Annotated in this window: 454 protein-coding genes, 7 tRNA genes, 1 other RNA gene and 1 pseudogene (2 of these 463 running past the window's edge); 229 read left to right on the top strand and 234 right to left on the bottom strand. The window is 29.2% G+C overall.

The window, feature by feature from the left end:
- The 4 genes in view from ACULEV_RS09505 to ACULEV_RS09490 are tightly spaced (at most 12 nt apart) and all read right to left on the bottom strand, a layout consistent with a single transcriptional unit that may run on beyond the window.
- Positions 1–431, bottom strand: the beginning of a protein-coding gene (locus ACULEV_RS09505; RefSeq protein WP_445458437.1) for a hypothetical protein. 478 nt of this gene lie to the left of the window's left edge; only the first 431 of its 909 coding nucleotides appear in the window; the start codon lies at positions 429–431; the stop codon falls past the left edge of the window.
- Between the two features lies 1 nt (position 432).
- Positions 433–738 carry a hypothetical protein gene (locus tag ACULEV_RS09500; protein ID WP_445458436.1) on the bottom strand — a complete coding sequence of 102 codons (306 nt, stop codon included), beginning with the start codon at positions 736–738 and terminating at the stop codon, positions 433–435.
- Positions 739–750: 12 nt separating this feature from the next.
- Entirely contained in the window at positions 751–1,779 is a 1,029-nt protein-coding gene (locus tag ACULEV_RS09495; protein ID WP_445458435.1) for a DUF6712 family protein, read from the bottom strand.
- Complete coding sequence (locus ACULEV_RS09490) at positions 1,779–3,143, bottom strand: hypothetical protein (RefSeq protein ID WP_445458434.1); 1,365 nt, start codon at positions 3,141–3,143, stop codon at positions 1,779–1,781. Before ACULEV_RS09490 ends, ACULEV_RS09495 begins: the two co-directional genes overlap by 1 nt.
- A 715-nt stretch (positions 3,144–3,858) precedes the next feature.
- Here ACULEV_RS09490 and ACULEV_RS09485 point away from each other — a divergent pair.
- The 3 genes from ACULEV_RS09485 (at position 3,859) to ACULEV_RS09475 (ending at position 4,764) form a co-directional block, all read left to right on the top strand.
- Positions 3,859–4,290: a hypothetical protein gene (locus ACULEV_RS09485; RefSeq protein WP_445458433.1), complete on the top strand. Its 432-nt coding sequence runs from the start codon at positions 3,859–3,861 to the stop codon at positions 4,288–4,290.
- Positions 4,291–4,358: 68 nt separating this feature from the next.
- Positions 4,359–4,586, top strand: a complete 228-nt coding sequence (locus tag ACULEV_RS09480) for a hypothetical protein (protein ID WP_445458571.1) — start codon at positions 4,359–4,361, stop codon at positions 4,584–4,586.
- Positions 4,561–4,764 carry a SymE family type I addiction module toxin gene (locus ACULEV_RS09475; RefSeq protein ID WP_445458432.1) on the top strand — a complete coding sequence of 68 codons (204 nt, stop codon included), beginning with the start codon at positions 4,561–4,563 and terminating at the stop codon, positions 4,762–4,764. Before ACULEV_RS09480 ends, ACULEV_RS09475 begins: the two co-directional genes overlap by 26 nt.
- 112 nt (positions 4,765–4,876) lie before the next feature.
- On the opposite strand, the gene ACULEV_RS09470 is transcribed toward ACULEV_RS09475, so the two are convergent.
- The 40 genes from ACULEV_RS09470 to ACULEV_RS09275 all read right to left on the bottom strand — a co-directional run bounded on the left by ACULEV_RS09470 (position 4,877) and on the right by ACULEV_RS09275 (position 32,075).
- A complete protein-coding gene (locus tag ACULEV_RS09470; RefSeq protein WP_445458431.1) occupies positions 4,877–5,146 on the bottom strand; it encodes a hypothetical protein in 270 nt (89 codons plus the stop codon).
- 20 nt (positions 5,147–5,166) lie between these two features.
- The gene (locus tag ACULEV_RS09465) at positions 5,167–6,879 is read right to left on the bottom strand and encodes a hypothetical protein (protein ID WP_445458430.1); all 1,713 of its coding nucleotides are present in this window, start codon (positions 6,877–6,879) and stop codon (positions 5,167–5,169) included.
- Complete coding sequence (locus ACULEV_RS09460; protein ID WP_445458429.1) at positions 6,851–7,486, bottom strand: hypothetical protein; 636 nt, start codon at positions 7,484–7,486, stop codon at positions 6,851–6,853. The genes ACULEV_RS09465 and ACULEV_RS09460 overlap by 29 nt, the downstream gene beginning before the upstream one ends.
- A complete protein-coding gene (locus tag ACULEV_RS09455) occupies positions 7,479–7,805 on the bottom strand; it encodes a hypothetical protein (protein WP_445458428.1) in 327 nt (108 codons plus the stop codon). The genes ACULEV_RS09460 and ACULEV_RS09455 overlap by 8 nt, the downstream gene beginning before the upstream one ends.
- 499 nt (positions 7,806–8,304) lie before the next feature.
- Complete coding sequence (locus ACULEV_RS09450) at positions 8,305–8,901, bottom strand: hypothetical protein (protein WP_445458427.1); 597 nt, start codon at positions 8,899–8,901, stop codon at positions 8,305–8,307.
- On the bottom strand, positions 8,888–9,919 hold the full coding sequence (locus ACULEV_RS09445; protein ID WP_445458426.1) for a hypothetical protein: 1,032 nt from the start codon (positions 9,917–9,919) through the stop codon (positions 8,888–8,890). The genes ACULEV_RS09450 and ACULEV_RS09445 overlap by 14 nt, the downstream gene beginning before the upstream one ends.
- Positions 9,920–10,054: 135 nt before the next feature.
- Complete coding sequence (locus ACULEV_RS09440; protein ID WP_445458425.1) at positions 10,055–10,870, bottom strand: hypothetical protein; 816 nt, start codon at positions 10,868–10,870, stop codon at positions 10,055–10,057.
- A gap of 10 nt (positions 10,871–10,880) precedes the next feature.
- Positions 10,881–13,052 carry a hypothetical protein gene (locus ACULEV_RS09435; RefSeq protein WP_445458424.1) on the bottom strand — a complete coding sequence of 724 codons (2,172 nt, stop codon included), beginning with the start codon at positions 13,050–13,052 and terminating at the stop codon, positions 10,881–10,883.
- Between the two features lie 24 nt (positions 13,053–13,076).
- Positions 13,077–13,967 (bottom strand): hypothetical protein, encoded by an 891-nt coding sequence (locus tag ACULEV_RS09430; RefSeq protein WP_445458423.1) that lies wholly within the window; start codon positions 13,965–13,967, stop codon positions 13,077–13,079.
- Between the two features lie 4 nt (positions 13,968–13,971).
- The gene (locus ACULEV_RS09425; protein ID WP_445458422.1) at positions 13,972–14,529 is read right to left on the bottom strand and encodes a hypothetical protein; all 558 of its coding nucleotides are present in this window, start codon (positions 14,527–14,529) and stop codon (positions 13,972–13,974) included.
- 1 nt (position 14,530) lies between these two features.
- Positions 14,531–15,073 (bottom strand): peptidoglycan recognition protein family protein, encoded by a 543-nt coding sequence (locus ACULEV_RS09420; protein WP_445458421.1) that lies wholly within the window; start codon positions 15,071–15,073, stop codon positions 14,531–14,533.
- Entirely contained in the window at positions 15,066–15,236 is a 171-nt protein-coding gene (locus ACULEV_RS09415; protein WP_445458420.1) for a hypothetical protein, read from the bottom strand. Before ACULEV_RS09415 ends, ACULEV_RS09420 begins: the two co-directional genes overlap by 8 nt.
- Entirely contained in the window at positions 15,226–15,453 is a 228-nt protein-coding gene (locus ACULEV_RS09410) for a hypothetical protein (protein WP_445458419.1), read from the bottom strand. Before ACULEV_RS09410 ends, ACULEV_RS09415 begins: the two co-directional genes overlap by 11 nt.
- Positions 15,454–15,516: 63 nt before the next feature.
- Positions 15,517–16,056: a hypothetical protein gene (locus ACULEV_RS09405; protein ID WP_445458418.1), complete on the bottom strand. Its 540-nt coding sequence runs from the start codon at positions 16,054–16,056 to the stop codon at positions 15,517–15,519.
- A 1-nt stretch (position 16,057) separates the two neighbouring features.
- A complete protein-coding gene (locus ACULEV_RS09400; RefSeq protein ID WP_445458417.1) occupies positions 16,058–16,474 on the bottom strand; it encodes a hypothetical protein in 417 nt (138 codons plus the stop codon).
- 112 nt (positions 16,475–16,586) lie between these two features.
- Positions 16,587–17,081, bottom strand: a complete 495-nt coding sequence (locus ACULEV_RS09395) for a hypothetical protein (protein WP_445458416.1) — start codon at positions 17,079–17,081, stop codon at positions 16,587–16,589.
- A complete protein-coding gene (locus tag ACULEV_RS09390) occupies positions 17,078–18,331 on the bottom strand; it encodes a hypothetical protein (RefSeq protein WP_445458415.1) in 1,254 nt (417 codons plus the stop codon). The genes ACULEV_RS09395 and ACULEV_RS09390 overlap by 4 nt, the downstream gene beginning before the upstream one ends.
- Position 18,332: 1 nt before the next feature.
- Entirely contained in the window at positions 18,333–18,830 is a 498-nt protein-coding gene (locus tag ACULEV_RS09385) for a hypothetical protein (RefSeq protein WP_445458414.1), read from the bottom strand.
- Positions 18,831–19,375: 545 nt separating this feature from the next.
- On the bottom strand, positions 19,376–19,543 hold the full coding sequence (locus ACULEV_RS09380; RefSeq protein ID WP_445458413.1) for a hypothetical protein: 168 nt from the start codon (positions 19,541–19,543) through the stop codon (positions 19,376–19,378).
- Complete coding sequence (locus ACULEV_RS09375; RefSeq protein WP_445458412.1) at positions 19,530–19,826, bottom strand: hypothetical protein; 297 nt, start codon at positions 19,824–19,826, stop codon at positions 19,530–19,532. Before ACULEV_RS09375 ends, ACULEV_RS09380 begins: the two co-directional genes overlap by 14 nt.
- A gap of 33 nt (positions 19,827–19,859) precedes the next feature.
- The gene (locus ACULEV_RS09370) at positions 19,860–20,141 is read right to left on the bottom strand and encodes a hypothetical protein (RefSeq protein ID WP_445458411.1); all 282 of its coding nucleotides are present in this window, start codon (positions 20,139–20,141) and stop codon (positions 19,860–19,862) included.
- Positions 20,142–20,161: 20 nt separating this feature from the next.
- Positions 20,162–20,419: a hypothetical protein gene (locus ACULEV_RS09365; protein ID WP_445458410.1), complete on the bottom strand. Its 258-nt coding sequence runs from the start codon at positions 20,417–20,419 to the stop codon at positions 20,162–20,164.
- 108 nt (positions 20,420–20,527) lie between these two features.
- Positions 20,528–20,929 carry a hypothetical protein gene (locus ACULEV_RS09360; RefSeq protein ID WP_445458409.1) on the bottom strand — a complete coding sequence of 134 codons (402 nt, stop codon included), beginning with the start codon at positions 20,927–20,929 and terminating at the stop codon, positions 20,528–20,530.
- Positions 20,930–20,946: 17 nt separating this feature from the next.
- Positions 20,947–21,192 (bottom strand): hypothetical protein, encoded by a 246-nt coding sequence (locus tag ACULEV_RS09355; RefSeq protein ID WP_445458408.1) that lies wholly within the window; start codon positions 21,190–21,192, stop codon positions 20,947–20,949.
- Positions 21,185–21,817: an HNH endonuclease signature motif containing protein gene (locus tag ACULEV_RS09350; RefSeq protein ID WP_445458407.1), complete on the bottom strand. Its 633-nt coding sequence runs from the start codon at positions 21,815–21,817 to the stop codon at positions 21,185–21,187. The genes ACULEV_RS09355 and ACULEV_RS09350 overlap by 8 nt, the downstream gene beginning before the upstream one ends.
- Entirely contained in the window at positions 21,810–22,457 is a 648-nt protein-coding gene (locus tag ACULEV_RS09345) for a hypothetical protein (protein ID WP_445458406.1), read from the bottom strand. The genes ACULEV_RS09350 and ACULEV_RS09345 overlap by 8 nt, the downstream gene beginning before the upstream one ends.
- A gap of 8 nt (positions 22,458–22,465) precedes the next feature.
- Complete coding sequence (locus ACULEV_RS09340) at positions 22,466–22,717, bottom strand: hypothetical protein (protein ID WP_445458405.1); 252 nt, start codon at positions 22,715–22,717, stop codon at positions 22,466–22,468.
- A gap of 11 nt (positions 22,718–22,728) precedes the next feature.
- Positions 22,729–23,067: a hypothetical protein gene (locus ACULEV_RS09335; RefSeq protein WP_445458404.1), complete on the bottom strand. Its 339-nt coding sequence runs from the start codon at positions 23,065–23,067 to the stop codon at positions 22,729–22,731.
- A 13-nt stretch (positions 23,068–23,080) separates the two neighbouring features.
- The gene (locus tag ACULEV_RS09330) at positions 23,081–23,344 is read right to left on the bottom strand and encodes a hypothetical protein (RefSeq protein WP_445458403.1); all 264 of its coding nucleotides are present in this window, start codon (positions 23,342–23,344) and stop codon (positions 23,081–23,083) included.
- 11 nt (positions 23,345–23,355) lie between these two features.
- Entirely contained in the window at positions 23,356–23,796 is a 441-nt protein-coding gene (locus tag ACULEV_RS09325) for a hypothetical protein (RefSeq protein WP_445458402.1), read from the bottom strand.
- Between the two features lie 2 nt (positions 23,797–23,798).
- Complete coding sequence (locus ACULEV_RS09320; protein ID WP_445458401.1) at positions 23,799–24,131, bottom strand: hypothetical protein; 333 nt, start codon at positions 24,129–24,131, stop codon at positions 23,799–23,801.
- 12 nt (positions 24,132–24,143) lie between these two features.
- Positions 24,144–24,689, bottom strand: coding sequence for a hypothetical protein (locus tag ACULEV_RS09315; protein ID WP_445458400.1), 546 nt, complete (start codon positions 24,687–24,689; stop codon positions 24,144–24,146).
- Position 24,690: 1 nt separating this feature from the next.
- Positions 24,691–25,158, bottom strand: coding sequence for a hypothetical protein (locus tag ACULEV_RS09310; RefSeq protein WP_445458399.1), 468 nt, complete (start codon positions 25,156–25,158; stop codon positions 24,691–24,693).
- Positions 25,159–25,434: 276 nt separating this feature from the next.
- Entirely contained in the window at positions 25,435–26,244 is an 810-nt protein-coding gene (locus ACULEV_RS09305) for a phosphoadenosine phosphosulfate reductase domain-containing protein (RefSeq protein WP_445458398.1), read from the bottom strand.
- A gap of 11 nt (positions 26,245–26,255) precedes the next feature.
- Positions 26,256–29,537, bottom strand: a complete 3,282-nt coding sequence (gene dnaG / locus ACULEV_RS09300; protein ID WP_445458397.1) for a DNA primase — start codon at positions 29,535–29,537, stop codon at positions 26,256–26,258.
- Between the two features lie 3 nt (positions 29,538–29,540).
- On the bottom strand, positions 29,541–29,726 hold the full coding sequence (locus tag ACULEV_RS09295; protein ID WP_445458396.1) for a hypothetical protein: 186 nt from the start codon (positions 29,724–29,726) through the stop codon (positions 29,541–29,543).
- Between the two features lie 46 nt (positions 29,727–29,772).
- Entirely contained in the window at positions 29,773–30,690 is a 918-nt protein-coding gene (locus ACULEV_RS09290) for a tyrosine-type recombinase/integrase (RefSeq protein ID WP_445458395.1), read from the bottom strand.
- On the bottom strand, positions 30,687–31,178 hold the full coding sequence (locus ACULEV_RS09285) for a hypothetical protein (RefSeq protein ID WP_445458394.1): 492 nt from the start codon (positions 31,176–31,178) through the stop codon (positions 30,687–30,689). Before ACULEV_RS09285 ends, ACULEV_RS09290 begins: the two co-directional genes overlap by 4 nt.
- Before the next feature lie 85 nt (positions 31,179–31,263).
- The gene (locus ACULEV_RS09280; RefSeq protein ID WP_445458393.1) at positions 31,264–31,824 is read right to left on the bottom strand and encodes a helix-turn-helix transcriptional regulator; all 561 of its coding nucleotides are present in this window, start codon (positions 31,822–31,824) and stop codon (positions 31,264–31,266) included.
- 8 nt (positions 31,825–31,832) lie between these two features.
- On the bottom strand, positions 31,833–32,075 hold the full coding sequence (locus ACULEV_RS09275) for a hypothetical protein (RefSeq protein ID WP_445458392.1): 243 nt from the start codon (positions 32,073–32,075) through the stop codon (positions 31,833–31,835).
- A gap of 136 nt (positions 32,076–32,211) precedes the next feature.
- Between ACULEV_RS09275 and ACULEV_RS09270 the strand changes: the two genes are divergently transcribed.
- The 6 genes from ACULEV_RS09270 (at position 32,212) to ACULEV_RS09245 (ending at position 36,326) form a co-directional block, all read left to right on the top strand.
- The gene (locus ACULEV_RS09270) at positions 32,212–32,526 is read left to right on the top strand and encodes a hypothetical protein (RefSeq protein WP_445458391.1); all 315 of its coding nucleotides are present in this window, start codon (positions 32,212–32,214) and stop codon (positions 32,524–32,526) included.
- Positions 32,527–33,056: 530 nt separating this feature from the next.
- A complete protein-coding gene (locus ACULEV_RS09265) occupies positions 33,057–33,590 on the top strand; it encodes a lipid-binding SYLF domain-containing protein (RefSeq protein ID WP_445458390.1) in 534 nt (177 codons plus the stop codon).
- Between the two features lie 389 nt (positions 33,591–33,979).
- On the top strand, positions 33,980–34,219 hold the full coding sequence (locus ACULEV_RS09260; RefSeq protein ID WP_445458389.1) for a Rho termination factor N-terminal domain-containing protein: 240 nt from the start codon (positions 33,980–33,982) through the stop codon (positions 34,217–34,219).
- A 38-nt stretch (positions 34,220–34,257) separates the two neighbouring features.
- On the top strand, positions 34,258–35,277 hold the full coding sequence (locus ACULEV_RS09255) for an AI-2E family transporter (RefSeq protein WP_445458388.1): 1,020 nt from the start codon (positions 34,258–34,260) through the stop codon (positions 35,275–35,277).
- Positions 35,278–35,450: 173 nt separating this feature from the next.
- Complete coding sequence (locus ACULEV_RS09250) at positions 35,451–35,801, top strand: hypothetical protein (protein WP_445458387.1); 351 nt, start codon at positions 35,451–35,453, stop codon at positions 35,799–35,801.
- Positions 35,802–35,972: 171 nt separating this feature from the next.
- Positions 35,973–36,326 carry a four-helix bundle copper-binding protein gene (locus ACULEV_RS09245; protein ID WP_445458386.1) on the top strand — a complete coding sequence of 118 codons (354 nt, stop codon included), beginning with the start codon at positions 35,973–35,975 and terminating at the stop codon, positions 36,324–36,326.
- A gap of 17 nt (positions 36,327–36,343) precedes the next feature.
- On the opposite strand, the gene ACULEV_RS09240 is transcribed toward ACULEV_RS09245, so the two are convergent.
- The 3 genes from ACULEV_RS09240 to ACULEV_RS09230 all read right to left on the bottom strand — a co-directional run bounded on the left by ACULEV_RS09240 (position 36,344) and on the right by ACULEV_RS09230 (position 38,401).
- Complete coding sequence (locus ACULEV_RS09240) at positions 36,344–36,796, bottom strand: response regulator (RefSeq protein WP_445458385.1); 453 nt, start codon at positions 36,794–36,796, stop codon at positions 36,344–36,346.
- Positions 36,797–37,166: 370 nt separating this feature from the next.
- Positions 37,167–37,337 carry a lmo0937 family membrane protein gene (locus ACULEV_RS09235; RefSeq protein WP_445458384.1) on the bottom strand — a complete coding sequence of 57 codons (171 nt, stop codon included), beginning with the start codon at positions 37,335–37,337 and terminating at the stop codon, positions 37,167–37,169.
- A gap of 176 nt (positions 37,338–37,513) precedes the next feature.
- A complete protein-coding gene (locus tag ACULEV_RS09230; RefSeq protein WP_445458383.1) occupies positions 37,514–38,401 on the bottom strand; it encodes a YihY/virulence factor BrkB family protein in 888 nt (295 codons plus the stop codon).
- Positions 38,402–38,884: 483 nt separating this feature from the next.
- Here ACULEV_RS09230 and ACULEV_RS09225 point away from each other — a divergent pair, with 483 nt between their 5' ends.
- From ACULEV_RS09225 to ACULEV_RS09205, 5 genes are all read left to right on the top strand, one after another.
- Complete coding sequence (locus ACULEV_RS09225; protein ID WP_445458382.1) at positions 38,885–39,901, top strand: helix-turn-helix domain-containing protein; 1,017 nt, start codon at positions 38,885–38,887, stop codon at positions 39,899–39,901.
- Positions 39,902–40,016: 115 nt separating this feature from the next.
- Positions 40,017–40,466, top strand: a complete 450-nt coding sequence (locus tag ACULEV_RS09220) for a ferritin-like domain-containing protein (protein WP_445458381.1) — start codon at positions 40,017–40,019, stop codon at positions 40,464–40,466.
- A gap of 122 nt (positions 40,467–40,588) precedes the next feature.
- Positions 40,589–42,424 (top strand): FAD/NAD(P)-binding protein, encoded by a 1,836-nt coding sequence (locus tag ACULEV_RS09215; RefSeq protein ID WP_445458380.1) that lies wholly within the window; start codon positions 40,589–40,591, stop codon positions 42,422–42,424.
- Between the two features lie 104 nt (positions 42,425–42,528).
- Positions 42,529–43,014 (top strand): YciE/YciF ferroxidase family protein, encoded by a 486-nt coding sequence (locus ACULEV_RS09210; protein WP_445458379.1) that lies wholly within the window; start codon positions 42,529–42,531, stop codon positions 43,012–43,014.
- A 393-nt stretch (positions 43,015–43,407) separates the two neighbouring features.
- Entirely contained in the window at positions 43,408–44,628 is a 1,221-nt protein-coding gene (locus ACULEV_RS09205; protein WP_445458378.1) for a glycoside hydrolase family 130 protein, read from the top strand.
- 37 nt (positions 44,629–44,665) lie between these two features.
- Here the strand turns inward: ACULEV_RS09205 and ACULEV_RS09200 are convergent, their stop codons facing one another.
- Complete coding sequence (locus ACULEV_RS09200; RefSeq protein ID WP_445458377.1) at positions 44,666–46,990, bottom strand: glycosyltransferase; 2,325 nt, start codon at positions 46,988–46,990, stop codon at positions 44,666–44,668.
- A gap of 269 nt (positions 46,991–47,259) precedes the next feature.
- Here ACULEV_RS09200 and ACULEV_RS09195 point away from each other — a divergent pair, with 269 nt between their 5' ends.
- The 13 genes from ACULEV_RS09195 to arsB all read left to right on the top strand — a co-directional run bounded on the left by ACULEV_RS09195 (position 47,260) and on the right by arsB (position 55,653).
- Complete coding sequence (locus tag ACULEV_RS09195) at positions 47,260–48,108, top strand: SDR family oxidoreductase (RefSeq protein ID WP_445458376.1); 849 nt, start codon at positions 47,260–47,262, stop codon at positions 48,106–48,108.
- Positions 48,109–48,383: 275 nt separating this feature from the next.
- Complete coding sequence (locus ACULEV_RS09190) at positions 48,384–48,686, top strand: ArsR/SmtB family transcription factor (protein ID WP_445458375.1); 303 nt, start codon at positions 48,384–48,386, stop codon at positions 48,684–48,686.
- A gap of 101 nt (positions 48,687–48,787) precedes the next feature.
- A complete protein-coding gene (locus ACULEV_RS09185; RefSeq protein ID WP_445458374.1) occupies positions 48,788–49,024 on the top strand; it encodes a thioredoxin family protein in 237 nt (78 codons plus the stop codon).
- A gap of 6 nt (positions 49,025–49,030) precedes the next feature.
- A complete protein-coding gene (locus tag ACULEV_RS09180) occupies positions 49,031–49,417 on the top strand; it encodes a rhodanese-like domain-containing protein (RefSeq protein WP_445458373.1) in 387 nt (128 codons plus the stop codon).
- A 65-nt stretch (positions 49,418–49,482) separates the two neighbouring features.
- Complete coding sequence (locus tag ACULEV_RS09175) at positions 49,483–50,457, top strand: permease (protein WP_445458372.1); 975 nt, start codon at positions 49,483–49,485, stop codon at positions 50,455–50,457.
- 2 nt (positions 50,458–50,459) lie between these two features.
- Positions 50,460–50,915, top strand: coding sequence for a DinB family protein (locus ACULEV_RS09170; RefSeq protein WP_445458371.1), 456 nt, complete (start codon positions 50,460–50,462; stop codon positions 50,913–50,915).
- A 42-nt stretch (positions 50,916–50,957) separates the two neighbouring features.
- Positions 50,958–51,371: a nitrophenyl compound nitroreductase subunit ArsF family protein gene (locus tag ACULEV_RS09165; protein ID WP_445458370.1), complete on the top strand. Its 414-nt coding sequence runs from the start codon at positions 50,958–50,960 to the stop codon at positions 51,369–51,371.
- A 68-nt stretch (positions 51,372–51,439) separates the two neighbouring features.
- Positions 51,440–52,141: an aromatic aminobenezylarsenical efflux permease ArsG family transporter gene (locus ACULEV_RS09160; RefSeq protein WP_445458369.1), complete on the top strand. Its 702-nt coding sequence runs from the start codon at positions 51,440–51,442 to the stop codon at positions 52,139–52,141.
- Positions 52,142–52,364: 223 nt separating this feature from the next.
- Positions 52,365–52,697: an ArsR/SmtB family transcription factor gene (locus ACULEV_RS09155; protein ID WP_445458368.1), complete on the top strand. Its 333-nt coding sequence runs from the start codon at positions 52,365–52,367 to the stop codon at positions 52,695–52,697.
- Between the two features lie 18 nt (positions 52,698–52,715).
- On the top strand, positions 52,716–53,186 hold the full coding sequence (locus ACULEV_RS09150) for a DUF6428 family protein (protein ID WP_445458367.1): 471 nt from the start codon (positions 52,716–52,718) through the stop codon (positions 53,184–53,186).
- 82 nt (positions 53,187–53,268) lie between these two features.
- Positions 53,269–53,886: a class I SAM-dependent methyltransferase gene (locus ACULEV_RS09145; RefSeq protein WP_445458366.1), complete on the top strand. Its 618-nt coding sequence runs from the start codon at positions 53,269–53,271 to the stop codon at positions 53,884–53,886.
- A gap of 70 nt (positions 53,887–53,956) precedes the next feature.
- Positions 53,957–54,568, top strand: coding sequence for an arsenate-mycothiol transferase ArsC (locus ACULEV_RS09140; RefSeq protein WP_445458365.1), 612 nt, complete (start codon positions 53,957–53,959; stop codon positions 54,566–54,568).
- 2 nt (positions 54,569–54,570) lie between these two features.
- On the top strand, positions 54,571–55,653 hold the full coding sequence (gene arsB / locus ACULEV_RS09135) for an ACR3 family arsenite efflux transporter (protein WP_445458364.1): 1,083 nt from the start codon (positions 54,571–54,573) through the stop codon (positions 55,651–55,653).
- Between the two features lie 240 nt (positions 55,654–55,893).
- Here arsB and ACULEV_RS09130 read toward each other — a convergent pair whose 3' ends face one another.
- From ACULEV_RS09130 to tsaD, 8 genes are all read right to left on the bottom strand, one after another.
- On the bottom strand, positions 55,894–56,463 hold the full coding sequence (locus ACULEV_RS09130; RefSeq protein WP_445458363.1) for a hypothetical protein: 570 nt from the start codon (positions 56,461–56,463) through the stop codon (positions 55,894–55,896).
- A 4-nt stretch (positions 56,464–56,467) separates the two neighbouring features.
- Positions 56,468–57,646 (bottom strand): THUMP-like domain-containing protein, encoded by a 1,179-nt coding sequence (locus tag ACULEV_RS09125; protein WP_445458362.1) that lies wholly within the window; start codon positions 57,644–57,646, stop codon positions 56,468–56,470.
- Positions 57,646–58,734 carry an AI-2E family transporter gene (locus tag ACULEV_RS09120; RefSeq protein ID WP_445458361.1) on the bottom strand — a complete coding sequence of 363 codons (1,089 nt, stop codon included), beginning with the start codon at positions 58,732–58,734 and terminating at the stop codon, positions 57,646–57,648. Before ACULEV_RS09120 ends, ACULEV_RS09125 begins: the two co-directional genes overlap by 1 nt.
- A gap of 70 nt (positions 58,735–58,804) precedes the next feature.
- Complete coding sequence (locus ACULEV_RS09115) at positions 58,805–59,755, bottom strand: zinc metalloprotease (protein ID WP_445458360.1); 951 nt, start codon at positions 59,753–59,755, stop codon at positions 58,805–58,807.
- A 321-nt stretch (positions 59,756–60,076) separates the two neighbouring features.
- Positions 60,077–61,036: a zinc metalloprotease gene (locus ACULEV_RS09110; protein ID WP_445458359.1), complete on the bottom strand. Its 960-nt coding sequence runs from the start codon at positions 61,034–61,036 to the stop codon at positions 60,077–60,079.
- A 180-nt stretch (positions 61,037–61,216) separates the two neighbouring features.
- On the bottom strand, positions 61,217–61,855 hold the full coding sequence (locus ACULEV_RS09105; RefSeq protein WP_445458358.1) for a DUF4159 domain-containing protein: 639 nt from the start codon (positions 61,853–61,855) through the stop codon (positions 61,217–61,219).
- 2 nt (positions 61,856–61,857) lie between these two features.
- On the bottom strand, positions 61,858–62,562 hold the full coding sequence (locus tag ACULEV_RS09100; protein ID WP_445458357.1) for a 16S rRNA (uracil(1498)-N(3))-methyltransferase: 705 nt from the start codon (positions 62,560–62,562) through the stop codon (positions 61,858–61,860).
- A 1-nt stretch (position 62,563) separates the two neighbouring features.
- Positions 62,564–63,583 carry a tRNA (adenosine(37)-N6)-threonylcarbamoyltransferase complex transferase subunit TsaD gene (gene tsaD, locus ACULEV_RS09095; RefSeq protein WP_445458356.1) on the bottom strand — a complete coding sequence of 340 codons (1,020 nt, stop codon included), beginning with the start codon at positions 63,581–63,583 and terminating at the stop codon, positions 62,564–62,566.
- Positions 63,584–63,759: 176 nt separating this feature from the next.
- Between tsaD and ACULEV_RS09090 the strand changes: the two genes are divergently transcribed.
- The 5 genes from ACULEV_RS09090 to ACULEV_RS09070 all read left to right on the top strand — a co-directional run bounded on the left by ACULEV_RS09090 (position 63,760) and on the right by ACULEV_RS09070 (position 71,783).
- On the top strand, positions 63,760–68,193 hold the full coding sequence (locus ACULEV_RS09090; protein WP_445458355.1) for a translocation/assembly module TamB domain-containing protein: 4,434 nt from the start codon (positions 63,760–63,762) through the stop codon (positions 68,191–68,193).
- 133 nt (positions 68,194–68,326) lie between these two features.
- Positions 68,327–69,313 (top strand): 6-phosphofructokinase, encoded by a 987-nt coding sequence (gene pfkA / locus ACULEV_RS09085; RefSeq protein WP_445458354.1) that lies wholly within the window; start codon positions 68,327–68,329, stop codon positions 69,311–69,313.
- Between the two features lie 55 nt (positions 69,314–69,368).
- A complete protein-coding gene (gene gap / locus ACULEV_RS09080) occupies positions 69,369–70,373 on the top strand; it encodes a type I glyceraldehyde-3-phosphate dehydrogenase (RefSeq protein ID WP_445458353.1) in 1,005 nt (334 codons plus the stop codon).
- Positions 70,374–70,497: 124 nt separating this feature from the next.
- Positions 70,498–71,349 (top strand): BadF/BadG/BcrA/BcrD ATPase family protein, encoded by an 852-nt coding sequence (locus ACULEV_RS09075; protein WP_445458352.1) that lies wholly within the window; start codon positions 70,498–70,500, stop codon positions 71,347–71,349.
- Positions 71,350–71,390: 41 nt separating this feature from the next.
- Entirely contained in the window at positions 71,391–71,783 is a 393-nt protein-coding gene (locus ACULEV_RS09070) for a methylglyoxal synthase (RefSeq protein WP_445458351.1), read from the top strand.
- A gap of 61 nt (positions 71,784–71,844) precedes the next feature.
- Here the strand turns inward: ACULEV_RS09070 and ACULEV_RS09065 are convergent, their stop codons facing one another.
- From ACULEV_RS09065 to ACULEV_RS09045, 5 genes are all read right to left on the bottom strand, one after another.
- Positions 71,845–74,112 carry a prolyl oligopeptidase family serine peptidase gene (locus ACULEV_RS09065; RefSeq protein WP_445458350.1) on the bottom strand — a complete coding sequence of 756 codons (2,268 nt, stop codon included), beginning with the start codon at positions 74,110–74,112 and terminating at the stop codon, positions 71,845–71,847.
- A 315-nt stretch (positions 74,113–74,427) separates the two neighbouring features.
- A complete protein-coding gene (gene purL / locus ACULEV_RS09060) occupies positions 74,428–78,099 on the bottom strand; it encodes a phosphoribosylformylglycinamidine synthase (protein ID WP_445458349.1) in 3,672 nt (1,223 codons plus the stop codon).
- 152 nt (positions 78,100–78,251) lie between these two features.
- Positions 78,252–79,811 carry an endonuclease gene (locus ACULEV_RS09055; RefSeq protein ID WP_445458348.1) on the bottom strand — a complete coding sequence of 520 codons (1,560 nt, stop codon included), beginning with the start codon at positions 79,809–79,811 and terminating at the stop codon, positions 78,252–78,254.
- 136 nt (positions 79,812–79,947) lie between these two features.
- Positions 79,948–80,589 (bottom strand): DUF1579 domain-containing protein, encoded by a 642-nt coding sequence (locus ACULEV_RS09050; protein ID WP_445458347.1) that lies wholly within the window; start codon positions 80,587–80,589, stop codon positions 79,948–79,950.
- Positions 80,590–80,612: 23 nt separating this feature from the next.
- Complete coding sequence (locus tag ACULEV_RS09045) at positions 80,613–82,172, bottom strand: hypothetical protein (RefSeq protein WP_445458346.1); 1,560 nt, start codon at positions 82,170–82,172, stop codon at positions 80,613–80,615.
- A gap of 126 nt (positions 82,173–82,298) precedes the next feature.
- Between ACULEV_RS09045 and ACULEV_RS09040 the strand changes: the two genes are divergently transcribed.
- The 4 genes from ACULEV_RS09040 (at position 82,299) to ACULEV_RS09025 (ending at position 84,716) form a co-directional block, all read left to right on the top strand.
- Positions 82,299–82,724, top strand: coding sequence for a PaaI family thioesterase (locus ACULEV_RS09040; protein WP_445458345.1), 426 nt, complete (start codon positions 82,299–82,301; stop codon positions 82,722–82,724).
- Positions 82,724–83,755 carry a chorismate-binding protein gene (locus ACULEV_RS09035; RefSeq protein ID WP_445458344.1) on the top strand — a complete coding sequence of 344 codons (1,032 nt, stop codon included), beginning with the start codon at positions 82,724–82,726 and terminating at the stop codon, positions 83,753–83,755. Before ACULEV_RS09040 ends, ACULEV_RS09035 begins: the two co-directional genes overlap by 1 nt.
- Positions 83,756–83,848: 93 nt before the next feature.
- On the top strand, positions 83,849–84,565 hold the full coding sequence (bshB1, locus tag ACULEV_RS09030) for a bacillithiol biosynthesis deacetylase BshB1 (protein ID WP_445458343.1): 717 nt from the start codon (positions 83,849–83,851) through the stop codon (positions 84,563–84,565).
- Between the two features lie 75 nt (positions 84,566–84,640).
- Positions 84,641–84,716 (top strand) — tRNA-His (locus ACULEV_RS09025).
- A 37-nt stretch (positions 84,717–84,753) separates the two neighbouring features.
- Here the strand turns inward: ACULEV_RS09025 and ACULEV_RS09020 are convergent.
- The 3 genes from ACULEV_RS09020 to pyrE all read right to left on the bottom strand — a co-directional run bounded on the left by ACULEV_RS09020 (position 84,754) and on the right by pyrE (position 86,624).
- On the bottom strand, positions 84,754–85,488 hold the full coding sequence (locus tag ACULEV_RS09020; RefSeq protein ID WP_445458342.1) for a sulfite exporter TauE/SafE family protein: 735 nt from the start codon (positions 85,486–85,488) through the stop codon (positions 84,754–84,756).
- A gap of 79 nt (positions 85,489–85,567) precedes the next feature.
- Positions 85,568–85,960 carry an SRPBCC family protein gene (locus tag ACULEV_RS09015; protein ID WP_445458341.1) on the bottom strand — a complete coding sequence of 131 codons (393 nt, stop codon included), beginning with the start codon at positions 85,958–85,960 and terminating at the stop codon, positions 85,568–85,570.
- Positions 85,961–85,976: 16 nt separating this feature from the next.
- Positions 85,977–86,624: an orotate phosphoribosyltransferase gene (gene pyrE, locus ACULEV_RS09010; protein ID WP_445458340.1), complete on the bottom strand. Its 648-nt coding sequence runs from the start codon at positions 86,622–86,624 to the stop codon at positions 85,977–85,979.
- A 7-nt stretch (positions 86,625–86,631) separates the two neighbouring features.
- Between pyrE and ACULEV_RS09005 the strand changes: the two genes are divergently transcribed.
- Together ACULEV_RS09005 and ACULEV_RS09000 are read left to right on the top strand one after the other, a co-directional pair.
- Positions 86,632–87,219 carry an NUDIX hydrolase gene (locus ACULEV_RS09005; protein ID WP_445458339.1) on the top strand — a complete coding sequence of 196 codons (588 nt, stop codon included), beginning with the start codon at positions 86,632–86,634 and terminating at the stop codon, positions 87,217–87,219.
- Positions 87,220–87,352: 133 nt separating this feature from the next.
- Positions 87,353–87,799, top strand: coding sequence for a ferritin-like domain-containing protein (locus ACULEV_RS09000; RefSeq protein WP_445458338.1), 447 nt, complete (start codon positions 87,353–87,355; stop codon positions 87,797–87,799).
- Positions 87,800–87,844: 45 nt separating this feature from the next.
- Here the strand turns inward: ACULEV_RS09000 and ACULEV_RS08995 are convergent, their stop codons facing one another.
- A complete protein-coding gene (locus ACULEV_RS08995; protein ID WP_445458337.1) occupies positions 87,845–89,557 on the bottom strand; it encodes a M14 family metallopeptidase in 1,713 nt (570 codons plus the stop codon).
- 236 nt (positions 89,558–89,793) lie between these two features.
- Between ACULEV_RS08995 and ACULEV_RS08990 the strand changes: the two genes are divergently transcribed.
- Both ACULEV_RS08990 and ACULEV_RS08985 read left to right on the top strand, forming a co-directional pair.
- Positions 89,794–91,191 carry a DEAD/DEAH box helicase gene (locus ACULEV_RS08990; protein ID WP_445458534.1) on the top strand — a complete coding sequence of 466 codons (1,398 nt, stop codon included), beginning with the start codon at positions 89,794–89,796 and terminating at the stop codon, positions 91,189–91,191.
- Positions 91,192–91,232: 41 nt separating this feature from the next.
- Positions 91,233–91,868 (top strand): class I SAM-dependent methyltransferase, encoded by a 636-nt coding sequence (locus ACULEV_RS08985; RefSeq protein ID WP_445458336.1) that lies wholly within the window; start codon positions 91,233–91,235, stop codon positions 91,866–91,868.
- A gap of 86 nt (positions 91,869–91,954) precedes the next feature.
- On the opposite strand, the gene ACULEV_RS08980 is transcribed toward ACULEV_RS08985, so the two are convergent.
- Positions 91,955–93,127 carry a metallophosphoesterase gene (locus tag ACULEV_RS08980; RefSeq protein ID WP_445458335.1) on the bottom strand — a complete coding sequence of 391 codons (1,173 nt, stop codon included), beginning with the start codon at positions 93,125–93,127 and terminating at the stop codon, positions 91,955–91,957.
- A gap of 212 nt (positions 93,128–93,339) precedes the next feature.
- On the opposite strand from ACULEV_RS08980, the gene ACULEV_RS08975 reads away from it, so the two are divergent.
- Positions 93,340–94,158 (top strand): sensor histidine kinase, encoded by an 819-nt coding sequence (locus ACULEV_RS08975; RefSeq protein WP_445458334.1) that lies wholly within the window; start codon positions 93,340–93,342, stop codon positions 94,156–94,158.
- Complete coding sequence (locus ACULEV_RS08970) at positions 94,155–94,850, top strand: LytR/AlgR family response regulator transcription factor (protein ID WP_445458333.1); 696 nt, start codon at positions 94,155–94,157, stop codon at positions 94,848–94,850. Before ACULEV_RS08975 ends, ACULEV_RS08970 begins: the two co-directional genes overlap by 4 nt.
- Before the next feature lie 17 nt (positions 94,851–94,867).
- Here ACULEV_RS08970 and ACULEV_RS08965 read toward each other — a convergent pair whose 3' ends face one another.
- Positions 94,868–95,125 (bottom strand): hypothetical protein, encoded by a 258-nt coding sequence (locus ACULEV_RS08965; protein WP_445458332.1) that lies wholly within the window; start codon positions 95,123–95,125, stop codon positions 94,868–94,870.
- 213 nt (positions 95,126–95,338) lie between these two features.
- Here ACULEV_RS08965 and ACULEV_RS08960 point away from each other — a divergent pair, with 213 nt between their 5' ends.
- Positions 95,339–97,765, top strand: coding sequence for a hypothetical protein (locus ACULEV_RS08960; RefSeq protein ID WP_445458331.1), 2,427 nt, complete (start codon positions 95,339–95,341; stop codon positions 97,763–97,765).
- A gap of 220 nt (positions 97,766–97,985) precedes the next feature.
- Here the strand turns inward: ACULEV_RS08960 and ACULEV_RS08955 are convergent, their stop codons facing one another.
- From ACULEV_RS08955 to ACULEV_RS08930, 6 genes are all read right to left on the bottom strand, one after another.
- Positions 97,986–99,521, bottom strand: a complete 1,536-nt coding sequence (locus tag ACULEV_RS08955; RefSeq protein ID WP_445458330.1) for a SulP family inorganic anion transporter — start codon at positions 99,519–99,521, stop codon at positions 97,986–97,988.
- 308 nt (positions 99,522–99,829) lie between these two features.
- Positions 99,830–100,294 carry a pantetheine-phosphate adenylyltransferase gene (gene coaD, locus ACULEV_RS08950; RefSeq protein WP_445458329.1) on the bottom strand — a complete coding sequence of 155 codons (465 nt, stop codon included), beginning with the start codon at positions 100,292–100,294 and terminating at the stop codon, positions 99,830–99,832.
- A 5-nt stretch (positions 100,295–100,299) separates the two neighbouring features.
- Positions 100,300–100,764, bottom strand: a complete 465-nt coding sequence (locus tag ACULEV_RS08945) for a hypothetical protein (protein ID WP_445458328.1) — start codon at positions 100,762–100,764, stop codon at positions 100,300–100,302.
- The gene (locus ACULEV_RS08940) at positions 100,761–101,222 is read right to left on the bottom strand and encodes a hypothetical protein (RefSeq protein ID WP_445458327.1); all 462 of its coding nucleotides are present in this window, start codon (positions 101,220–101,222) and stop codon (positions 100,761–100,763) included. The genes ACULEV_RS08945 and ACULEV_RS08940 overlap by 4 nt, the downstream gene beginning before the upstream one ends.
- Positions 101,222–101,839 (bottom strand): zinc-ribbon domain-containing protein, encoded by a 618-nt coding sequence (locus tag ACULEV_RS08935; RefSeq protein ID WP_445458326.1) that lies wholly within the window; start codon positions 101,837–101,839, stop codon positions 101,222–101,224. Before ACULEV_RS08935 ends, ACULEV_RS08940 begins: the two co-directional genes overlap by 1 nt.
- 24 nt (positions 101,840–101,863) lie before the next feature.
- Positions 101,864–102,835, bottom strand: coding sequence for a D-alanine--D-alanine ligase (locus ACULEV_RS08930; RefSeq protein ID WP_445458325.1), 972 nt, complete (start codon positions 102,833–102,835; stop codon positions 101,864–101,866).
- A gap of 90 nt (positions 102,836–102,925) precedes the next feature.
- On the opposite strand from ACULEV_RS08930, the gene ACULEV_RS08925 reads away from it, so the two are divergent.
- Both ACULEV_RS08925 and ACULEV_RS08920 read left to right on the top strand, forming a co-directional pair.
- Complete coding sequence (locus ACULEV_RS08925) at positions 102,926–103,549, top strand: PASTA domain-containing protein (protein WP_445458324.1); 624 nt, start codon at positions 102,926–102,928, stop codon at positions 103,547–103,549.
- 1 nt (position 103,550) lies between these two features.
- Positions 103,551–104,591 (top strand): RluA family pseudouridine synthase, encoded by a 1,041-nt coding sequence (locus ACULEV_RS08920; protein WP_445458323.1) that lies wholly within the window; start codon positions 103,551–103,553, stop codon positions 104,589–104,591.
- Positions 104,592–104,682: 91 nt separating this feature from the next.
- On the opposite strand, the gene ACULEV_RS08915 is transcribed toward ACULEV_RS08920, so the two are convergent.
- Positions 104,683–105,255: a hypothetical protein gene (locus tag ACULEV_RS08915; protein WP_445458322.1), complete on the bottom strand. Its 573-nt coding sequence runs from the start codon at positions 105,253–105,255 to the stop codon at positions 104,683–104,685.
- Positions 105,256–105,411: 156 nt separating this feature from the next.
- On the opposite strand from ACULEV_RS08915, the gene yaaA reads away from it, so the two are divergent.
- A complete protein-coding gene (yaaA, locus tag ACULEV_RS08910) occupies positions 105,412–106,170 on the top strand; it encodes a peroxide stress protein YaaA (RefSeq protein ID WP_445458321.1) in 759 nt (252 codons plus the stop codon).
- A gap of 23 nt (positions 106,171–106,193) precedes the next feature.
- Here yaaA and ACULEV_RS08905 read toward each other — a convergent pair whose 3' ends face one another.
- From ACULEV_RS08905 to ACULEV_RS08840, 14 genes are all read right to left on the bottom strand, one after another.
- Entirely contained in the window at positions 106,194–107,141 is a 948-nt protein-coding gene (locus ACULEV_RS08905; protein ID WP_445458320.1) for a tRNA dihydrouridine synthase, read from the bottom strand.
- A 113-nt stretch (positions 107,142–107,254) separates the two neighbouring features.
- Positions 107,255–108,784, bottom strand: a complete 1,530-nt coding sequence (locus ACULEV_RS08900) for a flotillin family protein (protein ID WP_445458319.1) — start codon at positions 108,782–108,784, stop codon at positions 107,255–107,257.
- Between the two features lie 20 nt (positions 108,785–108,804).
- Positions 108,805–109,365: an NfeD family protein gene (locus ACULEV_RS08895; protein WP_445458318.1), complete on the bottom strand. Its 561-nt coding sequence runs from the start codon at positions 109,363–109,365 to the stop codon at positions 108,805–108,807.
- Positions 109,366–109,411: 46 nt separating this feature from the next.
- Entirely contained in the window at positions 109,412–109,798 is a 387-nt protein-coding gene (locus ACULEV_RS08890) for a ribosomal maturation YjgA family protein (protein WP_445458317.1), read from the bottom strand.
- 22 nt (positions 109,799–109,820) lie between these two features.
- Positions 109,821–110,585, bottom strand: coding sequence for a tryptophan synthase subunit alpha (trpA, locus tag ACULEV_RS08885; RefSeq protein WP_445458316.1), 765 nt, complete (start codon positions 110,583–110,585; stop codon positions 109,821–109,823).
- 36 nt (positions 110,586–110,621) lie between these two features.
- Entirely contained in the window at positions 110,622–111,815 is a 1,194-nt protein-coding gene (trpB, locus tag ACULEV_RS08880; protein WP_445458315.1) for a tryptophan synthase subunit beta, read from the bottom strand.
- Positions 111,799–112,410, bottom strand: a complete 612-nt coding sequence (locus tag ACULEV_RS08875) for a phosphoribosylanthranilate isomerase (protein ID WP_445458314.1) — start codon at positions 112,408–112,410, stop codon at positions 111,799–111,801. The genes trpB and ACULEV_RS08875 overlap by 17 nt, the downstream gene beginning before the upstream one ends.
- Positions 112,411–112,433: 23 nt before the next feature.
- Positions 112,434–113,222: an indole-3-glycerol phosphate synthase TrpC gene (trpC, locus tag ACULEV_RS08870; RefSeq protein WP_445458313.1), complete on the bottom strand. Its 789-nt coding sequence runs from the start codon at positions 113,220–113,222 to the stop codon at positions 112,434–112,436.
- Between the two features lie 32 nt (positions 113,223–113,254).
- Positions 113,255–114,247 carry an anthranilate phosphoribosyltransferase gene (gene trpD / locus ACULEV_RS08865; protein WP_445458312.1) on the bottom strand — a complete coding sequence of 331 codons (993 nt, stop codon included), beginning with the start codon at positions 114,245–114,247 and terminating at the stop codon, positions 113,255–113,257.
- A 44-nt stretch (positions 114,248–114,291) separates the two neighbouring features.
- A complete protein-coding gene (locus ACULEV_RS08860; protein WP_445458311.1) occupies positions 114,292–114,855 on the bottom strand; it encodes an anthranilate synthase component II in 564 nt (187 codons plus the stop codon).
- A 105-nt stretch (positions 114,856–114,960) separates the two neighbouring features.
- Entirely contained in the window at positions 114,961–116,361 is a 1,401-nt protein-coding gene (locus tag ACULEV_RS08855) for an anthranilate synthase component I family protein (protein WP_445458310.1), read from the bottom strand.
- 410 nt (positions 116,362–116,771) lie between these two features.
- Positions 116,772–117,335 carry a YceI family protein gene (locus ACULEV_RS08850; RefSeq protein ID WP_445458309.1) on the bottom strand — a complete coding sequence of 188 codons (564 nt, stop codon included), beginning with the start codon at positions 117,333–117,335 and terminating at the stop codon, positions 116,772–116,774.
- A 24-nt stretch (positions 117,336–117,359) separates the two neighbouring features.
- Positions 117,360–117,992 (bottom strand): NAD(P)H-dependent oxidoreductase, encoded by a 633-nt coding sequence (locus ACULEV_RS08845; protein ID WP_445458308.1) that lies wholly within the window; start codon positions 117,990–117,992, stop codon positions 117,360–117,362.
- 1 nt (position 117,993) lies between these two features.
- Entirely contained in the window at positions 117,994–118,449 is a 456-nt protein-coding gene (locus tag ACULEV_RS08840) for a MarR family winged helix-turn-helix transcriptional regulator (protein WP_445458307.1), read from the bottom strand.
- 122 nt (positions 118,450–118,571) lie between these two features.
- Between ACULEV_RS08840 and ACULEV_RS08835 the strand changes: the two genes are divergently transcribed.
- From ACULEV_RS08835 to ACULEV_RS08825, 3 genes are read left to right on the top strand one after another with little or no spacing between them, the layout of a single operon-like run.
- Positions 118,572–119,090, top strand: coding sequence for a TlpA family protein disulfide reductase (locus tag ACULEV_RS08835; protein WP_445458306.1), 519 nt, complete (start codon positions 118,572–118,574; stop codon positions 119,088–119,090).
- Positions 119,091–119,095: 5 nt separating this feature from the next.
- Positions 119,096–119,710 (top strand): thioredoxin family protein, encoded by a 615-nt coding sequence (locus tag ACULEV_RS08830; RefSeq protein WP_445458305.1) that lies wholly within the window; start codon positions 119,096–119,098, stop codon positions 119,708–119,710.
- Between the two features lie 24 nt (positions 119,711–119,734).
- On the top strand, positions 119,735–120,046 hold the full coding sequence (locus tag ACULEV_RS08825) for a rhodanese-like domain-containing protein (protein ID WP_445458304.1): 312 nt from the start codon (positions 119,735–119,737) through the stop codon (positions 120,044–120,046).
- 57 nt (positions 120,047–120,103) lie between these two features.
- On the opposite strand, the gene ACULEV_RS08820 is transcribed toward ACULEV_RS08825, so the two are convergent.
- A complete protein-coding gene (locus ACULEV_RS08820; protein ID WP_445458303.1) occupies positions 120,104–121,222 on the bottom strand; it encodes a GTP cyclohydrolase in 1,119 nt (372 codons plus the stop codon).
- A 1-nt stretch (position 121,223) separates the two neighbouring features.
- Positions 121,224–122,192 (bottom strand): transporter, encoded by a 969-nt coding sequence (locus ACULEV_RS08815; protein WP_445458302.1) that lies wholly within the window; start codon positions 122,190–122,192, stop codon positions 121,224–121,226.
- Positions 122,193–122,299: 107 nt separating this feature from the next.
- Between ACULEV_RS08815 and ACULEV_RS08810 the strand changes: the two genes are divergently transcribed.
- The 4 genes from ACULEV_RS08810 to ACULEV_RS08795 all read left to right on the top strand — a co-directional run bounded on the left by ACULEV_RS08810 (position 122,300) and on the right by ACULEV_RS08795 (position 127,855).
- Complete coding sequence (locus tag ACULEV_RS08810) at positions 122,300–122,578, top strand: DUF4834 family protein (protein ID WP_445458301.1); 279 nt, start codon at positions 122,300–122,302, stop codon at positions 122,576–122,578.
- Positions 122,579–122,675: 97 nt separating this feature from the next.
- Positions 122,676–125,090 carry a YfhO family protein gene (locus ACULEV_RS08805; RefSeq protein WP_445458300.1) on the top strand — a complete coding sequence of 805 codons (2,415 nt, stop codon included), beginning with the start codon at positions 122,676–122,678 and terminating at the stop codon, positions 125,088–125,090.
- Positions 125,065–126,378 (top strand): glycosyltransferase family 4 protein, encoded by a 1,314-nt coding sequence (locus tag ACULEV_RS08800; protein WP_445458299.1) that lies wholly within the window; start codon positions 125,065–125,067, stop codon positions 126,376–126,378. The genes ACULEV_RS08805 and ACULEV_RS08800 overlap by 26 nt, the downstream gene beginning before the upstream one ends.
- Positions 126,379–126,394: 16 nt before the next feature.
- Positions 126,395–127,855, top strand: coding sequence for a lipopolysaccharide biosynthesis protein (locus ACULEV_RS08795; RefSeq protein ID WP_445458298.1), 1,461 nt, complete (start codon positions 126,395–126,397; stop codon positions 127,853–127,855).
- 84 nt (positions 127,856–127,939) lie between these two features.
- Here the strand turns inward: ACULEV_RS08795 and ACULEV_RS08790 are convergent, their stop codons facing one another.
- The 3 genes from ACULEV_RS08790 to ACULEV_RS08780 form a co-directional block, all read right to left on the bottom strand.
- The gene (locus tag ACULEV_RS08790; protein ID WP_445458297.1) at positions 127,940–128,623 is read right to left on the bottom strand and encodes a hypothetical protein; all 684 of its coding nucleotides are present in this window, start codon (positions 128,621–128,623) and stop codon (positions 127,940–127,942) included.
- 198 nt (positions 128,624–128,821) lie between these two features.
- Entirely contained in the window at positions 128,822–129,154 is a 333-nt protein-coding gene (locus ACULEV_RS08785; protein ID WP_445458296.1) for a CCC motif membrane protein, read from the bottom strand.
- Positions 129,155–129,174: 20 nt separating this feature from the next.
- Complete coding sequence (locus tag ACULEV_RS08780; RefSeq protein ID WP_445458295.1) at positions 129,175–129,450, bottom strand: DUF2752 domain-containing protein; 276 nt, start codon at positions 129,448–129,450, stop codon at positions 129,175–129,177.
- A 96-nt stretch (positions 129,451–129,546) separates the two neighbouring features.
- Here ACULEV_RS08780 and ACULEV_RS08775 point away from each other — a divergent pair, with 96 nt between their 5' ends.
- A complete protein-coding gene (locus tag ACULEV_RS08775; protein WP_445458294.1) occupies positions 129,547–129,735 on the top strand; it encodes a hypothetical protein in 189 nt (62 codons plus the stop codon).
- Positions 129,725–130,282 (top strand): Smr/MutS family protein, encoded by a 558-nt coding sequence (locus tag ACULEV_RS08770; RefSeq protein ID WP_445458533.1) that lies wholly within the window; start codon positions 129,725–129,727, stop codon positions 130,280–130,282. Before ACULEV_RS08775 ends, ACULEV_RS08770 begins: the two co-directional genes overlap by 11 nt.
- Here ACULEV_RS08770 and ACULEV_RS08765 read toward each other — a convergent pair.
- Positions 130,279–130,794 carry a hypothetical protein gene (locus ACULEV_RS08765; protein ID WP_445458293.1) on the bottom strand — a complete coding sequence of 172 codons (516 nt, stop codon included), beginning with the start codon at positions 130,792–130,794 and terminating at the stop codon, positions 130,279–130,281. The genes ACULEV_RS08770 and ACULEV_RS08765 overlap by 4 nt on opposite strands.
- Positions 130,795–131,224: 430 nt before the next feature.
- Here ACULEV_RS08765 and ACULEV_RS08760 point away from each other — a divergent pair, with 430 nt between their 5' ends.
- Positions 131,225–132,976 carry an MFS transporter gene (locus tag ACULEV_RS08760; protein ID WP_445458292.1) on the top strand — a complete coding sequence of 584 codons (1,752 nt, stop codon included), beginning with the start codon at positions 131,225–131,227 and terminating at the stop codon, positions 132,974–132,976.
- Positions 132,977–133,056: 80 nt separating this feature from the next.
- Here ACULEV_RS08760 and ACULEV_RS08755 read toward each other — a convergent pair whose 3' ends face one another.
- The 5 genes from ACULEV_RS08755 to truA all read right to left on the bottom strand — a co-directional run bounded on the left by ACULEV_RS08755 (position 133,057) and on the right by truA (position 141,001).
- The gene (locus tag ACULEV_RS08755; protein WP_445458291.1) at positions 133,057–135,054 is read right to left on the bottom strand and encodes an OmpA family protein; all 1,998 of its coding nucleotides are present in this window, start codon (positions 135,052–135,054) and stop codon (positions 133,057–133,059) included.
- Positions 135,055–135,090: 36 nt separating this feature from the next.
- Positions 135,091–136,851, bottom strand: coding sequence for an Ig-like domain-containing protein (locus ACULEV_RS08750; RefSeq protein ID WP_445458290.1), 1,761 nt, complete (start codon positions 136,849–136,851; stop codon positions 135,091–135,093).
- Positions 136,852–137,019: 168 nt separating this feature from the next.
- Positions 137,020–138,408 carry a dihydrolipoyl dehydrogenase gene (gene lpdA / locus ACULEV_RS08745; RefSeq protein ID WP_445458289.1) on the bottom strand — a complete coding sequence of 463 codons (1,389 nt, stop codon included), beginning with the start codon at positions 138,406–138,408 and terminating at the stop codon, positions 137,020–137,022.
- A 76-nt stretch (positions 138,409–138,484) separates the two neighbouring features.
- Positions 138,485–140,233, bottom strand: a complete 1,749-nt coding sequence (locus tag ACULEV_RS08740; RefSeq protein WP_445458288.1) for an ABC transporter ATP-binding protein — start codon at positions 140,231–140,233, stop codon at positions 138,485–138,487.
- 21 nt (positions 140,234–140,254) lie between these two features.
- Complete coding sequence (truA, locus tag ACULEV_RS08735; RefSeq protein WP_445458287.1) at positions 140,255–141,001, bottom strand: tRNA pseudouridine(38-40) synthase TruA; 747 nt, start codon at positions 140,999–141,001, stop codon at positions 140,255–140,257.
- Between the two features lie 134 nt (positions 141,002–141,135).
- Here truA and ACULEV_RS08730 point away from each other — a divergent pair, with 134 nt between their 5' ends.
- Positions 141,136–141,630, top strand: coding sequence for a metallophosphoesterase family protein (locus ACULEV_RS08730; RefSeq protein ID WP_445458286.1), 495 nt, complete (start codon positions 141,136–141,138; stop codon positions 141,628–141,630).
- A 338-nt stretch (positions 141,631–141,968) separates the two neighbouring features.
- On the opposite strand, the gene ACULEV_RS08725 is transcribed toward ACULEV_RS08730, so the two are convergent.
- Positions 141,969–142,382 carry a DUF4293 domain-containing protein gene (locus ACULEV_RS08725; protein ID WP_445458285.1) on the bottom strand — a complete coding sequence of 138 codons (414 nt, stop codon included), beginning with the start codon at positions 142,380–142,382 and terminating at the stop codon, positions 141,969–141,971.
- A gap of 185 nt (positions 142,383–142,567) precedes the next feature.
- Between ACULEV_RS08725 and rho the strand changes: the two genes are divergently transcribed.
- Positions 142,568–144,307 carry a transcription termination factor Rho gene (rho, locus tag ACULEV_RS08720; protein WP_445458284.1) on the top strand — a complete coding sequence of 580 codons (1,740 nt, stop codon included), beginning with the start codon at positions 142,568–142,570 and terminating at the stop codon, positions 144,305–144,307.
- 73 nt (positions 144,308–144,380) lie between these two features.
- Here rho and ACULEV_RS08715 read toward each other — a convergent pair whose 3' ends face one another.
- The 6 genes from ACULEV_RS08715 to ACULEV_RS08690 form a co-directional block, all read right to left on the bottom strand.
- A complete protein-coding gene (locus tag ACULEV_RS08715; RefSeq protein WP_445458283.1) occupies positions 144,381–145,142 on the bottom strand; it encodes a hypothetical protein in 762 nt (253 codons plus the stop codon).
- 193 nt (positions 145,143–145,335) lie between these two features.
- The gene (locus ACULEV_RS08710; protein ID WP_445458282.1) at positions 145,336–146,706 is read right to left on the bottom strand and encodes a hypothetical protein; all 1,371 of its coding nucleotides are present in this window, start codon (positions 146,704–146,706) and stop codon (positions 145,336–145,338) included.
- A gap of 6 nt (positions 146,707–146,712) precedes the next feature.
- On the bottom strand, positions 146,713–147,204 hold the full coding sequence (locus ACULEV_RS08705) for a T9SS type A sorting domain-containing protein (protein WP_445458281.1): 492 nt from the start codon (positions 147,202–147,204) through the stop codon (positions 146,713–146,715).
- A gap of 373 nt (positions 147,205–147,577) precedes the next feature.
- Complete coding sequence (locus tag ACULEV_RS08700) at positions 147,578–148,078, bottom strand: SRPBCC family protein (protein ID WP_445458280.1); 501 nt, start codon at positions 148,076–148,078, stop codon at positions 147,578–147,580.
- 1 nt (position 148,079) lies between these two features.
- A complete protein-coding gene (locus tag ACULEV_RS08695; protein WP_445458279.1) occupies positions 148,080–148,523 on the bottom strand; it encodes an SRPBCC family protein in 444 nt (147 codons plus the stop codon).
- The gene (locus ACULEV_RS08690; RefSeq protein WP_445458278.1) at positions 148,520–148,846 is read right to left on the bottom strand and encodes an ArsR/SmtB family transcription factor; all 327 of its coding nucleotides are present in this window, start codon (positions 148,844–148,846) and stop codon (positions 148,520–148,522) included. Before ACULEV_RS08690 ends, ACULEV_RS08695 begins: the two co-directional genes overlap by 4 nt.
- Before the next feature lie 331 nt (positions 148,847–149,177).
- Between ACULEV_RS08690 and ACULEV_RS08685 the strand changes: the two genes are divergently transcribed.
- On the top strand, positions 149,178–149,492 hold the full coding sequence (locus tag ACULEV_RS08685; protein WP_445458277.1) for an HPF/RaiA family ribosome-associated protein: 315 nt from the start codon (positions 149,178–149,180) through the stop codon (positions 149,490–149,492).
- A gap of 298 nt (positions 149,493–149,790) precedes the next feature.
- Here the strand turns inward: ACULEV_RS08685 and clpB are convergent, their stop codons facing one another.
- A complete protein-coding gene (gene clpB, locus ACULEV_RS08680; RefSeq protein WP_445458276.1) occupies positions 149,791–152,379 on the bottom strand; it encodes an ATP-dependent chaperone ClpB in 2,589 nt (862 codons plus the stop codon).
- A gap of 177 nt (positions 152,380–152,556) precedes the next feature.
- Here clpB and ACULEV_RS08675 point away from each other — a divergent pair, with 177 nt between their 5' ends.
- The 3 genes from ACULEV_RS08675 (at position 152,557) to ACULEV_RS08665 (ending at position 155,126) form a co-directional block, all read left to right on the top strand.
- Complete coding sequence (locus tag ACULEV_RS08675) at positions 152,557–153,480, top strand: archaemetzincin (protein ID WP_445458275.1); 924 nt, start codon at positions 152,557–152,559, stop codon at positions 153,478–153,480.
- Positions 153,481–153,573: 93 nt separating this feature from the next.
- Positions 153,574–153,972 carry a bacillithiol system redox-active protein YtxJ gene (gene ytxJ / locus ACULEV_RS08670; RefSeq protein WP_445458274.1) on the top strand — a complete coding sequence of 133 codons (399 nt, stop codon included), beginning with the start codon at positions 153,574–153,576 and terminating at the stop codon, positions 153,970–153,972.
- Positions 153,972–155,126: a lactonase family protein gene (locus ACULEV_RS08665; RefSeq protein WP_445458273.1), complete on the top strand. Its 1,155-nt coding sequence runs from the start codon at positions 153,972–153,974 to the stop codon at positions 155,124–155,126. The genes ytxJ and ACULEV_RS08665 overlap by 1 nt, the downstream gene beginning before the upstream one ends.
- Positions 155,127–155,233: 107 nt before the next feature.
- Here ACULEV_RS08665 and ACULEV_RS08660 read toward each other — a convergent pair whose 3' ends face one another.
- Entirely contained in the window at positions 155,234–156,415 is a 1,182-nt protein-coding gene (locus ACULEV_RS08660) for a hypothetical protein (protein WP_445458272.1), read from the bottom strand.
- A 165-nt stretch (positions 156,416–156,580) separates the two neighbouring features.
- A complete protein-coding gene (gene fahA / locus ACULEV_RS08655; protein ID WP_445458271.1) occupies positions 156,581–157,864 on the bottom strand; it encodes a fumarylacetoacetase in 1,284 nt (427 codons plus the stop codon).
- A 110-nt stretch (positions 157,865–157,974) separates the two neighbouring features.
- Between fahA and glyA the strand changes: the two genes are divergently transcribed.
- Positions 157,975–159,249: a serine hydroxymethyltransferase gene (gene glyA / locus ACULEV_RS08650; RefSeq protein WP_445458270.1), complete on the top strand. Its 1,275-nt coding sequence runs from the start codon at positions 157,975–157,977 to the stop codon at positions 159,247–159,249.
- Between the two features lie 103 nt (positions 159,250–159,352).
- Here the strand turns inward: glyA and ACULEV_RS08645 are convergent, their stop codons facing one another.
- The 6 genes from ACULEV_RS08645 to ACULEV_RS08620 all read right to left on the bottom strand — a co-directional run bounded on the left by ACULEV_RS08645 (position 159,353) and on the right by ACULEV_RS08620 (position 163,726).
- Complete coding sequence (locus ACULEV_RS08645; protein ID WP_445458269.1) at positions 159,353–159,991, bottom strand: hypothetical protein; 639 nt, start codon at positions 159,989–159,991, stop codon at positions 159,353–159,355.
- A gap of 206 nt (positions 159,992–160,197) precedes the next feature.
- Positions 160,198–160,773 carry a chalcone isomerase family protein gene (locus ACULEV_RS08640; RefSeq protein WP_445458268.1) on the bottom strand — a complete coding sequence of 192 codons (576 nt, stop codon included), beginning with the start codon at positions 160,771–160,773 and terminating at the stop codon, positions 160,198–160,200.
- A 177-nt stretch (positions 160,774–160,950) separates the two neighbouring features.
- The gene (locus ACULEV_RS08635) at positions 160,951–161,787 is read right to left on the bottom strand and encodes an OmpA family protein (protein ID WP_445458267.1); all 837 of its coding nucleotides are present in this window, start codon (positions 161,785–161,787) and stop codon (positions 160,951–160,953) included.
- 69 nt (positions 161,788–161,856) lie between these two features.
- Positions 161,857–162,852, bottom strand: a complete 996-nt coding sequence (locus ACULEV_RS08630; protein ID WP_445458266.1) for a glycosyltransferase family 2 protein — start codon at positions 162,850–162,852, stop codon at positions 161,857–161,859.
- The gene (locus tag ACULEV_RS08625; protein ID WP_445458265.1) at positions 162,853–163,275 is read right to left on the bottom strand and encodes a hypothetical protein; all 423 of its coding nucleotides are present in this window, start codon (positions 163,273–163,275) and stop codon (positions 162,853–162,855) included.
- Positions 163,276–163,282: 7 nt separating this feature from the next.
- Positions 163,283–163,726 (bottom strand): type I restriction enzyme HsdR N-terminal domain-containing protein, encoded by a 444-nt coding sequence (locus ACULEV_RS08620; RefSeq protein WP_445458264.1) that lies wholly within the window; start codon positions 163,724–163,726, stop codon positions 163,283–163,285.
- Between the two features lie 53 nt (positions 163,727–163,779).
- Between ACULEV_RS08620 and holA the strand changes: the two genes are divergently transcribed.
- Positions 163,780–164,784: a DNA polymerase III subunit delta gene (gene holA / locus ACULEV_RS08615; RefSeq protein WP_445458263.1), complete on the top strand. Its 1,005-nt coding sequence runs from the start codon at positions 163,780–163,782 to the stop codon at positions 164,782–164,784.
- A 162-nt stretch (positions 164,785–164,946) separates the two neighbouring features.
- Here holA and ACULEV_RS08610 read toward each other — a convergent pair whose 3' ends face one another.
- The 6 genes from ACULEV_RS08610 to ACULEV_RS08585 form a co-directional block, all read right to left on the bottom strand.
- On the bottom strand, positions 164,947–165,069 hold the full coding sequence (locus ACULEV_RS08610) for a hypothetical protein (RefSeq protein WP_445458262.1): 123 nt from the start codon (positions 165,067–165,069) through the stop codon (positions 164,947–164,949).
- A 146-nt stretch (positions 165,070–165,215) separates the two neighbouring features.
- On the bottom strand, positions 165,216–166,256 hold the full coding sequence (gwsS, locus tag ACULEV_RS08605) for a grasp-with-spasm system SPASM domain peptide maturase (protein ID WP_445458261.1): 1,041 nt from the start codon (positions 166,254–166,256) through the stop codon (positions 165,216–165,218).
- Positions 166,253–166,432 carry a hypothetical protein gene (locus ACULEV_RS08600; protein ID WP_445458260.1) on the bottom strand — a complete coding sequence of 60 codons (180 nt, stop codon included), beginning with the start codon at positions 166,430–166,432 and terminating at the stop codon, positions 166,253–166,255. Before ACULEV_RS08600 ends, gwsS begins: the two co-directional genes overlap by 4 nt.
- The gene (gene gwsG, locus ACULEV_RS08595; protein ID WP_445458259.1) at positions 166,416–167,375 is read right to left on the bottom strand and encodes a grasp-with-spasm system ATP-grasp peptide maturase; all 960 of its coding nucleotides are present in this window, start codon (positions 167,373–167,375) and stop codon (positions 166,416–166,418) included. The genes ACULEV_RS08600 and gwsG overlap by 17 nt, the downstream gene beginning before the upstream one ends.
- The gene (locus tag ACULEV_RS08590) at positions 167,372–168,979 is read right to left on the bottom strand and encodes a hypothetical protein (protein WP_445458258.1); all 1,608 of its coding nucleotides are present in this window, start codon (positions 168,977–168,979) and stop codon (positions 167,372–167,374) included. The genes gwsG and ACULEV_RS08590 overlap by 4 nt, the downstream gene beginning before the upstream one ends.
- A 63-nt stretch (positions 168,980–169,042) precedes the next feature.
- Positions 169,043–169,210, bottom strand: a complete 168-nt coding sequence (locus tag ACULEV_RS08585; protein ID WP_445458257.1) for a bacteriocin — start codon at positions 169,208–169,210, stop codon at positions 169,043–169,045.
- 158 nt (positions 169,211–169,368) lie between these two features.
- Here ACULEV_RS08585 and ACULEV_RS08580 point away from each other — a divergent pair, with 158 nt between their 5' ends.
- A complete protein-coding gene (locus ACULEV_RS08580) occupies positions 169,369–169,704 on the top strand; it encodes a helix-turn-helix domain-containing protein (protein ID WP_445458256.1) in 336 nt (111 codons plus the stop codon).
- Between the two features lie 125 nt (positions 169,705–169,829).
- Positions 169,830–170,174, top strand: coding sequence for a helix-turn-helix domain-containing protein (locus ACULEV_RS08575; RefSeq protein ID WP_445458255.1), 345 nt, complete (start codon positions 169,830–169,832; stop codon positions 170,172–170,174).
- Between the two features lie 205 nt (positions 170,175–170,379).
- On the opposite strand, the gene ACULEV_RS08570 is transcribed toward ACULEV_RS08575, so the two are convergent.
- The gene (locus ACULEV_RS08570) at positions 170,380–170,532 is read right to left on the bottom strand and encodes a hypothetical protein (protein ID WP_445458254.1); all 153 of its coding nucleotides are present in this window, start codon (positions 170,530–170,532) and stop codon (positions 170,380–170,382) included.
- 76 nt (positions 170,533–170,608) lie between these two features.
- On the opposite strand from ACULEV_RS08570, the gene ACULEV_RS08565 reads away from it, so the two are divergent.
- The 4 genes from ACULEV_RS08565 (at position 170,609) to ACULEV_RS08550 (ending at position 176,738) form a co-directional block, all read left to right on the top strand.
- Complete coding sequence (locus tag ACULEV_RS08565) at positions 170,609–170,791, top strand: CAL67264 family membrane protein (protein ID WP_008258152.1); 183 nt, start codon at positions 170,609–170,611, stop codon at positions 170,789–170,791.
- A gap of 228 nt (positions 170,792–171,019) precedes the next feature.
- On the top strand, positions 171,020–172,210 hold the full coding sequence (locus tag ACULEV_RS08560; protein ID WP_445458253.1) for a T9SS type A sorting domain-containing protein: 1,191 nt from the start codon (positions 171,020–171,022) through the stop codon (positions 172,208–172,210).
- Positions 172,211–172,492: 282 nt separating this feature from the next.
- The gene (gene ettA / locus ACULEV_RS08555; protein ID WP_445458252.1) at positions 172,493–174,187 is read left to right on the top strand and encodes an energy-dependent translational throttle protein EttA; all 1,695 of its coding nucleotides are present in this window, start codon (positions 172,493–172,495) and stop codon (positions 174,185–174,187) included.
- A gap of 337 nt (positions 174,188–174,524) precedes the next feature.
- Positions 174,525–176,738, top strand: a complete 2,214-nt coding sequence (locus ACULEV_RS08550; RefSeq protein ID WP_445458251.1) for a response regulator — start codon at positions 174,525–174,527, stop codon at positions 176,736–176,738.
- A gap of 12 nt (positions 176,739–176,750) precedes the next feature.
- Here the strand turns inward: ACULEV_RS08550 and ACULEV_RS08545 are convergent, their stop codons facing one another.
- On the bottom strand, positions 176,751–178,007 hold the full coding sequence (locus tag ACULEV_RS08545; RefSeq protein WP_445458250.1) for a DEAD/DEAH box helicase: 1,257 nt from the start codon (positions 178,005–178,007) through the stop codon (positions 176,751–176,753).
- A gap of 75 nt (positions 178,008–178,082) precedes the next feature.
- Complete coding sequence (locus tag ACULEV_RS08540) at positions 178,083–179,114, bottom strand: formimidoylglutamase (RefSeq protein WP_445458249.1); 1,032 nt, start codon at positions 179,112–179,114, stop codon at positions 178,083–178,085.
- Between the two features lie 118 nt (positions 179,115–179,232).
- On the opposite strand from ACULEV_RS08540, the gene ACULEV_RS08535 reads away from it, so the two are divergent.
- A complete protein-coding gene (locus ACULEV_RS08535) occupies positions 179,233–180,114 on the top strand; it encodes a hypothetical protein (protein ID WP_445458248.1) in 882 nt (293 codons plus the stop codon).
- An 81-nt stretch (positions 180,115–180,195) separates the two neighbouring features.
- Here the strand turns inward: ACULEV_RS08535 and ACULEV_RS08530 are convergent, their stop codons facing one another.
- Positions 180,196–181,218 carry a helix-turn-helix transcriptional regulator gene (locus tag ACULEV_RS08530; protein ID WP_445458247.1) on the bottom strand — a complete coding sequence of 341 codons (1,023 nt, stop codon included), beginning with the start codon at positions 181,216–181,218 and terminating at the stop codon, positions 180,196–180,198.
- Positions 181,219–181,249: 31 nt separating this feature from the next.
- Positions 181,250–181,861: an HD domain-containing protein gene (locus ACULEV_RS08525; RefSeq protein WP_445458246.1), complete on the bottom strand. Its 612-nt coding sequence runs from the start codon at positions 181,859–181,861 to the stop codon at positions 181,250–181,252.
- Positions 181,862–181,974: 113 nt separating this feature from the next.
- On the opposite strand from ACULEV_RS08525, the gene ACULEV_RS08520 reads away from it, so the two are divergent.
- The 4 genes from ACULEV_RS08520 (at position 181,975) to ACULEV_RS08505 (ending at position 185,408) form a co-directional block, all read left to right on the top strand.
- The gene (locus ACULEV_RS08520) at positions 181,975–183,492 is read left to right on the top strand and encodes a TROVE domain-containing protein (RefSeq protein ID WP_445458245.1); all 1,518 of its coding nucleotides are present in this window, start codon (positions 181,975–181,977) and stop codon (positions 183,490–183,492) included.
- Positions 183,493–183,593: 101 nt separating this feature from the next.
- Positions 183,594–184,163, top strand: a complete 570-nt coding sequence (locus ACULEV_RS08515; RefSeq protein ID WP_445458244.1) for a hypothetical protein — start codon at positions 183,594–183,596, stop codon at positions 184,161–184,163.
- Positions 184,164–184,314: 151 nt separating this feature from the next.
- On the top strand, positions 184,315–184,728 hold the full coding sequence (locus ACULEV_RS08510; RefSeq protein WP_445458243.1) for a hypothetical protein: 414 nt from the start codon (positions 184,315–184,317) through the stop codon (positions 184,726–184,728).
- A 461-nt stretch (positions 184,729–185,189) separates the two neighbouring features.
- The gene (locus ACULEV_RS08505; RefSeq protein WP_445458242.1) at positions 185,190–185,408 is read left to right on the top strand and encodes a phosphate ABC transporter substrate-binding protein; all 219 of its coding nucleotides are present in this window, start codon (positions 185,190–185,192) and stop codon (positions 185,406–185,408) included.
- Positions 185,409–186,133: 725 nt separating this feature from the next.
- Here ACULEV_RS08505 and ACULEV_RS08500 read toward each other — a convergent pair.
- A complete protein-coding gene (locus tag ACULEV_RS08500) occupies positions 186,134–187,159 on the bottom strand; it encodes an alkaline phosphatase D family protein (RefSeq protein WP_445458241.1) in 1,026 nt (341 codons plus the stop codon).
- Between the two features lie 170 nt (positions 187,160–187,329).
- On the opposite strand from ACULEV_RS08500, the gene ACULEV_RS08495 reads away from it, so the two are divergent.
- From ACULEV_RS08495 to ACULEV_RS08465, 7 genes are all read left to right on the top strand, one after another.
- Entirely contained in the window at positions 187,330–187,935 is a 606-nt protein-coding gene (locus ACULEV_RS08495) for a hypothetical protein (protein ID WP_445458240.1), read from the top strand.
- A gap of 289 nt (positions 187,936–188,224) precedes the next feature.
- Positions 188,225–189,127: a phosphatase domain-containing protein gene (locus ACULEV_RS08490; RefSeq protein ID WP_445458239.1), complete on the top strand. Its 903-nt coding sequence runs from the start codon at positions 188,225–188,227 to the stop codon at positions 189,125–189,127.
- Positions 189,128–189,290: 163 nt separating this feature from the next.
- Positions 189,291–190,310: an RNA ligase gene (locus tag ACULEV_RS08485; RefSeq protein WP_445458238.1), complete on the top strand. Its 1,020-nt coding sequence runs from the start codon at positions 189,291–189,293 to the stop codon at positions 190,308–190,310.
- Between the two features lie 120 nt (positions 190,311–190,430).
- Positions 190,431–191,138, top strand: a complete 708-nt coding sequence (locus ACULEV_RS08480; RefSeq protein WP_445458237.1) for a DUF434 domain-containing protein — start codon at positions 190,431–190,433, stop codon at positions 191,136–191,138.
- Positions 191,139–191,145: 7 nt separating this feature from the next.
- Positions 191,146–191,823, top strand: a complete 678-nt coding sequence (locus ACULEV_RS08475; protein ID WP_445458236.1) for a hypothetical protein — start codon at positions 191,146–191,148, stop codon at positions 191,821–191,823.
- Between the two features lie 61 nt (positions 191,824–191,884).
- The gene (locus tag ACULEV_RS08470) at positions 191,885–192,244 is read left to right on the top strand and encodes a hypothetical protein (RefSeq protein ID WP_445458235.1); all 360 of its coding nucleotides are present in this window, start codon (positions 191,885–191,887) and stop codon (positions 192,242–192,244) included.
- Entirely contained in the window at positions 192,241–193,041 is an 801-nt protein-coding gene (locus ACULEV_RS08465) for a TatD family hydrolase (RefSeq protein ID WP_445458234.1), read from the top strand. Before ACULEV_RS08470 ends, ACULEV_RS08465 begins: the two co-directional genes overlap by 4 nt.
- Here the strand turns inward: ACULEV_RS08465 and ACULEV_RS08460 are convergent.
- From ACULEV_RS08460 to ACULEV_RS08445, 4 genes are read right to left on the bottom strand one after another with little or no spacing between them, the layout of a single operon-like run.
- Positions 193,038–193,832: a sensor histidine kinase gene (locus tag ACULEV_RS08460; protein WP_445458233.1), complete on the bottom strand. Its 795-nt coding sequence runs from the start codon at positions 193,830–193,832 to the stop codon at positions 193,038–193,040. The two genes, ACULEV_RS08465 and ACULEV_RS08460, sit on opposite strands and share 4 nt — an antisense overlap.
- Positions 193,829–194,476, bottom strand: a complete 648-nt coding sequence (locus ACULEV_RS08455) for a hypothetical protein (protein ID WP_445458232.1) — start codon at positions 194,474–194,476, stop codon at positions 193,829–193,831. The genes ACULEV_RS08460 and ACULEV_RS08455 overlap by 4 nt, the downstream gene beginning before the upstream one ends.
- Positions 194,477–194,479: 3 nt before the next feature.
- Positions 194,480–195,184, bottom strand: coding sequence for a hypothetical protein (locus ACULEV_RS08450; RefSeq protein WP_445458231.1), 705 nt, complete (start codon positions 195,182–195,184; stop codon positions 194,480–194,482).
- Between the two features lie 5 nt (positions 195,185–195,189).
- The gene (locus ACULEV_RS08445; protein ID WP_445458230.1) at positions 195,190–195,819 is read right to left on the bottom strand and encodes a response regulator transcription factor; all 630 of its coding nucleotides are present in this window, start codon (positions 195,817–195,819) and stop codon (positions 195,190–195,192) included.
- Positions 195,820–196,213: 394 nt separating this feature from the next.
- On the opposite strand from ACULEV_RS08445, the gene ACULEV_RS08440 reads away from it, so the two are divergent.
- From ACULEV_RS08440 to ACULEV_RS08365, 16 genes are all read left to right on the top strand, one after another.
- Positions 196,214–197,176 (top strand): hypothetical protein, encoded by a 963-nt coding sequence (locus ACULEV_RS08440; RefSeq protein ID WP_445458229.1) that lies wholly within the window; start codon positions 196,214–196,216, stop codon positions 197,174–197,176.
- Between the two features lie 629 nt (positions 197,177–197,805).
- Positions 197,806–198,552, top strand: a complete 747-nt coding sequence (locus tag ACULEV_RS08435) for a hypothetical protein (RefSeq protein WP_445458228.1) — start codon at positions 197,806–197,808, stop codon at positions 198,550–198,552.
- 19 nt (positions 198,553–198,571) lie between these two features.
- Entirely contained in the window at positions 198,572–199,837 is a 1,266-nt protein-coding gene (locus ACULEV_RS08430; protein WP_445458227.1) for a hypothetical protein, read from the top strand.
- Positions 199,838–199,985: 148 nt separating this feature from the next.
- Complete coding sequence (locus ACULEV_RS08425) at positions 199,986–200,279, top strand: hypothetical protein (protein ID WP_445458226.1); 294 nt, start codon at positions 199,986–199,988, stop codon at positions 200,277–200,279.
- Between the two features lie 229 nt (positions 200,280–200,508).
- The gene (locus ACULEV_RS08420; protein ID WP_445458225.1) at positions 200,509–201,225 is read left to right on the top strand and encodes a hypothetical protein; all 717 of its coding nucleotides are present in this window, start codon (positions 200,509–200,511) and stop codon (positions 201,223–201,225) included.
- A gap of 396 nt (positions 201,226–201,621) precedes the next feature.
- Complete coding sequence (locus ACULEV_RS08415; protein WP_445458224.1) at positions 201,622–202,374, top strand: nucleotidyltransferase domain-containing protein; 753 nt, start codon at positions 201,622–201,624, stop codon at positions 202,372–202,374.
- A gap of 3 nt (positions 202,375–202,377) precedes the next feature.
- Positions 202,378–204,225: an ATP-dependent nuclease gene (locus tag ACULEV_RS08410; RefSeq protein ID WP_445458223.1), complete on the top strand. Its 1,848-nt coding sequence runs from the start codon at positions 202,378–202,380 to the stop codon at positions 204,223–204,225.
- Positions 204,215–206,233 (top strand): UvrD-helicase domain-containing protein, encoded by a 2,019-nt coding sequence (locus tag ACULEV_RS08405; protein WP_445458222.1) that lies wholly within the window; start codon positions 204,215–204,217, stop codon positions 206,231–206,233. Before ACULEV_RS08410 ends, ACULEV_RS08405 begins: the two co-directional genes overlap by 11 nt.
- 4 nt (positions 206,234–206,237) lie before the next feature.
- Positions 206,238–206,693 (top strand): hypothetical protein, encoded by a 456-nt coding sequence (locus tag ACULEV_RS08400; RefSeq protein ID WP_445458221.1) that lies wholly within the window; start codon positions 206,238–206,240, stop codon positions 206,691–206,693.
- Positions 206,686–207,504, top strand: coding sequence for a hypothetical protein (locus ACULEV_RS08395; RefSeq protein ID WP_445458220.1), 819 nt, complete (start codon positions 206,686–206,688; stop codon positions 207,502–207,504). The genes ACULEV_RS08400 and ACULEV_RS08395 overlap by 8 nt, the downstream gene beginning before the upstream one ends.
- A gap of 24 nt (positions 207,505–207,528) precedes the next feature.
- Complete coding sequence (locus ACULEV_RS08390) at positions 207,529–207,690, top strand: hypothetical protein (protein WP_445458219.1); 162 nt, start codon at positions 207,529–207,531, stop codon at positions 207,688–207,690.
- Positions 207,691–208,859: 1,169 nt separating this feature from the next.
- On the top strand, positions 208,860–210,533 hold the full coding sequence (locus ACULEV_RS08385; protein ID WP_445458218.1) for a hypothetical protein: 1,674 nt from the start codon (positions 208,860–208,862) through the stop codon (positions 210,531–210,533).
- Between the two features lie 24 nt (positions 210,534–210,557).
- Complete coding sequence (locus ACULEV_RS08380) at positions 210,558–211,076, top strand: hypothetical protein (protein WP_445458217.1); 519 nt, start codon at positions 210,558–210,560, stop codon at positions 211,074–211,076.
- Between the two features lie 377 nt (positions 211,077–211,453).
- Positions 211,454–211,945 (top strand): hypothetical protein, encoded by a 492-nt coding sequence (locus ACULEV_RS08375; RefSeq protein WP_445458216.1) that lies wholly within the window; start codon positions 211,454–211,456, stop codon positions 211,943–211,945.
- A 197-nt stretch (positions 211,946–212,142) separates the two neighbouring features.
- Positions 212,143–213,063 carry a hypothetical protein gene (locus ACULEV_RS08370; protein ID WP_445458215.1) on the top strand — a complete coding sequence of 307 codons (921 nt, stop codon included), beginning with the start codon at positions 212,143–212,145 and terminating at the stop codon, positions 213,061–213,063.
- 195 nt (positions 213,064–213,258) lie between these two features.
- Complete coding sequence (locus ACULEV_RS08365; RefSeq protein WP_445458214.1) at positions 213,259–214,248, top strand: glycosyltransferase family protein; 990 nt, start codon at positions 213,259–213,261, stop codon at positions 214,246–214,248.
- Between the two features lie 97 nt (positions 214,249–214,345).
- On the opposite strand, the gene ACULEV_RS08360 is transcribed toward ACULEV_RS08365, so the two are convergent.
- Positions 214,346–216,238: a peptidase U32 family protein gene (locus ACULEV_RS08360; RefSeq protein WP_445458213.1), complete on the bottom strand. Its 1,893-nt coding sequence runs from the start codon at positions 216,236–216,238 to the stop codon at positions 214,346–214,348.
- Positions 216,239–216,528: 290 nt separating this feature from the next.
- Here ACULEV_RS08360 and ACULEV_RS08355 point away from each other — a divergent pair, with 290 nt between their 5' ends.
- Complete coding sequence (locus ACULEV_RS08355; RefSeq protein WP_445458212.1) at positions 216,529–216,963, top strand: AAA family ATPase; 435 nt, start codon at positions 216,529–216,531, stop codon at positions 216,961–216,963.
- On the top strand, positions 216,953–217,729 hold the full coding sequence (locus ACULEV_RS08350) for a tRNA(His) guanylyltransferase Thg1 family protein (protein WP_445458211.1): 777 nt from the start codon (positions 216,953–216,955) through the stop codon (positions 217,727–217,729). Before ACULEV_RS08355 ends, ACULEV_RS08350 begins: the two co-directional genes overlap by 11 nt.
- On the opposite strand, the gene ACULEV_RS08345 is transcribed toward ACULEV_RS08350, so the two are convergent.
- A complete protein-coding gene (locus ACULEV_RS08345) occupies positions 217,726–221,478 on the bottom strand; it encodes a PAS domain S-box protein (protein WP_445458210.1) in 3,753 nt (1,250 codons plus the stop codon). The genes ACULEV_RS08350 and ACULEV_RS08345 overlap by 4 nt on opposite strands.
- Positions 221,479–221,773: 295 nt before the next feature.
- Here ACULEV_RS08345 and ACULEV_RS08340 point away from each other — a divergent pair, with 295 nt between their 5' ends.
- The 19 genes from ACULEV_RS08340 (at position 221,774) to ACULEV_RS08250 (ending at position 245,720) form a co-directional block, all read left to right on the top strand.
- Positions 221,774–222,832, top strand: coding sequence for a nucleotidyltransferase domain-containing protein (locus tag ACULEV_RS08340; RefSeq protein WP_445458209.1), 1,059 nt, complete (start codon positions 221,774–221,776; stop codon positions 222,830–222,832).
- Between the two features lie 111 nt (positions 222,833–222,943).
- The gene (locus tag ACULEV_RS08335; protein ID WP_445458208.1) at positions 222,944–226,879 is read left to right on the top strand and encodes a hybrid sensor histidine kinase/response regulator transcription factor; all 3,936 of its coding nucleotides are present in this window, start codon (positions 222,944–222,946) and stop codon (positions 226,877–226,879) included.
- A 200-nt stretch (positions 226,880–227,079) separates the two neighbouring features.
- Positions 227,080–228,495, top strand: coding sequence for a peptide-N-glycosidase F-related protein (locus tag ACULEV_RS08330; protein ID WP_445458207.1), 1,416 nt, complete (start codon positions 227,080–227,082; stop codon positions 228,493–228,495).
- 759 nt (positions 228,496–229,254) lie between these two features.
- Positions 229,255–229,689 carry a hypothetical protein gene (locus ACULEV_RS08325; protein ID WP_445458206.1) on the top strand — a complete coding sequence of 145 codons (435 nt, stop codon included), beginning with the start codon at positions 229,255–229,257 and terminating at the stop codon, positions 229,687–229,689.
- Between the two features lie 51 nt (positions 229,690–229,740).
- Complete coding sequence (locus ACULEV_RS08320; RefSeq protein ID WP_445458205.1) at positions 229,741–234,819, top strand: DUF4132 domain-containing protein; 5,079 nt, start codon at positions 229,741–229,743, stop codon at positions 234,817–234,819.
- An 888-nt stretch (positions 234,820–235,707) separates the two neighbouring features.
- Positions 235,708–235,992, top strand: a complete 285-nt coding sequence (locus ACULEV_RS08315) for a hypothetical protein (protein ID WP_445458204.1) — start codon at positions 235,708–235,710, stop codon at positions 235,990–235,992.
- 166 nt (positions 235,993–236,158) lie between these two features.
- Entirely contained in the window at positions 236,159–238,543 is a 2,385-nt protein-coding gene (locus ACULEV_RS08310) for a DUF5686 family protein (RefSeq protein WP_445458203.1), read from the top strand.
- A gap of 780 nt (positions 238,544–239,323) precedes the next feature.
- Complete coding sequence (locus tag ACULEV_RS08305) at positions 239,324–239,458, top strand: hypothetical protein (RefSeq protein WP_445458202.1); 135 nt, start codon at positions 239,324–239,326, stop codon at positions 239,456–239,458.
- Positions 239,459–239,526: 68 nt separating this feature from the next.
- Positions 239,527–239,613: transfer RNA gene (locus tag ACULEV_RS08300), tRNA-Ser, on the top strand.
- Between the two features lie 175 nt (positions 239,614–239,788).
- Positions 239,789–239,862, top strand: a tRNA-Arg gene (locus tag ACULEV_RS08295).
- A 205-nt stretch (positions 239,863–240,067) separates the two neighbouring features.
- Positions 240,068–240,140, top strand: a tRNA-Pro gene (locus ACULEV_RS08290).
- A gap of 37 nt (positions 240,141–240,177) precedes the next feature.
- Positions 240,178–240,251, top strand: a tRNA-Leu gene (locus tag ACULEV_RS08285).
- A gap of 55 nt (positions 240,252–240,306) precedes the next feature.
- Positions 240,307–240,378: transfer RNA gene (locus ACULEV_RS08280), tRNA-Thr, on the top strand.
- Between the two features lie 161 nt (positions 240,379–240,539).
- Positions 240,540–241,550 carry an RNA ligase family protein gene (locus tag ACULEV_RS08275; protein ID WP_445458201.1) on the top strand — a complete coding sequence of 337 codons (1,011 nt, stop codon included), beginning with the start codon at positions 240,540–240,542 and terminating at the stop codon, positions 241,548–241,550.
- A 40-nt stretch (positions 241,551–241,590) separates the two neighbouring features.
- Complete coding sequence (locus ACULEV_RS08270; RefSeq protein WP_445458200.1) at positions 241,591–241,908, top strand: hypothetical protein; 318 nt, start codon at positions 241,591–241,593, stop codon at positions 241,906–241,908.
- A 1,277-nt stretch (positions 241,909–243,185) separates the two neighbouring features.
- Entirely contained in the window at positions 243,186–244,283 is a 1,098-nt protein-coding gene (locus ACULEV_RS08265) for a slipin family protein (protein WP_445458199.1), read from the top strand.
- A gap of 188 nt (positions 244,284–244,471) precedes the next feature.
- Positions 244,472–245,020, top strand: coding sequence for an exonuclease domain-containing protein (locus tag ACULEV_RS08260; RefSeq protein WP_445458198.1), 549 nt, complete (start codon positions 244,472–244,474; stop codon positions 245,018–245,020).
- Between the two features lie 197 nt (positions 245,021–245,217).
- On the top strand, positions 245,218–245,388 hold the full coding sequence (locus ACULEV_RS08255) for a hypothetical protein (RefSeq protein ID WP_445458197.1): 171 nt from the start codon (positions 245,218–245,220) through the stop codon (positions 245,386–245,388).
- Complete coding sequence (locus ACULEV_RS08250) at positions 245,373–245,720, top strand: hypothetical protein (RefSeq protein WP_445458196.1); 348 nt, start codon at positions 245,373–245,375, stop codon at positions 245,718–245,720. The genes ACULEV_RS08255 and ACULEV_RS08250 overlap by 16 nt, the downstream gene beginning before the upstream one ends.
- Before the next feature lie 192 nt (positions 245,721–245,912).
- On the opposite strand, the gene ACULEV_RS08245 is transcribed toward ACULEV_RS08250, so the two are convergent.
- Together ACULEV_RS08245 and ACULEV_RS08240 are read right to left on the bottom strand one after the other, a co-directional pair.
- On the bottom strand, positions 245,913–246,791 hold the full coding sequence (locus tag ACULEV_RS08245) for a T9SS type A sorting domain-containing protein (RefSeq protein WP_445458195.1): 879 nt from the start codon (positions 246,789–246,791) through the stop codon (positions 245,913–245,915).
- Between the two features lie 167 nt (positions 246,792–246,958).
- A complete protein-coding gene (locus ACULEV_RS08240; RefSeq protein ID WP_445458194.1) occupies positions 246,959–248,479 on the bottom strand; it encodes a tetratricopeptide repeat protein in 1,521 nt (506 codons plus the stop codon).
- A gap of 445 nt (positions 248,480–248,924) precedes the next feature.
- Between ACULEV_RS08240 and ACULEV_RS08235 the strand changes: the two genes are divergently transcribed.
- Positions 248,925–251,339 carry a hypothetical protein gene (locus tag ACULEV_RS08235; protein ID WP_445458193.1) on the top strand — a complete coding sequence of 805 codons (2,415 nt, stop codon included), beginning with the start codon at positions 248,925–248,927 and terminating at the stop codon, positions 251,337–251,339.
- A gap of 185 nt (positions 251,340–251,524) precedes the next feature.
- On the opposite strand, the gene ACULEV_RS08230 is transcribed toward ACULEV_RS08235, so the two are convergent.
- From ACULEV_RS08230 to ACULEV_RS08200, 7 genes are read right to left on the bottom strand one after another with little or no spacing between them, the layout of a single operon-like run.
- Positions 251,525–251,893 (bottom strand): DoxX family protein, encoded by a 369-nt coding sequence (locus ACULEV_RS08230; RefSeq protein WP_445458192.1) that lies wholly within the window; start codon positions 251,891–251,893, stop codon positions 251,525–251,527.
- 8 nt (positions 251,894–251,901) lie between these two features.
- The gene (locus ACULEV_RS08225) at positions 251,902–252,039 is read right to left on the bottom strand and encodes a DUF4287 domain-containing protein (protein ID WP_445458191.1); all 138 of its coding nucleotides are present in this window, start codon (positions 252,037–252,039) and stop codon (positions 251,902–251,904) included.
- On the bottom strand, positions 252,003–252,140 hold the full coding sequence (locus ACULEV_RS08220) for a DUF4287 domain-containing protein (protein WP_445458190.1): 138 nt from the start codon (positions 252,138–252,140) through the stop codon (positions 252,003–252,005). The genes ACULEV_RS08225 and ACULEV_RS08220 overlap by 37 nt, the downstream gene beginning before the upstream one ends.
- A 21-nt stretch (positions 252,141–252,161) precedes the next feature.
- Positions 252,162–252,491 carry an MmcQ/YjbR family DNA-binding protein gene (locus ACULEV_RS08215; protein ID WP_445458189.1) on the bottom strand — a complete coding sequence of 110 codons (330 nt, stop codon included), beginning with the start codon at positions 252,489–252,491 and terminating at the stop codon, positions 252,162–252,164.
- A gap of 6 nt (positions 252,492–252,497) precedes the next feature.
- Positions 252,498–253,337: an SRPBCC domain-containing protein gene (locus ACULEV_RS08210; RefSeq protein ID WP_445458188.1), complete on the bottom strand. Its 840-nt coding sequence runs from the start codon at positions 253,335–253,337 to the stop codon at positions 252,498–252,500.
- A 7-nt stretch (positions 253,338–253,344) separates the two neighbouring features.
- A complete protein-coding gene (locus ACULEV_RS08205) occupies positions 253,345–254,199 on the bottom strand; it encodes a VOC family protein (protein ID WP_445458187.1) in 855 nt (284 codons plus the stop codon).
- A gap of 7 nt (positions 254,200–254,206) precedes the next feature.
- Positions 254,207–254,614 carry a hypothetical protein gene (locus ACULEV_RS08200; RefSeq protein ID WP_445458186.1) on the bottom strand — a complete coding sequence of 136 codons (408 nt, stop codon included), beginning with the start codon at positions 254,612–254,614 and terminating at the stop codon, positions 254,207–254,209.
- Positions 254,615–254,741: 127 nt separating this feature from the next.
- On the opposite strand from ACULEV_RS08200, the gene ACULEV_RS08195 reads away from it, so the two are divergent.
- Together ACULEV_RS08195 and ACULEV_RS08190 are read left to right on the top strand one after the other, a co-directional pair.
- Positions 254,742–255,710, top strand: a complete 969-nt coding sequence (locus tag ACULEV_RS08195; protein ID WP_445458185.1) for a GlxA family transcriptional regulator — start codon at positions 254,742–254,744, stop codon at positions 255,708–255,710.
- The gene (locus ACULEV_RS08190) at positions 255,707–256,360 is read left to right on the top strand and encodes a matrixin family metalloprotease (protein WP_445458184.1); all 654 of its coding nucleotides are present in this window, start codon (positions 255,707–255,709) and stop codon (positions 256,358–256,360) included. Before ACULEV_RS08195 ends, ACULEV_RS08190 begins: the two co-directional genes overlap by 4 nt.
- A gap of 157 nt (positions 256,361–256,517) precedes the next feature.
- Here the strand turns inward: ACULEV_RS08190 and ACULEV_RS08185 are convergent, their stop codons facing one another.
- The 8 genes from ACULEV_RS08185 to ACULEV_RS08150 all read right to left on the bottom strand — a co-directional run bounded on the left by ACULEV_RS08185 (position 256,518) and on the right by ACULEV_RS08150 (position 265,729).
- Positions 256,518–257,264 carry a maleate cis-trans isomerase family protein gene (locus tag ACULEV_RS08185; protein ID WP_445458183.1) on the bottom strand — a complete coding sequence of 249 codons (747 nt, stop codon included), beginning with the start codon at positions 257,262–257,264 and terminating at the stop codon, positions 256,518–256,520.
- A 69-nt stretch (positions 257,265–257,333) separates the two neighbouring features.
- Positions 257,334–258,242 (bottom strand): fumarylacetoacetate hydrolase family protein, encoded by a 909-nt coding sequence (locus tag ACULEV_RS08180; protein WP_445458182.1) that lies wholly within the window; start codon positions 258,240–258,242, stop codon positions 257,334–257,336.
- A gap of 106 nt (positions 258,243–258,348) precedes the next feature.
- Positions 258,349–259,458: a cupin domain-containing protein gene (locus tag ACULEV_RS08175; protein WP_445458181.1), complete on the bottom strand. Its 1,110-nt coding sequence runs from the start codon at positions 259,456–259,458 to the stop codon at positions 258,349–258,351.
- 52 nt (positions 259,459–259,510) lie between these two features.
- A complete protein-coding gene (locus tag ACULEV_RS08170) occupies positions 259,511–260,491 on the bottom strand; it encodes a carbon-nitrogen hydrolase family protein (protein ID WP_445458180.1) in 981 nt (326 codons plus the stop codon).
- A 91-nt stretch (positions 260,492–260,582) separates the two neighbouring features.
- Positions 260,583–261,002, bottom strand: coding sequence for an acyl-CoA thioesterase (locus ACULEV_RS08165; protein WP_445458179.1), 420 nt, complete (start codon positions 261,000–261,002; stop codon positions 260,583–260,585).
- A 49-nt stretch (positions 261,003–261,051) separates the two neighbouring features.
- Entirely contained in the window at positions 261,052–262,638 is a 1,587-nt protein-coding gene (locus ACULEV_RS08160; RefSeq protein ID WP_445458178.1) for an AMP-binding protein, read from the bottom strand.
- A 64-nt stretch (positions 262,639–262,702) separates the two neighbouring features.
- Positions 262,703–265,009, bottom strand: coding sequence for an oxidoreductase (locus tag ACULEV_RS08155; protein WP_445458177.1), 2,307 nt, complete (start codon positions 265,007–265,009; stop codon positions 262,703–262,705).
- Positions 265,010–265,123: 114 nt separating this feature from the next.
- Positions 265,124–265,729 (bottom strand): flavin reductase family protein, encoded by a 606-nt coding sequence (locus ACULEV_RS08150; RefSeq protein WP_445458176.1) that lies wholly within the window; start codon positions 265,727–265,729, stop codon positions 265,124–265,126.
- A 333-nt stretch (positions 265,730–266,062) separates the two neighbouring features.
- On the opposite strand from ACULEV_RS08150, the gene ACULEV_RS08145 reads away from it, so the two are divergent.
- From ACULEV_RS08145 to ACULEV_RS08135, 3 genes are all read left to right on the top strand, one after another.
- Positions 266,063–266,482, top strand: coding sequence for a hypothetical protein (locus ACULEV_RS08145; RefSeq protein ID WP_445458175.1), 420 nt, complete (start codon positions 266,063–266,065; stop codon positions 266,480–266,482).
- A gap of 177 nt (positions 266,483–266,659) precedes the next feature.
- Positions 266,660–267,076: a DM13 domain-containing protein gene (locus ACULEV_RS08140; RefSeq protein ID WP_445458174.1), complete on the top strand. Its 417-nt coding sequence runs from the start codon at positions 266,660–266,662 to the stop codon at positions 267,074–267,076.
- Positions 267,077–267,088: 12 nt separating this feature from the next.
- Positions 267,089–267,988, top strand: coding sequence for a hypothetical protein (locus tag ACULEV_RS08135; RefSeq protein ID WP_445458173.1), 900 nt, complete (start codon positions 267,089–267,091; stop codon positions 267,986–267,988).
- Between the two features lie 84 nt (positions 267,989–268,072).
- Here the strand turns inward: ACULEV_RS08135 and ACULEV_RS08130 are convergent, their stop codons facing one another.
- The 4 genes from ACULEV_RS08130 to ACULEV_RS08115 all read right to left on the bottom strand — a co-directional run bounded on the left by ACULEV_RS08130 (position 268,073) and on the right by ACULEV_RS08115 (position 272,764).
- Positions 268,073–268,363 (bottom strand): chaperone modulator CbpM, encoded by a 291-nt coding sequence (locus ACULEV_RS08130; RefSeq protein WP_445458172.1) that lies wholly within the window; start codon positions 268,361–268,363, stop codon positions 268,073–268,075.
- Between the two features lie 6 nt (positions 268,364–268,369).
- Positions 268,370–269,266 carry a DnaJ C-terminal domain-containing protein gene (locus ACULEV_RS08125; protein ID WP_445458171.1) on the bottom strand — a complete coding sequence of 299 codons (897 nt, stop codon included), beginning with the start codon at positions 269,264–269,266 and terminating at the stop codon, positions 268,370–268,372.
- A gap of 458 nt (positions 269,267–269,724) precedes the next feature.
- The gene (locus ACULEV_RS08120) at positions 269,725–272,418 is read right to left on the bottom strand and encodes a T9SS type A sorting domain-containing protein (protein WP_445458170.1); all 2,694 of its coding nucleotides are present in this window, start codon (positions 272,416–272,418) and stop codon (positions 269,725–269,727) included.
- Between the two features lie 115 nt (positions 272,419–272,533).
- Positions 272,534–272,764: a hypothetical protein gene (locus tag ACULEV_RS08115; RefSeq protein ID WP_445458169.1), complete on the bottom strand. Its 231-nt coding sequence runs from the start codon at positions 272,762–272,764 to the stop codon at positions 272,534–272,536.
- 410 nt (positions 272,765–273,174) lie between these two features.
- On the opposite strand from ACULEV_RS08115, the gene ACULEV_RS08110 reads away from it, so the two are divergent.
- Positions 273,175–273,684, top strand: a complete 510-nt coding sequence (locus ACULEV_RS08110; protein ID WP_445458168.1) for a hypothetical protein — start codon at positions 273,175–273,177, stop codon at positions 273,682–273,684.
- Between the two features lie 276 nt (positions 273,685–273,960).
- Entirely contained in the window at positions 273,961–274,428 is a 468-nt protein-coding gene (locus ACULEV_RS08105) for a hypothetical protein (RefSeq protein ID WP_445458167.1), read from the top strand.
- Positions 274,429–274,540: 112 nt separating this feature from the next.
- Here ACULEV_RS08105 and ACULEV_RS08100 read toward each other — a convergent pair whose 3' ends face one another.
- The 4 genes from ACULEV_RS08100 to ACULEV_RS08085 all read right to left on the bottom strand — a co-directional run bounded on the left by ACULEV_RS08100 (position 274,541) and on the right by ACULEV_RS08085 (position 278,936).
- The gene (locus tag ACULEV_RS08100; RefSeq protein ID WP_445458166.1) at positions 274,541–275,302 is read right to left on the bottom strand and encodes a phospholipase D-like domain-containing protein; all 762 of its coding nucleotides are present in this window, start codon (positions 275,300–275,302) and stop codon (positions 274,541–274,543) included.
- A gap of 530 nt (positions 275,303–275,832) precedes the next feature.
- Positions 275,833–277,413 carry an FMN-binding glutamate synthase family protein gene (locus tag ACULEV_RS08095; protein WP_445458165.1) on the bottom strand — a complete coding sequence of 527 codons (1,581 nt, stop codon included), beginning with the start codon at positions 277,411–277,413 and terminating at the stop codon, positions 275,833–275,835.
- Positions 277,414–277,577: 164 nt separating this feature from the next.
- Positions 277,578–278,372: a hypothetical protein gene (locus ACULEV_RS08090; protein ID WP_445458164.1), complete on the bottom strand. Its 795-nt coding sequence runs from the start codon at positions 278,370–278,372 to the stop codon at positions 277,578–277,580.
- A 3-nt stretch (positions 278,373–278,375) separates the two neighbouring features.
- Positions 278,376–278,936: an RNA polymerase sigma factor gene (locus ACULEV_RS08085; protein ID WP_445458163.1), complete on the bottom strand. Its 561-nt coding sequence runs from the start codon at positions 278,934–278,936 to the stop codon at positions 278,376–278,378.
- A 320-nt stretch (positions 278,937–279,256) separates the two neighbouring features.
- Between ACULEV_RS08085 and ACULEV_RS08080 the strand changes: the two genes are divergently transcribed.
- The 21 genes from ACULEV_RS08080 to ACULEV_RS07980 all read left to right on the top strand — a co-directional run bounded on the left by ACULEV_RS08080 (position 279,257) and on the right by ACULEV_RS07980 (position 304,499).
- Positions 279,257–280,570: a S8 family peptidase gene (locus ACULEV_RS08080; protein ID WP_445458162.1), complete on the top strand. Its 1,314-nt coding sequence runs from the start codon at positions 279,257–279,259 to the stop codon at positions 280,568–280,570.
- 117 nt (positions 280,571–280,687) lie between these two features.
- Complete coding sequence (locus tag ACULEV_RS08075) at positions 280,688–283,444, top strand: CHAT domain-containing protein (protein ID WP_445458161.1); 2,757 nt, start codon at positions 280,688–280,690, stop codon at positions 283,442–283,444.
- A 179-nt stretch (positions 283,445–283,623) separates the two neighbouring features.
- Positions 283,624–284,607 carry a hypothetical protein gene (locus tag ACULEV_RS08070; RefSeq protein WP_445458160.1) on the top strand — a complete coding sequence of 328 codons (984 nt, stop codon included), beginning with the start codon at positions 283,624–283,626 and terminating at the stop codon, positions 284,605–284,607.
- A 5-nt stretch (positions 284,608–284,612) separates the two neighbouring features.
- A complete protein-coding gene (locus tag ACULEV_RS08065; RefSeq protein WP_445458159.1) occupies positions 284,613–286,382 on the top strand; it encodes a T9SS type A sorting domain-containing protein in 1,770 nt (589 codons plus the stop codon).
- A gap of 501 nt (positions 286,383–286,883) precedes the next feature.
- Positions 286,884–287,303, top strand: a complete 420-nt coding sequence (locus ACULEV_RS08060; RefSeq protein ID WP_445458158.1) for an IS1/IS1595 family N-terminal zinc-binding domain-containing protein — start codon at positions 286,884–286,886, stop codon at positions 287,301–287,303.
- Positions 287,304–287,404: 101 nt separating this feature from the next.
- Positions 287,405–288,640: a hypothetical protein gene (locus tag ACULEV_RS08055; protein WP_445458157.1), complete on the top strand. Its 1,236-nt coding sequence runs from the start codon at positions 287,405–287,407 to the stop codon at positions 288,638–288,640.
- An 18-nt stretch (positions 288,641–288,658) separates the two neighbouring features.
- On the top strand, positions 288,659–288,919 hold the full coding sequence (locus ACULEV_RS08050) for a DUF4212 domain-containing protein (protein WP_445458156.1): 261 nt from the start codon (positions 288,659–288,661) through the stop codon (positions 288,917–288,919).
- A 27-nt stretch (positions 288,920–288,946) separates the two neighbouring features.
- Positions 288,947–290,704 (top strand): sodium:solute symporter family protein, encoded by a 1,758-nt coding sequence (locus ACULEV_RS08045; RefSeq protein ID WP_445458155.1) that lies wholly within the window; start codon positions 288,947–288,949, stop codon positions 290,702–290,704.
- A 289-nt stretch (positions 290,705–290,993) separates the two neighbouring features.
- The gene (locus tag ACULEV_RS08040; RefSeq protein ID WP_445458154.1) at positions 290,994–293,681 is read left to right on the top strand and encodes an ATP-binding protein; all 2,688 of its coding nucleotides are present in this window, start codon (positions 290,994–290,996) and stop codon (positions 293,679–293,681) included.
- A 25-nt stretch (positions 293,682–293,706) separates the two neighbouring features.
- On the top strand, positions 293,707–294,069 hold the full coding sequence (locus ACULEV_RS08035; protein ID WP_445458153.1) for a response regulator transcription factor: 363 nt from the start codon (positions 293,707–293,709) through the stop codon (positions 294,067–294,069).
- A gap of 105 nt (positions 294,070–294,174) precedes the next feature.
- Positions 294,175–296,082 (top strand): acetate--CoA ligase, encoded by a 1,908-nt coding sequence (gene acs / locus ACULEV_RS08030; protein ID WP_445458152.1) that lies wholly within the window; start codon positions 294,175–294,177, stop codon positions 296,080–296,082.
- 108 nt (positions 296,083–296,190) lie between these two features.
- A complete protein-coding gene (locus tag ACULEV_RS08025; protein ID WP_445458151.1) occupies positions 296,191–296,739 on the top strand; it encodes a DUF2867 domain-containing protein in 549 nt (182 codons plus the stop codon).
- Between the two features lie 22 nt (positions 296,740–296,761).
- Positions 296,762–297,193 (top strand): GNAT family N-acetyltransferase, encoded by a 432-nt coding sequence (locus ACULEV_RS08020; RefSeq protein WP_445458150.1) that lies wholly within the window; start codon positions 296,762–296,764, stop codon positions 297,191–297,193.
- Between the two features lie 55 nt (positions 297,194–297,248).
- The gene (locus ACULEV_RS08015; RefSeq protein WP_445458149.1) at positions 297,249–298,367 is read left to right on the top strand and encodes an NAD(P)/FAD-dependent oxidoreductase; all 1,119 of its coding nucleotides are present in this window, start codon (positions 297,249–297,251) and stop codon (positions 298,365–298,367) included.
- A gap of 63 nt (positions 298,368–298,430) precedes the next feature.
- Positions 298,431–299,093: a methyltransferase domain-containing protein gene (locus ACULEV_RS08010; RefSeq protein WP_445458532.1), complete on the top strand. Its 663-nt coding sequence runs from the start codon at positions 298,431–298,433 to the stop codon at positions 299,091–299,093.
- Positions 299,094–299,152: 59 nt separating this feature from the next.
- Positions 299,153–300,205, top strand: a complete 1,053-nt coding sequence (locus ACULEV_RS08005) for a type III polyketide synthase (RefSeq protein ID WP_445458148.1) — start codon at positions 299,153–299,155, stop codon at positions 300,203–300,205.
- A gap of 3 nt (positions 300,206–300,208) precedes the next feature.
- Positions 300,209–300,631, top strand: coding sequence for a 3-hydroxyacyl-ACP dehydratase FabZ family protein (locus ACULEV_RS08000; protein ID WP_445458147.1), 423 nt, complete (start codon positions 300,209–300,211; stop codon positions 300,629–300,631).
- A 70-nt stretch (positions 300,632–300,701) separates the two neighbouring features.
- On the top strand, positions 300,702–301,970 hold the full coding sequence (locus ACULEV_RS07995; RefSeq protein WP_445458146.1) for a beta-ketoacyl-[acyl-carrier-protein] synthase family protein: 1,269 nt from the start codon (positions 300,702–300,704) through the stop codon (positions 301,968–301,970).
- A gap of 32 nt (positions 301,971–302,002) precedes the next feature.
- Positions 302,003–302,257, top strand: a complete 255-nt coding sequence (locus tag ACULEV_RS07990; protein ID WP_445458145.1) for an acyl carrier protein — start codon at positions 302,003–302,005, stop codon at positions 302,255–302,257.
- Entirely contained in the window at positions 302,254–302,748 is a 495-nt protein-coding gene (locus tag ACULEV_RS07985; protein WP_445458144.1) for a 4'-phosphopantetheinyl transferase family protein, read from the top strand. Before ACULEV_RS07990 ends, ACULEV_RS07985 begins: the two co-directional genes overlap by 4 nt.
- A 20-nt stretch (positions 302,749–302,768) precedes the next feature.
- Complete coding sequence (locus ACULEV_RS07980) at positions 302,769–304,499, top strand: APC family permease (RefSeq protein WP_445458143.1); 1,731 nt, start codon at positions 302,769–302,771, stop codon at positions 304,497–304,499.
- Positions 304,500–304,501: 2 nt separating this feature from the next.
- On the opposite strand, the gene ACULEV_RS07975 is transcribed toward ACULEV_RS07980, so the two are convergent.
- Both ACULEV_RS07975 and ACULEV_RS07970 read right to left on the bottom strand, forming a co-directional pair.
- Positions 304,502–305,104: a 3'-5' exonuclease gene (locus tag ACULEV_RS07975; RefSeq protein WP_445458142.1), complete on the bottom strand. Its 603-nt coding sequence runs from the start codon at positions 305,102–305,104 to the stop codon at positions 304,502–304,504.
- 2 nt (positions 305,105–305,106) lie between these two features.
- Positions 305,107–307,026 carry a DUF294 nucleotidyltransferase-like domain-containing protein gene (locus ACULEV_RS07970; RefSeq protein WP_445458141.1) on the bottom strand — a complete coding sequence of 640 codons (1,920 nt, stop codon included), beginning with the start codon at positions 307,024–307,026 and terminating at the stop codon, positions 305,107–305,109.
- Between the two features lie 310 nt (positions 307,027–307,336).
- Here ACULEV_RS07970 and kduI point away from each other — a divergent pair, with 310 nt between their 5' ends.
- From kduI to ACULEV_RS07920, 10 genes are read left to right on the top strand one after another with little or no spacing between them, the layout of a single operon-like run.
- The gene (kduI, locus tag ACULEV_RS07965) at positions 307,337–308,173 is read left to right on the top strand and encodes a 5-dehydro-4-deoxy-D-glucuronate isomerase (protein WP_445458140.1); all 837 of its coding nucleotides are present in this window, start codon (positions 307,337–307,339) and stop codon (positions 308,171–308,173) included.
- Position 308,174: 1 nt separating this feature from the next.
- Positions 308,175–308,960, top strand: a complete 786-nt coding sequence (locus ACULEV_RS07960) for a gluconate 5-dehydrogenase (protein ID WP_445458139.1) — start codon at positions 308,175–308,177, stop codon at positions 308,958–308,960.
- 12 nt (positions 308,961–308,972) lie between these two features.
- Entirely contained in the window at positions 308,973–310,373 is a 1,401-nt protein-coding gene (uxaC, locus tag ACULEV_RS07955; protein WP_445458138.1) for a glucuronate isomerase, read from the top strand.
- 4 nt (positions 310,374–310,377) lie between these two features.
- On the top strand, positions 310,378–310,716 hold the full coding sequence (locus tag ACULEV_RS07950; protein ID WP_445458137.1) for a cupin domain-containing protein: 339 nt from the start codon (positions 310,378–310,380) through the stop codon (positions 310,714–310,716).
- Between the two features lie 12 nt (positions 310,717–310,728).
- Positions 310,729–311,751, top strand: a complete 1,023-nt coding sequence (locus ACULEV_RS07945) for a PfkB family carbohydrate kinase (RefSeq protein WP_445458136.1) — start codon at positions 310,729–310,731, stop codon at positions 311,749–311,751.
- 22 nt (positions 311,752–311,773) lie between these two features.
- Positions 311,774–312,289 (top strand): LacI family DNA-binding transcriptional regulator, encoded by a 516-nt coding sequence (locus tag ACULEV_RS07940; protein WP_445458135.1) that lies wholly within the window; start codon positions 311,774–311,776, stop codon positions 312,287–312,289.
- A gap of 2 nt (positions 312,290–312,291) precedes the next feature.
- Positions 312,292–312,960 carry a bifunctional 4-hydroxy-2-oxoglutarate aldolase/2-dehydro-3-deoxy-phosphogluconate aldolase gene (locus tag ACULEV_RS07935; protein ID WP_445458134.1) on the top strand — a complete coding sequence of 223 codons (669 nt, stop codon included), beginning with the start codon at positions 312,292–312,294 and terminating at the stop codon, positions 312,958–312,960.
- Between the two features lie 39 nt (positions 312,961–312,999).
- Complete coding sequence (locus tag ACULEV_RS07930) at positions 313,000–314,448, top strand: MFS transporter (protein ID WP_445458133.1); 1,449 nt, start codon at positions 313,000–313,002, stop codon at positions 314,446–314,448.
- 44 nt (positions 314,449–314,492) lie between these two features.
- Positions 314,493–315,956 carry a tagaturonate reductase gene (locus ACULEV_RS07925; RefSeq protein WP_445458132.1) on the top strand — a complete coding sequence of 488 codons (1,464 nt, stop codon included), beginning with the start codon at positions 314,493–314,495 and terminating at the stop codon, positions 315,954–315,956.
- 10 nt (positions 315,957–315,966) lie between these two features.
- Positions 315,967–317,577: a UxaA family hydrolase gene (locus ACULEV_RS07920; protein ID WP_445458131.1), complete on the top strand. Its 1,611-nt coding sequence runs from the start codon at positions 315,967–315,969 to the stop codon at positions 317,575–317,577.
- Between the two features lie 54 nt (positions 317,578–317,631).
- On the opposite strand, the gene ACULEV_RS07915 is transcribed toward ACULEV_RS07920, so the two are convergent.
- The gene (locus ACULEV_RS07915; RefSeq protein WP_445458130.1) at positions 317,632–318,642 is read right to left on the bottom strand and encodes a LacI family DNA-binding transcriptional regulator; all 1,011 of its coding nucleotides are present in this window, start codon (positions 318,640–318,642) and stop codon (positions 317,632–317,634) included.
- A gap of 245 nt (positions 318,643–318,887) precedes the next feature.
- Between ACULEV_RS07915 and ACULEV_RS07910 the strand changes: the two genes are divergently transcribed.
- The 7 genes from ACULEV_RS07910 (at position 318,888) to ACULEV_RS07880 (ending at position 333,287) form a co-directional block, all read left to right on the top strand.
- Positions 318,888–320,366 carry a glycoside hydrolase family 28 protein gene (locus ACULEV_RS07910; RefSeq protein WP_445458129.1) on the top strand — a complete coding sequence of 493 codons (1,479 nt, stop codon included), beginning with the start codon at positions 318,888–318,890 and terminating at the stop codon, positions 320,364–320,366.
- 19 nt (positions 320,367–320,385) lie between these two features.
- Complete coding sequence (locus tag ACULEV_RS07905) at positions 320,386–323,601, top strand: SusC/RagA family TonB-linked outer membrane protein (protein WP_445458128.1); 3,216 nt, start codon at positions 320,386–320,388, stop codon at positions 323,599–323,601.
- 18 nt (positions 323,602–323,619) lie between these two features.
- Entirely contained in the window at positions 323,620–325,404 is a 1,785-nt protein-coding gene (locus ACULEV_RS07900; protein ID WP_445458127.1) for a RagB/SusD family nutrient uptake outer membrane protein, read from the top strand.
- A 143-nt stretch (positions 325,405–325,547) separates the two neighbouring features.
- Positions 325,548–328,778 carry a pectinesterase family protein gene (locus ACULEV_RS07895; protein ID WP_445458126.1) on the top strand — a complete coding sequence of 1,077 codons (3,231 nt, stop codon included), beginning with the start codon at positions 325,548–325,550 and terminating at the stop codon, positions 328,776–328,778.
- Positions 328,779–328,815: 37 nt separating this feature from the next.
- Complete coding sequence (locus ACULEV_RS07890) at positions 328,816–330,156, top strand: pectate lyase family protein (RefSeq protein ID WP_445458125.1); 1,341 nt, start codon at positions 328,816–328,818, stop codon at positions 330,154–330,156.
- A 121-nt stretch (positions 330,157–330,277) separates the two neighbouring features.
- Positions 330,278–331,072, top strand: coding sequence for a T9SS type A sorting domain-containing protein (locus tag ACULEV_RS07885; RefSeq protein WP_445458124.1), 795 nt, complete (start codon positions 330,278–330,280; stop codon positions 331,070–331,072).
- Between the two features lie 274 nt (positions 331,073–331,346).
- Positions 331,347–333,287, top strand: coding sequence for a GDSL-type esterase/lipase family protein (locus ACULEV_RS07880; protein ID WP_445458123.1), 1,941 nt, complete (start codon positions 331,347–331,349; stop codon positions 333,285–333,287).
- Between the two features lie 364 nt (positions 333,288–333,651).
- Here ACULEV_RS07880 and ACULEV_RS07875 read toward each other — a convergent pair whose 3' ends face one another.
- Positions 333,652–336,138 carry a pectate lyase family protein gene (locus tag ACULEV_RS07875; RefSeq protein WP_445458122.1) on the bottom strand — a complete coding sequence of 829 codons (2,487 nt, stop codon included), beginning with the start codon at positions 336,136–336,138 and terminating at the stop codon, positions 333,652–333,654.
- A 424-nt stretch (positions 336,139–336,562) separates the two neighbouring features.
- Between ACULEV_RS07875 and ACULEV_RS07870 the strand changes: the two genes are divergently transcribed.
- The 10 genes from ACULEV_RS07870 to ACULEV_RS07825 all read left to right on the top strand — a co-directional run bounded on the left by ACULEV_RS07870 (position 336,563) and on the right by ACULEV_RS07825 (position 349,743).
- Positions 336,563–337,465, top strand: coding sequence for an alpha/beta fold hydrolase (locus tag ACULEV_RS07870; protein WP_445458121.1), 903 nt, complete (start codon positions 336,563–336,565; stop codon positions 337,463–337,465).
- Between the two features lies 1 nt (position 337,466).
- A complete protein-coding gene (locus ACULEV_RS07865; protein ID WP_445458120.1) occupies positions 337,467–338,465 on the top strand; it encodes a DUF4861 family protein in 999 nt (332 codons plus the stop codon).
- A gap of 2 nt (positions 338,466–338,467) precedes the next feature.
- Complete coding sequence (locus ACULEV_RS07860; RefSeq protein ID WP_445458119.1) at positions 338,468–339,700, top strand: glycoside hydrolase family 88/105 protein; 1,233 nt, start codon at positions 338,468–338,470, stop codon at positions 339,698–339,700.
- Between the two features lie 3 nt (positions 339,701–339,703).
- Positions 339,704–340,753 (top strand): Gfo/Idh/MocA family oxidoreductase, encoded by a 1,050-nt coding sequence (locus ACULEV_RS07855; protein ID WP_445458118.1) that lies wholly within the window; start codon positions 339,704–339,706, stop codon positions 340,751–340,753.
- Positions 340,750–342,363: a glycoside hydrolase family 43 protein gene (locus ACULEV_RS07850; RefSeq protein ID WP_445458117.1), complete on the top strand. Its 1,614-nt coding sequence runs from the start codon at positions 340,750–340,752 to the stop codon at positions 342,361–342,363. Before ACULEV_RS07855 ends, ACULEV_RS07850 begins: the two co-directional genes overlap by 4 nt.
- 11 nt (positions 342,364–342,374) lie before the next feature.
- Complete coding sequence (gene pelA, locus ACULEV_RS07845; RefSeq protein ID WP_445458116.1) at positions 342,375–344,369, top strand: pectate lyase; 1,995 nt, start codon at positions 342,375–342,377, stop codon at positions 344,367–344,369.
- Positions 344,356–345,120 (top strand): rhamnogalacturonan acetylesterase, encoded by a 765-nt coding sequence (locus ACULEV_RS07840; protein ID WP_445458115.1) that lies wholly within the window; start codon positions 344,356–344,358, stop codon positions 345,118–345,120. The genes pelA and ACULEV_RS07840 overlap by 14 nt, the downstream gene beginning before the upstream one ends.
- Positions 345,121–345,156: 36 nt before the next feature.
- The gene (locus tag ACULEV_RS07835; RefSeq protein WP_445458114.1) at positions 345,157–346,044 is read left to right on the top strand and encodes an alpha/beta hydrolase; all 888 of its coding nucleotides are present in this window, start codon (positions 345,157–345,159) and stop codon (positions 346,042–346,044) included.
- A gap of 293 nt (positions 346,045–346,337) precedes the next feature.
- Complete coding sequence (locus ACULEV_RS07830; protein WP_445458113.1) at positions 346,338–348,485, top strand: T9SS type A sorting domain-containing protein; 2,148 nt, start codon at positions 346,338–346,340, stop codon at positions 348,483–348,485.
- Positions 348,486–349,539: 1,054 nt separating this feature from the next.
- Entirely contained in the window at positions 349,540–349,743 is a 204-nt protein-coding gene (locus ACULEV_RS07825) for a hypothetical protein (protein ID WP_445458112.1), read from the top strand.
- Between the two features lie 19 nt (positions 349,744–349,762).
- On the opposite strand, the gene ACULEV_RS07820 is transcribed toward ACULEV_RS07825, so the two are convergent.
- From ACULEV_RS07820 to ACULEV_RS07805, 4 genes are all read right to left on the bottom strand, one after another.
- Positions 349,763–350,050 (bottom strand): hypothetical protein, encoded by a 288-nt coding sequence (locus ACULEV_RS07820; protein ID WP_445458111.1) that lies wholly within the window; start codon positions 350,048–350,050, stop codon positions 349,763–349,765.
- 1 nt (position 350,051) lies between these two features.
- On the bottom strand, positions 350,052–350,465 hold the full coding sequence (locus tag ACULEV_RS07815) for a hypothetical protein (protein WP_445458110.1): 414 nt from the start codon (positions 350,463–350,465) through the stop codon (positions 350,052–350,054).
- A gap of 4 nt (positions 350,466–350,469) precedes the next feature.
- Positions 350,470–350,703, bottom strand: a complete 234-nt coding sequence (locus ACULEV_RS07810; protein WP_445458109.1) for a hypothetical protein — start codon at positions 350,701–350,703, stop codon at positions 350,470–350,472.
- A 158-nt stretch (positions 350,704–350,861) separates the two neighbouring features.
- The gene (locus tag ACULEV_RS07805) at positions 350,862–351,422 is read right to left on the bottom strand and encodes a lysozyme (RefSeq protein WP_445458108.1); all 561 of its coding nucleotides are present in this window, start codon (positions 351,420–351,422) and stop codon (positions 350,862–350,864) included.
- A gap of 101 nt (positions 351,423–351,523) precedes the next feature.
- Here ACULEV_RS07805 and ACULEV_RS07800 point away from each other — a divergent pair, with 101 nt between their 5' ends.
- Entirely contained in the window at positions 351,524–352,033 is a 510-nt protein-coding gene (locus ACULEV_RS07800) for a hypothetical protein (RefSeq protein WP_445458107.1), read from the top strand.
- 1 nt (position 352,034) lies between these two features.
- Here ACULEV_RS07800 and ACULEV_RS07795 read toward each other — a convergent pair whose 3' ends face one another.
- The 14 genes from ACULEV_RS07795 to ACULEV_RS07730 form a co-directional block, all read right to left on the bottom strand.
- Positions 352,035–352,448 carry a hypothetical protein gene (locus ACULEV_RS07795; protein ID WP_445458106.1) on the bottom strand — a complete coding sequence of 138 codons (414 nt, stop codon included), beginning with the start codon at positions 352,446–352,448 and terminating at the stop codon, positions 352,035–352,037.
- A 29-nt stretch (positions 352,449–352,477) separates the two neighbouring features.
- Positions 352,478–352,711, bottom strand: a complete 234-nt coding sequence (locus ACULEV_RS07790; protein WP_445458105.1) for a hypothetical protein — start codon at positions 352,709–352,711, stop codon at positions 352,478–352,480.
- A gap of 5 nt (positions 352,712–352,716) precedes the next feature.
- On the bottom strand, positions 352,717–353,007 hold the full coding sequence (locus ACULEV_RS07785; protein ID WP_445458104.1) for a hypothetical protein: 291 nt from the start codon (positions 353,005–353,007) through the stop codon (positions 352,717–352,719).
- Between the two features lie 16 nt (positions 353,008–353,023).
- Positions 353,024–353,827 (bottom strand): hypothetical protein, encoded by an 804-nt coding sequence (locus tag ACULEV_RS07780; protein WP_445458103.1) that lies wholly within the window; start codon positions 353,825–353,827, stop codon positions 353,024–353,026.
- A 12-nt stretch (positions 353,828–353,839) separates the two neighbouring features.
- Entirely contained in the window at positions 353,840–354,682 is an 843-nt protein-coding gene (locus tag ACULEV_RS07775; protein WP_445458102.1) for a hypothetical protein, read from the bottom strand.
- A 26-nt stretch (positions 354,683–354,708) separates the two neighbouring features.
- A complete protein-coding gene (locus ACULEV_RS07770) occupies positions 354,709–354,870 on the bottom strand; it encodes a hypothetical protein (RefSeq protein ID WP_445458101.1) in 162 nt (53 codons plus the stop codon).
- Positions 354,871–354,959: 89 nt separating this feature from the next.
- On the bottom strand, positions 354,960–356,960 hold the full coding sequence (locus ACULEV_RS07765; protein WP_445458100.1) for a hypothetical protein: 2,001 nt from the start codon (positions 356,958–356,960) through the stop codon (positions 354,960–354,962).
- The gene (locus ACULEV_RS07760) at positions 356,960–357,160 is read right to left on the bottom strand and encodes a hypothetical protein (RefSeq protein ID WP_445458099.1); all 201 of its coding nucleotides are present in this window, start codon (positions 357,158–357,160) and stop codon (positions 356,960–356,962) included. Before ACULEV_RS07760 ends, ACULEV_RS07765 begins: the two co-directional genes overlap by 1 nt.
- On the bottom strand, positions 357,147–357,332 hold the full coding sequence (locus ACULEV_RS07755) for a hypothetical protein (RefSeq protein ID WP_445458098.1): 186 nt from the start codon (positions 357,330–357,332) through the stop codon (positions 357,147–357,149). Before ACULEV_RS07755 ends, ACULEV_RS07760 begins: the two co-directional genes overlap by 14 nt.
- Positions 357,333–357,334: 2 nt before the next feature.
- Positions 357,335–357,529, bottom strand: coding sequence for a hypothetical protein (locus ACULEV_RS07750; protein WP_445458097.1), 195 nt, complete (start codon positions 357,527–357,529; stop codon positions 357,335–357,337).
- The gene (locus ACULEV_RS07745) at positions 357,529–357,774 is read right to left on the bottom strand and encodes a hypothetical protein (protein WP_445458096.1); all 246 of its coding nucleotides are present in this window, start codon (positions 357,772–357,774) and stop codon (positions 357,529–357,531) included. The genes ACULEV_RS07750 and ACULEV_RS07745 overlap by 1 nt, the downstream gene beginning before the upstream one ends.
- Positions 357,761–357,994 (bottom strand): hypothetical protein, encoded by a 234-nt coding sequence (locus ACULEV_RS07740; protein ID WP_445458095.1) that lies wholly within the window; start codon positions 357,992–357,994, stop codon positions 357,761–357,763. Before ACULEV_RS07740 ends, ACULEV_RS07745 begins: the two co-directional genes overlap by 14 nt.
- Entirely contained in the window at positions 357,981–358,343 is a 363-nt protein-coding gene (locus tag ACULEV_RS07735; RefSeq protein WP_445458094.1) for a hypothetical protein, read from the bottom strand. The genes ACULEV_RS07740 and ACULEV_RS07735 overlap by 14 nt, the downstream gene beginning before the upstream one ends.
- Before the next feature lie 119 nt (positions 358,344–358,462).
- The gene (locus ACULEV_RS07730) at positions 358,463–359,410 is read right to left on the bottom strand and encodes a T9SS type A sorting domain-containing protein (protein WP_445458093.1); all 948 of its coding nucleotides are present in this window, start codon (positions 359,408–359,410) and stop codon (positions 358,463–358,465) included.
- Positions 359,411–359,600: 190 nt separating this feature from the next.
- Between ACULEV_RS07730 and ACULEV_RS07725 the strand changes: the two genes are divergently transcribed.
- The 4 genes from ACULEV_RS07725 (at position 359,601) to ACULEV_RS07710 (ending at position 362,202) form a co-directional block, all read left to right on the top strand.
- The gene (locus ACULEV_RS07725) at positions 359,601–359,966 is read left to right on the top strand and encodes a hypothetical protein (protein WP_445458092.1); all 366 of its coding nucleotides are present in this window, start codon (positions 359,601–359,603) and stop codon (positions 359,964–359,966) included.
- A gap of 113 nt (positions 359,967–360,079) precedes the next feature.
- Complete coding sequence (locus ACULEV_RS07720; RefSeq protein ID WP_445458091.1) at positions 360,080–360,688, top strand: YqaA family protein; 609 nt, start codon at positions 360,080–360,082, stop codon at positions 360,686–360,688.
- On the top strand, positions 360,685–360,954 hold the full coding sequence (locus ACULEV_RS07715) for a DUF3817 domain-containing protein (RefSeq protein ID WP_445458090.1): 270 nt from the start codon (positions 360,685–360,687) through the stop codon (positions 360,952–360,954). Before ACULEV_RS07720 ends, ACULEV_RS07715 begins: the two co-directional genes overlap by 4 nt.
- 9 nt (positions 360,955–360,963) lie before the next feature.
- Entirely contained in the window at positions 360,964–362,202 is a 1,239-nt protein-coding gene (locus ACULEV_RS07710; protein ID WP_445458089.1) for a mechanosensitive ion channel family protein, read from the top strand.
- Here the strand turns inward: ACULEV_RS07710 and ACULEV_RS07705 are convergent.
- Positions 362,199–362,594 carry an acyl-CoA thioesterase gene (locus ACULEV_RS07705; protein WP_445458531.1) on the bottom strand — a complete coding sequence of 132 codons (396 nt, stop codon included), beginning with the start codon at positions 362,592–362,594 and terminating at the stop codon, positions 362,199–362,201. The two genes, ACULEV_RS07710 and ACULEV_RS07705, sit on opposite strands and share 4 nt — an antisense overlap.
- A 135-nt stretch (positions 362,595–362,729) precedes the next feature.
- On the opposite strand from ACULEV_RS07705, the gene ACULEV_RS07700 reads away from it, so the two are divergent.
- From ACULEV_RS07700 to ACULEV_RS07690, 3 genes are all read left to right on the top strand, one after another.
- Positions 362,730–363,989: an OmpA family protein gene (locus ACULEV_RS07700; RefSeq protein ID WP_445458088.1), complete on the top strand. Its 1,260-nt coding sequence runs from the start codon at positions 362,730–362,732 to the stop codon at positions 363,987–363,989.
- A gap of 89 nt (positions 363,990–364,078) precedes the next feature.
- Complete coding sequence (locus ACULEV_RS07695) at positions 364,079–364,471, top strand: glyoxalase (protein ID WP_445458087.1); 393 nt, start codon at positions 364,079–364,081, stop codon at positions 364,469–364,471.
- Between the two features lie 12 nt (positions 364,472–364,483).
- The gene (locus ACULEV_RS07690; protein ID WP_445458086.1) at positions 364,484–364,978 is read left to right on the top strand and encodes a MepB family protein; all 495 of its coding nucleotides are present in this window, start codon (positions 364,484–364,486) and stop codon (positions 364,976–364,978) included.
- Here the strand turns inward: ACULEV_RS07690 and ACULEV_RS07685 are convergent.
- Positions 364,971–365,642 (bottom strand): DUF2461 domain-containing protein, encoded by a 672-nt coding sequence (locus ACULEV_RS07685; protein WP_445458085.1) that lies wholly within the window; start codon positions 365,640–365,642, stop codon positions 364,971–364,973. The two genes, ACULEV_RS07690 and ACULEV_RS07685, sit on opposite strands and share 8 nt — an antisense overlap.
- A 110-nt stretch (positions 365,643–365,752) precedes the next feature.
- Here ACULEV_RS07685 and ACULEV_RS07680 point away from each other — a divergent pair, with 110 nt between their 5' ends.
- On the top strand, positions 365,753–366,775 hold the full coding sequence (locus ACULEV_RS07680; RefSeq protein ID WP_445458084.1) for a T9SS type A sorting domain-containing protein: 1,023 nt from the start codon (positions 365,753–365,755) through the stop codon (positions 366,773–366,775).
- Between the two features lie 51 nt (positions 366,776–366,826).
- Here the strand turns inward: ACULEV_RS07680 and hisIE are convergent, their stop codons facing one another.
- The 20 genes from hisIE to ACULEV_RS07580 all read right to left on the bottom strand — a co-directional run bounded on the left by hisIE (position 366,827) and on the right by ACULEV_RS07580 (position 387,687).
- Positions 366,827–367,426, bottom strand: coding sequence for a bifunctional phosphoribosyl-AMP cyclohydrolase/phosphoribosyl-ATP diphosphatase HisIE (gene hisIE / locus ACULEV_RS07675; protein WP_445458083.1), 600 nt, complete (start codon positions 367,424–367,426; stop codon positions 366,827–366,829).
- Between the two features lie 67 nt (positions 367,427–367,493).
- Entirely contained in the window at positions 367,494–368,249 is a 756-nt protein-coding gene (gene hisF / locus ACULEV_RS07670) for an imidazole glycerol phosphate synthase subunit HisF (protein WP_445458082.1), read from the bottom strand.
- Positions 368,250–368,320: 71 nt separating this feature from the next.
- The gene (gene hisA / locus ACULEV_RS07665) at positions 368,321–369,043 is read right to left on the bottom strand and encodes a 1-(5-phosphoribosyl)-5-[(5-phosphoribosylamino)methylideneamino]imidazole-4-carboxamide isomerase (protein WP_445458081.1); all 723 of its coding nucleotides are present in this window, start codon (positions 369,041–369,043) and stop codon (positions 368,321–368,323) included.
- Between the two features lie 16 nt (positions 369,044–369,059).
- On the bottom strand, positions 369,060–369,647 hold the full coding sequence (gene hisH / locus ACULEV_RS07660) for an imidazole glycerol phosphate synthase subunit HisH (protein ID WP_445458080.1): 588 nt from the start codon (positions 369,645–369,647) through the stop codon (positions 369,060–369,062).
- A 95-nt stretch (positions 369,648–369,742) separates the two neighbouring features.
- Positions 369,743–370,879 (bottom strand): bifunctional histidinol-phosphatase/imidazoleglycerol-phosphate dehydratase HisB, encoded by a 1,137-nt coding sequence (hisB, locus tag ACULEV_RS07655; protein ID WP_445458079.1) that lies wholly within the window; start codon positions 370,877–370,879, stop codon positions 369,743–369,745.
- Positions 370,872–371,936, bottom strand: a complete 1,065-nt coding sequence (gene hisC / locus ACULEV_RS07650) for a histidinol-phosphate transaminase (protein WP_445458078.1) — start codon at positions 371,934–371,936, stop codon at positions 370,872–370,874. Before hisC ends, hisB begins: the two co-directional genes overlap by 8 nt.
- A gap of 41 nt (positions 371,937–371,977) precedes the next feature.
- On the bottom strand, positions 371,978–373,261 hold the full coding sequence (gene hisD, locus ACULEV_RS07645) for a histidinol dehydrogenase (protein ID WP_445458077.1): 1,284 nt from the start codon (positions 373,259–373,261) through the stop codon (positions 371,978–371,980).
- A gap of 21 nt (positions 373,262–373,282) precedes the next feature.
- Positions 373,283–374,140: an ATP phosphoribosyltransferase gene (gene hisG, locus ACULEV_RS07640; RefSeq protein ID WP_445458076.1), complete on the bottom strand. Its 858-nt coding sequence runs from the start codon at positions 374,138–374,140 to the stop codon at positions 373,283–373,285.
- A 264-nt stretch (positions 374,141–374,404) separates the two neighbouring features.
- Positions 374,405–375,112 carry a VIT1/CCC1 transporter family protein gene (locus ACULEV_RS07635; protein WP_445458075.1) on the bottom strand — a complete coding sequence of 236 codons (708 nt, stop codon included), beginning with the start codon at positions 375,110–375,112 and terminating at the stop codon, positions 374,405–374,407.
- Positions 375,113–375,123: 11 nt separating this feature from the next.
- Positions 375,124–375,609 carry a hypothetical protein gene (locus ACULEV_RS07630; RefSeq protein WP_445458074.1) on the bottom strand — a complete coding sequence of 162 codons (486 nt, stop codon included), beginning with the start codon at positions 375,607–375,609 and terminating at the stop codon, positions 375,124–375,126.
- A 5-nt stretch (positions 375,610–375,614) separates the two neighbouring features.
- On the bottom strand, positions 375,615–376,733 hold the full coding sequence (locus ACULEV_RS07625) for an efflux RND transporter periplasmic adaptor subunit (RefSeq protein ID WP_445458073.1): 1,119 nt from the start codon (positions 376,731–376,733) through the stop codon (positions 375,615–375,617).
- A 35-nt stretch (positions 376,734–376,768) separates the two neighbouring features.
- On the bottom strand, positions 376,769–381,106 hold the full coding sequence (locus ACULEV_RS07620) for a CusA/CzcA family heavy metal efflux RND transporter (protein ID WP_445458072.1): 4,338 nt from the start codon (positions 381,104–381,106) through the stop codon (positions 376,769–376,771).
- Positions 381,107–381,206: 100 nt separating this feature from the next.
- Positions 381,207–381,584: a hypothetical protein gene (locus ACULEV_RS07615; RefSeq protein WP_445458071.1), complete on the bottom strand. Its 378-nt coding sequence runs from the start codon at positions 381,582–381,584 to the stop codon at positions 381,207–381,209.
- Positions 381,585–381,654: 70 nt separating this feature from the next.
- A complete protein-coding gene (locus ACULEV_RS07610) occupies positions 381,655–383,046 on the bottom strand; it encodes a sensor histidine kinase (RefSeq protein WP_445458070.1) in 1,392 nt (463 codons plus the stop codon).
- 8 nt (positions 383,047–383,054) lie between these two features.
- On the bottom strand, positions 383,055–383,936 hold the full coding sequence (locus ACULEV_RS07605; RefSeq protein ID WP_445458069.1) for a cation diffusion facilitator family transporter: 882 nt from the start codon (positions 383,934–383,936) through the stop codon (positions 383,055–383,057).
- 2 nt (positions 383,937–383,938) lie between these two features.
- A complete protein-coding gene (locus ACULEV_RS07600; protein ID WP_445458068.1) occupies positions 383,939–384,604 on the bottom strand; it encodes a response regulator transcription factor in 666 nt (221 codons plus the stop codon).
- A gap of 9 nt (positions 384,605–384,613) precedes the next feature.
- Positions 384,614–386,047: a DUF3570 domain-containing protein gene (locus ACULEV_RS07595; protein ID WP_445458067.1), complete on the bottom strand. Its 1,434-nt coding sequence runs from the start codon at positions 386,045–386,047 to the stop codon at positions 384,614–384,616.
- A gap of 11 nt (positions 386,048–386,058) precedes the next feature.
- Complete coding sequence (locus ACULEV_RS07590; protein ID WP_445458066.1) at positions 386,059–386,268, bottom strand: DUF4266 domain-containing protein; 210 nt, start codon at positions 386,266–386,268, stop codon at positions 386,059–386,061.
- A 4-nt stretch (positions 386,269–386,272) separates the two neighbouring features.
- Positions 386,273–387,253 (bottom strand): FAD:protein FMN transferase, encoded by a 981-nt coding sequence (locus ACULEV_RS07585; protein WP_445458065.1) that lies wholly within the window; start codon positions 387,251–387,253, stop codon positions 386,273–386,275.
- Positions 387,250–387,687, bottom strand: a complete 438-nt coding sequence (locus tag ACULEV_RS07580) for a thioredoxin family protein (RefSeq protein ID WP_445458064.1) — start codon at positions 387,685–387,687, stop codon at positions 387,250–387,252. Before ACULEV_RS07580 ends, ACULEV_RS07585 begins: the two co-directional genes overlap by 4 nt.
- A gap of 148 nt (positions 387,688–387,835) precedes the next feature.
- Between ACULEV_RS07580 and ACULEV_RS07575 the strand changes: the two genes are divergently transcribed.
- Positions 387,836–389,926 (top strand): LTA synthase family protein, encoded by a 2,091-nt coding sequence (locus ACULEV_RS07575; protein ID WP_445458063.1) that lies wholly within the window; start codon positions 387,836–387,838, stop codon positions 389,924–389,926.
- Here the strand turns inward: ACULEV_RS07575 and ACULEV_RS07570 are convergent.
- Together ACULEV_RS07570 and fabG are read right to left on the bottom strand one after the other, a co-directional pair.
- A complete protein-coding gene (locus ACULEV_RS07570) occupies positions 389,921–391,948 on the bottom strand; it encodes a hypothetical protein (protein ID WP_445458062.1) in 2,028 nt (675 codons plus the stop codon). The two genes, ACULEV_RS07575 and ACULEV_RS07570, sit on opposite strands and share 6 nt — an antisense overlap.
- A gap of 76 nt (positions 391,949–392,024) precedes the next feature.
- A complete protein-coding gene (fabG, locus tag ACULEV_RS07565; RefSeq protein WP_445458061.1) occupies positions 392,025–392,771 on the bottom strand; it encodes a 3-oxoacyl-[acyl-carrier-protein] reductase in 747 nt (248 codons plus the stop codon).
- 259 nt (positions 392,772–393,030) lie between these two features.
- Here fabG and ACULEV_RS07560 point away from each other — a divergent pair, with 259 nt between their 5' ends.
- Positions 393,031–394,218, top strand: a complete 1,188-nt coding sequence (locus tag ACULEV_RS07560) for a cytochrome-c peroxidase (RefSeq protein WP_445458060.1) — start codon at positions 393,031–393,033, stop codon at positions 394,216–394,218.
- Positions 394,219–394,293: 75 nt separating this feature from the next.
- Here the strand turns inward: ACULEV_RS07560 and sucD are convergent, their stop codons facing one another.
- The 8 genes from sucD to ACULEV_RS07520 form a co-directional block, all read right to left on the bottom strand.
- Positions 394,294–395,166, bottom strand: a complete 873-nt coding sequence (gene sucD, locus ACULEV_RS07555) for a succinate--CoA ligase subunit alpha (protein ID WP_445458059.1) — start codon at positions 395,164–395,166, stop codon at positions 394,294–394,296.
- A 92-nt stretch (positions 395,167–395,258) separates the two neighbouring features.
- Positions 395,259–395,621 (bottom strand): nuclear transport factor 2 family protein, encoded by a 363-nt coding sequence (locus ACULEV_RS07550; RefSeq protein ID WP_445458058.1) that lies wholly within the window; start codon positions 395,619–395,621, stop codon positions 395,259–395,261.
- A complete protein-coding gene (locus tag ACULEV_RS07545) occupies positions 395,611–396,552 on the bottom strand; it encodes a UDP-3-O-(3-hydroxymyristoyl)glucosamine N-acyltransferase (RefSeq protein ID WP_445458057.1) in 942 nt (313 codons plus the stop codon). The genes ACULEV_RS07550 and ACULEV_RS07545 overlap by 11 nt, the downstream gene beginning before the upstream one ends.
- A 76-nt stretch (positions 396,553–396,628) precedes the next feature.
- Positions 396,629–397,189 carry an elongation factor P gene (efp, locus tag ACULEV_RS07540; RefSeq protein ID WP_445458056.1) on the bottom strand — a complete coding sequence of 187 codons (561 nt, stop codon included), beginning with the start codon at positions 397,187–397,189 and terminating at the stop codon, positions 396,629–396,631.
- Between the two features lie 30 nt (positions 397,190–397,219).
- Positions 397,220–398,008: an acyl-ACP--UDP-N-acetylglucosamine O-acyltransferase gene (gene lpxA / locus ACULEV_RS07535; RefSeq protein ID WP_445458055.1), complete on the bottom strand. Its 789-nt coding sequence runs from the start codon at positions 398,006–398,008 to the stop codon at positions 397,220–397,222.
- A 55-nt stretch (positions 398,009–398,063) separates the two neighbouring features.
- Entirely contained in the window at positions 398,064–399,452 is a 1,389-nt protein-coding gene (locus ACULEV_RS07530; protein ID WP_445458054.1) for a bifunctional UDP-3-O-[3-hydroxymyristoyl] N-acetylglucosamine deacetylase/3-hydroxyacyl-ACP dehydratase, read from the bottom strand.
- Between the two features lie 10 nt (positions 399,453–399,462).
- Positions 399,463–400,479 (bottom strand): UDP-3-O-(3-hydroxymyristoyl)glucosamine N-acyltransferase, encoded by a 1,017-nt coding sequence (lpxD, locus tag ACULEV_RS07525; RefSeq protein WP_445458053.1) that lies wholly within the window; start codon positions 400,477–400,479, stop codon positions 399,463–399,465.
- Positions 400,480–400,584: 105 nt separating this feature from the next.
- Entirely contained in the window at positions 400,585–401,820 is a 1,236-nt protein-coding gene (locus ACULEV_RS07520; RefSeq protein WP_445458052.1) for an HD domain-containing protein, read from the bottom strand.
- Positions 401,821–402,239: 419 nt separating this feature from the next.
- Between ACULEV_RS07520 and porX the strand changes: the two genes are divergently transcribed.
- The 19 genes and pseudogenes from porX (at position 402,240) to ACULEV_RS07425 (ending at position 423,286) form a co-directional block, all read left to right on the top strand.
- Positions 402,240–403,793: a T9SS response regulator signal transducer PorX gene (gene porX, locus ACULEV_RS07515; protein WP_445458051.1), complete on the top strand. Its 1,554-nt coding sequence runs from the start codon at positions 402,240–402,242 to the stop codon at positions 403,791–403,793.
- A gap of 132 nt (positions 403,794–403,925) precedes the next feature.
- Complete coding sequence (tsaE, locus tag ACULEV_RS07510) at positions 403,926–404,339, top strand: tRNA (adenosine(37)-N6)-threonylcarbamoyltransferase complex ATPase subunit type 1 TsaE (RefSeq protein WP_445458050.1); 414 nt, start codon at positions 403,926–403,928, stop codon at positions 404,337–404,339.
- Positions 404,340–404,456: 117 nt separating this feature from the next.
- Positions 404,457–405,653 (top strand): alanine dehydrogenase, encoded by a 1,197-nt coding sequence (locus ACULEV_RS07505; protein WP_445458049.1) that lies wholly within the window; start codon positions 404,457–404,459, stop codon positions 405,651–405,653.
- A gap of 120 nt (positions 405,654–405,773) precedes the next feature.
- The gene (locus tag ACULEV_RS07500; RefSeq protein ID WP_445458048.1) at positions 405,774–406,160 is read left to right on the top strand and encodes a DUF4258 domain-containing protein; all 387 of its coding nucleotides are present in this window, start codon (positions 405,774–405,776) and stop codon (positions 406,158–406,160) included.
- 84 nt (positions 406,161–406,244) lie between these two features.
- Positions 406,245–406,319, top strand: a tRNA-Val gene (locus ACULEV_RS07495).
- Between the two features lie 425 nt (positions 406,320–406,744).
- Positions 406,745–407,605, top strand: coding sequence for a choice-of-anchor J domain-containing protein (locus ACULEV_RS07490; protein ID WP_445458047.1), 861 nt, complete (start codon positions 406,745–406,747; stop codon positions 407,603–407,605).
- 249 nt (positions 407,606–407,854) lie between these two features.
- Positions 407,855–408,283, top strand: a complete 429-nt coding sequence (locus ACULEV_RS07485) for a hypothetical protein (RefSeq protein ID WP_445458046.1) — start codon at positions 407,855–407,857, stop codon at positions 408,281–408,283.
- 152 nt (positions 408,284–408,435) lie between these two features.
- Positions 408,436–408,690, top strand: a pseudogene (locus ACULEV_RS07480) (c-type cytochrome); the annotation flags it as partial.
- Between the two features lie 27 nt (positions 408,691–408,717).
- The gene (locus tag ACULEV_RS07475) at positions 408,718–409,116 is read left to right on the top strand and encodes a hypothetical protein (protein ID WP_445458045.1); all 399 of its coding nucleotides are present in this window, start codon (positions 408,718–408,720) and stop codon (positions 409,114–409,116) included.
- 97 nt (positions 409,117–409,213) lie between these two features.
- Positions 409,214–411,493, top strand: a complete 2,280-nt coding sequence (locus ACULEV_RS07470) for a GH92 family glycosyl hydrolase (RefSeq protein ID WP_445458044.1) — start codon at positions 409,214–409,216, stop codon at positions 411,491–411,493.
- A gap of 3 nt (positions 411,494–411,496) precedes the next feature.
- On the top strand, positions 411,497–413,782 hold the full coding sequence (locus tag ACULEV_RS07465; RefSeq protein WP_445458043.1) for a GH92 family glycosyl hydrolase: 2,286 nt from the start codon (positions 411,497–411,499) through the stop codon (positions 413,780–413,782).
- A 309-nt stretch (positions 413,783–414,091) separates the two neighbouring features.
- Entirely contained in the window at positions 414,092–416,239 is a 2,148-nt protein-coding gene (locus ACULEV_RS07460) for a cation:proton antiporter domain-containing protein (RefSeq protein ID WP_445458042.1), read from the top strand.
- A gap of 309 nt (positions 416,240–416,548) precedes the next feature.
- A complete protein-coding gene (locus ACULEV_RS07455; protein WP_445458041.1) occupies positions 416,549–417,571 on the top strand; it encodes a BT4734/BF3469 family protein in 1,023 nt (340 codons plus the stop codon).
- A 137-nt stretch (positions 417,572–417,708) separates the two neighbouring features.
- The gene (locus tag ACULEV_RS07450) at positions 417,709–419,511 is read left to right on the top strand and encodes a reverse transcriptase domain-containing protein (protein ID WP_445458040.1); all 1,803 of its coding nucleotides are present in this window, start codon (positions 417,709–417,711) and stop codon (positions 419,509–419,511) included.
- A 329-nt stretch (positions 419,512–419,840) separates the two neighbouring features.
- Positions 419,841–420,059, top strand: a complete 219-nt coding sequence (locus ACULEV_RS07445) for a hypothetical protein (protein WP_445458039.1) — start codon at positions 419,841–419,843, stop codon at positions 420,057–420,059.
- Between the two features lie 197 nt (positions 420,060–420,256).
- Positions 420,257–420,550 (top strand): hypothetical protein, encoded by a 294-nt coding sequence (locus tag ACULEV_RS07440; protein WP_445458038.1) that lies wholly within the window; start codon positions 420,257–420,259, stop codon positions 420,548–420,550.
- Between the two features lie 554 nt (positions 420,551–421,104).
- Positions 421,105–421,755 (top strand): hypothetical protein, encoded by a 651-nt coding sequence (locus ACULEV_RS07435; RefSeq protein WP_445458037.1) that lies wholly within the window; start codon positions 421,105–421,107, stop codon positions 421,753–421,755.
- Positions 421,756–421,810: 55 nt separating this feature from the next.
- Complete coding sequence (locus tag ACULEV_RS07430) at positions 421,811–422,662, top strand: hypothetical protein (RefSeq protein ID WP_445458036.1); 852 nt, start codon at positions 421,811–421,813, stop codon at positions 422,660–422,662.
- A 159-nt stretch (positions 422,663–422,821) separates the two neighbouring features.
- Positions 422,822–423,286, top strand: a complete 465-nt coding sequence (locus ACULEV_RS07425; RefSeq protein ID WP_445458035.1) for a DMP19 family protein — start codon at positions 422,822–422,824, stop codon at positions 423,284–423,286.
- Between the two features lie 53 nt (positions 423,287–423,339).
- Here the strand turns inward: ACULEV_RS07425 and ACULEV_RS07420 are convergent, their stop codons facing one another.
- On the bottom strand, positions 423,340–424,506 hold the full coding sequence (locus ACULEV_RS07420) for a proline dehydrogenase family protein (protein WP_445458034.1): 1,167 nt from the start codon (positions 424,504–424,506) through the stop codon (positions 423,340–423,342).
- 94 nt (positions 424,507–424,600) lie between these two features.
- Between ACULEV_RS07420 and aroB the strand changes: the two genes are divergently transcribed.
- From aroB to ACULEV_RS07395, 5 genes are all read left to right on the top strand, one after another.
- Positions 424,601–425,668, top strand: coding sequence for a 3-dehydroquinate synthase (gene aroB / locus ACULEV_RS07415; protein WP_445458033.1), 1,068 nt, complete (start codon positions 424,601–424,603; stop codon positions 425,666–425,668).
- Between the two features lie 56 nt (positions 425,669–425,724).
- Positions 425,725–425,898: a hypothetical protein gene (locus ACULEV_RS07410; RefSeq protein ID WP_445458032.1), complete on the top strand. Its 174-nt coding sequence runs from the start codon at positions 425,725–425,727 to the stop codon at positions 425,896–425,898.
- A 61-nt stretch (positions 425,899–425,959) separates the two neighbouring features.
- The gene (locus ACULEV_RS07405) at positions 425,960–427,360 is read left to right on the top strand and encodes an arginine decarboxylase (protein ID WP_445458031.1); all 1,401 of its coding nucleotides are present in this window, start codon (positions 425,960–425,962) and stop codon (positions 427,358–427,360) included.
- 7 nt (positions 427,361–427,367) lie between these two features.
- Positions 427,368–428,342: a deoxyhypusine synthase family protein gene (locus ACULEV_RS07400; protein WP_445458030.1), complete on the top strand. Its 975-nt coding sequence runs from the start codon at positions 427,368–427,370 to the stop codon at positions 428,340–428,342.
- An 87-nt stretch (positions 428,343–428,429) separates the two neighbouring features.
- Entirely contained in the window at positions 428,430–428,792 is a 363-nt protein-coding gene (locus tag ACULEV_RS07395) for a DNA primase (protein WP_445458029.1), read from the top strand.
- A gap of 31 nt (positions 428,793–428,823) precedes the next feature.
- Here ACULEV_RS07395 and ACULEV_RS07390 read toward each other — a convergent pair whose 3' ends face one another.
- From ACULEV_RS07390 to ACULEV_RS07380, 3 genes are read right to left on the bottom strand one after another with little or no spacing between them, the layout of a single operon-like run.
- On the bottom strand, positions 428,824–429,336 hold the full coding sequence (locus ACULEV_RS07390) for a DinB family protein (RefSeq protein WP_445458028.1): 513 nt from the start codon (positions 429,334–429,336) through the stop codon (positions 428,824–428,826).
- Positions 429,337–429,373: 37 nt separating this feature from the next.
- Positions 429,374–429,853 (bottom strand): Lrp/AsnC family transcriptional regulator, encoded by a 480-nt coding sequence (locus ACULEV_RS07385; RefSeq protein WP_130733730.1) that lies wholly within the window; start codon positions 429,851–429,853, stop codon positions 429,374–429,376.
- A gap of 41 nt (positions 429,854–429,894) precedes the next feature.
- Positions 429,895–431,049, bottom strand: coding sequence for a M14 family metallopeptidase (locus ACULEV_RS07380; RefSeq protein ID WP_445458027.1), 1,155 nt, complete (start codon positions 431,047–431,049; stop codon positions 429,895–429,897).
- A 312-nt stretch (positions 431,050–431,361) separates the two neighbouring features.
- Between ACULEV_RS07380 and ACULEV_RS07375 the strand changes: the two genes are divergently transcribed.
- Positions 431,362–431,838 carry a helix-turn-helix domain-containing protein gene (locus ACULEV_RS07375; protein WP_445458026.1) on the top strand — a complete coding sequence of 159 codons (477 nt, stop codon included), beginning with the start codon at positions 431,362–431,364 and terminating at the stop codon, positions 431,836–431,838.
- 288 nt (positions 431,839–432,126) lie between these two features.
- Here ACULEV_RS07375 and ACULEV_RS07370 read toward each other — a convergent pair whose 3' ends face one another.
- Positions 432,127–432,681, bottom strand: a complete 555-nt coding sequence (locus ACULEV_RS07370) for a 1-acyl-sn-glycerol-3-phosphate acyltransferase (RefSeq protein WP_445458025.1) — start codon at positions 432,679–432,681, stop codon at positions 432,127–432,129.
- Between the two features lie 54 nt (positions 432,682–432,735).
- Between ACULEV_RS07370 and ACULEV_RS07365 the strand changes: the two genes are divergently transcribed.
- Entirely contained in the window at positions 432,736–433,401 is a 666-nt protein-coding gene (locus ACULEV_RS07365; RefSeq protein WP_445458024.1) for a spermidine synthase, read from the top strand.
- On the opposite strand, the gene ACULEV_RS07360 is transcribed toward ACULEV_RS07365, so the two are convergent.
- Genes ACULEV_RS07360 through ACULEV_RS07350 form a run of 3 tightly spaced genes read right to left on the bottom strand, consistent with a single transcriptional unit; the run spans position 433,398 to position 436,065 of the window.
- Entirely contained in the window at positions 433,398–433,850 is a 453-nt protein-coding gene (locus ACULEV_RS07360; RefSeq protein ID WP_445458023.1) for a hypothetical protein, read from the bottom strand. The genes ACULEV_RS07365 and ACULEV_RS07360 overlap by 4 nt on opposite strands.
- Before the next feature lies 1 nt (position 433,851).
- Complete coding sequence (kdsB, locus tag ACULEV_RS07355; RefSeq protein ID WP_445458022.1) at positions 433,852–434,589, bottom strand: 3-deoxy-manno-octulosonate cytidylyltransferase; 738 nt, start codon at positions 434,587–434,589, stop codon at positions 433,852–433,854.
- A gap of 51 nt (positions 434,590–434,640) precedes the next feature.
- Positions 434,641–436,065 carry an ATP-dependent DNA helicase gene (locus tag ACULEV_RS07350; RefSeq protein WP_445458530.1) on the bottom strand — a complete coding sequence of 475 codons (1,425 nt, stop codon included), beginning with the start codon at positions 436,063–436,065 and terminating at the stop codon, positions 434,641–434,643.
- Between the two features lie 121 nt (positions 436,066–436,186).
- On the opposite strand from ACULEV_RS07350, the gene ACULEV_RS07345 reads away from it, so the two are divergent.
- From ACULEV_RS07345 to ACULEV_RS07335, 3 genes are read left to right on the top strand one after another with little or no spacing between them, the layout of a single operon-like run.
- Entirely contained in the window at positions 436,187–436,945 is a 759-nt protein-coding gene (locus ACULEV_RS07345) for a hypothetical protein (protein ID WP_445458021.1), read from the top strand.
- The gene (locus tag ACULEV_RS07340; RefSeq protein ID WP_445458020.1) at positions 436,929–437,741 is read left to right on the top strand and encodes a DUF3822 family protein; all 813 of its coding nucleotides are present in this window, start codon (positions 436,929–436,931) and stop codon (positions 437,739–437,741) included. The genes ACULEV_RS07345 and ACULEV_RS07340 overlap by 17 nt, the downstream gene beginning before the upstream one ends.
- Complete coding sequence (locus tag ACULEV_RS07335) at positions 437,738–438,322, top strand: RsmD family RNA methyltransferase (protein ID WP_445458019.1); 585 nt, start codon at positions 437,738–437,740, stop codon at positions 438,320–438,322. Before ACULEV_RS07340 ends, ACULEV_RS07335 begins: the two co-directional genes overlap by 4 nt.
- Here ACULEV_RS07335 and ACULEV_RS07330 read toward each other — a convergent pair whose 3' ends face one another.
- Positions 438,323–438,517 carry a hypothetical protein gene (locus ACULEV_RS07330; protein WP_445458018.1) on the bottom strand — a complete coding sequence of 65 codons (195 nt, stop codon included), beginning with the start codon at positions 438,515–438,517 and terminating at the stop codon, positions 438,323–438,325.
- 175 nt (positions 438,518–438,692) lie between these two features.
- Positions 438,693–439,018: RNase P RNA component class A (rnpB, locus tag ACULEV_RS07325), an RNA gene on the bottom strand.
- A gap of 116 nt (positions 439,019–439,134) precedes the next feature.
- Here rnpB and ACULEV_RS07320 point away from each other — a divergent pair.
- Entirely contained in the window at positions 439,135–439,440 is a 306-nt protein-coding gene (locus ACULEV_RS07320) for a hypothetical protein (protein WP_445458017.1), read from the top strand.
- An 81-nt stretch (positions 439,441–439,521) separates the two neighbouring features.
- Here the strand turns inward: ACULEV_RS07320 and ACULEV_RS07315 are convergent, their stop codons facing one another.
- The 3 genes from ACULEV_RS07315 to ACULEV_RS07305 are packed head-to-tail and all read right to left on the bottom strand — an operon-like array spanning position 439,522 to position 442,449.
- The gene (locus ACULEV_RS07315) at positions 439,522–440,982 is read right to left on the bottom strand and encodes a tyrosinase family protein (RefSeq protein WP_445458016.1); all 1,461 of its coding nucleotides are present in this window, start codon (positions 440,980–440,982) and stop codon (positions 439,522–439,524) included.
- 41 nt (positions 440,983–441,023) lie between these two features.
- Positions 441,024–441,452 carry a hypothetical protein gene (locus ACULEV_RS07310; protein ID WP_445458015.1) on the bottom strand — a complete coding sequence of 143 codons (429 nt, stop codon included), beginning with the start codon at positions 441,450–441,452 and terminating at the stop codon, positions 441,024–441,026.
- Positions 441,453–441,483: 31 nt separating this feature from the next.
- Entirely contained in the window at positions 441,484–442,449 is a 966-nt protein-coding gene (locus ACULEV_RS07305; protein ID WP_445458014.1) for a multicopper oxidase domain-containing protein, read from the bottom strand.
- 517 nt (positions 442,450–442,966) lie between these two features.
- On the opposite strand from ACULEV_RS07305, the gene ACULEV_RS07300 reads away from it, so the two are divergent.
- The 11 genes from ACULEV_RS07300 to ACULEV_RS07250 all read left to right on the top strand — a co-directional run bounded on the left by ACULEV_RS07300 (position 442,967) and on the right by ACULEV_RS07250 (position 450,389).
- Positions 442,967–443,578 carry a tetratricopeptide repeat protein gene (locus ACULEV_RS07300; protein ID WP_445458013.1) on the top strand — a complete coding sequence of 204 codons (612 nt, stop codon included), beginning with the start codon at positions 442,967–442,969 and terminating at the stop codon, positions 443,576–443,578.
- A gap of 8 nt (positions 443,579–443,586) precedes the next feature.
- Positions 443,587–443,982, top strand: coding sequence for a hypothetical protein (locus ACULEV_RS07295; protein WP_445458012.1), 396 nt, complete (start codon positions 443,587–443,589; stop codon positions 443,980–443,982).
- A 132-nt stretch (positions 443,983–444,114) separates the two neighbouring features.
- Entirely contained in the window at positions 444,115–444,501 is a 387-nt protein-coding gene (locus ACULEV_RS07290; RefSeq protein WP_445458011.1) for a hypothetical protein, read from the top strand.
- A 178-nt stretch (positions 444,502–444,679) separates the two neighbouring features.
- Positions 444,680–445,180, top strand: coding sequence for a hypothetical protein (locus tag ACULEV_RS07285; RefSeq protein WP_445458010.1), 501 nt, complete (start codon positions 444,680–444,682; stop codon positions 445,178–445,180).
- Positions 445,181–445,744: 564 nt separating this feature from the next.
- Positions 445,745–446,830 carry a DNA polymerase III subunit gamma/tau gene (gene dnaX, locus ACULEV_RS07280; RefSeq protein ID WP_445458009.1) on the top strand — a complete coding sequence of 362 codons (1,086 nt, stop codon included), beginning with the start codon at positions 445,745–445,747 and terminating at the stop codon, positions 446,828–446,830.
- A gap of 191 nt (positions 446,831–447,021) precedes the next feature.
- Positions 447,022–447,459 carry a hypothetical protein gene (locus ACULEV_RS07275; protein ID WP_445458008.1) on the top strand — a complete coding sequence of 146 codons (438 nt, stop codon included), beginning with the start codon at positions 447,022–447,024 and terminating at the stop codon, positions 447,457–447,459.
- 59 nt (positions 447,460–447,518) lie between these two features.
- Positions 447,519–448,382 (top strand): hypothetical protein, encoded by an 864-nt coding sequence (locus ACULEV_RS07270; protein WP_445458007.1) that lies wholly within the window; start codon positions 447,519–447,521, stop codon positions 448,380–448,382.
- Between the two features lie 10 nt (positions 448,383–448,392).
- On the top strand, positions 448,393–448,905 hold the full coding sequence (locus tag ACULEV_RS07265; RefSeq protein ID WP_445458006.1) for an alpha-ketoglutarate-dependent dioxygenase AlkB: 513 nt from the start codon (positions 448,393–448,395) through the stop codon (positions 448,903–448,905).
- Positions 448,906–448,917: 12 nt separating this feature from the next.
- Complete coding sequence (locus ACULEV_RS07260) at positions 448,918–449,487, top strand: NIF family HAD-type phosphatase (protein WP_445458005.1); 570 nt, start codon at positions 448,918–448,920, stop codon at positions 449,485–449,487.
- 38 nt (positions 449,488–449,525) lie between these two features.
- A complete protein-coding gene (locus tag ACULEV_RS07255; RefSeq protein WP_445458004.1) occupies positions 449,526–449,933 on the top strand; it encodes a hypothetical protein in 408 nt (135 codons plus the stop codon).
- 24 nt (positions 449,934–449,957) lie between these two features.
- On the top strand, positions 449,958–450,389 hold the full coding sequence (locus ACULEV_RS07250) for a hypothetical protein (RefSeq protein ID WP_445458003.1): 432 nt from the start codon (positions 449,958–449,960) through the stop codon (positions 450,387–450,389).
- Between the two features lie 8 nt (positions 450,390–450,397).
- Here ACULEV_RS07250 and ACULEV_RS07245 read toward each other — a convergent pair whose 3' ends face one another.
- Genes ACULEV_RS07245 through ACULEV_RS07230 form a run of 4 tightly spaced genes read right to left on the bottom strand, consistent with a single transcriptional unit; the run spans position 450,398 to position 454,825 of the window.
- Complete coding sequence (locus tag ACULEV_RS07245) at positions 450,398–451,279, bottom strand: hypothetical protein (RefSeq protein WP_445458002.1); 882 nt, start codon at positions 451,277–451,279, stop codon at positions 450,398–450,400.
- Positions 451,280–451,282: 3 nt separating this feature from the next.
- A complete protein-coding gene (locus ACULEV_RS07240; RefSeq protein WP_445458001.1) occupies positions 451,283–452,173 on the bottom strand; it encodes a Ppx/GppA phosphatase family protein in 891 nt (296 codons plus the stop codon).
- Between the two features lie 41 nt (positions 452,174–452,214).
- On the bottom strand, positions 452,215–454,341 hold the full coding sequence (gene ppk1 / locus ACULEV_RS07235) for a polyphosphate kinase 1 (RefSeq protein ID WP_445458000.1): 2,127 nt from the start codon (positions 454,339–454,341) through the stop codon (positions 452,215–452,217).
- Positions 454,310–454,825, bottom strand: a complete 516-nt coding sequence (locus ACULEV_RS07230) for a SixA phosphatase family protein (protein WP_445457999.1) — start codon at positions 454,823–454,825, stop codon at positions 454,310–454,312. Before ACULEV_RS07230 ends, ppk1 begins: the two co-directional genes overlap by 32 nt.
- A gap of 272 nt (positions 454,826–455,097) precedes the next feature.
- Between ACULEV_RS07230 and ACULEV_RS07225 the strand changes: the two genes are divergently transcribed.
- Together ACULEV_RS07225 and ACULEV_RS07220 are read left to right on the top strand one after the other, a co-directional pair.
- Positions 455,098–456,006 carry a PorP/SprF family type IX secretion system membrane protein gene (locus ACULEV_RS07225; RefSeq protein WP_445457998.1) on the top strand — a complete coding sequence of 303 codons (909 nt, stop codon included), beginning with the start codon at positions 455,098–455,100 and terminating at the stop codon, positions 456,004–456,006.
- Positions 456,007–456,018: 12 nt separating this feature from the next.
- A complete protein-coding gene (locus ACULEV_RS07220; RefSeq protein ID WP_445457997.1) occupies positions 456,019–457,935 on the top strand; it encodes an OmpA family protein in 1,917 nt (638 codons plus the stop codon).
- Positions 457,936–458,226: 291 nt separating this feature from the next.
- Here ACULEV_RS07220 and pdxH read toward each other — a convergent pair whose 3' ends face one another.
- From pdxH to pyrR, 5 genes are all read right to left on the bottom strand, one after another.
- Positions 458,227–458,871 (bottom strand): pyridoxamine 5'-phosphate oxidase, encoded by a 645-nt coding sequence (gene pdxH, locus ACULEV_RS07215; protein WP_445457996.1) that lies wholly within the window; start codon positions 458,869–458,871, stop codon positions 458,227–458,229.
- Positions 458,872–459,034: 163 nt separating this feature from the next.
- Positions 459,035–459,940: a ribonuclease Z gene (locus tag ACULEV_RS07210; protein WP_445457995.1), complete on the bottom strand. Its 906-nt coding sequence runs from the start codon at positions 459,938–459,940 to the stop codon at positions 459,035–459,037.
- A 51-nt stretch (positions 459,941–459,991) separates the two neighbouring features.
- On the bottom strand, positions 459,992–460,324 hold the full coding sequence (locus tag ACULEV_RS07205) for a ribonuclease Z (protein ID WP_445457994.1): 333 nt from the start codon (positions 460,322–460,324) through the stop codon (positions 459,992–459,994).
- A gap of 86 nt (positions 460,325–460,410) precedes the next feature.
- On the bottom strand, positions 460,411–461,340 hold the full coding sequence (locus ACULEV_RS07200; protein WP_445457993.1) for an aspartate carbamoyltransferase catalytic subunit: 930 nt from the start codon (positions 461,338–461,340) through the stop codon (positions 460,411–460,413).
- Positions 461,341–461,367: 27 nt separating this feature from the next.
- On the bottom strand, positions 461,368–461,373 hold the final stretch of the coding sequence (gene pyrR / locus ACULEV_RS07195; RefSeq protein WP_445457992.1) for a bifunctional pyr operon transcriptional regulator/uracil phosphoribosyltransferase PyrR. It continues 537 nt past the right edge of the window; the window shows 6 of its 543 coding nt (coding positions 538–543); the start codon falls outside the window, past its right edge — the gene reads right to left on this strand; its stop codon occupies positions 461,368–461,370.

Genomic DNA, 461,373 nt, shown 5'->3' with positions numbered 1-461,373 from the left:
TGTGACTGATTGAATTGTAAGAACAAACGCAAAGCATCGGTGTATTCTCCAAATTTCATATTCTGATATCCATCTGAAGGACCGTAATAAGTTATCCAAAGTGGCTTAAACTTCTCAACTGGATTGTTAATGTAGTTTTGATTGATCTGTAAATCATAATTACCATCGTCTAACTCATTAATGCGGGTGAAAAAGGAATTTTCGATTAGTTCCTGAAGCAAAACTACGTTATGAATTTCTTCAGTAGATTTTGGTTTCATGTTTAAAAGTTTGTAAACCGCATGAGTTAGAAGATCTAGTTTAGAGATTTTTCCAAACTGATATTTAAAGACCAAATCGCAAATTGCGATATACTGAGTTGCATCGCACTCAGATAGATCTTCTGGAAGATATCGTTTTATTTTTGCTTCAGGAAATTCTATTAAATGCATTTTATATGAATTCTAAGTTATCTGTAATTTCAATACCTAGTACTTTCATTTTCAAACCAAATTCCGCTAATATCATTGTTTTTATTTTTATTTTAGTGGTATAACTCATAGGAATGTATTTCGAAACTCCTTTTTTGGTTTTTTTTGGAATTAATCGATGCGCTTCTTTAATCAAATGAATTTTTTCTAATTCCTTATTTAGAATTCCGGCTTTTATTTGTTGTTCGTAAGACTTTGCCTGTCTTATTTTTCTGAAATTCCAAAGTTTGAAGAAAATTGATTTAATGTAGATGATTGTTTTTTTCATATTTTGAGTTATTTATGTTGCAGAAAAGAATTTATCGTCACAGTTGATTATTGGAGTAGGTTCTGGAGCTGGTTCGACCACTTCCGGAACTGGAGCAACAAGATTTTCAATTTCAATAAGTGTTTGCTTTAAAGTTTCCGAAAAAGCTTGACGCGCCAATTCGTGTTCGTTTAGTAATGCTGGTTTTTTTGAAATTGTCGATTGACGGTCTGAAACTTGATATTGCAATATTCCTTCTGGGAATATTGAAACTGATAATCGGGGAATTGCCCAAGCTAATGAATAGCATGCACAAGCCATTTTTACGAGATTTAATAATTCGATATCAATTGCTTCAGTTGGTGTGTCCTTTAGAATGATGTATTTGTCTTTTCCAATTCTAGGAATTATTTCACGACGTTCACATTCAATTATACCAGGTGTAATTTTCATTAATAGTAAACGGCTTTCAATCTGGAAGAAGTTATTGAAATCGTCTACATTGTTTAACAGGCTATTTTTAACCGCCTTGTAAGAGGTTGAATTGATCCATTTGTAATAAACAGTAGCCTGTTGCTGTTCTTCAGTAAGACTTTCATAATCATCAGGCATAGAGTCATCTAATAAATCAATCAAATCGTCAAGCGCACGATAATATCTTTGTTCTTGAGCTTTATTGTCGTTATCTATTTGCCATTGCCAAGGCACTTTAGTATTTTCACCACCTCTCGTGGTACGACCGTCATTTGAATGTGATAAATCGTTCGTTGGTGCGAATAATCGATAAGCATTCACAGCAATAGGATAGCGAATAGAACGCACTATGTTTGAATCTACTGAATCGAAATTATTTGTATATACGCCCTCGACTAAACCAGTAGTATAGCTTTCAAAAGCATAATTGTAAACTTCAGTACTAATTAGTTTCTTTACATCTTTCGTAGCTGTAATGATATCAGGTAACAAGTTTTTGAAAGATATGTCCGCATCGACATAGCCTAATAATTCTTTCAGTTCATCTGAAGATATTTCCGGATCTGTTAGATTAAAGAGTATTTTCATTATTGATTATTTTTAGTTCTATCGGCTGGATTGGTGTTTTGCTGTAATTCTGGAACGTTATGGAAAAATCCAATTTTCAATCCGGAATTAGGGAAATTTGCTTTTAATGCATAATTAATTGGTTTGGTAATCACCATTTCTTGAATATCAACACCTGTATTCAGATAATTAAGTAAAGCGTAAATTTGTTCGCCTCCGCTATTTGCTTTTCCGCTATCTGTCATATTAGCGAGCACAGGATGAACATTTACTCCAGCAGCTATTGCCTTATCGGCTTTGTCCGATATCATTACTTGAGCTTCGACAAAGTCTTTTATTTTTTGGTCTAAAACCTTTATTTCCCAGCCTTCTTCTATGAGCTCGTGTCCCATGACTACCATTTTTCTATTAGTATGGAAATACTTTCCTGCATTATCAGAACCTGATAGCACTTCGCCTATTTGCTCCAGGAACTTACGCTCATAATCTTTCAGCATGCTCTCTGAATAGGTAGTATTTTCAATTCGGCATTTGTCTTTTAACTCATCTCTTTTTTTATCCCAAAATGAGGCTGGAGATATGATGTGATATTTTAAGTTGATTGAGTTTTTAGCGAAAGCTTTAAATATTAAAGGCACTGCAGTACTTCTATTAATCCATTCTAAAGAGCCATACAAATCAGGAACCGAATAGTAATCGGTACAAAAGGTGTACATATTGCTATAAATAACCGAATTATCGTAAGCAAATGGTTTGTTGTGATCAAACAAAGGATAAGCTTTAGTTTCAGTAATTGCATTAATATGGCGAAAGTTCCAGGTACCTATTAGCATGTGAGTTGGTATTTCTTCCTTAGCAGCTCTTAATCTAGCTAATCGAGCCTTATCAGATTGAATGTGATGTACTTTGTTTATGAATGGCTTACCTATGCGAGAGCCTTTGTTTAGCTCAAAGCGAGTGTTTACGCCTTGAATGTGCTGATAATCTACACAGCATTTTAACAGGTAATCTTCATATTTAAAGCTATCGAGCCACGCCTGTACAGTAGTGTCATTAACCCTAGTACGTATGTCCTTACCATCTACTATCTCATCTCTGTATAGTTTTGGTCCAGCTCCCCAAAGTAATTCTGTTTTACGTTTTAAGAATCCTGGCACGTTGTAGCTATTGTCGACTACCTCTTTAATTATGTTAGGCATATCGTTATTAGAACCATAGGGATAGATGATGTAGTCTCCTAGATAGTTCTGAACGTTGTTCCAATGAAGCGTACCTGAAGAGTTAGTACGTTTGTCAAAGTCTCTTGGCGTTTCTGCCACTTGATATGTGTATGCTACTTGTGGTGTGTCCACAATGACGCCACCTGATTCATAACTAATATTCATTATGGTTCTATTTTATTATTATTAATACTTAGTAGTAATGACATGCGGAAGAATCTAGGAGCATCATTATTATCTAGATCAGTGTAAGCAACTAACTGTTTAGCAAGGTTGCTTTGATCATTTCTTAGTCCTTGTCTAAGGACAGCTCTATTGACTACCCTAACACCATGAGTAGTACTCTTAGTCTCACTGTATGTTATATAGCTAAAGGAGAACGGTACACCTATCTCGGTGAGCTCTCTCATTAACTTAACAGCTTGGTGTGGTGATGGCATGGTAATTACTATTATTATAGCAAGTGTATGAAGATATTATATGATATAATGTAACGTGACAACTTATAAAAGGTTACCTACGGTGGCTTTATTGGTGCGCCCTGCAACTCCCCAGCTGGTGGGGTTTGTCATATTTCTACCTTTTCGCCATTGAATGTAATTACATATACTAAACATAGCGGGTCGGGGTTTTTATTTTGACAAACCCCAATTAACTATTTTTATTTATAGTTAATTGGTTGATTTTCAAAATATTATTATTTTTTTAAATTTTATAGAGAGCTATTTTATATCAAAAAAAGTACGATTTATTATTTATTTAGAACCTGTATAAATATGTTATTTTTGTTATAAAAATAGTGTTTTTTAACGCCTTTTATTTGGTGGTAATTACCCTTTTTTGTATCTTTAAGTATTGATAATCAAATAAATACAATTTTATGATCCAAAAAGAGCAAGTTAAAAAAGTGGAAAAAGAAGAGCAAAAAGCAACTTCTTTAAAAGTGGTAGAAACTCCAAAAACTACCGAAAAAATTAAAAATGAGGAAAATCTTATTTCCTCCAAAATGAACGCTAAAGAAGAGATTAGAAATATCTTTAGTAATTCGACAGAAGAGAAACTTTTGAAGTTAGAACACTTAACGGTATTAAGTCAAAAATTCAGAGCTTTAAAAGGCATGAGAGATGATTTAACAAAGTTTATTCTTTCTAGTGATGGAAGTAAGGAAAAAATAGAATTAAGCAATAGTAGCGGTTTTAAGTTTATCGTTTCTAACACTCAAACTATAGAAAAAGTTTTGGAACTGATTGAAAGCGAATTAAACCTTTTTATTTCTAAAGCAGATAAGGAAATACAGGAGTTTTCTATCTAGTTAATTAAAACAATGAATGCCACTAGTGGAATAGTGGCATTCTTTGATAACCAAATAATATACACGCCATGCAGACACGTACAAATTTGAACGACAAAAATAACGCTTTTAAATTAAGCATACAAGTCAAAAATATACTACACGAAAAAGGATATTCTTTCCTTTTTAATTTCAATGATTATAAATTTTTTAAAAAGCAAGTAAACCAGGCTTTTAATAAAGGTTTGGCAATTGCAGAAAAGTTTATAGAATACTACGGAGAAACTCAAAATGATTATTCAGATTATGTTTTTTAGTATGAGAAAAAGAAAAATTTCATACTTAATAGCCAAAGCACAATTTAAAAGAAGTATGAAACCGAAAATAACTATTTCGGGCGACTGGCTAACAACTGCAGGCTTTGAAATAGGCGCACAGGTAGACATTAAAGTTTTTAAAAATAAAATGATAATAACACCCATAAAAAACAAATAAAACTTCTTAAAACGGCTTATTTTAAGTCGTTTTTTTTATTCCAAAAAAATTGCCCCAAAGGGGCAGTGATTGTTTGTTTTCTTTCTTTTTTAGGAAAATATTGGCATATTTTTTACTCAAAGTGTTTACCCTCTACGATTTCAATTAATGCAGTAGAGAATAATAATTCAGATCCAGGCTTTTTATAAATTGAAAGCTCGCTTTTTATTTTTTGTATAGCATCAAACTCATTGATATCATTAGCTTTCATAACTTGAATTATAATATCTATAAACGGGGTTACCGTTTCAGTGTATTTTTCCTTCAGCTGAATTTTTACGGCTTCTCTGGTTTGTTGCAAAACCAATAAATTTCTAAACGTTTTATTTTCTTGAGCTTTCATATTTCAAATATAATCAATTTTTATATAATTGATGGATCTACACCTGTGTAAACACTATGAATGTTCACTTTGTCAAAGAAGTTACCGCGGCAAATCCAGTATTTAAAGGCATCTGAAAAGTTAGTAGAAAACATAGGTCTTGAGGCTAAAGGAAGTTTTTCAGAAGATTTGTCCTTATGAATGGTTCTAGTTCCTAAACGATCTGTTTTTACCATTATTTTAGTAAGCTTCAAAGAACTTGTCAAGCAAGGACATTTTAATTTATCAATTTTTAGAATGGGTAGTCCAGGTACCATATTTCCCATGATTGATTTTGCTAAATTGAATTCTTCTTCTTGATAAATATTGCCCTGACCTTCAGACATTAAATGTACCGTCCAACCAGTAGAAGTTCCATTAGGATAATGTTCAATTGCATTTTTTAGATAATTCGCTTTATCCGCTTTTATTTTGGCATTTTGATTACCTGAACGATCATAATAAAGATAAAGTACTTTATACTTGTGTTCCTTATAAAACTCTACATATTTGGCTCCTAAAATGGCTTCATCTTCAGGATGAAGTGTATAAAATTCTTTTAACGCATAAAGATAATTCCCTCGATATTGCCCAGAAACCATAGAGCTCATATCTCCAAAGTCTACACCCGCTTCCATAGGTGCATTAATATCGTAGTATTTATTATTTAAGGATTTGCAACCGTCTACGATTTTACCTCCTAAAATATCAAATTGATTAAAATAACTGATATCGGTTCCATCTTGGTAAAAATGTTGGTCACCAAGATAACTATAAAATTTTTCTCCTTTTGATACATTTATTTTAAATGATAAAATAGCACTTTTAAATTCTTCGGGTCCCAAAGTTTTTAAAGTAGCTTTGAAATAATTTTCGGTAAGATTATCTAAATTTACTAATGAAGAAATTGCGTAAAAAAAAGTACTGTCTTTTCTAATTCGTGTCCAGTATTCATTCCAAATTTTATATGATTTTTCTAATCTAGTTCTTTCCGAAAAATTACCTATTTGTTGATTGGCCAACATTTCCTTTTTTATATCGTTCAAAACAAGAGCTGCTTGTAAAGCCATTTCAATTTGTTCTTGATCCATTTCTTTTTCCATATTCATAATCCAGTCATCATCTGAAGTAAGAATATTAGGCATATCTGTAGTAAATGTATTGCCCATGTAGTAAGGAGAATGACCAAATCGAACAAATTCACCACGAAGAGCAGGCGAGGAGCGGTCTAGTTTCTTTTTTTTCAGCAAACGAGCTTCATCTCCAAATCGATGCTGATATGATGAACCTGCCAAGCCTGAAGGCTGGTCCAAACTTCCTAAATTGAAAAAGGTACCATTAAAAATGGAAATAGTATGTTTATAGTGTAATGGTGGTTTATAGGGTAATTTAAAATGTAATGGTGGTTTTTTGTCTGTTACAAAATGAATACCTTCTCGCCATCCTAAACGCTGCCATCCTTCAATAAGAGCAGGTAGCACATTTGTAAGCGCATTCATGTAAGTATCGGACACAAACATTTGATAACTGCCAGGCATATCATGAACAATTCTTTGAGAACGCTGCGCTATGATACCTGAAGTTTTAGCTAATGCTCTTCCTCCAACAAGATATAAGTCTTTTGGAGCTATTAGATCAACCAACATCTGAGCCTTATTGATCAATCTTCCTTCTACATTATCATCATCAAGTCTTACGCGGGTTCTCTTGGTCATTTTGGAAGGCTTTAAATGGAATTACATCGGCTTCTTGATATAATCTTTGTTTTTCTTTTTCGGTTAGATCTGGGACTTTTTTATCAATAAATTCTTTTATTGCATTTCGATTAGCTTTTGGTAACCCTAATTGTTCCGCATCGGTTGTATAAACGACGAATTGCTGTTGGAATAATTCTTCTGGCAATTCTTCAGCATCTACTTTATCTAAGTTTCTAAGATGAGAAAGTCTTTCAATCATCTTAGTAACTTTATCACCGTCAGAAACATCTTTAATTGATAACATCGATAAATTAATTACTTTCAACATTTTTTCCGCTAAAATATTTCTCCAGGCTTCTTTTGACACCTGAACATCTGCATAAAAAAATTCTCGAGATTCATTTATTATTTTTCTAGCTTTTACTTTGGATATTTTTTCAGTAATAACCAATGAGTTTGCTATAATATCATCGTTTGGATATTTGTCAAAACGTAATAGCATGCCTCTAGTTTTATCCAAAAGAGTAACATATTCAGCTATCCCTTCAGGAGCATTGTCGAGTGATCCATTTTGTAAAAAAATAGTGATATCCTCAAGCGATAAACTTTCGATTATTTTATTCATTTTCTCCAAAAAAGCAATGATTTTTTTTATTTTCAAATTCTATACGCTCACTTTCCTTTAGAAAGATTTGCGCTGCAGTAATATTTCCTCCTTCTGCAAGTTCTTTTTGTTTAGTCATTATGGCTAGAGTAGTGGATAGTTTTCCCGCCTCATAAGCCTGTCTTATATCTGAATCTAAATTATTATGAAATTTTAAGTACAAAGATTTTTTCACACCGAGCTGCAGCGCAATTTCTCCTGGAGAAAAATTACAAGCGGCCATATTCTGAATGGTAGTTAATGTTTGTTCGTCTAACTGTATGTTTGCTAGACTTTTCATTGTTTTTTATTCTTATATTTTTTTAAAATAAAATAGCATATTTGGAGAACAATTTTTAGCATCACAACCATAAATAAAATTTCAACAACAGTTCTCAGAAGAAAGTCATCAATAAAAGCAAATAATATTTCAGCTAATTTATACATCAAAATATTAAAAGCTATTGTTGATAATATATCTATTAATTTATTCAATCTTTTTGTGGTTCTTTTTTTCATAATGATGTCTTTAATTTTTTTTAAAATTTAATTGTTTTTTTTTGCTTTTTGAAGCTAAATAATAAGAAATCTTAAATGCCAATTCATGTATAATGAGAGTTATTAAACAGGCTAAAACAAATGGGAAATCTTTAATCTTAAAGAGAAATGTAAATTCGTTCTTAATATTATCCTCCAAAAGAGGGTGTAAAAATTTTAAAAATAAATAAATGAATAATGAAGAAACTATCCATTTAATTATGCTTAAAGCAATTGTTTTTTTTGTTCTTTTTTTCATAATACTAATATTTAATCATGTTAATTGTGGTAAAAAGTTGTAATCTAAAATCATATAAGCCTTTGCTATTTGCTAATACATATTGCTCATAATGTGCATTTTCTGCCCAATTTCCAGAACCTTCAATTATAAAATGAAAATCATGCGTCTTGAGTAAACAAATTTTAGCATGTGTCCAGGCATAAAGCACTTTGATGTTTGGCCTAGTAGAACACATTGCTTTTAAATTATCTATTGTAGTAGGATTTCGTTTAATCATACTTTCTGAAATAAGCAATGTAATTTGTTCTATCATGCCTTTATCGTGCATCTCTATCAAAGCATCAATCACTTTTCTACTAATGCTGTAAGTAGATGCGTATAATTCTTTGATTGGGTATATTTTACCAATAAAAGGAATAAACGTAAAAGCATTAAAAGCCTTATCGGTCTGAAGAAAGAAAAACTCGTCTGAAGTAGGAACTCTATTTAAATCATTTTCTAATGATTCAATTTTTTGAAAATGTTTGGCTACATATTTCGAAGTCCATAATTCATTGAGCTTTTCTTCTTTTTTAGGTTCTTTTTGTTTATTAAAGTCAAAGAATTTATTCTTTTGCATTTACCCCCATTTTTGCGTTTACTAGCGCTAATTTGAATTCTCTATCCGCTATTCGCTCATTAATAAGCTCTATTTTCGCTGGATCATTCATGTGTTTTACCAGCTCTTTTTTCTGAACGCTAAAATATTTTGAAGATGCATTTTTGAATTTAAACATATCTTCAGCAGACATTAAATCAACTTCATTTTTAATATTATCTTCCCTAAATAAAGGATGCTTTCCTAAAATTTCTCCAGTAGTTGCATAATGGTTTAATTCATTCCACAACGCTTGATTTTCATTGAAAGCAGCATCACAAATTTTTATTAATTCTAATTTTTCTTCTTCAGGAATTGTAACTTCTCCAGCTTCAATTGTTACTAGTTTTTGATGAAGCTCTTGATACGTTCTGTATGCCGAAATTCTTTTTCCTACAACTACAAAAAGTTTTTCTGGACAATTAGGATTATTTAAAAATGGAAACTCAGTACGTAATGCAATTGTTTCATTTTCGTATTTTGATTCATTTTTTAAAACTTTATCATTTTCTTGATCAATAATTCCTAAATTTTCACCATTCCCTTTATCATCTTTATTATCAATAAAACTTAAAGCTTCTAATTCTTCAGCAAGTATTTTTACAATTTCTTCAAAGCCTTGTTTTTCTGCTAATTCAATAACTTCTTTTATCCCATCTCCTGGAACAGTTACCTCTAATTTTGCCCAAGCTCTCAATTCTTCTTCAGACATATCTAAGATATAATCTGGAATAGCATTAATCTTTATTTCCTTTTCAGCTTCAACCTTTTTAACGGTCAGAACTTCTATATCTGAGATATCATAAACTTTCTTTACATCATATAACAGATTTTTTAGATTCTGATCAGAATAACCTCTTCTGTTGTAGGAAAGTTCCATAGCTCTTTGTTTTCGGTCACTTTTTCTGTAGAACTCAAACAGTTTATTAAACTGATCGGACGGATTTTCTGGCAGGTTTTGCAGAAAATTTAGTACTGTTTTTTTTAATTCATTAGACATTTTATTTTTTTTTAGTAATTACATTAGTCAAATTTGGTAATTACTTCTGTTTTTTAATGTAACGTGAAAACTTATATAAAAAAAACGCCTGACGAATCAGGCGTTTTCAAACAAATAAATAACAAACATGAAAAACTATTCTCTAGACAATTCTATTAAGTGAGTCGTTGCTCCAGCGATAAACACTTTTAAGTTAATAACACTCTTATTTAAGGCAGTCCAACTAGTACCGCCAACTAATAAGGTAGTCACATCTCCAGTAACTCCATTTGCCAAGGTTGCTGGATCAGCTCCACCAGAACCTATTAACGTAATGATCTTACCATGAGCTAATGTAATACCGTCAATTGCTATAGCAGCAGTAACTGCTAGAGCTGGCAATTTATAATGATATCCATTTGCTACCAATAATGGAACCGCTGCCACATCGGCAACTTCAAAAGGTTCTGCAAAGACAACAGCTCCTTCGTAAATCTTAGGTACATAACCCGATTTTGCGAAAGGTTCAAAATTCAAAGTCCACGCTCTACCATCATTATTATCTTGCTTAGCCGCTTTTAATTGCAATGGAGCACATGGAGTTCCCATTACTTCATAATGATTTTCACCACAAGCTTTATGCATTGCGATTACATTTCGACCGCTCCAATATTGTACAAATTCTTTAACCTCTTTCGAGTTACCTGGATGCATCAAGGTAAGTTTTGATTTGAAGCTATTCATGTCTTCATCACCTTCGCTTTCCATAGAAGCATCAGTCTTTGATTTCGTACTATAAATGGTGATCATCTTTTCTTCATCTGCTAAAACGAAATTACCTTCTAATAACACTCCATTTTCATCTGAAGGAGGAAATGTTACATATTCAGCTTCCATTAAAATAATTTCATTTTTTGGAGCTGCAGCACCTGGATTAGAATTGCCAGATGCTTTAGTTAAATTTACTTTCATACTTTTTAAATTAAGCGATTAAACGACTAGTTTCATACCAAACTCCATCAATTCGAGTTAATTTGATGTAGTCTGTAGCAGCTGCAAGAACAGCATCAGATGCAACTTCTACCAATCCTGTAACATCAGTTACAGTAAATTCAACATCTAACGTATCATTACCATAAATAGTAATTTGTTTTCCATCCACACCGTTTAAAATTGTTGCTAAAGTTGCATCAGCTACTCCAGAAAATCTGAAGATAGAAGCTCCTTTCACATCAATTGAAGTTCCAGTAAATGATTTATCTGTTTCTGCAGGAGCTGCAGGACCAGTTGTAGCACTTAATTTTTTCAACTTCAAATCATCCTGAACTACAAGCGTTAAAGTTCCTCCAGTATTAAGATGGAAATCGGCTCCTAATAATAGATTAGCATTATTAACCACTAATCTATCTGCAGCTAAAGTTGTAAGACCTGTAATAGTTACAATTTGTCCAGGAACTACACCTGTAATATTTTCAATATTTTGCCCATAATCATTTTGAACGACTTCTAAATGAGGGTAGAAATAAGGAAATTTAAAGGCAATAGTTGTAGAGACAGGATCAAACAAAGGAATTCTAGTTTCTGAAGAGAAAATAGGCACTGAGTTTGAATATAGCATTTGGAATTCAAATTCTTTTGGCTCACCTGCAGTATATTGTCTACCAACCTGTATGAAACGGATTCCTTCTTTGAAATCTGCAAACATATTAGTGTCTCGTTTGTCTCTAGTCACTGTAAATTCACCTCTTTCATTTTCACGATAGTATAATGTCTCCACATTTTTAGACTTTGTAATCCCTACAAATAAAGAATCAGTTTGGTCCACTAAAGGTTGAAATTTGAAGTTTGGATAATTCAAAGGTGAAATACCCATGTAGTTTGATTTCCCTTGATCAGTTGCATAATGTAAAGCGTAAAACTCACCAGCTCTTTCTTTATACCATAAAAGCATATCGGTAGACATTTGAATTTCCCAACCTTGCTGATTCCTTTTGTTTAAAGGAATACTTTCAATCATTTCTTTAACATAATCGACAATATTCTCTTTTGTTGGCTCGCCAATATCAAACGGTTTGTATTTTTTCTCAATTTCTCTATAATAATACCATAGAGCTCTTAATCCATTTTGAGAATTGACATTCTTACCAGTTAATGTTTTTGGAGTTTTTACAAAAATACCATTGATCATCGCAATACGCGAATCAAGAACAGCTTGTTTAAAATACTCACCTAGCAAAAAACCAACGAAAGTTGTTTTCCATGGATGAGAACCATCGTTCCCATTCATAAATGTTAACCAACTTTTTTCAATTTGCTTTAGCTTTTCTCCAGTTAAAGTGATATCTATTTTCTTATCGTAAACGCGACCTTCTTCAGTCTCAATTACTACTTCACCTTTAGGGTTCCAACCTCCATTATCACCTTGAGTGATTTCTGAAGGAGCAATTAGACCATTTACAACTCTATCAATTATCCCTGATTGAGTTGCCCAATCTGATGGTAAGCCCTCGAAATCATCAAAGATTGATTCGATAACTTTTGGATTATTCCTAACAAAATGCTCAATATCTCCCTGAAGCAAAGGAATGTCTACTGTATCATTAAAGTTTGATATTCCAGCAGTAATTAATCCAGCGGCTTTTTGATTCCATGCTCTTTTTTCAAAAGAATCCCATTCCATTCCGGATCCATACAAGTGTGTAGAAGAGTGTTGCATTTGTTTTTTATTATTAACGACCGTTTTACCTGTATCTCCAATGTCTTCGTTTAAAAGAGCTTTGAACTTCTCATCGTATTCTGATAATTTAGCATCAAACTTTTTACGTAATTCTGAAAGCTGTACGTTTACTGGCTTAGTTTCTCTTTCTTCAGAACCTGGCTTTTTTTCTTCAGCTTCTAAAGATAATTCAGCTCTCATAGCATCAAGTTCATCTTGAATTGCTTTTAAATCAAAGTTATGTTCTGCAAATTCTTTCATCTCCTTATTGATTGCATTACGAACATCTTCGTACTTTTCGCCCAGAGCTGTTTTTGCTAGAGCTTCTTGTTCAGGAGTTAACTCCATCTCTTTTTTTTCAGCATTTACGGGAAGCTCTGAAGTGCCAAATAAAGCAATTAAAGCTGCAACCGTTTTAGCCATGAATTTCCATTTCATAAATAAATTTTTTTAATTAATAAATTAGTTTATATAGTGATTTGTTTCACTCAAAATTTGAAGATACTCTATCGCTTCAGGAAGAGTACCTACTTTGCTGGCAAATCCAACTTCAATCGCCTGGTCTGAATAAAAAACTTTACCAGTCAATGCTCCTTCGTATGTTGCTTTAATGTTTTTTATTAAGCGAATCATATCTTTTTGAAAGCGTTGTGCTAATGGCGACAACATTTCTGTTTTAATTAGATCATATTTGCCTTCCAGTGCTAATCGTAATGGAAGATTTTTATCTTTAGATTCATCAGGATAAATTTGAACACGTTCTAGTCCTATTTGTTCTAACCATTTTTGATCATTTAAATAAGAAAGCATAACTCCTAATGAACCAGCGTTAGCTGATATGTTATTGGATGCCCAAACAAAATCAGGCTGTAAACCATAAGCTATATATAAGTGAGCTGAACAACATTGCTCATAGACAATTCCTAAAGGTTTTTTCTTATCTCTCTTTTCTCCAAATGTCATGAATGGAGGAATAGCCGAAACAGCTCCACCAGGACCATCCATGTAAATTAAAATTGCTTTGATATTTTGATTAGAATTTAAAAGTTCTAATTGATGTACAATTTCATCTGATCCATAGAACCACCAATCGCCATAAGTCATAATTGGTCCTATCATATTAAGAACCGCGACAGAACCTTCTGGAATTTGATAGAACCCTTCATTATTTCTAATGATAGGTTGCATTTCATCGTCATAGAAGTCTACCAGTTGTTTTGCTTTAAAATTGATATTTACTTCTTTACCTGCTACAATATCATTAGCTATTTTGAAAAAATATCCCGCACTATTTATATCAAAAGCCCATTGGCCTTTGTATAGATCTGTCATTAAGTTGCTTATTTTTGGCATGTTTTTAAGGAATTAAATTTTTAATTTTTGCGAGCCAATTGTATTTTTTAAACAGGTAAATAATTATTCTAATTACCACTAGTATTATTAGCAAAAACCACCAACTCCAAAAAACTACACCCTGTTTTTCTTTTTCAATGTTCAATGAAGAACTACTCTTTTTATCGTCTACACGCTTGGATAGATCTATTTTGGAATTGGCAATTTCTTCTGTAATTATTTCTTCTTTTTTATCTGAAGAAGTTGTTTTATTTTCTTGAGAAGTTTTCGCTTTTCCAGAACCTTTATATTTTTTAGACCCCAAAATATTGCCATTAGAATCATAATTTGTAATTTCTAATTCTTCCCCGTCTTTTAATTCAACTTCTGTAACTTCTGTTTTTGTTTCAGAATTTTCCTTTACTGCTGCAGTATTTTTTTTCACTACTGAAGAAGAATTTGTAGCAGAAGAATCTACCTTGGTAACTACTTCAGTTTTTATTTCTTCTTTCTGTTTTGTTTTTTTAGATGCGCCACACGACACAAGTAAAAAAAGTGCTATTATTAAAATTATTTTTTTCATTTTAGCGATTTTTTGGAAGCTTCAATAAATGATAATTCGGGTTAATAATATCATCGAAGAAAGCTTTGTATTCTTCGTAAGCATCAAAAGATGGGCACTCTTTAATTCTTTCCCAGGATTCAATTACTCCATTTTTATTTTTGTCATCTGAGAATTGATAATGACCTAAAATCATTACATTCTGTAAATCATTACCGTTATCTTTCAACCAGTTCAAAGCATCGAAAATGCATTTTAATAATGCATCTTTTTGTCTTTGTGTTCTTGTATCTTTTGCTTTCCAAATAGGTTTTTTAATTGTACCAATATTTTCAACTCCACCTCTATATGAGAAATGAATTGATTTTTGATTAAACCCAGAAACTCCATTTGTAATTTCTTCAAATGAAGCCAGTTCATGAACAGTGCCGTCAAAATCAACCCATCTAGAATAGCCTGGAGATTTCCATCCTTTACTTTTCCAAAAACTTTGCATTGATTCTAAAGTTCCATTACCTGCTTGGCAATGAATAACTATATATTCTATTTCGGAAGCTCTACTCATTTTTTTTATTTTTTTTTTCTAAATATCTTCTCCAGTAATAAGCGGCTGTCGTTGCTATGATCATAGATATAGTGGAAATGATAATCTTTGAAAATAGATCGTTAGTAAAAGTGGAAGCAAGAGCTGCTGTAGACAAAGAGATTACTTCTATCTTATGACTCATCGTTTTTTCCATATTTAGAATTAAAAAATTTTCTTAAACTGTCAATTATGAATAGAGGATTCACCGTCATTACTATTGCAACTAATGAAACGATAAGCTCTTCTATTTTAAGTTCTAAAGTATTAGTGTAATACTTTGAAAATTGCAACATTAATAATCCAATGCCTAGAATAAGCATGAACCAGTATGCAATAGTTCTACGTGTGTTTAAACTCATTGTTCTACGTTTTGATTATAGCAAAACTGAGTATTATTTTTTGTATTTTTTGGACCATGAAAATTAAAAAAAGCCTAAGACCTTATTAGAACTTCTTATTTGAACTCGACTAAGAAGAGACTTTTTTTTTTGCTTATAGTACATTTTTCTTATGGTTTCATTTTCAAAACCATATTCATCCAAATTGTATTTTTCGATAAAAGCAATAATTCCTTTAGCCATTGGTATTTTAGCATATTTCACACCATCAATAAAAGACACCATTGATATCCTGAAGATATCTTCTAGCAAATTATTTATTTCGCGTATCTTCTCGAGAGGAAGATAGAGCTCTTCTTTTACTCCTTTTTTGTCAATGTAAATTGTGCCTGAATAAATGAAAGAAGTCTTTTTTTCGATTGATAAATAGATTAAAAAATTATCATTTGGGAAATGATTGTTTTTCTTTTCATATCCTATTTGACTGTACAAATAATTGGCTAACGAAGAAGATGGCAGCAAACGGACCATTTTTACTTTTTGACCGTCATAACTAGCTGTCGTTCCTTCCATCTCCTGAAATAGAAAAGGGATTAAATGATCTCTTATTTTGACTGGAATCATATTATTGATTTGGATGATTTTCTGAGTAATATTTAAATTTATTTTGTTTAAAAACTTTTCCTTTACTTATTAAAATTAATAGCCAAATAGGAGTAGAGAGAACTAATAGAGAAACTCGGGACCAAGCGGTTAACCAAGTTATTCCAACTTTTCGCATATTCTTTCCATAGTTAGCATCGGCTTTTAATTTACCTCTTAAGTAAATGATAAAACCTTTATTTCTTAGCAATTGATATTCATAATCATGAACCATAGCCGGAGCATCAAGATCTTTAATTGTGTCTAAATCATATACAATTGTAGCACCATCAAATTTAAAAATCTGTGCATTTTTCCAAAACGCATCGTAAGCTTCTAACCATATTTCGATATCACCAGCTCTAATATCAAAATCATTTAATACATTAATTAGATGCATTTTCTTTTTGTAATGATCGACAGAACCTTCTCTAAAAAAATTACTTTTTGACCTAAAAAAAAGCCAAATTAGATAGAATAAAAACGCTATTGTGTAAATAATTATTTCCATATTAATCTTCGTAATTATTAATTATATAATCATTGATCAGTTGCATAGCTAAATTATAGTACGGTTCTACAAAAGGAGGATATGGAGTTACTTGAATAAGTTTATATCTTGCTGTTTTCCAATCTCCTGTAGCACTTATTTGGTCAAATGCTGGAGATAGGTTAGCTTCTATAAAAAATGCTTCCTCTTCTGTAATAAAACCTTTATATATGTCATTTACTATTTTAGCTCTAAAATCTTGATAAGCATTCCACCCATTAGCTCTATGAAATTCATATTTTGTTTTTATGCCTGTTAAAATATTTTTTTCTATTTTTTCCTCTATCTGTTCTGCTGTTCCTGTTTCGATAATATTTGTGCCATTAAAAAAGGGAACTGCAAAACTATCATCTAAAGTAAATCCAACATGGACTAATCCTGTATAAAATTCAACAGAAACCACTTGTCCATTTTCTAAATAATATATATTATCATTTGCCAGTATATAAGTTTTCATACTATTAAGATATCACAGGTTAGATTAAAATTTGTTGGATTAGAACCCCAAGAAGGAGTAACTGCTCTTAAAGTTAGTTCATCATCTTTATTTACAAGAAAATCAGAAGAAACATTTAAATTTACGAACCCCTGATTCCCAGTTACAATCAAACTATTAGTTATTAATAATGATGATACTTGAGTTATATTATCAAGATAAACTGTTAGATTATTTGGCGCACTTGCAGATAAACCTACAGAAAATTCAAGATGAATCTTTATAACTTTTCCAGTTAACATGCAACCTAATCGCCTATTTATATTACTTGTAGATGCGGATGCTAATGTTCCTAAATTACCTCCTGCAAAATAATAGGTTGTATTTGATGCTGGAGAAAAATTAGGGCTTAAAAATCGATGAATAAAACCAATAGAACTTGACCAACTTCTAAAAAGCTCTCTCAGTTCGATACCATCAAAAAACAACAACATTTTTTCTCCTGAAGGAAAAGAAACATCAGAAGAAAAATTAAAAGGTATTTCAGCTGCATCGGCATTTTTTAATGTAATTGCATTAGCAGTTTGATTCCAAAGAATAACTTTCTTCCCTATCCTTAAAGGTTCTGCATTAGGATTGCCAGTAATTAAGGAAATACCAAAACCACTAATTGAAGTAAGAGAACTATTTGTGACAGTATAATTTGCTGTTCCGTCAGGTCTAAATTCTAGAACCTGATCAGCACCAGTGACGGCATAAGCATATATAGTATCTTCAATTTTTTTAACGAATTCATTTAAGAATTCAATTCCTTCAGGTTCGCCATAACCATCTGAGTTAACAGGTATAGCCGTAATTCTAAGTTGAGTTAAATTATTATAGATCGGTTCTGAAGGAGAAGATGATATTTCTACTTCTGCACCAGGCAATCTTATAAGACCAGTTTGATTGGCTACAATTAGATCTATTCGATGATAGCCATCTGCAGCGAAAGGAACATTAATAATTGTATCTTCAGTAATAGCATAATCAACACCGTTTAATCGCCATCCGAATAGCGCATTGAAAATGTAATTTTCGTCTGAAGTAGTGAAGCCTGTGTTATTTGTTACACCAGAACCACCACCTACATTATTATATAACCAGTTTAAAGCATCTCTAATTTCATTTATTTGTTCCGCATCCAAATAAGATTTAATTCCATATTGCTGCAGCAATGCCAACAATTGAGGACTGTTTATTTTATCTTCCCATGTAAGAGGTAAGGCCATTTTATACTAAAGTTAAAGGGATTAATACTGGTAAACCAAATGAATTTTCAGAAGGAGAAAAGCCTGAAGGTGATATTGATTCGCTCTCAAAAGAAACCTCGCATAATTGCTCATTCATTTTAACCTTAATTTTTGGTTTTGCATTTTGATTGAAATCATTACGGCCTATAATTATATCAAGACCATTAGTTTGCTTGAGCTTTATGAATTTTACTTTTCTAAAAAACTCAATTCTTTCAGATTTGTTTGGATCTGAATTAGGAAATCTAAATGATACTTTACTTTTAAAAGATACTCCAGAAGGAGAATTGATACTTTCTTCATTATAATTAATGGAAGAAATAGAGGCATAAGCTTTATTAAATTCTGCATTTTCAAAAGTTGAGTTATAAAAAGGCTGCCAACCTTCTATATCTGAAGGTTTATATGTTCCATTTATTGCGACTGCTACACCACATAAATGAATATTAGATATCACTTTATCAAGTAGTTGCGACATTGTCTTTTTATTTCAAATATACTAAATAGTTTATTGATAAACTATAAAGTTTATTTGTTTTTTATTTTCGATAAAGTATGCGTTTAAAATCAATTTTGGTTCAACAGTTCAACATTTAAGATATAATATTGATTATCAATTAATTATATTGTTGAACCTAAAAAAAAATGATGTTGAACTGTTGAACCGCAAAAGCAAGGTTCAAGAAGTTCAACAAAAAAAATAAACAAAAGTATTGAAGTTTTACTTTAGTTCAACATATATAATATACTATATATTAAATATATAACTCTAATATATAGCTTAAATGTTGAACTGTTGAACCTTTTTTACACTTTCTTCAAATTTCTTTATAATTTTAGAATGAATGGGGTGCGGGGAAAGAAAAATATGAAAAACCCAGAAAGCTCTATAAAAAAAGGAAAAGCCCTAGCGGGCTTTAGTTTAGTTCATCATCGGCAGAGCCGATGACTTTGTGTAAGAAAAGGAAAAGCCCTGGCGGGCTTTAGTTTAATTCATCATCGGCAAAGCCGATGACTGTACAGTTAAAAATCTGATGGAGAAAAATACGCATCAGAATATCTATACGTTACTTTAGTGGTCGACTTGTCGAACTTAGCTGTTAGGGTTCTTTTAGTTTTTTTAATTATAACGCCTTCTCCTTTTATTCCATGATTAAATCTATGGCCAATTGGTACTTCAGATACTTTCATTTTCATATTTTTTTCTATAACTTTCTGTGATTCTTTCAATTCTTTCTTCATCAAATTCTAAATCATAAAATTCTTCTAAAGCATGTCCGACTTCGTGCATAATTGTTTCAACAAACATTTCTTTAAATGAAATATCTTTATGCTCTAAACTTGTTTCAAGGTTTGCTTCCAAATTAAATAGAACTATTCCAAAATCATTTTTTTTAATTGATGGAGAAGCGTATGCTCCAAACGCATCAATTTCATCGTTTTTTACAACTTGTATTTTAAAGTTATTTTTCATAATTATTATTTGTGTTTATACCTCATTAGATTTTTAATCACAATCTGTAGTTCCTAGAATTAAAAAATTAGTCCCTCTACCAATTTCAAATAAAGAATATTCTTTTACATTATAACCACTTTCTGGCAAATCTTCATTATACTCATTATTTCTAAGCATAATTGATTTGGCTTGTTCTAACGTTATTCTGGAAACTTTAGTTGTTCTTAAAAATTCTTCTCTACCATATTTCTTTTGATATTCATCAAATAAATGAGACCATCCTTTTGCCTGTGCAAATTCTTGTTTGTCTGGAAATGTTAATTTAAAAATCATATTCTATTTTTTTAAGTTTATTAATTTTTCGGTTTTTTTAAATATTGAGCAGAAAAATAACCGCTAAAATCTTCAATAAAAACAACTTCTTGTTTTCCTCGATCTAAAAAACTATCAGTTTGACAAATCCAAACTTTATCTTTATAAAATGCTGCTTCGTGACAAGTGTGCATTACAACTCTGTCACCTTTTTTAAATGTTTCTGTTTTATTTTCTTGAATATAAGTATCTGTTGTCATATCAATTAAAATTAAATTAGTTAAAAAAGCTTCTTGCATCTTTTACATTCTGTAATTTCATGGTTCATTGTTATCCAATTAACTTCACGATAATTTATAAACGAATGCTTTTTGTGGAATCCTAATATGCAAAGTATAGTGCTGATTTTAAAGATTTTCATAATTTTTATATTTTTTGTTAAATTCATGTTTACCAATTAAGCCAATAGCTTCAGCAATATTATTATAGCCTAGCTGTCTTGCAAATGATAGTTTCTCCTGGTACAAACTTTTTACTATTGATGGTTTATCTTCAGTTATTGTCGGTTCTGTTTTCAAATACCTGTATTTTCTCCTCAGTTTTCGAGGATCCTTTGGATTTGGATCTAAACGGTATGTTAAAAATTCTTCTATCGTTAACTGAATTACTTCGTAAAAAGAGCCTCTGAAAAGTGTTTTTGAGCGATAAATGTAAAGTGTCCAATAGTCAGAATTTGCTTCAGCTGATAACTTAAAAAGTGTGTTACAAGTTTCCTGACAAATTTTATGAAGTTGGTTTACTTTTTCCATTTTATTCGTGTAAATGCTTAATTATTTTCTTTCAATTTAAATTGGTCCGGTAAAGATTTGTTTCCTGGCAATTTTTCATAAGAAAATTGTGCGCCCTCAAGAGTAGTTTTTGCATTATCAATAATGTTTTTTGCAACGCTATTAATTGCTTTTGATCTCTCAATCTCTTTGTTTAATTCTTCTTGAGAAATGTCTTCTTCGCTTAATCTTTCTAATTGAGCAAATAGATGATTATTTAAATCTGATAATGTGTTCTTAGCCATTTTGTAAAGTTTTTAATTTATTTTCTAATTCTTTTAACAGTACCATTGACGGTATAATTTCTTCAGGAAAATTATGTATAGAATTTCTATACATATTTTCAGTCATTGTGATAAGTTCTAAATTTTCTAAAGTTGTATTTTCTGTATTTTTATCTTTAAATACAATTATATGATTTTCAGGAACCCTACCATATTCTTTCTCCCAGAGATATCTATGGTACAATTCCCATACACCTAGAGAAATCCTTATGTATTTATAAGATCTCCCATTTGAGTCTACTCTTGAAACTATTGCGCCATCTCCTTCAGGATTCGTATTAAAAGGTATGTTACCCTTTTTAAACCTAGTTTTTTTAGTTTTTTCAATAGCTTCTGGAGTCATGTATTCGGTTTGTTTTTTCCCCTTATTTGCTGGAATATCACCTTTTTTTCTTCTACTATCTTGAATTCTTTTTTCAATTAGTTCCCTTGGTAATTCTAAATTATTTTTTTTTAGAAAATTCATAATTCGATTATGACTAACAGACAATTCATCAGCTAGTCTTTTCACAGGTTTAATTAAATAATCGGATCTAATTAAATCTTCCTGTTCCTTAGTAAATGGTATCCAATGTCCTTTAGGCATCACAAAAATTTTTAGGTTTTTCACATCTTTCAAAATCTATAACCCAAACCCAAGGATTAGAGTTCCATGATTCTTTTCCGTTAATTTTTTTCCAAAGTGTTTCAAAAGAAGAATACGGATCTGTTTCTGCACCTTCAAACAAGTAATTTTTCCAGCCAAGGTCTTTTTTAATTCCTTCAGCAATTGCATCAGCTTGAGAAATATCATTTAACCTTTCAGCTCTTATATTTTTAATTTTCAGAAACAATCTGCATGCTTCCTTTGGCATGTGAATAGATGGTTCATATTTGAAAGTGTGATTATAAAAATCTGCTTTATAATAATAACTGAATTTCTGTTCTAATTCTTTCCACTTTTCAAATTTCACAAAAAACTCACGAACCCAAAGAATATCACCAATTTTGTAAGGAGATTTTATTGAACAATATTTTTCAATTGGTTTTTTATTATGATCAATAATTTCAAAAAAATGCTGATATTCAGTTCCTGTATCTCCTGATTCATCTAAGCCATCATATCTATATGAATTGGCATTTTTTGAAATAGTTTCTAATCCTTTAGTTCTACGCGTTTGCGTTTTTCTACCCTCTAAAATGGCTTGCACCATTTCTGTACTAAATAAAATAGGTTTTATTTTCATGAGAAGAATTATAAAATGATTAAGAGTAAAAGAGCTACTGCTATACCTATTACTAATCCTATAAGGATATAGATTGATTTTCTATTGGAATAGAAGTGCTGCAGTTCTGATTCGTCCAGGCGTTCTGAAAAGTAGAATTCGCAAAAACGATAGAGGTCATTTCCTTTTATTGTTTTTAATATAAGATGCTCAGGTTCTTTAATTTCTTCTTCAAAGAACTCATTGTATATTTTGCAAAATTTATTTTTTTTAGTTTTCATTTTTTGTCTGTTTAGTAATGTTCAGCACAAGTCAGTTTATCGAATTGTTCAGACAATTCATGTAAGTTCCCGAAATTAAAAGCTGTTATGTCAGTCAATATTTTTAACATATTCGAAGTCTTCTCCAGCTTTTTTATTTGCTCATCTTTACTTTTATAATCTTCTTTTTTACTGTAAAAGCGTACCTCATTATCGTTATAGATATAGGCACAAGAATAGGTAGCGTTTAAGTGTGTAAAATGTTCTCCATGACCAGGAGAATGCAATGCAACTGAAGCTGCTAAATCGTATTTTCTTAAAACTTCTTTAATTTCTTCAGCTGCTACTTTTAATTTTGTTTCTGTTGTCATATACATAATATTTTTATAAGGCATTAAACTCAGCAACTGCTATATCACGACCTTTTATTATTTCATTCTTTAAGAATTTTACTAATTCATCACTCAAATTCATTGGCAATGGCAGTTGTTCTCTACCATCACAATCAAATTCAATTATAATTCGGGGATTAGTAGAAATTGCCTTCGCATTTTCTTCAGGTTGCCACTCGAAACAATTTAATGCTTCTGAAAACTCTTTTATTTTTTTGTTTAGCTTATTCGCTTTTTCTAAAGTTGTAATATCCATATCGATTAAAATTAACGTTGTTTAAAATGATTTCCAGTTGCATAAATAGAATCTGGCCACTTTTCAATTTTCAGTTCCTTCATTTCTTCTAGAACAACTGTTCGAAATTCCTGAAGCGTTGGATGATTTTTTATATGTGCATCTATCCATAGATCGGTATTTCTTATCTGAACTAATGTTTGATCATAGCTTGACCAATTTGGAGAAGCTCGCTTTACTAAATCCCTGAAGCTTTCCATCATTGAAATAAAACTCTTTGTAAATTCTAATTCTTCCTTAGTGAAATTCATAAGTTCATTTACAGGAATTCTAGATCCATTACTGTCAGAATTGACTAGCTCATCAGAACACATTGAAGACTTTAAATAGTAACATTCTTGTCCAGATTTTTCTATACATTGGCTGCCATTTTTATCTGTGCAACCACACATTGTGCAAGTCCCGTAGCTCATAGTTAATTATTTTTAGAGTTATAATTAATTTCATTAAAATCTACAAGTCGAGATGGCAACAAAATGAAAGTTAATGCATCGATTGTTTTAACATATATCCTTTTATTTCCATGTCCTATTTGATTATAACTTACTGTTATACTTTTCATTCGAGGATACTTTTCATTAATTTTTTTTACTTCTTCCTCTAGTTTTTTCTTAAATGATTCGAGATTAGATTTTTCAATAAGTAAACCATCCATGCTTCTAAAAAGAGCATTAAGATCTTGTTGAAGTTTATTTTTCAATGCTAAAGAACGTTCTTGTTCTAAATAATAATGTGTTACTTTTTCCATGTGTATAAATATTTAGTTATCAATTATTTTAAAAGTGGGTTTGAAAATTCTCGTGTAATCATAGGTTTTATCAGTTTTATAAACTTCTCGATATATAGTATATCGGTCTTTCCAGTATAGCATGTAAAAGTCTCTGTCTTTTAAAGGCCTTACTTCTTCAGGCAGTTTAAACGCATAATACTTATTGTCATTAATTAAAATGGCTCCAGCATATTCATATTCTTTGGAGAATTTATCTACATGATTGGATCCAGTTGCTTTGCCAGAACCTATGCTTTTTACTTTTGTTCCTGGAATCAAATTGAAAAACTTATGATTTAAAAAACTAACTCCTTTTCCGGCTATGGCCAATGATCTGCTGAGATAGATTACTTCATAATTTTTGCATTCAATTTGGTACTGAATCTGATATTTAAACTTATCAATCAATAGATCTATATACGTTTGTGCTTTTTCATGAATTTCTTCGCCTTCAGGTAGATAAATTGTTTTTTTCACAGCCTTATAAAAAGGTCTCAATTTCTGAGTTAAATAATATTCGTTATTATACTTTTTCACTTTAGTCAGTCTTTAAATTAGTTTGTCTGTCTGCATAATCAATCACATACACTCTTTCATTATCTAGCCAGTATTTAATCTCATTTGCCGATAAACTCTGAACAATTGTAAAAGGACCTAGCATTTTATTCTTATCATAAATAAAATAGCTGAAGTTGTATTTCAATTGCGTTCTTGAGGCTTTCAAATCATCAGGTTTTGCTAATCGAAGCTTAACAGTGATTTTAAAAGAATCTTGTGATTCTTTAAAGTCCAGTACAAACAAGTTTTTTTTAGGATATAATAATTTTCTTAAGTACTCTATTTCAAAATACTCCTGGTCATAATATCCATCTTGAATACAATAAGGTCCTTGAAATTCATTTTTAGAAAATGAAAATTCAAAGGTGATTTTATTTGGAACCAGGTTACAATAATCTGAAAAGAGGTCTTTGTAAATCGCTGGTCGAATAATTACTTGAGTATCCATATCAAAACTTATTAATTCGATTAATTCGATTAAGAGATATGTATTGAATATTATAATTATATTGACCAAAGTTGTCAATTAGATCTCTCAAAATCCTGCAACAGTTCAATACTTCATGTATTGATTTGCAGTTTTCAAATATTTCGATTATTTCTTCTCTTGAGTACATGATTACAGCATGTTAAGAATTGAAAAAGATGCTTTTCCACAGTTTATCTTTCTCTTAATTAAAATTGTGTTTTTCATAAGTATATATATTTAGTTATCAATTAAATTTCACATTACCCAATCAGGTATGTTTTTAGGTTTATATCCGCTATCAATAGCTTCTTTTACTTGCTTTAGAGATAAATCTATTTTGAAAGTGTGTTTTATAATTTCTTCTACTTGTACATATTCACACAACAACTCGTAATTGTGGTAACCAGCGATTACCAAAGCATCAAAAGGAGAAAAAATACAAAAACAACAACTTAATCGTGGCATTCCTAAATCATAAGCAAAGTGATATGGAAGTTTGAAAAGCTTAATTACTTTCCAAACAAATTTCACACACCTTGTTAATATTGGGCAATAGTCCCAAACTGTTCTTTTTCTAGTCCCGTTTTTTAGTAATTGAGTTGATGCATTTTTGTTAAAAACTAAAGTTTCTTTTTTAGCTCTAGCTGGAGATTCTTCATGTCTAAATCCGAATACATATAAGACATTAGCGTTTTTAATATCCTTACATAGGTGAGTTAAAACCCTTCTTCCTGGTCCACGTTTAAAATCACTCGTACACCATCTCTGTTCACTACTAGGCCACATTCCTCTTCTTAAAACATACTCAAGAAGCGTTTCTTCTTTTCCATGTTTATCAATTCTTTTCGAATAAATAGTTCTAAATCCAAAGAAATCAGCTTGCTTTTTCACCAGTTCTTTAGTCCCTAACCATTCCATCCTTTCTAAATCTTGGTGTGAAACAATTATCCTACTGCTTGGATAGTTTTGTTGTCTTGCTTGTCTTGCTATATCCCATAAAGAAACTAAACTGTCTTTACCTGCAGATGAATTAATAACCACTATGTCATATTTATGTAGGTTCATCTGTATAATTTTTAAAATGGTAAATCATCACTTGCGCCTGCAGGAACAAAACTTTGAGCAGCTGTATCATGAGGGAATGCTTTTTCAGGATCCTTTATTTGTGAATTTTTAAAATCACGAACGATGTTTAATACTCCAGTCTTTTCCATCATCGTATAGTTGAAAGCGTAGCAGCTTCCTGAACCGTTCTCAAAATGAATAGCTTTCACAGCTCCTATATAATAAGGCTTACTTTTAAAATACCCTCGAAGCGTTGCTTCTCCAATAGGATCTTCATTTTTCCTTCTTGAAACCGCTTCAACATAATCCTGATGTACTTTTCCAAGCCTTAGAAATAGTATTTTATCATTTAACTTATTTTCAAAGTTTTTGGATTCATTTTTCTTTGGCCAAATGGTGAAGATTGGTTTTGTTTCTATAATGAAATCTTCATCTTGCTTAATTCGTTTATTGTCTACCAAGAACTCTAAAGTTCTCCAGAATACTGCTGTGCCTTCAGTATCATTAATCATGTCTGAAGCTGCTACAATTGTTTCTAAACTTAGCTTATAGAATTCTTCCATTTTGAATGGAAAAACAAACTTTTTGTATAAAATTTTAATGGGAGCCATGATACTTACAAAATTGTCCAACATCCTTTCCATGTATTCGCCTTTGATATCTTTGGACAATGATCTATTTAATTCTTCTATAGTTACCGATAATTGTAAATCGATAGTTGTTTGATATTGCAAGAGCTCTAATAACATCGAAGTCATTCCTTTTTTTTCTGAAGCTTTCAACCTGTTGAAAGTTGTCTTTTGTTCTGAAGTATAATTTTGCTCTAGAAAGTTCATAGTGATACTTCTTGATGTCAATGAATTATCATCCCTAACAGATAGATATTGAGAAAGAATTATACACGCAGAATTTACTTTGACCACCGCATTATCAGTTCCGGTTTTTTGTCCTTTCTCGCGGCTTCTATTATCATAACCAGCCTTTAAAGATTGAAATTTGACCTCGTGAATCTGATCTGTAAACTCTTCCATACCAATAACGATATCTCTAATTTTTGAAATACGATTGAAAAAACCAACCATTGTTCCGGTATTCAAATCATACGACTTTTGATTTGGCGTGAACAAATTTGTTATCGATTCTGAAAATTTTGTTTTTCCAGAGTTTCTTTGTCCTGTTAGAAATAAATAAGGGAAAGAACCAAACTGATTCACAATTGAAGACCTGAACAAAGCCGAAATTGCAAAGGCTATTCCGATCATCGCTTTTTCTGGACCATAAACTTTGTAGAAAAGCATCATCCACTGATTAAATGTGATATCAGATTCTTTATAAACAAAGTTTCTTACACTTTCGTAATCGTCATCATCTTCACGATTGCCAATATTAACCTTAGAAAATGCAGGTAAATAAAACATGTTTTTATAGGCTTTTACTCTTTCTTCTACATCTTCTTCAATTTCAACCTGAACAATTCCATATTCATCTACTGGCCAAAATTTCTTGTCAAATATTACTCCATCAGCCGTGGAGAAGAAACCTTCCTTTTGTTTTCCTAAAGTTCTTAATTCGTTTGCTACATCGAAATTGTATAGCATTCTATTTCTAAACTGGGTGAAATGGTAATTAGTGGTTTTACCATCAAAAGTGAAATTGTAACCGTCTAATATTTTTTCCTTGAATTGAGCATAGTTAGAGATCTCCTTATTGTTCATGGCAAAAACTGTTTTTTCTCCAACAGAATTTTCGAACTCAATTAAACGCTTTCCTTCATTTTTAGCAGAACGTATCACAAATAGGGGATTGCAAATAAAATTTGCTCCTTTAAAGAAATATTCTGTTTTTTCATTTTTCACAAAAAAGTAAATAGCTTTTTCTTCAGGAGCTAAAACATAGCCATCCTTTTTATATTGAGAAACATCACCATCTTCTGGAAAACCCTGGATAATTAATTCATATCGTTCATCTTCATGAATATCCTTCCTATTATTCTTTTTTTGCTTTTCTAAATTGGAAAGAGTGTCCAATTTATCCTGAAAATCTTTGATTGAAACGCCTATTTTCTTAGCGCAAATTTTAGCATATTCCTTCCTGCGAATTGAATCTTTAATTTGCATCAATGATTCGCACACATTCGTAACGGCAAAAGAAATATCGTCAGGATTTTTTGATTCGAGTTTTAGTTTAGTTGACTTCCAGGATAAAGCATCTTGCATATTTTTATCCAGCCAACTTTGTAAATTTTCTTTTTCTTTTCTTGAGATGCTGTCAGGATCTTCATCTGTAGGCATTGGAACAATCGAAACTCGCATACCTGAAGCCAACAATAAATCTATATCTCTGAATGCAGCTCTAAGGCCTGCACCATCACCATCACGAACAATTACAACATGTGAACATAGTTTTTTTAGTTTCTTAACATGCTCAGGCATTAGAGCCGTTCCGCAAGTAGCAACTGTATTAATTACTTCTTTATCGTGAAAAGCAATTACATCGGTATAGCCTTCAGTTAAATAAGCTTGATTGTATTTTACTATATTTTGCCTAGCCTGGAATAGCCCATACAAAACCATATCTTTTTTATAGTGGTTTGTTTCCGGACTATTTAAATATTTCGGCTTTTTATCCCCTTCAGCTCGGCCACCAAATCCAATCGTTCTACCTCTGTCATCTAAAACAGGAAAAATTAAACGATCATTAAAAAAATCAAACGTTCTTTTTTCTTTTTGCGCTACAATTCCTATGTCTATTCCATCCTGAAGATGTCCTTTTTCTTTGAGCGGAGCTGTTAGGTCATTTGAATTTGGAACCGCATAACCTATTTGAAATTGCTCGAGAGTTAAATCAGAATACTCACGAGCTGCAATATTCTGTTTTGCCCAATCATTATCTTTTAGCAGCTCAAAATATTTTCTAAAACGATTTTTAGCAGTCTCAAGAAGCAATCTTTGTTGCTCTATTTTTCCCTGTCTTTCTTTTTCTTCATCGTCTAATTCTTCATACTGCAGTATTGTGTTTGACAATTCTGCCACTTCTATAATGGCTTCAATCCAGGACTTATTTCTGAATTGCATTATGAAACTAACAGGACCTACACCACCTTTCCCTGAAGAAAAATCTTTCCAAACGTTTTTTGACTGAGAAAGCATGAAAGACGGTGACTTTTCATCTACAAAAGGAGATAAAGCTCTATAATTAGCACCTGTTTTTTTTAATGGATTTGGCAATACTTTTTGAAGTACTTCTAAAATATCGGCCTCTAAAACTCTTTCAATTGATTCTCTAGTAATCATAAATTATTTAACAATTTCAGGGTTAATTACTTCAATTTCATTGATCGCTTTTAATTGAAGAATTTCAAGCTCTTTTTCTGCAATTTTAACGAGTTTACTTTTTTCTTCTTCAGAAAATAAGTCACTCATTTTATACTGTTGAATGCGAGCTTCCGCTTGATTTATTTGTGATTGGATTGATATTTTCATATTAACGTGTTTTAAAATATTGTAAAAGTTTGGTTTTGATTTTTGATTACTTCAGGGATTTGAACATTTTCCCTATGGCCGTTTTCTTTTGAGCTAGATCAGGATGGGAATACAAATTTAAAGTCGTAGTAATATTTGAATGGCCAAGCATCACGCTTGTAGTTTTAATATCGACACCTGCGTTTATGCACCTCGTTGCAAATGTGTGGCGAAGCCCATGGAACTTCATTATAGGTAAATCTAATTTACGCATATAACTATGATAGTACGCTCTGTAAGTACGTGGTTCTGTAGGCTTTTCTTCGTTGGTTAAAATAAAATTTTCAGAAGAAACTATTTTCATTAGTGGCTTTATTAGAAATAATAAGTCGGGACTTAAAGGAATTTGCCTATTACTATTTGCTGTCTTAGGATCATCAATTATCAATTCTGTTTTTCTTTTACCTTCTTGAACTATGTATATTCTCTGAATTGTTTTATTGACAGTAACTATCCCTTTTTCTAAATCAAAATCCTTCCATTGTAAAGCACAAACTTCACCTATCCTTATGCCTGTACTTATACATAGAAGAATTCCTAAGTTTCTAAAAGTGAAATTTTTCTTCGTGTGATTTATTAGCAAATTAGTTTGCGCTATTGAAAGAGTTTCGAATCCACCCTTTTTTTGCTCCAAAGGATAGACAATATCCCCATAATCAATATTATTATATAGTTTTCGTTTGCTTCCAAATTTAAGAACCATCTTAAGAACTATCAGAGTATCGCTAATAGTCTTATTACTCAGGCCATTTTTTGACTTTTTCAAAACATAATCCTGAACTAAATCTTCCTCGAATTCTTCTAGTTCTCCAAAAAAAGGCAACACATGATTTTGTAACAAAAGAGAGTAGGCCGAAATCGTAGATCTTTTTACAAATGCAGATTTATATTCAATAAACGCTGGTATTATTTCTTTAAGTTTCATAATTGTGAGCTTCTAAATTTTATTGAAAATTTGTTTTTTATTTTTAATATTAATTCTTTAGATTCATCATCCCATTTGCTTCCAGTTCGTTCTTCAAGACCATTACTTATATCATCTACAATGCCCAATTCATCTTCTATTAGTTTTGAAAACAATTGTTTGATTGCCGTCGTAAACTCATTTCCCGGCAACGAAATGAATTGATTTACTTTCGACATCAAAGACAATATTTCAGCTTCGGTTAATTTTTCTAAAGGATCGTTTTCGATAATTCTATTTATTAGTTCATCAACATGCGATGGATATAAAATATCAGTCAGACAATCTGTTCTCTTAAGCTTTAAAAAGCACCCATTTAATTGATCCTCAAATTCAGGATTATTTTTAATTGCAGTTCTTAACTTTCTATCAGCAATAGCAATGTCTTCTAAAAAAACCGTCGCATAACCAGCATTAGACATAATTCTTTGATTATTTTTTAATTTCATGTTTTTATAGATTTTTAAAAACTCCCTCCGAAGAGGGAGAGTGAAATTATTGTGTGTAAGTACACACGTAAAGGGTAAGAACGTACTAGATAATATTCAGGTTGTAAGCCTTTTTAGTGAGCGCTTGTTTAGTTTGGATGGATCCAAACTTTTCGTATAGCTCACGTTTTAATTTATGGAACGTACCTAAAGGCAGATCCAAATAATCAGCGATCACTTCGTTTGTTTTATCTGTAGTTAATAGCTGAGTTAATTTTATTTCGATATTCGAAAGTTTATTTCCATTTACAGTAGGAGGTGAGCAAAGGATATTTTCTCCAGGACAATTGCCTCTTTTTGGGCAATTCCAAAATTCTCCTTCCTGAAGCTTTCCATCTAATAAATCTGGTGAATAATCTATTCCGCCAAAACGACAACTCACATACTTTTCTAATTGTTTAAATCCTGAGTTTGGAAACCAATCCATTAATATTGCTTTTCCTTCAGGATTATTATCGATGGCTTCCTGAAGTATTGATATTACATTAAAAGGAGCTTCATAAAAGCTTTTTACTTGACCATTATTCACGAATTTTATTTCGCTTTGATGGTTGAAAAATTCGTAAGAGTTAGAGTCTAATAGACCTGGGATAATTTTGTCTTGCATGGCGTTATTTAATTGTCTTTTGTGTTTTCCTTGAGTTGATTTAAATCGGCCTGATATTCTTTAGACACTTCCACTAGTGCATTTAGAACATTTATCCTAGTGTTAGGATATTTAGTAACTCGATTTTTTATGTTACGAATGATTCCTGAACTTAAGGTCTCATCTTTAATTTTAGCCATCACTTTATCGACATAGTTTGATGGAAGATTATTTTCAATAATCTCATATGCCTTATCGATATGCAAGTGCATATCATTTTTTTTGTTTTTAATTATTATATTTGTCATAAAGTTTATATTTCTGTCACAAAGTAAACTAAAAAGTTTATTATAGCCAAAAAAATAAACTAAATAGTTTATGAAATAAATTAATTTATAATCATTCTAAATGAATTTTAAGGATAAAATAGAGTTGATATTAAAATCCAAGGCTATTAGTCAAAAGGATTTTGCTGATATGATAGGTGTAAATCATATTGTTTTTAACAGAAATCTTCAAGCTAATAATTTGACTGGAGATTTAATCAAGGCAATTGGCCTAAATACAGATGTAGATCTGAATTGGTTAGTTAAGAATGAAAAAGTAGATTTTGTAAACGAACCTTCTACGAATTATGAGGTAGGACCAATTGCTAGAATTAATAAAGTAATGGAGATTTTAAACGAACTAAAAGAAGAAATTAAAAGCAAAAAAGACACGTAACAGACACGTGTATTATATAACTAAGTGAAAGTTAGCTTGTTAAAAAGGGTTAAATAATCCTGACTGGGTCACTTGACGGGACAAAGAGGAAAATCCTTTTTGTCCCGTTTTTATTTTCATATAATTCTCTGTTGATATGATAGATAGCTTCTATAATTTCATTAACTCTAGTGGTTCGAAATGAAGAATTTTTAAAAATGTGATTTTTAGGAAAAGCCAATCAACTATACCTTAATATTCTGCTCAGTCCTTTTTAAATGTATTTGTTTATTTTTAGTAGAATATTGATGAACAAAATTCAACGAGCTTTCTACATCTTCCAAATCATTATTTTTTGTGATTAGTTTTGTTTTTGATTTAAATTTGATTGAAAGGATTGTTATATGTATACTTTTCATTTCAAGAGAATTATCTATTTTTTAATTTTTTAATCTTGTCTATTTTTTGAGCTAATAATCAATGTGATAGAGTTACGTATGTAAAAAACATTTATATAGATTTGAATTATTAATTTAATAAAAATAATATTTATGAAAACTCTAAAAAAAATTATATTAGTTTGTTTACTCTTCATAACTGTTGGAGCAATTGCACAAACTGATAAAGACAAAAAAATAATGAAAGATGCAACCAAAGCGAAAAATACGCTAATTGTTAAAGATGCAGGATTGGAAAAATTCTTTAATAATGCTTCTGGGTATGCCATTTTTCCGAATGTTGGAAAAGGAGGATTAATTGTTGGAGGAGCAAGCGGGAATGGAGTTCTTTACGAAAACGGAAAACCTGTAGGAATGACAGCATTAAAAAAATTAAATATTGGACTTCAAGCGGGTGGACAAGCGGTTATAGAAGTTATCTTTTTTGAAACCGATGCTGCATTGGCTAAATTTAAGGAAGGAAATTATGAGTTTTCTGCTGAAGCTTCTGCTGTTATTGCTGATGAAGGAAAATCTGAAAATGTCAATTATAATGATGGTGTTGTGGTTTTTGCTCTGCCTAAAGCTGGACTTATGGCTGATGCTTCTATTGGTGGACAGAAGTTTGAATATCATCCTTTTGAATAATGAAAAAGGATTGGTATTTAAAAGTTGGCACATGTTGTCAACTTTTTTTATTTAACCTCTTTTCGAAATATTTAGTTAACTCAAATTCATATAAAAAATACCTCTAATCTTTAAAAATTAGAGGTATTCAATCAACTCACTTATAAAAATTATATAAGCTTTATAATGAATCAATTTTTCTTTTTAACTCAATTTTATTTTTCTTCTTAATTGTCGATTTAAAATTACTTATTAATAAATATTGTAATTAACTCAAAAGAATAGTTTTTTGATGCAATTAAAATGGTTTAGTATTCTAAGTTTTTTTGAAGTTAATATTTTATCTGATTAGATTAACTAGTCTTGTTTTATATATTAAAATTTGGGTATAACATAAATCTTAAAAAGAAATGGATATTCCAACTATAAAAAACGAAGACCAATATGTGGCACTCCGAGAAAAAGGTTACAGCAAACAAAATGCTGCACGAATAGCTAATTCACCCAATGCAGGTAAAAAAGGAGGTATGGCAAAACCTTATGAAAAGTGGACTAGAACCGAATTATATGACCAAGCCAAAAACGTAGGTATTAAAGGACGCTCCAAGATGAATAAAGCAGAACTTATACATAGCTTAAGAAACAACTAGAGATAATCCCAATTTTAAATAATACTAAAAATTTGATAATGAATATTATAAAGCCTAAAATCATACAACAAATCTTTATGCTTCTCTTGATTGTTTTAATTGGTGTTATAATCTTTAGAGAGATGATTCTATACTTGTCAGGTATATTGGGAGCTATAACTATTTATGTGCTTCTAAGAAATATTATGGCTAAACTTGTATATAAAGGGTGGCGACCTGAATTTGCGGCTGGATTTCTTATGTTCTTATCTTTTATCACCATTCTGGTTCCAGTAACTGGAGCTATACTAATGTTAAGTAATAAAGTAGAAAAAGCGTCTGATAATGCTAAAAAAGTCTTTGAAGTTATTAAAATACGACTTGAAGATTGGGAAAATTATTTTGGGTTTCATTTTGCTGATAATATTGATTCTTCAGACATCTCCAGTAAGTTAACTGAAAACATATCCATCATCGCTGGGAGTGCTTTTAATACGTTTATAGCTATTTCTATTATGTATTTTTTGCTATATTATATGTTTACCAATCGCAAACTATTTCGTGAGACTTTAATTGAATATATTCCTATTAGCAAAGAAAATCTAAAATTATTAGGTAATGAAGTTCAAGAAATGGTGCGTGCCAATGCATTAGGGATTCCTTTGGTTGCTATTGCCCAAGGCATTGTTGCTTTGATAGGATTTTTAATTTTTGGCATTGAAAGTCCGTTTTTTTGGGCTGTAGCTGTAACAATAGGATCTATGATTCCATTTGTAGGTAATTTTTTAGGTACCATTCCTGTTTTCATATTAACACTATCCAATGGAGATACAGTTCAAGCTTGGGGGATTTTAATATACGGTATTGTAATAGTAGGCATTACTGATAATATTATTCGTTTATACGTTTTACGACGATTAGATAATGTCCATCCATTAATTACTCTTATTGGAGTTATTATTGGCATCCCTTTATTTGGTTTTATAGGTTTAATTTTTGGACCTCTATTAATTAGTTTGTTCTTAATAATTGTTCGTATTTATAGAAAAGAATATGTTCAAGAAAACAATTTGGGATAGATTATATGTAGTTTCTGTTTTTCTATGAAACAATGAATTTCCTAAACTAACTAGCGATAGCGTTAAAATAGAATTTTTTCGGGTCATCCTTAATCATTATTTTATCTCAACTTTGTTAAACAGGCAACAAAATTTTTATTTTGTATGTTATTAAATGATAAAAAAATAAAGAAATGAAAAAAGAATTTGCAGAACACGAGATGGATAATATTAAAATTTATCAAGATAAAGGCTATACATGTAATTTTCATTTTGAAAAGGGTAAACTCATTAATAGTGAAACAAAAAATGAGTACTTTCCAAATGATATTTTCATTCTTGCTGAACACAGGTATGAAGGGATGAGTGATCCTTCTGATATGTCAATTTTGTATATTATTGAAACAAGTAAAGGTGAAAAAGGTACTTTCTTAATGGGTTATGGACCAAGTGCTGATTTGGAGGTTGCAGATTTCTTTAAGAAAATACCAGAAAAGAATGTTTCTAAGGAAGAAAACATAAATGAGAACGACTCATCTTCTTAAATGTTATTTAGTCATGATTCTTTTGGATTTACCCTGATTTATCTTCAAAATGAAAGTTTTAGATATTTTTTTAAACAATGTTGTTTGTTAATGATGAAAGAATGAAAATAGGATTGAAAAGATATTTAGCTATAAATTTTTGTTTCTGAAGTTTGAAATATTTAGTTAACGATGAAAGAAAGAGAAATAAACATAAAATTAGAAGATATGATACTTAATTATGAAAAATGTATAAAAGCATGTCAGCAATGCTTAATTGATTGTCAAAATTGTCTTATTCAAATGTTAGGTAAAGAAAGCATAAATGATTGTCCTAAATGTTGTTTATTATGTATAGATGCCTGTTCAATTTGTATTAAATTTATGATTGCCTATGGACCTTTAACCAAAGAGTATTGTTTATTATGTGCACAAATATGTGAATGGTGTGCTAAACAATGCGAGCAACATAATCATGAACATTGTAAAGTATGTGCTGCTTCGTGTCTTACTTGTGCTAAAGAATGTCGTGAAATGGCTGCTTAAAAAAACTTTATTATTAATTATATTCCAATTTTTTCTTCAGAAATTACAAAATCTTGAAAATTTACTCTACTTTTTTCATCATAGATGTATTCCAGGCTTTTAGTTAATAAATATTTTAACTTCTCAAAAGAGTTGGGTTTTACTAAGTATAGATTAGCCCCTTTTTTTTGTAATTCATTAGTGATAGATACATCGGCATAAGTAGAGTAAATAATTATGGGAATGTTAGAAAATTTTGGTTCGTTTCTAATATCAATTAAGCATTCTTCACCATTCATTAAAGGCATATTTAAATCTAAATAAATAACATTAGGTAATTTATCTGCCTTTAAAAGATTATCCATAAGCGTTACACCATTGTCAAAATCTTCAATGATAACGTTCTCTATCTCATCTAAGGCTTCTTTAAATAGCATACGATCTTCTTTATCATCATCTGCCAAAAAAATTAAGAGAGTTTGTAATAGCATAATTATATTCTTAAAAATGGTTTGTAAAGATTAATTTTTATTAAATAAAAACCCGTTGGGTGTAATTATTAAAAACGTCAGTTTGAGTGTTCTGATGATAATCGAGATGTGTCGAGAATTGTTTTTAATGAAACTTTTCTTGTTCACAATCCGATTTTCTATCAAAAATCACTCCAACTGACGAAAAATCATTCTCAAAAATTAATTACATTCAACGGGTTAAATAAGATATAATTTATAGCCATATTTTAGTAAGTTAATTAATTATATCGTAAAATTCGTTTTATTTTTAATACTTAAAATTTAATTATAACTGATTACTATATTTTTCAATAAAGGTGTATTTAATAAGCAAGCAGTTCGTTTTAAATTAATCTAGAGGTCTTCGCCCAGAAATTATATTATATAAAATAGCTATAATAGCAATTACTAAAAGTACATGTAGTAAACTGCCTGTAGCCATACCTTCTACTATCCCAAAAAATCCTAAAATCCAAATAATTATACATATAACTGCAATTAGCCAAAGAATACTTCTCATAATAATAAAGTTTAATTAGTTTTTAAATTTATGTACGGTATTTTAAACTAAAACACCTTTCGTACTATAAAGATAAAGGTTGTAAATAATTCCATTTAACTCAATTGCATTTAATTTTAACTCTATCTGTTTGTGTGCTGTAAATACTAAGAGTGATGACCTATTAAAAATATGTACTAATTATTTATCAAATATCTGTCAGAATAAATTTTTGTAAACTGTGCACCAAAAAAAAGAATCAAACTGGTATAAGAGGTCCAGAGCATTACAATAATTATAGATCCCGCAGCACCATAGGTGGATCCAGGTTCTGCTTTCCCAAAATAAAAGGCAAGAATATATTTACCTAAAATAAAGAAAAAGGTTGTTAATGCTGCACCAACTTTTACAGCTTTCCATTTTATAGAAGTACTTGGTAAATATTTAAACATGGCAGCAAACAAAAAATAGATAAAAACCATAGACAGTACTATATCTATAATGTATGCAAAATCTAAAATTTCACTTGAAAATAAATAAGATATTCTATTGGCAAATGTAGTAAGCAAAGCCGTTAACATAAAACTTATTAGAAGAAGAAATCCAAAAATCAAAATGAATCCAAAACTTTTTAGTCTACCTAATAGAGTGGTTATTATTTCGTTTGAAAACGTTTGTTTTTTTTCCCAAATATCATCTAATACATTTTGTAACTGATAGAAAACGCCTGTAGCTCCATACAATAAAATACTTATACCTAAAATCGTAGCGAATATAGATGTTGATTTATCACCTTTTTTATTAACCATTTTTAAAATTGATGTAGCAGTGTCAGTGCCTAAAGCAGTTGATATTTCTGAATATAGTTCACCTTTAACTAGATCTTCTCCCCAAATGGTGCCAACTAAGTTTAATATTATAATGAGCAACGCAGGTAGAGATAATATTGCGTAATAGGCAACAATAGCACCTAATTTAAAAGGATCTTTTTTCATCCAAGCCTTATACGTCTTAATTAATAAATTAGGCATATGTTTAAGCTTAAATGTATCTGGATTTTTTAAGTCTTTATCTTGATGGTTCATAAAATATTTTTTTTAAAATAAAATAATTTCTGTAATAATGTTTAATAGAATCAGAAAAATAATTAACGCTAATGATTTATCCTAGTCAGATAAATCTAAAAAGTGTTTTAGCGAAAAGGTTCTTTTGTTTAGAAAAAATCACCCACATTTTAACACCTTTGATGGTTATGATTCTACTCTTTTGAGAAAATTAAAAATCATTAAAATTATATAAAGTAATTAAAAAATAATGTAACAAAACATTTCACCTCTTAATGCATCTTTGTTAATACAATATTTAATGAATAAAAAGACAAGCTGAAGATTTAAATTTAAAGATAAAAGTTATTTATAAACGATATTCAAATTTTTAAAATTTTATTACGTAGTTACATATTCAAATATCAAATTTAGTTGGCGCTAATTAAATGCAGTAGTAATTTAATTTACTGATTTATAAAAACAAACAAACAAATCTTTTTTTAACAATTTAAAAAAATAAGCATGAAAACAGTATTAATAACTTCAAATTCTCTTTCTATTATTTTTAATCAAATTCAAGCAGAATTGGGTGGAAAAATTGAAATAAAATCTAAAGAATACAAATTAGAACTAAATAATGAAATTGGTAAAGGGTTTATTTCAGGAGTTTCTGTAGAAAATGCTATTATTTATATGGAATATGATATCATGTTTAATGTCGATGTGTCATTTTTGAATAAACTTAGTGACACCAGTTCAATTTATTTTGGATATTGTTCCAAAGGACATGTTAAGCAAAGTTTTAGAGGAAATGATAACGAAAACAGATTAGGCCAATTTCAAACGGGTATTTTTTCCAATTCTTCAGAAAACAATACTTTTTTCAATTTTGAAAAAAATAAAAAGATAGAATTCTCCATGGTTATTGTAGATGTTTTATCAGTTTCTGATAAAGAATTAAAAAATCAATTAAAAACCACATTCATTCTTGATGAGATGAATAGTGTTTTCTCATACATAGGTTCTTTCAATTTGAAAATTGTAGAAAAAATAAATCATCTTAAAGCTCTTAATCAAAAGGGATTGGTTAGAAATTTACTCATTAATAGTGTTGTTTATTTAATTCTCGCTCTAGAAATTGAACAACATAAAAATGATTTAAGTAAAGCCATGACTAATTGTTATTCGCTTACTCAAACAGATATGGAAGCAGTTAAAGAAATAACTGAACATATAAGAAGCGCTCCAGAAATTCAATATAGTTTAAAATATTTAAGTAGAAAATCTGGTTTATCACCTTTCAAATTACAAGAGGGTTTTAAAATAATGCATAACAGAACAGTTACAGATTTTATAAGAAATATAAGAATTGAAGTAGCCGAAAACTTAATAAGAACAACAGAATTAAATATTTCAGAAATTGTTTATACAGTAGGTCTCACAAGTAGAAGTTACTTTTCTAAAATTTTTAAAGAAAAATATAATTGTAGTCCTAAACATTATCAAAACCATCAAAATCTTTTAACTCTTAAAGCTTAAATAAGAATGTAATTTAAATGAGTTAATTTTTCATTTAAAAGAATCAATACCTAAAGAGTTTCATCTTTAAATTACATTCATAAATTTTTCATCATAAACTTAAAATTAAATTATTATGAATACTTGGACAGAAACAATGGGTAATAAATTAAATGATCTTTTAGAAAAAACCAATGATGCTGAAAAAGGTTTTAGGAAGGCAACAGAGAATACAAATCACACATATTTAAAAAAATATTTTCAAAATAAAGCTCAAGAGCGTAATGAGTTTGGAAATGAATTAAAATTAGAAATTACTTCTTTGGGTGAAGAGATTGAAAAAGAAGGGAGTTTTACTGGTGCTGCACATCGTGCGTGGATGGATATAAAAGCTCTTTTTTCATTGGATAGCGATGAATCAACGCTAAAAGAAGCTCTTAAAGGTGAAAAGGCAGCTTTGGAAGAGTATGATGAAATTCTTAATGAAACTTCATTACCTTACAGTACACAAAGCGTATTGCTTAAACAAAGAGAAGCAATTGCTAAAGACCTTAATACTATCAAAAGATTAGAAGATATCCGTTAATTTGATATGACATGTATTATTCTAAAAGAGGGAAGCGAAATACTTCTCTTTTTTACATTAATATATTTATCGGTTATATTCAAAACTCAGAGTTTAGTAAAAATAATTCTTGTTTCGTAAAAGTGAAGTTTATAATTAAACCCATAGCAATTAATATGAATGCTAAAAATCTTAAAACATTAGCCATTATAGGTAGTGGAGCTTCAGTAGTGTATTTGCTGAAACACATACAGGATAATTGTGTGCAGTTATCTTCAATATGGCAGGAGATTACTATTTTTGAGAAGGATTCTGTAGTAGGTATGGGTATGCCTTATAATTCCAAAACAACCGATACCTATAATTTATCCAATATTTCATCTGAGGAAATACCTGAATTAAAAATCAGTTTTGCAAATTGGCTAAAACAAGAAAAACCAGAAGTATTAAAAACGTGGGGAATAGTCCAAGAGGAAGTTAGTGATAAAAAAACATATAGTAGACTTGCATTGGGTAAATATTTAAATAATCAATTTGAAGAGATAGTATGCACTATTGAACAGAAAGGGATTAAAATTTCAATTCACACAAATACGCATGTAACAGATATAAAAGACATCCCAAAAGATAATAATGTACAACTTACAGCTCATACAGGAAATACTTTTATTTTTAATAAGGTGCTAATAGTGACTGGACATCACTCGCCCGAAAAGGATGACTTAGTAAACGCTTATTTTAAATCGCCATGGCCAATATTTAAAATTTTACCAAAATCAAAAACCTATTATAATTTTACCATAGGTATTTTAGGAGCGTCATTAAGTGCTGTTGATGTAGTTACTTCATTAGCACATAGGCATGGAACTTTTGTAAATAAAGGCAGTCAATTAAAATTCAACCTAGAAAAAGATGCTAATAATTTTAAAATTGTTATGCATGATGCTAATGGTTGGCTTCCTCATCTTCAATATGAGCAAAAGGAACCTTTCAGGAAAATTTATCGACATACTGATAGAAAAAGCATGCTTGATTTGATAGATAATGAGGGCTATTTACGATTAGAAACTTATTTTGATATCATTTGCAGACCTGTTTTAAAGAAAGCATTTTTAGCAAATGATCTTTCTGATTTAGCAAGTTTTTTATCTGACCCTAATTTTAAGTTAGGAGACTTTATCGAAAAAATGAGTGAACGTCATCATTATGATAATGCCTTTGAAGGGATGAGAAATGAAATACTGCCTGCCAAAAAATATTTACAAGAAGATACACCCATTTATTGGAAAGAAGCGTTAGACGACTTGATGTTTACTTTAAATTGGCATGCGGAACTTTTACCTGCTGAAGACCATCTTTATTTTCACACTAAAGTTTCACCCTTTTTAATGAATGTTATTTCAGCACTTCCTTTAGATTCTGCTAAAATACTTTTGGCTTTGTATGATGTTGGGGTTTTGGATTTAGTTGCTGGTAAAATTACTCAGATTACTTCAGAAAACGAAGAAACTAAAGTAACGGTAGAGCAAAAAGATACAACCGTTAGTTTATCCTATAAAATGTTTGTTGAATGTGCAGGTGACAAGATTATAAATATCGAAAATTATCCATTTCAAACACTGGTAAATCAAAATGTGGTTAGGGCGGCAAGAGCAAATTATGTTAATAAAAAAATTAGTTCAGAAGTTTTAAAATCAGATGCGGGAATCTTTAAAAAAAAGGAGGGATTTCTTCGTCAATTAGATGGAATAGATATTGATCCAAGTTTTAGGGTAATTAATGAAAATGGAAAAGCAAGCAACCGAATTTTTGATTTGACTTTTACCCATCTTTCTGGTTTACGACCTTATTCATACGGACTTCAAGCATGTAATGCAACGGCAGCTATTTTTATTAATGCCATGATAACATATGGAGATCAGATAAATTATGATGCTTTAAAAATTGAAGAGGTATCAAAATTATATACTTCCATTTAGATTTTTCAATTATATATCATATGGGGCAATAATTTTATTTTTAGGATTAGTCACTTGCAATTTTTCAAAATACCTTTAGAGAAATAATTATAAAAAAATAAAACATGAAAACATTAAAAGATTTATTCGAACATCAGTTAAAAGATTTATTTAGTGCAGAAAGCCAATTAATAGACGCACTTCCTAAAGTGGCAAATAAAGCAAGTGATAGTAAATTAAAGAAAGCTTTTGAAAATCACTTAGAAGAAACGAAAGAGCAAAAAAAACGACTTCAAGAAATTTGTGATGAGTTAGAAATATCACCAAAAGGAGAAACATGTAAGGCAATGAAAGGCTTAATTAGTGAAACGGAAAGCTTTATAGAAGAAGCTGGTAATAATGAAATTATGGATGCAGGTCTTATTGCAGAAGCGCAACGCATTGAACATTATGAAATTGCAGGATACGGTACAGCTGTTCGTTATGCCAAAGAATTAGGTTATGATAATATAGCAAGTAAGTTGCAGAAAACTTTGGATGAAGAATATGATGCAAATGGTAAGTTGAATAAATTAGCTGAAAACAAGCTTAATAAAAAAGCTGTTAGTTAAGCAACATAATTCAAATACTTTGCTGTCTATAAATTAATTGCGGTTTAAATAATCTCTAATTAATTTATAGGCAGTTTATGCTATTATTCAAGTTTTTAGTAACTGATTTTAAGACAAAAATTAAAAACAATTTAAAAATTAGACAAAATTATGTCAATTACAGTAGTTCGTAAAAATCTATATTTCAAGCCAGATTCAAGTAGGGTAGTAGCCCGGTTTTTTAATAATGGTGATGCTAGAACCATTAATTTAGTACACCGCATTATGAGTTTAAACGAAGTTCAGGTTAAACATGAACTTGAAATAACTCTTAAAGAGTTTTTGGGCAGGCACAGAAATATTTCAAATATTTTTTTAAAGCACTTTAATAACTACGAGAATCTAATAGAATCCATGGGGATTGATCATGAAAAATTTTCTTTAGAACGAAAACTTTTAATAGGCTCTTATAGTACATTGGAATATTCGGTAGAGGCCTCCGCTTTGTTTAACCCGTCTATTGTTGAAGATTTCGATCAGTCATTTTTGGCTGAAGGAGAAAAAAGGGTCATAATATCCTTTAGAGCTACTGGAGAAGGTCATTTGTCCTCTATAGTTTTTAGGAAAGGCATTTTGGATGCTTCCAATAATTTACAAATGCAGAATGTTCACAAACACATCGATCTTCCAAACATTACAAATAAAAAAACGTATAACAAAAAACGATTTATGAAAAAAATGGAGGAAATGAATATTCCAAAAAAATATTCTTCAACCATTATGAATTCATTATCAGACAGATTTGAATATTTTGCTTTGAAAGAAGCCGTTAGAGACGTATTAAAGCTGGATATTGATGAACAAAGGAGAAAAGCACTCAAGGAAATGACCTGGCTGGTTGATTCTTATTATGATATTGAATTTCATTCAGATTCCAATATTTCAGAACGCGCTATTTTTCCCATTTCATCCGCAGAAAGCAAAGGAATTGAAGATGCTAGATTTGTGCGTTTTACAGAAGATGATGGTACTGAAAAAATATATGCCACTTACACGGCTTATGACGGTTACACCATTCTTCCCAAACTATTGTCAACAAACGATTTTATAAATTTTAGAGTTATGCCCATGCATGGTCATGGAGCCCAAAACAAAAATTTCGCACTTTTTCCTCGTAAGGTAAAAGGAAAATATGCCATGTTGGCAAGAATTGATGGCGTTAATAATTATCTTTTTTATTCTGATAGAATCACCTTATGGAATAATCCCATAAAAATCCAGGAACCTAAATTCCCATGGGAGTTTACACAAATAGGAAATTGTGGCTCACCCATTTACACAGATCATGGTTGGTTGTTAATTACCCATGGTGTGGGAGCAATGAGACGTTATTGTATAGGTGTTTCATTATTAGATTTAGAAGATCCAACTAAAGAGATTGGTAGGTTAAAAGAACCTCTTCTTTCTCCTTTGGAAGAAGAAAGAGAAGGTTATGTACCAAATGTTGTGTATTCCTGTGGTAGCATCATACATAATAACCATTTAATCTTACCCTATGCTGTATCCGATTATTCATCTTCATACGTTACTGTTAATTTGGATGATCTATTAACAGCTCTTAAAACAAAAGATTAATTGGCATTTTTTAGATGTCATTGAGGAAGTGCCAAATTTAAGCTATTTCCTCAAAAGCTAATCGAGCTAGTAAATAACTAACAGTAGATTCTGCCCCTTGGTTCAAATTAACATTATGTGTTTCAAGACCATCATGACAGCCTCCTGTACAAGGATTGTAAATTATTTGTTTTAATTGGTTGTTACCAAGAAACCAGCTAAAAGCTATTTCCATCTGGGTATCGTAACCTTCTAAAGGGAAAATAAAATTAAATTGTTTTAAGGCTAATATGGTGTATGTTACATCAATGGGTTGTTCTCCTCCAATATAGGCTAATTTTTCATCAGATCCTTTTATTAACCAGTTTTGATTGCATATGACCTTAATTGAATCTTCGTTAAAAGTTTTAGAAAGTAAAAAATCAAAAGATTCTTTCGCTATGATCTTGAATTTTGTTTTCTCAGTAGCTTTCCAAGCAAATAATAATGCTTCGGGTAATACACCATTAGCATAAGTAAGATAAGGTTCATACCAATTCCAATTAGCTTCAGAATGAAATTCATATAAATCTACAAGCTTGTTAGCCATATTATCTATAGATGAGGTTATTTTCTTACTATTCAATTTCGTATTAAAGTAGTATAGACCTTTTATAATAAAGGCGATGGCTCTAGGGGATTTAAAATGTTGCATTGGTAATTGAAACTGATTGATTGCCCATTTCATATTTTGAAGGAGGGTTATATCTAAATCAATTGCTTCTTCCATTAATGAATAAGCATTGCCTAAAGACCAAATGGCTCTTCCATTAGCATCTTCTAAATTTTCTCCATCATTCTGCTTGGTGAATTTTTTATCTTTATCCACATAATTTAAAAATAAACCATTGGAACGTTGGCACTTTAAAATGAAATTGATGTAAGTCTTTATCAATTTTAAATCTGATGGATTTTGCGTTAATTTGTAATGTTCGCAAACAGCTATAAGCGCTCTGGCATTATCATCTACTGTGTACCCAGAGTTTAAATCTGGTGTATTGATAATTGAAAATTGGATGATACCAACATCTGTGGTCATTGCTTTTATATGATCCAGGTTGATTTGTGGTTTTTTATATTTCAATGTTAAAGGTTTTTTTATTTCCTTAGAAAAAACATGGGCATGAGCTATGGCTGCATTTTCCCAAGAGGTGGCAGATGAAGCATGCAATCCTTTCAATTTCATGTCATTTCTAAGATTTTTATTGTTTAATAATTTATTCACCTCCTTGGACAATTGTTGAGAGTTACCAAAATCAAAAAGAACACCATTTCCATTTTGTAAAACTTCATTGGCATGTGGAATAGGTGTAGATATGATAGGACAACCACAACTTACAGCATAAGAAAATGTACCACTTACTGCTTGGTTTGGATCTTTTGAAGTAAATATATAACAGTCAGATAGTTGCAAGTATTCAAGTAATTCTGAAAGAGGGACAAATTCATTAATAAATTTAACGTGGTCTTTTAATTTTAATGCTTCAACTTTTCTCTCTAAAGAATGCATATATGCACTACCTTCTTTATTAAAAAGAGTTGGATGTGTTTTTCCTATAACTAAGAAAATAATGTTAGAGTGTTCTTTTATAATGTCGGGTAAAGCATCCAAAGTAGTTTCTATGCTTTTTCCTGGACCCAAAAAACCAAAAGTTGATATCACTTTTCTTCCCAATAAATTATATTTTTCTTTCAGAATCGATTTTTTCTTGTGTTTTACTAAATGGGTTCCATGGGGGATAATCTCTATTTTTTTTGAATCTATCCCATAAGTGTTTACTAGTAATTCAAATGAAGATTTTGTCATAACCGTAATTACTTTGGCGATTGATGCTAAAGTTTTAACATATGTTTCTAATGCCATGTTAGGTTTTGGTAATACGGTATGAAATGCAAGTGTTATTGGTTTGTTGAGGCTTCTTAAAAAGTTTATAAATGCCTCTTCATTATTTTTAAATAAACCAAACTCGTGTTGAACCATAACAAGTTCTATGTCTTCATCAGCATTTATCTTATTGGAAATTGAAATAAATGATTCTAAATTGTCTGTATTTAATACCAAATCAACATCTTCTTTGTTGTAAGCATGGCTTTCCTCATTTGATTCTATGGCACATATCTTTGTTACAAAACAGTTTTCGTATGTGTTGTCAAGCGCATTTTTTAAATCATGAGTGTAAGTTGCTATACCACATTGTCTCGGAGAATATGTTGATAGCATTAAAATTTTAGGTAAGCGTTTAAGCTTATTATCATTATAACTAATTCTGTCTCTTAAACCTGCCTTTTTATCAATATAGGACTTATTGTTAGTTGGATTTTTAATATTTATATTACTTATCATAGTTTGAAGATTTGTTTTTGTTTATATCATGGCTACTATTTAATTCCTTATTAGAGTTCACCATTTAGCTAAGTTAAATTTTAAAAAAGGGTATCATTACTCTTAAAAAGTAATTTCTTAACCCAATCAGTTAAGTTATATATTTTTTGCATTTTGTAATATTTAAAAAACAAACTATTTTATTGGATTAATTTTTAATTTAATAGCGTTTACGATTTACATATTATAGTTTTTAATTTGTTAATCTATCTAATGAAAATTATTTTATTATGAAAAAGCCAAACGAGTTTCCTGCACAAATGCAATCTCAGCCAGGAAAAGAACATAAAATGAATCCCAAACCAGAACTAATACGTGCAAACTATAAAGGTTCTGAAAAACTACAAGATAAAGTTGCTTTAGTAACAGGAGGTGATAGCGGAATTGGTGGTAGTGCTGTCTTACATTTTGCCAAAGAAGGAGCAGACATTGCACTCGTTTATTTAGAAGAGATCAAGGATGCCAAAAATATAAAAAAGCAAGTGGAAAAAATAGGAAGAAAATGTCTTCTTATTAAAACGGATATAAAAGAAGAGGCTAATTGTAATGCTTGTATTGAAGCTTGTATTAAGGAATATGGGCAATTAAATATTTTAGTAAACAATGCCGCAATGCAGTTTCCACAAGACTCTATTTCTCACATAAATAAACGACAGTTGCATAAAACTTTTGAGACCAACATATATCCTTTTTTCTATTTGACCAAAGCCGCATTAAAATATTTTAAGGAAGATGATGTTGTAATAAATACGAGTTCGGTTACTGCTTATAGAGGAAGCGAACATCTTGTTGATTATGCTAGCACAAAAGGAGCTATTGTAAGTTTTACTAGATCCTTATCTGCTCAATTAGCAAAAAAGAGAATCCGTGTTAATGGTGTTGCACCAGGACCTATTTGGACACCACTCATTCCAGCTAGTTTTGAGGATGTGACCGACTTTGGTCAAGATACTCCAATGGGCAGAGCGGGACAACCCAGTGAGGTTGGACCTGCTTATGTTTTTTTAGCCTGTGAAGATAGTAGTTATATTACTGGACAGTTTATTCACATCAATGGTGGTGAAATTATTGGAGGTTGAAAATAGAACTTAAAGCTTTTATTTTTGAGAAACTGTGTTTTGTTAAAATATATTGGGAAAATATTATACGAAATGATTGGTATGATGATTTGTTGCCTACTAAACTACTTGAGTAGTTATAGTGTTGTAAAATTGTGAAACTTTTCTCATTATATTTTTTTCCTAAATAATAGATTGAGTTGACTTATCGTAAAAAAGAAAAAGTAAAAATAATCTAATTTCCTTTTTTATTAAAAAAACCATTCGTGATTTTACGAACTGAATTAAAATTGATAATGAAAACGACCAAAGAAAATTATTTTACCACAAGTCAAGTTGATACAGCTCGTTTTGCTAAAGCATTGAGTCATCCAGTTAGAGTAGCTATTTTAGAATTACTCAACTCACAGTCTTGTTGTTATCATGGAGATATGGCAGAAGAGTTACCTATTGCTAAATCAACATTGTCACAGCATTTAAACGAACTGAAAGATACAGGACTTATTCAAGGTACAATTACACCACCAACGGTGAAATACTGTATAAATAGAGAAAATTGGGCATTAGCAAAATATTTGCTAAGTAATCTTTTAAAATAAAAAAATTTGAAAATAATATTCGTTAAACTACGAATTACGAACATCTAAAAAACAAAATGTAATTGTAAGGTTTACAGTTTCCAAAGTTAAAATATTAAATTATGAGTAAAACAATTAAAGTATTAGGACCAGGTTGTCCAAAGTGTAAAACAACCTTTCACAATGTAGAAGAAGCAGTAAAACAATTAGGAATTGAAGTTGAAATCACAAAAGTTGAAGACATCGAAGAAATGATGAAATATAATGTTTTAACAACTCCAGTATTAGTTATTGATGAGGAAATCAAAATTAAAGGCAGAATTGCACAAATAGATGAAATAAAAGAACTTTTAAAATAAAGCATCATGGGAAATCAGACTTTAGTAAAGGAAATTTGTCCAACTACAACTCAAGAATGGATAAAAGAAGAAGCATTATTAGTAGATGTAAGAGAAAACGATGAAGTAGCTGAGTTGGCTTACGATGTGCCTAATTTATTGCATATTCCTTTAACCGAATTTGAAGAACGTTTTCAAGAAATTCCAAAAGATCGAAACGTAGTAATGGTTTGCAAAAGCGGTGGTCGTAGTTTAAGAGCAGCTGGATTTTTAGTAAATCACGGGTATGAAAATGTAGTAAACATGCAACACGGTATTATTCGTTGGGTACAAAAAGGTTTTCCAACTAAAGGCGATACTTCTTTTGTTTTGGGTAACGATGGCGGTTGCTGTTCTTCATCTAGTTGTTGTTAAATAATTACAAATTTGTAAATCTTAATTGATTTAAATGATAATTCGTAATTCTAAATTAAAATGCTATGTTTGATTGGTTACAAAATTTAGCCGATTGGTTAATTTACACCGTATTTCAAATTGCACAAGGAAGTAAATTGGGCGATGCACTTAATTTCTTCTTTTATGATACAGTTAAAATTTTAATCTTATTGTTTTTGATTACAATGATAATGGGAATTGTCAATTCTTACTTCCCTGTAGATAAGATTAGAAATTTTTTATCCCGTAACAAACTATATGGTTTAGAATATGTATTTGCTTCAACATTTGGAGCCATTACACCTTTTTGTTCCTGTAGTTCTGTTCCTTTATTTATTGGTTTTGTAAAAGGTGGAATTCCATTAGGTGTAACATTTGCTTTTTTAATTACTTCACCTTTAGTAAATGAAGTAGCCATTGCCATGTTTATTGGAATGTTTGGACTAAAAACTACTTTAATTTATGTTTCAAGTGGGATAATTTTAGGAATGATTGGAGGTTTTGTATTAGGAAAATTAAAGCTGGAAAAATACTTATCTCCTTGGGTGCAAGGTTTATTAGCCAATGCTGAAAGAGAAGGAAATTTAGAGGAAGAAAATCAAACGTTTATAGAACGATTGCCTTTAATCTTTTCAGAAGCTGTAGGTATCATAAAAGGGGTGTTTTGGTATATTATTGTTGGTATTGGTATTGGAGCTTTAATGCATGGTTTTATCCCAACAGGTTTTTTTGAAACTTATATAAGTAAAGATAATCCTTTAGCAGTTCCTTTGGCCGTAATTTTTGGTGTGCCAATGTATAGCAATGCAGCAGGAGTATTACCCATTATTCAAGTATTTGTACAAAAAGGAATTCCAATTGGTACAGCTATTGCTTTTATGATGGCTGTGGTTGGATTATCTATTCCTGAAGCAACTTTGCTAAAAAAAGTAATGACTTGGAAACTAATAGCAATATTTTTTACAGTTGTTACTATTTGTATTATTATTTCGGGTTATCTATTTAATATAATATTATAAACATGAAAACAAAAACACAACTTTTTTTAGAACTATGGATAGAAGCACGCACACGTTTTTCTAACCAATTAGAAAATATTACAGCAAGCGATTTAACCAAGAAGTTAACACCTTCAGTAAATAGTGTTGGCTTTCTCATTCGTCATATTGGTGATGTAGAATTACTTTTTGCTAAAAATATATTTGGAGCTTCAGATGTAAAAGTAATTGCCAAAACCGTTATTGATCAAAAAGACACAGGAGAATGGACAGATTTAGATAATTTAAAAGAATACGTTGCTCTGTCATTTGAAAAATTAAAAGAAATTGTAGCAATACAAACTGATGAAGATTGGGAAAATACCATAGCCACTAAAGAATTTGGTACAAAAACAAAAGCTGAAGCTTTCGGCAGAATTGTTTCACATACAGCTTATCACGCAGGGCAACTTGCAATCATAAAAAAATATGGACAATAAAAATAAATCAACTCATATACAAAATAAAAAGGAGCGTAGATTATGAAAAAAAATATCTTAACATCAGTAATAATAACAGTCTTATTGTTATTTGTTTCTTGCGACGGAAACTCACAAACTAAAAAAACTACTGCTAAAACTACTACAGCAAAAACAACTATCGAAATCATTCAATTTCATTCAGATCATCGTTGCATGACATGTAATAAAATAGAAAAATTAACTCGATTAACATTAAAAGATTTCCCAACGATTCCATTTTCGTTAGTAAATGTTGATGAAACTAAAAACGAAAAAAAAGCTGAACAATTTGAAGCAACGGGAACAGCATTATTTCTTTACAACCCAAAAACAGGTAAGAAAAAAGACTTAACCGATTTTGCTTTTATGACAGCTGGTGATGAAGCTAAATTTCAAAAAGAACTAAAAAAGGAAATTGAAAAGTTTATTAATTAGTCAATTGATATATACTTATTTTGATGAATTGACACATTAAAGCATTGGCACATAGTCACATTTAAATTATGGAATGGTTAAATGAATTAGCGCAAAATAGAGAAGCACCCTTGTTAGCTGCTTTTGCATTAGGATTATTAACTGCTATTGCTCCTTGTCCTTTAGCAACCAACATTACAGCAACCGCTTTTATTGCAAAAACGATTGACAGTAAAAAGAAAGTCATTTTAAGTGGATTGCTTTATACATTAGGCAGAATGTTGTCCTGTACTTTGGTAGCAACAATCATTTATTTTGGAGCTAGTAAATTTCAAATAGCCAAAGTATTTCAAAGTAATGGTGAAAAATATATCGGTTTTATTTTAGTTCTATTAGGATTAATTATGTTAGATGTTATTAAATTCAACTTCATAAAAGGTGGAAATTTAACTGATAAATTATCTGATAAATTTAAAACAAAAGGATTGTTAGGTTCATTCTTATTAGGAGCATTATTTGCCTTGGCATTTTGTCCTTATAGTGGTGCTTTGTATTTTGGTATGTTAATTCCTATGACCATAAAATCTGGATTATTACTTCCACTTGCTTTTTCTTTTGGAACAGGATTACCAGTAATACTTTTTGCATTTATAATTGCATTTAGCATTCAAAAATTAGGACTTTATTTCAATGCTATAACCAAGTTTGAAAAGGTTATGCGTATCATTTCTGGAATTGTGTTTATTTTAACTGGATTGTACTACATCAATATTTTTTTTAAAATAATATAAATTATAACGAAATGATAAAAGGTATTTACAAAACTAAATTCTTTTTCTTTTATATTAAATTTTGCTTTTTATTTGATGCAAATATAAAGCACTATTACTTTTAACTATTCTTCTTTTCTAAATATCAAGTAAAATTTAAGATTCATTCTTAACAATAAAATAATATTAAACAATAGGATTATTCATCGTTATATTATTATATTGCAATATAAATATATGAATCATGGGAGCAACTAAAACAGATAGTTTTACAGACGAGCAAAACGAGTTAGCAACACTTGCCAAAGCATTAGGGCATCCTGCTCGTATTGCTATTATGGAGTATTTATTAAAAGTAGATACTTGCATTTGTGGTGATATTGTAAACGAATTGCCTTTGGCACAACCCACGGTATCACAACATTTAAAGGAACTTAAAAATGCGGGTTTAATAAAAGGAAGCTTTGAAGGAACTTCAATATGTTATTGCATTAATGAAAAAGGTTTTGAAAAGATAGAGGGCTTTTTTCAACACATCACCAATCATTTAGAGAAAAAGAAAAATCAATGTTGTTAGATAAATAAAATTATAAAAATGAAACTATCTCAAATTAAAAGCATATTAGCTACAACAGAAGCAGTAAACTTCAAACTTCCTAATGGTTCATTCGTGCCAGAACATTTCCATGTAACAGAAGTGGGATTAATTACTAAAAATTTTATCGATTGTGGTGGAACTGTTCGCAATGAAACAGTTGTAAACTTTCAGTTGTGGAATGCTAACGATTTTGAACACCGCTTAAAACCACAAAAATTAATAAACATAATTGAATTATCTGAAAAAGTATTAGATATTCAAGATTACGAAATTGAAGTAGAATATCAAGATGCGACTATTGGTAAGTACGATTTAGATTTTAACGGAAGTGATTTTATTTTAGTTAATAAACAAACAGCTTGCTTAGCTCAAGATCAATGCGGTATTCCTCAAGAAAAACAAAAAGTAAGATTGTCTGACATGAATAACGAAACTAGTTGTTGTACTCCAAATAGTGGATGTTGCTAGAATTTTAATAAAGAGGTGTTTAAATTTCAACACAACAAGTATTAAAAAATTTACAGAATATATAATTTTTTTAAAAATCAGAATGTCAATATCTAAAAAGGAACATTGGGAAAAAGTGTTTGCTACAAAGCAAGAAAATGAAGTTAGTTGGTTTCAAAAATATCCTAAAACTTCAGTAAATTTTTTTATTGAAAATGCAATACCTAAACAGACAAATATAATTGATGTTGGAGGAGGAGATAGTTATCTAATAGATGCTCTTTTAGATTTGGGGTATACAAACCTTACTTTGTTAGATATATCTGAAAATGCAATCAATAAAACAAAGCTAAGATTAGGAGAAAAAGGAAAAAATGTAACCTTTATTGTTTCTGATATAGTTGATTTCGTAACAAATAAAAAATTTGATGTTTGGCACGATAGAGCTAGCTTTCATTTTTTAACAGGTGAAAATGAAATTGCAAACTATCAAAAATTGATAACCAATTCTATTTCAAAAAATGGTTATTTATTTATAGGAACTTTTTCAGAGGATGGACCAATAAAATGTAGTGGACTAGAAATTAAGCAATATTCTGAATCTGCATTTGAGAATATATTTGGTGTTAATTTTAATAAAATAAACTGCTTTACTGAAAATCATAAAACACCCTTTGAAACTTCGCAGAATTTTATTTTTTGTACATATAAAAAATTATAAGAAAAAGCTTTTATAATTATAGCAAAATTAATATTGGGTTATTCATTTAATTTAAACATCGTATAGTAATATGTATTTAGAATTATCAATAAAAATAAAAGAAATTCAGCAACTATCAGTTTCAAATGAACGTAAAGAAGTGTTACAACCACTGGTAGATTACATTCAAAACAAAGTTGAGAATCAAAAGCAAATTAGAATTAATTTCATTTGCACACACAATTCAAGAAGAAGTCATTTATCACAAATTTGGGCACAAACGGCTGCTGCTTTTTTTCAAATTGACAATGTATTTTGTTATTCAGGAGGTACAGAAGCTACGGCTTTATTTCCTATGGTAGCTAAAACGTTAGCTAATTCAGGATTTAATGTACTTACAGCTATGAGTGGTGAAAATCCAGTATATGCTATTAAATACGCTCCAAATGAGCATCCTGTAATTGGTTTTTCAAAAAAATATGATGACCAATTTAACCCAGAAAGTGAATTTGCAGCTATTATGACTTGTTCACAAGCTGATGGTGGTTGTCCATTCATTCCAGGTGCCGAAAAAAGGATTCCTATCACTTTTGATGATCCTAAAGAATTTGATAATACACCTTTACAAGAAGAAAAATACCAAGAAAAAAGTTTACAAATTGCAACTGAAATGTTTTTCGTTTTCTCACAAATTAAAAAATAAATATGTCAGCAAATAATTGTGCTCCAGTAGTAGAAAGAAAAAAACTAAGTTTTCTAGATCGGTTTTTAACCCTTTGGATATTTTTAGCTATGGTAATTGGTGTAGCAATTGGTTTTTTTATTCCTTCAAGTAGTAATTTCATTAATTCATTTTCAAGTGGAACAACTAACATTCCATTAGCAATAGGTTTAATTTTAATGATGTATCCACCATTGGCTAAAGTAAATTATTCAAAAATGGGGGAAGTTTTTAAAAACACCAAAGTATTAGGAGCTTCATTATTATTAAATTGGATTATTGGTCCAGTTTTAATGTTTGTTTTAGCTTTATTTTTTCTAAATGGTTATCCCGAATATATGATTGGAGTAATTCTAATTGGCTTGGCTCGATGTATTGCAATGGTAGTAGTTTGGAACGATTTAGCAGAAGGAAATCGTGAATATGGAGCAGGTTTAATTGCTTTAAATAGTATTTTCCAAGTCTTATTATACAGTGTCTATGCTTACTTTTTTATTGCCATTTTACCACCTTATTTTGGTTATGAAGGTTTTGAAGTGAACATCAGTATTGGTCAAATTGCTGAAAGTGTTGGGATTTATTTAGGTATTCCTTTTGCTTTAGGAATTATCAGCCGTTATGCATTAATTAGTCTAAAAGGAGAAGAATGGTTTCAAAACAAATATGCACCTATTATTTCACCAATAACATTAATTGCTTTATTATTTACCATTGTATTAATGTTTAGTTTAAAAGGCGAATTAATAGTACAAATTCCTATGGATGTTGTTCGTATTGCTATTCCTTTGGTGGTTTATTTTGTAATAATGTTTGTCATTAGTTTCTTTATTGGTAAATATTTTGGTGCCGATTATTCTAAATCAACGGCCATAGCATTTACCGCAACAGGAAACAACTTTGAGTTAGCTATTGCTGTGGCTATTGGAGTATTTGGTATCAATAGTGGTCAAGCTTTTGCAGGAGTTATTGGTCCTTTAGTGGAAGTTCCAGCATTAATCGCATTAGTAAATTTAGCTTTTTGGTTCAGAAAAAAATATTATACTAACGAAATTTCAATAAAGAATTAATTAGCAAATAAAATTGCATTGGCAACATTACAAAAGGCTTCGCACTAGTGAAGTTTTTTTGTTTGTATTATTGTGTTATATATTTTTTTGAAGTAATCACACTTATAGTTACTAACAGTTTGCTTGTTTAATTTCTTTAAGAATAGAATAACTATTTCTGTAAATCTCTCTTTTCATCTTAAAATTACTGCTAAGAAAATGAATGTTGTTAAATATAAGTTGTTTTAAAAACAAGCCTTTTTAGTCTATACATTCTAAGTAATCTATAAAATACGAACTAGGTTTAAATGACTGATTTAAAATTTCTGATTGTACCAAATCTCCTATGATATAATCTTTTGATTCACCCGAAAATTGAACACGCATAACTGTAATACGAGATCTTTTTAATTCTTCGTAATTCATTTTGGTAAACAAAAAATAGCCTGTAAGCAATCTAATATTACTTTTTTCTTCTGCAATGTAAGATAAGGAAGAGCATACTTCATCTGTCGCGCTAATTAAACTGAAAATTTTGCCGTTTTCTAATTGAAGAATGATTTTTGACTTTCTATCAAAACATTTTACAGGAATAAAATCTTGACTTTTTTGAATTTGTTGAAAACTCAAAGTAGGTACACCATTATTATTGATTAGGTTAAATTGAATAAACTCTTTTGAATTTCCAAATACTTTTTCATATATCAATTTATCAGATAAAGCTTTCATGTAAGTGGAATCTGTTTTTTCTTCAAAGTCATATTTGCAATCTTTTTTTTGACTAAAAGTTAAAATAGGAATTAAGAAAAAGAATATAATTATTTGTTTCATGAAATTAAATTTTTGAGCAAAGCAAAACTATTTTATTATTTTGAATATCTGTAGTAAAAAACGCAAAAATTGTTCCACCATCTTTAATTTTATATTTTTTTCTGATTTCATCTACCTTAATAGGAAAATTTCTAGTGGTAATATTCATTTTGGTGTTTTGCAAATGTGTTTTAATTTCTTTCTTTTGAAATGGAATTATAGTATCAATTTTAAAACTTCTTCCAGGAAAATCGATTTTTTCTTCTGAAGTATATAAATGTGAATGTTGATGCAATTTGTCAATTTTATACAGTTGTGAAATAGCATTAAAATTCCCTGATTTTAAGATGGAAGTATTGGGTTCATATAAATATTTTTTTGGTACCGAAAAAGATGCCATATAATCTTCACTCAAAGAAGTAGTAACAATTTGGGTAGCTTCTTTTTCTATATTTATTGAAGTAATTGTAATGTCATCTTTGTAATGGTTTTCAATTTCCCAAAGTAATTCTTTTACTTCATTTTCAATTGCTATAATATGAATTCTCTTTACAAATTGTAATTCTAATAAACCTGATTGAATGTCTAATAAAGGAGCCGTTTTTATTAAAATCGAATTAGAATAATTAAAATAAAAAGGTAAAAGTTCAGGGACATTTGGTTCACAATCTTTTAATAAGAATACTTTTCCTTTTATATCATTTCTTCGAGATGGATCAATATAAATCCAACTAAATTTTTGATTCAAATTTTTTAATGTTTTTGAGCTTTCTCCTAAAATACATTCAATGTTTTTTTTGCCTAACTGTTCAAAATTATGTTTTACAATAAAGGATAATTCTGGATTTATTTCACAATGAACTACTTTTTGAAAAACAGTTGAAAAATAGTAATCGTCTATACCAAAACCTCCTGATAAATCAATTAATTTTTCTCCTGAAATTAGGGAAGCTTTATATTTGGCTGCCTTTTCAGATGAAGTTTGCTCAACGGAAACTTTTGAGGGATATAAAATATTGGGTGTTTTAAACCATGTAGGTAATTTTTTCTTAGCCTTTTGTTTGGAAACAATTTGATTAATAATTGAAATATAATCTGTTGAAAAATCATTTTTATGAAGAGCTAATTTACTAACATCATTTTCTATATTAGTATTTATAAATTCTTGTATTTCAGTTTCTAACAATAACTTTAGGCTATTCATTAAATATCTTTTGTTAGAGCTTTTATAATTTTATTATCTGGAAGAAATTCTTTACCAATGACTTTTAATGCTGTATAACTTGGAACAGCTATAATCATTCCAGTAATGCCAAATAGTATTCCTGCACAAATAATCACCAAAAAGATTTCTAAAGGATGTGATTTAGTGCTTTTTGAAAAAATAATAGGTTGACTTATGTTGTTATCAATTAATTGCACAGCAAACATACCACAAATAACATATAAAGTATTTGGTAATGTGATATGTATAAAATCATCTCCGATTCCGCTAATCATTATCAATAAAGAGGCAACTATCATGCCTAAAAGTGGACCTAAATAAGGAATTATATTTAAAACAGCACAGAGTAAGGCTATAATAAAAGCATTATCAATACCAAAAATTAAAAAAACTATTAAGTATAATATCAGTATAATAAATAGTTGCAATAAAAGACCTATAAAATATCTTGAAAGTAAATGTTGTATTTTTTCCATAGAAGTTAAAATCTTAGTTTTATGATTTCTAGGAAGTACAAATTTGAATATTCGAAAAGCTTGATCTTTTTCTTTTAATAGAAAAAAGGAGATGAAAAGAACTGAAGCTAATCCCATTCCAAAATTTCCTACAATATTAATGATGCCATTAAAAATATCGGGAATAAAATTAAAATTAATCTTTGATGAAATATTAGAACTTTCAAAAACCTGATTAAAATTTATATGGTGAGATTCTAAATAAATATTAATGTTATTTATCATATCATTAAAACTACCTTCTAAGGTATTAATGTCTAAAAGTGAAAGATTTTCACCTTGCGAAATAATTAAAGGTACAAAAAGCAAGATAAAACTAATAATAAATAGAAGAGATAGGAGTAAAGTTGTAATTACAGCTAATGTATTTTTAAATTTTAATTTATTTTTTAAAAATTGAACAAGAGGATTTGTAATTAAAGAGAAAACAACTGCTATTATTAAATAAACAATAACTGTAAATATTTTATATATTAATAGTAAAACAAGGCTTATTCCAGTTACAATAAGCAATGTTCTTAATAAACCATTTGAAAGTTCTTTTGATGTCATGAACCAAAAATAAAAAAAAACTCGCTAATTAATAGCGAGTTTTATGTAATTGTTTAGCTTCGTTTTTTATTTATCTGAATGAAGCTCTTGAACCTCCTACATTAAATATAGTTAACATTCTATTTTTCTGATCATTAGAGAACATATACATTCCTCTATCATCTGTATAATCCATATAGTTCATATACATTTCTAAAGGAGTTCCTGAACAAGTTGATCTATGTCCAACAGGAGGAACACCATAATTTGCTGTATTGTGAGTAGGTGTATCAGAGACTAAGTCAGATCCACACGTTGTATCACCCCAAATATGACGAAGATTCATCCAATGTCCTACTTCATGAGTAGCAGTTCTTCCTAAGTTAAAAGGATAAGTTGCTGTACCAGTTGTACCAGTATATCTAGAATCTAATACAACTCCATCAGTTGATGAAGATCCACCTGGGAATTGAGCATAACCTAATATACCACCGCCAATAGTACAAACCCAAATATTTAATTTTGTTGTAGGAGAAGTTGGATTTAAACCACCTCTATTTGTTTTCTTCATTGCATCTCTGGTTCCCCAAGATGACTTATTTGTTGATTTTCTATTTACAGCGTCTAAGACAAAACGAATACCAACATTAGCTCTTACACTACTATAAGGATTATTTGCTGTGTTGTAATCTGAATTTTGCGCATTAAAATCTTTGTTTAATACATCGATTTGAGATTGTAATTGCGCAAGTGAGATGTTTTCAGCAGATGTTCTATACAATACATTGAATACTACTGGAATTTCTAAAACTCCATTTACAATTCTACCTTGACTAATCATTTGAGAAGTTGCTACTTCAATGTCCTGCATTCTTTTTGCTAATCCAGGATCTTCTTTTAATTGTCTTTGTAAAACTTCATCTGATGCACAACCTCTATGTGCACTAACAGCTGCTTCAGGTGTTTCTGAAATTGAATTGTCTTCATTATTACAAGAAAACATAATCATTACTGCTGAAACTGTTAAAAAAATTTTTTTCATAATGTAAATTTGTTTGGTTGTTAATATATTTACATTGCAATTATATAACATAAAAAGATAATATTGTTATTTTTTTATTTATTTTTTTTACATATTTATTGTATTTTTTGTTAAAATTAACAAATTAAAACCATTAAACTCTTATATTTAAAGGGTTTTTTGAATAATTGAAAATTTTAAAAAAATAGTCATGAAAAGTTTTTTAAGGGGTAAGGATAATGTTGAATTGATATTCACTTTATTTATTTACAGTTTTTTTAAAATAAGAGAGCCATCAGTATAATATACTGATGGCTCTTTATATAGTAAATTTTGTAATTATTATCTAAAAGAAGCTCTTGAACCTCCTACATTAAATATAGCCAACATTCTACTTTTTTGACCATTTGAGAACATATACATTCCTCTATCATCTGTATAATCCATATAATTCATATACATTTCTAAAGGAGTTCCTGAGCAAGTTGATCTGTGACCAACAGCAGGAACACCGTAGTTTGCTGTGTTATGAGTAGGTGTATCAGAAACTATATCAGATCCACAAGTTGCGTCTCCCCAGATGTGACGTAAATTCATCCAATGTCCAACTTCATGAGTTGCAGTTCTTCCTAAATTAAATGGATAAGTTGCTGTGCCAGTTGTACCAGTGTATCTTGAATCGATAGCTACACCATCTGTAGCAGATGATCCACCTGGAAACTGAGCATATCCTAAAATTCCACCACCAATGGTACAAACCCAATAGTTAAGTTTAGTTGTTGGTGAAGTAGGAGCAATACCACCAGTGCTTGTTTTTTTCATAGCGTTATTTGTGCCCCATGATGTTTTAGTAGTACTCTTTCTGATAACTTGATCTAATACAAAACGTATTCCTACATTAGCTCTTACACTGCTATAAGGATTGTTGGCAGTATTATAATCTGAATTTTGTGCATTAAAATCTTTGTTTAATACATCAATTTGTGATTGTAATTGAGCTAATGAAATGTTTTCAGCAGATGTTCTATATAGTACATTGAATACTACTGGAATTTCTAATACTCCATTAACTATTCTTCCTTCAGAAATAGCTTTTGCAGTTTGTACTTCAATGTCTTGCATTCTTTTTGCTAATCCTGGATCTTCTTTTAGTTGTCTTTGTAAGACTTCATCTGAAGCACATCCTCTATGGGTAGCTGCGGTAAGTTCTTTAGAATTAGTTTCTCCTTCAATAGCCTTGTCTTCATTTTGACAAGAAAAACCTAAAATTAGCATAGATGCTAATACCATAATTTTTTTCATAATAAATCTGTTTGTTTGGTGTTAATTTTTAGTTAATTTTTAACACCACAATATTATGTCAAAAAAAGATTTGTTTTTCAAAAAAAAGTAATCTAGAGATATTGTTTTTTAAAAAATATTTCTATATAATTGCAAAAAACCTAATAAAATTATTAAAAGATTGGTTATATGGTAGGTTTTTTAGTTTTTGAATGCGTAATTTATAATGTTAGCTCCCATTTTTAAAGCCTTTTCCCTTATTTCTAAAGGGTCGTTGTGAATTTCTGCATTTTCCCAACCATCACCTAAATCACTTTCGTAAGTGTAAAGTAATGCTAAACGATTTTCAATGAAAATTCCAAAAGCTTGAGGTTTTTTATTATCATGTTCATGGATTTTTGGTAAACCATTAGGGAAATTATACGGACCTTTAAAAATTTCGTGAGTTATGGGTATTTCTTCAAGGTTGTTCTGTGGAAATAATTTAGTAATTTCCTTTCTAATATATTCATCCATACCATAATTATCATCTATATGCAGAAAGCCTCCTGAGCTAAGATAGTTTTTTAAATTTTGTGATTCATTAGCGGAAAAAACTACATTTCCATGCCCTGTCATGTGAATATAAGGATAGGAAAAAATATCCGAACTGCTAACTTCAACAGTAGCAATTTTAGTAGCAATTTTAGTATTAATATTTTGGTTACAAAATTGAATCAAATTTGGTAAAGATGTTGGGTTTGAATACCAATCTCCACCACCAGAATATTTCAAGATAGCTACTTCTTGAGCAAAAGTTAGATTTGTTGTAAGTAATAGTAAAAGAAGTAATCGACTCATAATTATTCATTTATTAATGCTATAGTGTGGCAAGCTACTATTGCTGCAGTTTCTGTTCTTAATCTTGTTTTTCCTAAAGTTACAGGAACAAAGTTGTTTTTTAAAGCTAATTCAATTTCATTTAATGAAAAATCTCCTTCAGGACCAATTAATATTAATATATTTTCATTTGTTTTTATGCAATCTTTAAATGATTTTTTATTTTGCTCTTCACAATGCGCAATATATTTTGATTCATCATGATTCTTTTTAATGAAATCTGAAAATGGTATTGGAGAATTAATTTTTGGTAAATAATATTGCAAAGATTGTTTCATAGCAGATTGCACAATTTTTTCTGCTCGATCTGTTTTAAAAACTTTTCTTTCTGAATGGTCACAAATGATAGGAGTTATTTCATCAATTCCTATTTCTGTAGCCTTTTCTAAAAACCATTCATATCGATCATTCATTTTAGTTGGAGCTACTGCTAAATGTACCTTATACTTTTTCGAATCAATAAACTGTGAATCTACAATTTTTACTTGACATTTTTTATCTGATGCAATAGTAATTTCACAAGTAAAAAGTGAACCATTTCCATTAGATAATAAAATTAAATCACTTTCTTTTTTTCTAAGGACTTTTACAATATGGTTACTCTCTTCTTTATCAAAAGTAAAAGTAGTGTCTTCTTTTTTTATGTTGGAGTTATAAAATAATTGCATGTTAAAATTCAATTCGCGCTTTAGAAATTGTAGTGTTTGTATTAAAATTGTTTTCAAGATAATTATAATATCCAACAATTCCTATCATTGCAGCATTGTCTGTAGTATATTCAAATTTTGGTATGTATGTTTTCCAGCCCAATTTACTCTCACTTTCTTTTAGTGTTTTTCTAATACCACTATTTGCAGAAACTCCACCACCTATAGCAATTTGTTTAATTCCTGTTTCTCTAACAGCTATTTTTAATTTATCCATTAAAATATTAATTATTGTATGCTGAATAGAAGCGCAAATATCATTTCTGTTTTCTTCAATGAAATTTGGGTTAAGGACTACATTTTTCTGAATAAAATAGAGAATTTGTGTTTTTAAACCACTAAAACTAAAATTTAGCCCATCCACTTTTGGTTTTGTAAAAGTAAAAGCTTTTGGGTTTCCTTCTTGTGCATATTTATCAATTAACGGACCACCAGGATATGGTAAGCCTAATATTTTTGCAGATTTGTCAAAGGCTTCTCCTACAGCATCATCAGTGGTTTCTCCAATAATTTTTAAATCAAAAAAACTATCCACTTGTACAATTTGGGTATGACCACCACTAATTGTTAATGCAAGAAAAGGGAATGTGGGCTTTTCAAAATTATCTTCATCAATAAAGTGGGCTAATATATGTGCTTTCATATGATTAACTGCAATTAAAGGAATACCTAAAGCCATACTCATTGACTTAGCAAAAGAACCACCGACTAATAATGACCCCATTAATCCTGGTCCTTGTGTAAAAGCGATACAGTCGATATCTTCTTTTGTTATGTTAGCTTTTTTTATTGCCACATCTACTACAGGAACAATATTTTGCTGATGCGCTCTTGAGGCTAATTCAGGTACAACGCCTCCATATTCTTCATGAATTGATTGTCTGGCTACAATATTTGACAATACTTTGTCATTGCATAGTATGGCAGCTGAGGTGTCATCACAGGAGCTTTCTATAGCTAAAGTATAAATGTTTTTTTTCATTTTAAAAAAGGCATGAAATTTGCTAATAGTCAATTGTAATTATCTTACAGAAATGATTATTTTTGTTGATAAATCAATAGATTCTCTTTTTTTGACAAATTTAAACATTTTATAGTATCAAAAAATTTAAAAAGATATTCCTTAGAACAATATTAGTCCTACTAGTTTTCATATTAGTGTCAGGAATACTTTTGTCTTTACCTATAGTGCAAACTTCTTTAGGAAAATATGCAACCAAGCAATTAAATAAAGAGTTTGGGACTGATATAAATATTGAAAAAGTAGCTATAACAGCCTTTGGTTCTGTAAAGTTAAAAGGGATTTTAGTAAAAGATCATCATAAAGATACTTTGTTTTTTATCAAAAGGTTAAATACTTCTATTTTAAGTGTAAATGAGTTGTATAAGAATGGAAATCCTTATTTAGGAAAAGTAATTTTGGATGGACTTGATTTTAATCTTAAACAATATAAAGACGAAGATTTTACAAATATTGATAAGTTCATAGAATCTTTTGATGACGGAACTCCTTCTTCAGGTAAATTTAGAATGAAGTCTAGTGCTATGACTTTATACAATAGTAGGTTTACCTACATTAATGAAAATTTAGAAAATCAGAAGATATTAGATTTACAAGATTTAAATGGAACTGTAGAAGATTTTTATATTAAAGGTCCAAATGTAACTACTAACCTTAAAAAACTAACGTTCAAAGACCATAGAGGACTTTTAGTAGAAAATTTAACTTCAAATTTCACATACACTAAAAAAAATATATTACTTGAAAATTTATATCTTAAAACAACTGAATCTTTATTAAAGGGTAAAGTTGAATTAAGATATAAAAGAACAGATTTCTCTGATTTTAATAATAAGGTCATCTTTGATGTGCAGATGGACGAAGCTTCTATTGCTTCTAATGATTTAAATTATTTTTATAATGAATTTGGTAAAGACAATATATTTGATGTTGATACTCATTTAATAGGAACGTTAAATAATTTTACTACAGAAAATTTACATTTAAAAGATTTAAAAGGTTCAAAAATTATTGGTACAATTCAATTTAAGAATTTATTTAAGAAAGAGGAATCTTTTTATATTAAAGGGAAATTTGAAAAGATTAATTCAAATTATAATGATTTAACAGCAATTCTTCCTACTATTTTAGGAAATAGTTTACCTTCTTCATTGGCTAAATTAGGAAATGTCACTCTTGTAGGTGATGTTGAGTTAACGAATGATTTTATTAATTCTGATGTAGCAATTATTTCTGTTTTAGGAAATGTAAAAACAAATTTGTCTATTCAGGATTTGTCTAATATTGACAATGCAGCTTATCAAGGTAATGTAATGTTGGAGGATTTTAATTTAGGTGAGTTTTTAAATCAACCTGATATTGGAAAAGTAGCTTTAAATCTTGACGTTAAAGGGCAAGGATTTACTCAAAAATATTTAAATACTAATATAAAAGGTAAGATTGATAAATTTTACTTTAATAAATATGAATACAGAAATATTACGGTAGATGGTAATATGAAAATGCCTTATTTTAAAGGATATTTTAACAGTAATGATCCAAATTTAAGAATGGATTTTGATGGATTAGTTGATTTGAGTTCTAGAGTTAAAAACTATAATTTCAAAGCCAATATTGACTATGCAGATTTATATGCAATACAATTTTCTAAAATAGATACAACTTCAATTTTTAAAGGTAAGATTTCCTTTTTAGCAAAAGGGAATACATTAGACGATTTGGATGGTGTCTTACAAGTAGAAAATGTTTCTTATCAAAATGATAGAGATAGTTATTATTTTGAAGATTTTCAATTAAATTCAAGTTTTGATGGACAAAATGTAAGAACTATAACTATTAATTCTAAAGATATTATTAGTGGAAAAGTAGTTGGTAAATTTAAAATCGATCAAGTAAGAAAAATTCTTGAAAACGCAGTTGGAAGTTTATATGCTAATTATTCTCCTAATAAATTACAAAAAGGGCAATTTTTAGACTTTAATTTTACTCTTTACAACAAAATTGTAGACATTTTTGTGCCTCAGGTTTCTATTTCAGAGAATACTAAGATAAAAGGTAAAATTAATGCTGATTTAGGTAAGTTTGAATTTGATTTTACTTCCCCAAATGTGGTTGCATTTGATAATTATTTTAAGAATATTAAAATCGATATCGATAATAAAAATCCATTATACAATACTTATATAGAAATGGATACAATTCGAACCAAAAATTATAAAATTTCTGATTTTAATTTAATTAATTTAACCATGAACGATACATTGTTTGTACGTTCAGAATTTAAAGGAGGTAATAAACAAGATGATGATTTTTCTTTGAATATTTATCATACAATTGACGAAAATAAACAATCCGTTATAGGTTTTAAAAAATCTGAAGTAAATTTTAAGGATTATTTATGGTTTATAAATGAAGGTGAAAATAATGATAATAAAATAATTTTCGACAAGACTTTTAAAAACTTCAAATTTCAAAAACTAAGGCTATCACACAATAATCAGAATATGGATTTTTATGGAGAAATGAAAGATTCTACCTATAAAGATTTTAACTTGACTTTTAATGATGTTGATTTAGATAAAGTAACACCTTCATTAGATAGTATAACCTTAGATGGTAAAGTCAATGGGTTTGTAAAGTTTAAACAAGATAATACTTATTACAAACCATTATCTAATATTCATATTGATAGTTTAAAAATTAATAAGTTTCCTGTGGGAGATATGTACTTATTGGTTGAAGGCAATGATGCTTTTAACGAGTTTGATATAGATTCTTATATTGTTCAAAAAGGGTCTGAACGTTTTAATTTAAATGGAACGTTAAAATATAGGAATAACCAATCAACATTAAATATGGACGCGGTTTTTAATAATTTCGATTTAGCTCCATTTGGTTCTTTGATAGGTGATGTTATAACAGATGTAAGAGGTGATGCAACTGGAAGTGCTAATATTAGAGGTTTAGTAACAGATCCTGAAATTGATGGACGATTGTATTTGAATGAAGCAGGCTTAAAAGCTCCTTATCTAAATGTAGATTATAATTTTGAAAAAAATGCAATTGTTGACATTACAGAAAATGAGTTCTTATTTAGGAATATAGTCATAACAGATACAGAATATAATACTAATGGAGTTTTAAGAGGTTCTGTTAAGCATGAAATGTTTTCAGACTGGGAGTTAGATTTAGAAGTAAAAACGAATAATCTCTTGGCTTTAAATACTAAAGATTCAGAAGACTCCTATTATTATGGAACTGCATTTATAAATGGTAGTGCAAAAATTAGTGGAAGAATAGAATCTTTATTGGTAACAGTAGTAGGTGAGTCAGAAAAAGGAACTTCTATAAAAATACCTGTTAGAGATGCTGAAGATGTTGGACGAAAACCTTACTATACATTTATCAAAGAAGAAGATTTACTTGCAAATAAAACAAATAAGTTAGCAAAGAATAAGTATAATGGTTTAGAATTAAGTTTAGACTTTGATATAGATACAGATGCTGAAATTGAAGTAATATTAGACAGAGAATCTGGTCATGCTATGAGAGGTAATGGTTATGGTTCTATGCGAATGGAAATAAACACATTAGGCAAGTTTTTAATGTATGGTGATTTTCAGGTTCAAGAAGGTGTTTATAACTTTAAGAAAGCAGGTTTAATTGATAAAAAATTCCTTGTAAAAAAAGGAAGTACCATTCGATGGGAAGGAGATCCACTTGGAGCCATTTTAAATCTGGAAGCTATTTATAAAACACAAGCAAATCCATCTGTTTTAATTGAAAGTTCATCATTTAATACTAATAGAAAGTTGCCTACAGAAGTATCTATTGTAATCAATGGCAGTTTGAGCAATCCTGAACCCGATTTTAATATAAATTTCCCAACGGTTAGTAGTGTTTTTAAAAGTGAAATAGATTATCGATTACAAAATAAAGACGTGCGTCAAAATCAAGCGTTTGCATTATTGGCTTTTGGTTCATTCACTACTCCTGAAAATGCAGGAAGTGTGGCTTATGGTTCTTTATTTGAAAAAGCAAGTTCTTTATTTAATGATATTATTTCAGATGAAGATTCAAAATTACAAGTAGGTGTAAATTATGATCAAGCAGATAGAATTAATCAAATTTCTGGTAGGGTAGGACTAACATTAAGTACACAAATTAATGATAAAATATCTATTAATGGTAAAGTTGGAGTTCCTGTAGGAGGAGTTACTGAGTCTGTATTAGTAGGAGATGTTGAAGTGCAATTGCAATTAAATGAAGACGGTTCTTTACGAGCACGTGTTTTTAATAGAGAAAATGATATTAACTACAATATAGGTGAAGGTATAGGTTATACACAAGGTTTAGGGCTTAGTTATTCCCTTGATTTTGATTCTTTTGGAGAAATGATTCGTAAAATATTTACGAAAAATAAAGATAAAAACAATAGTTCTTCCTCTAATGAAGATATTCCAGATTCAGAAGAATTATGGGATAAAAAATACTACATTAGAAAAAATAAAGAAATAGAGGAAGAAAAAGATAAAAAGAAAGAACTTGAAAAAGTTCCTGAAATAGAGTAATTCTTCAATTTTTATATTAAAAAACAAAAAGTTATTAACGAAAACGATTGAATTTTAATATAAAATTTAATATTTGATAAAAATATCCAAATATTCCATTTTCCTTTTTTAAATTTACGATAAATAATAATAAATGTTACCAAAGATTAATAAAATTGGTGTACTTACCTCTGGAGGAGATTCACCTGGAATGAATGCAGCTATACGTTCTGTTGTAAGAACATGTGCTTTTCATAGTATAGAATGTATAGGTATCTATAGAGGATATCAAGGAATGATAGAAGGCGATTTTAAAGAAATGGGACCACGTTCTGTTAATAATATAGTAAACAAAGGTGGTACAATTTTAAAGTCTGCTCGATCAAAAGAATTTATGACAGTTGAAGGTAGAAAAAAAGCTTATGATAACTTAAAAAAAGCTGGAGTGAATGCTTTAGTTGTTATTGGAGGCGATGGTTCTTTTACTGGTGCAGAGGTTTTCAATAAAGAATATGGTTTTCCAATAATGGGAATTCCAGGAACTATCGATAATGATATTTTTGGAACTAGTCATACATTAGGTTATGATACGGCATTAAATACAGTTGTGGAAGTAATAGATAAAATTAGAGATACGGCTATTTCTCATAACAGACTTTTCTTTGTTGAGGTTATGGGTAGAGATGCTGGTCATATAGCTTTAAATACAGGAATTGGTGCTGGTGCTGAAGAAATATTAATACCAGAAGAAGATTTAGGTTTAGACCGATTATTAGAGTCATTAAAAAGAAGTAAAGAATCGGGTAAATCTTCTAGTATTGTTGTTGTTGCAGAAGGGGATAAAATTGGCAAAACCGTTTTTGAATTGAAAGACTATGTGGAAGAAAATATGCCAGAATATGATGTAAGAGTATCTGTTTTAGGACACATGCAAAGAGGTGGTTCTCCTTCTTGTTTTGATAGAGTTTTGGCTTCAAGATTAGGAGTTAAAGCAGTTGAATCTATCCTTGAAGGGAAATCTAATTTTATGGTTGGTCTATTAAATGATAAAGTAGCTTTAACACCTTTAGAGCAAGCTATAAAAGGACATACAGAAATTGATAAAGAATTACTTCGAGTTTCAGATATTATGTCAACTTAAAAATCTGTTTTCAGAATAATCCTCAATAATAAATTAAACCAAAATAAAGATTAAAATGTCAAAAGTAAAATTAGGAATTAATGGATTCGGAAGAATCGGAAGAATTGTATTTAGAGAATCATTTAATAGAGATAATATAGAAGTAGTAGCAATTAACGATTTATTAGATGTAGATCATTTGGCTTACTTATTAAAATATGACTCAGTTCACGGTCGTTTCAACGGAAAAGTTGAGGTTAAAGAGGGACAATTATACGTTAACGATAAATTTATTCGTGTAACTGCTGAAAAGGATCCAACACAATTAAAATGGGATGAGGTAAAAGTTGATGTAGTTGCAGAATGTACTGGAATTTTTACAACTCTAGCTACAGCTGAATCTCATATTAAAGGTGGTGCAAAAAAAGTAGTAATTTCTGCTCCTTCTGCAGATGCTCCAATGTTTGTAATGGGTGTTAACCATAATAAAGTTACAATAACTGATACAATTGTATCAAATGCTTCTTGTACAACAAACTGTTTAGCTCCTTTAGCAAAAGTAATTAATGATAATTTTGGGATTGTTGAAGCTTTAATGACAACTGTTCATGCTACAACTGCTACACAATTAACAGTTGATGGACCTTCTCGTAAAGATTTCCGTGGTGGAAGAGCTGCACTATTAAATATTATTCCAGCTTCAACAGGTGCAGCAAAAGCTGTTGGAAAAGTAATTCCAGAATTAAATGGTAAATTAACAGGTATGTCTATGCGTGTTCCTACTGCAGATGTGTCTTGTGTTGATTTAACTGTTAAAGTGGCTAAAGAAACATCTTATGATGAAATTATGGCTGTTTTCAAGAAAGCTTCTGAAAATGAATTAAAAGGAATTTTAGGATACACTGAAGATTTAGTAGTTTCACAAGATTTTATTTCAGATTCAAGAACTTCAATTGTAGATGCTCATGCTGGAATAGGATTAAATTCTACTTTCTTTAAAATTGTATCTTGGTATGATAATGAATATGGATATTCGTCAAAATTAATAGATTTAGCTGTGCATATTATGTCAGTAAAATAAGTAAGGTAAAAAATCCTGTTGCTATTGTCATTTAGAGCAGGATTTTTACATTTCTATATTTAGCTACTATTAATCGTTAAATAATTACTATTTGGTTTTTACCAACCAACCAAACTGAAACAAAATGAAATTACTTGTAGATAGTGGCTCCACCAAAGCCGATTGGATTGCTATAGATGATAACGGAAAAGTTATTTTTACAACTCAATCATTGGGATTAAATCCTGAAGTATTAAGTAAAGAAGAAATTATTAATCGATTAGAGGATAAATTTGATATTTCGCACAACAAATCAAAAGCTACTAATTTATATTTTTATGGAGCTGGATGCGGAACAGATAGAATGAAAAATTTTCTAGCATCTGTTTTTGAAGATTATTTTAACAATGCAAAAGTTACGGTTCATGAAGATACTTTTGCAGCAGTTTATGCAACTACACCAAAAAATGAAAAGGCAATTGTTTGTATTTTAGGTACAGGTTCAAATTGTAGCTATTTTGATGGGAAAGTACTACATCAAAAAGTACAATCATTAGGATATATAGCAATGGATGATTGTAGTGGAAATCGTTTTGGAAGGCATTTAATAAGAGGATATTATTTTAATAAAATGCCTTTAGAAATGGCTAAAGATTTTGAAAAAAACTTTAATGTTGATCCAGATTTTATCAAAAATAAACTATATAAAGAACCTAACCCAAATGCATACTTAGCAACATTTGCCAAGTTTTTAATTAAACATAAAGATTCAGATTTTTGTAAAAAATATATTCAAGAAGAATTGGAATCATTTATTGAAAATTACATAATGCAGTTTGAAAATTACAAAGAAGTACCAGTACATTTTGTAGGTTCTATTGCATTTTATTTAAAAGATGAACTAAATGAAATCTTGAAAAAATATGAAATAAATATTGGTAATATATTAAGAAGGCCAATAGATGGCTTAATAGCTTATCATATTTTAAATAAATAAATTTAATCCCGAATAGTCGGGATTTTTTTATATTTGTTGATATGAAAAAGAAATTTGAAATTGCAATTATTGCACATGATGGAAAAAAAGCTGATATGGTTCAGTTTGTAAATAAAAATAAGTCGATTTTAAAAGCAGAAAATATTGCTATAATTGCTACAGGAACAACAGGAGGAAAGGTTGAAACTATTGGTATAAAAGTAAAAAAACTCTTATCTGGACCACTTGGAGGTGATGCACAAATAGCGGCTCGTGTAGCTGAAGGGAAAACAAAAATGGTTCTTTTTTTTAAAGATCCAAATTCAAGTCATCCACATGAACCGGATATTTCCATGCTAATTCGCATTTGTGATGTCCATAATGTTCCGTTAGCAACTAATGAGGCAACTGCTCAGTTGTTATTGCTTGGATTAGACGAAATAAACAATATATAGCTATGAAAAAAGGCAATTTCAATTAAGAAATTGCCCTTTTTGTATTGGAATAGTTAATTTTCTATTTCTTTAGATTTTTAGCTAAAAACCCTAAAGTAGCTTCATACATGTCAATTGAATTTTCTTCTTTGTGAAAACCATGTCCTTCATCATATTTTACCATGTAAGGAACTTCAAATCCTTTTGCTCTTAAACCAGTTACAATTTGATCTGATTCAGCTATATTTACACGAGGGTCATTTGCTCCTTGAATCACAAAAAGAGGTTTTTTAATTTTATTAATTTGGAATACTGGTGATACTTCTTTTGCTATTGCAGCTTCTTCTGGATTATCCAAATCATACCAAATTTCCTTTACAATTTCTTTATATGGTTTCCAATATTCAGGAAATGAATCAAAGAAAGTAAAAATATTTGAAACACCTACATAATTCACTCCACAAGCATATAAATCTGGTGTTTTAACTAAGCCCATTAAAGTAGCATAACCACCATGACTTCCTCCATAAATTGCTATTTTGTCTTTGTCAGCCCAACCTTGTTCAATTGCATAAGCAACTCCATCTTCTACATCATCCATTAATTTTCTACCAATTTGCTTGAAACCAGCACGTAAAAATTCTTTTCCATAACCTCCAGAAATTCTAAAATTCACTTGTAAAGTAGCATAACCACGACTTGCAAATAGTTGGGTTTCTGGATTAAAACCCCAAGAATCTCTTACACCTTGTGGACCACCATGTGGATTTACTATAAGGGGAACTTTTTTACCTTGTAAAGCTTCTTTAGGTAAAGTGATGTAGCCATAAATTGTTTTACCATCTCTACTAGTAAATTTTATAGGTCTCATTTCGGCCATATCAGTTTCTTTTAACTGCGGCATTAAGTCATATAATAACTTAAATTTCTTAGTTTTCGCATCATATTGGTAATAAGTACCATATAATTTATCACTTTGTACAATGATTAAGAATTGATTTTCATTATCGTCTTTATCAACAATATAAGCTTCTTTATTTGGAAATTCTTTTTCCATTAGTCCGTAAATTTCTTTGTATAATTTACTTACAGGTATAATTTCATTTTTTTCTCCTTCATAAGAAAAATTATCAATTTCATAGTTTCTCTTTCTTGAAAGATTTAATCCACTTACATCAAATGTTGGATTTGAAAACACTTCTTTGATTATTTTTTTGGTTGCCAAATCATACAATACAATACGTGTTTTATCACTATCTAAATTAGTTAATACATAAGCTTCATCCTTATTTTTTGAAGCGTAATTAAAACTTATAATACCAACAACATCATCCCAATTTGTTGTTGTATGTAATTTAAATTCACCCGTTTTATCATCCTTATAGTAAAATTGATTTTGAACTCCATTAACTAATTTGCTATAGCCTCTAAGATTTCCGTCTTTATCAAATTCGTATCCTTGAATAGGATTAGCAATATCTTCGTTTTTGTAAAGTTGAACTAAATCTCCAGTTACAATATTCAGTTTAAAAGGTTCAAAAACCTGCTTATTATTTTTATTCATCAAAATGATGATGTAATCTTTTTGTTCCTTTAAAATATTCTGAATGCTGGCTTGTACACCATCAAAAGGAGTAAGATCTTTTAGATTACTTCCGTCAAGATTTACGGCATAAATGTGATAGTTTTCATCACCGCCTTTATCCATAGCAAAAAATAAGCGTTCATCATTAATCCATCCATATCCACGAACTAGTTCCTCTTTTTCCTCAATAGCTCTTTTTATTTTGCCTGTTGCCAATTCTTTTACATAAATATGACGTTTGCTATTTTCATCTTTTTCACGATAGGACATGTATTTACCATTAGGAGAAAGCTGAAAACTAGATGCTTTAGGCTTTGCGAAATAATCAGAAACTGAATATTTGTAATTGCCTTTATCATATGCTTTTAATTTTTCAAGTTCTTCTTTGGAAGAGGGAAGAGCAGGATTTCCTGGTAATTTATTTTCAAATGAAGAAAGAGTAAGTGGAAGATTCATTCCAGCTTGAAGAAATTCTCCAACAATCTGTTTGTTTTTATATTCACCATTAAATTGAATGCCTAGTGCAGCAGCTTTTAAAGTAATAGCATCATTATTTACTTCCGTTTTATCTATTGACAGTCCAGAAGCTCCTTGCATGGGAACATCCATAGTTGTTGTATAAACGTTGTCTTTTTGTGCTATATGAAAAATGACCTCTAGTTTCATTCCTTGCACGTCTAGTTCTCCTTTCCAGTCACCAACAAATTGTTGGGCTTGTGTGGTAATACTCATAAGTAATAAAATAATTAGATTTTTTGTTTTCATGTGTCTGTTTTTTTTAAGTTTAGTTGTAAAACTTTAAAGTTGATTGATGATTGAAACAAGAAAAGATTAGTACTCTAGATCTACTAAGCGCTTTTATTGTTTATAAGACAGACTTTAATGAGAAATGTTACAGATAGAAGAGAAATTTGTATTATATATTAATTTTTGATACGTTTTTTGCAAAAGAAACCTAAAAAGAGAAATGTGATTATTTGATGAAGTTTACTCATTAAATAAATATAAAACATTTCTAAAAGAATACAGCCTCAATTTTAGAAACTGAGGCTGTTCTTTTATATGTATTTTAGAAAAATATTATTTCTTTTCAATCCATTCTCTTGCGTTTACAAAAGCTTCAATCCAAGGGGAAACTTTGTCGTTTCTGTCTTTTGGATAGTGTGCCCAATTCCAAGGAAAAGTAGAGCGTTCTATATGTGGCATCATTACTAAATGTCTTCCAGTAGCATCACACATCATAGCTGTATTAAAATCAGAACCATTTGGATTAGCTGGGTAATTTTCGTAACCATATTTAGCCACAATATTGTATTTGTCTTCACTGTAAGGTAAGTTGAATTTTCCTTCTCCATGTGAAATCCAAACGCCTAGTGTGCTTCCAGCTAAGGTTTTCAACATCACCGAATTGTTCTCTTGTATTGTTACTGAAGTAAAACCACTTTCGTGTTTATGAGATTCATTGTGCTTTAATTTTCCATGTACTTCATGCTCTGGATTAATCAATTCTAATTCCATCATTAATTGACAACCATTGCAAATTCCAACAGATAAAGTATCTTCACGTTTAAAGAAGTTTTTCAATGCAGTATTGGCTTTTTCGTTGTACAAAAATGCTCCAGCCCAACCTTTAGCACTTCCTAATACATCCGAATTAGAAAAACCACCAACAGCTCCAATAAACTGAATGTTTTCTAAAGTTTCACGACCCGAAATTAAATCGGTCATGTGAACATCTTTTACATCAAAACCAGCTAAATACATTGCATTTGCCATTTCACGTTCGGAGTTACTTCCTTTTTCACGAATAATAGCCGCTTTTGGTCTATTTTCTTTTGGAAATGAAGCAATTTCTCCTGTAAAGTGACTTGGGAAAGTATAATTCAACGGTTGGTTAGCAAAGTTTTCAAAACGTTCTAAAGATTTTCCGTTTTTGGTTTGTTTTTGGTCGAGTAGGAAAGAGGTTTCAAACCACATTTCTCGTAATTGTGAAATGTTGTAGGTTGTAAGTTGTAGGTTGTGCGTAATGTTCAATTCATTGCTTGCAACAACTTTTCCTAATTTGAATACTTCAATTCCTTCAAATGCTTTTTCGAAAGTTACATCGTCTTTCGCTTGTAAAACAATTCCAATGTTTTCTGAGAAAAGTATTTTTACTAAGTCTTTTTCGGTAAACGAACTAAAATCTAATGTAGCTCCAAGGTTTACATCTGCAAAACACATTTCTAATAAAGTAGTTATTAAACCACCACTTCCTATATCATGTCCTGCTACAATCAAATCTGCTTTTATCGCTTCTTGAATGGTATTAAAAGCCTTTTTAAAGAAAATACTATCTTTTATAGTTGGTGTTTCAGTACCAATTTTATTTTGTGTTTGAGCGAATGAACTTCCGCCCAATTTAAAATTTTCTTGAGATAAATTGATGTAGTAAACAGCACCTTTGTCTTTTTGGAAAACAGGCTCGACTACTTTAGTTATATCATTACAATTTCCTGCGGCAGAAATAATTACCGTTCCTGGAGCAATTACTTCCTCATTTGGATATTTTTGCTTCATAGAAAGCGAATCTTTACCTGTTGGAATATTAATTCCTAATTCGATTGCAAATTCCGAACAAGCTTCAACAGCTTCGTACAAACGTGCATCTTCTCCTTCGTTTTTACAAGGCCACATCCAGTTGGCAGACAAGGAAACGCTTTTTAAATTGTCTTTTAAAGGAGCAAAAACTAGATTTGATAACGCTTCAGCAATTGCATTTCTACTTCCTGCTTTTGGATCAATTAATGCGGAAATAGGTGAGTGCCCAATTGAAGTAGCAATTCCTTCTCTTCCGTTATAATCCAAAGCCATTACACCTACATTGTTTAAAGGTAATTGTAATGGTCCAGCACATTGTTGTTTAGCTACTTTTCCACCTACACAACGATCTACTTTATTAGTCAACCAATCTTTACAGGCAACAGCTTCTAGTTTTAGAATTTCTTCTAAATAGGTAGGTATATTTTCTTGTGAATAACTTAATTCTGAATAATTTCTAGCAATAGTTTTATCAGTCATGATCGTTTTTGGAGAACTTCCGAAGAAATCTTCTAAAGCATAATCCATTGGTTTTGCACCAGTAGTTTTACTTTCGAATGTAAAACGATGATCACCAGTAACATCACCCACTTGATACATAGGAGCACGTTCTCTATCAGAAATGCGTTGCAAAATGTCAATATCTTGTTTACCAATAACTAATCCCATTCTTTCTTGTGATTCGTTACCGATAATTTCTTTTGCAGATAATGTAGGGTCACCAACAGGTAATTTGTCTAAATCGATTAATCCACCCGTTTCTTCCACTAATTCTGATAAACAATTTAAATGACCACCAGCACCATGATCGTGAATAGAAACAATAGGATTATTGTCACTTTCCACTAAACCACGAATAGCATTTGCTGCACGTTTTTGCATTTCTGGATTGGAACGTTGGATAGCATTTAACTCAATTCCTGAGCTAAAAGCACCTGTATCTGCTGAAGAAACTGCAGCTCCACCCATTCCAATTCTATAATTTTCACCACCTAGAATAACAATTTTGTCACCTGTTTGTGGTTTCTTTTTAATCGCTTGGTCTAATTTTCCATAACCAATTCCACCTGCTTGCATGATTACTTTATCGTAACCTAATTTACGAGCCTGCTCTTCATGTTCGAATGTAAGAATAGAACCAGTAATTAAAGGTTGTCCAAATTTATTTCCAAAATCGGAAGCACCATTTGAAGCTTTTATTAAAATATCCATTGGAGTTTGGTATAACCATTTTCTTTCAGCCATACCATTTTCATAATTTCTATTATTCGTTAAACGAGAATAAGAAGTCATATAAACTGCAGTTCCAGCTAAAGGAAGCGAACCTTGTCCACCTGCTAAACGGTCACGAATTTCTCCTCCTGAACCTGTTGCAGCACCATTGAAAGGCTCTACGGTTGTAGGGAAATTATGAGTTTCAGCTTTTAAAGAAAGTACCGATTCAAACTCTTTTTTCTCGTAAAAATCAGGTTTGTCTGCCGATTTTGGGGCAAATTGTTCTACTCGTGGTCCTTTTACAAAAGCTACATTATCTTTATATGCAGAAACAATATCATTGGGATTTTTAGATGATGTTTTTTTTATTAATTTAAATAGTGAAGTTTCTTTTTCTTTTCCATCAATTACAAAAGTTCCGTTGAAAATTTTATGGCGACAGTGTTCTGAATTGGCTTGTGAAAAAGCAAATACTTCGGAATCGGTTAGTTTTCTGCCAATTTTTGTAGCCAAATTATTCAAATATTCAATCTCTTCTTCATTTAAAGCCAATCCTTCTGTTTGATTGTATTGGGCAATATCATCAATTTCTAAAATAGCTTCTGGTTGAATATCAATAGTATAAATTTCTTGATTTAATCCTTTATATTTTTGTGAAAGCATTGGGTCAAAATCAGAAAAATCTTCTGCCACTTTTTCAAATTCTTCAATTCTAACAATACCATCAATTCCCATATTTTGTGTAATTTCCACAGCATTGGTACTCCATGGTGTTATCATTGCAGCTCTTGGACCAACAAAAAAAGCATCAATTGATGCCTGAATATTATTTTGATTGTCTACAAGTAAAGAAGCGTTAAAAAGCCAATTCAATTTTGATATGGTTTCTGTCGAAAGTGCATTTTGCGTTTGAACTGCAAAAATAGTAGTACTTTCGTTTCCGAAGAAATGAATCATTGTGTTGTGTTGTTAGTTGTGTTTAAAATGCAAATTTATCTTAAAAAGTTTGAAGTTCAAAGTATAATTTTATCAATCTTAATAACATTTTAATAACAAAAAATCCTACCATTAACAAATGATAGGATTTGTTCATTTTTATATGTTAAAATTTATTCAACTATAATTCGAATCATTTTATTGAAATTTATATTTGAAATGGTTACATAATATATGCCCGTTGTTAAGTTGTTGATTTGTAATTTATTTTCTTTTTCAACAGATTTCTTAAATACTTTTTGACCTTGCATAGAAAATATTTCTACTAAATAGCCTGTTTCATTTTTGTTGAAATCAATAGTAAATATTCCTTTGTTAGGATTTGGATAGGCTTTTATTTCAACTTCATCATCATTATTATTGTTTTCTAGAGAAATTTTATTACCCAATCCGTTACAAGTGTTAGCTGAATAAGTGTCCCAGTCTGCGCTATTATAACTTGTCTTTGGAGCTGTAGCTGTTGATTTTCTTCTTAATGTTACATCTGCTGCAAAATTAGAAGAACCACCGTTGAAATTGCCAATAATATCAATTAAAATTCCATTTTTGAATAAGCCTACAGCATCATTTCCATTGAAAGTCATTACTGTTGAACTTGTTGAAAGATTTGCATTATTATAACAAGTTGAAGCTATTGAACTATTTACAATAACATATTTGCCATTATTTGCTAAAGTTCCAGAAAGTGTTAATGCACTACTCCAAGAACCAGCTCCATTAGTTTGTTTTTTTATGGAATAAATGGATAGACTTTTAGAAGAACCTGTTTCATTTTTAATTTCTAATGCTTTATTGTTGGATGAACCTTCTACATATTCTGATAAATATAAATCACTTTTTGAACCTGTTGATGTTCCTCCTCCAGAAGATGTTCCACCCCAAATTGTATTTACATAATTTGGATTATCTATGTAAGGATTTCTGTTTCCTTGTCTCGCATAAATAGCATTATTTCTTTCAATTTCTCTTGAACTTACAGGATCTTGTGCATGCCAAGCTAATAGCATGTTTAAGAAAGCAGTTGTGAAAACTTGATTGCTAGTATTGTTGAACATAGTATAAGAATAATTAGATACTGTATTTTCATACCTTGTTGCAAAATAAAAATACATTCTTGCAATATCACCTTTAAAAGCATCAACAGGTTCAAAAACAGTTCCTGAATAACCAGAAACAGCACTTGTGCCTAGTTTACTTCCATTTCTAGTAGTTTTTGATGCGGAAGCAACATTTCCATGAGGATAATTGGATCTAATTCCATTTACATATCCGTCTGTAGGTGTAATAAAATGAGCATCTGAAACCATTGGAGATGAAGAGTTAAAAACGGATTGAGGAATCATGTGCTCTCTATTATAGCAACTTCCTTCTCCTGAATAACTTCCACATTGGTTTGTACTGTATGTATAATTGTATGGATCTTTGCCGTTTTGAATCTCAGAGTATAAATCGAAAATAGTATTATCATTTTCATTTTGATGATCTCTATCAGAAGTACTATAGGTTGTCCAAAGACCACTATAACCTCTATCTGTATGATTCTTAATAATATTGTATAGTTGGGTTTTTAAAGTATAACCACTTCCAGTCGCTGAAGAGTAGTAGCCACTTGGAGCTTGGGCATAAGAACAGATTGCAAAAAATATTGCAAAAAATACGTTAATTTTTTTCATTGCTTGTTGTGTGTTAGTTACTTAGCAAATCTAACCACATTTTTCAAATCTAAAATTAACGTATTATTAATTTATTAACATACTTATTAGCAAATTGTTAATAATTTGTTAATATTGAAAACTTCTTAGTTTAAAATTATTTTCTTTTCAAAATAGCTTCCATACTTTTAAATTCTTTGCCATCATAATCAGTATCAAACATTTCCATTTTTTGAGTGTTCTCATCAATATATGTAAATATTTCTTTTACCTTTTTTTCTTTTCTGGTTAAAGGATCTATTGTTTTACCTTCAAAGTTTATCGATTTAGTATCACTATTGAATTTTCCTTTCATGACCATTATACCAGTACCCATATTATCGACCCATGTAGATATGTATTCTTGAGCTGTATTGTCATATGCTAAAGTGCTTTTTCCTTCAAATGGCATACCCATCATATCCCCTTTATGTGTTGCTTCTTGGTATCTTCCACCTAAAATCATTTTGTTTTCAACTCTAAAGGTTGCTTTAACAGGTTCACTTTTTCTACTGGACCACATTATAATCTCTTCTTCCCAAATTCCATTATCTTTTGCCATTATTTCATGTGTTTTGGAAGGAGTCATATGTTTTTCCCATGCTTTACTTACTGTAGCAGAATCAGGAGGAAGTTCATTTTGTACAATTACTTCAGGTATTTCTAAGTTATATTCACTGTCCGCCTTAGGATCAATGTCTTTACAAGAAATAAAATTAATCAAAACAATACACAACAGAGGGAGTAATAATTTTTTCATAATGTTAAAAATTTTAGTTTTGTTTACTCAAATATACTAAAATTATAAGCACCAATATCAGTTGGAAGATTATTTCTTTGATTTCCTAGAATATCACTTGTTCCAGAAGAGTAATTAAAGTCAGCTGTTCCTTTACCAGCTGAGTTTTGTCCTATAAGTAATTGATTTTTAGAAGGGTTTTTAAAATCGGGATTGTTTGTTGTTGAATTTGTCGCAATCAAACAGTTTACATATTTAGAACCTGAAAATTGATAAAGAGGATTGTTAGAAAATTGATTGTTAAAGTCATTAAATTTAATCAAACAATTATTAAATTGATAATTAAAATTGGGATCAGAACCTTCTTTTTCAAATGCAATTGAATAATTTGTTGAACCATAGAAAATACAATTATTAAAATCAGCTTTGGTTAACGCATATTCAATAGAACCATCATAATCATCAACAAATAGAGAAGTTTGATTAGGTGAAGGCCAATAATTTCCGAAAGTGCAATGAGTAAATTCATAACTACCACCAAAAGTACAAGCTATACCAGCTTCCCCACAATTATTAGTTACAACATTTAAGCCATATATAGAGCCTGTGCGAGCTAAAATACCTACATTACTACAATTATAGACTTGAATATTATTTAAGTCAAGTGTAGGATTGATTGTACCATCATTACCAGTAACAAGTAATCCTACAGTAGCATTTTTAATTGTCAAATTTGATAGACTATTATTTGTACTGCCAAGTGTAAACCATATTGTTCCCCATTGTCCAGGAATTTCAGAAAAATCAGGTTCTAAACGGTCTCCCTCAAAAATTACTTCATTTTCTAATTCTTCTGTTGTTGAAATAGTTCCGTTTACTTGTAAAGAAGCATTATCAGAAACAATTAAACCAGATTCGGCATGAAAATGAATTCGCGCACCTGCATCAACAATTAAAGTTTTTGAATTAGGCACTACAGCATAACCATATATTACATAAGGTTTGGTATTGTTCCAATGTAACTCATTTCCGTTAATCATATCATTTTCAGATAAAACACTTGCTTTAATGGTAATTGGATTTCCATTTTCATCTGTACCAAGACTTACGTTTTCATAAGTATAAGTATTATCTGGGTTTTGGACTCTTTCAGGGTAAATAAAATAGGCATCTTGAATTAAAGTAACCAATTCTACTTTTTGAAAATTACCATCAGTGCCAAATCGAATTTGATCTGTATACAAGAAATCTGAAGGATTTGCATCAGCCACATCAGCAGTAACTTCTACAAAAATAAATAAGCTATCATTGGCTAACATTTCAACATTTTCAAATACTTGTCCAGGAATACCATCAACCATTAATCGATATTTTGAAGCTAGTCCATTTCCTAATTGTATTTTTGGAATGGCAATGTTTTTATCACTATTATTATATACTTTTAATGTATATGTACTCGAGCCAATGTTAGTAAAAACAGTATCTAAATATACTGTATCTTTTGAAAATGATAAGTTTCCAACACTTGGTTCAAAATCGAAGTCATTTCTGCAAGAAAATAAAATAGTAAATACTATGACAATTATATAGGAGTAACTTTTCATTGAATTCTAAATTAGCAATTTTGATGTGTAAATGTACTATTTTTAAAATTATAACGAAATATATATCATTTTCTTATATAGATAAAAAGATGATTAATTTGTATTTTTGCATAAAATAACTAAGAAATGTTTAACAAAGAAGAAATGTTATCGGTTTGCAAAAGATTATCTCAAAACACATTGATGCAAACTTTAGAAATTGAATATATTGATGCAGGAGAAGATTTTTTGACAGCAAAAATGCCTGTAAATCCTAGAGTACATCAACCCATGGGTTTATTGCATGGTGGAGCAACAGTAGCTTTAGCAGAAAGTGTTGGAAGTGCAGCTTCACTTATGTTTGTTGACCCAGAAAAATTTGAGGTAAGAGGAATAGAAATAAGCGCTAATCATTTAAAAAGTAAGAGAGAAGGAGTAGTGTATGCAACAGCTAAGATTATTCATAAAGGTAGAAGTATTCATTTATGGGAAATAAGAATTGTTGATGAAGATGATGCTTTGATTTCGCTTTGTAAATTGACAAATATGGTTTTACCAAGAAGAAAAGCATAATGCAAAAAGTAATAGAGAAAGCAAGAATACATTACAGTAAAGAATTGCCTTTTGTTCTTTTTGCTAATCCAAATGAAGATAAATTACAAGCTTATTTTCAAAGAAATAATTCATTAATATCTTTCAAAGGACAAGATGGTTTTGTTTTTACTTCTTTTAATAAGGAACAAAGCTATAGCATTGAATCTTCAAATAGTGATTTTTTTGTAGAAAATATTCCTCATTGTATTGAAGAACCATTTTTGTTTGAAAAGCCTGAACTTAGTTTAGAACAAAAAAATAGTTTTGAAATTTTAGTAAAAAATGCAGTTGAGGCTATTGAAAATAATCAATTCCAAAAGGTAGTGGTTTCTAGAAAAGTTTCAATGCCCATTTCTATTGATTTTGAAGCTTCATTTTTAAAATTGCTTTCCAATTATAAGAAAGCTTTTCGCTATTTGTTTTATCATCCTAAGATAGGGATGTGGATGGGAGCTTCACCAGAACAATTGCTTTATATTGAAAATAATGATATCAATACAGTTGCTTTAGCTGGAACACAATTGTATAGCGAAAATATTATTTGGGAAACTAAAGAAAAAGAAGAGCAACAATTTGTAACTGATTTTATTATTAATCAAATTACTCCTTTTGTTGAAGAAATGGAAATTTCAATTCCTTACACAGAAAAAGCTGGAAATTTGGCTCATATAAAAACAAACATTAGTGCTAAATTGATTGCTTCTAACTCAGCATTAGAAATCGTAAATGTATTGCATCCTACACCAGCAATTTGCGGTTTACCCAAAGAACCAGCTTTAGATTTTATTTTAGCTAACGAAAAATACAATAGAAAATTTTATTCAGGTTATTTAGGAGAATGGAATGTGGTTAAGAAAAATCTATTTGTAAATTTAAGATGTATGGAAGTGGAAAAGGAAAATATTCATTTGTATGTAGGTTGTGGAATTACGAAGGATAGTAATTCGGAAAAAGAATTTTTTGAAACTGAAAATAAATTAGCAACAATAGCAAAAATAATAAAGATATGAAATCGCTTATGACGAAAGGGTTTGATTATACAAACTATAATAGATTAAAAACGATTATATATCATGACTGCTAAAAAATAAATTATACATAATATGAAATTAGATATAGTAGCATTTGGTGCACATCCAGATGATGTTGAATTAGGATGTTCAGGAACAATTGCAAAAGAAATTTCACTTGGAAGAAAAGTAGGGATTATAGATTTAACAAGGGGAGAACTAGGCACAAGAGGTACGGCTGAAACAAGAGATAAAGAAGCGCAAGTTGCCGCTAAAATATTAGGAGTAACTGTAAGAGAAAATCTAAGTTTTAGAGATGGGTTTTTTACAAATGATGAAAAGCATCAGCTAGAAGTTATTAAAATGGTTAGAAAATATCAACCAGAAATTGTTTTGTGTAATGCTATTGAAGACAGACATATCGATCATGAAAAAGGTAGCAATTTGGTAAGCGATGCCTGTTTTTTATCTGGATTAATAAAAATAGAAACCGAACTTGATGGTGTTTCTCAAAAAGCTTGGAGACCAAAAGTAGTCTATCATTACATTCAATGGAAAAATATTGAGCCAGATTTTGTTGTAGATATCTCTGGTTTTATAGATATAAAGATGGAAAGTGTGTTGGCTTATGGCACACAGTTTTATAATCCCAATTCAAATGAGCCTGTTACACCAATTACTTCAAAAAACTTCTTGGATTCAATAAAATATAGAGCGAAAGACTTAGGAAGACTTGTAGGAGTAGAATATGCAGAAGGATTCACTGTTGAAAGATATTTGGCAGTCAATAGTTTAGGGAATTTGATGTAAAAATTCAAAAAAAATATTCAAAAACTTTTGCAGAATTAATGAAATGTGCTATATTTGCACTCGTTAAAAACAAATGGTGATTGTAGCTCAGTTGGTTAGAGCATCGGTTTGTGGTACCGAGGGTCGTGGGTTCGAGCCCCATCATTCACCCTTAAATTATAAAGCATTGAAGAAATTCAATGCTTTTTTTATTTTATAAAGATTTGTATAAACATTACAATTCCTACTAGAAAAATTAATAGGAGTGAGATGGTCTTGAATTTCTCTTGTGGAATGAATTGTAGAATGTACTTACCGATATATGTTCCAACTAATCCAATTAAAAATAAAAAAGGCACATAGATTAAATCATGCTGGTGTATATAACCATTTTTAAAATAAACTATAGTTCGAGTAAAATCGATAGCAAAATCAATTGCAGCTGAGGTAGCTATAAAAACTGATTTTTCTAAGTTAAAAGCAGCCATCGTAATTCCTCTAATTGCTCCACCAGTTCCAAGTAAACCAGCCGTAAACCCTGAAAGTGAACCACCAATAATCGATTCTTTAGGTTCTGGTTTTATCACTAATTCTTTCTTGATTAAAAAAAGTAAGCTAAATCCAATTAAAAAAAGTGCTAGTATAATTTTTAATATTTCAGTATCTAAATAATTTGATAACAAACCACCCAATATTACAAATATAACTGATGGTAATCCTATATTTAGTAATAATTCTTTATCTAAACCTTTTCTAAAAAGTGCTATTTTACTAATATTACTCGATAAATGAAAAATTGCCGTTAAACCTAAAACAGTTTGGAAATCGAAAAAAAAGCTAGCTAAAGGAACAAAAAACACCGACGAACCAAAACCTCCAATTGTTCCAATGATTTCAGCAAGTACAGCAAAGAACAAAAAAAGGATACTAATTCTTTCAAACATTTTTTAATCTTTCCTCAAATATAAATAAAAAAACTCCTGAAAAGTCAGGAGTTCATTTATACTTATTTTGTTATGCAACTTATAATTTATGCATGTTTTGAACTAAAGTTTCAATAAATTTTCCAATTGGACCTTTTATCATCATAGCCATCATAGGGTTAAAATCACCATCAAAGAATAACTGTACTTCAGTTTTGTTAGCATCAAGAGCAACAATATTACCAGTTAGATTAAAAGGCAATTTACTTGAAGCGGCTCCTAAAATAATCTTAGAATTTGGAATGGCTTCTTTTTTTAATAATTTAATTTCTGGCATTCCTTTTAATCCAAATTCAAAACAATTTTCATCTATTACTTCAAATTTAGCAATATTTTCAGGCATTAATTTTTCGAAGTTTTTAACATCAGTTAAGGCATTAAAAATGTATTCGTCTGATTTCTCAACAACTACTTTTGTGCTTTCTAAATTCATTTTCAGGTATTTTTTTTTAAATTTCTATATTCCAGGTTGCTGGACTTTTTCTCCATTCTTGTAAGGTTGTCATCTCATCTTGATCAATATATCTTCTGTTAACAGCTTCTTTTAGAAGATTTTCATAATCACTTAATGTGAATAATGTTATATTTGCTTCTTTGAAACGAGCTACAGAAAGATCAAATCCATAAGTAAAAATAGCAGCCATTCCTTTAATGTTAGCTCCTTCATTTCTGAGAGCTTCAATAGCTAATAGACTACTTCCACCTGTACTTATTAAATCCTCAACAACAACAACATTTTGTCCTTTTTCAAGAAAACCTTCTACTTGGTTTTGTCTTCCATGTTTTTTTGCTTCAGGTCTTACATATACAAATGGTAGTCCCATTACCTCTGCAACAAGTATACCAATACCGATTGCACCAGTAGCAACACCAGCAATAACATCTGGTTTGCCAAATTTTTCTTCAATATTTTTAGCAAATTCATCTCTAATGAAATTTCTAATTACTGGAAATGAGAGGATTATTCTATTATCACAATAGATGGGAGACTTCCATCCAGAAGCCCATGTAAAAGGATTTTTAGAATTTAATTTAATTGCGTTTATTTGTAAAAGCAATTCGGCTGTTTTTTCGGCTGTGTTGGTATTAAAAATCATATTGCAAATGTATAAAGTTTTTGTAAACGATAAGGCACTTTTTTTAACAAATGAAGTACAAAAAGAGACTAATTTTAAAATTTTTCTCTTGGAAAGCATAGATATTAAAAAGCTGATTATAAAATTATTTCAAAATAAAATTGAAAATGCTTTTTTATATCATCCAGATGAAAAGTTGATTATGAAGACATTAAAAGCAAAAATTCCAGTCGTAAAGGCAGGAGGAGGTCTTGTTTATAATGAAGAAGGGAATGTTTTATTCATTTACAGAAACGGAAAATGGGATTTACCAAAAGGTGGAACAGAAAAAAATGAAACAATGGAAGAGACAGCTATGCGAGAAGTGGAGGAAGAAACTGGAGTGTCTGGTTTATCTGTTGTTAAGAAATTACAAAAGACATATCATGTTTTTAAACGAAATGGTAGGTACAAATTAAAGCAGACGTATTGGTACGAAATGAAGTCTACTTTTAAAGGCATACCAAAAGGACAAGAAGATGAAGGTATTGAAAAAGTTGAATGGATTCACCCAAATGACATTCCTAAATTACTAGAGAATTCTTACGAAAATATTAAATTATTATTTAAAAAATAGATAGAATAAAACGAGTTAAGTGTTTCTATTTATTTGCTTATATAATCATTATGTAACTATTTTTGAAAATTTTGTAACGAGTTTATGTATTGTTTTTTAGAAATTTGTATAAACATTAAAAAAACAATTTAACATGGAAACTACACAAAACATAGGAATATTAAACGGACTTATCTCAATATTAGAAGATGGTAGAGTAGGTTACACTAACGCTGCTGAGAATTGTGAAGATCCAATACTTAAAACAGAATTTTTGGGTATTGCAAGAGATAGATCATTAATGGTGATTCAATTGCAAGATGAAATTAATAAGCTAGGAAAGTCAACTGACGCTACTGATGGTCCTTTAGGAGCTATTCATAGAGCTTGGATTGATTTTAAATCACTTATAACAGGTCACGATAAAGACGCTATTATTGAAGCCTGTTTGACTGGTGAAGAAGCGGCTTTAAATACATTTAAAGAAGCTGTCAAGAGTGATTCTCTAAGTCCTCATCTATTTGCCATTATTTCATCTCAGTTGATGATGATTGAAAAAGCTATGGCAAAGATTAAGGCCTATAAGAATATTACGGTTTAAATTATAATAAAAAAGGACTTTCATTTGAAAGTCCTTTTCTCTTTTTTATTTTATTCTATAAATAGGATATTGTAAATGTGTTTTTTCATAATGAGGAGAATTTCTGTAAATATAATCCAATTGTGCTTCTGCACTTTCAGCAAATTCTTTATCGGTCATTTTTTTTGCATCAAATTCAGCTTTTAATTTAGCACTTTTATTTAATAATTCTTTAGCTAAATCTTCAAACACATAGGCAGAAAAGTATTCTTTTTGTTGTAAAATAGCATCAAAAAAGTTCCAATTAAAATAACTATCAACAGCTTCTGGTTCTAAAGTTTCTAATAAATATTTAACACCTTCTTGTTGCGTATTAATTAAAAAATCTCCCTTTTTAAATTCAATCTTTTCAGTAGATTTGTTTACAGCTGTATTATAATGACCATAATGTCCTTCGTATGGTCTTTTACTAGTTTCATAAGATGCGATTTTATAACTTTCTACATTTATAATTGTATCATTTGAAATCGATTTTAAAGCTATATTATTTAATTTTAGCAAATCAAGTATAGGCCATTGCGATTTTGGAACTACATAATAAGATGGAATGATTATTTCTTTTGTTGCTTTGTAATCATTGTAAAAAGGAATCTTCTTTGTAAAAGGCTGATTTCTGTCATAATATAATCTTTTTTTACCTGTTACATCACTTGGTTTGTAATCTCCTTTATAACCTTTAAATTCAATTTTAGAAACTTTAGAGGAATCTAATTCCCATTGTAAAGGATATTTCATTCCAACTTTATAGTTTTTTAAATTTTCAGATTTTAATTGTCTAATTTTTTGAAAATTTTTATCTACATAATTTAGGGTAGCTAACATGTATTCGTAAGTAACATTAACTCTGTCCTTGTAAGGCTTTAACATGTGTGTTTCTGGAACTGAACCAAGCGAGTTAAATAGTGAAGTATAACCTGTAGCATAACGAGGAGAATCCATAAATTGAGAAAATCCATTATCTGGTTTGTCACCATGAATATTAACATAAGGTGTGCTTTCAATTTTTTTCTTCAGTAACTCTTTCATGATTTCTGGATGCATTTCGTTCTTGTAAAATTCACCTAGTTTTCCACCTAATCGTTGATGTTGTGTGCTAATACATGTAAAAGTGTATTGATAATCGGCTCCATTTGAAACATGATTGTCAATGAACATATCTGGATTTACTTCATGAAAAATATCTTGGAAACTTCTAGAGTTTCTTGAATCTGATTTTATGAAATCTCTATTTAAGTCAAAATTGCGAGCATTTCCTCTAAAACCATAAGCTTCAGGACCATTCTGATTAACTCGTGAATGTGAATTTCGGTTTAAACTTCCACCAATGTTATAAACAGGAATTGCAACAATAATTGTATTTTTCGGTGTTTTTATTTTGCCTGTTGCTAAATCTCTAAAAAATAACATAGTTGCATCAATTCCATCTGGTTCGCCTGGATGAATTCCATTATTAATTAAGATAACTGCTTTGTTTTGTTTGTAGTCAAAAGTTTTATTTTCTGCAAAAACAACAACGTGTAAAGGTTCACCACAATCAGTTAACCCTTTTTCTTCTATTATAATAGTCTTAAATTGCTTGGCTAAATTTGTGTAAAAGGCAATACATTCTTCATAAGTAGTAGATTGATTTCCGTTTCCTTTCTCGAAAGGAGTTTTTAAATCTTGAGAAAAAGTTAACGATGCAGATGTAATTAACAAGAATAGTAGTAATTTTTTCATATAGGTTAGCTTTAAGAGTTCACTCAAATATAATTAAAAAATGAATCACTTAATTAATTGAATATCAAAAATATTCATGTATATTTTATCTATCTTCAAATAATTAGAAGTTATAATTTTAACTATTAGTAATTAAGAGTCATTGAGTTTAGTTTTTCACAATCTATTTAATGGTAATTTTTTACAAATGATTAAAGGTTATGTCAAAATCTAAAATCAAAGCCTATCTTTGCCACATGAATAGAAATCCACTCTCTAATAATGTGCTTTTGAATCTTGATATTCAAAGACTAAATGAAATGCAAGAAGTAGCACAAAATGCTATTTTAAATGATGCGAATGTTTTATTGTTATCGCCAACAGGTTCTGGGAAAACATTAGCTTTTTTATTGCCTATTTTCCAAATGTTGGAAGAAGATGTAAAAGGTGTACAAGCTGTCATTCTAGTTCCTTCTCGTGAATTAGGCTTACAAATTGAACAAGTTTGGAAAAAAATGGGAACACATTATAAAGTGAATATGTGTTATGGTGGTCATTCTATTGATACCGAAATTAATAATTTAAGTAATCCACCAGCTTTATTAATTGGAACGCCAGGAAGAATTGCCGATCATTTAGATAGAGGTAGTTTTGAAACGGAAAATGTTAAAACCTTAGTTTTAGACGAATTTGATAAATCGTTACAATTGGGTTTTCATGAAGAAATGTCTTATATTATTGGTAAACTAACTAAATTGAATAAACGAGTGTTAGTTTCAGCTACATCTGGAGTTGAAATACCGAAATATACGAAAGTAGTTAACCCAACTATCCTTGATTTTATTGAAGATGAGAAAAGTAATCAAAATCTAGATATTCGTATTGTTTTTTCGAAATCGAAAGATAAAATTGAATCGCTTTTTCAATTGATTTGTTCGTTAAATTCTGAATCAGCTATTATTTTTTGTAATCACAGAGAAGCAGTGGAACGTATTTATGATATGTTGACTGCAAAAGGTATTATTTCCACTTTTTATCATGGTGGTTTAGACCAAGACGAACGTGAACGTGCTTTAATTCAGTTTAGAAACGGAAGTGTTTCTTATTTAATCACTACCGATTTAGGTGCTCGTGGTCTAGATATTCCAGAAATGAAACATGTTATACATTATCATTTACCAGCTAAAGAAGACGAGTTCACACATCGTAATGGTCGTACTGCTCGTATGCTAGCTACTGGAACGGCTTATGTGATAATTCATGAAACAGAAAAAAAATCAGATTATTTTGATTATGGTAAACGAAGATTAGATGTATCCAATGCTAAATCGTTACCAAAAGCACCTGTTTTTCAAACACTTTATATTAGTGGTGGAAAAAAGAACAAATTGAATAAATTTGATATTGTAGGTTTTCTTTCTCAAAAAGGAGCATTAGAAAAAGACGATATTGGTTTAATTGAAGTAAAGGATTTTATATCGTTTGTAGCGGTTCGTTATACAAAAGTAAAAGATTTATTAGGTAAGATTAAGGATGAAAAAATGAAAGGAAAAAAGTATAAAATTGAAGTTGCTCGACAAGTGGTGAAAAAGGAAGAAGAAAAAGAGGAAACACATCCAAAATTCACTTCTCGAAGTGAAAATAGTAGGAGATAAGGATGATTTTTTCGTCCTTGTTTTATAATTTTTATTAAATAATGAAATCTTTTAATTGTTTATTATGTAATGAAAAGGCAACGGTTTTTTGCGAAAAGCCTTTTCATTTATTTTATAAATGTGACAATTGCCAAGGTATTTTTAGACCAAAACATACTTTTTTTGATGCGTCAACAGAAAAGAATCATTACGAACAACATAATAATGATGTTAATGATGTGGGTTACCAAAATTTTGTTGCTCCCATAATTCATGCTGTGTTAAATGATTTTTCTTCAAATAATAAAGGATTAGATTTTGGTTCGGGAACTGGACCAGTAATTTCTAAATTATTAAGAGAGAAAGAATATCAAATAGAAAATTATGATATTTTTTTTGAAAATGTACCTGAACGATTGATTCAAAAGTACAATTATATTTCCTGTTGCGAAGTAATGGAGCATTTTCACGAACCTTTGAAAGAATTTCAATTATTGCATTCTATGCTTTTACCTAAAGGGAAACTCTATTGTAAAACCGAACTTTTTAAAAACCAAGTGCCTTTTGAAAAATGGTATTATAAAAATGATTTAACTCACGTTTTTATTTACCAAGAAGCGACTTTGCATTGGATAAAGGAAAAACTAGAATTTAAAAAAGTAGAAGTAAAGGATAAAGTCATTGTTTTTGAACGTTAATCTACTATTTAACCATTGAATAAAATTAATGTCTAGTCTTAAATAATCAATATTGATTATTTAAGACTAGACATTTTAATCTTTAATTATATTTTTTCCTTTGTTCCATCATGTAATGTTCTATAATAAGTATCCATAACAATAAGTAACCCTTCTGATTTTTTAAAAGGAAAATGTTTTTGATAATCTTTTGGATGTTTTACATCAATTCCTATTACTTTTCCATTGTATTGTCGGTTAACTTTAGATTGAAGTGTGTGACCAACAATTACTGCTTTTGCATTAAATTTTGAAAGCCCGCTTTCTACCTGCTTTTGAGTTAAATTATCTTTAAAATAACCTCTATACCAAGCAATTCCAGTACGATTTGAATTTAGTAATTGTTCGTCAGTTTTTTCGGTCGAAGGATAATAGGTTTTGTAATACATCTTTCGAATGATTTGATTGATTTGATTTAAGCTTAATTTAGTAGTAGCTACATCAGGATGTATGCCTCCATGAACAAAAAGATTTCCGTTAATACGTTCCATTGTATTTTTACTAGCCATCCATCTTCCTAGAACTGAATTAGTATTATATAATTCGTGATGTTGTTTCTTTAAAATAGCAGCTACTGCATAATACTTTTCTGCGGAAGATTGATAATGACCTTGCATGTTTTTTAATTCGTGATTGCCAATGATAAAATGAACAACACCACCCTGTTTTGAAGCATCTTGCTCTAATTTATAGATGAACCAAAGCACTTGAGTTACAGACCATCCTCTATCTACAAAATCGCCTAACAAGACTAAATGACCTTTGCCAAATGTCCAATTTAATTTTTTGTCTATGACTTTATTATGTATGAGAAAATCTCGAAAAGTTTTGTAACCACCTTCAATATCTGAAATAGCCAAAATAGGCTCATTGTCGTTATAAGTAGTATTTGGAATTGTAATTTCGGGATTAATTTTAAAATCAAAATGACTAGAATCAATTTGAAAATAACAAGATGTTGTATTATTAGAATCAACAGAACTTTTTTTTGTATCTAAATAAAAGCCTTCATTTTTGTTACCTCTGATATGATTGATGCTTAAAGTACTATCATTTTCATAAAAAACATAAGGACCTTCTTTGTCTAAATGATACATTAATTCATGATCACCATAATGTAAACTAGCTCCATGATATAATCCAAACGGAATTACAATTGCTGCTAAAACTAGAATTGTAAAAAAAATATGCTTTAAGTATCTAACTATTTTTGTTTTCATTTTTATTGATTTTTTTGAATTGATTTGTGGCAAAACTATTTTCATATTCTAGATTACTAAACAAATTGTGATAAATGAATAATTACCCTATAAACAAAAACGGTAACTGTATTTGAACAGATTTTAAACCATTATAAATGCATTTCAACATCACTAATTGATTGTTGGTCAACTTTTTTTGTGTTTATTTTTTATAAGCCTATTTTTGCTTAATGATTTCAATATTAAAAAGAAATAAATGGGTATTAATTAAGAGTATTATAATCATATCTATAGCTATTCCAGTAGGAGTATTAGTTTATGAAGCTATATTTTTAGGAAAGCAAACAGTTGTGTTTCTTGAGGATTATCCAACAATCGTTAGTATATTCATTTTAGTATACTATTTATTGCTTCTAACTCTTGTTGCTTTACGAATAATTGCACAATTAAAATCGGTACTTAAGTTAAAAAGGGAAAATACTAAATCAGAATTATTACGCTTGCAAAGTCAAGTGAATCCTCATTTTTTTTTCAATATGCTTAATAACTTATATGGTTTAGTGGATAAAGATTCCGAAAAAGCTAAAAAACTTATTTTAAAACTTTCCGATTTAATGCGATATAGTATTTATGAAGGAGAAAAAACTTCGGTAACTTTAGAAGAAGAGATAGATTATTTGAAAAATTATATTGAATTACATCAAATGCGCTATCATAAAAAAATAGACGTTCAGTTTCATACAAACCTAATTGATGATACTATACAGATAAGACCTTTATTGTTTATTATTCTGGTTGAGAATGCTTTTAAACATGGTGTCGAAAATTTAAGAAAAGGTGCTTATGTTCACATCACTTTAAATTCATCTCAAAAAGAAATCAATTTTGTGATTGAAAATAATTTCGACCCAAGTCAAATTACAGAAGAAAAAGGAATTGGTATTAAAAATTTAAAACGTAGATTAGAATTAGGATATCCAAAAAAACATAAATTGGTTATTGAAAGGCAAAATACTATTTATAAAGCCCAATTATTATTGAAACAATGATAAAATATCTTATTATAGATGACGAACCTATAGCACATGATATCATTAAAGGTTATTGTGATATGTTACCCAATATGGAATTAACGAAGCAATGTTATGATGCTTTAGAAGCTTTAGATTATTTAAGAAATGCTTCTGTAGATATTATTTTTTTAGATATTAATATGCCAAAACTAAAAGGTTTCGATTTTCTAAAAACTTTACGTAATAAACCAAAGGTTATTGTAACAACAGCCTATAAAGAATATGCGATTGAAGGCTACGAATTAGAAATTACCGATTATTTATTAAAACCATTTAGTTTTGAACGTTTCCTAAAAGCAGTAACGAAAGCAACGGAAGACAAAAAAAAATCTGAAACTAGTATTCAAACTAAAGTTTCAAGTGATGAAGAGCGTATTTTCTTGCATACTAACAAAAAACATATTCAAGTTAAAATAAGCGAAATTTTGTATGTGCAAGCAGAAGGAAATTATGTCAAAGTTGTATTTGTGGATAAAAGTATAGTTATTAGAGAAAAACTTTCAGATGTATTGCAAGTACTTCCTACAGAAAAATTCATTCAAGTTCACAAGTCGTATTTAGTTGCTAAAAAACACATTGATAAAATAGAAGGAAATAGAATTACTATTGATAAGCATATAATTCCCATTGGTAAACTGTATAAAATGAATGTTAATGAGTTGTTGTGATTAGTATTCAGTCAGTTTTATAAAGTCACTAAGATTTTCTTTAATTCCATCTCAAAATCTTTCCAATGGATATAGGTTTTGTCAGGAATAGTGCTAAAATCAATTCCTTCTGTTACTTTACTAATTCCAAATTTATTATCGAAAAGTTGAATACAATAAAATTCATTATTTATCCAAATATCAACCATAAAAACACCAGAATCAAAAGAGTGAATTTCGTGCCGAATTTCTTTTGGTTTAAGTAATTTAGATATTTTATCAATATAGGATTTCATTTTGTGTTGTGTAATGTTTTGTGGCTTTGCAAAGTTTGGGAAATGATTATCCTAAAAGTATGAATTTAAGTTAAAGTTTACAAATACAAAATCAACATTAAATTAAACCTGTAAGTCCAAATTTTGCAAAACCACTATTTTGGATGTTATTTTTCGTATCAAATTAAATTAATTATATTATTTTAGCTTCAATATCAATTTTATAATTAGAGTATGAAAGACTGGGGTGAAGTTTCAGATATTTTTGCAGAAATACATAAAAAAGCTTTAGATAAAACTTTAGAAAATGAATCGGAAGCTCAGACAAGGTTTGATTTAATTGATAGAATTATTAAGGAAATTTTGCAATGGCAACACGGACAGATAAGTGTTGAACCACATACAGTTGGTGAGAAATCTGGATTCATTGATTATTTATTGACAGCTGGGGATTATAAAATAGTTGTTGAGGCAAAGAAAGTTGGTGCAGCCTTTCCAAGTCCTACAAGAAGAAAAAAATTAAAAGTTAATGGAACCATACTTGGAGTAGGTGAGATAAAGAGTGCATTGGAGCAAGCTGAAGCATATGCTAAAAACAAAAGCGCAGATGTTGTAATTGTAACTAATGGAACATGTTGGTGTTTTTATACTACTAATTATAATGATAGAGATAAATTACATGCCAATATACTTTTTCCTTTTGAAGATTTAAGTGATGCAGAAGAATTGTTTAATATTTTTGAAGTTCATAATGTTGAGCAAGGAAGTTTATTAAATATTTCATCTGAATTGGAAGCAGTATTAAACAACAAAATTATAAATACATTAGATAATTCTGATTATAGATTGGGTAGAAATAGTATTGCTGATCATATAATGAAAGGTATAGATAGTGCAATAATGTCTGAGGCTTTACTTAATGATGAGGAAGTACTTAAAGAATGTTATGTTGAAAGTGATAGTAGAACTAAATTTGATAAAACTTTACAAATACATTTGACACAATACAAACCAAGTATAATTGAACCAGCAAAGAAAATTAAAAGGGATCAGAAAGCAGATGCTATAGCTGATTTAATAAAAGTATCAGCTCCTAATGTTTCCTCTCCTGTTACTTTAATTATAGGTTCAGTGGGTTCTGGTAAATCGACTTATTTAAAACATTTTGAACTTATTAAATCAAAAGAGATTTTAGGAAAACAAAAAGCGCATTGGATTTATGTTGATTATGAAAAAATGGGCATAAATGGAAATCCAAGAGAGTTTTTGTATAAATCTTTAAATGAATATTTATTAGAAGATCATAAAGAAAATCCAACAGATTTTGATTCAGTAATAAAACCTGCATATGAAAAACAAATTGAAGCTTTAAAACGTGGACCATATGCCCTATTAAGTCAAAATAAAGAAAAATTTGATGAAAAGATTATTGAAATTATAGATAGAGATTTTCAAAACGTAGAACCTTATGTTGAAAAGGTTTATAATTATATTACATCTCAGCAATTATGTGTTGTTGTAATTGATAATGTCGATTTATATGAAGATGATGTATTAGAAACAAGTGTGTTTTCTGAAGCAATTTCGATTTCAAAAACATTAAAATGTCTCGTTTTTATTTCTTTAAGAGATTCAACATTCATTAAGCACAAAAATAGTTCAATTTTTAATGCCCATGAGTTGAAAAAGTTTTGGATTAATCCTCCTGCATTTAAAGATGTTTTGTCTAAAAGATTGAATTATGCTAGTAGGGAACTTAAGGATGAGAGTGCAATCATTGAACTTTATTCAGGAAGTAAACTAAATGTTAGTGATTTAGGATTGTTTTTTAAAATAGTGCAAAAAAGTGTACTAAATGAAACAAATTCCAAATTGATAGAATATTTAAGTGATAGAAATACAAGAAAAGGAATTACATTAATACAAAACTTTTTAATTTCAGGACATATTCAAGCTGATAAAGCTATTAGAGATTACATTGAAGGAGAATCTAAATTTTCGTTCCCATTCCATGAAGTTTTTAAGGGAAGTATTTTAGGACCATGGAAATATTATAAAGAAGAAAGATCTGAAGTTATCAATATTTTTGATTCAAAATTAGGATCAAAAAAACAGCAGTTAATTTTATTATACTTACTTAAATATTTGCAAATTAATGCAAGAGTTGACAATGCAGAAATGGAATATAGTGAAATAGTAAGTTTTGTTTCAAATTTTGGCACGAGTGAGGATCTGTGTAAAAAAATAGTTGAAAAATTATTTACTTTTAATTTGATACATACGAATGAAAGACATTTAGATAATCCTAAATATTTTATTACACTTTGTGGAGGTTATTACATTTCTAATTTATGTAAAATGTTTGTTTATATTGAAACCGTAATGTATGACACAAATATTTTAAATAATGAATTGTTTAATAAAATATGTGAAATTACTTATTTAATTGAAGATTCAAGGGATTGGCTTGAAAAAATGAATTTAAGAAAGATTAGGGTAGAATTATTTTTTAATTACTTGAAGGGTTTAGAAGAAGAATTATCAAAAGAGATCGAACTTAAAGAATATCTTATTATTGAGGATATAATAAAAACTGTTATTGAAGAGATTGAAAATGTTATAAAAAAAATGGGAAATAACCGTATCAAGTCAATTAGTTAATTTTTATTATAATATCCAAACTTATAAATAACTAACAACTATTTATAATCGTTTGCAATTAATCGTAAATATATAAAAACAAAAAATACAATTAATACGATTTTCCACATTGAGCAAAAAAAAGCTAAAAATCATACGTTGATTTTTAGCTTTTTTACTAAGTTTAATGGTTCTCAATATATTCCATTAAAAAAATGATACATTTGAACTAAAGAAAAAATTATTTCCCAGGAACTACCTTATAAGTAGGATCTTCCATAATATTTACATCGATAATGGCTTCTGCGTTTTTTAATAATTCTACGCAGTCATTGCTTAGGTGTTTTAGATGTACTTTTTTGCCAACAGCTGCATAACGTTCTGTAATTTTGTTTACGGCATCAATGGCACTCATATCTGTAATTCTACTTTCTGCAAAATCGATAATTACTTCACTTGGATCGTTTTGTACATCAAATTTTTCTGAAAAAGCGGTTGTCGAACCAAAGAATAATGGTCCAAATAACTCGTAATGTTTCACTCCATTTTCATCGATGTATTTTCTAGCACGAATGCGTTTTGCGCTTTCCCAAGCAAATACCAAAGCAGAAATTATTACTCCAATTAAAACGGCTAAAGCTAAATTGTGTAAAAAGATAGTAATTAATGTCACTACAAGCATTACGAAGATATCATGTTTCGGCATTTTGGTAAACGCTTTAAAACTAGCCCATTCAAAAGTTCCAATGGCAACCATAATCATAACGCCTGTTAAAGCAGCCATAGGTAATAATTCGATTACTGGTGCACCTACTAGGATAATTACTAAAATAGTTAAAGCAGCTATGATTCCAGATAATCGAGCTCTAGAGCCTGAAGATAAGTTGACTAAAGTTTGTGCAATCATAGGACAACCACCCATTCCAAAGAAAAAACCATTGGCAATATTTGCCGTTCCTTGTGCTAAGCATTCTCGGTTACTGTTTCCTTTTGTTCCTGTGATTTCATCTACTAAATTTAAGGTTAATAAACCTTCGGTTAAACCAACTGCCGCCATAATTAAACCATAAGGTAAAATAATTTTTAAGGTTTCAAATGTAAAGGGAATTTGAGGAATATGAAAAGGAGGTAAGTCACCACTAACAGAAGCAATATCTACTACTTGTTTGGTATCTATATTGAAAAGAAGTACAATTCCGAATACTACAATGATGGAAACTAAAGAAGCAGGAATAGCTTTTGTAATTTTTGGTAAAATAAGAATGATAGCAATTGTCAAAGCCACTAATCCAGCCATAATTAAAAAAGGTGAACCTGTTAGCCATTCGGTTTGTCCGTTAACAACTGTTTTAAATTGTTCTAATTGTGACATAAAAATAATAACCGCTAAACCATTTACAAAACCAAACATTACGGGTTGAGGTACTAAACGAATGAATTTTCCTAATTTAAGAAGTCCAACAGCAATTTGTATAATTCCAGCAATTGCAACAGCACCAAAAACATATTCTAATCCGTGAGAGTTCATTAAAGCAATTAAAACGATTACAGTTGCTCCAGCACCTCCTGAAATTAAACCTGGTCGACCACCAAAAATAGCGGTAATGATTCCCATGATGAATGCTCCGTATAAACCTACAAGAGGAGGAAAACCTGCTAAAATAGCAAAGGATAAAGATTCAGGAATCATAGTCATTGCAACGGTCAACCCAGCAAGAATTTCAATTTTATAATCTACTTTTTGTTTGAAATTGAAAAGGTTCAATACTTGTCTCATATATTTTTATAATAAAATGTTTCGAGAAATTACTGATTTATTTCCTTTTAGGTAAATCAACTAATTTTCTTAAAAATGTGTTTGATGAATTTGGGTTATACTAAAATTACTCTCAAAGTATAATTCAAGAGTTGAAGAAAAAATTTATTTAAAAATCAATGCGGGAAACCGATTGATTTTAATGGAGTAGTGTGTTTTTTCATAAGAAGTTGCAAAAATAAGCCATCTTATTAAGAATTCAAAGCAATGAAGTTAACAAAAGATTAATTTATTTCTTTGATATAAATGATGATTCTTTAATTGCAGTTTTATCTATTTATTTTTTTAAGAACAGATTCTGGAACCAATTGGGTAATATCACCACCATTTCTTAAAACATCTCTTACAATACTAGATGAAATAAATGATGTACGCGCAGCTGTTAATAAAAAGACAGTTTCTATTTTCGACATTAATCTGTTAGTGTGAGCAATAGCTTTTTCAAATTCGAAGTCGGCTGGATTTCGCAATCCTCTTAAAATGAATTCAGCTTTTTCTTTTTTGCATAAATCTATAGTTAAACCTTGATAAGTGATTACTCTTACTTTTGGTTCATCTTTAAATGTTTCTTCAATAAATTTTTTTCTATCTTCTAAAGAAAACATGTATTTTTTTTCGGCATTAACACCAATTGCGACTATGACTTCATCAAACAAAGAAACACCTCTTTTAATAATATCATAATGACCATTGGTTATTGGGTCGAAAGAACCCGGAAATATCGCTTTTTTCATGATTTCTACTTTAATGTTTCCGTAAGATTAAGAATATCTTTACTAGAATATTCTCCTATAATGTATTTATATTCTCCTTTTTTATTGATAATAAGTAGACCAATACAATTTCCTTTCTTATCGAAGAAGTTTTTTAAAAAATAATGACCTATATCGTCAAAATGCGTTTCATTATCTAATATAGGTTTTGCAGCTAACTTATCTGCATAAATAAATATATTTCGGTAGTTTGTCATGTCTACTTTACTATATACTTTATTGTTTAACCAATTATAAGTACTTTCTAACTCACTATAATTCTCATACGGACAATAGTCTTGTGGAAAACGATAATTGATTATTAAAAACTCTTCTTCTTCATTCCAATTGTACTCATAGCGAATGGATTTCATTTGGTCTTTAGGAATGTTTTTTTCTTGAGCAAAACTCATTTGTGAAATTAGAAATAGTATTATACCAATTTTTCTCATTTTATTTTTTCAATTAAATTAATTAAATCTTCTCGATAGTATTCACCTAATTTAGAGGCTATTTCACCTCTTTGATTTATAATTATTAAAGCATAACAGTCCCCTTTAGAACTAAAGTTATTTGTGAAAAAATTATCAAAATCTTCATAAAACTCTAAATTATCAATAACTTTCTTTGCTAGATTCCTGTCTGAATAAACATGAATAATCCTGTTTTTATTAATACTTTCGATATTATATACATTCTTTAAAAGCCAATCTTTACTTTCTTTAACGTTGAGATAATTATTATAATGACAATTTTTTCTAGGTTGATTAAAATTAATAATTAAGAATTGCTCTTCATTCCAATTGTATATCTTTTTAATAACACTTACTTTATCTATAGTAATTGTTGTTTTTTCTTGAGCAAAACTCATTTGAAAAACAAAAAAAAGTAATATTAAATATTTTTTCATCAGTCTCTTGTTATTTTAAAGAATACGCTTAAATCTTTGGTTAAATCTTTTAACTCTTCTTTTGAATAGGAAAATGGGTAAACATAATTTTTTTCATCTAAAATTTTATCCATATCTGATTTGGAACCTATTTCCATGTTGTTTTCCAAACCTAAAATACTGTCTTTGGTTATTTTAGTGATTTTTAATGTAGAGTAATGTCCTTTCATTTCTGGCAATTCAAAATAATATACATCTCCAATTTTAGGATTTTTTGCATAATCAAGTGAGTCATTTTCTTCCAATTTATCATAAAGTATTCCACCAACTATAATTAAAGCTATGATACCAATTCCACTAAAGTGTTTGAAAGGAGTTTTTGTAGGATTTCTGTCTTGTTCTATTTTAAATTTAGCATTAATTTTTTGGTCTAAATTTTTAATATCATATGTAGCTTTACAAGTATTGCATTCGGCAACATTTACCTTTCCATAAGGGAAGAAAGGAATCCAATAAAGATGAAAATATTTCCCAAAAACGGTATAATTCATAGAAACGTCATTGCTACAATTAGGGCATGTTATATTTCTAAGTTGTCCTTTTTTAATTTTGGAAGAATTTGTTCCGTAAAAAATCATATTTATAAAGTTATGGTTTATTTTTTATTTTAAAGCTTCTTCAATGGCATTTTCAAAAAGTTCTGGTAATGATATTCCTGCTTCACGAGCTTGTTGTGGTAAAATACTTTCATTGGTTAAACCAGGAACGGTATTTATTTCTAGCATAAAAGGTTCCTCATTAACGATAATAAATTCGCTACGAGAAAATCCTCTCATTTTTAATACTTCGTATGCTTTTTTAGCAACTAATTCTATTTTTTGTTTTATTTCTTCAGAAATTCTTGCAGGTGTAATTTCTTTAGACTTCCCTAAATATTTTGCTTCATAGTCAAAGAAATCATTTTCAGACACGATTTCAGTAATTGGTAAAACTTTAGTATTTCCTTTATAACTTATTACTCCAACTGAAACTTCTGTCCCATCTAGAAAACTTTCAATAATAATTTCATTATCTTCTTTATAAGCCATTTCAATTGCAGGAAGAAATTCCGCAACTGTTTTTACTTTGGATATACCAAAACTAGAACCTGATTTATTTGGTTTTACAAAACAAGGTAATCCAATGTTTTTCAAAATTTCATCGACATTGATTTCATCTCCTAAATTTAAATAATGTGAAGTTGCTGTCTTGATTCCATAAGGCTTTAAGACGGAAAGTGTATCACGTTTGTTAAATGTTAAAGCAGCTTGATAATAATCGCATGATGTTTGTTTTATGCCTAATAATTCAAAGTAAGCTTGCAGCAAACCATCTTCGCCTGGAGTTCCATGTATAGCATTAAAGACCACATCAAAAATTGTTTTTTTACCTTCAATATTTACAGAGAAATCACTTTTATCTATAGGGTATTCTGTATTGTCAGTAGAGACATAAACCCATTTGTCTTTTAAAATGTGAATTCTGTAACCTATATATTTAGAAGGGTCTAAATTTTGGTAAACAACATTTCCGCTAGAAAGAGAGATTTTATATTCGCTAGAATATCCACCCATTATGATGGCAACATTTTTCATATTTTTTCGTTAATAAGTAAACAAAATTACATTATTTATTTATAACTCTAAATCTTTTCTATTTTATATCTTTGTCAAAATTGAATATTTATGAGCATACAAAAATTCTTAACCAGTAAAACATTTTTTATACAACTAGCTATTGCTTTTGGTATCATTGTAGTTTTAGGTTTCGCATTGTTAAAATTTTTAAACATTAAGACTAATCATGGAGAAGAAATTCCTGTTCCAGATTTATCTAAAATGCAGGTTGTTATTGCAGATGAAAAGTTAAAAGAGTTAGGTTTAGAATTATTGTTGTTAGATACAGTAGATTTTAGAAAGGAAATGCCTCCTTATTCAATAGTGGAACAAAATCCTAAGTTTGGAACAACCGTTAAAGATGGTAGAAAAATATATGTAAAAATAAATTCGGGTGGTTATACAGATATTATTTTACCTGATTTTAAAGAAAAAACATATCGTCAAATAAGTGCTAACTTAAAATCGATGGGTTTAAAAGAGGGTAGGATAACTTACAAAAAAAATATGGCAAAAGATGTTGTTTTGAGTTTAACTCAAAATGGCAGAATATTGAAAGAAGGAGATAAAGTAAAGAAAAATTCTGTAGTGGATTTTGTTTTAGGTGATGGAAAAGAAGTTTTTGATGAATCAGAGATTAATTTAGAATCTGAAGAAAATCAACTTCCATCAGAATTTAGAGATGAGGAATAAAATGACAGATTATACAATTTCAAATGACGATTTAGATGATGATTTACACGAGCATCATCGTTTTGTAATAGCCAAAGGGCAACAAGCATTAAGGATTGATAAATTCTTAATGAATGCAATAGAAAATACTACAAGAAGCAAAATTCAAAAGGCAGCTGATTCAGGTTCTATTTTTGTAAATGATATTCCTGTAAAATCAAATTATAAAGTTAAGCCAGATGATGTAGTACGAGTAATGCTAGAACATCCACCTTATGAACATTTATTAAAAGGGGAAAATATTCCTCTAGATATTGTTTATGAAGATGATCAATTGATTGTGATTAATAAGCCAGTTGGAATGGTTGTTCATCCGGGTCATGGTAATTATTCTGGTACACTGGTTAATGCTTTGGCTTATCATTTTGATAATTTACCAATGAATAGTTCTGAACGACCAGGATTAGTACATCGTATTGATAAAGATACTTCAGGATTATTGGTCGTAGCCAAAACGGAATTAGCGATGGATTATTTAACCAAGCAATTTGCAGCTAAGACTTCTGAAAGGGAATATGTAGCTATAGTTTGGGGTGATGTAAAGGAAGATGAAGGAACGATTGAAGGAAATATTGACCGACATGTTTCTAATAGAATGCAAATGGCAGTTTACCCTGATGGAGAAAAAGGGAAACCAGCTGTAACTCATTATAAAGTATTAGAAAGACTAGGTTATGTGACTTTAATTTCGTGCCAATTGGAAACTGGAAGAACGCATCAAATTCGTGTGCACATGAAATATATTGGACATACTTTGTTTAACGATGAACGTTATGGAGGAAACGCCATTTTAAAAGGAACTACATTCACTAAATACAAACAATTTGTTGATAATTGTTTTAAAGTATTACCTAGACAAGCACTACATGCAAAAACTCTTGGTTTTGAACATCCAATAACTAAAGAATTCATGCGTTTTGATACAGAAATTCCTCAAGACATGGTTGATTGTATTGAAAAATGGAGAGTGTATAGTAAAGCACAAACATATACTGAGGATTAATAAAATTTAAAAAAAGCATCAGTTTTATTAATAAAATAGATGCTTTTTTTTTAAATATTGTCTGTTCTATTTTTAGATAATATTAATTTTTTTACATAGTATTCACTAACCAATCTTCAAATTCATTTTGGATTTTTAATTTTATGCTTAAATATTCTTCGGAAGTTATTTTTTTCTGTTGTTTTGAATGTCTTAAATCCGAAAGTTTTTTTAGTAATACATAAAAGTGCATTTGTGTAACTAAAGCATAATTTTCTTTATAATAATTATATATATGATTTAAACTTCTTTGAAGTTTCTCTTGACTTAAAAGTTTTTTAGTATTCTCAATGACTTCTTTTTGTATTCTTATTTCATTCCATTTTGATATATTTTGCAAATATATTTTTAATTCTTTATGAAAATCACCATAATTATAGATTCTATTTTGTAAAAATAAAGAGGCTTTTATATTATTTTCAAAAGTTTCTTCTTTTGAAATATTTTTTATTTGTTGTCTTATATTTTGACTTTTTTCAAATCCTACTCCGTAACCCACTAACCATTCTCCAGTATGTTTTGAATAATCGAAACTTCGAATGTGTTCCCATAAAATTAGATCAGAAGTCAGCCCAATTTTAAAACCTTCTATTTCTCCTTGAATAAGTGGTGCATATTCTCCCATAAATTATTTAAGTGTTATGATTTCTGTTTTCGAATTTCAAAAGTAATTATAACTGTATTATATATACTAGTAATTCATTCATAATTATTTTTGATACCAAATTGTAACCCAAAAATTACTCTTTTTCGTACATTTGAAAAATAGAAAGAATTATATATGAAAATTGTTATATCACCAGCAAAATCTTTAGATTTTGAAACTAAATTACCAACAGAAAAATTCACACAATCTGATTTTATTTCCAAATCAGAAACCATACATAAAACCTTAAAGAAACAAAAACCAAAGCAATTAATGGACTTAATGTCTATTTCTGAAAAGTTAGCGGATTTGAACTGGCAACGCAATCAAGAATGGCAAACTCCTTTTACTCCTGAAAATGCTCGACCAGCAGTTTTTGCTTTTAATGGTGATGTTTATACAGGTTTAGATGCTTATACGATTCCAACTGATAAGTTAAACGATTTGCAAGATAGATTACGTATTCTTTCGGGTTTGTATGGTGTTTTAAAACCTTTGGATTTAATCCAACCTTATCGTTTAGAAATGGGAATTTCTTTAAAAATTGGAACTAAAAAGAATTTATACGAGTTTTGGAAAAAAACAATTACAGATGCATTAAATAAAGAGCTTTCTAAGGATGAATTATTCTTAAATTTAGCCAGTAACGAATATTTTAGTGCAGTGGATACCAAAAAATTAAAAGTACCTGTTATTACTCCAGAATTTAAAGATTATAAAGACGGAAAATTGAAAATGATTAGTTTCTTTGCTAAAAAAGCAAGAGGTTTAATGGTGCGTTATATTATTGATACCAATGCAGAAACCATTGAAGATTTGAAAAAATTCAATTATGAAGGTTATGCTTTTGATGACGGTTTGAGTAAGGGAAATAAATTGGTTTTTACGAGGTAGTTATTCTCATATTATTATAAAACTTACTTCTCTCCGTTAAAAATTTCCTTCACAGTTTCTTGATAAGTTCTTGGATTTTGAGCTTTTTTAATTTTTTTAAAGGTTTTTTGTGGATTGGAGAATGAATTAGAAAAATAACCCCAAAAGCCTAACATTTTCATTTTTATAGGAGTTGGTCCAGAAAGGGCTTCATCATATTCTTGGTAAATGGTATCGTGGAATTCGTTAAAAATCTTCCATCGGTCTTTTGGGTATTCTGTTGTATTATTTTTTATCATGCTTGGCAAAAATGGATCAGCAATTAAGCCACGACCAATCATAAAATGATCAATGTTTGGAAAACGTTCTTGCATTTCTTTAAACTTGGCTACAGAAGTAATATCACCATTATAATACAATTTATGTTTGGTGTTTTCTGTACAACGTTGAAAAGCTTCTAAATTGACACCACCATTATATAATTGCTTACCAATTCGAGCATGAATAGCAATATTCTTAATAGGATATTTATCCAAAATAGGAAAAACATCCAAAATTTCTTCTGGATTTTCGTAACCCATTCGCATTTTCATAGAAACGATTACATCGGTTTCATTATGCACACGATTTAAAACATGGTCAATTTTTGTGGGTTCACAAATTAATCCTGAACCCATTCCTTTTCTAGTAACCATTGGATAAGGACAACCTAAATTCCAATTTAGTTCTTTGTAACCCAATTCTTGGATGTATTTTACCACAAATAAAAACTCATCAGCATCATTTGTCATTACTTGAGGAATTAACTCTAATGTAGTGTTGTTTTCAGGTTGTAAATCACGTTGGTATGAATTTTTAATTACTAATTTTCCATCCAAGCGAATGTAAGGAGCATAAAAAGTATCAATACCACCAAAATATTTATGCAAAGCATTTCTAAATCTAAAATCGGTAAAACCTTGTAAAGGTGATGAAAGTAGGGTAGGACTCATGTTTTAAATTGAATCGCAAAGATAGTAGAAAAGAAGTTGGTTATTTAATACCAAAATAAAAAATCCCAAATCCATAAAATACAGATTTGGGATTATTAAAATTTTAAATTTATTTATTTAATTTCTTCTGTTGAATTAATGTCAGACGAAGTATTTAATGGTTTTACAGCTTCAACTTTATCATCACCTTTTAAGTAAGTAGGTAAGTTTAATCCAGCCATATTGAATAAATCATTTAAAGGAGGAACAGTTTTCATCATACCTGAAACAAAGTTAGCAGTTGAACCGTTTCCTTCTTGGTTGTTACCAGAATCCCAAACTGTGATTTTATCAATTTTGATGTTTTTAACAGCTTCAACTTGTGTTTTAACTAATTCAGGTAGTTTTTCTATTAACAATAATTGGAATGCTTTTGTTGGATCACCACCAGCTGCGCTAACTACTTCACGATACCCTTCAGCTTGTTTGGTTAAAATTTCATATAAACCTTTTGCTTCAGCTTCCATTTTTGCAAAAATAGCATCAGCCTCTCCTTTTGCTTGAACTCTTGTTTTTTCAGCTTCAGCTTGTGCATCAATAATTGCTTTTTGCTTCGCAATTTCAGCAGGGATAACCACATTTGCATTTTGAGTAGAACGCTCTCTTTCTGCACGTGCTTCTTCTGCTTTTTGTTCAGCTACATATGATTCTTCTAGAGCTCTTGCACTTTGCACTTTTTCTGATGCTAAGGCAATACGTAATGCTTCAGCTTCACGTTCACGACGTGTTGCTTCTGACTTTGCAATTGCAATTTTAGCCTCATTTTCTCCTTGAATAGCTATAGCATTTGCTTCAGATGTTTTTACACGTGTATCTCTTTGTGCTTCAGCTTTACCAATACTTTCATCTTTAAAAGCTGCAGCAATACTTACTTCTCTATCTTTATTTGTAATTGCAATTTTTACATCACGATCTCTATGTGTTTCAGCAATTTGTACGTCTTTTTCACGATCGGCCATTGCTTTACCTGTTTCACCAATTTTTTCTTGTTCTGCAACAGAAATTTTGGCTTCGTTAATAGCTTTGGCTGCAGCCTCTTTTCCTAATGCTTCAATATAACCCGATTCGTCTTTGATATCGGTAACGTTAACATTGATTAATTTTAGCCCAATTTTCTTTAACTCTGAATCTACGTTTTTCGAAATATTATCTAAGAATTTATCTCTGTCAGAATTAATTTCTTCAATTGTCATGGTTGCAATAACTAAACGTAATTGCCCAAAAAGAATATCTTTTGCTAATTCTTGTATTTGTTCTGGTGAAAGTCCTAATAGACGTTCTGCAGCAGTATTCATACTATCTGTTTCTGTAGAAATAGCAATAGTAAAACGACAGGGTACATCTACACGAATATTTTGACGAGAAAGTGCATTTGTAAGATTAGCTTCAATTGAAATAGGTTTTAAATCTAAATATTGATAATCTTGAATTACTGGCCAAATAAAAGCTCCACCACCATGAACACATTTAGCCGATGTGCCACCTGTGCGACCATAGATAACTAAGATTTTATCGGAAGGACAACGTTTATAACGGGAAATTAAGGTCAAAAAAGTGACAAATAGCACAAAAGCGGCTACAACAATAATAATTAATTCAGACATAGGTTTATATATAATAAGGGTTAAATTTTTTCTACAATAAGAATATTGTTTTCTATTGCAACAACTTTTACAACAGCTCCAGATGGTATTTTCTCCATGTTCAATGTCATTGCATCTAATTCATGAAAAGCTCCATTGACACTAATTTGTACTTTTCCTTTTCCAGATTTATTTTCTGGAATGGATAAATATACATCTGCTGATTTATGTAGTGTATTTATAATTTTAAAACTATTATCCTCAGACAATTTTAAAATTTGTTTTATTAAAATAAAAAATACTCCAACAAAAGCAACTCCTACAACTATTGAAATAACTATTAAGATAGATTTATTTTCAAATTTGTTATAGAATGAAATTCCCGTCCAGCTAAAACCTAATAGGAAATTAACTAAATTTCGTAAAGTAAATAATTCAAAAGGCATATCTCCACCATCACCACTATCTGAATCTGCATCAGTCCCAGAATCTCCAAGTCCAATGAAAGTAGCAATAGTTTGTAAGCTAAAGAAAATACTCACAGGTAACGCGATGTACCAAAAAGCCTTAAGTAATGGCTCATAATTTTCTAAAAAATTCATAATAGCAAGTTAGTTATAATTATTATACGAGGACTTTTTACAAAAGTTACAAATTGAAATTATTTTTTTTTACTAATTGCTTTTCAATAAATAATACGATAAGTATTCCTATACAATAGCATAATAAATCTATCCAAGAAAAGGAAGTTCCAATAATTGTTTTTGCAATTTTTGAATGCTGTAAGCCAATTTTCTCAATAATATTTATAAACTGTAATCCTTCTATAACGAAAGAGAAGAGAAGAACAAATAATGCGGCAGAATTTACAGATAATTTAAAAAATGATTTTATAAAGCAATATATAAGAATTACAACTAATACATCGCCTAAATAAGGTCTTATGAATGGATCATTTATGTATAAAGCAATTATAAATTCAATGAAGAAAATTAAGATGAAAAGTATAAAATAGTTTTTGTGAAATGTTAGCATGAACTAAATTATTTATAAGTCTTTAATTTTTTATTGAAGTAATAAAATTTTTAATTGTGCTCAAAGGGTTTTTAGCTAAATATTTTATGAATGCACTCCCAATAATAGCACCTTTTTGATGATTTGTAGCTTGCTCAAATGTTTCTTTATCTTTGATGCCAAAACCAACAATCTGAGGATTTTTTAGGCTTAGATTTGCTATACGCTTGAAATAGTCTAATTGTTCATTTCCAAAACCATTTTGACTACCAGTAACAGCAGCCGAACTTACCATATAAATAAAACTATCTGAAATAGCATCAATTTGTGCAATGCGTTCATTTGAGGTTTGTGGTGTAATTAAGAATATATTTTTCAGTTTATATTTTTCGAAAATAGCTTTGTATTCATTTTCGTAAACATATAATGGTAAATCTGGAATTATTAATCCGTCAATTCCTATTGCTACACATTTTTGGCAAAAATTTTCCAACCCAAATTGCATCATAGGGTTAAAATACCCCATAATTATTAATGGAATTTTTACTGTTTTTCGAATGTCTTTTAATTGTTCAAATAGGAGAGAAGTGGTCATCCCATTTTTGATAGCTTGAGTTGAACTTTCTTGAATCGTTGGACCATCGGCTAAAGGATCAGAAAAGGGTAAACCAATTTCAATCATATCTACACCGTTTTGTTCCAATTCATGAATGATGGAAATAGTGTCATTTAATTGAGGATAACCAGCAGTGAAATATATTGAAAGCAGTTTTTTATCTTGTTCTAATGTTTTATTTATTCTGTTCATTTTTTTTGTTTAAAAGTTTTAGCTAATTACTTCCAACTAATCACTTAAATTAAAATACTCTATATATGTATTCAAATCTTTATCACCTCTTCCAGATAAATTAATTATAACAATATCAGTTGGGTTGAATTGTTTTTTATCCAATACTGAAAAAGCGTGAGCCGATTCAATAGCTGGAATAATACCTTCTGTTTTTGAAATTTCTAAACCAGATTGCATGGCTTCTTTATCTGTAATGGCTATAAATTCAGCACGATTAGAATCATGCAAATGAGCATGAAGTGGTCCAACACCAGGATAATCTAAACCAGCAGAAATAGAATAAGGTTCCGTGATTTGCCCGTCTTCTGTTTGCATTAATAGTGTTTTGCTTCCATGAATAATTCCTATTTTGCCTAAAACAGAAGTGGCAGCACTTTCACCAGAATCAATTCCATGTCCAGCTGCTTCGACGGCAATTAATTTTACAGTTTCATCTTCCAAAAATTCATAAAAAGCACCTGCTGCATTACTTCCGCCACCTACACAAGCAATTACATAATCAGGATTTTCTTTACCTTCTTGTTCTTGTAATTGAACTTTAATTTCTTTGGAAATCACACTTTGAAAGCGAGCTACCATATCTGGATATGGGTGTGGTCCAACAACAGATCCAATAATATAAAAAGTATTTACAGGATTGTTAATCCAATCTCGAATAGCTTCATTGGTTGCATCTTTCAAGGTTTTAGAACCAGATGTTGCTGGACGTACAGTTGCACCTAGCATTTTCATTCGGGCTACATTAGGAGCTTGACGTTTAATATCTACTTCACCCATGTAAACAATACATTCTAGACCCATCAAAGCACAAACGGTTGCTGTTGCCACTCCATGTTGACCTGCACCAGTTTCTGCAATGATTCTCGTTTTACCTAACCGTTTAGCCATTAAAATCTGCCCAATAGTATTATTGACTTTATGCGCACCAGTGTGACATAAATCTTCACGTTTTAGATATATTTTTGTATTGTATTTTTCAGATAAACGCTTCGCAAAATAAAGTGGAGTAGGTCTTCCTACATATTGTTTTAATAAATTATTGAATTCTTCTTGAAAAGAAGGTTCGGCCATTATTTTTAGGTAATTTTTTTTTAATTCTTCAACGTTTGGATACAACATTTCAGGTATAAAAGCACCTCCAAATTTTCCGTAAAATCCTTTTTCATCAACACTATATTTCGTCTTCATATAATAATCTTTTTAATCTTCTTAATTTTGAATAATTTTTAAAACCTACTTTTCTTTCAAATCTACTATTTACATCTATACCACAACAGTATTTAGCCATATCTGTATTTAGAAAGGATTTTATAGCATCAACACTTGTTAATCCTATTCCTCCACTTAAAAAAAAGGGTTTTGATAGATTATATTTTGATAATAAATTCCAGTTGAATGAGATTCCATTTCCTCCAGGTAATCTTCCTTTAGTATCAAAAAGAAAGTAATCTACAACATCTGCATATTCTGTAAGTTGGTCAAAATCAAATGTGTTGTCTATTGAAAATGATTTAATAACTTCTACATTAAGTGATTTAATTTCGTTACAAAAAATTGAAGATTCATTGCCGTGTAGTTGTATAGCATTGAATTTAAATTGATTAATTTTACTTTTAATAACAGTAATATCTTCATCAACAAATACACCTACTTTTTTTATATGTTTAGGAATTTCGACTATTTCATTATCATTAAATTTTCTTAATGATTTTTCCCAAAAAATGAACCCTAAATAGTCTGGTTCTAAAGTACTAATATCTTGAATGTTTTCAGGATATTTCATACCACATATTTTTAGTTTAATGTCTAACATACTATAGTTTTATTAATAAAATCACTTGCTTCTCTGCCAGGATTATCAGTTTTCATAAAATGTTCGCCTATTAAAAATCCTTGGTAACCATATTTTTGAAGTTCTTTAACTGCTTCTACCGAACTTATTCCGCTTTCTGAAACTTTTACAAAATCATTTGGTATTTGGTTAGCCAATTCTTTACTATAGTTTAAACTTACTTCAAAATTTTTTAAATTCCTATTGTTAACACCTATCATATCTAAACTTGGCATGATGGATTTTTCCAAATCTTCCTGATTATGAACTTCTAATAAAACTTCTAAAGCTAAACTTTGTGCAAATTCAGATAAATGTTTAATTTCTTCACGAGTTAAAACCGCAGCAATTAATAATATTGCATCTGCTCCATGAGCTTTTGCTTCTAATAATTGGTAATCATCTACAATAAACTCCTTTCTTAATAAAGGAATAGTAACTGAGGCTTTCGCTAATAGTAAATCGTCTAAGGAACCACCAAAATATTTACCATCAGTTAAAACTGAAATTCCACAAGCGCCTGAATTTTGGTAGCCTAAAACAACATCTTCAACAGAATGAATATTGTTAATGACTAATTTTGAAGGAGAACGACGTTTGTGTTCAGCAATGATTCCTGATAAACTGTTTCTTAGTAATTTACTCATGGAATTAGTGCGACCATTAAATAAAACAGAAGCTTCTAGTTGAGAAGTAGGAATAATACTTTTTTTAAGAGTGACTTCTCGTTTTTTATCGATTATAATTTTATTTAGTATGTCCATTATTAAAAGTAATTAGTGAAGAGTGATAGTAATTAGTTACTAATTTTAATTAAATAATTCAGTTTTTCTAATGCTTTTCCACTAGCTAAACTTTCTTGTGCTTTTGCTAAAGCATCTTCAAAACTATTTTTTTCAACAGTTTGAATTGCAATTGCTGCATTAACACAAACAACATTATTTTGTTCTTCTGAACCATTTCCAGAAATTACATTATAGAATATTTTAGCAGCTTCATCAATAGTATTTCCTCCTTTTATTTTTTCCAATTGGACGTGAGGTAGATGAAAATCTTTTGGTTTTAAAATGTTTTCAGATGTATTGGTGATGATTTTTACATCATCGGTTAGTGAAACTTCATCAAAACCACTTAGGCCATGTAAAATGCTATAATTTGTTGAAGTGTTTTGGTACAAATAAACATACATTCGAGCTAATTCTAAACTAAAAACACCTACCATTTGGTTTTTAGGAAATGAAGGATTTACCATTGGTCCTAACATATTGAAAAATGTTTTAACGCCTAATTCTTTTCGAATTGGACCTACATTTTTCATTGCTGGATGAAATAAAGGTGCGTGTAAGATTGCTATATTAGTTTCTTCAATGGATTTGGTTAAAAAATCAATATCATTGGTAAATTTTACACCCATTTTTTCCATTACGTTACTTGAACCAGAGATGGATGAAACTCCGTAATTACCATGTTTTGCCACTTTTATTCCAGCTCCAGCTACAATAAAAGAAGCTAAAGTTGAAATATTGAAAGTGTCTTTTCCATCACCACCAGTTCCACACAAATCTATTGTGTCGTAAGCTGAAAAATCAATAGGAATGCATAATTCCAACAAAGCTTCTCTAAAACCAGTAAGTTCTTCAATAGTAATACTTCTCATCATATAAACAGTTAGAAAAGCTGCTATTTGACTTTGATTGTAATTTCCTGATGATATGTTGACTAATACTTCTTTGGCTTCTGCTTTTGAAAGTATTTCGTGATTAATTAATCTGTTTAATATTGTTTTCATAGTTGTTTTTAGTAATTAGTGAAAAGGAATTAGTGTTTGATAAACTAATTTTTAAGCCAATTTTCTAATATTTTTTTACCATTTGGAGTTAAGACACTCTCTGGATGATATTGAACTCCTCTCACATCATAAACACTATGTTTCATAGACATAATTTGACCATTTTCATCAATGGAAGTTATTATTAATTCTTTAGGGAGATTTTCATTGGCAACCACCCAAGAATGATAACGACCCACTGTTGTTTCTTTAGGTAATTCGTTAAAAATGAAATCATCTTCAATTTGAATTACTTTTGTAGCAACACCATGATAGACTTTATCTAAATTAGTTAGTTTACTTCCGAAAACTTCTCCAATAGCTTGTAAACCTAGACAAACACCAAAAATACTTTTTGTAGGAGCATATTTTTTAATCACTGCTTTTAATAGACCTGCTTCATCTGGAATACCAGGACCAGGAGATAATAAAATTTTATCAAATTTTTCTAACTCTTCTAACTCGAATTCATCGTTGCGAAAAACGGTAACTTCTGCATTTAAATCTTCTAAATAATGCACTAAATTATAAGTAAAACTGTCGTAATTATCAATGACTACTATTTTCATGTTTTTTTTAAATTTCAATATCAAAATCAATATTAACTTTCTTTATTATTAAATGCAAATTTTAATTTCTCAAACCAATTTTCATGTTTATTGTAATTGGTATTTTTAAATTATTTCGGCTAAATCTAATGCTTTTTGTAGAGCACTTAATTTATTGTAAACTTCTTGTGTTTCATTCTCTTCTGAAGAATCGGATATAATTCCTGCACCAGCTTGAAAATGTAAAGTATGGTTTTTGCTTAGAAAACTTCTTATCATAATGGCATGGTTAAAATTACCTTCAAAATCCATAAACCCAATTGCTCCACCGTAAAAACTTCTGTTTGTTTTCTCTATAGATTCAATTAATTCCATGGCTTTGTATTTTGGTGCACCACATAAAGTTCCTGCGGGAAAGGTTTTGGCAACTAATTCCATAAAAGGATGATTGGCTTTTAATTTTCCAGTTACTTTTGAAACTAAATGGATAACGTGGGAGAAGAATTGTACTTCTTTGTATTTTTCGACCTTAACTTCGTTACAGCTTCTGCTTAAATCATTGCGAGCTAGATCTACTAACATAACGTGTTCGCTATTTTCTTTAATGTCTTCAGTTAATTTTTTGGCTAATTCTGCATCTTTTTCATCGTTTCCTGTTCGTCTAAATGTTCCAGCTATTGGATGGATTTCTGCATGATTGTTTTTGATAACTAATTGTGCTTCGGGTGAAGATCCAAATATTTTAAAATTTCCATAATCAAAATAGAATAGGTAAGGAGAAGGATTAACACTTCTTAAGGCACGATAAACGTTAAATTCATCTCCTTTAAATGCTTGAGAAAAGCGTCTGGATAAAACTAGTTGGAATACATCACCTCGTTGACAATGTTTTTTGGCTAAAGTGACATAGTTGCTAAAATCGGAATCAGTTAAATTTGAAATTACTTCTCCTGACTTTGTAAACGTAAAAGAAGCAAAATTTTTTGCTTGTAACAATTGTTCAATTTCAGCTGTATTGTTTCTGTCATCATAAGCATGACAAAAGATATAGGCTTCATTTTTGAAATGATTGATAGCAATAATATTTTGGTAAACCGCATAAAAAATTTCTGGTATTTTATTTTCAGAAGATTTCTGAGCAATTTTTATTGTATCGAAATAACGAATCGCATCATAAGCAATATATCCAAAAAGACCTTGAGTGATAAATTTAAAACTATTTTCATCTGTTTTAAATTGTTTTGAAAATTGTTCTATTTCATTAGTTACATTAACAGTAGTATCAATAGGAATAATTTCAGAATACCCATCAGGGAATAGAGTTTCAATTTTTTGATTTTCTACTTTTATGGAAGCAATTGGGTTAAAACATACATAAGAAAAACTGTTGTCATTGCCGTGATAATCACTACTTTCTAGTAAGATACTGTTTGGGAATTTATCTCTAATTTTTAAATAAACACTCACAGGAGTAATAGTATCTGCTAATATTTGTTTAAAATTTGTTTTTAGTTTGTAAGTTTTCATTGTTATGCTCTCAATTTAATAGATTTTTAAAATAAAAAAAGGCTTGTCGTGATTGACAAGCCTTTTCTATGTATTGTGATTTTTAAATTATACTATAGGAGGATTTGCTCACGACGATTGACGTAAGTTACTCCACCACCAAATATTATTTAAATATGTTTTCATAATTCTAATATTGGGACAAATGTATTAAAATATTTTTTTTAAATCCAAATAATTTTAGAAATAAAATTATTTATTAGCTAAATATTATAACATATTCATTTAAAAAAAATAATTTGACAATTCTAACTTTGTCATAATTTAATTTTAATTCGTAAAGTTACATAAATAAAATGTTTCTAAAAGGTCAAAAAAAAGCCCAAAAAATAATTTTGGGCTTTCTCTTTTTCATAGCAATTGATTTATTATTAGAAACTTAAAGTAACATCTAATTCAAATTCGTCATAAATTGTTTTGTCACCTAAGTTGTCGAAGAATGAGCCAGAACCATATTTAATATCATATTTTGCTCTATCTACGATTAATTTTGTAGTTGCAGTATCTTTGTTTACAGTAATATCAAAAACAATAGGATTTGTTTTTCCTTTAATTTCTAAATCTGCTGTTACTGTATATACATTATTACCTTTGTCTGCAATAGTTTTGAATACTAAAGTTGCTGTTGGGAATTTTTCAACTCCAAAAAAATCTTCAGATTTTAAATGACCATCTAATTTATCTTTATATTCTCCAGAAAGATCAGTTGTGTTGATTGAAGTCATATCAACTTTAAAGTTTCCTCCAGCTAATTTTTTTCCTTTGAAGACTAAAGCTCCTTCTTGTAAGTTGATTGTTCCGTTATGTTGACCAGTAACCTTTTTACCTAACCATTCAATTTTACTTTTTTCAACATTTACCTTTTTTGTTTGTGCATTCACAGAGAATGAAACTAAAGTAATTAATGCAACTGCAATCGTTTTTAAATTTTTCATCTTTTTGTTTTTAAAATTTTATAATTAAAGTGTAATAAATAATTCTTCGTTTGGTTTGCGAACCTTAGTATAATGTTGGGTAACATCTTCTTCATGACGATATCCAACAGCAGCTACTAAAGAGGCGTTTAATCCTAATGCATTTAATCCTAATATTTCGTTATATTTTGCAGGTTCAAAACCTTCCATAGGAGTTACATCAATTTTTAATTCAGCAGCAGCATTTAATAAATTGCCCAATGCCAAATAAGTTTGTTTTGATGACCAATTAGATTTTGAATCTAAAGGAAGGGTCATAATTTTTGATTTCATGAAATCACTATAAGGCTTTAAATTTTCAATATTTAATCTTCTTGTTTGAGCCATATTAGCTATATAATCATCTATTTGTTTTTCATTTAAATCTACAATATTTGCAAATACTAATAAATGAGAAGCATCAACAATTTGAGTTTGTCCCCAAGATGCAGGTTGTAATTGTGCTCTTAATTCTGGATTTTCAATAATAAAAACTTGATAAGGCTGTAATCCATAAGATGAGGCACTTAAGCTAATAGCTTTTTTTAAAGTTTCAAAATCATTATTTGATATTTTTTTTGTTGCATCAAATTTTTTTGTTGCATATCTCCAATTCTGGTTTTCAATAAAGGTATTCATATTAATTTTCTCTAATTTTCTCTAATAAATAATTTAATTGTTCTAATTCACTTTCTGAGAATTTTTTTGTTATTCCATCCTCATAATTTTCAATCAATGGATCTAATTCTCTAAGTATATCTAATCCTTTTTGTGTAATGTTTACTTCAATCTTTCTTCTATTATTTGGACAAATATTGCGCTCAACCATATCTTTTAGTAATAACTTATCTATTAATCTTGTAGTATTACTATTTTTGGTAATCATGCGATCTTGTATATCTTGCATGTTTATAGGTTTTCCTTTTTGACCTCTTAGTATGCGTAATACATTGTATTGCTCACCAGAGAGATCAAATGTTTTTAAAATTTCGTTAAATTTATCGCCTACATAGTTTTTTGTAAATGCTAAGTTTAGCACCACTTTTTTTGTAATGCTTAATTTAACAGTACTCTTTATTTCGTCTTCTATTCTCATTTGTATTTACAAAATTTGTATGTACAAATGTATTACTTTTTTTTATTTGTATATACAAGTGTTTGTTAAAATTTTATTAAATTTATGTTAGCTGTTTTTAGAATTATTACTTTTAGCTAGTTATGAAGAGATTAGTATTTATAGTTTTGGTGTTTGTGAGTTCGTTTACATTTGCTCAGCAAAAAAAAGAACCTATTAAAGTATATGAACAAGATGGAATTAGAGTTGAATCGTTCAATTATAATGGGTTTGAAACTTTTTTAAAACAAAAAGACGATACAATTTACATCATCAATTTTTGGGCGACTTGGTGTGCACCTTGTATAAAAGAATTACCTTATTTTGAAGAGATTGGTAAAAAATACAAAGATAAGAATGTAAAAGTACTATTAGTTAGTCTAGATTTTCCTAAAAAAGTGGAGTCAAGTTTACTTCCATTCATAAAGAGAAAAAAATTAGAATCAAATGTTATTCATCTAGATGATCCAGATGCCAATTCTTGGATAGAAAAAGTTAATAAGGAATGGAGTGGAGCAATTCCTGCAACCCTTATTTATAAGAATGAAGATTCTTTTTTCTATGAAAAATCATTTACTTATGATGAGCTCGAAGAAGTTTTAAAATTAATAATAAACAAATAAATAGTATGAAAGTTTTTAAAGTGGTTTTGAGTGTTTTAGTATTTGGACTAGTTAGTGCATTTACAGTTAATAAAGTTGTTACTTCTGGTTATGAAGTAGGAGATAAGGCAACAGATTTTAAATTAAAGAATGTGGATGATAAAATGGTTTCCTTAAGTGATTATAAAGATGTTAAAGGGTATATCGTTATTTTCACTTGTAACCATTGTCCGTATGCAGTTGCTTATGAAGACAGAATTATTGCTTTAGATAAAAAATATAAAAAATTAGGTTATCCAGTTATAGCAATTAATCCTAATAATCCTGAAGTTCAAGAAAAAGATAGTTTTGATTTAATGAAAGTAAGAGCGAAAGAAAAAGGGTTTACTTTTCCTTATTTGTTTGATGAAGGTCAGAAAATTTATCCTCAATATGGAGCTACAAAAACACCACATGTTTACGTATTGGAAAAAACTAAAAAAGACAATATTGTAAAATATATAGGAGCAATAGATGATAATCATTCTGATGAGAGTGCTGTAAAAGTAAAATATGTAGAAAATGCAGTTGATGCTCTATTGAAAAATAAAGAAGTTTCAGTAAAAGTCACAAAAGCTATTGGATGTTCCATTAAAGCATAGTATTTTTGAAGCAAATTATAGGATATGAATTTAGAGCAACAACAATGGTGGAGCCAATTTTTAACTGATGAAAAAGGAATGATTTTAGATGTTAGAACTGAAGATGAGTTTAACAGAGGTAAAATTCCTAATGCAATTAATATTGATATTTTTAAAGGACAAGGTTTTATTTACGCTTTAGAAGAATTGGACAAAACCAAAAATTATTACGTGTATTGTGCAGCAGGATCAAGAAGTGCTAATGCTTGCAACATTATGAAAGAATTAGATTTTGCTAACGCATATAATTTAATTGGTGGGATTTCTGAATGGGAAGGACCTATTGAAACTGAATAAGAATTAAATGGTATTTAAAAATCCGAGTTAAATTTAAATTTAACTCGGATTTTTTTATTATAATTTTTTGCTATAAGTTCTTCTTCTTTTGGTAATTTTTGTATTAAAATGCTTCCATAAATTATGAATAGCACTGTTCTCTTCTAATTCAGGAGTTCTTACACAAGTTTTTATTCCTTTAGCTTCACAAACTTTATAATATTCTTCAAATATAATACCTGTAACTCCTTTGCTTTGATATTCTGGTGTTACACCTATTAAATAGAAAACAGCTTCTTTAGAATGCTTTCTAGCTTGTAATAAGTGATAGAAACCAAATGGGAAAAGTTTACCTTTTGCTTTTTGAAGTGCTTCACTAAAACCAGGCATAACTATAGCAAAAGCTACCATTTTATTATCTTTATCTACAATGAATTTAATAAATTCTGGATTTATGAAACTAATATATTTTTTCTTAAAATACTCTTTCTGAATACTATTTATAGCAACAAAGGATTGTAGTTTAGAGTAAGTTTCGTTAAATAAATCAAACATTTCATCAACATAAGGCATAATGTCTTTAGTTTTTGTAAAGTTTAATGCTCTTAATTGATAACGCTGTTGAACCAATTTACTTATTTTATTAAAAGGAGTAGGATCTATATTTGTAAAAGAAAAAGAACTTTCTATATATTCTTTTTCTTTTACAAGACCTAATTTTTCAAAATGATCTTTATAATAGGGCATACTATACCAAGTTACCATATTTCCCATTTCTTCAAACCCTTCAACAAGTACACCAACTTTGTCTAAATTTGAAAAACCTATTGGCCCTTCAACCATTTCTAAGTTATGCTTGTTACCTAATTCATATACTTTATTTAGTAAAGCTTTGGTTACCTCAATATCATCGATTACATCAAACCAACCAAAACGAACTTTATTTTTATTTAATATGTTGACCTCATCCCAATTGATTATAGCTGCAATTTTGCCCACAATTTTATTGTTTTTGTAGGCTAAATAGAAATGTGCTTCAGCTGATTGAAACGCAGGGTTTTTAGTTTTATCAAAAGTTTCTAATTCTTCAGCAATTATGGGTGGAACCCAATATGGATTTCCTTTGTACAATTCAAAAGAGAATAAAATATAATCTTTAAGTTCCTTTTTAGTTTCAGCTTTTTTTATTGTTATCATTTTATTCTATTTCAACTTCGTCTTTACGTTTTCTCTTTTCCTTTTCAGCTTTTTTCTTCATTTTTTTATCCGTTTTACTGCCTTTATCCTTTTCTATTTTTACTTCTTTATAATTAGCATCAAAACGCCATGAAAAACCAGCTCCAGCAGTAAATAATGAAGGACTATCTTTAATATTTTTCCCTACAGAAGCATCTACTTGCATTCTATTATTAATTAAATAAGCAGCTCCTAGTCTAAAAACCCCATCTGAATAATAATCACCATTGTAACCTTGATTTTCGATAAAACCAGACCATTTTTCATTAAATCCTCGTGTTAATGTAATTACATAATTAATAGAAGAAAAATCGGAAGAAATTTTATCATACATTACATTGGTTACAAAAACCCAACGAGAACCAAAATGATTTTGAGCGATAAGCATTACTTTTGGATTAACTGTTGGTTCTTTAATTAATGGAGGTGCATAATTAAAAGGATTATCTGAAAAATTTAAATTGACACCAGCATAAACAGCTACAGCAGGAACAAATTGTCTCCAATTGAAACGATGATTGGCTTTCCAGCTATACAAATTAGGTTTAACTTCATAATTTTTAAAAGGGTCATAAATTAAATATTTAGCACCTATTAATGTTTTCTTTAAGGCAGAACGATTTTCACTTACTAAGCTAGAGTTATATTGGTCGTTTTGATATTGAAGCTCGGCTATAAACTCTAATTCTTCAAAGAATAAACCCCAACGTAAATCAAGTTCCGCAATAAGTCCGTTAGCATCATATTTTAATGCAGCATGATCTTCATTTTGAAAATTTAAACCAGTTTCAACTTGAATAATCGATTTACCAACTGAGAAAGCCATCATAGATTTTCCTGGACGATTAGAATTAATTTCGTCTGTAAATTGGGCATAATGAGCTTGGTATACAAAGAAAAATAATAAGAATAAACATTTAGTGTATTTCATCTTGCTAATATTTAGGTCAAAAATAGTATTTTTATAATAATTTTAAGAAACATTACTATGCTTTTATCTACTAATAAACGTAATTTTGAATTTTAAATTTGATTAGAATGGAAACAGCCTCTTTTACAGGTTTTATAAAAACGTTAGCTTATATAGTTTTATTTTGGTATTTATTGAAATTTTTGTTTCGAATTTTTGCTCCTGTTTTAATGAGAGGTGCTATGAATAAAATGCAACAAAAAATGCAGAATCAAATGAATAGTCAATTTGGACAACAAAATACTTATAAAGATCAAAATACAAATTCTCAAAAGTCAAATACTAAACAAATGCCTACAGAGAAAAAGAAAGTAGGAGAGTATGTAGATTTTGAAGAGATAGACTAAGGTTTTAAAAATAACTATAATAGTTGTTCTAAAGGATATTATTGCAATATCCTTTTTTTATTTACCTTAGCGTTTTATTTAGATATATATTTTACCAATGAAAAAAATACAGCCTTTCTTTCCTCATTTCCTTGCCATAATAGGATTTATTTTAGTAGCAATTATTTATTTTTATCCTGTTTTAGAAGGTAAAAAAATATATCAATCTGATATTGCTCAGTACACAGGAATGGCAAAAGAACAAAACGATTTTAGAAAGGAGAATGATGCTGAACCCTATTGGACAAATAGCGCTTTTGGAGGAATGCCTACCTATCAATTAGGAGCTTATTATCCACATAATTATGTAAAAAAATTGGATTCAGTTTTACGTTTTTTACCTAGACCAGCTGATTATTTGTTTTTATATTTTCTGGGTTTTTATATTTTATTAATGGTTTTAAAAATCGATCCTTTAAAAGCATTTTTTGGAGCTTTAGCTTTTGGTTTTTCAACATATTTAATTATAATTCTAGGAGTAGGTCATAATGCAAAAGCTCATGCAATTGCTTATATGCCTATGGTTTTAGCAGGAGTTTTGTTGGTTTTTCAACGAAAATATGTTCTGGGCGGAATTTTGACTATGATTGCAGCGGCTTTGGAAATTCAAGCCAATCACTTTCAAATGACTTACTACTTATTGATTTTATTAGTAATTGTAAGTGGTTTTTATTTGTATCAATTCATTAAAGAAAAAGCTTTTAAACATTTAGGAAAAGTTTTTGGAGTTTTTGCTATTGCAGGTTTGTTAGCTATTGGAGCAAATGCAACAAATTTATTAGCTACGTCTGAATATGCTAAATTTTCAACTCGAAATAAAAGTGAATTAACTTTTGACGAAAAAGGTTCACCTAAAACGGATACTAATGCTATGAGCTATGAATATATAACTGAGTATAGTTATGGCAAAGCAGAAAGTTTAAATTTAATTGCACCACGATTATTTGGAGGATCTAATCATGAAGATTTAGGAGTTGATTCGGAAATGTATAGCTTTATAACTCAAAAAGGTGTGCCTCCACATGAAGCAGTCGGAATTGTAAAACAAATGCCTACATATTGGGGTGATCAGCCTATAGTTGCAGCACCAGCTTATATTGGGATAGTTGTTTTTTTCTTTTTTGTATTGGCTTTATTTATTTCAGATAATAAAAAAATAAAATATGCTTTATTAACAGGTGCTATTGTTTCTTTATTCCTTTCTTGGGGTAAAAATCTTTCTTTTTTAACCGATTTTTTTATTGATTTTGTTCCAATGTACAACAAGTTTAGAGCAGTTTCCTCTATTCAAGTTATTTTGGAGTTATGTATTCCTGCTTTAGCGATTTTAGGGTTTTACCAATTTTTTAAAGTTGAAGATAAAAAAGTACAATGGAATTATCTTTGGAAAGCAGCCGTTATCGTTTTTGGATTTTTGGCAATTTTATTTGTATTCAAAGGAGCATTTGATTTTGTAGGAGGAAATGATAATTATTATGCTCAAAATTATGGACCTGAGTTTATTAGTGCTTTAAAGGAAGATAGAATGTCCTTGTATACCAAAGATATTTTGCGTTCTATGGGTTATGTGATAGCTGTTTTTGGTATTTTATTTTTATATAATAAAGGAACTCTTAAGACGACTAGAGCAGTTGTTTTAATTGGTTTATTAATGTGCGCAGATTTGGTTTCAATTGACAAAAATTATGTAAGTAAAGATGATTTTGTTTCAGCAAGAGAAATGGAAGAGCCTTTCCAAGCCACACAAGCTGATTTGATGATTCTTAAAGACACCACACATTTTAGAGTTTTTGAAGTGGATGGGCAAATGAGTAGTGCAAGAAGTTCTTATTTTCATAAGTCAATAGGAGGTTATCATGCTGCTAAACCAAGAAAAATGCAGCAATTATTTGATTACCAAATAGCAAAAAATAATGTCAATGTTTTAAATATGTTGAATGTAAAATACATTATTCAAACTGGAGAAGATGGAAGTCCTGTAGCCTTAGTAAATCCTGCTGCTAATGGAAATGCTTGGTTTGTAGAAGAAATAAAACTTGTCAATTCAGCAGATGAAGAAATGAAAGCTTTAGATAGTTTAGATACTAAAAATATAGCAGTAATTAATTCTCAAGTAAATGATGTAAAAGGTTCTATTTCTAAAGACTCAATGTCAACGATTGAATTAAAATCATATAAACCTAATTATTTGAAATATACTTCTAATAATACAAATGATGGTTTTTCAGTTTTTTCTGAAATGTATTATAAAAATGGTTGGAAAGCATTTATAGATGGAAAAGAAACTGAAATATATAATGTGAATTATGTTTTGCGTGGCTTACAAATTCCTGCTGGAAAGCACACAATAGAATTCAAATTTGAGCCAGAGGTTGTTAAAACTGGAGGCACAATAGCATTACTATGTTCAATTGGAATGTTATTTTTGATTATGGGTGGTATTTATTTTGAAAATAAAAGAAAACAAAATTAAATCTTCAAAGAAAATAGTAATTATTTCATACTATTGGCCACCTGCTGGTGGACCAGGAGTGCAACGTTGGTTAAAATTTGTAAAGTACTTACCCGATTTTGGAATTCAACCTCATGTTTATGTGCCAGAAAATCCAACCTATCCTTTAGTTGATCAAAAATTAGAAAAAGAAGTTTCTGATAAAGCCATTATTGTAAAAAAGAAAATTTTTGAGCCTTATGGTTTGGCTTCTATTTTTTCGAAAAAGAGAGCTAAAAAAATTAGTTCAGGAATAATTCCTAATCAAAAAAAGCAGACTTTTGTAGAAAAAATAATGCTTTGGATTAGAGGAAATGTTTTCATTCCAGATGCTAGGGTTTTTTGGGTAAAACCATCTGTAAAATTTTTAAAAAAATATCTTCAAGAAAATCAGATTGATACAGTAATTACTACTGGACCACCTCATAGTTTGCATCTTATTGGTTTACAACTCAAAAAGGAACTGACAATTCATTGGATAACTGATTTTCGTGATCCTTGGACCACTATTGGCTATCACAAACAATTAAAACTAAGTAATTGGGCTTCCAAAAGACATAAAAAGCTTGAAAAAGAAGTATTAAATAAGTGTGACAAGATTATTGTAACCTCTGAAAACACTAAAAAAGAATTTGAAGCTATTTCTACCCAACCTATTGAAGTAATTACAAATGGATATGATGTGGAAAAAATTACTAAAATGCCTATGGATTCTAAATTTACTTTGGCACATATTGGTTCCTTTTTATCAGAGCGAAATCCACAAATCTTATGGCAATCTTTATCAGAATTAATTGGAGAAAATCAAGTTTTTGCAGAAGTTTTTCAATTGAAGTTAATAGGAGCAGTGAGTAATGAAGTTTTAGAAAGTATGGCTAATTATGATTTGTCCCCATATGTAAATCATTTAGGATATATATCGCATGAAGAAGCTTTACAAGAACAAAGAAGCTCCCAAGTATTATTACTTGTTGAAATAGATTCTGAAGAAACAAAATGTATCATTCCAGGTAAATTGTTTGAATATATGGTTTCAGAAAGGCCTATTTTAGCTATTGGACCAAATTCAACTGATTTTGAAAAAATTATTAAAGAAACTAATTCAGGGTCATTTTTTAATTATCATGAAAAAGAAGCTTTAAAAGACCAAATTTTAAAGTATTTTAATTTGTATTTAGAGAATAATTTAAAAGCATTTCCTGTTGGTTTACAACAATATAGTAGAAAAAGTTTAACAGAGAAGTTAGCTATGCTAGTCACTAATCACTAATCACTATTTACTGAAAATGGGAGTTGTAATCAATCAATCTATAAAAAATACTATTATTACCTACATTGGTTTTGCCATTGGAGCTGTGAATACATTGTACATGTACGTGCATTTTTTAGGCGATACTTATTATGGATTGGTTGGTTTTATTCTTTCTTCAGCTAATATTTTAATGCCTCTTATGGCATTTGGAGTGCATAATACATTGGTAAAATATTTTAACGAATATAAAACAGAAAATGAAAAATCCGAATTTCTGACTTTTATATTATTTCTTCCCTTGTTATTAGTAATTCCGTTTTCTTTGATTGCTTATTTTGGTTATCATCAAATTGCCGATTTATTATCTCATGAAAATCCTATTGTTTATGATTATGTTTGGCAAATACCAGTAATTGGATTGTCTATGGGCTATTTTGAAATTTTTTATGCATGGGTCAAGGTGCATTTGCAATCGGTTTTAGGTAATTTTATTAAAGAAGTTTTATTACGAATTTTAATTAGCATTAGTTTGTTTGCTGTTTATTTTGATTGGATAACACCCATTCAATTTGTGTATACTTTAATGGGAATTTATTTGTTTGCCATGTTATTCATGAAATGGTTTGCTTTCAAAGTACGATTTCCTTCTTTTACATTCAAATTTCCGTCTAATGCCAAAGCTGTTGTTACTTATAGTTTGTTTATTATCCTAACAGGTGGAATAGCTAATTTGTTTTTAGAGATTGATAAATTTATGTTGAATAGCTATGTGAAAATTGAAAATATAGCTTATTATTCGGTTGCGATTTTTATTGCTACTGTTATTGCAGTTCCTAGTAGAGCCATGCATCAGATTACATATCCTATTACGGCAAAGTTAATGAGCGAAAATAAGCATGATGAATTGAATGAACTCTACAAGAAAACATCAATAACCTTACAAATCATTGGAGGTCTAATTTTTATAGGAATTTTGGCAAATATAAATCAGTTGTATTTATTGTTACCTAAAGAATATTCTGGAGGAATTTTTGTGGTTTTTGCAATTGGGTTATCTAAATATTTTGACTTGACATTAGGAAATAATAATGCTATCATTTTTAATTCACAATATTATAGGACAATACTTTTACTTGGTGTTTTATTAATTTTAGTTACCGTTGGATTAAATATGATTTTTATTCCTTTATATGGTTTGAAAGGAACTGCTTTTGCTACATTATTATCGATAACGCTATATAGTTTGTCAAAATTATTATTTGTAGTTTTAAAGATGAAATTATTTCCGTTTTCTATCAATACGATAAAGTCTTTTGGAATTTTAATTGTCACATTTTCAGTTTTTTACTTTTGGGATTTTGGGTTTAACCCAATAGTAAATATATTTCTAAAATCAATTTTGATTAGTGTTTTTTACATTGGTTTGTCCTATTTCTTTTCTCTTTCAACAGATATTAATGCAATTATAAATAAGCTATGGAAGAAAATAGCTTAAAAAAAATCCTGTTTCACATTGCTGTTCCACAGGACTTTTAACAAACTAAACCAACCAAAACTATTTACGAAATTTTTATACTAATTATTTTTTCTTATCTAATCCTTTTATGTCTTCACTAGACATTTTTGCTTTTGTACCATCTTGACGGTAGTAATAGTAATCTTCATCATTATCATTGCTGTTATAACTTGAGTTGTAATCATAGTTATCTGCTTGATAGTGGTTGTTATTTGATGTATAAGTGTAATTTCCACTATAACTATTAACAACTCCAATGATGTTTATAATTCGTCCTCTTCTGTCATAAATGATTCTTAAACCACCTACTTGAGTTAGTGCAAAACTGTTATAATTCATATAAACGGAACCCACTCTTTTAACTCTTCCTACAGCATCATAGTTTATAAAAACATTTCCCACTCTTCTTACTCTACCCATATAATCATGTTCAATTTTCGTGCCAGTTGTACCATGATATACATTAGAATTTCCTCTTGCGCCTGGAGCACCATATGTTCTATTAACACCATTTGATCTTCTATTAGGTGCAGTTGTTCTAACTGTATTAAAATCGAATTCACCATTTGGGAATATATAAAACTCGATTCCTCTTTCCATGAAAACTATCGGATCTGCATATCTATAATCTACAGGGGGATAATTTCTATTGCTAACATCATCAAAAACCTTTTTATCAGATGCTTTTGCAGTATGAAAGCCAAATGCTAAAACTGCAATAACTAATACTTGAGTAATTTTTTTCATAACACATCAATTTAAGGTTAAACTTTCAACTTCGTTTTTTTAATTTAAAACTTGTTGCTTGATTAACTATATCCAATTTGCGTGCCAAAAAAAGTTACTTACATGAATTTATTTGTAAATAATTGATTATTAATTGTTTATTTGAATAAAAAAATCCAGCTATAAGCTGGATTTTTGTTTGTTTTATTAAATATGAAATTATCTATCCATATATTCACGCATTTTTTGTTGAAGCAATTCTTGATCTTGCAATGTGTCTAGACCAAAAGTCATTATTATCCAAACGAAATAAATTATTGTTAGTATGCTCAAAGCAATACCTATTATACATAAAATTCTACCAATGTTAAGATTACTGTAGTTTGTATATACAGTTGGATTCTCTCTATAAAGCAATAAATCTTTTTTAGATATTGCAAGACCAATAATTCCAAGAATTAGACCTATAATTCCATAACAACAACAGGTTAGTATTGACAAAATTCCTAAGATTAGTACAGCAGTGGCATTTGGTAATTTTTGATTTTCCATGATTTAATTTATTTGGTTAGTTAATAAAAATGTTTAAAATAATAAGCAACTATCATTATAATAGCATTTAAAATGGCTGTAGTAATAACAATTTTAGTGTAATTTCTTGACTTGTCTATTAAATGAATGAAAAGAAATATAAAAAAAAGTAATGTAGTATAAATAGCTGGATACATTTTAAAGGCTCCTATAAAATCACCTTGAAATAATAAGAGAAGAGATCGTTGCGTGCCACAACCTAAACATTCTACTCCGAAAAGAGATTTACTGAAGCAAGGTAACATATATTCTTCCATGGTTGTAAAACTTTTTTTTACAAGTTTACAAAAATATTACTGTAAAAAAAATAGCATGTCAATTTTAGTTTTTTATATTTGGAAAAAGAAATTGAAATGAAGAATTTTATATATACAATTTTACTATTTGTCTTTGGAATTTATGCTATATATGAACAATCAAAACCTGAACCTAATAAGCTTGTTATGTTTGTTGCTTTTGCAATTTTCATGGTAGGATTGTATCGAATTATGAATAAAATACCAAGTAAACACGATAAAAAAGATACAGATGATGAGCAGTAATTTTGAAATAGGAGATAAAGTTTCAGTGCTTGATGATGCCATTGACGGTGTAGTTATCAAAGTAAATCATAATGAGGTAACAATTACTACAGATGATGATTTTGTGATGAAATTTATGGCAGAAGAGTTAGTTAAAATAAATAAAGGCTCATTAACTAATTTATTTTCATCAAAGAGTGTCTCTCAAGTTTTATCTGAAAAAGTTGAACCAGCAAAGCGTTCTTTTACAAAAGAGAAAAAATCTAAAAGAGAAGATTTTGTTTTAGAAGTAGATTTGCATATTGAAAAATTAGTTCCGTCTGTAAAAGGATTATCTAATTATGATATACTTAATATTCAAATGGATACTGCTAAAGGGCAACTTGATTTTGCTATAAGAAACAGAATGCAAAAACTAGTTTTTATTCATGGAGTAGGAGAAGGAGTTTTGAAATCGGAATTAGAATTTATGCTTGGGCGATATGAGCAAGTTAGTTTTCAAGAAGCCAGTTTTCAAAAATATGGTTTTGGGGCAACAGAAGTTTATATTAGACAGAATGTTCGTTAATTAGCATCAATTTCATAATCACCAAAAATATAACTCACAAAACTAAATGAATTATCAGTACTGGTAAAATTTACATTTAGAAATGTAATGTTATGAGAATATTTGTCTAGGACATTATTTGTATCGTATACTTCATTAGTTTCAATTGAAATTGTTCCTCCAGTTGCATTCCATTCTTTTACCACAGTTGGCGATGATACTGGAATAGTTGAACAAACTGTAAGATTAGAAACAGTACCAGTATATTTTCTATAAATAATTTTATTGCTTTCTCCAATGGTTACTGTTCTTGGTGTACCGTTTGTTGGTGCACCCTCAAAAGCAGTTGTAAAAACGCTTTCAGGTAAACTAATTAATAATAATTCATCATTTTTAGTCTTAAAAATTAAAGTGTTATCTGTGCATTCTTGAATTGTTTGACCTTCAAAATTAAAAGATTCAAGAGTAATATCTCCATCATCGCAAGAAGAAAAAGTAATTATAGTAAGTAATAGAATAAATATATTTTTCATAGAAAATGTCTAAAATAAAATACTAATTGTATATGGAAACAAAAATAAGTTTAATATTTAATTCTAAACTATAATTTTAACTAATTTTTAATTTGTTTTTTTATTTTGAGAAGTTATCATTAAAAGAATGATATTATTTAAAAGGTAGAAATTAGTAAGATTATTTAAATCAGTGAAAATTTTAAGAAAAGTATAATTAGTTAAGTTTTTAACAACCGAAATCGTTGTATTTTTTTATTGAAATGATAAAAAACACTTTAAGAAATCGTTTTCGTTAATAACTAATTTTAAAAAATGTACTAAGGAAAATCTTATAAATGTATATTTATGAAAATTTTCACTCTAATTTTATCATTAATATAATTAAAGCGAATAATAGTTATAAATGCTAAAATTAAGATAATAAATAAATCTAACCTTAAATTAAATTATGAGTACAAAACAAATTAAAACAAATTATCCAGCATTATATACATTGATAACTGTCTTTTTCTTTTGGGGATTTATAGCTGCAGGTAATAGTATTTTTATTCCTTTTTGTAAAAGTTATTTTTCATTAGATCAATTTCAATCTCAATTAGTAGATTTTGCTTTTTATACGGCCTATTATATAGGAGCATTATTGTTATTTGCATTAGGAAATAGCTCAGGTAAAGATATTGTTGGAAAGTGGGGTTATAAAAAGAGTATTATTTATGGTTTATTATTTTCAGCGCTTGGAGCAGGTGCTATGATAGTTGCAGTTGAAGCAAATTTATATGCAGGTATGCTTGTAGGTTTATTTATTGTTGCTTTAGGTTTTTCATTACAGCAAACTGCAGCAAATCCTTTTGCGATATTATTAGGAGATCCAAAAACGGGAGCGAGTCGTGTAAATCTAGGTGGTGGAATTAATTCTTTTGGAACTACTATTGGACCTATTGTTGTAGCTCTAGCTTTATTTGGAACAGCAGCTTCAGTTACTGATGAACAAATAAAATTGTTAGAATTAAATAAAGTAGTTATTTTATATGTTTGTGTTGGATTGCTTTTTGTTGCAGCAGCTGCATTATTTTATTTTTCAAAGAAGGTGCCGTCTGGAATTTCTGAGGAACCAATAGAAAAATCGAATAAAGCTTTAAAAACGCTTGTAGTAATGACTTTATTACTAGCTGTAGCGTTTACACCTGTTTTTCAAAGTTATAAAAGTGAGTCTGCATTAAAAATTGAAAAATTGCAAAATGAAATTAATGAAGTTAAAAATTTGAATACATTAACAGTTGATGCTAATTTTGACATATCTCAAAAAGAGGAGGAATTAGTTTCTTTAAAGTCAGATCTAGAGCATTATAGAATGTATTGGCTTTTTGGAGCTTTAGCAGTTATTTTAGGAGGAATTTTATTCTCTTATACATCTGCGAAAAAAAAATCAGATGGTTGGGGAGCAATGCAGTATCCTCAATTAGTTTTAGGTATGCTGGCAATCTTTACTTATGTAGGTGTAGAAGTTGCTATTGGAAGTAATTTAGGAGAATTATTAAAATTAAAAGACTTTGGAGGATTAGAATCATCTGATATAGCTCCATATATTTCTATGTATTGGGGAAGTTTAATGATTGGTCGTTGGGCTGGTGCTGTTAGTGTTTTTGAGTTAAAAGGAATGAAGAAAACCTTAGCTTTAATTATTGTTCCATTAATAGCATTTGGAATTATTTTAGTAGTTAATATTATATCTGGAAAAGATATGAAACCTTTATATTATTATATTTTTTGTGTTTTAATTCAAATAGGAGCTTTCTTTTTGAGTAAAGATAAACCAGCCAGAACATTAACTATTTTTGGTTCTTTTGGGATTCTAGCAATGTTAATTGGGTTATTTACCACAGGAACAGTAGCAATCTATGCCTTTTTAGCAGGAGGATTAGCATGCTCAATTATGTGGCCATCTATATTTAGTTTGTCAATTATTGGATTAGGAAAATACACTTCACAAGGCTCAGCTTTTTTAGTAATGATGATTTTAGGAGGAGGAATAATACCTCCAATACAAGGAAAATTATCAGATATTATAGGTATTCATCAATCTTATATTGTTGCCGTTGTATGTTTCGCATATTTAACATTATTTGCGATTCTAGTAAAAGGAATTTTGAAAAAACAAAATATTGATGTTGATGCAATAGAAGTAGAAGGAACTCATTAAGAACATCACTTTAGAAATATTTATTTACTAATTAAAAGCTAAAAAATCCGTTTAGTTTTTCTAAACGGATTTTTTTATTTTTACTTAACAATATCTATTATAACGGTTCTATTATAAAATCGTTCTTCAGGATATTTATTATCAAACGGGGCCAATTTTTCGTCTTCGCCTTCACCACGTACTTTAAATGTTACATCGGTTCTTCCAGCTGTAGCAAGACTCTTTTCTAAGATACTTCTCACATCATTTACTCTGGCTAATGATAAATTTTTATTGTAATCAATTTCTCCAATTATATCTGTATGCCCAGTTATAATAACGGTGGCGTTTTGAGGAATTTTTGGAGCAACAATTTCAGTTAAATACTTATCATAAATAGCGATTGATTTTGATTCGTTAAATTCATAAATAACACTAAATCGAATACTTTCCTGAACAACAGGCGCTACATAAGGAGTTAAATGCATGGTACTTTCTTGATTGATAATTTTTCCAGATTTTGTAGTTCCAGTCATTATTATTTTGTAATCATTCTCTGGTTGGTTACCCATAATTGTTTTTCTAGGAATATTTACTTGTTCCTCTGCATAAGGACCAAAATTTTGTACTTTTCCTTTCTCATCTATAATTTGTAAAGACCAAAATTTTAAGGCTTCTTCAGTACCTTTGACGTCAAAAACTACATCATTACTTGGGTTTTCATTACCTATTATGATTTCTATAGGCTTTAATGGTGCATTTTTACCACTTTGAAATTCTATCAATAATTCAGGTGAATTACTTTCAATAGTGACTCTTCTGTCTCCTTCTTTAAGTAATCCAAGTTCTTTTGTACCACCAATCTGTTCTGATGGAACAAGTGGTTTATCTCTTCCTTCAACAGCAATTCTATTTTCTTTAATTTCAAAAACAGTTGTTAAATAGTTTTTTATGTTTTGTGCCATAATTAATCCCTCTTGACGTCCATTTTCTGATGAACCAACCAATGTTACAGTGGTATTAGGATTTTTGACCATTCGGTCTCCCAAAATATTTAAAATATTATAATACACTAACATTTGACGTTCGGAACGGCCCGACATGTTTTTTGGGGTATTGAATTGTACTTGGTCTTCTTTGAAATCTTTTACTTCATTTTTATTTAATATAACATATCGGTTTGGAATTTCTGTTGAACCTTCATTAAAAAACACATAATTCCGGATAGGGAACACTTCTCTTACCACTTTTACATATTCAACATTAGTAGGAGGGTTAGCTGAAAAAGTAACTTCTCCATCTATTGGTAATTCAATTAATTGACCTTGACCAAATTTTAATACCATTCCAGCTCTTAAAGTAGTTATATTCCAAGTTTCAACACCTCTGGGATTTTGACTAAAATAGGGATGATAAGCAATGAATGGAGATAAAACAAATTGTGTTTTACTAGTTGTAGTATTCAAAGGAATGTCGTAACCTAATCCAATTTGCATTGAGATGATGGTTTTATTCACATCACTAAAGTCACCTTTTACATCTGGATTTTGCACTTGAAGAGGAAAGTCTGGATTTGTTCCTTGTTCGTAAGTAAACGATTTATCTTGAAGGAAAGCAAATCTTGGTCCACCGTATAAGTAGAGGTTAGATCTGAAAGGAGTAAATCGTAAACTTGGTTCAATGGTGATGTAACTTAATTTTGTTTTCAAATCAGCAGGACAATTACAAGGTGTTGTTACTTGATCAAAACTTCCTCGACGACTATCATAACCTGCTTGAAAAATGAATCCAAATCTTGAATCTGGTTTATGATATTCTATGGTAGGAGCAATGAATAAACCTACACCGTTTCCTTTATGAAAAGCTGTTGGAGGAGTAAAATTCTCATTTAACATAAAAGTAGAACCGCGATAGAAATTAAAGTTAGCTCCAGTTGCTACACCAAACATCCAAGAAGGTTTTGTGTATTCTTCTACTTGGGCATTTATTTTAGTAAAGCCCAATATAAGTATTGTAACTACAAATAAAATTTGCAATTGGAGCTGTGACATGAATCCCGCACTGGGAGATTCAATAGCTGTGGTATGATTTATTTTCATGATTTAAGTTTTATATCTCTTGTAAAGACATTTTTATTATTGAGGAACATTTATGGTAGTATTTACCATTGTTACAGATGAAATAAGTGATAATGCTCTACCGTTCAGTACCGTTTGTGCAGCATTACCAGCTGTTGAAAACGTAACACCTGAATTGGATATAATAGTTCCAACCATTGTTCCACCACCAGCTCCATTAATTGTTGCAGTACTTCCAACATACCAGAACACATTTTTAGGTAAAGCGTCATTAATTAAGATAACACTTTTTGCTCCAGTTGGGCCAGCAATGCCTACTGTTAAACCTGAATCTGTTTGAAAAACCCATACTGCATTTGGATCACCTTGCGCATCAAGCGTTAAGTCACCATTTGAAATATTGAAAGTTCCACTAGCAGATTTATAAACTCCAGGAGCTAATGTTAATCCGCCTAATTCTCCTGCTCCAGGATCTGTGCCTCCAGGCATTGATGCTGGTGAAATACTTAAGTAAGCAGCATTTGCATCTGATAACGCTTGAGTAGCAATTGCAAATGAAGTAGCTGTTCCTGGCATGGGTGGTGCCGTGAAAATAGCTCCTGTTACATTTCCTATGTTTAAAGGAGTTTCTGTATAGATTGCAGTAGCATCATGGAAACCAGTAATTAAAGTTGAAGGTGCAGTAGTTGCAATACTTCCGTTAATTACAGTATTTATTCCTTGATTCGTTACTCCTGCATTTCCGCCAAAAGCACCAAATGGTAATGCTGATCCTAAATCAGGTGCATTAGAATTATTAATAGTTGTGAATGTCCAAACATGATTATTAGAGAGGGAAACACCCGTTGAGTTTTTGGCTCCTGTTGTGATAGTAGCTGTGTATACCGCATTTTCTAAAAGTGGATTTGTAGAAGTAAAAGAAGCTATGTTTCCGCTATAGGTTACTGAACCTAAAATAATAGTTGATCCTTGTTTTAAAGTAAAAGTTGCATTACTAATTGTTAATGGATCCATTGCCATATCAAATGTCGCTGTAACTACTTTATTCATTGAAACTCCAGTTTCATTATTAAAAGGATCAGTTAGAATTACTCTTGGTGCTATAATAGTTCCTGTGGTAAAATTCCAAACATAGTCAGAAGATAAACCTACACTAGCCATATTCTCAGCTCCAGCTGTAATAGTCGCAGTATATACTGTATTGGCAGTTAGGTTAATATTTGGTGTGAAAAAGGCAGTATTTGCTGAATATGTTACAACACCAGTTATAGTATTAGTTCCTTCTTTCAACGTAAATGTAGTTGCATTTATAGTGGAAGGATTCATGGGCATATTAAATGTAGCGCTAACTACTTTGTTTAATACGACTCCTGTTTCATCAGAAGTAGGACTAGTTGAAATTACAACAGGTTGTAATGTAGCACCAGTACTAAATGTAAAGATGTAATCTTCTTGCAAAGCATTTCCTCTTAAATCTTTGGCCGCTGTGGTAATTTTCACTACATAAGTAGTATTAGGAGTTAAATTTACTGAAGGAGTAAAAGTAGCAGTTGCACCAGAATAAGTTAAAGTACCTGAAACTGCTGAGCTTCCTGTTACTATAAAAGAAGAAGAATTAATAGTTGAAGGGTTCATTTCCTCATTAAAAGTAACTGTGATTGCTTGATTAAGAGGAACATTGGTAGTCGAATTATCAGGATTTGTATCAATCACCATTGGACACAAGCCAGTAGTTTCTTGAAAATCATCTTCGGCACAACCGGTAATAAGAGTAGCTAAGACTATCGCAATAGTTACTAGAAAGTTTTTTTGTTTCATTATTAGTATAATTTATGAAACAAAGGTGAATCTAATTTAGTCTTATTGTGTTATACAAGATATGTTAAAAGTTATATAACTCCCATTTATAAAAAAATCCGATTTGAAACTTCAAATCGGATTTAGTATGTTTTATTTATTTCGTATTCAAAACTTTGTACCTTGTACTTACAAATGGATTACTTCACCATAAGCATCTGCTACAGCTTCCATTACCGCTTCACTCATGGTAGGATGAGGGTGAACAGCTTTTAAAATTTCATGACCTGTAGTTTCTAATTTGCGTGCTACAACTGCTTCAGCTATCATGTCTGTAACTCCAGCACCTATCATATGACAACCTAACCATTCTCCATATTTAGCATCAAAAATGACTTTTACAAAACCATCTGGTGTTCCAGCTGCTTTAGCTTTTCCAGAAGCTGAGAAAGGGAATTTACCAATTTTTAATTCGTAACCTTTTTCTTTAGCTTGTTTTTCTGTCATACCAACTGAAGCTATTTCTGGAGTAGCGTATGTACATCCAGGAATGTTACCATAATCTAAAGGTTCAACATGTAATCCAGCAATTTTTTCTACACATAATATTCCTTCAGCAGAAGCAACATGTGCTAAAGCTTGACCAGGAGTAACATCTCCAATAGCATAATAACCAGGAACATTTGTTTGATAAAAATCATTTACTAAAATTTTATCTCTATCAGTTGCAATACCAACTTCTTCTAAACCAATGTTTTCTATATTTGTTTTTATACCAACAGCAGAAAGTAAAATATCAGCTTCTAAAATTTCTTCACCTTTTGCAGTTTTTACAAATGCTTTTACTCCATTACCAGAAGTATCGATACGTTCTACTGATGAATTAGTCATAATAGAAATTCCTGCTTTTTTCATAGAACGTTCAAATTGCTTTGAGATATCCTCATCTTCTACAGGAACAACATTTGGCATAAATTCTACAATAGTAACTTCAGTTCCCATTGCATTATAGAAATGTGCAAACTCAACACCTATTGCTCCAGAACCTACAACAATCATTTTCTTTGGTTGTTCAGGTAATGTCATAGCTTGTCTGTAACCAATTACTTTTTTACCATCTTGAGGTAAATTGGGTAACTCACGTGAACGAGCACCTGTAGCTATAATGATATTATCTGCGGAGTATTCAGTTATTTTTCCATCTTTATCGGTAACATCTACTTTCTTTCCAGGTTTTAGTTTACCAAAACCATCAATTACATCAATTTTATTTTTCTTCATAAGGAATTGAACACCTTTGCTCATTCCTTCAGCAACATCTCTAGAACGTTTTACAACAGCGTTAAAATCTTTATCAAATTCCTTAACAGTTAAACCATAGTCAGAAGCATGTTTTAAATAATCAAATACTTGAGCAGATTTTAGTAAGGCCTTTGTAGGAATACAACCCCAATTTAAACAAATTCCTCCTAAATTTTCTTTCTCTATAACGGCTACTTTAAAACCTAATTGTGATGCTCTAATTGCTGTTACATATCCACCAGGACCACTTCCTAAAACAATGATGTCGTATTTCATTTTTTGATTTTTATATTTTAAAAAAAAGTAATTGTAATAATTATCGTTTGCGAATTTAAGGAATTATTTTAAAAGATTATACCTGAATTAAAAATTGAGAATCATATAGGTTTTTATAAAAACCATTTTCTAAAGTTAATAATTCAGAATGTGAGCCAGATTCAACAATTTCACCTTTATCCATAACAATGATTCTATCAGCTTTCATAATAGTTGCTAATCTATGGGCAATTACAATTGAAGTTCTACCTTTTGTAATTTTTTCAGTTGCATTTTGTATTAATTCTTCCGAATAACTGTCAATAGAAGAGGTAGCTTCATCTAAGATTAAAATACTTGGATTACTGACATAAGCTCTTAAAAAAGCAATTAACTGCCTTTGTCCTGAAGAGAGCATAACACCTCTTTCTTTTACATTATAATCATAACCATTAGGAAGATTCATAATGAATTCATGTACTCCAATTTTTTTTGCAGCTATTATTACATTTTCTCGACTAATTGATTCATCGTAAAGTGTAATATTATTGTAAATAGTATCTGCAAATAAAAAGACATCTTGTAAAACAACAGCGATTTGTTTTCGTAAACTCTCTATTGTGTAATCTTTAATATTTGTGTTATCTATTGTGATAGTTCCTGAATCTATTTCGTAAAAACGATTTAATAAATTAATTATAGTAGATTTTCCTGCTCCTGTACTCCCTACAATTGCAATAGTTGCTCCAGCTGGAATATTTACATCTATACCTTTTAAAATTTCTTCTCCTTTTAGATAACTAAATCGAACTTTATTAAATGAGATTGTTCCTTCAAATCGAGAAGCAATAGTGTTTCCTTTGTCTTGTATTTGACTATCAGTTTCTAATATTTCAAAAACACGTTCGGCTGCTACAATTCCCATTTGCATGACATTAAATTTATCTGCAATTTGTCTTAAAGGGTTAAATAGCATACTAATTAACATGGTATAAGTAAATAAATCACCAAATGTTGTACTCGTGCCTCCATCAAGTATTTGCATACCACCATACCATACAATTGCTCCTAATGTTAAAGAAGAGACAAAATCTGCAATAGGGAAGAATATAGAGTTATATAGAATATTTTTTAACCAAGCTTTATTGTGCTTGTGATTAATTTCTTTAAACTTTTCATATTCAATTTTTTCTCTATTAAAAAGTTGAACAATCTTCATTCCAGTTAATCTTTCTTGAACAAAAGTATTTAGATTGGAAATCTCGTTCCTAACTTCATTAAAAGCTACTTTCATTTTCTTTTGAAAAATGTTAGTGGCATAAATTAGTATTGGCATAGCCAAAAGCACAATTAAAGTAAGTTTCCAGTTCATATATATCATTATTCCTAAAATGACAATCATTTTTAGAATATCACTTACAATCATGAACAAACCCTGACTAAAAATACTTGCAATAGATTCTATATCGGAAACTGTTCTTGTGACTAGCTTACCAACTGGTTCATTGTCAAAATACTTCATTTTAAAAGAAGTAATGTGCTTAAATAGTTTGTCTCGTATGTCTTTTATAATGTCTTGACCTAACCAATTTGCCCAATAGGTGAAAAAGAATTGTGATATTACTTCTAAAAGTAAAACGACACCCATTATTATCACATAGATTAATAATCCTTCTTTATTGTGATTTTTTAAATAATCATCAACGGTTTGTTTTAATAAATAAGGACGTGCAGCTGCAAAAATGGAAAGTAAAATAGCCCAAGCTATTACCCAATTAAACCTTTTTTGATAAGGTTTAGCATATTGCATTACTTTTTTTAAGGATTTTGGTTTTATAGCACTCATCTATATTTTTTTATTACAACTTTAAAAATTAGCTTCAAAGTAAGGATAATTAACCTTTACCAAGTATAAACCATGTGCAGGAACAGAAAAACCAGCTTTACTTCTGTTTTTGCTTTCAATAATTTTTTCAAAATCATCAATTGAAATTTTACCTAAACCGATATTTATCATTGTTCCTACAATTGCTCGAACCATATTTCGTAAAAAACGATCTGCTTTTATTGTGAAAATTAATTGATTCTCTTTTTGAATCCAATAGGCTTTTGTTATTATACAATTGAATGTATGAACATCTGTGTTTACTTTCGAAAAACATTCAAAATCGATATGTTTAAAAAGTAAGTCACAAGCCTTATTCATTTTGTCTATATCTAACTCTTTTGAAAAATACCAACTTCCATCCTGATTAAAAACATCTTTATAAGAATGGATGTAATATTCATAAGTGCGACTGGTGGCATCAAAACGAGCGTGAGCTTCATCATCTACTTGGATAAAATCAAAAATAACGATATCATTAGGTAGGTAAGAGTTTAGTTTTTTAGTCCAATACTTAGAATCTATTTCTCCATCATAATCAAAATGAGCATACATTTCTTTTGCATGAACACCACTGTCTGTTCTACCAGCTCCAACAATTTCAATTTTTTGTTTTAATAATAAACTAAGTGCTTTATCAAGAGTTTCCTGAATAGAAATAGCATTGGGTTGTATTTGAAAACCAAAGTAATTTTTTCCGTTATAGGCAAATTTGATAAAATATCTCAAATCAAGTTTATTTTTGCAAAGTGGCAAAGTTACGAAATTCAAATTCCAATATTCAATTTCTAAATCCCAAACTTTGTTAATAATGAATAAAAAAAAACAGAATTCAATTTTATACTTTATATTACTTTTGCAATATGACAAAAATTCTATTACTTTCAGATACGCATAGTTATATCGATGATCAAATCATGAAGTATGTTCGTCAAGCTGATGAAATTTGGCATGCAGGAGATATTGGTGATTTAATTGTGACTGATACAATAAAAAAAGAAAAACCTTTGCGAGCTGTTTTTGGTAACATAGACAATCATGAAGCCAGAAAAGAATTTCCATTACACAATCGTTTTATGTGTGAAGGAGTAGATGTTTGGATTACACATATAGGAGGTTATCCTGGAAAATACAATGTAGAAGTAAGGGAAGAAATTAATAAAAACCCACCTAAAATTTTTATTTGTGGACATTCTCATATATTAAAAGTAATGCCAGACAAGAAATTAGGCTTAATACATATGAATCCTGGAGCTATTGGAAAACATGGCTTTCATCAAGTGCGAACCATGTTACGTTTTGAAATTGATGGTGATAAGATTCAAAATTTAGAAGTTATAGAAGTAGGGAAGAAGTAGTGAATATTATTATTTACTAAGATAGTATCTAAAGTCTGAGTTTAATACTTATTTTTAGAAGCATAACCAAGTCATTCAGTAGAAATTAAGTCCCGCTATTCGCTATATCTTTTCTTTTTAAAGGAAAAAAGAAAAGGATGTCGCTACTATCGGGGCTAAAATAGATTTTTATAATTATTTAGACACCATATTTCAATACTAATAGAAATTCAATTTTAAAACTTGTCTTTTTTAGTAAATGCTATAGAAATAGGTTGTCCTTGTTGATTTCCTAAAAATAAAAATCCGAACCATGAAGATTCGGATTTCTAACGCACTAATAAACTAAGATGTTAGGTTTATCGCAATCGATCCACAGATTTTACGAGATCTTCGTCCTTTTTAATTGCTCTATTGGCTAGAACAAGGAAAACGATAGAAATGGCAGGAAGAATCATCCCAATACCCTTCTCAGAAACTTCCGTTTCTCCGGATAAGCTTAGTGTTCGATACACAAAAAATCCTAGTAAAATAAAGTTAAATATTATTGACAATCTGTTTAAAACAAATTGTGTTTGTCTCTTTTTAAAACTAAAAATACTAATTAAGGTTAGTAATGATGTTAAACCAAATAAAATCATATAAGGAATAGAAGAAGTAAAATATACAGGTGTTTCATTTCCAATTTCTTTCCATAATGAAAAACTAAAAGGAAGTACAGCTGTTGCAATACAACTGATAACCATATATAAAGTTTGAATTCTTTGAATCATTTTTATCTAACTTTGTAGAGCAAAAATAGATTTTCTTTTTTAAAAAAACTATTGTTTTATTCAATTTTATTCGTATTATTGCAAGACATAATCGTAAGTACTTCATTCTACGATTTGTATAATCTCAAAAAAAATCTCACTTTTTTTGTTGACCTAAACCTTAAATAATTTATTCATTTATATCCATGTTTGATATTGAAGTATTAAAAGAGATGAAACTCTCTGAATTACAGGAAATTGCTAAAGTTGCTAAAGTTAAAAAATACAGAACATTAAAAAAAGAAGAATTAGTTTATCAAATTTTAGATGTTCAAGCCGCAAATCCTGAAACTATAAAGGTAGAAGAAACTCCTACTGCCAAAGTTGATGAAAACACTCCAAAAGCTAAACGTACAAGAGTAGTTACTTCTAAAATAGAAAAGAAAGCACCTAAGAAAGGTTTGTTTAAAGAAGATATGTTTGTTGATGAGGATAAAAACGAGGACAAAAAAGTTGAGGAAGTAAAACCTGTAAGTTCTGCATCAAAACCAAAAACTACTAGTACTTTAAAACCAAGGCAATCAAATGAAAAGACTAATGAAGTAAAAGATGTTCCTGTTGCTGAAAATGTAAAATCAGAATCTAAAGAGGTTTCTTCTGAAGAAGTGGCTGTAAAACAAGCTGTTCAGAATAAGAATCCAAACCCGAATCCAAACCACAAAGCCAATCAAAATAATCCAAATCATCCAGCTTATAAAAAAGTAAATGGTAATGGAAATCAAAATCAACCTCAAAATACAAAAAATAACTTTAGAGAGCCAGATTTTGAGTTTGATGGTATTATAGAAAGTGAAGGTGTGTTAGAAATGATGCCCGATGGTTATGGTTTTTTGCGTTCCTCTGATTATAACTATCTAGCTTCTCCCGATGATATTTATTTATCTACTTCTCAAATTAGATTATTTGGTCTAAAAACGGGAGATACAGTTAAAGGAGTAGTGAGACCTCCTAAAGAAGGAGAGAAATATTTTCCTTTAGTTAAAGTTTTAAAAATAAATGGTCACGATCCACAAGTTGTGAGAGATAGAGTTTCTTTTGAACATTTAACTCCAGTTTTCCCAAAAGAAAAATTTAAGCTTGCTGAAAAAGCTAGTACGATTTCAACTCGTATTATTGATTTGTTCTCTCCAATAGGAAAAGGACAACGTGGTATGATTGTTGCTCAACCAAAAACAGGTAAAACAATGTTATTAAAGGATGTAGCAAATGCTATTGCAGCTAATCATCCAGAAGTCTATATGATTGTATTACTTATTGATGAGCGCCCTGAAGAGGTAACAGATATGCAACGTAGTGTAAAAGGAGAAGTTGTTGCTTCAACTTTTGACCGTGAACCTCAAGAGCATGTAAAGATTGCTAATATTGTTTTAGAAAAAGCAAAAAGATTAGTTGAATGTGGTCATGATGTAGTAATCTTATTAGATTCTATAACACGTTTAGCGAGAGCTTATAATACAGTTCAGCCTGCATCAGGAAAAGTTTTAAGTGGTGGAGTAGATGCAAATGCTCTACAGAAACCAAAGCGTTTCTTTGGAGCGGCTCGAAATGTTGAAAATGGAGGTTCGTTAAGTATTATTGCTACTGCTTTAACAGAAACCGGTTCTAAAATGGATGAAGTTATCTTTGAAGAATTCAAAGGAACTGGTAATATGGAGTTACAATTAGACAGAAGAATTTCTAATAAACGTATTTTCCCAGCAATTGATTTAGTTTCGTCTAGTACTAGAAGAGATGATTTGTTATTAGACGACACAACAATTCATAGAATGTGGATTTTAAGAAAATACCTAGCAGATATGAATCCTGTAGAAGCTATGGAATTTTTAGAAAAAAGAATTAAAACTACTAGAAATAATGAAGAGTTTTTAATTTCTATGAATGAGTAAAGACTTTTAAATAAAAATATAAAAAAACCTCAAAAGCATATAACTTTTGAGGTTTTTTTATAAAAAAGTTTAATTATCTAAAAATAAGATTGGCCGCACCTGACATTGCTCCGCCTGTTACAACTCCACCAACTACTGCTCCAACAGGTCCACCAACTGTAAAACCTGCAACAGCACCACCTGCAGCACCAATTACATCAGCAGCAACTGTAAAAGTAGCTTTTAAGCAATTCTTTTTTCTAGCTATATTTGTATAAGTACTTAATTCAAAATCATTATACCAATAATATAAACTATGTCTTGCAACTGCACTACTTATTAATAATGGAACTACGATGTTTTGCTCATATTTGCTATTGGTTATCCTGTATTCCCATTCGTTTAAATGCTCAATTTTATCAATAAAAGAATCTTTAGTAACATTGAAATTTAATATAGTATCCAATATCCATATAAGTTCAGCTTTGATTATAGGGTTAATTTTTAAATCATTTAATAATTCAATTTTTACCACATTTGTATTTTTCATTTCTAATAGAAGAGATTCACTTTGGATATACATTTTTTCAATAAATGATTCATCTAATTTCTTAATGAATCCATTATCGTTACTTGCATAAAATTCTGCCGCAGAATTGATAAACTGTTTGATGTTAAATGTTTTTACTTTTTTAATAAGGTAATCCAAACATTTGTTGTGCATTTCACCAGCAAAATAATATGGATTATTTTTTCCTAGAATTAGAAAATCATAAGTTTCAATTTGTTTGTCTAATGTTGAAATTGCATTTTTGTAATTTTCAATTGTTAAATTGGTTTGTTCTACTGTGTCCATGTAATTAAGGTTTAAATTAATAATTTATTGATTCCTCAAAATTACAGTTAAGTGTATTTATAAAAGTTAGTTGATAAGCCTTGTTTTATACCTATTTTTCCCTTTTATCATTAGGTTGAATAACCTTTTAGTTATAAAAAAGCACCTAGTGTTTTATTCACTAAGTGCTTTAATAAAAATATTTTTATTTTAACTATTGACCGTCTGCATTATTTGATTTTTTAGTTTTTGCAGCAGCTTCTTGAATTAATTTTTGATTTCTAGCATAAGTTTCTGATTGTTCAGTACTTGCTCCGTATAATTCTGGGTGTAAGTAAGTGCCTTTAAATTCTTTTTCTTTTTCAGGAACAATTCTATTTTCTGTTGCATATTTATCAGCTCTTACGGCAGTAATTTGCCAGCTTACCTCAACATTTGGAGTACTAGTTTGAATTACAAATTTATTTCCTGATACTTTTTCTTTAATAATAGCCTGTGAGAAAGTTCCTATTGTGGTTAATTGGTATCTAAAATCTTTATTAGCTGCTTCAAAATATTTAGGTAAAGTAACTGTAACATATCCACTTGCATCGGTTTTTGCATTTCCTGAATAGATATTCATCATATCAGGCGATTCTACAAAACTGTGAACTAGATATTGATTTTTTGGATCTAATGGATGATCTATTTTGAAAGTACCGCCACCTTTTGCAATATTACCTGTTACATTTAAATCCCCTGTAATTGTAACATTTCCTGTAAAAGCGGCTGCTCCAGTGAAATCTGAATCACCATCTACTGATAATCTATTGATTGCATTTGAATTGTAACTTGTACCTATTCTTAATTGTCTTAGATTAGTAAAACCACTTCTGTTAAATCTTGCAATAGTATCTGGTGTAGGACAGCCACCCATTAAATAAAGATTGTTTAGGGCTCCGTTATGTTGGAATTTGATACCACATTCTGAACCACCAAAATTTGTGTCTTCTGCAAAATGTAATTCTCCCGAATTGATATTGTTGAATGCTCCTTGATTACCTATTGCTGCTTTCGGAGCTGTATTGTTTGTAACAAGAAAGTTTAAGTTAGAATTTGTTACATTGGGACCAACTACAACACTACCTGTATTTGTGTTATTTATATTATTACCATTTGTAGTCCATTCTGCACCAGCAATTCCACCTGAGGTTTTAGAAAACAAAGCATATGGAACACTCAATAATTGGCTTGAACCACTAATAGTATAAGCTGTTCCTCCTGTTGGGTCAACTTCTGTAGAAATATAATAGGATCCAGTTGACCAATCTATGGTTGTGAAATCTCCAGAAACAACAGTTCCATTTCCTACTTCAATACTAATAAGACCATTTGCATTTGTTGTAGGATTTTGAGTTTCTACATAAACAGCCGTTCCAGCAGGAGATCCTTCTAAGATACTAATTTGCATTCCTACTGAAGATGAAACTACTAATGCATCACTACCATCTCTTACAACGGCTTGATAACTCATTTTTTCTGGAGCTTGTGCAAAAATGCTTAAAGAAAAGATAGCCGTAGCTAATAATGTGTAAATTTTTTTCATATTGTTCTATTTTTTAATGATTTTGAATGTTTTAACTTCTTTACTTTGATTTGTTATTTTTAGGAAATAGATTGCTGAAGGAAAGGTTGAAACATTAATGTTAGTTTCATCTTGTATGTTTTGTTCTGCCTTTAGTACTTTTCCATTAATATCTACAATTTGATAATCTAATTGTAAATCATTTGTATTATACATATTTACTGTTAATACATCAGTTGAAGGGTTTGGAAAAATTTTTAAATCTTTAACTAGTTCTGAATAATCTATTGAAGATAAGATTTCGGAAATTTCATAAGGTTGTTGTACACCTTGTGCCACAGATCCAGTTGTTCCTGTGTTAGTCGTGTAAACTGCTTGACCAACTGAATAAGAAATGGAACCATTTGATCCAGTAAGTATATCACCTCCTGAAGCGTTAATTGAACTTTGCGCAAATACACTGGAAATACCAAGATATGACACAATTGTTAGAAAAAATAATAATTTGTTTGTTTTCATATAAATAGATTTTAATTAGTTAATAATTCATTTAAAATTTATGTTAAATTAACATAAAATATTTAATTGTACTAAAATATTTTATAATTTTTTAATTTATTCATAAAAATTTAAAAAAAATAAAAAGTATAATGCATCCATAAAGAATAGTTAATACAATTTCTAACCTATATTTTTCTAAAAATCGCATGGGTTAATATTTATTCAAAGCTATGTATTAATGTTTTATTATTTATAGGTAGAAATACCTGTTTTTCTTTTCATTTGGATAAAAAAAATCCTCAAGTTAGTCTTGAGGAAATTATTGAATTAGAAGATGAATATTATAAATAGCTATATTCTCACAATATAATTAATTCATTTCATTATTAATCTAAATTGTATCTTTAATATATTGATCTAGATTTTCTAGTGCCATAATAAATCCTTCTTTGAAGCCCATTTCAATAGTCATTTCTAAATCTGCTAATTTTTCATGTTTTATGGTTACGTAAACGGTTGTAACACCATTTGATTCTATAAAATCAACATTCCAATCTGAACGTGGAAAATCTGGATTTAATTTTCCTGAATTATCACAAAATGCATCTAAGTATTTAAAATTAGTTTTTGGTGAAATAGAATTATAATCAGCTAATGCCCAATGTTCTTCTCCATTTGGACCCACCATTGCATATAATCTTTGCCCACCTTCTTTAAAATCCATTGATTTTGTTTTTGATTTCCAAGGCTTCGGTGCCCACCATAAATCTAATAATTCAGGTTGTGTCCAAGCTGCCCACACAAAATCATTTGGTGCAGCAAATTGTCTAGTTACTTTTACTGTGTTGTTTTCTTTATCAACAGTAAAATCCATTAATAAATTGTTTTTCATATTATTTGTTTTTAAAGTTTGATTCTATAAATTCTTTTAATAAAGTGTTTATGATATGATTCCAACCAGCTTCAAAATTATGTAATGCAAAATCTGAATTTGAAATAGGGAAGGATTCAAGACCAGCATGAGTTAATTGTAATTTTGTTTTTTTGCCCATTTCAATTAACTCAAATGTTACATAAGAAATACCTTCATAACCTTCATATTTCCAACTATAAGTTAATTTTTTATGAAGAATAACTTCAGTAACCTCACATAAATGAGTATATTGAATTCCTTCTTTTGTACCACCAATAAACTGAAAAGTAAAACCAACCTCTGCTTTAAATTCTTTCAAGTCGAAATACCAAAGTTTCATTAGTTCTTTTTCTGTAAGAGCTCTCCATAAATTGTAACTGTCTGTCTCAAAGACTCTTTCTATATAAAAGGGTTTTGCTGTCATTTTTTATTGTTTTTTAAGTTTAATAATACGCTGTCAAGTGCATCAAAACGTTTTTCCCATAAATTTCTATATTGGGCTAACCATTGATCAATCTCTTGCATTTTTATGAGATTTAAATGATAATAAATTTCTCTGCCTGATTGTTTTTGAGAAACCAATTCACATTCCGTTAATATTTTTATGTGCTTTGAAACTGCTTGTCTGCTAGTTTCAAAATGTTCAGCCAAAGCATTAGGTGTCATGGCTTGTAAAGCAATTAACCCAATTATTGCCCTGCGAGTTGGGTCAGCTATGGCTTGAAAAACATCTCTTCTAGTTTCCATAATATTTATATCTGCTACTATATGGTTGCAAATATAAAAGCAATTATTTGGTTGCGCAATTTTTTTAAATTTTTTTAACAAAAGTGAAGAAATTAATATATTGATTGCTCTATTTAAGTTGTGTTTTTAAGATCTCAATTTTTATTCAAACAAGACCTTATTATTTGTTGTTTAACTAATCTCAATTTTAAGATGTGTACATACTTTTTAAGGTTTATATCATTTTTTTGTTTTAAAAAAAGTACTATTCTTCCTAAATTTTTATTAAAGTATTTTGAAACGGATTTAAAGTATAGTATATTTAAGGAAATAAATAAAAATTAAAAAGAATATGCAAATTCAAATTAACACAGACAAAAACATAGATGGAAACGAAAGATTGGTTTCGTTTTATACTTCAGAACTAGAAAAAGAATTAGCTCGTTTTGATGATAAAATTACGAGAGTTGAAGTTCATTTTGGAGACGAGAATAGTGAGAAGTTTAGTAAAAATGACAAACGTTGTTTAATTGAAGTTAGAATTGTAAAAAAGGAACCTTTAGCAGTTACAGAGTATGCTGATACTATTGAAAAAGCATTTTATGGTGCTATAACAAAAATTAAAAAGGTTTTGACTGTTGCAAATGAAAAAATGCACCAGCACTAGTTTATAATTTTTTTAATTAGCAAGCCCAATTAGCAAGAATCGTTAATTGGGTTTGTTTATTTATAAAACTGTTTAATTGTTAATTTTAAAGGTTAATATAAAAAATAGCCTAGATTAGTGAGTAATCAAGAACATAGAAATTGTAAAGCATAAAAGTAAAAACACCTCACATTTTTTACAAATGCAAGGTGTTTTCATCAATTAACCAACCTAACTAAACTATTATTTTTTAATTCTAAATGTCAATTTCAAAAAATAATTTTTATTAACTCAATCGAAACTTCAACAAAATACTAAACTATTGATTTCTAAAAACTAATTTTCCATCAAAACTATCTAGTAGAATAATACTATCGGTTGTAATTTCACCAGAAAGTATTTCTTTTGACAACTGATTCAAAACTTCTCTTTGTATTACTCTTTTTACTGGTCGTGCTCCAAATTCGGCATCATATCCTTTATTTGCCAAATAATCTATTGCTTCTGATGTTGCATCCATTGTTATGTTTTGATGTGCCAACATTTTGGAAACACTTTTTAATTGTAAGGTTACAATTTGACGAATGTTCTCTTGTGTTAATGGAGTAAACATTACAATTTCATCAATACGATTAATGAACTCTGGTCGAACAGTTTGTTTTAATAGTCCTAAAACTTCCACTTTTGCAGCTTCAGTTGCAGCTTCAACATTGCCTTTTAAATTATCAAATTTCTCTTGAATAATATAACTACCCATATTTGAAGTCATAATGATAATTGTGTTTTTAAAATCAGCTAAACGTCCTTTATTATCTGTAAGACGCCCTTCGTCTAGTACTTGTAATAAAATATTAAAAGTATCTGGATGTGCTTTTTCAATTTCATCTAGTAATACTACAGAATATGGTCTTCTACGCACAGCTTCTGTTAATTGTCCACCTTCGTCATAACCTACATATCCTGGAGGAGCACCTACTAAACGACTTACACTATGACGTTCTTGATATTCACTCATATCTATGCGAGTTATGGCATTTTCATCATCAAAAAGATATTCGGCTAAAGCTTTTGCTAATTCAGTTTTACCAACACCTGTTGTACCAAGGAATAAGAAGGAACCTAATGGTTTTTTCATATCTTGTAAGCCAGCACGACTTCTGCGAACGGCATCACTAATGGCTTCAATTGCTTCTTCTTGTCCTACCACACGTTTGTGTAATTCGTCTTCTAATTTTAATAATTTTTCTCTATCGCTTTGTAGCATTTTGGTAACTGGAATACCAGTCCATTTTGCTACAACTTCAGCAATATCTTCGCTAGTAACTTCTTCTTTAATTAAAGAAGTTCCCGATTGATTTTCATGTAACTGAACTTGTAAAACATCTAGTTTTTCTTGAGCATCTTTAATTTTTCCGTAACGAATCTCTGCTACTTTTCCATAATCACCATCACGTTCAGCACGTTCAGCTTCGCCTTTATAATCTTCAATCTCTTGTTTTATATTTTGAATAGAATCAACAACTTCTTTTTCAGATTTCCATTTAGCAAAAATTTCATTTCGCTCTTCTTTTAAATTTGCTAATTCTAAACCTAATCCTTTTAATTTTGTTTCGTCATTTTCTCTTTTAATTGCTTCGATTTCAATTTCCAATTGCATTATTTTTCGATCTAAAACGTCTAGTTCTTCTGGTTTTGAATTGATTTCCATTCGCAATTTAGAAGCTGCTTCATCCATTAAGTCAATCGCTTTGTCTGGAAGGAAACGATTGGTAATATAACGTTGCGATAATTCTACTGCAGCTATAATTGCATCATCTTTAATACGCACTTTGTGATGTGTTTCATATTTCTCTTTAATTCCTCTAAGAATAGAAATTGCACTTTCTGTATCGGGTTCGTCTATATTTACTTTTTGAAAACGACGTTCTAATGCTTTATCTTTTTCAAAATATTTTTGATATTCATCTAAAGTTGTTGCACCAATTGCTCTTAATTCTCCACGAGCTAAAGCTGGTTTTAAAATATTAGCTGCGTCCATTGCACCTTCACCACCACCAGCGCCAACCAGTGTATGAATTTCGTCAATAAAAAGAACAATATCACCTTCAGCTGAAGTTACTTCTTTTACTACTGATTTTAATCTTTCTTCAAATTCTCCTTTATATTTAGCACCAGCAATAAGTGCACCCATATCTAATGAGTAAACGATTTTGTCTTTTAAATTTTCTGGGACATCACCATCAACAATACGATGTGCTAAACCTTCTGCAATGGCTGTTTTACCAACACCAGGTTCACCAATTAACATGGGATTGTTTTTTGTTCTACGGGTTAATATTTGTAAAACTCTACGAATTTCTTCATCACGACCAATAACAGGATCTAATTTTCCGTTTCTTGCTAATTCACAAAGATTTTTTGCGTATTTATTCAGCGCATTATATGTTTCTTCAGCTGAAGCAGAAGTTACACGTTCACCTTTTCTAAGTTCAGTAATAGCACTTTCTAATCCTTTTTCAGTAACACCTTGATCTTTCAAAATTTGGGCAATTTTACTTTTAGATTTAAAAATAGCTACTATTAAATGCTCTATAGAAACAAATTCATCATTCATTTTTTTTGCAATAATTGATGCTTCATTTAGAGCACTATTTGCTTCTCGAGATAGTAAAATGTCTCCACCAGTTACTTTTGAAAAACTTTGTAAAGTATTATCTAATACTTTTTTAAATAAATCAACGTTTACATTTAGCTTTTTAAGTATAAAAGGGGTTACATTTTCATCTACTTCTAAAATACCTTTAAAAATGTGTTCGTTTTCTATTTGTTGATGACCAAAACTTTGTGCAATTTGTTGTGCATTTTGTATGGCTTCTTGCGATTTAATTGTGAAATTATTAAAATTCATGTTTTTTATATTAGTTATTTTTTATATCTATTTTTATTTGAATTAGTCAATTTATGTTCCAATACTTATTTTATGTCAAAATGACTTGTTTTTGTTCGTTTTTATCAATATAAGAAGAAATAATCGGTCAAATTGTCTTTTTTAGAGTATTTTGTAATAATTTTAATTATATATATTATGAAAAAAATATTGATTCTGATGTTGCTTTTTGCATTGTTTTCTTGTAAAGAAGAGTCAAAACAAACCAAAGTCATTGTTAACAAAGTAAAGTTAACAAAAGATGATTTTAAATTGCCAAATTATGAAGAATTAACTCTTTTAAATGAGCCTTTACCTGATCCAAAACCAGGAGATTGGCTGAGTGAGCATGATGAGAACGGACAATCATTTGATCAATATTTTAAAAATAAGAATCTTGTTTCTCCTTCAAAGAAGATTAATATTATTTATATTCAGCCGATAGGTACATTTACAGATTGGGAAAAAAAGATAATTGATTGGAACACCACTTATATACAATTGTTTTTTGGTTTGAAAACAGTTCAGTTAGACCCAATAACTGAGGAAAGTATACCAAATGATAAACAAAGAATACATAACGGAAATGAACAGTTGCATGCTGGTTATATCATTCATTCACTTTTGCCAAAAAAGAAGCCTAAAGATGGTATTGTTATTATGGCTTTAACTGCAAAAGATTTGTATCCAGATCCAAAATGGAATTTTGTTTTTGGTTTAGCAAGCTATGAAAAGCAAACAGGTGTTTCTTCTATTTTTAGATATTCTGATGAGAAATTAAATAAAGAGAATTATCATATTTGTTTAAGACGCATTATAAAAACATCAACTCATGAAATTAGCCATATGTTTTCGGTTTTGCATTGTATTGAAGCAATTTGTTTAATGAACGGAGTAAATAATCTTAAAGAAGGAGATTCAAGACCAAATGCTTTGTGTTCAGTATGTTTGTCTAAATTATCATGGAATCTTAATTTTAATGATTTGGAGCGAATGGATAATCTAATTGATTTTATGAATGAACATCATTTAGAAGAAGATGCAGCGATTTTAAGTAAGCAAAGAGCTATTATTGCAAAATAAGTTAAGCATAATGGAAACTTAACTACTTTTAAATATAAAATTGTTCATCAGTAACCATTACAATTTCAGTAACTTTGTAAAAAATAAATAACTATGAGTTTTTTAAATAAAATATTTGGTAGTTCTGAGAATGAAAAAAAGGAAGAGTTTAGTATAGAACCTAAGTTTTATACACTAACTAGTATGGAAGAACTCGAAACAATTGAGACTATTTCATATGAAAAACCAGTTGTTCTTTTTAAACATAGTACGAGATGTAGTATTAGTCGTTTTGCATTAAAACGTTTTGATACAGAATATGATTTTTCTGAAGAGCAAATAAATTGGTATTTATTAGATTTATTAAATTATAGAGATTTATCAAATGAAATTGCTAGACGTTATAATATAGAACATCAGTCTCCTCAAATTATTATAATTAGAAATGGTAAAGCTGTTTTTGATACATCGCATGATGCTATTGGTGTTTACGATTTAAAGCAATTTATATAATGAAGTATAGTTTTATAATTATTGGTCTTTTTACTTTGTCTATTTCATGTAAAAAAACGGAGGAGAAAAAAACTGAAAGTCTTAAAGAAGAAATTGGAATTACAGAGGAAAAATATTTGATAGGTACTTATACAGATTTGCTTTCACAAGGAATAAATTTAATTTCTTTTTTTCCAGATAGTCAAGAATTAAAGTTGAATCAAGTTATTGATAGTTTACAAAATCCATCTTTTGTTATTGTTAATAAAGAAAAGACAATTGTAGTTGCTGTTGGAGAGATTCAAGGAGAAAGAGGAGGTTTGTTAACTTCATTTTGGTATACCAAAGAAAATAATACTTTTCAAAAGATTAGTACTGTAAATACTTTGGGAAATGATCCTTGTACACTAGCTTTTAGTCCAAATGAAAATGCTATATTAGTTGGGAATTATTCAGGTGGTAATTTGAGTGTTTTTCCAATCAATGAAAAAGGAGTAATTGAAAATATGCCTCAATTGATTCAATATGAAGGTAATAGTATAACTAAAGAAAGACAAGAGAAGTCACATGTACATTGCATTGCTTTTCATCCGAAAGATTCAATGGTTTTTGTAACTGATTTAGGAAGAGATACAATTGAAATTATTCCATATACTGAAGAGAATGATTTGTTTAAACTTTTATCTGATAACACAACTTCTGTAAGAGTTCCTGATGGTTCTGGACCAAGACATATTGTTTTTAGTGCAAACGGAGATAAGGCTTATACTGTTTTTGAGCTTACTAACGAAGTTGGTGTTTTTGATTATAAAGATAATTCGTTAGTTTTAAAAGAAGTTTTAGCATTAACAAAAACAAAAGCAAAATTAGGTTCGGCTGCTGAATTAAAGCTAAGTGAAGACAATGCTTTTTTATATGTGAGTGTTAGGGGAGAAGATAATCAATTAGTTGTTTTTAAATTAAATAATGAAACGGCTATAGAAAAGATACAAACTATTGAAACAGGTTTAAAACCAAGAAATTTTATTCTATCTAATAAAGAAGATTTTCTTTTAGTTGCTAATCAAGAGTCTAATTCCATTTTAGTATTTGCTAGGGATAAAAATACAGGTTTGTTAACGCAAACTTCTATTGAAATTTCGATTAACAAACCTGTTTATTTTTGTAACTTTTAAACTTAAAAATTATTTTTTAATAAACTGTCAAATAAATATAGAAAACAAAAAACACATTACATACAATATGTAATGTGTTTTTGTTTTAAAGCGAGTAGATAAAATAGCTACCTCCTAAACTTATTATTGGTAATAATAGTTTTTATTTTTACTTTTAAATCTTCACCAGTATCATAGACCATTTGCTCATTACTAGGAAAGGCAACAGCTCTTCTATCAAAATATTGATAGTAATTTTGATCGCAAGCACGCTTGTCTCCATTATAATTTGCATAAATATAATCAAATACAAATTCACTAGTTACAGGAAAAGCATCAATCAATTGGTTATTTCTAAAATCGATATAATCAATTTTAGCTGTAACTTGGCAAGATTTAAATTGGGTAAATTCATAAATACTTACCGAAATAGTTTTAAAGTTATCTACTTTAATTGTATTTCCAAGACTGTCTTTTACAACATTTCCATTACTATCTAAGAGTGTCTTTGTGCCATCTTTAATTTGTTTTTCTTTAATGAACTGTTTTTCTTTCACTTGTTCAGGTGAAATAGCAATATTCCTAAAATTAACAATCATTCCATAATCATAATTGATGTTTTTCTGACGATTATTATGATATACTGTCCATTTATCATTAATTCCGTAAGTACTAAAATCTAACAAATCATCTTGTAAACGAGCAGGAATAACCATATTTGTTTCGTTTTTAGTATATACATGAACAAAATCAGTTCCTTTTAATTGTGCTTGATCCATTAAAGCTCTTACATCATTATAATTTGGATTTAACTGGTCTAAATAGCTCAAATCATCAAAAGCTTGACGAAAATCCATCTTATTTTTTGAAGTCATTAATTTTTTAGCATTAGTATATAAATAACCAGATAAATCATTTTTGCTACTAATAATTTCATCAGAATAATCTTCCATAGGGAAAATAGCATTTCTTCCTTCTTTAATTAATTGTAGAGGTAATAAAGGCTTAATTCTTTCCTGACGATTTCGTAATTGAGTATATAAACTATAAATTCTTTCGTAGTTGGCTGGATTATTTTCTTTAATTAATAAATTTAAGTTAGATTCATCTCTAGCTTTTGCTTTAGCAAAAGATTCTTCTAATAGATAAACATAATCCTGTTTTCCTTTTGCATTTTTGTTGTTTTTCAATGAATTGATAGCGTTCTCAATAGCACCATCATAATCACCATTACTTAGCATGGATTGGGTTTGTTTAACTCCACAACTAATAATTACAAGCGATAAAATAATAAAAGTAATTTTTCTCATAAATAAATCATTTAGGCAAAGATAAAATTTTTTAGATGCAGAAAGTTGCTGTAAGTCATATCTTTTTGTTTTTTTATTATCATACAAAAAGGATGCCATTTCAATTATAGCTAAAAAAAAACTCCAAAATTATTTTTTGGAGTTTTAAACATTTGTAAGATATAATTATTTTATAGAAATAGCTGGTAATAATTTGCTTGCACACTCACCAAAACCTATTCTTATTTCATCATTTTCACAATATCCTCTGATAATAACAGTATCATTATCATTAATAAATTTACGTTCAGTTCCATCATTAAGAATAACAGGATTTTTACCACTCCAAGTTAATTCTAACATTGATCCAAATGAATCTGGTGTTGGTCCTGATATTGTTCCACTTCCCATCATATCTCCAGAATTTACTCGACAACCGTTAATAGTATGGTGTGCTAATTGTTGAGACATAGACCAATACATGTATTTAAAATTAGAATTAGAAACAATTGTTTCTTCACTATTTTCAGGTTTAATAGCAACTTGAAGATTAATATCGAAAGCTTTTTTACCAGACTGTTGTAAATAGGGTAATGGAGTAGGTGACTGCTCTGGTCCTTTAACTCTAAAAGCTTCTAAGGCATCCATAGTTACAATCCATGGAGAGATTGAAGATGCAAAGTTTTTAGCTAAGAATGGACCAAGTGGAACATATTCCCATTTTTGAATGTCTCTTGCACTCCAGTCATTAAATAATACCATTCCGAAAATATACTCTTCAGCTTGATCAACTGGAATACGTTCACCCATTAAATTAGCATCAGTAGTTATAAAGGCAGTTTCTAATTCAAAATCTACTGATTTAGAAGGGCCAAAAACAGGCTCAGTTGCTCCAACTGGTAAAGTTTGTCCATTTGGACGTCTAACAGAAACACCGCTAGGAACAATTGTAGAACTTCTTCCATGATATCCTACTGGGATATGAAGCCAGTTTGGTAATAAAGCATTTTCTGGATCACGAAACATTTTACCTACATTTGTTGCGTGCTCTTTAGAACTATAAAAATCAGTATAATCGCCTATTTGAACAGGTAATAACATTTCGATATCTTTAACATCGAAAATGACTATATCTCTGTGTTTTTTATTGTCTCTTAGCTTTGGATTTTCAGCATCAAAAATTTCAACTAATCTGTTACGAACTAGTCTCCATGTTTTTTTGCCATCAGAAATAAAATCGTTTAAGGTGTCTTGCATAAACATATCATCTGTAAGATCTATTCCTTCAAAATATCCTAATTGTTGCAAAGCACCCATGTCAATTGCTGAATTTCCAATTCGTGTACCAATGGTAATTACATCTTCTTTTGTAATAAATACTCCAAAAGGTATATTTTGAATAGGGAAGTCACTTTTTTCGGGTACAGTTATCCAAGATTTTCTAGTAGGATCATTTGCTATATTTGGCATAATATTTTGTTAGTTTTTTGTTGAAAAATTATACACCAAATATAAACTTTACTGCTAATTTAACAAACCTTTTTTGTAATTTTGAATAAATTTTAACGAATTACTAAGAAATGCAACGCGACGAACAAATTTTTGATCTTATTCTGGATGAACAAGACAGACAAATTCATGGAATAGAACTAATTGCTTCTGAAAACTTTGTAAGTGATCAAGTGATGGAAGCTGCTGGTTCTGTGTTAACTAATAAATATGCAGAGGGTTATCCTGGAAAGCGTTATTATGGTGGCTGTGAGGTAGTAGATATTGTAGAACAAATAGCAATTGATAGAGCCAAAGAATTATTTGGAGCCGAATATGTAAATGTTCAGCCTCATTCTGGTTCACAAGCTAATACTGCTGTATTTTTTGCCTGTTTAAAGCCAGGTGATAAAATATTAGGCTTTGATCTATCACATGGAGGACATTTAACACATGGTTCACCAGTTAATTTTTCAGGTAGATTATATAATCCTTGTTTCTATGGAGTTGAGGAAGAAACAGGAAGATTAAATTATGATAAAATTCAAGAAATTGCTACAGCAGAAAAGCCAAAAATGATTATTGCAGGTGCTTCTGCCTATTCTCGTGATATGGATTTTGAGCGTTTTCGCAAAATTGCAGATAGCGTTGGAGCTCTTCTTTTAGCTGATATTTCTCATCCAGCAGGGTTAATTGCAAAAGGATTATTGAATGATCCAATTCCTCATTGTCATATTGTTACTACTACAACTCATAAGACTTTAAGGGGTCCAAGAGGAGGAATGATTATGATGGGTAAAGATTTTGAAAATCCATGGGGTTTAAAAACTCCTAAAGGAGACATTAGAATGATGTCACATATTTTAGATATGGCTGTGTTTCCTGGAAATCAAGGAGGCCCTTTAATGCATATAATTGCAGCTAAAGCAGTTGCTTTTGGTGAAGCTTTAACAGATGAATTCTTTAGATATACTATGCAAGTACAAAAGAATGCACAAGCTATGGCTACTGCTTTTGTAAAAAGAGGGTATCATTTAATTTCCGGAGGAACTGACAATCATATGATGTTGATTGATTTAAGAAACAAAAATATTACAGGTAAAGAAGCGGAAAATGCATTGGTAAAAGCAGAAATTACAGTAAACAAAAATATGGTTCCTTTTGATGATAAATCTCCATTTGTAACTTCTGGAATAAGAGTAGGAACTCCTGCAATTACTACTCGTGGTTTAATCGAAGAGGATATGGAAACTATAGTTGCTTTGATTGATAAAGTTATTACAAATCATACTGATGAAACTATTTTAGAACAAGTAGCTGAAGAGGTAAATGATTTAATGGGAGAAAGAGCTATGTTTGTTTTTTAAGACATAAATCTTACAAATTATAAAGAAGAAACCGTCTCAAAACAAAAAATGAGACGGTTTTTTATATTTTGAATATATCAAAATATTTTCTCTAAAGAACTGATTATAATTTTATAATCTGAAAATAGTCAGGATAAAGTGTATATAACTCTTTCGATTGAAAAGTCATTATTGTTATTTCTATATCGTTTACTTTTATTATTATTTGTTGAGGTGATAACTCACCAGAAATAATTTCAATTTCTTGTTGTGTGTTTTTGTCTTTAATGAGAAACTTGTCTTTATTGTATGAAATGTTGTTTGTAGTTCCTTTATTAAATTCACTTCCTAAAAATGTAATTGAAAAATCCGGAAATTGTAAGACTACGTTTTTAATTTTTGGTATATTTTTGTTAAAGTCAGGAAAAAGCAAAGTCTCAACATCATCGCTTAATTTTTTTTCTAAATCACTCTTAGTTGAATTGAACCCAGTTGATGGTGTTTTGATTTTCTTCTCATAAAGTTGTAGTATTTGAACTTGGTTATTACCGCTAAATATAAGGTCTATCTGTTCAGCTTCAGAACCAAAAGATTTCATCATATCGCCATCTGCAGGAATTTGTTCAATATCATCCATCAATCGATTTATAAATTTGTTATCTTCTATTTTAACAGATTTTTTAATTTTATGATCAGAAATACTGTTGTATTTAATAATTTCAAGAGATGTACATTTTCTATTTAATGACCAAGTTTTTTTCATAATTATTACATTATTGGATAGTTGTGGTGAAATTTGTGTTGGTTAAAAAATATATTTTTTATTTTCTAGAAGATTTATCTAAATCTAAAATTAGGCAAAAAAATAATGAGGTTGAAAAGCCTCATTATTTTTTATACTTACATAGTTTATGATATAATACAAACTGCTCATTAAATAACAAATAAACTTATTTATTTGAAGCACCATTATTTACCTAAAAGTCTTTTCTTTAATGTTCTATCTACAGCTCTTTCTTCTAACCAAATTCCAAATAAAGCTTTTCTAAAATCAACACCTTCAATTTCACCAGTTAGTTTATCATTAATGAGAACATAGGTTTTCTTATCATTTGCAGAATAGACAAACTCAACATAGCCTTTTTCTGTTACAGATTCGAAGAAGGACATAAAAAGGTTCAAACGATCTCTTAATGGTTCTAAATCACCTTTATATGATTTTTCCATTCCTTCTTCAATTGCTTTTATTAATTTTTCTCTAGTTACAAGAGAAGAAGTAACATATAATCTAGTTGCTATGGTTTCTGGAGAATTTAGAATTTCATCTGGATTAGATGATTTTTCAACAAGATATAATGCTTGTACATATAAGTTAATCCACATTTTATCTCTAATTCCATAACCATTAAGAATTAATTTGGTTTTTTTATCACCATCTTTTACTTTAATGTGTTTTTTAATCTTAATTCCATCAACATCTAAATCATCTTGAGAAAATGACATAAAACTTACTAGGAAAGCCAATAACAAAATAATTTTTTTCATAAATTTAAAATTTTGGGTTACAAAACTAATTATATATTACTAAAGGTACTATTTTTTTGTCAAAAAAAAAGTAATTTTTATCAATATATAAAATTAAATTGCAAAATTAATGCCAAAAATAAAAAGCATGATATTCAAAATATCATGCTTTTATAATGATGTTATAATTTACTTGAATTATTTAGCTTCTAAATTTTTCATTTCTTTTTCAATCATTTCATAAAATTGATCGATTTTTGGTAAAATGATAATTTTTGTTCTTCTATTTTTTGAACGATTCTCTGGAGTATCATTTTCCACTAAAGGAATATAATAACTTCTACCAGCAGGAATAAGTTGTTTAGGATCTACTCCTAATTCATTTTGCAATACTCTTACAATAGAAGTAGCTCTTTTAACGGATAAATCCCAGTTGTCTAGTAATACAGTATTTTTAATTGGCACATTATCAGTATGTCCTTCAACCATACATTCAAAATCTGGTTTACTGTTTATAACTTTAGCAACTTTTCCTAATACATTTTTTGCACCTGGACTTACTTCATAACTTCCAGATTTAAAAAGAAGATTATCTGCAATTGATATAAATACAACTCCTTTTTCAACATTTATATTAATATCTGGATCATTTAATCCTACTTCTTTTTTCAAACTTGTTACTAATGCTAAGGTTACACTATCTTTTTTAGATAAAGCATCCTGTAATCTTGATATTTTTAAATCTTTCTCTTTTAAACTCTCTAGAGATTTTTCTAAATTTTGAGCACCTTTAGTAGTTAAAACTGTTAGCTCTTTGGAACTATTAATTAAATCTGAATTATTTTTTTTGAGATATTCCAATTGGCTTGCAATTGAAGATTTTTCTGTTAAACAATTATTCAGTTTAATTGTTGCAGAATTTAGTAAATCCTGAATTTCTTTATTCTTGTTTTCTAATTCAGTGAATTTTTTCTTAGAAACACAAGAAGTTAATGACATTAATACTAATGTACTGACTAAAACGATTTTCTTCATAATTCAATTATTTTTTACAAAAATATATACAATTAAGCTCACTTTGAAATTAATATAGCTAAACTATTGTTAAAATAATTTACTATATACTTGTTGCTTTTTTATAAAAAAACGAATGATAATAGAAGATATTGTGTAATAATCCTCTCTGTTTGTTAAATTTCTCTTTTTATAATTTTTTGTAAAATTCTTATAAAAATTTAAATGTGCTTTTAATACAGACCAAGCATGTGAGATTTTACCTATACTTAAAAAGTGAATAGCAGCAAATCCATCTAATACCATTCTTAAAAAGAGAATTATAATTAATTTTCTTTTAGGTAAATTTTTAGTCAGCATAAATAGTGAATTCCGAAAATTTAGATATGTTTTTTTTGGATTCGAATTGTCTAAAGTGGCACCTCCTACATGATAGACAACTGATTTAGTACAATATTTTGTAATATAATTGTTATTATATGCTCTCCAACACAAATCTATTTCTTCTTGATGTGCAAAGAAATCTTCATCAAAACCATTTAAAGTTTTATAAACTTCATTTCTTATAAATAAACATGCACCAGAAGCCCAAAAAATAGGAATATCAGTATCATATTGACCTTGGTCTTTTTCAATACAGTCAAAAATACGACCTCTGCAATAGGGATAACCAAATTTATCAATAAAACCACCTGCTGCTCCAGCATATTCAAAATGAGTTTTATTTTTATAATCTAGGATTTTAGGTTGAATCATGGCTGTTTTGGACTCCTTATCAAAAAGATTTATTATAGGTTGTAACCAATTTTCAGTCACTTCAACATCACTATTTACTAAAGCTAAGTAATCTTCGGTTATCGATTTTAATCCTTCGTTATAGCCTTTAGCAAAACCAAAATTTCCTGTATTAGTAATAACTATTACTGTTGGAAATTCTTTTTTTAAAACTGTAATAGAATCATCTGTAGATGCATTATCAATTACATAAATAGTAGCTTCTTTTGAAAATTGTATCACAGAAGGTAAAAATTGTCTTAATAAATCAACTCCGTTCCAATTTAATATGACTACAGCAATTTTTTTCATTTAAAATAATTGAAAAATTATATATTTAACAGATGTAATAAAGCCTACAATAAATATTATTCCTACTAAAACAACAAATAGTAAACAGCCTACTAAAGCGATATCAATTCCCGACTCTTTTTTAGCTGAAACCGTCTTTTCTGTAGGTACTTTATTAACAATTTCAATACTTTCTATGTGAATTTCACCAAAAGTGATTGAGTTTGTTTCTTTCATGTGAAAAATGGAAGACTCTTCTTCAAAATCTTTTGGACAAGCAACTATGGTTTTTGCAATTTCATTTTTTAAAACTTCTAAACCTTCAGCATTAGCTTCAATATTAAAACCAACATGATGAGGATCATAAAGAAATTCTAAATATGGAACTTGTTTTACAGAAATTAATTCCTTTTCATTTCTAACAATTTTATCTATTTCTTCCAAATAATCATTAATTAAAGTGAGGTAATTCTTTTAAAAAAGTATATTTTTCATTTTCAAAATCCATTTGGCAAAAATAATGATTTAGACCATTGGTAACCATTAAATGTTCTGCTTTTAAGATTAAATTATATTGTGCGATTTGATCAAATGTTTGTTGGGAAATTGTAACTTCAGGAGCTTTGCATTCGATAAGAAGAAAAATAGAACCATTAGAATTAAAAACAACTATATCATATCTCTTATTTATGCCATTAACTTTTACCAGTTTTTCAACATTAATATATGATTTTGAATATTTTTTCTCATAAATTAAATAATGTAATGTGTTTTGACGAACCCATTCTTCTGGTGTTAGAATTATAAATTTTTTTCTAATTTCATCAAAAATATAGGTTTTATTTTCACTATTTTTGAACCGAAATGAATAAATTGGAAAATTTAATTGTTTCATTATGCAAAATTAGGCAATTATTACAAACAGCCAACAGATTACTAATAGCTATTATGGATGAAGTTTTACAAATTATTAAGGATATTAAATCTGGAAATTTTAAGCCTATTTATTTTTTAATGGGCGAAGAGCCTTATTATATTGATAAATTAACGGAATATATTGAAGATAATGTACTTACTGAAGAGGAGAAAGGATTTAATCAAGTAGTTTTGTATGGTAGAGATACATCGATAGAAGATATTGTTTCAAATGCCAAACGTTATCCCATGATGGCTGAAAGACAAGTGGTTATTGTAAAAGAAGCACAAGAATTGTCTAGAACGATAGATAAATTAGAGTCTTATGCTGAAAATCCTCAACCAACAACTGTTTTAGTTTTTGCTTATAAATATAAAACTTTAGATAAGAGAAAAAAAGTAACCAAAGTTTTAGCTAAAGCGGGAATTGTATTTGAAAGTAAAAAATTATATGAAAATCAAGTTGGTGATTGGATAAAAAGAGTATTAGCTGGGCAAAAATATAGTATAGAGCCAAAAGCTGCTGCTATGTTGGTAGAATTTTTAGGAACAGATCTTTCAAAGATTAGTAATGAATTAGACAAATTAAAAATTATACTACCTAAAGGTCATTCTATTACAGCTAAAGATATTGAAGATAATATAGGTATTAGTAAAGATTATAATAACTTTGAACTTAGAAAATCAATAGGGGAGAAAAATCAGTTAAAAGCTTATAAAATAATTACTTATTTTTCTCAAAATCCAAAAGATAATCCTATTGTTGTAACTACTGGTCTTGTATTTGGTTTTTTCTCCCAATTACTTCAATATCATGGACTAAAAGATAAATCGAAAGCTAATGTAGCAAAGGTTTTAAAAGTGAATCCCTATTTTTTATCTGATTATGATATTGCTATTAAAAATTATCCTATGAAGAAAGTTAGTGCTATTGTTTCTTCTTTAAGAGATATTGATGTTAAAAGTAAAGGAGTAGGAGCGAACTCCATTTCGCAACACGATTTATTAAAAGAAATGTTGATAAAAATATTTAATTAGCAAAAAAGCTGTTTCACGAGTTATGAAACAACTTCTTTTATTAAATTGAAATTCTGTTTGTTTTAAATAAAACATTCTTTCTTTTTAGTAAACCAAAGCTTTTTCTGTTTGTGCCAAGCTTTTATCTAAAAAGAATTATGTTTATTCTTGTTGTGCCAAAGCTTATTTCGATTGAGCCAAAGCTTTGTTTGATTGAGCCAATACCTTTTCTGATTGTGCCAAAGCCTTGTTTGATTGAGCCAAAGGCTTGTTTGATTGAGCCAAAGCTTTGTTCGGTTGAGCCATTGTCTTTTCTGATTTAGCCAAAGTCTTGTTTGTTTTTGCTGATGGTTCTTCTGAGATTGTTCAGATAGTTTTTATAAAGACTAGATAATTTTCATTTGAGGAATTTGACAACTTCAAAAAGCTGTCAAATCTTAACAAAAAATGAGTTACTTTTTACTGATTAAATCTTGCATGTCATAATATTTGATAGCTTTTTGTTTTAAAGGATTTGTGCTCCATTCTTCCCACTGGTTTGTGTATGGATTATAACCACATTTTAAAGGTTTTGAATAATGGTTTTCTGGCTCTTCTACATAAGCACGACAATCTGTACAAATATGACGAAACTCACAATCTTTGCAGACTTCTATTTGGTCTTTTGTAATATTCCAGAACTTGCTAAAATCCTTTTTTTGTAAGGCATCTTCAAGTGATATATCTTTTATATTACCAAAACTTTGTGGAATAGCAGGACAATTTTTAATATTTCCTTCTTTGTCTATGGAAAGTTTTTTGTTGAGACATGAGTTGTGGTTGACAGATTCTAAATAAGAATTAATATTAGCAACAAAATAACCACTAATAGCACCACAAAAATTGAAATCATCAATCTTTTTAGTTGTATAGGTAATATTATCTTTTTGTTTATCCTTTGGAGCTGAATGCAAAATAGCTCTAGTTAATCTTTGGTATTTTTTTCTAATTTTAAGAAAATCAAGTCTAGAATCATATTTAGTTAACAACTGAATTGACATCAATCTGCTATCATCAAACTCTTCTAAAAAACGTAATAATTCTTCATTTTTACTTTCATAAAAGATTAAAAAACAGTCTTGAATTCCTAAATTATCAAAACTTTCTTGTAGTTTATGTAAATTTAAAAAAGTAACTTCAGAATACTCAATAATTGCATTTGTTATTAAAAAAGGTTTTTCATAGGTAGTATTTATCCTAGAGAATCTTTCGTTTTCATCAATGGAACATTCGAATAAAAATTCATTTTCAATTAGAAAGTTTTTGTATTCATTTATAACTGTTGTATTATTAAATTCAATCTTTAGTTTTTCAAAATCTAAAATTTCATTTTGAAGTAAGATTTCATACAATGAATTGGGAATGTTTTTATAATTATTCCTTTGAATATCCATAATTATACTTTTCCCAAACCCTTTGACAGGAATACAGTTTGCAAAAAGTTTATAGGTCATAATTCGAATTTTACAATCGGGTTATAGTGTTGTATAACAACCATTTCAGTGTTGCCTATTTTTTTTGATCCTTTTGCAATATAGATTTCTACACTCGATTTCTTTTCTTCAAATTTTTCTCCTTTGGTTAAAAGTAGTGCTAATGGAGAAATTATATTTTTAAAAATTTTGTTCATATTCAATTAATTTTTCAAAAACTTTTTTTTCTAAATTATAATTACAAGGCTTTGATGTCATACCAAATTGACCAACAGGATTAACTTCTAAAAAATAGTATTTATCGTCTTTCCCTTTAATAATATCTATGGAACCAGTTTTTAAACCTAAATCATTCATTAAGCCTCTTATGCACTTTTCAATTTCTTCGGGTAATTTATAAGGAACATTTCTATTGGGTTTCTTATAGTTATATTGTCTAAAATCTACAGCTGTTTGTTTGTCACTTTGAGAAAAAATAGCCATACTATAACACTCACCATCTAAATAGAATGTTCGCACTTCATACCTTTTATCAATCTTTTTTTGAAATAAGGAAGGCAAAAATTTATGTTTTACTTTCTTGACAATTGTTGTATAGGTAGAGTAAAACATATCTCCATGTTTAAACCCTACAGTTTGAGATAATGGTTTAGTAATATAGTTACTGTTTATTTGAGTAAGAGAATTTGAAATAATAGTTTCAGGAATTGTTAATCCGTTTTTTTGTGCTAGTAGTAAAACGTCTATTTTATCTTCTTTTACAAAAGGATAATCAAACCAATAGGTGTTCTTGGACAAACTATTTACAAAAATTTTAAGAAAGGCTTCCCATTCTTTAAATACAAATTGGGAAAAGAGTCTTAGATTATCAAAATCAAATTTTTTATCTATAAATCGGTCAATATTTGTTCTTTTTGATATTCTCCTATTCCAAATTACTTTTTTTGCATCTAAATTAAGTTCAACATTATCAATCTTCATTGTTGTCGCATTTTCATTTAATTTATAATTAAATGAAAAAGAATCACTATCTTTTAAATTATCACAATTTATTCGTAAAAATTCCTTCTTATGAAATAAAAAATAATCTATAATTTCATCTGAAGTTCTTTCATAGCCTATAGTTAATAAAATAATCATACCCTTTTATTATTAACATCTTTAAAAATAATTTTATAAGGAATGTTTTCTGGTATGTATATTTCATAACCTTGCAAATCTTCTTTTTTGCACTTAAAAAAAGGAAAATATATTTCTTTATTAGAATAAATAGGAATAATTTCTACACTATAAAATTCTTTTTCTTTAGGTAACACTATTTTATGATTCATAAAAGCATTTGGTTTATAATACCACTCATAATACTTTTCATAATAAGGGCTAAGTATTCTAGCATCAAATTGTCCATCGTCTTCGTCATAAATAGTCGGTTGAGTTATACTTATTTCATTTTCATTTAAATTTGTTTTCAAAATTTTTGTTTGATCAACAGAGAAAAATTTCTTTTCAGGAAATAGCTCTTGTAATCTTATTCGCATAAACTTCCAGTCAAATCGTTCTTTTTTTTCTATGTGAGCATGACCACCAAAAACTACTACTTTTGCTTTTGAGTCTTGTTGATAAATTTTAGCAATATTTAATGCTTGAATACTATCTCTACAATTCGCATCAATGATCATTCCTTTTTCTCTATACTCTGCACATTGTTCTGCTTCTTCATAAGCCACGATTTTAAACCCTAGACTAATGGCATAGTTGGTCATTAAAGAACAAGTAGGTTCTTCCACATAATAACCCAATATATTTTCTGGTTTAGTAATTAAACTGTCTTTTTCTGTAGGTGCAGGTAATGTTTCAAGTGCTAAGTAATTATACCCTTTATCTCTAAGTGTTTTTAAAACATACATGAAATTGTATCGAGTATGTGGAAAAGTATGAAACTCGTTAAACATTACTGCATCTAAATCTTTTGGTAATTTATCAATATAAGCATATAATTCTCTTAATAGTGTGGTATCAATCTCTCTCTCTTTATATGGTCTTATAAAATGTTTGATATCATCGAATGAGCCATTATTGGTATGCAAAGTCATTAATACTACACCATATAAAGACTCTGTTTCATACACATTTTTATCAAAACTTCTTACGACATCTACTTGTGCATAGTAGTCTTTATAGAGAAATTTATCTAATATTTTTATAAATCGAGAAGGTTGTTCTTTATTAGTCATTAAAAAATGCTCAAAACCTACAAACAATCTATCTTCTATATTTTCAAATAAAGTGACATCATTAGTTACTAATCGTAAATATTCATTATTGTTTATTTCAAAAAAAAACTCGTTTATTTTATTTTTTTTATAGATATAGGAAACACTGTATTTTTTTATGGAATCTTCTTTTGTTTGATGATGATAAAATAGTTCTAAATTATTTTTTTTATAAAAATCTTCTTTTTTAAAATCGGCATTAGTAATAAAAAAATCGATATACTTTTTTTCTTTATTATTTACCTCACTAAATAGATACTTGTCTTTTATCTTGTTTTGATTCTTTAAATTTGGCTTTTTATTTGTAAAACTAGAATTTTCTATTCCTTTAAATAGAAAATCGTAAGGAGTAGTTGCTACAGCTGTTATTAATTTGCCATCGTAACTATACCTAAAATTTATTTTTTCAGCATTTTGAGCAACAGAATAGCTATTAATAAGAAGAAATAAAAATAAAATGCTTTTTTTCATAATACTACTAAATAATAAAAGAGGTTGTAATTTACAACCTCTTTAGATTGAAAACAATTTTAATTAGCAGTCGCTACAAATTTCATCTGTTCTGTGTTCTAACTTTGTCCAAGTTACAGTAACACCTGTACCGATTTCTTGAGACAAATTATCATTACCACCATTAATTTTGTTTAACTCATTGTTTTCTAATTTTCTGAATTTTTCAGATTTTAAGCTTTCTAGTTTCATGTTTTTAAAAATTTAAGATTATACATTAATTTTTCTTATAAGAATGATTCAAATGTATAAATAACCAAAGTTTTTTTTCTTACAACAAAATAAATTTCATAGGATTTATATTATGCGCATATTTTTAAATATATTTACGTAAAATATTTTTTCACATAATGAGTTTAAGAGCAATAAGAAAAGAAAAAGGGTTTACACAAAAAGATATGGCTTTAAAAATGGCAATGGAACAAACTACTTATTCTAGAAAAGAAAGAGGAAAATCGCCTATAACGGATGAAGAATGGGAACGTTTTGCTAATGTGCTAGAAACACCCGTTGAGGAATTAAAAGAAAAGAATGAGCCAATGGCTAAAAATGAAAATTGCACCTTCAATGATAATTCTATTGGTATTCAAATTGTGACTATGCCAAAAGAAACCTTAGATGTAATGATGAAATATACTGCAAAATTAGAAGAGGAAATTAACCAATTGAAAGGACAGTTAAAATAATTAGTAAATTTGTAGTGATTATTTAACTAAATGATGCAAGAACTTTTGCAGTGAGTAAATTAATTTTCAGAAGATATATAATATACATATATTTTTAAATATATTTACCTATAATTTTTTACATAATGAGTTTAAGAGCAATAAGAAAAGAAAAAGGGTTTACACAAAAAGATATGGCATTTAAAATGGCAATGGAACAAACTACTTATTCTAGAAAAGAAACAGGAAAATCGCCTATAACGGATGAAGAATGGGAACGTTTTGCTAATGTGTTAGAAACACCCGTTGAGGAATTAAAAAAAATGGATGATTATATGACGAAATTTGAAAATTGTACTTTCAATGAGCAATCTCAAGCTATAGGTATTCAAATTGTATCCATGCCAAAAGAAACCTTAGATGTAATGATGAAATATACTGCTAAATTAGAAGAAGAAATTAACAAATTGAAAGAAAAGCTTGGTAATTAATTTTAGGTTCCATTTTTAGTTATCAGTTGATTATATATCCTGGTTCAGCATCTACTTTATAAGAAATTTATGTTTTAGAAAACGGAACAATTATAATTTCTGGAAGTCATGAAGAATTAATGTTATCTGATAATTTTATATAGTGATTATTGGAAAAGTTTTTAGCTGTTTTTCTTTCTGTTAATTTTTTTAAAAATAGGGTTGTCTATGACTTTAGATTACCAGAATAAGTTTGAAACATTTCAGGCATTTCTTTCGTAAAGTAGTAAATATCATCATCTCCTTTTCCTATTAATCTATTTGATGAAAAATAACCATTATTTTCATTTTTATCAAATGTAAATGAGAAATCATCCATATTACTATACTATTTTAAATAATTACAATAATGATAGATTTTGTATATTTGCTTTACTCAAATCAAAATAATTAAAATGGGAATGAATAAAAACACTGTATTAGCTTGGGCTACATTCATAATGATATTAATGGGATTACTTTTAATAGGTTTAGGAATATATAGATATGCAGATGTAGCTGGTTGGGGTTTCTCAGCTGTAGGTGTAGGTTTCTTTGCTATAGCTTGGGTTTTTAATGCGTTAAAAGGAAGAGTATAATCTTTTGTGAAATGAATATGAAGCCAGTTATAAAATAACTGGTTTTTTTATTTCATATGGGTTAAGGAATGAGTTTTAAAAATGATTATTTGTTTAATTACGAGTATTTTATCTGTTTTTATTGGGTAATGAATTTTAGAATCGAACACTTATTAGTAGATCGATCTAAATGGAGTATCCTGAAAAGCCAGTATAAAAATAGAGTAGGGTAAACAAACAAATAATAAAATGAAGAAATTATCAACATTTTTAATCTTGTTCCTTTTTGCGCAACAAGTAGGTTTCTCACAGTGTGCAAATGGAGATTGTAGCACTGCAAATATGGATTTTGAACCCAATTCTTACTTCGTAAGTAATGCCGATTGGCAAGCATCACATGGAACACCATCTGTGAGTCCAAACAATGCATGGATGTGGTCAGCAAACGGAATTGGAGAAGGTATCAATTATCATTCCTATAATTTCGTTGCTGGTCGTCAATACTGCATAACGTTAGTAGCAACAACAGTTGTTAGAGGTGGAGGTTTGGCCGATCCAAATGCACATTTTAAAATGATTGCCACTCAAGGTGATGTTATAGGTGGTGGAGGCACATCTATGCCAGCTTTACCTTCACCAAATCAGCTTATAGCGAATGAAAATTGGAATGCAACAGGGCCACCAAGTACGAATTCATATACTTATACTTTTACAGCTGCAAATAATTTCGATAATTTATGGATTTATCCATATTCAAGCACAATGCCAGTTGTAGAATTAACTATTAAAAGTTTAATTATTTGTGATGTAACTCCTGAACCTTGTGCTATTAAATTTAGAATTGGTTTAAGTGAACATGCAGGAGTAAACACTGCAATAACAGTTCAATCAGATCCAGTTCCTTCAGGAGGTGTAGTTACTATGAATATAATAAAAAATGGCTCAAGTGTATATAATGGACTACCGATAAGTTATATTGGAACACCAGGTAACTATACGATTTGTATGACTTTAACATTAGAAAGTGGTGTTAAGTGTACCAAATGTTTCGATTTCTGCATTGGTAAATGGTATGAAACAAATAAATTATCAACAAACGAAGTAGAAGATGTAATCTCGACTAAAACAAAAATTAATGATTATGATCCATTCCCAGAAGAGTTGAAAGAGAAAAACATTGAAGAATTATTTAAAAATGATAATGTTCAGTTATTTCCAAATCCAAACTCAGGCATTTTTACTATTCAATCTAACGATGAAATATTGATTGAAAGTATTATTGTTAACAGCATAACTAATAATAGGTTAATTAAAATAATTAAACCGCAAGCTACTTCTGTTAAAGTGGATTTATCTAAAGAAGATTCAGGAATATATATTGCTGAAATTAAATTTAGAGACGGAACCACTATTAATAAAAAAATTATTATAAAAAAATAGAAATGGTTTTAGATTTGATTACTTTTATGAAGCGATTCTAAATTCAATTATTTTACAAACAAATAATAATGTTTATTATTAAAAAAAGATGTCTGTTTTTTCAGGCATCTTCTTCGTTTTGCGCTAAATTTAACCCTGTAGAGGCATTGACTTTTTTAAATTTTAAGCCTATATTTGTACACATATTAAGTATTTTTTAAGTAGTTGAAGATGATTTTGACTTTTATTAAATATCTTATTTAAAAGAATACTCATACTAATATTTTAAATTAATAGAAAACAATGTCAGACGATAAGAAAGTAATTTTTTCAATGTCTAAGGTAAACAAGATTTACTCTAGTACTAATAAGCAAGTTTTAAAAGATATTTATTTGAGTTTCTTTTACGGAGCGAAAATAGGTATTTTAGGTCTTAATGGATCAGGAAAGTCTTCTTTATTAAAGATTATTGCTGGTTTAGATAAAAATTTTCAAGGAGATTTAGTTTTTGCACCAGGATATACTGTAGGTTACTTAGAACAAGAACCACAATTAGATGAAAACAAAACGGTTATTGAAATTGTTAGAGAAGGAGCAGCAGAAATCTATGCTTTGTTAGATGAGTTTAATAAAATTAATGATAGTTTTGGATTGCCAGAAGTTTATGAAGATGCCGATAAAATGCAAAAACTTATGGACCGTCAGGCAGAATTACAAGATAAAATTGATGCAGCAGGAGCTTGGGAAATAGATAATAAATTAGAAGTAGCAATGGATGCTTTACGTACTCCTGAAGCTGATACTCCTATTAAAGTATTGTCTGGTGGTGAGAGAAGAAGAGTTGCTTTATGCCGATTATTATTGCAACAGCCTGATGTGTTATTATTAGATGAGCCTACGAATCACTTAGATGCAGAATCTGTTCTTTGGTTAGAACAACATTTACAACAATATGCAGGAACTGTTATAGCTGTTACACACGATAGGTACTTTTTAGATAATGTAGCGGGATGGATTTTAGAATTAGATAGAGGTGAAGGTATTCCATGGAAAGGAAATTATTCATCATGGTTAGATCAAAAATCGAAACGTATGGAGCAAGAAGAGAAAGTAGCTTCAAAACGTAGAAAAACACTTGAACGTGAGTTAGATTGGGTTCGTCAAGGAGCAAAAGGACGTCAAACTAAACAAAAAGCTCGTTTGCAAAATTATGATCGATTACTTAATGAAGATCAAAAGGTATTAGAAGAAAAATTAGAAATTTATATCCCAAATGGACCTCGACTAGGAACAAATGTTATTGAAGCTAAAAATGTAGCAAAAGCCTTTGGCGATAAATTATTATATGATGATTTAAATTTCACTTTGCCTCAAGCGGGAATTGTTGGAATAATTGGTCCCAATGGTGCTGGTAAATCAACCATTTTTAGGATGATTATGAATGAAGAAAATCCAGATGGTGGTACATTTGAAATAGGAGACACTGTAAAAATTGCTTATGTGGACCAATCTCATAGCGATATTGATCCAGAAAAGTCAATTTATGAAAATTTTTGCGATGGTCAAGAATTAATGATGATGGGTGGTAGACAAGTCAATTCTAGAGCTTATCTTTCTCGTTTTAATTTTGGAGGAAGTGATCAAAACAAAAAAGTTGCTACATTATCTGGTGGTGAACGTAATAGATTGCATTTAGCAATGACTTTAAAAGAAGAAGGAAATGTGTTATTATTGGATGAGCCAACAAACGATTTAGATATTAATACATTAAGAGCTTTAGAAGAAGGTTTGGAAAACTTTGCAGGTTGTGCTGTAATAATTTCTCACGATAGATGGTTTTTAGATAGAGTTTGTACTCATATCTTGGCTTTTGAAGGAGATTCTCAAGTGTATTTCTTTGAAGGAAGTTTCTCTGAATATGAAGAAAATAAAAAGAAACGTCTAGGTAAAGAAATTGCTCCAACTAGAATAAAATATAAAAAATTGATTAGAAATTAATTAGTTTTTATTATTATATTTTATAGTTAATCAACTAAAGCATTTTATTTATGCTCAGTTTAATTGAAAACAGCTAAAAAAAATATAGAAGCCTATTATCTAAAAGCAATTAGTTATACTAACTAAGCTTACAAAAGATAATAGGTTTTTTAATTTATTTTTCTGCAATTAGTTTATACTTTATTAATAATAAGGATTTATACAAAATAACATTTTCAATAAAATAAGTAGTTTCTTAATAAAAATGCATATATATGTCATTTTTAATAGTTTTTTTTATATAAAAACACTACTTTTAACAGATAACTGAATCATAAAATTGTCCAATTTCTTCTAAATGAATCATTTACTTCAGGCTATAGTATTAATTTTTTGCTTCTTTTTTTCTATTCAAGGCTTTTCTCAAAAGGAAAGTTCATCCAAAAAAAGAATTAAAGAATATCTTATAGAATCAGGAAAATACTTACATAGTAACCAACCAGATTTGTCTCTACAAAATGCTAAAAAAGCATTGGCTTTAGCCATAAAAGAAAATGATGAATCATCAATTGCCAAAGCATATAATTTCATTGGGTTAAATTTTGTTGAATTTTATGATTATGACAAAGCAATAGATTATTATAATAAAGCTTTACTTCATGCGAATAATACAGATAATGATACTATTAAAAGCTGGCTTTACAATAATTTAGGAAATGTATATTCTTACAATAAAAATGACGATGCAACAGGTATAGATTATTATTTAAAATCTTTAGAATATGCTAAAAAAGTTGATATAGTTGAATTTACTTATAACAAGTTAAACTTAGTAAATACTTACTTTGAAGATAAAAAATTTGAAGAAGGAAAAATTCATTTAAATGATGTAAGACCTCACATTGATTCATTAGAAAAAGAATACGAAGCACAGTTTTTTTATTATTCATTAAGTGGAGATTATGAGGAATATAAAGGAAATTTAGCTATAGCAGAAAACAATTTGTTAAAAGCTTTAGAAATAAGCAAAGCAAAACATAAAAATTTTGATCCAAAACATGAGGTAGGAATGAATGAAAGCCTTTCATTATTCTATTACAATAGAAAACAATATGATAAAGCATATAAATATCTTTTAATAACAGATTCGCTTAAACAAAAAGATTATGACAGTCAGAAAAATGAAAAAGTAAAAGGATTAATTGAACAAATTGAAAAAGAAGAAGTAAAAAGAGAATTAATCAAAATGGAAGCTAATAAGAGAGTTCAAGATCAAAAACTTCTTAATAGTAAAATTTTAATTATTCTAATAGGTGTTATTTTTTTAACTACTTTAATTATATTGTATTCTCAATTAAAACTAAATAGAATTAGAAGAAAATCTAATGAAGAATTAAGAGAAGCTAATGAAGAATTACTTATAGCAAAAGAAAAAGCCGAAGAAGCCTCAAAAGTTAAATCCCAATTCGTTTCAACAATTAGTCATGAACTTAGAACGCCATTATATGGAGTAATAGGAATTACCGATATTATAGAAATAGAGCATCAAGAATTAGAGAATAGTCCACATTTAAAAGCACTTAAGTTTTCAGCAAATTATCTATTATCTTTAGTAAATGATATTTTGAAAGTCTATAAATTTGAAGAAAATAATGTGGTTTTAGAAAATAATTTATTCAATTTAGAAGATAAATTAGAAACCATAAAAAACTCATTAGATAATATAGCTTTAAAATATAATAATGATATTTTAATAAGAGTTGATAAAAAAATTCCTGAATATATTATTGGAGACAGTATTCGTTTATCACAAATTATATTAAACCTAGTGAGTAATTCTTTAAAATTTACCCATGATGGAAAAGTTACAATTTCTGCTAACTTAGATAAATCAGAAGATGAAATAATATTTATCAAATTTGAAGTAACCGACACAGGAACTGGTATTCCTAAAGAATATCAAGATAAAGTTTTTGATAAATTTGTACAAATAGATAGAAAAGAAGACGATTATCAAGGTACTGGTTTAGGGTTAACCATTGTAAAAAAACTAATCAATCTATTCAAAGGAGAAATTTATCTAGAAAGTGAGATAAATAAAGGGACAAAAGTAACTTTTGTTATCCCATTTGAATCTGGTGAAAATAAGGTTAATGAATTTGTTAATAATATTGAAGTAGATTTGTCATTGCCTAAAACTTATAGAATACTTGTAGTGGAAGACAATAAAATTAATCAAATAGTTACCAAAAAACTGTTAGAAAACCATAAATTTCATTGTGAAATTGCAGATGATGGCTATGTAGCTCTAGAATTATTAGAAAAACAGAAATTTGATGCCATTTTAATGGACATCAATATGCCAAAAATAAATGGTTTTGAAACCACTAAATTAATTCGTCAAAAAGGGTATAAAATTCCAATAATTGCCGTTACAGCTTTTGAAAAAGAAGAAGTACAAGAAAGAGCAAAACAGTCTGGAATTGATGATGTAATAGCCAAACCATTTGATGCTAGAAAACTATTTCAAATGATTCGTTTACATATCAATTCCAAACAAGAGGAAGAATAAAATCACCCTAAATTAATACCATCTCTTTTTATTTTTTTTAGAAGTATCCGATTTTCTTGATTTGTTGTTGTTAGAATTTGTTTTGTTTTTATTTCTCAAATCGGGTTTTGCATCTTCCTTTTTCTCTTCGTCTTTCCAAGGATAAGGATGATCATCAACAACTTTAATCTTCATTCTAATGAGTTTCTCAATATCTGTCCAATATACTTTTTCATCTTTTGCACAAAATGAAATTGCTAAACCAGAATTTCCTGCTCTACCAGTTCTTCCTATTCGGTGTACATAGGTTTCAGAAATGTTTGGAATATCAAAATTAATCACATAAGGTAGACTTTCAATATCTATACCTCGTGCCGCTATATCAGTTGCAACTAAAATAGGAATTTCTTGATTTTTAAAACTTTCTAATACACGTTGTCTCGCATTTTGAGATTTATCTCCATGAATTGCACCAGCTTCAACACCCTGTTTTTTTAATGCTTTAACAACATTATCTGCACCATGTTTTGTTCTTGTAAAAACTAAAACATTTTTTAAACCATCATTTCTAATTAAATGATAAAGTAAATTTCTCTTATCAGATTTATCCACAAAATAAACTTTCTGACTTACATTTTCAGCAGTACTAGATATAGGAGCAACAGAAACATATTTTGGTTGATTCAAAAATGTATCGGCTAACTCACGAATGGCAATTGGCATAGTAGCAGAAAACAATAAAGTTTGTCTGTTATCTGGAGTTAATTTTATTATCTTTTTTACATCATTAATAAATCCCATGTCTAGCATTTGATCAGCTTCGTCTAAAACTAATTGGTGCATGTGATTTAAATCGATAAAACCTTGTTTGTATAAATCTAATAATCTACCAGGAGTCGCTACTAATACATCAATTCCTTTTTTCAATTGATCTACTTGAGGAATTTGATTTACACCACCAAAAATAACTAAGGTTTTTATGTTGGTATATTTTCCATAAGTATTAAAACTTTCTCCAATTTGTATGGCTAATTCTCTTGTAGGAGTAATTACCAAAGTTCTTATACGCTTAACTTTTTTAGCAGAACCTACAATTTGATGGATTAACTGAATAATAGGAATGGCAAAGGCAGCAGTTTTTCCTGTTCCAGTTTGCGCACAAGCAACTAAGTCTTTTTCTGCCAAAATTTCTGGAATAGCTTGTTCTTGAATAGGAGTAGGGTTTTCATAACCCTCTTCTTGTAATGCCTCTTGAATATTTTTTATTAATAGAAGTTCTTTAAATGTCATTTCTTAAATTTTCTCCAAAGGTAATCAAAACAAAATAGAGTTTATAAGTTGAAATAACAATACTAACTTTATGCCTTAAAGTGTTTTACTTTTCATGAAATCTGTAATTAAGTAGGCAATCAACTTTCCTGTTAAATGACTATTATTTGATAAATCAAGATCGGGAGCACCTTCGCAAATATGCAAATAGGCTGCGTTTTTATGTTTTCCAAAATAATGAATGTATTCTCTGGCTTGTTGAACACTAAAACCACTTAATGTCATTGCACTTGATGGTACTAAAGGAATAGCATCTAAATCTAGTTCAATACCAAAAGGATCTTGCTTTATAAATGTTAATCCTTCTGCTAATTGAGAATCAAATGTTTTTTGTTTTCTTACCTCAATTTCTTCATAACTCACATATTTAACTCTGTTTTCTTGTTCTTTAATAGAATTAAATACACTTTTTGAAACAAAATTTTCATGTAAGCCGAAAACAAAATATTTCTTTAAAAATCCTTCTTCAAAAGCATAACTAAAACCATTTCCAGAATGTCTTCCTTCTAAAATCCTAAAATCAGTATGTGCATCAAAATTAATTGCATTTACTGGTTTTCCTTTTGCCAAAGCTAATCCTTTAATATTGCCATATGCATTATTATGACCACCACCTATAACAATAGGTATTTTTCCACACTTTATAATTTGATGTATAATATGAGAAACTTCTATATCTATTTTTTCAACTAATTTAAAAAGCTTCTTTTTATGTTCTTTATTAGAAGTTTTTAATTCACTTGCTTCGTTTAATTCGCTAGTCATATTAAGATGACCAAGAAGTAATAAATTATTGCCTTTACAAAATTTATTATGTTGTATGTTAACTAAACTTTTTAAAGCACTTTCATAAGCTGAAGCAGTTCCAGTTCTACCTAGATTTGCTTTAACACCTATATCTTCTGGAATACCAAATAAAACAAATGTAGCATCGCAATTAGTAATAAAATCCCAAATATTTTCTCCAGACGGAATCGTAATTGCTTTTTCACCTAATTTAATCTCACCACTTCTATGAAGCGTAATTTTGGCTAAATCTTTAACCGTTAATAAATGTATATTTTCCATTTTTTAAAAAAAATTTCATTTCAAAAATACTATTTTAATATAACTTTCGTTCTAAGATTGAATAAATACTTTATAAATTGTACATTTGTTTTAAAAATTAAGTAATCACCAAAAAATTATGGAAAACACAAAGAATAACTCAGGTTTAAAAGCAGCGATTGTCATTTTAGCATTATTATTATTAGGTAGTATTGGTTATATTTATAAATTAACCTCAGACAACAAAAAACAATTAACAGAATTAACTAGTGAAAAAGTCAATCTTGAAAATGATATTAAAGCAAGAATTGCAGAATTAGAAGCAATGTCTGGCGAAAATACTGCTTTAAAAGGTGATATTGATGCCCAAAAAGAAGAGATGACTAAACTTCTTGAAGAATTAGAAAAGTCTAAAGGTGACGCAAAAGCTATGGAGCGTTACAAAGGTGAGTATTTCCGTTTGAAAAGAGAAATGGATAATTTAGTAGCTGAAAATAAATTATTAAAAGAACAAAATATTTCTTTAACATCTTCATTAGATAGTACTAATGTAGCGTTAGACGAAAATAGAAAGTTTACAGATACACTTTTAGTTCAAAATAATAATTTGACTAAAACTATCGAAAAAGCTTCTAAATTAGCTGTTTTAAATTTAAACGTTTTAGCTGTTAAAGAAAGAAGTTCAGGAAAACAAGTTGAAACTACAAAAGCAAGTAGAGCTGATAAATTAAAAATTAGTTTTGTAATTGCTGAAAACCAAATAGCTTCTTCAGGGGATAGAACTTATTATGTACAAGTAATGGATACTAAAGGTAATATCTTAGGCGAAAAGAAAACAGTTCCTATGGGAGAAGATCAAACATTAACATATAGTTTTATTACTGTTGTTAAATATGAAAATAAATCAGTTCAAGTTACTGAAGAATTGGCTGGAGATAATTTTGAAGCAGGTACTTATTTTGTAAATGTTTTCAGTCCAAAAGGAGAAAATGTTTCAAAAACAAGTTTTGTCTTAAAATAATAATCTACAAGAATAAAACGCTATTTACCTATAAAATATAAAGTATCAAAGTAAACGGGACTAAGAAATTAGTCCCGTTTTTTATATTTCATCAGTTTGATATCTTTGGTATGTTTTTTCAATGATTCTTACAATTCGTTTTCTAAGATTACTAGGTTTCAAAATTTCTAAACCATTCCCAAATCCAAGTAATAATCGCTCTAATTCATAATTTGGAATTAGAAATAAATGAACAATAATACTTCCATCTTCATTAGTTTGAAGAATTTTCTGACTATGGTGCAACGGTTTTGTTATCACATATGGAGCATTCATTTGATCTATCCAAAGCTCAATTTTTACAGGATATAAACCCTGATTAACTGTTACACCAACAATATTTTTATAATAGACTTCTGCATTGAATGTTTCTTCTAAAAACGGAATAGTAAAATCATAATCTATTTTTTCAATTCGATCTAAAGCTAAATTTGTTATTGGTTGACTTCCTTTGGTTTTACCCACTAAAAACCATCTATTATTAAATTCTTTTAAAATGAACGGATGAAATGTTAGTTGTTGCGCTTCTCTCGATTTAAAGGATTTGTAGGTAATAACCAAAACCACTTTTTTTATAATAGCTTGGTAAATTTCATCTAAAAAATGTAACCCTTTTAAATTTTCATTCTTATCCAAATGAATTACAGGTTGTGTATGTGATTTTTCGGCATAAATTTTATCTTCTAATCGTTGTAAAATATCAGATACATCATTAAAAAGGGAAAAATCTTTGAACTGTTTTAACATAGAAACCGTTTCCGTCAACACATTAATATCGGTTTCAGTTAATGGAATATCAGTTATAGAAAAATCTTCTTCTTCATAATGATAGTATTTTTTATCGTAAACTGCAATAGGAGCATTGTAACCCAATTTTTCACTACGCATCATTTGGATATCCAATTGAATAGTACGTTTACTTACAGATGTTTCTTTTCCTTCATATTCAAACAATGCTTGACTACATGCTTCAATCAAATCTTCTAATGTCCATTGACGGTATTTGTTTTGCAAACATTTATCAATGGTTTTGTAACGTATTAGAGCATTTTTATTTTGTGCCATTTTTTAGTGATTAGTTTTTAGCGATTAGTTTTTATAGTTGTTCTATTTCTTTTCGAATATTTTCTCTTGCTTTGGCTTCATATTTTGTTCTGAATTCATTTGTTTGAAAGATAAAATCATTTTCTAAAAAGTGTTCTAATGCTTTTTTACGACCATGTTTGTATAATAAATCGAGATATATTTTATATTCTTTTCTTATTTGCTCACAATAAATTTGATAATGTTCCCAATCTGAAGCTAATATCTTTAAATCAAAATCAATCAACCAGTTTATGTCTTCTATAGGATTTTGTTGGTGCAATTGTGTCGCACAAATCATATCATAAATTAATTGTTGATTTAGAGTTGTATTTTCTGGAAGAATAGAAATTGCATATTCAGCACTTTTTTGCTCATTATCATTTTGAGTAGTTTCATAAATAATATCATGATAAAAAATGGCATACAAAACTTCGTTAGGAAATTGAAGCTGATTTTTATAAACTTCAAATGAAGAAATCATTGCCTCTATATGAGTTAAATTATGATACTTTCTTGATGGTGAAGTATAGGCTTTTTCTAACGTAAGCCATAATTTATTAATTTCAGCTTGAGGAATGCCTATCCTCAGAAGTAAATCTGAATATATTTGAAGTAAATCCATTCTTTTTTCAGTAAAAATACAATTTATTTTAGACTACGTAAAATAATTGCGTACACTAATTTGAATATTTGTCCTGTCAATGAGTGACAATATTTAATCTAAAAAACGGAACCATGAAATTTAATTATTTTAACAAACAGAAAAATGTAATTTCTAATTACGAAGGTGCAAAAGCATTTACTCAAAATCCAGAAATAGAATTATATACTGCAGTGGTAACAACCGGATTAAATGATGTTACTTACGAAAAAAACAATAATCGCTTAGCAAGAATTCAAAAATTAATTACACAATGTAATCCAGAATTCACAGCTAAATTGGCAATCTATGTGCGTAACCAAATGTATATGCGTTCAATACCAATGGTTTTAACTGTGGAATTGGCCAAACAAACTTATGGTAACAGTATAGTAAAAAGTACAGTTCAAGGTGTTGTAAAACGTGCTGATGAAATTACAGAGCTATTGGCCTATTATCAAATGGCAAATGCACGAACAGAAACGAAAAAATTAAATCGCTTGTCAAAACAAATTCAAAAAGGTTTAGCAGAATCGTTTAATACCTTTGATGAGTACCAATTTGCAAAATACAACCGTAATGGTGAAGTGAAATTACGTGATGCTTTGTTTTTGATTCACCCAAAAGCAAAAGATGAAAAGCAACAAGCGATTTTCAATAAAATTGCAGCAGATACATTAACCACACCTTACACTTGGGAAACTGAATTGTCAGATGTTGGTCAATATAAATACGAAAATGAAGCCGCTAAAAAAGCCGCAATCAAACAAAAATGGGAAGATTTGATTGATAGTAATCGAATGGGTTACATGGCAACGATGCGAAATCTAAGAAATATAGTAGAAGCTGAAGTTTCTTTTGCTCATATCGAAAAAGTGTGTAATTATTTGAGTAATGAAAAGGCTGTAGCCAATGCTAAACAATTACCATTCCGATTCTTGGCTGCTTATCGTGAAATTAAAACGTTGAAATCGCGATACACGACCATGATTCTTGAAGTTTTGGAAGATGCTGTGATGCAAAGTGCTCAAAATATAAAAGGTTTTGATGGAAATACTTCGGTAGTAATTGCTTGTGACGTTTCGGGTTCGATGCAAAAAGCTATTTCACCAAAAAGTAAAATACAATTGTATGATATAGGTTTAATGTTAGGTATGCTAATGCAATCTCGATGCAGAAATGTAATCAGTGGTATGTTTGGAGATACTTGGAAAATAATCAATATGTCAAAACGAAATGTATTGACAAATGTGCAAGAGTTTTATAAACGTGAAGGAGAGGTTGGTTATTCTACCAATGGTTATTTGGTAATTGAAGACTTAATCAAACGAAAAGAAATTGTAGATAAAGTCATGTTGTTTACTGATGTGCAATTATGGAATAGTAATCAAACCAATCATACATTTGAAAACTCTTGGAATCAATACAAACGAATAGCTCCAAAAGCCAAATTATATTTGTTTGACTTGGCTGGATATGGACAAGTGCCTTTAGATATCAAAAGAAATGATGTGTATCTAATCGCAGGTTGGTCAGATAAAATATTTGATGTGTTAGACGCTCTAGAAAACGGTGATAGTACTTTGACGAAAATCAAACAAATCACTTTGTAGTGTTTCATTACCGCAAATTGTAATCCTATTTGCGGTAATTTTTAGACTATGTAAAATAGTTGCGTAGTAAACAACTAAATTTGTAAATAAAATAAAAAGACATGCAAAACTTAAAAAATGAAATTCAAGGAATTCAACCATTTAATGAAGTATTTTATATTGAAAGTTTGTATATAAAAACAAATATTATTTTAAGTGAATTAGGCTTTTATAATGAAATTTGTGATAATCCAGATTTAGATTTTAAAGAAAATCATGAGTTAATATTAAGTTTAATTCAGAATATAATTAAGCAGGTAGCAGGTATTTCAAGGTTTTTTTGGCCTTCAAAAAATAGTGCTTTTTATAAAATTAGAGCAAAAAAATTACGTGAAGTATATAATATAGATGATTCATGTCCGATAAAAAATAGAGAGATGAGGAATTTGATTGAACATTTTGATGAAAGATTAGACCTTTTTTTAAATGAGTTTGGAACAAAAAAAATTGCAATAAGTTATGTTGGAAAAAAGCCAATTAATAATGACCCAACTATTCTTTTTAGAGGTTTTTTTTATGATGAATTCATTTTTAAAGTTTTAAATGAAGAATATGAACTTAAACCAATAATTGAAGAAATAAATAGAATTCACCAAATATTACTTATTCAAAGAGAAAACGGTAGGTTCTAATAGATAAAACAAACAAGTGCCGTAAAAGAGAGTTACTTCGCTTTTCCCGCTAGAGTTATAAGTAGAGCCTTATATAGTTAGTACTAACTATTAGTTTAATTAAAACACTATTACAGTCTCTTTTTGCTTTTTGCCTTGTTTTTTAATTAAAATGATGAATGATAAAGAAATAATGATTAAAAATTTCTTAGATAATTTTGTTCATAAGGACAAAAAACAAAGATGTTATTTTGAATTATTAGACTCCAAAAAACGAGCTAAATTCATAAATAATTTGAATCATAAAAGTTTCAGTTTTTTAAATAGTAAAAAGTTTAAAAAGATAGAAAAAGAGTTTGATAATGTATCTGAAATAGAAAAACATATAAATTTTGAAAAAGAAGAATATTATTATGTTATTTCAAATCATAATGATTTTGATGATAAATGGATTAAAATTCATGATTGTTTTAGTGAAATATATTGGTTTGGTTTAGCTACATTGATAATAAACAACAAAGGGGACAAAGTTTTTCTAAAAATGGAGCAAGAAAATGGAAAATCAGAAAAATATATTGGTTGTTAAGACTATTAAAACTAATCACTAACGACTAATCACTAATTACTAAACAAACAAGTGCCGTAGATAAGTGTTACTTCGCTTTTAACGACGTGGTCGCGGGTTCGATTCCCGTCTCTTCCACAAGAATAACAAAAATGGGAGAGTAGCTCAGAGGTAGAGTACGATATATACCACTTATTGCTTTTTGCCTTGTTTCTTTTAAATTATCAACTAAAATGTAATGATTAGGACTAATTACTAACGACTAATCACTAATTACTAAAAAATATCAAGTGTCGTAGAAAAGAATTGCTTCGATTAAGGTTCCAGCATTTCAGGTTCGAATCCTGATTCCGAGAGGAATGGTGTAATGGTAACACGCTGTAATAGTATCTTTTCAAACATTACCTTGATTTTTATAAAATGAAAAATTATAAACCAACATTAAAAGGTGCTTTCTATTGAGTTTAACTTAATAGAATAGTATGAAAAATTTTAAAAAACTAAAAAAAGCATTGGGTAAAGACGAAATGGGAAACATTGCTTTTCCAATTAAAATGTCTAATGTTCAATTATCCAGAATTGTAAATGGAGATAATCAAGGTTGCTCATGGTGTTTTCCACATGGTTGGGAAACCTCAAATTCAACTCAGAGAAATAACCAACGCAACTGGAAAAAGTTTAGAAAAACACAATGGAAATAAATAGTTTCCATTACTAATAAAAAACAAATAAGTGTCGTAGAGAAGAGTTACTTCGTAACTATAACGGTCCTAAGGTAGCGTAATTCGGGTGACCGAACTAGCGAAGTTGGGTTGAAAACCAACAGGGTAAAAGTTTTCGTAAGAAAATGCAAGTCTCTCGTAGATGTCGAATTACCGGTTCACTGTCCGTCAGCGGATAAGAACGGCTGCTCTTAAAGAGCAATTTCTCTTCTCGTTTTTTACCTTATTTGTTGTACTAAATAAAAGAATGTCGTAGTAAAGTGATACTTCGTCCACATTTGGGGAGGAATAGTGAAGTTGTAAAATCAGCAAGACTATCCAGTTCGATTCTGGTAATGACATGCCCCGTTTCACTTTACGAATTTTACTTCTTTTTAAAATAAGATGCCGTTATAAGGGTGTTCCTTCGTTCCAAGATAGAAATAAAAACACCTTTAGCTCATTGCTCTTATAACCAAAGAGTGCTGTGGTAAATAGTTCCTTCGATTCCAACAAAGACAAACTTTTTACATTTTTTGCCTCTTTATTTATTAAATGAAAAATCCCAAAGACACCTAATGCTTCTCTTTTAGCCCAGATAGTAGCAAGTATCCTTTTTGTTATAAACAAAAAGATACTGCGAATAGCGGGAAAATGGATAACATAGAAGCCATTTATTTCGCTTTAAATAAAAATCTTCTTCATTAAAAGTATAGTTCAACCGACTAATAACCTTGCTTCAATTCTTCCAAAACTTCTTCATCATTACCAATAATTTTAAAATTTACTTGTTTCATTTTAAAATCAAAAGTTAATGTACCAAAGCTTTTTGCTGTTACTATTTCTCCCACACGAAACGGATTAGGTTCACCAGAAAAATTAGTACTAGAGTGGGTGAGTCCACTACTTGTAAAATCGATTAATGGATAAGATAAACCGTTAACTTCTTTTCTTGAGAATTCCGAAATATGTCTATCACCTGATAAAAGAATAATTCCTTTGGCTTTTGAATCTACTAACAATCGTTCTAATTTATCTACTTCATGAGGGAAATTGCCCCAAGTTTCATAACCGTGTTCGTTTGAAAGTACTTGAATACTACTAATAATAATATTAAAATCGGCAGTACTGGTTTTTAGTTGGTTCTCTAACCATTTCCATTGGGTTACCCCTAGAATTGTACCTTCACCATAAGTATTAGGTTTGAATCTTTTTTTGGTTTGAGTATCCGTAGTAAGTGCTGTTCTAAAATAACGAGTATCAAGTACGATAATTTTTATAGTACTTTCAGAAATCGAATATTCATGAACGGTATAAATACCTTCTTGTTGTCTTCTAGGACTGTCATTGGGAACACCCATAAAATCTAAAAACGCTTGCTGACTCTCTTTTTTGGCTGTAAATTCTTCACCACCATCATTTATTCCATAGTCATGATCGTCCCAAGTGCCAATTATAGGAACGGTTGCTTTCAAATTTTGATAGCCTTTTACAGTATTTTGTTCAGCATATATTTTTTGGAGCGTTTTCATATTATCAGTATCTGCATATACAATATCACCTCCCCAAATCCACACATTGGGTTTTGTTTTAGCAATATCATCCCATAAAAGATTTTCTACATTATGTCTGTTGCACGAACCAAAAGCAATTGTAAAATCGGATTGTTTTTCCTTTTCTATGTCTTGTGCATATATTGAAAAACTTTGTAATAAAAGTAGAAAATACAATAATTGAAGAAAGGGTTTCATTTTTTATATGTTTTTTGCATAACAAAAATAGGGTTTTACAATGTAGCTATATGTTATGAAATAGTAATTTTATGACTTCCGACGAACTTTTAGAATTAAAAAATAAATTCAATATATAAATAAAGTGAAGTCTTTATATTTGTCTAATACAATTTCTAATTTATATTTAAGTGAAAAAATATATAACTCTATTATTAATCGCTTTTTCATTATTAACTTTTGGACAAGTACAATCAAAATTTGTATTTGGTAAAAAATTTAATTCTGTTTTTCAAGATTTAAAAAATGGAAGCTTTAAAGGAACAATTAATGGTGTTTTACTATTATCAAATGATAAAAAAGATATTATTTTAGATTTTCAAGGAAGTGAAGTAGTATTAAATATTGAAGAAGCTATTGAGGAAATATATGATGTGAGTACTAAATCTTATCATGGAAAAACTACTAGTGGAAAAACTGAAATTATTTATCAAACTTATGCAGGAGCAAATGGATTACAAATTCAATTTAATAATCAATGGTTTACTTTATCAGGTTTAGATGGAGCTTCTGATTCTGTAATTAATGGTTTAGATTATATTTATAAAACTGAGAAAGATTATGAGTATTTAATTTTACATTTCGATAAAACTGTAGAATTATCAAATTATGCTTACTTATTAGGTCTAGAAAAATCTACTATTTCTAAAGAAAAATATAAATTACTCCAAGAGAAAACAAAAATTCTTAAAGTGCTTCCAAATTCAACTTTAGTTTTTGTAATTAAAAGAAATTAACCTACGCAAAATAATTACGCATCACCACACCATCTTTGTATCGGCAGTTAACCAACAAATGTTAGAAATTCCATATAAAACCTTAAATGCAGAAAATTATTTAATGAAATTGTTATTGTTAAAACGAATTAATAACGAAGAAATAGAGAAAACATTAGACCCAAGATTATAATTAATTATTGCACAGAGACACACAAAGAAACTCAGAGTAATGCAAAGGAAATTAAACTTAGAGAATCTTTGTGAAAATACTTTGTGAAACGCTGTGTAATAAAATAAAAATATAAAAATGAGAAAAACACCAAAATTAACACTCCTAATAGGTTGTCCAGCATCTGGAAAAAGTACGTATGCCGAATGGCTTGTAAAATCTGAACCAAAAACATTTAGAGTAAGTCGTGATGAAATTCGTTTTTCACAATTTCAGGAAAAACTAGAAGATAATGCTGAAAAAATAATCTCTAAAATGGTTCACGAACAAGTAAAAACCCTATTGTCTAGTGGTTGGAATGTTATTTTGGATAATTGTCATACCAAAAAAGACTACATTAAAACTGCAATAAAAGAGTATAACGATTTAGCCAATATCGAATTCAAATTGTTTGATGTTCCTTTAGAAGAACTGTTAGAACGTAATGCAAAACGTGCACGAATAGTGCCAAAACCAGTTATTGAAACCATGTTCAAACAGTTAGAACATTTGAAAGAACATTTTGACTTTGAACCCATAAAAAAAATAAGAAGAAAAGATTTAGAATACGGAGAGCAAGATGCCACTTTACCTAAAGCTTTAATTTGCGATTTAGATGGTACATTAGCCTTAATGAATGGTAGAAACCCTTTTGATGCAAGCAAATGTGATGAAGATTTGTTAAACGAACCAGTGGCAAATGTTTTGAAAAACTATAAAAACATAGGATATACTATTATTTTGTTATCTGGAAGAGAAGACAAATACAAAGAACCAACATTACGTTTTTTAGAAAAATACAATATCGAATATGATCATTTATTCATGCGAAAAAGCAAAGACAGCAGAAAAGACAATGTAATTAAAACTGAAATATTCGATACCGAAATAAGAAATAAGTATTTTATTGAATTTGTTCTAGACGATAGAAACCAAGTAGTAGATATGTGGAGAAATGAGTTAAAACTACCTTGTTTTCAAGTATATTATGGGAATTTTTAAATCTGATAGGTTTCTGAAACCTATCAGATTTTTCGTAAACAAATGTGTGAGTAACTAATTAGATCCCGAAGTGTTGAGACAGCATGACAAGTTTGTGGATGATTTTATTACGCAAAATAATTACGTACCTACATTTCATCTTTGCAGGGTAAAATAAAAAGAAATGAATATTACTTTACTAAACCAAATGATTGATCAAGGTTATATTAAGATGAACAAGCATCCTGAACAGGATTTATACATTTATAATTACACCCAAACCGTACAGTTTGAAAAATTTTGGAACGAAGTAACCTTAGCTTGTCGTGGTATTATTATGGATGCCAATCAAAATATTGTTGCGAGACCATTTTCTAAGTTTTTTAATTTGGGCGAACAAGAAGGTATTGAAATTCCAACTACTTCTTTTGAAGTCTATGACAAAATGGACGGTTCACTAGGTATTTTATATTGGATTGAAAATATTCCGTATATAGCAAGTCGTGGTTCATTTACAAGCCATCAAGCAATAAAAGCAACGGAATTATTACATTCGATTTATAAAAATATTTGGTCACAATTGGACAAAAGTAAAACCTATCTTTTTGAAATCATTTATCCAGAAAACCGAATTGTTTTAGATTATGGAACTACAGAATCTTTAGTTTTATTGGCAATAATTGATACTAAAACAGGTGTAGAATTACCATTGGAAGACATTGGTTTCCCACTAGTTGAAAAATACAACGGAATTAAAGATATTGAAACCTTAAAAAACTTGCAAAATGACAATAAAGAAGGTTTTGTTATCAAGTTTGAAAACGGTTTTCGATTGAAAGTAAAATTTGACGAATACGTTCGTTTGCATCGCATTATTACCCAATTAACCAGTATTGATATTTGGGAACATTTAAAGAATAAGGAACCTTTAGATATAATGCTCGAACATGTTCCTGACGAATTTTTCAATTGGGTAAAGAAAACCATCAAAGAACTAAACGTAGCTTTTCAAACTATTGAAGAACAATGTAAATCCAATTTTAAGAGATTAGCCACTCGAAAAGAAACTGCTTTTTATTTTATGAGCTGTGAAAATTCAGCCGTTTTGTTCTTAATGTTAGATAACAAAAGTTACGATAACGAAATTTGGAAAAGAATTCGTCCTACTTTTGAAAAACCATTTATGAATAGTGAAGAAACGTAACTAATTTTTTTGAATTATATTAAAATAGAAAAGCGTATTCACGTCACTTCGAGTTTTTCAAAATTTCTAATCTTGAAAAGTATCGAAAAGCCATTCCAAATGAATTTTAATTTTTAAAAGATGTCAAAACAAAGCAATAGAGGAAAAGAAGCTAAAGACGATTTCTTTTTTGGTTCACCCAAATTTAAAGAAATTATAAAAGAAGCCTTAATGGATATGAATTATCTATTGACCAGAGGTTATTCTGAGAAAAATGCCTTAGCAGTTGTAGGAACTCGTTATAAATTAGCTAGTCGCCAACAAAAAGCAGTGCAAGGCATGAGTGCTTCCAACGAACAATTAGCCATTCGTAAAAACAAAGAAGTTCCTTTGGACACATTGGAAAACAAAATCTTAATAATCGATGGTTTTAATATTCTAATTTTATTGGAAAGTATGTTGTCCAATGCCTATATTTTTAAAGGACAAGATGATTGTTATCGCGATTTATCTAGCGTTCATGGGAATTACAAAACCGTTAATCAAACAGATAAAGCAATTGATTTAGTACTACTTTTTTATAATGAAAGTAAATTGTACCAACTAGTCTGGATTTTCGACAAACCTGTTTCAAATAGCGGAAGAATTAAAGCAAAAATAGAAGCAAAAGCCAAAGAACAAAATGTAAATTGGAAAGTTATTTTAGAAGATAATGCAGATGAAGCTATTGTAAATACAAATGAAATCATTGCTTCTTCTGATGGAATTGTATTGGATAAAGCCGTTAATTGGTTTAATTTGGCAACCTATTTAATTGAAACAAAAATAGAAAGTAAAACAGTTTTTTAGCAGGACAATGATAACCCAAGAAAACCTATATAAAACACTATTAGAAGCAAAAGCCTTTATTTCAGAAACTTGGAAAAGTAAATACCATGCTTTTTTACAAGAAGAGATTTTATCTTTTTTTACAAGACAATTGTTTATTCAATTAAATTCAACTTCAAACGAAACCAAATTGCCTTATTTTGAAGAAGAAATGCAGCAAGACTATTCCGAAGCTTTAGCCCAATTTAAAAAGGTGTTTGCCAATGAAAATGAATTGGACATACCAAAAAAAGTCAGTCAACTACTTGAAGAACTTCCTTTTAAAGATCTGTTATTGCTTATGGGACAACGGATTACTTCTGCTAGTGTACAAGATGAACAAGCCATTTTACCTTTGAAAAGCACCTTGCTAGAAAGTTGTTTTCAACCTTTAAATAAAGAGACAACAGTGGTAGTAAAAGCTTGGGAAAAACATGTAGGTCGTTATCCTGAAAGCATTTTTGAAACTTTAAATGGCAATCATAAAGAAAAAGAAAATAGTATAAAAAAGAAAATAGATTACATTATGGATAATCAAACCTGGTGGAATGTTTTTCATCATTACAAACACGGTTTAGTCTATGAAATTAGAATTGCAAACGGACAAGGCATGCGATGGAGTAGCGATGGAAAACAATTTATAGGTTTTTTGGAACAATTTTTATAAAAAAAACACAAACGTAAAATAGTTGCGTACTTCCTTCTAACATTTGTTGCAAATAAAACAAATGAAAAATCTTTACAACAAAGGTACATTTCGTGGCTATGAATATGCAAAACACTTACATCCTTTTGGTAAGAAATTAGGTAATAGAAAATGGCGTGCAACAGTAAGTACTATTATTAATGAACAACTTTCTTTGGAACAAAATAATATAGTTGATATAAGAAATCCTGCAATAAGAAAGAAAAGAAGAAAAACTATTAAAGTAAAAATAACCTATAAAGGTTATAATGATACACTTACTTCTGAATATAGAAGCTATAAATCTCATAAAGAATTAGAAGACTCTATTAAAAGAAATAAGGTTGTTAGAGTTTTATTTAAAACAAAAGAGAAAGACACCTGGAGCGAAAAAATTATATGAAAAACTGCATAGACATCGGAATTAACCTAACGAATAGGCAATTCCATAATGATATCGAATCTATCATTCAAAATGCTTTAGACAATGAGGTATCGCAAATGATACTTACAGGAACCAGTGTAAAAGGAAGCGAGGAAGCATTAAGAATCGCAAAAGAATATCCAAGTATTTTATACAGCACTGCTGGCATTCACCCACATGATGCAAAAAGTAGGGATAATCAAAGTATTGCTAAATTAAGAAAACTCTTAGAAAACAAACAAGTAGTAGCAGTAGGTGAGTGCGGACTCGATTTTGACCGTGACTTTTCTCCACGAGACCAACAAGAAGCATGTTATAAAGCCCAATTAGAATTGGCAATAGAAATACAAAAACCTCTTTTCTTACATGAAAGAGCGGCTTTTACTCGTTTTATGGTTATAACCAAAGCATATTTGCCACAATTACCAAAAGCTGTTGTACATTGTTTTACTGGAACTTTACAAGAAGCCAAAACTTATTTAGATAACGGGTTTTATCTAGGTTTCACAGGTGCTATAAGTGATGTTAAACGATTTGCTCATTTACAAGAAGTAGTAAATTATGTTCCCTTAGATCGATTACTAATTGAAACAGATGCTCCTTTTATGTTACCAAAAAACGTACCTAATGCAAATTTAGTTAAGTATCACGAACGTAGAAACGAACCTGCTTTTTTACCTTATGTAGCACAAAGCATTGCTACTTATAAAGGACTTTCACTTGAAGAAATAGCTCTTGAAACTACAAAAAGCACAAAAGATTTTTTCGGAATCTAATCATTAAAGAAATACTGAAAACATAAATGAGTTCCAAATTCTGTAGGAATAACTTCAAAACGACCTTCAATATTTTCCATTCTTAAAGAGATATTGGTTAAACCATTTCCTTTTTTTATAGTATCTGATAAACCAATTCCATCATCAATAACCGCTATTTTAAAATAATTTTCTGTTTGTTCAAATTGGACATCTATGTTTTTTGCCTGACTGTGTTTGTACACATTATGAACCGCTTCTTTAACCGCTAAAAAGAGATTTCTTCTAGCTTTTACTGGTAAATTGGTTTTCTTTTCTATTATAGTTGAATTCAACTGTAAATGAATGTCAGTTTTATCTAAAAATCGTTCTACATACACACTAGTATACTCTATAAAATTACCAATAGTATCATTTTGCGAATTCAAACTCCACAAAATTTCTCGCATAGCGAGATTCATGTCTTCAGAAGTTGAAACGATAGCATCTAAATCTTCTGCATATCCTTCTTCCTGAATTTTATGCTTTAAAAACTCCGCTTGCAACTTTATAGCCGAAATACCAGCACCCAAATCGTCATGCATATCTTGAGAAATACGTTCTCTTTCCAACTGAATCGCTTTTTGACGTTTTAATTTCTTTTGCAACAACTGGTTTTGGAATTCACTTTCCTTTATTTTAATTTCTTGTTGTTGTATTAATTGTCTTTTATTATAGATAAACACCATCATAATAATAAACACCACAAAAAGTAGCATCACAATGATTGCGATGATATATGTTTGTTTTATTTCTTGTGGAAGTTCGTTCATTTAATTCTCTTTATTGATTTTTTTTGATATTTCACTAAAGCAATGTAAAATAAAAAATACATAATCATATTGACTACAGAACCTATTTTTTTAAGAATTTCTAGAAAGAATTGATCTTCTTTGTCAAAAAAATACATAGGTGTAATTCTAAAGATTATATAAGTACTCCATAAAAGTAAAGCTGTTGCAATCCAAAAATTAGGATCATGAGTAATTTTATCTTCAACAGGAAGTTTTAGCTTTTGATAATACCATAATATAGCATTGAAAATATAAAATAATGCTAACAATATTCCTAAAATTGTTACAAATTGTGGACTTAAAAAATCAACATAAAAAGCTATATAAAGTAATAAAAAACAAGAGATTAGAAGTGTTGTTTTTTTTTGTGTTCCAATAAAGATTTTTGAAAAATAAAAACCAAAGAAAACAATACAAAATAGTGCATAAATATTGAAATAAATAGCATAATCCATTTGATTCAAATAGGTTTTTATTAATCCATAAACTTCTAAATAAAGAGTAACAATTAAATAAACCACTAAATAGTTTTGAGCTTGAAGGGAATACTTCAAACTCAAAACTATAGCTTTAAGTGTTGTTATAAACAAACAACTAATATATAAAAGCTGTAATATTTCCATATTTTAAGGATAAATGGTTCCGAAGTCGTAATACTCACCTTTGTCTTTTGAGCTTTTTTCTGCTCGTACGACAAGACTTAGTTTATTTTGATTATTTGATACTTTTACATTTTTTTCAAACTTAATCATTTTAAAATATAACTTTGAGTATTCATAATCAGACTGAAGTAAAAAGTGATAAATAAGAAATAAATAAAGATCTTTAAGCTTGTAGCTAATTACTTCTGTATTGTTAATTTCTTTATCATCAATTTTAGTTTTTGAATTAATAGTTGGAAGTAAGTTATTTTTATATTTTAAATGATGTTTTTTAAATTCAGTTTTTTTGATTTCTATAAGGTTTTTGTTCTCATCAATTTTTAAAAATGAATCATGTTCTCCAAAATCACAGTTTTGTTTAGAAGATATGGAAAAACAGATTGAAAATGAACCGTTATCAAGTTGTACAAAGTAGATTTTTAAATATTCTAATGTTTTCCTTATTTCAACTGGCGTATTTCTATTAGAATTAACTATCGTTTCAATAAAACTTTTTGAATTAATAGAAAAGTCTTTGTTTATTTCATCAATTTTCAAATTGACTAAGTCCTCATTTCTTGACTCAACTTGTTCATATGGCATAATATCAAAGAATTTATCTATTGATAATATGAATTTGTTCAATAATGCTTTGTCTTTTCCTTTTTCTTGTAATTCTTTTGCTTCCATAATTTCTAATTTTTGTTGTTAAACTTATTAATTGCTTCAATTTTGTTGCTTACTTGTAACTTCCTATAGATGTTGCCAATGTGCTTTTTTATAGTGTCAATTGTGACACACTTTTTATCAGCAATTTCTTTGTAGAGCAGTCCTTGTGCTAGCAATTCTAGGACTTCTTTTTCGGTTACGGTAAGTAACGCTAAACTTTGTACTTGTACTTTCGATTCTTGAAAATGTTGTAAAACACGTTTGGCAATTGTAAAACTCATGGGTGCACCTCCTTTATAAGCTTCTTGTATGGCTTGTATAATTTTATCCATCGGCTCTCCTTTTACGAGATAGCCACTAGCACCTGCGCGCAAAGCTGAAAATATTTTCTCATCATCTTCAAAACTCGTACACATTACAAACGTGGTATTTGGCATCGTTTCTGTTAATTGAAACACAAGGTCAATACCTGAAAGATCTTGTAATTGAATGTCCATTAAAACCACGTCTGGTTCTAAATCTTCTAATTCTTGCAAAGCAGTTTTACCATTATAAAACTGAGCTACACATGCCATATCTTCTTGAAAATCGATGATCTTTTTCAGAGCTTGGTTGTAGTTTTTATCATCTTCTACTATGGCAACGGTAATTTTCATGGTGTTACATTTTCATTACAAAGTTGGGCAATAAAAAAATCTGGCACAATTACCCTTTCGGGTGATATTTTAAAATTACATTAAATATACAAATCTTATTTAGAAAAAAACTTACAAAAAAAAAAGATTCATTCCTTTTAGTAAAATATCACCCAAAAGGGTAATTGATTGGTATAGTGTTGTGTAGATACCTTTGAACCAATAACTAATACAATAGATATCATGATAGCAAAAAGGGACTTTAATGCAGTAGTAATGCAATTTCCCAACATAATTAACTCCTACTAAAGCTCCTCTTGTAAGAGCTATAGAAAGTTTTCTATGAAACAAATATCAAAGTAATCATCAAGTATAACAGGTTAGTATAAATAGTAATCAACTAAAATTTATAAATATGATATTCGAAGAACAAATCAAAAAATTAGTTGCCGAGTTTGAGGCAAAAAGCAAAGAAGTGGCAAAGCAATTAAATACTTATGCTGACGAAATTGAGAAAAATGGAGAAGTGCTACAAGATAATGGAACGTTATTCAGCATCAAAAATGATGAATATACATATAATTTTGAATGGAAAGAAGTTTCTTTTCATGTGCCGATACCTGAAATTGGAAAAAATCAACAACGTGTTGTTTTAAAACTTCCAGAAGTCACAATGGAAAACCGAGAAATCATTTTTGATGTACCAACTACACGCATGGTAGATAAAAAGATTGGTGAAAAACCAGAAACGACTTGTGGTTGGAAAATAACTAAAGTTGGACTTGGAATTAAAACTAGGACTTGGCAATGCACTACAAAATGGACACCGATTATTACTGCAATTCCTGAAGTTGTAATGAAAGAACATAAAATAATAACTAAAATTCCAAAAATAGTTTTTAAAGATAAAGAACTTATTTATGATATGCCAAGCATAACAATTAGAATGAAATTAGTAAAATTTAATTGTTTAGTAATTACAAGTGTAAATTATGATGGGGAAGAGGAAGCTATAGAAACAACATCTAAAAAAATTGAGTCAAAACAAGCAGAATTAAATGCGCTTTCCTCAAGTTTCGAGAACCAACTTGAATCATTAACCATACAGATGATAAATGAAGAGTTCGATACAGTAGAATTAAAAGTTAGAGAACAATTTGAACCAATAACTTCTGATTACGAAAAATCTATTGTGGAATGTAAAAATACCATTAGAGATTTGAAAAATAATAATGCAGTCGATGCCTTAAAAGTGGAAGAAAATAAACTTAATGACTTGATTTCTAAATTGAAAAAAGCTCTTGAACCGATGGAAAAGATTTTGTCTGATTTATTGCAGGATAGACTTAATGCGATTAAAGAAGTTGAAAGCAAATAAACAAGTAGCCTAACGATTCTATAAGTAATTACTAGTTTGTGACCAATCTGAAAATCTACTCGGATTTTCAGATTGGTACATACTTACCTATAAAGTTAAATACAAAATTTTGCAACTACTCTTAGCCTAGATCGATGATTTTAAATTTAGTATTAATGGAAATATGTACAAAAAATAATAAAAAAATAAAACATAGAATCTATTTATCTTTAACCGATTATGAGATTGAAACACTAAGTCAATCCCAGAAAGATTTTGTAATTGAATATCCATTAAAACCACGTCTGGATCTAAAGTCTCTAATTCTTGCAAAGGGGGTTTAGCATTATAAAACTGAGCCACACATTCCATATCTTCTTAAAAATCGATGATCTTCTTCAAAGCTTGGTTGTAGTTTTTATCGTCTTCTACTATGGCAATTCTAATTTTCATGTTGTTTTATTTTTTAGGACAAAGTTGGGCAATAAATAATCTGTTCATAATTACCCTTTTGTGTGATATCCAAAAATAATATTCAAAACTTTCCAAAAATAATGATTTTAACAGTTACAAAATATCACCCGAAAGGGTAATTGATTGGTATAGTGCTGTATAGATACCTTTGGAACATCAACCAATACAATAATATCATGATAACAACAGCAATTAAAGAAAAATGTCATTCATTGAAATTTAATGAAAAAGAACAAAAAGAGTTATTAATTAAAAATTCATATACACTGCGAAAGTTAATAGGAGTATTAGGAATTTTATTACCCATTTTATTGCCATTACTTTTACTCTTTACTGATGGATTCAAAGAAGTATTACCATCTATAAGTCATTATTATTATACAAAATCAGGCCCGTTGTTTATTGCAATAATGTCTTTATTAGCTATTTTCTTTATAATATATAAAGAAAAATGTACAGACTTTATTATTTCATCAATTACTGGAATGGCTGCATTAATTGTTGTTCTACTACCAACAGATAGTTTGTTACAAGGATGTTTAAATATTTCGGAAAATCACATAGTTACTATTTTAGAAAAAAATCCTACTAGAGAAGCCTTTCATTATATATCAGCAGCAATTTTCTTATTGTCGTTAGCCTATATGTCATTATTTCGCTTTACAAAAACTAGTGAAGGGTATGAAAAAGCTGAAAAACAAATAAAATTCAGACATAAATTATACAGAACCCTTGGAGTGATAATGCTTCTGTCTATATTAATTATCTTTTTAGGAAGCGACTATTTTAATAAAATTGTTCCTAATTCATTTCATGACTTTCACAAAACCCATCATCTTACTTTTTGGCTAGAAACTATTGCTGTGGAATGCTTTGGTGTTTCATGGCTCATAAAAGGAGGAGAATTCAAATTTAAAAAATAACATTAAAAACTAAAACATCATGAAAACAACAACATTTATACTTTATTTTTTATTCTTTGGAATTATTGGCTATAGCCAAGTAGAAACAAAAATAATAACAGTCGATTTGAGTAAACCACATAAAAAGAGTATTACAATTTATACAGATTCATTATATACTGCATTAGATTATAGTAAATGGCTTTCTGTAAAATCTAAAGATATGATTGCCATTAAACTAATTAATGGAAATCCTTTAAAGTATTATTATAAAATTGATACCAAGAATATTTCTTTCTTTAATGAGGAAGCAAAGGTTAAAGAAGCGATTGATGAAGCTATAGATGATTCAACTACTGATATAGCTGCTCTAAAACATATGCCAATTAAAATTGAAGATATTTTAGAATACAATTATAGTTTAAATAATAGTATTGATTATTTAAATATTGAAGTTGAAACTTCTTATGAAATTTTAAAACAAAAAAATGTATTGAAAGAAATAGACTTAAAAGAGAGAATTTTGTTTTTAAATGAGGCTAAAAAAAGTTACGGAATTAATCATGAACTAATTAATCATTTGGAGAAATTTAAAGGGAATAAAAAATATGCAGTAGTTCAAGAGAATTTGTTTAAAACCAAAGAAAAAGCAGAAAAAAGTATTGAAAATATCATAAATAAATTTTACTCTATTAATTTTGACATTTATACTTTACCCATTGATATACAAGGAAAAAATATTGATGCGTTAGAATTTAAACTGCGTCGTTTTGATAAAGAAACAAAAGTAGAAGATACTGATTTTGCATCCACTCCTTATAATATATGGATTAAGAATGGTTTAAAAATTGACGTTAGTGCTGGATTGTTTTTTAGTTCACTCTATGACTACGAATTTGACAAAAGAGATGATTTAAGCATTCTTGGAAACAAAATTATAACCTTAAAAAATAAAGGAGAATATGATTTGGCATTTGGTTCTATGATTAATACTTATGTACGTATGAATTCTTGGGTGGTACCAACAATTAATTTTGGTGCTGCATTAACTAAAAACGAAAAATTACAAGTGCTTTTTGGCGGTGGACTTATATTAGGAAAGCAAGAACGTATTATTTTTACAGCAGGTATTTCTATGGGAAAAGTAGAAAGAATTGCAGATGGGTATCAAGTTGGCGGTTCCTATAATCTAGGAGATTCTGGAACTATTCCTACACAAAGTGAATTTAAATTTGGTAAATTTTTCGGGATAACCTACAATTTATCTAAGGTTAAGAAAATAAGTTTGGATAAAGGAATAGAATAAACATTCCATTATTATTAATCACAAAAACCACTCCTACGTAAAATAATTACGTAGGAGTAGTTTTATTTTGTACCATAATCTAATAGTCAAAGTATTGCTTTGAAAACGTAGGATAATCTTCACTTTCAAAACAATAAATAATTAAATAATGAATATCAAAATTCAAAAACTATTAGAAGGAGAAACCATTGTTTCTCGAGAAGCGGGTAATAGCATGTTACCTATTTTAAAGTCCAAGCAAGCCGTTCGATTGGCTCCTGTAACATGGGAAGAATGCAATGTGGGTGATATAGTGTATTGTAAAGTAAGAGGCAACGTTTATACGCATTTAGTAAAAGCAAAAAACGAAAGAAGAGGGTTACAAATAGGCAACAATCACGGACATATAAACGGCTGGACCAAGCAAGTATACGGAAAAGTAATTGAGATTCTCAAGGACTAGCAGTATGCTTTTTTTAGTTATTAGTTGTCTGTTGTGGGTTGTGTGTTATGAGTTGGATGTTTTATTACATTTTTAAGTAGTTTGGTACGATATTCGTTTGGGTTTTGTTCGGGAAAGCTTCGGAAAGGGGTACCACAACCCCGAACAAAGCCCTTACAAAACCCTTACAAAGGAGTACCAAAATTAGGATGGATTTCCTAAAAGCAGATTAACATTAAAAAGGAAAACAATGGCCATTATAAAAACACCAGGAGATTACCCTAAACGCATTGGAAATTATGTGATTTATATCTCAAGAGAACAAATCATTCTTAGAACCATCAGTGGGTTTACTAGCAAAGCATTAAAGAAAAGTGCTAAATATAAAAAATGCCGACAAAACGCAAGTGAGTTTGGTAGATTGTCTGCTTTATGTAAAACCATACGGGTGGCTTTACAACCCATTTTGCCTAAAACCAATAATTTAGCAGTAGTAAATAGTTGTACCAAAATAATGCGAGAGGTCATGACATACGATACTATTTCTCAAAGAGGTAAGCGAACTTTGGAAGCGGGTTTGGTTACAACCGAAGGAAAATTACGCTTACAAAACTATCATTTTAATCCTCAAATAGCCTATGAGCTACCAGTTGTACTAACTAACGAGGTAACTTTAGAAACAACGGCTATCGTTTTTCCAAAACAATCTCAGTATATGGCAGCTTGTGTGCATTATTTGCATTGTAATTGGGAAACCAAAGACCACACGCTAATTGCTGCTGAAAAAGTGTTTTATAAAAAAAGAGAAGTACCTGAAAGAATAAGTTTGCCCTTACCAAAAGAAACAGAAGGCACAGGAACCATATTTACCCTTCTAGAACTAGAATTTTACAAACAAGTAAAAGGTAATTTTATACCCATGGAAAATGATAGTAGTAAAGTGGTGATGGTTTTGCAGGTGGAGTAGTTTTCTGTTGTCCGTTTTCTGTTCTAGGTTGTAGGTTGTCTTAGTTTGTGTTGATTGTTGTAGGTTTTAAGTGGTAGGTTTTAAGGAATGGTTTTTTAGTAGTTGCGAAATTATTACCCTCAATCTTGTCATGCTGTAAGCATCTCACAAGTAGCTCAAGAATACTTTATAGAGTTTCTAATGCGACCCTTATAAGGTGACAAGTTTCTGTGTACAAAGGCTGTTTCTTTTCACAATTCTTATCCACAATCCAATTACACACAAACTAAGACAACCTACAACCTACAACCTAGAACATACAGCATACAACATACTACATACTACAAAAAAACAAAAACAGGTAAAAATACCTATAACCACTAACCCGTTTTATTACTATATTTGAGAAACACGATTATGCAAGAAAAAATACTAGAAAAACTAAAAGAAATCGAACTTCAAAAAGGAGTAGAATTGTTATATGCTGTGGAAAGTGGAAGTAGAGCTTGGGGTTTTGCTTCTCCTGATAGCGATTATGACATAAGATTTATCTACAAACACGATTTAGACTACTACTTGTCACTTTGGGAAAAACCAGATACTATTGAGTTCATGACTGCCGATGATTTAGACGGTTCAGGTTGGGATTTACGGAAAACCGTAAGATTATTAGCCAAATCCAATGCATCTTTGCTAGAATGGATTTTCTCACCAGTAGTCTATTATGAAAACGAAGCATTTATGCAACAACTAAGAACATTAGCCAAAGACTGTTTTTCACCAGTGGCTTGTTTGCACCACTATTTAGGAACAACCAAGAATTTCATGACCGTTTGTGAACAAGAAGAAGTAAAACTAAAAAGCTATTTCTATGCCTTGCGAACCGCTTTAGCCGGAAAATGGATTATAGAAAACAACAGCTTTCCACCAGTAGCTTTCATGGAATTGTTGCCTATTGCACCCCAAAACATACAAGAAAAAGTAAAAGAACTAATGGAAATAAAAGCCAACCAAAACGAAACCTATTTACACCCAAAAGAGGAGCTAATAACGACTTTTTTACAGGAAACGGTAGTTTTTAACCAAGAGCATGCCAATGGCTTGGGAAGTGGGAAGAAGGTAAGTGAGGAATTGGATGGGGTTTTTAGGGATTTGATAATGAAACAGTAAATTATGTATATATCAGAATTAAAACTATGGAATTTTAGAAAATACGGTATAGGTTCAAATGATTTAGACCTTGAAAATCCACATTTAAATGTTCCGCTTGAAAAAGGAATGAATATTATAATCGGTCAGAATGACTCAGGTAAGTCAGCAATTCTTGATGCCATTAAATTAGTTTTGAAAACACACGCTTATGAATGGATAAAAGTTGAAAAGTCTGATTTTCATTCAAATACTGAAAAACTAAGAATTGAAATTCATTTTAAAGGAATAACAGATGATGAAGCAAAACATTTTATAGAATGGCTAGGTTGGGATAATGAAAAACAACCAAGATTAATTTTAATTTATCAAGCAGAATACAGAAATAATCGAATTCTTCCTTCTGATGTTAAAGCTGGAATGGATGGAACAGGTTTCCTTTTAAACGCTGAAGCACGAGAATATTTAAAATGTACTTATTTAAAAGCTTTGCGAGATGCTGATAGCGAATTAATGGCAAAAAAAAACTCTCGACTTTCTCAAATTTTACAAGAACATAAATTATTTAAAAAGAAAAAAGGTGACACAAGTAAACATCAAATAGAACAAATTTTTGAAGAAGCAAATGGTTTAATTAAAAATTATTTTAACGAAGATATTGAAAAAATTGAAGGTCAAAAAAGTAATAAAAAACAAATAGCTGGTCCTATTAATGAATTTTTGAAAGATTTTATTGATGATGATTATCTCTCTAAATTTGATATTGCTAAAGCAGAAATAAAAAATATTCTTGAAAAAATTTCTTTAGGAATTGAAGAAAGAGACAATTTAGGTTTAGGTACAATGAACCGATTGTTTATGGCTGCTGAGTTATTACACTTAAAAAAAGAAAAATATGATGGCTTGAAGTTATGTATGGTTGAAGAATTAGAAGCGCACTTGCATCCACAAGCTCAAATGAAAATTATTGAAACGTTAGATAGAGAAGCAAACACTGGTATTCAATTTATACTTACAACACATAGTTCGAATATAGCATCAAAAGTAGATTTAAAGTCTTTAATAATTTGTAAAAATAATAATGTTTTTCCTTTAGGTGAAGATTATACTTATTTAGGTGAAAAAACGAAAGAAAGCAAATATGAAAATAGTTATAAGTATCTTAAAAGGTTTTTAGATGTAACAAAATCAAATCTATTTTTTGCAAAAGGGGTAATTTTAGTTGAAGGCTGGTCAGAAGAAATATTAATACCTGAAATTGCAAAAAAAATAAATTGTGATTTAACAAAAAAAGAAGTTTCGATTGTTAATGTAGGTTCTACTGCATATCTCGATTTTGCAAAAGTATTTTTGAGAAAAGAGAATGAAAATGTGTTGAAAGTTCCTGTTTCAATTGTAACAGATTTGGATATAAGAGAATATGAAAGAGAGGCTGTCATTGAAAATGGTAAACAGAAGAAAAGTAAAGATAAAAAACAGTATACGTATATAAATCAAGATGTTATCAATCACGATAAATTAGTAAAAGAAAAAGAAAATCAGATTTTAGATAAACAAAGTGATTATGTCAAACCTTTTGTTTCAAAACAATGGACTTTTGAATGGTGTTTATTAAAGTCTAAAACCTTAGGAGACTCTTTTAAAGAAGTTTTACAAATAGTTCATAAAAACACTTTTAATGTCACTGCTTCTGAGGATGATTGGGAAAAAGGATTAGCTAAATTACTTTTAAGTAAAAACCTTAATAAGACGGAATTATCTTATGCGCTAAGTGAGAATATTAAAAATGTTAATACTTTAGATTTCAGCGCAGATGATACTTTTTACTACATAGTTGATGCCATAAAACACGCTTGTAAAAATGGAAATTGAGAAATATATACCTCAAGCGGAAAAAATCTTTTTAGTTGATGGAACTTTTAAAGATGATAGAAATGAGAGAATTGATTTTATCAAAAATTTTGAAACTTGTGATTTATTGGCAGTTCCTGGAAGTGGAAAAACTACTGCTTTAATTGCAAAATTATATTGTATTGCTCAAAATATGCCATTTGAAGATGGTTCAGGAATTTTGGTTTTAGCTCATACAAATAGTGCTGTTGACGAGATAGAAAAGAAATTAAAAAAACATTGTCCTCAACTTTTTGAATATCCCAATTTTGTTGGAACTATTCAGAGTTTTGTCAATAAGTATTTAGCTATTCCTAACTACATATCTCATTATAAACAAAAACCAATAACTTTTGATGTTGAAAGATATGAATACCAAATAAATAAATTTTACCTTAATACTCAAAATTATAATTTAAAGAATTGGTTGGATAAAAAGAAGGATCCAATAAAGTTCTTAATCAATATAAGATTTGATAAAGATTATAATCTAATTAGTGGGTTGAATTCAAGCAAAGAAGATTTTGCATTGAAGGACCAATCAAAACCAACTTATGCAGGTTTAAAATCTTTTAAAGAAAACTTAATAAAAAATGGTTACCTACATTTTGATGATGGTTACTTTCTTGCGAATAAATATTTATTAAAATTTGAAATAATAAAATTAATTCTTCAAAATCGTTTTAAATATGTTTTCATAGACGAAATGCAAGATTTAGAAGAATTTCAAATAAAAATAATTGATCATATTTTTTTTACAAACAAGTCTACAACTGTAATTCAAAGGCTTGGTGACAAAAATCAATCAATATATAATACAGTAAAAGAAAAATGTGATTGGGAAACTCGTCAAGAATTTGATTCACAAAAATATATAGATTTAAGTTTTCAAAACTCTTTGCGATTGAATTCAAATACGGCCAAACTTGTAGATAAATTAGTATTGGAAAGACCAAAAGATTATAAAGTTGTTGGGAAATTCGAGGAGTCAGATTTAAAGCCTCATTTAATTGTCATTAATAGAGAAACAACTGGAGAACAAATAAAAAATAAATTTATTGAATTAATCATAAAATATAATCTACATCAATATGACAAAAATATAAAAAGTGGTTTTAAAATCATTAGCTGGATAACGGAAAAAGAAGAAGATAATAATGAAATTTATTTGCAAAAATTGTTCTCTAATTATTCAAAGAAGTCCTATTCTCCTAAAGAAGATTATACATGTTTGAAAGATTATTTATATTATTATGATAAGGAAAAGAAAACTTTAGAATCTATTAGGAAATCTATTCTGAATAGTTTTGTAAGGATTTTAGATTTAGAGGATATAAAGAATAATAAAGGAATAAGGTATCGAAAATCTACTTTAATGCAATTTATTAAAAATCAAAGTGAAGATTTTTACAATGATTTTAAAGCTAAATTATATTCGTGGTGTTTTAGAATTGTGGTTCATCAACAAAATGAAGAAGTTTATACTGAAATAGTATTTTTTATAAATAGTAATGATTTTATTGGTTTAAATTGGTACAATTTAGAAGATTATGTTTCAAAGTCCATTTCAAAATCAAATGATTTTATAAAATCAGATAATTTTGAATTAAGACAAAATAAAGTAGAAGATTCAAAAGAAAATGATTTTATAAAAATTGATTTAGCATCTGTTCATGCTGTAAAAGGGCAAACCCATTGTGCTACAATGTATATAGAAACAGCTTATCAAAGGCCTATATATGAAACTCAAAAAATCATAAAATTAAAAGGTAAAGATAAATCCAATCCTCTATTACTTGAGGAGCATAAATGTAATGGGGCGTATGATAGACAAGCTCTTAAAATGATGTATGTTGGCTTTTCAAGACCAACACATCTATTATGTTTTGTAGCTTTAGAAGAAAATGTTAAAGATTACCTAGATAGTTTGTGTCATAAAAAGGGAGGAATTTGGGTAATTCAGAATGATTTAATACAAAAAATTAATTAAGATTATGATTATTGAAAAATTTTGTAGCCGTCTACCTAGAGAAATCTCAAACCCGATGTATAATGAATACTATAATAGGTTGAAAGAAATTAATTTTATACTAGAAAACCGAGATGCTTATAAACATCTTATTCAATATAGAAAGTCAATAGAATTAATTTTATCATTATCAATATTTTATAAAAGAGTTATTGCAAATATGGAAGCGGCTACCAAGTTTGCAGGCACAGTATTTAATAATAGTCCAGCAACTGCAATAAAAATTGGTAAGTATAATTTAACTGGCACTGAAAAAAATAGAATTTTAGCAATTGTAAATAATTATAAGCAAATGGCTGAAAATTATAAATTAACTATAGACATTCTTTCAACAGTTGAAACAAAGGATTTATTAAGAAAAATAAAAAATCTTAAATATCAATTAGACAAAAATGAAGACAAAAACGATATAGATGGCTAATCCTTTTAAAAAAGTTGAAGATTTTGAAGAAGAAATAAATGATTTCCTAAAAAGAAATAAAACATTTATTTCAAATCAGGGAAAAAGAATAAGTGACTACTTTGAAATGAGTTGTTATAATTATATTGTTAAATTTTATCAAAATGAAGGATTCAAATTAGAAGTAAAGAATCTAATTGCTAAAAAATTTAAATATAAACTTTCTCCAAGTGGTTATCCTGAAAACTTTTCGTTTTTTGAAATAAGATTAATTAATATAGTTGAAGGTCAAGACAAGGAAGTATGTTTTGAAATACATCACAATTTAACTGTTCAATCAGGATATCAACATGACATATATTTAACTCCTGATATTTCGGTCATAAATAAGGATACCATAGTTGTAGACAAAGACCATTATTTGGTAGAGAATTCAACAAAAAAGTTTTGTTATGTTGAGAATATTAATCTTCAAACATTTTGTGAAGTAAAAAATTTCAATCCTTTTCCTGAGCTTTTATTTAACTTTGTAGGGTTGTATAATGAACTAAAAAAAGAAGTTTTAGAAAACAATTCTCAAAGAGAATTTCCACATCATTTAGCTCCATCCTTAATGATTTCAGGGAAAGGAAATGTTCATTCAGAAAGAATTAAAAAAAGCTTAGAAAGCAGATATAAAATTAATTTATTATATGATCTATTTGATCATGGTTTAAGAAGTTTTTCTAAATATAATTCCAAATATTTAAAACAAGTTGCATCATTAAATCCAAAAATGTTCGAATTAGTTACTCTTGATGAAATAATTAATGAAGAAGATTTGCCTTTTTAAAATATGTCAATAAATTTCTTTAGAATGAAAGAACAATACTTAAAACAACTAACAGTTCACGAAGTACTACTGGCCTTAAAACAAGATAATATAGTCTTAGCTACGTCTTTAATTAAAAGAGAGTTAGATTGTAGTTTATTAGAAGCAAAAAAGATGGCTGAAGATATGAAAAAGCGAGTGATATAAAATCATAAGAGGTTTAAAAAACTATATAGAGTTTCTAATGCGACCCTTACAGGGTGACAAGTTTGCGTGTAGAAGTTTGTGTGTAAAAATTAGTGTTTGTTTTTATAATCCTTATCCATAATCTTGTCATCCTGTAAGGATCCCATAAGCAGTTCACACAATCAAAATCCTCAAACTAGTCAAGCTATCCGATGCTTTGTAATCTCATAAGTAGCTCAAAAACTTTATGGAGTTTCTAATACGACCCTTACAGGATGACAAGTTTGCGTGTAGAAGTTTGTGTGCAGAAGCTAGTGTTTTTTTTATAATCCTTATGTCATCCTGTAAGGATCTCATAAGTAGCTCACACAATCAAAATCCTCAAACTAGTCAAGCTATCCGATGCTTTGTAATCCTACAAATAGCTCAAAAACTTTATAGAGTTTCTAATGCGACCCTTACAGGGTGACAGTATTGTGCGTATTTTTCAGAAAAAGTTATACAAGTAGTTGATTGATAGGAAGAAGAGTTTTAAATGGAGAAGCATCTACTTTAGATTTTTAGTGATGATCCTAAAATTAAAATAAAATACTATTTTAACTTTAGAATATAAAAAAAAAGTATTTTTGTTATCAAATTCAGTAAGATTTACACTTAAATCGAAATTTAAAAACAATTTAATTATAGAAATAAAAATGATTTAAAATGATTACTCAAGCCCTTAAACCCTTACACCTACTTCCTTTCAAAACCTTCATTGACAGGAGTAATATGTTTTATATTACTAATTTTTCTGGAAAGAAAACTACAAAATGGCATCCCATTAAAGTGCCGAGTTAAGTTCTAGTTATTTCCTAAATAATAGTAATGGTTTTTTAAATATAAAAATGAGTAAAATCAGGTTTGTATAGTAAGACCATTGTAGTACAAGAGACAGCAAATGAATGGTATATTAATCTATAAATTTGTGTTTTTTTTATTTAATTATCAGCTAGTTACAAAATAATATAATTGTTTTTTCAATGAATAATTTTTTATTTGTACTTACATAAAAAGCATAATTACTGTTAAACCATTCAAATGAGTTTTTTATCTACAGATTTTTTCAATCGGTCTAATAATTTTATCAATTCATTGTCAAATCTCTAATTTTCCACAAGAATTAATTAGGAGTAAAAATTTATTTTACTATGAAAGAACTAACAATAATAAGTTTGTATAAAAAAACAATTAAATTTAATCAAAAGAAGAATAGTATAATTTTGTTACCTCTTTTTTTGATTTTTTGGACTGGATATTCCCAAGTTGCACCAGGAGGTGTAACAACACAATTAACTATTTGGTTAAAAGCAAATGATGGTATTGCTGTGGCTGATGGAGTTATAGTTAATAATTGGGTAGATAAATCTGGTGTAAGGGTTAACAATGCTACTAATGGAGGTGAATTGTCCTCACCAGTTTACAGAACCACAGGTACTAAAAGAATTAATTTTAATCCCACAGTAGAATTTGACGGAATCAATAATGGTTTAAATTTTGGTAATGATTATGTTTTTACCCTTGCAGCTCAAGCAGGTCTTAATCTTTTTGTGGTTGCTAAACCAGATATAACTAGTGCTGCCAAAACAGCTCCTTTTGTGTTTGATTTTGGATTTTATGGAGATAGAGGTTATGGTTTTGCTATTGGAAGTCATAGATCTTATGGGTATACCTCTATAGGTAATGGAGGATCAGAATTTTTTACAACTTGGGCTGGTACTTCTGAACCTAATGTGTATAATTATGATGTGAATTTTGGAACAAATAAAAATATAATAATAAATAATTTAGTTCGAGCTACTAGTACCATATCGCTAGTGGAATTAGATGCTTCACGAATTGATGAAAATAGTTCACATCAAGTTACATCTGGTCCTATTACTATTGGCCGACAATCAAAGAGTGGTAATTTAACTTTTAGTAATAATAGAGCATTTGATGGACTTTTAGGCGAAATTATTCATTATAGTAAAAATTTATCTGCAACGGAGACTTTAAAAATTAATAGCTATTTAGCCATTAAATATGGTATTACTTTAGATCAAACTTCACCAAATAATTATCTGGCTACCAATGGAACTGTTATTTGGGATGCAACAATAGCAGGAGCTTACAATAAAAACATCTTTGGTATTGGTAGAGATGACTTAACAGCTTTACATCAGCAAATTTCAAAATCGGTAAATGCGGACGGTATTATAACACTATCTACAGATACAAACTTTACAGCAAATAATGCTTCTCATACTGCAATTACCAATGATTTAAATTACTTGCTAGTGGCAGATAATGGATTAAATACTCAATTCGATACTTATATTAGTGGTTTTGCGGTGTATCATATGAATCGTATTTGGAAAGTACAAAAAACAGGTTCAGCTATTGCATCAGTAAATATAAAGTTAGATAATACAGAGGCAGATTATTTATTACTAAGTACAGATGCTGTTTTTGATAACTCAGACACAAAAATTCCAATCACAACGGATGCTTTTTTAAATATACCATTAGAAAACAACATGTATTTTACATTTGGTAATTCTATTTGTTATGAGAATGGTAGTACAGGAACTCCCGTGAGTGGTCAAAACATGATTATTTCCACTTTTGATGCTACAGCTAGTCAATCTTGGATACGTTCTGTGGATAACGGGATGTTAATTTTAGGTTCTAAAACTAAAGGTTTTGTTATAACTCGTATGGAATCACCAGAAACAACAATTATTAGTCCTGTAGAAGGAATGTTAGTTTTTGATACTGATGATCAAGTAATGAAACTATATAATGGTACATCTTGGGTAGTTTTAGAGCAAAGATGTCATTAATATTTAAAAATATTTAAAAAAGATATGATGAAAAAAATAATTTTATTTTTATGTGTAATTTTACCTTTTTCTTATTTATTTTCCCAAGTTGCAATAGGAAAAACTATGATAGAAGGTGATGGAATTTTAGATTTTCAAGAAGGAACTTTAAAAGGAATTGTTTTGCCTTGGGTTACCTCTGAGGGAGCCGTTATTTCACCAGTAGGAGGAACGTTAATTTATGATACAAGTGACCAACGGGTAAAATATTATAATGGTAGTATTTGGATTGATCTTTCAGGAAAATCAGGTATAGTAGATACTTCTTCTCAAGATTTATTAACTGATGTAGGAAATGGCATTGTTATAGGAACTTATCCTAGTACTGCTTCAGGGGTTTTAGTTTTAGAATCTTCTGATAAAGCATTGATATTGCCAAAAGTAGATAATGCTTATGCAACTATTCCTAATCCTGAACCAGGTACTATTGTTTATGATCCCATTTCAAAAACAGTTCAAATATATAATGGACAACAATGGAGTTTTTGGGGAGAAAAATTATAAGAGGATTTCAGATACTGAAAAAAATGTTACTATTTGTACTTTATTTTGATGCTCAAGCCTTCTTTTTATACTATTTTTACTATTATACTTGATTAGAATAAATCTTATGAGAAAACAGGTATAAGATTAGTAAATTAAAAGAACATATAGTTTGAAAAAAATAATTGAATATCTAGTTTTTCCTTCTGTTAGAATCAATTCCAATAAGTTATCAAAGGAACAAATTCTTTAAATTATTTTGCAAAAAAACTATTTGATGTACAGGTTGTAAATTTTATATATTTTCTTTCATTACGTATTAAAACAGGTAAAAATACGCTCTTATTATAAATTAGAGTATTGTAAATTTGATACAAGTAACTTTATAAATATATAAAATGACAACAACATGGAACTTCTTAAAAGGCACATATTGGTACGTACCTTTTAAATCATTACAAGCAATGCAAATGAGTCCAACAGATGGAACGGTAACTCAAATGATAGACCAAACGGTATGGCAAATTACAAACTACGAAAATGGGTATTTTTGGGGGAATTGTGCAGCTTTACTATATGAAAAAGACACAACTCCAACAGCGGTTCCTTCCTCATTTAGAATTATGGGATCTATTACACCACAAGGAAAAGTACTTATAGCTTTTATGCCTATAAATCAGTTAGGAGCTTTACTTGAAACAACAGGTTTTGGAGTGATGAGGGAACAAGAAAAATCTTGGGTATTTGAAATGCAAATGGCATCAGGTACAACTAACGTAGTTACTCATTGGGCATTTATGGAAGAAACACAACCTAATGATGTTTCATGGAAACAGCTTCCAGGAACAAATTATAGTGTTCCTGATTTTCTTGCAGCAGCAGGTTTTTAGTTTTTTAAAAACTTTATAAAGATTCTTATGTTAACTAAATTATAGATAATATTTATTTCTTGTTAAAAAGCAGTATAGAAAAAATGTAAAAAATCATAAAATATTGCAATACAACAATTTAATAATAAAAAAGTGTTTTTTTGATAAAATATATTGCTTAATTTTAGGTAAATAAACAATTCAAATAAACACAAATCATGAAAAAAATTACCATTATGAAACTTGCAGTAGCAAGTGTCGTTGCATTGCTTTGGTCGTGTCAAACTCCAGATGAATCAAGTAATGAAGAGTCTAATGTAAACAGTAAAACTACTTCAACTTCTTTACGTGCACCTGCTTGTGGAGATATGTATGCTTTGGTTTTATCGGCTGGAACTAGTACACCAGTTCCAGCTGGACTCACATCGCATATTTATAAAATAGATTTATGCTCATCACCAACTGTTGTGTATTCTTATCTTTCATCTATTAAGATAGGAGGTACACCTGTTACTGGTGTTACTGGTATTTGTGATATGCCAGGAGTTCCTGATTATGCTTGGGCAGTTACTGGAATAAATTCAAACTTTCCACAAAAATTACTTAAACTTCAATTATCATCGGGTATGGCAAATGTTGTTTTTAATACTACTGTACCTTTACAAGATATAGAAAATTATGGCAATACAGGGCTTTTCTTAGCGATAAAAGAAGCATCTGCTTCCATAATGAAAGTGGATGTTACTACTGGAATATGTGCTTTATTTTCGTCAATTTCTCCTGTTTCACAATACAATGGGTTAACATTTGTAGGGAATAAAGTGCAAGCTATTTCTGGTTTGACTAGTATTATGTGTTCTCCTAATTTAGGTGATATTTTAGAATACGATTTGAGTGGTAGTTTAACGGGTCGTTATTCTTATAAAAATCTTCCTGCTAATAATACCTACACCATGAAAGAATTAGGATTTCATTTTGACAATTGTTGTAAAAGATGGGTTGTGGGTAGTTCGTCAGGGATTATTTCAAATAATTTTGATGTTACTCCTTGTACACCATCAAATCCAATATTTTTGTTAAATACATTGGCAACTGGTCAACCACATTATGCTATTTATGATTTCATGGTAGAACTCTAAGGAGTTGTTTGGAATTTATAGCATAAAAAGACCATCTAAAAGGATGGTCTTTTTTTTAAAAAAATTTATTCTTGATTTTAAATAATAATTAAGGTTGTGTTATGTCAAATTTTCAATAAGTTGTTATTGCTATTTTTGAGCAGTTTTGAATGAAATCCTTCCGAAAAAGGTTTTATTTAATATAAATAATAAAATATGAAAATTTTTTATGCTGTTCAAGCTACTGGAAATGGGCACATTAGTAGAGCCACACAATTGTTTCCTTACTTACAGAGATATGGTGAAATTGATTTTTTCCTTAGTGGTAGTAATGCTAGTCTTGATGTAAGTATTCCAATACAATTTAGAAGTAAAGGTTGTAGTTTATTTTATAGCAAATGTGGTGGATTAGACTATTGGAATATTGCTAAGAATATTAAACCCTACCAAATCTACAAAGACGCAAATAAATTACCATTGCACAAATATGATGTTATTATTAACGATTTTGATGCGGTTACTGCTTTAGCTTGTAAGTTACAAAAAGTGCATTCTGTACAGTTTGGACACCAGGCAAGTTTTTTATCAGAGCATACTCCAAGACCAGAAAATAAAAGTAAAATGGGCGAATTTATCTTTAAAAATTATGCTTCAGCTCCTCAAAATTTAGGGTTGCATTTTGAACCTTATGATACGTTCATTCATCCTCCAATTATTAAAGATGAGATTGCAAATGCTACACCTAAAAATTTGGGACACATCACGGTTTATTTACCCTCTTTTGATATAAATTGCTTGGAAAAAGCGTTTCAAAGTTTGCCTGATTTGAAATTTCATTGGTTTTTACATACAATAAAAGAAATACATACTATTGGAAATATTACTTATTTTCCGGTGAACCAAAAAGAATTTAATAAAAGTCTTATTGATTGTGAAGGTATTATTACTGGTGGTGGATTTGAAACGCCCTCAGAAGCTTTATTCTTAGGCAAAAAACTCTTGTCTATTCCTATTAAAGAGCATTATGAGCAAGAATGTAATGCGGCTGCACTTAAAAAAATGGGAGTACCAGTTGCGTATGAAGTAAGAGATGATTTTAATCAAGTTATTGCAAACTGGTTGGATAGAGATATTGTTTATCCCAAAATAACAGCTAACAATGTTCCAGCGACTTTAGAGTATTTGTTTGATACTTACAACAAGTAATTACTTTTAATAAAGTAAAACAATCAGTCGATCTGAACTTATGACTATTTTTAGAATTTGATACAAGTTCAGATTGACATTATTATTGTTTTTTAGATTATCTTCTTTTACCAACAAATTCCAGTTGTTCGTCTTCATCTATAAATTCTAAATCAGCATCTTTTTCCCAAATTTCCATTTCACAAGGTTTGCAATTAAATTTCAATTTATAGGCATTTTCTCCATGAGTAAGGGTTAATGGTTCTACTACTTTTTCACCCATTGTATCTCTTTGAAAACGAGCGCATTTTCCTAATTCATATTTCACACAATATTTTGTAACCATTACTCTCGATTTTCCTGGATCCCATTGCATTTCAAAGGCTTTTTCAATTTCAGTAACACCATGACGTTTGTAAAACTTTCTAGCCAAATGATTGGATACATTATAGGTAAAATCGAGTTCTTTTACAGGATAAGGATGATCAGTTTTGGTAATCTGAAACTCTTCTCTGTGATATTCGTTGATACGAATGTCAATTAGTTGCTCTAAAACCGTTCTTCTGATTTCATTGACTTTTGAAATAGGTAAGAACCAATTATTGGAAAAAGAAACTTCAATATTTTCAACAATAAATGGAGTATTTCCAGTTTTTGCTAAATTGGTTTTGATATTTGGAAGGGTAGAAGCTTCATTTTTAGCCACTTCTTTATCTGTTTCTAAAGTTGCCATACTAGTATGTCCATCTTCATCAGTAGCAACTAGTAAAAAACCTTCATTTGTTTCAGTAAACACTAAATCAACACTTATTTTTCTAACAGCGCTATTTTCTTTTTCAACTATTTTATTAAATTCAGCATCTGAATTTCTGTAAATATCGGTTCCTATGGCTAATGGTTTGAAAGTATTTGGAACGACGATATTATTGATAATAATATTTATTTGTGCTCCATCAGCTTCACCAGCTTCATTGATAAAATAAAGACCATCACCGTTATTCAATTTATCTGAATTTTCAATTACATAACCATTGGCTTTTAATTCTAAAACTTTACCAATATATTGTCCTTGTGATTTTGGAGTATCCCAACTTCCGATTTTTTCTTTGCGTTTGTTTACAAAATAATCGGTATAACCTCTGTTAAAGCTTCTGTCCATTTCTGGTTCGAAATTATAGAAGGTTTTTCCTGATGAGGCTTTTTGGAACGTATCATTATTTTCTAAGAAAGAATCTAATTTTCTTCTTAGGAAAGAGGTATTATTTTTTACGTAGACAATATCTTTTAAACGACCTTCAATTTTAAAGGAAGTAATTCCAGCTTCAATTAAATTAGGTAATTGATCACTTAAGTCTAAATCTTTTATCGATAACAAATGACTATTTGAAATTAATGTTGTACCAGTACCATCTACTAAATTGTAGGGTAAGCGACAGTTTTGCGCACACGAACCTCTATTAGCACTACGTTCCCCATTAGCAATACTCATGTAACAATTACCACTAAAAGAGACACAAAGTGCACCAGAAACGAAGAATTCTAGTTCTACATCAGAAGCTTCATGAATCTCTTTAATTTGGTCCAAATTGAGTTCTCTAGCTAAAACCACACGTTGAATTCCAGCATCTTTTAGGAATTTTACGTGTTTTGGATCTCTATTATTAGCTTGTGTGCTAGCATGAATTACGATAGGAGGTAAGTTCATTTCGAGAATAGCCATATCTTGAATAATCAGTGCATCTACACCTATAGCATATAATTCGTGAATTAATTTTTCACAAGGTTCTAATTCTTTTTCATACAAAATGGTATTAAGTACTACAAATACTTGTGCTTTAAATAAATGAGCATAGGAAACCATTTCAGCAATATCTTCTACAGAGTTTGTTGCGTTTGTACGAGCACCATACAAAGGAGCACCAATATATACAGCATCTGCACCTGCATTAATAGCAGCAATTCCTTGCACCAAATTTTTGGCAGGAGCCAAAATCTCAATCTTCTTTTTCATACAATTGTAGTGATAAGTTTTATTCTTAAAAAGAATAGAAGATGCAAAAGTATAAAATACTTCAGAAATAATTTATAGAATGCTTAAAATTCAGAATGAAAAAGTGTTTTAATAGCTAAAATGATTTTCCTTTTTTACTAATAATTTTAGCATATTTGCAACTAAGTTATAAATACTATACTCGAGAATGTTACAACCAGAAGTTAAAAGTAAGCTAGAAGAAGACATAGCTCAAATAAAAGTAGATTTCACCAAAGTTTTTCAAGGAGAATATTTAAAAAATAACTAATATGCAATGTATTATTTTTATAGGCATTCCTGCAAGTGGAAAAAGTTCGTTTTATAAAGAACATTTTTTTAATAGTCACATTAGAGTTAGTTTAGATTTATTGAATACAAGAAATAAAGAACGAAAATTAATCGACTATTGTTTTTCAACACAATCTAAGTTTGTGATTGATAATACTAATGTCACTAAAGAAGAAAGAGAAAAGTATATTACTCTATTGAAAGAGAAGAAATATGAAATTATTGGATATTATTTTGAAACTAATTTGGAAGATGCTTTAGATAGAAATGAAAAGCGAAAGGAAAGTATTGCTCAAATAGGAGTGAAGGCAAAGTACAAAGAATTAGAGTTGCCAAACAGTGAAGAAGGATTTGATAAAATCTATAAAGTGAGCTTAAAAAACAAACAATTTAAAGTAGAAGAGTATGAAGTTTGAAAGTCTTGATGCAAAAATGAGAAAAAACGAAACCCTTTTTGATCAGTATGTTTTGCCTGAAAATTATATTATAGTAAGACTAGATGGAAAAGGATTTACAAAACTAACCAAAGAAAGCTTGGATTTAGAAAAGCCATTTGATATTCGTTTTCATGAAGCAATGGTAGCGACAACCCAACATCTTTTGAACTCAGGTTTTAAAGTTTTGTATGCTTATACACAAAGTGATGAGATATCATTATTAATAGATAAATTTGACAATGCATTTAATAGAAAAGTGCGAAAAATTAATTCTGTTTTAGCAGGAGAAGCTAGTGCATTTTTTAGTATGTATTTTAATTCTTTATCAGTTTTAGACTGTAGAACTATTTGTGTACCCAATGAACAAATGATTCTTGATTATTTTTGTTGGAGACAAGAAGATTCACATAGAAACTCCTTATCTGCTTATTGTTATTGGACTTTAAGAAATAATGGTGATACATATAGCGAAGCTACTAAAAAAGTAGAAAAACTGTCTATGTCTGCAAAAAATGAACTCTTATTTCAATATGGAATTAATTATAACAATTTACCTTTATGGCAAAAAAGAGGTGTTGGGTTATTTTATAAAAATGTTGAAAAAAGTGGAATAAATCCAACTAATAATCAAGAAGTATCATTCATAAGAAAAGAAATATTCTTAGATAATGAATTACCTATTAAAGAATCGTATAGAACATATTTATTACAAATTATAAAAGATTCAAATTTACAACAAGGTTAAATCAACCATTTCCTTAAAATATTTTCTAAATCTGTTTTAATTATTGGTTTTGACAGATAATCATTCATGCCAGCTTTAAAACATCTATCTTTTTCATGAGCTAATATTCCTGCGGTTATTGCAATGATAGGAAGGTTTTTTCCAGTGGGTAATTGCCTTATTTCTCTAGTGGCTTCATAACCGTTTTTATTAGGCATTTGAACATCCATTAAAATTAAATCGATACTTTCATTTTTGAATATTTCTATTGCTTGTAAACCATCATTTGCTTCAAAAATGGTAACATTAGAATTAATTTTCTGAATTAATGTTTTGGTTAATAGCATGTTTACTTTATTGTCCTCCACAATAAGTAAGCGATATTTTTTTAAAATTTCTGGCTCATATACAGGAAAAGTATTGATGCTTTTTTTAACTTTTATATTCGTGTTTTTTTTGTATTTTATTTTTTTAAATGTTATTGAAAAGAAAAATTTACTTCCTTCTTCATATTTACTTTTTAATTCTAATTTGCTGCCCATTAAAGCTAAAAGTTGGTTTGAAATAGCTAAGCCTAATCCTGTTCCTCCAAATTTTCGACTGGTAGAATTGTCTTCTTGAACAAAAGAATCAAATATTTTTTCATTGTTGTCTAACTTGATGCCAATTCCAGTATCATTAACGGAAAAATGAATTACTGATTCTTTTTTGGAAGATTTAATTTCTGTAATATTTAATTGAATTTCACCAAATTCAGTAAATTTCAAGGCATTACTTAATAAGTTCATTAATATTTGTTTCAAGCGAACAACATCGGCTAAAACATATTGAGGCACCTTCTTATCTTTATTAAGTACTAAATTTAATTTTTTCTGATGCGCTTGGTATTGGAACAAATCAACTACTTGTTGGGTTAATTCAAACAAATCGACTTCTTCAATATTTAATTCAAATTTACCAGATTCAATTTTTGAGAAATCTAAAATATCATTGACTATTTTCAATAATGAAGAGGCAGATTCATTAATAGTTGACATGTACTGATAATGTGTTTTCTCTAAATTTGATTCCATTAATAAATGGCTAAAACCAATAATTCCATTAAGAGGAGTTCTAATCTCATGACTCATGTTTGCTAAAAAGTCGGTTTTAGCTTTATTGGCTGCTTCTGCTTGTTCTTTTCCTTTTAATATTTCAATTTCCATCAATTTCCGTTCAGTAATATCAATAAAACTAGAAACAATTTCTGTTATTCTTCCGTTTGAATTTGTAACAGAAAAAGCATTAAAAAGAAGCCATATTATTTTTTCAGATTCTGGGTTAGCAACTCCTAAAATAAAGTTTTTAATGGGTTTGTTTTCTTTTAAAATTTGATTAATAGGATATTTGTCTTTGGACATCATTGTTCCATCTTCATTTAAGAATATCCAATTGGGAGCTAGATTTAAGTTCTCCCTATTTATTCCTAATAATTGAGAGGCTTTAACATTGTTTAATAGAATAGAGCCATCTATATCTTGTACAACAATGCCAGCATCTAAATTATCTAGTACATCACGATACCGTTCTTTACTTTTTTGAAGCTCTAATTCAGATTGTTTTGCAATGGTAATGTCTCTGGAAAGGCAAATAAAATGATTTTCATTATTTTTATTTACTTCCATGGGCGCTATAGATAATTCAAACCAATGGATGCCGCTTGATAATTCTAATGCATATTGTTTACCAGTAGAAAAACCTTTAACGGCTACTTCTTCCATAGCCAAAAAAAAGCATTCTACAGCACTTGGTGGTAAAACATCTGAAAAGGTTTTTCCAATGATAGCTGTAGAAGAATGCGATAGTAAATTTTCTCTATGAGAATGATAATTATAGATTCGTCCATCCAGATCTACTTCAATCAATAAATCTGGAATGGCATCAATAATTGCTTCTAATTTTTCATACGATTTTTTAAATTCTTCTTCAACATGTTTTCTTTCGGTAATATTAGTAGTAGTGCCTACATAACCTACGACTTCGTTATTAGCGTTTCTTTCGGGAATTGCCTGTCCCATAACCCACACTATTGAGCCATCTGGACGAATGAATCGATATTCAGATAGAGATAAGTCTTTTTGTTCAGTAGCATTTTCCCAACCTTTATGTAAGGATTTTCTATCTTCTTCATGTACAGCGTCTAACCAACCGTTACCTAGTGCTTTTTCATAAGGCATTCCTGTTATTTCAGACCAACGAGGGTTAACATAAGTTGTATATCCATCTGCATCTGTACGAAATATACCTACAGGAGAAATTTCTGTTAAAATATGATACCTGTTTTCACTTTCAGTCATCTCTTCTAATGCTTTTTTTCTAAGTCTTTCTTTCTCAAAAACATCTAAAGCAAACGATACATCTGAAGTAGCTTCTTCTAACAAGGCTATTTCTTCTGCATCAAAAAAGTTTTTTTCACTAGCATAAAAACAAAAAATCCCTACAGGTTTACCAAATTTCTTAATTGGTAATATCATCAAAGACAGAAAATCTCTTTTTAAAGCTTCATCTTTCCAAGATTCCATGATATAGTCATTGGCAATATCATTAACAACAACATAATTTTCTTTTTGTAAAGATTCACATCTTGAAGCTATTGTTTCTGCAAAATCAGTAATTAATAGGTTTCTAATTTTGGTTACATAGCCATTGTCTTCTCCTTCAATGATTATTGGTTGAATTTTTTGAGTAGTTTCATCGAGCATGCCAATCCAGACCATTTTAAATTTCCCAATATTTACAGCAATTGAACATGCTTCTTGAAATAAAGTATTTTCATTAGTTGTACGAACAATCATTTGGTTCATTTGGCTAATAAAATGATACAAGCGGTTGGCCTTTACAATTTTTTGCTTGGCTATAATACGATCTGTTATGTCTGTAGCTATTCCATGACAAATTATTGTTCCTTCAGCTTCAACCACAGGTAGTGAATTTACTTCATGCCATACTAACCCTTTTGTAGGATGAAGATAACGATAAGTACAATTAAGAGGAATTAATTTAGTTTTTGTTTCAGTAATACTACTTATAACAAATTGTAAATCTTCTGGATGTATTAAGTTGAAAATCTTGTCAGGATTATTTTTAACTTCTTCAAAAGTAAAACCATAAATATCGCCAATAGCTTCACTTGCATAAGGATAACTTAAGGAGCCATCTTTGTTTTGTCGCATGGAATAAATAAGTCCTGGTGAAGTAGCAGCTATTTTATCAAATTTTTCTTTTTCTTCCGTTATGATTTCAAAAATCTTCTTTCTTTCTGTTATATCTCTTAGGATTACAATAATACCATTTATGTTGTCATCTTCTATTCGATTATTTATTACACCTTCAAGCCAAATATAACTTCCATTTTCATGTTTTACTTGTAGTGTAATAGGAATTGGAGTTTTGGGCTGAGCCAAGGCTTTTTCTATCATATCAGCAACGTATGCTAGATATTCAGGATGAATATATTCTATGAGTGGTTTTTGTAAATGCTCTTCGTCTATCCATCCAGTAATGATAGCCGTCGATTTGCTACGATAAAGTGTGTCTAGATTTTCATCCATTAAAATAATAATGCTGTCATTATAATCTAACAAAGCATGATAAATATTTTTATAAGTATCACTTTCTTCTTCATTGAAATTATTTTGCGCTTTTTTATTTTCAAGAAGTCTTTTAATTTGTGCTTCTTGTTCTTTTGTTTTTTTTAGTAACGCTTCATACTCTCTTTCTATGTCTCTCATGCAATTTCCTTATTATTCAATCTTGTAACCTATACAAACATTAAATTTATTTTAAAATAGTAAGTGACTATTGATAATCATTTAAAAATACTATTTTTTTAAACTATTTATGATTTTAATTCCATAAAATTGCAAATATTCTTTTTTAGTAGTAAAAATCGTATTTTGCAGTACAAATTCAAACTATAACAAAAATGATACCATATGCTATTTAAAAGGAACACTATTCATCCATGAATATAAAATTAGTATTTTTATTGCATAAATTTTATTACCTATTTAAAAGTTCTTTATAATGACCATACAAGACTTAAAATCTAAAAACTGTATCCTTTTTGAAGTTATTTCAGGAAGTAAATCTTTTGGATTAAATACACCTACTTCAGATACTGACATTAAAGGTGTTTATTATTTACCTAAAGATCAATTTTATGGCTTAGAATATGTGCCTCAAATTAGTAATGAAACTAATGATGAAGTATACTATGAAATAGGACGTTTTATAGAATTATTATTAAAAAATAATCCGAATATTATAGAGATTCTGGCTACTCCTCAAGATTGTATTTTGTATAAACATCCTTTAATGAATCAGTTGAATTTAAACGATTTTTTATCTAAATTATGTAAGGATAGTTTTGCTGGTTATGCTATGACACAAATTAAAAAGGCGAGAGGTTTAAAAAAGAAAATTGTAAACCCAATTGCAAAAGAGCGTAAAAATTTATTACATTTTTGTTCTATTTTAAAAGGATATGATAGTATACCATTGTTAGATTGGTTGCACCAAAATAAAATGAAACAGGAACAATGCGGTTTAATTAATGTGCCCAATGCAAAAGGTATTTATGCTTTATTTTATGATAAAGAGAATAGGCTAGGTTATAAAGGTATTATTAAAAATGAAATGTCAAATGAAGTCTCTTTATCTTCTATTTCTAAAGATGAAAAAGAAAAGGCTTATTTGTCTTGTAATTTAGATGGTTATTCTAAATATTGTAAGGAATATGCTGAATATTGGGACTGGATGGAAAAACGAAATGAAGAACGTTATAATACTAATCAAAAGCATGGTAAGAATTACGATTCTAAAAACATGATGCATACCATAAGATTATTACAATCGGCAAAACAAATTCTTTCTATTGGAACTTTAAATATTAAAGTAGATAACCGTGAAGAATTGTTAGCTATTAAAGCGGGTGAAATGGAATATGAGGATTTACTTCAAAAAGCTGATGATTTAATAATTTCTATTGAAAACTTATATCAAACTTCAACTTTACCTGAAAAACCTAATGTAGAAAAGGCTGTTAATACATTAATTACTATTAGAACTACTTTATATTCTTAATTTTTTAAGAAATAGTTAATTAAAAATCTAAATCTTTTTTATTTATTAAAAAGTTATCTTAAAATTAATTGTAAGTTAATTATCGATATTTTTGTGTTTTAATCTTTGACTATGCCTATTAAAAAGTTTTTCTATCTCTTCTTTTGTGTACATTTTTATGCATACAGTCAAAACATTAGGCATCTTTCTGTAGAAGAAGGGTTACCACAATCATTTGTATCAGGCTTAGCTCAAGACAAGGAAGGTTTTATTTGGGTAGCAACACATAATGGTCTTGCAAGATATGATGGCCATCATTTTAAAAATTTTCAGCATCATTCTAAAAATTCGTTTTCGCTTTCTACAAATTTTATTTCTCAGGCTTATTTAGGACATAAAGATATATTTTGGTTACGATATGATAACGGATGTATAGAAGGTTTTAATATGCAAACACAAGAGATACAGCATGTTGTTTCAAAAGACTTCTTAGATAAAAACAGATTAGTAATTTCAAGAAGAGGTTGGTTAGTAGCATCTAATAATCTCTTTTGGTTTATTGGAAAAAATGGTCAAGTAAATCATTTTGATTTACCTGTTAATAATAAGAAAGATAAGATTAATCGATATTATTTTAAAAATGATACTATCCATTCTATTTTTGAAGATAAAAATCAATCTATTTGGGTATTAAGCGAGCAGGCATTAAGTAAATTTATTGCAAAAGAAAATAGATTTAAGCAGTATAAATTACCTTACAAAATGAATTTTGATACCAAATTTGATTTTGGTGAAGAAATTCCAGTTATTATTGAACGGTCTAACGGAGAATTAATGTGGTTAGATCGTAATCATTTATATTTTTTTAATCCTTTAAAAAAGACATTTCGAAAAACACAGTTGCCAGAAGTAGCTACTTTTAATGGGAAATTTTTAGCATTGGCTGTTGATGGTAAAGAATATTTTCAAATTAATGAAACCATTTATTGTTATAGTTCTAATTTAGGGATAGAAAAAAAAATAAAAACGCATGTTAAAAATAATAGAGATACACAGGCTTTTTTAATTGATAATTCGGGACTTATTTGGTTAGCGGCTAATACCGATGGATTATATCAAGTTGATTTAACTTCAAATTTTGAAGCGTTTAAATACAATACTGATTTTGCAGTAGATTTGCTGGAGAAAGAATTTAAAATTTCTTTTTTTGACTTTTTTAATCTTAGCGAAACCCAATCAGGACATTTACCACCAGCTTATAATTTAAGATATTTTAATGATAAACAAAATCAAAAAATATGGATAGCTCTTAATAGAACTGTTTGTTATTTTGATTATAATAGTCAACAATTAAAAAAGATTCCTCTTTTGCCTAATAATGGTTCAAATAATTTTACTCCAATAAAAGGAATTGCGTTATTAAAAAACGGAAATCCAATTGTTATAGATCATAAAAATGACATATACAGTTATGATTTACAAACAAGTTCATGGCATACTGAATTTACTGAAAAGCAAGTAAAACAAGCACTTGGTCATACAATAAATCCAACAGGTCTATTAGTCGATACTAATAAAGTATGGATTACTTCAGAATACACTGGACTTATTTGTATTGAAATGGATAAAAGCAAAATTTATAAAATCAATGTAAGTAGTAATGAGTTAAATGGGGCAGAGAATAAAATTTATGGCATCGTTCCAGATTTAGTTAAAGATAATATTTTTTGGTTGGCAAGTGCACAAGGGTTAGTCTATTTTAATAAAAACACATTAAAGAGTGCTCTTATTCCAATTACAAGAGAATTACAAGATAGTATAATTTACTCCATCTTTATGGACAATTCTGGCTATTTATGGTTGGGTACTAATAAAGGTTTGTGCAGATTTGATACTGTATCTTATTTAAATAGAACATTTACCAAACAACATGGCTTACCATGTTTGGAATTCAATAGATTTCACCAACTTATTTTACCAAGTGGTAAAGTTGCCTTTGGAGGTCTAGAAAGTGGAGTATTATTTGAACCTCAAGCCATAAGAGAAGATACTTATAATCCTAACATAGCTATAACAGATTTAAAAATTAATAATATTCCATATAAGAATAAAAAAATAGCTAATACTAATTTATTAGACACTATAAAACTTCCTTACAATCAGAATTCATTAACGATTGAATACGCAGCGCTACAGTTTGCGCAACCAGAAGACATATTATATAGATATCGATTAAAAGGTTACGATACAGATTGGATATTATCCGATAATAAAAGAGAAGCGATTTACACCAAAGTTCCTTCAGGAAGTTACCGTTTTGAAGTAAATGCCACAAATACTTCAGGAGTTTGGAGCTCTATTAACAAGGAATTGGTAATAAATATAACACCACCATGGTGGAAAACATTTTGGGCTTTATCTCTATACATGTTAGTCATAATTCTATTGTTAATTTTATTTATTAACTATAGAATAAATGAAGGAATTATGAAAAATGAAATAGTTCTTAAAGAAAAAGAAACTCAACAATTAAAAGAGTTGGATGAAATGAAAAATCGTTTCTTTTCAAACATTAGTCATGAACTTCGCACACCTATTACTTTAATAATGGGACCTACAGAGCAGCTTTCAAAGGTTAAAGAAGAAAAAGAACAAAAATATCTTTTATCAATAATTGAAAAAAATGCAAATAGTCTATTAAATCTTACTAACCAATTACTAGATATTGCAAAATTAGAAGCAGGAGCATTGAAGCCTTATATGGTATGGGAAGATATTATAGCATTACTGAAGCAGTTAATTGCTGTTTTTAATCTAGAAGCTCAATCAAAAAAATGTGAAATTATTTTTGAAGGACCAACAGTAGCTATTTATTATTATGCACCAGATTTAATGGAAAGGATAATGTATAATTTACTTTCTAATGCTATTAAATTCAGTAATGAAGGAGGTAAGATTACAATATCTCTTAAGGAATTATCAAATGGAATTATAATTGATGTAAAAGATAACGGTAGAGGAATAGCAAGTAATGAATTACCAAATATTTTCAATAGATTTTATCATTTGGATGCCAATAAAAAAGAAGTAGGAAATGGCATTGGACTATCATTAGTAAAAGAAATTATAACATTACTTAATGGAACTATAAAGGTAGTAAGTTCTATTGAAGAGCACGATCATGGCACTGCATTTATAATTTTTCTACCTTTTGAAAAAGCTACACATGAAACAATATTAGAGGTTACTAATAATGAAGAAGAAGAATTCAATGCTGTCAATAAAGTCAGTTCAAAGCCAGTAATCCTATTAGTGGAAGACAATAAAGAGTTAGCCGATTTTATTACTTCTAGTCTTATTCCATATTACACTGTTTTTTGTGCAGAAGATGGTCAAAAAGGAATTGATTTAGCTCTTGAAATTTTACCAGATTTAATCATAAGCGATGTTTTAATGAAAAGAAAAAGCGGATTTGAATTGTGCAAATATCTTAAAACAGATATAAACACAAATCATATTTCCATTATTTTATTGACTGCAAAGTTTGATATGGAAAGTAAATTGGAAGGATTGTCCTATGGAGCAGACGACTATATTAGCAAACCATTTAATATAACCGAATTATTATTACGGATAGAAAATAGACTTGAACAACAAAAGAAACAAAGAAATTTTTTATACCGGAATTTAAAATTATTGCCAAGTGAAACAGAAAACGACTTAAAGCCTAGCGAAAATGACTTTTTAGTACAAATTTATGGTATTATTGATAGTAGATTAGAAGATGAAAATTTTAATGTTGAAGAATTAGCTACCGCTTTAAATATGAGTAGAACCAGTTTACATAGAAAAATTAAAGTTTTAACCAATTTGTCTAGTGGTGAAATTATAAAACTCTATCGACTTAAAAGAGCAGTTTTCTTTTTATCTCAAAAATTTACCATATCTGAGGTTGCTTATAAAACAGGTTTTGGTAGTCCTTCCTATTTTACAAAATGCTTCAAGGAAGTTTATGACTGTACTCCAACAGATTATATTCAAAAAAAGGATTCTTCAAAGTTTTTATAAGATAAAAGTGAATAAAAACGATGAAAGCTGAAATTATAGTGTGTTTAAAATCAGTATTTTATGTGTTTTTGAAACAAAATTGATAGTTTTTGAAACAAGAGTGATAGTAATACCTATAAAATTACAATAGGTTTACACTATAATAACCTTAACTATTTATTAACTATTGTTTTGTTTTTTTTAACTATAAACCTACAACTATGAATAAAACTACTTTTTCTGCTAGATGTTGCTTTAAAAAAATAAGATTAACTATAGCATTTCATTTTTTATCATTATTTTCTATACTATTATTTTCAGGGTATAGTAGTGCTCAAACTTATCCTTATACTTTTAATGTTTTTGATGAGGTATTGTTTTATGATGGCTATGCAGCCACTGTCAGTGACCCAGTTCCAAGTGGAATATTAAGACTCAATAATGCTTGTTACACTAGAAAATTAACAGATGTTGAATTATCAGCTTTTGGCAATAAACTTACTATGAATTTAACAATAAAAGCTTCATGTGATAATTATGACCGTATTGGTAATGTCAATTTAGCTTTTGTTCCTAAAAATTCAGTTACATATTCTTATAATGATGTGGAGCGTATTGAAATAGGGAGATATATTACTCCTTTTATGAACAAAAATGTGCAACCAGATGAAGTTCCTTATACTTTTACTATAGATAATGTAGCACAGATATTTAAAAATCAACAATTATTAACACAATACGATATTTGGGTAGAATTAGAATTGTTTGGAGTTCCTTATGCTGCAAATCAACAAATAGCTGGTTGCAGCGGAAGGAACGATGTCTTTTTTGGCACTCTCGATTTGGTTACCGATTTTGACTCAAACCTTACTTATGGAACAAATTTTTTACTTCCAATGTCGTTTAAATATCTATTAAGAAATTACACCATCAATGGAACTGATGTACTAGGACAAACTACTAAATCAATAACATTTACTCTTAATGAAGATGTTCAAAATGCTCAGTTGCATCTTATTACATCTAATCATGGTGCAAATTCTGGTGGAGAAGAATATGTAAGAAGAACACATTATATTAACTTTGATAACACAAATGTATTAACATATATGCCAGGTGGCGTTTCATGTGTGCCATATAGAGTTTATAATACACAATTAAATTGTATCTATTACAACTGTTCAACAGGTCAACCACTTCCAAATACTAATGCAGCGTGGAGCTGGAATAACTGGTGTCCTGGAGATAAAATACCTACCCGCATAATTAATTTAGGCGATCTTGCTCAAGGAACACACACCTTTAATATAAATGTTCCAACTGCAGTATTTAATGGTGGCCAGGGCGAATTCCCAATGTCGGTATATTTACAAGGAGAAACACAAATTTTATCATCTGAAAATTTTACAAAAACTACTACTATTAATTTATCTCCAAATCCTGTTAAAGATATTTTAACTATTAATACTAAAGATGCTGAAGTAGTTGCAGTTACAGTGTTTTCTGTTACAGGAAAAGAAATACTTGAAAGTACTTCTAAATCAATAGATTTTTCGTCATTGCAATCAGGATTATACTTAGTGAAAATAGAATTAAGTAATTCAGAAACGATTACGAAAAAAGTAATTAAGAACTAATTGATAAAAAATAAATCATAATATACCATAAACAAACTCTACTAACTATCTATTTTTATTATGATTTTTTAATTGATAAAAGCATTGTTTTATTTTAAAGATTAAGATTTTTTAAATTACTGCTATTAAACAATTAAAACAATACAACATACTTTTATCAAATTAATTTGTTTTTAGTACGACACCTTTTTTAAAAAGAAAAAGGTGTCTTTTTTTTTTAGGATTAACTAACATAGTATTTGGAATCACAACCTTTATGATTACAACTTCTAAATAATAAGCACTTTTAGTAAACTTCTACTAAATTCGTAAAACAAAAAACCTAGATTATTACATCTAGGTTTTCCGTCTTTAAAAGAGATTTTTCTCTTAAAGAGGCAATAATTGGCACACTCGTTCTGCGCACATAAGGCCATATTGAGTGCATTGACCAGTAGCTGGATCAATACACATTTTTTTTCCTCCGTGAATTGTTTTCAATTCTTTTCTCTCTAATTTTTTAACCTCTTTCAGTTGTAAAATACTTTTTAACATGATATTTATTTTTTTTGTTCCTTATAAAATTATACATTTTTTTTTCACTAACCATTTAAAAACAAGACTTTAACTTTGAGTATAGAAAAAATATAACACTGTTAAAATATTTGGTTTATACTATTTTAAAAAATTAAAAAGAAATCTTTAAATAAAAAATAAGATTTCCAAAATTTTATAAAAAGAATTATATTGTAGGCTTTATTTATGAATTAAAAAAATCAGATGAAGCTTACTCTTTCAGTAAAACAATTAGGAAAAAAACAGGCATTACTACAAGACACAATAATTGATTTAGCAATTTCAAGTACTACAATAACTCTTCAAGAACTTATAGAACTTATAGTATCAAATCAGGTTGCTTTATTTGAGCAAAAATCTTTTGAATGGGATGATTTAGACACCATTCACTTACCTAAAGAAAATTACTTACCCATGTTAATAGATACAGGTAAAGTTGGCTTTGGAGCACTTTATAATCATAATGTAATTGATGTAGAGAGAGCTAAAGAAACTGCAATTCTAGCATTTCAGGATGGTCTATTTACTGTTTTCTATGGAGATGATGAAATAGAATCACTTACTAGTACATTAGACTTAACCATGAATAAACCATTTACTTTCTTAAGACTTACTTTTTTAACAGGAAGTTATTGGTAATAGTAGCATTGAAGAATACTATATATAAACAATACAATAAAAGATACAATCATGTCAATAGAACAAGTACTAAAGCATAAAATAACAACAAACCCTTTAAAAAAGCATAAACGAGAATTAGAAGAATGCAGAGATAGTAATTTCCTTTTAAAGATTTTTCAAAAAAATAAAATAAGCAAAGAAGTAGCTGAATTCGGGCTTGCTTTAGTGAATCAAGAGAAAAACAATTATAATTATTACATTAGTTTAGGTTCAAAAGAAAGTGTCGTTTTTCAAAAATGGATTAAAAATGACATGTGGGAAAAACCACAGTATTATGATTTATTGATTTATTTCTTTGGAGAAACTAATGCAAAATATATTAAAGAAGCATGGAATAGATTACCTTACACTCCTTATCAAACAGGTTATGTTAGACGTTCTTTTAGAGCTCCTAAACACGAACATTGGTTATTGGTAATTCAGGTTAATTTTTTAAAATCCTTACTGCAAGGCTCCTATACTTATAATTATCCTAATAATACTTATTACGATTTATCATTAGAAGAACAAATTAGATATGACACAGTAATAACCAATCCAGACAGTCAATTCCTAGTTTGGTCAGTGGCAATTGATGCAGGAGATAAAAAAATATATCAGCTAATTGAGGATATTATATTTAACAAAGATACCGTTGGAAAAGTATCTAGAAAAATTATTAAAGCCTTACTAAATAGCGAACAAAAAGCGTGTTGGGAATTAGTAGAGAAGTTATTATTAGCTGCGCAAAGACAAGAAGGATTGCGACAAACCATACTAGAATCCTTAGATGAAACGAGAGTTGAAGCTTTAGAATATATTATCAATGTTATTTTAGAAAACAAACTAACACGTTTTTCTTCTGTAGTTAGAGCAATAGATACCTGGACAGGATTAGGTTGGGAAGCTGAAAAAGAAACAACAGTTCGTGCTATTTTGCAATTTGCTTCCTATTATTTTGCTAATAAAGAAAATATTCCGTCAGGAATTCAAAGCAAGAATAACAACGAGGCTTATATGGCTTTATGGGTACAAGGAGTTATTGATATTGAAAAAACAAAACCTTATTTAGAGGATTTATTAGAAAAAGGTTCCATTGAAAAGAAATGTTTGGCTCTTCGTTTTGCTGGAGAAACTGGAGATCCTTATATAGAAATGCCATTGTATTACAAAGCGTTAGAAACTGATAATCTACAAGTATTTGCTTTTATGGCCAATAAAATGAGTTCCTTATTAGCAGCTAATGAAGCTAGTAAATTTTATTGCAACCATCCTGATTACCCTAATTTTTTCCAAAAAGTATATAATCTAACAAAATCTATAACAGTTAAAGAGAAATCATTTGAAGGTAAAGTTTTTTCATGGTTAAATGCAAAATTTGAAAGAGATACTTTATATGCAGCAGCAATTAGTTTAATAGGCGATAATAAAACCTATTTAGAGCTAATAGTCAACGATTTTGAACAATTGTCTATTCAGTTGCGAGAAAAAGTAGCAAGGAATATATTAAAAGACTTCTATTGCTATTCTTTTTATAACTTAAATGATAACACCAAAAAAGACAAAAGCGAACCAACCGAACTTCAACGCAATTTTGCTTTACAACTCATTAAAGATAGAGGAGAAACCATGATGGCATCTGGTATTGCGGTCTTAAATACACTTCAATTAAACGAAGTAGAGATTACTACTTTTAAAGATTTATTTAAGCGTAAAAATACTACTTTAAAAAAGCACTTAATTACTCTATTATTAAAACAAAATGAAAAAACATTAGTTACTTTTATTGATGATATGCTTGCCAATGGTGATATGGAACAACGTATGAGTACGTTAGACATTCTACTACAGTTAAAAAATGAAAATACACTTACCAAGAAAGTAAATCTGTGGGTTGAAGAATATACCTCAAGGCCTAAATTATCAGAAAGAGAAAGCAAATTTTTAGAACAAATAGATCCTTCAAATGTTACCGAAGTTTTATCTTTAGAGAACGGTTATGGGTTTTATGACCCTAAAAAAATATCTTCTTATGCCTTACCAAAAGTAACAGCAGATTCTTATTATACAGTGGCAACTAAAAAAGAGAGTCACGGTTTTTCAATGCCTTACACAGAAATTAAGAAAGCGTTAGATAATTTATTAGCTCTTTTTGAAGCCAATAAAAACTATGAATATGAAGTAGAAAACTATGATAATAGTAAGGAAAGAATATTACTCGGAAATTCCTTTAGAGTATTAAAAAATAAGAATGCTAATGCTACGCAAGAAGAACTTTTCCAAAACTATCCTTTGCACACCCTTTGGGAAAAATGGTACACCACATCAGGTTTAACAACAAGAGATTTATTTCTACTAACATTTGCATCAGAATGTGATAAAAAACCATGGAGAACTATCTTAGAAAATTATGTTTTTTACAATAGTAATCAAATTCCAAATCCTACAAAAGAAAAATATTATTGGAACAATCCCTTACTAACTATTTTAACGGCTTTACAAATCAAGTTTCCTTTTGAAGAAAAACAAGACTATTTAATAGATGCTTGTGCTACCTTATTTGCTAATTTACCAAAATCAGTTTTAGGATATAAATTTAAGCCTGGTAAAAACCAATACTATTATGGCAATTCTGAGAGAGGTGATGGTTTTCAAAATGAAACTTATTTTTCTGTGTTTCTTGATGCCATTACATTTACCAATTTAACCGAAATACAACAATATAAGGTTTGGAATTTATACCGTTGGTATCAATTTGCAGGTCTTAAGGAAAATATTCCACTAAGCAAACCTCCAATGTATTTGTATGGTATAGCTTTCGAAAACAAATACATAACAGAAGAAGAATTATATGAAGGTATTTTAGATGGAAACCGATTGTCTATTTTAACAGGACAAAAAAATTATAGAAAAGAATACGATAGTGCTAATCTAACCAAGAGATTTCCCTTTCTAATTCCAATGATTGACAGAATTAGAGAAACCTTTTTAGATATAGAAATCAAACGTGGTGATATAAATACTTTTGTAACACACCTAGTACAACGTTTTGAAAAAATATATGGAGCTAAGCGTTTTGTAGCACTTTTAGAGAACCTTGGAAAAGCTAATTTATACACAGGTTACATCTATTCATGGGGATATACAGATTTAAACAAGCAAAAGTTGTTTAGTTACCTTTTAAAACGTTGTTACCCATTAGCAACAGACACACAAGAAGATTTTAATGCATTACTAGTAAAGAGTAAACTCACAGAAGAACGTTTGGTTCAAGCAGCTATTTATGCACCACAATGGCAAAAATTAATAAGCAATTATCTAGACTGGAAAGGATTAGATGAAGGTATTTGGTGGATGCATGCCCATACAAAAACATCAGGATATAGTGATGTGAATTCTGAATTAGAAAGTGAAGTGGCTAAATACTCGGCAATTGATTTACAAGATTTTAAAAATGGGGCAGTAGATAAAGATTGGTTTGTATCAGCCTATAAAAAATTAGGCAAAGCCAAATGGGAAATACTCTATGATGCAGCAAAATTTGTAACCGATGGAAATGGTCATCGAAGAGCGCGTTTGTACTCAGATACCTTAACAGGAGATTTAAAAATTAGAGAAGTAACTGCAAAAGTAAAAGACAAGCGGGATCAAGACTATTTACGTGTTTACGGATTAGTTCCTCTTAGCAAAGCCAATTCCGAAAAAGACGTTTTACAACGCTATGAATATTTGCAACAGTTCAAAAAAGAAAGCAAAGAATTTGGCTCCATGAAGCAAACTAGCGAAGCCCTAGCACTTAGTGTAGCTATGGAAAATTTAGCTAGAAATGCTGGATATGTTGACCCTATGCGATTAACATGGGCAATGGAAACTAAACAAGTGCAACAAATACTGTCTAAAGACACAGCCGTAAATTTTGACGATGTAACCATTAGCTTAGTTATTAATAATGACGGAAAAGCCGATTTAGAAGCTATAAAAGCCGATAAAGTATTAAAAGCAATTCCAGCCAAACTAAAAAAAGAAAAAGCAGTTTTAGAACTAACCCATTATAGAAAAACCATGCGAGAACAATGGTCACGATCTCGCAAAGGACTAGAAGAAGCTATGGTAAGAGGAGACATTTTCACCTTAGCAGAAATGACAAACCTCTTTGAACATCCAGTAATTTCAAAGCATTTAGAAAAATTAGCTTTTGTAGCCAATGATACACAGGTAGGTTTCTTTTCTTCAGGCAATTTAATTGCGACAACTGGTGAAATTATTCCATTTGAAAAAGAATCCACATTTAGAATTGCACATTGCTTCGATATGCATGCCAATGGTGTTTGGACTGATTTCCAATCCTATTGTTTTGATAACAAGTTGGTACAACCTTTCAAACAAGTGTTTAGAGAACTATATGTACCTACACCAGATGAATTAACCGAAAAAGCCATTTCTCGTCGTTATGCAGGTCATCAAGTACATCCAAAACAAACCTTGGCCCTTCTAAAAAACAAAGGATGGAAAGTAGACTACGAAGAAGGCTTACAAAAAGTGTTTCATAAAGAAGGCTTCCAAGTGAAATTATATGCCATGGCAGACTGGTTTTCTCCAGCAGATGTAGAAAGTCCAACATTAGAAACAATTGAATTTCATTCGCTAAAAGATTATAAAAACATTCCTTTTGAAGACATCAATCCAAGGATTTTTTCAGAAGTAATGCGTGATATTGATCTAGTCGTAAGTGTTGCTCATGTAGGAGGAGTTGACCCAGAAGCAAGTCATTCCTCAATTGAAATGCGAACTGTTCTACTAAGAGAAACACTACGCTTATTCAAAATTAAAAACGTAGAAATTAAAGAAACACACGCTTTAATTATGGGTACTATGGCAAATTACAGTGTACATTTAGGAAGCGCAGTAGTGCATCAAACACCAGGAAAATATTTGTCAATTTTACCAGTACATTCACAACACAGAGGCAGATTGTTTATTCCATTTGCTGATGATGACCCAAAATCAGCAGAAGTAATGTCGAAAGTATTATTGTTTGCCAAAGACAACGAAATACAAGACCCAACCATTCTCACCCAAATCGATAAAAAAATTCCAGTAGCAGAATAACAATCAGAACCGACAAGTAATATTATTTGTCGGTTTTTTTGTTTTTAGTAGTTGGTGTAATAGTAATTAGTCAATAGTAATTAGTCAATAGTCAATAGTAATTAGTCCTTAGCAACAACAATCAGCGAAAATCAGCGTGCCAAAAAAATACACAAACCACATCCATCATCTTGTAACCCACTCAAAACTCACACAATCCACAGCCATTAATAATTTATAATTAACCATAAACAATTAATATAAATATTTTTTTGCTGTTCTTCTAGTCTCAGTAGGGTTTTGTTCGGGTATGCTTCGAAAAAGGGTACCACAACCCCGAACAAAGTACGAACCAAACCCGAACAAACCCCGAACAAAACTAAAAAGTGCAAAAAGGAAAAAAACATTAAAAAGATATGTTATGACTATCATACAAGTAGAAGGAAATTACCCGAAAAGAATAGGAAATATATAATTTATGAGTCAAGAGCACTTAGTGAAAATTGAATAGTGAATAGTGAATTAGCAAAAGCAATCAGCGAAAATCAGAAAAATCAGCGCGTAAAAACACACACACAAACTACATCCACAACCTTGTTATGCTGTTCGCCTAGGCGAATCAGCATCTTTCAAATACATCCATCATCTTGTCCTGCTGTAAGCATCCCACAAGAAACTCACTTAAATCAACAGTTATTAATCATCAATTAAAAATGGCATAATTTTTTCTGTTGTCATTTTAGTTTCATTTTGGTTTAGCTAAAGTTTTGTTGATAAAAGTACCTTTTTTAGAAAAAAGACTCAAAAGGAAGTAAAATTTAAGGTATGTAACCACAAACAAAGTTTTTACAAAACTGGAACAAGACTAAAACGTAAAAAAAATAAGAATAACAGTAAAAAAGTAGCATTATGGTGATAATACTAGTAAAGAGAAACTACCCAAAAAAAATTGGAGGTTATATAATCTATAAGTCCAGAGGTCAAACGATTATTAGATCAATAAACAGATTTATCACAAAAGCCCTAAAAACAACAGAGAAATATAAAAAATACAGACCAAATGCAAATGAGTTTGACCAAATACCTTCCTTATGCAAGAAAATTAGAATTGTTTTAAAAGACATCCTATCAAAAAAGAACAACCTTCAAGTGGCAATCCTATACAAAAAAAAAGGAGAGTGGTTAAATGTGTGATACAATTTCCCCAAAAGACAATCACAATTTAGCTACAGCAATGGCAACAACAGAAGCCAAAACAATTACTAATTTTTTTGAAAAATATATATTTTAGAGCCTAAATAGAATAATTTGTGTGCAGCAGATTTGAAGTAGGCTAATAACTTAATTTATCCAAAAATAAATGAAAAACAATATACTTTCCCTTGTGTTTTTATTAACAAGCTTAGTTGCTGTAAGCCAACAAAAGATTAGTGGAGTGGTGGTTGCTGCAGATAATAATCAACCTTTAGCCTTTGTTAATATCTTAATTAATAATAATCCAAAACTAGGTACAGTTAGTGATATTGATGGTAAGTTTGAATTGGAATCAAAAGAAACAATTTCAATACTTTCCTTCTCTTATGTAGGTTATGAGAAAAAAGAAATATCTTATTCAGGAGAAAAAAGAGTGAATGTCGCATTGACATCATCTAAAGTAGCTTTAAACGAAGTGGTTGTTTATGCTTCTGAAAACCCAGCCAATAGGATTATTAAAGAAGTAATAAAAAATAAAGATAAGAACAATCCAGAAAGGCTAACTTCATTTACTTATCGTTCATACAATAAAACTACTTTTGATTTTAAAGAATCAAACAAAAAAGAAATTGATACAAATTCTATTTCTAAATTTTTAAAAGGAGGTCATTTTTTTATGATGGAATCTGTTAGTGATCGTAAATTTTTATTTCCAAATACAAGTGAAGAAGTAGTTATAGCCACCCGTGTTTCAGGATTTAAACACCCTAATTTTGCCTCATTAGCTTCCGATTTACAACCGTTTTCATTTTATAATGATATTATTACACTGTTTGATATTCATTATCTTAATCCTATAGCAAATGGAAGTCTTAAAAAGTATAATTTTCGATTAGAAGAAGAATTTTATACAGGAGTAGATACTGTTTTTGTAATTAGTTATCAACCTAAAAAAGAGAAAAACATTGAAGGATTGAAAGGAATTTTGCATATTAATTCTAAAGATTATGCAGTGCAAAATGTAACAGCAACTCCTTTTGAGAAAGGAAAAATAGATTTAACCATTCAGCAAAAATACCAATATATTGATAATCATTGGTTTCCAGAGCAGTTAAACTATGTATTAGAAACTACTAGTGAAGAAGAAAAAGCAATTGGAATAATTGCAAATGGTCGAAGTTATATCAGTCAAGTTGTTTTAGAACCTGTATTGCAGAAAAAAGATTTTAGTATTGAAAAAATAAGAATGGCAGAAGGAGCAGCTTACAAAGACAGTCTCTTTTGGAAAGCAAACAGACAAGAAGAATTAAACTTAAAAGAGAAAATTACTTTTAAAGTGATAGACAGTTTAGGCGAAGAAATAAAACTAGACAATATATTACATTTAGGTCAAAAATTAACAGATGGAAAAATACCTCTAGGAAAAATAGATTTAGACTTAACCAAAACTTTAAAATATAACAGACATGAAGGTTTTAGATTAGGAACAGGAATTACAACTAGCGAGACTTTCTCTAAAAAAATAATGCTTGGAGCTTTTGCAGGTTATGGATTAAGAGACCACGAATGGAAATATGGTGGTTTTTCACAATATGAATTTTCAAAGAAAAATGATATTCGATTAGGTATTGCCTATCAAACCGAATTAAATGAGATTGGAGCTCATGGATTGAAAGACAGTCAGCAAAAAGGACTAAACATAAGAAATTATTTAGCCTTGTATATGGATCAAATTCAAAACTATTCTACTTATTTTACTTTTCGTTTATGGAGATATACTACTTGGAAAGTAAAAGGAGATTTTTATAATGTAAAACCACAATATGATTATACTTTTCAAGATCAAAATCAGTCCATACAAAACTATAAAAATGCACAAGTTTCGGTTTTAATGCGTTGGGCACCTAATGAGAAAATCATACAATCTTTCAATAGAAGAATAGCCATTGCAAGTAGTGAACCTATATTTACATTCTATTTTGCCAATGGATTTAAAGGTTTTCAAGAAAGCAGTCTAGCTTATCAAAAATTTGAGGCTAGTGTAGAGCAAACTTTTTTCACAAAAAATTTTGGGAACACACATTACCGATTAGAAGCAGGTAGTATTACTAAAAATGTACCATTAGGATTACTTTTTACAGGAGAAGGCAGTTTTGTAGAGAAATATCCTTATTTTATTAAAGACGCTTTTCAAACCATGCAGTTGTATGAATTTGTTTCAGACCAATATGCTCATTTATTCATGCACCATAATTTTGGATCTTTATTATTCAAAACAAAAAAATTCCAACCTAGTATTAGTATTCATCACAATATGGGATGGGGCAATTTAAAAGACACCAACCTACATTTAGATTTTCCTTTTATTACCAAAGAAAAACTATTTGTAGAATCAGGTTTACAAATAGACAATATTTTAAAAACTAATTATTTAAATATTGGTTATTTAGGTATTGGAGGAAGTGCTTTCTACCGTTATGGAGCTTATGCATTACCCGAATTTAAAGATAATATTGCACTGAAATTGAGTGTAACTTTTACTATTAAATAAATGGACAGTAGAGAGAATGGTTAGTAAAGAATGATTGGAGAAGAAAATGAAGTAATAAAAATTTGTGAATAGTTGTTTTTCCAAAACTATTGCATTTTTATAAAAATATCTTACATTTGCCCCCATAATGAAAACACAAAGACAACATATGGCTATACTATCAAAAGATAGTAACTACCGTTTAGTAGGAGAGTTTCCTACTAAGGGCAATAGGTCGTTTGTTGTGTTATATAGGTTTTAAAAGAATAGAAAAGTAATTTTTACCAACCAAAGATACCCAAGCGTCCTTCACAAGAGGACGCTTTTTTTGTTTATGGTTTTATTAGTGAAGAGTGATTAGTAATTAGCGAAGAAGAAATAGAATAAATAATAAAAAATTGAATACATAAAGATGCTGACACGAACGAAGTGAACTGACGAAGTAAACAAGTTCAGCATGACAAAAAGAAAAAAAAGGAAAAAATGTTTAATGAGTAGTAAAAATAATACAAAATAAGACTTGAAAGCTAACCAAATGAGAGACAGTCATTTGAATCATTTAAGAATATCTGTTAAATAACGGACAGGGTATTCTTTGTTTAAAAATAAGTTTAACTAACTGATAATCAATAAAATAATTTTAAAAAAGATTTGGAAGTTAACTTTTTTTGACTTTATCTTTGCAGCAGAAATAATGAAAACAATCAATTATTAATGGTTAATTATTAATGATTGATTTTTGAAGAAGTAATAAAACCATACAATTGATAATTAACCATTAACAATTTATAATTAAAACACATGAGAACACAAGATAAACACTATAAAGGACAACAAAAAATGAATGTAATTTCACTAGAACGAAGTTTTTCAATAAACCCGAGTCTTGACTTCGTGGCTGGAGGAAGTGTACAGGTGCATCAATATAGGCAATAGGATAGTAGTATCTTATTTGTAAACATGAAGCACCTTTAACGAGGTGCTTTTTTTGTGTTTTGTAATTTGGAGAGTAGGTAAATATTGGTTTGTTACACCCGACTGCTAATCGGTTTACTCACAAGGTAATGAGGGTTCAATTCCCTTGCTCTCCGCTTTTTTGGTGAATAAGTACTTAGTGATTAGGAGAGCGTCAGTTCGAGTGTTTTTTATAAAATGCGAGCAGCAATTTTATAAAAAATGTATCGAGAACCGTTGTTAAAATGGAAAGCTTCTCGATACGCTTCGCACTCGAAGTGACGTAGATTGGGAGTGTCAAAAATAGAATAAGATTTTGTAGCTCAACTGGATAGAGCAATTGCCTACGAAGCAATAGGTTATAGGTTCGAATCCTATCAAAATCACAAAGGAGAAAGTAATTAGTAATTAGTGAATAGCTCTTATTTATAGTAATATTGATTTGTGATGTAAATGGTTAGCATAAGAGACTTTGACTCTCTTTGTTCAGGTTCAAGTCCTGACAAATCAACTAAAGTTCTTAGAAAGGAACGCTACTCAAAGGATGGTTTTTTTGACTGTCTCTCAAAAAGACTTGACTTTGAGTTACCGCTGGGAAGATAACGATTGGTTGTTTACTCGCTTTGGATGCGAGAGGTTGCAGGTTCGAGTCCTGCTTCCCAGACTTTTTAGTGATTAGTTCTTAGTGAAAAGTAATAATTGCGGGAATGGCGGAATAGGTAGACGCGTCAGATTTAGAATCTGAATTTTGAGAGTTCGAGTCTCTCTTCCTGGACGAAACGGATTTACATAAGAGGTTTTAAATCTCTTTGTTACTGACAATTGACATAAATGCTATAGCTCAAAGGGTAGAGCAACAGCTTAGTATGCTGAAGATGAAGGTTCAATTCCTTCTGGTGTTTAAGTGGTTAGCAGAGCGTCAGTTCGAGTGTTTTTTATGAAATGCGAACAGCAATTTTATAAAAAATGTATCGAGAACCGTTGTTGAAAAGGAAAGCTTCTCGATATGCTTCGCACTTGAAGTGACGTCTAAAATAGGTAATAAAATTAAGAAATAGAAAAAATGGAATTTAGAAAATACAATTCAATAGAAAATACGTACCAAAAACAAGTTTTGGAACAAATTATCATTCATGGTTTTGAGAAAGAAATCTATGTTGTACAAGAAAAAGTACACGGTGCAAATTTCTCTTTTTATACTGATGGAAAAACAATTAAGATTGCAAAACGTACTGACTTTATTAGTGAAGAGGAAACGTTTTACAACGCACATGAAGTAGCAAAACGATATAAAGAGAAAGTTTTGGAAGCTTTTAAAGCAGTGCAATCAGAATTTCAAGAGACTAAGTTTATTGTGATTTTTGGGGAATTGTTTGGTGGAAATTACAACCATAAAGAAGTAGCTGTAGCAAAAAACGCTATCAAAGTACAAAAAGGAGTAGATTATTGCCCAGAAAATGATTTCTATGCTTTTGATATTAAAGTAAATGGCACGCATTATTTAACCGTTGATTCGGCAAATAGTGTGTTTGAAAGAATAGGGTTCTTTTATGCAAAGACCTTGTTTGAAGGAACTTTAGAAGAAGCATTTCGTTATCCAAATGAATTTAACTCATTAATTCCAAATTGGTTGGGTTTGCCTCAATTAGAAAACAATATTTGTGAAGGAGTTATTATTAAGCCAATTATTCCAAAGTATTTCGGAAACGGTTCCAGAGTGATTTTGAAAAATAAAAACGAAAAATGGGCTGAAGTAGGTAAAAACAATAAACCTAAAAAAGAGCATAAAGAGAATTATTTTTCAGGAGAAGCACAAACCATTTGGGAAACCATTCAAGACTACATTTCTATCAACAGGTTGTATAATGTGTTGAGTAAAAAAGGAGAATTTCAACCTAAAATGATGGGTAAATTGGTAGGATTGTTTTCACAAGATGTGATTGCCGATTTTAAGAAAGACTACCCAATAGCTTTTGATGTTTTGGAAAAAGAAGAACAAAAAAGCATCAACAAAAGAGTCAATAACAAAGTGATAAGCTTAATTAAAGAAGAGTTTATGACATTTAAAGTGTAAGATGTTTTTTTAAAATAAATAACAATTAAAAAGTAAAAAAATGAGAAAAGATATATTAAAACGATTTTTAACGAATACCGATGAAACAGGAAGATTCCTAATGAAATCGAGAATAACAGGAATTATTTATTTCGTTGAACCTATTTATAATGGTAAAACACCCAAATGGGGCGATTTAAATCCTGTAACGGGACAATTAGAAGGGAATTATGGTTCCAAATATACTGGAGCCGTTACCAAGAAAGAATCGCTTATTACTGAAGAAAACGGTTTTGTCAATATTGACTATTTCAAAGGCAGTCTATTTGGAGCCATAGAACAAAGAGACAAAGCCCATCAAGAACGCTTAAAATTATAAAGCATGGAAACTTATAACAGAATAGCCTTAGTTGGTATAGAACACGAAGAATATGATGTCAGTTAATTATTAATGGTTGATTGTTAATGATTGATTGTTAAGAGATTTATTGCTGTTATAATAAGTACAGAGATTTCATTCACAATCTTGTCACCTTGTAAAGGTCTCATTAGAATTTCCTCAAACAAAATGTGTGAGCTTCTTTTGGGATGCTTACAGCATGACAAGTTGGTGGATAATTGTTTGATTATTAATTTTATATACTACGTAAAATAATTGCGTATTTATAATAAAATCTTTGTATCAGAAAATTAAACGCTCTTTAAAATAATAGAAACAATTTGTCTTTGCTATGTACCCCTTTCTTTTTAGTAAAGAAACAAAACCAAAGACCTGAATAGATTGTACGCTACCAGAACTGTTGTTTTGCTTTTGGATTCGTTTGTAAGTACTCGCACTTTGCTTACATAATAGAATTAAAACCATTGCAACACTTCTTTTAGTTTCTCCTTTTCCGTTCTTTTAACGCAAAGACAATTGTTTTTTATAATTAAATAAATGCAAAGTTTTTTATACTACGTAAAATAATTGCGTATTAGTAATGAAATCTTTGTAAAAGAAATAAATACGTTCTTTTAAATACTAAAAATATCAAACAAGTCCAGTTGGGTGTTTCTGTATAGCACTATTGTAGTATTCATTTCGCAATTGCGTATGATGATTTACTATTCAACTTGATTTGGAGGTTTTGGGTTGTTTACCAAAAAACAATCACGACACTATGGGTCGTGGGTTCGATTCCCACTCCGTTTAGACGGATAGTTCAGTTGGTTAGAACAATAGTTTTGAAGCATGGGTTCGAATCCCATACGCAACTCGCTGCGTTAGCTCAGACTGGTAGAGCACTACACTTTTAATGTAGGTTGACAGACTAAAAATCTGTACATCAGAGTAGCATAACTCGTTAAATTAATGCATGGATTGAAAACTACTTGTCTTTGTTAGTACCTTCTTTTTAGGAATAAGAAGTAGGAACACTCGCAAAAAGACTTGAAAATTGAGTTTGTTATTAGAACAACTAATTTGCTTTTGTATTTGCTTGCGTACTATTATTATGGTTCGTAAAAAATAATGCAACACCATATTAGCGCTTCTTTTGACTGCTTTCTTTCCGTCCTTTTTGGAGAGCAAAGACAAAGCGTTTTCTTATTTACTAAGTAAAAGATAAATAGAATAATAGATAACATCTGAACATTTCAGATTAATAATTAGATATCATGATTAAGAGAATTAATATTAAAGCGTACCAAGTTGGTTTGGTATTTAATAATAGAAAATTAGAAACTGTTTTGAATGAAGGTAAGTATTGGATTTTTGGTAACAAAGAAGTACAAATTTTTGAGAAAAAACAGTCTTTTGTAGCACCAATAGAATTAAACATTTTATTGGAAAATAAAACTTTAGCAAGTATGCTCGAAATAGTAGAGGTTTTGGATAATCAAATTGCCTTGTACAATGTAAATGGTATTTTTAAAGAAGTATTGACAACAGGTAGATATGCATTTTGGAAAGACTACACTAGAAATGAGTTTATTACTATAGATTTATCTAAAGTAGAAATTACAGAAAATGTTTCTCAGATGTTACTAGATAACTTAAAACTGAGAAGTTATGTCAGACGTTTTCAGGTATCAAGTAATGAAAAAGGCTTGTTATTTGTCAATGGTGTTTTTATAAAGGAAATTACGGCAGATACTTATTACTTTTGGAATAATAGTATCCCAGTAGAAGTAAAGGTTATTGATTTAAGACAACAACAATTGGAAATCTCAGGTCAGGAGTTGTTAACCAAAGACAAAGCGACTTTACGTATTAACTTCTTTGTGAGTTACAAAGTTACAGATATTGTCAAAGCTTTGGTAAACAATAAAGAATATGACAAACAATTGTATGTAACTATGCAATTGGCTTTGAGGGCTTTTGTAGGTGATTTTACTTTAGATGAATTGTTGAGTAAAAAGGATAAGATTGCTGAAGTAATTTTGGAAGAAACCAAAACAAAAGTTGAAGCTTTAGGTATAAACGTTGCTACTGTTGGTATTCGTGATGTTATTTTACCAGGAGATATGAAAGAAATCATGAATCAGGTTTTAGTAGCCGAAAAGAAAGCACAAGCCAATAGTATAATGAGACGTGAGGAAACAGCTTCTACAAGAAGTTTGTTGAACACTGCCAAATTAATGGAAGAAAACGAAATGCTTTGGAAATTGAAAGAAATGGAATATGTGGAGAAAATCGCAGATAAAATTGGTGGAATTACCATTTCTGGAAGCGGAAACATCATTGGTCAATTGAAGGAGATATTCGTAAAATAATCAAAACCTCGGAATTCTTATTTCGAGGTTTTTAATAAACTTTGAAGTAATGAGAGAAGAGGAAAATAATATCGAAATAAAAGAAGCTATAAAAATAATTCTTTTAATAATAAAATTTATTGCAGTAGTTGTGAGTTGCAATAGGTAATTAACATAGATTTAAGCTATGTTCCAAAATAAAATAATACATGAAAACAACAGAAAAAATAATCATAATAGATTTAGAAGCGACTTGCTGGAACGGAGAAATACCCAAAGGACAAGTCAATGAAATAATAGAAATAGGTATTTGCGAATTAGATACTATTTCTGGAACAATTACTAAAAACAAAGGAATCCTTATAAAACCAGAACACTCAACGGTTAGTCCGTTTTGTACAGAACTGACAACGATTACTCAAGAGTTATTGGATAACGAAGGAATATCATTTGAAGAAGCCATTGAACTATTGGAACAAGAATACCAACCTGACCAATTTACATGGGCAAGTTATGGTCAGTATGATTTGAATATGCTAAAAAAACAATGTGCCATTAGGAAAATCGATTACCCAATGGGAAGTCATCATATTAATGTAAAAGAATTGTTTAGTGAAGTTAAAGGCCTACGTAAGAAAGTAGGTATGAATGGAGCATTACATATTTTAGATATTCCACTAGAAGGAACCCATCATAGAGGTGTTGATGATGCTAAAAATATTGCTAAGATATTGCATTGGTGTGTTCTAAATGAGTGATTAGTGATTAGTCGTTAGTACTTAGACAAATAGTGATTAGTCTTTGATTGAATAAAAATACTCTTGATGTGCCTTTACTGAAGTTTTTTATCATTAGATTTTCTTTGGTAAAGGCTTTTTATTCGTAGTATAATTAGCATAAAAATAATTCAAAACCTGAACAAATACTATATATTTGTTTTATTAACCAAAAGAAAATGATTTTAACGATAGACGTCCATTATAAAACCGATTATGCTAAAACGGTTTTATTATTCTTCGAAAATTGGCAAAGTGAAACTCCAATAAATGTAATTACACATATTACAAAAGATGTTTTGGATATGAACCAGGTTCGTTCTACAAAAGAGAATTGCCTTGTATTATGAATGCTTTGGAAGAAGTATCTTTAGAAGGATTGGAAGCGATTATCATTGACGGACATATTTATGTAGATAATGATAGGAAATATGGTTTAGGCGGTCATTTGTATGAAGCTTTGGATAAAAAATTCCCCATAATTGGAATGGCCAAAACATCATTTCAGAGTAATACCGAAACAGTAGTTGAAATTTTAAGAGGTGAAAGCAAAAATCCGTTATTTGTATCTGCTATTGGTTTAAAGAAAGAAGTAGCTGCTAATCATATTAAAAACATGTTTGGAGACTATCGTTTGCCTTATTTGTTGAAATTAATGGATCAGATAACAAAGGAAGACTAATGATTGACAAAAAAATACCCTTTTTAGATACGATCTATCATTTGCGTTCCATTGAACATGCGATTATCTATGATAAGAAGTTGGACATTTCAAAAGCAGAAGAAAAGGAAGTGATTGAACTCTTATAAAAATATTGAAAAACCCTCTAAATTTCTTTAGAGGGCTTTTCTAGGTTTAAGTAGGCAGATTTAATTACTCTTTGATGAATTTTTTAATAGTTTTTTCCGACTTGCTTTCAATTATTAAATTGTAGAAACCATCCGATAAGTTACTTACATCTATTGAAAGATTATTCTTTTTAAATGCAAGGTCTTGTTGTAGGAGTACTTTTCCTAAATTATCAATAATAGTGTAGCTTTTTATGGCAATATTTTGATTAATGTCTAATAAAAGTGTGTGAGTAACAGGATTTGGATACATGTTAATCGCATTGCTTAATGTTGGGTTATCGATGCTTAAATTACAGTTGGTATCCCATTCCACTACCATTGGCATACCTTGATTACTGCTACTACTATTTGGACAAAAATCGGGAGCAGCTTCAACATAGTAACTTCCTGGTTCTGTTATAAGGTAGGAAATGTCATTAGCTCCAGGAATGGCAACATCGTCTTTATACCATTGTATATTAGTATTATATGGACTATTGATTGTATTATTGAAACTACCTCCTTGGCATAATAAGAAATTTCCATTATTCCCATCAACAGATACACTCGAATTCATTTCATTAACAATGAATAGACTAGCCCATGCATAACTATCTATTTGTATTTCGTTTGATTCATAAGTTTCTCCTCCTAATGTAACAACTACCTTTAAAAGGGCTTGGTCGTAAGTATACCAATCATAAGTAAAAGAGTCTGAAGTTGCACCAGAAATCGCTACATAAGGATCTGAAGTAAACCAATATTTGTAATACCATTGATAAGTATCATAGGCTTGATTTGTAACAATTGCTGTACCATTTGTCCATGGACAAAGCATAAGATCACCTTGAATTTGTGGATTTTGAGCAGATGAAATGCTTAATCCACAACTAAAAAACAGAAGTAGTAAAATTTTTTTCATAATTAATTTTTTAAATAATTACTACAAAATTAGAAAAGCTATTGTGAGCAAAGCTTTTTTGAGGTGTGACAAATTGTGACATAAAGTTGTCTAAATTGTGACAATGTAGGACTGTACCAAAAAGAATTACTTTCAATAAAAATAAAATGAAGAAATTTCAGTTGAACTTAAAGGCTTAATAAATATGTATTCAATGAAATATTATTTGGGATTTCTAATCTTTCTTCAATTCGTTGTTTTCTTTTTCTACAAGCTGCAGGAGTAATATTAAGCATAGTTGCAATTTCTTTAGTGTCTAAATTCATATACACATAGGAAATATAACGAATATCAGTAGTAGTTAAATCAGGATGTTTTTCTGTTAATCTTTTAATGAAACCTTGATTGACTTCATCAAAATGACGTACATAATTTTCCCAATTATCATCTGTTTTTAAGTGTTCTTTTAAAGCTTGAATATTTTTAATAATAGCATCGTTTTCAGTAAGATTTGGAAGCATTGAAAAGGATTTCAAGATATCTTGTAACAGTTGATTTCGTCCAGAAATGTAGAGTGCTCTCGACAAGATTCTTTGATTTCTTAATTGAATTTCATTTTTTAGGCTTTCTTTTTCTAAAAGTGCTGTTTTTTCTTTTTCAAGTAATAAAGAATTCTCAGCTATCTCCTTTTCAAGTTTAAATTCGGTTATTTGTTGTTCTCTCTTTGCAAATAATTCTTTTTGCTTCACTTTTATAGAGTAGTTCCTAAAAATTAATAGTAAAATGATGAGTGCAAAAACAATTGCGATTATTACTGAATAAAAAAGTTTTCGCTCACTTTTAATTCTAGCTTCTTTTTCAATGAGTTTTTCTTTATAGTTTTGTATTTGAAATTTTACTTCACTACTTTCAAATAACTTACCATTTTTTATGGTATTAAGTTTTGTATTTGAAATGGTAATGGAATCTTTATACTGAAAAGCTATAGTATAAGATTTAAGTCTAAAGTAAATATCTGACAGTAAAGCATACAACTCCACTTTTTTCTCCAAATCTGGTTTTTCTGCTAAAGTAATATTGGCCCATTGCAAGGCTTTTACTAAATTGTTTTCTTGTAAATAGGATTTAGCAATAATGAATGATAAATCAATCCTATTATCATTATTTTGTTCGTTCTTTAAATTAGCAAGTAATTTTTCTGCTTCTGAACGGGCTTTTTTTATGTTTCCAAGTAGTAAATCGTTATTGTAAAGCCCTATTAATGTTGGTATTCTTATATCAAGTGTTTTTGAAAATTGTAATGACTTATTAAAAAAGGCACGAGCTTGTTGTAGTTTGTTTTCTTCATTGGCTAAAAGCCCTAAATTCATAGTGTACAAACTCATTTTTAAGGAGTCGTTATATTTCTCAGCTAAGACAAGAGCTTTATTAAAATGACTGTTGGCTTTATCATATTTTTTTTCTTTACTATATAAAATGGCTATATTGTTTAATACAATCATAATTTGAGCATCTTCCAAATGATTACTTGCTATTTTGTAACTTTCAAGATGTTGTTTCAATGCTTCCCCATAATCTAGAAGCATATAATAATTATTTGCTATGTTGTTTTGAGCTAAAAACAGTTGCTTGTACCATTTATTTTTTTTCGCCACTTCACGAGCTTCAAAAAGTAATTCTAATGAAGCTACATGGTTTTTTTTGAGCATTAAATTAACCCCTTCTTTAATGATGGAATCACAATGTTTAGTTGTAGAGTTACTAAACAGATTAGTTTGCCAAAAGAAGCAAAAAAATAAAAAGATTACACTTGTTTTGATACGCTTTTTTTAAATGAATTCAAAAATAGTTCTAAATTTTAAAATAATAATATGGTATTTTAAATAATATAGTATTTTGTGAAGAAAGTAAATTAAAGATAATTGTAGAGGGATTAATATAATTCCAATCTATTACATTTTTTAAATAATAGGTACTTAAAATCATCATAAATAGTGATTCAAATCTAGTTAATTAATTTAAAATTTGTAAAACTAAATATACATAATGATATATTTAAGACATAATTTTTATTAATAAGCTTAGAAGTTATCATTAATCACATTTTATCAAATAAAGTACATCAGATTACTAAACAAAACTAATTACAAATTCATGAAAGATAATAATAGACAATTAGTGACAGAAATTGAAGGCTTGTTAAAACAAGAATTGGATAAACAAACACAAACGATTGTTTCTGTTATTTTAGGTTGGAATCCTGATTTTACTGAAATTCGCTTTTGGTTCGAATCAAATTGGAATGATTATAGTAATCCTTATTATGAAACTCCTGCTTTTATTTTTCCGTGTCTTACTTTTGCAACATTAATTGATGATATTGCTATAGGTAAAGTAACAGAAATTGAATATGATTTTAACGATGAAGCAGTAAGTTTTAAAAACTTTGGAAATCTCTTAAATTTCAATGATTTTGCTAAAAACGAACTCGCATTAAAGGCAATCAATCTAGCAAAAGCTAGTCTTATAGAAATAACTAAACAACTTGGTAAGCAACAAAATTTACTTCAGCAAGAACAACTAGTTTCTTTTAAAGTTGCTGATATTGAAAGTGGATCTCATGCTACTTTGACGGCTGTTTATAGTCCTTTTACTCAAAATAAATTATTTAAAACAGTAATAGAACATATTGAAAGCAGAAAGAAAATAAAAGGATATGTAGCTTTAACAGATGAAGAAATACTGTTTTTTAGAGTAGATGATGCTGATAAATCGGAATGGGAAACTGTTTTTAAAAACGAGTCCAGTGTTATTCATTTGAAAATGGAAAATGTCATAGATTTTGGTTTAAAAATTGAATATGGTAATTTTAAGCTTTTAGCTACTGATAAAAATGTGGGTACAATATCTTTATCATTGTCATACGAAATAGACAAAGCTTTTGATGGTAAAACAATAACTTCATTATTTCTAGATGTTATTCGTAAAAACTCAAAAGCAATTGAAAACGAAGTAATTCGTGTTTTGACTGGTCCTGAGAAAAAAATGAAGAATAGAAAGGAAGAAGACATTCATCCAAATGATAGAGTAATAGTACAAATGGCTAAAAAAGTTCCATTAGAGACTAAACCCTTAGCATTTTTGCCTTATTTAGAGCAGAATTTAAATAAAGAAACTCCTAAATATTGGAATGTAACAGATTCTGATACCCATAAAGAGTTGGGCACTTCGCTACTTTTTTTCAAACAAAATGACAAGATTTATAATTTCACAAATCAAGGATTACTTGTAGCATTTTCGATTGAAAATGATCAAATAGAAATAATTAGTCAAAAAGAAATTGTGACCTCACCTAATTGTGCGTGTTATTATGAAAATAAATTATATATAGCTCATAATGAGACAGAAATAGTTGTCTACACTATACAAGAAGAAACTATTAGTGTAATAGAAATTAATGAGAATGATTTTGATAGCGATATTGATCATATTTTTGTAAATGAGGATTACATGACACTTTGTTCAATAGCTGGGTTAGCTTTATATAAAAAGAAAGAGCCGCATTTTGAGTTTCTTGAATTGGTAACAGTTGGTTCCACACAATTGCTATATACCTATGCAAAACAAGCGCTTATTCACAATGATTATCTCTACATTACAGCAGGAAATACTGGATTAGTTACTTATAAATTGTATCCAAATGAAAAGACAACATTACTTCAGGTTTTAAGTCCAGAATGTGAGCATCCGTTTTGTGATAACATCAATTTAGTAGATACAAATTTGGTTATACAAATGGAAGGAAATCATTGGTTAATAGATATTTCAAATCCTGAAAAACCAAAAAGTAGTGCTTTGTTTATAAGTGGACCAGAGAAAGAAAAAATAGGACCTTTTCTTTTAGACAACCAATTCTTCTTTATGGATGGAAACAAACCTTTAGTTTGGAGCTATTCCTTGAATTCAAGTAAAGAAGTAGAAGTGTTATGCGAACATATTACTAAAAATGGAGAAGATGCTTATTTCTATTATCCAAAAAACTTATACTTGGAAGGAAATTCACTTCTTTTTTCAGGAAATTATGGTTATTCTCTTCTAAAAAGAGAAAGCACTCGAAAAACAGATTATACTCCTTTTAGAGAAATCGAATCAAAAGAAGAGGCACTTTATCACTTGATGGAAGAGGAATTAGATACCTATTTTGAAAACAACAAAGAAAATTTAGTTGGAAAATTGGAGATAGAACCAAGGGAATCAGGTTTTACACTATGTGCCTATGCACCAGATTACCTTATAAAAAGTATTGGCTATAGCCAAAACCAATTGCTAACTAAAGATTTTTCTTGGTTAGATATAGATTTAAAAATAGGAGAACCTGGTTATACTTACTATGCGATTTATAATAAAGAATTGAGTAAAACTCAATATAATTTGATTAGAAAAATAGCATTACGTTTCTTTCAATCTTCAAAATCCTATTGGAACAAAACTGTTTTCTTTACCTATAATGGGTATTATGAGAGAGTTGATAGAAATGTAGTAATAGTAGAATATGTAAAACAGAATTAAAAATTTCACAGGATAATAATTATTTTTTTATTACATTTTCATTTCAATATAAAATTAGAAATTGCTGTAATTTTATATTGAAATGAAAATGTATCAATAGAATAACCTATTTTTTTGTTATAACTCCTAATTTATAAATATTACTAAAAATTTAGTATTTTTTACCAAATATAATATTTTGACTACTAAGCTTTTAATTTGTGATAACTTGTGTAGGATACAATCAAAATTCCGAAGAAAATAAGAGGTAATACTAACATTCCGTTTATTCCATCCACCACCCAAAGACTGATAAATGCAAATATAAAATCAAAAGCAAAACCAGCATAAGCCCATTCCTTTATTCTAGAAGGAATCTGAGGAATAATAAGTAATAAAGTTCCTGAAACTTTGAATACAGCTAAAGTTGTTCCAAAATAGTCTGGATAACCTAAATGACGAATGCCTTCTTTTGCCATTTCTGTCTGTGAAGTAAATGCAGGCATAACACCTTCAAATAGAAAAATAATGATGGTTGTTGTCCAAAAAAGTATTTTTGTTGTTTTTGTGTTCATAATTTATATTATTTAGGTGTTATTGATTTATAATCTTTATGATTCTTAAATACGGCATATATGGCCATAGCGTGACCGTGACCTAAATCGAAATCATTCTTAAGCCAATTCACAATTTCTGTAGCTTTAACATTAGGAGAAAGCATATTATTTTTAAGAATCCTTTTTGTTCAGCAAGTCTTTTAAAATCTTCAGGACTTTTTCCTGTTTTTATTTTAATGTTATCAATATATGCTTGAAATGACATAATTCTAATGTTTTAATGTGTTCATTTATTCTTTAATCGTTTAGGTGCTACTTGGTTATAAGATGATTGTAAAGCTTCTCTACACATTTCTTCAGATATAGTGTTTAAATGTATAATGGTCCAGCCTTGTTTTCCCCATTTATTAGGAACAGGTGAAAGATATTTTGGATTACTACAATAAACATTTTGCTCTATTTCATTTAATTTTATAGTAGCAGTATTTTCTGTAACATTTAACGTAGCTACTATTTTTTTAGCCACTCTAAAACTTGTTTTTTCAAAGTGAGGCTCTTCCGTAATTTCTGGAAGGGATAATGCTAATTTTCTAAATAGTTCTATGGAAACACTCATAATGTGTTAATTTTCAACGTGCTTTTTAAAATTATCTAGAATACTTTGCCAACCCGTTTGTTGCATTTCTATCGAGTTTTGATTTTCTGCTTCGAAGGTTTCCACTATTTTAATTTGATTTTCTACAGAAGCAAATAAAATACGAGCTATTCTTCCATCGTCCATGGTGTAGTTAATTATTTCGTTTGGCTTTACTTCTGTATATATTCCTGAAAAATCAAAGCTAAAACTACCATCTTTTGCTGCCATAGTAGATGTAAATTTACCACCAACAGTCAGATTATTTTCTGCTTTTGTAGTATGCCAATCTTCAGAAGGAGTACACCATTGTGTTATGTGTTTTGGTTCATTCCAATAGGTCCAAATTTTTTCGATTGGTGCATCAATACTTGTTGTAATAGTGATACAATTTTTTTCAGATAATTCTTTAACTATGTTTAAGGCTTTTGGAAAAATATCTTTAAAATAATCTGAATACTCTTCAATCATGTCAACAGTAACTAGAAGTTTTGTTTTGCCGTCGATTTCAGTTAAATAATAGGCTTCTTTTGAACCACTCCATGAAGCCGATTTTTCATCATTTGGCTGTTCTTTATAGTCTACAATTTCGCCTAAATGATTAAAAACCATTGCTTTATTAGGTTCAAGTTCTGCGATTTTACTATACATTCCTCTGCCGCTAGGTGAAAGAAAGTGAATACTACCTCCTTTTTTCCAATCTGATTTTGCATAAGAACCTACACAAAAAGCACTTGTCCATTGCATATAAGTTAATTCGTCCCAAAGCACTTGCCATACTTTTTCAACTGGTGCATTAATAGTAATTTCAAAATTTTCAGTTTTCATATTATATTTATTTATTGTTATATACATCTTGTAGTTTTGCACAATCTATTTTTTTCATTTTCATCATGACATTCATTACTCGATCTGCTTTTTCTCTATCAGTATCGTTTAATAATTGAACCAATAGTTTAGGAACTACTTGCCATGAAACTCCAAATTTGTCTTTTAACCATCCACATTGGTTTTCTTCTCCTCCTAAATTGATAAAACTATCCCAGTAATAATCTACTTCGTCTTGATCTTCACAATGTATAACGAAAGAAAAAGCTTCATTGAAACCAAAGTTATGCTCTAACGGACTTTCCATAGCCACAAACTTCTGATTAGCTAAGCTAAATTCTGCATATTGAATTTTATCTTTGAGACCTTCATTTTCTTCATCAAATTTCACAATTGATATGATTTTAGAATCTTTAAATAGGGAACAATATAAATCGATGGCTTTTTGAGCATTGCCAAATTGTTTATCTACAAAGAGTAGAGTAGGTAAAATTTGTAGAGGTGCTTCGTCAAGAAAAAGTTGCCAAGACAAACCATATTTATCAGTGACCCAACCATATTTTTTGCACCATGGGTATTCATCCAAATCCATTAAAATGGTTCCGTTTTTTTTCAATTGGTTCCAAATATTATCTATTTCATTGGAATCATTTGTTTTGATAAAGAGTGAAATAGCATTAGTGAATTGAAATATATTTCCTCCATTTAAAGCATTGAATTGTAATCCATTAAGATTAAAAACTGAAACTGTAGGATTAATACTTTCAACTTGTGAGTTTTTAATAAAGGAAGTATAAAAGTGTGCTGCTTCTTCTGCTTTTCCATCAAACCATAAAAAAGGGGTTATTAGTTGATTTCTCATGTTTCTGTTATTTAAGTTTTACCATACATTTACAATCTTCCTGATTGAAATACCATTCTAAGCAATATCCATTTGGGTCAATATCTGGATGCAATAAAAGTGATGCAAAAGAATCACCTATTTTATGAATAGTATTTCTAAAATTAATAACAGTTATACAAATATAAGCACCTTTTTTTATTGTAAACAGTTCTAGGCTATGTTTCCTTAATTCATTAGTAATTAATTCTGTAGCTGCAGCTTTATAAACTATTTTTCCTTTTTTATCAGAATAAGAAATACCATAATATTTTCTATTTGGATTATGTGAAATAAAGGAATGTAATGTTTTGTGTGCGGCTAAAACTCCTTCAGGAAAAGTGGTTGCTGTTACACAAAAAACAATACTATCGCTATCTAAATTAAAATATTCCATTATTTATATTTATTTGTATACTCCAAAATTATTGAGATTATTTAAATTCTAGAAGGTGTAATTATGACAATCCAATGGGTTGATTACGACAATTGTTTTTATATTTGTTTTTACAAACGAATATGGAATGAAAATAATTAGCATTTTGGTGCCTAAAACTGCTGTTACAGCTGCTATAGTAGATTCACAATATCTATTTACCTCAATAAATCAGTTCTTTGTAAATGATGGCAAAGAAGTGCCATTTAAAGTACAATTAGTTGGTGCTACAAAAACAGTTCAATTAAATAAGGGCATAGTATCTATAAACACAGATTATACCTTTGATGAATCTCCAACTTCAGACTTAATTATTGTTCCTCCCATTGGTCAAAATATTGATGAAGCTTTAGCATTAAATGAAATTATTGTTCCTTGGTTAATAAAAGAGTATAAAAAAGGAGTTGAGATAGCTAGTTTGTGTATTGGAGCCTTTTTATTAGCTGAAACGGGTTTACTAAATGAAAAATCGTGTTCTACACATTGGATGTATGTGGAAACATTAAAGCATCGTTTTCCAAAAGTGAATGTAGTTAACGATTTGATTATTACTGAAGAAAATGGATTGTACACCAGTGGTGGTGCAACTTCCTACTGGAATTTGCTTTTGCATTTGGTCGAAAAATATACTAATAAAGAAACGGCTATATTAATTTCAAAGTTTTTTCTATTAGATATAAATAAGAATAATCAAAATGTTTTTACCATATTTAAAGGACAGCGTTCTCATGAAGATGAAGCTATTTTAAAAGTTCAGGATTACATTGAAGATTCTTTTGATAAAAAAATTAGTATTGATGATCTTTCAATTTATAGTAATATGGCCCGCAGAACTTTAGAAAGAAGATTCAAAAAAGCTACAAATAACACTGTTATTGAATATATACAACGAGTAAAAATTGAAGTTGTAAAAAAAGAATTAGAAAAAGGAAGAAAAACTATTAGCGAAATCATGTATGAAGTAGGCTATTCAGACAGTAAATCATTTCGAGATGTTTTTAAAAAACACACCTCTATGTCACCTATAGCTTATAAAAATAAATACAATTGGTTATGAAGTATGAGAAAAAACCAGCTATGGTAAAAGTAATTTATATTTTTCTTTTTTTGATTTTTCTTTCCTGTTCTGAAAGCTCAATAAATGAGGAAACTGTTGTGGGAATTCAACCATATAAAGGTTTTCCAAAAGAAAAAACAGATACTTTAGCGAAAACAATTGCTGTTTTTTATAATATTAAAACAGTTATTTTGCCAGAAATCGAGTTGCCTAGTTCTGCTTTTATCCAAGTAAAATCAGCACGTTATAGAGCAGATAGTATTATTAAAATTCAAAACAAAAGGAAGTTAGACACAATTGATTATATATTGGGTTTAACCCAAAGTGATATTTCTATTACTAAAAAAAATAAAGATGGAACTATAAAGAAGCCAACTTATAAATATGCAGATTGGGGAATAATGGGTTTAGCATATTGCCCAGGTAAGAGTTGTGTTATTTCTTCTTTTCGATTGCAGCATAAAAACCCTATTATACATTTAAACAGACTAAACAAAGTCACCATACATGAATTAGGTCATAATTTGGGATTGCCACATTGTCCAGATAAAAAATGTGTAATGACTGATGCTGTAGAAAGTATTGCTACAATTGATAACGCTTTATTAGCATTATGTGAGCGATGTAAAAAAAAATTGAACTCTAACTAATTATAAAAGCAAAAAGTTCTTTAAAAAGTATAAATAATAAGAAAATATCCCATTATAAGCTATATAAGGTTTGTTAAAAACTTTATATTGCTCAGTAAGTAATGAGATATTTCCTTCTTAATTTAAAATAACAATATGAAATATCGTTTTAAATATATTAATACTTTCCACTTAATAATTCTCCACCAATAGCAGATTTGGCTTCGATACCAATTTTTTTCATCATTTCATAAGTTGTACAAACAGCTGCAGAAGTTACAGGAATGCCACATTCAGCTTGAATTAAATCGATTGCTTCTAAAGAAGGCATTTGCACACAAGCAGAAACTACTAGAACATCGACATCTGTTAAATCTAATTGTTTGTAGATTTTTAATAAATTCATGGGATTTTGAGCAGCAACCTCTAAATTATCCGGAATTTCAAGAGCAATACTTTCTTTTACTTTTATACCTTGATGTTCAATATAATCGACAACCATATTTGTTAATGGTCTCATATAAGGTGTAATGATAGATATTTGCTTTGCACCTAAAACTTTTAATCCATTAATCAAAGCTCCGGCAGAAGTTACAATAGGAGTAGGGTAGTCATTCGCAATCGTTTCTTGATGTAAATTCACTTCTGAAACACAATGATAGCCTCTTCCCATACTCATAATAGCAACTAAGCAAGCATAACCCATAACATCAACATGAGCATCTGATAGTTCTTGAGCACATTTTAAACTCATGGCATCCATAGCTTCTAGTTCTTCTTTAGTTACTTTTTTCATACGCATTCTACTGCTATGAAAGGTAAAACGTTCAGGAAGTATGGTTTCTCTTGAACGAAAGATTGCTGGTATTTCGGTTTCCATCGTTACGTTTGAAGATGGAACTATTTGGCCTATTCTGTATTTCATTTTTTTTAGTTTCCTGTTTCAGTCACCGTTAGCAGTCTGAAAACTGAAAATTGCGACTGAATATTTTTGTTATATTTCTTTAACTGTATTTTCAATTGTTCCAATGCCTTCAACAGTACATTTTATTACATCACCTTCTTTTAGCCATTCTTGTGGATTTCTTCCTGCTCCAACACCTGCTGGTGTTCCAGTGGCAATAATATCTCCAGCCTCTAATGTGAAAACCGTACTTAAATCTTCAATCAAGTCATTAATATTGAATAACATGAACTTGGTATTTGAATTTTGTTTCTCAATACCATTTACTGTTAATGATAAATTCAAATTATGCGGATTTACGATTTCGTCTTTAGTTACTAAAATTGGTCCCATAGGAGCAAAAGTGTCCTGACCTTTAGATACAATCCATTGTCCAGAACGACGACAATCTCTTGCCGAAATATCATTGATTATTGTATAACCAAAAACATAGTCTAATGCATCAGTTTTTGGCACATATTTCCCTTTTTTACTTATAACGACAGCTAATTCTACTTCCCAATCTAACTGATTGGTTAATTTTCTATTTAATATTATATTGGTTTTAGTTGCAGTAACAGTAGTCGTTGGTTTTGAAAAAATAACTGGTTGTTGTGGTAATTCATTTGAAGTGTCTAATGTTCTAGCACTTTCTGCTACATGTTCTGTATAATTCAATCCAATTCCAATGATGTTTTTACGTGGTTTTGGAATAGGTGCAAGAAATGTTACACTTTCCATTTTATGACTAATTTCTTCAAAGTCTACTTCTCTGGTGTCTTCAATTAAATCAGTAATCTCTGAAATAATTTCAAACCCTAAATCAATTAAGTCTAACATATTATCGGGCAATGGAAAGTTGGAAATATTTCCAAAATCCTCCATATCAACAACTAAATTATTATGTAAAAATCCTAATCTTGGTTCTGTATTTTCTGTTTTGTAGGTAAGTAGTTTCATTTTTATTTTTAGCAAAGACGCTAAGACGTCAAGTTATTTTTAAATTATTTATATTATTTTTTATGTTTAATTTTAAAGTCTTCTTCTTTTCTCTTTCTTCTATTTTCTAAACCAATTGATGTCCTTTGTTTTCTGTATATTCTTTTCCTTGATACAAGCCTAATTTTTCAATAACAGGTAAGTCATTGAAATTAAACAAACAAGCATCTTCAGTTTCAGATAAATTATGATGTTCGTGCCAAGCCCATGAAGGAACACAGAAAATGTCTCTTTCTTTCCAGTCAAAACGTTTTCCGTCAATGATGGTATATCCTTTTCCTTTGGCACATTGGTAAACAAATGAACCTGTGTGTTTATGTGCTTTTCCTTTGAAACCAGCTGGTAATAACTGCATAGAGGCACTCATGGTTTGCATCACATGTCCGCCAGTTAATGGGTTTGAATATTGCATAAAAATTCCATCAAAAGGATTTATATCGTTTATTTTTGAAGCTTCAACTAATGCAGGATATACTTTTTTCCAAGAAAACTTGAATAAAGGTGAATAGGGTTTATCCCAAATTTTATCTACTGGAATAATACCTGCTGTTCCATAATTGATAGGAGAATAATTCAATGGAACTTCCAAAGGTTGTTTCCCGTCATAAACAGCATAATCATTTGCTTCTAATGCATTTACTAATGGAATATCTAAACCATCTTGCCAAATACAAGTTTTTCCATTAGCATCAACTCCATGTTCGTGCCAAGTAGAATTAGGTGTAATAACAAAATCATTTACTTCAAAAGTAATTTTGTTTCCATCTACCACAGTATAACCACCTTCTCCTTCCATAATGAAACGTAGGGCAGATGCTTTGTGTCTATGTGCTGAAGTAAATTCTCCAGGACGTGTAACTTGGATTCCAGTATACAGCCAGCCAACAGCAGCTGATACGTCTTTTCGTTTATCGTTAACTAAATATACTACACGTCTTCCAGCTTGTTCTGGTGTTACTAATTCTGATGATTTTAAAACTAAATCTCGCAAATCATCATATTTCCATAACATAGGAGTAGAGTTTGATTTTGGTTCCCAAGGTTCTATATCATTGGCAACCGTCCATAAAGCACCAGCTCCAAGGTTTTCTAAATCTTTGTAGTAGGCTTTAAGTTCAGGAGAATCTTGAACTCTAGCTCTTCCGTATTGATCGTCTGAATGGTTATTTGTTTCCATAATCTTATTGTTTTAAATCAGACAGGTTCCTGAAACCTGTCTGGTTTTCTAGTTATCTTTTATTAAACTCTTCATGATTATCGATAAACGTAATCTTTCTCGTTGGAGCTATATTTACTCTTAAATCAAATATATCAAATCGGTTGTAATGTCCCAAAATATCGTGCATTTGTTTAGGTTGAATACATTTAGATAAATCTATTTCGGCATAAATGATACCTTCATCGTCAATTAAAGGTTCACCGATTACGGTTCCATTTGGGCCAATAAACCCTGAGAAAGCAGAATTTTTACGAGTCAAAACTTCATCAACATTAGGAACATCTTCGCGTAAAGCGTCTTTTATTTCTTGAGAAATGGTGGAACATGAAACTATTGTAAACAATTTTCCTTCAAAAGAATGCGCAGCTGCTCTGATTTTTATTGCTTCTGCCATATTATAATCTGGTGGTGCAACGGGTAACGAGATATAGTTGGCAATATGAACCAATTCTCCTTGTGCTAATAAAGTAAAGCGTGCTAAAGTATTGGTATTTTCACCACAAGCTAATGTGCCTAAAGGACCAACTTCAGTATCATACACTTTTAAAGAAGAACCATCACCTGAAGTCCAAGTGAGTTTTTCTGCCCATGTAGGAACTAGTTTTCGATGTTTTCCAATTAGTTTCCCTTTATTATCTATAATCAAATTTGTATTATAAATTTCACCATACGAATTACCACGCTCGTTTATACCGATTACGATATGAATATTAAACTCTTTAGCTGCTTGAAATAAAGGTTGCATAGAAACATCATTCGTTTTTACAGCACATTTATATAATTCTTCATACCATTTACTACCTTGTATAGGTGTCATTATCCAATTCCAATAAGGGTAACCAGCAACAAATACTTCTGGAAAAGCGATTAATTGTGCTCCATTTGTGCTTGCTTCCTTTATAAAAGAAATAGCTTTATCTATTGTTTTTTCTACATTTAGAAAAACAGGTGAAGTTTGGACGGTTGCGGCTTTGAATTTTTTGAATATCATTTTATTTTATTTGGAACACAGATTGGAGAAATTAAAGAAATTTGAATAATCTGTGAATATTTCTCTAATTACTTATATTTGTGTTGCTTTTTTAAAGTTCGTAATTTTTTATTTTTTCTTTCATTTCCTCTAAAAAAGGTTCAGCTTTAATATTATTTCTATCTTCATTGAAAGCTACGTTTACTAAAGTCACTTCGCCTTCTAGACAAGTTTTACCTTGTTCATCTTCAAATATAAATCCGCATAAAATAGAAGCACTGCCAAGATTTTTTACCCAAAGTTTCTTAGTTAAAGTCTCTCCCAAACGAGCTGCTTTTTTAAATTGTACTTTCAAATCTACAGTAGGAATACCATTAGTTTCATGCATCTTTGAAAAGGGTCTTTCTAATGCTTCTTCAAACCAATCTTCTACTAAACAGTTTAACATTTCTAAAAATCTTGGATAGAACACAATTCCAGCATAATCTACATGTTGGAAGCGTATTTTTTCTTGTTTTATAAAGTAGTTCATCTAATTATTTTTTAGATTCTGAAACAAGTTCAGAATGACAATTTTTATGTTATTTCAACTTAAATCGTTGTATTTTACCTGTTTCTGTTTTTGGTAAACTTTCTATAAAATGGATAACTCTTGGATATTTATATGGAGCAGCTATCTCTTTGAACCATAATTGAATAGACTTTGCTAATTCATCTGATGCTTTATGCTTTTCTTTTAACACAATATGAGCACTAACTAGCATGCCTCTTTCAGTATCTGGTAATCCAACGACAGCACATTCTAAAACTTCTTCATGTGTTAAAAGTACGGATTCTACTTCAATTGCTGCAATATTATAACCAGAAGAGATTATCATATCATCACCTCGGGCTACAAACCAAAAATAGCCATTTTCATCTTGTTTGAAAATATCTCCAGTAATATTCCATCCATTTTGTACATATTCTTTTTGTTTTTCTTCTCTATTTAGGTATTTACAACCTGTAATTCCTCTTACAGCAAGTTTTCCTGGTTGATTCGGAGGTAATTTATTTCCTTGTTCATCTATTATTTTAGCTTCATAGCCTAGAATTGCTAATCCTGTTGCTCCTGGAATCATATTCTCTTCATTTGATGAAATAAAAATATGTAACATTTCTGTAGCACCTATGCCATCTATGATTTTTAAGCCTGTAGCATCATACCAGTCTTGCCAAACTTGTAAAGGAAGTGTTTCACCAGCAGAAACACATTTTCGTAAGCTTGAAACATTATATTCTGCTAATTTTGTTGTTAATATTCTCCATGCAGTAGGTGCGGTAAAACAGATTGTAACCTTATATTCTTCAATAGCTTTTAATAATAAATCGGGACTAGGTTTTTCAATTAGGAAAGTAGAAGCTCCAAAATACATTGGAAATAACACTAAGCCACCTAAACCAAAAGTAAATCCTAGTGGTGGACTTCCAATAAAAATATCCTCTTTTGTAGGCTGTAGTGAATAGGGAGGAAAAGCTTCACAAATATTTAAAATGTCTTTGTGATAATGTGCTGTCATTTTTGGCATTCCTGTTGTTCCAGAAGTAAATCCTATTATACAAACACTATCTGCTTTAGAGTGATAGTTATTAAATGTTTTAGATTTGGATGACATGAATTTATCTAAATCTCCATTTCTATAAAAACTTTTTTGTTTTAAGAATTTAGATTCAACTTGATTTAATTCGTCGGCTAAATCACTATCACACAAAGCAATTGCTATTTCAGCACAATCTATTATGGTTGTTAATTCTTTAGCGCGAAGTAATGGCATAGTTGCAACAACAATTCCACCAGCTTTTAGTATAGCAAACCAGCAAGCTACCATCATAGGATTATTGGCAGAACGCAATAATACTCGATTGCCTGAAACCAGACCTAAATCATCAACTAAAATATTAGCAATTTGATTGGCCTTTTCATATAAATCCTTGTAAGTCCATGTTTCATTAAAAGTACGAATACAAACTGCATCACCATTTTCATTTTTAATATGATTATCTAACAAGCGTTCTACACAATTTAGCATTTCAGGATGTTGAAATTGAGGTAAATCACACAAATAATTAGGTTGTAAGTCTATGCTTGGTAAGTTATTGTGAGCGAAATTGTCTATATAGTGTTTCATATTATTTTAATTTCTCGCAAAGACGCAAAGTTTTGCCTTAATACTTAATTCTTTAATCTTAATACTATTTTTTATTACTCTTAGGTTTTAAAGCTTTCTTCATACCTTCAACTTGTTTTCTTTCACTTGCTTTTAAAGGATATAAATGCGAAATCCCCATTTTATATGGGTTAGGAATATCTTTTGTTTGAAACTCTTCATAAGCTTGTGCGTTTCTAACAAAATATGGGTCTAATAAAAGCGGTCTTCCTAAGGCTACTAAATCGGCTCTTCCGTTAAGTAGTAAGGTATTTATTTGATCAATATCTTGTATGTATCCTGTAGTTATAGTAGGAATGTGAACAGTATTTCTCACTGTATCAGAAAATGGAGTTTGCCACATTCTACCAGTTTGTGGTTTTTGATAAGCAACTGTATTTCCAGTGGAAACATTAATAATATCTGCACCAGCATCTTTAAAAGCAGTTGCTATAATTAACACATCTTCTTCTGAAATTCCGTTTTCTGCCCAATCTGTTGCAGAGATTCTAACAGACATGGGTTTTTCTTTTGGGAAAGCATTTCTCATTTCGGTAAACACTCGCAATGGAAATTTTAGCCTATTTGTAATACTACCTCCAAATTCATCTGTACGAATGTTAGTCAATGGTGATAAGAAAGAAGCTAATAGAAAACCATGATGAGCTTGTAGTTCGATCATATCAAAATCAGCTTCATTGGCATTTTTAGTTGCTTGAACAAATTGAGAAGTGATCAGATCCATATCTTCCAAAGTCATTTCTTTTGGAGTAGGAAAGTTTTCATTGAACGGAATAGGAGAAGCGGAAAGCAATTCCCATTTATCTTTTATATCTTCTGTTTCCCAAGGCTTTTTAGTTGCACCTTTTCTTCCAGAATGACCTAATTGAATTCCAATTTTAGTTTTTGTATTTTTGTGAATAAAAGTATTAATTGCTTTCCATGCATCTATCTGATTTTTAGAGTAAATACCTGTGCAACCTAATGTAATTCTTCCAGTATTTGAAACAGCAGTCATTTCGGTTAAAATTAATCCTAAACCACCTACAGCACGTGAAGTATAATGTTGAAAATGCCAATCATTCACTAAGCCATCATTTGCTGAATATTGACCCATTGGACTCATTACAATTCGATTTTGCAATTCTAATTCTCTTAATTTGAATTTGGTAAAAGCAGCTGGAGATTCTGAATCAAGTCCAGAATGACAAGAATTGTTAAACTCTTGCAATATTTTATCGGTAAATGATTTATCTCTTATTCTAAGGTTTTCATAGGTAACTTTTTTGGAACGTGTCATGCATCCAAAGGCAAATTGGTAAAAAGGATGTTGAATATGTCGATCCATATTTTCAAACCAGTCTAAAGAAACATTAGCTGCATATTGAATCATTTCAACAGTATTTCTTCTTGTTTTTTCATAAACTCCAAAAGCAGTTTCAATGTCATTTGGATTAGCTACAATAGCATCTGACAAAGCAATTGCAGATTCCATAGCTAGTTTTGTTCCTGAACCGATAGAGTAGTGAGCTGTAGCTTTAGCATCACCTAGTAAAACAATATTATCTTTATACCAATTTGTATTAGTTACATGAGGAAATTGTCTCCAATGTGATTTATTAGTAATTAAAGGATGTCCGTCTAATTCTGTTTTAAATATTTCTTGCAGTTTTTGAGTAGTATTTTCCTCATCATAGGTATCAAATTCAAATTTCTCCCAAGTTTCTGGTGCACATTCAAAAATCCAAGTGCTTCTGCCTGCTTCATATTGATAGGTATGTGCTACAAAAGCACCGTTTGGAGTATCTTTAAAGAAATAGGTAAAAGCATCTAGAGGTTTGGTTGAACCCATCCAAACAAATTTATTCTTCTTGAGTTGTATTTTTGTGCCAAAATCAGCTTCAAATTGGCCTCTTATAGCGCTTCCTATACCATCACAAGCAACAATGACATCAGAATCTTTAAATTGGCTTAAATCGTCTGCATTTGTTTCAAAATGAAGATGAACTCCTTCTTTTTGACAACGTTGGTGTAGTAATTGTAGCAATGTTTTTCGGGAACAGCCACAAAAGCCATTTCCAGCACTACTAACTTCTTGTCCATCACGTGCTATAATGATATCATCCCAATAGGCAAATTTACTGCGAATTAACTCATAAGACTGCATGTCTCTTTTTAAAAATTCGCCTAAAGTTTCATCTGAAAAAACTACTCCAAAACCAAAACTATCATCGGGTTTATTACGCTCATAAACATCAATTTGCCAGTGAGGCATTGCTTTTTTGGTTAATATTGAAAAATATAAGCCACCTGGACCACCACCTACTACAGTTATTTTTAAGTTTTTAGTCATTTATTTTGTCTAAAGTTGTAAGTCTAAAGTTTAAAAGTTTTAAAATAGTTACTTATTTTCTTTTTCTTCATAATTTGTAATTACTTACTCATAATTCCTAATCACCAAGTAAAATTATTTTCTTCTTATTGAAAAAATCTCACCTAATGTTCCATAATTTGAGCCTGCTAAACGAGCTACAGGTTTATAAGTTTCTAAATTTATCTTATTGTTTTCCAGTAGTATAGTATCATCTATATGCATAGTTATAATTTTACCAATTACTACACAAGCACCTCCGTTTTCTTCGTTATCTATGAAATAGTGATGTATTTTTTCACATTCAAAATGAACCAAACTTTCTTTAACACGTTTTGGTTGTACTGAAACTGCGTCAATAGGTGTTAGATGTGTCAATTCAAATTCATCTACATCTGCAGGAACAGCTTCGGAAGTAGCATTCATTTGTTCCACTATATCTTGAGTAACTAGATTGACTACAAATTGATTGTTTTGTAAGACATTGTTAAGTGTGTCTTTATTCTTGTTGTTATCTCTACGGGTAGAAAACATAACGCAAGGAGGATCGCTACTTACCATATTAAAATAAGAAAAAGGTGCTAAATTGTTAATTCCTTTTTCATCTATTGTTGAAATCCAGCCAATAGGTCTTGGTATTATAGTACCAGTTAAAAGCTTATAAAGAGCCGAAGGATCGGTTTCTTTTGTATTATACTGCATTAGTTGAGTTGTTTTTACAAATTAAATAAATTTTATGGGATTTTTTTTAGAAATCTGTAAAGAATTACTAAAAAGTTATCAATTTAGGAATTTGTAAGGAGTTATATTTTTACTGTTATAGAGATATAAATTATTTCAATTATAAGAGGATTAAGTCTTTACAGGTAAATGCAAAATGAACTATAAATAGGGTACTTACAAGTAGATGGATGTTTAAAATAATCATTACTTAGTTTAAATTTATTTTAAAGTAACCTTTTATTAATCTACATAATTTTAATATTCTGTTGTGTTTTTGTAAATTTGGCTTATTACAAACAAATATATTTAAACATGAAAATTTTAAAAAAAACAGTATTGATTTTAGCATTAGCCTTATTTTTCTCTTGTGATAAAGAAGAGATTAATACCTCTAACAGTTTAGAATCTAAAGCAGTAAAAACAAGCCAAGCAACAGAAAGAACTAGTGAAGTTTATTTTGATGTTTATGTTGAATTAGTAGACAATAATGGAAATAGTGTTCCAGCTAGCACTTTACCAGGTTATGGAGCTACTAATTTAGAAACAGGTGTTTCTTATTATGATTCACTTTATGAGCCAGGCTTATTTGAAAGTTTACCAGTTGGTACATACCGTTTTTATGCTCGTGACGGTTATTTTGATGGTGCTTCTTCTGCTATTGTTGATGTCATCCCTGCTAATGAAACTCCAGAAGGATGGATTATTGCAACCCTAAACTACTGGTCAGAATAGTTGTATTCCAGATTTTAAATTATTACAATGCAAAAGGAAACTAGTTTTAGTTTCCTTTTTTTATGCCATTTCATGATTTATCATTTTAAAACTTATTTGATTAGTATGTTAGCTAGCTAACAATTTAAGTTTATACAATAATGTAAATTTAGATATTGAATTTTTAATGTATTTGTTATGCTAAAGAAAATGGCTTGTTTATTTTTGTTTATGTCTTTTATTTCTTGTGAGAAAGAAGGAGAGTTTACTAAGACACCACCTCAATTAGTTATTGACACAAACGATGGTTTTGTTACTTTGTATAATGGTGTGTTTTATCCTACTTCTGGAATTACTGTATCGGGTAGTGCTTCTATTTATGAAAAAGACAATCAAAAATATGTTTCTTTAAATGATTTTAGTATTTCTAGTGGTCCAGATTTGAAAGTATATCTTTCAACAACGGCTTCACCTGATACTTTTGTGAATTTGGGCAATCTAACTTCCGCAACAGTATATACTATTCCTCAGCAAGTTGATGTTAGTGTTTATAAATATGTTTTAATTCATTGCCAACAATACAATCATTTGTTTGCAATTGCTGAATTGCATTAATACTATATACCAATGAAATACGTCATTTATTTTTTCTTTATAAATAGTCTTTGTTTAATAACTTTAAATGCTCAAGGTTGTAGTGATGCTGGAGTTTGTTCCATAAGTAATAGTTTTTCTAATACTATAGAAAACAGTAAAAATCAAATTGAAGCGGGAAGTGTTTTTGGCATTGGTGAAGCAGCTATTTTTTATATGTCTCCTTATGTAATTTATACCCATCATTTTTCTGAAACGTTATCAATAAGTACAAAAGTTACTTATTCACAAGCCAGTGGAGATTTTGGAACAAGAGGACAATTTGGAGATGCTTATCTTTTAGGTAACTATAATTTTAAAAAGAAAAAGGAGACACAATGGAATGCTCTTTTGGGTTTTAAATTTCCTTTTACTACAGCAAATGCTAAAATTAATGAGATTTCTTTGCCCTTAGATTATCAAGCTAGTTTAGGAACTTTTGATGCCATAATAGGAGTAGGGCTTACTTATAAAAAGTGGTTGTTTCATACAGCTTTGCAACTACCTGTATTCAATAACAACAAGAATTCTTATTTTGATGAATATTCAGCTTCAAATGACTTTCAATCTACAAACTTGCTTGAAAGAAAACCCGATTTTTTATTGCGAACTACCTATACAATAGTAGCTAATGAGAAATTAACTTTCAAACCTAATTTATTGTTTTTATATCATTTAGGAAATGATAGTTATGAAACTATTTTTGGTACAAGAGAAGTTATTAAAGATTCTGAAGGTATAACACTTAATGGAAATTTGATTACTAGTTATGCTTTTACTACTAATCAAAGTATTGAATTATCATTAGCTACTCCTTTTGTTGTTAGAGATGTAAGACCTGATGGTTTAACACGTTCTTTTACTGCTAGGATTAGTTATATATATGGATTTTAATTCTTTATAAGATATCAATTTAATGTAATTTATAGTTATTAATTTTTTAAGCTTTAAATTCTAATCTCTTTTTTTTATTTAAAATTACTCATATAAATCCAAGCGATTTTTTAAATATCTTACTTCTGATTGTAGTTGATTTAGCTTTTCAGTCAAATGTAAAATAACATCAATACCTTCTTTATTGATGTGTAGTTCATTGTGTAAACGAAGTATTCTTTCAATTTCAGCTAATTGGTTTTTGTTGAAATACTTGTTTTCATTGTATTGAACGGTTTCTATTAATCCAAATGCTTCTAAATCCTGAATCTGTGTAATTTCAATTTCACATTCTTGACAAAATAAGTCTACTATTATTAATTCTTCTGTATTCATAGTGGTTTATTTTTTTGCTAGTGTGGCTAACTGATTGAATAATTCTTTTTCTTTTTCCGATAAATGGGTAGGTGTTTTAATATTGTAGGTCACATATAAATCTCCATAAGTGCCTTCTTTTTTATAAACTGGAAATCCTTTTCCTTTCAAGCGTACTTTAGTTCCATTTTGTGTTCCAGCGACTACTTTTAGTTTTAATTTACTACCGTCAAAAGCAGTTAGCAAAATTTCTCCTCCTAAAATAGCGGTATAGAGGTCCAAATCATTGGTTACATATAAATCGTTACCTACTCGTTTAAAAGGAGTTGTATTTACTATTGAAAAAGTGATATACAAATCACCATTTGGTCCCTTATTAATGCCTTCACCACCATGTCCACTTATTTTGATAGTTTGTCCGTCTTCTATACCAGCAGGAATAGTTATTCGAATGCTTTTTCCATTAACAGTAAAGGTTCTCTTATGTGTAGTGGCAGCATCTTTAATATCTAATTGGAGTTCGGTTGTAAAATCCTGACCTCTAAATCTGGCACTGCTTCTTTTATTACCACTAGCTTGTTGGCCAAACATAGAAGAAAAGAAATCTGAAAAATCCTCACCATTAAAATCTCCAGTTCTTTGATAATTAGTTGAGTTAGATTGACGGTTTTGTTGTTGGTATTTTTCATATTCTTCACCACGTTCCCAATCTTTTCCGTATTTGTCGTATTTTTTTCTTTTTTCAGGATTGCTTAATACTTCATTTGCTTCATTTAATTGTTGAAATTTAATTTTTGCAGCTGCATCATTAGGATTTACATCAGGATGCCATTTGCGAGCTAGTTTGCGATACGCTTTTTTGATTTCATCACTCGTTGCATTCTTTGTAAGACCTAGTATTTCATAATAATCAATAAACTCCATAAATATAATTTTTATAATTGTTTATGAGAAAGTACAAATTGTCTTATAAAATTACGAAAAAATAAGAGAGAAATTGCTTTGAAAAGCTTTAAATTACGCTTAAAATGAAACTCATTCTGTAAAGTACTTAGTGATTAGTCGTTAGTACTTAGTCAAATACATTTAGTTAGTGTATGAAAGGGAGGTTGTTTAGTTGTTGGTTCTAGTGGTTAGTGGATTCCTGAATAAAGTGGACTGTTCTTAAATTAGTTTTTATTCTTAAAAATGGTGACATTTGGTTTACTACATTAAGAATTGTTTTCTATGCAATGAATTAAAATTATGTTGTTAAGATAGGAGTTGTTTCTATGGAGCTTTTAAGTTTGTAGATTTGAGTATATAGATTGTGTTTCTGTAAAATGAAATAAAAAAGGGTTATTAGTAATATACTAATAACCCTTTTTTTAGCTTATAACTTCTTATTTTTTAATAATTTTTTGTATTAATCGGTCATTATCCATTGATGTTAGTTCAAGTATGTATACACCCGTTTGTAATTTACTAAGGTCTATATTAACTTCTTTTTGCAAAGGATTTTCTGAATATACTTTAGTACCCAAAATATCATATATGACAACCGATTTCACGATGTTATTTCCAGAGTTAACAGTTACTAATCCATTTGTTGGGTTTGGATAGACTTGGACTGTTTCTGTCATAAAATCTCCATTAGATAATAAGGCAACAAATTCTGTATTAAAAGTATTGGTAACAATTGCTGGATTATAATCAAAATAAATAGAAGCAGTATTTGGAATTATATCACCAACAGCATATCCTGGAAGAGGTTTAATTTTGAAAGTAATATATCCTTTACCTATAGTGCTATTAGTTTGAGAAATAGGCAATAAAATACCATCAAATTTCCAAGTTATCTCTCTTTCTATTCGATCCATTTCATATAAATGACTTGCACTAATCATTTCTAAAGTGCTTGGATCAAGTTGGTTATTCAACACGTTTTGAATGCGAATATTAATGGCTTCTGCATTTCCGGTATTTTCAAAACGAATGGTGTATACCAAGTAATCTTCGGCTGTAAAACTAGAATAAAGAATTTCAGGACCATGAGATTCTGTTATATCATTAGGATCATAACCATTTACAACCAATTCAGTTAAAGTAAAGTCATTATTATTTGGTGTTATATCATTGCTTATTGGAGAGATGCTAGCTGAACTATTTAAATAATCACCACCATTAACAGTAGGAACAGTTGGTACAAGCATTTCAACATCAATTGTTCTCCATTCAAAAGGCAATAAATTAGTATAGTTATAGGTAAATCCATTAGCAGTAGCGGTAGTGATAGGAGTAGTAGTAGTTATACTTACTGCACTAGGTTTTGTGTAGGTAATTGTTCCCGAACTAACTGTTTGACTGCTTAAATTAGCATAAATTACTTTATTGGTATAATTAAATCCAGGTCTTGGTTGATTGGTTGGTATGACCACCACACTTACATCTTCATAGTTTTGACTTGAAGTAACAGGGAAATAGTAAGTTGTTAATCCAGAACTAGGATTTAAAGCGGAATAGGAAGAAGTAGTTACGTTATAATATGTAACAAAATCAGGCAGTACATTAAAACTGGCATCATAAGTATTGGAAACATTTGCATCATAAATGTTAAAAACACCATTTGGGTTAGATATATTATGTACAATTCCACTATTGTTTTTTTCATAGATTAAATTGCCCAAAGGAAAATTAATCTCACCTGTATCTTTCATACCATTAGCATTACTATCTAAAAAAGAAACAAAACTAATACCAGCACAATCTATTGCTCCAGTTGAACTAGGTAATAAATCTATAGAAATTAAACCTTGATTGTTTGAAAAATTAGTAACCATTAATAAATAATATTCACCCACTTGAGCATTAGAAATAATAGGATATTCTATAGCAGAAGCGGAATAACTACAAGCAACAATATTGGTATCACCATATTGTGAACAACCTATAGACTCATCTGTAAAAGGACCGTATATTATATAATCAACATCATGATTATTATAATCAGGTGCATTGTTCCCTTGTTTTATTACAAAGTTCAATGTACCAGATTGACTAACTGGAAAATGAAACCAAGTAGGGTTTGGTGTAGAACCTAAACAACCTGTTGATCCTTGCGAACCCATATTAACAGTGCTAGCAAAAGGAGTTCCTAAAGAACTACATAAGGAATTTGCATTAGCACAACTAGAAGCTGCGTTACAATTTCCTTGAAAGATTATGTTTCGTTGATAAATTTTATCGCAATCATTAGCAACTGTTTCTCTAATGAAAATACTACTATTTAAGGTGCTAGCATTAAGAACATAATTAGTTGGATTACTGATACTATTTATTTCGCTTTGAGCGTTTGCCAAAGTAGTATAATAAGTTAATGGATTAGTAGTGGCAATAAGCGCTTGTGAAGTAGTTAAATCATAACTAATGGAACCATCATTATCATCATCACAATTTACATACTGGCTTAAATTTGGCATTTGTATGTATGTTGATGGAAGAAGCGAAAAAGCATTAATTTGAAAATCTGAAGGATCTGAATTATTTATAATTTTTGAAAACAAACTTGTATTTTGATTTACACAATAGGGACTTGAAAGAGTATTCATATTATCTAAAGCATCATTTTGTGTTAAATAATAGCTAATGGTGTAATCAGAAGGAGAATTAGAGCCTAATATAACAGCATCATTTGAAGTTAAATCAAAGCAAACTGTGGAGTTATCGCTACACTGTTGTAAGTTTAAAGGTTGATCAAAATTACAATTGGTAAAATATGAAATAGAATGAGAGGCAGAGGAACCACCATTCCCAGCTCCACAGTCTTTATTAACTGTAATATTGGTAATATTAGTATTACAAGGTAATCCAGTAACGACATAAGGACTAGATTGAACAGGAATAGTATAGGCTAAAACCCCATCATAAAAGATACCAATAGACCAACTCACTGCATTTCCCACAGTATCTGTCCAGCTAACCGTCATAGAATTATTAACCATATTAGTTACTGTAATATCAGTAGCTGCACCGCATTGTGCTTTTAATTGTATAGAAGCTAGTATGATTAAAAAAGAGAATACTAATTTTTTTTTCATTTTTATATTTTTTTAATGCTGTTACAACAAATATAGTAATTAAAGTTAATTTACTTGTTAAAAAAATAGTTAGTTAGGCTATAGTTAAAATCAAGTCGTTACATTTTTTTAGGAACTACTGAATAACAATCTCGTTTTCTTCTTTTACTATAAATTCAGCCATTCCTTTGTATATTTTGACCGTACCTGTAATACAAACGGTTTTATCTTTTAAGTATTCATGAGGTTTATAGCTAAAATTAACCAAATCTTTTTCAAAAATAACCACAACAAAAGTTTGGTTGGGATGAGGTTTACCAAAATTAAGCATAGTAGTGTTTGACTTTGTAATGAAAGTACTTTGCACTTTAATATACTTTTCAATTACTAATAATTCCTATTATATACGTTATAAAGACGCTATATATACGCTATAAACATTACTTTGACTCGTTCTAAAATAGCTATATGACCCGTCCTTGACAATATAAAAACAGCTTTTATTATTAGAAATATCTATTAAATAACAAAAACCTTGTTAAGGCTTTATTTTACTGGATTTTTAAAAGTGAGTACGTATTGTGAGTATAAAAAGCTTAGTTTAAATTTGCAGAACTAATAAAAACATACAAAAATACAAAGAACATTTACCAACTAATACTCCAGTAAAGGAAATTAAACCTAAAAAGCAATAGTTTTGAAACACACAGAAATAAAAAAATATACAATCAATATCTGAAGAATAGAATATCTGAAAATTATATTCTAAGAGGAGATATGTTATACTTAAAATCAAATGATAATTTATTAAAAGGGTTTGTTTTTGGACGCTCTGGTTATGAAATAAAAGGATTTTATTTACATGTATTCGTTCAACCTTTATATCTTTTAGATGAAAATATAAATTTAACTTTTGGATATAAAATTAAATATGATTCAAAAGATTTTTGGGAAATAGATGATAAAAAAGATAACACTAAACTATTTATAGAATTAGAAAAAGCAATAAATAAAAATAGTAATGATTTTTTAAAAATATTTGACTCTCCAGAATCTTTTTATAAATATTATCAAAATAAGTGTGTTAATTTAAGAATGGTAGAAGCTGTTGTTCTATCAGCCTGCTATTCATTATCTGAAGAGCGTTTTAGTTTAATTGATAAATATATATCAATATTAGAAAAGGAAGATTTAAGTATTAATTGGCGAAAAACATTATTAGAACAAGCAAGATTATTGAAACTAAACATCACTGATGAAAAAAAAATTAAAAAAGATATTACTTGAATGGCAAGAAGAAACGATAAGAAATTTAAAGATATAGCTTATTACTTTTACTGAAATAACTATTTAAGAATAATAGAATATAAAGATTTAAAGAAAACATAATTTGATGGATAAGATAAATATTATTAAAGAGAGTGTTTTTTAAACAAGTAAATTTATATTTAAAAAGACATGGTGGCAGTGTTTCAATAACTAAAACAAAAGGGTTTAATGGTAAAGCTACAAAACATGAAGACTACTATTTTAATAATAATAAGTTTATTAACTTTTTCTTGTATGGATAATAAAGATAGAAATATAGAATTAACAGATAAATTACTTGATACCAAATTTAAAAACGAGCATATTGATAACATTATCAAAATTAATGATATTGATAACTATAGTTTTTTTAATAAAAAACTATCTAGTGTTTTAAAACTATACTATGAAGAAAATAAAATACAAAAAATACAAATAAATTTAGATAAAAAAGATTATAATAGTGTTGTCAATGACCTGTCAATAAAGTATGGGAATCCTATTTTTTTTATGAGTGAAGAGCTTTTAAAGAATAAAATAGAAACAGATACAATGTCTTGGTCATCAGGTAAAGTTAATATAAATGATTATGAAAAAGAGAAATTGCATGAGTATGATATATTAATTTGGAAATCAAATGTTAGCTTTATAAGAATCAACAAACCTTTATCTTTTCCCAACTACAATAATTATATTTTAATAGATATAACACGTAATCTTTAAATATTAATTTTATATTATAATAAAACAACTTCCACAAAATTGTCATCCTAGATTAGGATAAACTAAATTGCTTACAATTAGTAATTTAATATGAGTATTGTGATAGTATTCTTTAGTTGATAGGCTCATTATATAGTTGTTTTCCCCAAAATTGAATATTTCTTTCTGGCAAGTTAGCATGGTTCATTAATTGATGAAGTTCTTCTTTAATTTCTTTAATTGCATTAGGGTCTGTTGTTCTTATTTGAGTTTCATAATTATGTTTGATTCCACTTGTTGTAAAGTTTAAGGAGCCTAAATAAGCTATTTGGTCGTCGATTAAATATATTTTACTATGAATAAACATGCTACTTAAATTAGTCTTGTCAGGAGAGATATACACTTTAAAAGGGAACAATTGAGAGTACCAATAAGAATAAATTGGTTTATTCTTAATCTTATTTTTATAGAATTTGATAATGAGAAATAGGATTACTATAGGAATGAGTACAAATGCAACCTTTATATCTCTTAGAAAATAGACCATTCCAATTAAGATTGCTAAAAGTCCAAAGTTAATGTAGAATAATATCTTAACACTGTCTTTCCATTTTTCCCGCTTTTCAATAGCTTCATTATTAATTTTTCTATTTTGTATAATTAGCTTATGAATATTTTTTTCATTACCTCTATAAAAGTCTTCAATATCATCTGTTGTAATTAATTCTACTTCTAAGTTTCGTTTACGAAAATCTATTAATTCAGAGATTAAGAAAGGAGAAAGATAAGGAGAAACAACTCTTATCGATTTTCTAGCATTACGAATATCAGCCAGTAGTTTTTTACCAGCATCTTTTCCAATATAAATATCACAATTTGCTCCCTTGTAAAACATTTAAATTGTATTTTTAACCGTTCATTGATACATTTTCTTGTTTAACGAGGCATTTCCACCTGTTTTTAATCAGAAAACGCGGTCAATATAATTCATTTTCCAAAAACACAAATATATTTCTCTTGCCAAATGTTAAAATTTTAACATTTATCAAAAATTTATTTCAAAAATAAAGTAGATAAAATTGCAATCCTTACGGGAAACCGTATTCTTAGACGATTAGTAATTAGTCGTTAGTACTTAGTTAATGATTTAGTTAGTGTATGAGAGTTGGTTAGTTTAGTGTAAGTTCTTGTAAGTTTAAAAATCTGGTAAATCAGCGTGCTAAAATTTAACCATAAAGTAAAAGAAATCAGTCATAATCTGTTTAATTTATTTTCTATGCAACGGATTAAAATCACGTTGCTACAATAGAATCGTTCCTACGGAACTTACAAGATTGAAGAGTAGAGTTGTGCGTTCGATTTATTTTGAACACAAATCATTTTCACACACTTGTTATACCCTAACTAAATTTGTGTGCTACTACATTAAAACGTATCTGCTTTTGCCTTTTTCCAAAAATACAAGAATTCTTCTGGAATGCTATTTACGTCTAATAAACTTCCTTTTTCTAGTTCAGGGTAGAGTTGGGCAAAAGTGGCTACTTTGTTACTGTCTAGTCGAGTAGTTACACAATCTCTTGTAACATCATCTGGATGAGCAATTCCTGCAGAAGCCATTAAATCGACTGCACTTTTAACCGTTTCCATTTGATAACGAGCCACACGAACGCTTTTTTGTTCGGGAACCAATCCTCTGGTTAGTTTAGGGTTTTGTGTCGCTATACCAGTTAGGCAAGTATTTGTATGACATTCCAAAGCTTGAATACAACCTAAGGCAAACATCATTCCTCTTGCCGAATTGCATAAATCGGCTCCAATAGAAAGGTTATGAATAATATCAAATCCAGAAATGACTTTGCCACTGGCTATAATTTTAATTTGGTCTTTAATACCGAAGCCGTTTAAACAATCATATACAAACGCAACTGCATCGCGTAATGGCATTCCCACATGGTCTGAATATTCGGGTGGAGCTGCACCTGTACCGCCTTCGCCACCATCTACAGTAATAAAGTCAATATAGGTTTCTGTACTAATCATTGCTTTGCAAATGGCTATAAATTCGGCTTTATTACCAATGCATATTTTCATACCAATAGGTTTCCCTCCTGATTTTTCACGTAGTAATCTCACAAAATCCATTAATTCTAAAGGAGTTTTAAAAGCTGAATGAGAAGGAGGAGAAATAATATCGTGACCTTTATCTACTAAGCGAATTGCTGCAATTTCATCGGTTACTTTTTCTTTTGGTAAAATACCACCGTGTCCTGGTTTTGCTCCTTGAGAGAACTTAATTTCTATCATCTTAACCACATCAAGAATAGCTCTTTTTTCAAATTCGTCTGCATTAAAAGTACCATCACTATTTCGGCAACTAAAATAACCTGTTCCTATATTCCAAACCACATCACCACCTTGCAAATGATAAGGGGAAAGACCACCTTCTCCTGTATTGTGATAGAAACCTCCTTCTTTAGCTCCGTTGTTTAAGGCTATAATGGCATTTTTACTCAAACTACCATAACTCATAGCACTAATATTAAACATACTGGCAAAATAAGGTTTTGTGCATTGTGAAGAGCCTATTTTTACTCTAGGATTATGATTTAATTCTTCAAAAGGAATGGCTTTAATACTATGATTAATCCACTCATATCCTTTAGAATAGGTATTTAATTGTGTTCCAAAAGGTTTAGCATCTGATTCTTTTTTACTTCTTGAATACACCATACTACGTTGCAAACGATTAAAAGGCTTTCCTTCGGTATCGGTTTCAATAAAATACTGACGCATTTCTGGTCCTATGTCTTCTAATAAATAACGCATTCTCCCTAGAAGCGGAAAATTACGTTTAATAGTATGCTTGGATTGGTACATATCATACAAACCCATTAAAATTAAAGGAATAAATATAGCTAGTAGTAAGCTAAATTTCCAATCGATATATATTAATATTGCTGTTATTGCTAAAATGGTAATGCTAATGACAAGGAAGGCTTTTCTCATTTAATTTGTAGTCTTTTGAAGTAAGGCTTCAAAATTAGTTTTTTTGATTGTCTTATGAAAATTTTACACCTATTTCATTTCTTAGAGGATTACAAGAAATTGTAATCATTAGTATTTAAAATGAAGTATAATGCCAGATAAAATTAAAAAAGTTTTGAATGATATTACAGGTCTAATTCAAGTGCTTTTTTATAGTTATAATTATTTTTATTCTCTAGGATTATAGCTTTCATTTCTAATGCTTTCTGTCTATTATTTAATTTTAAATAGAGTAGTAGTTTGTACCAATATCCTTTTGAATATTCTTCAAAATCGGTTAATTGGGTTAGCTTGTCAAAACTTACCAAGGCTCTTTCATTTTCATTTAATTGTTCGTAAGAAGCTCCTATATACAATAATGCATAAGGGTAAAATTCGTCATTAGTTTCAATAGTAGTAAGAGTGGTAATGGCTTTTTCATATTGCTTGTTCTTAAACAAAGCTTCTCCTTTTGTAAAAATAGCTTCCGTTTGACCTTTTGCAATAAAAGAAGGTAATTCTTCCCAGTTTACATTTTCATTGTAATAGTAATTTAAGGAAGGCTGCTTATTAAATATTAAAAAAGTGGTTAATAAAATAGCTATAGTTGCTGCAATGGAATAGATAAAATAAGATTTCTTTTTTTTCTTGAAAACTCTTTTACCAAGGTTTTGTTCTTTACCTGCTTTTCTTATTTTTTGTGATAAAGCTTGATATTCTTCTGTTTGCAGTTTTTCGTTTAAAAGTTGTAATTCTTTAGTATAAGCTTCGTTTTTTATTCCTTCTTTGGTAGGGAAATCATGAATAGTAAATAGTTGTTTTTGAATAAACACTTCTTCACGCAAGGCATCATCAGTAGCCATTCTCTTTTCAAAATCTAGTGTTTCAGCTTCTGTTAATGTTCCTTTAAGGTATTGGTCAATTATATCTAGTGTATCCATAAGTTATTGCGTTCCCCATTTAATTATTTTTTGAAACTCTCTATCTTCTTTTATCAGTTCCATTAATTTTGACCTGCATTTAAAAACACGTTGTCTTACTGTATTGACTGTGGCATAAGCATTAGCCAATGTAATTTCTTCATAGCTGAGACCATTAAAATAACTACTCAAAATATCTTTGCAGTTTTCAGATAAAAGATCGAACTTGGCTATGTAGAATTCAAAACATTGTTGTTCTAAAATAAAGGCACTTAAACTAGTTTCATTTTCTTCTAGTGTACTAACATCTGTTTTTATTACCTTGTTTTTTAAGCTTTTTTTCCAAATATTTTTACAAATAACAAAAATATAGGCCTCAAAAGATAGTATTACAGTTTTTCTTTCTTTTTGTGTGACTATAATATACATTAAAGCATCATGAAAGACATCGAGCGCATCATCTTCGTTTCCTTTATTGGATAAAATAAAAGTAAGTACTTTAGGGTATATTTTTGAGTATATTTCTTTTATAATTGCATCATCTCCGTGAATAAGTGCATTGATATATCGCTCAGTGTTTTCCATTTTTCTATTGGTCTAAGTAACTCTAATAAAGATATAATATATTCTATTTTTTATAAAAAGCAATATTAAACCTTTTATTTACTACTTTTTAAAGTGATTGTATAAAAAGAATTTATATGTTAACTTTAAAAAATGTTTACTATAATGGGAGCAAAAATACATAAATATTTTACATAGTAAATGCGGTATAAATAAATATGAAATGGCTATTATTTTGAGAATAATTCAAATATAGTGCTTCAGAAAATATTTTTTAAAAAAATAGAGGGTAATAAATAATAATAAACAACACTATATAGAAGAATTAAAAAAAATAAAAAATGAAAAATTTAAAAAAATCTAGCATCCTTTTTGTTCTGGCAGCTCTCTTTTTTTCATGTACAGAAGAAAACAATTTTGAAGAAGAAAACAATGTGAATACAACAGATTTAGTAAACACATTGAAAAGTATGAATAGAAGAATAAGCAGACATGATATGCCTGTTTATGCTCATGATAAACTTATTGTTCAATATGCACCAGGCACCTCTAATTCGGTAAAAAATGACTTGAGAGATAATTTTGGTGTGATAACCTATAAGCTATGTGAACAATGTAATGACGATAGTATTGAATTATGGATGTTTGGGAATGGAATAGATATTGAACCTAAAAAAACAGCTATTGAGCAAGGTAGTGGAGGTGGAGTAGAAGCCATTATAGATGTGGATTATGAATTCACTTTTGGAATAGATTTGAATAACCCTAATTTAGGTACAGGAACAGATTACACCTATGTGCCTTATATAAAACCTACAAATGAAGGTGTCACAATCGCGGTTCTTGATACGGGTATTGCACCTACAATTGGAGGAGATACAGATCCTGTTTTTACAATTCCATTTTTATATAATGCTTCTAGTGATGGTAATCCTTCTATTAATTCTGGTTGGGATTTTGTAAATCATGATAACAATTGTTTTGATGATTATAATGGAAGACATGGTACAGTGGTATCATCTATTATAACAAAAATTTTAAATGAAAGTGTCCCTGCTGTACCTCATCAAATAATGCCTTTAAAAGTATGTAATGAATATGGAAAAGCAAGTTATTTTAATTTTTTATGTGCTACGAGCTTTGGTTTGCAACATGCTGACATCTTACAAATGAGTTTAGGCTGGTATGATGATGGTTTTGGGGATTTTATAAATACCATTTTGTCTAGTTTGATTGAACAAAATCCTGATGTATTAATTATTACTTCTGCAGGAAATTTAGAAAATAACAATGACAATCTTCCTCATTATCCTTCTGGGTACACTCATGATAATATAGTTGCTGTAGCTGCTGCTAATAAATTAGCTTCTAATATTTATTTTGGAACCTCTAATATTGCTTGGTTTTCAAACTATGGTGTTGAAAGTGTTGATTTTTTTGCTAAAGGAGAGAATATTCCTTTTTTAGGTTATGCTATGAACGGTACTTCTTTTGCGGCACCAGTAGTTACTGCGGTGGTTGCTAGAAGTAAAAACGAGCATCCTGGTTTTAGTGCTGGAGAATTAAAATATCAGTTAATACTTTCAGGAATTGACTGTCCTGCAAGTTTTGATGTTACCAAAAAAGTGAAATATAATAAAATTATTATCCCTTAAACTAATAATTACATTTAATTACATTGGTAAAAGAACAAGTAAAATTGATTAGATAAATTAAAAAAGCAGTATTGGTTTTGCTTGTTTTTTTATACATTGCATGGTAAAAATAGAATCATGCTATCTGTTGCCATAAAATATCTTTACTTTATTCTTTTTGTATGTTCTTGTAGTTTGTTTGCCCAAAGTAAATTAACACAAGAAATAGAAGTTTTACTAATAGAAAGTAAAGAAAAAGAAGTAACGAATGAAGTACTGCTTCAACAATTACTCACTTTACTCGCTAAACAAGATAAAACTTCGACAACTGCTGAGATGGGTAATCTTTATGCGACAATAGGAAAGCAATATTATAAGAATGCTAACAATGCCAAAGCAATTGTATATCTAAAGAAAGCCATTCAGATCCAAAAAAAGTATAAAAAAGAGGCTTTAGAAGTACTTAATAAAACAAGAAATAACCTAGCTTGGATTTATTCGTATGAAGGTTTAGATAAGGAACGTTACCAAGTTTTACAAGAAATAATTAATGATGGAGGTATAGATAAATATACCTTTAATGCAGGTATTGATAGTGCTGTTATTGAAGCCAATAAAGGCGATTTTTATGCAGGATTAAGCAGATTGAATGTTTTATTAACAAAACGCAATGAAATAGATCAAGAAATACAATTGCGAGCAGCTATTATAGGCATTTATGGTAAAATGTATGAAAGTGTTTTTACACCAAGAAAGCAATCGGATTTGCAAATTATTAAGAAACACCAACAAATAATTGAAAAAAAAATTGATGCAACGAATTTAGATAGAGCAACTTTATATACCGCTTATAATAATTTAGCCATTGTATATGACGCATTTGGAGATATTGAAACGGCTTTGCAATTGTATCAAAAGGTAAAAGTTTATTATACTCTTCAAGAGGAAACCTCAAAACGATTGACAGTCTTGAATAACATTGGTTTTTTATATGCAAAACAAGGAAAGTACATTCAGGCAACAAATTGTTATAAAGAAGTTATAGCTTTATCAGACGATGTCGCTCAAATAGCTACAGCTTATGATAATATGGGGTATTTTTTAAATAGTGCTACTGCTCAAAAAAAGATTCCTTATTTTCAAAAGGCTATACAAATCCTTTTGGAGAATAAAGAAAATACATTTACAATTCCTTCTTTAGAAACTATAAGAAATTCAGGTTATCAACAAGATGTTTTTATTTATTTGGTGGATTTGGCTTATCATTATGTGGAAGCTTATAAAGAAACAAAAGCGAAAAAGTATTTATTACAAGCTAAAGAAGTTTTATACCGCATTGACGAACTAGTTTCTCTTATGCGTTATGAAAGTAACACCGAACAATCTAAACTCTTTTGGATAGAAAAAGGAGTGAATACTTATATGCTTGCTGTAGAAGTATGCTATTTTCTAAATCTACCTAATGAAGCGTTTTATTTTATGGAGAAAAATAAGGCTTTATTATTACAAGAAAATATAAAAACATTCCAAGCTAAACTTGCATTTGAAGTACCAAAACAATTAAGAGAAAGGGAATATAAACTGCATTATGAAGTATTGGCTCTAGAAAAACAATTCCAACAAAATTCAAATGCTGTACAAATAAAGCAAAACTATGCTGCCAAGAATAAGGAATTTAACATTTTTATGGATTCCATGCAGCAAAAGTATCCTAAATATGTACAATTAAAAAAAGGAATTGAGACCATTTCATTAGACAAAGTTATCACAACAAATGTCTCTACAAAATCATGTTTTATAACCTATATTCTTAATGAAAAGGAAGGGTATGGTATTTTTTGCTCAGAAAAAGAAAAAATATTTTTTAAAATTGCTAATGTGCCTACTTTTCAAAATAATCTTATTGTTTTAAAAAACTACATGAAACAGCCTATTTTGAATAAAAATGAAATAATTCACTTTAAAGAGATAGGATACACTGTTTTTAATTCGCTTTTTCCTTTTAAAGAAGCTATATCTAAAGTAACAAATAAAAGAATAATCATTGTGCCAGATGACACTTTGCTAAACTTGCCTTTTGAGGCTTTACCCATTATAAATACAGTTTCTCTTTCCGAAAGTTATTTGGTAAACAAAACAGCAATATCCTATTTGCAATCTTTCTCTGTTTTCGAAAAAATAAAACAAAAAAGAAACCAGCCTAAGGAAAAACTCTTAGCTATGGCTCCTTATCAATTTGATGATGAAAAGTTACAAGAATTAGTGCGTTCTCAAGAAGCAATGCAGGATTTAGACGATTATCAATCTGCTACCATTCTTATTGGTAAAGAAGCTACAAAAGAAAGCTTTTATAAATACAGCAGCAATTATGAAATTATTCACTTAAATACCCATGCAGGAGTTGACAAATTAACAGAAACGCCATGGATTTCTTTTCAAAAAGACAAAGTAACTTTGGACGAACTCTATGGTATTGATAGTCAAGCTGAGTTGGTTATTTTAGATGCTTGTAAAACTAATGATGGCATGTTTGCTTCGGGAGAAGGTATAATTAGTTTATCAAGAGGTTTTTTTTACAATGGTTCAAAGAGTGTATTGGCTTCTTTATGGAATGTTAATGAAAAAGCAGGTAACGAAATAATAAAAACATTCTATAGCGAATTAGAGCAAGGAAAATCAAAATCGAGAGCTTTACAATTGGCAAAGATTAATTATTTAAAAGAGCACCAATTTTCCGAAGTATTGCCTTACTATTGGGCCTCATTTACAATCACAGGAAGTACTGATTCTATTATAATTTCAAAAAGTAATTCCTTCCTATACACGGCTCTTCTATTAATTGGCATCATAGCCATTCTAAGTTTTTTATGGTATAAACGAAAGACTATATTTTAAGAAAAAAGACTTTTCTTAATTCTTCTATTTAACCCAACAAGTGTTTTTGTTGGGTTTTTATTTTTCTTTATTTTTTTGGGTAATGAAATTTGATACTATACACTTTTATATAAATCAACTAAAGGTGTAACCCGAAAAACCTATAAATAGAGTAGGGATTTCATTTAAAATTAATAATTATGAAAAAAATCAACAGTACCATTTTACTAATTAAAGCATCAAATAGATCTTTAGTTCTCATTATTTTAGGAATTAGTTTATCCACATTAAATGTAGCTTATGGGCAGTTTAATACTAATGGAAATGATTTATATTGGACAGAAGGTAGCGTAGGAATTGGATTAAATCCTCCCAAAGCTAAGTTAGATGTTTCTTTGCAAACAGATTTTATGTATCAAAATGAATCTGGATTTAGATTGACTTACCCAATACCTGCACTTTATCCAGATCCAGGACCATCAACTATAAATGAAAATATTTTTCATATTAGACAAAAAACTATAGGTAATAATTATTCTACAAAAGTAGTGGTAAAAACTGATGGTGATACAGGAATTGGAATTGCTGAACCAAATAGTAAATTACATGTTAATGGTAGAATTCAAATATCTGGAACAAATTCATATGGAGGTCCAATGTTACTTTTTGGGGGAAAGGTAAATTCAACAGAAGCAGGACAATGGGGTATTGAATATATTGCAGATGGCGCTTCAGGACTCAATTTTTGGAAACCTTTTGGAAGTAATAATTTTGGAAATTACTTTATGTACTTAGCAGATAATGGGAAAGTAAGCATTGGACTTGATCCTAATGAAGTAAATACATTTGGAGGAATAACATATCCAGGAGAATATAAATTATTTGTTGCCCAAGGTATTTTAACTGAGCGTGTAAGGGTAGCACTAAGATCATCAGCAGATTGGGCAGATTATGTTTTTAAAACAGATTATGATTTATTATCCATAACAGAACTAGAAAAATATATTGATGAAAAAGGTCATTTGCCTAATATTCCTAGTGCGGAAGAAGTTGTTAAAGAGGGAATCGATTTAGGCGCAATGGATGCAAAATTACTTGAAAAAATTGAAGAATTGACACTTTATATCATCAAACTGAATAAAGAAATTGAAAAGCTTAAAAGTAATAATGATTTAAAAGATTAATTATTATGAAAAAAATAAAATTTTTATTACTTCTTCTTTTTCTAAATCTACTCAATTATAATATTTTTTGTCAAAATGTTATATTGAATGGTGATTTTGAAAATGGAAATCATCAAAGTGCATGGGATTCGCCAATTAACGCATTTCAATCTGACTATACATCTGATTTTTTTGATTATTGGAGAAGAGCGGATGGTAATCTTGGTACAATATATCATTCTCCTGATTGGCGTTATACTGATCCTAATTTAACTTGGTTAAATTATGGGAGAAATTATAATTATGATACATTTTACACTCCTCCAGGAACAACTACACATGTTGCGTTTGGTGCTCCATCTGGCAATGGAATGCTAGGTATGGGACCTGCGGAACTAATTCAACAAGGTTATAACTTGTCTTTATTATTAAATTCTCTTGATGGACTTATAAATCCAAAAATACGATTAAGATTTAAAATAAGGTTAAGTAATCGTACAAATATGGATACAAGCACAAAACTTAGCTTTTATTTGTCAAAGAAGAAATTGAAATATAAATCGATTGATAATGCTTGCGCAAATGGAAATAAATTCCATGAATTTTCAACTAACCATTATCAATACATGTCTATTTATAATGATGATAATTTGTTGAATAAATATCCTCCAGGTGAATGGCATCAGGTGGAACAATTAGTAACATTACCCTCTAACATAGAAGATTATGAATGGATAGCTATCAATCTTAATACATTTGAGAACGGGAATTCAAATTGTGGAAATAATGAATATTGTTGTACTAATGAGTACCTTTATTTAGATGATGTTGAATTGATTGTAGGATGCGAAGATACTTGTAGTAATACTGATGGACCAATGAATGTTCAATTATGGGGAAATTTAATTACATCAACAAATTATACTAGGATAACAAACTTAAATAATGTAAGTAGTTTAACATTTAGTGTTTATGCTTTAAATGGAGATCTTGTTTATACAAACTCTGTAAATTGTGTAAATGGAATTGGACATGATATTTATTGGGATGGCAAATCAATTGGTGGAGCTAATTTAGCAAATGCTTATTATAAATATGTCATAAAAGCTAAAAATGATTGCTTTGAAAAACAATATACAGGCACAATAGCCAAGAATCAAAGCTATACTGGTCCTATTACGGCTAATTTCTCTCAATTGTGTTCAAATGGTTCAAATGTAACTCCTGAGCCTTGCTGTTTGACGGATGAATATTTAGATTATTTAATTTTAACTGGACCAATAAATTCGTCTTATATCGTTAAGGATAATATTTGGGTTTGCACTAATACTCCTGATTTTTCAGATGAAGTTAGAATATTAAACAATGCAGATATATTATTTCAAGCAGGAAAAAAAATAGAATTAGCTGAAGGTTTCAATACAGAACTAGGAGCCAAATTTATTGCACAAATAGAATCTTGTGATTGCCAAGGTTGTAAAATTGATAATCATGATACGAATCAAAATCATTCTGAAATTTATAAGAAAGATATAAAAGAAGAACTTCCTATAGAGTTAGTTGATGAGATTAAATTATATCCAAACCCAACAAATGGAGTATTAAATATTGATTTAAATTATTCTTCAAGTGGAAATATAGAATTGTACTCATTAGATGGAAAGTTAGTATTTGCAAAAGAATATATTAATGAAAATAAAATTAATATTGATTTATCTAATAATAAATCAGGAATCTATTTTATTAGATTGCTATTTAATGGAGAAACAATCACTAAAAAAATTATTAAAGAATAAAAATGTATTGTTCTTAAATACGATTCTAACTTAAAGTAGATATAGTTTGAATCTTAAATAGATTTAGTAATGCTGTTAAATAAACCATCTCAGAATAAATTTTGAGGTGGTTTGTTTTTTTGGTTAATAAATATTTAAGAAGTAACACTTAGTTGTAGATCAATCAAAATTGTGCAATCTGACTAATTGAACTAAAGAAAGGATTGTATTTTATTACTATTGAATTGACAAAGGGAATTATAGAGAGAAGTTAATTAAAGAGTAACAAAAAGTATTGTTTTTAATAAAGGTGCCCAGTTATAATTTAGTTGTGGCTGGACTTTTTTATTGTTTTTACTTACCATTGCTAAAAACTCTTGAAATAGAGTTAAGAAGTATTTGTTATAATTAATTCAATTTTTTGCGTTTATATATTAATAAAGTGTATTTTTTTTATAAAATAAATAAATATTATATAATTAAATTGTGCTAATTTAATATATTTATGCAAAATTTATATATATGGATGTTATTACTTGTCCAAAATGCAGTGGTAATACAATTGTTAAAAGTGGTATTATTAAAGACAGACAGCGCTATTTGTGTAAATCGTGTACCTATTATTTTACGGTCAATAAAGTAGGAAAGAAAATAGACGATTATTATGTTACCAAAGCTTTGCAACTCTATTTAGAAGGTTTGAGTTATAGAGAAATTGAACGTATTATAGGTGTTTCTCATGTTTCCATTAGCAACTGGGTGAAAGAATATAAAATGAAAAAACCACCTCATCCTAATTATCATCCAAGCTATAAAATATTCAAGCATGCAGAACTTGTTGAATATCTAAAAAGTAAAGATCACTTATCTGGTGCTGGAATGATTATTACTGAATTAGGTGATAAATTTATGCTCATAAAATGGGAACGATTTAAAGATTAACTATACTACTTTACATATATATATATACTATTTTACAAAACAAAAAATAATTTCAAAATTTGATTACACAAAAAACCAAAGTAAAAATCAAATTTTAAATTATGAAGAAAATATTATTTATTACTGGGTTACTTTTCTCAATGTTGAGTTTTTCACAAGGTTCTCCTGATTATGAAGGAGGTCTTAAAGTAAAAATTAATGAAGATGGTTCTAAGTATTTTAGAATTATTTCATGGGCACAATTTTGGGCACAACACAATTCTGATCGACCTTTAGATGGAAATGGTAACGAACAAGCTGACTTAAACTTCAGTCTTCGTAGAGCACGTATTTTAATGTATGCACAAGTAAGCAAGGACTTTTTGATTTTAACTCATTTTGGATTAAATAGTTTAAATGCTGAAAATATGAGTCCTCTTGGTACTCAAGATGCTTCTCAACTATTTTTTCATGATGTTTGGGCACAATATAGCTTGGGAAAAGACCATGCTATAGGTGGTGGTTTGCATTATTGGAATGGAATTTCTCGTTTAAATAATCAAAGTACATTAAACATTATGACATTGGATAACCAGAGACAAGCTTGGGCTACTCTTGGACTATCTGATCAATTTGCAAGACATCTAGGAATATATGCAAAAGGTGCATTTGGAAAATTTCAATATAGAGTATCTATTAATGAAGCAGAAACTAATAATTTACAAGAAGGAGTTACTCCTGTAAATGATGGACCAGCTACTTATACAGGTAGAAGATTACTAGGTTCCAAAGATGCTGGAAAAGCCTATGCAGGTTATTTTGATTATGCTTTCTTTGATGCTGAAAGCAATTTTTTACCTTACAAAGTAGGTTCTTATGTAGGAACTAAAAAAATATTCAATATAGGAGCTGGTTTTTTTGTACATCCAAAAGGCGCTGTTATTGCTGATGCTACTGGAAATTTAAGTGGAGAAGATGTTAGTATTTTTGCAGTAGATGCATTTTATGATGCACCTATTGGTGGAAATGGTGGTGCAATAACTGCTTATGCTTTATATCAAAATAACGATTATGGTAAAGACTTTCGATTAGGAACTACTTATGAAACAGGTTCATTAGTGCATGGTCATTTAGGATATGTTTTGCCAATTAAAACAAAGACTAAAATTCAACCTTATTTGTCTATTGATTCTAGAAAAATTGATGCTTTAGATGATAATGCTTCTCAATTTGGCATTGGAACCAACTTTTACTTAAGTGGTCATAATTCTAAACTGACCTTAGAATATCAATCTTTAAAATATGCGCAAAGTGATGCGGTCAATACCATAACACTTCAAGCTATGATTTACCTATAAAACTTAAACTAAATTATTATGAGTGAGAAACAAAAACACGCAACAGCTTACTGGAAAGAAAACTTAAAATACTTATTAATACTTTTAAGTATATGGTTTGCTGTTTCTTATGGAGCTGGAATTCTTTTCAAAGACGCTTTGAACGAAATTAAAATTGGAGGTTTTCCTTTAGGATTTTGGTTTGCCCAACAAGGATCAATTTATGTATTTGTGATTTTGATTTTTGTTTACGTTCGATTGATGAACAAATTAGATAAGAAATTCGGATTTGGCGAATAAATACTAACCTATAAAAACTAAAATATCATGGATGTACAAACTTGGACCTATATTATTGTAGGTGTTACATTTGCTTTATATATTGGAATTGCAATTTGGTCTCGTGCTGGATCAACAAAAGAATTTTATGTAGCTGGTGGTGGTGTTTCTCCACTAGCAAATGGCATGGCAACAGCAGCCGATTGGATGTCAGCCGCTTCTTTTATATCAATGGCTGGAATTATTTCCTTTGCAGGTTATGATGGAGCTGTTTATTTAATGGGTTGGACAGGTGGTTATGTTTTATTAGCATTGCTACTTGCTCCATATTTAAGGAAATTTGGAAAATTTACAGTTCCAGATTTTATTGGAGAACGTTATTATTCTAACACAGCAAGAACTGTAGCTGTTGTTTGTGCTTTAGTTGTATCTTTTACCTATGTAGCAGGACAAATGCGTGGAGTAGGAGTAGTATTCTCTAGATTCTTAGAAGTTGAGATTGAAACGGGAGTTATAATTGGAATGGTAATCGTGCTCTTTTATGCAGTTTTAGGTGGAATGAAGGGAATAACTTATACTCAAGTGGCACAATATTGTGTTTTGATATTTGCTTTTATGGTTCCAGCAATTTTTATTTCTATCCAAATGACGGGTAACCCAATTCCCCAATTAGGAATGGGAGGAACAATAACTGGAGAAGGAAATATCTATTTATTAGATAAATTAAATGGATTATCAACTGAATTAGGTTTTGCTGAATATACTAATGGTTCTAAATCTTTGGTAGATGTATTTGCTATAACTTTAGCTTTAATGGTTGGTACAGCTGGATTACCTCATGTTATTGTTCGTTTCTTTACAGTAAAAAAAGTTAGAGATGCACGTAAATCAGCTGGGTGGGCTTTATTGTTAATCGCTATTTTATATACAACTGCTCCAGCAGTAGCCGTTTTTGCAAAAACAAATTTAATTGAAACAGTAAGTGACAAAGAATATGCTGATATGCCAAAATGGTTTACTAATTGGGAAAAAACGGGTTTATTAAAATATGAAGATAAAAATGGAGATGGCAAGATTCAGTATTATAATGATAAGTCAAAAAATGAGGCTTTCTTAGCTGCGCAAGAAGCAAAAGGATTAAAAGGAAGCGAATTAACGATTGATAATGATATTATGGTATTAGCAAATCCTGAAATTGCACAATTGCCAAACTGGGTTATTGCATTAGTAGCTGCAGGAGCATTAGCAGCAGCATTATCTACTGCTGCTGGATTATTATTAGTAATTTCTTCCTCAGTTTCCCATGATTTAATTAAAAAAATGATTAACCCAAGTATTTCAGAAAAAGGAGAATTATGGGCAGCTCGTGGTGCAGCAACAGTTGCTGTAATTATCGCTGGTTATTTTGGAATTAATCCTCCAGGGTTTGTTGCAGCAGTGGTAGCCTTAGCTTTTGGTTTAGCAGCTGCTTCTTTTTTTCCCGCTATAATCTTAGGTATTTTTTATAAAAAAATGAATAAAGAAGGAGCTATAGCAGGAATGATTGTTGGTTTACTACTCATGTTATTTTATATGATAAAATTCAAATTTGGATTATTTGATGGTGGTAAAGATGCTGTAGCTGGTTTAAAAGAGAGTTGGTGGTTTGGTATTTCACCTGAAGGTTTTGGTACTATAGCAATGATTGTAAACTTTATAGTTGCTTTTGCTGTTAATAGTTTTACAAAAGAACCTCCACTTGAAGTTCAAGAAATAGTAGAACACATTAGAATTCCTTCTGGAGCAGGTGAAGCTACTGGACATTAATTATTGCTATTATTTAAAATGATTAAATCGCTGTAAGAAACTTACAGCGATTTTTTAAGTTTAAAAAGATTAATTGTACTTTTAAACAGATAAAATGAAAAAATGAAAAAAAGACATCAACAAAAGTTAGTCGTACTAGCTGTTTTTCTTTTTTTAACTTTGAATTTACCTTTACTATTATTGTTTGATAGTAGTGAGGCTATTTTTGGTATACCCATTTTTTACATTTATATTTTCTCTGTTTGGGCTTTCTCCATATTGGTTTCTCTCATCATTGTAAATCGATATTATGAGTAGTGTAGTTTTAATAATCATTTTATTAGTTTATTTAATTTTTCTTTTTTTTATTGCACACTGGGCTGAGAAAAAAGAAAATCTGAAATGGGCAAATAATCCTTATGTATATTCTTTTTCTTTAGCTGTATATTGCACCGCATGGACTTATTATGGAAGTATAGGAGTGGCTGCTAATTCTGGATTAAATTATTTAACAATCTATATTGGTCCCATAATCATTATACCAGCTTGGATAATTATTTTACAAAAAATAATCCGCATTTCTAGATTAAATAATGTTTCAAGTATTGCCGATTTTATATCACTACGTTATGGAAACAGTCGTTTTTTAGGTGCTTTAGTAACATTTATTTGTTTAGCAGCTATTTTACCTTATATCGCTTTACAATTAAAAGCAATTTCCGAAACCTTTCATGTGGTTACAAAAACTACTGAAAATTCATTAGTACTGTTTGATACCACAACTTATGTTGCTGTAGCCTTAGCTTTATTTGCGTCCTATTATGGAACACGTTATGTGGATGCTTCTGAGAAAAGAAAAGGAATCATTACAGCAGTTGCCATGGAAAGTATACTAAAATTGTTGTTTTTTATAATTATAGGTATTTATGTAACCTACTTTGTATTTGATGGTTATGGAGATATTTATAAAAAAGCTTCTGTTCTAGAGCATTTTAATGAGAAAAATACTATTGGAAGTATTGAAAATGGAATGAATTGGTTCTTTCTTTGCATGTTATCGTTGTTTGCTATTTTTTTATTACCAAGACAATTTCACGTTTCTGTTGTAGAAAATAATAGAGAAAAACACATAAAAACTGCCTTATGGATATTTCCTTTGTATTTGTTTATTTTTAATATTTTTGTTTTTCCAATTGCTTGGGGTGGAAATGTTTTGTTTGATGGTGAAGTAAAAAATGCAGATACTTATTCTTTATTGATTCCTCAATTTTTTAATAATACCTTTTTAACTATTATTGTATTTTTAGGAGGTTTTTCAGCAGCTATATCGATGATTATTGTTTCTAGTATAAGTTTATCAACTATGCTAAGTAATAATTTATTAATTCCTTATACATTTTTAGGCAGATTAAAAAATGAAGAGCAGGAAGCGAACAATAAAAAGATTGTTACTATAAGGAGAATAGGTATTTTTTCATTAATTATCATTGCTTATTTAATTTATCGTTTTTTTGCATTAGATTTTAGTTTAGGATCAATTGGCTTAGTTTCATTTGTAATAATAGGTCAGTTAGCACCTTCATTTTTTGGAGCCTTATTTTGGAGACGTGGTTCAGGATTAGGAGCAAAAAGCGGTATTATCATTGGTTTTTTAGTTTGTTTATATACTTTACTAATTCCTTATTCTTACGGATTGACCAATACAACTAATACTTTTATTGCAAGTGGTTTTTTAAATATAGATTTGTTTAAACCATTAGCCTTATTTGGTCTAGATTATTTATCACCCATTTCACATGCTTTCTTCTGGAGTTTATTATTTAACACAATGACATATTTTGCAGTTTCAGTAAGTTTTAAAGGTAATTATCGGGAACGCAATTATGCGGAAATGTATATAGATGTAGATAAATACAGTAATAATCATGAAAATGCATTTGTATGGAAAGGAACAGCTTATACAAGAGATATTGAAAAAGTGTTGCTTAAATTTTTAGGAGAAGAACGTACTCAAAGAGCAATGAGTATTTTCAATACAAAATATAATGTAGATAAAAATCAAGAATTAGCAGATGCCCGTTTAGTTAAGTTTGCAGAAAATTTATTAACGGGACATATTGGAACAGCTTCTGCTAAAATTTTAATCTCTAGTGTCGTAAAAGAAGAAAAAATTACTTTGCCTGAGGTATTAAAAATATTAGAAGAATCCAATGAAAATATTCAAATCAATAAAAAATTAATGGAGACTTCAAATGAATTAAAAAAAATAACCCAACAATTGCAACATGCTAATGAAAATTTGATTGTAAAAGACAGACAAAAAGATGATTTCTTAGATACTGTTACTCATGAACTTCGTACACCAATTACAGCCATAAGAGCAGCTAGCGAGATTTTAATAGAAGATGAAGAGATACCTAATGATTTGAAAAGACAGTTTCTCCATAATATTATTTCTGAATCAGATCGTTTAAATCGTTTGATTAATAAAATTTTAGATTTAGAAAAATTAGAAACAGGAAAGCAAAAACTAAACCTTAGTCAAAATGATTTCTACAACACCTTATCTAAAACAATAGAGCCTTTACTTCAATTAATTAAAAACAAAAATATTAATATATTATCTGAAAATACAATACCTGCACCTTTATTTATTGTTTATGATGAAGATAGAATTATTCAAGTATTGACTAATTTACTTTCAAATGCAATAAAATTTTGTCCAGAAGAAGGTGGGAAAATTACCATTGAAGTAATTGATAAATCAAAATTTTATGAAATAAGTGTGGTTGATAATGGGAAAGGGATTGACCTTAAAGATGCAGAAATGATTTTTGATAAATTCTATCAATCTGATAATCAAAATATAAAGAAGCCACATGGTAGTGGATTAGGTCTTGCTATTTGTAAACAAATTGTAGAATTGCATCAAGGAAAAATTTGGGTAAAAAACAATGAAAATACAGGTGCATGTTTTACTTTTACACTTTTAAAATAAACAATGATTAAAAGGCAAATATAGAATGAAGAAAATACTCCTTGTGGATGATGAGCCTAATATTATTATGTCGCTTGAATATACTTTTAAAAAAAATAATTTTGAAGTGTATATTGCCCGAGACGGTCAAGAAGCCTTAGATATACTAGAAAATCAAATTCCAGATGCTATCATACTAGATGTAATGATGCCTAATGTTGATGGATATGCAACTTTAGAACAAATTAAAAAAAATGAAAAATTAAATCATTGTAAGATAATCTTTTTATCTGCTAAAAATAAAGAAACAGATATCCAAAAAGGATTAGATTTAGGTGCAAATGCTTATATAACAAAACCTTTTTCATTGAAAAAATTAGTAGATAAAGTGAAAGAGTTATTAGAATAAATAGAAATAGTGTTATATTGTATAACTATATTAAATTAGCAATATAAAATTTATTTCTTCTTAGAGAATTATTATATTTACGTTACAAATAAAAAATAAATACAAATGAGCTATTACAAAATAAATGACTTAGAGAATTACTTTAAAATGTATAAGAAATCGGTTCGTGAACCAAGGAAATTTTGGGATAAAATAGCCGATGAAAACTTTAGTTGGTATCAAAGATGGGATAAAGTATTCGAATTTGATATTGAAGAAGCACAGTTTAAATGGTTTTTGAATGCTAAAGTTAATATTGTAAAAAATTGTATTGACCGTCATTTAAATAAAAGAGGAGATAAAACGGCTATTATTTTTGAACCGAATAATCCAGATGAAGAAGCACAACATATTACATATAACGATTTATATGTTAGAGTTGCTAAAATGGCCAATGTCTTAAAATCACAAGGCATAAAAAAAGGAGATCGCGTTTGTATTTATTTACCTATGATTCCAGAATTAGCAGTTGCTGTTTTAGCTTGTGCTAGAATAGGAGCAATACACTCTGTTGTATTTGCTGGTTTTTCTTCAAATGCATTATCTAGTAGAATTAATGATAGTAAATGTAAAATAGTAATTACTTCTGATGGTGGTTTTAGAGGAAATAAAACAATTAATTTGAAAGGAATTGTAGATGAAGCTCTAAAAGATTGTTCTAGCATTGAAAAAGTTTTAGTAGTTAAAAGAACTAATGAAACTATAAATATGAAAGAAGGTCGTGATTTATGGTTACAACCACTTTTAGATGAAGCAATAGATAATCATGTTGCAGAAATAATGGATGCAGAAGATCCTTTGTTTATTTTATACACTTCAGGATCTACAGGAAAACCTAAAGGAATGGTTCATACTACTGCAGGTTATATGGTTTATACTGCTTATACATTTAAAAACGTTTTTAATTATGAAGAAAATGATGTCTATTGGTGCACAGCAGACATTGGTTGGATAACAGGACATTCTTATATTTTATATGGACCATTATTAAATGGAGCTACAACAGTTATGTTTGAGGGAATTCCTTCTTATCCAGACTTTAGTCGTTTTTGGAATGTAATAGAAAAACATAAAGTAACACAGTTTTATACTGCTCCAACAGCTATTAGAGCTTTGGCTAAAGAAAGTGTAGATTATGTAAAAGGTTTTCCTTTAAGTAGTTTAAAAGTAATTGGTTCTGTAGGCGAACCTATTAATGAAGAAGCATGGCATTGGTATAACGATCACGTAGGTGGAAAACGTTGTCCTTTAGTAGATACATGGTGGCAAACAGAAACTGGTGGTATTATGATTTCTCCAATTCCATTTGTAACACCAACTAAACCAACATATGCTTCATTGCCATTACCTGGAATTCAACCTGTTTTAATGGATGAATTGCGAAATGAAATAGAAGGAAATCAAGTTACAGGTAGTTTATGTATTAAGTTTCCATGGCCATCAATGGCAAGAACAATTTGGGGTGATCATGAACGTTATAAAGAAACTTATTTTTCAGCTTTTCCAGGGAAATATTTTACTGGAGATGGTGCTTTACGTGATGAAGTAGGTTATTATAGAATTACAGGTAGAGTAGATGATGTAATTATTGTTTCTGGTCATAACTTAGGAACAGCACCAATTGAAGATACAATTAATGAGCATCAAGCTGTTGCCGAAAGTGCAATTGTTGGTTTCCCTCATGACATTAAAGGAAATGCTCTATATGGTTTTGTTATTTTAAAAGAATCTGGAGAAAGTAGAAATCAAGATAATCTAAGAAACGAAATTAATAATTTAATTGCTGATAAAATAGGTCCAATTTCTAAGTTGGATAAAATCCAATTTGTAAACGGTTTACCAAAAACCCGCTCTGGAAAAATTATGCGTAGAATATTACGTAAAATTGCTGAAGGAGAAGAAAGCAATTTTGGAGATATTTCAACTTTATTGAATCCTGAAATTGTTGAAGAAATTAAAAAAGAGAAGTTATAATTAACCATTTTCAATATAAAAAGAGGTTGCTTATTAAAGCAACCTCTTTTTATATTATATTATTCCTTAAAAAAATAATAACTTTATACATTATCTAATTTTATTAAAATGCAAATTATAAAAACGAGTCTTCCAAAAGATTCTTTACTACATAAAAATGGTAGTAGTTATAGTTATATTGATAGTTTTCAAGGTTTTATAACAGACAAAGAGAATAAAATTACACCATTATCTATTTTAAAAGCTTTTTTTAATTCTAGCCCAAAATGGATTGAAGTTTTGTTTACAATTAGAAATAAAATAGTTCAAGTTTTTGGTTTGAAAACACCACAAAATAGTAAAAACAAACAAGAGATAATAGCTAATTTAAAGGGTAAACCTAATGAGCAAATAGGTCTTTTTAAAATTTTTGAAACTACTAATAATGAAATTATAATGGGAGAAGATGATAAACATCTCAATTTTAGAGTTTCATTATTAATGAACCAATCTGAATTTGAACCAACAAAGAAAAATATTACAGTAAGTACAACAGTACATTTTAATAACTGGTTTGGCAAATTATATTTCTTACCAGTAAAGCCATTTCACAATAAAATTGTTCCTGCTATTTTAAAATCAATTTTAACCGAATTAGAAAAAACAGATAATAACTAATTATATAGTTTTACTTCCTAAAATGAATCAAAATTTACACGTAAAATTAGTAGAAAACACTAATTCAGAGAGCATAACTCATTTGCTACATCAATTAAATCCTCAAATTGAATTAGCACTTATTAAAAAACGTCAAAAAGAGATGTTTCAGTTCAATAACTATATTTGTTTTGGTTTGTATTTAAATGACACTTTAATTGGTATTACTTGTGCTTGGATTATGATTCGTATCTATTGTGGTAAGCAAATAGAAATTGACAATGTTATCCTTGATAGTAAACACCAATCCAAGGGATATGGAAACATTTTATTGAATTACATTGAAAAATGGGCTATAGATAATGATTGCGAAACCATTGAACTGAATACGTATGTTCAAAATCCAAGATCACATAAATTTTATTTTAATAACAACTACAAGATTTTAGGCTTTCATTTTCAAAAGAAATTATAGTTTAAACAAAGGTTAAATACTAGAATTTTAGCTCTTTTTACTGTACATTAGCTTAATGAATAATCAAAAAGAATTAGGTATAATAGGTGGTGGTTTAGCAGGTTTAACGGCAGCTATTCATTTGCTAAAACATGGCTTTTCTGTTACTCTTTTTGAAAAAAATAGTTTTCCAAAACATAAAGTTTGTGGCGAATTTATTTCTAATGAAGTTTGGGAGTATTTAAAATTATTGGATCTTGATATTGAATCGCTTAAACCTACAAAAATTAATAGAACAACACTTTCTACACAAGATGGAAAAACTATTAATTCTAGATTACCTTTAGGTGGTTTTGGTATTAGTCGTTATACTCTAGATAATTATTTGTACCAAAAAGTAATCGCTTTAAAAGGAAATATAATCCAAACAAATGTTACAAATACAGTATTTTCAAACGATATATTTACAATCACAACAGAAGAAAATAAGCACTATCAATTTAAAATAGTATTAGGCGCTTTTGGTAAACGTTCTTCAATAGACATACAGTTAGAACGCAAATTTATTCAAAAAAAATCACCATGGTTAGCTGTGAAAGCGCATTACATATTAGATTTTCCTAATGATTTGGTTTCGCTTCATAATTTTGAAGGTGGTTATTGCGGTGTTTCTAAAGTAGAAAATGATATAGCTAATGTTTGTTATTTGGTCCAATATAATTCTTTTAAAAAATATAAGGATATTGCTAATTTTCAAAAGCAAGTAATGTCAAAAAATCCACATTTAAAGAACTTATTTACAAACGGAAAATTGTTATTTGAAAAGCCATTAACCATTAGTCAAATTTCTTTTGAAGACAAATCAAAGATAGAAAATCATGTGCTAATGATAGGTGATGCAGCTGGATTAATTCACCCTTTATGTGGTAATGGAATGGCAATGGCAATTCATAGTGCAAAAATTGCTAGTGAATTGGTAACCTTATTTTTGCAGAATACAATAAATCGCGAACAATTGGAATTACAATATACTAGTATTTGGGATAAAACCTTTAAAAATAGATTACGTTTTGGAAAAATAGTATCAAAAATAGTATTAAATCCATATCTTTCTAAAATTGTAATGAAAAGCTTGTTATTTTTTCCGTTTATGATATCAATGATTATTAAAAGAACACACGGTAAGCCAATTTAGTGATTAAACCTCCAAAAATTGAATAAAATAAATACAAAATACAGAACAACAGCAGAAGAAATAATGGACGATTTTTCTTTAGAAGGAGAAGAGTTACGAGATGCTTTGGATAAAATCGCAGTTATTAATCAATTGTTGGGAGGAAACCGACTTACTTTGGATGGAGTGAAACAATTACTTCCATTAAATATAAAAGAAGTAACAATTGTAGATGTGGGTTGTGGAAATGGTGATATGTTACGCACTTTGGCTGATTTTGGTAAAAAGAATAACTTTATCTTTCATTTAATAGGAATAGATGCAAATGCTTTTACCATTAAACACGCTAAACTATTATCTCAAGAATATCCAAACATTCATTATCTGTGTATTGATATTTTTGAGGAAGAATTTTGTGAATTAGAATATGATATTGTCTTATGTACTTTAACCTTACATCATTTCAAAAATGAACAAATTGATTATCTTTTGCAATTATTTTCTCAACAAGCTCAAATAGGAATTGTAATTAATGATTTACATAGAAATATAATAGCTTACCGCTTATTTCAAGCAATATGTTTTATATTTAGATTGAACAAAATGTCTAGAGAAGATGGATTAGTTTCTATTTTAAGAGGATTTAAAGAAAAGGAATTAGAATCATTTTCAAAGAAGAATAAACTTCAAAATTACAGTATTCAATGGAAATGGGCCTTTCGATACCAATGGATAATAAGAATTTAAAATTGGAACACAACTATGAATTACCTTTCGGCTTTAGCCAATGGAATAACAACTAGCTTATGCCAGTAAAAATAACAACAGTAACTACTCAATTACCCGAATTTTCTAGGGAAACAGCTGATATTTTACCCTTTTTAGATGTTTGGTTAACCAATCAAGATGATCGTTTTAAGCGAAAAGTGAAGAAGATATTTGAAGGAGCTAATGTGGATAAGAGATACTCAATTATGAGTCCAGAAGAAGTTTTTTCCTTACATTCTTTTGAAGAACGAAATGCTATTTATGCAAGAGAAATGATTATTTTAGGTGAAAAAGTACTTAAAAAAGCGCTGAATAAGGCAAATTGGCAACCAGAAACTATAGATTTTATCATTACGGTTAGTTGTACAGGAATTATGATTCCTTCTCTTGATGCCTATTTAATAAATAAATTGGGATTAAAACAAGATATTGTTCGTCTTCCAGTTACCGAAATGGGTTGTGTTGGTGGTGTTTCTGGAATTATTTATGCTAAGAATTTCTTAAAAGCAAATCCAAACAAACGGGCTGCAATTATTACAGTTGAAAGTCCAACAGCTACTTTTCAATTAGATGATTATTCTATGGCTAATATTGTGAGTGCTGCTATTTTTGGTGATGGAGCTGCTTGTGTATTGCTTTCTTCCTATGAAAATGAAATTGGTCCAACCATTCTAGACGAATCTATGTATCATTTTTATGATAACGAACACCTGATGGGTTTTGAATTAACCAATAAAGGATTGAAGATGATTTTAGACATTGATGTTCCAGATACAATTGAACAACATTTCCCTGACATATTGCATCCATTTTTAAAGAGAAATGAGTTAACTATTCAAGATATTGAGCACTTAATTTTTCATCCTGGTGGTAAAAAAATAATTACCTTAGTAGAAGGTTTATTTTCAGAATTAGGCAAAAATATTAATGATACCAAAGAAGTACTTCGTTTACACGGAAACATGTCAAGTGCTACTGTTTTATATGTTTTAGATCGAATTATGGATAATCAACCTCAAACTGGCGAAAAAGGAGTGATGTTGAGTTTTGGGCCTGGTTTTACAGCACAACGAGTTTTATTAGAATGGTAAAAAATGAATAAACAAGAAATACTATCTAAATTACCCTATACAAAACCCTTTTTATTTGTAGATGAAATTATAACAATAAATGAAAATGGAGTAGAAGGAACGTTTGTATTTGATGAAAATTTAGAGTTTTATAAAGGTCATTTTAAAGATAATCCGGTAACACCAGGTGTTATATTAACAGAAACAATGGCACAAATTGGCTTAGTTTGCCTAGGAATTTATTTGAATAAAGGTAAAAATATTAAAAATATAGCTTTTACTTCATCTGAGGTGGAATTTCTAAAACCTGTTTACCCTAATGAAATGGTAACCGTTTTTTCAGAAAAGATATACTATCGTTTTGGTAAACTAAAATGCAAAGTAAGAATGTTGAATGGAAATAATGAGGAAGTTTGTACAGGAACATTAGCAGGAATGATTTTATGATTGTTAGATAATTGGATTTCTAGATTTTTCGAATAATCAAACCATCCAATAATCAAAATACCAAATAATATTGAAAAAAAGAGTTGTCATAACAGGATTAGGAATTGTTGCTCCAAATGGAGTAGGACTTGAGGTGTTTACTCATGCTATAAAAAATGGAATTTCTGGTATAGAATTCGATTTAGAGTTGGAGCGTTTGCAATTTTCATGTCAAATTTCGGGAACACCTAAGATTTCAGAAGAATTAAAGCGAGAATATTTTACTGAATTAGAATTACGTAATTTCAATTCAACAGGTATTTTATATGGAATAATTGCTGGTTTAGATGCTTGGAAAGATGCAGGATTACCAATTGAAACTAATGAAAATCCTGATTGGGATAATGGAACTATTTTTGGTACAGGAACATCAGGAATTGATAAATTTAGAGAATCTATTTATAAGATTGATGATTTTCAAACTAGGCGTTTAGGAAGTACAGCAGTCGCACAAACTATGGGAAGTGGTATTTCTGCCTATTTAGGAGGAAAATTAGGCTTAGGAAATCAAGTTACTACTAATTCTTCTGCGTGTACAACAGGAACAGAAAGTATTTTAATGGGTTTTGAACGAATCCAACAAGGCAAAGCCAAACGAATGTTGGTAGGAAGTACTAGTGATTCAGGACCATACATTTGGGGTGGATTTGATGCAATGAGAGTTTGTACTTTTAAACACAATAATTTTCCTCAAAAAGGCTCAAGGCCAATGAGTGAAACCGCTTCAGGATTTGTTCCAAGCAGTGGAGCTGGAGCTTTAGTAATAGAAGAATTAGAAACTGCTTTAGCAAGAGGTGCAAGAATATATGCAGAAATTCTTGGAGGAAATGTAAATTCAGGAGGACAAAGAGGTGAAGGCACCATGACAGCACCAAATTCTGTAGCTGTACAAAAGTGTATTATTGATGCCATGAGTGATGCCAATGTGAAAGCATCTGAAATTGATCTCATCAATGGGCATTTGACAGCTACTTCAAAAGATGCTTTGGAAATCGAAAACTGGACCAAAGCTTTAAATAGAAGAGGAACTAATTTTCCTTATATCAATTCGCTAAAATCAATGATAGGACATAGTTTATCAGCAACTGCAAGTATGGAATGTGTAGCTACAGTACTTCAAATTTATGAGGGTTTTATATTTCCTACTATCAATTGTGAAGATTTAAATGAAGAAATAAAATCATTGATTTCAATAGATAAAATTCCCCAACAGCTTATTAAGAAATCAATAAATATGGTAGCCAAAGCTAGTTTTGGTTTTGGAGATGTAAATGGATGTATTATCTTTAAGAAGTATTGAGTTAAAATAATAAGTATTAAGATATAAAAAACATGAATAAAGAAGAAATAATTGAAAAATTAAAACCTATTGTAAAGCCTTTTGTTAAAAACGAAGAGGCATTTGCTAATTTAACAGATAAAACCGATTTTATAACCGATTTGAATATTAATTCGGCTAATCTGGTTGATATTGTTTTGGATATAGAAGAAGTATTTAATATTGAAATTGATAATGAATCGATGGAGAAGATGCTTAACATTGAAAATACGATTACTATTATTCAAACTAAATTAAAAGAAAAATGATAGGTAATGATGTAGTAGATTTGGCTACAGCCAAAATAGAAAGCAATTGGAAGCGTAAAGGATTTCTTTCTAAACAATTTACTACTTATGAGCAAATTTTAATTCAAAAAGCTTCTAATCAAGATGAAATGGTATGGATGCTTTGGAGTTTGAAAGAAAGCACTTATAAAGCCTATCAAAGAATAAATTACAATCGAGGATTTTATCCTATAAAAATTGAAATTCAGTCTTTGGAATTATCAGATAATGAATATTTTGCGACTACTTCTTTGTTTAATAAAACATTTTATGGGAAAACTCATGTCGAAAGCGAAATGATACATTCTATAGTACTTTTATCTGATTCAGATTTTAAAAAAGTAACGAATTATACTACAAATACTATTTTAAAAGATAAAAATTCATTACCTTTCTGTTCCATTACAAAGAATCCTTTATCCATAAGTCATCATGGTGCTTTTAAAAAAATTGTTCAGTTTCATTTAAAATAATAAGATTTAAATAAAATAAGATGTCACAATCTAAAGTAAAAAAACTAGGAGAATTAGCTTCAACTGCAATTTGCGGAAACGATATTAGTTCTTCCGTTTTATATGTCTCAGCATTGTCCATTTTTTACGCAGGACAATATGCTTGGATAACACTATTAATAGTTGCTTTTGTACTTTTTTTATTTCGAAAAATATATGGTGAAGTTGTAGGTGCATTACCTTTAAATGGAGGAGCTTATAATGCTTTATTAAACACAACTAGTAAACAACTAGCTTCTGTTGCTGCAACACTTACTTTATTGTCTTATATGGCAACCGCAGTAATTTCTGGTAATGAGGCTATGCATTATTTGCATCACATATTTCCATCGATACCTATTCTAATTGCTACTATTGTTTTATTAGGTCTTTTTGCTACTTTAGTGATAGGAGGCATTTCAGAATCTGCAAAAGTAGCTATTGGAATCTTTATTTTTCATCTAGTTTCTTTATTAATTTTAACATTTTTTATTCTTTATTATTTTTTCTACAATGGATTTAATCAATTCATTGAAAATTGGCATTTACCAACACATGGTAGTATAACAATGGCTATCTTTTTTGGTTTTTCAGCTTCAATGCTTGGTGTTTCTGGATTTGAAAGTTCGGCAAATTTTGTAGAAGAACAGAAAAAAGGTGTGTTTCCAAAGACATTAAAAAACATGTGGATTGTGGTAAGCATCATTAATCCATTAATGGCGTTTTTTGCTTTGAGCATTTTTAAAATGGATACTTTACAAAGTGATGCTTTTCAAAACACCTTATTAATTGAAATGGGCTTATTAGTTGGAGGTAAATGGGTTGCCTTGCTAATTGCTATTGATGCTGTTTTAGTATTGAGTGGGGCTGTTTTAACTAGTTATGTTGGCGTTTCAGGTTTACTAGAACGAATGACTTTAGATAGGATATTGCCTAATGCCTTATTAAAAAAGAATAAAAAAGGAAGTTCTTATCGCATTATAACCTTATTTTTTATTCTAAGTGTTTCGGTTTTATGGATTACAAATGGAAATGTAAAATTATTAGCAGGAGTATATACTATTTCTTTCTTATCGGTAATGGCATTATTCGGTTTTGGAAATATTTTACTGAAGTTAAAAAGAGCAAAATTACCAAGACCAGAAAAGGCAAGTTGGTTAGGAGTTCTAATAGCAATTACTGCGGTATTAATAGCATTAACAGGTAACATTTTAATGAAGCCAAAAGATAATTTGCCAAGTAATATACAAATATTTTTACCTTATTTTCTTGTTACTATAGGTTTCATAATAATCATGCTTAAAAGAATTATGATTCTCAAAGCCATTTTAAGTATTTTTAAATATTTGAATGCTCATATTATTAGTATTATTAATAGTATCATTATCCAGGAATTTGTTTTTTTTACAAAAAATGATGATTTAGAGCATTTAAACATTGTAATGTTATATATAAAAGATAATGAACACACAAGAAGAATAAAAATTGTTACTGTGGTTAAACCAAATGAAACTGCTTCAGAACGATTAAAAAAGGATATCGAATTTTTGGATAGAGAATATCCTGAAATAGAGATAGATTTTATTGAAATGGAAGGAGAATTTGGACCACCACTAATTAATGAATTATCTAAAAAATGGAAAATTCCTGTAAATTTTATGTTTATAGCTTCACCAAGTGATAAATTTCCTTATAAAATAGAAGAATTAGGAGGTGTAAGACTTATCATGTAGCGTTAAATACCCAGTTTTCTTTTCAATTTCAAAAAAAGTAAGGCTGTTATGTAGGCATCACCACTTGATGTATGACGGTCGGTTTTTCTTATTTTAAAAATAGTACATAACTCATCAAGAGAAGTATGTTGCTCTGCGGGAAAATGTTTTAATTTTTGATACATAATATCAGTATCCATATACTGATTTTTCAATTTACCTGCATCCAATCGATTAAGCGCTTCGTTTATCATTTCAATGTCGAATGCTGTATGATGCCCAATAAGTGTAGCATCTTTAATAAAGTTCAAAAAATCTATTAGGGCTTCTTTTTCAGTAGATTTTTCTTCATTTCCTTCTTTTAAGATTCCGTGTATTGGAACTGAGCTTGCATTAAAAATTGTTTGAGAGATAAAAACTTCAAAATAATCATTAATAATAATCTGATTATTCACAATTGCAACTGCTCCAATAGACAAAATACGATCTTCTTTTGAATCTAATCCTGTTGTTTCACAATCAAATGCAACATATCGTCTAGTATTTGATTTTGTATCAAAAAAGGCTAAATAATCCTTCCAAAAAGAGGGATATTCTTTAATGATATTTGTAAAAGGCCATTTCATATTTATGTAAAGTAAGTTAGCTTGAAACGATTTTTAATTATTTCCTGAACATCATTTATAGGCTGAAAATCATTTTTAAGTTTTACTTTATCTAATTTTGTTAACTCTTTTAAATTCAAATATCTGCCGTCAGAATTATGTAACAAACCTTCTTCTGTTCTAAATTTTAAAAGTTCTAAAAAAGCTTCCTCACAGGATTTATAAATTATTGCATTTTGAGGTTCTATTTCAGCTAGTTTAGCAAATCGTAAGGCAGTATTATTAATATTTCGAATTCCTGAACTTAAAATTAATATTCTAGCAGCATCTACAAGAGGTAATAATGCTCTAGATTTTATATCAAAAGTATCTTTATGCTCACCATCATTTTCAACAAGAAATTGCCTAAAAAAGCCTAATGGAACTGGGTTTTCTAAGGCATTTGCTCCTAAATAAGCAAAAAATAATTGGTTATTATTTGTCTCTTTTAGGATTGTATCAGTTATGGAGTGCATTAAATTTTCATTGCCATAAACAAAATCATAATCAAAAAAAATGGTACACATCAAAATTCCTTTTTCACCAGGAGAGTGAATCCAATTGTAAAATTGATTTTTCCATTCACTTACAGTTTTACACCATGATGGATTACTAGCCATCATATTTGCTGGACAAAATTCGTAACCTATTTTATTTAGTTTTTTGGTAACGATTTCTCCTAACGATAAAAAATAGCTTTTTACTTCATCATATCTTTCATCACTAACATCTTCAAAAACTAATGCATTATCTTGGTCTGTTAATAATAATTGTTCTTTTCGTCCTTGACTTCCAACATTTAACCAAGAAAATTGAGTTGGAGGAGGAATACCTATTTTTTCAATTGCTTGCTCAATGGCTCTTTTTGTAATAGCAATATTAATTTCTCCTACAATAGAGCAGATATGATAAATAGGAATATCTTTTTCAATTGAATTTTGAATTAAATCGGTTACTTTTTCTCTTATATTTTTTAAATCTTCTGTGTTTTGAGCACGTCTTGTTTGTCTCAATAAAACTCCTGGGTTATTTGCTTGTGCAACAACTATATCATGTTCTGAAATGATTCCCTTTATCTCTGATAAATTAGTACCATCTTTTGTAACACATAAATGGCCTACATTATGCTTTAACATCATCATTTGTGCTTCTACAATAGAAATATTTTCAGCAACTGTTATAACTGGTGAAGACATAATTTTATCAATTGTAGTGTCTATAGGAAATAAACCAGTTGCTATTTTTGAACGTAAGTCCTTATCTGTCAAAATGCCAACAGGTAATTTATTTTCATGAATAAGTATACTTCCTATTTTTTTACTTGACATTGTTTGTGCTACATACCTTACAATGTCTAGGGTAGAAGCTGTAACAGGATTTTTAGTATAATGAATAGGTTGATAATATTGAATTTCATTCGAACTATCATCATAAATTACATTTTCAGAAAGTAATTTACCTTTGTTTTTTTTATCTAATGGATTACGAGTATTTGAAGCAAAACTTTGTAATAAAAACTCTAAAACTTTAGTATTTTTAACTACTATAGGTTTAAAAACTTCAATAGGAATTGCATATACTATGCTCTCTTCACGAGCCTTAGCGTTCATTAGATAATTATCTTTAGCAAAAAAAGGACGAAGACCTAATATATCACCTTCATCACATTTATCAATTAATACATCATCAGAATCTGAAGTTATACTTAAGCCTATTGCACCAGAAGCTACTACATAAAATGAATCATGCGTAATATCATTTACTTTAAAGAGATAATCATTTTTGTCTAAATAGGAGACAGTAACATTTTTTGCTATTTCAAGTAAATTTTCATCATTAATACTTTTGAACGGATGAAATTTTCTTAAAAAATCTTGAATGCGTTCAGCTATAGCATTTTTCATAATTATTGTATTCTATATGTGTTTTCGAATATGAGTTAAAAAATTATTTAACAATTGAGTTTATAAATAGTAGCTAAAAGTATAAAATTTTAAGGGAAATTTTAGCATTATTATTTATTCTTAATTTTATTTCAATAAGTTAATAATTAAATTTCATTTTTTATAGGTTTGGATGGTTTTTCTAAGCTTAGATTATTTTAGTTTTTTAAATTATCATTTAAAAAACTATATTTTTTTTCACAAAAATGATTTTTTTCAAAAAAAAATATTACTTTTACGTAATCGATTACGGAAAAATAAAATTCAAATAATGACAAATTTCAACTTTAGATATGCATCACATCCAATAGATGCAAGAAAGTATGACACTACTCAAATTAGGGAACATTTCTTAATAGACAACCTTTTTTCAAAAGACGAAATAAATTTAACCTATTCTATGTACGATAGATATATTGTAGGTGGAATAATGCCAGTTTCAAAAGTTTTAAAATTAGAAACAATTCCTTATTTAAAATCAGAAAACTTTTTAGACAGAAGAGAAATAGGAATTGTAAATGTTGGAGGTAAAGGAAAAGTTGCAGTAGATGGACAAGTTTTTGAATTGAATAAAAAGGAAGCGCTATATATTGGTTCAGGTTCTGTTGAAGTTTTGTTTTCAAGTTTAGAAGAAAATCCAGCTTTATTTTATGTTAATTCTGCTCCAGCTCATAAAAAGTTTCCAACAAAAAAAGTGAACAAAGAAAATGCAGAAATTGTACACATGGGTGATGAAAAATATGCCAATAAAAGAATTATCAATAAACTTATTGTAAACAGTGTAGTAGAAACTTGTCAAGTACAAATGGGACTTACTGAATTATTACAGGGAAACGTTTGGAACACCATGCCAGCTCATACACACAATAGGAGAATGGAAGCCTATTTCTATTTTGATTTAGAGGAAGGTCAAACTATAGCACATTTTATGGGAGAACCAGAACATACTCGACATATATTTTTAGAAAATAATCAAGCCGTTTTATCACCCGAATGGTCTATTCATTCCGGTTCAGGAACTTCAAACTATTCTTTCATTTGGGGAATGGCTGGTGAGAATTTAGATTATGGAGATATGGATATTGTAGCACCTAACAAATTAAAATAAAATGAATCTATTTGATTTAACAGGAAAAAGAGCTTTAATCACTGGTGGAACACATGGTTTAGGACAAGCGATGGCTGAAGGTTTAGCTAACGCAGGTGCTGAACTTGTAATTACTGGAACAACTCCAAGTAAAATGGAAGAAGCTATCAATCATTACAAAAGTAAAGGTTTTAAAGCTACAGGATATTTATTCGATGTAACCAATGAAGTTGATGCTGCAAAACACATAGAACTTATTACAAAAGAATTAGGTGAAATTCATATTCTAGTAAATAATGCAGGAATTATTAAAAGGGAATTAGCCATTACAATGCCTGTTTCCGATTTTAGAAAAGTCATTGATGTAGATTTAGTTGGACCTTTTATCATGTCACAATTAGTGGTAAAACAAATGATAGAAAGAAGAGAAGGTAAAATCATCAATATTTGCTCAATGATGAGTGAATTAGGAAGAAATAGTGTTTCGGCTTATGCTGCTGCTAAAGGTGGTTTGAAAATGCTAACCCAAAATTTAGCCACAGAATGGGCAAAATATAATATTCAAGTAAACGGAATTGGTCCAGGTTATTTTGCCACTTCACAAACAGAACCCATTCGAGTTGACGGACATCCTTTTAACGAATTTATAATCAATAGAACTCCAGCTGCACGTTGGGGAAACCCTGAAGATTTAGCAGGAGCAGCTGTGTTTCTTGCTTCAAAAGCAAGTGATTTTGTTAACGGTCAAGTAGTTTATGTAGATGGTGGAATTTTAGCTACCATTGGTAAACCTACAAACGAAGAATAATATAATACAACAATGAGTAAAAATTTCATCAACGATAATTTCCTTTTGGAAAACAAATATGCAGAAGAATTATATCATAATTATTCTAAAAACCAACCTATTATAGATTATCATAATCATTTATCACCACAATTAATTGCAGAAGATCATATATTTGAAAACATTACTAAAGTTTGGATAAACGGTGATCATTACAAATGGAGAGCTATGAGAACTTTAGGTGTAAATGAACAGTTTATTACAGGAAATGCTTCAGATAAAGATAAATTCTTACAATGGGGAAAAACTGTTCCATACACCATGAGAAATCCTTTGTATCATTGGACTCATTTAGAATTAGCTCGCTATTTTGATATTCATGATTTATTAGATGAAAAATCTGCTGAAAAAATATATCAAGAAGCTTCTGAAAAAGTAAACTCAGCAGCTTACAGTACAAGAAATTTATTAAGAAAAGTAAAAGCTGAATTTGTTTGCACAACAGAAGATCCAATCGATACTTTGGAATATCACCAACAACTAGCCAAAAGTGATTTTGAAATAAAAGTAAGTACTGCTTTTCGTCCAGATAAAGCTATTTTGATTTCAAATAAAGGGTATAATAATTATATTGATAAATTAAGCGAAGTGGCTGGCATTGAAATAAATACTTTTGCTAATTTATGTGATGCTTTAAAAAATAGAATCGCCTATTTTGATGCAAACGGAAGCAAACTATCAGATCATGGTTTAGAGCATATTTATTTCGAAAATTTTACAGAAAACGAAGTCAATACTATCTTCAAAAAGAAACGAGAAAAAGCAATTTTAACCAATGAAGAAGCTTTGAAATTCCAAAGCGCTATTTTATTATTTTTATCAGAAACATATCACGAATTTGGTTGGGTGCAACAATTTCATTTAGGTGCTTTACGCAATAATAATGCACGCATGCATAGTATTCTTGGACCAGATACAGGTTGGGATTCCATTGGTGATTATGCACAAGCTCAAAAATTATCAGCGTTTTTAAATGCTTTAGATAGTAAAGATAAATTAACTAAAACCATTATTTACAATTTAAATCCTGCTGATAACGAAGTTATGGCAACGATGATTGGTAATTTCAATGATGGAAGTGTTAGAGGAAAAGTACAGTTTGGTTCTGGCTGGTGGTTTTTAGATCAAAAAGATGGAATGACAAAACAGTTGAATGCTTTGTCAAATATGGGATTAATCAGTTGCTTTATAGGAATGCTCACGGATTCAAGAAGTTTCCTGTCATTTCCTAGGCATGAATATTTTAGACGTATTTTATGTAACCTTTTAGGGGACGAAATTCAAAGAGGAGAATTGCCAAATGACATGGAATGGATTGGAAAAATGGTTTCAGATATAAGCTATAACAACGCTAAAGAATATTTTAAATTCTAAATTCATGACTAATACAACAGTTTTTTTTGAGAATGATAAAATGGAATGGGAAGTTGTGGATGATAAAATCCAACGTCAAATTGTAGGTTTTGATGATAAAATCATGATGGTCAATGTACATTTTGATAAAGATGGAATAGGAGTAATGCATAATCATCCTCATACACAGGTTACCTATATTGCTGAAGGAAAATTTGAAGTAACTATTGGTGATGAAACCAAAATAATAAAAAAAGGAGATTCTTTCTTTGTTCCATCCAATGTAATGCACGGAGTAGTTTGTGTAGAAGAAGGAATGCTAATCGATGTGTTTAGCCCAATGAGAGAGGATTTTTTAAAATAATTGAAGTGTAAAATGAATAAAGTAGTCACTTTTGGTGAAATAATGTTACGCCTTTCCACAGAAAGACATTTGCGTTTTGGTCAATCCAAAGCTTTTGCTGCTACTTATGGTGGTGGAGAATTTAACGTAGCTGTCTCCCTAGCTAATTATGGCATTGAAGCTGAATTTGTAACTAGAATACCTGATAATGAAATCGGACATTGTGCATTAAAAGAAATGCGAAAAATGAACGTAGATTCAAAAAATGTACTCTTTGGAGGTGATCGTTTAGGAATTTACTTTTTAGAAACTGGTGCAGGAAACAGAGGAAGTAATGTAGTTTATGATAGAGCAAATAGTGCTATTGCAACAGTTGGGCCTGGAACTTTTGATTGGGAAAAAATATTCGAAAGAAAAACATGGTTTCATTGGAGCGGAATAACTCCAGCCATTTCTCAAAGTGCAGCTACAGAATGTTTAAACGCAATAAAAACAGCTCATAAACTAGGTTTAACCATTTCATGTGATTTAAATTATAGATCCAAATTATGGAAATATGGCAAACAACCTAGTGAGGTTATGCCAGAAATGTTGAAATATTGTCATGTAATCCTTGGTGATATTGATACCGCTTATTTTATGTTAGGGAAAGATAAAGTAAAACCTGATTACACAAACGAAGCTTCATTGCCTAGTTTATATGGAAAACTAGTTGAATTCTGTCCTGATTTAAAAATTGCAGCAACTACATTGCGCTATTCAATTAGTGCATCGCACCAAAGAATAGGTGGAATACTATTCGACGGTAATAAAATTTTTAAAGCAGCAGTTAAAGAAGTAACTCCAGTTGTAGATAGAGTAGGAACAGGAGATGCTTTCATGGGAGGATTACTTTATAGTTTAATAAAAGATGCCAATAACAAGCAAAAAGCATTAGAATTTGCAGTGGCAGCTTGTTGTTTAAAACACACTATTGTTGGTGATTATAATTTAGCTACATTAGAAGAAGTTGAAAATATAATTAATGGTGATGGCTCTGCTAAAGTTTCTAGATAGATAGAATTATAAGGATGGTAATATGGTAACATTAAAAAAAATATCAAATTTAACAGGTTTTTCAATTTCAACAATTTCAAAAGCATTGAATGATAGAAACGACATCAACAATGATACTAAAAAGATTATTCAAGATTATGCCATTAAAATAAATTATAAACCTAATAAAAATGCATTAGCTTTAAGAGGTTGTAAGTCATTTATTGTTGCAATTATAGTTCCACAAATAAATGATATTTTGTATAGTCAGATTTTAAGTGATTTACAAATATGTGCTGTAAAAATCGGATATCGAGTAATGTTATTTCAGTCATTTGAAGAAATTAATAAGATTAATGAATATCTACATGATGTTAATGATGGAAGTGTTGATGCAGTCCTTATTCTTTCTGAAAATGAAAAAGCATCAATTCAAAAATTAAAGCATAAAGAAAATATTTTAGTTGAACACGTGCAAATTTTTGAAAATCAAACAAAAAGGGAATTGAAAGAGTATTGTATTTCAATTTTTGAAAAATTATTAAAACAAATAAAATAATTATGGCTCAATTTACCAGAATAGAAGTAATTCAAAAAATGAAGGAAACTGGACTTGTTCCACTATTCTATAATGCAGATGTTGAATTGTGTAAAAATATTGTAAAAGCTTGCTATAATGGAGGAGCACGTTTGTTTGAATTTACAACAAGAGGTGATTTTGCTCATGAAGTTTTTGCTAATTTAATAAAACATACAACAAAAGAACTTCCAGAAATGATACTTGGTGTAGGTTCAATTACCGATGCAGCTGCAGCTTCTTTATATATGCAAATGGGAGCTAATTTTATAGTCACACCAGTATTAAGAGAAGACATTGCAGTAGTTTGTAACAGAAGAAAAGTATTATGGTCTCCTGGTTGTGGTTCCTTAACAGAAATTACTAAAGCAGAAGAATTAGGCTGTGAAATTGTAAAATTATTTCCAGGTGATAGCTACGGTCCAAAATTCGTGAAAGGAGTTTTAGCTCCACAGCCTTGGACTTCAATTATGCCAACAGGTGGAGTTTCTCCAACAGAAGAAAGTTTAAAAAGTTGGTTTGAAGCTGGTGTAACTTGCGTAGGAATGGGTTCACAATTAATATCGAAAGAGATTATTGAAAATAAAGATTTTGATAAACTTACTACTCAAGTAAAATTTGCTTTAGATACCATCAAACAAATAAAAAAATAAGTATTCATTTCTAGTAAAGAAGTAAACAAAAATATAATTATGAGTGATTTAACTCCAAAAAAAGCAACAAAATTTAGATGGACCATTTGTGGACTTCTATTCATGGCAACAACCATAAATTATTTAGACAGGCAAGTTCTTTCCCTAACTTGGAAGGATTTTATTGCACCAGAATTTCATTGGACTAATAATGATTATGGTAACATAACTGCATTGTTTTCAATTTTTTATGCCATATCCTTATTATTTGCTGGTCGATTTGTAGATATTATGGATACCAAAAAAGGATTTCTGTGGGCAATCGGAGTTTGGTCTGTAGGTGCATGCTTACATGCTTTTGCTGGTATTGCAACTGCTGGTTATATCACAGGAAATTGGTTTGTTGGCTTTGAAGGAGCAAAAGATATCATTAGTACTATTAACGATACAGGTCTAGTAATTTCGGTAAGTGTTACTTTGTTCATTTTTGCTCGTTTTGTTTTAGCATTAGGTGAAGCAGGAAATTTTCCAGCTGCTATTAAAACTACAGCAGAATATTTTCCTAAAAAAGACAGAGCTTTTTCAACAAGCATTTTTAATGCAGGAGCAACAGTTGGAGCATTAGCTGCACCAGTTACAATTCCTTTTATAGCAGAAGCTTACGGTTGGGAAATGGCTTTTATCATAATTGGAGCACTAGGTTTTGTTTGGATGGGATTTTGGGTCTTCATGTATGAAAAACCAGAAAAACACCCAAAAGTAAGTCCAGAAGAATTAGAATATATTCAACAAGATGTAATTGCAGATAGCAAAATAGTAGGTTATGTTCCAGAAACCACAACCAAAGTTTCTTTAATAGATTGTTTTAAATACAAACAAACTTGGGCTTTTGCATTTGGTAAATTTATGACCGATGGTGTTTGGTGGTTTTTCTTATTCTGGACACCAGCTTATTTAAGTTCGGTTTATGGAATGGATTCTACTCAAGCAGCTTTTCCATTATTTGTATTGTACATGATAACATTAGTCTCAATTATTGGTGGTTGGCTACCAACTTATTTTGTGGATAAGAAAGGAATGAATCCCTATGAAGGTAGAATGAGAGCCATGCTAATTTTTGCATTTTTTCCATTGTTAGCATTAGTTGCACAACCTTTAGGTCATTATACCTATTGGATTCCAGTAATTATTATTGGAATTGCTGGTGCAGCACATCAAGCTTGGTCAGCAAATATTTTTACAACAGTTGGTGATATGTTTCCAAAAAAGGCAATCGCTACTGTTACAGGTATTGGTGGTTTAGCTGGTGGATTAGGTTCAACACTTATCAATAAAGGCTCTGGAGTTTTATTCGATTATAGTGAAAATGCAAAGATGTCCTTCATGGGATTTCAAGGAATTGAAGCTGGATATTTTATCATTTTTTCAATATGTGCCGTTTGTTACTTAATAGGTTGGATGGTTATGAAAACTTTGGTGCCAAAATACAGTCCAATAACGAACTTGTAAGATAGAATTAAATTGTTTGAAGAATAAGAGTAAATATAAAAGAAATGGAAAATCCAGTAAAACAAAAATTAAACAGAGAAAATATAAATTCAACAACTTTATTTCCTATTAAAGTAGTTCAATTTGGAGAAGGTAATTTCTTAAGAGCATTTGTAGATTATGCTTTTCAAAGATTAAACAATGAAGTTAACTTTAATGCTGGTATTGCTGTTGTTCAACCTCTTGAAGGTGGTTTGGTTCATATGTTAAACGATCAAGATGGATTATATACGCTATTTATGAATGGTGTAAAGAAAAATGAGAAGATTCAAGATATTGAATTAATTAAAAATGTAGTAAAGGGGATTAACCCATTTACTAGTTTTCAAGATTATTTGGATTTAGCAAAAGAGAAAGAATTACAATTCATCATTTCTAATACAACTGAAGCTGGTATCGAATTTGTAGATACTGACACTCTAAATATGCAACCACCTGTTTCTTTTCCTGCAAAATTGACAGTATTATTATATGAAAGATTCAATCATTTTAAAGGTGATGTATCAAAAGGATTGACTATTATTCCATGTGAATTAATCAATTATAATGCAGCTACTTTAAAAGAAATTATTTTAAAATATTGTGATTTATGGAATTTAGATAACCAATTTAAAACATGGTTATTAGAGAGTTGTACTTATCATAATACTTTAGTTGATAGAATTGTCCCAGGTTACCCAAAAAACGAAATTGAAGAATATAATGATAAGCTAGATTATCAAGACAATTTAATTGTTACAGCAGAACCTTTCTTTCTTTGGGTTATTGAAGGAGATGAAACTTTAAAACAAAAATTGCCCTTTCATAAAACAGATTTAAATGTAAAAATTGTTGATGATATGCAAGCATTTCGAACGCTAAAAGTTCGTATTTTGAATGGAGCTCATACAGCAATGGTTCCTTTTTCAATTTTATACGGAAATGAAACGGTTAGACAAACTGTTGATGGTGATTTTACAGGAAAATTTGTAAACCAAGTGATTACTGAAATCAATGGAACTTTAGATATGGATAAAGAGGAAATTAGTAATTATGCTGAGGATGTAATGGATCGTTTTAGAAATCCGTTTATCATTCATAAATTATCAAACATTGCTCTAAATACAGTTTCAAAATTTAAAGTTAGAGTGTTACCAAGTTTACTCCAATATATTGAAAACAATAAAAGTTTACCAGTTCATTTAACTTATTCATTGGCATGTTTAATTCTGTTTTACAAAGGAACTTGGAAGAGTTCAGTTTTACCAGTAAATGATAATGCTGATATTGTTGAATTTTTCAAAAAAGCATGGAGTTCAAATGATTTCAATAAAATTACCAAAGTTACATTAGAAAACGTTGAATTTTGGGAACAAGATTTAAGTAAAATAAATGGTTTATCAGAAGCTATTGTTTCTGCTCTTACAGAAATCGAAACTAATGGAATTGAAAATGGCTTTGTGAATTTCAAAAGCAAGTTCAACTCATAATTAATAAATTATGCAAAAGAAATTAATAAAAGTTCACCCTTCTGATAATGTACTTGTTGCATTAATTAATTTAGATAAAGGTGAACAAGTAAATTTTGAAGATTCTCAAATTACTTTAACTTCAGATGTGAAAGCAAAACATAAAATTGCAGCACAAAAATTTGAAACTGGTGATAGAATTATCATGTATGGTGTTTTAGTTGGAACAGCAAATACAATTATAGAAAAAGGGGAAGTTTTAACTATATCAAACGTTAAACATCAAAGTGAAAAAGTATATGGAAAAACAGGTTCAATAGGTTGGACAGCTCCAAATATAGAACGTTGGAAAGACAAAACATTTCTTGGCTATCATAGAGAAGATGGTCAAGTTGGTACAGAAAATGTTTGGTTATTTTTTCCATTGGTTTTTTGCGAAAACAGGAATATTGAAATATTAAAAGAAATTTTCGAAAAAGAACTTTTAAAACAAAAAGTCAACAAACATCAAATGTTACTTCGTTCACTAGTAAGTGGTAATGATAATGAAGTAGAAGATATAAAAGACACTGAAAATGTTTTTGATAATATTGATGTAAAATTTATCACTCATCAAGGTGGTTGTGGTGGCATTCGTCAAGATTCTGAATTATTAGCTAAATTATTAGCAGGTTATGTAAATAATCCAAATGTAGCTGGAGCAACAGTTTTAAGCTTGGGTTGTCAAAACTTACAAATAGAAATCTTTAAAAATGCTTTAAAAGAAATCAATCCAAACTTTCAAAAACCAATTGTTATTTTTGAACAACAACAAATGGGAACAGTAGATGAAATGCTTTCAGCCATTGTAAAAGACTCTTTTGAAGCAATTAAGAAAGCTAATAATATTAAAAGAAAACCAGCATCTTTATCAAAATTAAGAATTGGTTTAGAATGTGGTGGTTCTGATGGTTTTTCTGGAATTTCAGCTAATCCAACATTAGGTCATGTTTCCGATATGCTAGTTTCTTTAGGAGGAACAGCAATTTTATCAGAATTTCCAGAGTTGTGCGGGGTAGAGCAGGAGTTGGTAAATCGTTGTGTAGAAGAAGAAAAAGGAGAAAAGTTTTTAAAATTAATGAAAGCTTTTGAAAAATCAGTAGTGGATGCAGGTTCAGGTTTCGATATGAATCCTTCTCCAGGAAATATTAAAGATGGATTAATTACTGACGCAATGAAATCTGCTGGAGCTGCAAAAAAAGGAGGAACTTCTCCTGTTTGTGATGTTTTAGATTATGGTGAATATGTTTCAAAATCTGGTTTAAACTTATTAAACACACCAGGTAACGATGTGGAAAGCACAACAGCAATGGTAGGATCAGGTGCAACAGTTGTTTTATTTACAACAGGATTGGGAACTCCCACAGGAAATCCAATTGCACCAATTATTAAAGTTTCTTCAAACACAGAATTAGCAACAAAAATGCCTGACATTATTGATATTGATACTGGTGCTGTAATTAGAGGTGAAAAAACCATTGAAGAAATGGGAGAAGCAATGCTAGATTTTATTATTGATGTAGCTAGTGGTAAAACAATAACAAAAGCAAAACTTTTAAATCAGAATGATTTTATACCATGGAAGCGTGGTGTATCTTTATAAATAATTTGTAATATCTGCAAAAAACCGTTTAGATTTAAACGGTTTTTATTTTTACTAATTTACAGTCGATTTTCTAATTATTAATTCGGGTTCTAAAATAACCTTCTTTTCAATTTTAACTTTTTCAGTATTATTTATTTGCTCTAAAAAAACCTTAGCTGTCATTCTTCCCATTTCTCTGGGAAATTGATCAATAGTACTAATAGATAACTCCATGAATTTTGTAAAAGGTTCATTAGCAAATCCAATTACAGAAAAGTCATCTGGAATTTTAATTCCTTTGTCTTTTAATTCTTGTATAGCACCTAAAGCAGCAAAATCACTAGATGAGAATAAAGCATCAGGAGGATTCTTTAATGCTAATAATTTTTTAATAGCCTTTTTACCGTCTTCAAGATTACTCATGGTCTGCTTAACATAATCTGCTTCGTAATCGATATTGTTGTCAATCAAAGCTTGTTTATAGCCCATAAAACGCTCTTTAAAAATCTCAATATTTGTATCTCCAGAAAAATGGGCAATTCTTTTTCGACCTATATCAATTAAGTGTTGAGTAGCTTTGTAACCACCATTAAAGTCATTTATTGTTACAGAACTTACATTGCTTAATGATTTTTTTCTATCAAAGAAAATTAAAGGAACATCTTTTTTTAATATTCGTTCAAAAATAGAATCTTTACTACTTGATGTAGAAATTAATATTCCGTCAACCTGAGCATTAAGAAGAGCTTCAATATTATCTTTCTCTTTGACTTCATTACCATCAGTTTGACAAATAATAATATGATATCCTTGTGGATTTAATTCTTCTTCAATTCCTCTAATTACAGAACCAAAAAAATTGCTATCAATACGAGGTACAATAACGCCTACATTATTACTTTTCCCACTTTTTAAAGCCAGAGCTAGTTTATTTTGTTCATAATTCATTTTTATGGCTGTCTTTAAAACTAATTCTTTTGTAGCTTCGCTAACATCAAATTGATTATTTAAGGCTCTTGATACAGTTGCAGCAGTTATATTTAACTTTTTTGCAATATCATATATTGTGGTTTTCTTTTTCATTTATCTAAATTAATCATAATTTAAAACATAACTTTCTAATTTGTCAGATTTTACAGCATTTGAGTGCTACAAAATTAACCATATTATTACATATTTCAATTATTTTAGTATATTAATATGATAATTATTCCTTGCTATAATTATAATATGAATAAATAATTTATATTTTTTTTATTTTTTATTGAAAATTTCTTGTATAATAATATTGATTTAATTATTTTCGTAATCGATTACGGTAATAAATTATGAAAACAAAAATGCAAAATAGATTTTTCTCTAAAAAAATAGTAACCAAATATTTGATTATTCTATTAATAGTATTGAATTCTTGTGTAGATAAGAAGGAAAAACAAACTGTTAAAGAAAATAATTTAGAACACTCTGAAATATTAAAAAGTATTCTTAAAAATACAAAAGTTCCAAAATTTAAAAATGTTGTATATAATATATTAGATTTTGAAGCAGTAGCTGATGGAAAAACACTTTGTACAAAATCATTTGAAAATGCAATTAAAGCATGCACAGAGAATGGTGGAGGAATTGTATTAGTGCCAAAAGGTAAATTTTTAACAGGACCAATTCATTTAGAAGATAATGTGAACCTACATCTTGATGAAGGTTCAGAAATTCTATTCACAACAAATCCTGATGATGATTATCCATTAGTTCATACTTCTTTTGAAGGTATAGAACTAATGAATTACTCACCTCTTATTTATGCCTATAAAAAGAATAATATTGCAGTTACTGGAAACGGTATATTAAATGGTCAGGCTAATGAAACTAATTGGTGGCCATGGAAAGGAAGTACTTCAGAAGGTCATTCATTTGGCTTTAAGGAAGGATTACCATCTCAAAAAGATAGCTTAAATCTACCAACTTTAATGGAAATGGGACAAAATGGAACTCCTATTGAAAAAAGAGTATTTGGCAAAGGTCATTATTTAAGACCCAACTTCATAGAACCATTTGGATGTAAAAATGTATTAATTAAAGATGTAAAAATAATTAATGCTCCTTTTTGGATAATTCATCCTATTAAATGCAATAATGTAATTGTAGATGGTGTGACAATAGAAAGTCACGGACCAAATAATGATGGTTGTGATCCTGAATATTCTAAGAATGTAATTATAAAAAATTGCACTTTCAATACAGGTGATGATTGTATTGCAATTAAGGCAGGAAGAGATGCTGAAGGTAGAAGAGTAGCTATAAAAAGTGAGAACATAGTTGTCCAAAATTGCAAAATGATTGATGGGCATGGTGGAGTAGTAATAGGTAGTGAAATGTCTGCGGGAGTAAAAAATGTTTTTGTAGAAAATTGTATAATGGATAGTCCAAATCTTGAACGTGCAATCAGAATTAAAACTAATACTAGAAGAGGTGGTACAGTTGAAGGAGTATATGTTAAAAATCTTGAAGTAGGGCAAGTTAAAGAAGCAGTTTTAAAAATAAACATGCATTATGGAATTTATGACAACCAAACAGGAGATTTTATTCCAGAAATTAGAAACATAATTCTTGAAAATGTTACTGTAAAAAATGGTGGAAAATATGCCATTTTAGCTGATGGGCTTCAAAATTCAGTTATAAAAAATATACTTTTTAAGAATGTAAGAATAGATACTGTCAAGGAGGCATTTTCGCTTAACCATGTTAGCGATATTAAATTTATTAATACTTATATAAACAATCAAAAAATTACTAATAACCTTAATTAAACTAAATTATATTATGAATATGAAATTTTTAATAATCAATAGGCAATTTTATTCGGTTGTACTATTTTTATTTCTTTCCTTTTTCTTAAGTCAAGAAGTATATTCCCAAAATGGTATACTCATTACAGGAGATGTTATTGATTCTGATGATAAATTACCTATTCCTGGAGTAAATATTGTTGAAAAGGGAACAAAAAATGGCCAGTCAACAAATTTTGATGGAGTTTTTGAATTAAAAGTGAGTAATCCAAATGCTATAATAGTTGTTAGCTATATAGGTTATAAAACACAGGAAATACAATTAAACGGTCAAAATAAAATAAAAGTAAGCTTAATTCAAGATACAAAAAAGCTTGACGAAGTTGTACTTATTGGTTATGGAACATCTAAAAAATCTGATTTAACAGGTGCTGTTGCAACTATTTCAAGTGAAGAAATACTTAAAAGACCAGTAACAAATGTAGCTGAAGCTTTAACAGGACAAATTGCAGGAGTTAAAGTTTCTTCATCAGAAGGTTCTCCTGATGCTGAAATAAGTATAAGAATTAGAGGAGGTGGTTCTTTATCACAAGATGCTTCTCCATTATATATTGTTGATGGCTTTCCAGTAACTAGTATTAGTGATATTTCTCCATCAAATATTGAAAATATTACGGTTTTGAAAGATGCTTCATCTACGGCAATTTATGGTTCTAGAGGTGCTTATGGAGTTATTTTAATTACTACTAAAGGTGGTACAAAAGGTAACAAAATAGAAGTCTCATATAATACTTTTACTGGTTTTAATAAAATTCGTAAAACATTAGATGTACTTGACTCAAAAGATTATGTAAACTGGCAATATGAATATGCATTATTAACAGATGATTTAATATCTTTTGAAGATTATTTGGGAACTTGGTCAGATATTAGTCAATATGACAATACACCAACAACAAATTGGCAAGAAAATATTTTTGGAAGAACAGGAATTGTTCAAAATCATGATTTAGGAATTCGTGGTGGTTCAGATAAGATAAATTATAACTTTGATTATTCACATTACAACCTAAAAGGTATAATGATTGGTTCCGAATATAAAAGAGATAATTTAGCACTAAGGTTAAAAAGTAAACCTAATGATAAAATCAATTTGTCGTATACTATCCGTTATTCAAATACCGAAATAAATGGTGGTGGTGCAAATGAACAAAATGAAAAATCTTCAGCAGATTCACGTATGAAACATTTTATTGGTTATGCACCTTTTGAAATCGATGGTGTTACTAGTAGTAATACAGACGAAGATTTAGCAAGTAATTTAATTAATCCTTATGTCACAATTTCTGATAATGATAGAAGACAATTTAGAAGAAACTTTAATATGCAGGGTGGAGTTGCTTGGGATATTACTAAAAACATTCAATTTACATCAGATTTTGGTTTAGATTATTATAAATTCTCAGATTATCGCTTTTATGGTCGAAGCACTTATTATGTTAAAAATGCACCAGCAGTAGAAAATCAAGGATTACCAGCATTAATATTTAGTAATAGAGAAGATAGAAGATTTAGAAATGCTAATACACTAAACTATGATTTTAAAAAATCTTTAGGAGACAATCATAGATTAAAAATATTATTAGGTGAAGAAACGATAAATTATAAATCAAATACCTTAACAAATACTATTCATGCATATCCTGATTTTTTTTCATTTGAAAATACAATTAATTTAACAACACAAGGAAAACCTTTCTCAACAGATAATTATAATTTACCTGAGGATAAATTATTATCTTTCTTTGGTAGAATTAATTATGATTTTAAAAATAGATATTTATTAACTGCTACCTATCGTGCAGATGGTTCAAGTAAATTTTTAGATAAAAATAGATGGGGCTATTTTCCATCAGTTGCTGTGGCATGGAAAATTTCTGAAGAAAATTTCTTAGAAAATTATGCATGGTTAGATCTTTTAAAAGTAAGAGTAAGTTATGGTAAAGCAGGTAATAATAATATTCCTGTAGGACAAACTATTCAACCTTTTCAATCGTCTGTTACTTCATGGATAAATAATGTAAATAGCTATTGGGCAGCTTCAAATGTACTAGCAAATCCTGACTTAAAATGGGAAACTACAACAACACAAAATTTAGGAGTGGATTTTGAGTTATTTAAAGGTAGAGTTAATGGTACTTTTGAAACTTATAAAAATTTAACTAATGATTTATTAATTAATTTCCCAATACCTGGAACTGGATATAGTACACAATACAGAAATATGGGAGAAATACAAAATAAAGGAATTGAGGCATCATTAAATTTAGATGCTATTAGAAATGACAAATTTAACTTAAGTTTTGCATTTAATATTGGCTTCAATAAAAACAATATCAATTCATTAGGTGATTTAAGTGATTTTGGAGCAAGTTCAAGATGGGCTTCAACAGCTATAAATGATGATTTTCTTGTAAATGTAGGACAACCTTTAGGAATTATGGTTGGTTATCAGAATGCTGGACGTTATGAAGTTTCTGATTTTGATTATGCTGGAGGAGTTTACACTTTAAAAGCGGGTGTTGTAGATGCTTCTAGCGTAATTGGAACAACAGTTAGTCCTGGTTCTATGAAATTAAAAGATGTAAATGGTGATGGAGTTGTTAATTTAGATGATCAAACAATTATTGGAAATGCAAATCCTAAACATACTGGAGGTTTAATTATCAATGCAAACTATTCAAACTTTGATTTTTCTGCTGGATTTAACTGGAGTTATGGAAATGATGTCTATAATGCAAGTAAAATTGAGCACACAACTGCAACACCAAATGGAGGACAATATAGAAACTTATTATCAACTATGTCTGCTGGTAATAGATGGACAAATATTGATCCAGCAACAGGTAGCTTAGTAACAGACCCAACTCAATTAGAAGCATTAAATGCAAATACAACCATGTGGTCTCCTTTTTCAAATTATGTTTTTTCAGATTGGGCGGTTGAAGATGGTTCTTATTTAAGATTAAATACCATAACGTTAGGTTACAGTTTACCTGAAGACGCCATAAAAAAGATAGGTATTTCTAGAATTAGATTATACACTACTGTAAGTAATGTGTTTGTTTGGACAAATTATTCTGGTTTTGATCCTGAAGTTTCAACAAGAAGACAAACTCCATATACACCAGGAGTTGATTATTCACCATATCCAAAAAGTAGACAAATTCTTTTAGGATTAAATTTAAATTTTTAATAAATAAAGTATTGTAATATGAAAAATAAAATATTCGTTTTTGCAATAATCATAAGCTCAATTTTAATTTCTTGTAATGATGATTATTTAGAGTCACAGACATTATCTACATTAGATGAATCTGTAATTTTTTCAACACCTGGATTAGCACAAGGTGCTGTAGATGGAATAAAAATTCCTTTTGGGGAAACAAATTCTTATAGAGGTAGATATTTACCATGGTACGGATTAAATACTGATATAGAATGGTATAATTCATCTGAATCTACTTCAAATGATAATGCTTCATTATGTAACTATAATACGTTGCCTAATAATAATCAAATGAATACTTCAAATAATGTTTGGGCAATGATGTATTCAGGTATTGAAAGAGCAAACATTTGTATTAGAGGTTTACGAACTTATGGTGATCCAACGGCTGGTTCAGAATTAGGGTATCTTTTAGGAGAAGCTCTAACGTTACGTGCTGTATATTATGCAGATTTATTAAAAACATGGGGTGATGTACCTGCAAGATTCGAACCAATTAATAATGAAACTTTATATTTGCCAAAATCTAATAGAGACGTAATTTACAAACAACTTATTCAAGATTTAGGAGAAGCTGCAGAGTTAGTTCCATGGCCAAATGAAACTGCTGCAACATCAAGTGTTGAACGTATTAACAAAGCTTTTGTAAAAGGGCTTCGCTCAAGATTAGCTTTAGCGGCTTCAGGTTACCAACAATATCCTGATGCAGTTAGAAGAAGTAATGACCCAGAACTTTCTGTTCAAAACATGTATACTTTAGCTTTTAATGAATGTAATTCTATTATTCAAAGTGGTACAGCTCATCTTGAACCAACATTTGAGACTTTATGGAGAAAATATAACGAAGAAAATATAACTGCTGGTGGAGAATCTCTTTGGGAAATTCCTTTTTCAGCAGGTAGAGGACGTATGTTGTTCACTTTTGCCGTAAGACATACAAATAATGATCAACATCATAATAATGGTAATAATAGAGGAGGAGCAGCTGGACCATTACCATTTGTTTTCTATGATTATGATGAATCAGATAGTAGAAGAGATGTTACTTGTGTTCCTTATTTGTATGGAGCAGCTGTAAATGGATTTGCAAAACAACAATTAGGAGCTTTAAATAAGTGGTATTTTGGAAAATATCGTTACGAATGGATGAATCGTTTTGTTACATCAACAAATGATGATGGAATAAATAAAATGTATATGAGGTATGCTGAAATTTTATTAATGGCTGCTGAAACTGCAAATGAACTTCAAGGGCCTGGAGCAGCAGCACCCTATTTAAAAGAATTAAGAATGAGAGCTTTTGATCCATCTTTACATGCAACTAAAGTTGATAGTTATGTAGATGCATTAAATAGCAAGCCTGCAATGTTTAACGCAATTGTAGAGGAACACAAGTACGAATTTACTGGAGAAATGGAGCGTAAACAAGCATTAATACGTTGGAATTTACTGGGAACAAAATTAAATGAAGCAAAAGCAAAAATGTTTGATCTTCAACAAAGAGCAGGAGATTATTTTGATGTGCCAACTACTTTATATTATAGGTATGCGGCAGATAACGAATCATTAATAATTTATGGATTAAATAGAAATGAAACTACTGATCCAGGTCCAGATTATACTCCATTTCAGTGGGATAATTTAAGTGATACTAAGATAACAGCTCTTTATAGTACTACTTCCAATCCTGATAACAGACAGTTTTGGCCAATTTGGCAAGTATTTTTAGATGGAAGTAATGGAACATTAGTCAACGATTATGGTTACTAATGCACAATATTATTTGAGTTAGTTAAGAAGCTTGTCATACTGAAATAAATTAAAGTAATAATCATAAATTTTGATTAAAAAAAATTTTAGTATGGCAAGTTTTGTTTTATAAAACACTTTATCACTTTAAAATTTTGACTATTATGATAAAAAAAATACAAATTTTAATTATAGTATTTATACTATCTACACCTATGTGTTTTTCCCAAAATACAGATGTGTGGGATTTTGGAGCAGAACAATTAGATGTAAACACATACAACAATCATTTAAATGAAACAACTATAAATTCATGGTATGATGGTGCAATAATTTCTGGAAGCAATGGTAATAATTTTCCAGTAAGTTTTTCTGTAGGTGCTTTATCTTGGGTAGGTAATTCTGGAGATAGATTACGAACAACTAATACTAATCTTACTAGAAAAGATGAAAATATTGCTGGTGTAGTCAATTATACAGGTAGAGTTTATTGCAATGGAACTCCGAGTATGTCTTCTGGAGTACCTACTAATAGATATATGAGAATGGTTTTAAATGAAGATGATGAAGTTACTATAGTCTCAAGAACAGATGCTGGTGGTATTTTTAGTTTTGTTGATGAAAACAATCCCACATTGCAATCAGACCTGATGAATGTTACTTTTGGTAGTGGAGCTGTTACTGAGGCAAAATTTGTTGCTAAAAATGCTAGTAGTTTTAAAATATATTCAGCAGATGGCAAAGCAAGTTTTTATAGAATAGTGAGAAAGGCTGCTGTATACACAACAGTTTCAGGTAATATTGATCTTACACAAGCTATAGGAATTCCTAGTAATTATGCAATAGTATTTACTAATGAAGCTGGGAAATCTTGGACTTCTCAAATGAATTCTAACGGAACTTATGATGTAAATCTACCTCAAGGCTATACTTATGATATAACGTTAATTGATGCAAATGGTTATATCATTACTAATGGAACAACTTTAGATTTATCAACTGTAACTGCAAGTACTTTCAATCACAATATTACTGTTCTGCAAGTTACCCTATATGAAGTAACAGGTTCAATTACTGGATTAGGACTTACAATCTCAAATTTAGATTTAGTTTATACCGCTGATACATCAAGTAATACTGTATATGTACCAACGCCAATTATTAATATAGCTAATGCTACTTATAGTGTTCAATTAGAAGCTAATATTCCATATACAATTAGTGCAAATGGAGTTAATGATTTTCAATTAAATTCAAACTCCATTACAATTTCACCAGTAAATACAAATTCTAATATTGATTTTGCATTGAAACCTGTTCATAGTATTTCAATAAATACAACAGGTTTAACAACTGTACAAGAAAGTAATTTACAACTAACATTTACAAATTTAAATGAAAGTGGTTATAGTTATAATTTTAATTCTATTTCAGGAATAACCCTCAGAGATGGAGTTTACGCTATAACTTTTGACGGATTAGATGATTATCCAGTAGATTTAGCATTAACTTCAAATTTAGTAGTAAATGGAGTTAATACTACTAAGACATTAAATTTTATTCCTGTTACAGTTTGGTCATTTGATGATCAAATTATTACCAACTCTAATTCATCATACAAAGGATTACTTTTTACAGGGAATGTTTACAACTCTATAAATCAAGGTCATCTAATTGGTCAAGCTAATGCTACAATACAAATACCAGTAAATGTAGGAGAAAAAATAAAGATAAGTTATTATTATTCAGCTAATTTTTCAATTGAAGGAGGAATGGCTATAACCACAATTAATTCAACTGGAACTACATCTACTACAGATAATGTTGAATATATTTATACAGGAACTAATCCTGGATTTATTAATATTGTCACTAATGGAACAACCTATTTTACTGAAATTAAAATTGGTGGTAGCATTCCTTATAGTTCAATTATAACAGTTGGTTCCGATAAGGATTATCAAACTATTAATGAAGCTTTATATGCTGTGTCTAATATGATTAGAACAAATACAGATAGAGTAACTATTATGATTGATCCAGGAAATTATGAAGAAATGCTTGTTATAAATGAACCTTTAATTACATTAAAGAATGCATCAACAACACCTAACACAAATCTTTTAAATGCTGGAGTTGATATTTCTTCAAATGCAGTTAGAATTACATCATATTATGGTCATGGATATACTTATTATAGCATGTCTTCAGATCAGAAATGGCATCAAGATATTTTAGATGTAAATATACAAAATGGATATCCTTCTTATCAAAATGTTGGAGCGGGTACAACTAATGGTTCTTATTGGAACGCCACTGTTGTAGTTAGTGCAGATGGATTTGAAGCAGAACAAATAATTTTTGAAAACTCTTTTAATCAATATATATCAAATAAAGAATCTCAAGATGTTTTAATATCTTGGAGTACAGGAAGTCCTGGTGTAAGACCAACAGACTATGGAAATACTACTGTGCAAAATAGAACTTTTGTTGAAAGAGCGGCAGCAATTGCGATTAAAAATAATATTCAAAAAGTAATTCTAAATAAATGTAGAGTAGTTGGTCGTCAGGATTCATTTTTTGGTGGTGCAAACTCTAGAGTAGCTGTTTATAAAGGAGATATGATGGGTGCGGTAGATTATATTTTTGGAGGAATGGATGTGGTATTTTATCAATCAAAGTTGAGTATGAATATTAGTGATGCACCTAATGATGCTTCCTATATAACAGCAGCACAGCAAAGTTCTGGGAGAGGATTTTTAATGTATGAATGCACTATAACTTCAGCAGAACCTGGAATTGAAACAGCATCAAATTATAGAGCAAAACCAGGTTATTTTGGAAGACCATGGGCTGCTAATACTAGTGAAGTTGTGTTTTATAATACAACAATAGAAACATCAAATGCTCCTAGTTTTGTGGGTAATTCTTTAATTATGCCATTAGGATGGCAAAATACTTTAAGTGGAAACTCAAGTGGGATGTATGAATATGGAACAATTGAGCAATCTGGAGTAAATAACACTCCCAATCGTGCTACTTGGTCAACTTCATTAATAAATCCAATTTTAAATGACGGTACAGCTATAACTACATTTAATTTTACTAAAGGGAACGATAATTGGGATCCTTTTCCTCAATTAATTGCAGAGGATGCTCTAGATATTGATTCTTTTGAAAATAATCCATCAGTAAAAGTTTACTCTTATAAAAATAACATTGAGATTTCTAATGTAAAATCAAATACACAAATAAATGTATTTTCTATAAATGGTTCTTTAGTAAAATCTTTTGAAACCGATTTTAATACTAATTTCAATATGGAACCAGGTATATGGATAATAATCGTTAAAACCATAGAAGGAAAACAATCATTTAAAATAGCAACTTTTTAAACTCTATTTATAGATATACCTAATTTAAAAATTTAAAATGAAAATATATATTCTATTTAGCCTCTTCACTTTAAGTATTTTAAACGTTTTTGGACAAAATTACTATATGGCAACACCACAAGGATTTGGTGCCAATGCTACTGGTGGAGGTAATGCTACACCTGTTACAGTTTCAACTTATACCACTTTTAAAAATGCGCTATTATCAACCTCTACTGCCAATGCTGTAATTTTAGTGTCAGGAACAATTGACTGTGACTATACAAGTGTGCAATTGAATAATAAAACTATTATAGGATTACCAGGAGCAAGATTAAGAAATTTGCAAATTACTGTTGGTAATTCATCAACTTCTGCTGCTAATTCAGGTATTCTTAACATTAAACCAGGTTCTAACAATGTAATTATTAGAAATCTTATTTTTGAAGGACCTGGTGCTTATGATGTTGATGGAAGGGACAATTTAACCAATGAAGGTACAAATGTTTGGGTAGATCATTGTGAGTTTCAAGATGGTATGGATGGTAATTTTGATAACAAAGGAGTGGCTGATAATGTTACAATATCTTGGTGTAAATTCACTTATTTGAAACCAGCAATTCAAGGTGGTTCAGGAGGTTCAAATGACCATAGATTTTCAAATCTTGTAGGTTCATCTTCAACAGATGCTCCTGCGGATAGTCATTATAGTATTACATTTCAAAATTGTTATTGGGCAACAGGTGTCAAAGATAGGATGCCGAGAGCTAGAAATGCAGAACTTCATATTCTAAGTTGTTATTATAACACTGGTCTTACACCTTCTAAAGCGTTAGGCTTAGGTGGAGGTATTAATAATTTAACTTGTTATGTTGAGAATACAGATTTTGCAAATGTTACAAATGTATATACTAATTATGGTGGTGATGGAGGAACAGTTTCCTTAGCATTCAATAATTGTATTAATGCAGTTTCAAATGTGGGTGTGGTTATTCCTCCTAGTTATTCTACAACTCCTATTCCTGTTAATGAAGTAGAAAGTTTTCTAACAGATGCAACCTGTGGAGCTGGTGCCACATTACAAGTGACAACAGCGGGAATAATTACACCAAATGATTGTGCAACATTGAATAATCATGTAGCTAAAAATCAAGAAATTAAATTTTATACTTCTTTAACTGAAAAGACAATAAATATCCATTTCTCAAATGAAATCGCAAACAATGTAACGGTTGAAATATATTCATTAAATGGACAAAAAATTTCGACATATACTAGTAACAAAATAAATTCCAACGAAACATTAAAATTAAGTATTGAAAATATTTCAAATGGAACATACTTATGTAAGATAAGATATGGTGATAAAATAAAATCATGGAAGTTTATTAAAAACTAATTCTTCAATTAAATCCTAAAATTTTTTGTTATATATAAAATTTTAGGATTATTTTTTTTGTTTTTGATAAAAAAAACATAAATTTACTTAATCGATTACGAAACTTTAAAAATTTAAAATCATGAAAAAAAAATTACTTTCATTTGTTATAACTTGTTTAGTTTTAACAACAATTTCATTTGCACAAACAAAGGTTTGGGATTTTGGTAATGATACTGCAAATTGGCCACTAAATAGTTTGGGTGTTTCTGATAATGATATAAATGACAATTTAGGAATATATATGGGTATTACATCTTCAAGTAATATTGGAATAGTAGAGGCTAGTCCTAAAACATTTCCTGATAGTTATGTTGGAGCTAACCGTTTTAAGTTAAATGGAGGTGGTGGAGTTAACCCAACACAAGGTGTATATGTGCCTACACAACGTTATGTTTATTTTGCAACAGCAGGTAATTGCACTATTAAAATTTGGTTTAGAACAGGAGGCTCAGGAACACGAACTTTATACGTTACAGATGGCAACTCAATAGTTGGTTCTCTTGCTGGTACTAATTCTTCAGATGGATTAATTTTAGAAACAACATATACAGGTAGTGCTACTAATCTTTATATTTTTGGGGATCAGTCTTGTAATCTTTATAAAATTGAAGTTATAGGTGCTTTAGGAACAACTACTTTGGGTTCAGACAACTTTAAAAATAAATTAGCTGTAAATGCATACACATTTGACAATCAGGTTTATATATCAAATATTATTTCTGATACTAAAGTAAATGTTTATAACATAACTGGACAATTAATAAAATCATTAAATACTTCTATAGATACTAATTTTGAATTAACTAAAGGTTTTTATATTGTGAATATGGAATCTAATGAAGGTAAAAAATCAATGAAAGTTTTAATTAAATAATTTTCATATTACAAAGCAAACAGATTATAATCACTTATTAGGATGATGTACATGCTTTATCAAATTAAATCTTAAAATAGATTTAAATAAATGGGTTATAATTAATCAGAATCTACATTGTTCATTTGTTATTAAACAAGGAACGACTCAGTTCAATATAAAGTATAACTATAAATTTCACACTTTCTTATTAAAACTTATTAAAGGAAAATCTAATCACAAAGTATATGTTTTTCATATACTTAATAATTCGTTAAATTAAAAAGACAAAAAAATGAAATTATTATTAAAACTATTTATAGGTATTTTTGCTTTTTGCAATATTATTTCTGCAAATGCACAAATTACCTTGCATACCATTGGAGATTCTACCATGGCAAATTATGACGAAAGCACAACAGATAAAAGAGGTTGGGGTATGATGTTTCAGCAGTTTTTTACTTCTGATGTCATTGTTAATAACCGTGCAAAAAGCGGTGCTAGTAGTAAAAGTTTTTATTTGGAAACTCCTTATTGGACTACAGTAAAACAACAAATACAAGCGGGTGATTATGTAATAATTCAATTTGCACATAACGATGAGAAAAATGACGGGTTAGATGGTGGAACTGATCCCAATAATCCAATAAATGGGACAGATTATCGGGGAACAAGTGCCCAAGGTACTTATAAAGATTATCTTAGACTTTATATAGATGAGACACGTGCACTAGGTGCTACACCTATTTTAGCAACGGCTATGTGCAGAAAGTATTTTAATAGTGGTACTATTACTCGCAAAGGTCGTCATGATTTAGGAGAAAATTTTAGTGTTCCTGATTCAGATCATACTTATGATTATAGCTATGCTATGCAAGAAGTTGCCATTGAAAAGAATGTACAACTTATTGACTTAACTTCCTTAACAAAGACTCTTTTAGAATCTTATGGTGATGCTGCAAGTACGGCTCAACTTTTCGTTTCTTCGGATTCTACACATCCAAATGCATTGGGTGCAACATTAGTTGCTAGATTATGTGCTCAAGAAATGGTTAATCAGAATATTTTAGCTTCTTATATTAACACATCAACTGATGTTTTGATTAATCCAACTAACTGTGACTTTGGTAATGCATATACAGGACAAACACTAACTAAAGAACTAACAATAACGGGTTTTGATCTTGTTCCGTCCGTTGGAACATTTACGCTTTCAGTAAGCAATGGCTTCTTAATAGCCGAAAATATAACTGATACCTTTAGTTCTTCTATTAATATGAACTATACAGGTGGCAATCTTGTATTCACAAAATTTTATATCTCAACAACTCAGTCAGTTGGTGGAAATAATGTAGGAATGCTTACAGTAACTAATGGAACTATTACCAAAGAAATTCCTTTAACCGCTAATTTTATTGAATTAACCGGAGGAACCGAAGTTAATCTTCTTTGGGAATTATCTGTAAATGACAGTTACGTTTTAGACGGACCAGCTATTGCAGTTGATGAATCTCATAGTAATATGTACGTACAAGCATATGCTGTGCCAAACGCTAATACTACATGGCCTGTAGGCAGTGGTTATACCACAAGAAAAACACAAAGAAACTTGATTGACGGTGGTGTTTGGCCAGCAGGAGAAATTGATGAAGTATCAACACGTTATATCCAATTTGGAATTTCTGCAGCTCAGGGAACAGAATTAAATATTGATTTAATAAGCATGTATATTGGTGGAGCAGGTGGTAATGGTATGAGATGCCGTATTTCTTATTCTACCGATGATTTTGCAACTACATCTGTAGTTGGAGAGTTTACAAGTATGACATCAAATACTATGTATGCTGTTTCAAAGATACCTGTTGTTAATCTGGCTTATGGTGATACTTTAAAACTACGTGTCTATCCTTGGTATAGCTCAACCGCAACGGGAAAAACTATATGCCTTGCGGATGTTAAAATTCATGGAGTAGCCATTCCTGTTTCAAATTTATCAGTTAATGAGTATTCTGAAAATCAATTAAAATGGATAGTAGAAGATGATTTTATTAAAATTATAAATGCTCCCTTAAACAGCAAGGTCGCAATCTATGACTTAACAGGAAGAGAAATACTTAAATCATCAATTATTAACAATGAGTTATCTATTATAGAATCACCTAAAATTAAAGGCATTTATATTGGCAAAGTGGAATCAAATGAAGGTACACAAACAATAAAGTTTTTAGTACAGTAAGAATAATTTTGCTACATTAAAATATGGAAAGGCAATTAATTGTTTGAATAAATTTTTTAAAAGTTGAATACGTTAATGAATTGCTTTTTAACTATATAATCTGATTGATTTTCTTAGTTAAAGCCATAAAAACCGTCTTAGTAGGTACTTAGACGGTTTCTTTTTTCATTCTACACACTTTGAACCTAACATTTTGCACTTTATTTTCGTCCCTTATATGGTTTTTTTAAATATCTCGTTAAGAATATTTAATACTTAAAAAGATATTTTGAACAATCTTAGTTTATTTTAAACCTACACAAATTATATGAGGTTTTATATCTAAAATTTTCCTTTCCATTTAGAAAAATTAATTTTAACTTAACTAATTCTTTACAATTTTTCTATTAATAACACCTTCAGGAGTATAAACTTTAATAATGTAGTTTCCTGTATTTAAATTACTCACATCAATAACAGTAGTATTTCCATCATACTTTTTAATCAATTTTCCAGTCATATCATAAATATCTATTCTTTCGATTTCATTATTATCCATATCTGAAATTGTTAATTCATTTGATGCTGGATTTGGAAAAAGTAACAAATTATTTTTTCTAAATATAGCTGTCCTTAATGCTTCATATTCCGTTTTTATATAATATAAGTTGGCAACATTTCCTTTTGTAATAACATGGTTACCAGCAGAAATTGAAGGTATAATAACTAATCCTGAACTTGCTGTATAAGCAACGTTATCTAGTTTTATTGTTCCATTAAAAGAAGGGTCAAATACTAAAGTTAAAGTTGAAATAGTTGGAGTAGTGTAGCTTATATTTGTTGAAGACTCTATTTTTAGACGTGCTGTTAATGTTAATCCATCATAAGTAGTTGATCCTGCTGTGGAATTCATGTTTGCAGATGTAAAAGTGTAAAAAGAACTATTAAGAGTAGAAATTGTAAAATTGTGAATTTCGTTTCCTAAATTGGATGCATTTGTAATAGTTATAGAACCAGTACCAGATATAGGAGTTCCTGAAGTTCCAACTGTTGTAATCGTAAAGCTAACATCTTCTGTAGGAGTTCCAGAAATTGTTACAGTTTTATTTGTCATGTCTTTAATAAAACTTAATCCAGATACTGGTAAATTGGTAATAGTAGCATCAGTTGCAGTGCCACCCCAAGTAAATAGTATTGGACTAATTGCATTACCTGTTACAACAACTTGTTCATTATTACTTGGAATAGTTAGTGTTTGAGTACTTCCTCCAGTAGACGATATACCTTGAACGGAAACAAGTTGTGAATTATATGAAGTTAATAATGTCATTAATCCTGTATTTACTGCATACGAAGTATCATCAACTGAATTGTTAAATGAAAAATTAATATCTCCACCAGAAACACGCCCAGAATGTTGAATGGCTTTATCTCTAGCTGTTGTAGGATTATCAATAACTAAACTATTTATGTATAATGAGGAGTTGGTATCAAAATTGTTATAAAAATTGCCTCCTTGAAAAGACGTTATATTACTACTTATATTTTCATTTCTAGTAGTTGCAACATAAGCATCAAATTGAGATGAATTAGTCAAAGCATCATAAGGTAAAAAACTAGTTTGTCCTACCATATAGTTATTATATGCTTTTATAAAACCTCCATCTTCATCTGAAAAAGTTCCTGGAGAACCATTTAATATATCGCTACCTTGTTTAGAGATCAGCATTGGGTATTTGCAATTTCTAAAATAATTTCCTTCCATAAAAACAGAAGAACCTAAAGTTGAACCAGTACTGTATTTTGAATTTCCATCAAAATAATTGTTATAAACATGTGCAGAATAATATCTAATTCTCGGATGTCTAGAATCTGAATGATCAAACCAATTGTGGTGATAAGTAATATATAAACCTGTAGTAGTGTTTTCGCTTAAACCTAAGAGACAACTTTTGCCCGAATCCCAAAAATGATTATATGAAAAAGTTATATAAGTTGATTTTTTACAGTCCAAAGCACCATCACCTTTAGCTTGGTCGGATGAACTTCCTGGACTACCATAAAATAAATCACAATTATGAACCCAAACATAATTATTGTCTTGTTGTAAACCTATATTGTCACCTTCAGAAGCATCTGTAAGCATAAATCCCAAATTACGAACTTCTATATTTGATCCTTTTTTTATTCGCAAGCCCCAACCATTTGCTAAAGCATCTGAACCAATGCCTTCAAATGTAATTGACCCTAACGAATTATTATCATTTTCTATCACTAAATCACCATTTAGCATATAATTAAAATTCGTTAAATTTCCAATTAATCTAACAGAAAGAGGTCTACTGTCGTATCCTTTCTTAAAACCATCTAAAATAGTTTGTAAACCCACACAAGGGTTAGAATTTGCTCCAGTTACATTCAATGAAATTGTATTTTTTGTATCTTCTGTAATATATAAAACTACAGCATTTGATTTTAAAGTACCATTTAAATTATATGCTCCTGGAATCTTTCCATTACTATGAGCAAAACCTGTTCTATCATGCGTTAATACAGTAATACTATTTGATACTGTTCCCGTTCCTTCTATACTTGCTGTAACTGGTGCAACTTTAAAAGTATAATTACCAGCTTCAAGACCAACTATATCAGCTCTAAAATAAGTACCATAATTACGAATAAGTTGTGTATCAATTAATTGATTAGTATAACCACCACCTGTATAATAAACATTATAACTATCAACTCCATTAATTGGATTCCAAGTTATATATGCAGATTCAAGCCAAGGAGTTGCTTGTGTAATAGTTACTGTCTGTGCATAAAAATGAATAGGAGTAAAGACTAAAACTAAGAGTATTATTTTTTTCATGTCAAAATAGTAAAAAATTAAGTTAATTATTTATGTTTTAAAAGTTACGTAATCGATTATGTAAATATATACATAAAATAAATATATTACTCTTAAAAATAAATATTATTTAAAAAAAATGTAAAATATATACATTATACATAATAATAAAGCTACATTTTATAATATGTCATATTTTTTTAATGTAAATTAAGTTTTTTGTAACTATCATATTTTATCAAAAAAAAGATGTTTTTTGTGAATTTGGCTTTCTAAAGTTTCATTTTTTACATTTTAACGATTTTTTTTGATAAATTTTAGGTAAAATATTAAAAAAAAAGACCTTTTAATTTATTATTTTAAAATATTTTATATTTTTGTGTAATCGATTACGATAAAATAATTTATATGAAATTAGGCTTTTGTTACTAAATTGAAATTAAACATGATGAAAACTTCTTTTCTATTAATTATAACGGTTTCTATAACTAATTTATATTCACAATCTAAAACAGATTTTTCTTATACGACTATATCAGAGTATAATAAACAAGTAAAAAAGTTTCCTTTTATTAAAATGGTAAGTCCAATAAAGGATTCTTTGATTAAAGAAGAGGAAAATATTATTTATTTTAAATCAAAAAAAATAACTCTTGCCTTTGATTCTTATCAATTAAAATCTAGAGAAAAAAAACCAGCGATACTCTTAATTCATGGTGGTGGTTGGAAATCAGGTAATAAATCTATGCTAAAACCTTTAGCTCAAAATATTGCTAAAAGTGGCTATAGCTGTTTTACAATTGAGTATAGATTATCTGATGAAGCCCAATATCCTTCATCTATAGATGACATATTAGAATCTTTAAAATTTATAAAAAAAAATGCACATAAGTTTAACATAGACACACTCAAAGTGGGTGTTTTAGGTTGTTCATCTGGTGGACAAATGGCTTCTTTATTGGGCGCAAAATTTCCAAAATATTTCCAAGCCATAGTAAATTTAGATGGTGTTTTGGCATTTCATCATCCAGAGTCTAGTGAAGGAACATTAGCCGCCAAATGGTTAGGAGGAACGTATGAGGAAAAACCTTATGTTTGGCATGAAGCTTCTGCACTTAGTCATGTTGATGAAAGAACTTCTCCAATTCTTTTTATAAATAGTCAATATGATAGATTTCATGCAGGAAGAGATGATTTCATTAATATATTAAACAAATACCATATCTATAATAAAATTGAAACAATAAAAGATAGTCCTCATACTTTTTGGTTATTTGAACCATGGTTTGAAGATACTTTACTATATATAACCAATTTTCTAGACTCAATTTTTAAATCTAATCGATAAAATGAAAACATTAAAATTAATTACCGGAGTAATTATTCTTACAATTTTTATTGCTTGTAAAGATAATACTGAAACAAAAATAACTGTTGAAAAGAACACTAAAAAAGAAGAAATAGTAAAAACATATGCAGAGCTTTCCATAAAAGAAGGAGGACATTGGAAAGGAAGAGAATATTTAGAAGGAACATTTAAAAATGTAGATAGCTTAAAAGTTCCTGCTGAACATACTGACCACTCTTGGTATATTAGATATGAAGGACCTGGTTGGGAAAGTAATAAAATCGGGTATAGATTATATTTAGATTGGAGAAATGCAATCGACATCTTTGGTAAAGTTACTGATACAATGGTTTTGTCTAAAGTTGGACAAGATGGCTTTGATTCTTATCATAAACCACAATCTTGGGGCTCTGATATTCTAAAAGTAGGAAAAGGGCTTGGTATTGGTTCCATTGGAAGATACGTAAACAAAGAGGTGATTCATTTTAAAGAAGTAGATTCTACATTTGCTAAGGTTGAAAATTTAGAAAATCAATCTATTGTAAAAGTGAATTATTTTGGTTGGAAGACTAATAATCAAAAAACAAACTTAAAATCAACATTATCTATTTCTGCTGATGAAAGATATACAAAGCATACCATCCAAAATTCAGAAGGTTTAGATGGAATTTGTACTGGAATTGTTAAATTGAATAATCTTCCTTTAATTCAAAAAGAAAGTGATAACAAGAAATGGGCTTATATTGCTACTTATGGAGAACAAACACTTATTCCTGATGATTTAGGAATGGCAATTTTTTATGAAGTAGCAACTGCTGAAAATATTTTTAAAGGAGAACACGATCATTTAATCCAGTTTAAACCTACAAAAAGTGAAGTGTCTTTCTATTTTTTAGGAGCATGGGAACAAGAAGTTAATGGAATTAAAACACAAGAAGAATTTCTAGCATATCTAAATGAAAAATTAAAAGAGTTAAATTTATCAAATAAATTAAAATAAGAATGAAAAAAAGAGTCCTGAAAACAAACGGTTTTATCTATATACTAGTTACTATTTTATTTTTTACAAATTGCAAACAAAAAATAAAAGAATCAGAAGTTAAAGACTTACCAAAAGAAATGGCAATTTCTGATTCTTTAAAATGGTCAGAACGATTAGCTTTAACAATAATAAAAAATCATCCAAAGGCTTTTCAAATTGATGGTAGAAAAGAACCTAAATGGGATTATGTTCATGGCTTAGTATTAACTTCTTTTGAACAACTTTACAAAAAGACAAATAATAAAAAGTATTACGATTATATAAAAGAATATGCAGATATTACAATTGATAGTACTGGCAATATTCCTTCTTATAAATATGAAAAATTTAATATAGATATGATTGAAGCTGGTAATATTTTATTCCATTTGTATGAAACTACAAAAGAAGAGAAATATTTAAAAGCCATGCAACTTCTAAGAAAACAATTGTCTGAACATCCAAGAACTTCAGAAGGTGGATTTTGGCATAAAAAAATATACCCTTCTCAAATGTGGCTAGATGGTTTGTATATGGGAGAACCTTTTTATGCTCACTATACTGTTAAATTTGAAGAAGGTAAAAATTTAGAAGATGTAGCCAAACAATTTGAATTAATTCAAAAACATGCTTTGGATTCAAAAACAGGATTATTATACCATGGTTGGGATGAAAGTAAAGCTATGGCTTGGGCCAATAAAGAAACTGGAACTTCACCAAATTTTTGGTCACGTTCATTAGGTTGGTATGCAATGGCTTTAGTAGATGTATTAGATTATTTTCCTGAAAATCATCCAAAGCAAAAAGAATTGGTTTTATATTTAAATCAATTAGCGAAAGCTTTAGTGAAGCAACAACATTCTTCAGGATTATGGTATCAAGTAACAGATATGGGTGATAAAGAGGGGAATTATTTAGAAGCTTCTGGTTCAGCTATGTTTGCTTATGCATTAGCCAAAGGTGTAAATAAAGGGTATTTATCTGCAGAATATAAAACCGCAGCTAATAAAGCTTTCGATGGTATCACAAGAGATTTGATAAAAGTTTCTGAAGATGGTGAAGTTACAATAACACAAGCTTGTGCTGTTGCTGGTTTAGGTGGTGACCCATATAGAGATGGTTCATACGAATATTATGTAAACGAACGTAAAAAAGATAATGATCCTAAAGCAACTGGTTCTTTTATTTTGGCTGCTTTGGAACTAAATAAATAAAAAATGAGTTTTTCTCCAATACATACTGCTTTATGTTCTTTTGGAATGAGTGGCAATTTATTTCATGCTCCTTTTCTCACCGTAAATCCAAAATACAACTTATATGGTGCTTTGGAAAGAACTAAAAATCAAGCCATTGAAAAGTATCCTCAAATAAAAACGTTTAGAACGCTAGAAAATTTATTGGCTGATGATACTATTGAATTAGTTATTGTTAACACACCAAATATAACGCATTATAATTTTACCAAACAAATTATAAATGCAGGCAAAAATGTAGTGGTAGAAAAACCTTTTACTGTAACTGTTTCAGAAGCGGAAGAATTAATCCAATTAGCTAAAGAGAAAAATGTAGTTCTTTCTGTTTATCACAATCGTCGCTATGACAGTGATTTTAAAACTGTTAGAAAAATACTTAAAGAAAATTTATTAGGAGATATAGTTGATGTTGCCATTCATTATGATCGTTTTGTTCCAGAATTGAGTTATAAAACACATAAAGAAACACCTACAGTTGGAGTAGGTAGTTTGTATGATTTAGGCTCACATTTAATAGATCAAGCCTTACAATTATTTGGTATGCCAAATGCTGTTTTTGCAGATTTAGATTGTAAAAGGCCTAATTCTAAGGTTGTCGATTATTTCGATTTAAAATTATACTATAAATTACATAAAGTAACTCTTAAATCAAGTTATTTTGTTCGTGAACCTTTGCCTAGTTATGTTTTACATGGTACAAAAGGATCTTTTATAAAAACAAAATCTGACGTTCAAGAAACAGCTCTTCAAGCTGGAAAAACACCAGATTCAGAAAATTGGGGAATAGAACCAAAAAATGAAATGGGAATATTGCATACTGAAAAAGAAGGAAAAATAATAAAAGAGCATATTTCTTCATTAAAAGGGAACTATATGGAATATTATGATGCTCTTTATGATGCTATCAGAAATAGTTCAAAAGTTCCAATTACAGCAATAGAAGGTATGCAAGTTATACAAATTATTGAAGTTGCTTCGCTAAGTAATAAAGAAAGAAAAGTAATCCAATTATGAAATTTCAATTCTTAATAGTATTATTAATTTCAATTGTAACTGTCTTTGCACAGCAAAAAGATACAGTTTCTAATGCTTGGGTAGCAGATAATGGTGATGGGAACTATAAAAACCCAATTTTGCATTCCGATTATTCTGATCCAGATGTAATTAGAGTAGGTAATGATTATTACATGACTGCTTCCTCTTTTAATTGTGTTCCTGGTTTACCTATTTTGCATTCAAAGGATTTAGTTAATTGGAAATTAATTAATTATGCACTAAAAAAACAACCTCCTTTTGATGTGTTTGATAAAGTACAACATGGAAATGGTGTTTGGGCTCCATGCATTCGTTATCATAATAAAGAATTTTATATTTTTTATCCAGATCCAGATTATGGTATTTATATGGTTAAAACCAAAAATCCTCATGAAAACTGGTCAAACCCGCTTTTAATAAAAGAAGGAAAAGGAATCATTGATCCAACACCTTTGTGGGATGATGATGAAAAAGTTTATATGGCTTATGCTTTTGCAGGAAGTCGTGCAGGAATAAAAAGCCTTTTAGCTATTTGTACCTTAAATTCAGAAGCTACAAAAGCAAATGACGATGATGTAATGATTATTGATGGTCATGAAGAAGAATCAACAATTGAAGGGCCAAAATTCTATAAGTACAAGGGTTATTATTACATTTTTGCTCCAGCTGGAGGTGTGGCAACGGGTTGGCAAACAGTTTTAAGGTCTAAGAATATTTATGGCCCTTATGAAAAAAAGAGAGTAATGGATCAAGGAAAAACCGCAATTAATGGGCCACATCAAGGAGCTTGGGTACAAACACAAACTGGTGAAGATTGGTTTTTTCATTTTCAAGATAAAGGAGCTTATGGTAGAATAGTTCATTTACAGCCTATGAAATGGAAAAATAATTGGCCAATTATAGGAGCAGATGAAGATAATAATGGAATAGGACAGCCTGTGACTCTTTTTAAAAAACCAAATGTTGGAAAACAATTTCCTATAATTACACCACCAGATTCAGATGAGTTCAATGATAGTAAATTAGGTTTACAATGGCAATGGCACGCAAATCCACAAATCTATTGGGGTTTTCCTACAAGTATGGGACATTTTACAATGTATTGTAAACCAAAACCAGAAGATTCAAAGAATATTTATAATGTAGGTAATTTACTTTTGCAAAAATTTCCATCAGAGACTTTTACAGCTACTACAAAAATGACTTTTAATGCTCGTTTTGATGGTGAGCAAGTAGGTTTTTTAATTATGGGATTAGATTATAGCTATTTAAAGATTGAAAGACTAAATGGACAACTTTTTCTTTCTCAAGTTATTTGCAAAAATGCAGATAAGAATATGGAGGAACAAGAAATTGATAGAATTAACTTAAAATCAAATACCATTTATCTTCAAGCTGAAGTTAAAATAGGTGGTGTTGTAGTTTTTTCATACAGTACAAATGGAATACAATATGAAAAAATTGGAAACGATTTTGCTTCCAGAGAAGGGAAGTGGATTGGAGCAAAAATTGGCTATTTAGCCTTACGAAATGGCTCAATTAATGATGCCGGTAGCGTAGATATTGATTGGTTTAGAGTAAATAATTAAAACATTAAATTATGTCTTATAAAAAAATATTAATTTTAAAATTTAGTTTATTATTTATTTTGAATTTGAATGCTCAAATTCAAAATAAATCTTGGAAAAACATTATTTATAAAAGTGATGATGCTTGGTTTGCTTCAAATGAAGCAAAAGAAATAGCAGAAAATGTTTTGTTATATCAAAGAGATATTGGTGGTTGGCCCAAAAATATTCAAATGCAAGACAAATTAGCTGAAGTAGATAGAATAGCATTAACTTTATTAAAGCCAAATACTAAAGACATAACTATAGATAATGGAGCAACTATTCAAGAAATGGATTTTCTTTCAAAAATGTATAAGCAAATTCCTGATAATCGCTACAAAGAAGCCTTTCTTAAAGGATTAGACTACATTTTAGAAGCCCAATATAAAAATGGAGGTTGGCCCCAATTTTACCCTTTAAAAAAAGGATATTATACACACATCACTTATAATGATAATTCGATGATAAATGTTCTTAATCTTTTAAAAGAGATTAAAGATAAAACAGATTTTTATTCCATAAAACCTAATGATAAAATTATATTAAAAGCACAAAATGCTTTTAATAAAGGAATTGATTGTATTCTAAAAACACAATACAAACAAAATGGTATTTTAACAAGTTGGTGCGCCCAACATGACGAAAACAGTTTATTACCTGCAAAAGCTAGAGCTTACGAATTACCCTCATTAAGTGGATATGAATCAGCTGATATAGTGCTATTGTTAATGTCGATTGAAAATCCATCAAAAGAAATTATAACTGCTGTAAATGCTGCAGTAACATGGTTTGAAAAAGTAAAAATTACTGGCTTAAGAGAAGAAAGAACCTATGATGAAAAAGGAAAAGTAAATGATAAAAAAATGATTCCAGATGAAAATGCTCCTGCAATTTGGGCTCGTTTCATGGAGTTAGACGATAATCGACCTTTCTTTTGTGATAGAGATGGAATAAAAAAATATTCTATTGAAGAGATTGGTTCAGAGAGAAGAAATGGTTATGCTTGGTATGTTACAAGTCCAGAAAAAGTTTTAAAAAAATATCCCAAATGGAAAGTAAAGAACGGAATTACAGCTTTAAAACAACAGCAAAATGACAAATATTATGTTGTAGTTACTCAAGATGGAAGTGGTGATTATAAAACTATTCAAGAGGCAATTAATAATTCCAAAGCATTTCCTTATGAAAGAATTACAATCTTCATCAAAAATGGTATTTATAAAGAAAAAATAAAAATTCATGAATGGAATACAAATGTTTCATTAATTGGAGAAAGTAAGGAAAAAACCATTATTACTTACGATGATTATTTCAATAAATTAAGTTTAGGTAGAAATAGTACATTCTACACCTATACAGTTCTTGTTGAAGCCAATGACATTATCTTAAAAAACTTAACTATTGAGAATTCATCTGGAGATGTTGGCCAGGCAGTAGCATTATCCGTTTTTTCTCATAGAATAGTTGTAGTTGATTGTCGATTACTAGGCAATCAAGATACTCTTTATGCATCTGGTATTGGTAAACAGTATTACAAAAATTGCTATATCGAAGGTACAACTGATTTTATTTTTGGAAGCGCAACAGCTTTTTTTGAAAATTGTGAAATTCATTCGAAAAAAGATTCCTACATAACAGCTGCTTCTACACCTAAAGATAGCTTATTCGGTTATGTTTTTAAAGATTGTAATTTAACTTCAAATGATATAACTAGTAAAGTTTATTTAGGAAGACCTTGGAGAATTTATGCTAAAACTGTCTTCATAAATTGTACGCTAGGAAAACATATTTTACCAGAAGGTTGGCATAATTGGTCCAAATCTGAAGCAGAAAAAACAAGTTTTTATGCAGAATATGAAAATAGAGGAGAAGGTTCAAACACAAAATCAAGAGTTTCTTGGTCTCACCAACTTTGTAAAAAGGAATCAAAAAAATATACACAAAAAAATGTTTTAGGAAATTCAAATTGGTATGAAAATATATAAATTATTTGTTTTAAGTACATTACTTTTTTTAGGATGCAAAAGTTCAAACTTGTCTGATTCTGAAAATCAAAATATTACAATTTACACCATTGGTGATTCTACAATGGCTAATAAAAAGAATCCTGAAACAAATCCAGAATTTGGTTGGGGACAAGTTTTACCTGATTTTTTTACAGAGAATGTAATCATTAAAAATCATGCAGTAAATGGTAGAAGTACAAAAAGTTTCAGAGAATTAAAACATTGGCAACCCGTTTTAGATTCATTAAAACCAGGTAACTATGTTTTTATCCAATTTGGTCATAATGATTCAAAAGATACAGATCCTAAAAGATATACAAATCCGCAAACATCATATCGCTATAATTTAATGCGTTACGTTGAAGAAACTAGATCAAAAGGAGCAATTCCTATTCTATTTTCCTCAATTGCAAGAAGAAAATTTAATCCAGAAGGTGTCTTATTAGATTCTCATGGTAATTATACACTAGTGGCTAGAATGGTGGCACAAGAGATGAATGTTCCTTTCATTGATATGCAATATTTAACCGAAAAATTAGAAGAATCTTATGGTTTAGAAGATTCAAAAAAATTACATCTTCATTTTGCTAAAGGAGAAAATTCTTATTTTCCAGATGGAAAAGAGGATAACACTCATTTATCTAAATTAGGAGCAAATGAAGTAGCCAATTTAGCTGTTAAAGAATTGGCAATAAAAGTTGAAGCCTTAAGAAAATTCATCAAAAAATAAGAAATGAAACTCTTTAAAAACATAATAATATTGATAATGATACAAATGACAACTAATTTGTATGCACAATCAATTGAAGTAGAACTTTGGAATGGTAAAATTCCAAATGCTATTCCAAATTTAGAATATGAAGAGATTAAAGTTTTTGAAGATTCAGTTTTAGTTAAAGTGAGCCAAGTTAAAATTCCTACTATTACTATTTTTAAACCTAAAAAACCAAATGGAACTGCAGTAGTTATTTGTCCTGGTGGTGGTTATCTACATTTAGCTATCAATAAAGAAGGTTACAAAGTTGCTGAATGGTTGAACGAACTTGGAATTACTGCTATTGTTTTAAAATACAGATTACCATCTGATGCAATTATGAAAGAGAAAGAAATTGGTTCTTTGCAAGATGTACAAGAAGCTATTAGATATGTTAGACGTAATGCAAAAAAATGGAATATTAGTAAAAATAAAATTGGTATTATGGGATTCTCAGCTGGAGGACATCTTGCGTCAACATTGGCTACACATTATAATGATGTAATCTACAAAGTGAAAGATACTGCAAGTGCAAAACCAAATTTTTCAATTTTAATTTATCCAGTTATTTCTATGGATGATGAAATAACTCATAAAGGATCTAAAGTTAATTTATTAGGCAAATCACCTTCTAAAGAAGCAATCCAAAAATATTCTAATGAAAAACAAGTTGATTCACTAACACCAAAAGCCTTTTTAATTCATGCAACTGATGATAAATCAGTTGTAGTTGAGAATAGTATTAAGTATTATTTAGCACTAAAGAGTAAAAATATAACTTCCGAATTGCATCTTTATGAAAAAGGAGGTCATGGTTTTGGATTAGGTAAAGAAGATACTAGTCAATTTTGGACAAAAGATTGTGAAAATTGGCTTAAACTTAATAGCTATTTGGATTAGTTTTTAAAATTATTTTTTTAAATATTATATTAAGGACAAATTATTTTTTCATAACACATGTTTCGTAATCGATTACATTTTTAAATATTATTATATTGCTAAATAATTTATTTGCTTAACCTAAAATAATAGTTATGAAATTTAATTTTTTTATTAAATCAGTGCCTAGGAGTAAAATTCCTTAAAGTTGATACCATTAGTTAGAATTCAAAATGAATTTTAATATAATCTAATTTGTGAATTCATGGATTTAAAACTAATTAATTCACCTTAACAAACAAACATTTAATCTTATGAAAAAAAAACTTTTATTGATACTTACTTTATGTTTAGTAAGTGTAACAACATTTGCAACAAATTATTATGTTGCAACCACAGGCAATGATTCAAATTCTGGAACATTGAGTAGTCCTTTTAAAACACTCGCTAAAGCAATTAGTGTTGCATCAGCAGGTGATTATATTTATCTTCGAGGTGGAACACATAATGTTACGTCTTCTCCTATAGTGATTACAACTAACGGTACTTCTTCTGCTAAAATTAATGTTCATGCTTATGGAAGTGAAATACCAGTACTTCGCTTTAATAATATTGAAAGTGATTCTAATAGAGGTATTGTTTTAGACGGAGATAATTGGTATTGGAAAGGTATTACAATTGAAAGAGCTGGTGATAATGGAATGTTATTATCAGGAAATAATAATATTATTGAAAATTGTATATTTAGAAATAATTATGATACAGGATTACAATTAAGCAGATATAGCAGTTCGGCTACTAGTATTAGTCAATGGCCAACTAATAATTTAATAATTGGATGTGAATCTTATGACAATAGAGATAGTGCCAATGAAGATGCAGATGGATTTGCTGCTAAATTAACTGTGGGAACTGGAAACATTTTTAGAAAATGTATAGCACACCATAATATTGATGATGGATGGGATTTATATACTAAATCAGATACAGGACCAATTGGAATTATTACTTTAGAAGAATGTATTGCTCATAATAATGGAATATTAACTTCAGGAGGTACTTCAGGAGGAGGAGATAAAAACGGATATAAATTAGGATCTTCTGCACATCAAATTAATCATATTGTACGTCGTTGCATTGCCTATAAAAATGGTAAACATGGATTTACTGATAATGGTAATACTGGTACTATTGAATTTACAAATAACACTTCTTATGATAATGATGGATACAATTGGCATACAAGAGATGGAGCTAGTCATATATTCAAAAATAATGTGTCTTTTGAGAATTCTACAAATGACCGTATAAGAGGAAATACTTCAGCACCAAACTCATTTGTTGGGGCAACAGGAGGTTTTACAGTTAATAGTTCAGATTTTGAAACACTATCAATAGCATCTAACGCTAATCCTACATCTAATGGTTTCCTAAAACCAAAATCTGGTAGTGACTTAATTGATGCAGGAGTAACATCAACTGGAATTACTTATAATGGTTCTAACCCCGATTTAGGAGCTATTGAATATGGAGGAACAGTAACACCACCTCCTGGAAATTCAGAAATTATATTATCTGCTAGTGCTGGAAATAATCTTGTAAATTTAAATTGGACAATAAACAATCTAACAGTTACTGGTTTAGAAGTTTATAGAGACACCGATTCAAATCCAAGTGGCAGAGTACGAATTGCTCAAGTAAGTACTTCAACTCGATCTTATACAGATAATAATGTAAATAGTGGTATAACTTATTATTATTGGATAAAAGCAAATGGTAGTGTTAATTCAAATGCAGTTTCTGCAACACCAAGTGGAAGTTCTTCTGGTGGTGGTTCTAGTTCAGGAAACGAGATACATAATTTCACAGTTTCTGAAAAAAATAGTACCTTTTATACTATTACAGGAAATATGAATTCTAATGATGGTTTAGTTTCTTATAATGGTTTAAGACTAACTAGAAGATTAAAAATTGAAACTAGTACATCTATAACTTTTACAACTTCTGCTTCTGCAACTTTAACATTAGTGTTTGACAGTACATTCACAGGAGATGTAAAGGTTAATAATGTTTCGCATACTGCATCATCTGGAGGAATTGTTACAGTTTCATTACCAGCAGGAACAAACACTATAACAAAAGATGATACTACAAATTTATATTACATTGGTACTACATATTCTTCAAATAGAGAAGCTAGTACAAATGAAAATATAAAAAATAATGGTTTTGATATGCTTATATATCCAAATCCATCTCATAATGTCTTAAATATAAATCTATCCAAAACTAATAAAAATGAGAGTATATCAATAATTAATATGTTAGGAGTAGAGGTATTAAAAGTAAACAATGTTACAAATAGCAATACAATTGATATTAGCAATTTAGCGAAAGGAACTTATATTATAAAACTTATATCAGATAATAATAATGAAACTAAAACTTTTATGAAAAATTAGTTTACTTAATTTATTCTAAATATTTAAGTCCGATGTTAGTAATACTGCATCGGATTTTTTATTCTAAAAGTTTGAAGTATTTTAATCATTAATCTACTTAAACATTTATACAGAATTTACTATTGCGAAGAGTTAATAGATTTAAAAATAAATTTCCTAAAACTTAAAATTGAAAAAGGAACAGTATAGAATAGACCAGAAGTTTTATATTAATTTGCTTTATTAAACCAATTGAGGGAAATAATAAATGAAAATAATCACACTTTATAATTTCTATTTTACATAATGTATATTATAGTTCAAAGTTTATACGTTATTCGGGTTAATTATTTCTTTATCAAAGATATAAAAACAGATTCAAAATAGTGTTTTTTAACATAATTTTAACAAAGAAGTCTTTTTTTTGTTAATGTATTGATTAATAGAAAGGTTAAGCTTTCAAATTTTACGTAATACGGAAAGAAGTAAGGGGTAGTTACTAGCGACCCCTACCTTGTTTTTAGATTGCGTTTTAATCGGAAGTAATTATTTTTAATTTATTTTTTTTTTCGTTACAAAAGTACGAATTATTTCAAAAAAGCTAAAAATTAACGCCTTAAAAAGATTTTCTAAAGCTTTGCCACTTATCAGGGCAAAACTTTGAAAAGCTAAATTTAAACGTGAATTTTGAGACAGAATTTTGAAATAATTACGTGATAACGAAGTAAGAAAAAAAAGAAAAATTAAAAAAAAAAGAAAATATCATTTGGACGGGCAAGCCCTATTTTTTTTTTTTTTTTTTATTCAAGTATTCAAAGCTTTTAAAAAAGCTTAACCAAAAATTTTTAATTATTTATATTGTAAACGTACAGATTATAAAAAAAAAAAAAAGACATACTTGTTATATCTGCAAAAGAAAAAGATATGGCGAAAAAATGAAAAAAATTGAATATTTAAATACAAACTTAACATTTTGTCTACTGGAGAAGACAAACGTTTGTAAAGAATGCGTAAACGAACATAAACAAAAATTGTCCGTTCAGGTCAGACAATTAATAATAATAATCAATAAATTATGATTGAAATCAAAATTAGAGACAAAAAACTCATTAAAATGTTTGAAGTATATAAAGATATAAACGGACTTAAGACAAATACAGCCGTTTTAAGACAGCTTCTAAATGAAGAGGACAAAGTTATTAACTTAGAAAAGAAAATCGAAATTTTACAAGAAAAAATCAATCTTTTAAATTTTAAACATAAAAAAAACCCTTACTAATTTTAGCAAGGGTTTTTTATTATTCGGGAGGAGACCAAGATTGTAAAATAATTATTTCGTCATCAGTTAACGGAACGGTAAATTTTACCTCATAACCCGAATAGGTTACAGTTCCAGAAAAGTCTCCACTAAACAAAAGAGGTGCTATAATATTTGGTTGACCTGATATTTGAAAAAAGAAACTTGAATAACTACCCTCAAATTCATTAATAACTCGAGGAATTATATTAAAATCTTTGTTTGGAAAATGATAGCAAAGCAACTCTTCTAAAAATAGCCTACCATCTGTTTTTTGACATTCACACATATTAAATTGTATTATTTCCTTTAGTGGCACGACCGAAATAAAAGCTTATAACTTGGGTTGAACCAGCGATAAAAGAAAAGTTAAAGTATTGGTTTACAAATTCACGGTTAAGTGGCGGAAACTCAAAGAAAATGGCTAAAAAACCAGCCATTACAGAATTAAACAAAATAACAGCAGATAAATAATAAACAAATCGTTTTGAAAAAGTATCATTTTGCTTTAAAGCTTCAATTTGCATTTTTCTAGCGTTGTCCATATCTTCAAACTCTTTTTGTGAAATATCTAAAAGCTTCATTTTTAATTCATGTTCGAAATGGTCTCTTTTTGACTTATCAGGAATAACCTTATTTAATAAATCCGAAATTGGATTCCCAACACCAAAAATTTTACCTATAAATTCTATTGCTTTATTCATTGAGTTAATTAATTAAAAATTTTAAACGATATTTTATAATGCGTTCTAGCGGTGTTTGCCACCTTGTTTTTACCATTGAATCAGCGTTTTTTAAAGCCTCATCAAAACGAGTTTGTGTTAAATTCCTAGTATCTCCTAACTTATTTTTATAAAAAAATTGAGTTGTACCTCTATGAATATCATTAACTATCCAAAAGTTAACGATTCTATATTTTTTTCTATACCTATTTCTTCTCATTAGCCTTATATTTTTTACGTTCATTTACAAGCTTATAGCCTGTATAAACTAAAGTTAAGATTAAAATAATAAACTGAACAAAATCATTAATTTGAGTAAAAAAAGTTAAAAAAGACATTAAAGTAAGTGTATACACTTTTGTTAAATCTTCAAACATATTACCAAAAAATAAAGATTACTATTGGAATTAAAAACCATAAACTCATAGCACTTTTAGCAGCGCCTAAAGTTGTATATGTCATTACACCAAGACCGTTAAGAAATAATGATTTTTCAGAATTTCTACGATTAACTAAGCCTTCTAGTTTTTTACCTTTAGAATATACCCAGCGGTCAAATTCAGCAGATACATTATGGTAACTTTGAGCATTAAGATATTTTAATAAAGTGGATTTTGAAAATTGAGGTTCTCCAATATTATAAACAAAACTCACTAAAGAATCAAATTGATTTTGAGTTAAAGGAACTTTCACATACTTATAAATACTATCTACAGCGTTAGCTACATCTTTTAATAATAATTCATTAGCACGTTCACGTGTTATCGTTTGACCTACTTTAGCAGTTTTTGTGTGACCATAACCGATTGTTAAAGTACCTCTTACTTGTGAAGCACTTGTAATTTTAACACTTGGTTGTAAGTCATCATAAGCAGTTGCTCGAAAAGATTCCCACGATTTTATATGGTCTAAGCCATTTTGCGATAATTTTAAAGACATAATTTTATTTTTTAACGGCAAAGTCTATAATGCTTTTGAAATTGCCTAGATTAGATGAATTTTGATTTTTTGATTCTTTGACAATATTTTTTTTCTTTAATTTGTACACGCAAATAAAAGGACTGGTTAAAATAACCGTTATTGCTAAAAATGGAATAAGAAAAAGAATTAAGAAAAATAATAAAATAGCAAAGAAAACTTTTAATTTAATGGACATACTTAATAGAATTGATACATACAGAGTTATACTTAAAATAATTGCAGAAGCAAATGAAAGTCTTGTTTTAATAAGTCCGTACGTTAAATTAAATAACGAACTAAAAAAGTGTTTTGTTAATTGCAAAGCAAAAAACAAAACACTAATATTCAGAGAACAAATAAACTACGATGATTACAAATTTTTACAATCAGTAGGATTTTCTTTAGTTAGAAACTTTGATTTACATAGTAAAATCTACTTAAACCATAATGAAATACTATTTTCAAGTATGAACCTATATGATTATTCAATTACTAACAATTTAGAAAGCTCGGTATTATTACAACAAAACGAAGTGAAAGAAAGCAGTTTAAAAGTGATTCAAGAAATTTTAAAAAATATTAGAAAATAAATTAAAAAAAGTTAGGAAACATTTTATGTAATCTTTTCCATTGTTTATCACTAGTAATCTCTCCACTATTAAGCCACCAAGTTAAATTGAATTTCCCAATTAAAACAGAACCGGGAATACTCGGATAATGCTCTCCAAATTCAGAGTGAACCAAAACATAATCAGCCTCATTTTTGCATTGCGTTAAAATATCTACAATGTCACTACCGTCATCAAAAGGATTAGGACCTTCCATTTCATTATAAAGAGCTTGAGCGATGACATTTGCTTTTGCTTTTGTCAAAGTAGCTTTTACTTGAGGAACTGTTGTATTAGGATTTTCAAAAATATCTACAGGAGAGGAATTTTGACCCGAAGCAGTCTCATTAACAGCAGTTGTATTTGGGTCTTCTCCTTTTTTAAAAAGAAAAACCATTGCGAAAATGATTAAAAAAATACCCATAACTAATAACGACTACGTTTAATTAAAATAGGTCTACGCCTCGGATAAGACCTAGCCGTTTTACCTTGATTATAAGCTGTTTTTTTAGCTTTTCTAATCATAGGATAAACAAATTTTTTCATTTGAGCTTTTGTAGGTTTACGAACTGTTCTCTTTTTAGTAGTTGTTTTACCACCTAACAAAGTACCTACACTTTTGTTAACACCGTTTAAAACAGCAGATAATGGATTTGTCATAATTTCTATTCGTTATTGTCTATTGACTTGTTAATAATTGATTGTAAATACTCACTTGAAGAATACTTCATGAATTGAAATTTCAAGAAAAGGAAAATGATAGGAGAAAATAAAAAGAAAGCTTGACTTTTACAAACTTTTGCATAAGTAGCCTCTAACTTGTTTTCCGAATCGGGTAAAGCTCTATCGTGCCAATTTTCTAAAGTATTGAAAGTTCTATCTAAATCATATTCGCCATCAAAAGCAAAAGAAAAAAGCTCTATATAGAGCTTTCTAAAAATTTTAAAAATATTCATAAAAATTGAAATTAAATTAAATTAAAAATAACAAAGCAAGCCAGCCCCAGCTACCGCCAGACGGTTTACTATCTTTTGGATCAACTTTGATAGGTATTTCCGTATCTCCAACAACTACAACCGCACTAGTAGGATTTGTATTTGTTGTTTCAACACCACCAGTTACACCAGTATTCCCAGCTGTAGCACCTACATTCGCATTCCCAGCATTAGTATTTGCGCCACCGCTTTTTGGTATAGGTTTTATGTCGTAAACAGGCATGTTTTCGTATTTCCAACGGTACGGCTGACCTCTTCTATAAGGTACACCACTAGCAATATAAAGTTCTCCATTTTCGTAACGTAAAGTAGTTACAGTAAAGTTATTTCTAACTAAGCCCATAATTTGGTCTTCAAAAGCAGAAATTGCCTCTTCTCTCATTTTATGACCTTTAGCGGAACATTTTACTAATTTTTGACCATTTTGAGCATCAGAGCGATAAGAATAAATAAACTTCATTAAGTTTTTAATAGTCTCATTATTAGGATTGTCTTCAAATCCTGACCACTTCAAAGCAAAAGGAATATCAGCGGTAATGTCTTTTTGTGCTTCTTGAGGATTGTAAGAAGAGTTCCAGCAAGAAAAATCCATTCCGTTAGCAAAAAGATTTGAAAAACCTGATACAACATTAATTCCGAAACCATCTAAAGCGGTTAAAATTGTATTAACATCTAAACTAGCCGTACCGTTTGCCGTATCGACAATATTTGCGCCAGCTGTAGAAGCATTGGTAAAAGTGCTACCTCCTAATAAGGAGGTAGCAGATAAAACATTTATCATAATTATAGTTTTTTAACGACAAGCACAAGAAATGTCCGTAGTTTCTTTAACTATAGCGGTATTCATTTGATTATGCTTTTCAGTTTGTTTAACAAAATTTTGAACTATTTTGTCAGTCATGACATAGCGTGTAACATACATAACTCTAGAAGCTTGAGCAGTATCTAAAGTAAGTTTTAAATTCAAATCGTTTAACAATTGAGGAAATTTAAACAAAGTATAAGGGTCTATATAAGTAACAGGATATTGCCCCTCTCCTCTCGTAAAACCTTGTAAATAAATAGATTGACTATCATACTCTCCTTTAAACTTATCGGATTCTATTAATAACTGTTCTATATTTACAGCATTAGTGCCACCACCCCAAATATTCACGAATTTTACAAACGAACCTAAAGCGTAATTATGAACAGCTAAAGTAGCATCTAAATAATATTTATTAAAAATAGGAATATGCGTCATAATTCCCATATCTTGATAAGTTCCAATTTCTAATAAACAAGCTTCAACTTGTGAGAAATTGTTTTGAATTTCTAAATAAATAGTTAGACCATTTTGTAAATTCATTACAGTACCAAAAAATAAAGGAAAAGAAAAAGTACCGTTACCCGGATTGGCTATTGGTTCATAAGCAGGATTTGTAGCAGTATTAATATTATACAAGTCCAGTAAATCTCCGACAAATATTTTTTCCATTTCTTTTTTATTATTCCTTAAAGAAATTGAAACTTTAAAATCTGTTAGATTTGTCATAACAGCACCAGCAGAAGTAATAAAGAAGTTTAAAGCCGAAATATTTTCGTTTGTAATCTCGTATTGCTTTTTCTCTCCTTTAGAAAGTGTTAATTTTTGCATTTTGTTTTAAATTAATTGATTAATAATTACTTTGTTGTAGTTGCAGAATCAGGATTACTTTTTCTTTTCAACTTAGCCGCTAAATCAGGAGATACCTTTGCAATGTTGTCTACAATTTCAGCACTAAAAAAAACTGATAATAGGATTAAGCCAATTGTCATAACCCAAGGGGATTTTAATAACTTCATAAATTTTAAATTTGTTAAATAATGATTTTTGTATAATGCATTATAACACCGCTTTTAAAGAATTTACAAAATGACGCCATTTATTTTTACTATTTAAAAAATGAAGTGTGTAAAGCAGTTTGCCTAAGAACATCAAAAGAAATTAATTTTGAATTATGAAAAAATCTTTTTGCATAATTTCTATCTATTAAAAAGTTTTCGTAATACTTAGAAAAATCAGTTTTGATATTTCTAAATGTATACTTTGTTTTTACTGAATTTTTAAAGATATCAAACTTTTCTAAATCCTGTATAAAGACATACCTACTAGAAGTTTTAACATTAAGAAAATCCAAAGCTTCATTTAAAGACATACCTTGATTCATTTTATCAATAACTATTTTAAGACGAATAGAACGAAGTTGAGAAAGACCAAGTTTTCTTTTATCTGTATGAGTAAGTTTTTTATAATTAGCCTCTCCAAAAGCGTTAATATACTGTTTACTTTTAGTCTTAGCCAACTCGTTATACTTCTCTATTCTATCAGTTAAACTAAGATTATTTACAACCTCTTTAATTTGAAAAAAATCAATCTCTTCTTTAAACTTATTAAATATCAAATTCATTAAATCTTTTGAAAAAGTTGCCTTTTTAATCTCTATAAAATCAAATTTATGTTTATCTTTTCTATAACTCATGTGGTCAAAAAAGTTAATCTTAGATTCATGATTTTTAATTTTAGAATCAGTAAATAGAAAAAACTCATGTTTCTTACTTAAGGAACGTTCAATAATTTTATGTTCTTGCAACATAGTAGAATCTATATTTCTAATTCTTTTAAATTGAGAAGCTTTAATTTTATCTTCACATAAATACTTATAATACCTTTGAACTAAAGCATGTTGCTTTAACAAAAAAGACCAATCTTTACAATCTTTTCTGAAAATTTTATTCTTATAAAGAGTAGATAAATATTTTCGTGTAAAACTCATTTCGTACCTCAAAACCTTATCAGCTTCATTTAGCAAAAAAGACATTGAAAAAGGCAATACAGTTTCTAATTCTTTAACAAAGTTTAGATTTTCCTTTGATTCCATAGAAATAACATATTTTTGAATTATCTCATCTTGGACATTATTAGAATTTAAATTATAATTCTTATTTTCGTCTTCACTAAAAAATGAAAAATGCTTTTTTTGTTTAACTACGGGAAAGTATTTTAAATATATCTCATTTGCTTTATTTAGAGTGTTTTCATTAAGTAAAGCATCTTTATTTATCTTTAAAATTTTCTTAGAATCATTTTCTATAAATTCAGCGCCCTTATGATAAATCTTGAAGTAAAACCCGTCTGTATTATGTCTATATGCAAAAGATGAATCATAATCACTTGTAATCTTTGTGTTTTTCTTAACTCTAGAATGATAAATTTTCTTTTGAGCTTGTAAATAATCAATAGCAAAAGCTTTGCTCTCAAAAAATTGATTATAACACAAATCTAGCCTAGATACTTCAATATCTTCAAAGTTTAACAAAGTAATATTATGTATATTCAAAAGCTCAGATAAATCATTTAAAAAAGTTGCTATAAATTCAGTTAATCTAGTAATAACTAAACTAGCCTGATGCTTAAATTCACGACTTAAAAAAGGATTTTTAAGGTACCTTTGACTTTCGATATTTGGAACAAATTGAGCTATGTTATGACCGTAAAAATACTTAGGAATAGAAAGTTCAAACTTCAAAGAATCAGAATTTTCATTAATTGAAAATTTACATGTAGAATCACTTGAAGCAGTAGTAATATTTCCATGAACTGGATAAAAGAAAAATTCTTTTTTATTCAAACTTTCAATAATACCACCTTGTCGTTTAACAAAACCTATATTATCAATTGATTTACGTTTAAAATAGTCATCATTATCAATATTATCGGTTTGACCCTCATTTAAGAACTTTTTAGAGCGAATAACAAACTTACTTTCGTAATCTAACAAACGCTCATACAAAAGCCTATAAAACTTATTGTAATAAGAATAACCCGAAGGAGCGGACAAATCGGGTATTTTCTTATTTACATTATGAATTAAAAATGTAACAGTATCTAACATTACTTTATCATTCTATTTAACACGTAAATTGAAATTAAATAAGATAAAAAAAGCATATTGATTAAAAATATTAATGCTAACGAAAAAGGTACGTTTGAATAATTAATTTCAGACATATAAACTGAAAGATAAACTTGTAAAACCATAGAAAGAACTATAGTTAATTCATGCAATAATTTATAAATTTTATTTTTTTTCATTTGATTTTGATTTTAATTTTGGTTTCCAAACTCCGACACATTGTCTATATATTTTTTCAGCTTCAAAATCAACATAATTAGAAACTAAATTATAAAAAGGACAATAACAAGCATGAACATAAGGGTTAAACTTATCAGGGAAATACATTTGTTTTCTTACTTTAACTTTCATGTTTAAAATACTAATTGGTTAATACAGTTCTTACAAAGCTTACAATTGGTAGCAGAAGAAAAAATTACTTCCGTAGTGCTTTCACAAACTTCACAATAGTTAAAAATTACACAATCTTTAACTTCTTTATCCAATAAGTCATCTGTAATCATTAATTGATTATCATATTCGTATTTGATTTTTTTTTGTTTTTTCATTACAATTGCTTCTTAATTAATTCTTTATAAAATTGAGATTGAAATCTAAATTTCTGTAAATAACCATCTCTATAGCTTTCATGTTTTTGCTTTGCGATAACCATTGTATCACCAAGTATAGCAGTTTCAGTTGTGTAACCCTCTTTTGTTATCAAGTAAACTAAATCGTATTTCAAACCTTGATAATCAATAAATAAGCGTCGACACTCATTTACATATTCTCTAAAGTTCTTAGGAGCGTTCATACTTTTGAAATTGATTTAAATTAAGTTCTTGCATGAAATTCAAATAATAAGTATAAGCTTCTCTTAATTGCGGTGATAAATCCATAATTTCGAGTTTACCGTCATGTAAGCGATTATCAATATCATTCAGTCTATCAATTACAATTGTAAAATGGACTCTAGTTATAGACGAACAAACGCCACTAACTATATAAAAAAGTGATTGGCTAGTTATCTTCATTGAAAAATAAATTATGTCTATAAGTAATCTTCCTAAGTAATTCAGAAAAAGTAGAAACGTAAACAATTAACTCAAAATCAATACTTTGATGTTTAGAACATTTAATAATAAAAGACATTAATTTGTTAAAATCAGGGTCGAAATTTGGGATCAACAAAATAGAATTGCTAGAATACTTAAATCGTAAGGTCAAATAATTGCCTAATCGAGAGGTTTTAATAAAAGGAGAAATTTTGCGAGTTAAGTGTGCTAAATCTCTAGATTTAGTTTTTCGCATCTTGGAAAGGAAAAGCTCAAAATCTTTTTTGTTTTGAGCATAAAGAATTGCTTTTTTCTTGTCTTTATTCATAATTTATTAAATTATGAATAACGTAGAAACTAAATTACATACTGTATATTATAGTTCAAAAAATATACATTTAAAACCTCTAAATTAATTAGAGGCTTGTTTAATCTTATATTCGCTAATTAGTTAACTATAAACTTATTTCTAAAAGTGTCAGAATCTATTTGCAAGTTATAAAAATAAACACCTCTAGAAAGATTTACTATTTTATATTGATTATCTGTAATAACTTTTTTGTCAATTAATTTTCCAGTAAAATCATAAATTGTTAAAACGAAATCTTCATTTAAATTACTAAATTTAAGAATTTCTCCATTTTCAACAGGATTTGGATAAATTATAATCATGGAATTAAGGTAATTGTCAGGTACACTTAAAGGATTACAATTTTCAGAATAATTTGATGTGTTATCTTTTAACCAACTAGAATAATTACCAGTTCCTGCTATTGCTGCACCAGAATCATCAACTTCAATACATGTTAATAAAGGATTATTAGTTACATCAAAAGATGTAATGTTAGTATTAAATCCATTTTTTACATTTAAGGTATTTAATAAATTATTTTTTGCATTTAAACTAGTTAGTTGTGTTTTAGAACTTAAATCTAAATCTGTAATTTGGTTACCTTCTAAATTTAAATATTGCAAATTAGGTAACTCACTTAAATCTATATTTGAAAGAGAATTGTTTGACAAATCTAGAAAAGCAATAATAGAATTACTTGAAAAAGTGATACTATTTAAATTTAGGTTAGTAAGATTTACATCATATAATATAGGATTTCCGCTTAAATCTATACTTGTTATTGGATTATTTATAATGTTAAGAGCTTCTATAGATGTAAAGTCTTGTAAACCTGTTAAATCTGTTATATTATAATTACTTAATATATTCAAATCTTCAAGCCCAGCAATATTTGCGGTAGGAACATAATTATCTAAAGGTCCAAAATCTATAGATATATCTATTAATAATTGTTCAAAACCATTATCCGGAATATAAGTGTTTTGAGAAAAAATTAAAGTGGGAAAAAATACTGAAATTATAAATAAGTAATAGTATCTCATAGAATTACATATAAAAATAATTATCAAAAATACAAAAAAGTATATAAATAAAATAATTTAATACGAAAAAACGTTATTTCATAATGCTTTTTAATAAAAACATGATTTTAATTAAAAAATAAATAAACCATAAAAAATTGTATAAAACTGAATAAAATCTTAAATTTGCATCCCTTTAACTATTACATCTATGGAAAATAAATATGCTCAAAAATTAATTGAGAAAATTCAAAAAGAAATTTTACAAAATAAGTTTGATTTAAACTCAATTGTTTCTGATTTAAAAAAAATTAGAGAATATTCTCTAGAAGAACAAAATCCTGTGGTTACTAAAGCTTTACGTCTTGCTTATGAACATTTAGAAAAAAATGAAGCTTTCTTAATTGGAATTCCAGATGATGAACCTATCAATGAAGAAAATGAAACAGAGCAAAATGTTTCTGAAGAAAATGATATTGAAAGTTTAGAGTATTTCTTATCTCTTCTATTTGATTTATCAAAGAAAAACAATTTATTAGATTTAAAAGAATATAATAAAGCTTTTATAGCATTTTAGATAAAAAACATAATTATTTTAAGGAGGCTAAAAAAAGCCTCTTTTTTTTATCTATACTTTAACAAAAAACCTCAAAATTCTTAGTAAATTTGCAGTCCTAAATCTTTTTTTATATGTCCAAGCAAAAAAAATCTAGAGTAAGACTTCTTCATCAATACTATAAGTATACTGGCTTTTATTCCTTTATATGGGAAAATTCTAAAAAAGCCTTTCTTCCACTTGTAGTAGTTATTGGTGTATTACTTTATATAAATTATCGTGTAATGAGTATTGATGAAATGCTATATTATGTTACACAAAATTTTAGTGATATCTCTATATTTTCATTGTTCTTAGTATCAGAAAGTATTTTAGGATTATTGCCTCCAGATATTTTTATTGCATGGACAAAAAATACGGAATCTCCTCTACTCTATCTATCTATATTAGCATGCTTGTCATATCTAGGTGGTGTTATTTCTTATTATAAAGGAAGAACACTTCTTTTAATACCTAAAATAAATGATTATTTAGAAGGAAAAATGACTAAGCACATAAAAAATATGCAAAAATGGGGCGGTTTTTTAATCGCAGTTGGAGCATTATTGCCATTGCCATTTGCTATTGCTTGCTTAGCAGCTGGAATGATTAAATTTCCACAAAAACATTTTTTCCTCTTTGCATCGCTTAGAGTGTTTCGTTTTGTAATTTATGGTTACGTTATTTATTCTGCTTTATCATGATAAAATTTTTTAAAATTATTGCTTTGATTGAAGGAATTTCACTTTTAGCTTTATTGTTTTTTGCAATGCCTATGAAATACCTATTTGGTAATCCAATGTTTGTTAAACATATTGGTATGGCTCATGGATTACTTTTTATCCTTTACATTGCTTTGGCTATTCTTCTAAAAATAGAGCAAAAATGGGATATGAAAAAATTTGGTATAATTTGTTTAGCTTCAATTGTTCCATTTGGTACTTTTTATATTGAAAAAAAATATTTATAATCATTGTTAATGGTGCTATTTAATTGGGCTTATAAAATTCTTAAAAATTTAGATTGTAGTGAAAGTTTTGCTATATATACTAATTTAATTATCAATATTTTAGTTTTAATTATTGTAGCTTATTTACTGGACTATATTTTTAAAAAGGTATTAATTATTATTCTTGCGATTGTAGCTGCTAAGACAAAATCAACCTTTGATGATTTTTTAGTTGCTAATAAAACCGCCAAATATATAGCACATTTAGTTCCATTAATTTTTATTTACAAAACAGTTCCCATTACTCTTAAAGATTTCTCATATTGGGAAGTTTTTTTTGAAAAAAGTATCAAAATATATATTATAATCTTAACACTTTGGATTATAAGAAGTGTTTTTAATGCCTTAAAAGATTATCTAAAAAACAAACCTCGATATAGTGATAAACCTATAGATAGTTATATTCAGGTTATTATGATAATGTTATGGATATTTGGTGTAATCTCTTTTATATCCGTTCTTTTTAGCATTGGAAAGATGGCCTTTATAACTACATTAGGATCAGTTTCAGCTGTAATAATATTAATTTTTAGAGATACAATACTTGGTTTTGTGGCTAGTATATCTGTTTCTGTAAATGACATGGTTAGAATTGGTGATTGGATTACTATGGATAAGTTTGGTGCTGATGGAGATGTAATAGAAATTAACTTAGCTACAGTAAAAGTTAGAAATTTTGATAATACAACAACTACTATTCCAACATATAGTTTAATTTCAGATAGTTTCAAGAACTGGAGAGGCATGCAAAACTCAGACGGTAGAAGGATAAAAAGATTTGTATTAATTAAAACAAAATCAGTTAAGTTTATAGATGATAGTGAATTAGACTATTATAAAAAAATTCAAAATATTTCTGCATATATAGATCATAGGCAATCTGATATTCAAAAGTATAATATGAATAATTTGATTGATAAATCACTTATTTTAAATGGTAGAAATCTCACTAACCTTGGCTTATTTAGAAAGTATGTTGAAGAATACATAAAAAACCATTCTGGTATAAATAAAAATATGATGCTTATGGTAAGGCATTTACAGCCTACTGAAAAAGGAATTCCTGTTGAAATATATTGTTTTTCTAAAGACAAAACTTGGGAAAATTATGAACATATTATGGCAGATATTTTTGACCACATATTAGCTTCAGTTTCTTATTTCAATTTAGAATTGTATGAATTGGATAATAATATAACTGTAGATTAGATTCTTTTTTTTAATCGTTCATCAACAAATTCTACTTTAGTTTTTCCATGAGGTTTTGGTCTTCCAAATTCATCTAAATTCACCATAGTTATAGAATCTACTGTAAGAATAGTTTCTTGAGTCATTTTATTCCTTGCTTTGCATTTTAAAGTAAGAGATGTTGTTCCAAATTTTATTACTTCAATTCCTAATTCAATAATATCACCTTGCTTAGCAGAACCCATAAAATTAATTTCAGTCATATGCTTAGTAACTACTCTAGTATTTTCTAACTGAATTATTGTATATAGCGCTGCCTCTTCATCTATCCATGCTAATAATCTTCCTCCAAATAAAGTTTCATTAGGGTTTAAATCTTCTGGTTTTACCCACTTTCTTGTATTAAATCTCATCATATTATATAAAATAGAAATTTTGTGTAACAAAAATAGTACAAACATGATTATTATTGATAGAATAACATGCTTTTTATTTTTTATACAGATTAAAATTGCCTAATTTCGTACTTATTTTAAAAATTGTAAATTATGAAAAAAATTATTCTTTTTTTATCACTAATGTTGATGGTTACCTCTTTGGTTAGTGCTCAAGAAGAAACTGAAAAACAAGTAGAAATTGATTTCAACAGATGGTCTATTGATTTAAATGCTGGTTTAAGTAAGCCAACTGCTCCATTCTCACCTAATTATTATTCTAGTAATACAAATTTTATTCATGGTGATTTAGGTATCAGATACATGTTTAATACTAAATTTGGTTTAAAATTAGATCTTGGGCTAGACACATTTAAAAATAAATCAGAAAGTTTTGAATTTGAAGGACAATACTATAGAACAAATTTACAAGGAGTAATAAACTTAGGAAGACTTTTAACATTTGAAGATTGGACAAATACGATTAATTTACAAGCTCATACTGGAATTGGATTTTCATACATGACTAATGACAGGTTTGAAGGAAATGACGATATGACTAACTTCATATTAGGTCTTACTGCTCAATTTAGACTATCTGATAGAATTGCTCTTAATACAGATTTTACAATGATAAATAATATAAATCAACAATATACATTTGATGGCTTTGAGGATCCTTCAGTTTCTGGTAACAGAGGTTTTAACAGCACTCTGTATAATGCTAGCATTGGTTTTTCAATTTATTTAGGTAAAAATGAAAAACACGCTGATTGGTTTGTTCCTAGTAAAATCAGTGAAGAATTAGAAAAATTAGAAACTCGTGTTGCAGAATTAGAAACCATGTTAAATGATACTGATCGTGATGGAGTTCCAGATTATCTTGATACTGAGCCTAATACCATAACTGGTGTAGCAGTAGATACAAAAGGACGTGCTGTTGATATGAATAATAATGGTGTTCCTGATGAAATTGAGTCTTATGTTGAACGAGTAAGAAATGAAGACAAATCTTTATCAAATCAATCTGTTGAAGATATGATTAATGGTGGTTATATTAATGTATATTTTAATACTGGTTCTAGTAAACCAACTAGTTCTTCTTATGGTGCAATTCAATTTGTAACACAATATTTAAAATCTAATCCAGGTTCAAGTGTAGAAATTATAGGTTACGCTGATGAAATTGGTCAAACTGAATACAATGAAAAATTATCTGCAGCTAGAGCAACATTTGTAAAAGATGTTATTATTAAAACTGGTGTTGATGCATCTCGTTTAGTAGAAGTTGCTAAAGGTGAAGATACATCTGTAGATCCAAACTCTGCTGATGCAAGAAAATTAGTAAGAAGAGTTACTTTTAAATTAAAGTAATTAACAATACAATCTTAATAACTAAAAAATAGTCTTCATTTATGAGGGCTATTTTTTTTTAACTTTAGTTAACTGTAAAAATTGCTATTATGAAAACTAAAGATGAAGCTATTCTAGAAATTAGAGGAGAATCTATTGGATTAGTCACAGCAACTTCAAGTTCTGAAGAGAAATTTCAAAATCTAACCTTGCGTCCTATTTTAAAATTTCAAAACGATTTATTCTTAGAAGTTTTTCGAAATTATGCAATAAAACAAAAGGGCGTTTTTTTTACTCTAACACCTGAAAAAAAAATGAATTATGTTGAAAATGTTATTCAACGAGATATTAAATTTAGAAATTCTCTAAAAGGAATAGTCATAGGAATGTTTACTATTTCTGAATATAAAGAATACATCCAAAATTCTTCTAATATTAATAAACGAATGATGAATTTATTAATTGAACGCATCAAAACTCAAATTCAATTATTCGAAAATTAACATCCAATATAAATGATTGACTCAGAATTACTTTCATTAGAAAAAAATATATATGATAACTGTTCTTTAAAGATAACTAATGCTATTTCTCATGATGAAAGTAAAGAATACAGCGCTTGTTCATTTCTTTTAAATGAAAACAAAATTATCTTTAGAAAATCTAAAATCACTCCTAAAAAGCAAGGTCAATTTGTTACATTTTGGAAAAGAAGTGATTTGGGCCCCATTCAACCTTATCATGAAAATGATGATTTTGATTTTTTTGTTGTAAACTGTTCTTTTGAAAATAATTTAGGTCAATATATTTTCCCTAAATCTATTTTAATTCAAAAAGGCATTATTTCATCTAAAAATAAAGAAGGAAAAAGAGCTTTTAGAGTTTATCCTACTTGGGAAAAAGCAATAAATAAACAAGCTGTAAAAACACAATCTTGGCAAAAGGAGTTCTTTATTTTACTATCTAATAATATCGATTTTGATATAATTAAAAAAATGTATTCTAAATAATACTTTCTCCATTAAGATTAGTAGTTAGAACATCACTCATATAATCAAAAAATGGTCTCATTGCTTGAAAAGTAATTAAGATTTCTTTATCAAAATCAGGAGACAAGACTTCTTTATTAGAAAAAGATCGTGTTACTAAATATTGTTTTTTTCGAATTAAATCGATATCTGGATGATTTTTATCAAAATCTCTTGGAGCAGTTTTTAATTCTTCACCCTGAAGGGAACCAAAATATTTTTTAAAAGTTTCTTGTGCTATAATCTCTCTTAATTCCGAAGCATCAAGCTCTATCTCTTTACGTATACGTAATAAATCTTCTGTATTTGGCTCCCAAAAACCACCACCAACAAAACTAGCATCATTTTCAATATGTAAATAATACCCTCCTCTTAGCATAGGCTTTGTTCTTCTATAACCAGCACTAAAGTTGACTTTATAAGGTAATTTATTTTTTGAAAAACGAACATCTCTATAAATTCTAAATATTTGTGTGCTTTCAATATTATCTATTTTTCCAAGAGAATCACCAATTTCATTAAAAAATTGTTTTATAAACTTTTTTTCTTTCTCAAAGCGTTTTTTATTATCTGCAAACCATTCTCTATTGTTATTTTCTTTTAATTCTGATAAAAAAGATAAAGTTTCTTGCGTGATTATAATCATTTTTTTGTCAATGTGTTAAAAATATGTTAAATAAATTGTTTTTTATTTTACTTCTTAAATAAAAAAAGCGTAAATTTAAGAACCCCAAATTAATTTAAAAGCTTGATATTATGAAAATTAAAATAACTCTATTGCTGTTACTAACAAATTTTGCTTTTAGTCAAGTGACCGATTTACTTACTAATCTTAATTCTGCTGGTATATCAAATCTTACCTATAAAGATAATTTTATTTATTTTAATTCGTATGTAAATAAAAAAGTTTATCGATTCGATTATACTTTACCTAATCCTTCTTATGAATTAGTTAGTCAATTTAACGAAAATCCAAATTTTGTTTATGTTAAAAATAACACGTTGTATGTTGGAGTTGAAAATCCTTATAAAACATACAAAATTGATTTATCCAATTTAAATTCTCCACCAATTCTTTTAGCAAACATTGCAGGACCAATGGCACAAATTAATAATGAATTATATATTGGTCAATATGTTGCTTCAAAAATAGTTAAAATAAATTTGACTACTAATATACAATCGGATGCATTATTAGGATATAAACCAAATTTTTTTACAATTTATGAAAACCAATTGTACTTTACTTCTAACCACACAAATAAACTATATAAATTTGATGTGACAATGAATTATTTAAACGTTATTTTAAATAATTTAAATTATGCTTCAGGTATTATTATGAATGATGAATTATTATTTATTTGTGAAAGTTCAGGAAATTCTATTTCATTTTATTCAAAACTTGATTTTCAGTTTCAAGATTTAATTCAATTGCAACCTAATTCTTGGCCAAATGGTGTCATAATAATAGACAATGAATTATTTTTTATTCAAACAGTTGCTGGTAAAATTTCTAAATTGCCAATCACTCCCTTACTTAGTAATATAAATTTTGTAAATACGGATCCAAAAATAAAAATTTATCCAAATCCTACTGCTGATGTTATAAATATCGAAAGTAAATATACATTTGATGAATATAAAATATATAACACTAATGGAAAGCTAATACAAAACTCAAATATTATTAATAACAAAATAAATGTATCTCATTTAAGTAAAGGGAAGTACATATTAATGTTAGACAAAAATTCACAAATTTTTATAAAAGGCTAAGATTAATTAAAATATATTAAGGTTAAGGTTTATTTAATAAATCTTAACCTTTTACTTTTCTCTATTCTTCAAAATTGTAACAACATCATTCAACTGAAAACCTTTAGCTTGTAATAAAATTAGATAGTGAAACAGTAAATCTGCACTTTCTGATAAAAACAAATCATTATTTTCATCTTTAGCTTCAATCACTACTTCCACCGCTTCCTCTCCTACTTTTTGAGCAATTTTATTAATTCCTTTGGCAAATAAACTAGCAACATAGCTTTTTTCTGAATCAGCATTTTCTTTACGATTCTTAATTATGGATTCTAATTTTGTAATGAAACCAAATTCTTCATTATTAGTTTCTTGCCAGCAAGTATCTGAACCTGTATGACATGTAGGTCCGATAGGATTAACTCGAATTAATAAAGTGTCATTATCACAATCATTCTTTATTGAAACTAATTCTAAAAAATGACCACTCTCCTCACCTTTTGTCCATAATCTATTTTTAGAACGGCTAAAAAAAGTAACTTTATTTGTAGCTAAAGTTTTATCGATTGCCTCTTGATTCATATAACCTAACATGAGTACATTTTTTGTTGAATTATCTTGTATTATAGCAGGAATTAATTCGTTTTCGCTTTTTGTAAAATCTATTTTCATATTTTAGTTATACAAAGATTCACAAAGTTTGACACTAAGTTGCACTAAGTTTAGTTTATATTATTTATTATATCCTTATGTTAATTTTCTTATCTATTAAATATCCTTTCAACTCAGGAATATTTATCTCTTGGAAATGAAAGACACTAGCTGCTAAAGCTGCATCTGCTTTGCCATGAATAAAAGTATCTAAAAAATGTTGCCTGTTACCTGCTCCACCAGAAGCTATTATTGGAATATTTACTAATTCTGATAATTTAGCTAAGGTATCATTTGCAAAACCATTTTTTGTACCATCATTATCCATAGAAGTAAATAAAATCTCTCCTGCTCCTCTTTCTTCTACTTCTTTTGCCCAATCAAATAAATTAATTGTTGTTGGTACTTTTCCTCCTACTAAATGCACCATCCATTTTCCATCAATTTGTTTTGCATCAATAGCAACGACCACACATTGACTACCAAATTTAGTTGCCAATTCGTTAATTAATTCAGGTCTTTTAACAGCAGATGAATTTATAGCTATTTTATCAGCCCCATTTTTCAATAGAACAGCAACATCATCAACAGAAGATATACCTCCACCAACAGTAAAAGGAATGTTAATCGTCTGTGCCACTTTTCTAACTAAATTAACTAAAGTTTTTCTACCTTCCTCAGTAGCAGAAATATCTAGGAAAACAAGTTCATCAGCTCCGCATTCAGAATATTTTTTGGCTAATTCAACTGGATCACCAGCATCTTTTAAATCTACAAAGTTGACACCTTTTACTGTGCGACCGTTTTTTATGTCTAAACAAGGAATTATTCTTTTTGTAAGCATTTTTTATCAGTTATTAGTGAAAAGTGATTAGTAAAGAGTGTATTTATAGTTTTAAAGCTAATTAATCATCACTAGTTACTTATAAAATTTTCTAATTGTTTTAATGTAATTCTTCCTTCATAAATGGCTTTACCAATAATAGTTCCTTCACAACCTAATTCCGCTAATCTTGGCAATTCATTAAAAGTTGAAATACCTCCTGAAGCGATTAATTTTACGTTTGGACACTCCTTTAAAATATCTTCATATAATTCAAAACTTGGACCTTCAAGCATGCCATCCTTTGCAATATCTGTACAAATCACATAAGAAATATCTTCTTTTTGATACTTTTGTATAAAAGAAATTACTTCTTCATTACTTTCTTCTAACCAGCCAGAAACTGCTATTTTTCTATTATTGGCATCTGCACCAAGAATAATTTTATCAGTACCATGTAGGTTAATCCAATTTTTAAATAATTCTGGATTTTTTACAGCAATACTTCCACCAGTAATTTGATTGGCTCCACTTTCAAAAGCAATTCTTAGATCATCATCTGATTTTAAACCACCTCCAAAATCAATTTTTAAACTCGTTTTTGAAGCAATTTGTTCTAAAATCTTGTGATTGATAATTTTATTTGATTTGGCACCATCTAAATCAACTAGATGTAGGTACTCAATTCCGTGGGCTTCAAAAGACTTAGCAATCTCAAGCGGATTTTCGTTGTATATTTTTTTAGTATTATAATCACCTTTGGATAAACGCACACACTTTCCGTTAATGATGTCGATTGCTGGAATTATTCTCATTTTGCGTAATTTGTAATTAATTATTCAGCTTTAAGAAGTTTTTTAAAATTTGTTCTCCGTGAATACCACTTTTTTCAGGGTGAAATTGCACTCCATAAAAATTATCTTTTTGTAAAGCTGTTGCATATTCTGTTTCATAATCGGTATAAGCTATTGCATTTGAACCTTTTGGGGCATAAAAACTATGCACTAAATACACGTATTCATTTTCTTTAATACCTTCAAAAAGAGGCGATTTTAAATTGTAAATTGTGTTCCAACCCATTTGTGGCACTTTTACCTTATTAGAAAATTTAATAATATCGATATCAAAAATACCTAAACCATTAGTATTTCCTTCTTCCGTACTTTTACACATTAATTGCATGCCTAAGCAAATACCTAAAACAGGTTGTTTTAGTGTTGGTATCAAAATGTTTAAACCACTTTCATTTAATTTTTGCATAGCACTACTCGCTTCGCCAACTCCTGGAAAGATAATTTTATCTGCAGCTTTTATTAAATTCCAATCATTGGTTACAAAAGCTTCAAAACCAATTCTTTCAATAGCAAAAAGTATGCTTTGTATGTTTCCTGCACCGTAATCTATAATGGCTATTTTCATTTGTATAGTCTTAAAGTTTAAAGTCGAAGGTCTTAAAGTCCATTTTCGTAAAGTTATTCTCTTTTAACTTTATGACTTTCAAACTTTTGACTTATTTAAAGCATTCCTTTCGTACTTGGCAAAATCATTTTATCAGCATCACGTTTTACAGCCACTTTTATGGCTTTGGCAAACGCTTTAAAAATGGCTTCAATTTTATGATGTTCATTAGCTCCTTCTGCCTTTACGTTTAGATTTGCTTTGGCACCATCTGTAAAGGATTTAAAAAAATGAAAAAACATTTCAGTTGGCATTTCTCCAATCTTTTCACGTTTAAATTCCGCTTGCCAAACTAACCAATTTCTGCCTCCAAAATCAATTGCTACTTGCGCTAAACAATCATCCATTGGCAAACAAAAACCATAACGTTCAATACCTAATTTATTTCCTAGTGCTTTTGCAAAAACTTCACCTAAAGCTATAGCAGTGTCCTCAATAGTATGATGTTCATCTACTTCTAAATCACCTTTTACTTGAATGTCTAAATCCATTTGTCCGTGTCGAGAAATTTGGTCTAGCATGTGATCAAAAAAGGGTAAACCTGTATTAATATTGCTTTTTCCAGTTCCATCAAGGTTTAATGTAATGGAAATATCGGTTTCATTAGTTTTACGAATGATAGAAGCAGTTCGATTTTCTAACTTTAAAAATTCGTAAATTTTTTGCCAATCATTACTTTCTAAAGCAATAACAGAATCTAATTCTTCTCTTTTAATTGATATTTCATTCGTTCCAAGATTTGTATTATCATTTATAAAAATCGCTTTTGAACCTAAGTTTTTTGCTAGTTCTACATCGGTCAAACGATCACCAATTACAAATGAATTAGTCAAATCATATTCTTCTGAAAAATAGCTTGTTAATAGTCCTGTTCCTGGTTTACGAGTAATAGCATTTTCATGAGGAAAAGTTCTATCTAAAAAAACGGCATCAAATATAACACCTTCATTTTCATAAGTTTTCATTATAAAATTATGTACTGGCCAAAAAGTTTCCTCAGGGAAAGAAGCTGTGCCAAGACCATCTTGATTGGTAATCATTACCAACTCATAATCTAATTCTTGTGCAATTCTACTTAGATAAGGAATACATTTTGGATAAAAAATCATTTTTTCAAAACAATCGATTTGCTCATCAATTGTTTCTTTTATTAGAGTTCCATCTCTATCGATGAATAATACTTTTTTAGACATTTTTTAAATTTTTAAGTAATTCAATCACTTTTTCATTCTCTTTTGGTGTGCCAATGGTAATTCGTAAACAGCTTCTACATAAAGAATCATTAGAACGATTTCTTACCACAATGCCATTTTCTAAAAATTGATTGTATTGAAAAGTAGCGTTGTCCACTTTAAAAAGAATGAAATTTGTTTCAGAAGGGAAGATTTCTGTAACCACTTTACAACAAACTAATGCTTTCATTACTTTTTCCCTTTCTTCTTTAATTTCTTCTATTTCATAGATATATTTTAAGCTTGCTAGCTTTTCTATGGCTAAATTTTGTGAAACACTATTTACATTATATGGTGGTTTTATTTTTTCTAAAACAGTAATTATATCTGTTGAAGCAAACAATAACCCTAAACGTAAACCTGCCATTCCATAAGCTTTAGATAAAGTTTGTACTATTACCAAATTTTCAAATTCTGAAATTCTCTTTAACCAAGTTGGTTTATCTGAAAATTCAATATATGCTTCATCAATAACAACTAATCCATTGAACTCGTTTAAGATTCGCAAAATACTTTCATCCGAAAAAGTATTTCCAGTAGGATTATTTGGGGAACAAAGAAAAATTATTTTTGTGTTTTCATTCACTCTATTTAAAATAGAATTTACATTTGGTTGAAATTCATCTGTTAAAATGATTTTTTTATTTTTAATTGCATTAAGATTAGCCAAAACACCATACATTCCATAAGTTGGTGGTAAAGTAATAATATTATCAACATTAGGTTCGCAAAATGCTCTAAATAACAAATCTAGTACTTCATCACTACCATTACCTACTAAAATATTTTGCGTAGAAACATTCTTAATTTCAGCTAAAACCTCTTTTAAAGCTCTTTGATGTGGATCCGGATATCGATTAAGCCCGTTTTCAAAAGGATTTTCATTAGCATCTAAGAAAACCATATTATCAGTATTGAGTTCGCTAAATTCATCTCTTGCGGATGAATATGGACGCATGGTTTTAACATTTTTTCTTACAAGAGATTCTAAATCAATATTCTTCAACTTAATTTTCATATAAATATTATTCTTTTTTGTTTGTTTGCTTGTGTTTGTTTTTATTGTATTTTTTTTAATCGTAATGTTATTGCGTTTTTATGTGCTTGTAAACCTTCAGATTCAGCCATTAACTCAATAGATTTACCAATATTAAGTATGCCATTTTGGGAAATTTTTTGAAATGTCATTGCCTTTAAAAAACTATCCAAATTTACACCACTATAACTTTTTGAATATCCATTTGTTGGCAATGTATGATTGGTTCCAGAAGCGTAATCACCAGCACTTTCTGGTGTATAATTTCCAATAAATATTGAGCCTGCATTTTCAATATTATTTATAAAGTAGTTCTCATTTTTAGCACAAATAATAAAATGTTCTGGTCCATATTCATTTATTAATTCTAAAGATTTTTCTTCTGAATCCATATAAATTAACTTTGAATTATTGATTGCCACTTGCGTAATTTCCTTTCTTGGTAGAACTTCTAATTGTTTATAAATTTCTTCTTCAACATCATTTAAAATGTTCTTAGAAGTGGTAACCAAAATTACTTGACTATCCTTTCCGTGTTCTGCCTGACTTAATAAATCTGATGCTACAAAACTTGGCACTGCAGATTCATCTGCAAAGATTAAAAGTTCACTTGGTCCTGCAGGCATATCTATAGCAACTCCTAATTGAGAGGCATATTGTTTTGCTATAGTAACGTATTGATTTCCTGGTCCAAAAATTTTATAAACTTTATCAATAGAGGCTGTACCAAAAGTCATTGCTGCAATGGCTTGAATGCCACCTATTTTATATATTTTAGTTACGCCACATAATTGCGCAGTAAATAAAATAGCTGGGTTAATGCTTCCATTTTTATCTGGTGGTGTACACAATACTATTTCCTTACAACCTGCAATTTTAGCAGGAATAGCAAGCATTAGAACAGTTGAAAACAAAGGAGCAGAACCACCCGGAATATATAAACCTACCTTTTGAATGGGTCTTTTTTCTTGCCAACATACAACTCCTTCAGTAGTTTCAATTTCAATTTTATTGGTTTTTTGGGCAGTATGAAATTTTTCTATATTAGACTTTGCTAAACAAATTGCATTTAATAAATCTTCTGAAATTTCATTTATTGCAATATCTATTTCATTTTGTGATACTATAAAATTAGTAAATTTTATTCCATCAAATAAAGAAGTATATTTTAAAACGGCTTGATCACCTTTTTGTTGAACTTCCTTAAATATGCCTTTAACAGTCTCTTCAATATCATTGAAAGTTTGGGTTGGTCGCTTTAAAATTTCTGACCAATCTTGCAGTTGTGGATTATATATTTTTTTCATTTTGTAGTAATTAGTGATTAATTATAAAACCATTTTTTCAATTGGACATACTAGAATTCCTTCTGCACCAGCATCTTTCAATTGATCAATTACTTCCCAAAAAGTATCTTCTTCAATTACAGAATGCAAACTGCTCCAACCTTCTTGACTTAAAGGCATAATTGTAGGACTTTTTAATACAGGTAATATTTCTGAAACTAAAGCAATTTTATCATTGGGTACATTCATTAAAATGTATTTTGATTTTCTTGAACGAAGAACAGCTTGTATGCGAAACTGTAATTTATCTAATATTTGTTTAGCTTCAGATGTTATTTCTGGTGAAATTGCTAGAACGGCTTCACTTTTTAAGATAACCTCTACCTCTTTCAATCCGTTTTTGAATAAAGTACTTCCACTGGAAACGATATCAACAATAGCATCAGATAAACCTATATTAGGAGCAATTTCAACAGAACCAGATATTTGATGAATGTCTACTTCCATTCCTTTAGAGTTAAAATATTCAATTACAGTATTTGGATAAGAAGTAGCGATTCTTAATCCATCTAAATCATTCAAGCTTTTGTATTTAAATACTTTTGGAACAGCCACAGACACTTTGCATTTTGAAAAACCTAATTTTTCAGCCACAGTAATATTTTTTCCTTTTTCTACTAGAAGATTATCTCCCACTATGGCAACATCTACTACACCATCAAGTAAATATTGTGGAATATCTGAATTTCGTAAGAAATAAACTTCTAAAGGAAAATTTGAAGCAGTAACTTTAAGCTGGTCATTACCATTGTAAATAGATATACCTGAATCTTTTAAGAGTTGGATACTTTCATCATAAAGTCTTCCTGATTTTTGAATTGCAATTTTTAAGATGCTCATTTGTTTGTTTTGAAATAAGTTTGAATAAATCAATACGTTTTCAAAAGAAAAACCCGTTTGATTTACTCAAACGGGTTTATAATTATTTTGAATTACTACAAAATCACTATGGCCTCGCTTGAGCGTGGAAATAATGATGGTGATGTAATTTATTTGTAAACATTGTTTCTAATTGTTTTTAACAGTGCAAATATAAAGACATTATCTTTTACAAAACAAATCTTTTTAAAAAATTATAATTTGTTTAATGTTTAGAAATATATTTTATACTAGATTAACTCCAAATACATATCCTACTAAAGCGGTTAATGCCATGGCAATAGTTCCCCAAAATGTAATTCTTAAAACTGCTTTAAGAACACTTGAACCACCTGTTTTAGCTGCTAAAGCACCTAGAAAAGCTAAAAACAAAATAGCTAATGCATATAGCCAATATTCCATAGATTTTACAGGAAGAAATAAAGTTACTAAAAAAGGTAAAGCACCTCCAACAGTAAATGAAGCTCCTGAAGCCAAAGCTGCTTGTAAAGGTTTTGCTTGACTAATTTCATTTATTCCTAATTCATCTCTTATATGAGCTCCTAATGCATCGTGAGCAGTTAATTCTTTGGCAACTTGTAAAGCAGTATCTTTTTTTAAACCTCGTTCTTCATAAATTTGTGCTAAACGCTGCAATTCAATTTTTGGCATTTCTGCTAATTCTTCTTTTTCTCTTTCAATATCAGCTTTTTCAATATCCGTCTGTGAGCTTACAGAAACATATTCACCAGCTGCCATAGACAATGCACCTGCAACCAAACCTGCTAGAGTTGCTAAAATTACTGGTTCTCTAAATTCACTAGCAGCAGCAACACCGATTGCAATACTTGAAGTTGATAAAATACCATCATTTGCACCTAAAACAGCTGCTCGTAGCCAATTGCTTTTGTGTATATAATGATTGTCTAAATAATTATCCAATTCATCTTTCATAAAATTATTATTTAATAATCGTCATTGTGGTCTGAATGTAATTCTTCAGTGTCTGTAGTATTTTCTCTAATTTCTGTATGACGAATTTCTCCACCTGAAGTGCCTACAAATTTTGATACAACTGCTGTGCCTATAGCTAAGATTAAAGTCAAATAAATAATTAAATGTGCTTTTGCGTGTTTCTTAGTATTTGCAATTAAACCTATAATTGAACTTAAACCTAAAACATATAACAATTTCATGAATGTTTCTGCAATTTCTTCATGTTCATGAATGATGCTATGAGAAATTCCTAGTTCTTCAACAATCTCCTCTGCTCCTTCTCCAGTCATCATAGTTGCTTTTCCCATAATCATACAAATAATGAAAATAGTATATGCTAAATTGGTTAAAATAGTTTGCTTTTTAATAATTCCATAAACCAAAATTCCAATTCCAAAAAACAAACCTATGATTGGAAAATGGTTAAAAACCATGTGTAAATGTGCTTTATTCATATTTTTTATTTTATTAAATCAAATACTCCTTTTGTAAGTATTTTTGAGTTTTTGTTTATTTTATTGTTCTCTATTATTTCTGTAAAATTTGCCAATTTTTCTCCTGTTTTTACTTCAGTTTTTTCAAAGGTATAATCAGAATTTGAATTATTTTTTAATAAAAGTACATAATTTTTATCATTTTCTGTAATCAATGCATCAATTGGAATTGCAAACCCTTTTTTAGTATTTGTCAAGATATTTGCTTCAACAAACATTCCTGTCAAAAGACGTTGTTTTATAGCATCATCTAAATGACCATGAATCATAATTGTTCTATTATCTCCTTCAATAGATTTACCAACTAAGACTACTTCTGCCTTAAATTCTTCTTTGGAAGCTTGTGGAACAGTAAAAATAATATTTTGACCTTCTTTCACTTGCAAAATATCTTTTTCAAAAACGGCTAATTCTACGTGTAGATGATTAGTATCAACAATTTCTAAAATTACATCAGCAGGAGACATAAACATTCCTACATTGGCATTCATAACCGTTACATCACCTGAAATAGGAGCATAAATTGTCATGGTTGATGTTAAATTACCTTTTTGAACTTGAGATGGATCAATGTTTAACAATTGTAATTTCTTTTTTAAACTTTGATACATACCATTTGCTCTTTTATATTCACTTTCTGCTTTTAGATAGTTTTTTTGTGATGTTATTTTTTCATCGTATAAAGTCTTTTGTCTTTCGTATTCTGACTTTAAATAATTAATTTGTTCAGCTACTTCTATATACTCTTTTTGAATATCAATAAACTCAGTATTTTCTAAGGTTACTAAAGCTTGTCCTCTTTTTACTTTATCACCAATTAACAAATGTGTTGATTTAATATAACCACCTAAAAATGAAGTGATTTTAACTCTATTCTTTGGTGGTACATCAATTTTCCCCGTTGTTTTTATAGCAACATTAAAATCTTGTTCAGTTGGTGAGCCAATTTCCATTTTCATAGTTTGAAATTGCTCCTTTGTTACTGAAATTATTCCGTTATCAACAGTCTCTACTTCTTCTGTTGTGTTCTTTTTACATGAAGTTAAAACCAAGGTTAAAACTATTATATATACTATTCTTTTCATTTGTATTGATTTATTTTTTTAGCTATTACATACTATTATTCTATCATTATGTATTGTAATTGCAATTGGATTAAATTATATTGTAATAAAGCATCAAGATAATCGATTTGGATTGCAGTAGCATTTTCTAAACTTAAAATGAATTGAAAAAAGTCAATTTCACCGTGATTATAGCTCATATTGGCAACTTTTAGAATTTCTTCTGAAAGTTTTTTACCATATTGATCATAATAATTAATGCTTTCTTTATATTGATATAATTCTTGATTTTTCTGTTTGAGATAGGCTTCTATTTTAAGCATTTCGTTTTCCTTTTGGATTTGCCAACTCTGTAATTCTAATTTAGCTACTTTATTTTTGGCAACATTTCCATTGTAAAATAATGGAATTCCAATTCCTACTTGAAAACCATATAATGATTGTGATAAACCTGTGTTTTTTCCTTGAAAATATTGTAAATGAATATCAGGTAAAGCTTGCTGCTTTTGTAAATTTATTTTATTAGTATATAATTCTGTAATGTTCTGATAATATGAATCATATAGGTCTTTATTATTAGTATTACTTAAATTATTTCTTTCTTCTAATTTAGTGGAATTTATACTAATTTTTTCATCTGATTGAACTAAAGATTGTAGCATTTCATATAATCCAATCTTCTCTTTTTCTAATTGATTTAATTGTGTATTTATTTGCCGAAATTTAGCTTGCGCTGTAATTTTTTCCAAATAATTACTTTCTCCCAATTCAAATCTTCTATCACTTGCTTTTGAAAAATTTTGATACAAACTATCTAAATAATAATATAATTTTTGTTTATGTTGCACATAGACAATTTGATTATATTTCTTAGAAATTTCGTTTGCCAATTGGTTTTTTTGGAGCTCTAAACTCGATTTTTCTTTTTCAAATTCTGCTTTTAAAACCTTACTTTGAGCACCATAAATTGTTGGGAATGCAAAAGTTTGTTGGACACCAAATACTTTTAAAGGCTCATTGTTTACTGCTAGGTTATTTTGATCATAGCTATAATATATCATAGTTTTATCAAAAGAATAGGCTGTTTTAATAGACATTTTTGCTTTATCTACTTGCAATTGTAAGGCTTTGATATTCTTATTATTAGCAATTCCTTTTGCAATTAAACTATCTAATTCTAGATGGCTATTTTGTGAAAATCCTAAACTAGTAAATAATAAAAATGCAATTATATAAGTTCCTTTATTGCGTTTTTTGAATTTTGGTTTTTTAAATTCTTTTGTGTCTAAAATTTTATACAAAATGGGTAAAACTAACATTGTTAATAAAGTTGCAGTAAATAAACCACCAATTACAACAGTTGCTAAAGGTCTTTGCACTTCTGCACCTGCTGATGACGAAATCGCCATTGGTAAAAAACCTAAAGCTGCTGCCGAAGCCGTTAATAAAACTGGGCGTAATCTATCGGTAGTTCCTTTTAAAATTAGTTCATTAATATCTTTTATTCCTTGATGTTTTAGTTCTTTAAAATGTTCGATTAAAACAATTCCATTTAAAACGGCAATTCCGAATAAAGCAATAAATCCAACACCTGCTGAAATACTAAATGGTAAATCACGAATCCATAAGAATAAAACCCCTCCAACAGCTGATAATGGAATGGCTGAATATACCATTAATGCTTCTTTGATTGAACCAAATGCAAAGTATAATAGTATAAAAATCAATGCTAAAGCAATTGGAACAGCAATCAACAATCTTGCTTTTGCACTTTGGAGATTTTCAAATTGCCCTCCATAAGTGACTCTATAACCTGTGGGTAATTTAATTTTTGCATTAATGATTTTCTGAATATCATCTACAACACTCTGCAAATCTCTATTTCTAACATTTATACCAACCACTATTCTCCTATTAGTATTGTCTCTTGAAATTTTTGCTGGACCAGTTGTATATTCAATTTTTGCTAGCTCTTGCAAAGGAATTTGTTCTCCATTTGGAGCGGAAACATATAAATTCTGAACATCTTGAATATCTGTACGATTATTTTTATCTGAACGAATTACCATGTCAAAGCGTTTTTCACCTTCAAAGACAGTTCCTACGGTTTTTCCAGCGAAAGCTAGCGATAAAACATCATTCAAATCGGCAATATTCATACCAAATTGAGCAATTTTCATTCTATCATAAGTGACTGCCATTTGTGGCAAACCTTCCGTTTTTTCAATAATAATATCAGAAGCACCTTTGACATTTTTAATTGCTTTGGCAATCTCATCTGCTTTTCTGGCTAATACATCTAAATCGTCACCAAATACTTTTATGGCAACATCAGAACGTGTTCCAGAAATCAATTCATTAAAACGCATTTCAATAGGTTGTGTGAATTCGATTTCCATGTTTGGAATTTTCTTTTCGATAGCTTCTTTTATTTTGTCGGCTAATTCATCTTTAGAACTAGCTGAAACCCATTCGGATTTTGGCTTTAATTTCACAATTACGTCACTTTCTTCCATACTCATTGGATCTGTAGGAACTTCTGCAGCTCCTATTCTACTTACCACTTGTTCAACTTCAGGGAAATTTTTAAGAATGATTTGCTCTATTTTAGTAGTAGTTTCAATAGTTTTAGTTAATGAAGTTCCAGTTTTTAAAACGGGTTGAATTACGAAATCACCTTCATCTAATGTTGGAATAAATTCTCCTCCCATTGTTGTAAATAAAACTACCGCCATAACTAACAATCCTAATGCTCCATATAAAACTTTTTTAGTGTTATTTAATGCCCAATTTATAGAAGGTAAATACCACGTATTCAATTTATTAATCAATCTATTTGAAAATGATTTTGGGTTTTCTTCTTTTGGTTTTAAAAATAGGGATGAAATTACAGGAACATAAGTAAAACAGAATAACATAGCTCCTATTAAGGCAAAACTAAATGTCATTGCCATAGGTTTGAACATTTTTCCTTCAACACCAGAAAGCGATAATATTGGAATAAATACAATTAAAATGATTAATTGGCCAAAAACAGCTGAATTCATCATTTTTGAAGCACTTTTATAAGTAATTTCATCAATCTGAATTTGTCTATCTTCTTTAGATAAACCAACTAACTGTTTGGATTTATGTACAATTTGGAAGGCAATAAATTCAACAATAATTACTGCTCCATCTATTATTATTCCGAAATCAATTGCTCCTAAACTCATTAAGTTGGCATCAATTCCAAAAATATTCATGAAAGAAATAGCAAATAATAAACATAAAGGTATTACAGAAGCTACCACTAATCCTGAACGCCAATTTCCTAATAATATGACTACTACAAAAATTACAATTAGGCAGCCTAAAATTAAGTTTTCAGCTACTGTGAATGTAGTTTTCCCCACTAACTCACTTCTTTCTAAAAATCCGTTGATATAAACTCCTTTTGGTAGTGACTTTTCTATTTCTATAACTCTTGCTTTAACATCATCAATAACTTGTTTAGAATTTCCTCCTTTTAGCATCATAACTTGACCTAAAACCTTCTCTCCTTCTCCATTTCCTGTGATTGCTCCAAAACGATTTGCTGCACCATAGCGAACATTTGCCACATTTTTTACATAAATGGGATTACCATTTATATTTTTAATTACAATGTTGTTAATATCTTCAATTGATTTTACTTTGCCTTCACCACGAATAAAATAACTTTGATTTGTTTTTTCGATATAAGCACCACCAGCAATACTATTATTTTTTTCTAAAGCTGTTAAAACATCATTTATTGTAATATTCATTGCTTTTAAAGCAGAAGGAACTACAGCAATTTCATATTGTTTTAAATATCCACCCCAAGTATTTATTTCTACAACACCTTTTATTCCAGATAATTGACGCTTTACTACCCAATCTTGCAAGGTTCGTAAATCGGTTACAGAATATTCCTCTTTATATTCGGGTTTTACTTCTAAGGTGTATTGGTAAATTTCACCTAAACCTGTCGTAATTGGTCCCATTTCTGGAGTTCCAAAACCAGCTGGAATTTTTTCAGACGCAGATTTTATCTTTTCGGCAATTAATTGTCTTGGTAAATAAGTTCCAATTTCATCATTAAAAACAATCGTTACTACCGATAAACCAAATTTTGAAACCGAACGAATTTCATCAACTCCAGGCAAATTAGCCATTTCTAATTCAACTGGATATGTAATATATTGTTCAATATCTTGAGTAGAAAGATTTTGAGAAGTTGTAATTACTTGGACTTGATTATTGGTAACATCAGGAACTGCACCAATTGAAATTTGGGTTAAAGAATACAATCCAAACCCAAGAATACCCAATGTTAACAAGATAACTATGAATTTATTTTTAAGACTGAAAGCAATTATTTTTTCTAACATTTTTATTAAATTGAAAAATTAATAAATAGTATTCATCTTATTTATTGATAAATACAAATTATAGTATAGAAATTAGTCATAATTTCTATACGCTCTTATGTTAGACCAATTTTGGTGGAAGCCAAATAGAAGTAAATAAATTTGATTTAAAGGAATTCGTATAAAAAAAGACCTTTTTTGCTTTAAAAGTTGTTCTTTTATAGGAAAGTTGAAAATTTAATATTACAAATGTAAATAAATGATTTACAGAACTATCAAAGGTTTTAAATGGTAAATCTTGATGTTCTTTTTCTTTGTTTTTAGTGTTTTTTGAATAATGAGCTTTTAAAAATTGAATAAATGAATTTGAAGTAGTATTAACTATACCTTTATGTTCCTTATAATGCTCTATTAAATTAGGAACTTTCAATAATTGCCCTATTGATGTGTTGCTACACAAAAATAGTGTTATTAAAAAAAAGACAATTACTTTACTCATATTATAAAATTAGTAATTTAAATAAGTATAATACAAATTTACAATTTAAAAACATAGGAAAACTTAAGGTCTACTTAGGATTTTCTAAAGGAAAACTTAATTTAACTTCTGTTCCTATATCTAAAGTACTCTTCACAGAAATATCAATCTTTAATAAATCACATAATCTTTTTACAATAGATAATCCTAATCCAGTTCCTTTTATTTCAGGATGATTAGAAACATCTGAACGATAAAAAGAACTGAATATTTTGTCTAAATCATTAGGAGAAATTCCTACTCCATTATCTTTTATAATAAAATCAATTGTATTTTTTTGGATAACCAAAGAAATAGAAACTTCTCCATTATTATTAGTATATTTAATTGCATTTGATATTAAATTACTAATTATAATAGAAACTAAATAGTTATCTGATAGTAGATAATAATCTTGGGTAAAAAGCGTCTTTACTTTTATTTTTTTACTATCAATTTTATTTGAAAACCGTGTTAAACTATCTAATATAATTGCATTTAAATAAATAGATTCTTTTTTTATGTTTTGCTTTTGATTTTCAAAACGTGCCAAAAGTAATAACTGATCAACCATGTGATTTAATCGATTTACTTCTGAAATACAGAAATTAATTTTAGATTCATATTCTTCTTGACTTCTTGGTTTTCGAATTAAAACCTCCATTGTACCTTTTATAACTGCTAATGGTGTTCTTAATTCATGAGAAGCGTCTGAAGTGAATTGCTTTTCTCTTTCTATAGTATTTTCAATTCTATCCAATAAATGATTGATATTTTCAGAAAGTCTATATAATTCGTCTTTATTATGTGGCAAAGGAATTCTGGTTTGCAAATTATCTTTGGTAATTTTACTTGAGGTTTCAATAATTGTACTGACAGGTTTAATACTTCTTCCTGCAAAAAAGCGAGCAATTAAGAATAAAACAATTAAAATGATTGGAAATGAAATAAGGAGTGTTTCTTTTAGAATTTCAACAATTTCAAAATCTTCTAATGACATAGCCACAACCAAATAACCTACTACTTTATTTTCATTGATAATAGGCGTTTGCAATTGTCTTACTGAAATTCCATTTAGAGAAGTATTAAAAAACTCATTATTATGAGAATCATCTAGTAGTTTAAGATTGGAATCATTAAGATTAGGTGATTTATCAATTAATTGTTTATTAGTATCATAAAACTCGACAAAAACAGGATTAACGTTAATAGAATTATGTTCTCTTGCTCTCCATTGATCAACTTGAATAAGATAAGTATTATTACTATCAATTTTAACTTCTTCTAAATGTTTCTCTAGCTCTTCTTGTATACCTTCATTTATATGCTCATTCACACTATATTTCACAATTGCGAAGATGCAAACAAATACCATAGCAATTAAAATTGAACCACTAAGAATGTAGTTAAATGCGATTCTATTTTTAAATGAAAAAGAAAACATAATCTAGATTAAATGGTTTCAAAATCAGGTTCAATATGAATTAGAACGTGTCCTAGTTCAATTAATTCAGTACGTAAAGTATCTTTTAGATTATGAGCAATATCGTGTCCTTCTTTGACTGAAATTGTTCCTTTAACAATAACATGTAAATCAACATGATATTTCATTCCTGCTTTTCTAATATAACATTTTTCGATACCTAAAACACCAGAAACATTATTAGAAATACACTTAATATCGTTTTCTAAATTATGATATAAGTGTTCGTCCATAATTTCACCAAGAGCTGGACGAAAAATTTTATAACTATTATACAATATTGCAAATGAAGCAAATAAGGCTGCCCAATCATCAGCTGACTCATATCCTTTTCCTAAAAAAACTGCAATAGAAATTCCAATGAATGCTGCTACTGAAGTTATAGCATCACTTCTGTGATGCCAAGCATCTGCTTCTAATGAGCTACTTTTTGTTTCTTTACTTTTTTTTATAACAATTTGAAAAGAAATTTCTTTCCAAAGAATGATTCCTCCTAAAACAAATAATGTAAAAGGTTTTGGTAATTCATGTGGAGTTTGGATATTTATAATACTTTTATAGGCAATTATAGTTGCAGAAGTGATTAAAAAGCCAACAACCAAAAAAGTAATTAATGGTTCAGCTCTACCATGTCCGTAGGGATGATTTTCATCTGCAGGTCTATTTGAATATTTAATTCCAAAAAGTACTAGAAAAGAAGCAAAAATATCTGCTGTAGATTCAATAGCATCAGCAATCATAGCATAAGAGTTTCCAAAATAGCCAGTAATTCCTTTAATTATTGCCAACAAGGTATTCCCAATAATACTAAAATAAGTTGCTTTTATTGCTTTCTGTTCTATACTTCCCATGTTTAATTTTCATTGGCTATATAGCCTACTCCTCTTATCGTTTTTATAAGTTCTTCATCTTTTGAAAGGTTTAATTTTTTTCGAATGGCATTCATAAATACATCAATAACTCCTGTATCATAGTCAAAATGAATATTCCAAACGTCTTCTATAATCTTATTTCTAGTACAAACTTTTCCTTTGTTTGTAATTAAATAAGCTAATAACTCAAATTCTCTATGTGTTAAAGAGACTTCATTTTTATCTACAAAAACTTGAAATTTACTTTTATCAAGTAAAATATTTCCTAAAGTTAATTTATTATTATCACTATTTGCACGAAAATGTATTTTTATTCGTTCCAATAATTCTTCAAAGCTAAATGGTTTTTTAATATAATCATTAGCTCCTGCTTTTAATCCTTCAATTGTCTCTTGAATAGTATCTTTGGCAGTTAAAAAAATAATAGGTACAGTAGTTTTTTGAAGTCTTATTGCTTTACAAACATCAACACCATTCATTTTGGGCAACATCCAATCTAGAAGAATTAAATCTACAGATAGAGCCAAAGCTTTTTCTAAACCTTCTTTTCCATCCATGGCAAAGGAAATAGTAAATCCTTCTTCTTCCAAACCTTGTTTTAGAAAATCTATAATTCCTTTTTCATCTTCAACTATAAGAATATGCATTATTTCTATTTATTGTTGGACAAATTTTACTCCAAAAGTAACAATATTAGCATTCAAACCATCGTTTCTGTCATAGTGATTAAATCTAAAATCGATGTTTTTCAGTCCAAATTTCCAAATTCGAGCGTTAGTAAAAATATCTGTATAATTTATTCCAAACCCATACTGATGTGCATCAAAAGTAGATAAATCATAATCAGAAGTATAATATTCTTCAGTTGATAAATGCGTTTCATAAGGTGCAAAATATTTTGATTTTTCTTGAGTATAATATCTGTAAGATGGAAAAACAGTGAATTTTTCTGACAACTTAACGGGTAATTCAATGCTAGCAGTGTTTGAAGTTATTCCCCAATTATCCCAATAATATCTATAATATGTTCTAAGAGTTAATCTCTCGTTCAAATAATAATTTAAGCGAGTACCTACTGGAATTTTAAAACGTGTATTTGGTAAACGCTCAATATCATCTGCTAATTGATAAACACCAACATTTTGAGTAGTTTCATATACAGGAATATATTCGGCTTGACCAATATAATAATTTGCTTTATCTGCAAAATATACTCTGTGGTATGGAGTTGATAACATTCCTTCTTGATGAAGAATATCAAAAAATAATGAAAATTGCATTTTTTTAGTCGCTACTTGAGAAAAACCAAATGAAGCAGAATAGGAATTTCTATTAGTTGAGTTCCAGACTGTAAAATCAGAAGGTAAATAATTTGTAGTTGCATTTCCGTTTTGGTCTAAAATAGTTACACCACTAAAAAAACCACTATTTTGAAATCCAGGACCATAACTTGCATATTCATGCAATTCTGTTGTATATATTGGTCTCCATTGGTCAAGATATACATTAGCTTTAATAGAAATTTCGCTATTTTTATTATTAAATAATTTACTAACACCTCCACCAAATCCGATAGAAGTATAATCATATTCATTTGAAAATGCTACATCAGCGTTCCAAATGAAATTTCTATTATCACTACTATGACTATAATTTACGACTACTGAAGCTAATGCATCTTGAGCAGAAGCTCCTGAAGATGCTTGCCAAGGTGTTCCGTATGGGCCAATTGCTGCTCTTCTGTCATCATCGTCATCTTCTCCACCAGAAGCTCCCGATGAATTAAATGGATTAATATTACTGGAAGATGCTGACGTATAGGCTGAAATTCCCATATCTACAGTTAATACATCATCATCGTTTAGAGGAATTGCAACTATAATATTAGATGCTAAATCGGTTAATTTTTCTGATCCCATACCTCCTGAAACTGAAGAGTGTACACCATCTTGTTTATAATAACTGGCTAAGAAATCTACTTCGGTAGATTCTAATACACGCTTTTTATAAACTACTTCTGTTGAATCCTTTTCTTGTGAAAAAGCTACACAAGTCATTAATCCTAAGGTTAATATAAATTTATTTTTCATTTTACTCTTTCTTAATTGCAACCACAACCACCACCAGTTTTTCCTCCATTTGCACCAGAAGCTGCCTCCCTATATACTTGAAAAGTAGTTTCATAACGCTCAGAACTTCTTGCAGAAAGTTTCATTTCTGGATCATTGATATATTGTTTGTCGTATTCTTTAACTGAATTACAGGAAATCACAGAAACTATAATTACTGCTACTACAATTATTTTTCTCATTTTATTAATTTTTTTTGATATCTATATTTTTTGATGCGTGAATGCCTCCTTTATCATCAACAATAATGCATTCTATCCCGTTTAATTGATTTATTAAATCTAATCCTACTTCTATTCCTAAAACAAAGATTCCTGTGGCTAATGCATCAGCTAATTCAGTTTGTTTGGCAAAAACTGAAATACTAATAATACCAGATGCTGGATAGCCTGTCCTTGGATCAATAATATGTGAATATCTTTTTCCATTGAAATTCACAAATTTTTCATAACTCCCAGAAGTTTCAACAGCACTATCTATTAATGGAAAGGTTGCAAACACTTTGTTTTTATTCATTGGATTTATAATTCCCACTGTCCATACCTCTCCATTAGGTTGAGTTCCCCAAGTATTAATATCTCCTGAAACATTTACCAATCCAGATGAACAACCATTTTCTTGTAATAAAGCTTTGATTTTATCTGCAATATAGCCTTGTCCAATTCCTCCAAGACCTAATTTCATTCCTTTGATTTTAAGAAAAATTGTAGTGTCTTTTGGATTTAAAATAATATTTTGATAGCCTACTTTTTCAACTGATTTTTTTATTGCTTCTGGAGTAGGCATTTCTTTCATACTTCCATCAAATTTCCAAATTTTATCCATTGAAGCATAACTAATATCAAATGCTCCAGAAGTTAACTTAGAAATTTTTGTCGCTCTTTCTACTAGATTATAAACTTCTAAATCTACTTTAACAGGAGCAATTCCAGCATTCTGATTTACTTTAGAAATTTGTGTGGTTGGAATCCAATCTGAGATTAAATTTTCAATTCGTTTTACTTCTGAAATTGCTAATGAAGTAAATTTATCCGCTTCAATAGAATCTTTCGCTACAACCGTAATTTCAAATGGACTTCCTAACAAACTTTGCTTCTTTTTAAAAACTTGTTGGGAAAATGAATTACTAAGGGTTAAAACAAATAAAAAGAGTGCTACTTTTCTCATTTTTTTTCTAATGCGTGAATCATTTTAATGTATTCTTCAGGAGGAACGTTTTTAAATCCCATTTTTCCTAATACTTTTCCTGTATTATCTAATAAAACTACTAAAGGAAAACTTCCTTCAATATTATATTTTTCAGCAAGGTTTCTGTTATGATTGCTTTGTTCTTCAGATAATTGATTGGCTTTTTTTCTTGGGAAATTAGCCTTTACCAAAATCCAATTTTCAGCAGACTCTTTTTGAAAAACTTCTGATTCCCAAATATTTTTTTCCAACTTTATACAAGGTGCACACCAATCAGAACCAGAAAAAATAAGGATAATATTTTTATCCTGTTGCTTAGCCAATTCTTTTGCTTCTTCAAAATTATATTTCCAATCTTGTGAAAAACCTACAACTACTATAAATAAAAACAAAAGGGTTATATTTTTTTTCATTTTAAATAATTTTTATACAAATTAAACGATTTTATAACCTATTATTATCTAGTGAGATTTAAATTAAGTAAAACTTAAGTTAATATTAGTTGAATCTTAAGTCAATAAAATAATACTAATTATACATTTGATTTATAATTAATTAGTCATGAACAAATACCTTACTCCATTTAAAAATCTAGCTATAATTTATATAGTTATTAGTTTTATTCTAAGAATCATTTTATTGTTTCATCCTATTACTCAATCTAATTTTAGTGTTGTTGAAATAATAAAAATTTTTATTTTAAGTATTGCTTCAGATTTTTTTGTCTTTGTTATTGCAAGTACTTTTCTATGGTTGTATTTATTGTTTTTATCTAATTCAAAATTCAATAAGCCATGGGGATATTTTCTTTTTGGAGGTTATCTTTTATTATTCGTCTATATTCTATCTGGTAAATCAATACTAAATGAATATGGAGGTGTTTTACCAACGTTAGGATTAATTTTTGTTGGGGTAAAAACAGTATTAATGGGCTTACTCCTATTTTTACCTAAACATAGAAAACAAATACGATTTGCTGTTTTTTCATTTACTATTTTTTTATTTGTATTATTAATTATTCAAAATGCAGTTAGTGAATTCTTCTTTTGGAATGAATTTGGAGTAAAATACAATTTTATAGCTGTTGACTATTTGGTTTACACCAATACTGTAATTGGAAATATCCTAGAATCTTATCCTGTAATTCCTTTATTCACTTCAGTAGGAATTATTACATTATTAATCACTTATTTAATTGTAAAGAGATCGAAAATATACTTAGATTATTTGCCTTCATTATGGGATAAATTAAAAATAGTAGGTATTTATATTGTCTTTTTTATTATTTCATTATTTGCAATACCTAATTTAGCTAAACTTGAAAATTCAAAGAATGTTTTTACTAATGAATTACAAGCTAATGGAGTTTATAAATTTTATTTAGCTTTTATGAATAGCGAATTGGATTTTTATAAATTCTACAATACTATCGATGACCAAAAGGCATTTGCTGAGTTAAAAAAACAATTGCAAAATAGTTCAGAGAATTCCACTCTTCGTTCTATAACTAATGATAGTATTGAAATTAAAAAGAATGTAGTTTTAATTACTATGGAAAGCTTAAGTGCATCGTATATGAAACTATATGGAAATGAAGAAAATCTCACTCCTTTTTTAGATTCACTAGCCTTACAAAGTCTTAATTTTTCCAATTTTTATGCCACAGGAAATAGAACAGTTAGAGGTTTAGAAGCAGTTACTCTTTGTATTCCTCCTACTCCTGGGGAAAGTGTTATTAAAAGAAAGGACAATAACGACAAATTTAGTACAGGAAGTATTTTTAGATCAAAAGGGTATCAAGTGAAATATTTATATGGTGGTGATGCTTTTTTTGATAATATGCAGAATTTCTTTAGTGGAAATGGGTATGATGTTATAGATAAAACAACTTTTTCTCCATATGAAATTACTTTTGCCAATATTTGGGGCGTTTGTGATGAAGATATGGCTAAAAAAGCAATTAAAACAATGAATGAAGAAGCAAAAACAGGCAAGCCTTTCTTTAACCATTGGATGACTGTTAGTAATCATAGGCCTTTTACTTATCCTGATGGAAAAATTGATATTCCGAGTGATGCAAAATCTAGAAATGGTGGTATAAAATATACTGATTATGCTTTGAAACAATTTTTCAAAATGGCCAAAAAACAAACTTGGTATGAAAATACAGTTTTTGTCATTCTTTCCGATCATTGTGCATCAAGTTCTGGGAAAACAGAATTACCAATGGATAAATATCATATTCCAGCCATGATTTATGCTCCTGGTTTCATTGCTCCAAAAAATGAAAATAAATTAATGTCTCAAATTGATTTAATGCCAACACTTTTTGGATTATTGCATTTTAATTATAAAAGTAAATTTTATGGTCAAGATGTTATGAAAACTGATTATAAGCCAAGAGCCTTTATTGCAACTTATGAAGATTTAGGGTTTATTAAAGAGGATGTATTAACCATTATTTCACCTGTAAAGAAAGAAAAACAATTTGATTTAGAAATGGTTAAAAATCCAAAAACATCAGATGATTTTCAATTGATTTATAATGAAATTCCTAGAAAAAAAATAGACAAATCACTCGTTTTAGAAGCTACTTCTTATTATCAAACAGCTACTTTTATGTTAAAAAACAAAAAATATCAAAAATTATAATAAACCGTTATATTTTCTTGTAAACCATTCAATTGAAAGAAAAAAACAAATTAATATCAATAATATTGTCCAATCTATTAAAGGTGTTTTTTTAACTACTTCTTTTTGAATAGGTAAAAAGTTAGGATTTTCTAACAAGGATTTTGTTAATTGCTCTAATTGATTAGGAAAATATGCTTTTCCAGAAGTATTGGTTGCTAACTGTTCTAATCGTAATTTATCTGGATTTACAAATTGTTTTTCAATATCAAATTCTAAAATTTCAAAATTACCTGAAAATGAAGTTTTTGATTCTTTTTCTTTAACAGTAAAAGAATAATTCCCTTTTTCCAAATTATCAAATTCAACTTTATAATCAATATTCGATTTTAAGAAATTATAAGTTTTTCTCTTTTTAGTTTCATTATTCGTTAATACTATATTTAATTGAGCGTTTTCATCAAGTTCATAGTTTTTATCAAAATATTGAGCCGTAATTTGAATTGTTTCTCCTTCATTATAATAACTCTTATAATCGACTTCTAATGATTTTTTTGCAGAATTAGACGTTAAATATTGTACCCATTTATCAGTAAATAAATCAAAATCGTCAAATGATTTTTTCTTTAAATGTGTTTCCATTCTCCATTTCCAAATATTCTCACCAAATAGGTATCCTTTTCTTTGTTTTCCATTTTCTAAAAAAGTTAACAATGGATTACCTGTTTGAATATTACGAATGGTTGCATTCAATAATGTTTTAGCATTTTCTTTTATGGTTATAGTGCCAAATTTATTTTCAAGTGATGAAAAATGTTCAAAACCAATGTTTTCCTGCGAAAATAAATTAAAATCAGAATTATAAGTAGCAAAATAATCCTCCTTTTGTGGTGACATTCTAAAACTAAAATCGGTTTGATGAAGTCCTAAAAAATTGAAATCTGTATTTGTACCTGTAATAATAAAAGTATTAATTTGTGCTGTTTTGTTTTCGTCAAAAACACTTTTAAAAGTACTATTTGGTTGGTATAAAATCAAAATATTATAATCTCTAATATTTTTAATTTCATTAGGTTTTAGTAAAGTTACTTTACGTTGTTCATTAACTTCTATACTTCGTTTTAAAGTACTTAAATCGGGATGAATGATGTCAGAAACAATTGCAACTTCTGTACGCTGATCAATAACTTCAACTATAAAATTTTTACTATTATTAGTTTTATTTTTTTCAGATTTTGAAGAACTAATTGATGCTGTATACTTTTGGACACCAATAGATTTAGCATCAAGTAACACTTGTACCGATTGTGCTTTATTTTGAGAAGAAAAAGAAATAGTCTTTTTAAAAATAGTTTGATTTCCATTCTTGATAGAAAAAAGAGAATTAAGTGATTCATTTCCATTATATTGTAGAAAAACCTCTACAGGAAACTTATTCTTAAGAAAAGTATACTTATTTACATTAATTTGATTAATTTTTAAATCAAATACAGTAGTTGTATCACCTTGAATCACTGGATATACAGTTGTGTTTTCTTGAAAACTATATATATAATCACTTCCTTGTGTTTGATTTCCATCTGTAAATAAAACCACTGGATAATTTACATTTCTATAAAGCTGCTTTAAATTCTTTGCAGCGTTATCAATTAGAGATTGTTTTCCTGTATAATCTATTTTACCATTACTTGTAAATTCTTTATCAAAAGTATATAATTGAATATCGTATTTCTCTTTTAAATTTTTATTTTGAGATAATTGTTCGTATAAACTTACATTTAAGTTATTTCCACTCAAATCTTTAATAGATTCTGAGTTATCAACAAGAATGGGTAAAGGTGTTTTTACTATTTCGTATGTTTTTCTTGTAAATATTGGGTTAATAAGTAGCAAAAAAATACCTAGAAAACTTAAAAAACGTAAAAAAGCTAAGAATAAATTTATTTTTGATTTATTCTTAGCTTTATAAAAGTATTGAAAAAATGATAAACCAGCAGCTATAAATACTGATAAAATAAGAAGTAAAATAGTACTTGTTGTCATTGAATTATTTTAGTGTTCAGTTCTCAGCTTTTTGTGTTTAGTAATTGTTAACTAAACACTGATTACTGACAACTTTCTATGTTAACATTCCTCCATCTACGTTTATAACTTGTCCTGTAACATAGGCACTCATGTCTGAAGCTAAAAAAACACAAACATTTGCTACATCTTCTGGAGAACCACCTCTTTTCAAAGGAATAGCTTCTCTCCATCCTTTTACAACATCTTCATTCAATTTTGCAGTCATTTCAGTTTCAATAAAACCTGGAGCAATAGCATTGCAACGAATATTTCTTGATCCTAACTCTAATGCAACAGATTTAGAAAATCCAATCATACCTGCTTTAGAAGCTGCGTAGTTTGCCTGACCTGCGTTTCCTTTTACTCCTACTACACTACTCATATTAATAATTGAACCTTTACGGTTTTTTAGCATAGTTTTCTGAACTGCTTTCGTCATATTGAAAACCGACTTTAGATTGATTTCAATTACTTTATCAAAATCTTCTTCGCTCATTCTCATCAATAAATTATCCTTTGTGACACCTGCATTATTAATTAGTATGTCTATTGTTCCGAAATCAGCTAACACATTCTCTACTAATTTTTGTGATTCTTCAAAATCAGCTGCATTTGATTGGTATCCTTTTGCTTTTACACCTAAAGCACTTAATTCTTTCTCTAATTCTTGAGCTGAAGAAGCTGAAGAACTATAAGTAAAAGCTACGTTAGCTCCATTTTTTGCAAATACTTCAGCAATTCCTTTGCCTATACCACGGCTAGCACCTGTAATAATAGCTACCTTACCTTCTAATAATTTCATCTTTGTTACTTAAAATTTAAAGCCAAATATATTAATAATTTAAAGTTTATAAAACAGAATAAGAAAATACTTCTGTTTTATTAAAAACAAATCTGTTTTTAATTGATGTTGAGAAAAGATATCAAGCTATATTATAATAAGGTAATCTATCAACTTAAGAAATACCAAACATAAAAAATGTCTTTAAATTTTACTTAAACGAGTTAAACCTTTTTTTGTATATGAAGTCTTAAATAAACTAAACTATATATTTATGCAGATGAAAACTTATCAAATCGTACTATTTTTTGCACTATTTTCGTTAATTTCCTGTAGCAAAGATGCAAATGAAGTTTATGAAACTATTCCAAATTTTCCTACTATTGCTACAACTTTTAGCAATACAATTGATGTAACCAATTTAGATAATTATGCTAATCAAACCATTCCCAATTACATCACTAAAGATAATGGTGCTTTAAATCCAATTTCTGATAAAGGAGCAACATTAGGAAGAGTTTTATTTTATGATACAAATTTATCATCCGATAATTCAGTAGCTTGTGCCAGTTGTCATAAACAAGCGAATGCTTTTGGAGATAATGCGGCTATGGCAAGCAACGGTGTTAATGGAACAACAGGAAGACACTCCATGCGGTTAATTAATACCCGATTTGCTACAGAAACTAAATTTTTCTGGGACGAAAGAGCAGCAAGTCTAGAAATCCAAACTACAATGCCAATTAAAGACCATGGAGAAATGGGGTTTAGTGGAGCCAATGGAGATTTATCTTTTGCAGATTTAATTACAAGAATGAAAAATATTGAATACTATAAAGAGCTATTCACATTTGTTTATGGAACTGATGAAATTACAGAGATGAAAATTCAAAATTCATTAGCTCAATTTATAAGAAGTATTCAATCTTTTGATTCTAAATACGATTCTGGAAGAACTTTGGTAAACAATGACAATCAACCTTTTCCAAATTTCACACAACAAGAAAATTTAGGTAAAAATCTATTTTTAACTCCTCCACAGTTTGATGGTTCTGGTTCTCGCATTGGAGGAGGTGTAGGATGCGCTGGCTGTCATAGAGCTCCTGAATTTGACATTGATCCCAATACATTAAATAATGGAATAATTGGAACTATAAATAATACAGGAATTGATATTACCAATACTCGTGCTCCTTCATTAAGAGATTTGGTTAAACAAGATGGCACATTGAATACTACTTTAATGCACACTGGTAATATTGCAAACTTGCAAGCAGCAATCGGACATTATAACACCATTAATTTAGCTCCTGGAAATACAAATTTAGATCCCAAATTACAACCTGGAGGAAATGGACAACAATTGAATATGACAGGAGCAGAAATGAGCGCTTTACAAGCTTTTTTAGAAACATTAGCTGGTTCAAATGTTTATTCGGATAGTAAATGGAGCAACCCTTTTGAATAACCTCAAAATACAAATAAGAAAAAAAGTCTCAAAAAATTAATTTTGAGACTTTTTTATCTTTATATTTAGAATTAACTATCCTAAAACTTCTTTAACTTTTTTACCAATTTCAGCTGGAGAATCTACTACATGAATTCCATTTTCTCTCATGATACGTTTTTTAGCCTCAGCAGTATCGTCAGCACCACCTACAATTGCACCAGCATGCCCCATTGTTCTTCCTTTTGGAGCTGTTTCACCTGCGATAAAACCAACAACTGGCTTACGATTTCCATCAGCTTTTACCCATCTAGCTGCATCAGCTTCTAATTGACCTCCAATTTCACCAATCATAATGATACATTCCGTTTCTGGATCATTCATTAATAATTCAACTGCCTCTTTTGTAGTTGTTCCAATAATTGGATCACCACCAATTCCAATTGCTGTAGTTATTCCTAAACCTTGTTTTACAACTTGATCAGCAGCTTCATAAGTTAATGTACCTGATTTAGATACAATTCCAACTTTACCTTTTTTGAAAACAAAACCTGGCATAATACCCACTTTTGCTTCATCTGGAGTAATTACACCAGGACAATTAGGACCTACTAAACGACAATCTCTTGATTTAATGTAATCGTATGCTTTAATCATATCTGCAACAGGTATACCTTCTGTAATACAAATAATAACTTTAATTCCTGCATCTGCAGCTTCCATAATTGCATCAGCAGCAAATGCTGGTGGTACAAAGATAATTGAAGTATTTGCTCCAGCTTTTTCTACAGCATCTTGTACTGTATTAAAGACGGGTCTATCTAAGTGAGTTGTTCCTCCTTTTCCTGGAGTTACACCACCCACAACATTAGTACCATATTCAATCATTTGAGAAGCATGGAAAGTTCCTTCACTTCCTGTGAAACCTTGAACAATTATTTTTGAATCTTTATTTACTAAAACACTCATGATATGATTATTATATTATTTTTTAAATTGTGTTGCAAAAGTAAGTTTTTTGTAAAAAAAACAGGAACTTTTTAAGTTTTATTTTTGTGAAATTATGAAGGTTGACTAATTTGGTACCCTCTATGCAATTTATTTTCTAAAAATTCCCATATTACAATAAATCTTGCAATAGGAATTAATTCTGAAGGATTTTCAATAGTAGAAACTTTGTGATTGTATTTTACGACAACTTGATTTCCTTCTTCAATAATATGAGTTATTTCAATTATTGAATTGTTGTAATTTTGTTTTAATTCAGCAGCTAAATTTAAAATTCTCTCTTTATTCAGGATTAAAATACCATCTGAACTAATCCACTCAAGAGAAACCTCATTGTGAAGTAAATCATTTAATATTTCAATATTTCTAATTCCATCTTCGAGATAAAATTTTTGAATTTGCTCTTTATTTGTCATTTTCTCTTAATTTATCTAAAATTTGAGGTATTTTTTTTATGTTAGCAAGTTGTTTTAATTTTTCACGTGATTCTTCTATTGGTGTTCCAAAGTAAGTTTTACCGCCATCAATAGATTTTGTAACACCAGTTTGCCCCATAACTACTGCTTTTGAACCAATGGTTATTCCACTTGTTGTACCAACTTGTCCCCATAAAGTAACTTCATCTTCTACAATTACACAACCCGCAATTCCAGTTTGTGCAGCAATTAAACATTTTTTACCAATTACTGTATCGTGACCAACATGAACTTGATTGTCTATTTTTGTTCCTTCGCCAATAGTTGTATCACCTGTTACTCCTTTATCAATAGTACATAAAGCACCTATTCCTACATTATCTTGAACAACTACTCTACCACAAGACAACAACTGGTCAAAACCTTCTGGTCTTTTTTTATAATAAAATGCATCAGCTCCTAAAATTGTTCCTGCATGAACAATAACATTATTTCCAATTATAGTATTATCATAAATGGATACATTTGAATGAATAATACAATTTTTTCCTATTACGACGTTATGACCAATAAAACAATTTGGTTGAATCACTGTCCCTTCACCAACTGTTGCAGAAGGAGAAATAGAAATATTAGAAAATTGAAAAGGTCTAAAATGTTGTGATAGCTTATTAAAATCTCTAAAAGGATCATCAGAAATCAACAATACTTTTCCTTCTGGACAATCGACTTCTTTATTAATCAAAACTATTGTAGCTGCTGATTCTAAAGCCTTATCATAATACTTTGGATGATCTACAAAAACGATATCACCTGCTTCAACCACATGAATTTCATTCATTCCAAGTACTTGAAAATCATCTTTACCAATGTATTTAGCATTAATAAGAGATGCAATATCTTTTAAATTATGTGGTTTACTAAATTTCATATATAAGCAGTAATTAGTGATTAGTAAAAAGTGATTCGTTATCTAAATTATTAATCACTTTTTACACTTTACTCAATTATACACGCTCCATGTATTTTCCTGAAGCTGTATCAATTTTAATTTTGTCACCTTCGTTAATAAACAAAGGAACATTTACACTTGCACCTGTTTCCACAGTAGCTGGTTTTGTAGCATTTGTAGCTGTATTTCCTTTTACACCTGGTTCTGTGTAAGTTACTTCAAGAATTACTGAAGCGGCCATATCAACAGATAATGGTAAATCTGTTTCTGTATTAATCTGAATCATTACATTTTCACCTTCTTTTAATAAATCTGGAGCATCTAAAACATCTCTATTTAAAGAAATTTGTTCAAAAGTTTCAGTATTCATAAAATGAAAATCTTGACCTTCTGCATATAAATATTGAAAAGTGTGTGTTTCTACACGAACTACATCTATTTTATGTCCTGCAGAGAAAGTATTATCTAATACTTTTCCATTTGTTAACGATTTTAATTTCGTTCTAACGAAAGCTGGTCCTTTACCTGGCTTTACATGTAAAAATTCTATAATTTTATAAATGTCATGATTGTATTTAATACAAAGACCATTTCTAATATCTGAAGTACTTGCCATTTTTATATATTTAATTTTTAAATAACTAATTTATATTGTGCTACCTGTATAGCCTTTCATAATTCCTCTTGATGAGTTTCTGATAAATTGAATAATATCATCTCTTTCTGGAGTTGCTTCCATTTCAGCTTCAATGATACTCAATGCCTGAGTAGTATTGAAATTTTTTTGATATAAAATTCTATAAATATCTTGAATCTCTCTTATTTTATCTGTGCTAAATCCACGTCTTCTTAAACCCACCGAATTTATTCCCACATAAGATAAAGGCTCTTTTGCTGCTTTTGTATAAGGTGGTACATCTTTTCTAACCAATGAACCTCCTGAAACCATAGCATGCTCTCCAATAGAAATAAATTGATGAATAGCTGCTAAGCCTCCAATAATTGCAAAATCTCCAATAGTAACATGACCAGCTAATGCAACACCATTTACAATAATTGCATTGTTACCAATATGACAATCATGAGCAATATGAGCAGTAGCCATAACTAAGCAATTATCACCTATTTTTGTTTGTCCCGAAGCTATAGTTCCTCTATTAATTGTAACACATTCTCTTATAGTAGTATTATCTCCAATAATAACCAATGAATCTTCTCCACCAAATTTTAAATCTTGAGGAATAGCAGATATAACAGCACCTGGAAATATATTGCAATTTTTACCAATTCTTGCTCCTTCCATAATAGTAACATTGGAACCTATCCATGTTCCTTCTCCTATTATTACATTATTGTGTATGGTCGTAAACGGATCAATAACTACATTTCTTGCAATTTTAGCTCCTGGATGTACGTATGCTAATGGTTGATTCATTTTTTTCTAATTTATTTTTTTTAAGCATATGGTTAATTAACTATATACAAAATTATTATTGTTTTTTTGCTATTTGTGCCATTAGTTCTGCTTCAGCAACTAATTTACCATTTGCATACGCATTAGCTTGCATATGACAAATACCTCTTCTAATAGGTGTGATTAAATCACACTTAAATACTAAAGTATCACCAGGCAATACTTTTTGTTTGAATTTAACATTATCAATTTTCATAAAATAAGTTAAATAATTTTCAGGATCTGGAACTGTACTTAGTACAAGAATTCCACCTGTTTGAGCCATAGCCTCAACGATTAAAACTCCAGGCATAACTGGTGCGTCAGGAAAATGACCAACAAAGAACGGTTCATTCATTGTTACATTTTTCAATCCTACTACATGAGCATCTGTTAATTCTAAAATCTTATCAATTAATAAAAATGGTGGTCTATGAGGCAACATTTTCATTATTTGATGAATATCCATCAATGGTTCTTTATGTAAATCGTAAACTGGGATTTGATTACGTTCTTCAATTTTAATAATTTTTGATAATTTTTTAGCAAATTGTGTATTTACAAAATGACCTGGTTTTGTAGCAATTACTTTTCCTTGAATACGAGTACCAATTAATGATAAATCACCAACAATATCTAATAACTTATGTCTAGCGGCCTCATTTGGATAATGCAAAGTAAGGTTGTCTAAAATGCCATTTGGGTTAACCGAAATAGATTCTTTGTTAAAAGCCTTTTTTAAGTTTTCCATAGTTTCTGTAGAAATTTCTTTGTCAACATAAACTATAGCATTATTCAAATCACCACCTTTAATAAGACCGTTGTTTAATAACGATTCTAATTCGTGTAAAAAACTAAAAGTTCTACAATCTGCTATTTCTGATTTAAAATCATCAATATTTTTTAAAGTAGCATTTTGTGTCCCTAAGACTTTTGTTCCAAAATCTACCATAGTAGTAATTGTATATGTATCACTAGGAATAACTGTTATTTCACTACCTGATGTTTCATCTAAATAGGAAATAACTTCTTTTACAACATATATTTTTCTTTCTGCTTCTTGTTCAACAACTCCAACTTTTTCAATAGCTTCTACAAAATATTTTGATGAACCATCCATTATAGGAAGTTCAGAAGCATTTAATTCGATAATTACATTGTCTAAATCACATCCTACAAGTGCTGCCAACACATGCTCTGGAGTTTGAATCATTACACCTCGCTTTTCAAGGTTAGTGCCTCTTTGAGTGTTTACTACATAATTAGCATCAGCTTCAATTATAGGATGACCTTCTAAGTCAACTCTTATAAAAGTGAAACCATTATTCACAGGAGCTGGCTTAAAAGTCATTTTGACAAGCTGTCCTGTATGTAAACCTACACCCGTTAATGAAACCTCGTTTGTAATGGTTTTTTGTTTAACCATGATTTTTAAATTAATTGTTTTTCTTTATTTTGTCTATATCTGCTACTATTTTTGGAAGATTTCTAAAATGGACATACGATTTTGAAAAATCTCCGTAATTAAATGCTGGACTTCCTTGAACTATTTCACCATCATTTAAATTTTTTCCAATTCCTGATTGTGCTTGAATTTTAACATTATCTCCAATTGTAAGATGCCCTGCGAAACCCACTTGACCACCTATCATACAGTTTTTGCCTATCTTTGTAGAACCAGCTATTCCTGTTTGTGCTGCTATAACTGTATTCTGCCCTATTTCTACATTATGTGCTATTTGAATTTGGTTATCTAGCTTAACACCTTTTCTAATTATTGTAGAGCCTAATGTTGCTCTATCAATTGTAGTACATGCACCTATTTCAACATTATCTTCAATAATAACATTACCTATTTGGGGTACTTTTTGATAGGTTCCATCTTCTTGTGGTGCAAAACCAAATCCATCTGAACCAATAATTGAACCAGAATGAACTGTACAATTATTTCCTATTACTGTTTCGGAATAAATACGAACACCAGCAAAAAAAACACAATCATCTCCAATAACAACATTGTCTCCTATGAAACTATTTGGATAAATCTTAGCATTTTTTCCAATTGTAACATTTTTCCCAATATAACAAAAACTACCTAAATATAAACCTTCGCCATAAACAACATCCTCAGAAATAACAGATGGCTGCTCTATACCAGATTTCATTAATTTTACTTGATTGTAATATTCTAGTAATTTTGAGAATGATTTATAAGCATCTTCTACCTTTATTAGCGTTGTTGTTAATACTTGTTCAGGCTCAAATGATTTATTAACAATTGTTATTGTTGCTTGTGTTGTATAGATATGACTTACATATTTTGGATTGGCTAAAAAAGTTAAAGAACCTTCAATGCCTTCTTCTATTTTGGCAAGTTTAGAAACTTCAGCATAAGGATTACCTACTACTTCACCTTCTAAAATACCTGCTATTTGTTCTGCTGTAAATTTCATTCAGTTATTTTAAGTTGTCCATTTGCAAAATGGAAATGCTTAGTCATCAAATGTCATTTTTGACTCAATTACATCTTGACAAAAATATAAAATTTAATTAAATACTTATGCTTCTAATGTTACTTTTGGAAAACATATAAAATATTTGGTAACGGGCTTAGATAAAGCTTTCAAATTTAACTGGTCTGATGCTTGTACAACATCTTCAATTGTTTTGTCTTTTTTCAATATTCTAATAGGCTCACTATCTTTATTATATGCCTGATTTTTTATCTTCCCTTTGAAAACAAAATAATCTACTTCTTTCTCTGATAAATCGTGTAATTTCATAAAAGAAGATTTATAGGAATCTAAAATATTTTTATTTGGTTTTTCTTCCATCATTTTAATTTTTAGCAAATCACGATTAATAATCATTTTGCATAAACTCGACAAAACAAAATCCTCATGAAATTGCCATGCTTTTATAGCACTTAATACATCATAATCATCTAATTGAGAAAATGTATTTAAGATTTTTGCATCAAAATCTAATAAATCAACTTTATTTTGCATAAAAAAAAGTAAAGGTTTACTGGATTCAAGTTCTACCCCTTTATGTGTTAATTCTTTTGCTCGTTTTAAAATTTTAGTTAAAATCAATTCTGCAACAACTGATGTTTTATGAAGATAGGCTTGCCAATACATTAATCGTCTTGCAACCAAAAATTTTTCAACAGAATAAATTCCTTTTTCTTCAATAACTAAATAATCATCCTGAACATTCATCATTTGAATTAAACGTTCACTATTGATATTTCCTTCTGCTACTCCACTATAAAAACTATCTCTTCGCAAATAATCCATTCGATCCATATCCAACTGACTCGAAATCAATTGCAACATAAATTTTCGATGATACTCTCCTTTAAAAATTTGTATGGCTAATGCCAATTTATTATCAAATTCCTTGTTTAATTGTTCCATAAACAATGATGAAAGTTGTTCATGATGCACATCTTCAACAATACTATGTTCCATAGCATGACTAAAAGGTCCGTGACCAATATCATGTAACAAAATAGCAATATATAATGCATTTTCCTCTTCTTCAGAGATGGAAACCTCTTTAAATTTTAATGTTTGTACAGCTTTTTGCATAATATGCAAACAACCTAATGCATGATGAAAACGAGTATGATGCGCTCCAGGGTAAACCAAATAAGTCATTCCCATTTGCGAAATACGTCTTAATCTCTGAAAATAAGGATGTTGTATTAAATCATATATTAAGGTATTCGGAATATTTATAAATCCATATATAGGATCGTTAAATATTTTAAGCTTATTAGTAGCGTTCACTTATTTTAATTTTATAACAAATATAGAACTTTTGAAAGTATTGTATATAACCTCTTCGTTTAATCTTCTTTTCAAAAAAAAATACAAAACTCAAAATTTTAATTTTAACAGTTGAATGTTTACTACCAATTATAAACTAATATTTTCAGTTAATGGAATAAATATCAATTAATTAAAAAATAAAATTATTTCCTTATTAAGACAAAATATCTAACTGTTACTCATCAAATTGTTTTTTTATTTACTTGGATATCAATCATTATTTGTCATTATAAAATTAAAAAATGAGTGTATGTGAGTACAATTGAAAAAATAAATTTTAGAACAAGTAGTTAAAATTTCCTAAAAGTATTCTTTTTATACAATTTTTAATGCAATACTCGTTTATTAAGTATTAAATTGCGTAAAATTTTATATAAATGAACAAAATAAAGATACTTTGGGTTGATGATGAAATAGATCTTTTAAAGCCACACATACTATTTTTAGAAAAGAAAAACTATGAAGTAACAACTTGTAATAACGGACAAGATGCTATAGATTTATTTGAAGAAAACAATTATGATATTGTATTTTTAGACGAAAATATGCCTGGTTTAAGTGGTTTAGAAACTTTATCAGAAATAAAAGAAAAAAAATCTTCAATACCAGTAATAATGATTACTAAAAGTGAAGAAGAATATATTATGGAAGAAGCTATTGGTTCTAAAATAGCCGACTATTTAATAAAACCCGTAAATCCAAATCAAATTCTATTGAGTTTGAAGAAAAATCTAGACCATTCTAGATTAATTTCTGAAAAAACCTCTTTAGATTACCAAAAAGAGTTTCGTAAAATTGCTATGGATATGGCTATGGTACGTTCTTTTGAAGATTGGATAGAACTTTACAAAAGATTAGTTTATTGGGAAATGGAACTTGAAAATATTTCCGACCAAGGAATGGTTGAGATATTAGAAAGTCAGAAAACCGAAGCTAATGTTCAGTTTGGTAAATTCATTGAACGAAATTATGAAGATTGGTTTGATGAAAAAAGTGACAAGCCTATTCTATCTCATAAATTATTTGGAGAATTAGTTGCTCCAGAAATTAGAAAAAAAGATAAACCCATATTATTTATTGTAATTGATAATTTACGTTATGACCAATGGAAAGCTTTTGAAAACATTGTAAACAATCATTACAAGCTAGAAAAAGAGGTAAGCTACTATTCCATGCTTCCAACAGCAACACAATATGCTAGAAATGCCATTTTTTCTGGGTTAACTCCCTTAGAAATGGAAAAGAAATTCCCTCAATATTGGAAAAATGATATAGATGATGGAGGAAAGAACTTATATGAAGGAGAATTTTTAACCGAACAATTAAAGCGCTTAGGATTAAATATTAAACAAGAATATTATAAAATTACTAACTTTAAAGATGGTAAAAAATTAGCAGAAAACTTCAAAGGATTAAAAGGAAATGATTTAACAACCATAGTTTATAACTTTGTTGATATGCTTTCTCATGCAAAAACCGAAATGGAAGTAGTTAAAGAGTTAGCTTCAGATGACAAAGCATATCGTTCTTTAACAGTTAGCTGGTTTAAAAACTCTCCATTGTTAGACATGATTCAACAAGCACAAAAACAAGGATTTAGATTAATAATCACTACCGATCATGGAACTATAAATTGTAAAAATCCATCAAAAGTAATTGGTGATAAAAATACTAGTTTAAATTTACGATATAAAACTGGTAGAAGCTTAACGTATGAAGATAAAGATGTTTATGCTGTAAAAGACCCTAAAAAAATAGGACTTCCCACTTTAAATATGAGTAGTTCTTTCATATTTGCAAAAAACGATTTATTTCTGGCTTATGTTAACAACTTCAATCATTATGTAAGTTATTATCGTAACACCTATCAACACGGAGGTATTTCATTAGAAGAAATGATTATTCCTTTCTTAGTTTTGGAACCAAAATAAAATAGTTAAAAGTGACTGTCCGAAGAGTGAGGAAACTTGTCAATCTGTTCGCCTAGGCGAACAGATTGACAAAAAAATACTTTTTGGACAACCTCTTTTAATCATAACATCAATAAAACAAGTAAATAAAATATGATTATAAACTTTACTTTAGATGAAATTCAAAATGTAGTCAAACAAATACTCACTACACCTAGTTTAAAAAAAGTAATTACATTCCATGCACAAATGGGTGTTGGAAAAACCACCTTAATTAAAGAATTAGTAAAACAATTAGGTGTACAAGATAATTCTAGTAGTCCTACATTTTCATTAGTTAATGAATATGAAACAAATACAGGAGAAACTGTGTATCATTTCGATTTATACAGGTTAAATAGTGAAGAAGAAGCTTATGATATGGGTATCGACGAATATTTTTACTCAGGAAATTGGTGTCTTATAGAATGGCCAGAAAAAACACCAAATCTAATACCTATTGACCATGCAAGCATACAAATGAAATTAAACAAAGATGGTTCAAGAGAATTAATTTTAAAAAACTAAAAAGAAAGTAAAACACTTACAAATAGGGTAAAAAATAAATCTATTTTCTTTTTTCTAAATTCTATTTTCTAAAGTTTAAAATTATTCCTAAATTGGCTCAACTTTACAAAAAACAACATGTCAACTTTTAGTCCGTTTTCAAAAATGCAATTGCTTCCACAAGAAGAGAAATTGGAAATTACAAGGCACAAAAGCGAGTTATTCATTGGTATTCCAAAAGAAACTTCTTATCAAGAAAGACGCATTTGCCTCACTCCAGATGCTGTAAGTTCCATGACTTCACATGGACATCGAGTAATGATAGAAGCTGGAGCTGGAGAAAGTTCGAGTTATTCCGATAAAGATTACTCTGATGCTGGTGCAGAAATAACAAACGATACAAAAAAAGTACTCAGTTGTCCTATTATTCTAAAAGTAGAACCTGCTACATTACCAGAAATTGAAATGATGAATCCGCAAACGATAATCATTTCAGCAATTCAATTAAAAACACAACGAAAAGCTTATTTTGAAGCCTTAGCTACAAAAAGAATAACTGCATTAGCTTTCGAATTCATAAAAGACGAAGATGGCTCTTATCCTGCAGTAAAATCTTTATCAGAAATTGCTGGTATAGCATCTGTACATGTCGCTGCCGAATTAATGATTAATCAAAATATTGGTAAAGGACTTTTATTTGGAAATATAACAGGAGTTCCTCCTACAGAAGTAGTAATATTAGGAGCTGGAACTGTTGCTGAATATGCTGCAAGAACTGCATTAGGATTAGGTGCTAGCGTAAAAGTATTTGACAATTCTATTACCAAATTAAGACGATTACAAAACACCTTAAATCAACGCATCTTTACATCTACCATTCAAGAAAAATCGCTTTTAAAAGCTTTAAGACGTTGCGATGTTGCCATTGGAGCAATGCGTGGAAAAAACAGAACTCCTATTGTAGTAACAGAAACTATGGTAGAACACATGAAAAAAGGAGCAGTTATTGTCGATGTAAGTATCGATACAGGAGGTTGTTTTGAGACGTCTGAAGTTACTACACATGAAAAACCAACCTTTATAAAAAACAACGTTATTCATTATTGTGTACCAAATATACCATCACGTTATTCCAAAACAGCTTCGTTGTCGATTAGTAATATAATCACTCCATTTTTACTACAAATCGCAGAAGATGGAGGTATCGAAAGTGCTATTCGTTGCAATAGAGGCTTGAAAAATGGTATTTACTTTTACCATGGTTTATTAACCAACAAGTCAATTGCAGATTGGTTTAATTTAGAACATCGCGATATTAATTTAATTGTTTTCTAGGGCATTCCCTTTCGGTCGCGCTATCCATTCTATCTTTTATTTTGTTTAAAAACAAAATAAAAGGATGCCATTTCTATCGCTAATGCAGACCTAAAATACTATATTTGCAAAAAAAAATAAATGAAATTTAAATATAGATTAGCATACTATTTATTTGGACTCTTATTAGGATTATTTTTTGTAATCAAATTTTTAGGAGCAAAAGCTGAAGCAAAAGGTGTAGAATTTTGTTATTTACCCAATTGTCGTGTTTTAAAAGAACTTCGCAATAAATCATTAGATTTCTCACCAGAAGCAAAAGCAACTTTAGAAGAAAATTGGATCAATTTAGACGATATTAGAGCCTCTTTAAAACATGGAGATATAGATTTTTCAAAAAGTAATCAGGCATATAAAAATGGTAAAATTTACGTCATAGAAGGCAAAACAACTCAAAATGAAGAAATTAACATTACTATGATTAATTACTCATCAAAAGTAGTCTTAGAAAAGATAGAAAAAAAATAATATTTTTTTCAAAAACACTTGCAGATACAAATAAACCTTGTATATTTGCACTCGCAATACAGGAATAACGGTTGTGATTTATTGGGGCGATTAGCTCAGCTGGTTCAGAGCACCTCGTTTACACCGAGGGGGTCGGGGGTTCGAACCCCTCATCGCCCACAAAATTAAATCCTACAGAAATGTAGGATTTTTTGTTTATACTCATTTTTTATATAACTTACAATTTATATTCTACATTAGTGAAACTAAAAATAAATTTTATATCAGTTCTACAACAGATATAAAAGGTAAGAATAATCACACTATCAAAAATCTAATTGCTTTACAAAAAATACCAATGATTAATTAGTTTATCGGAAGTATGTGAAACTAAAATCGATGTATTAAACTGAGAAAAACAAAAGTAGAATTAAAATTGAAATGTAAATTTTTTCATTTATATCTTTATTCTATACAATACACAGTTTACATACCTATAGAAAAATTATACACAAAAGTAATTAAGCAAGATTTGTTTTTAAAATGGCATACATTTTGATTAATGAAAATTTAATGAATATTCATTAATCAAACATTTTAAAAACATGAAAAACAAATTTACTTTATTTTTAATTTTTATTTTAATAAAAGTTAATTCACAAATCATTCTTAGTGAGAATTTTGATAATTTTGGCAATCTTGGAACAAGTGGTTGGACCATAAACAATTCAAGTGAACCTGTTGGTACAAGTTCTTGGGGAACTACAACTGCTTTTTCACCCTACAATGGTTCTACTGGTTCATTTGCAGCAGTAAATTATCAATCAACTGGAAGTATTGGAACAATTAGTAATTGGCTAATTACTCCTTCTATAAATTTAAAAAATGGCGATATAATAAGTTTTTATTCAAGGTCTCATCATGGAACTTGGCCTGATAGATTAGAGTTAAGAATAAGTTTGAATGGTCCAACATCTGCACTTCCTACTTCATCAAGTAGTTCTGTTGGAGACTTTACCACTTTAGCTTTAACAATAAATCCGAATTTAATTGCTAGTGGTTATCCTAATACTTGGACAAATTATACTTACACCATTAATGGGCTTTCACAGCCTACAGATTGTAGAGTCGCATTCAGATATTATGTAACAGATGCTGGTGCTAATGCTTCAAATGGTGATATGATAGGCATAGATGCTTTAAATATTACAACTGATACCTTAGCAAATATCCTATTTGAAACCCAAGAAATCACTATTTCACCTAATCCTACAACGGATTTTATAACTATTAACAATTTTGATTCCAATATGAATTTTGAATTCTATGACTTACTTGGAAAAAAACTAACACCAAATAAAGTTAGTGAGAACAAGTTTGATGTATCCCTATTATTAAAAGGTACTTATATTATAAAAATCACTTATAATGACCAAACAGAAATTCAAAAATTTATAAAACAATAAAAAAATAGAAAAGTAGAATTAAAATTGAAGAGTTAATCAGAAAATCTAATTCTTGCTCAACTGATGCATAATCTTCCAATTTCATAAGAAATGGTTAGAGATTAGAAACTCTATCTGACGCATCATAACTAACAAAAATTAAATCCTACAAAAATGTAGGATTTTTTTGTTTTATATTACTTTCTCCCTCTTAATTATCATGAATCTTTTTAATATATTTGAATTTATTAAAAAACTAAGTAATAAAAAATGCTAGGAAATTGGTTAGGTTATTATAAATTCAAAGATGAAAAAATACAAGAATTAATTGGTTTTGAGCATACACTCTTCACAATAATTATTACAGACTTTGATGGTATACATTTTAAAGGGACAGTTAAAGATGATACAGCAACTGGTGGTATGGAAGAAACAGGAATTATTATAGGAAAGAAAATAAAAAATACTATCACTTTTAAAAAGTTGATGCCAGTCACTTATCAGTTAACTAATTTAAAAGGAGAGCGAAAAAGAATAAATAAAAAGCATCCTACATTATACTATTCTGGAATTGTCAATAATGAACATACTCAAATTTCAGGTAAATGGAAATTCAATTATAAAGTTACCTTTTTATTTGGAATCATCCCTATTATTTATAGACCAGGAAATGGAACTTGGAAAATGAGTTTAACATGAATAACCTAAAATCAATCACTATTTATATTATTCTTTTTATAGTTCTAACACTTGGAATTACATTTGTTATTATTTTAAAAAATAATCAACAAAAAGAATTAAATTGTGCAACTCCAGAACCAATACAATTTTGTGGTACAGGTGCAAATTCATCAGAAGGAGCAATTAAAGGTAAACACTTATTTAATAGTAATTGTGCGGCTTGTCATTCCTTAGATAAAAATTTTACTGGTCCAGCTTTAAGAAACATAGATTCTTTACAATTCATTAATTGGCTTAGCCAAAAGTATGAAAAACTAGATACTACAAAAATGAGTGAATTTAAAATAGACTATCATAAAATAACTTGGAACAATAAACTTTCTATAATGGAAATTAATCAATTGATTGAATATTGCAAAAATTAAACTATTAAATATAATTTCACAAAATCAATGAGAAAAGAATTAAAACATGATTACCTTTCCTTTTTAAGATTTATAATATTCATTATCATAATATTAGTAGGTATAAATATTTTAAATTCATTTGATTTTTTTAAAAATCAAGAAGAAAAAAGTTTACAATTAAATCAAGAATTAATTGATTATAATAATAATTTAATTAAAGAATATAAAATCGATTTAACTAATAATGAAAAACTGAAAGAAAAGAAATATGATTTAAACTTCAAAAATTCCGTTTTAAAAGCAGAATCGTCAAATATGAGTTTAGCAAGAAATAATTTTTATCTTTATATAGCATCATTCATCCTTATAATTCTATTTAAATCAATTCAACTCTTAGAAAATAGAATAAATAAACTTAAAACTGAGATTGAAAACAACTCCTAAATCAATTTTATAACACAACTTCACTCCTATTTTATATCTAAAAAAGTTATAATTAATTATCTTTGAAACTATTCAATATCTATTTAATTTTTCTTTAATGATAAAAAATATAGTCAAAGTAATCTTACTAACTACCTTTTTAAGCAATGCACAAAATGTTGCAAAACCAACTGATTTAGTAGAATGGATTAATCCTCTAATGGGAACTGATAGTAGTCATGAATTAAGTAATGGAAACACCTACCCTTCTATTGCGCTCCCTTGGGGAATGAACGCTTGGACACCTCAAACAGGAAATAATGGAAACGGATGGCAATATACTTATGATGCCAAAAAGATAAGAGGATTTAAACAAACCCATCAACCATCACCTTGGATGAATGATTATGGACAATTTTCTTTGATGCCAATTGTTGGGAAAGAAACTGTTGACGAGGAAGAACGTGCCAGTTGGTTTAGTCATAAATCTGAAACCGTAAAGCCTTATTATTATAGCGTGTATTTAGCAGATTATGATGTAACTACCGAAATGACACCTACAGAAAGAGCCGCATCTTTTCGTTTTACTTTCCCAAAAACTGATAATGCATATATTGTTATTGATGCCTTTGATAGAGGTTCTTATATAAAAATTATTCCTTCTGAAAATAAAATTATTGGATACAGTTCTCGTTATGCGCGAGGAAAATTAAATAATTTTAAAAACTACTTTGTAATTGTTTTTGACAAATCGTTTGATGTAAGTTCTGTATGGAGTGATAAAACTAAAATGAATGTTTCTGAACTTTCTGGCTCTCATATTTCTGGCTTACTTCATTTTAAAAACTTAAAAAAAGGAGAGCAGGTAAATGCCAAAGTGGCTTCTTCTTTCATCAGTTTTGAACAAGCAGAAATCAATTTAAAAGAAATAGGCACTGATAATTTTGATACAGTAAAACAAAAAGCGAAGAATACTTGGAACAAAACACTTGAAAGAATCCAAGTTGAAGGTGGTTCAATAGATCAAGTTCGCACCTTCTACTCTACCCTATATCGCACTTTATTTTTCCCAATGAAAATGTATGAAATAGATGCTTCAGGTGCTATAATACATTACAGTCCTTATACTGGAAAAATAATGCCAGGCTATCGATTTGCTGGTACTGGCTTTTGGGACACTTTCAGAGCCTTATATCCTTTTTTAAATTTAATGTATCCTTCTATCAATAAAGAAATGCAAGAAGGACTAATTAATGATTATAAAGAAGGTGGTTGGCTACCTGAATGGAGCAGTCCCTCGTATAGTGATATTATGATAGGTAATAATTCTGCTTCTGTTGTTGCAGATGCTTATGTAAAGGGAATTAGAGGTTATGATATAGAAAAACTATATGAAGCTTTATTACATGGAGCAAACAATGAAGGACCACAAGCTACTGGTAGAAAAGGCGTAGAATATTACAACAAATTAGGTTATGTTCCTTATGATGTGGATGTAAACGAAAATGCTGCTCGAACATTAGAATATGCTTATGATGATTTTGCAATTAGTCGTTTAGCCAAATTATTAAACAGACCGCAAGAAGAAATAGATTTATACGAAAAAAGAAGTTTAAATTACAAATATCTTTTTGATCCAGAAACCAAACTCATGAGAGGTAAAAATAAAAATGGTAGCTTTCAGAAACCATTTAATCCTTTAAAATGGGGAGATGCTTTTACAGAAGGGAATAGTTGGCACTACACCTGGAGTGTTTTTCATGATATAGAAGGATTATCACAATTAATGGGTGGACACAAACAATTTGTTACTATGCTAGATTCTGTTTTTAAAATGCCTCCAGTATTTGATGATAGTTATTATGGAAGCACCATTCATGAAATTCGCGAAATGCAAATTGCCAATATGGGTCAGTATGCACATGGCAATCAGCCCATCCAACACATGATTTACTTATACAATTATGCGGGCGAACCTTGGAAAACACAATATTGGGTAAGAGAAGTTATGGAACGCATGTACAAACCAACACCCGATGGTTATTGTGGAGATGAAGATAATGGTCAAACATCAGCTTGGTATGTTTTTTCTGCCTTTGGTTTCTATCCTGTTTGTCCAGCAACCAATCAATATGTATTAGGAACACCTTTATTCAAAAAAATAACCCTAAACTTAGAAAACGGAAAACAATTTGTCATTAACGCACCTAATAACAGTGATGAGAACAAATATGTTGAAAAAGTAAAATTAAACGGTAAAGAGCACAAAAAGAACTGGATAAGTCACGAAGACATAATAAATGGTGGCTCATTCAATTTTATAATGAATAACATTCCTAATAAAAAAAGAGGAACAACAGAGGATTCTTTCCCTTTTTCATTATCTACAAATAAATAAAACATGAAAACATTATTTTCCACATTAGTTTGTTTTTTTTCACTTTCATTTTTTGCACAAAAATCAGATCAAAATTTAAAACAATACGTAAAACCAATAATTGGTACACAACGCATGGGACATGTTTATCCTGGAGCTACAGCACCATTTGGTATGGTACAATTAAGTCCAGATACAGATACTATTCCCTATTCTGTAAACGGAAAATACAACCCAGATGTGTATAAATATTGTGCTGGTTATCAATATGACGATAAAACTATTGTTGGTTTCAGCCATACTCATTTTAGTGGAACAGGGCATTCCGATTTAGGTGATTTTTTAATCATGCCAACAACTGGAAAATTACAATTAAATCCAGGAACCGCAGATAAACCTGAAAATGGATTTCGATCTGCATTTTCACATGCTAATGAAACTGCACAAGCAGGTTATTATAAAGTAAAATTAGATGATAATAACATTATTGCTGAACTTACTGCAACCACAAGAGTTGGAATGCATCAATATACTTTTCCAAAATCTGATGAAGCACACATCATTTTAGATTTAATGGCAGGCATTTATAATTATGATGAAAAAAATGTTTGGACTTATGTTCGAGTAGTAAATGACACCTTAGTTACTGGATATAAACAAACTAGTGGTTGGGCAAGAACAAGAACAGTATATTTTGCGATGAGCTTTTCAAAACCATTTAAAAATTACGGACAGAAAAATTTTGATGAAAAACAAGTCTATCGTGGTTTTTGGAGAAAATTCAATCAAGAAGATAACTTTCCAGAAATTGCTGGTAAAAAAATTAGAATGTACTTCGATTTTGATACCGAAGAAAATGAAAAAGTAAAAATAAAATTTTCATTATCTCCTGTTAGCCAAAAAAATGCAATTGCAAATATGAAATCAGAAATTTCACATTGGGATTTTGAAAAAGTAAAAGAACAAACACAAGAAAATTGGAACAAAGAATTAAATAAAATTCAGGTAGAAGCTACATTAGAGGATAAAATCAATTTTTATACTGCTATGTATCATACTTTCATTACTCCAACAGTTTATGAAGATATAAATGGTGAATACAAAGGCTTAGACCAAGATATACATCAAGCTGATGGTTTTACAAATTATACCACCTTTTCACTTTGGGATACTTATAGAACTTTACATCCTTTATTTAATTTGGTTCAAACCAAACGAAATGCCGATATGGTGCAATCAATGATAGAACATTATAACCAAAGTAGTTTGCAAATGTTACCCATTTGGAGTCATTATGCAAATGATAATTGGTGCATGAGTGGTTATCATAGCGTTTCAGTAATTGCAGATGCCATCCTAAAAGGAACTTACAAAGGTGATTTTAATAAAGCTTTAGAAGCTTGTGTTACAACTGCTAGAAAGCGTAATTATGAAGGCATTGGAGAATATATAGACAAAGGATATATTCCTGCTGAAAAAAGTGGTATTTCTGTATCCAATACGCTAGAATATGCTTATGACGATTGGGCAATTGCACAACTAGCCAAAAAACTAAATAGAAAAGATATTTATGAGGAGTTTATAAATCGTTCTAACAATTGGAAAAACAATTACAACAAAGCATCTGGTTTTATGGAACCAAAATTAGCCAACGGAACATTCAAACCTAATTTTGACGCTTACAGCACACACGGACAAGGTTTTATTGAAGGTAATAGCTGGAATTATAGCTTTTTTGTACCTCACAACCCTACTGCTTTGGTTGAAATAATGGGAGGCAAAAAACAATTTGCAAAAAAGCTAGATACTTTGTTTAACATGCATTTATCTGATGATTTCTTTGCTGAAACCGAAGACATTACAAGAGATGGCATTATAGGTGGTTATGTTCATGGCAATGAACCTGCTCATCATGTGGCTTATTTATACAATTGGGCAGACCAACCTTGGAAAACGCAAGAAAAAGTGAGGCAGATTTTAAAAATGCAATACAAACCTACTCCAGACGGATTAGGAGGAAATGACGATTGCGGACAAATGAGTGCTTGGTATCTTTTTAGTGCCATGGGCTTCTACCCTGTTGCACCAGCTTCTGAAGAATATGCAATTGGAAGTCCGTTAGTAAACAATGCGGTAATTCATTTAGAAAATGGAAAAACCTTTACTATTGAAACCCAAAATCAAGGCGATAAAAATGTCTATGTAAAGAGCATTCTTTTAAACGGCAAACCTCTAAAACGCTATTTTATCACACACGATGAAATTATAAAGGGAGGAAAAATCGTTTTTGTAATGAGTGCTAAGAAATAAACAATATTTATCCTACTATTAAAAAGCTTAACAGAATAATTATTTGTTAAGCTTTTTTTAAGCAAATTTTTAAACTTCATAAAAGGATTAAACTTAGCATCTAAATGGTTCAACAAACTAATTTAACTAACATATAAAAAACATAAAAATAACTATTGCAAGGGTAAAATTGATAGTTTAGATTTGTGAAAGAAATAGATTAAAGAAAACACATATTACAACCCAATTATGACAACTTTATGCTACTATAAACAAGTTGTAAACTAGGTCTAAGAAATCCGATACGACAAAAATAAAAAACAATGAAAAATGATATTGCTAAGCATATTTGAGACATCTCTACCCTTGACAAATCCTGTATTGAAATTCCTTTTAATATTGGTCATTATTTTGTTTGCACCCATCATTCTAAACAAAATAAAAATCCCTCATCTTCTTGGATTAATTATAGCTGGTGCAGTAATTGGACCAAACGGAATTAATCTAATGGAAAGAGATAGTAGTATCATCCTTTCAGGAACAGCAGGACTTTTATACATTATGTTCCTTGCTGGTTTAGAAATTGACTTAGGCGACTTTAAAAAGAACAGTAAAAAAAGTTTAGTATTTGGCTTGTGTACTTTCATTATTCCTATGATTTTAGGAATGTTAGCAGGGCTTTATTTACTTGAATTTTCATTACCTACTTCAGTTTTATTGGCGAGTATGTTTGCGTCTCATACATTGATAGCTTACCCATTAATTAGTAAAATGGGAGTAGCAAAAAACAAAGCCGTAAATATCACAGTAGGTGGAACAATGATAACAGATACATTAGCCCTATTGGTTCTTGCAATAATTGTTGGGATGACTACAGGAGAAGTTAACACCGCTTTTTGGATAAGGTTATCTATTTCTATTATTGTTTTTGGTTTGATTGTTATGCTACTTTTCCCAATCATAGGACGTTGGTTTTTCAAACAATTTGACGACAATGTTTCCCAATATATTTTTGTTTTGGTTATGGTTTTTCTAGGTGCTGTTCTTGCAGAAATGGCAGGAATTGAAGCAATTATTGGAGCGTTCTTATCAGGCTTAGCACTTAACCGATTAATTCCTCATACATCACCTTTAATGAATCGAATTGAGTTTGTTGGAAATGCTATTTTTATTCCGTTTTTTCTTATTGGTGTGGGAATGTTAATAGACTACCGTGCCTTTTTTAAAGATTTAGAAACAATTAAAGTAGCCTCAATAATGATTGTTGTGGCAACTACTGCTAAATTCCTAGCAGCTTGGATAACTCAAAAAATTTATAAATTTTCTGCCGACGAAAGAAGATTAATATTTGGATTAAGTAATGCCCAAGCAGCTGCAACTTTAGCAGCAGTTTTAGTGGGTTATAACATTATTATTGGAAAAACAGAAACAGGAGAACCCATACGTTTATTAAGTGAAAGCATCTTAAACGGAACTATATTGATGATCCTTTTCACTTGCACCATTGCTTCGTTTGTTGCTCAAAAAGGAGCTAAAAATATTGCACTTTTAGAAAACACAGATACAACGGAAGATAATGAAGAAAACCAAGAAAAAATTTTAATTCCAATCAGTAATATTGAAACAACAGATGAGCTGATAAATCTAGGAGTGACTATTAAATCTAAGAAAAATAAAGACGGTTTGTATGCGCTAAGTATTGTTGACAATAATACCATTCACAGCTCGGCTGACAAACAAGCCAAAAAAATCTTAAGTAAAGCTGCCATTACAGCTTCGGCAACAGACAATTTATTGCACGAATTACTTCGTTATGACCTTAATATAGTAAACGGAATTACAAGTGTAGCTAAAGAACACAAAATCACAGATTTAATATTAGGACTACATGTAAATAAAGGAATTTCCGACTCTTTTTTAGGAAATCTTACAGAAGGAATTTTAACAAAATGCAATACAACAACATTAATTTATAAACCTGCGCAACCCTTTGGGACAATCAAAAGGCATATTATTATCGTTCCTGAAAATGCAGAAAAAGAAATGGGCTTTCCGTTTTGGCTTATAAAAGTATGGAACATAGCAAGAAATTCTGGTGCAAAACTATTGTTTTATGCAACAAAAGAGACACTAAAATTTATACAAGATATTCAATTAAAACATCCAATAGAATGTGAATTTGAAGATTTTAATGATTGGGACGACTTTTTAATTCTGGCAAGAAACTTTCACAAAGACGACAATTTAATAATTGTTCTAAGCAGAAAAGACAAACTTTCTTATCACAGTAACATGACAAAAATACCTTTGTATCTAAATAAATACTTTAAAAACACCAGTTACATTTTAATATACCCAATGCAAGCTGGAGTAATAGACACCTCCAAAATTGACTTGAAAAACCCAACATTTATGGAACCGCTTGAAAAATTGGACGAAATTGGAAAAACGATTGCAAAACTATTCAAACGAAAATAAAACAAAAATACTCCTGAAATGGAGTAATTACATATTCCACTAGAAGATATTTTTTTAAGAACATTCTTAATTATAAATGGTGTCCTACTTTTTTGCAAGAAGAAACTTCTTAAAATATTTTTATCCTTCTATGGTTTCCCGTAAACTTTTTTAAAACTTCTCTCCTACTTTTTACAAAAACATGTAAACAGGTAAAAATACCTATTGCAAGTGTAAAATGGAAAGGTTAGATTTGTAATATATAATCATATATATACTAAACAATTTATGATTATATCAGACATAAAATAGAGTTATCTATAACCAAAAATGAACATTGAACAAAAAAATATTGTTGTTTCCTACCAAGAAAATACTTGGTCGAGAATTTCGACTGAAATTACTGTTCAAGAAACTCTTCAAATCATTGGTTCTGACAAGTTGAAAACAATAGTCGAAAACTTACGAAATGAATTAAAAAAAGGAAACAAAGAATATTACGATAATAACAAAAAAAAATTACCTGCTGTAACATTTTCAGCCACATTTGACAAAAACAGAAAAAAAGAAAATTTAAAATTATACACGTCTCTTTTAGTTATTGATATTGATAAACTATCTGACGATGAAATGAAAAGGATAAATGAAATTCTCAAAAAAGATAAATATGTTTTTTCTTTTTGGCGTTCACCATCGAATAAAGGTTTCAAAGGATTAATCTGTATAAATTACAATAAACCTTTAAAAAATGAATTTGTTGATTTTCAACATAAGGTAGCGTTTAAAACCATTTCAGATTATTTTTTAAAAGAATATCAAATTGAATTAGATTCAAGCGGAAGTGATATTACACGACTTTGTTTTTTATCATTTGATGACGGAATTGTAATTAAAGATATTTTTAGTGAATTTGAAATAGAGATTTCAGATTTTGAAAAAACTACAACTTCAAATTCAGAGAAGAAAATTGTTCAAAAATTCAGCAGTAACAAAGATGCCTTATATAACTCGCAAGATAGAAACAATCCGTATGACAGAAAATTAATGAGTAATATTATTAGATTTTTAAATAATAGAAATTGTTCAATCACAGATAGTTATGAGGATTGGTGTAAAGTAGCAATGGCAATTGCAAATACTTTTACATTTGACGTTGGCAAAAACTATTTCATAAAATTAAGTAAAAGAGATTCAGCTAAATTTAACGAAACAAATTGTGAAAACTTTTTATCGAACTGTTATGAAAACCGAAAAGGGGAAGTAGCTTTTGCATCAATAGTTTATTTAGCTAACAAAAAAGGTTATAAAACTAAATATCAAAAAAATGGAGTACCGAAGGTGGAGAACTTTTAGTTCCGAGCGAATATCACTCTCAACAACGATAAGGCTTCGTCAGAGAGCTTAAAAGAAGCCATTGGCAATATGTCAGTATCTTTGTCAATACGTGCTTTATGTACGGTATACAGGGACTCCATTTTTATTTAAAATTTATGAAAGAATTTGATACTTATTTTAATGAAAACGAAATTTTAAGACAACTCTGTAAAATTCGCGTCAAAATTGCCAAAACCAGAAACAAAAGACATCTACTTCATTTATTAACATCTGACACAAATTATAATTACCATATTGATACAGGAAAAACAAATCCAAATGAATTTGAGAATTATCAAAATCAAATATTAGAAACCTTAAAAGAAATTCTTCCACCGAGAAGAAAATGGGTAAAAATCGGAGAACATTCAAGAGTTAAAAATAGAGATACTAATGAATTTTTAACATCAAATGATAAAAATTTCTATTCATTACTAAAGACAATTAAAAAACATAAAAAAAATAATTCTACAGATACTTGGTTTATTAATCTTCAAGAATTTGTAAAAAAAATACAGGAATCTGCGTTATCCAAAGAATATTCTGTTTCAGAACCGATAATTTTCCCTAAACTCAAAAAACCACTCAAGAAAATATTTAATGACAAAGATGATAAGAATGACTGTCGTCCTTTATCGATGTACCCTTTAGATGACAGGATAATTTTAAGTCTTACAAATAAATTTTTAACTAATCTTCTAGACAAAAAATTTAAAGATTCATCGTATGCATTTCGTTCAAAGAAAGTAAACGGAAAAACAGTTTCTCATCATAACTGTATTCAAGATATTCTTAAATACAAAAAAAGCACTTCGTTAGAAGAACTTTTTGTTGTTGAATGCGATATGAGAAGTTTTTATGACACGGTTAATCATAAAATCGTTTTGGAAATTTTCCAAAATTTAATAGTTGAAATCAAAGAGGAAAATCCAACTATTAATTTAGTGCAGCCTATTCATATTTTTAAAAGTTTTCTAAATTCATACGCTTTTAATATTAATGTGAAAAATGTAGATAAGGAAGCTTATTGGACTTCGTATTCTATAAAACGAGGTTGTTTCCCTTGGGTTGATAATGAATTAAATAAACATTATGCAAGTATTTCCAATGAAAGAATTGGAGTGCCACAAGGTGGTGCCCTATCTGGATTAATAGCTAATATTTATTTAAACATCGTTGACCATAAATTGGAACAATTAGATGTTTTATACATTAGGTTTTGTGATGATATGATAATTATTCACGAGAATTTTGACAAATGCGTTGAAGCGAAAAAGCTATATGTTGATTCTTTGAATAAATTAAAACTATTTCCTCACCCATTTAAAAAACCAGAAGAAATATTTAAACAGAATGCTACAAGTATTTCTTATAAACCATTTTGGCAAGGAAAATCTAAAGGTCCTTACAAATGGTCGAATTTAATTAAACCGCATAATTACCCTTGGATAGCATTTGTAGGTTATGAAATAAATTTCAACTGTGATACGAGAGTCAGAAAACGTTCATTTCTTAAAGAACAAACTAAACAAAAAATAATTACTAACGAGATTACTAAAGCCATAGAAAACTATCAAAGATGTGAAAAAGGAACAGCAATAGAATCAGCCATTAATCGCCTAATTGGCATGTCAGTCGGTCGAATTGGTTTAGACAATTTTAGTGAAGTATCAACTGATATGTGTTGGAAAAATGGATTTCAGGAATTAGAGTTAAATAAATTCTCTAAAATTCAAATTAAACAATTAGATAGAAACAGAAATGCACTTTATTACAATCTTTTTAAAAAAATAAAAAAACTTGAACGAGATGAGAGTAAGAACGCGGAAAGAGATGATGAAAATAGACAGCATAAAAAATACGACAAGCCATTTAGTTATTATTATCAAATTTTAGAAAGAAAAAAAGATAACAACTAACACCCCTCTGGTGCTCGTTTGCAACGAGTACCTACTTATTTCTTACTTTCAAATAAAGCGTTTACAACGCGACATCCAAAAAATTAATATCTTAGTTTACCATATATCGGAATTAATTTTCCATTGTCATTCCAATTGAGTCAATTTGCAACCAACGTTTGCAAATTAATCTTTTTTTATTTCACAAAAACTTTTGCACTACCTTCTTTTATTCTAAATTTACCAAACTGACAAAACCAAATTTTGATATACATCATTGGAACGGTTTAGCAGAACTATTAGAAAAAATATAACGTCTGAAAGGAACGAATAAAAACAAAGACTAAATAATGACAATAGAAGAATTAAAATTAGATATCAAATGGTGGGAATCTAAAAGATGGATTTTCAATTGTGCTGTTGGACTATTTGGTAGTTTTGCTCTTTATAATGGACTTTTACAATGTGATTATAATTGGTCTTTTTCGGATACATTAGGAATGATTTTTTGGGGTATTGGAGCAAATATTTTATACTCTTTAGGAATTTTGCTTGAGCTTTTCGATTGATATTATCTGAAAAATAGAATCGGAATAAAAAAGTTCAGGTTACTGTTTTTTATTGTAGGTCTATTATTTAGTTGTTTTTGGACATTTTGGTGTACTTTTATTTATTTTATTGGTCATATTTGGTAAAACCTAACAATAATGATTATTCTGTTATACAATTTCAATTATGCAAAAATCATTAAACACTTATTTGCAACATGAACTTCCGTTTATTTTTTCAATTAGTCATTCTTGAATCACTCTTTATGGTTGGCGGAGTTTATTTACTTATTTTCTTTTTCTTTTTTTATTTTGGATCAGGTGCTGGAGCGAGTTCTGAGAAAGCATTATTAACTGAAAAGATAGCTTTCATCGTTTTAGTTTCATTGCCGTTACTTTTTGGAGTTATTAAATACAGAAGTTCAACAGAAGAAAAAAATGGCAAAAGTTATTTATATTCAGGTTTTCTTGTAGCAATAGGTAGCTTAATTTGTTATGAAGTATACACTTAAAAGATAACTAATCACTCAGATATCATCCTTCTGGTGCTCGTTTGCAATGAGTACCTATTTACACCTATTTCTATAGTATTATATTATAAAACAAAGTGTAACATAATATACTCCTACAGTAAGTGATATTAAAACAAAGTGTAACATACAGTACTTCTACAGTAAGAGATATTAAAACAAAGTGTAACACACCATACTCCTACAGTAAGTGATACTAAAACAAAGTGTAACATACCACACTCCTACAGTAAGTAATACTAAAACAAAGTGTAACATACTATACTCCTACGGTAAGTAATACTAAAACAAAGTGTAACATATTACGGATAACGAAATTACATGTTTAAAATGTACAGATGCAGGTAAGGAACTTAAATATAGACTAAGTAATACTTTCTTTTTATTTCTTAGACTAACTAACACTTGTACATGTAAACATTAATTATAATTTTACACGTATAATTTTACACGTTATCAATAACAAAAGAATACTATTTACTCTTAAGAGGCTGTAATGATGTTTAGATTTAATATAAAGTTTACTATATTTAAAGATGCGAAAAAAACTCTTAATCATTATTATTCTTTTCACTAGTACTATTATTTTAGGACAAGAAGAAAAAGATACTACAGAATTACTTCTTTCACAGTTTAAAGTAGAAATGCAAAAGGATAGTATATCCGATTTCTTTATTGTCAAACATATTACTTATGGTACTGCCTACATTTCTAATCCTAAAGATCCAAACACTTGTAATACAACAAGTACTTATTTTGAATTATATGCTTTTTGGAATAAAGGAAAACAAAATTTTATCCAGAAATTTGACAATTGTGGAGCGTTTAATGCCATTCAATTAGAGAATTCAAAACCTATTATCTTCTTTAAGAATAATATTGAAAAAATTAAAAAAGATGAAGTACTAAGCTATAAAACTAGAACAGACAGTATAGCAAATAATAAAATTTATTCTTACATTTCTATGCAATCACACACACCATTACGTTATTATTGGTTTTACCAAGGTAATACAGCATTTGAAAAGGGTTTCGACATACATAATTTAGAAACTGCTAATGATAAAAAGAACATTAACTACGAATCAAATAACAACTTAACATTAGTAAAACTAAATGTAATTTGTGAAGATATAATTGATAAATTAAAAGAGAAGAAGAAGTTTAATAGGGTCACTGATAATTAAAAAAATACTTTTACTTAAACCATATTCATTTTGTAAATTAATAAATAATAAAATTTTGAAACAAATTATAATTTTTATATCAATACTACTTTTTAGTTGTTCCAAAAGCAATACTAAATCGAATGATGAAACTCAAAATACAGCTATTATTGATACCCTAACATTTTCTTATGATGGCTTTAATAATGGTCTTCTACTTAATTTATTGAGTAATGGTAATTTTGTAAATGAAAGTTATCTATATAGTTGTTTTGGTGGTGGCAAAAGAAAAAAAGTTTTTGGAAAATATATAATGGATAGTATAAATCTTACTTTAATTCCTGAAAGAGTTGAATTTATTGAGTACCCAATGGAAATGGATCAAAGAACAAAAACTACAAAAGTAAAATATGGTATTGATTCTTTAAAAATAAAAACTAATTTTCAACTAATAACTTGGGAAGGTAATAGATATCTTTTATCAGATTCGGCAGATTTTAACTGGAGTTTAAAAAAAGAAAATGATTATATGAGATTTTCAGTTTATATAAATGCTGGTTTAGAACCAAAAGTAAGCGGAATGTATTTAGCCCATAAAACTGAAGATTCAATTACCACAGACTTCGATTTAAAACAAATTCCTAAGAAATGGCAAGAATATTTTTTAAAAAAGCCTATTTCAGCAAAAATTAAAAACATAAAAAAAGTAATTGACCCCAATGATCCTGAAAATATGCATTGGATAATAGAATTCAATAAAGGAAAAAAAGACGGAATTAAAAATGGACTAACATTAGAAACAAAAGAAGGAGATTTTTTCATAGAAATTGATTCCGTTTTAATGAATAAGAGCTTTGGACAGACTTATTTATATGATTATTTACCTAAGCAATCTATTGGTATAGAACTAAGAACAAAATGGGAATAGATAGCATTACGATTTCAATTTTCAAACGGAAAATTTGTAGCTTTGTTTTTTAAAAGTTTCTTTCCAAGAAAATTTATACACATTAAAATAATTTAAAAATAAAACTTGAAAAATATACTTTATATACTATTACTTCTCACCTTTACTAAATGTAATCAAATGAACCCTATAGAAAAAGCACTTCACATTGACGATGATACAAAATCAATTATTGCCATTGGAGAAATTTTATGGAAAAAGACAGAATTAAGTGATAACTATGAAAACTTAACAGAAGCTGAAAAAACATTTATTTTTATAGAAATGCTAGAAGCTGAAGTTAATAATGGTGGTTTTGATCAGTATTTTTTTAATTCAAGTGGCGATTATGCTATAGAAACATTGGAATCTTTAAAAAGAATAAAAGCTCACAAAACGGCAAAAATTATTACAGAAGCTTTTGAAATATTTCCCATTCAACCAATTCCAAAAGACAATGAAAAAAGAAGAACTATTTTAAAAAATATAAATCAAAATATTTCAAATAAATGGAATCAATTAGAAAATAATTTTTATTCTAATGATGAAAATATTGGTAAACTTCTACTAGATTATGTCAAAAACAATATAGAAGATTTTAAATAAAAATAACTTTTATCTAAAACAAAAAAAATCCCTCTTTCAAGGGATTTTTCTATTTATAACTTTCTTCTAGTTCTTTCTTTCTTAATCAAATCGAGTTCTCTGCTTGTTTGTCCGGCTACAGAGGTGTTTTCTTCGGCTCTTCTTATCAAATAAGGCATTACGTCTCTTACAGGTCCAAAAGGAAGGTATTTCGCAACATTATAACCGTGTGCGGCTAAATTATAACTAATGTTATCACTCATACCAAATAATTGTCCAAAAAAGATACGCGAATCATTTTTAGCAATTCCTTTCTCTGCCATTAACTCCATTAATTTATACGAACTAGCCTCATTATGTGTTCCAGCAAAAATAGACATTCGATCCAGATTGTCTAACATATACAATACTGCAGCATCAAAGTTAGCATCTGTTGCTTCTTTGCTTTCACAAATAGGTGATGTATATCCTTTTTCTTCAGCTCTGTCATTTTCTTTTTCCATGTAAGCACCACGTACTAATTTCATTCCTACATAAAATCCTTCGGCTTTAGCTAAAGCGTTTATTTTTTTCAAATACTCTAGTCTGTCCCAGCGATACATTTGTAACGTATTAAAAACAATTGCTTTTTCTTTATTGTATTTACGCATCATGTCTGTTACTAAATCATCAGCAGCATCTTGCATCCAACTTTCCTCACCATCTATCAATACAGCAACATCCATTTCATGAGCCGTTTTACAAACCGTGTCAAAACGAGCCACTACTCTATTCCATTCTGCTTGTTCTTCAGCTGTAAATGCTTTGCCTTCTCCTATTTTTTGGTACAACGCAAAACGACCTAAACCAGTGGGTTTAAAAACCGCAAAAGGAATAGCGTCTCTTTCTTTAGCAAATACTATCGTTTTTAAAGTCATTTCTAAAGCCGCATCGAACTGATTTTCTTCTTCTTTCCCTTCTACCGAATAATCCAAAACAGAAGAAACTCCTTTAGTAAACATATTATCAACCACACGTAAACAATCATTTTCATTTACACCACCACAAAAATGATCAAAAACAGTACTTCTTATTAAGCCTTCAACAGGTAAGTGTGCTTTTAAAGCAAAATTGGTTACAGCAGTTCCTATTCTTACAAGTGGCTGACTTTCAATTAATTTAAATAAAAAATAAGCTCTTTCTAATTGAGTATCACTTTTTAAAGCAAAGGCAACTTCTGTATTATTGAATATTTTTTCCATTTTAAGGTCTATTTTTCTAGTGCAAATATACTTTAGAGCATTGTAATTTTAAATAAAAAATGCCTTATTTTGCAAGAAATTGAAATCTATAACCATGCAAACGATTCAAGCCAATAATTATGAGGTTTTTTTTAATGAAAATGGCTACACTTATTTAAATGAAATTTTAGATGCGAAAAGCTATTCTAAAATTTTTATCCTAGTAGATGAAAATACCTCAAATCATTGTTTACCAAGACTTTTATCTTTACTAGCAACCGAAATTGTAATCGAAATTATTGAACTAGAAGCTGGTGAAGAACATAAAAATATTGAAACTTGTTTGCAAGTTTGGCATTCCTTAACCGAATTAGGTGGTGATAGAAAAAGCATCCTCTTAAATTTAGGAGGTGGTGTTATAACCGATATTGGTGGATTTATTGCGTGTACTTTCAAACGTGGCATCGATTTCATCAACATACCTACTACATTATTGTCTATGGTTGATGCTTCCATTGGTGGAAAAAACGGAGTGGATTTGGGTAACCTAAAAAATCAAATTGGAATCATTAGAGAACCAAAATCTGTAGTTATCGATACGCAATTTTTAGAAACTTTACCTGGTGAACAAATGCGTTCTGGTTTTGCCGAAATGTTGAAACATGGTTTAATCTTCGATAAAAAGTATTGGGATAAATTAAAAAACATAGCAGACTTAAATACAAACGATTTAGATGCTTTAATTCATCAATCGGTTGAAATAAAAAACAAAATAGTTTCGCAAGATTTAACAGAAAACGGAATTAGAAAATCTCTTAATTTTGGTCACACATTAGGTCATGCTATTGAAAGCTATTTCCTAGAAAATGAAGAAAAGAAAAGTTTACTACATGGAGAAGCAATTGCTGTAGGAATGATTTTAGAAAGTTATATTTCTAAAGAAAAAGGATTACTTCAAGAGGAAGAATATCATGAAATTAAATATGTATTAAGCGATATTTATGAGGCAGTTCCTTTTGAGCAAAACGATATTAAAAATTGTATCGATTTACTTATTTATGACAAGAAAAACGAATTTGGTAACGTTCAATTTGCCCTGTTAGATAAAATTGGAAATTGCAAAATTAACGAGTCTTCAACTAACGAGCTAATTTACAGCGCTTTTGCTGATTACAAATCTTGATTTTTTTTAATAATATCATTATTATTTCATAATATTATTTTTTTACCTTTGTGGGAATGAAAGAAACCAAAACTTTACGTTTTACAAATAACAGTAGTACTAATTTTATATCTGATTTTCACATCAGCTTATCTGTTTTATTTGCTACTTTTTCTTTTATAGACACCTTTATTTTTTCTAAAACCTTTAGAGAAAAACTTTTAATTCAATTTTCAAATATTAGAGTTTAAATGGGTAAGATTTTTTTTCATGATTTCTTATTTTTATAAACTTTAAAATCCTATTTTTCAAATGAATACTAGATATTACGATTTAATTAATCAAACTTTTTATTTTCCTCAAGAAGAATTTACTTTAAACAAAGATACACTTCAATTTCACGGAATAGATTTAATGAAATTAGTGGAAGAATATGGTACTCCATTAAAATTTACCTATTTGCCAAAAATTTCTAAGAACATAAAAAGAGCTAAGACATGGTTTCGTAATGCCATGGAAAAGCATGATTATGATGCTAAATATTTCTATTGCTATTGTACAAAAAGTTCGCATTTTGAATTCGTTCTAAATGAAGCACTTAAAAACAATATTCATATAGAAACTTCTTCTGCTTTTGATATCAACATTGTAGAAAACTTAATCGAAGAAGGAAAAATAAACAAAAACACTTTTGTTATTTGTAATGGTTTCAAAAGAGATCAATACATTGAAAATATTGCAAGATTAATCAATAATGGTCATAAAAACACTATACCTATTATTGATAACTATGAAGAATTAGACCTATTACAAGAACAAATAAAAAGCAAAATAAAAATTGGTATTCGTATTGCAGCCGAAGAAGAACCAAAATTTGAGTTTTATACCTCTCGTTTAGGAATAGGATATAAAAACATTCTTCCATTTTATAGAAAACAAATTCAAGACAATAAGAAATTAGAGCTTAAAATGCTTCACTTCTTTATTAATACTGGAATTAGAGATACAGCTTACTATTGGAACGAGCTTTTAAAATGTATGAAAGTGTACATTGCTTTAAAGAAAGAATGCCCTACTCTAGATAGTTTAAATATAGGTGGTGGTTTTCCAATTAAAAATTCGTTAGCATTTGAGTATGATTACCAATATATGATTGACGAAATCTTAAATCAGATAAAAATTGCTTGCGATGAAGCGGAAATAGACGTACCAAACATTTTTACAGAATTTGGTTCGTTTACAGTTGGTGAATCTGGTGGAGCTATTTACGAAGTATTGTACCAAAAACAGCAAAATGATAGAGAATACTGGAATATGATTGACTCTTCTTTCATTACCACTTTACCAGATACTTGGGCGATTAATAAACGATTTGTAATGTTGGCTGTAAATAGATGGAATGACACTTATGAAAGAGTGCTTCTAGGTGGAATGACTTGTGATAGCGATGATTATTACAACTCTGAACAACACATGAATGCTGTATATTTACCAAAATACAATAAAGAAAAACCATTATATATAGGATTTTTCAACACAGGAGCCTATCAAGAAACAATTGGAGGTTTTGGAGGATTACATCACTGTTTAATTCCACAGCCAAAACACATATTAATTGATCGAGACAAAAACGGAATTTTGGCCACCGAAGTGTTCTCACAACAGCAAAATGCTGAAGAAGTATTAAATATTTTAGGTTATAATAAAAAATAAAAACAAAATGAGTAAAGGACCAATTAGTCAATTTATTGAAAAAAATTACCTTCATTTTAATGCAGCTGCTTTAGTAGATGCTGCAAAAGGATATGAAGAACATTTATTAGAGAACGGAAAAATGATGGTTACTTTAGCTGGTGCCATGAGTACAGCTGAATTAGGAAAATCGTTAGCAGAAATGATTCGTCAAGATAAAATTCATATTATTTCTTGCACTGGAGCAAATTTGGAAGAAGACATCATGAATTTAGTGGCTCATAACTCGTATAAAAGAGTACCTAATTATAGAGATTTATCTCCACAAGAAGAATGGGATTTATTAGAGAATCATTACAATAGAGTTACAGATACTTGTATTCCAGAAGAAGAAGCCTTCAGAAGACTACAATCGCATTTATATGACATTTGGAATAAAGCAGATAAATCTGGAGAAAGATATTTTCCACATGAGTTTATGTACCAAATGATTAATTCAGGTGTTTTAGAGCAATATTATGAAATTGACCCTAAAGATTCTTGGATGGTGGCTGCTGCCGAAAAAAATCTACCTATCGTAGTTCCTGGATGGGAAGATAGTACTATGGGTAATATCTTTGCTTCTTATTGTATTAAAGGAGAATTTAAAGCTTCAACTACAAAAAGTGGTATCGAATATATGATGTGGTTAGCAGATTGGTATCCAAAGAATTCTAGTGGAAAAGGAGTTGGTTTCTTTCAAATTGGTGGAGGAATTGCTGGAGATTTCCCTATTTGTGTCGTTCCAATGTTATACCAAGATATGGAAATGCATGATATTCCTTTCTGGAGCTATTTTTGCCAAATTTCAGATTCTACAACAAGTTATGGTTCTTATTCTGGTGCAGTACCTAATGAAAAAATAACTTGGGGTAAATTAGATATTAATACACCAAAATTTATAGTAGAGTCTGATGCTACGATAGTTGCACCTTTGATTTTTGCTTATATTTTAGGTCAGTAATTTTTTTTGTTTTTTTTTATAAAAATTGTTTGATAATTTGAAATTGGATATTACTTTTGGAAAATATCTATGAATAAAAACAACCCAATGAAAAGAGTAATTGTTGATTATGCAAAATTAACAAACGAAATTTTAACTTTACTAGTTGAAAAATTTCCGGAAGGATATGACGAGTCAGACATTATCCGTTTTAAGAACGCTAGAAACGAAGCTATTGAAGCTGTAGAAGTGCGTACAGAAGATACTATTTACTTAGTTAAAGTAAGTACTAAACTAGCTGATAGAATTGAAAATTATGATGAAGATGATGATATCGATGATACAATAGATGTACCAGTTTTAGACCCTATTAAAGGCATTGATTTAGATGAAGAAGACGATGATGATGTAGATGATACAGATGTTGAAGATAAAGCTGACGAAGACGAAGAGGATTCAGATGAAGATTAAATAAAAAGGCATGTTATACATGCCTTTTTTGTTATAAATACCTTTCTTTAATTACAGCTACATGATGGAGCTCATGCCCAAGAATAATACAACCTATAGCTCTAACAGAAACCGTACTTCCAGAAGCAGTTCCTACACATACTAATTGCTCTTCAGTAAAATTAGAAAAAAGGCTAATTGTAGCATTTCTTACTGATTCATACTCTTCCAGTAAACTATCCATATTTCTAGAATTAGCACCAGCATTAGGCACATAATCATTTTCTTCAAAACCATGTAATGCTGTTACATCTTTTCTAGAAATTCTAAGCGCTCTGTAAGCAAAAATTCGTTCAGCATCTATTAGATGCAGTAAAATATCTTTTGGTGTCCACTTCCCTATCTCATATTGAAATTCCTGTTTTTGCAAAGGAATCGTTTTAAAAAAAGAAATGATTTCTTCTTTTTGTTTCCTTAAACCATCTACAATATCCAAATGAAATAATGACCTTGCAATGTAATTTGCATAAAATGGAGCAAATTCATCTTTGTTAAATGTTATCATAAAATAAAAAAATCCCGAATAAATCGGGATTATATAATTAAAGTTCTTTAAAAATAGTGTGCATCAATCGTTTTTTATCGTTGATACTTTCTTCTAAAGATATCATGGTCTCTGTTCTGTAAACACCATCAATATCATCTATCATAAAAATAACCTCTTTAGCATGTTTAGTATCTCTTGCTCTAATTTTACAAAAAATATTAAATTTACCAGTTGTAACGTGAGCTACAGTTACATAAGGAATTTGATTAATTCTTTCTAATACAAACTTAGTTTGAGAAGTATTATGAAGAAATACACCTACATAAGCAATAAAAGAATATCCTAATTTTTCATAATCTAAAGTTAAAGAAGAACCTTGAATAATTCCTGCATCTTCCATTTTCTTAACTCTAACATGTACTGTTCCTGCTGATATTAATAATTTTTTAGCAATATCTGTAAAAGGAACCCTTGTATTGTCGATCAACATGTCTAAAATTTGGTGATCAACTTCATCTAAACGAAACTTACTCATAAGAGAATTATATAAATTTATTGTATTTAAACGATATACTATTACCGATATTGTACTCCATTGTTGAATTTAATTGTATTTCCTATAGAAAAATTAGCTTTTTCACCAATTTTAGGCATCTTTCCATAGGTTGAATTAAAAAACGCTCCTTTCGCATCAAATTCATAATGACCAACATAGCTATCTAAATCATCGATTTGAACAATTACTGCTTCAAAATGAATAGTACCTTCTTTTAATATCTCGGTAAATTGAGCCGCAAAGTTAATTAATTTTTCTTGAGAATTATTAATAATTCTAACATTTTTATAAAGAAAATCATAAAAACACTTAGAATTTTGAGAAATATTCAAGTAATTCTCCAAATCATTATCAACTATAACGTTTTCGCTAAGAATCTTGAAAGAACTTAAGAATGAACAAAATATAAACTTTCTAACCTCGTCTCTCTGATAATCATTTTTAAAATGACCCGCTTCAAAAAGTATGGTAGGCGTATTTTTATAGGTTAAATAATCTCCAATACAATTTATATTAAAAGAATCATCAAATCGACCAATTTGATTAGGTATATACTGTTTTAAATCATTATTCATGGCATTTATTACTCTAATTGCCTTATGTCTTACTTCATTAAAAGCTCTAGATTCATCAAAAGCAGGTGATAAAAATGATACTGTAGCTGGTAATTGATAACCTTCAGTACCAAAAATAGTACGTTGATCGTGTAAGTTAAAACAAAAATCAGGTGCAAATTGCTCATAAACAAACCTTAATAACTTACTTTCTGGCTGCGTAAGCTCAAATGCATCTCTATTTAAATCAATTTGGTTTGCATTTACTCTTGCATAAGCTTCAGCACCATCAGGATTTAATATTGGAATACAATATAAGGTAAATGTATTGTAGAAGTCCGATACATTTTGTTCATCTGAAGAAAGATAATTAAAAAAGTCAAATAATGCTTTAGTCGTCGTCGATTCATTTCCATGCATTTGCGACCAAGCCAATATTTTTATTTTACCTGTTCCATATTGTACACTAAAGATATCTTTTTCTTGAACCGATTTTCCTTCAATCTTAACTTTAAAACGATCAGATAAGTTATTTAATAATGGTAAAATATGTGAGTTAGTAACATATCTTCCTTTTAAATTTTGTTCTAAAAATGCTGTTGCTAATTGTAAACTATTCATGTGATTATATTGTGTTACAAATGTAAACAAGATATTATTTACATTTGTAAACAAGTAAAAGCAATACTTTGTATAACCTTGTAAACAGTTTTGCTTTGTTTAAAGGGTTACTTTTGTTTACTTATGTTTACAAAAACACTTACTAAGTTATTTGTTTTTTAAATAACTATAAATCAGTATATTAAATATTGTTATTTATAGTTATTATTTATGTAAAAATCTACTATTTACAATTGTAATCAACTATAATTTGGTTCTTATTTTTCTTTTTATTACATTTGTAAACAGTAATTCTTTAGCTTACAATTTACAATGGTAAACATCGATGATTTCATAAAAAGACTCCAAATAATACTTGATTATTATGGTTTATCTGCTTCTGCATTTGCTGATAGAATTGATGTACAACGATCGAGTATTTCCCATCTTCTATCTGGCAGAAACAAACCCAGTTTAGATTTCATACTTAAAGTAATTGAAATTTTTCCTGAGGTAGATTTGTATTGGATTTTAAATGGCAAAGGAAATTTTCCTAAATCGGAAAGAAAAATAGAAGAAAAAAAAGACACTCCTATTTTAGAAAATAGTAAAACGGAAGAAAAAATTAAATCAAATTTAGAAACCGATTTATTTACTCAAATGAATGAGCCAGAAAATAATCGCGTAATTGAAAATAATTTTCAAAATATTTCAAATATTCAAAATTTGAACACTACTGAGGATGATGTAGATTATATTGTTATTTTTTATAAAAATGGAACTTTTAAAAAATATACTTCTAAAAAATAAAAAGCGTTACTCGTAAGGAATAACGCTTTAAAAATCCAACTAAAGTTTACTAATTCAAAAAAACTATTATTTATGTTTTTAATTTCTAACTAAAATATTACTACTAGACAATGAAATTGTATTACTAGAAGTAATAAGTTTCTATTAACCCATAGAAATTAAACTCATTTCAACAGCATCACTACCATTATAAAATGAAAATGATATTCAAATTGTGTTCTTCATAAATATATTTTATTGATTACTTATAAACATACTTACGAGAAAATAATAATTTTGGTTTTATTTTTATTTTGGAGTAAAGCTCTTATCCGGATTTTTACCAGTTATGCCTTTATAATAGGAATGTAAAATTTTAAAATCTTCTTCTATATTTCCTGTTGGGTAAAATGGCTTATTAAAAATAACTTGTTTGTTTTTATAATCAAAAACACCTGGAATTATTGGTACATTGGCTTTTAAAGCCATATAATAAAATCCTGTTCTCCAATATTCTACTTTTTTTCTTGTTCCTTCTGGTGCTAATGCTAATCTAAAAATTTCTTTTTCTGAGAAAATTTTGGCAATTGCATCTACTTTATTTTCTTTCCTTCCTCTATTTAAAGGAGCACCTCCAACCCATTTAAAAAAATAATTAAACGGGAAAACAAATAATTCCTTTTTTGCTAAAAAATTGATTTCAACATTTATAATGCCTCTTGAGAAAATTCCTAAAAAAAAGTCCCACCAACTTGTATGTGGTACAGCAATAACAATGCATTTCTTTAAGTTAGAATCTATTGTTCCTACAACTTTCCAACCAAAAAGTCTGCAAAATATAAAACTATATAATTTTTGTTTCATACTTTATGATTTGGTGCAAAATTAAAATTATATTTACAATTAGAAACATTTTATATGATTAAACGTTTATTGAGCTACATTATTCCAATTAAAATTTATGAAAAAACCTCAAAAATAAGTAACACACTAGAAGTTTCTTGGAACAATGGTAAATTAGTTTTAGATTCTAAAAATACTAATTATTCTTATGGAAGTTTACAAAAAGTACTACGCAAAGGATTAATTGAAATAGGATTTAAAGACATAAATCAAATGGAAGAAATTCTGGTGCTTGGTGTTGCTGGAGGAAGTGTTGTAAAGACATTAGTAGATGAAATACATTTTGAAGGAAATATTACTGGAGTAGAAATTGATAAAAATAGCATAGAAATTGCAAACCAATATTTTGGTCTAAGCGAAATAAAAAATTACAAAACAATTATAGGAGATGCTAAAGATTTTGTTTCAAAAACTTCTAAAAAATACGATTTGATTATTATTGATATTTTTGAAGATAATGAAATGCCTGCTTTTTTATTTCAGAAAAAATTTGTTGATTGTTGTAAACAATTACTAAATATAAATGGTTCTATTCTATTTAATACTATGATTTTAGATGAAAAACAAATTGATAGAAACAATGCTTTTCTTAGGCTATTTGAAAAAAAATCTTTTTATTGTAAAACCTTTTCTAAAGTGGAATATTATAATCAGTTAATTCTAATTGAAAGATTAGATTAGTTTCCATTTTTGTAAAATGTATACAATAAAATTCCAATCGCAAAATACCTAAAAATCTCACCTATTGAATAAGAGAAAGTATTAAGATATAAACCACCAAAATCATAAAAGGAACTCCAACTATCATGATAATTCTCAATAATATTATCTCCAACTTCTATAGTATAAAAAAATTGAATTGCTTGAGTGACAACAAAACAAATAATAAAATTTCTAATGATTGTAATATAATTTGTGGTTTTTTTATCTTTCAAGTATTTTAAAAAAATATAAAACCCTATAATAAATAAACTATTATAAATCAATTCATAGAATAAATGAATATAGGTAAATCTAATATTATAAATAATAAAAAAATCTATTAAAATAATCCTTATTGTATAAGCTATACTAATAATTGCTATCCAAGCACAAATACCTAATCCAATCAAAGAAAAATCTTTTTTCATACTATTCTTTTTCTGATAAAATTTTCCTCGCTCTTTCTAAATCTTCTGGTGTATCTATTCCAATACTAGCATGAGTAGTTTCAACCATTTTAATTCGTTTTCCATATTCTAAATAGCGAAGTTGCTCTAATTTTTCTGATGCTTCTAAGGATAACATTGGTAAACTATAAAAATCTAAGAGTGCTTGTTTCCTAAAGGCATAAATACCAATGTGTTTCATATAACGAACACCTACATTTGCTGCTCTAGGATAAGGAATTACCGAACGAGAAAAATACAAGGCAAATCCATTTTGATCGGTAATTACTTTAACATTATTAGGATTTTCTATCTCTGTTTTATCTTTTATTTCAAACATTAAAGAAGCTAAATCTACCTTTTTTTCTGCATCTTTTTTGAAAATATCAATTACTTTTTGCAACGGTTCAATGTCAATAAATGGTTCATCTCCTTGAACATTAATAACAATATCTACCTCCATATTTTGAACGGCTTCAGCAATTCTATCACTTCCGCTTTCGTGTTCTTTAATGCTCATAATAGCTTTACCATTATTTGTAACTATTTCATTATAAATTAGTTCAGAATCAGTAACTACAAAAACATCATCAAATAATTTAGTTTCAAGAGTCGCTTCATACGTTCTTAAAATGACTGTTTTTCCGCCCAAATCTTGTAATAATTTGGCAGGAAAACGAGTAGATGCATATCGTGCTGGAATAACAGCTATTATTTTCATTTGCTATTTTTTATACTGGTCAAAAATACGTTTTATTTTATTATTGTTTAATTAACCCTCAAAACTCTCCTCTTTAAAACCTATCAAATATAATTTTTCTTTTGCTCGTGTTACAGCTGTATATAACCATCTTAAATAATCTCTATCAACTCCATTTGGTAAATAAGGTTGCTCAATAAAAACAGTATTCCATTGTCCACCTTGTGACTTATGACAAGTAATGGCATAAGAAAATTTAACCTGTAAAGCATTAAAATGAGGATTATTTTTCACCTTTAAAAACTTTCGATATTGTTGTTTTTCCTCTTCATAGTCTTTCATCACTTCTTGATATAATTTATTAGATTCATCATAAGTTAACGAAGGTGATTCACTGTGAATAGTGTCTAAAAGTAACATTGTTTCAAACGAGGGTTGGTTTGGGTAGTCTATCATTCTAATATTTACATTGGCAAACTTAAAACCATATAATTCTTGAATACTAATAATTTTAAGCACTTCAATAATATCTCCATTAGCTATAAAACCAGCGTCCGAATTTTCTTTTAACCAAAAATAATTATTTTTTACAACCATTAGCAAATCTCCAGTAGAGAGTTCTCCTTCTCTATTTAAAATTTTAGCTCTTATTTGTTGATTATATTGATTTGCTCTTTTATTGGAACGAACAATAAATGCAGTTTCTTCAGCACCATTTTTTTCAAAGGATTGATAAATAGCATCTTCAATTTCGTAGCCATCTTGTAATCGAACTATATCTTTAAATGATTTTAATTGGAATTTAAAACTATCTATAAAAAGAGATTTCAATTCTTCCCTTAACTCGGTTGCATTAAACAAAATACCAGAAGCTATGGCTTGTCTCATTACTTCGTCTAATTCAATTTCCTGAATTTCTTTATTAAAATGTAAGGACAACGTATCCTTATTTAAAGCTGGACTAACATCTAAATTAACTGGAGGAAGTTGTGCCGTGTCACCAATAAAAATAAGTTTGCAATTGACTCCTTGATCCACATAAAATATTAAATCATCTAATAAGGAACCGTTTTCATATAATTTTGATTCTTGGGAAGTATCTGAAATCATTGAAGATTCATCAACAATAAAAATGGTGTTTTTAAATTTGTTTTGTTGTAAAGTAAATGAAACACCACCTGATTGAGTCTTTTTTGGAAAATAAATACGTTTATGTATCGTAAAAGCAGGTTTTTGAGCATAATTACTTATTACTTTTGCTGCTCTACCTGTTGGAGCAAGTAAAATATATTTTTTATCTGCATTTTTAAGATAATTAACTAAAGTGGATATAATAGTTGTTTTACCCGTTCCTGCATATCCTTTTAGTATAAAAATCTCATCTTTTTTATTATTTAACACAAAATCAGCAATTTTTTGAAAAAAAATGTCTTGTTTTAATGTAGGTTCAAAAGGAAAGTTATCTCGTAAAGTTTTGTAAAACAGTGAGGAATTCATCATTTCTTAATATTGACTTGTAGAATTTTTCAAATATACTGATGATTTTTTTAAGAAATTCTTTTGAGAAGAAAAAAAAATTGTAGATTTGCGTACCATATAACTAAAAAATTAAATATAAATGTTACTAATCCTTTCCGTAATTATGACATGCCTTGTAGCACTAGGCTTAGTTAAATTGATTGATAAATTCCTGCCAGGTGGTGCTAGACCTATTGTTTCAATACTACTATGGGCTGCTACTTTTTTCCTAGCTTATCTTATCTATGAATCGGTTATGAAGCCAATTCGTTTTGATGAAGCAAAGAACGAACGCTATAAAGTTGCTGTGCAAACACTACTGGATCTTAAAAAAGCTCAATTAGGCTATAAGAAGGTAAATGGTGAATATGCAGATTCATTTGATAAATTGGTAACTTTTATTGATAATGGAACTTTTGACATTATAACTAGAAGAGATACTACAATTATTGATCACAAAAAAAATAGAGCCTTTAATCTTACTGTAAATGAAAAAGGTGAAGGTGGATTTTTTAAAGATACAGTAATCATCAACAAAATTGGTACTGTTTCAGTAAAAGATTCTCTTTTTAAAGGTACAGAAAGATACAGAAATTTAAGTTCAGTTAAATTTAAAGATCTTGAAGTACCAGTAGATTTAAGAACTGGTTTTGTGTTTAGAAATGAGACTAAACTACCTGTTTTTGAAGCTACAATAGATAAAAATGCTCTTTTAGTAGGTTTAGATGAAGAATTACTTGCTCAAGAAAATAAAGTAGAAGATATTAACGAAATTAACGGTGATAAAATAACTCTAGGTTCTTTAGTAGATGTAACTCTATCTGGAAACTGGCCAAAAAGATATGGCAAAAACGATTAACGATATTACAACCAAAAATTATAAAAAGTTGTCCATTCAGGTTTCTCTGAGTGGACTTTCTTTTTGTGTCTTCGATTTAATTACAAAAAAAATAATCACATTTAATACTGTAGAATTTATTAAAAGTAATGTAATTGAAGAGGAATTATGGAAAGTTTTTGTCGATTATACTATACTTTCTAACGCTTATGACGAAATTGTAGTATTGCACGATAATTGTCTAAATAGTTTTGTTCCAAATTCTTTATTTGATTCTAATTTTATAGGAAGTTATCTTCAATATAATGTAAAAGTATTTGATACTGATTTCTTTACATTTGATAAACTTGAAAATTATGATATTAACAATGTTTATGTTCCTTATGTAAATATTAACAATTTCTTATTGGATCAATACACTACTTTCGATTATAAAAACGTAAATTCGATATTAGTAAAAAAAATATTAGATATTTCAATAGGCAATGATGAAAAAGAAGTTTTTGTTCATATTCAAAAAGGTCATTTTGAAATTGTTATAGTAAAGAATCAGCAATTATTACTTTTCAATTCTTTTGAATATGCCACACCTGAAGATTTTATATATTATATTTTATTTACATACGAACAATTACAATTGAGTCCAGAAATTGTTGTTGCGCATTTATTTGGACAAGTAGATGAAACAGACGATTATTTTAAAATAGCGTATAAGTTTATTAGAAACTGTAATTTATTACATACCAATAAATGGATTACAATTTTAGACAGAACTGAAACCGAAATCCGTAATAACTTTATACTCTTTCATTCATGAGAATTATTTCTGGTAAACATAAAGGAAAAAGAATACAAGCTCCTAAAAAGCTACCTGTTCGACCTACAACAGATATGGCCAAAGAAGCTTTATTTAATATTCTTAATAACTATTTCAATTTCAGTGAATTAAAGATACTTGAATTGTTTGCTGGAACAGGAAATATCAGTTATGAGTTTGCTTCAAGAGGAAGTAATACTGTTATTGCAATTGATGCCGATTTAGGCTGTATTTCTTTTATTAAAAAGATTGCAACCGAATTAGACCTAGATATTTCTGCCATTAAATCGGATACTTTTAAATATTTAGAAAGATGCAATTCTTCATTTGATATTATTTTTGCTGATCCACCTTATGACTTATCACAGGAAAATTTTGAAAAAGTGGCCTTGCAAATATTTGAAAATAAAATTTTGGATGAAGAAGGTATGCTTATTATTGAACATTCTAAGCACACAAAACTTGATCATTTAATCAATTTTTCATTTTCAAAACAGTATGGAGGAACCGTTTTTTCCTTTTTTGAATTTGATTCTGATGAAGAAGAAATTAATAAAGAAGAAAATGAAGAAGATTTTTAATTATTTAAATTCTTTTACCATTTTTAAGATGGTTTCAATTCCTTTTTGAGTTTCATCTTCATTATCGAAATAGAATTTATCATCACTATTTTCTAATTTTTCTTCTACAAATGAAGCGATACTTTCAATAATTTCTGCGTTATCAATAGCAAGAATTTGCTTCATTAATTCAATTTTTAAGGCTTGAGTTTTCATACGTGAACAATTTTTTTTAGATTAAACATCATTACTAAATAAGAATTTGAGTAATTAATACTAATTTTAGTAGGATGTAGCTTTTATCAAATTTAACTAAATTAAATTTTCAAAAGAATGATAATTAATTATTTAACGTATAAATAACATTTTAAAGCAAAACGTAAAATTCTTAAAAAAAAGCAGACCTATAAGCCGGATTCTGTCTCCAATGAATTGGAGCCTTATCATTTATCTAGTTCTAATATTACTATTAGAATCAAGCTGCCTACCCTTCAACATCGAACGAGTCGCTCTTATCTAACCTAAGCTAGAGTTGTTGATATACTTGACATTTCACCGCATAGAGTTTACCTGGTTTCACTACAGCATTACCTGTACATACTTTCTGTTGCACTTGTCCTCACCTTTCGATGGATGGGCGTTACCCATTATGCTACTCTTTGGTGTCCGGACTTTCCTCCCTCCGCCTAGGCGGACGACGATAAGGCGGTCTGCGATGCAAACTTACAACAAATTTGATTCTCGTCGAAGAAAATTTAAATTCACTTTAACATTACTTTTAAATAAAATGTTTCTAAAATTGGTAACTTTATGAAAACCAAAATCTTATAATCATGTCTAAAGTATATCACTACGCATCTGTATCGGAAGCACTAACTTTATTAAAAGAAAGAGGCTATGAATACGATTTCAATATTAACAAAATGGAAATTGAACAAAATCCAACTAATTTTGAAATACACCACATTTATAGATATGAAGGAAATACAAATCCAGATGATGAATCCTGGGTTTTTGGAATTCAATCTAAAGAAGGGAAAAAAGGTGTTTTTGTAAATGGTTCTTCTTCAGATTCTTCTGCAGAAGTTATTAAAATTTTACACCAACTGTCTATCAAAGATGAGCATTTAAAATTGTAGGTGTTAACATTTGATTCATTATAAAAAAAGCGATACTTATTTAAAAATATCGCTTTCTTTAGTCAATAGTATTGCTTCGTTTTAATTCATCTTAGCCATGCTAATTTTTTCCAATGTTACTTTCGCATCTCCTCCTCCATTCTTTTTGACAATAATCTCAAAATTCTTGTCAGTCTCTAATAAATTATCAGATACATAATACGAATATTTCAGTTTTACACCGCTTTCTCCAATAGTATGATTATCTTCTGTTCCATGATCATGAGCCACACCAAAAAATGTCATCGTTCCTACGTATTTATCTTCTTCTCCAGGATAACGAAGATAAACCGTATAATAATCTTTAGGCTCTTTATAAACTATTACATCTAGATTTAATACCATATAAGAATTAGCTTCACTTGTAAAAGCTTTATTAGTACTTTTTGAATGTTTGTTAACTACTTTATGTGTAAAAGGAGTACTACCAAGTGTTTTATCTATTTTTTGTTCCCAAATAATTTTTTGCTTTGGATCTTGAAATACCACATTTTTCTTTGTCTTTGATGTTGTAGAAGCCAAAACAGCAGGATCTGAAGTATATAATAAATTATCATAAGTATAATCTAAATTAAACACCACTGCATATAATTCATCCATAGTATAAGTAATATGATCTCCATTAGGTGCTATAAACTCATACGTCCAAGGATTAGCTTTTAATTCCTCTAATGTAGGACGTTGTCCATAAATAGTCACATCCCAAGATTCCCAAATGCGATCAATCATACTGTGATGCAACCAAAACACAGGATCAAAACCCGCAGAAGGCACATTAGCCATTAATCCAGAATAGTTGTCTAACTGATAAATTGAATTATAATACGATTCACTTGGAACAGCATATTCTCCACCAATTAAATCGTGCATATAACCATGTGGAGCAATTTCTAAACTTCTACTAAAACCAGCATCTCCAGTAAAAGAAGGATTGGTCTTCAATTCATTAATAGACTGCTCAATAGCTATAACATTATCGGTTGGAATAGGTTGTCCATTATTAAGCACACTATATCTTGCTTGTTCATATAAGGCACTTTTCTTATTGCTTACCTCTTCTGGCATCACATTATTCTCTCCATAATTCCAATATGGAAGAGCAAAATCCTCTTTTCCAGATAATTCTCTTACAATTTTTTCTAGATACCAAATATACATTCTATGCCAAAGTAAGAAATGTAATTTTGCATTTTGGGTACCATTATGAGTACAATCGCCCCAAGCCCATAATTTATCTGCACTGGTTTGATATTCTGGACAAAGTACATTTTTCCCATTAATAGTGGCAGGAATATTATGCATAGCTCCTTGATAATACCATGCTAAACCCTTTTCGCAACCCATTTTGCGCATTTTGCTAAAAGCAGAATCCATAGCAACAAGATCGGCTTGTGCTTCAGGAGTATGAGCATTTCGTCGCACATACTTGGCATTGCTTTTGGACTGACTATAACTTAAGGCAGTCATCAAAAAGACGGATAATAAAAGAATGATTTTTTTCATGTTTTTAGTTTTAGTGAATATTAATTGTTTATTTGATTACATTAGAATACATCCACTTCAAAAGTTAATACTTCTGAATAATCGGGATTTGCTTTGTCATAAATTTTAAACTTAACGATGCCTTTCCCTGTTTTTTTAGCAGGAATTACATGAATGGCAATAAAACCTTGCTGATCAGCATTTAGTTTATTAAAAACAGACCCTTTTGGAATGCCTATTTGACAAGCTCCATGCTGACACATAGAACAATCCCATTCTTTAGGAAAGGAGTTATAGATGGTTTCCCAAACCAAATAAATAGGTTTGTTTGAAATGTTTTCCACTTTAATTTTGGAAATATCCAATCGTTTATTTTGCGACAAACTCTCTTTATTGGTAGCATTTCCCACTACAGAAAAGGTGGGTTTACTCTGAGCAAATGTCCAAGTGAAGGACAAAAGAATAAGAAGATAAAATAGTACTTTTTTCATGTTTCATTATTTTGTGTTTGTTTGTTTTATTCTAGTAAAAAATAGGAATACTTGCTTTGTGCACTACCTTTTCTGAAACAGGTTCTATAAAACGGTAAACCAATTTTTCTTTCTCCTTTACCGCTTCCAAAAAAGCCAAAAATTCCAAACATTCACCTGGCAAAAGTTGGATTAAATACCCTTCTGTTGCTTTGTTAATTGCTTTTGGTTTACCAAAAACCAACTCTACTTTCAAATTCTTTGGAAATTGTATCTCATGTTGATACAAACCTGCATTCACTACACGTAAAAGCACTGTTTCATTTTTATTCGCTATAGCTTGTAAACCTGCTGCTTTTTTTGCTGGCTTACCATTAATTAAAAAGTAATTAGGCTTATAATCAGGAAGTAAAATAGGTTTGTTTAGGTCACTATGCTCTACATTCATTATAGCATCTGTGTGCCATTTTAGGTCCATTTCATAGCTACACCATAGTATTTCATTTTTTGCCTTTATAGATTTTGAATCCTCTTCTTTTGTTCGTATGATAATGGTTCCAAACATACCTGCTTGAAGATTGAAGGGATAATTTTCAGGACTGTAATACAAATAAGTGCCTGGTTTTTCGGCTTTAAAAGTATAGAAGCCGTGTTCCATGTGATCTATGGGTTGCTTTTTCAATACTGTTTTAGCTTCTTCATCATATTGTAAAAACGGAATGGCATTACATGTTAAAGAAACTGGATTTCCTTGTGATATGTTCCAAAAATCTACAGCTATACTATCTCCAACCCTTGCTTCAATACAAGGACCAGGCAAAGTAATTTGTCCTGAGAGTGAAGTACTAAACCCGAAAACCCTAACCGTTGCCTGTTTTTTAATAGCTAATTGCCCCGTTGTTCTTCCAATTAATAAGTGTTCTTTTTGTGCAAAAGAAGTAGCCCTTGTAAGCATAAGAAAAGCTACCAGTAAAATACTATTGCCTCTTTTTACTACTACATTCCTATTGATTTTCATTGGTAACTATTTATTCAATTTTACTATAACTGATTAATTAGCAATCAAAATTAGACTATTTTAAAATTAAAAAAACGCGTATAAATACCTGTTTTTAAATATTTACCTAAATTATCTATAAGTAGTGATTCAATAAAAAAGAGTTTTTGGAGTTCTAAAAATGCTCTTGCAGGTGTTTTATTATTTTCAAAAATTAACTTTGACGAAAATAGAAAATTTGGAGTATTTAATTATACTTACTCGGAAGGAGACATTTACAATGCAAAATATTTTTTGGCACATATTAAAAAAGAAGACGGAAATTAGAAATTGGATGAAGTTACTAAATTTACTCGTCATTACTAATAATAATGTTGATAAAAGCCATTTATGGTAATTGCTATCTTTAGCTCTTTTTCTGAATTTTCTCCGAAAATTCCACGAGGAATTGTGTACATGTAATCTTTTATTATAAATTTACACAACTGTCACAAGTGGCTGAACGTCTTTGGACAAAATTTAAACCAAATTAATTCAAATGAACAAACAACTTCTATTATTACTTCTTATTAGCTCATTGAGCAGTTGTATAAAAGAAAAAAACGCAAACTTTAACAACGAACAAGAAAAAACTTTAAATGGAGATTTTTATGAAAATTCGGAGGCCTCTCACCTTAATGATAAAGGAATAGAATTATGCAAAAATGGAAATTATAAACAAAGCAAAGAAGTTTTTTTAAAAGCATTGGAATTAGAACCAAACAATCCAACTACATTGAGTAATTTAGGTTTAAATAGTTATTTAGATTATGATTATGAGAATGCTATAAAATATTATCAAGAATCTTATAAAATTTCAGACTCAACATTTCATATTGCTGCGATAAATTTAGGGCTGACGTACTTTTACAATGAAGAGTTTGACAAAGGAATAGCAATCACCAACTATGTTATTAAAAACGCAAAAGACAATAATTTTTTATCTTCTGCCATTGTTCATCGAGCATTGAACTATCTAGGTAAAAAGGAATGTGACAAAGCTCAAACTGACTTGAATTTTATCATTTACAATTTTAAGGAAATTGAAAATATTGAATACCACATAAAAGATTTAACAGATAGAATAAAAAACTGTGTCGAACACAACTAGTATAATCCATGAAAAGAACACTTCTCCTATTGCTTTTTGGAATTTTGGTGAATGTATCATTTGCACAAGAAGTCAAATCCATCTATACCTTTAAAAAAGAACAACAAAAAAAGATATTCCACTATTCTGAGTTAGATAGTCTGATTTTGTATAATAATGGAAGCTTTTATCGTCGCTATCATTATAAGTATCATGAAATAAAATATTCTGAGTTAAAAGGAAACTACACAATTGAAAATGGTCTTTTGTATTTAAAAATTACTGCCAATAAATCAAGTTTTGGAGATAAGGAATGGTCAAACTGTAATGAAGTACTAACCTATCGTATCAAAAAGAAGCAATTGATTCCTAATGACTCACACTTTAAATCCTATGCAAAACAGCGCTTGAAGTTGAATGAATAAAAGAGTTATCGCTATGTTTTTTATCTATAATTCCACAAGAGTTTTGTACTTGTAATCTTTTTAATCTAAATTTACGCAACTGTAAAAAGTAGTAGAACATTGTGCAACATAATAACCCTGAACTTACTCAAAATGAATATTGATTTAATAATGCACTTTATTTTTTTTATTCCTTTATTGATTGTTGCTTTTAATCAAAAAAAATTAAAATATAAAGATATTTTCCTAAAATATTTACTGATTTCTATTGGAGTTTTATTTTTAGGAATTCTATATGATAATTTTTTAGCTAAAGAGAATAAATCAATCGTTTATTATAGCTCACAAATGACTATTACTTTCCTTTTATTATATAAAATAATTCGAATTCCATACTATCTGATTTTCAAAAGAGAACCTGAAATATCAAAAATGCCTGAAAATAAAATTGATATTATTCCAACAATAATTATTACGGTTGGGACAATGGCATTACCTTTTATAATTGATACTTATATCATTCAGAAAATAATACTATAAATAGGCTGCTTAAGAGCTTTGTATGTTGCATAACCACTCATATAACAATCAGGAAAGCTTAAATAACCTAAAATTTTATGTTTTTTCACCTATTTAACATATTTATAACGTTTTTCTTACAATTTGTAGCATATCGTTTGTAAATGTTTTTTCATATAAACTTTTAAATAATAAAAACATGTCATTAAACAACTTAGGAGTATATCATCTTACTCCAGCACAGAAACAAGCCATTGATGATGCTTTAACTAGCATTGAGGCAAATTTAACTGAGGTAACGCAAAACCTATCTTCCGAAGAACGTCAGAAGTTTGGTAGCATTAAAGAAACTAATAAACTATTGGTCGACAAGTGTAGGGAATTCCAACAAACACAAGGTTCGTTAGCCTCACCAGATGTCGACTGGACTGAGTTTGAAGCCGACTATCAGGATCGTGTTTTTGCTGATACACGTTTAGACCGTTTGGCTACATTAACCCGAATGTTGAGTGACTTTAAAATTGTGCACGATTATGACAACTACCAGGACGCACTTACCGATTATGATTACAGCAAATACAAATCGAGTACAAAAACACCTGGTTATACAGGAAAAGTAGATGAATTAAAACAGTTTTTTCCTAATACATCTAATGGTTCCCCAATAGCAGCAAAAAATAATACAAACGAAACCGAGTAATAGTCAAGCTTTTTGTTTTTCATACCCGTAATAACAAATAATTGAGTAATCCATAATTTTTTAGATTATTACTCTTAAAGGAGTGTCTGACCAAGGCACTCTTTTTTTTATTTAATGAAAAATTAAAAACTAAAAATTAAAAACTAAGGACTAATCACTTAACCGCAAACTTGTCCCCTGTTAAGGGTTACATTAGAAGCTCCACAATGTTGAATAGCAAATGAGATGCACCAGCATGACAAGTTTGTGGATGTCGTTTGGGTGTTTTGGCACGCTGATTTTTCTGATTATCGCTGATTACTTTCACTAAGAACTAATCACTTAATTATACACAATCTTGTCATCTTATAAAGGGTTTAAGTATAGCATCGCCCTACTTAGTGTATGAAAAAGAGCCTTATGTAAAATAGAAAATACAACAACAAAATGATTCTCCTCTAATTCACTCTACATTTAACTAATCACTCACTACTAAGGACTAATCACTATTCACTATTCACTAAATTCCATTTTCCTTTTGAATAATCATAAATTGTATACTATATTTGTAGCTCAATTAATGCAATGGAACAATTTATAGTATCAGCTCGAAAATACCGTCCGCAAACATTTAAAGATGTTGTTGGGCAAAAGGCTATTACCAATACATTGTTGAATGCTATTGAGACCAATCACCTTGCACAAGCTTTATTATTTACAGGACCAAGAGGTGTTGGAAAAACCACTTGTGCTCGTATTTTGGCACGAAAAATTAATCAGGAAGGATACGATGATCCTAATGAAGATTTCTCTTTTAATGTTTTCGAATTAGATGCTGCTTCCAATAATGGTGTTGATGATATAAGAAGTATTATTGACCAAGTAAAAATACCACCACAAACTGGGAATTACAAGGTTTATATTATTGATGAGGTACACATGCTTTCTCAGGCTGCTTTTAATGCATTTCTTAAAACATTAGAAGAACCACCTAAGCATGCTATCTTTATTTTAGCAACTACTGAAAAGCATAAAATTATCCCTACGATTTTATCGCGTTGTCAAATATTTGATTTCAAAAGAATTACTGTTAATGATGCCAAAGAGCATTTAGCAGAAATAGCCACAGAACAAGGTGTAACTTTTGAAGACGATGCTTTGCACATTATAGCTCAAAAAGCAGACGGAGCCATGCGAGATGCTTTGTCTATTTTTGATAGAGTGGTTTCTTATTGTGGCACTAATTTAACCCGACAAGCGGTTACTGAAAATTTAAACGTACTTGATTTTGAATACTATATTAAAATCACCGATTTAATTTTAGAAAATAAAATTCCTGAGTTGCTAATGGCTTATAACGAAATTTTAGCCAAAGGTTTTGACGGACATCATTTTGTAGTTGGTTTAGCTTCTCATTTTAGAGATTTACTAGTCTGTAAAAATCCAATTACTATCTCTTTATTGGAAGCAGGAGAACAAGCACAAAGTTTATATGCAGCGCAGTCTCAAAAAGCTTCTCAAGACTTTTTATTACAAGGAATTGATTTGGCCAATGAAACCGATTTAAAATACAAAAACAGTCAAAATCAACGTCTTTTAGTGGAACTTTGCTTAATGCAATTAGCCTCTATCACTTTTGATGGAGAAAAAAAAAAGTTAAGTCCTATATAATTCCTGCCACGCATTTTAGAAATGCCAACTATTCTATTACTGAAGTTAAAAGTGGTAATAGTCAAAGGTCAGAAGTCGAAAGTCAAAAGTCAAAAGTTGAAAATCAACAACCAACAACTATTACCCCACAACAGATAACTGATAACAGTCAACAAATAACAAATAATAGTCCGAAAATATCTGCTCTTTCTTTGTCTAGTATTAGAGCCAAAAAAGAGTTAGAAGCCAAGCAAGCACATCATCAAAAACACCACGAGGAGCTACCTACAGAAAGTTTCACTGAAACCGATATGCGTTTAACTTGGAATAAGTTTGCCCAACGATTAACCGATCAAGGAAAACGTTTAATGGCTACTTATATGTTGATGAATGATCCAGTTTTACAAGGCACTACTATTACCTTAGAATTGCCAAATGAAAGTACAAAAGAGGAATTTTTAACAGGTTATCATGATCTTTTAGGCTATTTAAGAGGAAAACTTCACAATCATGACATTACAATTGAGGTAAAGGTAAATGAGTCTACAGAAACAAAATATGCCTTTACTCCTCTTGAAAAATATGAAAAACTAAAAAGCATTAACCCAAACATTGAATTGTTGAAGAGATTGTTTGATTTGGATGTGTAGTTATTATTAAAAAAATGAAATATATCACAATCAAATATTGAAATAAAATCAGAAATGGCATGACCTCTAGAATTGACATAAAAAATGCATTATTATTTTTAATACTCTTTATTTCTTTTAATGGTTTTAACCAAGAGAAGCTAGATAAAAAGATTGATGAGGCAATAGCTATTTATGAAGATGGTGACGTTGATAAAGCTTATGAAATTTGGAAAAAAATTGAAAATAAAGCTAATAAAAAGTCTTCTACTTATGGAACAACTTTAAGTAATATTCTTTATTATTATATTGAGAAAAAGGATGAAAAAAACTTCTTGAAATACTATTATAAAATTATAAACTCTGACTTGAATGATAGAGATTTAAAACATGAAATTGGAAAACCGTTTAAGAATTATCGATATCATGCAACAATGCGTATTGCTAGCTATTATGGTGGCAATAAAGAATTTGAAAAATCTTTAGAATTCATCGAAAAAGCAGATACTGAAATTGTTTTTGAATCAACTTCACTAACAGCATATATTTATGAAAAAGTAGATTTAGCCTTTTGGAAATATCATCTTTTAAAAGATTTGAAGCAAAATGATAAAGCCATATCAAAATTAATAGAAAGAGCTTTTGAATATGATTATAAAAACATGTACCTAAATTGGGCTACAGTATCTAAAAGTAGTGATGAGAATGAATTAGCTGAAACAATTTGTGAAGAATTTTTAGATATAAATTCACTAAAAACAGAAATTGATTTTGCTATTGATAACTTAAAATTAGATACCTCTAAAAAAACCATTGAATTAGAAATATTCAAAATTCATTATACCATAGATTTATATACCGATTTAGAAAGTATTACTCAAGCAAAAGAATATTTAAAAAATTCTTATTTTTATTCCTATTTACAAGAGAAAAGTAATAAATAAAAGAGTTTTTATGAACGGAATAATTTACATAGAAAACTTTATCGCTGATTCTTCTCATTTATTTGAATTATTGAAAACAAATGTAATTTGGGATGAGAGAATGGTAGCCCGAAAAACGGCTAGTTTTGGTAAATCGTATGATTATTCTCAAATTCATTATCCATATCAGGAATTTCTACCTGAAATAAGCGAAATTATTGATAAAGTAAATAATACCTTAAATTTTGAACCGAATAATTGCTTGATAAATTATTATTTAGATGGTAAATCAAAAATGGGCTTTCACTCTGATCAAACCGATATTCTTTTTAATGGAACTGGTGTTGCAATAGTTTCTCTAGGTGAAACAAGAATTTTACGCTTTAGAAATATTGAAAATAAAGAAATTACGAAAGATTATCTTTTACAATCTGGTTCTTTATTTTACATGACAAGTGAATTGCAGAGCGAATGGCAACATGCTATTCCAAAATCGAATACTGAACATGGCAGAATGAGTTTGACTTTTAGAAAAATGAAATAATTTTAAAAAACAATGAAATTAATTGTACTCGATATTGATGAAACTTTACTTCATGCAAAAGAAAAAGTTATACATGACAATTTCGATTTCAAAATATTTGATTATTATATTTATAAAAGACCATGGCTTGATGAATTTCTTTTAGAAATAAAAAAACATTTCAAAGTTGCTATTTGGTCTTCTGCTTCAGATGATTATGTTGCTGAAATTGTTTCTTTAATTTTTCCAAAAGATTATGACTTGCAATTTGTTTGGGGACGTTCAAAATGTACTTTACAAATAGACTCACAAAGTATTGATGATTATGGATATTTCGATTATTTCAATCACATGAATTACAGTAAAATACTAAAAAAAGTAGAGCGTAAAGGATATGCTAAATTGAAAGACATATTAATGATTGATGATTCTCCAAGAAAATGTAAATATAATTATGGCAATGCTATCTACCCTACTGAATTTTTAGGTGATGCAAATGATAATGAATTAAAACTTTTATTAAACTATCTAATTACACTAAAAGAAGTTGAAAATGTTAGAAAAATTGAAAAAAGAAATTGGAGAGAGATAAACACTAAATAGGGTATTATTTTTGATATCATTAGGAAAACTAAAATCAAATGAAAAAAAACATACTATTTCTTATTCCAATTTTATGCACAAGTCTTTTATCTGCTCAGAACAATAACTACATTGGTACTTATGAAAAAACAATCAAAGCAAATAAAGGTGAAGTTTTTAAATATGAATTAAATATTAATGCTGACAGCACTTTTACTTTTCATTTCTTTAGAAACATAGGTCAAGCTATAAGTGTAGATGAAAATAGTTATGGAAGAGGAACTTGGAAAGTAGTAAAAAATATCTTGTGTTTTTATACTAATAAAGAAAAAGATATTGATGAAAAGTATTCTTTAAGTTTCACCAATACTACTGGAAGATTTGACCACAAAAATAAAAGCCTTTTTCGTTTTTATCGTTCGAATATTTCATGGTTGGAAAAACGAACTTTAACAAAGATTGATTAAACTTACCTTAACTAATCAAAAAAAATGAATCCTCCTAAAACATCAGAAGATTTTATCTTGGAATTTTATCACTCAATAGATTTGATTGATACGCTGGGAGATTTAAGAATTCGTCAGTTTATTACTAGATTAGAAAAGGTTGATGATACTATAATTTTTAATGGAATAATTAAAACTTTTGAAGATACTTCTAGAGAAAAAACTTTATATTTAGATCAAAAATATGCTGGAATAATATTACAAAAAATCAATCCAAAAACCGAAATTGATTTAACATACATTTTAAATTCTACTATTGCAAATTGGAACAAAAGTGTAGAAGAATTTCCATTTTGGATTAAAGAAAATTATGGGATGATTAATGTTAAAGCAAAAATTATTGATTTTGAACGTCAAGACTTGTCAGATTTACAAAAAGATAAGATAAAAACAATAAAATGGTGGTTACAAATTTAAAAATACCATTAATAAACAATTCCTTTTAAAGCATTTTCTTTCCTTATATAATTTTCTAAAGAATCTCTATACATTAAAGATATTGAATCACCTTCGGTATTCTTATAAAAATCATATAAGTTATAATAGCGAAATCCTTTATTTTCCCAATTGACATCTATCCATTCATCAAAAACTTGAAAGCGTTGTTCTTCAGTTAGTTCTTCTCCATAACGTAATACAAAATTTACTTTAGTTTGAATAAAAGTTTTAAAGTACTTATAAGGTTCTAGTATCTTGTCATAATTTTCTAAAGCTGCTTCTACATCACCTCTACTAGCTAAATTTGTTGATTTATTCAACAAACGAATTGCTTGATTTAATTCACTGGATTTATTAATATTATAAAAAGCAATATGAATAAAATCCTCTCTAAAACTTAATCCAGTTGTAAATGATTTATAATCATAAATCTTTACTTTATCATTAACGATTTTTAAAATTATCTCTGTGATTTCTGGAGCGTTTTCTGTTTTAGTATAAATAAAAAAATGATACTTTTTATTTTCTAGATAATTACTTATTATCTTCATTTTCTTATACTTTCTATACTCAGAATGTAAATCTTTAAAATATTGAGATGCATTATGATTTACTGTATTATAACTAAATATCGTTTTGCTCTTTCCTTTATTTTTATATCCTAAAGAATCTGAGAGAGCATTAATCTCTAAAATAATATTATTTTCATCGATATACTTTTCTATTCTTGTAAATTCTCCCTTTTTTAAAAGAACAACTAAATTATTAGTCACTTGTTTAAAACGAGTATTATCATCAACTGAATTGCAAGATACAAATTGTAAAAAAAGAAAAACAATAGTGCAATAGGTACATTTTTCATTCACCATAATTTAAATCCTTCCATAATACATCGCTTTCACTATTCCGTCTGAAAGTCCTATTTTAGGTACAAAAATTTGTCTTGCACCACTCCATTTCATAGCATTAAGGTAAATGCGTGTTGCTGGAATGATAACGTCTGCACGGTCAGGATTTAAGCCTAATTCGGTAATACGTTGCTCGTAAGTTAGACTATTTAATTTTTGGTATTGGGAATTAATATATACATAAGAAAGTGGTTTATCTTGATGTTTTTCCGATAATTTAAACAACTTATTAATATTTCCTCCAGAGCCTATCATGGTAATTTCATCATAAGGAGCGGTCATGGTTTTTATCCATTTCTCGATTTCTGTCCATACAATGTCATTAACCATATTATTCAATAAACGAACTGTCCCATTTTTAAAGGATTTTGAAGCTACTATTTTCCCTTCTGAAAAAATAGAAAACTCGGTACTTCCTCCTCCTACATCTACATATAAAAAGGTTTTATCTGTATTTATAAATTGTTTTAAATCTGAGGAAGCAATAATTGACGCTTCTTTTTTACCGTCTATAATTTCTATTTTAATATCGGCTTTTTTCTTAATCAGGGCTAATATTTCATCATTATTATAAGCTTCTCTCATAGCTGAAGTAGCACATGCTTTGTATTTTTCTACTTTGTGTACTTTCATTAGAAGACTGAAGGCTTTCATAGCATCAACCATTCGATTTACATTCTCTTCGGAAATTTCACCAACAGTAAATGCTTCTTGCCCAAGACGAATAGGCACTCGAACTAGTGAACTTTTATTAAATTGTGTGGGTTTTCCTTCTTCTTCAACTATATTAGTTATCAAAAGACGCATAGCATTGGAACCAATATCTATGGCTGCATATTTTTTTAATTTAATCATCTATCTCTTTTTGTAAAATTGTAATCTTACAATGTTTTTTTTTAGGATACTTCTGCTTTTTTAGAAATAGCAGTTAATTTTTCTTTATAATAATTGTACATTTCTAGTTGGGCACGAAAAGGTTTTTCACCATCTATTTTTCGATACTCATTCTTTAAACTCTCAGAATGAATTCTTGCTTTAATATTTGCTTTCCAACCTATTTCAAATGTTTCCATGAGTTCATTCTTAATATCTTCATCATAGATAGGACAAGTAACTTCAACTCTGGCATCTATGTTTCTAGTCATAAAATCAGCTGAAGAGATATATACTTCTGGATTATTATTATTGGAAAAAATATAAACTCTAGAATGCTCTAAATAATTATCTACAATACTTATAGCTTCAATATTTTCACTCATTCCTTTAATTCCAGGAATTAAGCAACATATTCCTCTTATTATCATTTGAATTTTAACTCCTGCATTGCTTGCTTCATACAGTTTGTCTATCATTTTAAAATCAGACACACTGTTCATTCTTAGTTTTATGTAAGCTTCTTTTCCTGAAAGAGCATTCATAATTTCTCTATCAATCAATTTCAAAAACTTAGAACGTGTGTAATGTGGTGATACAAATAAATGTTTGTAACGATGTACTTTATAATTAATTTCAAAAAAATCAAATACTTTAGAAACATCTTTTAATATAGGAGTATTTGAAGTAAACAGAGTAACATCTGTGTAAACTTTTGCCGAATTTTCATTGAAATTACCAGTTGATATAAAACCATATCTTTTTATTTTCGTATCTTCAATTCGTTCAACAATGCATATTTTGCTATGTACTTTTAGACCTTTAATTCCAAAAATTAGATTAATTCCTTCTGTTTGCATCTGTTCTGCATAAGAAATATTACTAGCCTCATCAAATCGTGCTTTTAATTCGATTTGAACTGTTACTTTCTTACCATTTTTTGCTGCATTAATCAAAGAGCTAATAATTTGAGAGTTTTTAGCCAATCGATACAGTGTTATTTTAATAGAAACTACTTTTGGATCTAAAGCGGCTTCTCGTAGAAACTTAATGATATATGAAAAAGATTGATAAGGGGCATTCAATAAGTAATCTTTTTGTTTTATTTTTTCTAATATACTTCCTTCTATATTTAAACCTGGAATAGATAAAGGAGGATTCTTTTTGTAGAGTAAATCGTATCTTCCTAGATTAGGAAAACTCATATAATCTCTACGATTATGATATCTTCCTCCAGGAATAATACTATCTGAACTATCAATATGCATTCTTTCTAATAAAAATGCCAAAGTATCTTTACCTATTGCTTGATCATATACAAAGCGTACTGGTTCTCCTACTCTACGCTCTTTAACACTATCGGAAACTTTTTCTATAAAACTTTTACTTAAATCACTATCAAACTCAAGTTGAGCATCTCTTGTAATTTTAATCATGTGAGCAGATATACTCTCATAATTAAAAATATTAAAAATGTAATTTAAATTCAATCGAATAACATCGTCTAAAAGTATAATGTATTGCTTTTCTGAATTTGTAGGTAATACAACAAATCGATTAACAGTACTAGGAATTTCTACAACAGCATAACGTATCTCTTTTTCTTTATTAGTTTTTTCTTTATTAGTTGAGGATTGAGATTCATCATTCATTACTAATTTTATTGCTAAATAACCAGAAGTATCCTTTAATAAAGGAAATTTATCTAAGTCATTTAACATAATTGTTACAATTGCAGGACTAACAGTTTGAATAAAATAGTCTCTAATGAAAATCTCTTGCTCTTTAGAAATTTGTTTTTCGTTAACAATGAAGATGTTTTCTTTTTCTAGCTTTTGCTCTATCTCACTTAAAATTCGTAAACTTTCAGATTGATGGTCAATAACAATTTCTGTAATTTCTTTTAATAAAGTTTCTGCAGAAATGCCTCCTAAAATTTTTTCGCTATCCACATTTTCAAACCGCATTCTACGAATAGCAGCATAACGAACTCTAAAAAATTCATCCAAATTATTTGAAAATATTCCTAAAAAACGTAATCGATCTAATAATGGTACAGATTCATCAGCAGCTTCTTGTAATACTCTAGCATTAAATGTTAGCCAGCTTTTTTCTCTGTCAATGTATTTGTTTTGTGATGTGTTGTTCATTTTTGTAATGACTTGGGAAAACGGTTTCAATTGTCTTTCCTTTCTTTAAATTCATCCAATCATCAATATCAAATTGCATAGAAACAAAACCTGATGTTGGAACATTATCAATTAAAAGGCTTCCAAATTTATTAACAAAATTTGTAATAGCTTCATTATGTCCGAAAAGAATTAGGTTATCATATCTATTTTCACATTTTTTTATGATTTGTTCCAGTTTTTTCTCATCAAAAGTGTATAATTCGTCTTTGATAATAACATTTTCAAATGGAATCATTAAATTTTGAGAATAAATAATAGCAGATTCTTTTGCTCTTTTGGCATTGCTAGACCATACAATAAAAGACTTTGGCAAAAGTGATTGTATATTAGAAGAAATTAAATGCGCATCTTGAATTCCTCTTTTAGACAAAGGCCTTTCAATATCATTTACAGGTAATTCCCAACTAGATTTTGAGTGACGTATAAGGATTAAATTTTTCATAATCATTAATTTATTCATATAAAGTAAATGCTTTTTTTTTATATAAACTAACAATTCATTTAAAAAAAATAACGCAAAAGATTATTTAGTAAATTTTATAAAAAAACGTAAAAAATAGTATTATAAACCTACAAATTAGGTTAAATTTATAGCAAAAGAAAATAAAAGTTAAAACTTTTTAGTTATAAAATATTGATTTTATATAGTTTAAGCCTTACTTTTATTCTAAATTGTTACTAAAACAATCATAGATAAGATTATTATCAAAGCCTATGAAAACAAAATTACTTATACTTTTTTTTACTCTTACTTCTATCTTGGCTTTCTCACAACAAGATTCACAATACACACAATATATGTATAATACAATCAATATCAATCCAGCTTATGCAGGAAGTAGAGAGATATTGAGTACTTTTTTATTGCATAGAAATCAATGGGTTGGTCTTGATGGTGCTCCTGTAACTAATAATTTTTCTATAAATACGCCTTTAGGTGTAAGTAATTTTGGAATTGGATTATCCTTTGTAAATGATAAAATTGGGCCAACAGTAGAGAATTCTATTTCTGCTGATATAGCTTATTTTATAGCAATTTCAGAAAATTTTAAATTGTCTGTTGGACTAAAAGGAACAGCTAACTTGTTTAATTTAGACATTAATAAATTAAATATTTACGACCAAAATGACCCAGAGTTTCAAAATTTAAAAAGTGAATTTTCTCCAAATATTGGTGCTGGGCTTTATTTGTTTTCAGAAAATACTTATTTCGGATTATCAATTCCTACTATATTTGAAACTAATAATTATGATGATAATGTGGTAGCAATTACAAAGCAAAAAATGCATTACTATTTTATAGCGGGACAAGTTTTCGATTTAAATGAAAACTTAAAGTTTAAACCTGCTTTATTAGCCAAAATAGTTGAAGGAGCTCCTTTACAAGCAGATATTACTGCTAATTTCTTAGTTAATGACAAATTAACTTTAGGAGCCTCTTATCGCTGGGATGCAGCCGTGAGTGGCTTAATTGGTTTTCAAATTTCAAAATCATGGTTTGTAGGTTATGGCTATGATACGGAAACAACACATCTAAGTAATTATAATTCTGGATCTCATGAAATATTTTTACGATATGAAGTTTCTATAATTAATAGAATTACTTCACCTAGGTTTTTTTAAAAGATAAAAATTATGAAAAAGATATTTACCCTTCTATATATTATTTTTTATTTCTTAGGAAATGCTCAGGAAACAAAAATAGAAATTGCTGATAAAAAATATAAAAAATACTCTTATATAGATGCTATTAAAATTTATGAGAAAGTAGCAAATAAAGGTTATAAATCACCCGAATTATTTAAAAAACTTGGAAATGCATACTATTTTAATAGTGAATTAGACCAATCTGTAAAATGGTATAAAGAATTATTTGATTTAAATACAGCAGTTGAGCCCGAATATTATTATCGCTATTCTCAATCTTTAAAATCTATTGAAGAATATAAAAAAGCTAATGAATATCTCGAATTATTTAATCAAATAGCAAATGATTCAAGAAGTAATAAATTTGAAAAAAATAAAAATTACATTGAAGATATAATAGAAAATTCTGGGAATTATTTAATTGAAAAAATTACCATTAATTCAAAATATTATGATTTTGGGACATCGTTTTATGGCGATAAAATTGTTTTTACCTCTTCTAGACCTGATAAGGCTTTAATAAGGAAAACTCATGATTGGACAAATCAAAATTTCACAGATTTATATGTTTCATCGATTAATGAAGATAAAACTTTAACCGAACCAGAAAATTTTTCTCCAACCGTAAATTCTAAATTTAATGAATCTTCTGCTGTTTTTACAAAAGATGGTAAAACAATGTATTTTACTCGAAATAATTTTTTAGATGGTAAAAAAGGAAGAGACAAAGGAATGGACAAAGAGCAAACAACTCTTATAAAAATTTATAAAGCGAGTTTAATTGATGGTGAATGGTCTAATATTAAAGAACTTCCGTTTAATAGCGATTTATATAGCACAGCACATCCTACATTAAGTGTTGATGAAAAAATGCTTTATTTTTCTTCAGATATGCCAGGAACATTAGGTGGTGCAGATATTTTTAAAGTGTCTATTGACAAAAATGACAAGTATGGGAAACCTGAAAACTTAGGTTCTACAGTAAATACGGAAGGAAGAGAATCGTTTCCTTTTATAGCTCCAAATGGAACACTTTTTTTTGCTTCTGATGGTCATTTAGGACTTGGTGGTTTAGATATCTTTGAATCTAAATTTAAAGATGATTTATTTCAAGAACCTATTAACATTGGTAAACCTATAAATAGTGCGAAAGATGACTTTGGTTTTATAATTAATTCTGAAAAAACAGGGTATTTTACTTCAAACAGAAATGGTGGTGAAGGCTTTGATGATATTTACAAATTTAGAATTTGCACAAATACCATTTATGGCAAAGTAACCGATTTAAAAACAAATGAAATTTTACCTATTTCTACTGTAATTTTACTAGATGAAAATATGAAAGAGATAAGTAAAATAACCACTAATGATGAAGCGCATTATTCTTTTGAAATTGACTGTAACAAAAAATACTATATTAGGGTTATAAAAGAAGAATATGAGACTGTTGAAAAGCCAATTATTCCAACAAGCGAAAATGAAAAGACTGAGTTAAACATAGAATTAGGAAGAATAAATATTCCATTTGAAATAGGAACCGATTTAGCTAAAGTTTTAGATATAAGTATAATTTATTTTGATTTAGATAAATCTAACATTCGTCCAGATGCAGCAGAAGACATACAAAAAGTGATTGAAGTAATGAAAGAATATCCAAAAATGCATGTTGACATTCGTTCACATACAGATAGCAGAGAGACACACAAATACAATGAAGGTTTGTCTGACAGAAGAGCAAAATCTACATTAGAGTTCATGGTTGCAAATGGAATTGAAAGAGAAAGACTAACAGCAAGAGGTTTTGGAGAAACAGAATTAATTAATGAATGCTCAGATGGTGTTTTTTGTAGTGAAGAAGATCATCAAAAAAATAGAAGAAGTGAATTTATTATTTCTAAACTATAATACTTAAATCTTCAAGAAAAGAAAAAAGGCATTACGTTGGCGGTAGTAATGCCTTTTTAACAAACAAATAAACAAACATGAAAAATTTATATATTATAAATATTTTATTACTATTTAAAATTTATACGATTTAGGGCAAAAAGGTATAAAAAAATTTTCATTGTTAATATTAATAAGTGTTAAATCATTACTTACTCATATTTACATTACAAATGTACAACTAAATCGTTAAAATACAAATAAAATCGTCAAAATACATTAAAATTTAACATTTGACCCTTATTTTTAACGCTATGGAGATAATCTTTCAATTTTCCAATAGTAATTTTCTGACAATTTGTATCTTATTCTATCATGAAGTCGGTTTGGTCTTCCTTGCCAAAATTCAACTTCAATAGGTTTTACTAAAAATCCACCCCAAAAATCAGGTCTAGGAATTTCTTTAGATTCGTATTTATGTTCTAATTCTTTTAATTCGTTTTCCAAATAATCTCTATTAGGAATTACTTCGCTTTGATTTGAAACCAATGCTCCTAATTGACTTCCAACTGGTCTTGATGCAAAATAATTATCTGAAACTATAGTGCTTGTTTTTTCAGCAATTCCTTTTATAATAATTTGACGTTCCATTGAATGCCAAAAAAAAGACAAACAAACTTTTGGGTTTTCTAAAATAGCCTTTCCTTTTTCCGAATTATAATTGGTATAAAAAATAAAACCTTCTTCGTTAAACTTTTTTAAGAGTACTACTCTACTCTTTGGAAAACCGTCAAATCCATTTGTAGACACTGTCATTGCATTTACTTCATCAACTCCTCCAAAATCTTCTACTTCATGAAACCATCGATTAAATAAGTTAATAGGATCTTCAGGAATAGAAGTCTCTAATAATTCACTTTTCTCATATGATTTTCTGTAATTACTTAAATCAGACATGTTTTTTAATTATAATACAAAGTTACAAATTGTAGTTAAATGAAACTGTAAACTGTATAAATTATTACACTGATAGACATAAAAATTTACTCAAAAAAATAATTACTTTTTCTTCTTAGTTAAGAAACTAAATAAGAATTTAATAATTTTCACAAAATAAGTCTCAGAATTCGAATTCTTTTCCATCGTCTGCTAGTATTACATTATTAAAGATAGTTTGTGCTTCTTCTTTAAAAAAATCAATATTTCCATATCTAGTAGAATAATGTCCCATAATTAAAGTTTTTACATTTGCTTTTTTAGCAATGATTGCTGCTTGTTTAGCTGTTGTATGCATGGTTTTATCTGCTAAATGTGCTTCAGATTCTAAAAATGTAGATTCGTGATACAATGCATCAACATTTTTAATTATAGGTAAAATGGTTTCATTATAAACTGTATCACTACAAAATGCATAACTTTTCTCTGGTTCTGGATCAAAACTCAATAAATGATTTGGAATAATGGTTCCATCTTCTAAAGTTATGGTTCCACCTGCTTTTATTTTTTGATAATAACAAGTTTCAATATTGTACTTTTCTACAGCTTCTATATTCAATTTTCGATTACTATTTTTTTCTTTAAAAAGATACCCATTAGTATAAATTCTATGTTTTAATGGAATCGTTTTTACTATTACTTTCTCATCTTCAAAAATGATTTCACTTTCTGTTGATTCTAATTCGTGGAAATACAAATTATACCCAGTGTAAGAACCAGAAGCTTTTAATTGCATTAAAATGAGCTCTTTAATTCCTTTTGGTCCATATACATGCAAGTCATTTACTCTATTAAGTAGCATAAAAGTAGAAATAAGACCTACTAAACCATAAAAATGATCGCCATGAAGATGTGAAATAAAAATATGGTTTATTCTAGAAAATTTAATTTTATGTTTTCTTAATTGTACTTGAGTACCTTCACCACAATCTATCAGAAACATCTGATTCTTTATTTCTAAAACTTGAGAAGTAGGGTTTGTAATCGTTCTTGGTGTGGCTGCATAACAGCCTAATATGGTTAATTTCATCTTTTGGGTTTTCTGTCTTGAAGCAATGTCAAATAGGCTATATAATTTAAATTAAAATCCTAAATCACGTTCAATTTCTTCCATTTCAATAATATCAAGAGCTTCTAAAAGAGATGGAACAACCATTAAATAATCGGGAACTTCGTTAAATTCTAATGCATCAACAACTATTACAAATGATTTTTTTGATTTAATATGCTGTTTTGCTAAATCTTTAAAATTAATAATATCATCTATAGTAACTTTTTTATCAAGGGATACATCTAAAATTAAATTTTGATCTTTATATGATGCATATTGATTAGAAATGTTTTCTAAAAAAGCCTTAATATCTCCTTTAGTTTCTTTAAGTATGGTTGTATGTCCTTTTTTATCTACTTTCATAATGTAAATTCCTTTTATAAAACTATTTCTAATTAATATTTTAACTAAATTAGATTATTTATTAAAATAAAACAAAATTGGGATGATTATTGTTTGATTTTACTTGCTAATAAATAAATAACAGCCATTCTAATAGCTACTCCATTTTCAACTTGGTTTAAAATAACGGATTGTTGTGAATCGGCTACATCTGAAGTAATTTCAACACCTCTATTTATTGGTCCAGGATGCATAATCACAACTTCTTTATTTAATGAATTTAATAATTCTTTGGTTACACCATATTGTTGTGCATATTCTCTTGTAGAAGGAAAATAATTCACATCTAAACGTTCATTTTGTACTCGAAGCATATTGGCTACATCTGCCCATTCTAAAGCTGCTCTTAAATTTGGCTCTACTTTTACTCCTAAAGATTCTATATATTTAGGTATTAATGTTTTTGGGCCACATACTTTTACTTCTGCTCCTTGCATTTGCAATGCAAAAATATTTGATAAAGCTACTCTAGAATGAAGAATATCTCCTACAATTACTATTTTTTTCCCAGAAACATCACCTAATTTTTCTCTAATGGTGTAACTATCTAATAAAGCTTGTGTAGGATGTTCATGTGCGCCATCACCAGCATTTACTATACTAGCATTTACATTTTGTGAAAGAAAATGCGCTGCTCCAGGACTACTATGACGCATAACAACCATATCCACTTTCATTGATAAAATGTTGTTTACGGTATCAATTAAAGTTTCTCCTTTTTTAACAGATGATTGAGCAGCTGAAAAACTAATTACATCAGCAGAAAGTCTTTTTTGGGCTAATTCAAAAGATAGTTTTGTTCGTGTACTATTTTCAAAGAAAATATTGGCTATTGTAATATCTCTTAAAGAGGGAACTTTTTTAATGGGACGATTAATGACTTCTTTAAAATGATCGGCAGTTTCAAAGATTAAATCAATATCATTTTTATTAATATGTTTTATTCCTATTAAATGATTTACTGATAATTCTTTCATTTATTATTGTTATGTTGTCGTTGGTTTTTATTT

It is taken from the genome of Flavobacterium sp. HNIBRBA15423, assembly GCF_052655965.1.
This window is presented reverse-complemented; position numbering and strand designations above follow the sequence as displayed.

Coding starts and splice junctions, on each gene's coding strand:
- ACULEV_RS09500 (WP_445458436.1), bottom strand. CDS start 738: ATGAAAAAAACAATCATCTACATTAAATCAATTTTCTTCAAACTTTGG.
- ACULEV_RS09495 (WP_445458435.1), bottom strand. CDS start 1,779: ATGAAAATACTCTTTAATCTAACAGATCCGGAAATATCTTCAGATGAA.
- ACULEV_RS09490 (WP_445458434.1), bottom strand. CDS start 3,143: ATGAATATTAGTTATGAATCAGGTGGCGTCATTGTGGACACACCACAA.
- ACULEV_RS09485 (WP_445458433.1), top strand. CDS start 3,859: ATGATCCAAAAAGAGCAAGTTAAAAAAGTGGAAAAAGAAGAGCAAAAA.
- ACULEV_RS09480 (WP_445458571.1), top strand. CDS start 4,359: ATGCAGACACGTACAAATTTGAACGACAAAAATAACGCTTTTAAATTA.
- ACULEV_RS09475 (WP_445458432.1), top strand. CDS start 4,561: ATGATTATTCAGATTATGTTTTTTAGTATGAGAAAAAGAAAAATTTCA.
- ACULEV_RS09470 (WP_445458431.1), bottom strand. CDS start 5,146: ATGAAAGCTCAAGAAAATAAAACGTTTAGAAATTTATTGGTTTTGCAA.
- ACULEV_RS09465 (WP_445458430.1), bottom strand. CDS start 6,879: ATGACCAAGAGAACCCGCGTAAGACTTGATGATGATAATGTAGAAGGA.
- ACULEV_RS09460 (WP_445458429.1), bottom strand. CDS start 7,486: ATGAATAAAATAATCGAAAGTTTATCGCTTGAGGATATCACTATTTTT.
- ACULEV_RS09455 (WP_445458428.1), bottom strand. CDS start 7,805: ATGAAAAGTCTAGCAAACATACAGTTAGACGAACAAACATTAACTACC.
- ACULEV_RS09450 (WP_445458427.1), bottom strand. CDS start 8,901: ATGCAAAAGAATAAATTCTTTGACTTTAATAAACAAAAAGAACCTAAA.
- ACULEV_RS09445 (WP_445458426.1), bottom strand. CDS start 9,919: ATGTCTAATGAATTAAAAAAAACAGTACTAAATTTTCTGCAAAACCTG.
- ACULEV_RS09440 (WP_445458425.1), bottom strand. CDS start 10,870: ATGAAAGTAAATTTAACTAAAGCATCTGGCAATTCTAATCCAGGTGCT.
- ACULEV_RS09435 (WP_445458424.1), bottom strand. CDS start 13,052: ATGAAATGGAAATTCATGGCTAAAACGGTTGCAGCTTTAATTGCTTTA.
- ACULEV_RS09430 (WP_445458423.1), bottom strand. CDS start 13,967: ATGCCAAAAATAAGCAACTTAATGACAGATCTATACAAAGGCCAATGG.
- ACULEV_RS09425 (WP_445458422.1), bottom strand. CDS start 14,529: ATGAAAAAAATAATTTTAATAATAGCACTTTTTTTACTTGTGTCGTGT.
- ACULEV_RS09420 (WP_445458421.1), bottom strand. CDS start 15,073: ATGAGTAGAGCTTCCGAAATAGAATATATAGTTATTCATTGCCAAGCA.
- ACULEV_RS09415 (WP_445458420.1), bottom strand. CDS start 15,236: ATGAGTCATAAGATAGAAGTAATCTCTTTGTCTACAGCAGCTCTTGCT.
- ACULEV_RS09410 (WP_445458419.1), bottom strand. CDS start 15,453: ATGAGTTTAAACACACGTAGAACTATTGCATACTGGTTCATGCTTATT.
- ACULEV_RS09405 (WP_445458418.1), bottom strand. CDS start 16,056: ATGATTCCAGTCAAAATAAGAGATCATTTAATCCCTTTTCTATTTCAG.
- ACULEV_RS09400 (WP_445458417.1), bottom strand. CDS start 16,474: ATGCATCTAATTAATGTATTAAATGATTTTGATATTAGAGCTGGTGAT.
- ACULEV_RS09395 (WP_445458416.1), bottom strand. CDS start 17,081: ATGAAAACTTATATACTGGCAAATGATAATATATATTATTTAGAAAAT.
- ACULEV_RS09390 (WP_445458415.1), bottom strand. CDS start 18,331: ATGGCCTTACCTCTTACATGGGAAGATAAAATAAACAGTCCTCAATTG.
- ACULEV_RS09385 (WP_445458414.1), bottom strand. CDS start 18,830: ATGTCGCAACTACTTGATAAAGTGATATCTAATATTCATTTATGTGGT.
- ACULEV_RS09380 (WP_445458413.1), bottom strand. CDS start 19,543: ATGAAAGTATCTGAAGTACCAATTGGCCATAGATTTAATCATGGAATA.
- ACULEV_RS09375 (WP_445458412.1), bottom strand. CDS start 19,826: ATGAAAAATAACTTTAAAATACAAGTTGTAAAAAACGATGAAATTGAT.
- ACULEV_RS09370 (WP_445458411.1), bottom strand. CDS start 20,141: ATGATTTTTAAATTAACATTTCCAGACAAACAAGAATTTGCACAGGCA.
- ACULEV_RS09365 (WP_445458410.1), bottom strand. CDS start 20,419: ATGCAAGAAGCTTTTTTAACTAATTTAATTTTAATTGATATGACAACA.
- ACULEV_RS09360 (WP_445458409.1), bottom strand. CDS start 20,929: ATGGAAAAAGTAAACCAACTTCATAAAATTTGTCAGGAAACTTGTAAC.
- ACULEV_RS09355 (WP_445458408.1), bottom strand. CDS start 21,192: ATGGCTAAGAACACATTATCAGATTTAAATAATCATCTATTTGCTCAA.
- ACULEV_RS09350 (WP_445458407.1), bottom strand. CDS start 21,817: ATGCCTAAAGGACATTGGATACCATTTACTAAGGAACAGGAAGATTTA.
- ACULEV_RS09345 (WP_445458406.1), bottom strand. CDS start 22,457: ATGAAAATAAAACCTATTTTATTTAGTACAGAAATGGTGCAAGCCATT.
- ACULEV_RS09340 (WP_445458405.1), bottom strand. CDS start 22,717: ATGAAAACTAAAAAAAATAAATTTTGCAAAATATACAATGAGTTCTTT.
- ACULEV_RS09335 (WP_445458404.1), bottom strand. CDS start 23,067: ATGACAACAGAAACAAAATTAAAAGTAGCAGCTGAAGAAATTAAAGAA.
- ACULEV_RS09330 (WP_445458403.1), bottom strand. CDS start 23,344: ATGGATATTACAACTTTAGAAAAAGCGAATAAGCTAAACAAAAAAATA.
- ACULEV_RS09325 (WP_445458402.1), bottom strand. CDS start 23,796: ATGAGCTACGGGACTTGCACAATGTGTGGTTGCACAGATAAAAATGGC.
- ACULEV_RS09320 (WP_445458401.1), bottom strand. CDS start 24,131: ATGGAAAAAGTAACACATTATTATTTAGAACAAGAACGTTCTTTAGCA.
- ACULEV_RS09310 (WP_445458399.1), bottom strand. CDS start 25,158: ATGGATACTCAAGTAATTATTCGACCAGCGATTTACAAAGACCTCTTT.
- ACULEV_RS09305 (WP_445458398.1), bottom strand. CDS start 26,244: ATGAACCTACATAAATATGACATAGTGGTTATTAATTCATCTGCAGGT.
- dnaG (WP_445458397.1), bottom strand. CDS start 29,537: ATGATTACTAGAGAATCAATTGAAAGAGTTTTAGAGGCCGATATTTTA.
- ACULEV_RS09295 (WP_445458396.1), bottom strand. CDS start 29,726: ATGAAAATATCAATCCAATCACAAATAAATCAAGCGGAAGCTCGCATT.
- ACULEV_RS09290 (WP_445458395.1), bottom strand. CDS start 30,690: ATGAAACTTAAAGAAATAATACCAGCGTTTATTGAATATAAATCTGCA.
- ACULEV_RS09285 (WP_445458394.1), bottom strand. CDS start 31,178: ATGAAATTAAAAAATAATCAAAGAATTATGTCTAATGCTGGTTATGCG.
- ACULEV_RS09280 (WP_445458393.1), bottom strand. CDS start 31,824: ATGCAAGACAAAATTATCCCAGGTCTATTAGACTCTAACTCTTACGAA.
- ACULEV_RS09275 (WP_445458392.1), bottom strand. CDS start 32,075: ATGCACTTGCATATCGATAAGGCATATGAGATTATTGAAAATAATCTT.
- ACULEV_RS09270 (WP_445458391.1), top strand. CDS start 32,212: ATGAATTTTAAGGATAAAATAGAGTTGATATTAAAATCCAAGGCTATT.
- ACULEV_RS09265 (WP_445458390.1), top strand. CDS start 33,057: ATGAAAACTCTAAAAAAAATTATATTAGTTTGTTTACTCTTCATAACT.
- ACULEV_RS09260 (WP_445458389.1), top strand. CDS start 33,980: ATGGATATTCCAACTATAAAAAACGAAGACCAATATGTGGCACTCCGA.
- ACULEV_RS09255 (WP_445458388.1), top strand. CDS start 34,258: ATGAATATTATAAAGCCTAAAATCATACAACAAATCTTTATGCTTCTC.
- ACULEV_RS09250 (WP_445458387.1), top strand. CDS start 35,451: ATGAAAAAAGAATTTGCAGAACACGAGATGGATAATATTAAAATTTAT.
- ACULEV_RS09245 (WP_445458386.1), top strand. CDS start 35,973: ATGAAAGAAAGAGAAATAAACATAAAATTAGAAGATATGATACTTAAT.
- ACULEV_RS09240 (WP_445458385.1), bottom strand. CDS start 36,796: ATGCTATTACAAACTCTCTTAATTTTTTTGGCAGATGATGATAAAGAA.
- ACULEV_RS09235 (WP_445458384.1), bottom strand. CDS start 37,337: ATGAGAAGTATTCTTTGGCTAATTGCAGTTATATGTATAATTATTTGG.
- ACULEV_RS09230 (WP_445458383.1), bottom strand. CDS start 38,401: ATGAACCATCAAGATAAAGACTTAAAAAATCCAGATACATTTAAGCTT.
- ACULEV_RS09225 (WP_445458382.1), top strand. CDS start 38,885: ATGAAAACAGTATTAATAACTTCAAATTCTCTTTCTATTATTTTTAAT.
- ACULEV_RS09220 (WP_445458381.1), top strand. CDS start 40,017: ATGAATACTTGGACAGAAACAATGGGTAATAAATTAAATGATCTTTTA.
- ACULEV_RS09210 (WP_445458379.1), top strand. CDS start 42,529: ATGAAAACATTAAAAGATTTATTCGAACATCAGTTAAAAGATTTATTT.
- ACULEV_RS09205 (WP_445458378.1), top strand. CDS start 43,408: ATGGGGATTGATCATGAAAAATTTTCTTTAGAACGAAAACTTTTAATA.
- ACULEV_RS09200 (WP_445458377.1), bottom strand. CDS start 46,990: ATGATAAGTAATATAAATATTAAAAATCCAACTAACAATAAGTCCTAT.
- ACULEV_RS09195 (WP_445458376.1), top strand. CDS start 47,260: ATGAAAAAGCCAAACGAGTTTCCTGCACAAATGCAATCTCAGCCAGGA.
- ACULEV_RS09190 (WP_445458375.1), top strand. CDS start 48,384: ATGAAAACGACCAAAGAAAATTATTTTACCACAAGTCAAGTTGATACA.
- ACULEV_RS09185 (WP_445458374.1), top strand. CDS start 48,788: ATGAGTAAAACAATTAAAGTATTAGGACCAGGTTGTCCAAAGTGTAAA.
- ACULEV_RS09180 (WP_445458373.1), top strand. CDS start 49,031: ATGGGAAATCAGACTTTAGTAAAGGAAATTTGTCCAACTACAACTCAA.
- ACULEV_RS09175 (WP_445458372.1), top strand. CDS start 49,483: ATGTTTGATTGGTTACAAAATTTAGCCGATTGGTTAATTTACACCGTA.
- ACULEV_RS09170 (WP_445458371.1), top strand. CDS start 50,460: ATGAAAACAAAAACACAACTTTTTTTAGAACTATGGATAGAAGCACGC.
- ACULEV_RS09165 (WP_445458370.1), top strand. CDS start 50,958: ATGAAAAAAAATATCTTAACATCAGTAATAATAACAGTCTTATTGTTA.
- ACULEV_RS09160 (WP_445458369.1), top strand. CDS start 51,440: ATGGAATGGTTAAATGAATTAGCGCAAAATAGAGAAGCACCCTTGTTA.
- ACULEV_RS09155 (WP_445458368.1), top strand. CDS start 52,365: ATGGGAGCAACTAAAACAGATAGTTTTACAGACGAGCAAAACGAGTTA.
- ACULEV_RS09150 (WP_445458367.1), top strand. CDS start 52,716: ATGAAACTATCTCAAATTAAAAGCATATTAGCTACAACAGAAGCAGTA.
- ACULEV_RS09145 (WP_445458366.1), top strand. CDS start 53,269: ATGTCAATATCTAAAAAGGAACATTGGGAAAAAGTGTTTGCTACAAAG.
- ACULEV_RS09140 (WP_445458365.1), top strand. CDS start 53,957: ATGTATTTAGAATTATCAATAAAAATAAAAGAAATTCAGCAACTATCA.
- arsB (WP_445458364.1), top strand. CDS start 54,571: ATGTCAGCAAATAATTGTGCTCCAGTAGTAGAAAGAAAAAAACTAAGT.
- ACULEV_RS09130 (WP_445458363.1), bottom strand. CDS start 56,463: ATGAAACAAATAATTATATTCTTTTTCTTAATTCCTATTTTAACTTTT.
- ACULEV_RS09125 (WP_445458362.1), bottom strand. CDS start 57,646: ATGAATAGCCTAAAGTTATTGTTAGAAACTGAAATACAAGAATTTATA.
- ACULEV_RS09120 (WP_445458361.1), bottom strand. CDS start 58,734: ATGACATCAAAAGAACTTTCAAATGGTTTATTAAGAACATTGCTTATT.
- ACULEV_RS09115 (WP_445458360.1), bottom strand. CDS start 59,755: ATGAAAAAAATTTTTTTAACAGTTTCAGCAGTAATGATTATGTTTTCT.
- ACULEV_RS09110 (WP_445458359.1), bottom strand. CDS start 61,036: ATGAAAAAAATTATGGTATTAGCATCTATGCTAATTTTAGGTTTTTCT.
- ACULEV_RS09105 (WP_445458358.1), bottom strand. CDS start 61,855: ATGAGTCGATTACTTCTTTTACTATTACTTACAACAAATCTAACTTTT.
- ACULEV_RS09100 (WP_445458357.1), bottom strand. CDS start 62,562: ATGCAATTATTTTATAACTCCAACATAAAAAAAGAAGACACTACTTTT.
- tsaD (WP_445458356.1), bottom strand. CDS start 63,583: ATGAAAAAAAACATTTATACTTTAGCTATAGAAAGCTCCTGTGATGAC.
- pfkA (WP_445458354.1), top strand. CDS start 68,327: ATGTTACCAAAGATTAATAAAATTGGTGTACTTACCTCTGGAGGAGAT.
- gap (WP_445458353.1), top strand. CDS start 69,369: ATGTCAAAAGTAAAATTAGGAATTAATGGATTCGGAAGAATCGGAAGA.
- ACULEV_RS09075 (WP_445458352.1), top strand. CDS start 70,498: ATGAAATTACTTGTAGATAGTGGCTCCACCAAAGCCGATTGGATTGCT.
- ACULEV_RS09070 (WP_445458351.1), top strand. CDS start 71,391: ATGAAAAAGAAATTTGAAATTGCAATTATTGCACATGATGGAAAAAAA.
- ACULEV_RS09065 (WP_445458350.1), bottom strand. CDS start 74,112: ATGAAAACAAAAAATCTAATTATTTTATTACTTATGAGTATTACCACA.
- purL (WP_445458349.1), bottom strand. CDS start 78,099: ATGATTCATTTCTTCGGAAACGAAAGTACTACTATTTTTGCAGTTCAA.
- ACULEV_RS09055 (WP_445458348.1), bottom strand. CDS start 79,811: ATGAAAAAAATTAACGTATTTTTTGCAATATTTTTTGCAATCTGTTCT.
- ACULEV_RS09050 (WP_445458347.1), bottom strand. CDS start 80,589: ATGAAAAAATTATTACTCCCTCTGTTGTGTATTGTTTTGATTAATTTT.
- ACULEV_RS09045 (WP_445458346.1), bottom strand. CDS start 82,172: ATGAAAAGTTACTCCTATATAATTGTCATAGTATTTACTATTTTATTT.
- ACULEV_RS09040 (WP_445458345.1), top strand. CDS start 82,299: ATGTTTAACAAAGAAGAAATGTTATCGGTTTGCAAAAGATTATCTCAA.
- ACULEV_RS09035 (WP_445458344.1), top strand. CDS start 82,724: ATGCAAAAAGTAATAGAGAAAGCAAGAATACATTACAGTAAAGAATTG.
- bshB1 (WP_445458343.1), top strand. CDS start 83,849: ATGAAATTAGATATAGTAGCATTTGGTGCACATCCAGATGATGTTGAA.
- ACULEV_RS09020 (WP_445458342.1), bottom strand. CDS start 85,488: ATGTTTGAAAGAATTAGTATCCTTTTTTTGTTCTTTGCTGTACTTGCT.
- ACULEV_RS09015 (WP_445458341.1), bottom strand. CDS start 85,960: ATGAATTTAGAAAGCACAAAAGTAGTTGTTGAGAAATCAGACGAATAC.
- pyrE (WP_445458340.1), bottom strand. CDS start 86,624: ATGATTTTTAATACCAACACAGCCGAAAAAACAGCCGAATTGCTTTTA.
- ACULEV_RS09005 (WP_445458339.1), top strand. CDS start 86,632: ATGTATAAAGTTTTTGTAAACGATAAGGCACTTTTTTTAACAAATGAA.
- ACULEV_RS09000 (WP_445458338.1), top strand. CDS start 87,353: ATGGAAACTACACAAAACATAGGAATATTAAACGGACTTATCTCAATA.
- ACULEV_RS08995 (WP_445458337.1), bottom strand. CDS start 89,557: ATGAAAAAATTACTACTATTCTTGTTAATTACATCTGCATCGTTAACT.
- ACULEV_RS08990 (WP_445458534.1), top strand. CDS start 89,794: ATGAATAGAAATCCACTCTCTAATAATGTGCTTTTGAATCTTGATATT.
- ACULEV_RS08985 (WP_445458336.1), top strand. CDS start 91,233: ATGAAATCTTTTAATTGTTTATTATGTAATGAAAAGGCAACGGTTTTT.
- ACULEV_RS08980 (WP_445458335.1), bottom strand. CDS start 93,127: ATGAAAACAAAAATAGTTAGATACTTAAAGCATATTTTTTTTACAATT.
- ACULEV_RS08975 (WP_445458334.1), top strand. CDS start 93,340: ATGATTTCAATATTAAAAAGAAATAAATGGGTATTAATTAAGAGTATT.
- ACULEV_RS08970 (WP_445458333.1), top strand. CDS start 94,155: ATGATAAAATATCTTATTATAGATGACGAACCTATAGCACATGATATC.
- ACULEV_RS08965 (WP_445458332.1), bottom strand. CDS start 95,125: ATGAAATCCTATATTGATAAAATATCTAAATTACTTAAACCAAAAGAA.
- ACULEV_RS08960 (WP_445458331.1), top strand. CDS start 95,339: ATGAAAGACTGGGGTGAAGTTTCAGATATTTTTGCAGAAATACATAAA.
- ACULEV_RS08955 (WP_445458330.1), bottom strand. CDS start 99,521: ATGAGACAAGTATTGAACCTTTTCAATTTCAAACAAAAAGTAGATTAT.
- coaD (WP_445458329.1), bottom strand. CDS start 100,294: ATGAAAAAAGCGATATTTCCGGGTTCTTTCGACCCAATAACCAATGGT.
- ACULEV_RS08945 (WP_445458328.1), bottom strand. CDS start 100,764: ATGAGAAAAATTGGTATAATACTATTTCTAATTTCACAAATGAGTTTT.
- ACULEV_RS08940 (WP_445458327.1), bottom strand. CDS start 101,222: ATGAAAAAATATTTAATATTACTTTTTTTTGTTTTTCAAATGAGTTTT.
- ACULEV_RS08935 (WP_445458326.1), bottom strand. CDS start 101,839: ATGATTTTTTACGGAACAAATTCTTCCAAAATTAAAAAAGGACAACTT.
- ACULEV_RS08930 (WP_445458325.1), bottom strand. CDS start 102,835: ATGAAAAATGTTGCCATCATAATGGGTGGATATTCTAGCGAATATAAA.
- ACULEV_RS08925 (WP_445458324.1), top strand. CDS start 102,926: ATGAGCATACAAAAATTCTTAACCAGTAAAACATTTTTTATACAACTA.
- ACULEV_RS08920 (WP_445458323.1), top strand. CDS start 103,551: ATGACAGATTATACAATTTCAAATGACGATTTAGATGATGATTTACAC.
- ACULEV_RS08915 (WP_445458322.1), bottom strand. CDS start 105,255: ATGGGAGAATATGCACCACTTATTCAAGGAGAAATAGAAGGTTTTAAA.
- yaaA (WP_445458321.1), top strand. CDS start 105,412: ATGAAAATTGTTATATCACCAGCAAAATCTTTAGATTTTGAAACTAAA.
- ACULEV_RS08905 (WP_445458320.1), bottom strand. CDS start 107,141: ATGAGTCCTACCCTACTTTCATCACCTTTACAAGGTTTTACCGATTTT.
- ACULEV_RS08900 (WP_445458319.1), bottom strand. CDS start 108,784: ATGTCTGAATTAATTATTATTGTTGTAGCCGCTTTTGTGCTATTTGTC.
- ACULEV_RS08895 (WP_445458318.1), bottom strand. CDS start 109,365: ATGAATTTTTTAGAAAATTATGAGCCATTACTTAAGGCTTTTTGGTAC.
- ACULEV_RS08890 (WP_445458317.1), bottom strand. CDS start 109,798: ATGCTAACATTTCACAAAAACTATTTTATACTTTTCATCTTAATTTTC.
- trpA (WP_445458316.1), bottom strand. CDS start 110,585: ATGAACAGAATAAATAAAACATTAGAACAAGATAAAAAACTGCTTTCA.
- trpB (WP_445458315.1), bottom strand. CDS start 111,815: ATGAAGACGAAATATAGTGTTGATGAAAAAGGATTTTACGGAAAATTT.
- ACULEV_RS08875 (WP_445458314.1), bottom strand. CDS start 112,410: ATGAAATATCCTGAAAACATTCAAGATATTAGTACTTTAGAACCAGAC.
- trpC (WP_445458313.1), bottom strand. CDS start 113,222: ATGGACATACTAAATAAAATTATAATCGATAAAAAACGAGAAGTCACT.
- trpD (WP_445458312.1), bottom strand. CDS start 114,247: ATGAAAACAATATTAAACAGATTAATTAATCACGAAATACTTTCAAAA.
- ACULEV_RS08860 (WP_445458311.1), bottom strand. CDS start 114,855: ATGAAAATAGTAGTCATTGATAATTACGACAGTTTTACTTATAATTTA.
- ACULEV_RS08855 (WP_445458310.1), bottom strand. CDS start 116,361: ATGAAAACTTACAAACTAAAAACAAATTTTAAACAAATATTAGCAGAT.
- ACULEV_RS08850 (WP_445458309.1), bottom strand. CDS start 117,335: ATGAAAAATTTAAAAACGATTGCAGTTGCATTAATTACTTTAGTTTCA.
- ACULEV_RS08845 (WP_445458308.1), bottom strand. CDS start 117,992: ATGAATACCTTTATTGAAAACCAGAATTGGAGATATGCAACAAAAAAA.
- ACULEV_RS08840 (WP_445458307.1), bottom strand. CDS start 118,449: ATGAGAATAGAAGACGAAATAAAGAGTACTGTTAAATTAAGCATTACA.
- ACULEV_RS08835 (WP_445458306.1), top strand. CDS start 118,572: ATGAAGAGATTAGTATTTATAGTTTTGGTGTTTGTGAGTTCGTTTACA.
- ACULEV_RS08830 (WP_445458305.1), top strand. CDS start 119,096: ATGAAAGTTTTTAAAGTGGTTTTGAGTGTTTTAGTATTTGGACTAGTT.
- ACULEV_RS08825 (WP_445458304.1), top strand. CDS start 119,735: ATGAATTTAGAGCAACAACAATGGTGGAGCCAATTTTTAACTGATGAA.
- ACULEV_RS08820 (WP_445458303.1), bottom strand. CDS start 121,222: ATGATAACAATAAAAAAAGCTGAAACTAAAAAGGAACTTAAAGATTAT.
- ACULEV_RS08815 (WP_445458302.1), bottom strand. CDS start 122,192: ATGAAATACACTAAATGTTTATTCTTATTATTTTTCTTTGTATACCAA.
- ACULEV_RS08810 (WP_445458301.1), top strand. CDS start 122,300: ATGGAAACAGCCTCTTTTACAGGTTTTATAAAAACGTTAGCTTATATA.
- ACULEV_RS08805 (WP_445458300.1), top strand. CDS start 122,676: ATGAAAAAAATACAGCCTTTCTTTCCTCATTTCCTTGCCATAATAGGA.
- ACULEV_RS08795 (WP_445458298.1), top strand. CDS start 126,395: ATGGGAGTTGTAATCAATCAATCTATAAAAAATACTATTATTACCTAC.
- ACULEV_RS08790 (WP_445458297.1), bottom strand. CDS start 128,623: ATGAAAAAAATTACTCAAGTATTAGTTATTGCAGTTTTAGCATTTGGC.
- ACULEV_RS08785 (WP_445458296.1), bottom strand. CDS start 129,154: ATGGAAAATCAAAAATTACCAAATGCCACTGCTGTACTAATCTTAGGA.
- ACULEV_RS08780 (WP_445458295.1), bottom strand. CDS start 129,450: ATGGAAGAATATATGTTACCTTGCTTCAGTAAATCTCTTTTCGGAGTA.
- ACULEV_RS08775 (WP_445458294.1), top strand. CDS start 129,547: ATGAAGAATTTTATATATACAATTTTACTATTTGTCTTTGGAATTTAT.
- ACULEV_RS08770 (WP_445458533.1), top strand. CDS start 129,725: ATGAGCAGTAATTTTGAAATAGGAGATAAAGTTTCAGTGCTTGATGAT.
- ACULEV_RS08765 (WP_445458293.1), bottom strand. CDS start 130,794: ATGAAAAATATATTTATTCTATTACTTACTATAATTACTTTTTCTTCT.
- ACULEV_RS08760 (WP_445458292.1), top strand. CDS start 131,225: ATGAGTACAAAACAAATTAAAACAAATTATCCAGCATTATATACATTG.
- ACULEV_RS08755 (WP_445458291.1), bottom strand. CDS start 135,054: ATGAAAATAAATCATACCACAGCTATTGAATCTCCCAGTGCGGGATTC.
- ACULEV_RS08750 (WP_445458290.1), bottom strand. CDS start 136,851: ATGAAACAAAAAAACTTTCTAGTAACTATTGCGATAGTCTTAGCTACT.
- lpdA (WP_445458289.1), bottom strand. CDS start 138,408: ATGAAATACGACATCATTGTTTTAGGAAGTGGTCCTGGTGGATATGTA.
- ACULEV_RS08740 (WP_445458288.1), bottom strand. CDS start 140,233: ATGAGTGCTATAAAACCAAAATCCTTAAAAAAAGTAATGCAATATGCT.
- ACULEV_RS08730 (WP_445458286.1), top strand. CDS start 141,136: ATGACAAAAATTCTATTACTTTCAGATACGCATAGTTATATCGATGAT.
- ACULEV_RS08725 (WP_445458285.1), bottom strand. CDS start 142,382: ATGATTCAAAGAATTCAAACTTTATATATGGTTATCAGTTGTATTGCA.
- rho (WP_445458284.1), top strand. CDS start 142,568: ATGTTTGATATTGAAGTATTAAAAGAGATGAAACTCTCTGAATTACAG.
- ACULEV_RS08715 (WP_445458283.1), bottom strand. CDS start 145,142: ATGGACACAGTAGAACAAACCAATTTAACAATTGAAAATTACAAAAAT.
- ACULEV_RS08710 (WP_445458282.1), bottom strand. CDS start 146,706: ATGAAAAAAATTTACACATTATTAGCTACGGCTATCTTTTCTTTAAGC.
- ACULEV_RS08705 (WP_445458281.1), bottom strand. CDS start 147,204: ATGAAAACAAACAAATTATTATTTTTTCTAACAATTGTGTCATATCTT.
- ACULEV_RS08700 (WP_445458280.1), bottom strand. CDS start 148,078: ATGAAAAACAATTTATTAATGGATTTTACTGTTGATAAAGAAAACAAC.
- ACULEV_RS08695 (WP_445458279.1), bottom strand. CDS start 148,523: ATGACAGCAAAACCCTTTTATATAGAAAGAGTCTTTGAGACAGACAGT.
- ACULEV_RS08690 (WP_445458278.1), bottom strand. CDS start 148,846: ATGGAAACTAGAAGAGATGTTTTTCAAGCCATAGCTGACCCAACTCGC.
- ACULEV_RS08685 (WP_445458277.1), top strand. CDS start 149,178: ATGCAAATTCAAATTAACACAGACAAAAACATAGATGGAAACGAAAGA.
- clpB (WP_445458276.1), bottom strand. CDS start 152,379: ATGAATTTTAATAATTTCACAATTAAATCGCAAGAAGCCATACAAAAT.
- ACULEV_RS08675 (WP_445458275.1), top strand. CDS start 152,557: ATGAAAAAAATATTGATTCTGATGTTGCTTTTTGCATTGTTTTCTTGT.
- ytxJ (WP_445458274.1), top strand. CDS start 153,574: ATGAGTTTTTTAAATAAAATATTTGGTAGTTCTGAGAATGAAAAAAAG.
- ACULEV_RS08665 (WP_445458273.1), top strand. CDS start 153,972: ATGAAGTATAGTTTTATAATTATTGGTCTTTTTACTTTGTCTATTTCA.
- ACULEV_RS08660 (WP_445458272.1), bottom strand. CDS start 156,415: ATGAGAAAAATTACTTTTATTATTTTATCGCTTGTAATTATTAGTTGT.
- fahA (WP_445458271.1), bottom strand. CDS start 157,864: ATGCCAAATATAGCAAATGATCCTACTAGAAAATCTTGGATAACTGTA.
- glyA (WP_445458270.1), top strand. CDS start 157,975: ATGCAACGCGACGAACAAATTTTTGATCTTATTCTGGATGAACAAGAC.
- ACULEV_RS08645 (WP_445458269.1), bottom strand. CDS start 159,991: ATGAAAAAAACTTGGTCATTAAATAGAAAATGTACATCTCTTGAAATT.
- ACULEV_RS08640 (WP_445458268.1), bottom strand. CDS start 160,773: ATGAAAAAAATTATTTTGTTATTGGCTTTCCTAGTAAGTTTTATGTCA.
- ACULEV_RS08635 (WP_445458267.1), bottom strand. CDS start 161,787: ATGAAGAAAATCGTTTTAGTCAGTACATTAGTATTAATGTCATTAACT.
- ACULEV_RS08630 (WP_445458266.1), bottom strand. CDS start 162,852: ATGAAAAAAATTGCTGTAGTCATATTAAATTGGAACGGAGTTGATTTA.
- ACULEV_RS08620 (WP_445458264.1), bottom strand. CDS start 163,726: ATGAAACAATTAAATTTTCCAATTTATTCATTTCGGTTCAAAAATAGT.
- holA (WP_445458263.1), top strand. CDS start 163,780: ATGGATGAAGTTTTACAAATTATTAAGGATATTAAATCTGGAAATTTT.
- ACULEV_RS08610 (WP_445458262.1), bottom strand. CDS start 165,069: ATGGCTCAACCGAACAAAGCTTTGGCTCAATCAAACAAGCCTTTGGCT.
- gwsS (WP_445458261.1), bottom strand. CDS start 166,256: ATGACCTATAAACTTTTTGCAAACTGTATTCCTGTCAAAGGGTTTGGG.
- ACULEV_RS08600 (WP_445458260.1), bottom strand. CDS start 166,432: ATGAACAAAATTTTTAAAAATATAATTTCTCCATTAGCACTACTTTTA.
- gwsG (WP_445458259.1), bottom strand. CDS start 167,375: ATGATTATTTTATTAACTATAGGCTATGAAAGAACTTCAGATGAAATT.
- ACULEV_RS08590 (WP_445458258.1), bottom strand. CDS start 168,979: ATGAAAAAAAGCATTTTATTTTTATTTCTTCTTATTAATAGCTATTCT.
- ACULEV_RS08585 (WP_445458257.1), bottom strand. CDS start 169,210: ATGAAACTAGAAAGCTTAAAATCTGAAAAATTCAGAAAATTAGAAAAC.
- ACULEV_RS08580 (WP_445458256.1), top strand. CDS start 169,369: ATGAGTTTAAGAGCAATAAGAAAAGAAAAAGGGTTTACACAAAAAGAT.
- ACULEV_RS08575 (WP_445458255.1), top strand. CDS start 169,830: ATGAGTTTAAGAGCAATAAGAAAAGAAAAAGGGTTTACACAAAAAGAT.
- ACULEV_RS08570 (WP_445458254.1), bottom strand. CDS start 170,532: ATGGATGATTTCTCATTTACATTTGATAAAAATGAAAATAATGGTTAT.
- ACULEV_RS08565 (WP_008258152.1), top strand. CDS start 170,609: ATGGGAATGAATAAAAACACTGTATTAGCTTGGGCTACATTCATAATG.
- ACULEV_RS08560 (WP_445458253.1), top strand. CDS start 171,020: ATGAAGAAATTATCAACATTTTTAATCTTGTTCCTTTTTGCGCAACAA.
- ettA (WP_445458252.1), top strand. CDS start 172,493: ATGTCAGACGATAAGAAAGTAATTTTTTCAATGTCTAAGGTAAACAAG.
- ACULEV_RS08550 (WP_445458251.1), top strand. CDS start 174,525: ATGAATCATTTACTTCAGGCTATAGTATTAATTTTTTGCTTCTTTTTT.
- ACULEV_RS08545 (WP_445458250.1), bottom strand. CDS start 178,007: ATGACATTTAAAGAACTTCTATTAATAAAAAATATTCAAGAGGCATTA.
- ACULEV_RS08540 (WP_445458249.1), bottom strand. CDS start 179,114: ATGGAAAATATACATTTATTAACGGTTAAAGATTTAGCCAAAATTACG.
- ACULEV_RS08535 (WP_445458248.1), top strand. CDS start 179,233: ATGGAAAACACAAAGAATAACTCAGGTTTAAAAGCAGCGATTGTCATT.
- ACULEV_RS08530 (WP_445458247.1), bottom strand. CDS start 181,218: ATGGCACAAAATAAAAATGCTCTAATACGTTACAAAACCATTGATAAA.
- ACULEV_RS08525 (WP_445458246.1), bottom strand. CDS start 181,861: ATGGATTTACTTCAAATATATTCAGATTTACTTCTGAGGATAGGCATT.
- ACULEV_RS08520 (WP_445458245.1), top strand. CDS start 181,975: ATGAAATTTAATTATTTTAACAAACAGAAAAATGTAATTTCTAATTAC.
- ACULEV_RS08515 (WP_445458244.1), top strand. CDS start 183,594: ATGCAAAACTTAAAAAATGAAATTCAAGGAATTCAACCATTTAATGAA.
- ACULEV_RS08510 (WP_445458243.1), top strand. CDS start 184,315: ATGATGAATGATAAAGAAATAATGATTAAAAATTTCTTAGATAATTTT.
- ACULEV_RS08505 (WP_445458242.1), top strand. CDS start 185,190: ATGAAAAATTTTAAAAAACTAAAAAAAGCATTGGGTAAAGACGAAATG.
- ACULEV_RS08500 (WP_445458241.1), bottom strand. CDS start 187,159: ATGAAACCCTTTCTTCAATTATTGTATTTTCTACTTTTATTACAAAGT.
- ACULEV_RS08490 (WP_445458239.1), top strand. CDS start 188,225: ATGAGAAAAACACCAAAATTAACACTCCTAATAGGTTGTCCAGCATCT.
- ACULEV_RS08485 (WP_445458238.1), top strand. CDS start 189,291: ATGAATATTACTTTACTAAACCAAATGATTGATCAAGGTTATATTAAG.
- ACULEV_RS08480 (WP_445458237.1), top strand. CDS start 190,431: ATGTCAAAACAAAGCAATAGAGGAAAAGAAGCTAAAGACGATTTCTTT.
- ACULEV_RS08475 (WP_445458236.1), top strand. CDS start 191,146: ATGATAACCCAAGAAAACCTATATAAAACACTATTAGAAGCAAAAGCC.
- ACULEV_RS08470 (WP_445458235.1), top strand. CDS start 191,885: ATGAAAAATCTTTACAACAAAGGTACATTTCGTGGCTATGAATATGCA.
- ACULEV_RS08465 (WP_445458234.1), top strand. CDS start 192,241: ATGAAAAACTGCATAGACATCGGAATTAACCTAACGAATAGGCAATTC.
- ACULEV_RS08460 (WP_445458233.1), bottom strand. CDS start 193,832: ATGAACGAACTTCCACAAGAAATAAAACAAACATATATCATCGCAATC.
- ACULEV_RS08455 (WP_445458232.1), bottom strand. CDS start 194,476: ATGGAAATATTACAGCTTTTATATATTAGTTGTTTGTTTATAACAACA.
- ACULEV_RS08450 (WP_445458231.1), bottom strand. CDS start 195,184: ATGGAAGCAAAAGAATTACAAGAAAAAGGAAAAGACAAAGCATTATTG.
- ACULEV_RS08445 (WP_445458230.1), bottom strand. CDS start 195,819: ATGAAAATTACCGTTGCCATAGTAGAAGATGATAAAAACTACAACCAA.
- ACULEV_RS08440 (WP_445458229.1), top strand. CDS start 196,214: ATGATATTCGAAGAACAAATCAAAAAATTAGTTGCCGAGTTTGAGGCA.
- ACULEV_RS08435 (WP_445458228.1), top strand. CDS start 197,806: ATGATAACAACAGCAATTAAAGAAAAATGTCATTCATTGAAATTTAAT.
- ACULEV_RS08430 (WP_445458227.1), top strand. CDS start 198,572: ATGAAAACAACAACATTTATACTTTATTTTTTATTCTTTGGAATTATT.
- ACULEV_RS08425 (WP_445458226.1), top strand. CDS start 199,986: ATGAATATCAAAATTCAAAAACTATTAGAAGGAGAAACCATTGTTTCT.
- ACULEV_RS08420 (WP_445458225.1), top strand. CDS start 200,509: ATGGCCATTATAAAAACACCAGGAGATTACCCTAAACGCATTGGAAAT.
- ACULEV_RS08415 (WP_445458224.1), top strand. CDS start 201,622: ATGCAAGAAAAAATACTAGAAAAACTAAAAGAAATCGAACTTCAAAAA.
- ACULEV_RS08410 (WP_445458223.1), top strand. CDS start 202,378: ATGTATATATCAGAATTAAAACTATGGAATTTTAGAAAATACGGTATA.
- ACULEV_RS08405 (WP_445458222.1), top strand. CDS start 204,215: ATGGAAATTGAGAAATATATACCTCAAGCGGAAAAAATCTTTTTAGTT.
- ACULEV_RS08400 (WP_445458221.1), top strand. CDS start 206,238: ATGATTATTGAAAAATTTTGTAGCCGTCTACCTAGAGAAATCTCAAAC.
- ACULEV_RS08395 (WP_445458220.1), top strand. CDS start 206,686: ATGGCTAATCCTTTTAAAAAAGTTGAAGATTTTGAAGAAGAAATAAAT.
- ACULEV_RS08390 (WP_445458219.1), top strand. CDS start 207,529: ATGAAAGAACAATACTTAAAACAACTAACAGTTCACGAAGTACTACTG.
- ACULEV_RS08385 (WP_445458218.1), top strand. CDS start 208,860: ATGAAAGAACTAACAATAATAAGTTTGTATAAAAAAACAATTAAATTT.
- ACULEV_RS08380 (WP_445458217.1), top strand. CDS start 210,558: ATGATGAAAAAAATAATTTTATTTTTATGTGTAATTTTACCTTTTTCT.
- ACULEV_RS08375 (WP_445458216.1), top strand. CDS start 211,454: ATGACAACAACATGGAACTTCTTAAAAGGCACATATTGGTACGTACCT.
- ACULEV_RS08370 (WP_445458215.1), top strand. CDS start 212,143: ATGAAAAAAATTACCATTATGAAACTTGCAGTAGCAAGTGTCGTTGCA.
- ACULEV_RS08365 (WP_445458214.1), top strand. CDS start 213,259: ATGAAAATTTTTTATGCTGTTCAAGCTACTGGAAATGGGCACATTAGT.
- ACULEV_RS08360 (WP_445458213.1), bottom strand. CDS start 216,238: ATGAAAAAGAAGATTGAGATTTTGGCTCCTGCCAAAAATTTGGTGCAA.
- ACULEV_RS08355 (WP_445458212.1), top strand. CDS start 216,529: ATGCAATGTATTATTTTTATAGGCATTCCTGCAAGTGGAAAAAGTTCG.
- ACULEV_RS08350 (WP_445458211.1), top strand. CDS start 216,953: ATGAAGTTTGAAAGTCTTGATGCAAAAATGAGAAAAAACGAAACCCTT.
- ACULEV_RS08345 (WP_445458210.1), bottom strand. CDS start 221,478: ATGAGAGACATAGAAAGAGAGTATGAAGCGTTACTAAAAAAAACAAAA.
- ACULEV_RS08340 (WP_445458209.1), top strand. CDS start 221,774: ATGACCATACAAGACTTAAAATCTAAAAACTGTATCCTTTTTGAAGTT.
- ACULEV_RS08335 (WP_445458208.1), top strand. CDS start 222,944: ATGCCTATTAAAAAGTTTTTCTATCTCTTCTTTTGTGTACATTTTTAT.
- ACULEV_RS08330 (WP_445458207.1), top strand. CDS start 227,080: ATGAATAAAACTACTTTTTCTGCTAGATGTTGCTTTAAAAAAATAAGA.
- ACULEV_RS08325 (WP_445458206.1), top strand. CDS start 229,255: ATGAAGCTTACTCTTTCAGTAAAACAATTAGGAAAAAAACAGGCATTA.
- ACULEV_RS08320 (WP_445458205.1), top strand. CDS start 229,741: ATGTCAATAGAACAAGTACTAAAGCATAAAATAACAACAAACCCTTTA.
- ACULEV_RS08315 (WP_445458204.1), top strand. CDS start 235,708: ATGGTGATAATACTAGTAAAGAGAAACTACCCAAAAAAAATTGGAGGT.
- ACULEV_RS08310 (WP_445458203.1), top strand. CDS start 236,159: ATGAAAAACAATATACTTTCCCTTGTGTTTTTATTAACAAGCTTAGTT.
- ACULEV_RS08305 (WP_445458202.1), top strand. CDS start 239,324: ATGAGAACACAAGATAAACACTATAAAGGACAACAAAAAATGAATGTA.
- ACULEV_RS08275 (WP_445458201.1), top strand. CDS start 240,540: ATGGAATTTAGAAAATACAATTCAATAGAAAATACGTACCAAAAACAA.
- ACULEV_RS08270 (WP_445458200.1), top strand. CDS start 241,591: ATGAGAAAAGATATATTAAAACGATTTTTAACGAATACCGATGAAACA.
- ACULEV_RS08265 (WP_445458199.1), top strand. CDS start 243,186: ATGATTAAGAGAATTAATATTAAAGCGTACCAAGTTGGTTTGGTATTT.
- ACULEV_RS08260 (WP_445458198.1), top strand. CDS start 244,472: ATGAAAACAACAGAAAAAATAATCATAATAGATTTAGAAGCGACTTGC.
- ACULEV_RS08255 (WP_445458197.1), top strand. CDS start 245,218: ATGATTTTAACGATAGACGTCCATTATAAAACCGATTATGCTAAAACG.
- ACULEV_RS08245 (WP_445458195.1), bottom strand. CDS start 246,791: ATGAAAAAAATTTTACTACTTCTGTTTTTTAGTTGTGGATTAAGCATT.
- ACULEV_RS08240 (WP_445458194.1), bottom strand. CDS start 248,479: ATGCTCAAAAAAAACCATGTAGCTTCATTAGAATTACTTTTTGAAGCT.
- ACULEV_RS08235 (WP_445458193.1), top strand. CDS start 248,925: ATGAAAGATAATAATAGACAATTAGTGACAGAAATTGAAGGCTTGTTA.
- ACULEV_RS08230 (WP_445458192.1), bottom strand. CDS start 251,893: ATGAACACAAAAACAACAAAAATACTTTTTTGGACAACAACCATCATT.
- ACULEV_RS08225 (WP_445458191.1), bottom strand. CDS start 252,039: ATGCTTTCTCCTAATGTTAAAGCTACAGAAATTGTGAATTGGCTTAAG.
- ACULEV_RS08220 (WP_445458190.1), bottom strand. CDS start 252,140: ATGTCATTTCAAGCATATATTGATAACATTAAAATAAAAACAGGAAAA.
- ACULEV_RS08215 (WP_445458189.1), bottom strand. CDS start 252,491: ATGAGTGTTTCCATAGAACTATTTAGAAAATTAGCATTATCCCTTCCA.
- ACULEV_RS08210 (WP_445458188.1), bottom strand. CDS start 253,337: ATGAAAACTGAAAATTTTGAAATTACTATTAATGCACCAGTTGAAAAA.
- ACULEV_RS08205 (WP_445458187.1), bottom strand. CDS start 254,199: ATGAGAAATCAACTAATAACCCCTTTTTTATGGTTTGATGGAAAAGCA.
- ACULEV_RS08200 (WP_445458186.1), bottom strand. CDS start 254,614: ATGGAATATTTTAATTTAGATAGCGATAGTATTGTTTTTTGTGTAACA.
- ACULEV_RS08195 (WP_445458185.1), top strand. CDS start 254,742: ATGAAAATAATTAGCATTTTGGTGCCTAAAACTGCTGTTACAGCTGCT.
- ACULEV_RS08190 (WP_445458184.1), top strand. CDS start 255,707: ATGAAGTATGAGAAAAAACCAGCTATGGTAAAAGTAATTTATATTTTT.
- ACULEV_RS08185 (WP_445458183.1), bottom strand. CDS start 257,264: ATGAAATACAGAATAGGCCAAATAGTTCCATCTTCAAACGTAACGATG.
- ACULEV_RS08180 (WP_445458182.1), bottom strand. CDS start 258,242: ATGAAACTACTTACCTACAAAACAGAAAATACAGAACCAAGATTAGGA.
- ACULEV_RS08175 (WP_445458181.1), bottom strand. CDS start 259,458: ATGGAAACAAATAACCATTCAGACGATCAATACGGAAGAGCTAGAGTT.
- ACULEV_RS08170 (WP_445458180.1), bottom strand. CDS start 260,491: ATGATATTCAAAAAATTCAAAGCCGCAACCGTCCAAACTTCACCTGTT.
- ACULEV_RS08165 (WP_445458179.1), bottom strand. CDS start 261,002: ATGAACTACTTTATAAAACAAGAAAAAATACGCTTCCAACATGTAGAT.
- ACULEV_RS08160 (WP_445458178.1), bottom strand. CDS start 262,638: ATGAAACACTATATAGACAATTTCGCTCACAATAACTTACCAAGCATA.
- ACULEV_RS08155 (WP_445458177.1), bottom strand. CDS start 265,009: ATGACTAAAAACTTAAAAATAACTGTAGTAGGTGGTGGTCCAGGTGGC.
- ACULEV_RS08150 (WP_445458176.1), bottom strand. CDS start 265,729: ATGCAGTATAATACAAAAGAAACCGATCCTTCGGCTCTTTATAAGCTT.
- ACULEV_RS08145 (WP_445458175.1), top strand. CDS start 266,063: ATGAAAATTTTAAAAAAAACAGTATTGATTTTAGCATTAGCCTTATTT.
- ACULEV_RS08140 (WP_445458174.1), top strand. CDS start 266,660: ATGCTAAAGAAAATGGCTTGTTTATTTTTGTTTATGTCTTTTATTTCT.
- ACULEV_RS08135 (WP_445458173.1), top strand. CDS start 267,089: ATGAAATACGTCATTTATTTTTTCTTTATAAATAGTCTTTGTTTAATA.
- ACULEV_RS08130 (WP_445458172.1), bottom strand. CDS start 268,363: ATGAATACAGAAGAATTAATAATAGTAGACTTATTTTGTCAAGAATGT.
- ACULEV_RS08125 (WP_445458171.1), bottom strand. CDS start 269,266: ATGGAGTTTATTGATTATTATGAAATACTAGGTCTTACAAAGAATGCA.
- ACULEV_RS08120 (WP_445458170.1), bottom strand. CDS start 272,418: ATGAAAAAAAAATTAGTATTCTCTTTTTTAATCATACTAGCTTCTATA.
- ACULEV_RS08110 (WP_445458168.1), top strand. CDS start 273,175: ATGTTATACTTAAAATCAAATGATAATTTATTAAAAGGGTTTGTTTTT.
- ACULEV_RS08105 (WP_445458167.1), top strand. CDS start 273,961: ATGGATAATAAAGATAGAAATATAGAATTAACAGATAAATTACTTGAT.
- ACULEV_RS08100 (WP_445458166.1), bottom strand. CDS start 275,302: ATGTTTTACAAGGGAGCAAATTGTGATATTTATATTGGAAAAGATGCT.
- ACULEV_RS08095 (WP_445458165.1), bottom strand. CDS start 277,413: ATGAGAAAAGCCTTCCTTGTCATTAGCATTACCATTTTAGCAATAACA.
- ACULEV_RS08090 (WP_445458164.1), bottom strand. CDS start 278,372: ATGGATACACTAGATATAATTGACCAATACCTTAAAGGAACATTAACA.
- ACULEV_RS08085 (WP_445458163.1), bottom strand. CDS start 278,936: ATGGAAAACACTGAGCGATATATCAATGCACTTATTCACGGAGATGAT.
- ACULEV_RS08080 (WP_445458162.1), top strand. CDS start 279,257: ATGAAAAATTTAAAAAAATCTAGCATCCTTTTTGTTCTGGCAGCTCTC.
- ACULEV_RS08075 (WP_445458161.1), top strand. CDS start 280,688: ATGCTATCTGTTGCCATAAAATATCTTTACTTTATTCTTTTTGTATGT.
- ACULEV_RS08070 (WP_445458160.1), top strand. CDS start 283,624: ATGAAAAAAATCAACAGTACCATTTTACTAATTAAAGCATCAAATAGA.
- ACULEV_RS08065 (WP_445458159.1), top strand. CDS start 284,613: ATGAAAAAAATAAAATTTTTATTACTTCTTCTTTTTCTAAATCTACTC.
- ACULEV_RS08060 (WP_445458158.1), top strand. CDS start 286,884: ATGGATGTTATTACTTGTCCAAAATGCAGTGGTAATACAATTGTTAAA.
- ACULEV_RS08055 (WP_445458157.1), top strand. CDS start 287,405: ATGAAGAAAATATTATTTATTACTGGGTTACTTTTCTCAATGTTGAGT.
- ACULEV_RS08050 (WP_445458156.1), top strand. CDS start 288,659: ATGAGTGAGAAACAAAAACACGCAACAGCTTACTGGAAAGAAAACTTA.
- ACULEV_RS08045 (WP_445458155.1), top strand. CDS start 288,947: ATGGATGTACAAACTTGGACCTATATTATTGTAGGTGTTACATTTGCT.
- ACULEV_RS08040 (WP_445458154.1), top strand. CDS start 290,994: ATGAGTAGTGTAGTTTTAATAATCATTTTATTAGTTTATTTAATTTTT.
- ACULEV_RS08035 (WP_445458153.1), top strand. CDS start 293,707: ATGAAGAAAATACTCCTTGTGGATGATGAGCCTAATATTATTATGTCG.
- acs (WP_445458152.1), top strand. CDS start 294,175: ATGAGCTATTACAAAATAAATGACTTAGAGAATTACTTTAAAATGTAT.
- ACULEV_RS08025 (WP_445458151.1), top strand. CDS start 296,191: ATGCAAATTATAAAAACGAGTCTTCCAAAAGATTCTTTACTACATAAA.
- ACULEV_RS08020 (WP_445458150.1), top strand. CDS start 296,762: ATGAATCAAAATTTACACGTAAAATTAGTAGAAAACACTAATTCAGAG.
- ACULEV_RS08015 (WP_445458149.1), top strand. CDS start 297,249: ATGAATAATCAAAAAGAATTAGGTATAATAGGTGGTGGTTTAGCAGGT.
- ACULEV_RS08010 (WP_445458532.1), top strand. CDS start 298,431: ATGGACGATTTTTCTTTAGAAGGAGAAGAGTTACGAGATGCTTTGGAT.
- ACULEV_RS08005 (WP_445458148.1), top strand. CDS start 299,153: ATGCCAGTAAAAATAACAACAGTAACTACTCAATTACCCGAATTTTCT.
- ACULEV_RS08000 (WP_445458147.1), top strand. CDS start 300,209: ATGAATAAACAAGAAATACTATCTAAATTACCCTATACAAAACCCTTT.
- ACULEV_RS07990 (WP_445458145.1), top strand. CDS start 302,003: ATGAATAAAGAAGAAATAATTGAAAAATTAAAACCTATTGTAAAGCCT.
- ACULEV_RS07985 (WP_445458144.1), top strand. CDS start 302,254: ATGATAGGTAATGATGTAGTAGATTTGGCTACAGCCAAAATAGAAAGC.
- ACULEV_RS07980 (WP_445458143.1), top strand. CDS start 302,769: ATGTCACAATCTAAAGTAAAAAAACTAGGAGAATTAGCTTCAACTGCA.
- ACULEV_RS07975 (WP_445458142.1), bottom strand. CDS start 305,104: ATGAAATGGCCTTTTACAAATATCATTAAAGAATATCCCTCTTTTTGG.
- ACULEV_RS07970 (WP_445458141.1), bottom strand. CDS start 307,026: ATGAAAAATGCTATAGCTGAACGCATTCAAGATTTTTTAAGAAAATTT.
- kduI (WP_445458140.1), top strand. CDS start 307,337: ATGACAAATTTCAACTTTAGATATGCATCACATCCAATAGATGCAAGA.
- ACULEV_RS07960 (WP_445458139.1), top strand. CDS start 308,175: ATGAATCTATTTGATTTAACAGGAAAAAGAGCTTTAATCACTGGTGGA.
- uxaC (WP_445458138.1), top strand. CDS start 308,973: ATGAGTAAAAATTTCATCAACGATAATTTCCTTTTGGAAAACAAATAT.
- ACULEV_RS07950 (WP_445458137.1), top strand. CDS start 310,378: ATGACTAATACAACAGTTTTTTTTGAGAATGATAAAATGGAATGGGAA.
- ACULEV_RS07945 (WP_445458136.1), top strand. CDS start 310,729: ATGAATAAAGTAGTCACTTTTGGTGAAATAATGTTACGCCTTTCCACA.
- ACULEV_RS07940 (WP_445458135.1), top strand. CDS start 311,774: ATGGTAACATTAAAAAAAATATCAAATTTAACAGGTTTTTCAATTTCA.
- ACULEV_RS07935 (WP_445458134.1), top strand. CDS start 312,292: ATGGCTCAATTTACCAGAATAGAAGTAATTCAAAAAATGAAGGAAACT.
- ACULEV_RS07930 (WP_445458133.1), top strand. CDS start 313,000: ATGAGTGATTTAACTCCAAAAAAAGCAACAAAATTTAGATGGACCATT.
- ACULEV_RS07925 (WP_445458132.1), top strand. CDS start 314,493: ATGGAAAATCCAGTAAAACAAAAATTAAACAGAGAAAATATAAATTCA.
- ACULEV_RS07920 (WP_445458131.1), top strand. CDS start 315,967: ATGCAAAAGAAATTAATAAAAGTTCACCCTTCTGATAATGTACTTGTT.
- ACULEV_RS07915 (WP_445458130.1), bottom strand. CDS start 318,642: ATGAAAAAGAAAACCACAATATATGATATTGCAAAAAAGTTAAATATA.
- ACULEV_RS07910 (WP_445458129.1), top strand. CDS start 318,888: ATGAAAACAAAAATGCAAAATAGATTTTTCTCTAAAAAAATAGTAACC.
- ACULEV_RS07905 (WP_445458128.1), top strand. CDS start 320,386: ATGAAATTTTTAATAATCAATAGGCAATTTTATTCGGTTGTACTATTT.
- ACULEV_RS07900 (WP_445458127.1), top strand. CDS start 323,620: ATGAAAAATAAAATATTCGTTTTTGCAATAATCATAAGCTCAATTTTA.
- ACULEV_RS07895 (WP_445458126.1), top strand. CDS start 325,548: ATGATAAAAAAAATACAAATTTTAATTATAGTATTTATACTATCTACA.
- ACULEV_RS07890 (WP_445458125.1), top strand. CDS start 328,816: ATGAAAATATATATTCTATTTAGCCTCTTCACTTTAAGTATTTTAAAC.
- ACULEV_RS07885 (WP_445458124.1), top strand. CDS start 330,278: ATGAAAAAAAAATTACTTTCATTTGTTATAACTTGTTTAGTTTTAACA.
- ACULEV_RS07880 (WP_445458123.1), top strand. CDS start 331,347: ATGAAATTATTATTAAAACTATTTATAGGTATTTTTGCTTTTTGCAAT.
- ACULEV_RS07875 (WP_445458122.1), bottom strand. CDS start 336,138: ATGAAAAAAATAATACTCTTAGTTTTAGTCTTTACTCCTATTCATTTT.
- ACULEV_RS07870 (WP_445458121.1), top strand. CDS start 336,563: ATGATGAAAACTTCTTTTCTATTAATTATAACGGTTTCTATAACTAAT.
- ACULEV_RS07865 (WP_445458120.1), top strand. CDS start 337,467: ATGAAAACATTAAAATTAATTACCGGAGTAATTATTCTTACAATTTTT.
- ACULEV_RS07860 (WP_445458119.1), top strand. CDS start 338,468: ATGAAAAAAAGAGTCCTGAAAACAAACGGTTTTATCTATATACTAGTT.
- ACULEV_RS07855 (WP_445458118.1), top strand. CDS start 339,704: ATGAGTTTTTCTCCAATACATACTGCTTTATGTTCTTTTGGAATGAGT.
- ACULEV_RS07850 (WP_445458117.1), top strand. CDS start 340,750: ATGAAATTTCAATTCTTAATAGTATTATTAATTTCAATTGTAACTGTC.
- pelA (WP_445458116.1), top strand. CDS start 342,375: ATGTCTTATAAAAAAATATTAATTTTAAAATTTAGTTTATTATTTATT.
- ACULEV_RS07840 (WP_445458115.1), top strand. CDS start 344,356: ATGAAAATATATAAATTATTTGTTTTAAGTACATTACTTTTTTTAGGA.
- ACULEV_RS07835 (WP_445458114.1), top strand. CDS start 345,157: ATGATACAAATGACAACTAATTTGTATGCACAATCAATTGAAGTAGAA.
- ACULEV_RS07830 (WP_445458113.1), top strand. CDS start 346,338: ATGAAAAAAAAACTTTTATTGATACTTACTTTATGTTTAGTAAGTGTA.
- ACULEV_RS07825 (WP_445458112.1), top strand. CDS start 349,540: ATGATTGAAATCAAAATTAGAGACAAAAAACTCATTAAAATGTTTGAA.
- ACULEV_RS07820 (WP_445458111.1), bottom strand. CDS start 350,050: ATGTGTGAATGTCAAAAAACAGATGGTAGGCTATTTTTAGAAGAGTTG.
- ACULEV_RS07815 (WP_445458110.1), bottom strand. CDS start 350,465: ATGAATAAAGCAATAGAATTTATAGGTAAAATTTTTGGTGTTGGGAAT.
- ACULEV_RS07810 (WP_445458109.1), bottom strand. CDS start 350,703: ATGAGAAGAAATAGGTATAGAAAAAAATATAGAATCGTTAACTTTTGG.
- ACULEV_RS07805 (WP_445458108.1), bottom strand. CDS start 351,422: ATGTCTTTAAAATTATCGCAAAATGGCTTAGACCATATAAAATCGTGG.
- ACULEV_RS07795 (WP_445458106.1), bottom strand. CDS start 352,448: ATGGTTTTTCTTTTTAAAAAAGGAGAAGACCCAAATACAACTGCTGTT.
- ACULEV_RS07790 (WP_445458105.1), bottom strand. CDS start 352,711: ATGACAAATCCATTATCTGCTGTTTTAAACGGTGTTAACAAAAGTGTA.
- ACULEV_RS07785 (WP_445458104.1), bottom strand. CDS start 353,007: ATGAATATTTTTAAAATTTTTAGAAAGCTCTATATAGAGCTTTTTTCT.
- ACULEV_RS07780 (WP_445458103.1), bottom strand. CDS start 353,827: ATGATAAATGTTTTATCTGCTACCTCCTTATTAGGAGGTAGCACTTTT.
- ACULEV_RS07775 (WP_445458102.1), bottom strand. CDS start 354,682: ATGCAAAAATTAACACTTTCTAAAGGAGAGAAAAAGCAATACGAGATT.
- ACULEV_RS07770 (WP_445458101.1), bottom strand. CDS start 354,870: ATGAAGTTATTAAAATCCCCTTGGGTTATGACAATTGGCTTAATCCTA.
- ACULEV_RS07765 (WP_445458100.1), bottom strand. CDS start 356,960: ATGTTAGATACTGTTACATTTTTAATTCATAATGTAAATAAGAAAATA.
- ACULEV_RS07760 (WP_445458099.1), bottom strand. CDS start 357,160: ATGAAAAAAAATAAAATTTATAAATTATTGCATGAATTAACTATAGTT.
- ACULEV_RS07755 (WP_445458098.1), bottom strand. CDS start 357,332: ATGAAAGTTAAAGTAAGAAAACAAATGTATTTCCCTGATAAGTTTAAC.
- ACULEV_RS07750 (WP_445458097.1), bottom strand. CDS start 357,529: ATGAAAAAACAAAAAAAAATCAAATACGAATATGATAATCAATTAATG.
- ACULEV_RS07745 (WP_445458096.1), bottom strand. CDS start 357,774: ATGAACGCTCCTAAGAACTTTAGAGAATATGTAAATGAGTGTCGACGC.
- ACULEV_RS07740 (WP_445458095.1), bottom strand. CDS start 357,994: ATGAAGATAACTAGCCAATCACTTTTTTATATAGTTAGTGGCGTTTGT.
- ACULEV_RS07735 (WP_445458094.1), bottom strand. CDS start 358,343: ATGAATAAAGACAAGAAAAAAGCAATTCTTTATGCTCAAAACAAAAAA.
- ACULEV_RS07730 (WP_445458093.1), bottom strand. CDS start 359,410: ATGAGATACTATTACTTATTTATAATTTCAGTATTTTTTCCCACTTTA.
- ACULEV_RS07725 (WP_445458092.1), top strand. CDS start 359,601: ATGGAAAATAAATATGCTCAAAAATTAATTGAGAAAATTCAAAAAGAA.
- ACULEV_RS07720 (WP_445458091.1), top strand. CDS start 360,080: ATGTCCAAGCAAAAAAAATCTAGAGTAAGACTTCTTCATCAATACTAT.
- ACULEV_RS07715 (WP_445458090.1), top strand. CDS start 360,685: ATGATAAAATTTTTTAAAATTATTGCTTTGATTGAAGGAATTTCACTT.
- ACULEV_RS07710 (WP_445458089.1), top strand. CDS start 360,964: ATGGTGCTATTTAATTGGGCTTATAAAATTCTTAAAAATTTAGATTGT.
- ACULEV_RS07705 (WP_445458531.1), bottom strand. CDS start 362,594: ATGAGATTTAATACAAGAAAGTGGGTAAAACCAGAAGATTTAAACCCT.
- ACULEV_RS07700 (WP_445458088.1), top strand. CDS start 362,730: ATGAAAAAAATTATTCTTTTTTTATCACTAATGTTGATGGTTACCTCT.
- ACULEV_RS07695 (WP_445458087.1), top strand. CDS start 364,079: ATGAAAACTAAAGATGAAGCTATTCTAGAAATTAGAGGAGAATCTATT.
- ACULEV_RS07690 (WP_445458086.1), top strand. CDS start 364,484: ATGATTGACTCAGAATTACTTTCATTAGAAAAAAATATATATGATAAC.
- ACULEV_RS07685 (WP_445458085.1), bottom strand. CDS start 365,642: ATGATTATAATCACGCAAGAAACTTTATCTTTTTTATCAGAATTAAAA.
- ACULEV_RS07680 (WP_445458084.1), top strand. CDS start 365,753: ATGAAAATTAAAATAACTCTATTGCTGTTACTAACAAATTTTGCTTTT.
- hisIE (WP_445458083.1), bottom strand. CDS start 367,426: ATGAAAATAGATTTTACAAAAAGCGAAAACGAATTAATTCCTGCTATA.
- hisF (WP_445458082.1), bottom strand. CDS start 368,249: ATGCTTACAAAAAGAATAATTCCTTGTTTAGACATAAAAAACGGTCGC.
- hisA (WP_445458081.1), bottom strand. CDS start 369,043: ATGAGAATAATTCCAGCAATCGACATCATTAACGGAAAGTGTGTGCGT.
- hisH (WP_445458080.1), bottom strand. CDS start 369,647: ATGAAAATAGCCATTATAGATTACGGTGCAGGAAACATACAAAGCATA.
- hisB (WP_445458079.1), bottom strand. CDS start 370,879: ATGTCTAAAAAAGTATTATTCATCGATAGAGATGGAACTCTAATAAAA.
- hisC (WP_445458078.1), bottom strand. CDS start 371,936: ATGAAAATTAAGTTGAAGAATATTGATTTAGAATCTCTTGTAAGAAAA.
- hisD (WP_445458077.1), bottom strand. CDS start 373,261: ATGAAAAAAATATATAATCCACAACTGCAAGATTGGTCAGAAATTTTA.
- hisG (WP_445458076.1), bottom strand. CDS start 374,140: ATGAGCATCTTAAAAATTGCAATTCAAAAATCAGGAAGACTTTATGAT.
- ACULEV_RS07635 (WP_445458075.1), bottom strand. CDS start 375,112: ATGAAAGATGAATTGGATAATTATTTAGACAATCATTATATACACAAA.
- ACULEV_RS07630 (WP_445458074.1), bottom strand. CDS start 375,609: ATGAATAAAGCACATTTACACATGGTTTTTAACCATTTTCCAATCATA.
- ACULEV_RS07625 (WP_445458073.1), bottom strand. CDS start 376,733: ATGAAAAGAATAGTATATATAATAGTTTTAACCTTGGTTTTAACTTCA.
- ACULEV_RS07620 (WP_445458072.1), bottom strand. CDS start 381,106: ATGTTAGAAAAAATAATTGCTTTCAGTCTTAAAAATAAATTCATAGTT.
- ACULEV_RS07615 (WP_445458071.1), bottom strand. CDS start 381,584: ATGAGTAAAGTAATTGTCTTTTTTTTAATAACACTATTTTTGTGTAGC.
- ACULEV_RS07610 (WP_445458070.1), bottom strand. CDS start 383,046: ATGTTTTCTTTTTCATTTAAAAATAGAATCGCATTTAACTACATTCTT.
- ACULEV_RS07605 (WP_445458069.1), bottom strand. CDS start 383,936: ATGGGAAGTATAGAACAGAAAGCAATAAAAGCAACTTATTTTAGTATT.
- ACULEV_RS07600 (WP_445458068.1), bottom strand. CDS start 384,604: ATGCATATTCTTATAGTTGAAGATGAAAAAGGAATTATAGATTTTCTA.
- ACULEV_RS07595 (WP_445458067.1), bottom strand. CDS start 386,047: ATGAAAAATAAATTTATATTAACCTTAGGATTAATGACTTGTGTAGCT.
- ACULEV_RS07590 (WP_445458066.1), bottom strand. CDS start 386,268: ATGAGAAAAATAATTGTAGTAGCAGTAATTATAGTTTCTGTGATTTCC.
- ACULEV_RS07585 (WP_445458065.1), bottom strand. CDS start 387,253: ATGAGAAAAGTAGCACTCTTTTTATTTGTTTTAACCCTTAGTAATTCA.
- ACULEV_RS07580 (WP_445458064.1), bottom strand. CDS start 387,687: ATGAAAAAAAATATAACCCTTTTGTTTTTATTTATAGTAGTTGTAGGT.
- ACULEV_RS07575 (WP_445458063.1), top strand. CDS start 387,836: ATGAACAAATACCTTACTCCATTTAAAAATCTAGCTATAATTTATATA.
- ACULEV_RS07570 (WP_445458062.1), bottom strand. CDS start 391,948: ATGACAACAAGTACTATTTTACTTCTTATTTTATCAGTATTTATAGCT.
- fabG (WP_445458061.1), bottom strand. CDS start 392,771: ATGAAATTATTAGAAGGTAAGGTAGCTATTATTACAGGTGCTAGCCGT.
- ACULEV_RS07560 (WP_445458060.1), top strand. CDS start 393,031: ATGAAAACTTATCAAATCGTACTATTTTTTGCACTATTTTCGTTAATT.
- sucD (WP_445458059.1), bottom strand. CDS start 395,166: ATGAGTGTTTTAGTAAATAAAGATTCAAAAATAATTGTTCAAGGTTTC.
- ACULEV_RS07550 (WP_445458058.1), bottom strand. CDS start 395,621: ATGACAAATAAAGAGCAAATTCAAAAATTTTATCTCGAAGATGGAATT.
- ACULEV_RS07545 (WP_445458057.1), bottom strand. CDS start 396,552: ATGAAATTTAGTAAACCACATAATTTAAAAGATATTGCATCTCTTATT.
- efp (WP_445458056.1), bottom strand. CDS start 397,189: ATGGCAAGTACTTCAGATATTAGAAATGGTCTTTGTATTAAATACAAT.
- lpxA (WP_445458055.1), bottom strand. CDS start 398,008: ATGAATCAACCATTAGCATACGTACATCCAGGAGCTAAAATTGCAAGA.
- ACULEV_RS07530 (WP_445458054.1), bottom strand. CDS start 399,452: ATGGTTAAACAAAAAACCATTACAAACGAGGTTTCATTAACGGGTGTA.
- lpxD (WP_445458053.1), bottom strand. CDS start 400,479: ATGAAATTTACAGCAGAACAAATAGCAGGTATTTTAGAAGGTGAAGTA.
- porX (WP_445458051.1), top strand. CDS start 402,240: ATGAACAAAATAAAGATACTTTGGGTTGATGATGAAATAGATCTTTTA.
- tsaE (WP_445458050.1), top strand. CDS start 403,926: ATGATTATAAACTTTACTTTAGATGAAATTCAAAATGTAGTCAAACAA.
- ACULEV_RS07505 (WP_445458049.1), top strand. CDS start 404,457: ATGTCAACTTTTAGTCCGTTTTCAAAAATGCAATTGCTTCCACAAGAA.
- ACULEV_RS07500 (WP_445458048.1), top strand. CDS start 405,774: ATGAAATTTAAATATAGATTAGCATACTATTTATTTGGACTCTTATTA.
- ACULEV_RS07490 (WP_445458047.1), top strand. CDS start 406,745: ATGAAAAACAAATTTACTTTATTTTTAATTTTTATTTTAATAAAAGTT.
- ACULEV_RS07485 (WP_445458046.1), top strand. CDS start 407,855: ATGCTAGGAAATTGGTTAGGTTATTATAAATTCAAAGATGAAAAAATA.
- ACULEV_RS07475 (WP_445458045.1), top strand. CDS start 408,718: ATGAGAAAAGAATTAAAACATGATTACCTTTCCTTTTTAAGATTTATA.
- ACULEV_RS07470 (WP_445458044.1), top strand. CDS start 409,214: ATGATAAAAAATATAGTCAAAGTAATCTTACTAACTACCTTTTTAAGC.
- ACULEV_RS07465 (WP_445458043.1), top strand. CDS start 411,497: ATGAAAACATTATTTTCCACATTAGTTTGTTTTTTTTCACTTTCATTT.
- ACULEV_RS07460 (WP_445458042.1), top strand. CDS start 414,092: ATGATATTGCTAAGCATATTTGAGACATCTCTACCCTTGACAAATCCT.
- ACULEV_RS07455 (WP_445458041.1), top strand. CDS start 416,549: ATGAACATTGAACAAAAAAATATTGTTGTTTCCTACCAAGAAAATACT.
- ACULEV_RS07450 (WP_445458040.1), top strand. CDS start 417,709: ATGAAAGAATTTGATACTTATTTTAATGAAAACGAAATTTTAAGACAA.
- ACULEV_RS07445 (WP_445458039.1), top strand. CDS start 419,841: ATGACAATAGAAGAATTAAAATTAGATATCAAATGGTGGGAATCTAAA.
- ACULEV_RS07440 (WP_445458038.1), top strand. CDS start 420,257: ATGAACTTCCGTTTATTTTTTCAATTAGTCATTCTTGAATCACTCTTT.
- ACULEV_RS07435 (WP_445458037.1), top strand. CDS start 421,105: ATGCGAAAAAAACTCTTAATCATTATTATTCTTTTCACTAGTACTATT.
- ACULEV_RS07425 (WP_445458035.1), top strand. CDS start 422,822: ATGAACCCTATAGAAAAAGCACTTCACATTGACGATGATACAAAATCA.
- ACULEV_RS07420 (WP_445458034.1), bottom strand. CDS start 424,506: ATGGAAAAAATATTCAATAATACAGAAGTTGCCTTTGCTTTAAAAAGT.
- aroB (WP_445458033.1), top strand. CDS start 424,601: ATGCAAACGATTCAAGCCAATAATTATGAGGTTTTTTTTAATGAAAAT.
- ACULEV_RS07410 (WP_445458032.1), top strand. CDS start 425,725: ATGAAAGAAACCAAAACTTTACGTTTTACAAATAACAGTAGTACTAAT.
- ACULEV_RS07405 (WP_445458031.1), top strand. CDS start 425,960: ATGAATACTAGATATTACGATTTAATTAATCAAACTTTTTATTTTCCT.
- ACULEV_RS07400 (WP_445458030.1), top strand. CDS start 427,368: ATGAGTAAAGGACCAATTAGTCAATTTATTGAAAAAAATTACCTTCAT.
- ACULEV_RS07395 (WP_445458029.1), top strand. CDS start 428,430: ATGAAAAGAGTAATTGTTGATTATGCAAAATTAACAAACGAAATTTTA.
- ACULEV_RS07390 (WP_445458028.1), bottom strand. CDS start 429,336: ATGATAACATTTAACAAAGATGAATTTGCTCCATTTTATGCAAATTAC.
- ACULEV_RS07385 (WP_130733730.1), bottom strand. CDS start 429,853: ATGAGTAAGTTTCGTTTAGATGAAGTTGATCACCAAATTTTAGACATG.
- ACULEV_RS07380 (WP_445458027.1), bottom strand. CDS start 431,049: ATGAATAGTTTACAATTAGCAACAGCATTTTTAGAACAAAATTTAAAA.
- ACULEV_RS07375 (WP_445458026.1), top strand. CDS start 431,362: ATGGTAAACATCGATGATTTCATAAAAAGACTCCAAATAATACTTGAT.
- ACULEV_RS07370 (WP_445458025.1), bottom strand. CDS start 432,681: ATGAAACAAAAATTATATAGTTTTATATTTTGCAGACTTTTTGGTTGG.
- ACULEV_RS07365 (WP_445458024.1), top strand. CDS start 432,736: ATGATTAAACGTTTATTGAGCTACATTATTCCAATTAAAATTTATGAA.
- ACULEV_RS07360 (WP_445458023.1), bottom strand. CDS start 433,850: ATGAAAAAAGATTTTTCTTTGATTGGATTAGGTATTTGTGCTTGGATA.
- kdsB (WP_445458022.1), bottom strand. CDS start 434,589: ATGAAAATAATAGCTGTTATTCCAGCACGATATGCATCTACTCGTTTT.
- ACULEV_RS07350 (WP_445458530.1), bottom strand. CDS start 436,065: ATGAATTCCTCACTGTTTTACAAAACTTTACGAGATAACTTTCCTTTT.
- ACULEV_RS07345 (WP_445458021.1), top strand. CDS start 436,187: ATGTTACTAATCCTTTCCGTAATTATGACATGCCTTGTAGCACTAGGC.
- ACULEV_RS07340 (WP_445458020.1), top strand. CDS start 436,929: ATGGCAAAAACGATTAACGATATTACAACCAAAAATTATAAAAAGTTG.
- ACULEV_RS07335 (WP_445458019.1), top strand. CDS start 437,738: ATGAGAATTATTTCTGGTAAACATAAAGGAAAAAGAATACAAGCTCCT.
- ACULEV_RS07330 (WP_445458018.1), bottom strand. CDS start 438,517: ATGAAAACTCAAGCCTTAAAAATTGAATTAATGAAGCAAATTCTTGCT.
- ACULEV_RS07320 (WP_445458017.1), top strand. CDS start 439,135: ATGTCTAAAGTATATCACTACGCATCTGTATCGGAAGCACTAACTTTA.
- ACULEV_RS07315 (WP_445458016.1), bottom strand. CDS start 440,982: ATGAAAAAAATCATTCTTTTATTATCCGTCTTTTTGATGACTGCCTTA.
- ACULEV_RS07310 (WP_445458015.1), bottom strand. CDS start 441,452: ATGAAAAAAGTACTATTTTATCTTCTTATTCTTTTGTCCTTCACTTGG.
- ACULEV_RS07305 (WP_445458014.1), bottom strand. CDS start 442,449: ATGAAAATCAATAGGAATGTAGTAGTAAAAAGAGGCAATAGTATTTTA.
- ACULEV_RS07300 (WP_445458013.1), top strand. CDS start 442,967: ATGAACAAACAACTTCTATTATTACTTCTTATTAGCTCATTGAGCAGT.
- ACULEV_RS07295 (WP_445458012.1), top strand. CDS start 443,587: ATGAAAAGAACACTTCTCCTATTGCTTTTTGGAATTTTGGTGAATGTA.
- ACULEV_RS07290 (WP_445458011.1), top strand. CDS start 444,115: ATGAATATTGATTTAATAATGCACTTTATTTTTTTTATTCCTTTATTG.
- ACULEV_RS07285 (WP_445458010.1), top strand. CDS start 444,680: ATGTCATTAAACAACTTAGGAGTATATCATCTTACTCCAGCACAGAAA.
- dnaX (WP_445458009.1), top strand. CDS start 445,745: ATGGAACAATTTATAGTATCAGCTCGAAAATACCGTCCGCAAACATTT.
- ACULEV_RS07270 (WP_445458007.1), top strand. CDS start 447,519: ATGACCTCTAGAATTGACATAAAAAATGCATTATTATTTTTAATACTC.
- ACULEV_RS07265 (WP_445458006.1), top strand. CDS start 448,393: ATGAACGGAATAATTTACATAGAAAACTTTATCGCTGATTCTTCTCAT.
- ACULEV_RS07260 (WP_445458005.1), top strand. CDS start 448,918: ATGAAATTAATTGTACTCGATATTGATGAAACTTTACTTCATGCAAAA.
- ACULEV_RS07255 (WP_445458004.1), top strand. CDS start 449,526: ATGAAAAAAAACATACTATTTCTTATTCCAATTTTATGCACAAGTCTT.
- ACULEV_RS07250 (WP_445458003.1), top strand. CDS start 449,958: ATGAATCCTCCTAAAACATCAGAAGATTTTATCTTGGAATTTTATCAC.
- ACULEV_RS07245 (WP_445458002.1), bottom strand. CDS start 451,279: ATGGTGAATGAAAAATGTACCTATTGCACTATTGTTTTTCTTTTTTTA.
- ACULEV_RS07240 (WP_445458001.1), bottom strand. CDS start 452,173: ATGATTAAATTAAAAAAATATGCAGCCATAGATATTGGTTCCAATGCT.
- ppk1 (WP_445458000.1), bottom strand. CDS start 454,341: ATGAACAACACATCACAAAACAAATACATTGACAGAGAAAAAAGCTGG.
- ACULEV_RS07230 (WP_445457999.1), bottom strand. CDS start 454,825: ATGAAAAATTTAATCCTTATACGTCACTCAAAATCTAGTTGGGAATTA.
- ACULEV_RS07225 (WP_445457998.1), top strand. CDS start 455,098: ATGAAAACAAAATTACTTATACTTTTTTTTACTCTTACTTCTATCTTG.
- ACULEV_RS07220 (WP_445457997.1), top strand. CDS start 456,019: ATGAAAAAGATATTTACCCTTCTATATATTATTTTTTATTTCTTAGGA.
- pdxH (WP_445457996.1), bottom strand. CDS start 458,871: ATGTCTGATTTAAGTAATTACAGAAAATCATATGAGAAAAGTGAATTA.
- ACULEV_RS07210 (WP_445457995.1), bottom strand. CDS start 459,940: ATGAAATTAACCATATTAGGCTGTTATGCAGCCACACCAAGAACGATT.
- ACULEV_RS07205 (WP_445457994.1), bottom strand. CDS start 460,324: ATGAAAGTAGATAAAAAAGGACATACAACCATACTTAAAGAAACTAAA.
- ACULEV_RS07200 (WP_445457993.1), bottom strand. CDS start 461,340: ATGAAAGAATTATCAGTAAATCATTTAATAGGAATAAAACATATTAAT.